General features: G+C 65.5%; 436 protein-coding genes, 20 tRNA genes, 3 rRNA genes, 8 pseudogenes and 1 CRISPR repeat array (2 of these 468 only partly in view). Of the genes and pseudogenes, 220 read left to right on the top strand and 247 right to left on the bottom strand.

All coding sequences use genetic code 11. From position 1 onward, the window contains the following. The 8 genes from ACZ5BT_RS06305 to ACZ5BT_RS06270 all read left to right on the top strand — a co-directional run. Positions 1-150, top strand: partial view of an LptF/LptG family permease gene (locus tag ACZ5BT_RS06305; protein WP_464883770.1) — the final stretch only. It extends 891 nt beyond the left edge of the window; 150 of the gene's 1041 nt are visible here — the last part of the coding sequence; its start codon lies beyond the left edge, outside the window; its stop codon occupies positions 148-150. Further along, positions 147-2606 (top strand): LPS-assembly protein LptD, encoded by a 2460-nt coding sequence (locus ACZ5BT_RS06300; RefSeq protein ID WP_464883769.1) that lies wholly within the window; start codon positions 147-149, stop codon positions 2604-2606. The genes ACZ5BT_RS06305 and ACZ5BT_RS06300 overlap by 4 nt, the downstream gene beginning before the upstream one ends. Beyond that, the gene (locus ACZ5BT_RS06295; RefSeq protein ID WP_464883768.1) at positions 2603-3574 is read left to right on the top strand and encodes a hypothetical protein; all 972 of its coding nucleotides are present in this window, start codon (positions 2603-2605) and stop codon (positions 3572-3574) included. The genes ACZ5BT_RS06300 and ACZ5BT_RS06295 overlap by 4 nt, the downstream gene beginning before the upstream one ends. A gap of 56 nt (positions 3575-3630) precedes the next feature. Beyond that, positions 3631-3963, top strand: coding sequence for a NifB/NifX family molybdenum-iron cluster-binding protein (locus ACZ5BT_RS06290; RefSeq protein WP_464883767.1), 333 nt, complete (start codon positions 3631-3633; stop codon positions 3961-3963). Next, positions 3953-4363 (top strand): methylmalonyl-CoA epimerase, encoded by a 411-nt coding sequence (mce, locus tag ACZ5BT_RS06285; protein WP_464883766.1) that lies wholly within the window; start codon positions 3953-3955, stop codon positions 4361-4363. Before ACZ5BT_RS06290 ends, mce begins: the two co-directional genes overlap by 11 nt. Positions 4364-4587: 224 nt before the next feature. Then, on the top strand, positions 4588-5115 hold the full coding sequence (locus tag ACZ5BT_RS06280; RefSeq protein WP_464883765.1) for a cupredoxin domain-containing protein: 528 nt from the start codon (positions 4588-4590) through the stop codon (positions 5113-5115). A gap of 13 nt (positions 5116-5128) precedes the next feature. After that, positions 5129-6811, top strand: a complete 1683-nt coding sequence (locus tag ACZ5BT_RS06275; protein WP_464883764.1) for a cbb3-type cytochrome c oxidase subunit I — start codon at positions 5129-5131, stop codon at positions 6809-6811. A gap of 12 nt (positions 6812-6823) precedes the next feature. Next, the gene (locus ACZ5BT_RS06270; RefSeq protein WP_464883763.1) at positions 6824-7039 is read left to right on the top strand and encodes a hypothetical protein; all 216 of its coding nucleotides are present in this window, start codon (positions 6824-6826) and stop codon (positions 7037-7039) included. An 82-nt stretch (positions 7040-7121) separates the two neighbouring features. On the opposite strand, the gene ACZ5BT_RS06265 is transcribed toward ACZ5BT_RS06270, so the two are convergent. Then, positions 7122-8285, bottom strand: a complete 1164-nt coding sequence (locus ACZ5BT_RS06265; protein WP_464885735.1) for a metal-dependent hydrolase family protein — start codon at positions 8283-8285, stop codon at positions 7122-7124. 306 nt (positions 8286-8591) lie between these two features. Here ACZ5BT_RS06265 and ACZ5BT_RS06260 point away from each other — a divergent pair, with 306 nt between their 5' ends. The 9 genes and pseudogenes from ACZ5BT_RS06260 (at position 8592) to ACZ5BT_RS06220 (ending at position 17614) form a co-directional block, all read left to right on the top strand. Then, a complete protein-coding gene (locus ACZ5BT_RS06260) occupies positions 8592-9041 on the top strand; it encodes a DUF5602 domain-containing protein (RefSeq protein WP_464885734.1) in 450 nt (149 codons plus the stop codon). Between the two features lie 607 nt (positions 9042-9648). Continuing rightward, positions 9649-10371 (top strand): IclR family transcriptional regulator, encoded by a 723-nt coding sequence (locus ACZ5BT_RS06255; RefSeq protein WP_464885733.1) that lies wholly within the window; start codon positions 9649-9651, stop codon positions 10369-10371. Positions 10372-10404: 33 nt separating this feature from the next. Further along, the gene (locus ACZ5BT_RS06250; protein WP_464885732.1) at positions 10405-11391 is read left to right on the top strand and encodes a thiamine pyrophosphate-dependent dehydrogenase E1 component subunit alpha; all 987 of its coding nucleotides are present in this window, start codon (positions 10405-10407) and stop codon (positions 11389-11391) included. An 11-nt stretch (positions 11392-11402) separates the two neighbouring features. Then, a complete protein-coding gene (locus ACZ5BT_RS06245; RefSeq protein ID WP_464885731.1) occupies positions 11403-12410 on the top strand; it encodes an alpha-ketoacid dehydrogenase subunit beta in 1008 nt (335 codons plus the stop codon). 49 nt (positions 12411-12459) lie between these two features. Further along, positions 12460-12711 carry a lipoyl domain-containing protein gene (locus tag ACZ5BT_RS06240; protein WP_464885730.1) on the top strand — a complete coding sequence of 84 codons (252 nt, stop codon included), beginning with the start codon at positions 12460-12462 and terminating at the stop codon, positions 12709-12711. A gap of 2 nt (positions 12712-12713) precedes the next feature. After that, positions 12714-13361 carry a 2-oxo acid dehydrogenase subunit E2 gene (locus ACZ5BT_RS06235; RefSeq protein WP_464885729.1) on the top strand — a complete coding sequence of 216 codons (648 nt, stop codon included), beginning with the start codon at positions 12714-12716 and terminating at the stop codon, positions 13359-13361. A 515-nt stretch (positions 13362-13876) separates the two neighbouring features. Further along, entirely contained in the window at positions 13877-15829 is a 1953-nt protein-coding gene (gene nosZ, locus ACZ5BT_RS06230) for a Sec-dependent nitrous-oxide reductase (RefSeq protein WP_464885728.1), read from the top strand. Positions 15830-16005: 176 nt separating this feature from the next. Then, positions 16006-16539, top strand: a complete 534-nt coding sequence (locus tag ACZ5BT_RS06225) for a hypothetical protein (RefSeq protein ID WP_464885727.1) — start codon at positions 16006-16008, stop codon at positions 16537-16539. A gap of 115 nt (positions 16540-16654) precedes the next feature. Beyond that, positions 16655-17614, top strand: a pseudogene (locus ACZ5BT_RS06220) (quinone oxidoreductase family protein). Between the two features lie 218 nt (positions 17615-17832). Here the strand turns inward: ACZ5BT_RS06220 and ACZ5BT_RS06215 are convergent. From ACZ5BT_RS06215 to ACZ5BT_RS06205, 3 genes and pseudogenes are all read right to left on the bottom strand, one after another. Beyond that, positions 17833-17908: transfer RNA gene (locus ACZ5BT_RS06215), tRNA-Phe, on the bottom strand. Between the two features lie 3 nt (positions 17909-17911). Next, positions 17912-17989 (bottom strand) — tRNA-Asp (locus ACZ5BT_RS06210). 58 nt (positions 17990-18047) lie between these two features. After that, positions 18048-19118: pseudogene (locus tag ACZ5BT_RS06205) on the bottom strand (integrase core domain-containing protein); the annotation flags it as partial. A gap of 182 nt (positions 19119-19300) precedes the next feature. On the opposite strand from ACZ5BT_RS06205, the gene ACZ5BT_RS06200 reads away from it, so the two are divergent. Next, complete coding sequence (locus ACZ5BT_RS06200; protein ID WP_464885726.1) at positions 19301-20614, top strand: DEAD/DEAH box helicase; 1314 nt, start codon at positions 19301-19303, stop codon at positions 20612-20614. Between the two features lie 36 nt (positions 20615-20650). On the opposite strand, the gene ACZ5BT_RS06195 is transcribed toward ACZ5BT_RS06200, so the two are convergent. The 7 genes from ACZ5BT_RS06195 to ACZ5BT_RS06165 all read right to left on the bottom strand — a co-directional run bounded on the left by ACZ5BT_RS06195 (position 20651) and on the right by ACZ5BT_RS06165 (position 26726). After that, the gene (locus ACZ5BT_RS06195; protein ID WP_464885725.1) at positions 20651-21421 is read right to left on the bottom strand and encodes a hypothetical protein; all 771 of its coding nucleotides are present in this window, start codon (positions 21419-21421) and stop codon (positions 20651-20653) included. Next, positions 21414-22673, bottom strand: coding sequence for a sensor histidine kinase (locus tag ACZ5BT_RS06190; protein WP_464885724.1), 1260 nt, complete (start codon positions 22671-22673; stop codon positions 21414-21416). The genes ACZ5BT_RS06195 and ACZ5BT_RS06190 overlap by 8 nt, the downstream gene beginning before the upstream one ends. Positions 22674-22685: 12 nt before the next feature. After that, the gene (locus ACZ5BT_RS06185) at positions 22686-23345 is read right to left on the bottom strand and encodes a response regulator transcription factor (protein WP_464885723.1); all 660 of its coding nucleotides are present in this window, start codon (positions 23343-23345) and stop codon (positions 22686-22688) included. Further along, positions 23320-23739 (bottom strand): hypothetical protein, encoded by a 420-nt coding sequence (locus ACZ5BT_RS06180; RefSeq protein ID WP_464885722.1) that lies wholly within the window; start codon positions 23737-23739, stop codon positions 23320-23322. Before ACZ5BT_RS06180 ends, ACZ5BT_RS06185 begins: the two co-directional genes overlap by 26 nt. Then, positions 23739-24542, bottom strand: coding sequence for a cytochrome c3 family protein (locus tag ACZ5BT_RS06175; protein WP_464885721.1), 804 nt, complete (start codon positions 24540-24542; stop codon positions 23739-23741). Before ACZ5BT_RS06175 ends, ACZ5BT_RS06180 begins: the two co-directional genes overlap by 1 nt. Then, positions 24539-25075, bottom strand: a complete 537-nt coding sequence (locus ACZ5BT_RS06170; RefSeq protein WP_464885720.1) for a YceI family protein — start codon at positions 25073-25075, stop codon at positions 24539-24541. Before ACZ5BT_RS06170 ends, ACZ5BT_RS06175 begins: the two co-directional genes overlap by 4 nt. A 103-nt stretch (positions 25076-25178) precedes the next feature. Continuing rightward, positions 25179-26726, bottom strand: a complete 1548-nt coding sequence (locus tag ACZ5BT_RS06165; RefSeq protein ID WP_464885719.1) for a DUF5666 domain-containing protein — start codon at positions 26724-26726, stop codon at positions 25179-25181. A 70-nt stretch (positions 26727-26796) separates the two neighbouring features. Here ACZ5BT_RS06165 and ACZ5BT_RS06160 point away from each other — a divergent pair, with 70 nt between their 5' ends. Together ACZ5BT_RS06160 and ACZ5BT_RS06155 are read left to right on the top strand one after the other, a co-directional pair. Beyond that, positions 26797-28605 (top strand): S9 family peptidase, encoded by a 1809-nt coding sequence (locus ACZ5BT_RS06160; RefSeq protein ID WP_464885718.1) that lies wholly within the window; start codon positions 26797-26799, stop codon positions 28603-28605. Between the two features lie 10 nt (positions 28606-28615). Then, positions 28616-29848 carry an aminopeptidase gene (locus ACZ5BT_RS06155; RefSeq protein WP_464885717.1) on the top strand — a complete coding sequence of 411 codons (1233 nt, stop codon included), beginning with the start codon at positions 28616-28618 and terminating at the stop codon, positions 29846-29848. On the opposite strand, the gene ACZ5BT_RS06150 is transcribed toward ACZ5BT_RS06155, so the two are convergent. Then, complete coding sequence (locus tag ACZ5BT_RS06150; RefSeq protein WP_464885716.1) at positions 29845-30165, bottom strand: VanZ family protein; 321 nt, start codon at positions 30163-30165, stop codon at positions 29845-29847. The two genes, ACZ5BT_RS06155 and ACZ5BT_RS06150, sit on opposite strands and share 4 nt — an antisense overlap. Before the next feature lie 56 nt (positions 30166-30221). Between ACZ5BT_RS06150 and ACZ5BT_RS06145 the strand changes: the two genes are divergently transcribed. Continuing rightward, positions 30222-31004 carry a chlorite dismutase family protein gene (locus ACZ5BT_RS06145; protein ID WP_464885715.1) on the top strand — a complete coding sequence of 261 codons (783 nt, stop codon included), beginning with the start codon at positions 30222-30224 and terminating at the stop codon, positions 31002-31004. 24 nt (positions 31005-31028) lie between these two features. Here ACZ5BT_RS06145 and topA read toward each other — a convergent pair whose 3' ends face one another. After that, positions 31029-33509, bottom strand: coding sequence for a type I DNA topoisomerase (gene topA / locus ACZ5BT_RS06140; RefSeq protein ID WP_464885714.1), 2481 nt, complete (start codon positions 33507-33509; stop codon positions 31029-31031). 56 nt (positions 33510-33565) lie between these two features. Here topA and ACZ5BT_RS06135 point away from each other — a divergent pair, with 56 nt between their 5' ends. Further along, a complete protein-coding gene (locus tag ACZ5BT_RS06135) occupies positions 33566-34297 on the top strand; it encodes a 3-hydroxybutyrate dehydrogenase (RefSeq protein ID WP_464885713.1) in 732 nt (243 codons plus the stop codon). A gap of 79 nt (positions 34298-34376) precedes the next feature. On the opposite strand, the gene ACZ5BT_RS06130 is transcribed toward ACZ5BT_RS06135, so the two are convergent. The 6 genes from ACZ5BT_RS06130 to ACZ5BT_RS06105 form a co-directional block, all read right to left on the bottom strand. Beyond that, a tRNA-Lys gene (locus tag ACZ5BT_RS06130) sits at positions 34377-34452 on the bottom strand. Positions 34453-34525: 73 nt separating this feature from the next. Next, complete coding sequence (locus ACZ5BT_RS06125; protein WP_464885712.1) at positions 34526-35836, bottom strand: TRAP transporter large permease; 1311 nt, start codon at positions 35834-35836, stop codon at positions 34526-34528. Next, a complete protein-coding gene (locus tag ACZ5BT_RS06120; protein ID WP_464885711.1) occupies positions 35833-36336 on the bottom strand; it encodes a TRAP transporter small permease subunit in 504 nt (167 codons plus the stop codon). The genes ACZ5BT_RS06125 and ACZ5BT_RS06120 overlap by 4 nt, the downstream gene beginning before the upstream one ends. Further along, entirely contained in the window at positions 36333-37304 is a 972-nt protein-coding gene (locus tag ACZ5BT_RS06115; protein WP_464885710.1) for a TRAP transporter substrate-binding protein, read from the bottom strand. The genes ACZ5BT_RS06120 and ACZ5BT_RS06115 overlap by 4 nt, the downstream gene beginning before the upstream one ends. 57 nt (positions 37305-37361) lie before the next feature. Then, positions 37362-37724 (bottom strand): P-II family nitrogen regulator, encoded by a 363-nt coding sequence (locus ACZ5BT_RS06110; protein ID WP_464885709.1) that lies wholly within the window; start codon positions 37722-37724, stop codon positions 37362-37364. After that, complete coding sequence (locus ACZ5BT_RS06105) at positions 37721-39007, bottom strand: ammonium transporter (RefSeq protein WP_464885777.1); 1287 nt, start codon at positions 39005-39007, stop codon at positions 37721-37723. The genes ACZ5BT_RS06110 and ACZ5BT_RS06105 overlap by 4 nt, the downstream gene beginning before the upstream one ends. Before the next feature lie 228 nt (positions 39008-39235). Here ACZ5BT_RS06105 and ACZ5BT_RS06100 point away from each other — a divergent pair, with 228 nt between their 5' ends. The 4 genes from ACZ5BT_RS06100 to ACZ5BT_RS06085 are packed head-to-tail and all read left to right on the top strand — an operon-like array spanning position 39236 to position 43241. Further along, the gene (locus ACZ5BT_RS06100; protein WP_464885708.1) at positions 39236-40150 is read left to right on the top strand and encodes an HTH domain-containing protein; all 915 of its coding nucleotides are present in this window, start codon (positions 39236-39238) and stop codon (positions 40148-40150) included. Between the two features lie 3 nt (positions 40151-40153). Beyond that, positions 40154-40858: a molybdenum cofactor biosynthesis protein gene (locus tag ACZ5BT_RS06095; RefSeq protein WP_464885707.1), complete on the top strand. Its 705-nt coding sequence runs from the start codon at positions 40154-40156 to the stop codon at positions 40856-40858. Between the two features lie 29 nt (positions 40859-40887). After that, positions 40888-41505, top strand: coding sequence for a hypothetical protein (locus ACZ5BT_RS06090; protein ID WP_464885706.1), 618 nt, complete (start codon positions 40888-40890; stop codon positions 41503-41505). After that, positions 41502-43241 carry a hypothetical protein gene (locus ACZ5BT_RS06085; protein ID WP_464885705.1) on the top strand — a complete coding sequence of 580 codons (1740 nt, stop codon included), beginning with the start codon at positions 41502-41504 and terminating at the stop codon, positions 43239-43241. The genes ACZ5BT_RS06090 and ACZ5BT_RS06085 overlap by 4 nt, the downstream gene beginning before the upstream one ends. Positions 43242-43285: 44 nt before the next feature. Here the strand turns inward: ACZ5BT_RS06085 and ACZ5BT_RS06080 are convergent, their stop codons facing one another. After that, the gene (locus tag ACZ5BT_RS06080; protein ID WP_464885776.1) at positions 43286-44368 is read right to left on the bottom strand and encodes a TRAP transporter substrate-binding protein; all 1083 of its coding nucleotides are present in this window, start codon (positions 44366-44368) and stop codon (positions 43286-43288) included. 100 nt (positions 44369-44468) lie between these two features. Here ACZ5BT_RS06080 and menC point away from each other — a divergent pair, with 100 nt between their 5' ends. From menC to ACZ5BT_RS06040, 8 genes are all read left to right on the top strand, one after another. Further along, the gene (menC, locus tag ACZ5BT_RS06075; protein ID WP_464885704.1) at positions 44469-45575 is read left to right on the top strand and encodes an o-succinylbenzoate synthase; all 1107 of its coding nucleotides are present in this window, start codon (positions 44469-44471) and stop codon (positions 45573-45575) included. A gap of 150 nt (positions 45576-45725) precedes the next feature. Continuing rightward, complete coding sequence (locus ACZ5BT_RS06070; protein ID WP_464885703.1) at positions 45726-47498, top strand: ABC transporter substrate-binding protein; 1773 nt, start codon at positions 45726-45728, stop codon at positions 47496-47498. A gap of 89 nt (positions 47499-47587) precedes the next feature. Further along, positions 47588-48613 (top strand): ABC transporter permease, encoded by a 1026-nt coding sequence (locus tag ACZ5BT_RS06065; RefSeq protein WP_464885702.1) that lies wholly within the window; start codon positions 47588-47590, stop codon positions 48611-48613. 12 nt (positions 48614-48625) lie between these two features. Further along, complete coding sequence (locus tag ACZ5BT_RS06060) at positions 48626-49642, top strand: ABC transporter permease (RefSeq protein ID WP_464885701.1); 1017 nt, start codon at positions 48626-48628, stop codon at positions 49640-49642. Positions 49643-49737: 95 nt separating this feature from the next. Continuing rightward, positions 49738-51465: an ABC transporter substrate-binding protein gene (locus ACZ5BT_RS06055; protein ID WP_464885700.1), complete on the top strand. Its 1728-nt coding sequence runs from the start codon at positions 49738-49740 to the stop codon at positions 51463-51465. A gap of 332 nt (positions 51466-51797) precedes the next feature. After that, positions 51798-53000 carry an MFS transporter gene (locus tag ACZ5BT_RS06050; RefSeq protein ID WP_464885699.1) on the top strand — a complete coding sequence of 401 codons (1203 nt, stop codon included), beginning with the start codon at positions 51798-51800 and terminating at the stop codon, positions 52998-53000. A 276-nt stretch (positions 53001-53276) separates the two neighbouring features. After that, a complete protein-coding gene (locus ACZ5BT_RS06045; protein WP_464885698.1) occupies positions 53277-54224 on the top strand; it encodes a HesA/MoeB/ThiF family protein in 948 nt (315 codons plus the stop codon). A 15-nt stretch (positions 54225-54239) separates the two neighbouring features. After that, entirely contained in the window at positions 54240-55193 is a 954-nt protein-coding gene (locus ACZ5BT_RS06040; RefSeq protein WP_464885697.1) for a lysophospholipid acyltransferase family protein, read from the top strand. A gap of 6 nt (positions 55194-55199) precedes the next feature. On the opposite strand, the gene ACZ5BT_RS06035 is transcribed toward ACZ5BT_RS06040, so the two are convergent. Both ACZ5BT_RS06035 and ACZ5BT_RS06030 read right to left on the bottom strand, forming a co-directional pair. Then, complete coding sequence (locus ACZ5BT_RS06035; protein ID WP_464885696.1) at positions 55200-55847, bottom strand: hypothetical protein; 648 nt, start codon at positions 55845-55847, stop codon at positions 55200-55202. Positions 55848-55931: 84 nt separating this feature from the next. Continuing rightward, on the bottom strand, positions 55932-56882 hold the full coding sequence (locus ACZ5BT_RS06030; RefSeq protein WP_464885695.1) for an IS481 family transposase: 951 nt from the start codon (positions 56880-56882) through the stop codon (positions 55932-55934). Between the two features lie 87 nt (positions 56883-56969). Here ACZ5BT_RS06030 and ACZ5BT_RS06025 point away from each other — a divergent pair. Next, positions 56970-57155, top strand: a pseudogene (locus tag ACZ5BT_RS06025) (transposase); the annotation flags it as partial. A 22-nt stretch (positions 57156-57177) separates the two neighbouring features. On the opposite strand, the pseudogene ACZ5BT_RS06020 reads toward ACZ5BT_RS06025, so the two are convergent. Beyond that, positions 57178-57402: pseudogene (locus tag ACZ5BT_RS06020) on the bottom strand (cysteine peptidase family C39 domain-containing protein); the annotation flags it as partial. A gap of 257 nt (positions 57403-57659) precedes the next feature. Here ACZ5BT_RS06020 and ACZ5BT_RS06015 point away from each other — a divergent pair. Further along, a complete protein-coding gene (locus ACZ5BT_RS06015) occupies positions 57660-58832 on the top strand; it encodes an IS256 family transposase (protein WP_464883689.1) in 1173 nt (390 codons plus the stop codon). Between the two features lie 564 nt (positions 58833-59396). Here the strand turns inward: ACZ5BT_RS06015 and ACZ5BT_RS06010 are convergent. The 11 genes from ACZ5BT_RS06010 to ACZ5BT_RS05960 form a co-directional block, all read right to left on the bottom strand. Continuing rightward, on the bottom strand, positions 59397-59687 hold the full coding sequence (locus tag ACZ5BT_RS06010) for a hypothetical protein (protein ID WP_464885694.1): 291 nt from the start codon (positions 59685-59687) through the stop codon (positions 59397-59399). Between the two features lie 419 nt (positions 59688-60106). Further along, complete coding sequence (locus tag ACZ5BT_RS06005; protein ID WP_464885693.1) at positions 60107-60544, bottom strand: hypothetical protein; 438 nt, start codon at positions 60542-60544, stop codon at positions 60107-60109. A 55-nt stretch (positions 60545-60599) separates the two neighbouring features. After that, positions 60600-61070 (bottom strand): hypothetical protein, encoded by a 471-nt coding sequence (locus ACZ5BT_RS06000; RefSeq protein WP_464885692.1) that lies wholly within the window; start codon positions 61068-61070, stop codon positions 60600-60602. Positions 61071-61205: 135 nt separating this feature from the next. Next, positions 61206-62099 carry an HTH domain-containing protein gene (locus tag ACZ5BT_RS05995; protein WP_464885691.1) on the bottom strand — a complete coding sequence of 298 codons (894 nt, stop codon included), beginning with the start codon at positions 62097-62099 and terminating at the stop codon, positions 61206-61208. Positions 62100-62132: 33 nt separating this feature from the next. Next, a complete protein-coding gene (locus ACZ5BT_RS05990) occupies positions 62133-62444 on the bottom strand; it encodes a HigA family addiction module antitoxin (RefSeq protein WP_464885690.1) in 312 nt (103 codons plus the stop codon). 94 nt (positions 62445-62538) lie between these two features. Continuing rightward, positions 62539-63677, bottom strand: a protein-coding gene (locus ACZ5BT_RS05985; protein WP_464885689.1) for an IS3 family transposase whose coding sequence is annotated in 2 segments (ribosomal slippage) — positions 62539-63443 and positions 63443-63677 — 1140 coding nt in all. Because the reading frame shifts where the segments join, the coding sequence is not laid out codon by codon here. Between the two features lie 66 nt (positions 63678-63743). Continuing rightward, positions 63744-64016 (bottom strand): type II toxin-antitoxin system RelE/ParE family toxin, encoded by a 273-nt coding sequence (locus ACZ5BT_RS05980; RefSeq protein WP_464885688.1) that lies wholly within the window; start codon positions 64014-64016, stop codon positions 63744-63746. Between the two features lie 393 nt (positions 64017-64409). Further along, positions 64410-65537 carry an acetoin utilization protein AcuC gene (locus ACZ5BT_RS05975; protein ID WP_464885775.1) on the bottom strand — a complete coding sequence of 376 codons (1128 nt, stop codon included), beginning with the start codon at positions 65535-65537 and terminating at the stop codon, positions 64410-64412. Next, positions 65525-66154 carry a CBS and ACT domain-containing protein gene (locus tag ACZ5BT_RS05970; protein WP_464885687.1) on the bottom strand — a complete coding sequence of 210 codons (630 nt, stop codon included), beginning with the start codon at positions 66152-66154 and terminating at the stop codon, positions 65525-65527. The genes ACZ5BT_RS05975 and ACZ5BT_RS05970 overlap by 13 nt, the downstream gene beginning before the upstream one ends. Positions 66155-66192: 38 nt before the next feature. After that, on the bottom strand, positions 66193-67182 hold the full coding sequence (locus ACZ5BT_RS05965) for an ABC transporter permease (RefSeq protein ID WP_464885686.1): 990 nt from the start codon (positions 67180-67182) through the stop codon (positions 66193-66195). 2 nt (positions 67183-67184) lie between these two features. Next, positions 67185-68978, bottom strand: a complete 1794-nt coding sequence (locus ACZ5BT_RS05960) for an ABC transporter permease subunit (RefSeq protein ID WP_464885774.1) — start codon at positions 68976-68978, stop codon at positions 67185-67187. A gap of 109 nt (positions 68979-69087) precedes the next feature. Between ACZ5BT_RS05960 and ubiE the strand changes: the two genes are divergently transcribed. From ubiE to ACZ5BT_RS05945, 3 genes and pseudogenes are all read left to right on the top strand, one after another. Beyond that, positions 69088-69801, top strand: coding sequence for a bifunctional demethylmenaquinone methyltransferase/2-methoxy-6-polyprenyl-1,4-benzoquinol methylase UbiE (gene ubiE / locus ACZ5BT_RS05955; protein WP_464885685.1), 714 nt, complete (start codon positions 69088-69090; stop codon positions 69799-69801). Next, positions 69788-70291 (top strand): hypothetical protein, encoded by a 504-nt coding sequence (locus ACZ5BT_RS05950; protein WP_464885684.1) that lies wholly within the window; start codon positions 69788-69790, stop codon positions 70289-70291. The genes ubiE and ACZ5BT_RS05950 overlap by 14 nt, the downstream gene beginning before the upstream one ends. Further along, positions 70288-70989: pseudogene (locus ACZ5BT_RS05945) on the top strand (FAD-dependent oxidoreductase); the annotation flags it as partial. The gene ACZ5BT_RS05950 and the pseudogene ACZ5BT_RS05945, both read left to right, overlap by 4 nt. Here the strand turns inward: ACZ5BT_RS05945 and ACZ5BT_RS05940 are convergent. Together ACZ5BT_RS05940 and ACZ5BT_RS05935 are read right to left on the bottom strand one after the other, a co-directional pair. After that, positions 70897-71922, bottom strand: a complete 1026-nt coding sequence (locus tag ACZ5BT_RS05940; protein WP_464885683.1) for an A/G-specific adenine glycosylase — start codon at positions 71920-71922, stop codon at positions 70897-70899. The pseudogene ACZ5BT_RS05945 and the gene ACZ5BT_RS05940 sit on opposite strands and share 93 nt — an antisense overlap. Beyond that, positions 71919-72335 carry a CoA-binding protein gene (locus ACZ5BT_RS05935; RefSeq protein WP_464885682.1) on the bottom strand — a complete coding sequence of 139 codons (417 nt, stop codon included), beginning with the start codon at positions 72333-72335 and terminating at the stop codon, positions 71919-71921. Before ACZ5BT_RS05935 ends, ACZ5BT_RS05940 begins: the two co-directional genes overlap by 4 nt. Positions 72336-72358: 23 nt before the next feature. Here ACZ5BT_RS05935 and ACZ5BT_RS05930 point away from each other — a divergent pair, with 23 nt between their 5' ends. From ACZ5BT_RS05930 to ACZ5BT_RS05860, 15 genes are all read left to right on the top strand, one after another. Then, on the top strand, positions 72359-72973 hold the full coding sequence (locus ACZ5BT_RS05930; protein ID WP_464885681.1) for a bioflim formation protein: 615 nt from the start codon (positions 72359-72361) through the stop codon (positions 72971-72973). Positions 72974-73014: 41 nt separating this feature from the next. Then, positions 73015-73836, top strand: coding sequence for a carbohydrate ABC transporter permease (locus ACZ5BT_RS05925; protein ID WP_464885773.1), 822 nt, complete (start codon positions 73015-73017; stop codon positions 73834-73836). Continuing rightward, on the top strand, positions 73833-74603 hold the full coding sequence (locus ACZ5BT_RS05920) for a carbohydrate ABC transporter permease (RefSeq protein ID WP_464885680.1): 771 nt from the start codon (positions 73833-73835) through the stop codon (positions 74601-74603). The genes ACZ5BT_RS05925 and ACZ5BT_RS05920 overlap by 4 nt, the downstream gene beginning before the upstream one ends. 4 nt (positions 74604-74607) lie before the next feature. Beyond that, positions 74608-75801, top strand: coding sequence for an ABC transporter substrate-binding protein (locus ACZ5BT_RS05915; RefSeq protein WP_464885679.1), 1194 nt, complete (start codon positions 74608-74610; stop codon positions 75799-75801). After that, the gene (locus tag ACZ5BT_RS05910) at positions 75798-76565 is read left to right on the top strand and encodes a sugar phosphate isomerase/epimerase family protein (RefSeq protein ID WP_464885678.1); all 768 of its coding nucleotides are present in this window, start codon (positions 75798-75800) and stop codon (positions 76563-76565) included. The genes ACZ5BT_RS05915 and ACZ5BT_RS05910 overlap by 4 nt, the downstream gene beginning before the upstream one ends. Before the next feature lie 101 nt (positions 76566-76666). Continuing rightward, positions 76667-77743 (top strand): c-type cytochrome, encoded by a 1077-nt coding sequence (locus tag ACZ5BT_RS05905; protein WP_464885677.1) that lies wholly within the window; start codon positions 76667-76669, stop codon positions 77741-77743. A 16-nt stretch (positions 77744-77759) separates the two neighbouring features. Beyond that, positions 77760-78242: a cytochrome C gene (locus ACZ5BT_RS05900; RefSeq protein WP_464885676.1), complete on the top strand. Its 483-nt coding sequence runs from the start codon at positions 77760-77762 to the stop codon at positions 78240-78242. Further along, the gene (locus tag ACZ5BT_RS05895) at positions 78242-78862 is read left to right on the top strand and encodes a QcrA and Rieske domain-containing protein (protein WP_464883655.1); all 621 of its coding nucleotides are present in this window, start codon (positions 78242-78244) and stop codon (positions 78860-78862) included. The genes ACZ5BT_RS05900 and ACZ5BT_RS05895 overlap by 1 nt, the downstream gene beginning before the upstream one ends. Before the next feature lie 9 nt (positions 78863-78871). Then, entirely contained in the window at positions 78872-80122 is a 1251-nt protein-coding gene (locus ACZ5BT_RS05890; RefSeq protein ID WP_464885675.1) for a cytochrome b, read from the top strand. Between the two features lie 149 nt (positions 80123-80271). Further along, positions 80272-81264, top strand: coding sequence for a LacI family DNA-binding transcriptional regulator (locus tag ACZ5BT_RS05885; RefSeq protein WP_464885674.1), 993 nt, complete (start codon positions 80272-80274; stop codon positions 81262-81264). Beyond that, complete coding sequence (locus ACZ5BT_RS05880) at positions 81261-82592, top strand: ABC transporter substrate-binding protein (RefSeq protein WP_464885673.1); 1332 nt, start codon at positions 81261-81263, stop codon at positions 82590-82592. The genes ACZ5BT_RS05885 and ACZ5BT_RS05880 overlap by 4 nt, the downstream gene beginning before the upstream one ends. Before the next feature lie 47 nt (positions 82593-82639). Next, entirely contained in the window at positions 82640-83896 is a 1257-nt protein-coding gene (locus tag ACZ5BT_RS05875) for a carbohydrate ABC transporter permease (protein ID WP_464885672.1), read from the top strand. Then, positions 83893-85119 (top strand): carbohydrate ABC transporter permease, encoded by a 1227-nt coding sequence (locus ACZ5BT_RS05870; protein ID WP_464885671.1) that lies wholly within the window; start codon positions 83893-83895, stop codon positions 85117-85119. Before ACZ5BT_RS05875 ends, ACZ5BT_RS05870 begins: the two co-directional genes overlap by 4 nt. Before the next feature lie 2 nt (positions 85120-85121). Further along, positions 85122-86348: a glycosyltransferase family 4 protein gene (locus ACZ5BT_RS05865; RefSeq protein WP_464885670.1), complete on the top strand. Its 1227-nt coding sequence runs from the start codon at positions 85122-85124 to the stop codon at positions 86346-86348. Then, positions 86323-87933 carry an alpha-amylase family glycosyl hydrolase gene (locus tag ACZ5BT_RS05860; protein ID WP_464885669.1) on the top strand — a complete coding sequence of 537 codons (1611 nt, stop codon included), beginning with the start codon at positions 86323-86325 and terminating at the stop codon, positions 87931-87933. The genes ACZ5BT_RS05865 and ACZ5BT_RS05860 overlap by 26 nt, the downstream gene beginning before the upstream one ends. 117 nt (positions 87934-88050) lie before the next feature. Here ACZ5BT_RS05860 and ACZ5BT_RS05855 read toward each other — a convergent pair whose 3' ends face one another. The 4 genes from ACZ5BT_RS05855 to ACZ5BT_RS05840 are packed head-to-tail and all read right to left on the bottom strand — an operon-like array spanning position 88051 to position 92010. Continuing rightward, positions 88051-88602 carry a cytochrome c oxidase subunit 3 gene (locus ACZ5BT_RS05855; RefSeq protein WP_464885668.1) on the bottom strand — a complete coding sequence of 184 codons (552 nt, stop codon included), beginning with the start codon at positions 88600-88602 and terminating at the stop codon, positions 88051-88053. Further along, positions 88602-90422: a cytochrome c oxidase subunit I gene (locus ACZ5BT_RS05850; RefSeq protein ID WP_464885772.1), complete on the bottom strand. Its 1821-nt coding sequence runs from the start codon at positions 90420-90422 to the stop codon at positions 88602-88604. The genes ACZ5BT_RS05855 and ACZ5BT_RS05850 overlap by 1 nt, the downstream gene beginning before the upstream one ends. Beyond that, entirely contained in the window at positions 90422-91201 is a 780-nt protein-coding gene (gene coxB, locus ACZ5BT_RS05845) for a cytochrome c oxidase subunit II (RefSeq protein WP_464885667.1), read from the bottom strand. The genes ACZ5BT_RS05850 and coxB overlap by 1 nt, the downstream gene beginning before the upstream one ends. Beyond that, positions 91201-92010 (bottom strand): hypothetical protein, encoded by an 810-nt coding sequence (locus ACZ5BT_RS05840; protein ID WP_464885666.1) that lies wholly within the window; start codon positions 92008-92010, stop codon positions 91201-91203. The genes coxB and ACZ5BT_RS05840 overlap by 1 nt, the downstream gene beginning before the upstream one ends. A 179-nt stretch (positions 92011-92189) precedes the next feature. Here ACZ5BT_RS05840 and ACZ5BT_RS05835 point away from each other — a divergent pair, with 179 nt between their 5' ends. Next, positions 92190-93806 carry a sensor histidine kinase gene (locus ACZ5BT_RS05835; protein WP_464885665.1) on the top strand — a complete coding sequence of 539 codons (1617 nt, stop codon included), beginning with the start codon at positions 92190-92192 and terminating at the stop codon, positions 93804-93806. Beyond that, positions 93803-94417: a response regulator gene (locus ACZ5BT_RS05830; RefSeq protein WP_464885664.1), complete on the top strand. Its 615-nt coding sequence runs from the start codon at positions 93803-93805 to the stop codon at positions 94415-94417. Before ACZ5BT_RS05835 ends, ACZ5BT_RS05830 begins: the two co-directional genes overlap by 4 nt. Positions 94418-94783: 366 nt before the next feature. Here ACZ5BT_RS05830 and ACZ5BT_RS05825 read toward each other — a convergent pair whose 3' ends face one another. Beyond that, positions 94784-95212, bottom strand: coding sequence for a PIN domain-containing protein (locus ACZ5BT_RS05825; protein ID WP_464885663.1), 429 nt, complete (start codon positions 95210-95212; stop codon positions 94784-94786). Continuing rightward, positions 95200-95454: an AbrB/MazE/SpoVT family DNA-binding domain-containing protein gene (locus ACZ5BT_RS05820; protein ID WP_464885662.1), complete on the bottom strand. Its 255-nt coding sequence runs from the start codon at positions 95452-95454 to the stop codon at positions 95200-95202. Before ACZ5BT_RS05820 ends, ACZ5BT_RS05825 begins: the two co-directional genes overlap by 13 nt. A 591-nt stretch (positions 95455-96045) precedes the next feature. Between ACZ5BT_RS05820 and ACZ5BT_RS05815 the strand changes: the two genes are divergently transcribed. Next, entirely contained in the window at positions 96046-96720 is a 675-nt protein-coding gene (locus tag ACZ5BT_RS05815) for a DUF5694 domain-containing protein (protein WP_464885661.1), read from the top strand. Here the strand turns inward: ACZ5BT_RS05815 and ACZ5BT_RS05810 are convergent. The 5 genes from ACZ5BT_RS05810 to ACZ5BT_RS05790 all read right to left on the bottom strand — a co-directional run bounded on the left by ACZ5BT_RS05810 (position 96659) and on the right by ACZ5BT_RS05790 (position 98572). Next, entirely contained in the window at positions 96659-97153 is a 495-nt protein-coding gene (locus ACZ5BT_RS05810) for a ferritin (protein ID WP_464885660.1), read from the bottom strand. The genes ACZ5BT_RS05815 and ACZ5BT_RS05810 overlap by 62 nt on opposite strands. 112 nt (positions 97154-97265) lie before the next feature. Then, complete coding sequence (gene trxB, locus ACZ5BT_RS05805; RefSeq protein ID WP_464885659.1) at positions 97266-98246, bottom strand: thioredoxin-disulfide reductase; 981 nt, start codon at positions 98244-98246, stop codon at positions 97266-97268. Positions 98247-98322: 76 nt separating this feature from the next. Further along, positions 98323-98398 (bottom strand) — tRNA-Glu (locus ACZ5BT_RS05800). Between the two features lie 22 nt (positions 98399-98420). Continuing rightward, positions 98421-98495: transfer RNA gene (locus ACZ5BT_RS05795), tRNA-Glu, on the bottom strand. 3 nt (positions 98496-98498) lie between these two features. Beyond that, positions 98499-98572, bottom strand: a tRNA-Gln gene (locus ACZ5BT_RS05790). A 52-nt stretch (positions 98573-98624) separates the two neighbouring features. On the opposite strand from ACZ5BT_RS05790, the gene ACZ5BT_RS05785 reads away from it, so the two are divergent. Next, a complete protein-coding gene (locus ACZ5BT_RS05785) occupies positions 98625-98909 on the top strand; it encodes a hypothetical protein (protein WP_464885658.1) in 285 nt (94 codons plus the stop codon). Here ACZ5BT_RS05785 and ACZ5BT_RS05780 read toward each other — a convergent pair. From ACZ5BT_RS05780 to ACZ5BT_RS05715, 14 genes and pseudogenes are all read right to left on the bottom strand, one after another. Further along, positions 98860-99984, bottom strand: a complete 1125-nt coding sequence (locus ACZ5BT_RS05780) for an LptF/LptG family permease (protein ID WP_464885657.1) — start codon at positions 99982-99984, stop codon at positions 98860-98862. The two genes, ACZ5BT_RS05785 and ACZ5BT_RS05780, sit on opposite strands and share 50 nt — an antisense overlap. A gap of 49 nt (positions 99985-100033) precedes the next feature. After that, a complete protein-coding gene (locus ACZ5BT_RS05775; RefSeq protein WP_464885656.1) occupies positions 100034-101641 on the bottom strand; it encodes a hypothetical protein in 1608 nt (535 codons plus the stop codon). Between the two features lie 29 nt (positions 101642-101670). Beyond that, positions 101671-102312, bottom strand: coding sequence for a hypothetical protein (locus ACZ5BT_RS05770; RefSeq protein ID WP_464885655.1), 642 nt, complete (start codon positions 102310-102312; stop codon positions 101671-101673). A gap of 74 nt (positions 102313-102386) precedes the next feature. Further along, complete coding sequence (locus tag ACZ5BT_RS05765) at positions 102387-103799, bottom strand: NADH-quinone oxidoreductase subunit N (RefSeq protein ID WP_464885654.1); 1413 nt, start codon at positions 103797-103799, stop codon at positions 102387-102389. Further along, positions 103796-105259 carry a complex I subunit 4 family protein gene (locus ACZ5BT_RS05760; protein WP_464885653.1) on the bottom strand — a complete coding sequence of 488 codons (1464 nt, stop codon included), beginning with the start codon at positions 105257-105259 and terminating at the stop codon, positions 103796-103798. Before ACZ5BT_RS05760 ends, ACZ5BT_RS05765 begins: the two co-directional genes overlap by 4 nt. Further along, the gene (gene nuoL / locus ACZ5BT_RS05755) at positions 105253-107241 is read right to left on the bottom strand and encodes an NADH-quinone oxidoreductase subunit L (RefSeq protein ID WP_464885652.1); all 1989 of its coding nucleotides are present in this window, start codon (positions 107239-107241) and stop codon (positions 105253-105255) included. Before nuoL ends, ACZ5BT_RS05760 begins: the two co-directional genes overlap by 7 nt. A 4-nt stretch (positions 107242-107245) precedes the next feature. Next, on the bottom strand, positions 107246-107554 hold the full coding sequence (gene nuoK / locus ACZ5BT_RS05750; RefSeq protein WP_464885651.1) for an NADH-quinone oxidoreductase subunit NuoK: 309 nt from the start codon (positions 107552-107554) through the stop codon (positions 107246-107248). An 8-nt stretch (positions 107555-107562) separates the two neighbouring features. Beyond that, positions 107563-108021 (bottom strand): annotated as a pseudogene (locus ACZ5BT_RS05745) (NADH-quinone oxidoreductase subunit J); the annotation flags it as partial. Then, positions 108018-108581: a 4Fe-4S dicluster domain-containing protein gene (locus ACZ5BT_RS05740; protein WP_464885650.1), complete on the bottom strand. Its 564-nt coding sequence runs from the start codon at positions 108579-108581 to the stop codon at positions 108018-108020. The pseudogene ACZ5BT_RS05745 and the gene ACZ5BT_RS05740, both read right to left, overlap by 4 nt. Next, positions 108578-109762, bottom strand: coding sequence for an NADH-quinone oxidoreductase subunit NuoH (nuoH, locus tag ACZ5BT_RS05735; RefSeq protein WP_464885649.1), 1185 nt, complete (start codon positions 109760-109762; stop codon positions 108578-108580). The genes ACZ5BT_RS05740 and nuoH overlap by 4 nt, the downstream gene beginning before the upstream one ends. 31 nt (positions 109763-109793) lie before the next feature. After that, the gene (locus ACZ5BT_RS05730; RefSeq protein ID WP_464885648.1) at positions 109794-110918 is read right to left on the bottom strand and encodes an NADH-quinone oxidoreductase subunit D; all 1125 of its coding nucleotides are present in this window, start codon (positions 110916-110918) and stop codon (positions 109794-109796) included. Continuing rightward, positions 110915-111397: an NADH-quinone oxidoreductase subunit C gene (locus ACZ5BT_RS05725; protein ID WP_464885647.1), complete on the bottom strand. Its 483-nt coding sequence runs from the start codon at positions 111395-111397 to the stop codon at positions 110915-110917. The genes ACZ5BT_RS05730 and ACZ5BT_RS05725 overlap by 4 nt, the downstream gene beginning before the upstream one ends. After that, positions 111394-111948 (bottom strand): NADH-quinone oxidoreductase subunit B, encoded by a 555-nt coding sequence (locus tag ACZ5BT_RS05720; RefSeq protein ID WP_464885646.1) that lies wholly within the window; start codon positions 111946-111948, stop codon positions 111394-111396. Before ACZ5BT_RS05720 ends, ACZ5BT_RS05725 begins: the two co-directional genes overlap by 4 nt. Next, positions 111936-112313, bottom strand: coding sequence for an NADH-quinone oxidoreductase subunit A (locus ACZ5BT_RS05715; protein WP_464885645.1), 378 nt, complete (start codon positions 112311-112313; stop codon positions 111936-111938). The genes ACZ5BT_RS05720 and ACZ5BT_RS05715 overlap by 13 nt, the downstream gene beginning before the upstream one ends. A gap of 165 nt (positions 112314-112478) precedes the next feature. Between ACZ5BT_RS05715 and ACZ5BT_RS05710 the strand changes: the two genes are divergently transcribed. From ACZ5BT_RS05710 to ACZ5BT_RS05700, 3 genes are read left to right on the top strand one after another with little or no spacing between them, the layout of a single operon-like run. Further along, a complete protein-coding gene (locus tag ACZ5BT_RS05710; protein ID WP_464885644.1) occupies positions 112479-113600 on the top strand; it encodes an N-acetylmuramoyl-L-alanine amidase family protein in 1122 nt (373 codons plus the stop codon). A 25-nt stretch (positions 113601-113625) separates the two neighbouring features. Further along, positions 113626-114516 (top strand): DMT family transporter, encoded by an 891-nt coding sequence (locus tag ACZ5BT_RS05705; RefSeq protein WP_464885643.1) that lies wholly within the window; start codon positions 113626-113628, stop codon positions 114514-114516. 17 nt (positions 114517-114533) lie between these two features. Further along, positions 114534-116228, top strand: a complete 1695-nt coding sequence (locus ACZ5BT_RS05700; protein ID WP_464885642.1) for an ABC-ATPase domain-containing protein — start codon at positions 114534-114536, stop codon at positions 116226-116228. Here the strand turns inward: ACZ5BT_RS05700 and ACZ5BT_RS05695 are convergent. The 9 genes from ACZ5BT_RS05695 to ACZ5BT_RS05655 all read right to left on the bottom strand — a co-directional run bounded on the left by ACZ5BT_RS05695 (position 116225) and on the right by ACZ5BT_RS05655 (position 121879). After that, positions 116225-116620: a PIN domain-containing protein gene (locus tag ACZ5BT_RS05695; RefSeq protein WP_464885641.1), complete on the bottom strand. Its 396-nt coding sequence runs from the start codon at positions 116618-116620 to the stop codon at positions 116225-116227. The two genes, ACZ5BT_RS05700 and ACZ5BT_RS05695, sit on opposite strands and share 4 nt — an antisense overlap. Further along, positions 116617-116874, bottom strand: coding sequence for an AbrB/MazE/SpoVT family DNA-binding domain-containing protein (locus ACZ5BT_RS05690; RefSeq protein WP_464885640.1), 258 nt, complete (start codon positions 116872-116874; stop codon positions 116617-116619). The genes ACZ5BT_RS05695 and ACZ5BT_RS05690 overlap by 4 nt, the downstream gene beginning before the upstream one ends. A 100-nt stretch (positions 116875-116974) precedes the next feature. Continuing rightward, positions 116975-117712, bottom strand: coding sequence for an ABC transporter permease (locus tag ACZ5BT_RS05685; protein WP_464885639.1), 738 nt, complete (start codon positions 117710-117712; stop codon positions 116975-116977). Continuing rightward, the gene (locus ACZ5BT_RS05680; RefSeq protein ID WP_464885638.1) at positions 117709-118674 is read right to left on the bottom strand and encodes an ABC transporter ATP-binding protein; all 966 of its coding nucleotides are present in this window, start codon (positions 118672-118674) and stop codon (positions 117709-117711) included. Before ACZ5BT_RS05680 ends, ACZ5BT_RS05685 begins: the two co-directional genes overlap by 4 nt. Positions 118675-118684: 10 nt before the next feature. Next, the gene (locus ACZ5BT_RS05675) at positions 118685-119227 is read right to left on the bottom strand and encodes a GNAT family N-acetyltransferase (protein WP_464885637.1); all 543 of its coding nucleotides are present in this window, start codon (positions 119225-119227) and stop codon (positions 118685-118687) included. 90 nt (positions 119228-119317) lie between these two features. Further along, entirely contained in the window at positions 119318-119842 is a 525-nt protein-coding gene (locus ACZ5BT_RS05670) for a 7-cyano-7-deazaguanine synthase (RefSeq protein WP_464885636.1), read from the bottom strand. Beyond that, positions 119842-119964, bottom strand: a complete 123-nt coding sequence (locus tag ACZ5BT_RS05665; protein ID WP_464885635.1) for a hypothetical protein — start codon at positions 119962-119964, stop codon at positions 119842-119844. Before ACZ5BT_RS05665 ends, ACZ5BT_RS05670 begins: the two co-directional genes overlap by 1 nt. 188 nt (positions 119965-120152) lie before the next feature. Beyond that, positions 120153-121211 carry an inorganic phosphate transporter gene (locus tag ACZ5BT_RS05660; RefSeq protein WP_464885634.1) on the bottom strand — a complete coding sequence of 353 codons (1059 nt, stop codon included), beginning with the start codon at positions 121209-121211 and terminating at the stop codon, positions 120153-120155. Between the two features lie 17 nt (positions 121212-121228). Further along, positions 121229-121879, bottom strand: a complete 651-nt coding sequence (locus ACZ5BT_RS05655) for a DUF47 domain-containing protein (RefSeq protein WP_464885633.1) — start codon at positions 121877-121879, stop codon at positions 121229-121231. Positions 121880-121969: 90 nt separating this feature from the next. Between ACZ5BT_RS05655 and glpK the strand changes: the two genes are divergently transcribed. From glpK to ACZ5BT_RS05635, 4 genes are read left to right on the top strand one after another with little or no spacing between them, the layout of a single operon-like run. Next, a complete protein-coding gene (glpK, locus tag ACZ5BT_RS05650; RefSeq protein ID WP_464885632.1) occupies positions 121970-123445 on the top strand; it encodes a glycerol kinase GlpK in 1476 nt (491 codons plus the stop codon). Next, the gene (locus tag ACZ5BT_RS05645; protein WP_464885631.1) at positions 123433-125043 is read left to right on the top strand and encodes a glycerol-3-phosphate dehydrogenase/oxidase; all 1611 of its coding nucleotides are present in this window, start codon (positions 123433-123435) and stop codon (positions 125041-125043) included. Before glpK ends, ACZ5BT_RS05645 begins: the two co-directional genes overlap by 13 nt. A gap of 31 nt (positions 125044-125074) precedes the next feature. Beyond that, positions 125075-125680, top strand: coding sequence for a queuosine precursor transporter (locus ACZ5BT_RS05640; RefSeq protein WP_464885630.1), 606 nt, complete (start codon positions 125075-125077; stop codon positions 125678-125680). A gap of 9 nt (positions 125681-125689) precedes the next feature. Then, positions 125690-127483, top strand: a complete 1794-nt coding sequence (locus ACZ5BT_RS05635) for a S9 family peptidase (RefSeq protein WP_464885629.1) — start codon at positions 125690-125692, stop codon at positions 127481-127483. A 39-nt stretch (positions 127484-127522) separates the two neighbouring features. Here ACZ5BT_RS05635 and ACZ5BT_RS05630 read toward each other — a convergent pair. The 6 genes from ACZ5BT_RS05630 to ACZ5BT_RS05605 all read right to left on the bottom strand — a co-directional run bounded on the left by ACZ5BT_RS05630 (position 127523) and on the right by ACZ5BT_RS05605 (position 133430). Further along, positions 127523-127598: transfer RNA gene (locus ACZ5BT_RS05630), tRNA-Gly, on the bottom strand. Positions 127599-127608: 10 nt separating this feature from the next. After that, positions 127609-127725: ribosomal RNA gene (rrf, locus tag ACZ5BT_RS05625) — 5S ribosomal RNA — on the bottom strand. A gap of 71 nt (positions 127726-127796) precedes the next feature. Then, positions 127797-130714, bottom strand: a 23S ribosomal RNA gene (locus ACZ5BT_RS05620). A gap of 13 nt (positions 130715-130727) precedes the next feature. Beyond that, positions 130728-131879: an integrase core domain-containing protein gene (locus ACZ5BT_RS05615; RefSeq protein ID WP_464885628.1), complete on the bottom strand. Its 1152-nt coding sequence runs from the start codon at positions 131877-131879 to the stop codon at positions 130728-130730. Positions 131880-132108: 229 nt separating this feature from the next. After that, positions 132109-132693 (bottom strand): trimeric intracellular cation channel family protein, encoded by a 585-nt coding sequence (locus ACZ5BT_RS05610; protein ID WP_464885627.1) that lies wholly within the window; start codon positions 132691-132693, stop codon positions 132109-132111. A gap of 140 nt (positions 132694-132833) precedes the next feature. Continuing rightward, entirely contained in the window at positions 132834-133430 is a 597-nt protein-coding gene (locus tag ACZ5BT_RS05605) for a DOMON domain-containing protein (RefSeq protein WP_464885626.1), read from the bottom strand. 191 nt (positions 133431-133621) lie between these two features. On the opposite strand from ACZ5BT_RS05605, the gene ACZ5BT_RS05600 reads away from it, so the two are divergent. The 3 genes from ACZ5BT_RS05600 to ACZ5BT_RS05590 all read left to right on the top strand — a co-directional run bounded on the left by ACZ5BT_RS05600 (position 133622) and on the right by ACZ5BT_RS05590 (position 135049). Further along, a complete protein-coding gene (locus ACZ5BT_RS05600; protein ID WP_464885625.1) occupies positions 133622-134806 on the top strand; it encodes an MFS transporter in 1185 nt (394 codons plus the stop codon). 52 nt (positions 134807-134858) lie between these two features. After that, positions 134859-134948 (top strand) — tRNA-Ser (locus tag ACZ5BT_RS05595). Positions 134949-134956: 8 nt separating this feature from the next. Then, positions 134957-135049: transfer RNA gene (locus ACZ5BT_RS05590), tRNA-Ser, on the top strand. A 123-nt stretch (positions 135050-135172) separates the two neighbouring features. On the opposite strand, the gene ACZ5BT_RS05585 is transcribed toward ACZ5BT_RS05590, so the two are convergent. Next, complete coding sequence (locus ACZ5BT_RS05585) at positions 135173-135562, bottom strand: hypothetical protein (protein WP_464885624.1); 390 nt, start codon at positions 135560-135562, stop codon at positions 135173-135175. 20 nt (positions 135563-135582) lie between these two features. On the opposite strand from ACZ5BT_RS05585, the gene tyrS reads away from it, so the two are divergent. Next, positions 135583-136899 (top strand): tyrosine--tRNA ligase, encoded by a 1317-nt coding sequence (gene tyrS / locus ACZ5BT_RS05580; protein WP_464885623.1) that lies wholly within the window; start codon positions 135583-135585, stop codon positions 136897-136899. 10 nt (positions 136900-136909) lie between these two features. Further along, a complete protein-coding gene (locus tag ACZ5BT_RS05575; RefSeq protein WP_464885622.1) occupies positions 136910-137458 on the top strand; it encodes a hypothetical protein in 549 nt (182 codons plus the stop codon). Here ACZ5BT_RS05575 and ACZ5BT_RS05570 read toward each other — a convergent pair. After that, positions 137412-138002 (bottom strand): QcrA and Rieske domain-containing protein, encoded by a 591-nt coding sequence (locus ACZ5BT_RS05570; RefSeq protein WP_464885621.1) that lies wholly within the window; start codon positions 138000-138002, stop codon positions 137412-137414. The two genes, ACZ5BT_RS05575 and ACZ5BT_RS05570, sit on opposite strands and share 47 nt — an antisense overlap. A 66-nt stretch (positions 138003-138068) precedes the next feature. Between ACZ5BT_RS05570 and ACZ5BT_RS05565 the strand changes: the two genes are divergently transcribed. Next, complete coding sequence (locus ACZ5BT_RS05565; RefSeq protein ID WP_464885620.1) at positions 138069-138485, top strand: DUF2203 family protein; 417 nt, start codon at positions 138069-138071, stop codon at positions 138483-138485. Positions 138486-138509: 24 nt separating this feature from the next. On the opposite strand, the gene ACZ5BT_RS05560 is transcribed toward ACZ5BT_RS05565, so the two are convergent. From ACZ5BT_RS05560 to dnaA, 18 genes are all read right to left on the bottom strand, one after another. After that, positions 138510-139808 (bottom strand): TRAP transporter large permease, encoded by a 1299-nt coding sequence (locus tag ACZ5BT_RS05560; protein WP_464885619.1) that lies wholly within the window; start codon positions 139806-139808, stop codon positions 138510-138512. Further along, entirely contained in the window at positions 139805-140386 is a 582-nt protein-coding gene (locus ACZ5BT_RS05555; RefSeq protein ID WP_464885618.1) for a TRAP transporter small permease, read from the bottom strand. Before ACZ5BT_RS05555 ends, ACZ5BT_RS05560 begins: the two co-directional genes overlap by 4 nt. A gap of 66 nt (positions 140387-140452) precedes the next feature. Beyond that, the gene (locus tag ACZ5BT_RS05550; protein WP_464885617.1) at positions 140453-141433 is read right to left on the bottom strand and encodes a TRAP transporter substrate-binding protein; all 981 of its coding nucleotides are present in this window, start codon (positions 141431-141433) and stop codon (positions 140453-140455) included. 120 nt (positions 141434-141553) lie between these two features. Beyond that, the gene (locus ACZ5BT_RS05545; RefSeq protein WP_464885616.1) at positions 141554-142636 is read right to left on the bottom strand and encodes a DUF917 domain-containing protein; all 1083 of its coding nucleotides are present in this window, start codon (positions 142634-142636) and stop codon (positions 141554-141556) included. A 1-nt stretch (position 142637) separates the two neighbouring features. Next, positions 142638-143726, bottom strand: coding sequence for a DUF917 domain-containing protein (locus ACZ5BT_RS05540; RefSeq protein ID WP_464885615.1), 1089 nt, complete (start codon positions 143724-143726; stop codon positions 142638-142640). After that, on the bottom strand, positions 143719-145260 hold the full coding sequence (locus ACZ5BT_RS05535; protein ID WP_464885614.1) for a hydantoinase/oxoprolinase N-terminal domain-containing protein: 1542 nt from the start codon (positions 145258-145260) through the stop codon (positions 143719-143721). The genes ACZ5BT_RS05540 and ACZ5BT_RS05535 overlap by 8 nt, the downstream gene beginning before the upstream one ends. Further along, entirely contained in the window at positions 145257-146270 is a 1014-nt protein-coding gene (locus ACZ5BT_RS05530; RefSeq protein WP_464885613.1) for an ABC transporter ATP-binding protein, read from the bottom strand. The genes ACZ5BT_RS05535 and ACZ5BT_RS05530 overlap by 4 nt, the downstream gene beginning before the upstream one ends. Continuing rightward, positions 146263-147234: an ABC transporter ATP-binding protein gene (locus ACZ5BT_RS05525; RefSeq protein WP_464885612.1), complete on the bottom strand. Its 972-nt coding sequence runs from the start codon at positions 147232-147234 to the stop codon at positions 146263-146265. The genes ACZ5BT_RS05530 and ACZ5BT_RS05525 overlap by 8 nt, the downstream gene beginning before the upstream one ends. Further along, the gene (locus ACZ5BT_RS05520) at positions 147231-148085 is read right to left on the bottom strand and encodes an ABC transporter permease (protein ID WP_464885611.1); all 855 of its coding nucleotides are present in this window, start codon (positions 148083-148085) and stop codon (positions 147231-147233) included. Before ACZ5BT_RS05520 ends, ACZ5BT_RS05525 begins: the two co-directional genes overlap by 4 nt. A gap of 1 nt (position 148086) precedes the next feature. Next, positions 148087-149103 carry an ABC transporter permease gene (locus ACZ5BT_RS05515; RefSeq protein WP_464885610.1) on the bottom strand — a complete coding sequence of 339 codons (1017 nt, stop codon included), beginning with the start codon at positions 149101-149103 and terminating at the stop codon, positions 148087-148089. 58 nt (positions 149104-149161) lie between these two features. After that, the gene (locus ACZ5BT_RS05510; protein ID WP_464885609.1) at positions 149162-150760 is read right to left on the bottom strand and encodes an ABC transporter substrate-binding protein; all 1599 of its coding nucleotides are present in this window, start codon (positions 150758-150760) and stop codon (positions 149162-149164) included. 94 nt (positions 150761-150854) lie between these two features. Continuing rightward, positions 150855-152033, bottom strand: a complete 1179-nt coding sequence (locus ACZ5BT_RS05505; protein WP_464885608.1) for a PucR family transcriptional regulator — start codon at positions 152031-152033, stop codon at positions 150855-150857. Next, positions 152020-152838, bottom strand: coding sequence for a GNAT family N-acetyltransferase (locus ACZ5BT_RS05500; protein ID WP_464885607.1), 819 nt, complete (start codon positions 152836-152838; stop codon positions 152020-152022). Before ACZ5BT_RS05500 ends, ACZ5BT_RS05505 begins: the two co-directional genes overlap by 14 nt. Then, the gene (locus ACZ5BT_RS05495) at positions 152808-153635 is read right to left on the bottom strand and encodes a MurR/RpiR family transcriptional regulator (RefSeq protein ID WP_464885606.1); all 828 of its coding nucleotides are present in this window, start codon (positions 153633-153635) and stop codon (positions 152808-152810) included. Before ACZ5BT_RS05495 ends, ACZ5BT_RS05500 begins: the two co-directional genes overlap by 31 nt. A gap of 219 nt (positions 153636-153854) precedes the next feature. Further along, the gene (gene pyk / locus ACZ5BT_RS05490; protein WP_464885605.1) at positions 153855-155276 is read right to left on the bottom strand and encodes a pyruvate kinase; all 1422 of its coding nucleotides are present in this window, start codon (positions 155274-155276) and stop codon (positions 153855-153857) included. Further along, a complete protein-coding gene (eno, locus tag ACZ5BT_RS05485) occupies positions 155257-156534 on the bottom strand; it encodes a phosphopyruvate hydratase (RefSeq protein WP_464885604.1) in 1278 nt (425 codons plus the stop codon). The genes pyk and eno overlap by 20 nt, the downstream gene beginning before the upstream one ends. A 21-nt stretch (positions 156535-156555) precedes the next feature. Beyond that, on the bottom strand, positions 156556-157641 hold the full coding sequence (gene dnaN, locus ACZ5BT_RS05480; RefSeq protein ID WP_464885603.1) for a DNA polymerase III subunit beta: 1086 nt from the start codon (positions 157639-157641) through the stop codon (positions 156556-156558). Between the two features lie 272 nt (positions 157642-157913). Further along, a complete protein-coding gene (dnaA, locus tag ACZ5BT_RS05475; protein WP_464885771.1) occupies positions 157914-159239 on the bottom strand; it encodes a chromosomal replication initiator protein DnaA in 1326 nt (441 codons plus the stop codon). A 176-nt stretch (positions 159240-159415) separates the two neighbouring features. On the opposite strand from dnaA, the gene ACZ5BT_RS05470 reads away from it, so the two are divergent. From ACZ5BT_RS05470 to ACZ5BT_RS05450, 5 genes are read left to right on the top strand one after another with little or no spacing between them, the layout of a single operon-like run. Next, positions 159416-159610, top strand: a complete 195-nt coding sequence (locus ACZ5BT_RS05470) for a hypothetical protein (RefSeq protein ID WP_464885602.1) — start codon at positions 159416-159418, stop codon at positions 159608-159610. Positions 159611-159652: 42 nt separating this feature from the next. Continuing rightward, positions 159653-161476 carry a tRNA uridine-5-carboxymethylaminomethyl(34) synthesis enzyme MnmG gene (mnmG, locus tag ACZ5BT_RS05465; RefSeq protein WP_464885601.1) on the top strand — a complete coding sequence of 608 codons (1824 nt, stop codon included), beginning with the start codon at positions 159653-159655 and terminating at the stop codon, positions 161474-161476. Then, a complete protein-coding gene (locus ACZ5BT_RS05460) occupies positions 161473-162024 on the top strand; it encodes a 16S rRNA (guanine(527)-N(7))-methyltransferase RsmG (RefSeq protein WP_464885600.1) in 552 nt (183 codons plus the stop codon). The genes mnmG and ACZ5BT_RS05460 overlap by 4 nt, the downstream gene beginning before the upstream one ends. Then, complete coding sequence (locus ACZ5BT_RS05455) at positions 162021-162767, top strand: ParA family protein (protein ID WP_464885599.1); 747 nt, start codon at positions 162021-162023, stop codon at positions 162765-162767. The genes ACZ5BT_RS05460 and ACZ5BT_RS05455 overlap by 4 nt, the downstream gene beginning before the upstream one ends. Next, positions 162751-163560 carry a ParB/RepB/Spo0J family partition protein gene (locus ACZ5BT_RS05450; RefSeq protein WP_464885598.1) on the top strand — a complete coding sequence of 270 codons (810 nt, stop codon included), beginning with the start codon at positions 162751-162753 and terminating at the stop codon, positions 163558-163560. The genes ACZ5BT_RS05455 and ACZ5BT_RS05450 overlap by 17 nt, the downstream gene beginning before the upstream one ends. 105 nt (positions 163561-163665) lie before the next feature. On the opposite strand, the gene ACZ5BT_RS05445 is transcribed toward ACZ5BT_RS05450, so the two are convergent. From ACZ5BT_RS05445 to ACZ5BT_RS05435, 3 genes are read right to left on the bottom strand one after another with little or no spacing between them, the layout of a single operon-like run. Next, entirely contained in the window at positions 163666-165717 is a 2052-nt protein-coding gene (locus ACZ5BT_RS05445) for a DNA internalization-related competence protein ComEC/Rec2 (protein ID WP_464885597.1), read from the bottom strand. Positions 165718-165768: 51 nt separating this feature from the next. Then, positions 165769-166089, bottom strand: coding sequence for a ComEA family DNA-binding protein (locus tag ACZ5BT_RS05440; protein WP_464885596.1), 321 nt, complete (start codon positions 166087-166089; stop codon positions 165769-165771). Then, positions 166076-166729: a YcxB family protein gene (locus ACZ5BT_RS05435; protein WP_464885595.1), complete on the bottom strand. Its 654-nt coding sequence runs from the start codon at positions 166727-166729 to the stop codon at positions 166076-166078. The genes ACZ5BT_RS05440 and ACZ5BT_RS05435 overlap by 14 nt, the downstream gene beginning before the upstream one ends. Positions 166730-166826: 97 nt before the next feature. On the opposite strand from ACZ5BT_RS05435, the gene ACZ5BT_RS05430 reads away from it, so the two are divergent. Together ACZ5BT_RS05430 and ACZ5BT_RS05425 are read left to right on the top strand one after the other, a co-directional pair. Next, positions 166827-167033: a hypothetical protein gene (locus ACZ5BT_RS05430; protein WP_464885594.1), complete on the top strand. Its 207-nt coding sequence runs from the start codon at positions 166827-166829 to the stop codon at positions 167031-167033. 27 nt (positions 167034-167060) lie between these two features. Then, a complete protein-coding gene (locus tag ACZ5BT_RS05425) occupies positions 167061-168242 on the top strand; it encodes a tetratricopeptide repeat protein (RefSeq protein WP_464885593.1) in 1182 nt (393 codons plus the stop codon). Here the strand turns inward: ACZ5BT_RS05425 and ACZ5BT_RS05420 are convergent. Then, a complete protein-coding gene (locus tag ACZ5BT_RS05420) occupies positions 168219-169223 on the bottom strand; it encodes a threonine aldolase family protein (protein ID WP_464885592.1) in 1005 nt (334 codons plus the stop codon). The two genes, ACZ5BT_RS05425 and ACZ5BT_RS05420, sit on opposite strands and share 24 nt — an antisense overlap. 232 nt (positions 169224-169455) lie before the next feature. On the opposite strand from ACZ5BT_RS05420, the gene ACZ5BT_RS05415 reads away from it, so the two are divergent. The 5 genes from ACZ5BT_RS05415 to ACZ5BT_RS05395 all read left to right on the top strand — a co-directional run bounded on the left by ACZ5BT_RS05415 (position 169456) and on the right by ACZ5BT_RS05395 (position 174008). After that, a complete protein-coding gene (locus ACZ5BT_RS05415) occupies positions 169456-170196 on the top strand; it encodes an aspartate/glutamate racemase family protein (protein WP_464885591.1) in 741 nt (246 codons plus the stop codon). Then, entirely contained in the window at positions 170193-170984 is a 792-nt protein-coding gene (locus ACZ5BT_RS05410) for a putative hydro-lyase (RefSeq protein WP_464885590.1), read from the top strand. The genes ACZ5BT_RS05415 and ACZ5BT_RS05410 overlap by 4 nt, the downstream gene beginning before the upstream one ends. Before the next feature lie 36 nt (positions 170985-171020). After that, positions 171021-172064 (top strand): TRAP transporter substrate-binding protein, encoded by a 1044-nt coding sequence (locus ACZ5BT_RS05405; RefSeq protein ID WP_464885589.1) that lies wholly within the window; start codon positions 171021-171023, stop codon positions 172062-172064. A 66-nt stretch (positions 172065-172130) separates the two neighbouring features. Further along, positions 172131-172715, top strand: a complete 585-nt coding sequence (locus ACZ5BT_RS05400; protein WP_464885588.1) for a TRAP transporter small permease subunit — start codon at positions 172131-172133, stop codon at positions 172713-172715. After that, positions 172716-174008, top strand: a complete 1293-nt coding sequence (locus ACZ5BT_RS05395; protein WP_464885587.1) for a TRAP transporter large permease — start codon at positions 172716-172718, stop codon at positions 174006-174008. A gap of 45 nt (positions 174009-174053) precedes the next feature. On the opposite strand, the gene ACZ5BT_RS05390 is transcribed toward ACZ5BT_RS05395, so the two are convergent. Next, complete coding sequence (locus tag ACZ5BT_RS05390) at positions 174054-174740, bottom strand: DUF2848 family protein (RefSeq protein WP_464885586.1); 687 nt, start codon at positions 174738-174740, stop codon at positions 174054-174056. Between the two features lie 75 nt (positions 174741-174815). Here ACZ5BT_RS05390 and ACZ5BT_RS05385 point away from each other — a divergent pair, with 75 nt between their 5' ends. Genes ACZ5BT_RS05385 through ACZ5BT_RS05375 form a run of 3 tightly spaced genes read left to right on the top strand, consistent with a single transcriptional unit; the run spans position 174816 to position 179685 of the window. Beyond that, on the top strand, positions 174816-175670 hold the full coding sequence (locus tag ACZ5BT_RS05385; RefSeq protein ID WP_464885585.1) for a phosphate/phosphite/phosphonate ABC transporter substrate-binding protein: 855 nt from the start codon (positions 174816-174818) through the stop codon (positions 175668-175670). 11 nt (positions 175671-175681) lie between these two features. Then, a complete protein-coding gene (locus ACZ5BT_RS05380) occupies positions 175682-178585 on the top strand; it encodes an ATP-binding protein (protein ID WP_464885584.1) in 2904 nt (967 codons plus the stop codon). A 29-nt stretch (positions 178586-178614) separates the two neighbouring features. Next, entirely contained in the window at positions 178615-179685 is a 1071-nt protein-coding gene (locus ACZ5BT_RS05375) for an HD domain-containing phosphohydrolase (protein WP_464885583.1), read from the top strand. A gap of 37 nt (positions 179686-179722) precedes the next feature. Here ACZ5BT_RS05375 and ACZ5BT_RS05370 read toward each other — a convergent pair whose 3' ends face one another. The 3 genes from ACZ5BT_RS05370 to ACZ5BT_RS05360 all read right to left on the bottom strand — a co-directional run bounded on the left by ACZ5BT_RS05370 (position 179723) and on the right by ACZ5BT_RS05360 (position 184349). Next, entirely contained in the window at positions 179723-181837 is a 2115-nt protein-coding gene (locus ACZ5BT_RS05370) for a putative bifunctional diguanylate cyclase/phosphodiesterase (protein WP_464885582.1), read from the bottom strand. A 227-nt stretch (positions 181838-182064) separates the two neighbouring features. Beyond that, positions 182065-183372: an L-fuconate dehydratase gene (locus ACZ5BT_RS05365; protein WP_464885581.1), complete on the bottom strand. Its 1308-nt coding sequence runs from the start codon at positions 183370-183372 to the stop codon at positions 182065-182067. A 47-nt stretch (positions 183373-183419) separates the two neighbouring features. Then, a complete protein-coding gene (locus tag ACZ5BT_RS05360) occupies positions 183420-184349 on the bottom strand; it encodes a carbohydrate kinase family protein (RefSeq protein WP_464885580.1) in 930 nt (309 codons plus the stop codon). A 332-nt stretch (positions 184350-184681) separates the two neighbouring features. Between ACZ5BT_RS05360 and ACZ5BT_RS05355 the strand changes: the two genes are divergently transcribed. Both ACZ5BT_RS05355 and ACZ5BT_RS05350 read left to right on the top strand, forming a co-directional pair. Beyond that, complete coding sequence (locus ACZ5BT_RS05355) at positions 184682-184918, top strand: type II toxin-antitoxin system Phd/YefM family antitoxin (protein WP_464885579.1); 237 nt, start codon at positions 184682-184684, stop codon at positions 184916-184918. After that, the gene (locus tag ACZ5BT_RS05350) at positions 184915-185307 is read left to right on the top strand and encodes a type II toxin-antitoxin system VapC family toxin (RefSeq protein ID WP_464885578.1); all 393 of its coding nucleotides are present in this window, start codon (positions 184915-184917) and stop codon (positions 185305-185307) included. The genes ACZ5BT_RS05355 and ACZ5BT_RS05350 overlap by 4 nt, the downstream gene beginning before the upstream one ends. A gap of 73 nt (positions 185308-185380) precedes the next feature. Here ACZ5BT_RS05350 and ACZ5BT_RS05345 read toward each other — a convergent pair. After that, positions 185381-185457 (bottom strand) — tRNA-Arg (locus ACZ5BT_RS05345). A gap of 87 nt (positions 185458-185544) precedes the next feature. Here ACZ5BT_RS05345 and ACZ5BT_RS05340 point away from each other — a divergent pair. Together ACZ5BT_RS05340 and nrdR are read left to right on the top strand one after the other, a co-directional pair. Continuing rightward, a complete protein-coding gene (locus ACZ5BT_RS05340) occupies positions 185545-186255 on the top strand; it encodes an SDR family NAD(P)-dependent oxidoreductase (protein ID WP_464885577.1) in 711 nt (236 codons plus the stop codon). Beyond that, the gene (gene nrdR, locus ACZ5BT_RS05335) at positions 186252-186713 is read left to right on the top strand and encodes a transcriptional regulator NrdR (protein ID WP_464885576.1); all 462 of its coding nucleotides are present in this window, start codon (positions 186252-186254) and stop codon (positions 186711-186713) included. Before ACZ5BT_RS05340 ends, nrdR begins: the two co-directional genes overlap by 4 nt. Here nrdR and ACZ5BT_RS05330 read toward each other — a convergent pair. The 4 genes from ACZ5BT_RS05330 to ACZ5BT_RS05315 are packed head-to-tail and all read right to left on the bottom strand — an operon-like array spanning position 186703 to position 190474. Next, entirely contained in the window at positions 186703-187530 is an 828-nt protein-coding gene (locus tag ACZ5BT_RS05330; RefSeq protein WP_464885575.1) for a carbohydrate ABC transporter permease, read from the bottom strand. The two genes, nrdR and ACZ5BT_RS05330, sit on opposite strands and share 11 nt — an antisense overlap. Continuing rightward, entirely contained in the window at positions 187527-188429 is a 903-nt protein-coding gene (locus ACZ5BT_RS05325) for a carbohydrate ABC transporter permease (protein ID WP_464885574.1), read from the bottom strand. Before ACZ5BT_RS05325 ends, ACZ5BT_RS05330 begins: the two co-directional genes overlap by 4 nt. A gap of 7 nt (positions 188430-188436) precedes the next feature. After that, positions 188437-189765: an ABC transporter substrate-binding protein gene (locus ACZ5BT_RS05320; protein ID WP_464885573.1), complete on the bottom strand. Its 1329-nt coding sequence runs from the start codon at positions 189763-189765 to the stop codon at positions 188437-188439. Further along, entirely contained in the window at positions 189749-190474 is a 726-nt protein-coding gene (locus ACZ5BT_RS05315) for a FadR/GntR family transcriptional regulator (RefSeq protein ID WP_464885572.1), read from the bottom strand. The genes ACZ5BT_RS05320 and ACZ5BT_RS05315 overlap by 17 nt, the downstream gene beginning before the upstream one ends. 146 nt (positions 190475-190620) lie before the next feature. Between ACZ5BT_RS05315 and ACZ5BT_RS05310 the strand changes: the two genes are divergently transcribed. Together ACZ5BT_RS05310 and pdxA are read left to right on the top strand one after the other, a co-directional pair. Next, entirely contained in the window at positions 190621-191634 is a 1014-nt protein-coding gene (locus tag ACZ5BT_RS05310; protein ID WP_464885571.1) for a four-carbon acid sugar kinase family protein, read from the top strand. Further along, on the top strand, positions 191631-192608 hold the full coding sequence (pdxA, locus tag ACZ5BT_RS05305) for a 4-hydroxythreonine-4-phosphate dehydrogenase PdxA (protein ID WP_464885570.1): 978 nt from the start codon (positions 191631-191633) through the stop codon (positions 192606-192608). The genes ACZ5BT_RS05310 and pdxA overlap by 4 nt, the downstream gene beginning before the upstream one ends. On the opposite strand, the gene ACZ5BT_RS05300 is transcribed toward pdxA, so the two are convergent. The 16 genes from ACZ5BT_RS05300 to ACZ5BT_RS05225 form a co-directional block, all read right to left on the bottom strand. Continuing rightward, positions 192605-193855 carry a mandelate racemase/muconate lactonizing enzyme family protein gene (locus ACZ5BT_RS05300; protein ID WP_464885569.1) on the bottom strand — a complete coding sequence of 417 codons (1251 nt, stop codon included), beginning with the start codon at positions 193853-193855 and terminating at the stop codon, positions 192605-192607. The two genes, pdxA and ACZ5BT_RS05300, sit on opposite strands and share 4 nt — an antisense overlap. 20 nt (positions 193856-193875) lie before the next feature. Further along, positions 193876-194724 carry a dihydrodipicolinate synthase family protein gene (locus ACZ5BT_RS05295; RefSeq protein ID WP_464885568.1) on the bottom strand — a complete coding sequence of 283 codons (849 nt, stop codon included), beginning with the start codon at positions 194722-194724 and terminating at the stop codon, positions 193876-193878. Between the two features lie 10 nt (positions 194725-194734). Then, positions 194735-195472: an SDR family NAD(P)-dependent oxidoreductase gene (locus tag ACZ5BT_RS05290; protein WP_464885567.1), complete on the bottom strand. Its 738-nt coding sequence runs from the start codon at positions 195470-195472 to the stop codon at positions 194735-194737. 10 nt (positions 195473-195482) lie between these two features. Then, positions 195483-196421 carry a sugar kinase gene (locus ACZ5BT_RS05285; protein WP_464885566.1) on the bottom strand — a complete coding sequence of 313 codons (939 nt, stop codon included), beginning with the start codon at positions 196419-196421 and terminating at the stop codon, positions 195483-195485. Further along, positions 196414-197181 (bottom strand): IclR family transcriptional regulator, encoded by a 768-nt coding sequence (locus ACZ5BT_RS05280; protein ID WP_464885565.1) that lies wholly within the window; start codon positions 197179-197181, stop codon positions 196414-196416. The genes ACZ5BT_RS05285 and ACZ5BT_RS05280 overlap by 8 nt, the downstream gene beginning before the upstream one ends. A 2-nt stretch (positions 197182-197183) precedes the next feature. Continuing rightward, positions 197184-198029, bottom strand: a complete 846-nt coding sequence (locus ACZ5BT_RS05275; RefSeq protein WP_464885564.1) for a fumarylacetoacetate hydrolase family protein — start codon at positions 198027-198029, stop codon at positions 197184-197186. A 3-nt stretch (positions 198030-198032) separates the two neighbouring features. Continuing rightward, a complete protein-coding gene (locus ACZ5BT_RS05270; RefSeq protein WP_464885563.1) occupies positions 198033-198992 on the bottom strand; it encodes a zinc-dependent alcohol dehydrogenase in 960 nt (319 codons plus the stop codon). Next, on the bottom strand, positions 198973-199914 hold the full coding sequence (locus ACZ5BT_RS05265) for an NAD-dependent epimerase/dehydratase family protein (protein ID WP_464885562.1): 942 nt from the start codon (positions 199912-199914) through the stop codon (positions 198973-198975). The genes ACZ5BT_RS05270 and ACZ5BT_RS05265 overlap by 20 nt, the downstream gene beginning before the upstream one ends. Next, positions 199886-200845, bottom strand: coding sequence for a C-terminal binding protein (locus ACZ5BT_RS05260; protein WP_464885561.1), 960 nt, complete (start codon positions 200843-200845; stop codon positions 199886-199888). The genes ACZ5BT_RS05265 and ACZ5BT_RS05260 overlap by 29 nt, the downstream gene beginning before the upstream one ends. Next, the gene (locus ACZ5BT_RS05255; RefSeq protein WP_464885560.1) at positions 200842-202320 is read right to left on the bottom strand and encodes a tripartite tricarboxylate transporter permease; all 1479 of its coding nucleotides are present in this window, start codon (positions 202318-202320) and stop codon (positions 200842-200844) included. The genes ACZ5BT_RS05260 and ACZ5BT_RS05255 overlap by 4 nt, the downstream gene beginning before the upstream one ends. Next, positions 202317-202754 carry a tripartite tricarboxylate transporter TctB family protein gene (locus tag ACZ5BT_RS05250; protein ID WP_464885559.1) on the bottom strand — a complete coding sequence of 146 codons (438 nt, stop codon included), beginning with the start codon at positions 202752-202754 and terminating at the stop codon, positions 202317-202319. The genes ACZ5BT_RS05255 and ACZ5BT_RS05250 overlap by 4 nt, the downstream gene beginning before the upstream one ends. Before the next feature lie 27 nt (positions 202755-202781). Beyond that, positions 202782-203738 carry a tripartite tricarboxylate transporter substrate binding protein gene (locus tag ACZ5BT_RS05245; protein WP_464885558.1) on the bottom strand — a complete coding sequence of 319 codons (957 nt, stop codon included), beginning with the start codon at positions 203736-203738 and terminating at the stop codon, positions 202782-202784. A 267-nt stretch (positions 203739-204005) separates the two neighbouring features. Next, entirely contained in the window at positions 204006-204722 is a 717-nt protein-coding gene (locus tag ACZ5BT_RS05240; protein ID WP_464885557.1) for an ATP-binding cassette domain-containing protein, read from the bottom strand. Continuing rightward, a complete protein-coding gene (locus ACZ5BT_RS05235) occupies positions 204719-205348 on the bottom strand; it encodes an ABC transporter permease (RefSeq protein ID WP_464885556.1) in 630 nt (209 codons plus the stop codon). The genes ACZ5BT_RS05240 and ACZ5BT_RS05235 overlap by 4 nt, the downstream gene beginning before the upstream one ends. Next, positions 205345-206187, bottom strand: a complete 843-nt coding sequence (locus tag ACZ5BT_RS05230; protein WP_464885555.1) for an ABC transporter substrate-binding protein — start codon at positions 206185-206187, stop codon at positions 205345-205347. The genes ACZ5BT_RS05235 and ACZ5BT_RS05230 overlap by 4 nt, the downstream gene beginning before the upstream one ends. Positions 206188-206292: 105 nt before the next feature. Continuing rightward, positions 206293-206664 carry a S1 RNA-binding domain-containing protein gene (locus tag ACZ5BT_RS05225; protein ID WP_464885554.1) on the bottom strand — a complete coding sequence of 124 codons (372 nt, stop codon included), beginning with the start codon at positions 206662-206664 and terminating at the stop codon, positions 206293-206295. 181 nt (positions 206665-206845) lie between these two features. On the opposite strand from ACZ5BT_RS05225, the gene ACZ5BT_RS05220 reads away from it, so the two are divergent. The 3 genes from ACZ5BT_RS05220 to moaA all read left to right on the top strand — a co-directional run bounded on the left by ACZ5BT_RS05220 (position 206846) and on the right by moaA (position 209556). Then, positions 206846-208012 carry an acyl-CoA dehydrogenase family protein gene (locus tag ACZ5BT_RS05220; RefSeq protein WP_464885553.1) on the top strand — a complete coding sequence of 389 codons (1167 nt, stop codon included), beginning with the start codon at positions 206846-206848 and terminating at the stop codon, positions 208010-208012. Next, positions 208009-208473 carry a PaaI family thioesterase gene (locus ACZ5BT_RS05215; protein ID WP_464885552.1) on the top strand — a complete coding sequence of 155 codons (465 nt, stop codon included), beginning with the start codon at positions 208009-208011 and terminating at the stop codon, positions 208471-208473. Before ACZ5BT_RS05220 ends, ACZ5BT_RS05215 begins: the two co-directional genes overlap by 4 nt. A 108-nt stretch (positions 208474-208581) precedes the next feature. After that, positions 208582-209556 carry a GTP 3',8-cyclase MoaA gene (gene moaA, locus ACZ5BT_RS05210; RefSeq protein WP_464885551.1) on the top strand — a complete coding sequence of 325 codons (975 nt, stop codon included), beginning with the start codon at positions 208582-208584 and terminating at the stop codon, positions 209554-209556. A 5-nt stretch (positions 209557-209561) separates the two neighbouring features. On the opposite strand, the gene ACZ5BT_RS05205 is transcribed toward moaA, so the two are convergent. From ACZ5BT_RS05205 to ACZ5BT_RS05185, 5 genes and pseudogenes are all read right to left on the bottom strand, one after another. Continuing rightward, the gene (locus ACZ5BT_RS05205; protein WP_464885550.1) at positions 209562-212468 is read right to left on the bottom strand and encodes a type I restriction endonuclease subunit R; all 2907 of its coding nucleotides are present in this window, start codon (positions 212466-212468) and stop codon (positions 209562-209564) included. After that, positions 212465-213724: a restriction endonuclease subunit S gene (locus tag ACZ5BT_RS05200; RefSeq protein ID WP_464885770.1), complete on the bottom strand. Its 1260-nt coding sequence runs from the start codon at positions 213722-213724 to the stop codon at positions 212465-212467. Before ACZ5BT_RS05200 ends, ACZ5BT_RS05205 begins: the two co-directional genes overlap by 4 nt. Positions 213725-213921: 197 nt before the next feature. Next, complete coding sequence (locus ACZ5BT_RS05195; RefSeq protein WP_464885549.1) at positions 213922-214734, bottom strand: TIGR02391 family protein; 813 nt, start codon at positions 214732-214734, stop codon at positions 213922-213924. A 6-nt stretch (positions 214735-214740) separates the two neighbouring features. Beyond that, on the bottom strand, positions 214741-215652 hold the full coding sequence (locus ACZ5BT_RS05190; protein WP_464885548.1) for an HsdM family class I SAM-dependent methyltransferase: 912 nt from the start codon (positions 215650-215652) through the stop codon (positions 214741-214743). Positions 215653-215713: 61 nt separating this feature from the next. Next, a pseudogene (locus tag ACZ5BT_RS05185) lies at positions 215714-216691 on the bottom strand (type I restriction-modification system subunit M); the annotation flags it as partial. 135 nt (positions 216692-216826) lie between these two features. On the opposite strand from ACZ5BT_RS05185, the gene ACZ5BT_RS05180 reads away from it, so the two are divergent. The 3 genes from ACZ5BT_RS05180 (at position 216827) to ACZ5BT_RS05170 (ending at position 221169) form a co-directional block, all read left to right on the top strand. Then, positions 216827-220498, top strand: a complete 3672-nt coding sequence (locus tag ACZ5BT_RS05180; protein ID WP_464885547.1) for a PAS domain S-box protein — start codon at positions 216827-216829, stop codon at positions 220496-220498. A gap of 291 nt (positions 220499-220789) precedes the next feature. Beyond that, entirely contained in the window at positions 220790-221077 is a 288-nt protein-coding gene (gene rpsT, locus ACZ5BT_RS05175) for a 30S ribosomal protein S20 (protein ID WP_464885546.1), read from the top strand. Positions 221078-221085: 8 nt separating this feature from the next. Further along, positions 221086-221169: a 30S ribosomal protein THX gene (locus ACZ5BT_RS05170; RefSeq protein WP_008632889.1), complete on the top strand. Its 84-nt coding sequence runs from the start codon at positions 221086-221088 to the stop codon at positions 221167-221169. A gap of 89 nt (positions 221170-221258) precedes the next feature. Here the strand turns inward: ACZ5BT_RS05170 and ACZ5BT_RS05165 are convergent, their stop codons facing one another. From ACZ5BT_RS05165 to ACZ5BT_RS05125, 9 genes are all read right to left on the bottom strand, one after another. Beyond that, the gene (locus tag ACZ5BT_RS05165; protein ID WP_464885545.1) at positions 221259-221822 is read right to left on the bottom strand and encodes a septum site-determining protein MinC; all 564 of its coding nucleotides are present in this window, start codon (positions 221820-221822) and stop codon (positions 221259-221261) included. Next, positions 221770-223557 (bottom strand): penicillin-binding transpeptidase domain-containing protein, encoded by a 1788-nt coding sequence (locus ACZ5BT_RS05160; protein ID WP_464885544.1) that lies wholly within the window; start codon positions 223555-223557, stop codon positions 221770-221772. Before ACZ5BT_RS05160 ends, ACZ5BT_RS05165 begins: the two co-directional genes overlap by 53 nt. Beyond that, positions 223547-224029 carry a rod shape-determining protein MreD gene (mreD, locus tag ACZ5BT_RS05155; RefSeq protein WP_464885543.1) on the bottom strand — a complete coding sequence of 161 codons (483 nt, stop codon included), beginning with the start codon at positions 224027-224029 and terminating at the stop codon, positions 223547-223549. Before mreD ends, ACZ5BT_RS05160 begins: the two co-directional genes overlap by 11 nt. After that, on the bottom strand, positions 224029-224805 hold the full coding sequence (gene mreC / locus ACZ5BT_RS05150) for a rod shape-determining protein MreC (protein ID WP_464885542.1): 777 nt from the start codon (positions 224803-224805) through the stop codon (positions 224029-224031). The genes mreD and mreC overlap by 1 nt, the downstream gene beginning before the upstream one ends. A 2-nt stretch (positions 224806-224807) precedes the next feature. Next, positions 224808-225407: a Maf family protein gene (locus tag ACZ5BT_RS05145; RefSeq protein ID WP_464885541.1), complete on the bottom strand. Its 600-nt coding sequence runs from the start codon at positions 225405-225407 to the stop codon at positions 224808-224810. Further along, positions 225404-226054 carry a deoxyribose-phosphate aldolase gene (gene deoC, locus ACZ5BT_RS05140; RefSeq protein WP_464885540.1) on the bottom strand — a complete coding sequence of 217 codons (651 nt, stop codon included), beginning with the start codon at positions 226052-226054 and terminating at the stop codon, positions 225404-225406. The genes ACZ5BT_RS05145 and deoC overlap by 4 nt, the downstream gene beginning before the upstream one ends. 4 nt (positions 226055-226058) lie before the next feature. Then, entirely contained in the window at positions 226059-226457 is a 399-nt protein-coding gene (gene mgsA / locus ACZ5BT_RS05135; protein WP_464885539.1) for a methylglyoxal synthase, read from the bottom strand. A 36-nt stretch (positions 226458-226493) separates the two neighbouring features. Next, positions 226494-228572, bottom strand: coding sequence for a heavy metal translocating P-type ATPase (locus ACZ5BT_RS05130; RefSeq protein WP_464885538.1), 2079 nt, complete (start codon positions 228570-228572; stop codon positions 226494-226496). Between the two features lie 81 nt (positions 228573-228653). Next, positions 228654-229004, bottom strand: a complete 351-nt coding sequence (locus ACZ5BT_RS05125; protein WP_464885537.1) for an ArsR/SmtB family transcription factor — start codon at positions 229002-229004, stop codon at positions 228654-228656. Positions 229005-229039: 35 nt separating this feature from the next. Here ACZ5BT_RS05125 and ACZ5BT_RS05120 point away from each other — a divergent pair, with 35 nt between their 5' ends. From ACZ5BT_RS05120 to ACZ5BT_RS05110, 3 genes are read left to right on the top strand one after another with little or no spacing between them, the layout of a single operon-like run. Further along, entirely contained in the window at positions 229040-229801 is a 762-nt protein-coding gene (locus ACZ5BT_RS05120) for a M23 family metallopeptidase (protein ID WP_464885536.1), read from the top strand. Positions 229802-229831: 30 nt separating this feature from the next. After that, complete coding sequence (locus ACZ5BT_RS05115) at positions 229832-230941, top strand: AI-2E family transporter (RefSeq protein WP_464885535.1); 1110 nt, start codon at positions 229832-229834, stop codon at positions 230939-230941. A gap of 28 nt (positions 230942-230969) precedes the next feature. Next, the gene (locus tag ACZ5BT_RS05110; RefSeq protein ID WP_464885534.1) at positions 230970-231893 is read left to right on the top strand and encodes a DsbA family protein; all 924 of its coding nucleotides are present in this window, start codon (positions 230970-230972) and stop codon (positions 231891-231893) included. A 59-nt stretch (positions 231894-231952) separates the two neighbouring features. On the opposite strand, the gene ACZ5BT_RS05105 is transcribed toward ACZ5BT_RS05110, so the two are convergent. Genes ACZ5BT_RS05105 through ACZ5BT_RS05095 form a run of 3 tightly spaced genes read right to left on the bottom strand, consistent with a single transcriptional unit; the run spans position 231953 to position 235567 of the window. Then, positions 231953-233347, bottom strand: coding sequence for an aldehyde dehydrogenase family protein (locus tag ACZ5BT_RS05105; RefSeq protein ID WP_464885533.1), 1395 nt, complete (start codon positions 233345-233347; stop codon positions 231953-231955). 10 nt (positions 233348-233357) lie between these two features. Further along, a complete protein-coding gene (locus tag ACZ5BT_RS05100) occupies positions 233358-234140 on the bottom strand; it encodes a glucose 1-dehydrogenase (protein WP_464885532.1) in 783 nt (260 codons plus the stop codon). 44 nt (positions 234141-234184) lie between these two features. Then, complete coding sequence (locus ACZ5BT_RS05095; protein ID WP_464885531.1) at positions 234185-235567, bottom strand: glutamine synthetase family protein; 1383 nt, start codon at positions 235565-235567, stop codon at positions 234185-234187. 71 nt (positions 235568-235638) lie between these two features. Here ACZ5BT_RS05095 and ACZ5BT_RS05090 point away from each other — a divergent pair, with 71 nt between their 5' ends. Continuing rightward, positions 235639-236688 carry a glycoside hydrolase family 130 protein gene (locus ACZ5BT_RS05090; RefSeq protein WP_464885530.1) on the top strand — a complete coding sequence of 350 codons (1050 nt, stop codon included), beginning with the start codon at positions 235639-235641 and terminating at the stop codon, positions 236686-236688. Positions 236689-236750: 62 nt separating this feature from the next. On the opposite strand, the gene rlmN is transcribed toward ACZ5BT_RS05090, so the two are convergent. From rlmN to glmS, 5 genes are all read right to left on the bottom strand, one after another. Next, a complete protein-coding gene (rlmN, locus tag ACZ5BT_RS05085) occupies positions 236751-237830 on the bottom strand; it encodes a dual-specificity RNA methyltransferase RlmN (protein WP_464885529.1) in 1080 nt (359 codons plus the stop codon). Further along, positions 237827-238282 carry a TlpA family protein disulfide reductase gene (locus tag ACZ5BT_RS05080; protein ID WP_464885528.1) on the bottom strand — a complete coding sequence of 152 codons (456 nt, stop codon included), beginning with the start codon at positions 238280-238282 and terminating at the stop codon, positions 237827-237829. The genes rlmN and ACZ5BT_RS05080 overlap by 4 nt, the downstream gene beginning before the upstream one ends. A 37-nt stretch (positions 238283-238319) precedes the next feature. Next, positions 238320-240569, bottom strand: coding sequence for an endonuclease MutS2 (locus ACZ5BT_RS05075; RefSeq protein ID WP_464885527.1), 2250 nt, complete (start codon positions 240567-240569; stop codon positions 238320-238322). A 24-nt stretch (positions 240570-240593) separates the two neighbouring features. Continuing rightward, positions 240594-242099 carry a YifB family Mg chelatase-like AAA ATPase gene (locus ACZ5BT_RS05070; protein WP_464885526.1) on the bottom strand — a complete coding sequence of 502 codons (1506 nt, stop codon included), beginning with the start codon at positions 242097-242099 and terminating at the stop codon, positions 240594-240596. Between the two features lie 190 nt (positions 242100-242289). Further along, complete coding sequence (glmS, locus tag ACZ5BT_RS05065) at positions 242290-244104, bottom strand: glutamine--fructose-6-phosphate transaminase (isomerizing) (protein WP_464885525.1); 1815 nt, start codon at positions 244102-244104, stop codon at positions 242290-242292. A 535-nt stretch (positions 244105-244639) separates the two neighbouring features. Between glmS and ACZ5BT_RS05060 the strand changes: the two genes are divergently transcribed. Continuing rightward, complete coding sequence (locus ACZ5BT_RS05060) at positions 244640-247207, top strand: S-layer homology domain-containing protein (RefSeq protein WP_464885524.1); 2568 nt, start codon at positions 244640-244642, stop codon at positions 247205-247207. A gap of 153 nt (positions 247208-247360) precedes the next feature. Further along, on the top strand, positions 247361-247753 hold the full coding sequence (rplS, locus tag ACZ5BT_RS05055) for a 50S ribosomal protein L19 (protein WP_464885769.1): 393 nt from the start codon (positions 247361-247363) through the stop codon (positions 247751-247753). Positions 247754-247797: 44 nt separating this feature from the next. On the opposite strand, the gene ACZ5BT_RS05050 is transcribed toward rplS, so the two are convergent. The 3 genes from ACZ5BT_RS05050 to ACZ5BT_RS05040 form a co-directional block, all read right to left on the bottom strand. Beyond that, positions 247798-248391 carry a cyclase family protein gene (locus ACZ5BT_RS05050; protein ID WP_464885523.1) on the bottom strand — a complete coding sequence of 198 codons (594 nt, stop codon included), beginning with the start codon at positions 248389-248391 and terminating at the stop codon, positions 247798-247800. Beyond that, a complete protein-coding gene (gene carB, locus ACZ5BT_RS05045; protein WP_464885522.1) occupies positions 248376-251456 on the bottom strand; it encodes a carbamoyl-phosphate synthase large subunit in 3081 nt (1026 codons plus the stop codon). Before carB ends, ACZ5BT_RS05050 begins: the two co-directional genes overlap by 16 nt. A gap of 197 nt (positions 251457-251653) precedes the next feature. Then, a 16S ribosomal RNA gene (locus tag ACZ5BT_RS05040) occupies positions 251654-253165 on the bottom strand. Positions 253166-253335: 170 nt separating this feature from the next. Here ACZ5BT_RS05040 and ACZ5BT_RS05035 point away from each other — a divergent pair. After that, entirely contained in the window at positions 253336-254025 is a 690-nt protein-coding gene (locus ACZ5BT_RS05035) for an SDR family oxidoreductase (protein ID WP_464885521.1), read from the top strand. Between the two features lie 60 nt (positions 254026-254085). Here ACZ5BT_RS05035 and prfB read toward each other — a convergent pair. After that, positions 254086-255175 (bottom strand): peptide chain release factor 2 gene (gene prfB / locus ACZ5BT_RS05030; protein ID WP_464885520.1). Its coding sequence is split into 2 segments (ribosomal slippage): positions 254086-255129 and positions 255131-255175, totalling 1089 coding nucleotides; the frame shifts between segments, so codons are not numbered across the junction. A gap of 88 nt (positions 255176-255263) precedes the next feature. On the opposite strand from prfB, the gene cmk reads away from it, so the two are divergent. Further along, on the top strand, positions 255264-255911 hold the full coding sequence (gene cmk, locus ACZ5BT_RS05025; protein ID WP_464885768.1) for a (d)CMP kinase: 648 nt from the start codon (positions 255264-255266) through the stop codon (positions 255909-255911). On the opposite strand, the gene ACZ5BT_RS05020 is transcribed toward cmk, so the two are convergent. Then, the gene (locus ACZ5BT_RS05020; protein WP_464885519.1) at positions 255897-256523 is read right to left on the bottom strand and encodes an MBL fold metallo-hydrolase; all 627 of its coding nucleotides are present in this window, start codon (positions 256521-256523) and stop codon (positions 255897-255899) included. The two genes, cmk and ACZ5BT_RS05020, sit on opposite strands and share 15 nt — an antisense overlap. An 86-nt stretch (positions 256524-256609) precedes the next feature. On the opposite strand from ACZ5BT_RS05020, the gene ACZ5BT_RS05015 reads away from it, so the two are divergent. Genes ACZ5BT_RS05015 through ACZ5BT_RS05005 form a run of 3 tightly spaced genes read left to right on the top strand, consistent with a single transcriptional unit; the run spans position 256610 to position 258405 of the window. Then, entirely contained in the window at positions 256610-257083 is a 474-nt protein-coding gene (locus ACZ5BT_RS05015) for an Hsp20/alpha crystallin family protein (protein ID WP_464885767.1), read from the top strand. Between the two features lie 59 nt (positions 257084-257142). Beyond that, a complete protein-coding gene (locus ACZ5BT_RS05010; protein WP_464885518.1) occupies positions 257143-257850 on the top strand; it encodes a pseudouridine synthase in 708 nt (235 codons plus the stop codon). Next, positions 257851-258405 carry a methylated-DNA--[protein]-cysteine S-methyltransferase gene (locus ACZ5BT_RS05005; protein WP_464885517.1) on the top strand — a complete coding sequence of 185 codons (555 nt, stop codon included), beginning with the start codon at positions 257851-257853 and terminating at the stop codon, positions 258403-258405. Here the strand turns inward: ACZ5BT_RS05005 and ACZ5BT_RS05000 are convergent. The 7 genes from ACZ5BT_RS05000 to ACZ5BT_RS04970 all read right to left on the bottom strand — a co-directional run bounded on the left by ACZ5BT_RS05000 (position 258289) and on the right by ACZ5BT_RS04970 (position 264599). Next, positions 258289-259539: a sensor histidine kinase gene (locus ACZ5BT_RS05000; protein WP_464885516.1), complete on the bottom strand. Its 1251-nt coding sequence runs from the start codon at positions 259537-259539 to the stop codon at positions 258289-258291. The two genes, ACZ5BT_RS05005 and ACZ5BT_RS05000, sit on opposite strands and share 117 nt — an antisense overlap. Before the next feature lie 5 nt (positions 259540-259544). After that, positions 259545-260213, bottom strand: coding sequence for a response regulator transcription factor (locus ACZ5BT_RS04995; protein ID WP_464885515.1), 669 nt, complete (start codon positions 260211-260213; stop codon positions 259545-259547). Next, positions 260176-260577 (bottom strand): hypothetical protein, encoded by a 402-nt coding sequence (locus ACZ5BT_RS04990; RefSeq protein WP_464885514.1) that lies wholly within the window; start codon positions 260575-260577, stop codon positions 260176-260178. Before ACZ5BT_RS04990 ends, ACZ5BT_RS04995 begins: the two co-directional genes overlap by 38 nt. Positions 260578-260657: 80 nt before the next feature. Continuing rightward, positions 260658-261815 (bottom strand): aminotransferase class I/II-fold pyridoxal phosphate-dependent enzyme, encoded by a 1158-nt coding sequence (locus ACZ5BT_RS04985; RefSeq protein WP_464885513.1) that lies wholly within the window; start codon positions 261813-261815, stop codon positions 260658-260660. After that, positions 261808-262305 (bottom strand): MogA/MoaB family molybdenum cofactor biosynthesis protein, encoded by a 498-nt coding sequence (locus tag ACZ5BT_RS04980; protein WP_464885512.1) that lies wholly within the window; start codon positions 262303-262305, stop codon positions 261808-261810. Before ACZ5BT_RS04980 ends, ACZ5BT_RS04985 begins: the two co-directional genes overlap by 8 nt. A 4-nt stretch (positions 262306-262309) precedes the next feature. Next, positions 262310-262684, bottom strand: coding sequence for a hypothetical protein (locus ACZ5BT_RS04975; RefSeq protein WP_464885511.1), 375 nt, complete (start codon positions 262682-262684; stop codon positions 262310-262312). A gap of 79 nt (positions 262685-262763) precedes the next feature. After that, complete coding sequence (locus ACZ5BT_RS04970) at positions 262764-264599, bottom strand: peptidylprolyl isomerase (RefSeq protein ID WP_464885510.1); 1836 nt, start codon at positions 264597-264599, stop codon at positions 262764-262766. Between the two features lie 44 nt (positions 264600-264643). On the opposite strand from ACZ5BT_RS04970, the gene ACZ5BT_RS04965 reads away from it, so the two are divergent. The 7 genes from ACZ5BT_RS04965 to ACZ5BT_RS04935 all read left to right on the top strand — a co-directional run bounded on the left by ACZ5BT_RS04965 (position 264644) and on the right by ACZ5BT_RS04935 (position 267565). Beyond that, positions 264644-264720 (top strand) — tRNA-Arg (locus ACZ5BT_RS04965). Between the two features lie 126 nt (positions 264721-264846). Continuing rightward, positions 264847-265671, top strand: a complete 825-nt coding sequence (locus ACZ5BT_RS04960; RefSeq protein ID WP_464885509.1) for a universal stress protein — start codon at positions 264847-264849, stop codon at positions 265669-265671. Positions 265672-265674: 3 nt separating this feature from the next. Then, positions 265675-266121, top strand: a complete 447-nt coding sequence (locus ACZ5BT_RS04955) for a hypothetical protein (protein WP_464885508.1) — start codon at positions 265675-265677, stop codon at positions 266119-266121. Between the two features lie 68 nt (positions 266122-266189). Beyond that, positions 266190-266546, top strand: a complete 357-nt coding sequence (locus tag ACZ5BT_RS04950) for a DsrE family protein (RefSeq protein WP_464885507.1) — start codon at positions 266190-266192, stop codon at positions 266544-266546. Positions 266547-266566: 20 nt separating this feature from the next. Further along, entirely contained in the window at positions 266567-266821 is a 255-nt protein-coding gene (locus ACZ5BT_RS04945; protein WP_464885506.1) for a hypothetical protein, read from the top strand. Positions 266822-266977: 156 nt separating this feature from the next. Beyond that, positions 266978-267244, top strand: coding sequence for a BrnT family toxin (locus ACZ5BT_RS04940; protein WP_464885505.1), 267 nt, complete (start codon positions 266978-266980; stop codon positions 267242-267244). 3 nt (positions 267245-267247) lie between these two features. Then, positions 267248-267565, top strand: a complete 318-nt coding sequence (locus ACZ5BT_RS04935) for a CopG family antitoxin (RefSeq protein ID WP_464885504.1) — start codon at positions 267248-267250, stop codon at positions 267563-267565. A gap of 76 nt (positions 267566-267641) precedes the next feature. Here ACZ5BT_RS04935 and ACZ5BT_RS04930 read toward each other — a convergent pair whose 3' ends face one another. The 3 genes from ACZ5BT_RS04930 to ACZ5BT_RS04920 all read right to left on the bottom strand — a co-directional run bounded on the left by ACZ5BT_RS04930 (position 267642) and on the right by ACZ5BT_RS04920 (position 269583). After that, on the bottom strand, positions 267642-268322 hold the full coding sequence (locus ACZ5BT_RS04930; protein ID WP_464885503.1) for a Crp/Fnr family transcriptional regulator: 681 nt from the start codon (positions 268320-268322) through the stop codon (positions 267642-267644). A gap of 70 nt (positions 268323-268392) precedes the next feature. Then, on the bottom strand, positions 268393-269190 hold the full coding sequence (locus ACZ5BT_RS04925) for a YwiC-like family protein (protein WP_464885502.1): 798 nt from the start codon (positions 269188-269190) through the stop codon (positions 268393-268395). Between the two features lie 42 nt (positions 269191-269232). Further along, a complete protein-coding gene (locus ACZ5BT_RS04920) occupies positions 269233-269583 on the bottom strand; it encodes a phage holin family protein (protein ID WP_464885501.1) in 351 nt (116 codons plus the stop codon). Between the two features lie 90 nt (positions 269584-269673). On the opposite strand from ACZ5BT_RS04920, the gene trmB reads away from it, so the two are divergent. Beyond that, positions 269674-270612: a tRNA (guanosine(46)-N7)-methyltransferase TrmB gene (gene trmB, locus ACZ5BT_RS04915; RefSeq protein WP_464885500.1), complete on the top strand. Its 939-nt coding sequence runs from the start codon at positions 269674-269676 to the stop codon at positions 270610-270612. 15 nt (positions 270613-270627) lie between these two features. Here trmB and ACZ5BT_RS04910 read toward each other — a convergent pair whose 3' ends face one another. Genes ACZ5BT_RS04910 through ACZ5BT_RS04880 form a run of 7 tightly spaced genes read right to left on the bottom strand, consistent with a single transcriptional unit; the run spans position 270628 to position 274947 of the window. Further along, a complete protein-coding gene (locus ACZ5BT_RS04910) occupies positions 270628-271026 on the bottom strand; it encodes a hypothetical protein (protein ID WP_464885499.1) in 399 nt (132 codons plus the stop codon). 49 nt (positions 271027-271075) lie between these two features. Continuing rightward, positions 271076-271744, bottom strand: a complete 669-nt coding sequence (locus ACZ5BT_RS04905; RefSeq protein ID WP_464885498.1) for an SDR family NAD(P)-dependent oxidoreductase — start codon at positions 271742-271744, stop codon at positions 271076-271078. Between the two features lie 20 nt (positions 271745-271764). Continuing rightward, positions 271765-272637, bottom strand: coding sequence for an NAD(P)-dependent oxidoreductase (locus ACZ5BT_RS04900; protein WP_464885497.1), 873 nt, complete (start codon positions 272635-272637; stop codon positions 271765-271767). Then, positions 272634-272987 carry a DUF3054 family protein gene (locus tag ACZ5BT_RS04895; protein ID WP_464885496.1) on the bottom strand — a complete coding sequence of 118 codons (354 nt, stop codon included), beginning with the start codon at positions 272985-272987 and terminating at the stop codon, positions 272634-272636. The genes ACZ5BT_RS04900 and ACZ5BT_RS04895 overlap by 4 nt, the downstream gene beginning before the upstream one ends. Further along, positions 272984-273910 carry a lipoyl synthase gene (lipA, locus tag ACZ5BT_RS04890; RefSeq protein WP_464885495.1) on the bottom strand — a complete coding sequence of 309 codons (927 nt, stop codon included), beginning with the start codon at positions 273908-273910 and terminating at the stop codon, positions 272984-272986. Before lipA ends, ACZ5BT_RS04895 begins: the two co-directional genes overlap by 4 nt. Further along, entirely contained in the window at positions 273846-274526 is a 681-nt protein-coding gene (gene lipB, locus ACZ5BT_RS04885; protein WP_464885494.1) for a lipoyl(octanoyl) transferase LipB, read from the bottom strand. Before lipB ends, lipA begins: the two co-directional genes overlap by 65 nt. Before the next feature lie 4 nt (positions 274527-274530). After that, entirely contained in the window at positions 274531-274947 is a 417-nt protein-coding gene (locus ACZ5BT_RS04880) for a hypothetical protein (protein WP_464885493.1), read from the bottom strand. Positions 274948-275053: 106 nt separating this feature from the next. Between ACZ5BT_RS04880 and ACZ5BT_RS04875 the strand changes: the two genes are divergently transcribed. The 3 genes and pseudogenes from ACZ5BT_RS04875 to ACZ5BT_RS04865 all read left to right on the top strand — a co-directional run. Further along, on the top strand, positions 275054-275305 hold the full coding sequence (locus ACZ5BT_RS04875; RefSeq protein WP_464885492.1) for a hypothetical protein: 252 nt from the start codon (positions 275054-275056) through the stop codon (positions 275303-275305). Next, on the top strand, positions 275263-275733 hold the full coding sequence (locus ACZ5BT_RS04870; RefSeq protein ID WP_464885491.1) for a putative toxin-antitoxin system toxin component, PIN family: 471 nt from the start codon (positions 275263-275265) through the stop codon (positions 275731-275733). The genes ACZ5BT_RS04875 and ACZ5BT_RS04870 overlap by 43 nt, the downstream gene beginning before the upstream one ends. A 63-nt stretch (positions 275734-275796) precedes the next feature. Next, positions 275797-275967: pseudogene (locus ACZ5BT_RS04865) on the top strand (hypothetical protein); the annotation flags it as partial. A 56-nt stretch (positions 275968-276023) separates the two neighbouring features. On the opposite strand, the gene ACZ5BT_RS04860 reads toward ACZ5BT_RS04865, so the two are convergent. Then, positions 276024-276100, bottom strand: a tRNA-Arg gene (locus tag ACZ5BT_RS04860). Positions 276101-276187: 87 nt separating this feature from the next. Next, positions 276188-277531, bottom strand: a complete 1344-nt coding sequence (locus ACZ5BT_RS04855) for a tetratricopeptide repeat protein (RefSeq protein ID WP_464885490.1) — start codon at positions 277529-277531, stop codon at positions 276188-276190. Between the two features lie 164 nt (positions 277532-277695). Here ACZ5BT_RS04855 and ftsH (ACZ5BT_RS04850) point away from each other — a divergent pair, with 164 nt between their 5' ends. The 5 genes from ftsH (ACZ5BT_RS04850) (at position 277696) to ACZ5BT_RS04830 (ending at position 283176) form a co-directional block, all read left to right on the top strand. Continuing rightward, positions 277696-279540 carry an ATP-dependent zinc metalloprotease FtsH gene (gene ftsH / locus ACZ5BT_RS04850; RefSeq protein WP_464885489.1) on the top strand — a complete coding sequence of 615 codons (1845 nt, stop codon included), beginning with the start codon at positions 277696-277698 and terminating at the stop codon, positions 279538-279540. Positions 279541-279657: 117 nt separating this feature from the next. After that, on the top strand, positions 279658-281061 hold the full coding sequence (locus ACZ5BT_RS04845) for a molybdopterin-dependent oxidoreductase (protein WP_464885488.1): 1404 nt from the start codon (positions 279658-279660) through the stop codon (positions 281059-281061). A gap of 19 nt (positions 281062-281080) precedes the next feature. Further along, positions 281081-281869: an enoyl-ACP reductase FabI gene (locus tag ACZ5BT_RS04840; RefSeq protein WP_464885487.1), complete on the top strand. Its 789-nt coding sequence runs from the start codon at positions 281081-281083 to the stop codon at positions 281867-281869. Positions 281870-281932: 63 nt separating this feature from the next. Further along, positions 281933-282301: a hypothetical protein gene (locus ACZ5BT_RS04835; RefSeq protein WP_464885486.1), complete on the top strand. Its 369-nt coding sequence runs from the start codon at positions 281933-281935 to the stop codon at positions 282299-282301. 20 nt (positions 282302-282321) lie between these two features. Next, positions 282322-283176: a GGDEF domain-containing protein gene (locus ACZ5BT_RS04830; RefSeq protein ID WP_464885485.1), complete on the top strand. Its 855-nt coding sequence runs from the start codon at positions 282322-282324 to the stop codon at positions 283174-283176. 94 nt (positions 283177-283270) lie between these two features. Here the strand turns inward: ACZ5BT_RS04830 and ACZ5BT_RS04825 are convergent, their stop codons facing one another. The 6 genes from ACZ5BT_RS04825 to ACZ5BT_RS04800 form a co-directional block, all read right to left on the bottom strand. After that, on the bottom strand, positions 283271-285898 hold the full coding sequence (locus ACZ5BT_RS04825) for an alpha-mannosidase (protein WP_464885484.1): 2628 nt from the start codon (positions 285896-285898) through the stop codon (positions 283271-283273). A gap of 34 nt (positions 285899-285932) precedes the next feature. Continuing rightward, positions 285933-286787: a carbohydrate ABC transporter permease gene (locus ACZ5BT_RS04820; RefSeq protein WP_464885483.1), complete on the bottom strand. Its 855-nt coding sequence runs from the start codon at positions 286785-286787 to the stop codon at positions 285933-285935. Then, complete coding sequence (locus ACZ5BT_RS04815; protein ID WP_464885482.1) at positions 286784-287740, bottom strand: carbohydrate ABC transporter permease; 957 nt, start codon at positions 287738-287740, stop codon at positions 286784-286786. Before ACZ5BT_RS04815 ends, ACZ5BT_RS04820 begins: the two co-directional genes overlap by 4 nt. A gap of 46 nt (positions 287741-287786) precedes the next feature. Next, complete coding sequence (locus ACZ5BT_RS04810) at positions 287787-289070, bottom strand: extracellular solute-binding protein (protein WP_464885481.1); 1284 nt, start codon at positions 289068-289070, stop codon at positions 287787-287789. 91 nt (positions 289071-289161) lie between these two features. Next, positions 289162-290211: a LacI family DNA-binding transcriptional regulator gene (locus ACZ5BT_RS04805; RefSeq protein WP_464885480.1), complete on the bottom strand. Its 1050-nt coding sequence runs from the start codon at positions 290209-290211 to the stop codon at positions 289162-289164. Between the two features lie 122 nt (positions 290212-290333). Beyond that, on the bottom strand, positions 290334-290750 hold the full coding sequence (locus tag ACZ5BT_RS04800) for an OsmC family protein (RefSeq protein WP_464885479.1): 417 nt from the start codon (positions 290748-290750) through the stop codon (positions 290334-290336). Positions 290751-290932: 182 nt separating this feature from the next. Here ACZ5BT_RS04800 and ACZ5BT_RS04795 point away from each other — a divergent pair, with 182 nt between their 5' ends. The 6 genes from ACZ5BT_RS04795 to ACZ5BT_RS04770 are packed head-to-tail and all read left to right on the top strand — an operon-like array spanning position 290933 to position 295642. Next, a complete protein-coding gene (locus tag ACZ5BT_RS04795; RefSeq protein ID WP_464885478.1) occupies positions 290933-291688 on the top strand; it encodes a DeoR/GlpR family DNA-binding transcription regulator in 756 nt (251 codons plus the stop codon). 30 nt (positions 291689-291718) lie between these two features. Next, positions 291719-292519 (top strand): BtpA/SgcQ family protein, encoded by an 801-nt coding sequence (locus ACZ5BT_RS04790; RefSeq protein WP_464885477.1) that lies wholly within the window; start codon positions 291719-291721, stop codon positions 292517-292519. Continuing rightward, a complete protein-coding gene (locus tag ACZ5BT_RS04785; RefSeq protein ID WP_464885476.1) occupies positions 292516-293994 on the top strand; it encodes an FGGY-family carbohydrate kinase in 1479 nt (492 codons plus the stop codon). Before ACZ5BT_RS04790 ends, ACZ5BT_RS04785 begins: the two co-directional genes overlap by 4 nt. Beyond that, positions 293987-294781, top strand: coding sequence for an SDR family NAD(P)-dependent oxidoreductase (locus tag ACZ5BT_RS04780; protein WP_464885475.1), 795 nt, complete (start codon positions 293987-293989; stop codon positions 294779-294781). The genes ACZ5BT_RS04785 and ACZ5BT_RS04780 overlap by 8 nt, the downstream gene beginning before the upstream one ends. A 32-nt stretch (positions 294782-294813) precedes the next feature. After that, the gene (locus ACZ5BT_RS04775) at positions 294814-295302 is read left to right on the top strand and encodes a nucleotidyltransferase family protein (protein ID WP_464885474.1); all 489 of its coding nucleotides are present in this window, start codon (positions 294814-294816) and stop codon (positions 295300-295302) included. Beyond that, a complete protein-coding gene (locus tag ACZ5BT_RS04770) occupies positions 295289-295642 on the top strand; it encodes a HepT-like ribonuclease domain-containing protein (protein ID WP_464885473.1) in 354 nt (117 codons plus the stop codon). The genes ACZ5BT_RS04775 and ACZ5BT_RS04770 overlap by 14 nt, the downstream gene beginning before the upstream one ends. A gap of 136 nt (positions 295643-295778) precedes the next feature. Here ACZ5BT_RS04770 and ACZ5BT_RS04765 read toward each other — a convergent pair whose 3' ends face one another. The 6 genes from ACZ5BT_RS04765 to mntA all read right to left on the bottom strand — a co-directional run bounded on the left by ACZ5BT_RS04765 (position 295779) and on the right by mntA (position 299747). After that, entirely contained in the window at positions 295779-296180 is a 402-nt protein-coding gene (locus ACZ5BT_RS04765) for a type II toxin-antitoxin system VapC family toxin (protein ID WP_464885472.1), read from the bottom strand. Continuing rightward, the gene (locus ACZ5BT_RS04760) at positions 296170-296424 is read right to left on the bottom strand and encodes an AbrB/MazE/SpoVT family DNA-binding domain-containing protein (RefSeq protein WP_464885471.1); all 255 of its coding nucleotides are present in this window, start codon (positions 296422-296424) and stop codon (positions 296170-296172) included. The genes ACZ5BT_RS04765 and ACZ5BT_RS04760 overlap by 11 nt, the downstream gene beginning before the upstream one ends. Before the next feature lie 348 nt (positions 296425-296772). Beyond that, positions 296773-297690: a transposase gene (locus ACZ5BT_RS04755; RefSeq protein ID WP_464885470.1), complete on the bottom strand. Its 918-nt coding sequence runs from the start codon at positions 297688-297690 to the stop codon at positions 296773-296775. 23 nt (positions 297691-297713) lie between these two features. Then, the gene (locus ACZ5BT_RS04750) at positions 297714-297992 is read right to left on the bottom strand and encodes a transposase (RefSeq protein ID WP_464885469.1); all 279 of its coding nucleotides are present in this window, start codon (positions 297990-297992) and stop codon (positions 297714-297716) included. A 116-nt stretch (positions 297993-298108) separates the two neighbouring features. Further along, positions 298109-299056: an IS110 family RNA-guided transposase gene (locus ACZ5BT_RS04745; protein WP_464883685.1), complete on the bottom strand. Its 948-nt coding sequence runs from the start codon at positions 299054-299056 to the stop codon at positions 298109-298111. A 250-nt stretch (positions 299057-299306) separates the two neighbouring features. After that, on the bottom strand, positions 299307-299747 hold the full coding sequence (gene mntA, locus ACZ5BT_RS04740) for a type VII toxin-antitoxin system MntA family adenylyltransferase antitoxin (protein ID WP_464885468.1): 441 nt from the start codon (positions 299745-299747) through the stop codon (positions 299307-299309). A gap of 103 nt (positions 299748-299850) precedes the next feature. Here mntA and ACZ5BT_RS04735 point away from each other — a divergent pair, with 103 nt between their 5' ends. Further along, positions 299851-300714, top strand: a complete 864-nt coding sequence (locus ACZ5BT_RS04735; protein ID WP_464885467.1) for a type I phosphomannose isomerase catalytic subunit — start codon at positions 299851-299853, stop codon at positions 300712-300714. 47 nt (positions 300715-300761) lie between these two features. Here ACZ5BT_RS04735 and ACZ5BT_RS04730 read toward each other — a convergent pair whose 3' ends face one another. Further along, on the bottom strand, positions 300762-301184 hold the full coding sequence (locus ACZ5BT_RS04730) for a PIN domain-containing protein (protein WP_464885466.1): 423 nt from the start codon (positions 301182-301184) through the stop codon (positions 300762-300764). A 10-nt stretch (positions 301185-301194) separates the two neighbouring features. Further along, a complete protein-coding gene (locus ACZ5BT_RS04725; protein ID WP_464885465.1) occupies positions 301195-301446 on the bottom strand; it encodes a type II toxin-antitoxin system Phd/YefM family antitoxin in 252 nt (83 codons plus the stop codon). Between the two features lie 400 nt (positions 301447-301846). On the opposite strand from ACZ5BT_RS04725, the gene ACZ5BT_RS04720 reads away from it, so the two are divergent. From ACZ5BT_RS04720 to ACZ5BT_RS04660, 13 genes are all read left to right on the top strand, one after another. Beyond that, positions 301847-303157 carry a nucleotide sugar dehydrogenase gene (locus ACZ5BT_RS04720; protein WP_464885464.1) on the top strand — a complete coding sequence of 437 codons (1311 nt, stop codon included), beginning with the start codon at positions 301847-301849 and terminating at the stop codon, positions 303155-303157. Then, positions 303154-304080 (top strand): Gfo/Idh/MocA family protein, encoded by a 927-nt coding sequence (locus ACZ5BT_RS04715; RefSeq protein WP_464885463.1) that lies wholly within the window; start codon positions 303154-303156, stop codon positions 304078-304080. Before ACZ5BT_RS04720 ends, ACZ5BT_RS04715 begins: the two co-directional genes overlap by 4 nt. Before the next feature lie 2 nt (positions 304081-304082). Further along, a complete protein-coding gene (locus tag ACZ5BT_RS04710) occupies positions 304083-304655 on the top strand; it encodes an acyltransferase (RefSeq protein ID WP_464885462.1) in 573 nt (190 codons plus the stop codon). Next, positions 304652-305746 carry a DegT/DnrJ/EryC1/StrS family aminotransferase gene (locus ACZ5BT_RS04705; protein WP_464885461.1) on the top strand — a complete coding sequence of 365 codons (1095 nt, stop codon included), beginning with the start codon at positions 304652-304654 and terminating at the stop codon, positions 305744-305746. The genes ACZ5BT_RS04710 and ACZ5BT_RS04705 overlap by 4 nt, the downstream gene beginning before the upstream one ends. A 71-nt stretch (positions 305747-305817) precedes the next feature. Then, complete coding sequence (locus ACZ5BT_RS04700) at positions 305818-307212, top strand: oligosaccharide flippase family protein (protein ID WP_464885460.1); 1395 nt, start codon at positions 305818-305820, stop codon at positions 307210-307212. Next, positions 307209-308615 (top strand): oligosaccharide repeat unit polymerase, encoded by a 1407-nt coding sequence (locus tag ACZ5BT_RS04695; RefSeq protein ID WP_464885459.1) that lies wholly within the window; start codon positions 307209-307211, stop codon positions 308613-308615. Before ACZ5BT_RS04700 ends, ACZ5BT_RS04695 begins: the two co-directional genes overlap by 4 nt. After that, positions 308612-309835: a glycosyltransferase gene (locus ACZ5BT_RS04690; RefSeq protein ID WP_464885458.1), complete on the top strand. Its 1224-nt coding sequence runs from the start codon at positions 308612-308614 to the stop codon at positions 309833-309835. The genes ACZ5BT_RS04695 and ACZ5BT_RS04690 overlap by 4 nt, the downstream gene beginning before the upstream one ends. Beyond that, entirely contained in the window at positions 309832-310917 is a 1086-nt protein-coding gene (gene wecB, locus ACZ5BT_RS04685; protein ID WP_464885457.1) for a non-hydrolyzing UDP-N-acetylglucosamine 2-epimerase, read from the top strand. The genes ACZ5BT_RS04690 and wecB overlap by 4 nt, the downstream gene beginning before the upstream one ends. Continuing rightward, positions 310914-312152 (top strand): glycosyltransferase family 4 protein, encoded by a 1239-nt coding sequence (locus ACZ5BT_RS04680; RefSeq protein WP_464885456.1) that lies wholly within the window; start codon positions 310914-310916, stop codon positions 312150-312152. Before wecB ends, ACZ5BT_RS04680 begins: the two co-directional genes overlap by 4 nt. Beyond that, positions 312118-312744 (top strand): sugar transferase, encoded by a 627-nt coding sequence (locus ACZ5BT_RS04675; RefSeq protein WP_464885455.1) that lies wholly within the window; start codon positions 312118-312120, stop codon positions 312742-312744. The genes ACZ5BT_RS04680 and ACZ5BT_RS04675 overlap by 35 nt, the downstream gene beginning before the upstream one ends. Beyond that, positions 312704-313369, top strand: a complete 666-nt coding sequence (locus ACZ5BT_RS04670; RefSeq protein ID WP_464885454.1) for an acetyltransferase — start codon at positions 312704-312706, stop codon at positions 313367-313369. The genes ACZ5BT_RS04675 and ACZ5BT_RS04670 overlap by 41 nt, the downstream gene beginning before the upstream one ends. Positions 313370-313401: 32 nt before the next feature. After that, a complete protein-coding gene (locus tag ACZ5BT_RS04665; protein ID WP_464885453.1) occupies positions 313402-314505 on the top strand; it encodes a DegT/DnrJ/EryC1/StrS family aminotransferase in 1104 nt (367 codons plus the stop codon). Between the two features lie 51 nt (positions 314506-314556). Next, positions 314557-316398, top strand: a complete 1842-nt coding sequence (locus tag ACZ5BT_RS04660) for a polysaccharide biosynthesis protein (protein WP_464885452.1) — start codon at positions 314557-314559, stop codon at positions 316396-316398. A 259-nt stretch (positions 316399-316657) separates the two neighbouring features. Here ACZ5BT_RS04660 and ACZ5BT_RS04655 read toward each other — a convergent pair whose 3' ends face one another. Together ACZ5BT_RS04655 and ACZ5BT_RS04650 are read right to left on the bottom strand one after the other, a co-directional pair. After that, positions 316658-317044, bottom strand: a complete 387-nt coding sequence (locus ACZ5BT_RS04655; RefSeq protein WP_464885451.1) for a type II toxin-antitoxin system death-on-curing family toxin — start codon at positions 317042-317044, stop codon at positions 316658-316660. A 3-nt stretch (positions 317045-317047) separates the two neighbouring features. Then, on the bottom strand, positions 317048-317281 hold the full coding sequence (locus ACZ5BT_RS04650; protein WP_464885450.1) for an AbrB/MazE/SpoVT family DNA-binding domain-containing protein: 234 nt from the start codon (positions 317279-317281) through the stop codon (positions 317048-317050). Positions 317282-317588: 307 nt separating this feature from the next. Between ACZ5BT_RS04650 and ACZ5BT_RS04645 the strand changes: the two genes are divergently transcribed. Both ACZ5BT_RS04645 and ACZ5BT_RS04640 read left to right on the top strand, forming a co-directional pair. After that, positions 317589-320060 carry a Wzz/FepE/Etk N-terminal domain-containing protein gene (locus tag ACZ5BT_RS04645; protein WP_464885449.1) on the top strand — a complete coding sequence of 824 codons (2472 nt, stop codon included), beginning with the start codon at positions 317589-317591 and terminating at the stop codon, positions 320058-320060. A gap of 334 nt (positions 320061-320394) precedes the next feature. After that, positions 320395-321461, top strand: a protein-coding gene (locus ACZ5BT_RS04640) for an IS3 family transposase (protein WP_464885448.1) whose coding sequence is annotated in 2 segments (ribosomal slippage) — positions 320395-320629 and positions 320629-321461 — 1068 coding nt in all. Because the reading frame shifts where the segments join, the coding sequence is not laid out codon by codon here. Between the two features lie 64 nt (positions 321462-321525). Here ACZ5BT_RS04640 and ACZ5BT_RS04635 read toward each other — a convergent pair. Together ACZ5BT_RS04635 and ACZ5BT_RS04630 are read right to left on the bottom strand one after the other, a co-directional pair. Next, complete coding sequence (locus ACZ5BT_RS04635; protein ID WP_464885766.1) at positions 321526-322590, bottom strand: M48 family metalloprotease; 1065 nt, start codon at positions 322588-322590, stop codon at positions 321526-321528. Between the two features lie 14 nt (positions 322591-322604). Continuing rightward, the gene (locus ACZ5BT_RS04630; protein WP_464883689.1) at positions 322605-323777 is read right to left on the bottom strand and encodes an IS256 family transposase; all 1173 of its coding nucleotides are present in this window, start codon (positions 323775-323777) and stop codon (positions 322605-322607) included. A gap of 171 nt (positions 323778-323948) precedes the next feature. Here ACZ5BT_RS04630 and ACZ5BT_RS04625 point away from each other — a divergent pair, with 171 nt between their 5' ends. The 7 genes from ACZ5BT_RS04625 to ACZ5BT_RS04595 all read left to right on the top strand — a co-directional run bounded on the left by ACZ5BT_RS04625 (position 323949) and on the right by ACZ5BT_RS04595 (position 328183). Further along, on the top strand, positions 323949-324320 hold the full coding sequence (locus ACZ5BT_RS04625) for an endonuclease domain-containing protein (RefSeq protein ID WP_464885447.1): 372 nt from the start codon (positions 323949-323951) through the stop codon (positions 324318-324320). A 390-nt stretch (positions 324321-324710) separates the two neighbouring features. Then, positions 324711-325916 carry an ATP-binding protein gene (locus ACZ5BT_RS04620; RefSeq protein ID WP_464885446.1) on the top strand — a complete coding sequence of 402 codons (1206 nt, stop codon included), beginning with the start codon at positions 324711-324713 and terminating at the stop codon, positions 325914-325916. Between the two features lie 342 nt (positions 325917-326258). After that, positions 326259-326501, top strand: coding sequence for an AbrB/MazE/SpoVT family DNA-binding domain-containing protein (locus ACZ5BT_RS04615; RefSeq protein WP_464885445.1), 243 nt, complete (start codon positions 326259-326261; stop codon positions 326499-326501). Positions 326502-326504: 3 nt separating this feature from the next. Continuing rightward, positions 326505-326840: an endoribonuclease MazF gene (gene mazF, locus ACZ5BT_RS04610; protein ID WP_464885444.1), complete on the top strand. Its 336-nt coding sequence runs from the start codon at positions 326505-326507 to the stop codon at positions 326838-326840. A gap of 232 nt (positions 326841-327072) precedes the next feature. Further along, positions 327073-327324 (top strand): AbrB/MazE/SpoVT family DNA-binding domain-containing protein, encoded by a 252-nt coding sequence (locus tag ACZ5BT_RS04605; RefSeq protein ID WP_464885443.1) that lies wholly within the window; start codon positions 327073-327075, stop codon positions 327322-327324. A 9-nt stretch (positions 327325-327333) separates the two neighbouring features. After that, entirely contained in the window at positions 327334-327750 is a 417-nt protein-coding gene (locus tag ACZ5BT_RS04600; protein ID WP_464885442.1) for a PIN domain-containing protein, read from the top strand. 163 nt (positions 327751-327913) lie between these two features. Further along, positions 327914-328183 carry a hypothetical protein gene (locus ACZ5BT_RS04595; RefSeq protein WP_464885441.1) on the top strand — a complete coding sequence of 90 codons (270 nt, stop codon included), beginning with the start codon at positions 327914-327916 and terminating at the stop codon, positions 328181-328183. A 251-nt stretch (positions 328184-328434) separates the two neighbouring features. Here ACZ5BT_RS04595 and ACZ5BT_RS04590 read toward each other — a convergent pair whose 3' ends face one another. Together ACZ5BT_RS04590 and ACZ5BT_RS04585 are read right to left on the bottom strand one after the other, a co-directional pair. Further along, entirely contained in the window at positions 328435-329754 is a 1320-nt protein-coding gene (locus ACZ5BT_RS04590; RefSeq protein ID WP_464885440.1) for a hypothetical protein, read from the bottom strand. A 123-nt stretch (positions 329755-329877) separates the two neighbouring features. After that, a complete protein-coding gene (locus ACZ5BT_RS04585; protein WP_464885439.1) occupies positions 329878-330303 on the bottom strand; it encodes a hypothetical protein in 426 nt (141 codons plus the stop codon). 17 nt (positions 330304-330320) lie between these two features. Here ACZ5BT_RS04585 and ACZ5BT_RS04580 point away from each other — a divergent pair, with 17 nt between their 5' ends. Beyond that, the gene (locus ACZ5BT_RS04580) at positions 330321-330959 is read left to right on the top strand and encodes a histidine phosphatase family protein (RefSeq protein WP_464885438.1); all 639 of its coding nucleotides are present in this window, start codon (positions 330321-330323) and stop codon (positions 330957-330959) included. 57 nt (positions 330960-331016) lie between these two features. On the opposite strand, the gene nadB is transcribed toward ACZ5BT_RS04580, so the two are convergent. From nadB to ACZ5BT_RS04560, 4 genes are all read right to left on the bottom strand, one after another. Further along, complete coding sequence (gene nadB / locus ACZ5BT_RS04575; protein ID WP_464885437.1) at positions 331017-332495, bottom strand: L-aspartate oxidase; 1479 nt, start codon at positions 332493-332495, stop codon at positions 331017-331019. Further along, entirely contained in the window at positions 332495-333418 is a 924-nt protein-coding gene (nadA, locus tag ACZ5BT_RS04570; protein WP_464885436.1) for a quinolinate synthase NadA, read from the bottom strand. Before nadA ends, nadB begins: the two co-directional genes overlap by 1 nt. Before the next feature lie 20 nt (positions 333419-333438). Then, on the bottom strand, positions 333439-334266 hold the full coding sequence (gene nadC, locus ACZ5BT_RS04565; protein ID WP_464885435.1) for a carboxylating nicotinate-nucleotide diphosphorylase: 828 nt from the start codon (positions 334264-334266) through the stop codon (positions 333439-333441). 98 nt (positions 334267-334364) lie between these two features. Then, on the bottom strand, positions 334365-335009 hold the full coding sequence (locus ACZ5BT_RS04560) for a hypothetical protein (RefSeq protein WP_464885434.1): 645 nt from the start codon (positions 335007-335009) through the stop codon (positions 334365-334367). Between the two features lie 62 nt (positions 335010-335071). On the opposite strand from ACZ5BT_RS04560, the gene ACZ5BT_RS04555 reads away from it, so the two are divergent. Next, complete coding sequence (locus ACZ5BT_RS04555; RefSeq protein ID WP_464885433.1) at positions 335072-336250, top strand: MFS transporter; 1179 nt, start codon at positions 335072-335074, stop codon at positions 336248-336250. A 16-nt stretch (positions 336251-336266) separates the two neighbouring features. Here ACZ5BT_RS04555 and ACZ5BT_RS04550 read toward each other — a convergent pair whose 3' ends face one another. Further along, positions 336267-338231, bottom strand: coding sequence for a tetratricopeptide repeat protein (locus ACZ5BT_RS04550; RefSeq protein ID WP_464885432.1), 1965 nt, complete (start codon positions 338229-338231; stop codon positions 336267-336269). Positions 338232-338316: 85 nt separating this feature from the next. Here ACZ5BT_RS04550 and ACZ5BT_RS04545 point away from each other — a divergent pair, with 85 nt between their 5' ends. The 7 genes from ACZ5BT_RS04545 (at position 338317) to ACZ5BT_RS04515 (ending at position 343706) form a co-directional block, all read left to right on the top strand. Further along, a complete protein-coding gene (locus ACZ5BT_RS04545) occupies positions 338317-339252 on the top strand; it encodes a biotin--[acetyl-CoA-carboxylase] ligase (protein ID WP_464885431.1) in 936 nt (311 codons plus the stop codon). Positions 339253-339279: 27 nt separating this feature from the next. Next, on the top strand, positions 339280-339849 hold the full coding sequence (locus ACZ5BT_RS04540; protein ID WP_464885430.1) for a biotin transporter BioY: 570 nt from the start codon (positions 339280-339282) through the stop codon (positions 339847-339849). Between the two features lie 3 nt (positions 339850-339852). Further along, positions 339853-340446 (top strand): cysteine hydrolase family protein, encoded by a 594-nt coding sequence (locus ACZ5BT_RS04535; protein WP_464885429.1) that lies wholly within the window; start codon positions 339853-339855, stop codon positions 340444-340446. After that, positions 340443-341051 carry a DNA-3-methyladenine glycosylase family protein gene (locus tag ACZ5BT_RS04530; RefSeq protein WP_464885428.1) on the top strand — a complete coding sequence of 203 codons (609 nt, stop codon included), beginning with the start codon at positions 340443-340445 and terminating at the stop codon, positions 341049-341051. Before ACZ5BT_RS04535 ends, ACZ5BT_RS04530 begins: the two co-directional genes overlap by 4 nt. A gap of 9 nt (positions 341052-341060) precedes the next feature. Then, complete coding sequence (locus ACZ5BT_RS04525; protein WP_464885427.1) at positions 341061-341663, top strand: phosphoribosylanthranilate isomerase; 603 nt, start codon at positions 341061-341063, stop codon at positions 341661-341663. A 176-nt stretch (positions 341664-341839) separates the two neighbouring features. Beyond that, positions 341840-342259, top strand: coding sequence for an archease (locus ACZ5BT_RS04520; RefSeq protein WP_464885426.1), 420 nt, complete (start codon positions 341840-341842; stop codon positions 342257-342259). A gap of 13 nt (positions 342260-342272) precedes the next feature. After that, positions 342273-343706, top strand: a complete 1434-nt coding sequence (locus tag ACZ5BT_RS04515; protein ID WP_464885425.1) for an RtcB family protein — start codon at positions 342273-342275, stop codon at positions 343704-343706. Here the strand turns inward: ACZ5BT_RS04515 and ACZ5BT_RS04510 are convergent. From ACZ5BT_RS04510 to lysA, 3 genes are read right to left on the bottom strand one after another with little or no spacing between them, the layout of a single operon-like run. Beyond that, entirely contained in the window at positions 343696-345483 is a 1788-nt protein-coding gene (locus ACZ5BT_RS04510; protein WP_464885424.1) for a S8 family serine peptidase, read from the bottom strand. The genes ACZ5BT_RS04515 and ACZ5BT_RS04510 overlap by 11 nt on opposite strands. A 14-nt stretch (positions 345484-345497) precedes the next feature. Continuing rightward, positions 345498-347720 (bottom strand): vWA domain-containing protein, encoded by a 2223-nt coding sequence (locus tag ACZ5BT_RS04505; RefSeq protein ID WP_464885423.1) that lies wholly within the window; start codon positions 347718-347720, stop codon positions 345498-345500. A 4-nt stretch (positions 347721-347724) separates the two neighbouring features. Further along, positions 347725-348900 carry a diaminopimelate decarboxylase gene (gene lysA, locus ACZ5BT_RS04500; protein WP_464885422.1) on the bottom strand — a complete coding sequence of 392 codons (1176 nt, stop codon included), beginning with the start codon at positions 348898-348900 and terminating at the stop codon, positions 347725-347727. 90 nt (positions 348901-348990) lie between these two features. On the opposite strand from lysA, the gene ACZ5BT_RS04495 reads away from it, so the two are divergent. Genes ACZ5BT_RS04495 through ACZ5BT_RS04445 form a run of 11 tightly spaced genes read left to right on the top strand, consistent with a single transcriptional unit; the run spans position 348991 to position 360111 of the window. Then, positions 348991-350133 carry an acyl-CoA dehydrogenase family protein gene (locus ACZ5BT_RS04495; protein ID WP_464885421.1) on the top strand — a complete coding sequence of 381 codons (1143 nt, stop codon included), beginning with the start codon at positions 348991-348993 and terminating at the stop codon, positions 350131-350133. After that, positions 350130-351284 (top strand): thiolase family protein, encoded by a 1155-nt coding sequence (locus ACZ5BT_RS04490; protein WP_464885420.1) that lies wholly within the window; start codon positions 350130-350132, stop codon positions 351282-351284. Before ACZ5BT_RS04495 ends, ACZ5BT_RS04490 begins: the two co-directional genes overlap by 4 nt. Before the next feature lie 9 nt (positions 351285-351293). Then, positions 351294-352058 (top strand): SDR family NAD(P)-dependent oxidoreductase, encoded by a 765-nt coding sequence (locus ACZ5BT_RS04485; RefSeq protein ID WP_464885419.1) that lies wholly within the window; start codon positions 351294-351296, stop codon positions 352056-352058. Continuing rightward, entirely contained in the window at positions 352055-352924 is an 870-nt protein-coding gene (locus tag ACZ5BT_RS04480; protein WP_464885418.1) for a CoA transferase, read from the top strand. The genes ACZ5BT_RS04485 and ACZ5BT_RS04480 overlap by 4 nt, the downstream gene beginning before the upstream one ends. A 36-nt stretch (positions 352925-352960) precedes the next feature. Further along, positions 352961-353347 carry a MerR family DNA-binding protein gene (locus ACZ5BT_RS04475; RefSeq protein WP_464885417.1) on the top strand — a complete coding sequence of 129 codons (387 nt, stop codon included), beginning with the start codon at positions 352961-352963 and terminating at the stop codon, positions 353345-353347. Between the two features lie 26 nt (positions 353348-353373). Beyond that, the gene (locus ACZ5BT_RS04470; RefSeq protein ID WP_464885416.1) at positions 353374-354981 is read left to right on the top strand and encodes an acyl-CoA dehydrogenase family protein; all 1608 of its coding nucleotides are present in this window, start codon (positions 353374-353376) and stop codon (positions 354979-354981) included. Continuing rightward, positions 354974-356551, top strand: a complete 1578-nt coding sequence (locus ACZ5BT_RS04465) for an AMP-binding protein (RefSeq protein WP_464885415.1) — start codon at positions 354974-354976, stop codon at positions 356549-356551. Before ACZ5BT_RS04470 ends, ACZ5BT_RS04465 begins: the two co-directional genes overlap by 8 nt. Before the next feature lie 25 nt (positions 356552-356576). Further along, on the top strand, positions 356577-357281 hold the full coding sequence (locus ACZ5BT_RS04460) for a gamma-glutamyl-gamma-aminobutyrate hydrolase family protein (RefSeq protein ID WP_464885414.1): 705 nt from the start codon (positions 356577-356579) through the stop codon (positions 357279-357281). 47 nt (positions 357282-357328) lie between these two features. Then, positions 357329-358060, top strand: coding sequence for a GntR family transcriptional regulator (locus ACZ5BT_RS04455; protein WP_464885413.1), 732 nt, complete (start codon positions 357329-357331; stop codon positions 358058-358060). Between the two features lie 22 nt (positions 358061-358082). Next, complete coding sequence (nagA, locus tag ACZ5BT_RS04450; protein ID WP_464885412.1) at positions 358083-359180, top strand: N-acetylglucosamine-6-phosphate deacetylase; 1098 nt, start codon at positions 358083-358085, stop codon at positions 359178-359180. Then, positions 359140-360111, top strand: a complete 972-nt coding sequence (locus ACZ5BT_RS04445) for an SIS domain-containing protein (protein WP_464885411.1) — start codon at positions 359140-359142, stop codon at positions 360109-360111. The genes nagA and ACZ5BT_RS04445 overlap by 41 nt, the downstream gene beginning before the upstream one ends. A 69-nt stretch (positions 360112-360180) precedes the next feature. Here the strand turns inward: ACZ5BT_RS04445 and ACZ5BT_RS04440 are convergent, their stop codons facing one another. Beyond that, entirely contained in the window at positions 360181-362142 is a 1962-nt protein-coding gene (locus tag ACZ5BT_RS04440) for a thioredoxin domain-containing protein (RefSeq protein WP_464885410.1), read from the bottom strand. 132 nt (positions 362143-362274) lie between these two features. On the opposite strand from ACZ5BT_RS04440, the gene ACZ5BT_RS04435 reads away from it, so the two are divergent. Beyond that, positions 362275-362430 (top strand): hypothetical protein, encoded by a 156-nt coding sequence (locus tag ACZ5BT_RS04435; protein WP_464885409.1) that lies wholly within the window; start codon positions 362275-362277, stop codon positions 362428-362430. Positions 362431-362496: 66 nt separating this feature from the next. Here the strand turns inward: ACZ5BT_RS04435 and ACZ5BT_RS04430 are convergent, their stop codons facing one another. Beyond that, on the bottom strand, positions 362497-362655 hold the full coding sequence (locus ACZ5BT_RS04430; RefSeq protein WP_464885408.1) for a hypothetical protein: 159 nt from the start codon (positions 362653-362655) through the stop codon (positions 362497-362499). Positions 362656-362762: 107 nt separating this feature from the next. Between ACZ5BT_RS04430 and ACZ5BT_RS04425 the strand changes: the two genes are divergently transcribed. The 4 genes from ACZ5BT_RS04425 (at position 362763) to ACZ5BT_RS04410 (ending at position 366300) form a co-directional block, all read left to right on the top strand. Beyond that, complete coding sequence (locus ACZ5BT_RS04425) at positions 362763-362969, top strand: CopZ family metallochaperone (RefSeq protein ID WP_464885407.1); 207 nt, start codon at positions 362763-362765, stop codon at positions 362967-362969. Next, positions 362962-363258, top strand: a complete 297-nt coding sequence (locus tag ACZ5BT_RS04420) for a metal-sensitive transcriptional regulator (RefSeq protein WP_464885406.1) — start codon at positions 362962-362964, stop codon at positions 363256-363258. The genes ACZ5BT_RS04425 and ACZ5BT_RS04420 overlap by 8 nt, the downstream gene beginning before the upstream one ends. Before the next feature lie 247 nt (positions 363259-363505). Next, a complete protein-coding gene (locus ACZ5BT_RS04415; RefSeq protein WP_464885405.1) occupies positions 363506-366010 on the top strand; it encodes a heavy metal translocating P-type ATPase in 2505 nt (834 codons plus the stop codon). A gap of 14 nt (positions 366011-366024) precedes the next feature. Beyond that, positions 366025-366300, top strand: coding sequence for a glutaredoxin family protein (locus ACZ5BT_RS04410; RefSeq protein WP_464885404.1), 276 nt, complete (start codon positions 366025-366027; stop codon positions 366298-366300). 121 nt (positions 366301-366421) lie between these two features. On the opposite strand, the gene ACZ5BT_RS04405 is transcribed toward ACZ5BT_RS04410, so the two are convergent. Beyond that, entirely contained in the window at positions 366422-366634 is a 213-nt protein-coding gene (locus ACZ5BT_RS04405; RefSeq protein WP_464885403.1) for a YHS domain-containing protein, read from the bottom strand. Between the two features lie 144 nt (positions 366635-366778). Here ACZ5BT_RS04405 and ispG point away from each other — a divergent pair, with 144 nt between their 5' ends. Continuing rightward, on the top strand, positions 366779-367984 hold the full coding sequence (gene ispG / locus ACZ5BT_RS04400; protein ID WP_464885402.1) for a flavodoxin-dependent (E)-4-hydroxy-3-methylbut-2-enyl-diphosphate synthase: 1206 nt from the start codon (positions 366779-366781) through the stop codon (positions 367982-367984). Positions 367985-368077: 93 nt separating this feature from the next. On the opposite strand, the gene ACZ5BT_RS04395 is transcribed toward ispG, so the two are convergent. Then, positions 368078-368869, bottom strand: a complete 792-nt coding sequence (locus ACZ5BT_RS04395) for a hypothetical protein (RefSeq protein WP_464885401.1) — start codon at positions 368867-368869, stop codon at positions 368078-368080. Between the two features lies 1 nt (position 368870). After that, positions 368871-369752, bottom strand: coding sequence for an ABC transporter ATP-binding protein (locus ACZ5BT_RS04390; RefSeq protein ID WP_464885400.1), 882 nt, complete (start codon positions 369750-369752; stop codon positions 368871-368873). A 50-nt stretch (positions 369753-369802) separates the two neighbouring features. Here ACZ5BT_RS04390 and ACZ5BT_RS04385 point away from each other — a divergent pair, with 50 nt between their 5' ends. From ACZ5BT_RS04385 to ACZ5BT_RS04365, 5 genes are all read left to right on the top strand, one after another. Next, entirely contained in the window at positions 369803-370120 is a 318-nt protein-coding gene (locus ACZ5BT_RS04385; protein ID WP_464885399.1) for a metalloregulator ArsR/SmtB family transcription factor, read from the top strand. Then, positions 370080-370730 carry an SdpI family protein gene (locus ACZ5BT_RS04380; RefSeq protein ID WP_464885398.1) on the top strand — a complete coding sequence of 217 codons (651 nt, stop codon included), beginning with the start codon at positions 370080-370082 and terminating at the stop codon, positions 370728-370730. The genes ACZ5BT_RS04385 and ACZ5BT_RS04380 overlap by 41 nt, the downstream gene beginning before the upstream one ends. After that, complete coding sequence (locus ACZ5BT_RS04375; protein ID WP_464885397.1) at positions 370727-371398, top strand: SdpI family protein; 672 nt, start codon at positions 370727-370729, stop codon at positions 371396-371398. The genes ACZ5BT_RS04380 and ACZ5BT_RS04375 overlap by 4 nt, the downstream gene beginning before the upstream one ends. Then, entirely contained in the window at positions 371395-372561 is a 1167-nt protein-coding gene (locus ACZ5BT_RS04370) for a serine hydrolase (RefSeq protein ID WP_464885396.1), read from the top strand. Before ACZ5BT_RS04375 ends, ACZ5BT_RS04370 begins: the two co-directional genes overlap by 4 nt. Before the next feature lie 111 nt (positions 372562-372672). Continuing rightward, positions 372673-373482 carry an HpcH/HpaI aldolase/citrate lyase family protein gene (locus ACZ5BT_RS04365; protein ID WP_464885395.1) on the top strand — a complete coding sequence of 270 codons (810 nt, stop codon included), beginning with the start codon at positions 372673-372675 and terminating at the stop codon, positions 373480-373482. 65 nt (positions 373483-373547) lie between these two features. On the opposite strand, the gene ACZ5BT_RS04360 is transcribed toward ACZ5BT_RS04365, so the two are convergent. The 3 genes from ACZ5BT_RS04360 to ACZ5BT_RS04350 all read right to left on the bottom strand — a co-directional run bounded on the left by ACZ5BT_RS04360 (position 373548) and on the right by ACZ5BT_RS04350 (position 375524). Beyond that, a tRNA-Glu gene (locus tag ACZ5BT_RS04360) sits at positions 373548-373622 on the bottom strand. A gap of 78 nt (positions 373623-373700) precedes the next feature. Continuing rightward, on the bottom strand, positions 373701-374348 hold the full coding sequence (locus ACZ5BT_RS04355) for an NYN domain-containing protein (RefSeq protein WP_464885394.1): 648 nt from the start codon (positions 374346-374348) through the stop codon (positions 373701-373703). Positions 374349-374447: 99 nt separating this feature from the next. Next, a complete protein-coding gene (locus tag ACZ5BT_RS04350) occupies positions 374448-375524 on the bottom strand; it encodes an integrase core domain-containing protein (protein ID WP_464885393.1) in 1077 nt (358 codons plus the stop codon). 175 nt (positions 375525-375699) lie between these two features. On the opposite strand from ACZ5BT_RS04350, the gene ACZ5BT_RS04345 reads away from it, so the two are divergent. From ACZ5BT_RS04345 to ACZ5BT_RS04335, 3 genes are read left to right on the top strand one after another with little or no spacing between them, the layout of a single operon-like run. Continuing rightward, positions 375700-376338, top strand: coding sequence for an HAD family hydrolase (locus ACZ5BT_RS04345; RefSeq protein ID WP_464885392.1), 639 nt, complete (start codon positions 375700-375702; stop codon positions 376336-376338). 9 nt (positions 376339-376347) lie between these two features. Continuing rightward, positions 376348-378270 (top strand): cation:proton antiporter domain-containing protein, encoded by a 1923-nt coding sequence (locus ACZ5BT_RS04340; RefSeq protein ID WP_464885391.1) that lies wholly within the window; start codon positions 376348-376350, stop codon positions 378268-378270. Positions 378271-378290: 20 nt separating this feature from the next. Continuing rightward, the gene (locus tag ACZ5BT_RS04335) at positions 378291-378656 is read left to right on the top strand and encodes a carboxymuconolactone decarboxylase family protein (protein ID WP_464885390.1); all 366 of its coding nucleotides are present in this window, start codon (positions 378291-378293) and stop codon (positions 378654-378656) included. Between the two features lie 280 nt (positions 378657-378936). Here ACZ5BT_RS04335 and ACZ5BT_RS04330 read toward each other — a convergent pair whose 3' ends face one another. The 6 genes from ACZ5BT_RS04330 to dnaK form a co-directional block, all read right to left on the bottom strand. After that, on the bottom strand, positions 378937-379191 hold the full coding sequence (locus ACZ5BT_RS04330) for a PIN-like domain-containing protein (protein WP_464885389.1): 255 nt from the start codon (positions 379189-379191) through the stop codon (positions 378937-378939). Beyond that, positions 379188-379889, bottom strand: coding sequence for a DUF433 domain-containing protein (locus tag ACZ5BT_RS04325; protein ID WP_464885388.1), 702 nt, complete (start codon positions 379887-379889; stop codon positions 379188-379190). The genes ACZ5BT_RS04330 and ACZ5BT_RS04325 overlap by 4 nt, the downstream gene beginning before the upstream one ends. A 111-nt stretch (positions 379890-380000) precedes the next feature. After that, entirely contained in the window at positions 380001-380243 is a 243-nt protein-coding gene (locus ACZ5BT_RS04320) for a chaperone modulator CbpM (protein WP_464885387.1), read from the bottom strand. Continuing rightward, positions 380243-381115 (bottom strand): DnaJ C-terminal domain-containing protein, encoded by an 873-nt coding sequence (locus ACZ5BT_RS04315; protein WP_464885386.1) that lies wholly within the window; start codon positions 381113-381115, stop codon positions 380243-380245. The genes ACZ5BT_RS04320 and ACZ5BT_RS04315 overlap by 1 nt, the downstream gene beginning before the upstream one ends. A gap of 30 nt (positions 381116-381145) precedes the next feature. Further along, entirely contained in the window at positions 381146-381670 is a 525-nt protein-coding gene (locus tag ACZ5BT_RS04310; protein WP_464885385.1) for a nucleotide exchange factor GrpE, read from the bottom strand. A gap of 32 nt (positions 381671-381702) precedes the next feature. After that, entirely contained in the window at positions 381703-383562 is a 1860-nt protein-coding gene (gene dnaK, locus ACZ5BT_RS04305; protein WP_464885384.1) for a molecular chaperone DnaK, read from the bottom strand. Between the two features lie 139 nt (positions 383563-383701). On the opposite strand from dnaK, the gene ftsH (ACZ5BT_RS04300) reads away from it, so the two are divergent. Further along, the gene (gene ftsH, locus ACZ5BT_RS04300; protein WP_464885383.1) at positions 383702-385585 is read left to right on the top strand and encodes an ATP-dependent zinc metalloprotease FtsH; all 1884 of its coding nucleotides are present in this window, start codon (positions 383702-383704) and stop codon (positions 385583-385585) included. Positions 385586-385624: 39 nt separating this feature from the next. Beyond that, a complete protein-coding gene (locus ACZ5BT_RS04295; RefSeq protein ID WP_464885382.1) occupies positions 385625-386386 on the top strand; it encodes a DUF3800 domain-containing protein in 762 nt (253 codons plus the stop codon). Between the two features lie 111 nt (positions 386387-386497). Here the strand turns inward: ACZ5BT_RS04295 and ACZ5BT_RS04290 are convergent, their stop codons facing one another. From ACZ5BT_RS04290 to ACZ5BT_RS04275, 4 genes are all read right to left on the bottom strand, one after another. Then, a complete protein-coding gene (locus ACZ5BT_RS04290) occupies positions 386498-386788 on the bottom strand; it encodes an HU family DNA-binding protein (RefSeq protein ID WP_464885381.1) in 291 nt (96 codons plus the stop codon). Between the two features lie 122 nt (positions 386789-386910). Next, positions 386911-387540 carry a lysophospholipid acyltransferase family protein gene (locus ACZ5BT_RS04285; RefSeq protein ID WP_464885380.1) on the bottom strand — a complete coding sequence of 210 codons (630 nt, stop codon included), beginning with the start codon at positions 387538-387540 and terminating at the stop codon, positions 386911-386913. 4 nt (positions 387541-387544) lie between these two features. Beyond that, on the bottom strand, positions 387545-388231 hold the full coding sequence (locus tag ACZ5BT_RS04280) for an endonuclease V (protein WP_464885765.1): 687 nt from the start codon (positions 388229-388231) through the stop codon (positions 387545-387547). A gap of 183 nt (positions 388232-388414) precedes the next feature. Beyond that, positions 388415-389302 (bottom strand): SIS domain-containing protein, encoded by an 888-nt coding sequence (locus tag ACZ5BT_RS04275; RefSeq protein WP_464885379.1) that lies wholly within the window; start codon positions 389300-389302, stop codon positions 388415-388417. A gap of 50 nt (positions 389303-389352) precedes the next feature. On the opposite strand from ACZ5BT_RS04275, the gene ACZ5BT_RS04270 reads away from it, so the two are divergent. After that, positions 389353-389958, top strand: a complete 606-nt coding sequence (locus tag ACZ5BT_RS04270; protein WP_464885378.1) for a hypothetical protein — start codon at positions 389353-389355, stop codon at positions 389956-389958. Here ACZ5BT_RS04270 and ACZ5BT_RS04265 read toward each other — a convergent pair. The 3 genes from ACZ5BT_RS04265 to ACZ5BT_RS04255 form a co-directional block, all read right to left on the bottom strand. Beyond that, on the bottom strand, positions 389903-390754 hold the full coding sequence (locus ACZ5BT_RS04265; protein WP_464885377.1) for a GNAT family N-acetyltransferase: 852 nt from the start codon (positions 390752-390754) through the stop codon (positions 389903-389905). The genes ACZ5BT_RS04270 and ACZ5BT_RS04265 overlap by 56 nt on opposite strands. A gap of 113 nt (positions 390755-390867) precedes the next feature. Continuing rightward, positions 390868-391488: a nitroreductase family protein gene (locus ACZ5BT_RS04260; protein ID WP_464885376.1), complete on the bottom strand. Its 621-nt coding sequence runs from the start codon at positions 391486-391488 to the stop codon at positions 390868-390870. A 63-nt stretch (positions 391489-391551) separates the two neighbouring features. Further along, entirely contained in the window at positions 391552-392181 is a 630-nt protein-coding gene (locus ACZ5BT_RS04255) for a histidine phosphatase family protein (protein WP_464885375.1), read from the bottom strand. A 20-nt stretch (positions 392182-392201) separates the two neighbouring features. Here ACZ5BT_RS04255 and ACZ5BT_RS04250 point away from each other — a divergent pair, with 20 nt between their 5' ends. Continuing rightward, on the top strand, positions 392202-393065 hold the full coding sequence (locus ACZ5BT_RS04250) for a diacylglycerol/lipid kinase family protein (RefSeq protein ID WP_464885374.1): 864 nt from the start codon (positions 392202-392204) through the stop codon (positions 393063-393065). Positions 393066-393167: 102 nt separating this feature from the next. Here the strand turns inward: ACZ5BT_RS04250 and ACZ5BT_RS04245 are convergent, their stop codons facing one another. From ACZ5BT_RS04245 to trxA, 5 genes are read right to left on the bottom strand one after another with little or no spacing between them, the layout of a single operon-like run. Beyond that, entirely contained in the window at positions 393168-393803 is a 636-nt protein-coding gene (locus ACZ5BT_RS04245) for a DUF5639 domain-containing protein (RefSeq protein ID WP_464885764.1), read from the bottom strand. Between the two features lie 18 nt (positions 393804-393821). Further along, positions 393822-395324 carry a carboxylesterase/lipase family protein gene (locus ACZ5BT_RS04240; RefSeq protein ID WP_464885373.1) on the bottom strand — a complete coding sequence of 501 codons (1503 nt, stop codon included), beginning with the start codon at positions 395322-395324 and terminating at the stop codon, positions 393822-393824. Beyond that, entirely contained in the window at positions 395321-396430 is a 1110-nt protein-coding gene (locus tag ACZ5BT_RS04235) for a mechanosensitive ion channel family protein (protein ID WP_464885372.1), read from the bottom strand. Before ACZ5BT_RS04235 ends, ACZ5BT_RS04240 begins: the two co-directional genes overlap by 4 nt. 9 nt (positions 396431-396439) lie before the next feature. Next, complete coding sequence (plsX, locus tag ACZ5BT_RS04230) at positions 396440-397414, bottom strand: phosphate acyltransferase PlsX (RefSeq protein ID WP_464885371.1); 975 nt, start codon at positions 397412-397414, stop codon at positions 396440-396442. After that, complete coding sequence (gene trxA, locus ACZ5BT_RS04225) at positions 397411-397740, bottom strand: thioredoxin (protein ID WP_464885370.1); 330 nt, start codon at positions 397738-397740, stop codon at positions 397411-397413. The genes plsX and trxA overlap by 4 nt, the downstream gene beginning before the upstream one ends. A gap of 38 nt (positions 397741-397778) precedes the next feature. Here trxA and ACZ5BT_RS04220 point away from each other — a divergent pair, with 38 nt between their 5' ends. From ACZ5BT_RS04220 to ACZ5BT_RS04210, 3 genes are all read left to right on the top strand, one after another. After that, a complete protein-coding gene (locus tag ACZ5BT_RS04220) occupies positions 397779-398114 on the top strand; it encodes a DUF309 domain-containing protein (protein ID WP_464885369.1) in 336 nt (111 codons plus the stop codon). Beyond that, entirely contained in the window at positions 398083-398496 is a 414-nt protein-coding gene (locus ACZ5BT_RS04215) for a type II toxin-antitoxin system HicA family toxin (protein WP_464885368.1), read from the top strand. Before ACZ5BT_RS04220 ends, ACZ5BT_RS04215 begins: the two co-directional genes overlap by 32 nt. Before the next feature lie 64 nt (positions 398497-398560). Continuing rightward, positions 398561-399034 carry a helix-turn-helix domain-containing protein gene (locus ACZ5BT_RS04210; protein ID WP_464885367.1) on the top strand — a complete coding sequence of 158 codons (474 nt, stop codon included), beginning with the start codon at positions 398561-398563 and terminating at the stop codon, positions 399032-399034. Positions 399035-399114: 80 nt separating this feature from the next. Here the strand turns inward: ACZ5BT_RS04210 and ACZ5BT_RS04205 are convergent, their stop codons facing one another. The 6 genes from ACZ5BT_RS04205 to ACZ5BT_RS04180 form a co-directional block, all read right to left on the bottom strand. Then, positions 399115-400149: a DUF4236 domain-containing protein gene (locus tag ACZ5BT_RS04205; RefSeq protein WP_464885366.1), complete on the bottom strand. Its 1035-nt coding sequence runs from the start codon at positions 400147-400149 to the stop codon at positions 399115-399117. A 54-nt stretch (positions 400150-400203) separates the two neighbouring features. Then, positions 400204-402003 (bottom strand): GmrSD restriction endonuclease domain-containing protein, encoded by a 1800-nt coding sequence (locus ACZ5BT_RS04200; RefSeq protein ID WP_464885365.1) that lies wholly within the window; start codon positions 402001-402003, stop codon positions 400204-400206. Between the two features lie 168 nt (positions 402004-402171). Further along, positions 402172-402247 (bottom strand) — tRNA-Asn (locus ACZ5BT_RS04195). A gap of 133 nt (positions 402248-402380) precedes the next feature. Next, entirely contained in the window at positions 402381-403991 is a 1611-nt protein-coding gene (gene phnE / locus ACZ5BT_RS04190) for a phosphonate ABC transporter, permease protein PhnE (protein WP_464885364.1), read from the bottom strand. Next, complete coding sequence (phnC, locus tag ACZ5BT_RS04185; RefSeq protein ID WP_464885363.1) at positions 403988-404737, bottom strand: phosphonate ABC transporter ATP-binding protein; 750 nt, start codon at positions 404735-404737, stop codon at positions 403988-403990. Before phnC ends, phnE begins: the two co-directional genes overlap by 4 nt. A 106-nt stretch (positions 404738-404843) precedes the next feature. Beyond that, positions 404844-405725: a phosphate/phosphite/phosphonate ABC transporter substrate-binding protein gene (locus tag ACZ5BT_RS04180; protein WP_464885362.1), complete on the bottom strand. Its 882-nt coding sequence runs from the start codon at positions 405723-405725 to the stop codon at positions 404844-404846. Positions 405726-405973: 248 nt separating this feature from the next. On the opposite strand from ACZ5BT_RS04180, the gene ACZ5BT_RS04175 reads away from it, so the two are divergent. The 5 genes from ACZ5BT_RS04175 (at position 405974) to ACZ5BT_RS04155 (ending at position 409390) form a co-directional block, all read left to right on the top strand. After that, the gene (locus ACZ5BT_RS04175) at positions 405974-406285 is read left to right on the top strand and encodes a hypothetical protein (RefSeq protein ID WP_464885361.1); all 312 of its coding nucleotides are present in this window, start codon (positions 405974-405976) and stop codon (positions 406283-406285) included. Positions 406286-406338: 53 nt separating this feature from the next. Further along, positions 406339-406485, top strand: coding sequence for a hypothetical protein (locus ACZ5BT_RS04170; protein WP_464885360.1), 147 nt, complete (start codon positions 406339-406341; stop codon positions 406483-406485). 256 nt (positions 406486-406741) lie between these two features. Continuing rightward, positions 406742-407716, top strand: coding sequence for a polyprenyl synthetase family protein (locus tag ACZ5BT_RS04165; protein ID WP_464885359.1), 975 nt, complete (start codon positions 406742-406744; stop codon positions 407714-407716). A gap of 10 nt (positions 407717-407726) precedes the next feature. Further along, positions 407727-408257, top strand: coding sequence for an inorganic diphosphatase (locus tag ACZ5BT_RS04160; protein ID WP_464885358.1), 531 nt, complete (start codon positions 407727-407729; stop codon positions 408255-408257). Between the two features lie 44 nt (positions 408258-408301). After that, a complete protein-coding gene (locus ACZ5BT_RS04155; RefSeq protein WP_464885357.1) occupies positions 408302-409390 on the top strand; it encodes a hypothetical protein in 1089 nt (362 codons plus the stop codon). On the opposite strand, the gene ACZ5BT_RS04150 is transcribed toward ACZ5BT_RS04155, so the two are convergent. Genes ACZ5BT_RS04150 through ACZ5BT_RS04140 form a run of 3 tightly spaced genes read right to left on the bottom strand, consistent with a single transcriptional unit; the run spans position 409366 to position 412118 of the window. Continuing rightward, on the bottom strand, positions 409366-409944 hold the full coding sequence (locus ACZ5BT_RS04150; RefSeq protein WP_464885356.1) for a UbiX family flavin prenyltransferase: 579 nt from the start codon (positions 409942-409944) through the stop codon (positions 409366-409368). The genes ACZ5BT_RS04155 and ACZ5BT_RS04150 overlap by 25 nt on opposite strands. Continuing rightward, the gene (locus ACZ5BT_RS04145) at positions 409941-411314 is read right to left on the bottom strand and encodes an alanine/glycine:cation symporter family protein (RefSeq protein ID WP_464885355.1); all 1374 of its coding nucleotides are present in this window, start codon (positions 411312-411314) and stop codon (positions 409941-409943) included. The genes ACZ5BT_RS04150 and ACZ5BT_RS04145 overlap by 4 nt, the downstream gene beginning before the upstream one ends. Before the next feature lie 18 nt (positions 411315-411332). Continuing rightward, positions 411333-412118 carry a DUF4388 domain-containing protein gene (locus ACZ5BT_RS04140; protein WP_464885354.1) on the bottom strand — a complete coding sequence of 262 codons (786 nt, stop codon included), beginning with the start codon at positions 412116-412118 and terminating at the stop codon, positions 411333-411335. Positions 412119-412251: 133 nt separating this feature from the next. Here ACZ5BT_RS04140 and ACZ5BT_RS04135 point away from each other — a divergent pair, with 133 nt between their 5' ends. Next, positions 412252-412812 (top strand): TRAP transporter small permease subunit, encoded by a 561-nt coding sequence (locus ACZ5BT_RS04135; RefSeq protein WP_464885353.1) that lies wholly within the window; start codon positions 412252-412254, stop codon positions 412810-412812. Then, positions 412809-414185 carry a TRAP transporter large permease gene (locus tag ACZ5BT_RS04130; protein ID WP_464885352.1) on the top strand — a complete coding sequence of 459 codons (1377 nt, stop codon included), beginning with the start codon at positions 412809-412811 and terminating at the stop codon, positions 414183-414185. The genes ACZ5BT_RS04135 and ACZ5BT_RS04130 overlap by 4 nt, the downstream gene beginning before the upstream one ends. 67 nt (positions 414186-414252) lie before the next feature. Here the strand turns inward: ACZ5BT_RS04130 and ACZ5BT_RS04125 are convergent, their stop codons facing one another. From ACZ5BT_RS04125 to argB, 11 genes are all read right to left on the bottom strand, one after another. Continuing rightward, positions 414253-415332: a TRAP transporter substrate-binding protein gene (locus tag ACZ5BT_RS04125; RefSeq protein WP_464885351.1), complete on the bottom strand. Its 1080-nt coding sequence runs from the start codon at positions 415330-415332 to the stop codon at positions 414253-414255. Between the two features lie 133 nt (positions 415333-415465). Continuing rightward, entirely contained in the window at positions 415466-416131 is a 666-nt protein-coding gene (locus ACZ5BT_RS04120; RefSeq protein ID WP_464885350.1) for an outer membrane lipoprotein carrier protein LolA, read from the bottom strand. Continuing rightward, positions 416128-416955: a hypothetical protein gene (locus ACZ5BT_RS04115; RefSeq protein WP_464885349.1), complete on the bottom strand. Its 828-nt coding sequence runs from the start codon at positions 416953-416955 to the stop codon at positions 416128-416130. Before ACZ5BT_RS04115 ends, ACZ5BT_RS04120 begins: the two co-directional genes overlap by 4 nt. Before the next feature lie 11 nt (positions 416956-416966). Further along, the gene (locus ACZ5BT_RS04110) at positions 416967-418088 is read right to left on the bottom strand and encodes an ABC transporter permease (RefSeq protein WP_464885348.1); all 1122 of its coding nucleotides are present in this window, start codon (positions 418086-418088) and stop codon (positions 416967-416969) included. Further along, complete coding sequence (locus ACZ5BT_RS04105; RefSeq protein ID WP_464885347.1) at positions 418078-418947, bottom strand: ABC transporter ATP-binding protein; 870 nt, start codon at positions 418945-418947, stop codon at positions 418078-418080. The genes ACZ5BT_RS04110 and ACZ5BT_RS04105 overlap by 11 nt, the downstream gene beginning before the upstream one ends. Further along, entirely contained in the window at positions 418940-419488 is a 549-nt protein-coding gene (locus ACZ5BT_RS04100; protein WP_464885346.1) for a TetR/AcrR family transcriptional regulator, read from the bottom strand. The genes ACZ5BT_RS04105 and ACZ5BT_RS04100 overlap by 8 nt, the downstream gene beginning before the upstream one ends. A 107-nt stretch (positions 419489-419595) precedes the next feature. Then, positions 419596-420802: a CRISPR direct-repeat array (repeat unit 36 nt; unit sequence GTTTCAATCCTCTACGAGGCAAACGGGCTTTGCGAC). 343 nt (positions 420803-421145) lie between these two features. Beyond that, positions 421146-421220 (bottom strand) — tRNA-Thr (locus ACZ5BT_RS04095). Between the two features lie 77 nt (positions 421221-421297). Then, positions 421298-421373, bottom strand: a tRNA-Ile gene (locus ACZ5BT_RS04090). Between the two features lie 46 nt (positions 421374-421419). Then, positions 421420-423243, bottom strand: a complete 1824-nt coding sequence (locus tag ACZ5BT_RS04085) for a cation:proton antiporter (protein ID WP_464885345.1) — start codon at positions 423241-423243, stop codon at positions 421420-421422. A gap of 32 nt (positions 423244-423275) precedes the next feature. Then, positions 423276-423848 carry a LapA family protein gene (locus ACZ5BT_RS04080; protein WP_464885344.1) on the bottom strand — a complete coding sequence of 191 codons (573 nt, stop codon included), beginning with the start codon at positions 423846-423848 and terminating at the stop codon, positions 423276-423278. Between the two features lie 6 nt (positions 423849-423854). Continuing rightward, on the bottom strand, positions 423855-424631 hold the full coding sequence (argB, locus tag ACZ5BT_RS04075; RefSeq protein WP_464885343.1) for an acetylglutamate kinase: 777 nt from the start codon (positions 424629-424631) through the stop codon (positions 423855-423857). 148 nt (positions 424632-424779) lie between these two features. On the opposite strand from argB, the gene ACZ5BT_RS04070 reads away from it, so the two are divergent. From ACZ5BT_RS04070 to ACZ5BT_RS04055, 4 genes are all read left to right on the top strand, one after another. Continuing rightward, positions 424780-425946, top strand: a complete 1167-nt coding sequence (locus ACZ5BT_RS04070; RefSeq protein WP_464885342.1) for a PQQ-dependent sugar dehydrogenase — start codon at positions 424780-424782, stop codon at positions 425944-425946. Positions 425947-426044: 98 nt separating this feature from the next. Beyond that, positions 426045-426497: a CBS domain-containing protein gene (locus ACZ5BT_RS04065; protein WP_464885341.1), complete on the top strand. Its 453-nt coding sequence runs from the start codon at positions 426045-426047 to the stop codon at positions 426495-426497. Next, a complete protein-coding gene (locus ACZ5BT_RS04060; RefSeq protein ID WP_464885340.1) occupies positions 426497-427678 on the top strand; it encodes a cation:proton antiporter in 1182 nt (393 codons plus the stop codon). Before ACZ5BT_RS04065 ends, ACZ5BT_RS04060 begins: the two co-directional genes overlap by 1 nt. 76 nt (positions 427679-427754) lie before the next feature. Next, on the top strand, positions 427755-428831 hold the full coding sequence (locus tag ACZ5BT_RS04055; protein ID WP_464885339.1) for an E3 binding domain-containing protein: 1077 nt from the start codon (positions 427755-427757) through the stop codon (positions 428829-428831). Here the strand turns inward: ACZ5BT_RS04055 and uvrB are convergent. Beyond that, positions 428828-430840 carry an excinuclease ABC subunit UvrB gene (gene uvrB / locus ACZ5BT_RS04050; RefSeq protein ID WP_464885338.1) on the bottom strand — a complete coding sequence of 671 codons (2013 nt, stop codon included), beginning with the start codon at positions 430838-430840 and terminating at the stop codon, positions 428828-428830. The genes ACZ5BT_RS04055 and uvrB overlap by 4 nt on opposite strands. Positions 430841-430907: 67 nt before the next feature. Further along, on the bottom strand, positions 430908-432761 hold the full coding sequence (locus ACZ5BT_RS04045) for a DUF3857 domain-containing protein (protein WP_464885337.1): 1854 nt from the start codon (positions 432759-432761) through the stop codon (positions 430908-430910). 119 nt (positions 432762-432880) lie between these two features. Between ACZ5BT_RS04045 and typA the strand changes: the two genes are divergently transcribed. The 14 genes from typA to rpoB all read left to right on the top strand — a co-directional run. Further along, the gene (typA, locus tag ACZ5BT_RS04040) at positions 432881-434674 is read left to right on the top strand and encodes a translational GTPase TypA (RefSeq protein ID WP_464885336.1); all 1794 of its coding nucleotides are present in this window, start codon (positions 432881-432883) and stop codon (positions 434672-434674) included. Between the two features lie 92 nt (positions 434675-434766). Further along, positions 434767-434842 (top strand) — tRNA-Thr (locus tag ACZ5BT_RS04035). An 8-nt stretch (positions 434843-434850) separates the two neighbouring features. Then, positions 434851-434935 (top strand) — tRNA-Tyr (locus ACZ5BT_RS04030). Positions 434936-434938: 3 nt separating this feature from the next. After that, positions 434939-435014, top strand: a tRNA-Gly gene (locus ACZ5BT_RS04025). Positions 435015-435017: 3 nt separating this feature from the next. Continuing rightward, positions 435018-435093, top strand: a tRNA-Thr gene (locus ACZ5BT_RS04020). Positions 435094-435157: 64 nt separating this feature from the next. Then, positions 435158-436375 carry an elongation factor Tu gene (tuf, locus tag ACZ5BT_RS04015; RefSeq protein ID WP_464884311.1) on the top strand — a complete coding sequence of 406 codons (1218 nt, stop codon included), beginning with the start codon at positions 435158-435160 and terminating at the stop codon, positions 436373-436375. Between the two features lie 61 nt (positions 436376-436436). Beyond that, positions 436437-436601: a 50S ribosomal protein L33 gene (rpmG, locus tag ACZ5BT_RS04010; protein ID WP_464885335.1), complete on the top strand. Its 165-nt coding sequence runs from the start codon at positions 436437-436439 to the stop codon at positions 436599-436601. Between the two features lies 1 nt (position 436602). Then, positions 436603-436797 carry a preprotein translocase subunit SecE gene (secE, locus tag ACZ5BT_RS04005; protein ID WP_464885334.1) on the top strand — a complete coding sequence of 65 codons (195 nt, stop codon included), beginning with the start codon at positions 436603-436605 and terminating at the stop codon, positions 436795-436797. Beyond that, positions 436794-437366, top strand: a complete 573-nt coding sequence (gene nusG, locus ACZ5BT_RS04000) for a transcription termination/antitermination protein NusG (protein ID WP_464885333.1) — start codon at positions 436794-436796, stop codon at positions 437364-437366. The genes secE and nusG overlap by 4 nt, the downstream gene beginning before the upstream one ends. Positions 437367-437448: 82 nt before the next feature. Then, positions 437449-437886, top strand: a complete 438-nt coding sequence (gene rplK, locus ACZ5BT_RS03995) for a 50S ribosomal protein L11 (protein WP_464885332.1) — start codon at positions 437449-437451, stop codon at positions 437884-437886. Further along, positions 437879-438565, top strand: coding sequence for a 50S ribosomal protein L1 (rplA, locus tag ACZ5BT_RS03990; protein WP_464885331.1), 687 nt, complete (start codon positions 437879-437881; stop codon positions 438563-438565). The genes rplK and rplA overlap by 8 nt, the downstream gene beginning before the upstream one ends. A gap of 218 nt (positions 438566-438783) precedes the next feature. Further along, positions 438784-439314: a 50S ribosomal protein L10 gene (gene rplJ / locus ACZ5BT_RS03985; RefSeq protein WP_464885330.1), complete on the top strand. Its 531-nt coding sequence runs from the start codon at positions 438784-438786 to the stop codon at positions 439312-439314. A gap of 13 nt (positions 439315-439327) precedes the next feature. Beyond that, positions 439328-439705, top strand: coding sequence for a 50S ribosomal protein L7/L12 (gene rplL / locus ACZ5BT_RS03980; RefSeq protein ID WP_464885329.1), 378 nt, complete (start codon positions 439328-439330; stop codon positions 439703-439705). A gap of 98 nt (positions 439706-439803) precedes the next feature. Further along, positions 439804-439930, top strand: partial view of a DNA-directed RNA polymerase subunit beta gene (gene rpoB / locus ACZ5BT_RS03975; protein ID WP_464885328.1) — the 5' end (the start) only. Its footprint extends 3236 nt past the window's final position; 127 of the gene's 3363 nt are visible here — the first part of the coding sequence; its start codon is at positions 439804-439806; the stop codon falls past the right edge of the window.

Here is a 439930-nt window from a genome sequence, read left to right as displayed (position 1 = left end):
GTCACCGTCACCTTCTTCTACTACGCCACCTGGTCGGTCTTTCGCATCATGGGCGAGCAGGGCGTGCTCGCACCCTGGATCGCCGCCTGGGGGCCCGATCTGATCTACCTGGCCCTGGCGCTCGCCCTTTTGGGGGTGGGCCGGCGGTGAAGCGGGCGCTCGCGCTCATCGCCCTTTTTTCCCTGGCCCTGGCCGGGACCATCGAGGTGAAGCAGGCGGAGAGCCTCTCGCTCTTTTTGGGCGGGTCGCTGGTGGTCCTCGAGGGCCGTCCGGTCATCCTGGTCCGCGACGGGCAGACCCTCTCCGCCCGCCGCGTCATCTACGACCGCAAGGCCCGCCGGCTCACCCTGAGCGGCCAGGTCCGCTACACTGACGATCAGGGCCGCACCATCGAGGCCGAAGAACTGGTGCTCTTCGTGGGCGACGAGAGTCTCGTGGCCACCAACGTCAAGGTCCGCTCGGGCGATTTTGATTTCGAAAGCCCCTTCGCCTACCGCAGCCAGGGACAGATCACCATGCGGGCGGCGTACTTTTCCCCTTGCCTGGCCAAGGGTCAAAACCCGCCCGACTACGCCTTCTTCGCCCAGCAGGTGACGCTTTTCCCCGGCGATCGCATCGTGGCACGGGGGGTGTGGGTCTCGCTCTTTGGCCAAAAAGAGCTCTACCTTCCGGTGCTGGTGATCTTCACCGGCAAACGCGCCCCCCGCGTTTACCTGGGCCAAAGCGCCGTCGACGGCATCGTCGCCGGCGCCGACCTGCCCTACGTCACGAAAAACGGCCTCGGCTTCACCCTGCTCCGCTACTTCGAAAAGCGCGGGGTGGGGGTGGGGCTCGATCACTGGGGCGCCGGCAGCGCCTACGAGCACTACCGCTTCCTCTACCTGCCCCCCGAGCCCGGAAAAGACCGGGGGACGCTCTCGCTCTCGCTCGAGTACCGGAAGGAGGAAGAGGGGTGGTCGGGTCGATTTTCCCTCGCCCGTGACGACGTGGTGGTCCCCGGTCGCTTTACCCTCTCGGCCGAGGTGAAAAAGACCGACCCCGACGATCCCTTCGTTCGCTTTTCAATCGAGCGGATCCTCGACACCGATCCCGCGGCCCCGCCGCCCTGGGGGCTTTTCAAGGGGCCCGAGGTCGAAGTCGCCTACCGCAAGGCCAGGCGCCTGGGCGACCTCACGATCAGCGGCCGGGCGATCGTCGGGGGCTACGAGGGCGAGAGCAACCCCTTAAACCGCTCGGCGCGCCGCGAAGGCCCCCGTATCGGCGCCGGGCGCGTTTACCTCGAGCACCACGAGCGCTACGCCCCCCGCCTGGGGAGCGGCCTCGCCTTCCGGCTGCAAAACGACTTCGTCGGCTACTACTACTCGACCGCCGAGCGCCAGATCAACTGGCGCACCACCGCCCGCCTGAGCCGGCGGCTGGGCAGCTTCGAGCTCGGGGCCAACCTCGAGCGCTGGGTCCGCGAGGGGGAAACCCCCTTCATCTTCGACCGCATCCCCACGCGCCGTACCATCGAGCTCAGCCCCTATTTGCGCTACCGCCAAAACCCGCTGACGCTCTCGATCTCGGGGGGATGGTCGTTCGACCAAAACGCCCCCCTTCCCCTCAAAGGGGATCTGTCGCTGCGCACGGCGGATCTTGCCGCCAGGATCCTGGCCGAGCGGCGGCTCGAACGAACCGAAGGTCGCCTCAACGCCCAGATCACCTACGCGCCTCGGCCGGCCTCGTTCGGGGTGCGATTTGGCTACCGGCTGGGCGAAGACCGCTTCGACCCCCTCGACCTCAACTTCAGCTACGCCCTCCCCGGCGGCAGCGTCTTCCTCGCCCACCGCTACGACCCCAACTTGGGACGGGGCGTCGCCAGCCGGGCCGCGTTCCTCTACCGGCAGGAAAACTTCTCGCTAAGCCTGGGCGAGCGCTACGACCACCGGTCCGAAGTGCTCTCGGGAAGCGCCCGGCTCGGCCTCGGCCCCTGGCAGCTCAGCCTCACCCACAGCTACGCCGTGCCCGACGGTAAGCCCGACGCCGAGGACGCGGTGGAGGGGCGGCTGATCGGTCAGGTAGCCCTCAGCCGTGGGGGCAGCCGGCTGGCCCTGGTGGGCAGGCTCTCGGGGCAGGGTCTGGAAAAGGGTGAACTGGTGGGAAGCCTGAGCCAGCAGAGCCTCGAGGCCCAGTTCCACCTCGAGGCCCGGCTCCACCTTCCCGACCTCGGCGACGCCGGGCTCTACCTGAGCCGCCTCTCGGCGCGTGGGGGCATCGATCTGACCCCTGACCTGGCGATCCAGGGTGGGCTCGGCTACCAAAAGAGCACCGCCGGGGAGACGCTCTCCTTTGAAGACTTCGGCCTCAGCGCCCGGCTCTGGGCCCGGGGAAGCACCCAGATCTTCCTCGCCGCCTTCCTCAACCAGCGCTTCGACCTGGGGTCGAAGACCGCCGAACCGATCAAGCCCCGGATCGTCTTCACCTACGACCGCGCCTGCTGGGGAGCGCGCTTGACACTGGACGCGATCAAGGACGAGGTTCGGCTGGCGCTCTTTTATCAGGGGTTTGGCAGCGGCGTGACCTTCGGACCGTCGGGGATCGGGCTTTCGGGGGTGAATTTGCCTTGAGACGTTTCGCCTGGCTTTTCCTCCTCTTCCTCGCCGCCTGCACCGGCACCAGCGAGACGGAACCGCCGGTGGTGGTGGCGGTGGCCACGAACCAGGCCATCATCTTCCTCGACGCCCACGCCCTCAATCAGGGTCGGTGGGCGGAAATCGGTCGCTGGGACGTCGCGGGGACCGAGGACCTGCTGGCGAGCGGGGACCGGCTCTTCGTGCTCAGCGCGGGGACGCTTTTCCGCTACCGGCTGGACGGCTTTTCCCTGAGCGCCGTGCCAGCGCCGGCGGCGGCCCTCGAGGCCAGCTGGAGCCTGGGCGACTGCCAGGGTACGGCGCTCAAAGCCGGCCGGCAGGACCTGATCGTGCTCTGCCAGGGCGGCGCTGTCCTCCGCCTGGCGCAAAACGCGCCCCCGGGAACCGAGCCGGTCCCGGCGCCGGTGGCGAGCTTTCCCCCCGAGACCACCTACGCCCTCTATCCAGCGAGCAGCGGCGACGAGCTGGCCGCGGCCTACCCGAGCGCGGGGGGGGTGGTCCTCGAGATCCCCGACCTGGGGACGAACCAGCAGATCCCGACCAACCTTCAGGTTCAGTCCCTGGCCCTCGCCTGGGACGGCCAGAACCTCGGACTCATGGCCTCCGGACTCGGCGGCACCCAGGTCTTCCGCTGGCGGCAGGGCCAAACCACGCCAGAGCGCCTGGCCGAGGACAGCCAGGTCGAGGCCCGGGGCCTTTTGGGGGCGGCAGGCCTCTGGCTGGCCTACGGCCAGGGCTACCTCCTCACCGATTCGAACCGCGCCGCCTCCGGCCAACCTTTCACCCGCTTTGAGGCCGCTTGGCTGCACCCCGATCTCTACCTCTACCTGGCAGGCGACAGTACCTTCAGCGTGCTCGACGTGGCCGCCCTGCCGCCCACCCCCTTGGGGAACCTCCCGGGCGCGGCGGGGATCGTGGCCATCACCGGCTGGGTGCTGCCCTGATCCCCTACCCCGGGAGGGTACCCTCCTCGGCAACGCGGTGGTATAAGGAAGTCGAGATGAAGGTCGCCATCGCAGTCATGCCCGACGGAAGCCGGATCTACCCCGGCCCCTTTGGTCACAGCCCGGCCTACGCCATCTACGAAAAAACCGGCGAGGCCTGGCGGCGCCTCGAGCTCAGAACCAACCCCCACGCCGACTTCGTTGGCCAGGGAAAACGCGAGCGGATGCTGGCCCTGCTCGCCGACACCGAGCTCTGGGTCGGGGCGCGTTTTGGGAACCGCCACGGCCCGCCGGTCCCGCACCGGGCCATCCAGGCCCGCACGGTGGACGAGGCCCTGGCCCGCCTCGTAGCCGAGAGTGCCCCCAAGGAGGACCGCGGTGGTGCTTGACCACGTGGGCATCGCGGTCGCGGACCTCGAGGAAGGCCTCTTGCGCTGGCAGCGGTTGGGGTACGTCCTCGAGGCGCGGGGAGACGTCGCGTCCCAAGGCGTCGCTGTGGCCATGCTCAAAGCCCCACCCGGCACCCAGGGGTCGGCCCGCCTCGAACTCCTCGCCCCCCTCGCCCCGGACACCCCGGTGGGCCGGTTCTTACAAAAGCGCGGCGAGGGCCTCCACCACCTGGCCTTTCGGGTGAAGGACATCGAAGCGGAACTGAAAAGACTCGAAGCCGAGGGGGCCAGCCTCATCGATCCCCGGCCCCGACCCGGCTTTGGCGGTCACCTGGTTGCCTTCGTGCACCCGAAGAGCTTCGGTGGCGTTTTGGTCGAACTCGTTGCCGAACACATTTAGAGCCTCGAGTCACCCGCTTCCCAGCAACGTGCAGTAAGCCCCGGCACCGGCGCAGAGCACCCCACCGATTCTGCGCCGGTGTCTTTCTCTCTCATCTCGGGACGTATGTCCTCAGACTTACTCGTACGGATTATAGGGACATTTGGCTCTTAATCGCCGGGGGTGGTGGTCATTAGGCTGAAATCGCCGCTCTCGCGAGAGACCTGTGAAGGAGGGAGGGAAAGATGCAACATCCGACAACCAGGCCGGGGGTCATTCTGGCGCTTTCGCTGGTGATCATCCTCCTCATTCCCGTGTGGGGGGCGCTCGGCTTTTTCGCGCCAGTGGAGGAAAAACCCGCCCAGGCCCAGCTCGAGGACGAACCACCCCACTCGGTCAAGGCCTTCATTGCCGAGGCCCAGGCCTTCCTGGTCAAAAACACCCGGGAGGATGGCTGCGTGGAGCCCCGGGAAAAGGACGCCCAGGGGCGGATCGTGGTCTATTTCCGGGCGCTCCAGTACGGCTACCTGCCCCCCAAGCTCTGCCTCAAAGCCGGCCAGACCTATGTCTTCAAGATGATGGCCACCGACGTGACGCACGGGGCCTCGATCCAGCTCGGGACCGGCAGCCGCATGGTGCGACTACCCGCCGGGGTCGAGGTCGAACAGGAGTACACGTTTACCGAGCCTGGCGAGTACCTGGTCTATTGCTCGTACTACTGCGGCGTCGGACACCCCTTTATGAAGGGGAAGATCATCGTCCAGGGTTCTTAAAGGAGGATGAAGCATGAACGTAGCCTCTGCCACGGCCAGATTGCGAGAAGGGCTGCGCCAGCTCCCCGCCGGCGAGAAACGCCTGCTCGGCGCCTACTTCGCCCTGGCCATCCTCGCCCTCACCGCGGGCGCCATCGGTGCTGCCCTCCTCGGGTTGCAGCTCGGGGGGTTCATCAAGCTCCCCCCGCTCTCCGTCTTCAAGGCCCTCACCGTCCACGCGTCCTCGGCGTTCTTCTACTGGCTCTACTTCGTTCAAGCGGGCGCCATGCTGGCCCTGATCCTGATCTACACGCCCGGCGCCCGGCTCACCGCCCCCTGGGACATCCTGGCCTGGATCGGGCTGGTGCTGATGGCCTCGGGCTGGCTGATCAGCGTGATCGCCGCCGCCAGCGGAGCCGCAGTACTCTACAGCGCGCCCGAACCCCTAACCTCCCAGTTCAAGGGCGGCTCGGTCTTCTTGAGCGGCTATATCTTCGCAAACCTGGGTCAGATCCTGGCGGGGACGGTCGCCGTCGCCACCGCCATCAAACCCAAGCTCCAGGGCCTGGTCAAGGAGTGGAGCGCGGTCACCTACGCCGCCGCACTCTGGAACGGCCTTTTGGTGGTGGCCTCGCTCATCGCCCTCATGGCCTACGTCCCGGCGCTCCAGACCCTGCTCGGCATGCCGCCGTTCATCAGGAACTTCAACTACGAGCTGAGCTGGAGCATCATGTTCCATAACACCCACTACCTGCCCCTGCTCTCCACCGTGCTCATGTGGTACGTCCTGACCGAGGCCGCCACCGGGGTCAAGAGCATCTACGGCGAGCGTTTTTCCAAACTCGTCTTCTCGCTCTATCTGGTGCTGGTGCCGGTGACCTCGCCCTACCACATGTTCCTCGAGCCCGAGGTTCCCGCCTCCACCAAGCTCATCGGGTCGATTCTCTCGGCCTTTATCGGCGTCCCCACGCTGGCGGTCGGTCTCATCATCGCCTCCTCGCTCCAGGCTTCGGCCAGCGGCCAGGGCGCCAAGGGCCTTTTCGGCTGGCTGCGGGTACTCCCCTGGAAAAACCCGACCTTCGCCGCGGTGGCCATGGCCCCGGTGAACGCCCTCGCCGGGGGGGCGGTCTCCTACGTTTTGATCCAGGAACGGCTGGCGGCACTCGTCAGCGATACCTTCACCGTTCCCGGCTACTTCCACTTCTTCACCGTAGGCATGGTCAGCCTGACCTTTTTGGGGGCGTTGGTCTACATGATCCCGGCCCTTACCGGCCGGCGACTCTGGCGCCCCCGCCTCGCCACCTGGCTGCCCTACCTCCTCACCCTGGCCGTGTACGTCTTCGGCGTGGCCGGGGTCTGGGCCGGCTACACGGGCGTACCCCGGCGCACGGTGGACGTGAGTTTCGGGGGCGAAGCCCCGGCCATCTGGACGACGCTCATGGCGGTGGTCGGTACCGCCGGTCTGGTGATGGTTGCGATCCTTCTGGCCTACGTGGTCATCCTCGGCGTCAGCGCGCTGTTTAAGGTCACCTCGGGCGAACTCGTTGACGAATTCCAGGTGGCCACGCTGCGACCCGAGGACGCCCGGGGCCAGGCGGCGTGGTTTGCGCCGCTGGCGGCGGGCACGCTGCTCGTCGGGATGTATGCCGTCACCCTGATCGCCTTCCTGCTGGTTGAGAACCTGCCCGTCTTCGCCCCCGTCGGGGGCGGTCACTAGAAGGAGGCTGCCATGAGCTGGGATGCCAAGGCGTTGCTCTGGCTCACCCTGATCTGGGCGGTCATCGCCGTGCTCTTCGTCCCCGTCTTGGGCATGGTCGAGGGTGCCCGGGGCTGGGGCGTGGGCGCGGCAATCTTCCTGCTGCTCTACCTCTGGCTCAAAAAGGCCGAACGGGAAGGCCACGCCCCGGCCAAGGCCGAGCGGCACGACCGGCCACCCAAGGCCTAAGTGCGCCCACGCGTTTTTGAACCGCACCGATGCAAGATTGGCCGACTTTGTGATCGCCGTGGCTTTCGCCACGGCGGAGCGTTTAGGCCCGGACCACCTCACCCCCCTGGACGACCTGCCGCACCCTGGCGTAGGCGGCGGCGCTCTCCAGGGGGTTGGCCTCCAGCACCACCAGATCCGCCAGCGATCCCGGGGCCAGCGTACCGAGCTCGCCCGACATCCCGAGCGCTTCAGCGGCATGCTGCGTCGCCGCCCGAAGCACGTCGGGCAGCGAGAGCCCGACCTCGGCCAGGAGCCAAAGCTCGCGGGCGAGGTTGGGGTGCGGGTTGAAGGGGGTTCCGGCATCGGTCCCGGCCGCGATCTTCACCCCGCTTCGGTAAGCGAGGCGGGTGTTCTCCCGGTGGCGCTCGGCGATGGCGCGAGTTTTTTCCACCATGAACTCGGGCACCCGGCCCTCGCCCTCGAGGATCCCCGCCGGCGCCGCCAAGGTCGGCACCAAAAGCGCCCCCGTTTCACGGAAAAGCCGGAGGACTTCATCGTCCCAGGCGTCAAAGGCCCCGTGCTCGATGGTGGTGATGCCGGCGCGGAGGGCATTCTTGATGCCCAGGAGCCCTTGCGCGTGCGCGGCCGAGGGCACGCCTCGCTTTTTCGCCTCCAGCGCCCCAGCCCGGAGTTCCTCCTCGTCGAACATCTCGGCGCCCGCCTTCACGCCCGGGGTCATCACCCCGCCGGTGGCCATGAGCTTTAGGGCCCTGGCCCCGGCCTTGAACTCGCGTCGGGCCGCCTTTTGCACCTCGAGGGCTCCATCGGCCTCGACGCCACCCCGGTGCCCGTGCCCGCCGGTGGGGGTGATGGCCTGACCCGCGGCCACCACCCGCGGTCCGACGATGTAGCCCCGCTCAACGGCCTGGGCCAGCCCCACGGCCATGCCCTGCCGCGAGCCGAGGTCACGCACCGCGGTGATGCCGGCCTCGAGGTAGGCCCTGAGCCGGGCCACGGCCCGGGCCACGGTGGTGGCCAGGGGTTCGGCATCCAGTTCGGCCGCCGGGTCCGGCCCGCCGGAAAAAGACAGGTGCACGTGGGCGTCGATCAGGCCGGGCACGACGAAGCCCTCGAGCCTGGTGACCTCGGCCTTTAGCGGCGGGCGCCTTTCAAACCCCTGGATTCGTCCGCCCTCGACGACCAGGTGCCCCTCTTTGACCTCAGCGGTCTCGGGAGAAACGAAAACACCTTGAAAAGCTTTCATGAATGCATGATAAGGTGCGACGATCGCTCGCCTTCCCCAAGACCAGCACCTGGCACCTCCCTTAGCGTATTCCCACCCCCGCCACCCCTGTGACAATCGAAATCCCAAGCTGCAAACGGACACGGTGCAGGCTGGTTCCGCCGTGCCCAAAGCCCAGCCGAAGCGACCCGGCACCCAAAATGTGTCCCCGACGACATCGCAAATGAAACCTCTTGCTCCTTTTTACCTAAACGCCCATGCTACCCTTAGCCTCTGCACCAAAAAAAGCTTTTCCGACAGGCTTAGGGGCACTCAAGGAGGCAAGATATGGGAAAACTCATTCCAGTTTTCGTAATTTTGGCGGCGCTGGCGTTCGCAGCGCAACACGGCAGCCCGCCCGAGCCTACCCCAGCGCAAATGAAAGCCATGGCCGAAAAGGCCGGAAAGCTCGGGTTGCCCAAAGGCACCATCCAGCTCACTCCCTGTATACCTGGCATGGGAGAGCACTGGGCAAACCCGCAAAACCTGCCTTTCGGGCCCATCTACGGGGTGGCGGGGGACGACGTGGTCTTCGTGGAGATCATGATCTCTCAGGAGGACTTCAAAACCGGCAAGTCCTGGATGGACGTTCTCAAGCCGGTAAGAGGGTACGCCGTGGATCATGTGGATATGGAATTTGAGCCCGAAGGGCACGAGGGTTACGAGATCCCTCACTACGACCTCCACGCCTACTTCGTCTCTCACGTAGGTCACAGCGGGCTCTGCCCGCCCGGTTAGGCAAACCGCTCAGCTGCGTTGCGCCGGGCATCGGGTGATCTGATTCCAAGCCACGGTCGGAAAAGCCACCCTCTCATCACCATGCCCGGCGAACGTCTTTGAACCTCCCTTTCCAAAGAGCTCTGGGCCCACGCCCACCCCCCAGCCCAAACGCCTGGTCGCCGGCGAAGTGGCATTCCCAACCGTCGATGGGCAAGAACACCTCCATCGCGGCGAAGGGGTGGCCTTTGGCTGTGTTCCCTAGAGACCACGACCTTCTCGGTCAAAGCTTTGGATCAGTATCCGAGGCCTACGGTAGAGCAGTCCGCGCTCGCGCTATGAGACGAAGGGGGCACTTCCATCTCGCGCTCGTCGACGCCAGTGAGTGCGCCGGCGAGCGTGTTTCCAATAACATGGACGCTGACCTTTCTCCCCGGCTGAAGGTTGAGCAGCTCAACGGCATTCGTGAGGCGGGTTGCCCCTAGCAGGGAATTGCAAATCTTGCAACCTCAACGCTCGAAGTTGCGCAACCCCAGGACCTGACGTAGGCTCAAGCCGAAAGTGGAGAGTTATGGGCACTAGCCTCAAGCAAGGACGAGGTCTTCGAGGACTTGGTACCGCCAGAGCTGTGCTCCGGGTGCTTACCTACCTCCAGGAACATCCAGAAGGCGTGACGCCTTCAGAGGTCGCCGCCTGGTTGGGAAAAAGCGCCTACACCGCATACTATCTTCTCAACAGCCTTTGCCAGGAAGGATTTGCCAGCCGGGGGCCCGACCGGCGTTATCGCCCTCAGGGAAACCTCGGACATAGCAGCCCCGGAGAGGGTTCGCTCGATGTCCTCCGAGGTGCCCTGGTTGAAGTGAATCGTCTTACCCGTTGCCGGACTTACCTGGTGGTGATGGAAAACGGCGAACCCCTGCTTGAGGAGGTGCTTGGCCACCGTGGCCAACCCGGGGTGCAGCTGGAGCGGAACCTTCGGCAGGTGGCCCATGCTACGGCCGTTGGCAAGGCGATCCTGGCCCATTTGCCGCAAAAGGATCGCAGGGCTTTTATCGAAGAAACCCCCCTCGAGGCCTGGACACCCTACACACTCACGCACCCTGATCAGCTAGAAAGGGAACTCCTTCGCGTCCACATGGAAGGCGTGGCTTACGATCGGCAGGAGTATCAGGAGGGGGTTTACTGCCTGGCGGTGCCAGTCAAACTGCGTCTTTCGGCAAAGGCGGCGCCCTTGCTGGCTTCTCTGGGCATCGTGGTCACCCCATACCGATTCTTCGCAGAAGGAGAAAACCTCAAAGCCCAGCTCCTCTCAGTGGTGGACAGGCTGTCCCAACCCCTGGGAACAGTTTGAAGCGCTGTCCAAACAGAAAAAGGAGGTAGGAGGATGCAGCCGACGAGAGAGCAGCTCATTTGGATGTACCGCACGATGATACTCATCCGGCGGTACGAGGAACGGATGGCCGAGGCGTACCTCGAGGGCAAGTCGCCCCGGTTTGACATTTCGGCGGGCCCCGTACCCGGGGAGATGCACCTCGCCGCAGGCCAGGAGCCGGTCGCGGTCGGGGTGGGCGCCCACCTTCGTCCCGACGACACGGTGACAGCACCCCACAGACCCCACCACATCGCCATCGCCAAGGGTGTGGACCTCAAGAAAATGACCGCCGAGATCTTCGGCAAGAAAACCGGCTTGGGACAGGGCAAGGGCGGCCACATGCACCTCTTTGACCCAAACGTCAAATTCAGCTGCAGCGGGATCATCGGAGCAGGATTCCCCCCTGCGGTGGGTGCGGGCCTTGCCGCCAAGATGCAACGTACGGACCACGTCGCGGTGGCCTTCGCTGGCGAGGGGGCGGCCAATCAGGGCGCTTTCCACGAAGCCCTGAACCTCGCGGCCCTCTGGCGGCTCCCGGTCATCTTCGTGATCGAGGACAACGCCTACGCCATCTCCGTGCCCAAAGCGAAGTCGACCTCGGTGCCCACCAACGCCGATCGCGCGGCTGCCTACGGCATCCCCGGCGTCTATGTTCCTGAAAACGATCCCCTGGCCATCTACGAAGTGGCGGGTATGGCCATGCAGCGGGCTCGGCAAGGCGAAGGCCCGACACTCATCGAGGTCAAGACGTATCGCTACTTTGGACACTTCCAGGGAGATCCGGAGGCCTATCGCCCCAAGGGCGAGGTCGAGGCGCTGAAGAAGCGGGATCCCATCGAACAGATGCGAAAGCGGCTCATGGCCAGCGGGCAGCTCACCGAGGCCGAGGACCAGGAAATCCGCAACCAGGTGGAAGAAACCTTGGATGAAGCGTACGAGTTCGCGCGCACCAGCCCTTACCCGGAACCGGAAGAGGCGCTGTTGCACGTTTTCGCGTAAGGGAGGAAACCATGGCGGAACGCAAGTTGACCATGCAGCGGGCCATCGTGGAGGCCCTGGACCAGGAGATGGAAAAAGATCCCCGGATCTTCTACATGGGTGAGGATGTCGGGGTCTACGGCGGCATCTTCGGCGCGACGCAGGGCCTGCTCCAGAAATACGGGGAAGAGCGTATCAAGGATACCCCCATCTCCGAAACGGCGTTCATCGGGGCGGCCATTGGGGCAGCGGCTGAAGGGATGCGCCCCATCGTGGAGCTGATGTTCGTCGATTTCTTCGGGGTGTGTTTCGACCAGATCTTCAACCACATGGCGAAGAACACCTACATGTCCGGGGGAAGCGTGCGCCTCCCCATCGTCCTCATGACTGCCTTCGGCGCCGGTTACAACGACGCTGCCCAACACTCACAGTCCCTGTACGCCATCTTCGGCCACGTCCCCGGGCTCAAGGTGGTGGTGCCTTCCACCGCTTACGACGCCAAGGGGCTGCTCATCGAAGCCATCCGGGACGACAACCCCGTGATCTACCTCTTCCACAAGGGGCTGATGGGGCTCGGGTGGATGCCTTCCCCGCCCACCGCGGCCACCCCCGTGCCCGAAGAACCCTACACCATCGCCTTCGGCCAGGCCGACGTGAAACGAGAAGGTTCGGACGCAACCCTCGTCACGCTTGGGTGGATGGTTCACCGTTCCCTCGAGGCCGCTGCCCAGCTGGAAAAGGAGGGCATATCGGTCGAGGTGATCGATCTTCGCACCTTGGTGCCCTTGGACCGTGAGACCATCCTTCACTCGGTACAGAAGACGGGACGGCTCGTCGTGGTCGACGAAGACTACCGGAGCTACGGGCTCACCGGCGAGGTCATCGCCACCGTCGTCGAAGCGGATCCAAGCCTGCTCAAGGCGCCTGTGCAGCGTGTCGCCGTCCCGGATGTGCCCATACCCTACAGCCGTCCTTTGGAGAATTTCGTCATTCCAAATCCCGAGCGAATCGCGCGAGCAGTCCGGGAAGTCTTGGCCTAAAAAAGCCCGTCGATGAGCCAGCTTCCCTTTTCCGAAAAGAGGAGACCCCATGCCGATCATTCCGGTGACGATCCCCGATGTGTGGGGGGAAGACAAAGACCAAGAAGGCACACTCGTCAACTGGTTTTACCAGGAAGGGAGCAGGGTCGAGGCCGGAGAAGTCTTGGCCGAGGGGATGGTCGAGAAGGTGACCTTTGAAATCACCGCCCCGGCCAGCGGGATCTTGGTCCGCATCCTGGCCCCCGAGAACACGCCCATCAGGCCAGGGACCGTTGTGGCCGAGCTGGAAACCGAGGGCTGAGCATGGCCTTGACCGTGATGAAAACCCTAACCCTTACCGGGGTAAGGAAGATTATCGCCACCCGCATGCGGGAAAGCCTCGCTCAAACGGCACCGGTGACGCTCCATCGGAGTGTGGGCATCGAGGCAGTGGTCCGATTGCGGCAGGATCTTCAGGATCCCCCCTCTTTTACGGCGTACATCGCCAAAGCCTTGGCCTTGGCCCTCAAGGCCAACCCCCTCTTCAACAGCCACTTGGTGGAAAACGAGATCCGCATGTTTTCGGAGGTGAACCTGGGGGTGGCGGTGGCGCTTCCGGATGGCCTCATCGTCCCCGTGGTGCGAAACGTTCCGGTGCTTTCCGTGGGCGAGCTGCACCAGGCCATTGGCGACCTTGCCCAAAGGGCCCGGAACAAAGAGCTGACCGTGGCCGACCTCGAGGACGCCACCTGTAGCCTGACAAACCTGGGAATGTACGGGGTGGATGGTTTTACCCCCATCCTCAACCCGCCCCAAACCTGCATCCTGGGCGTGGGGCGGGTAAGAAAGGTGGAAGGGCGGAGTGAAGCCGTCCTTTGCCTCACCTTTGACCACCAGGTGGTGGACGGGGCCCAAGCCGCCCAGTTCCTCGGCGAGATCGAGGACCTGCTCCAGACGCCGGAGAGGCTGTGAGCAACACCCTGGGGGTGGTGGTCAACCCTGATTGGCCCGGCCACCTGCGATAGGCTTGCAAAGCTGAGCGCCGGGCCAGTCCTCCCTCCCGACACCCGGCTTTGCCCAACGGATCCCAAGTTCTAAGTACCCTGCCATGGAAAAAGCCACGGCAGGGGCCCCGACGCGAACGCAAGCGGTCGCCCACCTGCAGAGACCGGGGAAGATGCTCCCCGACCCCTGAGCACATCCCTAAGCGTCGTCCCCGCTAAAGATCTCAATTCGGCGCGGAGAGGCACCTGGCCGCGGATTCGTACGCCGCCCCCGACTCAAGGACCGCCCTGTCCTTTTTCTCGCGGGTGCATGCACGAAAAAACCAGGCCAGCGGGTCCTTGACGACCCGGCCGTAGGACACATGCCCCTACCCACCCCCGGGGGGCTGGGCTATGGTGACAATCGTGGGCATAAGTCCCACAAGGAATGGGCATAAGTCCCGAAAGTCAGAGGAGGTGTGATGAATGGGGAGAAAGTCTCTGTTGGCCATACTGGGATTATTGCTTCTCACTCTCGGTATCGCCCTGGGGCAGTCCATGCCACGCGAGGCCGCACAGGTCGCCAAGGAACGGAGCCTGAGTTCAGACGACATCGTAGCGGCGCTCAAAACCTACGTGCCCCCCGGCCAGCACGACAAATACATCATGTTCAGCTCCGGAGGACACTCGGGCCAGGTGTTCGTCATTGGCCTGCCCTCCATGCGCCTGCTCAAGGTCATCGGCGTATTCACGCCAGAACCGTGGCAGGGATGGGGTTATTCCAAGGATAGCTACCGCGTACTCAAAGAAGGCGGTGTCGACGGGAAGCTGCTCACATGGGGAGACACGCACCACCCGGCACTGAGCGAAACGAACGGCGACTACGACGGTCAGTTTCTTTTTATCAACGACAAAGCCCACGCCCGCATCGCCGTCATTGACCTGCGCGACTTCGAGACCAAACAAATCGTCCAGAGCCCGATCGCGCTCAGCGACCATGGTGGGGCCTTCGTAACCCCCAACACCGAGTGGGTGATCGACGGCGGGCAATACGCTGCCCCGCTCGGCTGGAAATACAGCCCCCTCAATGAGTACGCGGAAAAATACCGCGGGATGGTCACTTTCTGGAAATTTGACCGAAAGAAGGGCCGCATCGATCCTGAAAAGTCATTCGCGATCGAACTCCCGCCGTACTGGCAGGACCTTTGCGACGCGGGGAAACTCGTCAGCGACGGCTGGGTCTTCTGCAACTCCTTTAACACCGAGAAAAACACCGGGGGCATCGAGGAAGGCAAGCCCCCCATTGAAGTGGGCGCATCGCGCGCCGATATGGATTACCTGCACGTCATCAACCTAAAAAAAGCCGCCCGGCTGGTTGCAGATGGCAAGGCGAAGGAAGTGAAGGGCTTTAAAGTCCTTCCCCTCAAAACCGCCATTTCGGAAGGCATTCTCTATTTCGTCCCCGAACCCAAGAGCCCGCACGGGGTTATCGTTACCCCCGGTGGGGAGTACGTGGTCGTCTCCGGCAAGCTCGACCCCCACGTAACCGTCTTTAGCTTCGAAAAGATTCGCAAGGCCATTCAGAATAAGCGTTTCGAAGGAACCGATCAGTACGGCGTCCCGATCGTCCGCTTTGAGGATGCCCTCGAGGCCCAGATCAAGGTGGGTCTTGGTCCGCTGCACACCCAGTTCGACGACAAGGGGTACGCCTACACCAGCCTCTTCCTGGACAGCGCAGTCGTGCGCTGGACCCTCGGCGGGCCGTACCAGAAAAAGCACAAGCAACAGCCCTGGACGGTCGTTGACAAACTTCCCGTCCAGTACAACGTCGGTCATATCACCGTGCCGGGCGGGGATACGGTCAATCCGGTTGGCAAGTACCTCGTTTCGCTCGACAAATGGTCGCTGAACCGGTTCGCTCCCGTTGGACCCCTTCGCCCACAGAACCTACAGCTCATTGACATTTCTCAGTCCGGTTCGGACAAAAACATGCGCCTGCTCTACGACATGCCCATCGGACTGGGAGAACCGCACTATGCACAGATCATAAGCACCGACAAGCTCAAACCGTGGGACGTGTACCCAGAAATCGGCTGGAACCCGATCGACCAAGCCAAAGACCCGAACGCTACCTTGCCGGGCAAAGAGCGGGTGGTGCGTCGGGGGAACACCGTTGAAATTTGGATGACCGCCCTGAGAAGCCATTTCAACCCCGAGCGTATTGAGATTAAAAAAGGCGATCACGTCATCTGGCACATCACGAACATCGAGCGAGCAAAAGACGCCGTACACGGGTTTGCCCTTCCCGGATACAACATCAACCTGAGCCTCGAACCCGGCGAAACGGCCACCATCGAGTTCCACGCCGATAAGGAAGGTGTCTTTAGCTTCTACTGCACGGAGTTCTGCTCCGCACTGCACCTTGAAATGGCAGGGTATTTGCTGGTCTCACCTTAAAACCATCATCAAACGCCCCCGGGGCCGGCCCCGGGGGCACAACATGGAGGTAAACTGTGGCTGACCGTCCATCCCAGCGCCCCAGTGGTCCCGTTTTCCAGGGAAATCACCCCGGTTTACGAACAAACGGCAAGGCCTTTCGGCTGTCAGTCATTCTATTTACCATCTCCGCGATCTTGCTCATCGCGTCGATACCGCTCCCCTACTGGCACCTGCGCCTTCTGGCGCCACAATACCCCGACGGCCTGAACGTATGGGCCTACATCAACCGCCTCACGGGCGACGTGCAGGAAATCGACATCCTTAACCACTATATCGGAATGCGTTCGCTGCAGGAGGCAGCGCGGTTTGAACGCACGTTGAGCATCCCCGGCGTTATCGTTTTAGCGTTCCTTGTCATCATCACACCGTTCATCCGGGCTCGTTGGGCAAGGTTTCTTGCCTTACCGGCCTTGCTCTTCCCCGTAATTTTCGTCGGTGATCTCTACTTCTGGCTCACCTATTACGGAACCAATCTGGATCCCTACGCACCGCTGAGCGGTGCGATCAAACCCTTTGTTCCGCGCATGCTGGGCGAAAACCGCGTCGGCCAGTTCAGTACCATCGCCTCCTTCGATACCGGATTTTACCTCGCCACAGCCGCGTCGGTTTTGATCCTGGCCGGACTCTATTTCCTTCGAAAGGCAGCGCAGCCCACCTCATCCACTTGAGGGAATCGGTCCCCGTGGGTCACGAACTCACCCCGAGAGAATCCGGCTACCCCATGCCGGAATGCGGCCTGTCCCCACCCAGCGCCGCAGTTGGCTTTGGGCCTAAACTCTGAACATGAAAGCCATTCGGGTGCACGAGACGGGCGGGCCGGAGGTGATGCGGCTCGAAGTGCTTCCCATCCCCGAACCCGGTCCGGGAGAGGTTTTGGTGCGCATCGAGGCCATCGGGGTCAACTACATCGACACCTACAAACGCCGCGGCCTCTAGCCCGTTCCCCTGCCCTTTATCCTGGGCGAAGAAGCGGCGGGAGTGGTCAGGGCCGTCGGCGCAGGGGTGATCGGGGTCGACGTCGGAGATAGGGTGGCCTACGCCAACGTCCAGGGCGCCTACGCTGAGTACCAGGTCGTGCCAGCGTCAAAGCTGGTTCCGGTACCCGAGGGACTCTCCTTGAAACTGGCCGCCGCCGCGCTCTTGCAGGGGATGACCGCGCACTACCTCACCCAGGCCACCTACCCCCTGGGCCCGGGGAACGTCGCCGTGATCCACGCCGGCGCGGGCGGGGTCGGGCAGCTCCTCATCCAGATGGCCAAGATGCGCGGGGCCACGGTGATCGCCACCGCCAGCAGCGAAGAAAAAAGGGCCATCGCCCGCGCCGCCGGCGCCGACTACGCCCTGGCCTACGAAGGCTTCGCGGAAAAAGTGCAGGCGCTCACCGGCGGCGCCGACGTGGTCTACGACGGGGTGGGTCAGGCCACCTTCGACGAGGACCAAAAAGCCCTCAGGACCCGGGGCACCCTGGTGCTCTTCGGCCAGGCCTCGGGGCCGGTTCCCCCCATCGATCCGCAAGTCCTGAACCGGGCGGGCGGACTCTTCCTCACCCGTCCCAGCCTGCGCCACTACACGCAAAACCGGCGCGAGCTGCTCTTCCGGGCCGGCGAGGTCTTCCGCTGGATCGCGAAGGGCGTGCTCAAGGTGCAGATCGGGGCCGAGTTTCCTTTGGAGGAGGCGCAAAACGCCCACCGGGCCCTCGAGGGCCGAAAGACCACGGGCAAGGTTCTTCTCCTGGCCGGCTAAGCCGACGCCCGGTGGGGCCCAAAACGCGAGCGGCGGTCGTGCGCCCCTCAACACGACGATCGCTGAAGCCGCGACCACCGCGCACCCAACACCCCAACCCCTGCCGGCCAGAAGACCGGAACCGCCAGGAAAACCCATGAGGCTTGGCCCAAGCCAAGCGCTACTACGTTCGCGCTGACCACAAAAAAGCGCTGCCGCCCCATGGGGCGGCAGTCTGGTGGTGCCGAGGGGCGGAATCGAACCGCCGACACCGCGATTTTCAGTCGCGTGCTCTACCGACTGAGCTACCTCGGCAACTGGCGGCCCCGACGGGACTTGAACCCGCGACCTCCCACGTGACAGGCGGGTGTGCTAACCAATCTACACCACGGGGCCTCGCTGTACCCGCACCAAAGCGGGCAAAAACCATGCTACCGATGGGGATGGGGACTGTCAAGTTGATGTAATCGGTCAACACATCTGAGACACTCGGGGGGACCGACTCCTTTTGGATCATAGCCAGGAACTCTAGGGGCGCAAGGCCGTTGAGCGCACGATGGGGCCTCCTGCGGTTGTAGTAGTCCAGGTAGGCGTCGAGCTCCCTTTGGAGCTCGGGGATCCGGGAAGGCAACGGCCGGGTGTAGAACTCCTCCCTGAAGGTCCGCTGCATCCGCTCCACGTGGCCGTTGAGCTTGGGACTTCTCGGGGGCAGCACGAAGAGCTCGATACCCAAACGTTGGCAAGTTTCCTCAAACTCGGCCATGAACTCGCTGCCACCGTCCACCTGAATGGCCCTGACGGGAAAGGGGGCCTGGGTGATGAGGTGGGCCAGAAAGCCAGCTGCTAGGTTGGCCGTGGCCCGGGTGTGCACCTCGGCCAGGGAAAAGCGGGTGTAAAGGTCTACCGCCGAAAAATGCTTGACGACCTCCCCGGGTCCTAGGGTCACGGTAAGGGTGTCCACCTGAACCAGGTCGCCGGGTGAGGAGGCGACGTAGCTTTTGGGTTTCCTCCTGGCGTAGGGGCGCCTGGGCCTTCGCTTCACCTTCCCCCGTCTCGCCCGGGCCAGGAAGGCGGCCACGCTTTCAACACGACGGTGCGCTCCCAGGTGGGCCAGGATGCGGCCCACGGTGCGTTCGCTAACCCCAAAGCCTTGCTTCCCCAAGGCCAGCCAGATCGGCCAGCGGCCCCAGGTGGGGTTTTGCTTCCTCAAAGTTTCAATCGCAATGAGAAGTTCGGGCGTCCAGTGGAGCTTTCGTCGCAACCGCCTTGGGCGTTTGGATCTGGGCCCAAGGCCTTTGAGGCCTTCTTCCCTGAGTCGCTTTTTCCAGCGGTAGTAGGTGGCCCGGCTGATTCCCACCAGGGACTGGATCTCGGACCAGCCCACCTTGTGTTTCCGGAACGCCTCGACTTGTTTGAGCTTTCGCAGACGGTCTTGGACCGTGGGGTCGCCAGCTCCAGCCTCCTGGAGCACCTGGGCTTTCCTCGCCCCCCTCCATACCTCCCGGCCAACCGTTGTAAGCTGCACCCGTGGGGACCTCCTCTCTCCTGGAGTGGTCCCCACATTCTTATCGATTCGGTCTCACATGTGTCTGTCCGGGTTCAGTTGACTTTGCCGGCCGGATCGGATAGCCTTGGTGGGCTTTTGGGGAACCGCGCGGTCTTCCTTTTCGGGGAAGCAGCAGGATACCCCGGAAAGGAAGCACCAGAATGTTTGAACGTTTTTCACTTTCGACGGAGACCCTTGCCCGTTTGCGGGCCCGGGGAATCACCCAACCCACCCCAATTCAGGAAAAGACCCTCGAGGCCGGACTGGCCGGGCGCGACGTGCTGGGACAGGCCCGCACCGGCACCGGCAAAACCCTGGCGTTTGCCCTACCCATCGCCGAGCGACTGGAGGCGAGCCGCAAAGCCGGCCGACAACCACGAGCGCTGATCCTCACCCCCACCCGCGAGCTGGCGCTGCAAGTGGCGGGCGAGATCAGCTGGATCGCCCCCCAGCACAAGGTGGTCGCGGTCTATGGCGGCACCGGCTACGGCTCGCAGGCCGCCGACCTTCGCGCTGGGTGCGACGTCGTCGTCGCCACGCCAGGGCGGGCCAAAGACTACCTCGAACGGGGAACGCTGAGGCTGTCCGAGGTCGAAATCGTGGTCCTCGATGAGGCCGACGAGATGCTCTCGATGGGCTTCGAGGAAGACGTCGAGGCCATCCTGGGCCAGACTCCGAGCGCCCGCCAGACCCTCCTCTTTTCCGCGACCCTTCCCCGCTGGGCCGAACGCCTGGTGAAACGCCACCTCGTAAACCCGGTCTGGGCCAACGTCGCCAAGGACGAACGGGTGACCTACAAGGAAGAGGTCTACACCGCCCACGTCGGCCGCGAGGAGGCCCTCGCCCGCGTGCTCTTCGCTAAGTCCCCCGAGCGCTCGATCGTTTTCGTCCGCACCAAAGCCGAAGCCGACCGCCTCGCCGCCCGGCTGGTCGAGAGCGGCCTTGCCGCCAGCGCCGTCCACGGCGACCTCAGCCAGCGCGAACGCGAGCGAACCCTCGGTGCCTTCCGGCAGGGGGTGCTGCGGATCCTGGTGGCCACCGACGTCGCCGCACGCGGCCTTGATATCCCCGAGGTCGACCTGGTGGTGCACCACCAGCTTCCCGACAAGGCCGAGTCCTACCAGCACCGGTCCGGGCGCACCGCCCGGGCCGGCCGCGAGGGGACGGTGGCCATCCTGGTCGGGCCCCAGGAAGCCTGGCAGGTGAAACGCCTGGAGCGCACGCTGGGTCGGCGCTTCGAGCGCTGCACGCTCCCCACACCGGAGGCGGTTCGCACGGCACGGATGCGCGCCCTGGTCGAGCGGGCCCGGGCGCAAAGCGAAGCCGACAAGGCTGAGTACATGGCTTTCGCCGAAAGCTGGATCAAGGCCGGCGACGCCGAGACCCTGGCTGGCCTCCTCGCCATGCTCCTCAAAACGCCGAAGGCAAAGGCAAAAACCCGGCCGGCCAACCGCCGCCGGGTCGTCCGTCGCTGAACGAACCCTTCGACATGCCGGGCCGCGGGTAAAGGCTCAGCACCCCTTCAGCCAGCGCATCTGGAACCAGATGAGCTGGCTGAAACGTATCTCGCCGGTGAACAGCCACCAGCCGGGTTTTTCCGGACGCGTGGTGGGCATGAGCTCGAAGGGCACCCCCTGCCAGCGGCCGGACTTGTAGCAGGCGAGGAGGGTTAGGGTGGGATCGCCATCCGGCACCGGCATCATCCGGAAAATGCGCTGGCCGCGATCCCCCTCGAACCACACCCGCACCCGGCCCGACATCCCTTCTTCGATCCGCGAACCGGGACCCTCGTAGTAGGCCCAGACCTTGGGGCGCTGGACCTCGAGGTCCCGCACCTCGATGCGGTTCCCGTGGACGCGGCCCTTGACCTCGAGAAGCATGCCCGGGGCCAGGTATTTCAACATGGGATCGTCACCCAGCAGGGTGCGGTTTTCGACCACCACCTGGCTGGTGGCGAGGCGGACCTGGCCGTAGAAGGCGTAGTTCTCGTCGTAACGGTCGTCCTCCTTTTCGCCTCCGCCCATGCCCCCGTGGTCGTCGTCGCCTTTTTTCATCTCGCCGCCGCCACTTTTCTCACCCGGCTTTTGCTCATCGGTACCGCCCATGCCCCCGTGGTCGTCGCCGCCATGATCGTCCTCGCTGTCGTCGTGACCATCCCCCATATCGCCCATATCACTGGCGACCGCCGGCGGGCGGTGATCCGACGCGGCGAGGGCCCCGAGGGGAAGCACCCTTACCCCGACCGCGAGGAACAGGAGAACGAGGAACCAACGCCTAAGCATCGCCGACCTCCGCGATCGGCAGGCGCAGCTCGGCACGGAGCCCGGGGTCGGCGAGCCGGATAACCAGCTCGCCGCCCATCACCTTGGCCGCCTGGTGGGCCAGGGCGAGCCCCAGCCCCATCCCCTCGGTGGCGGTATTGAAACGGACGAAGGGATCGGTGAGCCGGGCGAGCTGGTCCTCGCTGACCCCCGGCCCGTGGTCGCGGACCGAGAGCACGCCCCGATCGCCCTCGACGGCGAGCGAAAGCTCAACTCTGGCGTCGGTGTGCTTGAGCGCGTTGTCCACCAGGTTACCGATCACCCGGGCAATGAGTTCCTCATCGCCCAGCACCCAAACCTCATCCTCAGGCAGATCAAGCTGGACCCGGGAACGGGTCACTTCGGGCAAACCGGCATGGAGCTGTCGCAACAAGGCCCCGGCCGGGACGGCTTCGAGCCGCGCCTTGGGCTCGCGACTCAAGGCCAGGAGGCCCTCGAGGATCTGGTGCATGCGCTTCAGCGCCCGCTTGCTGGCGGGGATCGCGGTCTCCTGGGGCAAGAGTCCGGCCTCGAGGGCCTCGATCTGGGCCTGAGCGGTGGCCAGCGGGGTCCGCAGCTCGTGGGAAGCGTAGCGGGTAAACGCCCGCTCGCGCTCAAAGGCGTCGCGAACCGAACCCACCATGCGGTTAAAGCTCTGGGCCAGGTCGGCGATCTCGCCCCCGCCGGGCGGCGAGGGCACCGGGTCCGGGAACTGCATGCGCGAAAGGGCGTCGGCGGCGCGGGCCAGCCGGGTGATGGGCCGGGCGATGTGACCGGCGAAGATCCAGCCGAAAAACGCCGCCAGCACCATCACCAGGGGCAGACTAAAAAGACTCGCCCGAAGCTGCCCCGAAAGCGCCTTGCGGTACTCGCCGATGTACATCGCGAGCTCGAGGACATACCCCTCGGCAAGCGGTGTGGTGGTATACGCCCAGTCGCGGCTCGTCCCCTCGGGAAGGGTGCCGCCCTCGAGGTAGACCCGTCCCCCCTTGCGCACGCGAAAACCGAGCGCGAGCCCCGAGGAAATCCAGCCCCAGTTCTCGCTGTCGAGCCGGGGGAAGCCGTCCTTGATCTCGATGGCCCCGGCGATGGCCGGCGTCCAGATCGCGAGATCCCGGGCCACGTCCTCCTGGATCAACCTGGAAAAGCTGTAATACCCGATGGCCACATGCATCGCCGCCGCCAGCGTGGCCAGCAACGCGGTTCCCAGGGCGATCCGGACGCGAAGGCTCATCACGATCCTCTCTCAAGCCAGCCCCAAGCGGTAGCCGCCGGGAACGGTGGCGATCACTTCGGGCCCGAGCTTTTGCCGCAGGCGGTGCACGTAGACGCGAACGATCCTGAGGCCGGAGTCGGTCCCCGGGAAGAGGCGGTCGAGCAGCTCCTCGGCGTCATAGACCCGGTCCGGGTAAAGGGTGAAGAGCTCGAGCAGGGCGAACTCCCGAGCCGAGAGGCTAACCTCGCGACCGTCCCAGAAAACCCGCCGCGCGGCGTAGTCCACCTTGAGGGGGCCGCGCTCGAAAACGCTCGAGTGCACCCGGCTCTGTCGCCGCAGGAGCGCCCGCACCCGGGCGGCGAACTCCTGAAGGCTGAAGGGCTTGGTGAGGTAGTCGTCACCCCCGAGGTCGAGCCCCGCCACCCGGTCCTCCACCGCATCGCGGGCGGTGACGAAGAGAATGGGGCCAGAATACCCGGCCTCGCGGAGTTCCTTGGCAAAGCGAAAGCCCGCATCCTCCCCCTCGGGGAGCATCACGTCGAGCACCGCGAGGTCGGGCTCGGCCTCGATCACCGCTTCGCGGGCCTCGGCCAGCGAGCCCACCTCGTCGACCTCGTGCCCCTGGTGCCGCAAGAGCGCCGCCAGCGGCTCCCGAATGTCCCGCTCATCCTCCAGCAAGAGTATGCGCATCCCGTTGATTTTCCTCCTTCGCGAACAGTCCCATCAAGGCCAGGGCGGCCACCCCGGAAAGGCTCAAGGGCGCAAGTGGCGGCGGCGAGGCCTCGGCTTCCTGCTCGTAGACCTCACCCCCTTCGTCGCCTTCCCAGTGCTCGGCCATGCCAACGAGCCCCACACCGGCCACGAGCAAAAGCCCCAGGGCCACCACCAGCTTGGGCGAGGTGCGCGAAAGCCCCCACAGCGAGAAGAAGAGTCCGGCGAGCGACGCCGCCGGGGCCAAAAAGCGTTCGCCCCCGGTGTGGTTGGTGAGCAAGAGTTCGGCCAGCAAGAGCGTAAACCCCAGCGCCGCCCAGACCAAAAGCAGCTGCGGCAAGGCGCGACGAAGTCGTTTCCCGATCGCTTCCATCAATCTCCCCTCCACGCTTTCTGATCGATTCCGTGACAGTAGGCGCAGAAGTTGTTAGGCAAGGTCTGATTAAAGGCTTGGTCGTTTTCAGGGTTCTTCCACAGCGAAAGCTGGGCGTGGAAGAAGTCCTGGACCTGGTTGAGTTCCTTGGCGCTGATCGCGGTCGCCCCCCGGTGGCAGTCGGCGCAGCTCGCCGCACCCCCCTCGGCGATGTCGCCGTGCCAGGGGGTGAAATCCTGCCCGTGGTCCTTGGGCACGTGGCAGCGACTGCAGCTCTCGTCTCCCTTCTTACCAAAGGCGCTAAAGAGCGTGGCGTTCACCGGCGGCTTGGCCCCCGGGATCTTGGCGGCGACGTCCTGGATTTGCTTTTGGCCGTCGTGGCACGACGCGCAAAAGCGTCCGATCGATTTGGGCCCGTGGGGCTCGAGGCTGGGACTCGGCGCCAGGCTCGGCCAGGTGGTGACGTCGGAGAGCTGCTGGTGGCAGCTCTCGCAGGCCGCGCCCTTGGCCCCGAGGGCGGCGAAGTGCCGCTCGTGGCTGAACACCACCCGCGAGGTACTCTCGGGTTTGAAGGTCTTTTCGATATCCATCGGCGGGCGCCAGGTGCGGGTGGGCCAGCGGCCGCCCTCGAGGAACTGGCCCGGCACCACCTGGCCCTTCAACGACGCGGGGAGCGGCTGGCCGTTTGAGAGCTCGAGCTGCCCGCTGTCGGGATTCACTTTGACCCAGAGCCAGCGGCCGCCCTCGGCCGCCACCAGGCCGAGGAAGGCCACGAACAGAGCCCAAAGGATGAACCGCTTCACTTGGCCACCCCCTCGCCGTGGACCCGGACCTTCACCAGGTCGCGAACCTTAAACCCGAGCAGACTGGGCCGGCGCATGTCCCAGTCGGTGATCTTGGTCTCGAAGTTCCCGTCGAAGACGATCCGCCCGCCCGAGATCTGGACCGTGCCCGGGATCTGGGCCGGGCGGGTGACGCCGTGGATCGTGAGCTCACCGAGGAGCGTCACCTGCCCCGAGCGAACATCCCCCCGGATGCCGGTGATCTTGAAGCAGGCCTTGGGGTAGCGGTCGACCTCGAACATGGTGCGGGTATGCTTGTCGCGCAGGGGCTCGCCGGAATCCCACGCCGAGAGGTCAACGCACACCTCGCCCGAAACCGTCTGCGCTTTGTCGTCCCACACCACGTGCCCACTCACCTGAGTGTTCTCGCCCTTAAAAGTCCCCATGGGCCCGCGGGCCTGGTAGACGATCGTGCCCGAGACCTGGTAGGTCACCGGGGCCGCGAGCGCGAGCCCGAAGGCCAAGAAGACCGCCATCAACCGCAAAAGCCGCATCCTTCTCCCTCCCTCATCAATCGAATCCTGGCCCAGCGAGGTTAACGCCCGGCTAACGGGCCGGGCCCCGGGACACGCGTGCCCGGGGCCCGCATCGCCTGCCTTATTTGAGCTCGATCTTCTTGGCCAGCACGGTGTTATTGCCCTGATCCGTCCCCTTGACCTCGACCCGGTCATCGTTTTGGATCTGGTTCCAGAAATCATTGGCGCTAACGCGTTGGTTATTGGCCTCGTAGACGGTGTCCTGATCCACCGTCACCGCATACCCGGAAACCTCGAAGGTATGGTTCGTGGCGTCGAGGTTCTTGACCGGGCCCTCGAGGTCAACCATCATCCCCATGCCGCCCTTCATGCCGCCCATGTTCTTGACCTCGATCTTGGTGGCGTAGGGGTTACCGCTCGCGTCGGGATTCTGGCTGTCGTACTTGACCTCAACCCAGTCCCCGGCTTTGATGTCGGCAAAAGCGAGCGGGCCATCGGGATCGTCCTGCTTGACGATGGTGTCTTGATCGGCCCAGAAGGTCATCCCGCCGACGGTAATGAGCATGTGGGTGGTGTCAGCGGCGTCAACGCTGTCGACCATCCCCTTGACCTCGCCGTCGGAAGTCCCCTTGCCGCCGTGCGCGTACTTCACCTCGACCCGGGTGGCGTGGATCAGCGTGGGGTCGCTGGCATCCACCTGGCCCTTGACCTCGACGTAAGCGCCGTCGGCGAGCTGGCCGTGGCTGTCCAGGGTGGCCTGGCTGTAATCCACGGTGTAGCCGGCCAGGGTAAAGGTTTTCTGGGTTTCATCGAGGCTTGCGATCGGGCCGAAGAGCTCGGCCTGCTCGCCCTTGCCCTGGTCAACGTTCGCGTGCTCGCCCATGCCGGACTTGAACTCGACCTTGCTGGCGGTGATCGTGTTCTGAGCGCTGTCGAAGGTCCCCTTCACCTCGACGAAGGCGTCTGGCGTCGGGGTCCCACTCACATTGGCGCTCGAGTAGTCCACGCTCGGCCCCACCGTGGTGCAGGTCTTGTCGGCGCCCAGATCGAACGTCTTGGCCTGATCGTCGAGGTTACAGGCGAAGCCCTTGGCCTCCACCGTCGAGGGCGCGCCGCCCGAGCTCACCACCTTGCGCTCGATATAGGTGGCGAGTACGGTGCCGTCGGCCTGGCGGGTGCCCGAGACCTTCACGTAGTCGCCCGTGCCCGTGGCCAGATCGGCGAGCGCCAGGGTGGTGTAGGTGCCGTCGGGGTTTTCCTCATAAATACGGGTCAGGGCGTCGACGGCAATGGTCTGGCCGAGCACGGTGAGGGTGGCGTTGGCGACGTCGACGCTCTCGATCTGGCCCCTGACCTCGATCTGGATGTCGGCGGCGCTCACCTTGACCTTACCGCCGACGTCGGTGCCCTGGGCGTAGATGAACATCCCGGGGTGAATCGCCACCTGACCCACGGCCTGGGTGGCGGTCACCGGATCGCCGTTTTCGGTGATCGTCGCGCTACTCAGGTCGATTGGCTGGCCGGCGAGGGTCAGGTTACCGTCTGTGCCACCCACCACCCCGGCCAGGGTGGTCTGGGTTCCGGTGCCGGCGAGCGGTTGCTGGCTGCACGCCGCGAGCACCAAAAGGCTTCCCAGGAGAATGAAGCCGCCGAAACGCTTTGCTTTCATAAAACTCACCTCCGGGTCTAATCTCGGAGAGCGAAGTTAACAAGGGGTTAACGCCGGATATGCTGGGACCATGGAGGCCAAGACGCTCTTCAAGCTCAAGTTCCTGTCCGACCTCGAGGCCGGCCCGGAGGGCCAGCCGATCTTCGTCGTCACCGAGATCGAGGATGGCGAAGCGCCGGCCTACCGCTCGCGCCTTGCCATCTGGGACGGGGCCCTTCGCTGGCTCACCCAGGGCGAGGCCCGCGCCCCCCGCTACCACGGCGACCGGGTCTACTTCCTGCGCAAGGTCGACGACCGTCCCCAGCTCTTTGCTCTCCCGCTCGGGGGCGGCGAGCCCGAGCAGCTCACCCGCTTCTCCGGCGGCGTGCTGGGTTATGCCCTGGGGCCGGGTGGCGAACTCGTCGCCTGGACCCGGGCAGAAGACCCCAAGGCGGGCACCCCGCGGACCTATTCGAGCTGGCCCTTCAAGTTCGACGCCCGAGGGCTGTTGTCCGAAGCGCCGGTCGAGCTCTACGTGAACGGTGAAAAGCGTCTCGAGCGCTTCCCCGGCCCCACTTCGGTGGCGCTGGGCGCGGATGGCGCCCTCTACTTCGTCGCCGCAGAGAACCCACGCGAAGGCGCTTTCTGGCGGGAAACCCTCTACCGACACCACAGCGGCCAAACCGAAAAGGTCTGGGGCGGGGTGGGGCCGATCCAGAACCTGGTCGCGGGCCCCGAGGGGCTCGCCTTTCTCGCCCACGCCTTCGAGCACGGGGGCGGGACCGAGCCCCGGCTCTATTTCCTCCCCTACGGGGAGAGCGAGCCCCGGGCCCTCTTTTCCGGCGCGCTCGGCAACTCGATCAACTCGGACGTCCGCTACGGCAGCTACGCCCAGGGACCGCGTTTTGGCGCCGACGGTCGCATCTACCTGCTCCGCACCGAGGAAGGCCGGGCCCGGCTCTATGCCATCAGCCTGGAAGGCCAGGCCGAGCGGATCGGCCCCGAAAAGTCGGCGGTGACATTCGCCCTGGATGGCAGGGCGGCCCTGGTCGAGGACTTTGTCCACCCGCCCCGCCTGTGGATCGACGGCCAGGAGGTCTTCGACCCCAACGCCGGCGTCTTGCCCGAACTCCCGCCCCCCACCCCCACCGCCTGGCAAAGCCCCGAGGGGCACCGGGTTCCCGGCTGGATCTGGCTGCCCGAGGGCGAGGGGCCACATCCGCTCGTGCTCTACATCCACGGCGGGCCGCACACCGCCTTCGGAGAGGCGATGATGCTCGAGCTCGCGCTCTTTCGCGCCGCAGGCTACGCGGTGGCCTTCGCCAACCCCCGGGGCTCGACCGGTTACGGCCAGGCGTTCGCCCTGCTCGAGGGCCGCTGGGGTGAAGCCGACGAAGCCGACCTCATGGGCTTTTTGGACCACGTCCTCGAGCATTTCCCCATCGATCGGAACCGCGTGGGGGTGGCCGGCGGCAGCTACGGCGGCTTCATGACCAACTGGCTGACCGCCCGCCACCCGGACCGCTTCAAGGCCGCGGTGACCGACCGCTCGATCGCCAACTGGACGAGCTTTTTTGGCGCCAGCGACATCGGGATCCGGTTCACCTTGCTGGAAATCGGAGCGAGCCCCTGGGAACGCCCGGAACGCCTTTGGGAAAAGAGCCCTTTGCGGCTTGCGCACCGGGTCAAGGCCCCGACGCTCGTGGTGCACTCGGAAGCCGATCACCGCTGCCCCATCGATCAGGGGGAAACCTGGTACACCGCGCTCTTTTACCACGGGGTCAAGGCCAAGTTCTTCCGGGTGCCGGAAGAAGGCCACGAGCTCTCCCGTTCCGGACGCCCTGACCGCCGGTTGGCCCGGCTGGAGGCCTACCTCGAGTGGTGGCGGGAAAACCTATAAGCTTTGAGCCATGGACGACTTCGAAACCAAACTCGCCGAACTCGCCGTACGCGTTGGCCTCAACCTCGAGGAGGGACAGGAGATCTTCCTGACCGCCCACGTCGATCATCTGCCCCTGGTGCGGGCCATCGCCAGGGCGGCCTATGGCGCCGGGGCGGCGGGCGTCTTCCCGCTCATCTCCGACGATGAAGTCAGCCTGGCCCGTCTCCGCTACGGAAACGAAACCGCGCTCAACCACGCTCCCCGCTGGTTCTTCGAGGCCGTGGCCCGGGCCTTCGACGAGGGGGCGGCCCGGCTCGCCATCACCGGCACCGACCCCGGTCTTTTCGGCGAAATTCCCCCGGAGAAGGTCGGCAAACATATGCAGGCCACGCGGGAGGCCTACCGGCCGATGCTAATTCGCATCTCGGAGTTCCGGATCAACTGGACGATCGTCGGCTATCCCTCCCGGGGATGGGCGAAGGCGGTGTTCCCCGACCTCCCGGAAGATGAGGCACTCAAGGCGCTCAAAACCGCGATCGCCAAGGCCACCCGGCTCGACGAGGCCGACCCGGTGGCCGCCTGGCGACAGCGGGCCGACGAGCTCACGGCGCGTGCCCGCTACCTGAGCGAGCAAAACTTCGACGCCCTGCACTTCCGCGGCCCGGGCACCGACCTGGTGGTAGGCCTGGCCGAAGGCCACCTCTGGCAGGGCGGCTGGGGTCAGGCCAAAAACGGCGTCACGTGCCTCCCCAACATCCCCACCGAGGAGGTCTTCACCATGCCCCACCGCGATCGGGTCGACGGCGTGGTCAGCGCCACCATGCCCTTTTCCTTAAACGGTGTCTTGGTGAGGGGGCTCACCGTGCGCTTTCGGGACGGGGTCGCCGTTCGTGTCCAGGCCGAAGAGGGCCAAAAGGCCGTCGAAGCCTTGCTCTCGGCCGACGAAGGGGCAAAGCGGCTGGGTGAGGTGGCGCTGGTGCCCGTCGACTCGGGGGTCAAGAAGGCAGGGGTGCTCTTCCTCAACACCCTCTTCGACGAAAACGCCGCCAGCCACATCGCCTTCGGCCAGGCCTATGCGGAAAACCTCAAGGACGCCGAAGCCCTCACCCCCGAGGCCCGTGCGCAAAGGGGGATGAACCAAAGCCAGGTGCACCAGGACTGGATGATCGGCTCGGAGGCGATGGACGTCGACGGCATACGCAAGGGCGGCACCCGCGTTCCCCTGATGCGCGGAGGTCAGTGGGTCTTCGAGGTCGCTTAAGGCCGGCGCGCGCTCAACCAACTGCCAAGGCCCGCCCCGGCCGCGTCGGCGAGCCAGTCCCAAAGGCTCACCTCGCGGCCGGGGACGAACCCCTGGTGGAACTCGTCGCTCGCCCCGTAAAGGGCGGCGAGCGCCCAGGCCCATCCCGGGCGCTCGGTGGCCCGGCCCAGCAAAAACCCGAGCAGGGCGTACTCCACCAGGTGCGCGAGCTTGTCCCACGGCGACGGCAGGCCCACGGCACTCCCCGGCTGGGCCGAGACGAGGTAGATCACGCCCATGTAGAGAAGGGAAAGCACGGCGTAGGTCGTCCGCGACATGGGGGCAGCATACCCGGCTCGCACAAACTCAGTCATTCCGATAAACTAACGCGTGTATGAGGAAAAAGCCCGAAGTACGCCAGTATAAGGAAGCCCCCACCCGACGGATGTTCGACATCGACCCCGCCGGGCTGGTCATCGAAAAGGCCCCCGACCGGGCCAAGCGTCAGTTCCTCAACTACGCCTTTTTCAAACTCGACCCCGCATTCCGCAGGCTGGATAAGGCCGAACGGGAAGAAGCGAAGGTGGAGTTCGCCGCCGTGGTCGAGGCCTGGGCCGGGCGCGACGACTTCATCGTGCGTACCTATTCGCTGGTGGGCCTCAGGGCCGACGTCGATTTCATGATCTGGCGCATCGCCTTCGACCCGGTGCTTTTCCAGGAGATGCAAGCGGCGCTCAACGCCACCGCGCTCATGGGCTACCTCACCCAGCCCTACAGCTTCCTCTCGATGCAAAAGCGCTCGATCTACGTCGACCGCTACAACCCCGAGGGCGAGGGCGTCGAGGTGCGACCCGGTGAGGGCAAATACCTCTTCGTCTACCCCTTCGTGAAAAAGCGCGAGTGGTACAAGCTCACCCCCCACACCCGTCAGGGCATGATGGACGAGCACATCTACCTCTCGGCGCCCTTCACCGGCGTGCGCCTCAACACCAGCTACTCCTACGGCATCGACGACCAGGAATTCGTGGTCGCCTTCGACGCCGATCACCCCCAGGAGTTCGTGGACCTGGTGCACCGGCTGCGCTTTTCCGAGGCCAGCCTCTACACCCTGCGCGACACCCCGATGTTCACCTGCCGGAAAAAGCCGATTCGCGAGGTGATGGACGACCTGGCGTAAGCGCGATTGGCCGCGGTGGCGGCGCTACGCCTCCACCGCGGCCTTCTTCGCCCGACCGTAGGCCATGCGCAGCTTGAATAGGGCACGCTTGTAAAGCTTTTCCGCTGCCTCGAGATCCACGCCGAGCGCTTTGGCGGCCGAGGCGATCGGCTCGCCCTTTTCCTCGACCAGCACCGCGATCTTGGCTTCTTCACCGGAAAGGCCCTCGAGGAAGGGTTTTAAGTCGGCCCAGCTCGCTTTCTTTCCGCTCGCTTTCGCTTTTTTCTTAGCCTTCTTCCGTCGGGATACGCGCTTTGCGCTCCGTTCGCCCTTTTTCTCCAAAAAGCGGGGGTAAGCGTAGTCCTCGCAGGCCGGGTTCGAGCACTTCAAGACCTCGCGCCGGCCCTTTTTCACCATGAGCCAACCGCACTTTGGACACTTTTCCCCCGTCGGCGGGTCGAAGACCACGAAGTCGCACTCGCTCTGATCGCAACGCCAATACGCCCGGCCCTTGCGGCTTTTCTTGGCCACGATCTCGCCTTTTTGGCACTTGGGACAGGTGAGCCCGGTGGACGCGGCCTCGTCGCGGGTGTAGTCACACTCGGGATAGCGCGAGCAGGCGATGAAAGGCCCGAAACGCCCCCATTTGCGGACCAGCTCGGCACCGCATTTGGGGCAGGGCTCGCCGATCGGCTCGGCCTCGCGGCGCTCCTCGAGGGGCTCGGTGTAGGTGCACTCGGGGTAGCCGGTGCAGCCCAGGAACTGGCCGAAGCGACCCACCTTCACCTCGAGCGGCCGGCCGCACACCGGGCAGGTCTTGCGCGGCACCCGGCCGAACTCCTCCATGAAGGGCTCGTAGAACGCCCGGACCGCCTCGGGCCAGGGCCGCGCCCCCTCCTCGACCTCGTCGAGGGCCGCCTCCATCCTGGCGGTGAAGTCGTAGGCCAAAACCCGGGGGAAGTGGGTCTTTAAAAACCCCACCACCTCGCGGCCGAGCGGGGTGGGCACCAGCGCCCGGCCCTCGCGCTCGACGTAGCCGCGCTTTTCCAGGGTCTCGATGGTGGGGGCGTAGGTGCTGGGCCGGCCGATCCCCTTCTCCTCGAGGACCTTGACCAGCGAGGCATCGGTGTATCTGGGTGGAGGCTGGGTGAAGTGGACCTCGGCCTTGAGCTGAGCAAGCTTCGCCACCTCGCCGACCGTGAGCTCGGGGAGCTCGCGGTCGGTCTCCTCCCGATCCAGGACCCGGAGGTACCCGTCGAAGAGGAGCTGGCTGCCGCTGGCGCGGAAGACGAGCCCCCCGGCCTCGAGGGTGGCCGAGGTCAGCCGGTAGTGCGCCGGGGGCATCTGGCTGGCAAGAAAGCGCCGCCAGATCAGCTCGTAGAGCTTGGCTTCCTCGTCCGAAAGGTAGGGACGGACCTTCTCCGGCGTCCGCAGCACGCTGGTGGGGCGGATGGCCTCGTGGGCGTCCTGGGCGCCCTTTTTCGCCCGGTAGACGGGGGGTTTTGCCGGGAGGTAAGCCTGGCCAAAGGCCTCGGCGATATAACGCCGGGCCTCGGTGACGGCCTCGGGGGCGACCCGGGTCGAGTCGGTGCGCATGTAAGTGATGAGCCCCACCCGCTCGCCCTCGAGGTCCACCCCCTCATACAACCGCTGGGCCACCCGCATGGTGCGCCCCGCGCTCCAGCCAAAGCGAGACGAAGCCGCCTGCTGCAGCGTACTGGTGGTAAAGGGCGGCGGGGCCTTCTTTTTCCGTTCCTTGGACTCGACCGTGGCCACGCGGTAGGGGCCGGCCTCATGGGCCCGCCGCTCGATCTCGCGGGCTTGGGCCTCGGAGGTGATGAGGAAGGATTCCACCCCGCCCTTCTTTTCCCGAACTCGCCGGCCGTCAACCTGGTAGAGCTCGGCCTGGAAGACCTTTTCGCCGCTTTCGAAGCGGCCCTCGAGAGTCCAGTACTCCTGGGGACGGAAGGCCTCGATCTCCTCTTCGCGCTCGACGACGAGCCGGAGGGCCACCGACTGCACCCGCCCCGCCGAGAGCGCCCGGCGACGGAACTTTTCGGAGAGGAGCGGCGAGAGGTTGTAGCCCACGAGCCGGTCGAGCACCCGCCGCGCCTGCTGGGCGTCCACACGCTTTTTGTCGATAGGACGGGGGTTTTTCAGCGCCTCCTTGATCGCCCGGGGGGTGATCTCGTGGAATTCCGCCCGCACCGGCCGCGAGGGATCAAGCTTCAAAAGGGTCGCCACGTGGTAGCCAATTGCCTCACCCTCGCGGTCGGGGTCGGTGGCGACCAGGATTTTGTTCGCCTTCTTGGCCGCGGCCTCGAGTTCTCGGACCACCCGCTTCTTGCCCCGTTTCACCTCATAGGTCGGGGCAAAATCGTGCTCGACGTCAACCCCGAGCTGGCGCTCGGGAAGGTCGATGACGTGACCGAGACTGGCTTTAACATCGAAGTTCCTGCCAAGGATCTTAGAGAGCGTCCTTGCCTTGGCCGGAGACTCGACAACGATGAGGGTCTTTTCCGGCACGGCATTAAGTATAGAGGGCGTTGCCGCCTGCTGGGAACACCCCGTTATCCTGAAGCATGGCAAAGACAGCGCTGGTCACGGGTGCGGCATCCGGCATCGGCAAGGCCATCGCCGAGGCGTTCGCCGAAGCCGGATACCGGGTCATTCGCGTGGACAAGGCGCCGCTCGATAGTCCGGACAGCTTCCAGGTCGACCTGAGCGACCGGTCGGCAGTGCGCGTGCTCGCGGAAACGGTGCTCGATCGCTACGGCGGCGTCGACGTCCTGGTCAACAACGCCGGGTTTCAGCACGTGGCCCCCCTGGAGGAATTCCCGCCCGAGGTCTGGGAGACGATGCTTTCGGTCATGGTCACCGCGCCCTTCCTGCTCATCCGCGCCTTCCTGCCGGGCATGAAGGTGAATGGCTGGGGGCGCATTATCAACCTGGGGTCGATCCACAGCGTGGTGGCAAGCCCGTTCAAGGCCGGCTACGTGAGCGCCAAGCACGCGCTCCTCGGCCTCACCAAGGTCGCGGCCCTCGAGGGCGGCCCTTTTGGCGTCACCGCCAACGCCATCTGCCCCGCCTACGTGCGCACGCCGCTGGTCGAGGGGCAGATCGCCGACCAGGCCCGCTCGCTCGGCATCTCCGAAGGCGAGGTGATCGAGAAGGTCATGCTCGAGCCGGCGGCGATCAAGCGGCTGATCGAGCCCGAGGAAGTGGCTGCCCTGGCCCTTTTTCTGGCCACGGATGCCGCGGGCGCGATCACCGGCGCCTGCCTGCCGCAGGACCTGGGCTGGACCGCGCGCTAGGTGCCCCGCCGTGGCAAAAGCCCAGGGCGGAGGCCCCATTCGCAAGAACCCCCGCCGGCTTCCGGCGGGGGTTAGGTCTTGGTGGGCCGCGAGGGAATCGAACCCCCGACCAACCGATTAAAAGTCGGTTGCTCTACCAACTGAGCTAGCGGCCCCCTCAAGGCCCCACGCGATTATATGCGGGGCCCCTGGCGCTGTCAACGCGACTTTTTCCCGTCTGTCTCGGGCCTAACGGCCCATCATGCGGCCCGGGAGATAGAGGGCGATCTCGGGCCAGAGGGTGATCAAGGCGGCGAGCGCCATGAGGATGAGGAAGAACGGGAGCGCCGCCCGGGCCACGAAGCTGATCGGCCGCCCGCTGATGCCCTGGATCACGAAGAGGTTGAAGCCCACCGGCGGGGTGATCTGGGCCGCTTCGACCATGAGCACCAAGAAGATGCCGAACCAAAGGGGGCTAAACCCGGCGGCCTTGATCAGTGGCAAGACGATGGGCAGGGTCACCACGATCATCGAGATGCCGTCGAGGAAAAACCCGAGCACGATGTAAAAGAGCGCCAGCACCACCACCAGCGCGTAGGGCGAAAGGTGCATCGCGGCGATCATCTCGGCCACCGCCCGGGGAATCCCCACGTAGCCCATGGCGGTCGTCAGGACGCTGGCCCCGGCCACGATCAGGCCGATCATGCTGGTGGTGCGCACCGCCCCCAGCGTGGCCTCGACAAAGCTCGCCCAGGTGAGGGTGCGGTAGGCGAGCGCGAGGACGAGCGCCCCCACCACCCCGATGGCCGCCGACTCGGTGGGGGTGGCCATGCCGGTGTAGATGCTCCCGAGCACCGCCAGGATCAAAAGCGTCACCGGCAACAGGTCCAAAAGGCCGGCCAGACGCTCGGCGAGGGTGTGGCGCTCCTGACTCCGGGGGGCGAGCTCCGGCCGCACATACCCCACCACCGCCAGATACCCCATGAAGCCAAGGGCGAGCAGCAACCCGGGAATGATGCCAGCGATAAAGAGCCGGCCGATGGACACATCGGCGAGCACCCCGTAGATAATCATCACCAGCGAGGGCGGGATCAAAAACCCCAGCGTCCCCGCCCCGGCGAGCGAACCCACCACCAGCCGCTCGTCGTAGCCACGTTTTCTGAGCTCGGGGATGTTGATCTTGCCGATGGTGGCGGCGGTGGCGGCGGAAGAGCCGGAGATGGCGGCAAAGAGCGTGCTCGCGGCGACGTTGACGTGCAAGAGCCCTCCGGGCAGCCGCCCGAGCCAGGGGGCGAGGCCGTCGAACATCTTCTCGGATAGCCGGGTGCGGAGCAAAAGCTCGCCCATATAAATGAAAAGCGGGAGCGCCACCAGCGCCCACGAATCCGCGGCGTTCCAGGCGATGCTCGAGAGCACCTTGATCGCCGGCGGCGAGGCGAAGGCGGAGATGGCAAAGAGCGCGGTGAGAAAGAGCGAGATCGCCACCCAGACCGAAAGGCCAAGGAGCAAGAAGAGCACACCGATGATCACCGCACTCGCGGTCAGAACGCCGACGCTCACCGCCTCCTCCACAGCGCCTGGGGATGGATCCAAGACTTCACCGTCCTGGCCAGGAACTGCACCCACAGGGTGACCGCCCCGACGAGCACCGCCCCGTGGGGGTAGACCATGGGGGTCCGCGCCGGGGTAAAGCTGCGGCTTTGATAGCGGAGCGAATCGCTAAAGAGGTAATAAAAGGCGAGCACCAACAGGCTAGAGAAGAAGAGGCCCACGAGGAGGGCGAAGCGGTCGAGCCAGAGCCGCCCCCGGGGCGAGAGTCGCTCGTAGATCACCCCCACGCGAATGTGCTCGGCGTGGGCCAGCGTGTAGCCGGCCGCGCCGTAGATCATGGCCGCGAGCAGATAGCCGGAGTACTCCTGGGCCACCATCGTAGAACGCCCGACCAGCACCCGGCTGGCGATCTCGACGAAGATCAGGGCGGTGGTCACCACCAACAGCGCCCCGGCGACCCATCCCGCCAGGGTCGCCAGGGCCTCGAGCAAACGCACGAGTCGGCTCATTGACCAAAGTAGTCCTTGAAGATGGCTTTCCCGTCCTCACCCGCGACGCCGAGCCAGCGATCCCAGAGCGTTTTGGCCGCGGCCTGCATCGCGTCCTCGATCTCCGCCGGAATATCGCTGATCACCTTCATGCCCCGGTTTTTGAGCTCGAGCTCCGAGGCCAGGTCGGCGCGCTTGGAGTTCTTCCACTGCATGGCCTCGATCGCCTTAGCGGCCTCGAGGATCGCCGCTTGCTCGTCCTGGGGCAAGGCGTCGAACATCCGGGCGTTGACGATGACCATGTTGAGCGGGAAGGCGTAATTGATGCGATGGAAGTAATTCGTCACTTCCCAGAGCTTGGCGTCAACGCCGGTGGCGGTGGAGGTGAGCACCGCGTTCACCAAACCGGTGGAGAGGGCGGTGTAGAGCTCGGAGAAGGGAATGGCGATGCCCTCGGCGCCCAGCTGGCTCACGAAGGCGGCGGAGTTGGCGTCGTAGGTACGGACCTTGAGCCCTTTGAAATCGGCAACGCTTTTGAGCGGTTTCTTGGTGTAGATCCCCGAGGGCGGCCAGGGAACCGCGTAAAGCAAGCGAGCGTTATTGCGGGCGAGCGCTTTTTCGTAGTAGGGCTTTGCGATCTGGTAGAGCCGCCAGGCCTCGTCGTAATTCTTGGCCAAAAGCGGCAGGGAGGTCAGCCCGAAGACCGGCTCGTCGCCCTGGACGTTGCCCATGAGTACCTCAGCAATGGGCAACGTCCCGTCGCGGACCACCCGCAAGATCTCGGCGCCCTTAAACCCGAGGGAGCCGCCGGCATGAACAACGATTTTGAGCTTGCCACCGGTCTTTTGCTCGACGAGGTCGGCGAACTTGACCACGCCCTTGGTGTGGAAGTTGGCCGGCGGCCAGGCCACGTGCATGTCCCACCGCTGGGCACTGGCCAGGCCCAGACCCACGACGAGAACACTCGCCAGGAGCAGAATCCTCTTCATGCGATCTTCCCCCTTTCCGATGGGAATTATCCCACCCGAGCCACCCGAGGTCAATATTTATACACTACCGGGGCGGACCGGGGTGACCGCGGCCTCGTTCTCCTCCCCAGTCCGGATGCGAATCACCCGCTCCAGCGGTAACACGAAGATCTTGCCATCCCCCACTTCGCCAGTGCGCGCCGAGGCGAGGATGGCCTCGATGGTGGGCTCGACGAAGGGATCGCTCACCGCGATCTCGAGCTTGACCTTGTCGTAAAGCCCCATCTTCACGGTGGTCCCGCGGTAGGTCTCGACCCGCTCGGTCCCCCCGCCGTGACCCCGAACCCGGGTGATGGTGAGCCCGCGGACCTCGGCCTTGAAGAGGGCCTCGAGGACCTCGTTGAGTTTCTCCGGCCGAACCACGGCGATGATCAGCTTCACGCCGCACCTCCTTCACTGTCCAGGACCAAAATCGCGCCCTCCATGCTGGGGTAGGCCTCCTCGCCGTGCAACGCGGCGTCGAGGCCGATCGCTTCCTCGCGGTCGGCAGTGCGCAGGGGCATCAGCAACCCGATCAGCCTGAGGAGCACAAAAGTGCCCAGCGCGCTCAAAAGCACCGCCACCGCCACCGCCTTGAACTGAATGGCGACCTGGACCCAGTTGCCCTCGAGCCCCCCGGCCACGCCGCCCCAGGCCTGGGAAGCGAACACGCCGGTCAAAATCGCCCCCAGGGTTCCGGCGAGGCCGTGCGACCCGACCACGTCGAGCGAGTCGTCGAGCCCGAGCCGGGGCCTGGCCAGGATGAAGAAGTAACTCGGGAACGCGGCCAGGGCGCCGATCCAGAGGGCGCCGGTGGGACCCACGAAGCCCGCGGCCGGGGTGATGGCCACGAGCCCCACCACCACCGCGGTCGCCGCCCCCACGGCGGTGGCCTTGCCCGCCCGGCCGAGATCGAGGAGCGTCCACACCACCATGGTCGCCGCCGGGGCGAGGAAGGTGTTCACGAAAGCGAGCCCGGCGCTGGCGTTGGCCCCATATGCGCTGCCAGCGTTGAAGCCGAACCAGCCAAACCACAAAAGGCCGGCCCCGAGCAGCACAAAGGGCACGTTATGGGGCAAGAAGGCCACCCGGCCGAATGCCTTTCGTGGCCCCAGCACCAAAGCCGCCACCAACCCGGCTACGGCGGCGTTGATGTGGACCACCGTGCCCCCGGCAAAATCAAGCGCCCCCTTCAAAAACCCACCGCCCCACACCCAGTGGGCGAGCGGAGCGTACACGAAGAGCACCCAAAGCACGCTGAACAAAAGCCAGGCCGAAAAACGCATCCGCCCCGCGAGCGAGCCCGAGATCAGGGCCACGGTGATGATGGCGAAGGTTCCCTGAAAGGCTACGTCCAGGATCGATGGCAATCCGTCCGAAACGAGCATCTGGCCTTCTCGCAAAAACCCGGCGAGCCCGGCATAGCCGAGTCCGCCCAGGAAGGCCCCGCCGTTGTCGTAGGCCAGGCTGTAACCCAGCAGCGCCCACGCCACCCCCACGAAGCCGAGGGCGACGAAGCTCATCATCATGGTGTTGAGGACGTTCTTCTGACCCACCAAACCGCCGTAGAAAAAGGCCAGCGCCGGCGTCATCAAGAGCACCAGCGCCGTACTCACCAGCATCCAGGCCGTACTCCCGGCGTCGATATCTCCCCCGGCCAGGGCCAGGCCGAGCACCAGAGGCATTGTGGACCAAACCAGCTTCTTCAACCCCCACCTCCTCGGGATCAGCCTAGCGTATGAATATGCACACTGTCAACCATTTTATGGACGCTCGTACCTTATTTCGTTCACGTTATGCAGGTTTATGGCCTTTCTAGGGCGTTTCGTCCGGCGATATTATTCCAACCGTCACCTAAATCATTAACACCACGCACATTCGGTGGGCGGGGTCGGTGGCGATAAAATACAGATGTGACCGAGCGGCAAAAGCGGCTACTCAAGCTGCTCGTCGAACGATTCATCAGCGAGAAACGACCGATTCCCTCGGCGGCTCTGGCCCGGGAACTCGGGGTCAGCCCCGCCACTGTGCGCTACGATCTGGCCGCCCTCGAGGCCGAGGGGCTGATCACCAAGCCCCACGCCTCGGCGGGGCGGGTCCCCACCCGGAAGGGCTTTCGCACCTACGCGCTCGGTCTCCTCCCCCCTCACCCCCTGCCCGAGGCCACCGCCCGGCTGATCGCCGATGCCCTCGAGCGCGCCGGCCACGGCTGGCCACGCCTGGCCGCGCAGATGGCGGCGAGGCTCGCGGGCTATCCTGCGCTTTTGCGGCTGGCGCCGCTCAGGCAGCCGGTCCTCCTCAGAGTTCACCTCTCACCGCTCGGCGAGCGGCGGGTGCTGGTGGTGGCGGTCCTGGAAGGGGGCAGGGTGCGGGAAGGCACCCTCGAGCTCCCCTTCGACCCCAGCGAGGCGGTCCTTGCCCAGGCCGAGGAGATCTTAAGGGGGCCGAGGGCGCCCGAGACCCTTTCCGAGCTCCGCGGTTCGTCGCCGCAGCTCGACGCCCTGCTGCAGGGCCTGGCCGGGGTCTTGGGCACCACCCGCAGCGAGCGCTTTTTTGAGGGCGTCGGCGAGGTCTTCTCCGAACCCGAGGCCGAGGACCCCGCCTTTCTCCGGCGGGTGATCGAATTTTGGGATAACCTTCCCCCGGGGCCCATGACCCCGCCGGGCGGCGTGAACCTCCGGGTCGACGAAGGCACCGCCCTGGTTCAGTCGGGGTTTTCCCGGCCCGGTTGGCGGGGCGAGGTGGTCCTCATCGGCCCCGAGCGCATGCGCTTCAAGGAGGCCCTGAGCGTGGCCTACACCCTGGGAAGGGTGCTTGAGAGGAGTTAAAGGATGCGAGTTATCGTGCGGCTCTTCGCGATGTACCGGGAACAGGCCGGCACCGGCTCGCTCGAAATCGAGCTCGCCGAAGGTGCCACGGTCGCCGACGCGGTGGGGGTGCTCAAGGAACGCTTTCCCGAGCTCGGCCTCGAGGCGGGTATGGCGGCGGTGAACGAGGGCTTCGCCGGTCTCGAAACCCCTCTCCACGACGGGGACGAGCTGGCCTTTTTGCCGCCGGTGTCAGGCGGCAGCGAGGGGCAGCTCTTCCTGACCGAAGACCCCCTCGAGCCGCTTCTCCCCCAGATCGTCGGCTGGGCGGTCGAGCCCCAATTCGGCGCCCTCGTCACCTTCCTCGGAACCACCCGAAGCCCCAATAAGGGCAAGACGGTCGACCACCTGGTGTACGAGGCCTACACCGGGATGGCGGAAAAGGTGCTCGCTCAGATCGCGGAGGAGATGCGAGCCCGCTGGGACCTGGGCCGCATCGCCATCGTGCACCGCCTGGGGCGCGTCGATCCCGGCGAGGCCTCGATCCTGATCGTGGTCGCAAGCCCCCACCGGCCCGAGGCCTTCGCCGCCGCCCGCTACGCTATCGACCGGGTCAAGCTGATCCTCCCGGTCTGGAAAAAGGAAGTCCTCACCGATGGCAGCCACTGGGTCGAGGGCGGGGCCGATCCAGAGCTGCGGCTCGGCAAGTGGCCCGGCACCACCCGGTAATGGCTCTATAATCCGGTCATAAGGGAGCGATGCAGGAAGCCGAGCAGCTGATCATCGAAGCGCTGAGCACCTACGGTATTCCCCCCGCAGCGGCGAAGAACCTGATCCGTCGGGCCATGGCCCGCGTGGCGCCCGGTGAGGCGGCCGAACGCTGGTTGCAGCTCGTCCGCGGCCCGCTGGTCGAGGAGATCCGTCAGGTGATCCCGGTTTTTCAGGTGAACGGTCCCTACGCCGAGGCGGTGGCCAAGATCGAGCAGCTGGCCCGGGCCCGGCGCCCGAAGACGCCGCCCGCCGGCGGGCGCGAAAACCCCGAGCTCGACCCCAACGACCCGCGCTCGCGCCAGGCCCTCCTCATGAGCCTGGCACGGGAAGAGGGCGTGGTCGGGGTGATGCTCCTCGGGCCCACGGTCAGCGAGGCCCGCTTTCCCGGGGGGCCTGCGAACCTGCCCAGGCTGCTCTTCGCCGCCCACCGCCTCGCGCTTTCTCGCCGGGGCTACCGGTTCGCCTATTTGGTTACGCGCGAGGCGCAGATTTTCTTGCGGCCCCTCGAGGCCTTTCTGGTGGCGGTCATCACCCGGCCTGAAGTCAACCTGGGCAAGATCCGTAAGCGCCTGACCGAGCTCTCGCTCAAAGGAGGTCCCCAATGAAGAAGTGGTGGTGGACGTGGGTGGTCCTGGCATTCTTTGCCCTGGCAGCGACGCCGCCGGCGGCTGGGCTTTATGACCAGGTCTTCCCCAAATTGCAAACGGCCAAATCGGTCCTGGCCGAAGACCCGGCCCAGGCGCTCCTTTTGGTTGAGGAAGCCCAGCGCGCCTTCGAGAAAGGCAGGGGCGAATTGCCGGCGGTTATCGCCCAGGGCATCGAACGCGCCATCCAGGACGCCCGGCTCGCCGTGGTGCGAAAGAGCAAGGCCGACCTCGAGGGCCGCCTCTGGGTGGTGCGCGGCGCCTTCGCCAAAGCCCTCTACGACGCCTTTTTCGAGGCCGTGGCCCGAGGCGATCAAGCGGCGGCGGCCACCCTCCTCGATCGCCTGGCCAAAGCCAGCGCCCGCCCGGCCTCGCTCGTCGAGCAGGCCAAGACCCGCGCCGCCGCCAGGGACATCGCCGGGCTCCGGGCGCTTTTCGAGCAGGCCTACGCCGAGGCGATCGGCAAGACCCTAGGGCTCGCCCAGGACGCCACCGACCGGGTGCGTGCCTACGCCTTGGTGTCGAAAGCCTACGGCCTTTTCCTGATCGTTCAGGACGCCCCCCGGATGCGGGCCATCCGCCCCGCCGACTTCATCGAAGCGCTCCGTCGCCTGGCCCAGGGCGACCAGGAAGGCTTCAAACAGCAGATCGAGCAAATCCGCCAGGCCCTGGTGCCGGTGGTGGCCACCCTCCCACCGGCGCCGGTGGCGGGCGAACGCGCCGGCGAGCCAAAACCCAAGGCCGAGCCCGTCGCCCCATCCGCACCCGCCAAAGGCCCGGCCACAGCCCCGCCACCCAAGCCGGAGCCAAAGCCCCTCCCGCGGCCTCAGCTCCCCGAGGCCGTCAAGACCTTCCGCGCCCCGGCCTGGATGCCGGGCGCGCTCCGGGCCAGGGTGACCTCGAGGGCCGAGGCGCTGGGCTATTCTTACGTCTCGGACTTTTTGAACACCGTGAGCACGGTCCAAAGCGACGTGGGCGCGGCCTCGGCGCTTTTGAGCTCGGTCAAGTTCGAGGAGGTCCGGGAGCGGCTCGACCGGGCCTGGTGGCGCTATGAAACCCAGCTCTCGCCGATCTTCGAGCTCCTCGATGCGGGCATGGACCGCCGCATCTCGGTGGCCATGGAGCGGATCCGACGCGCCCCGGGGATTCGGAGCTCTGACCTCACCGCCCTCTACACCCTGCTCGGCGCCCAGACCGAGCACTTCCTGAACGGTCCGCCCTCGAGCGGGAGGCGGTTCTGGCTCAACCTCCAGGCCATCCTCCTCGGTTTCACCGGACTGCCGCGGGCGGTCATGTTCATCCTGGCCGGGGCGCTGGCCCTTTTCCCGCTCCAGCTCATCCGGATCACCTTCGGTGGCCGGAACGTCTACTGGCGGCTTTTGGGCCTGGCCTTTTTCTTCCTGCTCTGGCCGGCGATGCTCGAGGGCCTGACCTACTTCAGCGACATCCTGGCCAACTACGGGGGCCTGCCTTCGCTCGCGGTGCTCATCAACCTCTCGGTGCTCCAAAGCCTTCCGGCGCAGGTGGGCTGGGGGCTTTCGGTCCTCCTGGTGGTGGTGCTCGCCAGCTGGGGCCTTCGGGGCATCGCGCTGCAATTCGGTCTCATCAGCGACCGCCAGCACACAAGCGCGCCCCAGGAAACCCTCTCGCCCGAAGCCACATCGGAAGCCGAGATCGAGTGGGACGATGAGTTTTAAAAACCCCCCCGGCGAATGCCGGGGGAGGGTTCGGCGATCCCGGGTCAGAGGGCCGGGAAGGTAAAGTCGGCGTAGGCGAGCTCGTTGGTTCCGAACCAGCGGAAGAGCTGGGTCCGGGCGTGGATCCAGTGCTCGTAGATCTTGCGGTAGGTGGCGTCTTTGGCCGCCAGCTCCTCGTAGAGGCTGAACGCCTCGCGGTAGGCCACCCGCATGGCCTCCTTGGGGAAGGGCCTGAGCCTCACCCCGTAGCTCAAAAGCCGCTCCAGGGCGGCCGGGTTCTTGGCGTCGTAAGCCGCGAGCATGCGCTCGTTGGCCTCGTGGGCGGCGGCCTCGAGGGCCACCTGGAAGTCCTTGGGCAGGCGGCGCCAGGCCGCGAGGTTGACGAAAGCGTGGGTGGTGGTGCCGGGCTCCCACCAGCCGGGGTAGTAGTAGTAGGGGGCGACCTTGTAAAAGCCGAGCTTTTCGTCGTCGTAGGGGCCGACGAACTCGGTGGCGTCGATCTGGCCCCTTTGCAGGGCCGAGAACACCTCGCCACCGCTTATGACCACGGTCTTCACCCCAAGCCGGCCCATCACCTCCCCGCCAAGGCCGGGAATGCGCATGCGAAGGCCGCGCATGTCGGCCAGGGAGTCCACCGGGCGCCGGAACCACCCTCCCATCTGGGCGGCGGTATTGCCCGCCGGGAAGGCGATGACGTTGTAGGCGGCGTAGAGCTCGGTGTTCAGGAGATCCTGCCCGCCACCGTCGTAGAACCAGGCGTTTTGCTGCCGCGCCGTCAGCCCGAAGGGGAGCGCCGAGCCAAAGGCGAAGGCCGGGTGAAGGTTCAGGTAGTAGTAGCTCGCGGTGTGGCCGATCTCGACCCGACCCTTTTGCACCGCCTGGAAGACCTCGAGCGCCGGCACCACCTCGCCGCCGGGAAACACCTCGATCTCGAAACGCCCGTCGGTCAATGTCTTCACCCGGTCGGCGATGGCCTTTGCCGTCCCGAAGATGGTGTCGAGGCTCTGGGGCCAGCTGGTCGCCATCCGCCAGCGAACCCGCTTTCTCGTCTGGGCGTAGACGGGGCCAAACACGCTGGAAGCCGCGACCCCCGCGGCGGCCTTCTTCAAAAACGCCCGTCGTGGCATCTTCTTTTCGGCCATACTGGGCTCATCATAGACCATTCGCGAAGCCACGAGCGGCGCACGTGGCTGGCATGGCCCGGCACAGTGGCCTTAGCATGGGGCCATGCGAATCGAATCGGCTGAACTGCTGACCCTCGAGCTGCCACTCAAGTTTCGTTTTGAGACCTCTTTCGGAACCCAAAAGTCCCGGCGCGTGCTGCTCCTCATCCTGCAGGGCGAAGGTCTGGAAGGTTACGCCGAAGGGGTCATGACCGAACTCCCCCTCTACCGCGAAGAGACCGTGGCCGGGGCCAGGTCGCTCCTCACCGAAACCCTCCTGCCCAGCGTCCTGGGTAAGGACTTCCCAAACCCAGAGGCCTTGCGCCAGACCCTGGCGCCCTTCCGGGGGAACCATCAGACGAAAGCCATGGTCGAGATGGCCTTTTGGGACCTCTGGGCCAAGTCGCTCGGCGTGCCGCTGGCCGACCTCCTCGGCGGCGTGAGGCGTGAGGTCGCGGTGGGGGTCTCGCTCGGTATCCAACCCTCGATCGAGCGAACCCTCGAGCTGGTAGAGCAACACCTCGCCGAAGGGTATAAGCGCATCAAGCTCAAGATCAAACCCGGCTGGGACGTCGCGGTGGTCGCCAGAGTCCGCGAGGCGTTTCCCGAAGCCAAGCTCACCGTCGACGCCAACTCCGCCTATCGCATCTACGACGACCGGGTTTTCCGGGCACTCGACGCCTTCAACCTCGACTACATCGAACAGCCCCTGGCCTACGACGACCTGGCCGATCACGCCCGGCTCCAGGCCCGCATTCAAACCCCCATCTGCCTCGACGAGTCCATCCTCTCTAAAGAAGGCGCCCGTGTCGCGCTCAGCATGGACGCCGGCCGGGTCATCAACGTCAAGGTGGCCCGGGTCGGCGGGCACGCCGAGGCAAAAAAGATCCACGACCTGGCCGAGGCCTTTGGCGTTCCGGTCTGGATGGGCGGGATGCTGGAGACCGGCGTGGGCCGCGCCCACGCCATCCACGCCGCCACCCTCCCCAACTACACCCTCCCCGGCGACACCTCCTCCGCGAGCCGGTACTGGGATGAAGACATCGTCAACGAGGCCCTCGAGGCCAAAGACGGCATGATGCCGCTTCCCGAGGGGCCGGGGATCGGCGTCACCCTAAACCGGGAACGGATCGAGCGAGCGCGAATCGACCGCTGGCGTGCCGGATCGTAAACCCAACCCCTACCAGACGGCCTCGCCGCCGGCCGGGACGCTGACCCGGCCGGTGCATATTTCCCTTAAACCGAGTGCAAAACTGACCGCGCGTTTTGCTATACTGGATAACGGCCGCATGAAAGGCTTGTTTTTGGAAGGGAGGAAGATATGAAGGAATACTTCAAATGGTTGGCTGCGGGTGCACTCGCCCTTGGGCTCGGCTTCGCCGCCACGCCCAAGGACACCTTCGTCCACATGACCTTCGGCGAGGTCGACACCCTCGATCCGGCGCAGGCCTACGACACCGCGTCGGGCTACATCCTGGAGAACATTTACGAAACGCTTTACACCTACAAAGGGGACTCCCTCACCCAGTTCGAACCTCTCCTCGCCACCGGCTACGAGGTCTCGAACGACGGCAAGACCTACACCTTCTATCTCCGTAAAGGCGTCCAGTTCCACTCCGGCAACACCATGACCTGTAAAGACGTCGAGTATTCGATCCAGCGCCTTTTGGTCACGAACCCCGGCGACTCCGCCGGCTGGTTCTTCGCCGAAAGCCTGGTCGGCTATGACGTCAACGCCAAGGCCGCTGCCGAAGAGGTCCTCGGGAAAAACCCGCCCCAGGATAAGCTCCAGGCCTTCCTCGACGAATACTGGCAGAAGATCGACAACAGCGTGCAGTGCGATGGGCTCTACACCGTGAAGTTCAACCTGGTCAAGCCCGACCCCTCGTTCTTCGTGAAGCTCATGTACACCGCCGCCTCGGTCATCGACTCCAAGTGGGCCATCGAGAACGGCGAGTGGAGCGGAACCAAGGCCGACTGGGAAGAATGGATCGGGAAGGACCTGCGCCAGGGCTACCTCCACAACCACGCCTCGGGCACCGGCCCCTACAAGCTCGTGAAGTGGGACGGCAAGAACGTGGTGGCCGAGGCTTTCGACGGCTACTGGGGCAAGAAGCCGGCCATTAAGAAAGTGCTCGTGCAGGTGGTCAACGAGCAGTCGACCCGGATCGAGGCCCTAAAGCGCGGTGACGCCGACCGGATCACGATCAATGACCGGGCGACGCTGGAATCTCAGGTGCGCGGCCTGCCGGGGGTGAAGGTCTGGGAAGATCCCAAGTGGGCCCCGGCCGTCGCCGGTGCGATCTTCTTCAATTTCGACCCATCGGCTAAGGACAACCCCTACCTCGGCTCGGGCAAGCTCGACGGCAAGGGCGTGCCGCCGAACTTCTTCGACGACATTCACGTGCGCAAGGCCTTCGCCTACTCCATCGACCAGGATGCGATCATCGAGGATCTCTACCTGGGTAAGGGCGTCAAGCTGACCATGGCCCTGCCGCCTTCCTTCCTCGGTTACGACCCGAACCTCCCCATCTATAACTACGACCCCGACAAGGCGGAGGCCCACTTCAAGAAGGCCTTCGGCGGCAAGCTCTGGAAGACCGGCTTTGAGATCACCATCCTCTACAACGAAGGCAACACCGTCCGCCAGACCATCGCCGAGATGCTCAAGGCCAACATCGAAGAGCTGAACCCCAAATTCAAGGTCAACGTCAAGGGCGTGCAGTGGCCCGACTTCATCCGCGCCGTCTCTAAGCGCCAGCTGCCCATCTTCGTGCTCGGCTGGGGTGCCGACTACGCCGACCCGGATAACTTCATCTACACCTTCTACCACTCGCGCGGCTACTACGGGAACAAGATCAGCTTCAACGACGAGCAGATCAACAAGTGGATCGAGGAAGCCCGCAGCATCACCGACAGCAAGAAGCGTGCCGAGCTCTACGCCAAGATCGGCAAGCGCGGCTACGAGCTCGTGCCCTTCGTCCCCTACCCGCTGCCCTCACCCTTCATCGTGACCCGCTCGAACATCAAGGGCGTCTACTACAACCCCATGCGCTCGGGCGCCTTCCTCTGGAAGGACATCGTCAAGGAATAAGGGCGGCTTGATCACCGAGGGGGGCCTCCGGGCCCCTCTTTTTGCGGTAGACTCGTTAGCGGCCCCCACCTCGGGGGGAGGAGGAGAGCGTGTTCAATTTCACTGTCCGCAGGCTCTTGCAACTCCCGGTCGTGCTGTTCGTGGTTTCACTGGTCATCGTAGGCTTGATGCAGTTTCTCCCACCCACCGCGCGGGCCGCGGCCTTCGTACGCTCCGAGCAGCAGCTCAAAAACATCGACCAGATCATCAAGCAGTACCAGCTCGACGCACCCTTTTACATCCAGTACAAAAACTGGCTCACCAACGCCCTGAAGGGCAACCTCGGGTTTTCCCGGGTCTCCAAGGAGCCGGTCTGGGAAACCTTCAAAAAGAAGCTCCCGGTGTCCGCCGAGCTGGCGCTCTATGCCTTTTTCCCCACCCTGCTTCTCAGCATCTGGCTCGGAACGCTGGCCGCGATCTATCGAGATCGCTTTCTCGACCAGCTGGTCCGCGTCCTCGCCGTTATCTTCTGGTCCATCCCAACCTTCGTCCTCGGGATCGCGCTGCTCGCGGTGGTCTACGGCTACTTCAAGCTCTTCGGCATCGGGCGATTGCCAGCCAACCTGATCATCGACCTGGCGAGCGGCGACTTTAAGACCTATACCGGCCTTCTCACCATCGACGGCATCCTCAACGGCCGGTTCGACGTCGCCTTCGCCGCGCTCAAGCACCTGGTGCTGCCGGTGGCCACCCTGGTGTTGGTTCAGGGCGCCCAGCTGGTGCGGGTGATGCGTTCTTCCATGCTCGACGAGCTGGGGAAGGATTATGTGCGCACCGCCCGCGCGAAAGGGCTCCCCGACAAGGTGGTCTACTACAAACACGCCCGGCGCAACGCGCTGATTCCTGTGATCACCCTCGCGGGGCTGATGTTCGCCTTTCTCCTCAACGGGGTGGTGATCACGGAAACGATCTTCAACATCCCCGGCCTCGGTCAGTGGGCGGCGGCCGCCGCCGTCCAGCTGGACCAGCCGGCGATTCTAGGCTTTGCCCTTCTCACCGCCTTCATCGTCACCACCGCCAACATCGCGGTGGACCTGCTCTACGCCCTCATCGACCCGAGGATTCGCTACGACTGACGAGGATTGACCATGGCCGAGCTGACGACGCTAGAGAAACCCAGACGCGAACCCTGGTGGCGCTCCCGTGCCTTCCGCCGCTTTCGCCGCAACCCCCTGGCGATCGCCGGAGCCATCATCGTGATTTTCTACGTCCTCATTGCCATTTTTGCCCCGGCGATCACCGCCGATCGAATGGGAAGGAACTGCCTCCGGGACCTCGAACTCGGTCGTTCGGAGGCGCGTCGGGTACTCCGGGATCCGCTCCAGCTGAAATTCTGGCAGGCCACGCTCGCCCCGCCGGAATCCTGCTACAAAATCCCGCGTAAGGGGTATTCCCCGGTCCCGAAAGCCCCCTCGAAGCGCTACCCGCTGGGCCTGGCCGGCGGTGGCTACGACATCCTCTACGGGCTGGTCTGGGGAACCCGAACCGCGTTTTACGTAGGCATCCTGGTGGTGGGCATCGCGCTCTTCATCGGGATCATCATCGGCGGCGCCGCGGGGTATCTGGGCGGCCGGATCGATAACGTCCTGATGCGCATCACCGATGTCGTCTACGCCTTCCCGGGGCTGGTGCTGGTGATGGTGGTGGTCACCATCTTCACGCGAACGCTGACCACGATCATGCTCTCGTTCGCGGTGGTGAGCTGGCCGACTTACGCCCGGATGATCCGGGGCAACATCCTGCAGACCAAAGCCCAGGACTTCGTCGACGCGGCCCGGGCGCTCGGCGCGGGGTCGCTTCGCATCTTCCTCAAGCACGTCCTCCCCAACTCCATCGGCCCCCTGATCATCCTGGCCAGCCTCGACATCGGCTCGGTGGTGCTCTCGGTCGCAGCCCTTTCCTTCCTCGGCCTCGGACCGGAGGTGGGCTTTGCCGACTGGGGGCAGATGATCAACTTCGCCCGCGGCTGGATTATCGGCCCTCCCGGCGACCCGCTCAAATACTGGTACACCTGGGTCTGGCCGGGACTCGCCATCGCCCTTTTCGTCCTGGGCTGGAACCTGCTGGGCGACGCGGTGCGCGACGCCCTCGACCCACGCAGTTAAGAACCCTTCCTGATACCGCTTTTGACCACGGCCCCAAAGGGGCCGTGGTATATTTTTCCTGACCCAGCTTGGGGAAAACAGGAGGGAGAAAAAGCATGAGACGAATCGGAATCGCTCTCTTTTTAAGCATCTTTGCCAGCCTGGCCTTGGCAGCCGTGCCCAAGGACACCTACGTCTACATGACCTTCGGGGATATCGACACCCTCGACCCGGCCCAGGCCTACGACACCGCCTCGATCAACATCATCGAGAACGTCTACGAAACGCTCTACACCTACAAGAAAGACTCGCTCACCGAGTACGAACCGCTCCTGGCCACCAGCTACCGCATCACCAACGGGGGCAAGACCTACATCTTCGAACTCAGAAAAGGGGTGAAGTTCCATACCGGCAACCCCATGACCTGCAAAGACGCCGAATACTCCTTCGAGCGGATTCTGGTTACGAACCCCGGTGATGGACCGGGCTGGTTCTTCGCCGAAAGCCTGATCGGCTACGACGCCAACGCCAAGAGCGCCCTGGGCGAAAACGCGAGCCCGGAAGCCTACAAAGAATACTGGCAGCGAATCGACAAGGCGGTGGAATGCGACGGTCTCTACACCCTCCGGTTCAACCTGGTCAAGCCCGACCCCTCGTTCTTCGCCAAGCTTCTCTACGCCGGGGCCGCCATCGTCGACTCCAAGTGGGCCATCGAGAACGGTGAGTGGAGCGGCACCGAGGCCGACTGGCTCGAATGGGCCGGCCGCGACCTGCGCCAGGGCTACCTGCACAAGCACGTCTCCGGGACCGGGCCTTATAAACTCGTGAAGTGGGACGGGAAAACCCTGGTCGCCGAGGCCTTCGACGGCTACTGGGGCAAAAAACCGGCCATCAAGAAGGTCCTGATCCAGATCGTCGATGAGCAGTCGACCCGAATCGAGGCTTTAAAGCGCGGCGACGCCGACCGAATCACGGTCAACGACTGGGCCACCGTCGAGTCGCAGATCCGGGGCCTGCCCGGAGTGAAGGTCTGGACCGATCCCAACTGGGCACCCGCCGCCGCCGGTGTCGTCTTCTTTAACTTCTCGGTCCAGGGCGACAACAATCCGTATATCGGGAAAGACACCCCGAGGGACCTCTTTGCCAACATCCACGTGCGCAAGGCCTTCGCCTACTCGATCGACCAGCAGGCCATCATCGACGAGATCTTCCTCGGCCACGGGGTGAAGCTGACCATGGCCTTGCCACCCGCCTTCCTCGGGTATGACCCCACAATTCCCACTTACGACTACGATCCGGACAAGGCCGAGGCCCACTTCAAGAAAGCATTTGGTGGCGAACTGTGGCAGAAGGGCTTTGAGGTCACCATCACCTACAACGAGGGCAACACGCTCCGCCAGACCATCGCCGAGATGATCAAGGCCAACGTCGAGGCCCTCAACCCCAAATTCAGGGTCAACGTCCAGGGTCTGCAATGGCCCGACTACCTGCGCAGCGCCCGGGCCAAGAAGCTCCCCATCTGGCCGCTCGGCTGGGTCGCCGACTACGCCGACCCCGATAACTTCATTCACCCCTTCTACCACTCCAAGGGCGCCCTCGCCAAACGGCAAAACCTCCACATTCCCGAGCTCGACCAGCTGGTCGAAGAGGCCCGCCAGACCGTCGACGCCAAGGCCCGGGCCGAGATCTACCGCAAGATTGGTCGCCTCGCCCATGACCTGGTCGTCAACGTCCCCCTGCCCTCGCAATCGCCCTTCATCGTCACCCGCTCGAACCTCAAGGGCGTCTACTACAACCCCATGCGCTCGGGGCAGTTCCTGTGGAAGGACATTCAAAAGGAATAAAGGCCGCTGCTCGAAGCCACCCCTGCGAAGCCTTGAGCTGGCAAGCGCCCGCATCCCCATGCGGGCGCTTTGAACTTCTGAGTGAACGCCCAGGGGATTTTCATGGCCAACCTGGCCACGGTGGTGATGCTCAGAGCGAGTGCTCATCCGCGAAGCGGATAGCTTTCGGACTGGGCGTTCAAGCACTATATGGACATGGGCCCGCTCTGGGCCGCGGAAAGCGAACCCACACAAATCGCGACTTGACTGCCTGGCTTTAAAACCCGGGGGCAAAATTTTATTCGTTTCCAGGACTAGGGGTTTTACCTGGGAAGCGGTCAAGATCACTCCCGATGCGGAACCGGACGACTGGGGATCAACGTTTTCCCGCCTACGGTTTGCTGCTGGGCGTTTCGACCCTGGCCTGGTCGTTTGCGCTGGTGGCGCTGCCGTTTCAGGCGCTGGATCATCCCCACGGCCGGGCGTTGCTGGCCCGGGCCGTGCTCCTCGGTCTGGTTCCGCGACTGCTGGCCCCGCTCCTCACGCCCTGGCTGAAACACAGCCTTCGGGGCATCAATGCCGCCGGGGCGGCAGCTACGGCGCTGGTTCTCTTCCAGGCTGCCCGTCACGCGGAACCCGCGTTGATCCAGCTTGCCTATGTCCTGCTCGGAGTCAACGTGGTTCTTGACAGCACATCCCCCTCGCTTCTTGTAAAGGCCTGGTTTCCCCAGATGGTGCGGATGCGCGCGAACGCCATCGTGGGAGTCGTTACGCTGGGGGTTCCCGTCGTGGCCTGGCCCCTGGCCGGTCTCATCTCCGGCCCCCTTGGCTCCAATGTGGTTTTGGGGATTGCGGCGCTGGGTTTTCTTTCCAAGGGCCTTCTGGCTTTCGTCGCGATCCCGGCGGGGGCGGTTCTGTCCAAAGAAGGAGAGGAGGACGCCGGCGGCTGGCCCCGCGTTTTGAGCTACGCCCCGCTGCTTCTCATCGTTGTGGTCGCCCTAGGCTGGCTCGGGTACCTGCAGGTCGCGGTGCCGTCCATGGTCAACCGGTTCCCCGGCGCCGAAACCGTCTATGGGTGGTATGGGGGCCTCTTCTCCCTTGGCATGGCCGGTGGCGCCGGGGCCCTTTTTGCAGCCGGGAACCGGCTGGAACCGGCGCGGGCGCTGGGCTTTGCGGGGTTGTTGCTTCCCGCGGCGGTGCTCATGTACGCCGTCCCCGGCACCGGGTGGCTCCTTGCGGCGGGCGGGGTGTTCGGGCTCGGGCTGGGGGCGGTTCAAACCGCGGGCGCGACCTACCTGCAGGAAGTCATCCCCCAGGCGTCGCTGGCCCGCGTATTGACCTGGATGAGCTCGGCCACGTCCGCGGCCTCGATGCTTGGCGCGTACCTTGCGGGGCTGTTGCTGGAGGCGCACGTCCTGTTTGCGATCGGAGTGGCAGTTTTGCTGACGGCAGCCGACCTGCTCTTCTGGAGATTCGGGCAGGAGAAGGCCCCGCATGCGGTCCCGCGTTGTTTGAAGCTCCGGCTCTGGCTTTGGAGAGCAAAAGAAAGGAGGTGAGTGCCGTGCGGAAGGTTCGCGACACCCAGATCTACCTCGGCGACAAGAACGGCTCCTGCTAACCGGAATCGGGGGGCCCGGGAGTTCCCGGGACCCCCGGATTCCCCTTTTGGAGCAAATCCTCTTTGGGAAAAGGGGGAGAGTATGAGCGGTAGAAAAAGAGAAGGCTATTTGCGGTTGAAACCGGGCCTCGGGATAGGCCGCGACAGACGGGGGCTGCTGTACGCAACCCACTTCGTCACGGGCAAAACCCGCGTGTACGAGGGCCCCGCGTGGGTGGAGCACTTGCTGGCTGCCAGCACCCGGGGGATCCCGGAGGAGAAAGCGCTTGAGTTTCTGGGGGAGGACGCGGAAGTGTCCCCCGAGGAGCTTGAGGGGATCCTCGACTACCTCCTTCACGAGGGCATCGTTCTCCGCCTGACGCTGGAGGAGGTGGCCCGGATCAACCTAGGCCGTTACGGGCGGCAGATCGAGTGCTTCTACGAGTTCGCGGGCGATCGCGCGCCCTTTGCCTTCCAGGACCGGCTGGCTGCTTCCTCGGTGGTACTCTTGGGACTCGGCGGAATCGGGTCCTGGATGGCCCTGCTCCTGGCCATGGCGGGCGTTGGCGCCCTGACCCTCGTGGATGGCGGCACCGTTAAGGAGAGCAACCTTTCCCGCCAGCCGCTTTACCGGGAAGGCCAGCTCGGCTTGCGTAAGGTGGAGGCGGCGCGCGCGTCGCTTCTCGCCCTCAATTCGGGGATGAGGGTTTCCGCGTATCACACTCTAGTTTCGGGTCCGGAGGATCTGCGCGAAATCGTCCCGGGTCACGACCTGGTCATCAACGCGATGGACGATCCCGACATTAACACCACCTCTTCCTGGGTCGCGGAGGTCGCCGAGGGGGAAGGGATTCCCTATCTCCTGGCCGGCGGTTACTCCGGGCACATCGGCCGGATCGGCCCCACCGTCCTGCCTGGCAAGACACCGGACTGGAACGCGTTTCAGCAGTATTACGCCGAGCGCAGGCGGGAGAACCCCGACGTGCGTTTTGCCGTCGGCAGGGAGAACCATAAGGCTGCCTTCGCCCCGCTTTCGGCTCTGGTGTCGGCCCTTCAGGTCTGGGACGCGATCCGCGTGCTCACCCGGCTGGGCGATCCTTTGCTGGCCGGACGGCTGGGTGAGGTGGACTTTGCGACCGGGGAGGTGCGGTGGGAACCGGTCCCGGCGCCGGCAGACGCGTGATCGGAGGTGACGGGCATGGGTACGGATGCCTTCCTGGATCTGGACGTGATCGCCCGCAACCCCGAGCCCTACAGACTGCTCGGGCAGCTTGGATCGGAGGACCTGTACCGCACGCTCGGAACTTTAGCGCAAGCGGAGGCCAGGACCACGGTGGCGGAACGCATTCACCAGGCCGCGCGGTTCGTCCGGCCAATCCTCGATCTCGCCCCCGCCTTAAAGGAAAGCTTTGACCTTGACGACCTTGCCTGGAGGTGGGGGGAGTTTAAGTTCGACCGCCAGGCGGAGCTTTTGCATCTTGCACTCCTCCTTCCTCGGGTGGAACCTGAGGAGCTCATCGTCGTCGAAGGGACCGAGCATTTGAAGGCTGCCCTCGACCGGGGAGCGCCCTTCCTGACGCCAATCCATGCCGGGCCCTTCCAGCTGATTCCCTTCGTGCTCGCCCGGATGGGCTACCCCGTGGCCACCTTCATGGAGGTCGAATCCGTTTCGCTCTGGCGTGAAATCGGCTTCGCGCTGATGGATGCGGCGAACCACGGTCTTTACGCCAGGATCGTTCCTGTCCCGCTACCTTCCCCGCGGGCGCCGAGGAACGCCATCCGGTTAAACCGGGAGGGCCTCTCTGTCCTTACCTTCCCGGAGTTCACGATGGGTGGGCTTCCAAAGCGCACCGTCCGCTTCCTCGGGGCGGAGGTGCGGGCGGTGGACGGCGTTGCCCGCATGGCCTGGCTGAACAAACGGGATATGCTTCCCCTTATTTTCCGGTCGCGCGGGGACAGGCGTTACGTGTTGCGTTTTTATCCCCCAATCCGGCTTGCCGGCAAGGAAGATATTTTCAGTGCGACGGCGGCCTTCTACCGCTGGCTCGAGCAACGCGTCCTGGAGGAACCCCACACCTGGCTTTCGTGGGCGTTCTTCGAAAGCCACATGCTCGCTTCCCGGGCTGTGGAGCCTGCCTTCCCTCTCGGGTAGCGCCCCTCAGGGCCCGCTTCGCACCAGAAAGGCGTAGACGAAGACGCGCTGCTTGCGCCGGCACCCGTCGGCCCTGCTGGCGTACTTTTTCCAGAGTTGGGTTAGATCGCGCACGAGGTTGTCGACTTCCTCCCGGCAGATCACCACCTCGCCGGCGAAGCCATGGGTGAGCAAAAGGTCCTGGAACAGACGATCGCGTTCCACGGGACCGTTCTCGTCCGCCGAGGTCTGGAGGATTTCACCGCTGACGGGGTCGAGGTGAATGAGCACGTGGTTCAGACCCTGACTTTCAAAGCTGGTGGCGAGCAGGTCGACAAGCCGCTCGTGGTAGGGTTTGAGCCGGTTTTCCACCCACTCGCGCATGAGGGCGAACCGGGTGGCGTCGAAGGGCACCAGGTAAGCGGGTGCAGTAGCAGCGTACCGCGTCGTCCCCCGGGGTCGCTCAGAGGGTACGGTCTTTACCAGACCGGCGTCGAGGAACTTCTTGAGCCAGTACTTCATGGCCTGGGGGCTGGTCCCGGCGACGCGGGCAGCTTCCGTGAGCGTGACGGGGCCGCGCATAAAGGGGGCGAAGTAGCGCAGGGCGCGGGCGTCGGTGAGTACCTGTGCTGCGGCGGAGTCCGGTTCCAGTCGTAACCACTTTTGCTCAGACACGACCGTACCTATCTTAACTGAGATCTTGCACCTTTCCACCTCATGCATATTCCAAGCCCAATTCCATCGCCTCGGGCCCCACCCCTAGCTGTGCAGTCTCACTACGTTGTTCACACTAACCCCCAAGCGTGAGGCCGGTGCCTGGTTGCCCAGGCTGCTATGGGGCCGGTGCCAGTTGTAGTAATGAAGCCACTGGGGCAAGTACGCGTCCCGGGCCTCGGAGCTGGGATAAGCGTGGGCATACGCCCACTCGTTCAGCAAAGTGCGGATGAACCGCTCCACCTTCCCGTTCACCCTTGGCGTATAGGGGGGCGTGGTCTTGTGCCGGATGCCCAGCTGCCTGAGCGCCCTTTGGAAACGCTTGGACTGGAAGACTTTGGCATTATCGGTCATCACCGCCTGAACACGAACGCCTATTCTGCGGTAGTAGCGCAACGCGGAAAGCAAAAAGGCCACCGCACTCTCCTTCCGCTCGTTCGCCTTCACCTCCACGTAGGCCAGGCGGCTATGGCCGTCCACCGCAGCGTAGACCGCCTCGTAGCCTGCTCCGGAAGAAGCCCTGCGCCGGTCCCCGGTGACCCGGTGTCCCGGTCTTTCGAACCGGGCGAGCTTCTTGGTGTCCAGGTGCAGAAGCACACCAGGGGCCTCGACCTCATAGCGCCGGGGCAGGGGCTTGGGTTCCAGAAGCGATAGGCGGTGAAGGCCCGCGGCCTTGAGGATCCGGGCCACCGTGCTCCTGGAAACCCCAACTTTCTGGGCGATGGCGTGGTCGGGCCAGCGTTGTTGGCGAAGCTTTTTCACCTGCTCCCTAAGCCTCTCCGGCGTGCGCCTGGGGCTTCGTTTGGGCCTTGAACTGCGATCTCTAAGGCCCGCTTCACCCTCCTCGCGGTAACGCCGGAGCCACTTGTAGGCGGTCCTTGGGCTGACCCCCTGGGCCCTGGCCGCTTCCCTCACCGGCAGGCCTTCGTGGATAATGCGGGACACAAGGATGCGCCTTCCCTGGTAGGTGAGTCGCGCGTTCTTGTGGCTGTTCACTAAAGCCCCTCCTCTCGTGCCATAAGCCACTCTTTCACGGGTAGCAGTGTGAGGGGCTTCAGTGAACAACGTGTTGGGAGGTTACAGCTAGCGGAGTGGGGCGGAAAGAAGAACGGGTACTACGAGCGTGGCTTGGTCACCAGGCACGGTCCGGTGCGCCTGCGGGTGCCCAGGGAGCGGGATGGCCGCTTCCACACCGCTCTGTTCGCTCCCTACCAACGCCGGATGGAAGACCTTGAGGCCTTTGCCCTGGCCATGTACGCCGCCGGCATCGGCGAAAGTAGTCGGCAAGCTGCGCCAGGTTCACCCGGTAGGCCTTGACCGCATAGCCGCGCTGCTCCAAAGCACGCTTCAGAGAAAGGGGGGTGAGGCCCTTCAGAGGATCCTTGCCCGATTTCTCGGTTTCCTTGATGGCGACCTTGAGGACCTCTTCCTCTGTCGTCGGGTCCCCGTAGTAGTAGGTGAGCAACGTCGCCGTCGCCGCCGCGCCGCAGGTGTACCAGTCCGCCTGGCCTACCACGTGGGTGTAGCGGAGGGGGCGGAAAGTGCGTGCCTCTGCCGAGGAAGTTCCGAAGCCCAAGAGTACAAGAAAGAGCACAGCCCCAATTGGCCCATTGCGGTAAAGCCAACTCCACCACAAGCCCACGTAACTAGGCAAACTGTGAAGCACCGACAGATAAAATAATTTGGACCCGAAAAGGTGAGGGTGTAATCTTTCTTGTGTCGAATTCTGTGTAAGAAGAGGGGGTACCGCCAGTAGGCGAAAGGAGGTACCCCGTGGACCAGGATACGCTCAAGGCGCTGCTGAAGGAAGCAATGGCCGAGGTGGTGGAGGAAAAGCTGCAGGCGCTCTTGGAGCTGGACCGCTGGGCTTTTTTGCAAGAACACGGTGGCCGCGCCAATGGCCATTACCCGCGCAAGTTGGAGACCGCCTTCGGTGCTGTCGAGCTTAAGGTGCCCCGTGATCGCAAAGGCCAATACACCCCGAGCTTTCTTCCCCGCTACGCCCGGCGTACTCCAGACCTGACGGACCTCGTGCTGGCCCTCTACGCCAGCGGGGTCTCGGACCGCAAGGTGGCCCAGATCGTGGGGCTCCTGTTCGGCTACCGCTACAGCCACGAGACGGTCAGCAACCTGACCGAGCTGGTGCAAGAGGAGGTGGAAGCCTTCCGCCACAGGCCCCTGCCCCGGCGGCTCTTTGCGGTCTACCTGGACGCCCTGTTCCTCAAGCTGCAGTACCCCGGCAAGGGCATCGAGAAGCAGGCGCTCTACGCCGCTTTGGGTCTGGCCGAAGACGGCAGGCGCATCCTTCTGGGCTTTTGGCTCTTTCCTAATGAAGGGGCCGTCGTCTGGGAGGAGCTTTTAAAGGAGCTCAGGTCCCGGGGCCTTGTCGAAGTACTCCTCTTCATCACCGACGGTCTTGCGGGGATCGGAGAGGCGATCCATCGGGTCTACCCCCGGGCCGAGTGGCAGTACTCGATCCTGCACAAACTCAGGGCCACCCAGGCCCAGGTCAAACGCCGGGACGCCTCCGCCATACTCGCCGATCTCAAACGGGTTTACCGGGCACCCAATCGAGCCAAGGCCCTGGAAGGGCTCAAACGCTTTACCCAAAGGTGGCAGGATCGTTACCCCCGGGTCACTGCTTCCTGGTGGAACGACTCAGGGGCCTTGCTTCGGTTTTACGACTACCCCGAGCCTTTGTGGCGTTACCTGAGGAGCACCAACCTGATCGAGCAGTTCTTCCGGGAACTACGAAGGAGTACCAAGGTGCGGGACCACAAGTTTCCCAAGCCCGAATCGGTTTACAAGCTCGTCTACCTAGAGGCTGAACGGAGGGAGGGGAGATGGGACCGGAAGCTGCCGGGTTTTGCTGACGTTCAAGAGGAAATCAATGACCTTTTCAACGCGCGGTACCCCGCGACACAGACTTCGACACAAAAAACTTGACGCTCTCATCAGAAGCCATAGCGGAGGTAAGCTAAGCGAAGCTATTGCAAAGATTAATAGCCTAAAGATATTCATGGCTTACTTGAAACCCTGGGGTACGCAGTCCGTACCCCAGGGACTGTTTATCACCTTCCAACCGGCTTCCAGCGTGGAGTTCCGTATGTAGCCTCGCCCTGAAACTCTGGATTTCCGTCGCTATTAACGTCAACGGACACGGAGCACGACCGCAGGGACGAAAGAAGGATTAAACCCACAACGGCCGCTGCCAGTGGGAGCCATTGACCTTCAACTCTATTTAATTCCGAATCGGTGAGCTCCATTTCGTTCTGAGGCAACACCGTCTGCTCCAGCACTCTACCCTCCGCCCATACCGGGCTCACACCAAGCAAGAGGAGCCCGAGGACCAGAAGAACCGCAAGCCCTTTCTTCATACCCATCACCCCCCGAAGGCAAGAAGAGAGATGGAAGGCCTTCCTGTAATCATTCCTAACCACGGGGGGGCAGAGGTCAAGCGAAATTTCACACCCACCCACCCGGAGCTCCTGGGGGCTTTGGAGGTGGCCCTCAGGCAGAAAGCCGGTAGGCCAGAAGCGCCCCCGGGTTTTTCGCCCAGCCCTCCCTTAGATCGGCCTCTACCCGCTCAACCTGCGCGATCAGGGCCTCGGGCTTAAGCTCCAGGTGCACTACCTTCCAGAGCAGCCTGGCGTAGAAGCCCCGGCTGTGGGTGTCCAAGAGGCGGTTCGCCAGGTAGTCGGCGAGCCGGGTGACGAGCGGCGCCGCCTCGTGGGGCAAGAGCCCAGCCAGGCCGTGGATGTCGTAAAGCTGCACGTCCGGCGGCGATTCATCCGGGGCCACCGGCCGCCCCAGGGCCCAGGAGCGGAGTACGGCGTAGCTCGGGCGCTCGTGGTGCTGCTTCCAGGCCCAGGCCGTCCGGTTCCGGGCGCGATCGCCGTCGAGGTCGCGCCATGGCCCGAGAATTCAACGCACCAATCTCCGATTTCTAGCCTTGGGATTCTTCATCCCATAATCCGGCACGCCGCAACCATTCCATCACCGCTACAACCAAAAAGAACGTGATCAGCGCGTCAATGACCGCATTTGAGAGAGACCTCTGCGCAGAAAGTCCTCCCACGAAAAGCGCCAGAGGGATTGCCAAACCCTAAGAAATTTTATGTATGTAAAACCGCTTACCTCTCATGGGCTATCACGCAGATTTTTCACGACCCGCCCCTGCATTGCTATGATCTGCGTCATAGCACCCTAGCACCATCCACCTATTCGTCGATGACTTCAACCTCTGCTCCACACAAGGCCTTCAGCTCATCCAAAGGGACGCGGCCACGCCTTTGCTGGCTCAACTCGAGCAAAAGTGCGCGTATGTCCTCATTAGCCAGGAACCAGAAGCTTTCGGGTTCGCTTTCAAGCCCATCTAAGCTCATAACCGGCCGCAGAACCGGGCCTATCTCCCGAGCAGCTTTCACCAACCCCCGGGCATGCAAATACCTGAGGATACTCAAGATCTCCCACTTGTCAGGCCCGGTTGGCCATGCCTTCCTCTCCGGTAAGTACTCGGCGATTTCCGATGAGAGCTCGATCAGTCTTCGAATAATATTGGAGATGGTTACTACGTTTTCCCAATCATCGCTCGCTGCATAAAGGACACTCCACTCTCTTTCTGACAAACACGGCACATTTACCTTTCTTAGCTGCATATTCAATGCCTTACCTCTTCACACTCTCAGTCAAGGCCGTGGCATCATCATACGTTTAGTAAAATCGCCCTACTTTGATACCACTGTATTCGCCGAAATGGTCAGAGAAGTACCGCCTGGGATGAGGACCGTCAACCACGTCGCCCCGATCATTCGTTACCGTATGGCGCCAGAAGTGTTCACCAGTGTGCACGTTTACAAATTTCTCCTGAATCGACACCCCACCGCTCCTACTCGGCTCCACAAACGCGCCAGCACTACGCCAGTTTCCAGGATTTGCCTTGAAATCTGCCCACATCTGGCCAACTGAGCGACCACCAACCAGCAGCGTCGGCGACTCACTATAAGGTGCAACCTCTTCGGCGGTGAAAAACTGTAGGCCAACGGCGCTTTCCAACTCGACATCCCGAATAAGTTCCCCAGATGGGAAAACAAGGGCACTGCTTGACGGGGATGCAGCATGGGCTTGGAGTACTCCAAACGAGGATAATCCCAGGATCAGAAGAGCAGCCAGAACGTTTCTCATACCCATCACCTCCTGAGAGGGCCGAAAGCAACACAAGACCCTCTAATAAGCACCCTTAGGCCACGGGGGGGGCAGAGGTCAAGCGAAATTTCACACCCACCCACCCGGAGCTCCTGGGGGCTTTGGAGGTGGCCCTCAGGCAGAAAGCCGGTAGGCCAGAAGCGCCCCCGGGTTTTTCGCCCAGCCCTCCCTTAGATCGGCCTCTACCCGCTCAACCTGCGCGATCAGGGCCTCGGGCTTAAGCTCCAGGTGCACTACCTTCCAGAGCAGCCTGGCGTAGAAGCCCCGGCTGTGGGTGTCCAAGAGGCGGTTCGCCAGGTAGTCGGCGAGCCGGGTGACGAGCGGCGCCGCCTCGTGGGGCAAGAGCCCAGCCAGGCCGTGGATGTCGTAAAGCTGCACGTCCGGCGGCGATTCATCCGGGGCCACCGGCCGCCCCAGGGCCCAGGAGCGGAGTACGGCGTAGCTCGGGCGCTCGTGGTGCTGCTTCCAGGCCCAGGCCGTCCGGTTCCGGGCGCGATCGCCGTCGAGGTCGCGCCATGGGTGCGTGAGCTCGTCGTGGTGCAGACGGGCTCGCCCGGGCCTTAAGCGCACGGCGAAGAGCTTGGCGGCCACCCGGTTGGCCTTGGTCCCGTCCTGGCCCGCCGTGCTCGCCGTGTACCAGTCGCGCGCCGCGACCAGCCCGGAGGCCTCGATCCGTTTCAGGGCCCGCCAGACCGTCGAGCGGTTCACGCCGAGGTGCTCGGCCAAAAGCTCCACCGGGATGGCGAAGGCCACTTGAGCGAGCTTCTTTGCTTGGGCCCCGTAGCGCTCCCGGGCCACGTCCACGGCCAAGCGGTGGAGCAGGAAAAAGAGCCGCGCGGTCGCGCTCTCGGGATGGGCCTCCAGGTAGGCGCGAAGCTCGTCGGCCGCCTCGCCCTTGCGCCAGCGACGGCACGCGTCCTTAACCCGCCTCTCGAGCTCAACAACGGCCTCATACAGCGAGGCCCTAGCCAGCCAGAAAAGAGGAGGGGTTCCGACCCAGAAGAGCACGGTCTACCGGGTGCTCAAGCCAGCCTTCCCGCTCTACGCCGCCGGAGGGCGGTAGGGTTTGACCCGCTTGTAGTCCTCGTTTTGCATGGCCCTATGCAAGTCGTGGGCAAGCTGCAGGTTAAGCCAGAATTCCGGCGTGGTGCCAAAGAGGCGGGCCAGTCGGAGCGCAGTGTCCGGGGTCACGCCCCGGCGTCCATGAATCAGGTCGTTGACCCGAGGGTAGGAGACCCCGAGCCGCTCGGCAAGTTCCTTCTGGGTCATGCCATAGGGCTTGAGGAACTCCTCGTAGAGAACCTCCCCCGGGTGGGTGGGGGGTCGGTTTTTCGGCAGGCGCATCCGCTTCATGCTCAAAAGTCCCTCCGGTTCGCAAAGCCCATTCGTGCGTCCTTCCCTGAACAGCCCTCTAGTGGTAGTCGGTGATCCGCACTGTAGTGCGCCCCTATTTTTGGACCACTTTCCACCCGATTTCGGTCAGTCCCCCGCCCCCCTTTAAGAATTTCTCCGCGAACGCCTCCGGCGTCAGATACCCCAGGGCCGAATGCGGCCGCCTGCGGTTGTAAACATCCAGAACAAACGACTCAATGGAGGCCCGGGCCTCGGCGAGCGATCCGTACTCCCTGAGGTCCACCCATTCCTCCTTTACGGTGCGGATCAGCCTTTCCACGTGTCCGTTCTCCCACGCCCGGCCGACCCCCGCGTAGCTCAGGGCCACCCCGAGTTCGAGCAGCCGCGCCACGTACCGCCGGGACGTGTACTGCACCCCCTGGTCTGAATGGTGAATCTCCGGCCTGCCTCCTTCCAGGGCCATGTCCAAAGCAGAAAGGGTCAGGTGTTCGGTGATCCTGGGCCCGAGGGCGAACCCCACCACCCTCCGGGTCAAAAGGTCCATGACCAGCGCCAGGTAAGCAAAGCCCTCGCCCGTGCGCACGTAGCTCAGGTCGGCCACCCACACCTGGTTTGGGCGGGTGAGGCGAAACCCCTTCAGCCGGTTGGGAATCCCGGCTTCCCCCAGGCTCAGGGTGGTCCTTGGCTTTGCAACCTGCCTGGGAACCAGCAGACCCTCCTGGCGCATCAGAGAGCGCACCTTCTTGTCGCCCACCGAAAACCCCTCTCCCCGGAGCAGGACCCCGAGCCGGCGGTACCCGTACCGGGGCCAGGCCCGGGCCAAGGCTTTAAGGCGCTCCCGTAAGGGCTCATCCTCCCTGGCCTTGGGGCGGTAATACAGGCTGCTCCGGGGAACGTCCAGGACCCGGGCCAAAAGGCGCAGGGGGTAGCTACCCCTGAGGGCGTTCACCAGACCCCGCCTTTCCTTTGCCGGTAGATGCTGGAGGCTTTTTTTAAGACCTCCAGCTCCAGGGCCATCTGCCCGACCAGCCGCTCAAGCTCGTGGATACGGGCCTCTTGTTCTTTACAGGTCGAGCCGAAGACCAGGTGGGCATCGTCCAGGAACTTCCTCTGCCATCGGTAGTAGACGGACTCCGAGACCCCGTATGTCCGGCAGGCGTCCGTCACCGTCCGCTGGCCGGTGAGCACCTCAAGGACGATCCTGGCTTTCTCCTTTGCCGTCCATTTGCCCATGTTCGCTCCCCCGCAGATTACCCGAAGACCCTCTCTTGCCGGGTGGTCCAAATTTGGGGGAGCACTTCACACCTCCTTCGGTCCTTCCCGTTCGTCCCACCGGAAAACGATCCGGTACTGATCGTTGATCCGGATGCTGTGGTACCCTTTCAGGTCACCGCCGAGCGCTTTCAAGCGGTTTCCGGGCGGAACCCTGAGATCGTCGATCCGGGAAGCGGCCTGGAGCATATCGAGCTTGCGTTGAGCGATCTTCCACAGTTCGCGTGGAAGCGTTTGGCGTGCGGCTTTGGTGTTCGATCCGTTGAAAATGTCCTCGGTTCCTCGATCCGCAAATTGCACTGCCGTTCACCGAACCTTGAAGCTATATCCGTGTATTACATATCACGTTATATATTATAGCGTGGACACGGGGGCGCAATTCAAGCGGTCCGGGGGCTTCCCAGTCGGGTTTTAAAGTAACCGTAGGACTGGTGTCTCCGAGCCTCGTGAAGTTCGCTCCGGGTGTAGACGGCCTCGAAGTCCTCCCCGGGGAAGAAGGACCAGGTCAATTCGGTCCGGTGAGTCGCCGAACTGAGCGACCCCTGGTGTGGCGAGGTCCTTGGGTGCCGGCCGGGGGTCCCCTAGAGCGCCAGCACCATCAGCCGCCTCAGCCCTGCAGAAAAAAGGGGGTTGGCCTCTTCACCTCCGCCCCAAGACCCTCGCGGTAAATCTCTTATTTCCACCCCGCGGCCCTTACCAATACGCCGACGCGCTTTGCAGGAGCCGCTCGGCGACGCTTTGGTTACGCCGCTCGATCTCGGAGCGTCGGGGGATGTCGAACGCCGGGGGGTCATCGAGGAAGGTAGCGCTCAGCCGCTGGCCGAGCCGGGCTTCCCAGTTACGGTGCCAGTCCTCCGGGAGCGCCTTTGGGATCGGTTTTCCCTGGATCATGTGATAGAGCAAGGTCCACACCCTCGGCGTGGCATCGAGGGAGTACCCGCCACCGAGGGTCACCAGCAGCCTTCCGCCGGCGAAGGCCTCGGCGTACTCGAGGACCCTCGAAAACGCCTGCAGGTAACCCTGGGTGGTGAGCAGCAGATCGGCGAGCGGGTCCATGTAGTGGGCGTCGGCCCCGGCCTGGAGCACGATCACGTCGGGCCGGAACCATGCGAGCGCCCTCGGGGCCACGGTCTCAAAGGCCAAAAGCCAGCTCTGGTCCTCGGTGAAGGGCTCGAGGGGAAGGTTGAGCTTGGTGCCCACCGCCGCCCCCCGGCCGAGCTCGTGGACGTGCCCGGTGCCCGGGAAGAGGTAGCGCCCCGATTCGTGAAGGCTCAGCGTGAGCACCCGGGGCTCGTCGTAAAAGATCCACTGCACCCCGTCGCCGTGGTGAACGTCGATGTCGAGGTAGGCCACGCGCAGGCCCTGATCCAAGAAGTAGCGGATGGCCACCGCCAGATCGTTGTAGACGCAAAACCCCGAAGCGCGGTCGTACTGGGCATGGTGAAGACCGCCCCCAAGCTGGAGCACCCTCTTCGCACTTCCCGAGGCAATACGCCTCGCCGCCTCCAGGGTCCCCCCCACCAGCCGGCGGGCCGCCCGGTCCATCTCGGGGAACACCGGGGTATCGCCGGTCCCGAGGCCGTACTGCATGAGATCCCCGGGGTCCTCGCCCCGGCTCGCTGCCTCGACCCGGCGCACGAAACGCTCGGCGTGAACCCAAAGGATCTCTTCCCGGCGCGCCAGCGGCGGCTCAACGAAATCGACCGGCTCCCCCAGCGCCTCCAAAAGCTCGACCACCATCTCCAGGCGAACCGGGCTGAACGGGTGCTCGGAGCCGAAGTCGTAGGCCAGGTAGTCGGGGTGAAAGATCACCGGGACCATGGTTTCGCTGGCGGCCAAACGACCTCGAACCCCCGTTCCCGCAGCGCCTCGGCCAGGGGTCGGGCCTCGAGGGTCGAGATGCGCAGCACGTTGGTAACCCGGCCGTCACCGGTGGGATAGGTGAGCACCGAGTGGATGTTGATTTGTCGCTCGGCGAAAAACGCCGTCAGCCGGGCGAGCTCGCCGGGGCGATCCGGCAACGCCACCTCGATGCGCCCCGCGGGCTGGGTGGCACCGGTGAGGGTGATGAGGGCGTCGAGTAGGTCGATGCCGGTGATGATCCCCACCAGGACCTTGCCCTCCACCACCGGGAGACACCCCACCTTTTCCTCGCGCATGACCCGGGCCGCGTCCTCCACCGGGTCGAGAGGGTCCGCGGTCAGCACCGGCGACTTCATGGCCGCGCGCACGGGAGCGCTTTGCGGAAGCGGATTTTTGGAAAGCGAGCTGGTGGCCAAGCGGATGTCGCGGTCGGTCACGATGCCCACTAACCGGTCGCCCTCGAGGACCGGCAGATGCCGGATGCCTTTTTCCCAGAGCACCTGGTTGGCTTCGGCCAGGGTGCGCTCGGGCCCAATGGTAATCACCGGGCTTTTCATCACGTCACGAACGAGCATTGGCTCTATTGTATGCCCCGACCAGCGCCCGGGGTGTCCTACTTCTCATAGGGCTTCCCGATCGCCGCCGGTGGCCGCGCCCGGCCGATGAAGCCGGCCAGGACCAGCATGGTGAGCACGTAGGGGAAGGCCTGGAGGATTGGCGAGGGGAGCACGCCAGCGCCTTCGACCTGAATCCGGAAGGCCTCGGCGAAGCCAAAGAGCAAGGTCGCCCCCAGGATGCCAAAGGGGTGCCACTTACCAAAGATCAGCGCCGCCAGGGCGATGAAGCCCCGCCCGGCGGCCATCAAGCGGATGAACTGGTTGATCTGGTCGATGGAGAGGTAGGCCCCGGCCAGACCGCCGAGGACGCCGGAGAGCAACACCCCGTGGTAGCGCATCAGGAAGACGTTGATGCCCAGAGAGTCGGCCGCCTCCGGGTGCTCGCCCACCGAGCGCAGCCGGAGGCCCCAGGGGGTTTTGAACAGAGCGAAATAGGTGACCGGCACCAGGATGAAGGCCAGGTAGACGAGCGGGCTCTGGTCAAGGACCCGGCCCACGGGCGTGGAGAAGAAGTCCCGGGCCCCGGGCACCGACGACAGGTACTGACCGATCGACTGGACGCGGTGCACCACCTCCTTGCTGGCGGTGGCGTTTTGGTAAAGGAAGATCAGCACGATGGAGGGGAGGCCGAAGGAAAGCATGTTGATCGCGGTCCCCGAAACGATCTGATCGGCCCGGTAGCGGATCGAGACCACGGCGTGGATCCAGGCGGTGAGGGTACCGGCCACGATGGCGGCGAGCACACCGGCCCAGGGAATCCACCAGATACGGATGTTGGGATCCTGGGCCAGGTAGGGGGCCTCGAGCTGCTGCACCGTGACCGCCGCGGCCAGGGCGCCGAAGTTGATGATGCCTTCAAGCGCGATGTTCACGATCCCCGCGCGCTCGTTGAACATCCCCCCGAGCGCGGTAAAGAGCAGCGGCGTGGTCTGCCGCAAGGCCCCGGCGATGAGGGCCACCCAAAAGGCGCTGGAGATCCAGTCCATGCCTATGCCTCCTCCCCTTCCCTCAACGCCTCAGCGGCGAGGAGCGGATCGGTGAAGTAGCGCGGGAGGAACCCGCCCGCGGCGATGAAGAGAACGATCAACGATTCAAGCACCAAAACCAGCTCCCGGCTGATTCCGAGCTGCAAATTGAGCTGCAACCCTCCGGTGAGGAGCACGCCGAAGAGGAAAGCGGCAAGGGTCACGCCGATCGGGGTGTTCTGCCCCATGAGGGCCACCGCGATGCCGTCGAAGCCGACGTTATAGGGGATCGACTGCTTGAGCCGGTATTCGTCGATACCCCCGCCGAGCACGTAGTGGGTGGCGGCCAGCCCGGCAAAGGCGCCGGCGATGGCCATGGTGAGCACCAGCTTGCTCGAAATCTTCACCCCCGCGTACTCCGCGGCCTTGGGCGCAAGCCCCACGGCCCGGAGCTCGTAGCCGTACTTGGTCCGCCACATGTAGAAGTTGTAGAAGGCCACGGCAAAAAGCGCGATCACGAAGGCGCCGTTGAGCCGCACCGAGGCCAGATCGGGCGACATGGTGGCGGGAATCCCGGGCAGAAAACCACCGAGGACGTAACCGCCCACGGCGGCCCCGAGCGCGTAGACCACCCGGCGCCCCAGCTCGAGCCGGCGCCCGAAGATGTAGTAGACGACGAGCATCAGCACCAGGGCCAGGGGCAGGGCCAGCGAGAGCTCTCCCGGCCCCGCGCCATCAAAGCCCAGCATTTTGTGGAGCATGGGGATCCGGGCCTCGGGGCGGATCTCGTAGCTCCTGGGCTCGTAGCCCGGGAACTTGAAGGGCAGGTAGACCTTTTGCCCGAAGAACGACCACTCGTTCTTGCTCAAAAGGAGCAGCATCGCCGAAAGGGCGATGTAGTTCATCATGATGGTGTTGATCACCTCGTGGGCGCCAAAACGCGCCTTGAGCCAGCCGGGGATCGCGCCCCAGATCGCCCCCCCGAGGGCGGCGGCGGCGATGGCCAGGGGCAGCACCAGGAAACGGGGACCGGGCAGGTAGACGCCGACCAGCATGGCGAAGATCGCCCCCATAATCAGCTGGCCCGGCGCCCCGATGTTGAAAAGCCCGGCCTTAAAGCCAAAGGCCACGCTGAGACCGGTGAAGATCAGGGGCGTGGCGATGAGCGCTGCCTGGAAGAGCCCCGAGAGCGAGAGCACGGGGCCAAAGAGGAGCTGGAAGGTGTAGGTGACCAGGTCCAGCTTGGCCACCAGGTAGCCATAGGTGGAAAGGGGTTCGCGCACCCCGGGGATGGGACGGAGCAGCCACACGATCGCCCCACCCACCACCATGGCCAGCACCATACTCACCGCCGGCACCACCACCCCCCGGTAGCGGACCAGGATCCGCTGCCCTCTCGGCTGGTTGAGCCGCGCGGTCACCAAAAGGAAAAGGGCGTAAAAGAGCTGGACGTAGAGACCGAACGACAGCGAGTAACGCCGGAGGGGCAGCCGCCTCGGACTAACCCCGCGCGCGAGCGCCTCGGCGTTGATCTCGGCGACAGCCTGGTAAAAGGGGTAGGCCTCGAGGCCAAAGAGCAAAAGCCCGAGACCGCCGAGCACATAGAGCCACCGGGCCCGCTTTTGGCCGCGGGTCAGGGTGTAGACGAGAACCGAGACCAGGGCCAAAACCGCCCACAGCGCGAACATGGTCCCAAGCCACCCCAACTCGGGCCATGGGCCCCGGGCGTTGCTCGGGTTGACCACGCCAAAGGGCGCGAGCAACACACCACGCCCGCCAAAAGCACGCTTGGCCACGAACCACGGCGAAATGGCCATGAGGGCCGCCGATGCCAGGGCGATGAGCGGAAAAAAGACGCGGTTCACGGGGGGTTATTGTAAGGCATGGCCCGGGACTTTCACCACGGGGCTTTATGATGAATAGGTTATGGATCCCGAAAGCCGCGATCCAGAAGCCGTACGGCGCATGTTCTCCGAAATCGCGCCGCGCTATGACCTGCTCAACCGACTCCTCTCCTTCGGAATCGATCGCCGCTGGCGGATGGCCGCGGTTCGCGAGGCCCTCGAGGACAACCCCCGCCGGCTGCTCGACGTCGCGACCGGGACCGGCGACGTCGCGCTCCTGGTCAAGGCGGTCTCGCCGGGGACCGAGGTCATCGGCATGGATTTCTCGCCCGAGATGATCGCCATCGCCCGACAAAAAGCCCGGCAAACGGGTTTTGCCGGACTCTACTTCGTCCCCGGCGACGCCATGGAGATGCAGTTTCCCGACGAATTCTTCCAGGCCCTCACCGTGGCCTTCGGATTTCGCAACTTTCACGACTACGAGCGGGGTCTCGCCGAGTTCTACCGCGTGCTCACCCCCGGGGGCCGGGCGGTGATCCTGGAGTTTCCGCCGCCTCCCGACGGCTGGTTCGGCCGTATCTACAAGGTCTATTTCGACCGCATCCTTCCCTTTTTGGGGGGGGTCATCTCGAAAAAACCCGAGGCCTACCGCTACCTCCCCGAAACCGTCGAGCGCTTCCCAAAACCCGAGGATTTCCGCAAAATGATGGAGGCGGCCGGCTTCCGGACGCGCTACCGCCTCCTCAGCGGGGGCATCGCGGCGATCTTCGTGGGTGTGAAGGATGCTCGAGGTTAACCCCCATCCGGCGCTCTTTTTCAGGAACGATTCGACCAACGCCACCGCCCTCAAGGCGCGGTTCGCCCTGGCGATGGCCCTGGCCCGCTCGCGCATCGTGGGGCGGGTGTACGAGAACGAAGCCGCGCGGGTGGTGCACGGCCAAGGCGGTCTGCTCATCGAAAGCAAGTCCCCCGTGAAGAGCTTTTTCGCCCACTTCGGGTCAGCGAGCGGCGCCTGGCTCCCGCCCAGCGAGGCGACGGCGCTGGCGCTTTGGGCCTTTGAGCAGCTCGAAGCCGGGGACGAGGGCTGGGGCATCGCCTCCTACGGCCGGGGACGCTTCCGCGTCGCGCTTCGCAGCCGGCACCAGGGCCGGGTGCACCGCGAACCCCCGCGCTTTCTGCGTGCCGAGTGGCCGAAACAGGGCCTGGCCATGATCGAGGTCCAGGGCGAGTACCTGCTCTTCCAGTACCCGAGGACACGACCCGTCCTCGGTCCGGTCCACGAATGATGATGGATACGCCAAACCGCTACGACGTCCTGGTGGTCGGGGCCGGCTTCGCCGGCTCGGAGGTCGCCCACCGCCTGGCGCAGAACGGGCTTCGGGTGGGGCTATTGACCCAGAGCCTGGACTCGCTCTTCTTGCCGGTGACCGAGATCAGCGACCCGCCGGCCGAGGGCACCCTGTTTGCCGAAGTGTACGAAGAAGGCCTGCCGCCGTTTTTGCTCCACGCCCGGGCCAAGTGGCGGCTGGAGTCGCTGGCGCCACGGCTCCACCTCTTCCAGGCCACAGCGACCCGCCTTCTCATCGAAGACGGGCGGGTGCTGGGGGTCGAGAGCTGGGAAGGTCCCGAATACCGGGCCCGGGTCACCGTGCTCGCGCTTGGGAGCTTCCTTGGGGCCAGGCTGAGGGTCGGCGAGATCGAGGAAGCGGCGGGGCGGCTCGGCGAGGCCGCCTACCCCGACTTCCACGCCCACCTCCGCGAGCTCGGGTTCCGCTTTGAGCCCAGCAGCCTGAGCGCGCCGCCGTTTAAGGGCGCCCCGGGCTACACGGTCCGCTTTGACCGCTTCGCCCCCGAGGAATGGGACCGAGAAAGTTGCAGGCTCACCCGCTTTTCAGGGCTTTTTGGCGTCGGGGTCTGCGTCCTGGGCCAGGGGGGCTACAGGGAGGTCAGCCTCGAGGGCACCCGCCTCGCCGAACGCCTCCTCGAATTTTTTCAGAATCTTCCGATCGAGGACGCTGAGCGGCTTTGAGGCCGCATCCTGGCCGGCGGCATCCACCCGCGCCCAGTAAACCCGAACCCGCATGTCCAGGTGGGTGAGGCCGTGGCGAACCTCACCGGCGAACGCGGCGCCGCTTAACCCGTACTCGCGGAGGAGCGCCCCGAGGTCCTCGCCCATGGGAACCCCGTAGAGCCCCGAGAAGCGCTTGCCCTCGCGTCGGACGAGCACCACCCCCTCGCGTCCCACGAGCACCAAGGCGAAAAGGTCGAGGGGTTTTTTCCTCGTGCGCCGGGGCAGGGGGAACCGCCCGGGGTCGAGTTTTCCCCGGCACCCCTTGACCAGCGGGCAACCGGCGCAGGCCGGCTTTTTCGGGGTGCATCGCGTGGCCCCGAGCTCGATGAGGGCCTGGTTCCACTCCCCCGGCGCTTCGGCATCCACCAGGGCCCCGGCGAGCCGCCAGAGCTCGGCCTCCCCCGGCGCGGTCAGGCCGTAGTAGCGGGCGAGCACCCGGCGCGCGTTCCCATCGACCGCGGGCACCGCTTCCCCGAAGGCGATCGAGGCCACGGCGCCCGCGGTGTAGGGTCCAAGGCCAGGGAGCCGGCGGAGCTCAGCGTAGGTTTCCGGGAGCACCCCGCCCGTCGCTCGTGCCAGGGCGTGCAGCTGGTGGGCCCGGCGGTAGTAGCCCGCCCCCTGCCAGAGCTCGAGCAGGGCCTCGAGCGGGGCCTCGCCCAACGCGGCCAGGGTGGGGAAGCGGGCCAAAATCCTGCGGTAAAAGGGAATCGCCCGCTGGACCTGGGTCTGCTGGAGGAGGACCTCCGCCAGCAAAATGGCGTAGGGGTCGCGCGTACGCCGCCAGGGAAGGTCCCGGCGGTTTTGCCGGTACCAGGCCAGGAGGGCCCGGCGCTCCCGATCGGTCATGCCCCGAAAAGGCGCCTGTGCTCGGCCAGCATGCAGCGATCCTGGACCACCGTGATGCCCCGGGCCATAAGCTCGGCCGCGACCTCGTCGTTGCGAATACCCAGTTGGAACCACACCACCTTGGGCGGGGGCCGCATGGCCAGGATGTCCTCGAGGTGCCCCGGGATCGCCTGGCTCGGCCGGAAGACGTCGACGATGTCCACGGGTTCGTCGATCGAGGCGAGGTCAGGTCGTACCGGCTCGCCAAAAAGCAGCTCGCCCGTGAACTTCGGGTTGACCGGGATGATCCGGTACCCCACCCCGGCAAGGTAGTCGGGCACGTAGGCCGCCGCCCGGGCAAGATCGCGGTGCGCGCCGAGCACGGCGACCACCCGGGCCGATTGCAGGATCGCTTTGAGCTCGGCGTCGCTCACGGAATCAAGTATAAATAGATATCATGTCAGTCCAACGTTCCCGTCGCTTTCGGATCGATGCGGGCCGTTTCCGGGGTCGCATCGCGTCTTTTGGGTTTTGGCGCCGCTTCAAGTTCATTCACCTCAGCTTCATGGGCATGCTGGCCTCGCTGGCCCTCGCCGCGCCGCCGGCCTACCCCGAAACGGCCATCGGCGCAACCTATCTGCCACCCGCGGGCGGGGGGCTTTGGCTCTCGACAACGCTTCCTGCGAGCCCGCTCGGGCTCGAAACCGGAGCCAGCCTCGAGCTCTTCAGCGAAGGCGGTGGCCTGGGTGGCCGGGCCGAGCTTGGCGCGCTCGTCTTCCCCGGCCTCACCCTCGGCGAGCACTTCGCCTCCGCCGGCGGCTTCATCCGTCTTCCCTTTGCCGCCTTCCAGCCCTCGGGCTTTGCCACCGGGCTGGTGGTGGGTCCCCGGGCCTCGCTGGAGCTTGCCAGCGGGCTCCCCCTGGTGCTGAGCGCCGAGGTCGGCGCGGGGTATTACCGGGGGCTCCACCTGGCCTGGGGCCTCGGGGCCCGGCTCTACGTCGAGCCGGTGGCCCTCGAGGTGACGAGCGACGAGCGGCTGCCCCTCGCGGTGCGCCTCCTCTTCCTGTGGTGAACAGAGCACACCGGCGCCCCCTTCCCGAGCTTGGCCGGACCCTGGGCAAAGCCCAAGGGGCGATCCCGGCGCTTTTGGTGCTGGGCGTGTTCTTCTTCTTCCCCTTCCTCGAGGTGATCCGCTTTTCCACCTGGCGCTGGTCGGGCCTTTCCCAGCCCACGCCGGTTGGCCTCGCCAACTACCGCGAGCTCTTCGCCGATCCGGTCTTCTTCCAAAGCGTCAAGGCCACGCTCATCTTCGCCGCCCTCACCCTGCCCGCGTTCCTCATCCTCTCGCTTTTGGTCGCCCTGGCGCTGGAGGGCCAGCGCTATGAGCGGGTGGTCAAGGGCATCCTCTTCCTCCCCGGGCTGGTCACGGTCGGGGCGGCCAGCACCTCCTGGTACACCCTTTTTGCCCCCGAATACGGGGCCCTGGCGAGCTTTTTGCCCATCCCCGCCTGGGATCAGGCGCCCTTTTGGGCCATGATCATGGTCGTTGCCTTCACCCTCTGGCGCTATCTGGGCTACGGCGTCCTGGTGGTCAGCGCCCACCTCAAATCGATCCCGCGGGCGGTGCTCGAGGCGGCGATGGTCGACGGCGCCTCGGGCCTCGAGGTCACCCGCTACGTGGTCCTGCCCCTCCTCCGACCGGCGGTGCTCTTCCTCACCGTGGTGGGGACGGTGCTCGCGCTGCAATCCTACGTGGCGGTGTTCCTGCTCACCCGGGGTGGACCCTACGGGGCGACGCGGGTGCTCGGCTACCTCATCTACGAGCTCGGCTTTGAAAACTTCCGTCTCGGTTACGCCGCCGCCGTCACCGTCGTCATGCTGGCGCTCACGGTGGCGGTGGCCTGGGCCCAGGGGCGTCTCTTGGAGGAACGATGAGACACGCCTTCGTCTGGGGCATCGTGGCGCTGGTGCTCCTGCCCTTCTTGTGGATGGCCTACGCCGCCTTTTTGCCCCCCGAGATCGTGTACTCCGGTGACCTCCGAAGCGGCATCGGCTTCACCTGGGAAAACATTCAAAAGCTCGCCCCCGAGGGGTTTTGGGGCCACCTCGGGTTTTCGCTCATCGCGAGCGGGGCCGCCGCCCTCTTGCAGCTGGCCACCGGCCTCCCCGCCGCCTACGCCCTTTGGAATGGCGCCCCGTTTTGGGGCCTTTTCCTCTTTACCCTGGCCATCCCCGCCGAGCTGCTCCTGGTCCCGCTCTACGGGGTGCTCCTGGGGCTGCGGTTGCTCGACTCGCCCTGGGCGCTGGTACTGCCCTTCGCCGCGAGCCCCTTCACCATCATGCTGATCTACCAGGGCCTGCGGGGGCTGCCCTTCACCCTGGTGGAGGCGGCCCGGATCGACGGCGCGGGCGAGGGGCGAATTCTCTTTGGCGTCGTGGCCCCGCTGCTGACGCCGAACCTCATCGCGGCCGGCGTTTTGGCCTTCGCCGCCCACTGGAACCTGGTGCTCTTCCCCCGGGTGGTGGTCGGAGAGCGGTTCTGGACGGTGCAGGTATGGATCGCCGACCTCGCCCGCCGCTACCCGGCCGACTGGGGGTTACTCTCGGCGGCGGCGCTGCTCTCCACGCTGCCGCTCGTTCTCATCTATCTGGTCTTCGAACGTAAAATCGTGGAGACGTTCGAAGGAAGCATAAAGGGGTGATGTGATGCGTGTACTCAGTTTTGTCATCGTCCTGCTCGGGCTGGCCTTCGCCCAGGTGGAAATCAGCTTCTGGCACGCAATGGACGGCCCCGCCGGCCGCCAGATCGAGGCCTTCGCCAAGGCCTTCAACCAAACCCAGAGCGACTACAAGGTAATACCCCGCTACGTGGGCGACTACCGCGAGGCGGAAACCCGCCTCATCGCCGCGCTGCGCACGGGAACCCAGCCGGTGCTCTACCAGGCCGAGATCGCCTTCTTCCCCCGGCTCGTGGCCGAGCACCTGGCGCTGCCGCTGCCGAGCGACCTCGGTCTTACCAAGGCCGAGATCGCGGATTTCTACCCGGCGGTCTGGGAATACGGCATTGTGGGCGGAACGCGCTACGGTCTGCCCTTGAACACCTCCACCCCGGTGCTTTACTTCAACGCCAGCGCCTTCAAAGCCAAAAAGCTCAGTCCCCCCACGACCTGGGAGGCCTTCGAAAAAGCCGCGGCCAAACTCTCGGACCGGCGGCGCAAGGGCTACATCGCGGTGCTTGAGTCGTGGACCTTTGAGGCCATGGTGACGAGCCGCGGGGGGAGCCTGGTCACCCCCGACGGGCGCCCCAACTTCGACAGCAAGGCGGCCATCGAGGCCCTTTCCATGCTGCACAGGATGGCGAGGCGCGGCGACCTCATCGCCCGCCGGCTGGCGGAGAGCCAGTTCGCGCTGCTCGACTTCGTCCGCACCAAGGGCATGATGGTCTTCGCCTCCATCGCCAACTGGCCGGCGGCCGAGAACTACTCCTTCGCCTTCGGCCTGGGGGTGGCCCCGGTGCCCCGCAGCCCCGGCGGCAAGGTGCCCATGGGCGGGGCCCAGCTGGTGGTGCTCAAAGGGGCGAGCGAGGCCCAGATCGAGGGAGCGCTCCGTTTTTGGCGTTTCATGATGCGCCCCGAGAACCTGGCCAAGTGGGTCGAGGCCAGCTACTACGTGCCCCTGCGCAAGAGCGCGCTGCCCTACCTGAAGGATTTCTACGCCGAAAACCCCTACCGAAAGGCCGCCTTCGAGCAGCTGGCCTACGCGGTGCCCCGGCCCCGGATCCCCGAGTTCGTGACCTGGCGCGTTTACCTCGAGGAAGCCCTGGAACGAAGCGTCAAGGGGGGCCTCGATCCCAGGAAAGCCCTCGAGGCCGCTCAGAAAAAGGCCCTGGAGGCACGATGAAATTCGGTTTCAGCCCCCTGGATGCCCGGATCCTCGACCTGGACGCCGCGCTCTCGCTCGCCGCCGAGCTGGGGATGAACCTCGAGCTCCCCTACGACTTCTTCGAAGCGGTCCCGGGCCTGCCCTCGCCCACCGCCATCCGCGAGATGGGCCGCACCTACGGCGTGGGCTTTACCGTGCACCTCCCCTTCGTCGACCTCAACCTGGCCTCGCTCTTTCCCAAAGCCTGGAACGCAGCCCTGGAGCGTACCCGCGATGGGCTCGCCTTCGCCGAGGCCCTGGGGGCCGAGGTCGCGGTGCTCCATAGCGGTCAGGTCCCTCTCCGTCATCCCATGATCACCTCCGCCGCCTGGCAAAAGCTGGAAGCGGCCCTCGAGGCCCTCAAACCCCTTCCCCTGCCGGTGGCGGTGGAGAACCTGGCCCTTGACGGCCGGGATCTCCTCGAGGGCCCGGAAGATCTCGCCCACCTCCTCGAACGACACCCCGACTACGGTTTTTGCCTCGACTTCAGCCACGCCTTCGTCGAGGGCGGCCTAAGCACGGTCGAAGCCTACCTCGAGCGCCTCGGAGACCGTCTCATCCACCTGCACATCAACGACACGCCCGGCGACCGCGACCGCCACCTCCCGGTCGGGGAAGGCCAGATCCCCTACCGGGCCCTGAGGCCGGCCAAGCTCCCGCCAACCGCCACCTTCGAGGTCCAGGGGGACGCCAGCGCGCTCAAGGCGTCCCTGGAAGCGATACGCCAAAGTTGGGACATTTGACCCGCCCGCCTTGACCTAGCTTGCGGGGGGTGCAGATGTCCACCCCATGGGCTTGCTATGCTTGTTTTTGGTGATGGCCAGTCGCCTTTGAAGGAGGGGCTATGAATCCACAGGTTGAACGGATTGAGGTCTACGTAGACGACGCGACCGAACCAGTTCAGGTGCTCACCAAGCCGCCGTTTCGAGTGCGCATCGACACCCGCACGCTTCCCGACGGCGAGCACACGCTCCGAATCGTGACCGTCTTCAAAAGCGGCGCCAAGGAGGAGCGGCGGCAGACCTTCTTCGTCGACAACCTCCCCGACGTCGCCCTCGAGGGCCTCGACGAGGACCAGCGGGTCAGCGGTGAGGTGACGTTCGACGTCAAGGTGGGCGAGTACCAGGCGCCGATCGAGCCCGGCCGGACCTCCCCCTGGCTCTACGTCGTGGCCACGGTGGTGGTGCTGTTTTTGGTCTGGCTCTTCTTCGCCGTGAGCCCTACCTCCGAGGAGATCGCCTCCCAGATGGCCCCGAGCGGCGGGGCCGCCGAGGAGAGCGTGGCCCAGGGCTCGGGAGCGCCGGTCGACCAGGCGCTCTTCGACAAAGGGAAGGATATCTACGCCCAAAGCTGCGCCGCCTGCCACCAGGCCAGCGGCGAGGGAGTCCCCGGCGCCTTCCCCGCCCTCAAAGGGAACAAGTTGCTCGGGGACCTCAAGGGCACGCTCACGATCATTACCGAGGGCAAGGGCGGCATGCCCGCGTTCAAGGACTTCTCGGATGAAGACCTCGCCGCACTCCTCACCTACATCCGCAACGACTTCGGCAACAGCTTCGGCGGCGTGAGCGTCGACGACGTGAAGGAAGCGCTCGGAAAAGGTGGCGGTGCCGCCGAAGCCGGAGGCGGCGCCGACCTCGCGGCGCTGATCAAAACCGGCGAGGAGGTCTACGCCCAAAACTGCGCCGCCTGCCACCAGGCCGGCGGCGAGGGTATCCCCGGCGCCTTCCCCGCCCTCAAGGGCAATCAGAACCTGAAGGACAAGAAACTGGTGATCGACCGGATCTTGAACGGCGCCGGTGCGATGCCGCCTTTCGGCAGCAGCCTGGATGACGCCCAGGTGGCGGCGGTCGCGACCTACCTGCGGGCCAAGCTCAACGATTTCGGCCCGGTGAGCGAATCCGACGTCAAAGCGGAACGCTAGGGGGTGAACGAGCGGCATGTACAGGAACGACACGGTTCTGCCCTTCTTCGCTATTCTTTTCTCAATCGCCCTCTTCTACGCCTTTCAGCTGGACGCGATTCACCTCGAGCGACTCGCGGGCGAAGCGAAGGAAGAGCTCACCCCGGGCCAGATCGGCTTGCTCGCCTTTAGCGCGGTCTTCCTGGTCTACGGGCTGATCGGTTACTTCTCCGCCTGGCTCGAGGGCGTCGAGCTCCGTCCCGGCCGCCATGTCCCCGAGCCCGGGGCCGCGGTGGCGGTGGTGAGCGTCCTGCTGGCGGTGGTGCTGGCGGGACTTTCTGGGTTTTTCGTCCGGCTCATCCTCCACCAGTTGACCGTGGGCCCGGTGAGCAGCGCGGCGCAGGGCGTGGTCTTTGGCAGCATCATGCTCGTAGCCGCGGTGTTGCTCGCGATCTACAAGAAGTACTACCTCGGCGATGAAGTCCTGATCGAAGACGAACATTCGGAGGTGCCCTGGTAATGTCGAAGAAGAACGTAACTTCCAGGCGGGCGGTCATTCAGGCGAGCCTCGGGGCCGGGTTGGGGCTGGCCGGCCTTTCCTCGCTCTTCATCGCCGGCGGCCTCCGCCCCAAGAAAGAGATCACGCCCGAATCCGAGCCGATCAAGGAAGGCGACACCTTCGTGATCGCCCAGGGCCCCGACAAAGGCAAGCCCGTCACCCTGGACACGCTCCCCCTGGGCGGGCCCTTCGTTCTCGCCTGGCCCATGGACCCCAAAACCAAGGTGGTCAAAAGCGGCGAGCGCAACAACCTCTCGATGATCATCCGCTTCAACCCCGACGAGTACGACGCCGAGACCAAAAAGAACTCGGACCAGGGGGTCATCGTCTACTCCGCCATCTGCACGCACCTGGGCTGCACCGTCAGCGACTGGCTCGCCGATCAGAAGATCTTCCTCTGCCCCTGCCATAAGGGCCTTTACGACCCGCGCCAAGGGGCCAAGGTGGTCGGTGGGCCGCCACCCCGGCCGCTCCCCATGCTCGTGACCAAGGTCTCGGGGGGCAAGGTCGTCGCCGGCAGCGGCTTCCTCTCCCCGGTGGGGCCGCTCGGCACGCTCGCCAGGAACAAGGCCCAGGTCTAGGAGGTCACCATGAGCGTCTACAAATGGCTTGACGAGCGCTTGGACCTCGGCAGACTCAACAAGAAGTTCATGCGCAAGGCGTTCCCGGTGCACCACTCCTTCTTCCTCGGCGAGATCACCCTCTTCGCCTTCATCGCCCTGGTGCTCACCGGTCTCTTCCTCACCTTCAACTACGAGCCCTCGGCCCGGATCATCAAATATCAGGGTGAAGATCTCCCAGCCGCCTACGCCTCGGTGCTCTACATCGACTCGCTGCCCTTTGGCAAGGTGATCCGCAGCGTGCACCACTGGTCGGCGCACATCATGATCGCGGCCGCCTTCCTCCACCTGCTGCGCATCCTGGTCACCGGGGCCTACAAGAAACCCCGGGAGATCAACTGGTACATTGGCCTGGGGCTTTTGGGCCTGGCGGTGGTCACCGCCTTCACCGGGTACTCGCTGCCCTACGACGCCTACGCCGTGACCGCCACCCAGATCGGCTACGGCATCGGGGCCTCGATCCCCTACGTCGGCCAGTGGATCTCGCAGGTGATGTTCGGAGGTGAGTTCCCGACCCTCCGTTCGCTGCCCCGGCTCTACTCGATCCACGTGGTGTGGCTGCCGCTGACCCTGCTGGCGCTCATCGGGCTCCACATGCTGATCATGATCAAGCAAAAGCACACCCAGCCGCGGTATGCCGAGAAGATCGCCCCCGGCAAGATTCTCGGCGTGCCGATGATGCCGATGCAGGCCGCGGTGATGGGCCTCCTTTTCCTCCTCTATCTGGGTGTGCTCTTCATCCTCGGCGGGGTGTTCATCGCTCACCCGATCGAGGCCTACGGGCCGCCCGGGGCCTCCACGCCAGCGGTGAAGCCCGACTGGTACTTCCTGTGGATCTACGGCATCCTGCAAATCATCCCCAACTCCTGGGTGATTCCGCTGCCCTGGGGGCAGGAACTCAACCCCGAGTTCATCGGCGGGGTGCTGATCCCCGGTATTTTGGGGATCGCAGCGGTGCTTTTGCCGCTCGTCGATGCCCGGAAGACCAAGATGCGCTACCTCGAGCTGCCGAGCCACCACCCCTTGCGCACCAGCGTGACCGTGGGCATCCTCTTCTTCTTCTTCGTGGGCACGCTCGCCGGGTGGAAGCAGGAACTGGGGCTCTCGAACGCCGTGCTCTGGACCATGCTCATCCTGATCCCCCTGGCCAGCGCGACCGTGACCTACATGCTCATGCGCTCGATCTACGGCAAGGGCGACCAGACCGAGACCGCGGGCTAAGGAGAAAAAGCCCTCGAGGCCGCCCGGAGATTCCGGGCGGCCGCCTTCGTTCCTTGACGAAAAGCCCGGCGGCAGTTATGGTGAACGCATAGAGCGGTTTGGATAATTGATTTTATCGCTGCTAGTGTAAGCGCTTACACGAGGTAGGCATGGGCCGGATCACGATCTACGAGGTGGCAAAAAAGGCTGGAGTCTCGGTGGCCACGGTCTCCCGCGCCCTGAACGGGGGCCGGGTGGCCCCCGAAACCAAGGCCAAGGTCCTCGAGGCCATCCGGGCCCTCGGCTACCGCCCCGACCGCATGGCCCAGACCCTGGCCAGCGGCAAGAGCCGCACCGTCGGGGTGGTCATCCCCGACAGCACCGGCCCCCTCTACGGCCTGATGCTCCGCGGCCTCTCCGACGCCCTCCTCGAACACGGCTACGGCTACATCGGCACCGAAAGCCGGCGCGACCCCAGCCGTGAAGCGGCGCTGCTCGACGAGATGCTGGCCCGCAAGGTGGAGGCCCTGGTGCTCGTGGGCTCCGGGATCCCCGCCCCGGCCCTCAGCCAGCGCTTCCCCAAGCTGCCGCCAGCGGTGCTCATCGAACGCGAAGGGCAGGCAACCGCGCTCCCCACGTTCCAGATCGACAACGAAGCCGCCGCCTACCGGGCCACCCGACTGCTCCTCGAGGCCGGTCACACCCGGATCGCCCACATCCAGGGCCTTCGCCGCGCCGGGCGCGAACGCGAGCGGGGCTACCGGCGGGCACTCGCCGACGCCGGCGTGCCCCTGGGCCCCATGGCGCGGGGGGATTTCAGCGAAGAAGGCGGCTACCGCGCGATGCGCGCCCTCATCGAACACGAAACCTTCACCGCAGTCTTCGTAGCCAACGACCGCATGGCCCTCGGCGTGTATAAGGCGGCCTTTGAAGCCGGCCTGGCCATTCCCGACGACGTGAGCGTGGTGGGGTTTGACGACCTCGCCTTTGCCGCGTACCTGAACCCACCGCTCACCACCCTGCGCCAGCCCGCCTACCAACTGGGCCTCGAGGCCGGTCGGGCGGTGCTGGCCCTACTCGCCGGCAGGACGCCGGAAAGCAAGGTGCTCCCGTGCGAGCTCGTCGCTCGCGCGTCGGTGAAGCACAAAGGAGGTGTGGCATGAAGAAGTGGCTTTCGGTTTTCGGAATACTCGCGTTCTTCGGGCTGGGGTTTGCGCAGACCCTGACCCTTTGGACCACCGAGGAACAACCCAAACGCATGGAGGTTCAACGGCAAATCGCCGAGCGCTTTAAGGCCATGACCGGCATCACGGTGAAGATCGTGCCGGTTACGGAGAACCAGCTCGCCGAGCGGATCACCGCCGCCTTCGCCGCCGGCCAGCTCCCGGATCTGGTCTTCCACCCGGTGGACTACACCGTGGGCTGGGCGGCCGAAGGCATCCTGGACACCGAGGCGGCGACCGAGGTGGTGAGCGAACTCGGCGCCTCCACCTTCGCCCAAGGCGCCCTGGCGCTCGCCAGCTACCGGGGGAATTACACCGCGGTTCCCACCGACGGCTGGACCCAGCTCCTGCTCTATCGCCGCGACCTTATCAAGGCGAAGAGCCTGTCTGAGCCCAAGACCTTCGCCTCCATCCTGGCGGCGATCGAGGCCCTCCACAACCCGCCCGCCATGTACGGCTTCGTGGCCGCCACCGACCCCAGTCAGGTCTACTTCCAGCAGGTCTTCGAGCACATCGCGCTCGCCAACGGCGTGCGCCTGGTCGACGAAGCGGGGAACATCACCCTCAATACTCCGCAAATGGTAGAGACGCTGAGGTTTTATAAGAAGCTCGCCCAGGCCAGTCCCCCCGGCAACCTCTACTGGAAGCAGTCGCGCGAGCTCTACATGGCCGGCAAGGCGGCCCAGATCATCTGGTCGCCCTTCATCCTCGACGAGCTCGCCGGACTCCGCGACTCGGTGCCGGTGACCGCCTTCAACGATCCCACCACCGACGCCCTGGCCAGGGAAACCGGGTTCGTCGCCCGCCTGGTCGGTCCCAATAACCCCAAAGGCGCCTCCTACGCCCAGATCAGCTACATCGGCATCACCGCCGACGCCGACGTGGCGGCGGCCAAGAAGTTCGTGAAGTTCCTCCTCACCGACGCCTACCTCGACTGGCTCTCGATGGCCCCCGAGGGCAAGTTCCCGGTCCGCCGGGGCACGATGAGCGAACCGAACCGCTTCATCGACGGCTGGTCCAAGCTCAAGATCGGCGTGGACCGCAAGCGGCCGCTGGGTGAGATCTACCCGCCCGAGGTGGTGAAGAAGATCCTGGCCGGCCTCGAGGTCGCCGACCGCTGGGGCTTTAGCCGTGGATACGGCGAGCTGGTGGCCAAGGTCTACGGCGAGAAGGTGATCCCCAAGATCGTGCGCCGTTACCTCGACGGAGAACTCACCGCCGAAGCCGCGGCCGCGGAGATGCAACGCGCGGTGGAGGCCCTGAAGTAGTCCCGGATCGCCGGCCGGGCCTCCCCGGCCGGCGGATTCTTTGAGCTATGCGACGAAGCCTCAAAGCCCGCGAAGCCCGGCTCGCCTTCTACCTGCTCCTGCCGACGGTCACGATCGTTCTCCTCATCGTGATCTTCCCCGTCATCGCCAACTTCTGGATCGCCTTCAAGGACATCCGGCTCGGCGACCTGCGCGCTCCGAAGGCGGTGGTCCGCGAGCGAATTTTAAACGCGCCCACCGCCCCGGGCGAACAGCTCGTCGTCACCTACCGGGTGGAAAATCGCAGCAAAAACCCGATCGTCAGCACCACCATCCGCGATTCGATCCCGGCCGGACTCACCGCCCTCACCCTGCCGCCCGGATGCACCCTCGCCGCGGAGCGCCTCACTTGCCGCCTGGCGGGCCCAAAGCCCCGGCAGCGGGTGACCCTGACCGTGACCTTCTTGGCTCAAAAAGCCTACTTCGACGCCGGGCGCCCGAGCCCGCGCGCGAGTCGCCCTGCGGTCGAGACCCGGGCGCAAAATCCCCTCCTGGTCAAGCCCTGGACGGCGGGCAACCTCATCCGCGTCTTCCAGGACCCCGACTTCTGGCCCATGCTCTGGGTCACCCTGGCCTACACCGTCTTCGGCACCACCCTGTCCATTCTCCTCGGCCTTTTCGCCGCCCAACTCTTGGTGGTGCGCTTTTGGGGGCGAAACCTCTTCCGGGGCCTTTTCCTCTTTCCCTACGTGGCTCCGGTGATCGCGGTGGCCTTCGTCTGGGTCTTCCTCCTCGACCCCTTTTCCGGCACGGTGAATGCCCTTTTGCAAAAGTACGGGGCGACGAGCCAGCCGATCCCCTTTCTCTCGCAGCGCACCTGGGAGATCTCGGCCTTCGGGGCCAGCGTCCGTATTCCCCTGGCGCTCACCGCGGTGATCCTCTTCGAGGGCTGGCGCTATTTTCCCTTCGCTTTCCTCTTCATCCTGGCCCGGATGCAGGCGATGCCGGCGGTCCTCTTCGAGGCAGCCCGGGTCGACGGCGCCGGCCCCTGGCAGACCTTCCGTCACGTGACCCTGCCCCAGCTCCTGGGCATCCTCGGCACCCTCTTCCTCCTCCGTTTCATCTGGACCTTCAACAAGTTTGACGACATCTTCCTGCTCACCGGGGGTGCGGCGGGCACCGAGACCATCACCATCAAGGTCTACGACTACGCCTTCGCCCGGGCCGACCTCGGCCTCGGCGCCGCGCTGGCAGTGGTGCTCTTTTTCATCCTGGCCCTCTTTCTCAGCCTCTATTTCCGCTTCGCACCCAAGGGGGAGGTATGAGGGCCGGCTTCTGGGTTTTGCTCGGGGCCCTGGTCGGCGGGCTGGCCGCCACTTTGGCCTTTTTCGGTGCCTCGCTCGCGCTCGGGCTTTTCGCCGGGCTTACCACCGAGTTCCGCCTCGAGGCCGCCTTCGCGTTCGGCGCCCTGTTCGGGGCCGCGATCGCCAAAGTCCCCCCCATCGCGCGCCAGCATCCGGCAACGCTCATCCTCACCGCCCTGATCGGCGCCATCCTGGCCTGGCTGGCGGGCGAACGCCTCGGCCAGCCCGGGGGCATCTGGCTGATCCTCACCGGCGGGGCCAGCGGGGCGCTCTCCGCCTACGCCCTGCGCGACCTTCCCGGTGAACCCGGGGGCCGGGAGACCTATGAAACATTGGGACTTAAAGGGCTCCGGGCCCTCGGCTTTATGTTCTTCGTCTTCGTGGTGGTCTTTCCCTTCTGGGCCATGCTGGTGGCCTCGCTGAAACCCCGGGTCGAGTTCCTCGCTGACCCCGCCAACCTCTCGCTGCCCACCCATCTCTTCGCCAGCGGCCTCGGCGCCGGGCTGGCGAAGCTCCTCGAGGGCTACCGGGCGGTTCTCGTCGACTACAACTTCCTGCGCTACATCGCCAACACCGCCTACGTCTCGATCACGACCATGGTCCTGACCCTCATCCTCTCGGTGCTCGGGGCCTACGCCGTGGCCCGGCTCGAATTTCGCGGTCGCGCCCTCATGGAGCGGGCGGTGCTCCTCACCTACATGTTTCCGGCGATCGTCCTCGCCATCCCCCTCTACGTTGTCTTCACCCAGCTGGGGATGCGCAACACGCTTTCCGGCTTGATCATCGTCTACCTGGCCCAGACCCTGCCGGTGGCCCTCTACATGCTCCGGAGCTATTTCGAAACCATCCCCCAAAGCCTGGAGGAGGCGGGACTGATCGATGGATGCAGCCGCCTCGAGGTCATCTGGCGGATCACGCTGCCGCTTTCCCTTCCCGCACTGGCCTCGGTAGGACTCTACGTCTTCATGATCGCCTGGAACGAGTTCCTCTTCGCCTTCATGTTCCTCGACACCCCCGAGATCTTCACCCTCTCCCGGGGCATGGTGGCGCTCAACAACCAGGAGGTCCCTTACCAGTACCTCATGGCCGGGGCGGTGATCGTCACCGTGCCGGTGATGCTGCTCTTTTTCTGGTTCGAACGCTACCTGATCGGCGGGCTCACCGCCGGCGGGGTGAAGGGGTAGAGATGCGAATTCTGATGGCGGCGACACGCCTTGCTGGCAACGACGGGGTGAGCCTCGAGGCCGAGAAGGTGCGGCAGGTGCTCGAGGCGATGGGGCACGAGGTGATTCACCTGGCGGGGGAACTCTCGAACGACCGCGCGGGGTTTGAGGTTCCGGCGATGCACTTCCAGGACTCCGTGGCCCGCGAGTTCGCCGAGCGGGCCTTCGGCGAAGGGGGAGAGGACAGGGCGCTGGTGGCCGAGATCCTCGAGGCCGGCCGGGCGCTGGCCCGGGCCATGCGAAACGCCCTCGGCGACGATCGCCCCGATCTCATGCTGGTGCAAAACGCCTGGGCCATTCCCATGCACCTCCCCCTCGCCCCGGCACTGGTCGAGCTGGCGCGTTTGCTCGGCGTCCCGGCGATCAGCCACAACCACGACTACCCCTGGGAGCGAGAACGCTTTGCCCGCAACAAGGTACAGCCCCTGATCGAGGGCTTCTTTCCCCCACCGGGGCCAATCCAGCTCTCGATCAACACCCTGGCCCAGGCGGCGCTCCTCGCGCGGCGGGGCCTCAGCTCGCTGCTCTTGCCCAACGTCATGGACTTCGACCAGACCCCGCCCGCCGTCCGCAGCGACTTCAAAGCGGCGCTGGGCCTCTCCGGGCGCACCCTCCTCCTCCAGCCCACGCGGGTGGTGCCAAGGAAGCGCATCGAGCTGAGCATCGATCTGGCGGCGCGCCTCAAGGCCCTGGGGCATGACCCGGTGGTGCTGGTCACCCACCCCGCCGGCGACGAGGGCTACGCCTACAAAAACTGGCTCCAAGACGAGGCTCGGAAAAAGAACGTCGACCTTCGCTTCGCCGACGCCTGGGTCGGGGGCGAGCACGAGGAGCGACCTTTCCGCCTCTGGGACGCCTACCACCACGCCGACCTCGTCACCTACCCCAGCGCTTATGAGGGGTTTGGCAACGCCCTTTTGGAGGCGGTCTGGGCGAAAAAGCCGGTGCTGGTGGGACGCTATCCCGTCTACCTCGCCGACATCCAACCGCTCGGTTTTCGCTTTGTCGAGGTGTCGGAGCGCATCACCCCCCAAGTCGCCGAGCAGGTGGACGCGCTCCTCGCCGACCCCGGGTTGACCCGCGACTGGGTCGAGCACAACCACGCCCTGGCCAAACAACACTTCGGCTACCCGCGCCTCCGGCGCGTCCTGGAGGAGGCCATCGATGCCGCCCGCAGAAAAACGGCTTGAAAGACACCTTCGCTTCGTCTACCGGGATGCGGCGGCACCACTGGTCGCGGCGCTCCTTCCCGAACTGGAGGTCTTTCAAAAGGCCCACCCCCACCTCCAGGGCACCATCGAGGCTCTCGACCTCGAACCCGGCGAGGCCATGCTGATCGCCTACGGCGATCACGTCCGCGAACCCGGGAAGCCGGCGCTCCAAAGCCTGGCCGCGTTCATGGACCGCTGGCTCGACTGGATCCCCGACCTCCACCTGCTCCCCATCCACCCCTATTCCTCCGACGACGGCTTTTCGGTGATCGATTACCGGAAGGTCCGGGAAGATCTCGGTGGCTGGGGCGAAGTGCGCGCGCTCGCGGCCAGCCGGCGGCTGATGCTCGACGCGGTGATCAACCACGCCTCGCGCCAGGGGGTGTGGTTTGCCAAATTCCTGCGCGGCGAGCCGCCGTTTTCCCGTTTCTTCCTCGAGGACCCCGGCTTTGACACCTCGCGGGTGGTGCGCCCCCGGACCTCGCCGCTCTTTACCGAGATCGCCGGGCGCCGGATGTGGACCACCTTCGGCCCCGACCAGGTCGACCTCGACTACCGCAATCCCGAAGTCTTCCGCGAGATCCTCCGCCTGCTGCTCTTTTACGTCGATCAGGGGGCGACCTTTTTGCGCCTGGACGCGGTGGGGTTTTTGTGGAAGGCCCCGGGCCGCCCCTCGATCCACGAACCCGAGACCCACGCCCTGATCAAGGCCTTCCGCGCCGCGCTCGACATCGCCGCGCCCCAGGTCAAGCTGGTGAGCGAAACCAACGTGCCCCACCGGGAGAACGTCGCCTACTTTGGGGACGGCTACGACGAGGCCCAGCTGGTCTACAACTTCGCCCTACCGCCGCTCGTGCTCGACGCCTACGCCCGGGGCGACGCGCGCCGGCTGGCGCTTTGGGCCGCCGAGCTCAAAACCCCCTCGCCCCGAACCGCCTTCCTCAACTTCCTCGCTTCCCACGACGGCATCGGACTCCGCCCCGCCGAGGGCCTCATCCCGGAAGCGGACGTGGTCCGGCTGGTCGAGCGCACCCGGGCCCACGGCGGCGAGGTGAGCTACCGGCAGGCGGAAAAGGCCGAGGTTCCCTACGAGCTGAACCTCACCTGGTGGGACGCCCTCAACCCGCCCGGTGAGGACGAATCGACGGCCCTGAAGCGCCACCTCGGCTCACACCTCATCATGCTCGCGCTCCCCGGCCTGCCAGCGATCTACTTCCAGTCTTTGCTCGGGGCCGGCTCGTGGCACGAGGGCCACCGAACAAGCGGCATCAAGCGCCGGTTGAACCGGGAGAAGTTCGACCGTGGTCTCCTCGAGGCCAGACTGTCAAACCCCGGACACCGCTTCTCTCGCGTCCATCGCGGCTTTTCGCATCTCCTGACCCAGTTCCGACCCGCCACGAACGCCCCGCACACGGTCCTCGAACTCGACCCCCGCGTCTTCGCCGTGTGGCGCGATGGCTTTTTGGCCCTGGTCAACGTGTCGCCGGAGGCGGTGCCGCTGCCCGGGGTTTTGGGGGAAGGCAAGGAGCTCGGGCCCTACGACTTTGTCGTCCTCAAACCCTAAGGGTCACTCGCTCTCGTCCTCGGCCCTCGCTGCCCGCAAGAACCAAAGCGCAAACCCCAGGAAAACCAGCGCCGAAAAGCCCATCCAAAACGGCCACCACCCGATCATCAAAGCCTCCTAGATCACAAAGAACACCAGCAAAAAGGCGATCCACACCCAGGCCACAAACCCCCAGAACAAGACGCCGGCCTCGAGGACCCAGGCGTTACCCGCAGCGAGGCCATTGCGGCGGGTCTTCGACCACAGCGCGGTGAGCGCCAGCGCCCCGGCCAGCGCGTGCAGCAGGTGCATGGCCTCGGCCAGGTAATAGTGCGAGGCGAAAAGCCCGCTCGGGGCCAGGCCCACGGTTCGCAGGTCGACGATCAAAAGGAGTACCGCCACCCAGGCCAACAGCGCCCCCCATCCCTGAGCGGCCGCCGACCGGCCGAGCTCGCCCCGGCGCAGGGCAGAAAGCCCCCCGCGGGCCAAAAACCACCCCGCCCAGAGCACCGCCGCGATGGCCAGGGACAAGACCCCGAGCTCGAGGGGCGTGTCGGTCCCGGTGTAGAGAAATCGGGATGCGAACACGGTCACGAAGGCCACAGCCTCGGCGAAGATGATCAGCGCGAAGCTGCCCCGGTACATCCGGACCTCCCGCTCGCTGAGCGTGGCCGAAACATCCTGGTGCATCAGGCCTCCTCCTCTCCGTAGCGATAAAAGCTGCCTCGAACCACCGGCGTCGTCTCGAAGTTGTGATGGGGCGGCGGCGAACTGGTCTGCCACTCCAGGGTCTTACCGCCCCAGGGGTTAGCTGGCGCCTGCTCGCCCCAGATCCAGCTGTAGACGAGGTTTAAAAGATGAAGGAAAAATCCGATGCCCAGCAAAAACGCCCAGACGCTGATCCAGGTGTTGATGCCCTCGAGGTAGGGCAGGTACTCGGCGATCCGCCGGTTCATGCCCTCGATCCCGGCGATGTGCATGGGGAAAAAGGTCAGGTTGAAGGCGATGAAGACCCACCAGGCGGCGAGTTTGGCCAGCGACTCGTCGTACATCCTGCCCGCGAACTTGGGGAACCAGTAGTAAAGCCCGGCGAGCCAGGTGAAGACCATGCCGCCGATGATGGTGTAGTGGAAGTGGGCCACCACGAAGTAGGTGTCCTGGAGCATGAGGTCGGAGGGGACATCGGCGAGGAAGATGCCGGTGGTGCCCCCCATGAGGAAGTTGACCATGCTCATCAGCACCAGCAGCATGGGAGCGGCGAGGCGAATCCGCGCCCGCCAGAGCGTCGCCAGCGCTACCATGAAGACGAATCCGGTGGGGATCGAGATGAGCTCGGTGGTGCTCATGAAGGGAATGAGGCGGTCGCCGAGCCCGGTGGTGAACATGTGGTGGGTCCAGACCACCGAACTCAGGAAAGCCACCCCCAAAAATCCGCCCACCGCCCACCCGTAGCCGGCCAGGCTGCGCCGGCCGAACACCGGCAGGACCTCAAGCCAGATCGCCCAGGCGGTGAGGATGATGATGTAGACCTCGGGATGGCCGAAGAGCCAAAAGAGGTCCTGCCACACGAGCGGGATCCCCCCGACCTCGGGACGGAAAAAGCCGGTGGGGACGACGCGGTCGAAGACGCCCATCAGCATCGCGGTGCCGATCACCGGCACCCAGAGCAGATTCAAGAACGAAGTCGCCACCATGCCCCACACGAAAAGCGGCAGCCGGGAAAGGGTGAGTCCCGGGGCCCGTTTATACAGCACGGTGCCGATCACGTTGACCGCGGTGAGGAGCGACGAGATCCCGAGGGTGTAGGCGCCGAGGAAGTAGAGCACGCCCCCGGATGGCCCCTGGATCGAAAGCGGGGCATACCCCGTCCACCCGGCCTCACTGCCACCCAGAACCGGGCTCAGGGCCAGCGCCAGCACCCCGGGGATGACGAACCACCAGGAAAGGCCGTTGACGTAGGGGAAGGGCATGTCATCGCCGCCGACCATAAGGGGTACGAAGTAATTGCCGAACCCGCCCACGATGGCCACCACCGCCACCGCGAAGATCATCAGGCTCCCGTGAACCGCCACCAGCGAGTTATAGGTTTGGGGGCTGGAAAAGAAGTCCAGCGCCGGGCTCATCAGCTCGGCCCGCATGAGCATGGCCATGCCCCCGGCCAGGGCAAAGGCGAAGGCGCTGGCCCAGAGATACTGGATCCCGATCACCTTGTGGTCGGTGTTGAAGCGGAAATACCGGGCGATGCCCGTCCCCTCGTCGTAATCCGAGGCCAGGCCGAACCAGGGCTTGACCCAGGCTTCAAGCGCCCCGCCCCCCAGAATCCAGCCGACGAGGCCGAAAAGATACCCCACGGTCAACCCAAGATCACCGTACGGGCGCTGGCCAAAGACCAAGGCCACCAGGCCCGAACCGAGCAGAAAGCCGATACCGCCCCAGAAGAACGCCCGCAGCAAATAGGCGGTGGTTTCAAAAAACGAAGCCCTTGCGGGCCGAACCGGCTCGACCGCCATCACTCACCCTCCCTCGCCAAGGCCCGGGCCGGCAGCCCTCCTTGCGCTTTCACCCAGGCCAGAAACTCAGCCTCGGAGACCACCCGCACCGGTGCCCGCATCCAGGCGTGGCCCACACCGCAAAGTTCGGCGCACTGGACGCGGATCCGGGGATCTTCCTCGCTGCTGCCTTCCTCCGTCGGCGTGATGTAGAGCACGTTGGTGGTCCCGGGCACCGCGTCCACCTTGATGCGAAAGGCCGGCACCCAGAAACTGTGCAGCACGTCCCGCGAGCGCACCACGATCTTCGCCGTCTTGCCCCTCGGCAAAACCAGCTCCTCCTGGTCGGCCAAGCCGAGCTGGGGATAGCTGAACTTCCAACCCCACTGCAGCGCGGTGACCTCGACCACCAGGGGATCTTTCACCGCCGCCGACTTGGCGATCTCCTTCAGCCCGTAGACCCCGGGATAGATCACGAAGGTGACGTTGAGCAAGGCGCTGATCGTCACCCAAAGGCCAACGTAAAGGGGGTGGACCCGCCCGCCGACGCCCCTGCTTTCCTCGCCACTCGCCCGGAACCGCCACACCATGTAGACGATCGAGACCACGATCAAAACGAAGCCGGTCACCGCGAAATAGAGCAGGAAGAACACCGCCTTGTCGGAGACTTCGCCCTCGAGGGCATAGACCGGCGGGTAGCTGCGGATCATCCAGGGCACCAGGACCAAACTGGAAAAGGCCCCGAAGACGACCCACAAAAGGGCCAGGTTCCGCCAGTCGCGCGCCTGCTGCCGATCCATCAGTGCCCTCCTTCCCGGCCCACCACCTGCACCAGAGCCCGCATTCCGGCGATGTAGTGCGACCCCTCACCGGCAAAGCAACCGATCTCCCAAAGCCCGCCCTTTTCCGGGACGGTAAAGCGAATCGTCAGCGATCCCCCGGGGGCGATGAGGAACATGTTGTCGCCGCGCATCTCGTCCATCGACTTGGCGAGCTCTTCCCGCTCGGTCGCACTCACCCAGCGGCCGACGTACATCTGCATGGCCATGGCCATCCCACCCATGTCCATCGCGGCTGGGGGCTCGGTGTGGTCCCCCCCGCCCTCGGGCATCGCTTTCTCGCCGGGCATCGCCATGTCCGCGCCCGACATGCCGCCCATGGCCATGGGCTCGAGGTCGCCACCGAGGACCTCGAGATTCGGGGCCATGATCATCTTCACCCCCTTGGCGTCGAGCACCTCGATCCGGGTCGAACCGAAAAACGGCACGTTAAAGCCGTGCCCCGGCAGTACACCGAGCGGCCCGGAGCGCATGGCCGCCGCCTGACCGATCATGATCTCGTGCTCGTGCCCGGTTGGAGGAAGCGCGGCGTTGACGAGCTTGACGGTGATCGTCTCTCCGGCGCGCCACACCAGCCGCTTGGGGGCGAATCGGTAGTCCTCGAGGACGATCACCTGCACGCCCGGGGCCGCGAACGTCCGAAGCGGCGAGCGTACGCTGGCGATCCATGAGATCCCCACCACCAGTGCGAAAAAGAGCACGAAGCCGCCCCAAAGCGCGGGCGGGGCGCCCGGCGATCTCCTGACAGCGACGAACGAATCCTGACTCATGCGAGCATCCTCCCCATATCGATCGCGATCCTTTGCCCCCGTTTATATGAACGAGGCCGGCGAGCAACAATCGGCGGGAAGGGGGACATATGTCCCTCACTCGGTGGACAGATTCACTTCTCTATGCCGGCTAAGGGGTAGCGGGGCCGGGCCGGGCCGGCGTAGACTGGAGCCGAAGCATGGCCAGGGTGCACAAGCGAATCGCGACCCTGCGGACCCCGCTCGCCCTCGGGATGTCGCTGGTGGTGGCCGCCCATCACCTCGGCATCCAGCGCCTGCCGACCTCGCTCCACCTCGATTCAGAGCTCATCCTTTATGGGGTCGTGGGGCCGGCCGTGGCCTGGGTTTTGCTGGGCTGGCTCGCCAGCAGCGTCGAAACCGCCGAACGAGAGAGCGAGGCCCACGTTCGCCGCAACCACCAGATCGAGGCGCTCCACAGCGCGACCAGGCTTTTGGCCGGGGCCAGGCGCGTCGAAGACGTGGCCCGTTCGCTCGTGAACCTGGCGATCCAGCTGAGCGAGGCCCGCGGAGGGGCGCTGATCTGGTACGCCAGCGAATCCGGCGCACGCTGGGCGATCGCCGAGGGCAGCCTCGAGGGCTCGGCGGCGGTCGAAACCCAAATCGGTCAGGGACCGTGCCCCGACTGCGGCCAGCCCCGCTGCACGCTGGCACCTGGCTGGCGGTGCGTCCCCGTCACCTTGGGGCCCGAGGTCCTGGGGCTATTCTGGCTCGACCGCCCCAGCTGGGACCCCACCACCGAGCAGAGCCTGCGTGCGCTGGGCAGCGAGATCGCGCTGGCCTGGTGGGGGTACCAGGCCGAGGGACGCGCCCTCGCGGCCCTGCGAGACCTGGGCGCCGATTTCAGCGCCTCCGACGACTTCGGCCTCGCGGCCCGGCGATTCCTGGAGCGGGTGCTGCCGGCGCTGGGGGCCGGGGCGGCGACGCTCTACGCCCGGGATGAACGCGGGGTGAGGCCGCGGTTGGTGCTGGGGCACGAGGTTCCGCCCCCACCAGCCTTCCCCGGGGCCGCGGGCGGGCGGATCGTCTACCTCCCCGCCGGGCGGGATGGCGTGCTCGCCATCGCCTTTCCCGCGCCCTTTGCCCACAGGGGTCGAGATCAACAGCTCCTCGAGGTGGTCGCCACCCAGGTGGCGCTGCTTTTCCAGCTGGGCGATGCCGCTTCCCGCCTGGTGTGGCGCGAGCGCCACCGTATCGCCCGGGAACTGCACGACGGGCTGGCGCAAGACCTGGCGGCGCTCCACCTGACCTTCCGCCGTCTGGAGCGCCTCTACCCCGAGCTCGCCGACCTCGGCGAGATGGTCCTCACCATCTACGAGAAAACCCGGCAGGGCATCGAGGACCTCCAGATCGCGCCTCAGGCCGAGGAACACCCAGCCGAGTTTCTCAGCCGAGTCGTGACCACCCTGGCCCGGCGGGAAGGGCTCGTGGCCCGGTTTGATTCCCCTCCCGGCCTCGAGCTTCCCGCACAGGTCGTGGTGCAGCTGGCGCGGGTGCTCCAGGAAGCCCTGACCAATGCCACCCGTCACGGCAAGGCGCGACGGGTCGAGGTCGGCCTCAATCACAGCGGCAACGCCCTCCGGCTGGTGATCCGCGACGACGGCGTCGGCTTTGACCCCCGCCGCCTCGATCCCAAAGGCCACCACGGGCTCGCCATCATGCGCGAGCGCATCGAGGAGCTGGGGGGTGAGTTCTGGATCGAGAGCGCGCCGGGGCGGGGAACGACGCTCACAGCCAGGCTGCCCCTGAACCCCGTGGGGAGCGGGTCGGGACGATGATCCGGGTCATGGTGGTGGACGATCACGCACTCTTCCGGCGTGGGCTGGTGCGCGTCCTCGAGGACGAGGGGTTTGTTCTGGCGGCCGAGGCGGCGAGCGGCGAAGAGGCCCTCGAGCGCATCGAGGACCACCCCGTTGATGTGGTCCTGCTCGATCTGCACATGCCGGGGATGGGCGGGGTGGAAGCGACGCGCCGGCTCGCCGGCCAGGCCCGGGTTTTGGTGCTCACCGTCTCCGACGCCGACGACGACCTCTTCGCCGCCATCCGGGCCGGGGCCGCCGGCTACCTGACGAAGAGCGTCGAGCCGCAGCTCCTGGCCCAGGCCATCCGGCAGGTGGCGGCCGGGAAAGCGGTGCTCGACCCCGAGGTCACCGCGAAGGCCCTCGAGGCCATCCGGCAACACCCCCGCCCGAACCTGCCCCAGCTCAGCCGGCGCGAGCGTGAGGTGCTCTCCCTGATCGCCAAGGGGTACGCCAACCGGGCCATCGCCGAGGCGCTCGGGATCTCCGAACACACGGTGAAGACCTACATCCAGCGGCTCTACGAAAAGCTCGGCGTTGCGACCCGGGCCGAGGCGGCGGCGCTGGCCGCCGAGTACCGGATACGCTAAGTACCCCGCCGTGGCAAAAGCCACGGCGGGGGCCCCGGGCAAACGCAAACGACCGCCAATCTCGCACCGGCATGTTGAAAAACCGGTGGATGCTCACTTAGGTCCTGGACCGCATCCACAGCCACGATGGTCATTTGTTGCCTGGCTTCCACGAACAGCCGCCGATACTGAAACCGGGTGGACGGCCTCGAGGGGGTTTGTTTTCCTCGTGATCGACGACCCCCTTGGAGCCACCCTCTGGATCGCCCTCGGTCTCCTGATCGCCATGCGACGTCACGGGCTCCACTCCACTCAAAACAGGCGTTCATGAACGCGGCATCCCCCACCCCGCAGCTTGGTCGGTGATCTTTTCGAGCCCGGCGAGACTCACCGAAGTTCGTCCCCGGCTTCTTGTGGCGTCAAAAGATCAATTCCGGTCTTCGCAATCTTTCGATCGAAGCTGAGGACCCGTTTCCCCTCACACCGGGCCAGCTCGGCCAAAAAGACGTCGGGAAAATCCAGGCCGCTTTCGGGGTAAGCCTTGAGGGCGGCCAGGAGGGCCTTTTCCTCCCGAGGTGCAAAGGGCCGGGCCTCGAGGAGCAGAAGGATCTCCCCCGCCGCCTCCTTGGGGGAAAGCCCGTAGATCCGTCCCTCCAGCACGTAGATGGCCTCCGCCACGTGCATGGGATGGACTTCCACCTGCTCCCCGAGCTTTTCCGCTTCCAGAGCGAACGCGCGGGCTGCGCGGTACATGGGCTCAGGGTGCTTGGTGATCAGCCTGAGCAGGAAGTTGGCGTCGGCGATCACCGACCCCACTTCTTGCGGGCCTCCTCCCGCTCCGCTTCAACAAGCGCATCAAAACTCGGAAACTCCACCTTAGGGGCGTGGCCCGGAAGGGAGTCCAGGACCTCGCGCAACTTCCGCCGCAGGGGCACGAGCCGGATGGTGTCGCCCTCCACTTCCACCAGGAACTCATCTCCCGGCCTCAGCGCGAGGGCCTCCCGGACCGCCTTGGGCAAAACCAGCTGACCTTTGGTGGAGAGCCGGGTCAAGGGCATGGCTTAATCTTACCACAAGTAAGACGAAGCAGACCATGCTCAGAGGCGAGAGGTCCGCTCCTCGAAAACCCCGGCAAACCGCGCCGCGCACACACCACGCAGAAGACCTGGGTTGTTGACTGAATGGCTCATTCAACCACATTTCGTGCCCGTTCAGGTAAGCCACCGACAGCAACTCCCGATCAGGGCCGGGAGGGCGTGATCCATGACCGAACGAGAAGCTTCCCTTTTGGCAAGAATGAACCGAGATGCGCAAAGACTCACTGTGCGCCCCGTTCGAGGCACCGATCCCCCCTGCTGAGAGAACCAAGATCCTCGTATTGGGAACCATACATTTGGCGGAGTCCAGCGACTTGATTCAAACGGAAATACCGGAATTCGCCCGCGCCGCCCTGGCCCACTTGATCGACGTCCTGACCGAATTCGGGCCCGATTTTGTCGGCGTCGAGTGCGACCCTCCCGAAGAGATCGCCTGGATGGTCTGCATGCGAGGCCAAATGCACGTCGAGGCCACGGTACCCTTTGCAAAACTCGCGCATCTCATGCAGGCAAAGCTGGACATAGCGTGGGCTGAGGCGCAAGAGCAAGCGCATGGGCTTTTGGAATCACCGGAGCTGGATCCCTTATCAACGAACCAACATCGTTGCCCATTTGCTGGCCGCCTACGACTGGTACTCGGCCCTCTTGCACTGGTCGTACCTGCCTCAGGAATCGAGAAAGGCCTGCCAGAATCTACCAGAGACGGTTTGCAAGGCCCTGGAAAAGGGTCTCCGCTCAAAAAACGAATCCATCACCATCGGTCTGGCGCTGGCCCGGCGGCTGGGACACCGTCGGATTTATCCCATTGACAGCGGGATTCACGGGGACCTACCAACCCCAAGCCTGATGCCCGTATTCCAGGCTGAATTTGAGAAGAGTCCAGTAGTGCAATCTTTCCTCGACGAATTGCGGGCAAAAATCCGGGCCCAGGGGGAGCAGTTTGCCCGCAATGCGCAGCACGGTGACCTCCTGCCCTTTTTCCTGTCGTTGAATCGCCGTGAAGCTCTGGAAAACCTTCTGGAGCAATGGCGCCTGTTTTTCAAAACGAAGTTCGCCTCCGGGCTGGACCAGTACGCCCAAGATCAAGCTGATGCGGGAAATGCCCGGCCCGGGAAGTTCCGGGAAACCCCTTTGTATCAGCGCAGTGAAACGGGAGACGCTCGCTCTAAGCGCCGGCTTCCTCGCCGCCCCGCGCGGGCAAGAAGCTTTGCGCCTGGAAGAGGTTGAGGCCGGACTCCACGAGGTCCACCAGCTTTTGCATGCTGGATTCTTCCTCGATCTGCTCGTTCAAGAACCACTCGATGAGTGGCACCGCGCGGAAGTCCTGCGCTTTGAGGGCGATCTCCATCATCCGCTCGAACTGGGCGGTGACCGACCGCTCGGCCTCGAGGGCACTCCTGACCGCCTCGAGGGCGCTCTCGAAATCGGGGGCCGCCGCCCGGGCTTCGGGGATGCGCGGGGCCACGTCGTTGTCGAGCAAAAAGCGGACGATCTTCATCGCGTGAGCACGCTCTTCCTCGGCCTGGGCGAAGAAAAATGCGGCCCAACCGTCGAGCGAGCGGCTTTCGAAATACACCGCGATGGCCAGGTAATGGTTGTGGGCGCTGAATTCGTGCCCGATCTGGGCCTCGAGGGCCTGGGTAAGTTCCTGACTGAGCATGGCTTTATTGTACCCAAAGCGAGCAGGGGCCAGGCCGAACCTGACCCCCGACCTCCGCCACGGTGGTGTTTTTCGCCGGGGCCCCACCGTGGCGACAGCCACGGTGGGGTACCTATGCCGGGGCCCCGGCCTCCTCGCGCTCGGCCAGGTACTTCTCCGCGGTCATCGCCGCCCGCGTCCCCGCGCCCACGCTGGTGGCGAGCTGCTTGTAGATCGGGTCGGCCACATCGCCAGCGGCGAAGATGCCGGGCACCGAGGTCAAAACCTCGTCCTTCACCGCGATGTACCCGTCGGGCCTGAGCTCGACGACCCCTTTGAGGAAGCCGGTGTTGGGCACCGACCCCACGAAGATGAACACCCCGTCGGTGGGATAGACGTATTCCTCACCGGTCTTGAGGTTCTTGACCCGGACTCCGGTCACCTGGTCCTCGCCCAGGACCTCGGTCACCACGTGGCTCCACAGGAACTCGATCTTGGGGTTGGCGAAGGCGCGGGCCTGGGCGACCTTGTTGGCCCGGAGCTCGTCACGGCGGTGGATGATGGTCACCTTCTTGGCGAACTTGGTGAGATAGATGCCCTCCTCGACCGCGGCGTCGCCCCCGCCGACCACCACCACCTCCTTATCACGGTAGAAGAAGCCGTCGCAGGTGGCGCAGGTGGATACCCCGCGGCCGTAGAACTTATCTTCGCCCGGAACCCCGAGCTTTTTGGGGTTCGCCCCAGTGGCCACGATCACCGCCTTGGCCCGGTAGTCGCGCTCAAAGCCCTTGACCACGAAACCATCGGCGGTGACCTCGAGGCCGGTGACCTCGTCCATCACGATCTCGGCGCCGAACTTCCGCGCCTGTTCCGCCATGCGGTTGGCGAGCTCGGGGCCCTGGATGCCCTCGGGGAAGCCCGGGTAGTTTTCGACCTCTTCCGTCTGCGCGATCTGCCCCCCGGGCAGACCCTTCTCGATGATGACCGTCTTCAAATCCGCACGGCCGGTGTAGATGCCCGCGGTCAACCCCGCCGGCCCTCCGCCGATGATCACCACATCGAACGTATCGTCGTTCTTGCTCGATCCGCCCAGTTCTCCAATTTTGAATTCCATCGTCGTCCCCCCAAATACCTTCCCCGAGTATACCGCTCGGGTTTCAAGAAGACGAGGTCCGAGTCGCGCCCATCCCTGGTGACCCCAGGGGGATTCGAACCCCCGTCTCCGCCGTGAGAGGGCGGTATCCTAGGCCACTAGACGATGGGGCCAGAATGCGACTCGGACCTCCTTTGGTGACCCCTAGGGGACTTGAACCCCTGCCGCCGGCTTGAAAGGCCGGTGACCTAACCACTAGTCGAAGGGGCCAGGTGGCTGGGGCGCGTGGACTCGAACCACGACCGGCGGATCCAGAGTCCGCTGTCCTGCCATTAGACGACGCCCCATTGCGTGCCCGGACAAGCCAGGCAAAGCCTATGCTAGCCAATCGAGCCCGATTTGACAAGCCCCATCGCCCTGGGCATCCTGAAAGGCATGACCCCCTTCGCCGTGGGTATGGTCCGGGTGTTTTTCTGGCTCTTTCCGCCCCTCTTTGCCTACCTCGCCGCCAGGGCGCGTCCGGGAAGGGTCCGGAGCGGTCTCCTGATCGCCGCCCTCGTGACCGCCGCCGCCATCAAACCGCTGCCGCTGGGGTTTTTCCTCGCCGGAGCGGGGTATCTGCTGGCGCTCTTCCCTAGCGGCCGAAGGACCGCATCCACCAAAGGCCAAGCCCCAAGGCGATGAGGTTCGGCCCCCAGGCCGCGAGCTCTGGAGGAATGCTCCCACCCAGCGCGAAGATCTTGCCCGCGGTCATGAGCAAGTAGTAGAGGATGGTCACGATCAGCGAGTACCCAAAGGCCAGACTCGTCCCCGTGGCCTTGCGTACCGCCAAAGGCAACGAGAGCACGACCACGATGAGGTTGGCAAAGGGCAGGGCCAGGTCGCTGTGGAACATCACCCGGGCCTCGACCTGGTCCCGAGGCGAGCCCCGGGTTTCCTGAATCCGCCGCCACCAGTAGCTGATGCTCTGGGTATCGCCCCAGAGCTCGCCAGCGTTTCTGGCGATGAGCTCCTCCCTGGTTTTGGGAAGCTTCAGCACCAGCTTGCCCCCGGGGTCCTGGGGCTTGAGGACACTTCGGACCAGATCCTTAAGCACCGCCTCGCTGTCGCCTGAGGCCACCTCGAGCGCGGCGAGGTCCAGGTTATAGACGCGGTAGCCCCAGAGCGTGAGCCGGTTCCCGGCCAGCTTGCCCCGCTCGGCCAGCACCACCGAGAGCTTGGTGTCGTCCCAGCGCTCCAGCCGGACCGAGCGCATCTCGCCCCGGGTGGAGTCGTACCCCTTGAAGAAAAGGCGGTAAGGCCCCATGGGAACGTCCTGGCCGACCAGGCGTGAGAGCCCCCGGCCCCGCGTCGCCAGCTCGTCCCACCAGATGAGGGTGACCTTGGCGTTGGCCTTGGGCACCACGTACTCGGCCAGGTAGAGCCCGACCCCGGTCATGAGCACCGCGGCGACGAAGATCCAGCGGGCCACGCGCAAAAGCGGCACCCCGCCGGCCTGCATCACGAGGAGCTCGTTCTCCCGGGCCAGGCGCCCGAAGGCAAGGAGTACCGCCAGCATCAGGGCCACCGGCATGGTCTGGTTCAGCACCAAGGGCACCTGGTACCAAAGCCACTTCACGATGCCCCAAAAGGGGAACCCCACGATCCACTTGGCCTGGCCCAGGAGGTTCGAGATAAGCAAGAGCACGACGTACATCACCAGACCGAAGACGAAGGGGGGGAACGCCTCCCTGAGGACGTAGCGGTCGATCCGGCTCACCAGCGCACCCCCTCGTACCGCGATCCCGCCGCTTGGCTCGACGTCATCTTCACTTCAGCCTCATCCCCATTACGACCCGCGTGCCCTGACCCTCTCCCGGCCAGGGGCGAAGCACGCTGGACACGCCGAGCGTGTACACGAAACATCCGTCGCTGTAAGCCAGGTCAAGCCCCGCCCGGCTCACCCCACGCGAGGTCAAATCGTACCCCAGATACGGTGAGAGCGCAAAGCCGCCGGCCGCTGGGTCGGGGGCGCGGTAGCCGAGCGTGGCCTCGAGGCGATCGGCCGTGACGCCCGAAAACCCGGTGCTCAGCCGGAGCCACAGCGGGGTGTCGAGGCGCAGGTCGAGCCGCGCCGTTCCCGTCTCCAGGTTTCTCGACCACTTGAGGCTCGCCGGACCATACGCCAGCAACGCCGACTCCGAGGGGGTCCGCTTTTCGAGGAAGTAGCGGGCCGTGCCCCAGGTCTGGCTACGGGCGTAGGCCACGCGGAAGGCTCCCGCCCGAAGCTCCACTCGCCCGCCCGCCGCCACGTAGGTGGCCGCGTCGGGGTAAAAGGTGGTTTCCACCCAGGGGCCAAACGCGTAACGTACCCCCCACCGGGTTCCGGAAAAACTCGTTCGAGCCGAGACCCCAAGCGCCAGTCCGGGATCCCCGGTGTCCACCAGCGCCAGCGAAGGGCCGAGCCGGAGCCCCCCCACATCGAAGGTGGGGGCATACCGCAGGTAAGCCCCGCCCCCGTCGCGCAGAAGGCGCTTTTCGACCGTTAGGTCGGCTGCCCGCAACGAAAGACCGAAATCCCGATCGGCAAAGCGCATCCCAAAACGGTTCTGCCCGTCAACCAGGCTCAGGGTGTAACGCGGGTTCGGTCCGCCGATCCCCTGGCCCAGGGCGGTGATCCGGGTCTTCCAGGCACCAAACGGCTCGCCCGGGACCAGGAGCGGGAAATCGACCACCCCCACCGTCCAGCCATCGTCCGCGTAGGTGAGCCGGAGGGGAAAGCGCAGGTCGATGGGGGCGGCGGTATCGAGCACGAGCGGGTCTGGCCGGGCGAGCGTCAGCCCGTAGAACGTCACCTGGCTTTCTTCGACCAAGAGCCGCCCGCTCTTGGCGTCGAACACCGCCCGGTCGCCGAGGAGCACCAGGGACTCGCCGCAGCGGCAGGGCGTGGCCCATATCCCCTCGGCGACGAAGCGGCCGGCCTCGAGGCGCCCCCCATCGGCGCGAAAACGGTAGCGCGGTGTGCGGGCGCGGATCCGGGTCAGGATCACCGCATCGCCGCGTCGCTCGGCGGTCTCGGCGCGGACCTCGAGCCGCCCCTGGGAAAAGGTGGCGTCGGCGAACTCGACCACCTGGTCCCTGGCCACCAGCCGGGCGGCGGAAAAGCGCCAGCCCCGAACCTCCCCTTTCGCCTCGGAAGCATCAAGTCGCTTTGAGGCCCGGTCGAAGACGATCTCCCGGGCCTCAAAGCGAACGCCCTCCCCCACCAGGCAGGCGCTCCGGAAGCGGAGCCGGCCCGATTTCAGCGTCAGCGCGGTTCCCCCCACCAAACCCTGGGGGGTGGTGAGGGTGTAGGGGCGCTCCTGGCACGAACCGCCCCCAGCCGCCCAGGCCAGCGCGGCGAGGATGGGAAGAAAGAAGAAGAACCTTGGGCGCATGCTCCCTTAAGCTTAACGAAACCCGCGATCTAGTTGGGTTCAGCCTCGGCGAGGTAGGCCTCGAGGCGCGATCGCACCTTGGCCGGGACCTCGGTGGTCGCCTCGGGCTCTTTCCCCTGCACGAAGGTGATGAGCAGTCGCGCCGACTCGCCCTTACCCCTGAGCACGAGGCCGAGGGCCGGGTCCTCGTAGCGGAAATCGCCCACCAGGAGGACGAGCCCCTCGCGGGTATCGGCCACCAGGCGCTGGGCCTCAAACGCCGGGGAGTCGCTCCGGACCCCACCCTCGAGCACGGCCACGTCATCGGCCATGAAGAGAACGCCCCGGTCCGCTTTGAGGCCCTCGAGGAAATCCGACGAGAAGGTCACCCCACCCGAGAGGCGCACCTCTTTTTGCTCGACCAGGTACTCGAGTTTGCCCACCCGAAACCGAAGGTCGTTCCGGGAAAGACGGGCCTGTTCGGCCTCGACGAACTCGCCCTCCTTGTAGCGGATGAGGGCGGCCTCGAGGGCCACCCCCGAGTCGCTGTCGATGAGCCGGCCGCCCTGGGGCAGCGTGGTGACGCCGGTGGTCAGATCGACCTCCTGATCACCCTTCGGCTCGACGGTAAAAGCGGCAAAGCTCGCCGCCATCGCGATCCCACCGAGAAGAAGCACGAGCCAACCTCGCATGCCCTTAGCCTAACGGGGTCAGGGTGAGAAAGAAGAGACGCCGCCGCTTTGCGGCGGCGTCAGGGAATTCCTGCCTAGGCGCCCAGGAAAACCGAAAACGCGCGTTCGATGACCGAGAACGCTGCCCCCGGCCACACGCCAAAGAGCAGCGAAAGCCCGGCGAAGACGAACACCAGGGCCACGGCGCTGGGCGAAACGTTGAGGGCTGTGGCGTCCTTAGGCGCATCGAGGAACACCGCGGCCAGCACCTTGAAGTAGTAGAAGTACCCGAGCACCGTGGTCAGCACCGCGACCACCAGCACCCCGTACCAACCAGCCTTGGCCGCGGCGGCGAAGACGTAGAGCTTGGCCAGAAATCCGGCCAGGAGCGGAACGCCGGCCAGCGAGAGGAAGAGCAGCGCGACCAGGGCACCGAGCAGCGGGGCCCGACGGCCGAGGCCCTTCCAGCCCTCAAGCGTCGAGGGGACGCCGGCAGCCTCGGCGGCCTCGAGGGCGAAAAAGGCTCCGGCCCCGGCCAGCAGGTAGGCGAGCAGGTAAAACCCGGCCGAGGCGTAGCCAAACGCCCCACCCACAGCCAGCCCCAGGGCCAGATACCCCATGTGCCCCACGGTCGAGTAGGCGAGCAGTCGCTTGATGTTGTCCTGGGGCAAAGCCCACAGGTTCCCGAGCACGAAGGAGAGGAAGGCGAGCCCCAGGATCCAGCCCCCCGCTTCGGAGTTCATGGGGAAAAACCCGCGCCCGAGAAGGGTCATGAGCCCGAGTGCCACCGCGATCTTGGGCACCGAGGCCAAAAAGGCGCCGCCGAGCGGCCGCGCGCCCTGGTAGGCGTCGGGCACCCAGGCGTGAAACGGAACCAGCGCCAGCTTGAAGCCAAGCCCCACCAGCGCCAGGGCAAACCCAACACGGGCCAGCGCCGGAACACCCCCGGCCAGGCTCTGACGAATCGCGTCGAGGTAGATGCTCCCCGTCGCCGCGTAGACCAGCGCGAACCCGTAGAGCAAAAAGGCCGAGCCCAGGGCGCCGAGGACCATGTACTTGGTGGCCCCTTCCGCGCTCTCGCGGCGGTCGCGGTCGTAGGCGGCGATCACGTAGGTGGCGTAGCTCGAAAGCTCTAGGCCAAGGAAGAAGAGCAGCAGGTTATTGGCCCCGACGAGCAGCACCCCGCCGAGAACACCCCAGAGCAAGAAGGCATAAAACTCGCCCGGTCCGCCCCTCAGCGACTGGGGCCGGGTGAGCCCCGACCAGGCCACCGCGAGCCCCGCCACCGAGAGCAATACCAGCGCCAGCCCGGTCAGGGGGCCGGCCTCGAGGGAGGCCAGGATCAGCACCCGTTCGCTGTAGGCGAGCGCACCCATGATGGCGGTCACGCCAAAGATCGCCACCGTCACCCCGGCCAGTACGTCGGCCCGCCTGTCCAAAAGCGGCGCCGCCATGGCCACCAGCATCCCGCCCACAGCCAGCAACACCACGGCAAGAAAGGTGATCATAGCAACCCCCTCACAAAGGCAAGCAGGGGCTGGAGCCCGGCGTCGATCCACGGCGTGAGGAGCGATGGCACCAGCCCCAACAGCACCGCCAGCACCACCAGCGGCGCCACCGCCGCGAGCTCAAGCGCCCCCAGGTCGGGGTAGTCGCGCTCTTTCTCCCCAAGCAGAACCCTCTGGATGGCCCAGAGCATGGCGCCGGCCAGGATCACGATGCCGAACACCGCGAACCAGACCCAGGGCCGGGTGGCCTCGCCCAAAAAGCCGCCCCAGAGCGACTGGAACTCGCCCAGGAACCCGGCCAGACCGGGCAAACCCAGACCGCCCAGCATGCCCAGCCACATCACCCCGCCGAGCATCGGCATCGAGGCGTAGATCCCCCGCATCTTGGCCATCTCCCGAGTGTGGGTGCGCTCCGAGAGCAGCCCGATCATCAAGAACATCAACCCGGTGATGATGCCGTGGGCCACCATCTGGTACACCGCGCCGTGCAGCCCGATGGTGGTCATCGAGGCGATGCCGAGCAGGACGTAGCCCATGTGGTTGACCGAGGAGTTGGCGATCATGCGCTTCATGTCGCTCTGGGCCAGGGTCACGTAGCCGCCGTAGATAATCGAGATCACGGCCAGGACCGCAAGCCAGGGGGCGAACCGCTCCAGCTGGGTGGGGAAAAGGCCCAGGTTGAAACGGATCAGACCGTAGCCACCCATCTTCAAAAGCACCCCGGCCAGGAGAATCGACCCCGCCGTGGGCGCCTGGGTGTGCGCGTGCGGCAGCCAGGTATGGACGGGAACGCTCGGCAGCTTGATGAGGAAGGCGATGGCAAAACCCCAAAAGAGCAACCCCGCGGCCGGCAAGGCGGCGATGGCGCCGGCGGCCTTTTGCAGGTCGAAGAAGTCAAAGCTCAACCGGCCCAAGGTCTCCTGGGCCAAAAAGGCGGTGCCCAGGATCGCGGCCAGCATCAACACCGATCCGACCAGGGAGTAAAGGAGGAACTTGATCGCCGCGTAGCGCCGGTTCTCGTAACCCCAAACCGCGATCACGAAGTACATCGGCACCAGCGTGATCTCGAAGAAGAAGAAAAAGAGGATGAGATCGAGCGCGGCGAACACCCCGGTAATGGCTCCCTGCAAAACGAGCAACAGGGCAAAGAAGCTCTTTTCCTCCTTTTTCCAGCTGGCCAGAACGCTCACGAAGGTGAGCAGGGCGGTGAGCACCACGAAGGGCAGGCTGATGCCGTCCAGCCCCACGTGATACCCGGCGCCGAGGAACGGCATCCACGAAGCGCGCTCCTCAAAGGCAAAGCCCGGGCCCCGGTAGAGGAAATAGATCGCCAGCGAGAAGAGCGTCAAAAGACCCGAAACGCCGGCCGCGAACCGTTTGGCGAACGCCGCCCGGTCGTCGGCGATGAGTCCAATGATTGCGGCGGCCAGAAACGGCAGGGCGATCAGCAAACTTACCACCGCGCACCTCCAAGGAACACCAGGGCCAAGGCGCCGAGGGCGATATAGAGCGCGTAAACGGCCAGCCTGCCGCTTTGCAAGTACCTCAACGCCTGGCCGGTGATCATGGTCACGTAGCCAACGGCGTCCACGACCACGTCGACGACGTAGGTATCCAGGAGCCACAGCGCCTTGGTGGGCCACTGGGCCACCTCGGCCACCACCCGGTAGTAGAACTCATCGATGTAGAGCCGGCGCTGCAGGGCCTGGGTGAGCCACAGGGGCGCCCGCTGTTTGAGCGGGTCCTTGGCATATAGCCCCCAGGCCACCGCGATGCCGGCGAGCGCGACCAGGGTGCCGATCACGTAGCCGCCGAACAGTTTTGAGGCGGGGATGATCTCAGGGGCCTCGCCGGGATAGAGGAAGAGCAAGAGCGACTGGCCAAAGAGCGGGCTTCCCCAAAAGCCCACGATCAAACTGAGCGCGGCGAGCGCAACCAGGGCGATGACCATCTCCGCGCCCGACTCGTGGGGTTTGTGGTCGGGCTCCGGCACGGGATCGGGGGGACAGTCTTCGGCCTTGAGGTTGAGCTCGGGGCAATCCTTGTTCCACGCCGCCGCCTTCCAGGGCGAGGGCAGCGAGGGATGGTGGAAGGCAATCACGAACATCCGGGTGGTGTAAAAGGCGGTGAAGAAGGCGGCCACCATGCCGATGAACCACAGGACGGGCGCGTGCTCCTTGGCCACGTCCAAGATCAAATCCTTCGACCAGAACCCGGCAAAGGGCGGCACGCCAATAAGGGCCAGGGCGCCGACGGCGAAGGTGACCCAGGTCCAGGGCATGTACCGGCCGAGCCGGTTCATTTCGAAGATGTCCTGGGTCTTCGAGCCGTGGATCATGGAGCCCGAACCCAAAAAGAGCAGGGCCTTGAAGAAGGCGTGGGTCAGGAGGTGGAACATCGCCGCCGCCCAGCCGAAGACGCCGAGGCCCAGGAACATGTAACCGAGCTGGCTCACCGTGCTCCAGGCCATGATCTTCTTCACGTCGGCGAAAGCAGGCGCCAACACTGCGGCGAACAGCGCCGTAATGCCACCGATCCAGGCCACGTACCCCAGCGCCTGCCCCTGCTCGAGGACCGGGTAGAAGCGGCCGGTGAGATAGACGCCGGCGGCCACCATGGTGGCGGCGTGGATCATGGCGCTGACCGGGGTCGGGCCCTCCATCGCGTCCAAAAGCCACACGTGGAGCGGGAACTGGGCGCTCTTGCCGATCGCCGCCACGAACACCAAAAGCCCGATGCCGGCGGCTACGGGAACCGCCAGCAAGGCCGCCTTCTCAGCAACGGTGGCGAGATCAAACGTACCGAGCTCCTTATACAGCCAAAACAGGCCGAGCATGAAGCCCAGATCGGCGAGCTTGGTGGTGAGGAAGGCCTTCTTCATCGCCGCCTGGGCGGTCTTTTTCTTGTAATAGAAGCCGATGAGCAAATAGCTCATGAGCCCCATGACCTCCCAGGCCAAAAGGGCGATGAAGAAGTTCCCGGCCATCACGAAGGTGAGCATCGCCGCCGTGAAGAGCTGGAGGTAAGCGAAGAAGGTGGGGTAGCGGTCCTCACCGTTCATGTAGCCGATCGAGAAGAGGTGGATAAAGAGCGAGGCCACGGCGACCATGGCCACCACCAGGGCCGCGAGCTGGTCGATGTAAAAGGTCAGCGAAATGCCGGCTTCGCCCTGGATGGAAAGCCAGGGCCACTCAAGCCGGAAGGGAAATCCGGAAAGCGCGCCCCGGGCGAGCTCCACCTCGGTGCCCACCAGCCGCCACTGGGGCGCGGCCCGAAGCGCCTCGGCCAGGAGCCCGAGGGCCAGGAAGGCGACCAGGGCCATGGTGAGGGTGGCGAACCAGCCCGAAAGCCGCCCCCGGAAGAGCGGGCCGAGCAGGATGAGCATCAAAAAGCCCAGAAACGGCAGCAGTGGAATCCAGTAGGACAAGTTCGCGTAGATCACCGACTCACCCCCTCATCTCCTCAATGGCGTCGGTCGAAACGCTCCCCGCGTGCCGGTAAAGGGTGAGCAGGATGGCAAACCCGATCGAGAGCTCGGCGGCGGCGACCACGATGATGAAGAGCGCGAAGAGCTGGCCGGAGAAAAACAGCGGATCGCGGTAGGCCGCGGTGGCGGCAAAGGCGATGGCGGCAGCGTTCAGCAGGATCTCCACCGACATCAGCACCGCGATGACGTTGCGCTTGGTCAGAACGCCGAACAGCCCGATCGCGAAGAGCACCGCGGAAAGAGTGAGGTAATGCCCGAGCGTAATCATTCCTCAACCCTCCTCGCCAGGACGATCGCGCCCACCATCGCCAGCAGCAAGAGCACCGAAGCCACCTCGAAGGGGAGCAGGGTCACGCTCAAAAGCCGCAGACCGATCCCCTCCGGTGACACCGGGAAGACCTGGGTTTCGGCGCCACCGAGGTAGGCCCAAAGCCCGCCCGCGAAGGCGATGACCACCGCCAGGGCGACCAAAACGAAGATGCCCGAAGCGGGACGGACGCTCCGGGATCGGGTCATCATGATGATGAAGAGGGTCAGGATCGGAATGGCAGCGGCGTTGACCGCGAACTGCACCACCGCCAGCATGGGGCTTCCCAGCATGAAGTAGAGCCCCGCGATCAGGAAGAAGGTAAAGGCCAGGGCCACCGCGGCGCGAACGATGTTCGACGAAAACACCACCACCAACGCGCCCGCCAGGATGAGGCCGGCCAGAATCGCGAAGGCGACCAGACTCACGCCCCCTCCTCTCCGGCCAAAAGCTCGGCCAGGCCGCCCGGTTGCATCTCGGGCGGCGCTTTCTCGATGCTGCCGTCGGGCTTGCGGATTTCAACTCCGAACTTGGGGCTGTACCAGACCTGGGCCCTGCGGCCGATCTCGTCGAGGAAGGCCTTGTCGGCCTTGAGCATGTTCACGTCGTACACCGCGTGTTCGAAATCGCCCACGGTCACGATGGCGCTCACCGGGCACACCTCGACGCAGTTGGCGCAGTGCATGCAGTTGACGAAATCCAGGTCAAAGCGCTCGAGGACAAACCCCTTACCCGCCGGGTTGCGCTTGCGCTCGATGGTGATCACCTGACTGGGGCAGGCCCGCTCGCAGGCCAGACAGGACACGCACCGGTCGCTCCCGTCCTCGTTTTGAATGAGCGCCAGGAACTGAACGCTCACCGGCGGAATCTCGGGCTTTTGATAGGGGTAGAACTCGGTCACCGCCGACTCCCCGACCCTGCGGTTGACCGCCGCCATCCCCTGACCAATGGCCCGAACCGCTTCCCATACCTCGGCTAAGAGGCTCATACCACCTCCACGAACATCCGCAGAAAGGCCGCCAGGATGAGCCCGAAGAGGGCCAGCGGCAACAGTCCTTTCCAAGCCAGGTCCATCAGCTGATCATCCCGGAAACGGGGCAGGGTGGCGCGAATCCACATGAAGATCCACACCCAGACCGCGGTCTTCACCAGGAAGTAAAAGCTCTGCAGCGCCTGGGCGGCGAAAGAGGCGGGGTCCAACCCGAAGAGCGGGCCGTGCCAGCCGCCAAAAAAGAGCACCACCACCAGCGCGGGCAGGAGGAAGAGCTCGACGAACTCGGCCAGGAAGAAGAAGGCGAAGCTCATGCCCGAGTACTCGGTGTTGAAACCGCCGATGAGCTCGCTCTCGGCCTCGGGCAAATCGAAGGGCGTGGACTTGAGCTCGGCGATACTCGCCACCAGGTAGACCAAAAAGGGGATGAACATCGGCACCACGTGCCACAGGCCGTACTGGTGCTCGACGATGTCGCTGAGGCGGAGGCTGCCCGAATAAACGCCCACCGCGAGCAGGGCGAGCGCCAGCGGCACCTCGTAGGACACGAGCTGCGCGCCGGCGCGGAAGGCGCCGAGCATGCCCCACTTACCGCCCTGGGCGAGCCCGCCCAGCACCACGCCGTAAGCGCCCAGGGTGCTGGCCGCGACGATGTAGAGGAGACCGATATTCAAATCGGCCATCACCCAGCCCCCGGCCACCGGCACCGCCACCAGCATCAAGAAGGCGCTCACGAAGGTGATCGCCGGCGCCAGGCGGAAGATCAGGGGATCGACGTTGGCGGGGGCGAAGTCTTCCTTGCCCAAAAGCTTCAGGGCGTCAAAAACGGTTTGCAAAACCCCCGCCGGCCCGTAGTGCATCGGGCCCACGCGCTCCTGGACCTTCCCCAAATACTTCCGCAAGACCACGATCAGAATGAGGGCCACCACGGCGGCGATGCCGAAGGCCAAAAGGGCCTCGATCACCGCGTAGAAGAAAAATCCGAGCGCGCCATCGAGCCATCCCTGGGCCCGAAAGAGCGCCGGCACCAGGCCATAAGCCACGACCACCAGCACCCACAGCGAACCAAAGAAGAGCGTGTAGGCGACACGCTCAACGCCCGGCCGTGGCCGAGTGGGGTCGTAGCCGACCAGCTTGGGTTTGACGTGCCGGTCGAGCGGCAAGGGCATCCGGCTCATACTTGACCTCCAAGCGCGTCACAGCGCCACCTCATCGATCCACCTCCCCAAACACCGGGTCGAGCGAAGAGAGAATCGCGATGGCGTCGGCGAACCGGGATCCGACCAGCAGGTCGGGGATGAGCTGCAAGTTGGCGAACGAGGGCGAACGGTGCTTGATGCGGTAGGGCCGGTCGGTCCCGTCGCCCACGACGTGCACGCCCAGGTGGCCCCGGCTGATCTCAACCGCGCGGTAGCGCGAGCGTTGGACCTTCATGCGGGCCGGCACCTTCCCTTTGTAGGGACCGACCTTGGGCGTTTTTTCGAGGGCCTGGCGGATGATCTTAATCGACTCCTCCATTTCCTTGAAGCGAACCCAAAAACGCGCGTAGACGTCGCCCTCTTCCCGCACCGGGACCTCGAACTCGATCTCGGGGTAAGCGTCATACGGCTCGGCCTTGCGCACGTCGTAGGCCACGCCGCTGGCCCGGAGCACCGGCCCCGAGGCCCCGCGGGCGATCGCCCGCGCCTTGGGCAAAACACCGACCCCCACGGCCCGGGCCTGGAACACCGGCGAGTCGAGAACCAGGGCGTAGTAGTCGGGCAGGCGCTTTTCGAAGAAGTCGAGGAAGTCGGCCACGTCCTTGAAGAAATCGGGGTGCACGTCCCGGCGTACGCCGCCGAAGGTGAAGTAGTTGGGCAGCATCCGGGCCCCGGCGGTCTTCTCGACGATCTCCAGGATCCGCTCACGATCGCGGAAGGTGTAGAGGAAGGGGGTGATGGCCCCGAGATCGAGCATGCTGGTGCCGAGCCAGACCAGGTGGCTGGCAAGGCGGTAGAGCTCGAAGAAGATCACCCGGAGGTACTTGGCCCGCTCTGGCACCTCGACCCCGAGGAGGTCCTCGACCGCGAGGATGAAGGGCAGCTCGTTTTGCAGCCCCGAAACGTAGTCCATACGGTCGGTGTAGGTGATGATCTGCGGGTAGGTCCGGGCTTCCTCGATCTTCTCGTGGTTGCGGTGGAGAAAGCCGATGTGGGGCACGGCCCGGGTCACGCGCTCGCCCTCGAGGCCAATGACCACCTTCAGCACCCCGTGGGTCGCCGGGTGCTGCGGCCCCATGTTGATGAGCATCTCATCGGCCCGGTCGGTGGGCAGGATCTGGGTTGGCCCTCTCACGCCTCACCCCCTTCGTCGTCCTCGGGCGCGTCCTCCCAATCGGCCACTTCGGGCCAGGGCTTCGGACGCCATCCGGGGAGCTCGTAACCCCCGGTGTCATAGCGCTTTTGCAGCGGGTGAATGGTCCAGTGATCCTCGGTCAAGATCCGGCGCAGGTCGGGGTGCCCGCGAAAGCGGACCCCCACCAGGTCGTAGGCCTCCCGCTCGAACCACTCAAAGCCCGGCCACAAATCGGTGATCGAGGGAAGCTCGGGCGCGTCATAGGGCACGTCGGTGTAGACCGTGACCTTGGCGCCGTCCTCGAGCCGGGTGAGGTGGACGACCACCCGCAGCCCGTACTCGACGTCCATCCCGGTGAGGTTCCGGGGATAGTCAAACCCCTCGCCCTTGAGCTGTTCCAAGAGTGGCCGGTAGTCCTCGGGGTGGACGGCATAGACCACCTCGTCGAACGCCTGGTGCGTTTTGAACCTCAGGCTCATAGGACCGGCACCCTCCCGTCTTTGCCCGGCTCGGCGAAAACGTCGTAATCGGTGACCGCGACCCGGGGCTGCTGGTAGCGGAGCCTCCGGTCGGCGATCTTATCCCGGAGGAGCAAAAGCCCCTGCAAGAGCGCTTCCGGGCGCGGCGGGCAGCCGGGAACGTACACGTCCACGGGGACGATCTTGTCGACCCCCTCGACCACCGAGTAGCCCTGCCGGAAGGGCCCGCCTTGGTTGGCGCAGGCCCCCATGCTCACCACCCACTTGGGCTCGGCCAACTGCTCATAGAGGCGCTTGACCCGGCTCGCGATCTTCTTGTTGACCGTGCCCGAGATGATCATCAAATCGGCCTGGCGCGGGCTGTTGCGAAAGAACATGCCCAAACGATCGGCGTCGACCTTGGGCGTCCAGGCCGCCATCATCTCGATGGCGCAGCAGGCGATGCCAAAGGTGAGCGGCCAGAGACTCCGGCTCCGCGCCAGGTTGATCACGTCATCGAGCGTCCCCACGATGATGTTTTGGGGACGAGCTTCGCTGCCTAATAGACCCACTTCAGCACCCCCCTCATCCAGGCGTAGGCGAGCCCGCCGACCAGCATCAAGACGAAGAACGTCACCTCGATCAGGCCCAGCCAGCCCAGCTTGTCAAACGCCGGGGCCCAGGGAAAGAGCAACGCCGCTTCAACGTCGAAGATCAGGAAGAGCAGCGCATAGAGGTAATAGTGCACGCTCACCCTGACCTCGGTCGAACCGATCGTCACTTCGCCGGACTCGTAGGTCTCGAGCTTGGCGCCGGTCTTCGGCCGCACGCCCACCAAGAGCCTCGACAAAAACAGCGTGGCGTAGACGATGAACATTCCCAGGACCGCGAAAGCCGCCACCATCAAAGCTGCACGCAGCTCGGCTCCGAAATCCACCTACCCGACCCCCTTTCGTTTCTCGCACTCACTTCCCAGGGGCGAATGCGCGTGCCAAAGGGAAACCGCGCCCCTGGCCCCACATCACCCCCGTATCTTAGCCGAACATGAGGATACGCTCTCTCACAGTCCCACATTTCCCAGACGTACAATAAACCCATAAGCATGCGCCGCGTCCTCGCCACCAGCGTTCTCCTCGCCGCCACCATCGCCCTCGCCTCGCCTCGCGTAGGGTTGCACGAGGGGTTCACGCGCCTGGTCTTCGACCTTCCGCTCGGAACCACCTACCAAATCTCCGATCAGGGCCGTATTTTTGAGATCCGAATCGACCGTGTTCGCCTCGAGGCGAACACGGTCGAGGTCGAAAGCCCCGAGGTCGCCGCCTACCGGGTCATCCCCACCATCGCCGGCACCGTGGTGCAGGTCTACGTCGCCGAGGGCGTCAAGGAAAAGGACTTCGTCCTCGAGGGCCTCGACAAAAAGAGCTTCCGGCTGGTGGTCGACTTCATCGGAAAAGCCCCGGCCAAAGCTCGCGCCGAGCCCAAAGGGCCGGACCCCCCAAAACCGGTGGTGGTCCTTGACCCGGGGCACGGCGGCCCCGATCCGGGGGCGGTCGGCTACGTGGTGGAAAAAGCGGTCACCCTGGACATCGCCCTCCGGGTGAAAAAGCTCCTCGAGGCCAGCGGGATCAAGGTCGTGCTGACCCGGGACCGCGACACCGATCTGGCTCCGGCAGGCCTCAAGGACCTCTGGCAACGAAAGATCACCGACCTGAGAAAACGCGCGGCCATGGCCGACACCAAGAAGACGCTCTTCGTCTCCATCCACGTCAACTCTGCGCCGAAGCCCGCCATGGGCATCGAGACCTACTTCCTCGGCCGCGCCATCGACGCCGAGGCGCAGGCGCTGGCGGTGTGGGAAAACGGTGGCGGCGAGGTCGGCCGCCAGCTCACCCGGGAGACCGAAACCGCGGCCGACAAAGCGCTCAAAGACCTCCTGGCCCAGGCCAACCTGGGCTTTTCGCAAAAGCTCGCGGAAAAGCTACAAAAAAGCCTCACCTCTGAGACCGGATCTCCGGACCGGGGCGTGCAGTCAGCCCCCCTCTTCGTGCTCCGCACCGCCCGCATCCCGGCGGTGCTCGTCGAGGTGGGGTTTGCCAACCACCCCACGGAAGGGCGGCGCCTGGCCGCATCCAGCTACCGTCAAAAAGTCGCCGAGGGCATCGCCCGGGGCATCCTGGCCTTTCTCTCTTCCGGCGCCTACGCCTACACCAAACCCGCGCCTTAAGCCGCTTTCCCGGTAGAATCTCGCCATGCCGAAAGGCCGCGTCTACGCCATTCTCGCGATCGGCGTGCTGGCGGTGAGCGCCGCCGCCATCTTCATCCGTCTGGCCTACGGTGCCCTGGGCGAGGCGGGTCTCGGGGCCTCGATGCTGATCGCCGCCGGGCGGCTGCTCCTGGCCTCGGCGATGCTGCTGCCCTTCGCCGCCCAGAGCCTCAAAAAGCCACAGCGTCGGGCCGTCTACCTCCTGGCTGCTGGAGCTGGGGTCTTTTTGGCCCTCCATTTTGGCTTTTGGATCGCGAGCCTCGCCTACACCTCGATCGCCGCCAGCGTGACCATCGTCACCACCAACCCCATCTGGGTCGCCGGGATCGAGTGGCTCTTCTTTGGTCGCCGGCCGCACCGGAAAACCCTATTCGGGATCGCGCTGGCCGTCGCCGGGGGCGTTCTGATCGGCCTGAGCGACGCCGGAAGCGGCGGCCTCGGGAACCGGCCGCTCCTCGGCGACCTCCTCGCCCTCTTTGGCGCCTGGGCGGTGAGCCTCTACCTCATCCTGGGACGCGAGGCCCAAAAGGCGCTCGGAACCACCGGCTACGTGGCGGTGGCCTATCCCTCGGCGGCCCTCGTCCTCCTGCCCCTTCCCTGGCTCTTCGGCACCGGCTACCTGGGCCATGCCCAGCAGTTTTACCTTTGGATCTTCCTCATGGCGCTGGTCCCCCAGCTCATCGGCCACACCAGCCTCAACTACGCGGTGCGCTTCCTCGGACCCACCCTGGTCACGCTCTTCGTGCTCTTTGAACCGGTGGTCTCGAGCCTGCTCGGCTTCGTCATCTTCAACGAGGTACCGGCCCCGGGCGTCTTCGCCGGGGCCGCGGTGATGCTCGCCGGCGTCGGGCTGGCTCTCGGTGGCCACCGGTCCTGACCTGCGATAATGGCCCCGTGCGCGACCTGGAAGAGCTCCGACGCACCCTTTTTGGCCTCGAGGGCCGTGGCTACAAAGCCTACAAACGCCTTCTCGGCCCCTGGCAGCTGGGGCCGGTCACCCTATTTTTCGACCACGTGCAAGGCGACCCCTTCGCCACCCCCTCCAAGGTTCGTCTCAGGATTCCCCGCGCCGTCCACTCGATTCCAGAAGCGCTGTGGTCGAGCGAGCCCCGAAAGACAGGCCTTTTGGACTATCTGCTCCGAGTCTTTCACCGCGCGGCGCGCGAAATCCCCCCGAGTGGGGGCACCGGCCACTCAGGCAGGGTGTTCGTTGACGCGCCGGGCGCCGAGATCCTCCTCCGCTCCGGGGCTGAGATCACCGGGGCGTACCTCGAGCTACGATTCCGGGTGGGCCTCCCGGCCCGGGGGCGGAGCATCATGGGCCGGGCCGCGGCCAAGCTCCTTACCGAGGCCATCCCAAAAGCCGCGGCCGCCGTTCACTGGTCCCACCTCGACCAAGACCTCGCCTGGCGCTTTGCCAAGCTCGCAGAGGACCACGCCCACCTGCAACAGCTGCTGGCGCAAAAGGGGCTGGTGGCCTTCGTGCGGGACGGCAGCATCCTCCCCCGGCGAAGCGGCATCGCCCAGGAGCCCCTCGAGGGAGCCGTTCCCTTCGCCGCCCCGCCCAAGCTCCGGGTCAGCCTGCCGACCCTTCACCACGGCGAGGTGGTGGGGATGGGCATCCCCGAAGGGGTCACCATCATCACCGGCGGCGGATTCCACGGCAAGACCACGTTGCTCGAGGCCCTCGAGCAGGGCGTCTACCCCCACGCCCCGGGCGATGGACGGGAGTGGGTGGTGACCCGGGCCGAGGCCCTCAAGGTGCGCAGCGAAGACGGCCGCTCGATCAGCGGCGTTGACCTCGGCCCCTTTATCCGCGACCTCCCGGGGGGAAAGCGAACCGACTTCTTCCAGACCCAGGACGCCTCGGGTTCGACCTCGCTGGCGGCGGTGATCCTCGAGGGCATCGAGGCCGGCGCCCGGGTGCTCCTGATCGACGAGGACACCTCAGCCACCAACCTCCTCACCCGCGATGCCCGCATGCAGCGCCTGGTCGAGCGGGAAACGATCACCCCCCTGCTCGATCGGGTCCGCGAGCTCTTTGAGCGCCTCGGCGTTTCCACGGTGATGGTGGTCGGCGGCAACGGCGACTACCTCGACGTGGCCGACCGGGTCATCCTGATGGAGGCCTACCGGCCCCACGACGTCACCGAGCGCGCCCGAAAGATCGCCAGCGAACTCCCCTCGCGCCGGTCGCCGTCGGCCCCGGAGCACCCCATCCGCGTCACCCCTCGCTGCCCGCTGCCCGAGTCCTTCGACCCCCAGCGGGGCGGGCGGGAAAAGATTAAGACGCGGGGGCTTCGGGAAATTCTCTTCGGCCACCAGACCATCGACCTCACCGGCCTTGAGCAGCTCGTTGACGACAGCCAGGCCCGGGCCATCGGAGCGATGCTCAAAAAGATGCAGCGCCTGGCCGACGGTCGAACGCCACTCAGGGAACTCGCCGAAAGGCTCGTGGAAGAAGCCAGGGCCCGGGGGCTCTACGCACTCGAAGCTTCCCCCGAACTCGCCCTTCCCCGGGCCCTCGAGGTCGCTGGCGCGGTCAACCGCCTGCGGAGCCTCAAAGTTAAACCTTGTAAGGCAAGCTAGGGAAACCGGATCTCAACACCGTCTTTGGGAAAGCGCCGGTCCAAAGTATACACCGGCGCGCCCCCCTCTTTGGCCACAGCCCAGATCAAGGCGTCGGCGAAAGAAATCCTCTTCGACGGCCGGCAGAGCAGGAGTGCCGAGATGACGGTTTCCTTCTTAAGGCCCGCCACCGCCACGTTCTCCTTCTGCAAGAAGGCCACCAGAGCATCCACCACCTGGGCCCGCTCCACCCCATAGATGGTGGTGAGCACGTAAGCCGTCTCCACCAGCACCACGTCGGTGAGGGCAACCGGCCCCCCATCCAAAACCCGCGCCGCGCGCTCGGCGAGCTCCGGGGGATCACCGGTCAGGTAACGCACGACCACGCTGGTGTCAACCAAGGACCTTATCACCGGGTCTCATCCGCCGACGCAGCCCGCCAAGCGCGCTCACGAGCTGCGGGCCAGTCTTCCACGGAAAGGCGGGTTTGAATCTTGTCCGCGAGCAGCCCTTTGAGCGAGCGGCGGTGGGGTGGTGGCAGAAAGTAGATCTCCACGTGGTCACCGACCAGGCGCTGCACCGCAATCCAGCCCGGTTTCACGCCGAGCTTTTCGCGGATCTCCTTGGCAATCACCACTTGCCCTTTGGGGCTTACCGTGTAGGGCATAGTCAAACTCCCTCTTGCCCAGTTTAACCTGCATGCGTTCAGGGGTAAACCGGGAGACGCTTTACAAGTCGGAAAGCCCGACCAGGGCCTTCAAAAAGGACTATTCCTCGACCATTCGCCACGGAAGCTTTCTGGGAACGAGCACCAAGGTGAGCAGGGTGTAGGCCACCAGGATCAGCGCGGACTTGATCAGCCCCACCTGGTCCCCGTTCAACGCCGCGTGCAAAGCCGAAGCCGCGTGGGTGGTGGGCCAGAGATTCGAAAGGAGGCGCAGCCAGTCTGGCAGCAAGGCGGCGGGGTAGTAAACCGGAGAGAAAAACACGACGACGACCTGCAAAATCTGCGTCGCGAGCAACGCCACCACGGCCGAGGGGCTAAAAAAGCCGATGACCGCACCGAAGCCCGCCATGGCCAAACCCGCGAGCAGCAAGACAGGGGCCGCAACCAGGGGCAGACGGACGTCCAGGAAGAACCAGGCCAGGATCCAGATCGCGGCCGCCGACGGCAGCGCCAGCAGGGTGCCGCGAGCTGCCAACGCCAGGATGTAGGTCAGCTTGGAAACGGGAAGGGAGGCGAAGTACTCGAAGACACCGGCCTCCTTCATGTGGGCGACGTTCTGTCCCAGCGTCAGCATGCCAGACAGGGCCATCCCGAAGACCAGGCTGCCAACCACCAAATAACTCAGATCCACGGACCCGCGCCGGCCCACGAGGATGGCCAGGAAGATGAGATAAGCAAAGGCCACGAACGAGGTGTGGACCAGCTGCCAGTACCAGGTGTCCCGGAGAATGTAGAGCTCGCCGCGGAGCAACCACAAAAAGTCCCGCACCCCCTTCACCGTTTTCCCCCCAGCTGTGAGCTCGCCTGCTCCGTCAAATGGATATAGACGTCGTCCATGGTCGGGCTGACCACCTTAACCTCATCCACGAGCCCTTCGCGCGCCAGCGAGGCGGCGGCCTCGAGCAACCGGCCCAACTCATCGGCACGCGGCCGGAAGACCCAAAGCAGGGGCGTTTTTCTTTCCTTTTCTTGTATGCGATTCAGAAACGCTTCCGCTTTCGGGGCCGCGCCCTCTTTCACCCTCACTTCGACCACCATCCGGCGGGAAACGAGCCGCTTGAGCTCTACCGGCGTGCCCAGCGCGACCGCACGGCCGCGATCGATAAACATCACCTGATCGAGGTAACCCTCGGCCTCAGCCAGGATATGGCTGGTGACGACCACGGTCAGACCACGCTCCCGGCGCATTTCCTCGAGGAACGCCCAAACCCGCCTCCGGTTCCTGGGGTCAAGGTTGCTCGTCGGTTCGTCGAGCAACACCCCCCGGGGTTCGCCCATGAACGCGGTGAGGAGCGTCAATACCCGCTGCTGTCCCCCGCTCAGGCGGCTAAAGCGTTTCGAGGCCTGATCGAGGAGGTCAAAGCGCTCCAGGAGTTCCTTGGCCAGGTTCTCGGCGACCCGGAGGGGCAGCCCCCGCAGCACCCTGGCGTGCAGCAAGACTTCGGCGGCCCGGTAATACCTGAACACGGGAACCCGCTGGCCAACCGTGCTGACCGTTTTCGAAACCAGATCCGGAAACTCGACGATATTCCGCCCACCGAGCAGAATCGAGCCCGAGCTGGGCCGCAACAGCCCGGCGAGCTGACGGACGAATGTCGTCTTCCCGGCACCGTTGGGCCCGAAGATGCCGAGGATCTCCCCTTCGTATATATCTACGGTAATCCCGTCGTTGGCCAGAACATTCCCGCGCCGGTACCGCTTGGTGAGGCCGCGAACCTCGTACAACACCCGCCGTCCCATAACAACCCTTCTACGATTCGTGCTGGGGGTACCACTCTTGAGCCAAAAGCCCCCACACGTCGAGGTCTACCCACTTCCCCTTTTTCCAAATTACCGATCGTCTCACGCCCTCGTGGGTAAAACCGGCCTTCTTGAAAAGGCGATTGGCGATCGTGTTGTCCGCAAGAACAAGCGCTTCAATGCGGTGCAAATTCAACCCCTCGAACGCGTAGGCGACGAGCAGGCGAAGCGCCTCGAGACCCCGTCCTTGCGAGCGGTATTTTCGCTCACCAATGAAGATTGAAACGAAGGCATAGCGATTTTTCCAATCGATGGGCCTGAGCGCAACCTCGCCTATGGGTTCATGAGTTTCATTATTCAAAATGATGAAAAACCGCGCGTCGTTCGCACTGTGCGAGCGCGAAAGCCAGCTTTCCATCTCCTCCAGGCTTTGGGGCCGCGGATCCCCGAAAAACGCCGTGCCGATGACATCTTCCTGCAGCATCCAGGCGATGATGCGCGGCACATGCTCACGCTCAACAGGCAACAGACGAACCTGATCACCAACGAACACTGTCACGCTCCACAGAAACAGAAGGCTCAGGGTCCAGTGGTCGACCCCGAGCCTCCTGAACGAAAAGCCTCACGCCAAAGCCCTTCCAGCTCAAGCCGCATCGGCGCCAACTGCCTGTCCGCTCAAGACAGCCTCCAAAGCCACCTTGCGCGTCTGGCAAGGCGTGCATTCGCCACACGGCTCCTGAGAGCCGCGGACACAACTCCACGTCAAGTCCACGGGTACCCCGAGTCGGAGCGCATCCCGGACGACCTCAACCTTCGACATCCCGGCCAGCGGAGTCAACAAACTTACCCCGAGTGGCTCCAGATAAGCGCGAAGCCGTTCGAGATAACCCCCAAGCTCGGGGAAGGCCTGCAGATCATCGCGCACAACACCCAGGTAGACGCGCTCAAATCCAAGACGCCCCGCCAAAACAGCCAGGTTGGTGATCGTTTCGCATGGATCGGTCCATCCCGCCCTCTGTCTCCCGGGTACCGGATAGGCCTGCTCCCAGGGCGCAAATTTCCTGCCCAGGAATTCGATTTCGGGCAGCTTTGTGACGTAGAACGGTACCCCCAGCCCCGAGGCCACGACCTCGGCCGACCGCCTCTCCCGCGGCGTCGCAGGCAGCATCAAGTCGCAGGCAGCATCAAGTCGAGGTAGGTCGCCACCAAATCGTCCCGTCTTTCCCGGGCTAACCGGTAGAGCAGAACCGCGGAATCGAGGCCACCGCTCAGCATCACCAACCTTCCCACTTTTTCACCTCCGATTTTCAATTAACGCCAGAAGAGGCAAAAAAAGGAGGAATCTCACATTTGAACCAAGGTTTGATCGGCCCTCAGTCCTCGAGGTCGCTGGCGCGGTCAACCGCCTGCGGAGCCTGCGGGTCAAACCCGATCAAGGCCCTTAGCGCCCACTCGGCTGCCTCCAGATTGCCAGGGGCCTAAGGGACCACCGGCAGGTTAAAGACGTTTTGCAAAACGTAAAGCCCGACCAATGCCACCGCGGCGGCGGTGAGCGGGGCGAGGATCCACCCGGCGGCGATGCGCCGGAGCAACCCCCAGCGCACCCGTTCCCCGGGGATGAGCAGCCCGAGCCCCACCACGGCGCCGACCACCGCCTGGGAGCTCGAGACCGGGACCAGCGGCGGGGGCGGGAGCCCCAGCGACGAAACGAAACCGGCGAAGCGTTGCGAAGCGAAAGCCAAGAGCACCAGCGATTGCGAGACCACCACCACCCAGGCCGCGAGCGGGGTGAGCTTAACGATGTCGCGGCCCACGGTCATCATCACCCGATAGGAATAGGTGTAGATGCCGACGGCAATCGCCAAGCCACCGAGCAACAGCAGCATCCGTACCGGCGACAAAACCACCACCCCTCCCACCTCGAGGGGCAAAAAAAGCCGGTCGGCCATGGGGAGGAACACCCCCACCACGTTGGCGATGTTGTTGGCCCCGAGGGAGTAGGCGCCGAACGCCCCCGCGGCGATCAGCGCGTAGCGCGCGAGCAGATCCAGGGTCAAAAGGTGCATCCGGACCCCGCGCACGAAGGCGCGCAAGGGGAGGTAGAGCAACACCGCGATCGCGGCCGACATAAAGGGGGTCACCACCCAGGCCGCGGCGAACTTACCGAAGTGGGCGGGGTCGATGGGGCGCCCCACGAAGAGGTTCCAGCCGAGAATCGCCCCCACGATCGCCTGGCTGGTTGAAACCGGGACCCCGCGCCGGTTCATCAGGTAAACCCCCAGCGCCGCGGCCAGGGCCACCATGAAGGCCCCGGGCAGGCTCGCCACCTCACCGAGCCGCCCCAGGCTGGCGGTGGTCCCGGCGCCCGAAAAGACCGCCCCCAAAATGACGAAGGCGCTGGCGATGAAGGCCGCGGTCGAAAAGCGGACCATGCGCGTGCCGACCGCGGTGCCGAAGGTGTTGGCCCCGTCGTTGGCCCCGAGCGACCAGCCGAGGAAGAGCCCGCTCAGCAGAAAGATCCAGGAAAAGGGTTCCATAGCTCAGCCCGCAAGGATCACACCATGCGTTTGATGGTCAGAATCGAAAGTTCGTCGCAGATGTCTTCGGAGGTATCGGCAACGTCGTCGATGCGCTCGATGAATTGCGAGAGGTGGAGTTTCCGGGCCAAGTCCATGTCGCTCGAAAACAGCTTGCGCCCGATCCGGGTGGCCACCTTGTCCGCTTCGGATTCGAAAAACTGGACCTTTTTCACGTGGTCGCGCACCGCGTGCAGGTCGCGGAAGAACGCCCGCGCCGCTTTGACCATCTCCTCGGCGGTGGCCACCGCCCGCTGGGCAAGCTCCAAGATGCCCTCGCCAAGCTCGCCCAGGTCCGGTTGCTGGACGTAGAAGGCGTAGACCGACTCCTCGTAGCGGTTGGTCACCTGATCGACCTGCTCGATGAGGCTGAGCACGTCCTCCCGGAGCTCGGGAATGAGGGTGTGCACGGTCATCTTGGCCTCGATCTCGCGCCTGAGGCGGTCGCCGTCCTCCTCGACCCGGGTGATCTGCTCGATGTAGCCCTCGAACTCCGGACCCACGCCCTGGCGTACGAAGGACTCGATGGCCCGGGTGAAAACGAGCCCCGCCTCGAGGACGTGGTCGAAGTAGAGGTCGATCTCCGCTTCCAGCTCGCGGACACTGGCAAAGAGCGTTGGGAGCTTCATTGTTTCTCAATACTACCGAACTTCTAAAGGGCCTTCCCAACCCCCGCGGCCCAGGCAAACGACACCCCGGCCTCGGGGCATAATCAGGTTATGGGATACCTGCTCGCGCTCGATCAAGGCACGACCTCCAGCCGGGCGGTGATCTTTGACCTCGAGGGCCGCCCGCTGGCCAGTGCCCAGCACCCCTTAAAGCCCAGCTTCCCCCGGCCGGGCTGGGTCGAACAGGATCCGGCCGAGATCTGGGAGACCACGCTCCGCGCGGCGAAGGACGCGCTGGAAAAGGCCGGGATCGACCCCGGGAAGGTTGCCGCCATTGGCATCACCAACCAGCGGGAAACCACCATTTTTTGGGAAAAAGCCACCGGCAAACCCCTGGGGCCCGCCATCGTGTGGCAGGACCGACGCACCGCCCCCCTCACCGAGCGTCTGCGCCAGGCGGGCAACGAGGCCTGGGTCCGGGACAAAACCGGGCTGGTCCTCGACCCCTACTTCTCGGCGTCCAAGATCGCCTGGCGGCTCGACGAAGACCCCGAGCTCAAAAGGCGGGCCCAAAACGGCGAGGTGGCCTTCGGCACCGTCGACGCCTGGCTGCTCGAAAACCTTACCGGGCAACACCTGACCGACGCCACCAACGCCTCGCGCACCCTCCTCCTCGACCTGAAGTCTCTGGCCTGGGACGAACAGCTCCTCGAGCTCTTCGGCGTTCCCCGAAGCCTGCTTCCCGAGGTCCGGCCTTCGATCGGAGCGTTCGGGACCACCAAGCCCGAGCTTTTCGGCAGGGCCATTCCCATCACCGCCGTGCTCGGCGACCAGCAGGCCGCGCTCTTTGGCCAGGCCGCCTTCACCCCTGGCATGGCCAAAAACACCTACGGCACCGGGGCCTTTGTGGTCATGCGCATCGCCGAGTTCACCCTGGCCGAAGGGGTCCTCACCACCCTCGCCTGGTGGCGCGAGGGGGAGGTGGCCTATGCCCTCGAGGGCTCGATCTTCGTGGCCGGGGCGCTGATCCAGTGGCTGGTCGAGGGCCTCGGGATCATCGAACACCCGCGGGCAGTGGAGGCGCTGGCCCGCCAGGTCGAGGACACCGGGGGCGTCGTCCTCGTGCCGGCCCTCACCGGCCTGGGCGCGCCCCACTGGGACCCCTACGCCCGGGGGCTGATCATCGGTCTCACCCGCGGCACCACCCGCGCCCACATCGCCCGGGCCGCCCTCGAGGCCATCGCCTACCAGACCCTCGATGCCACCCAGGCCATGGCCGCGGTGGAGCCGATCCGTGAACTCCGGGTCGACGGCGGTGCCTCCCGAAACGACCTGCTCATGCAGATCCAGGCCGACGTGCTCGGGGTCGAGGTGGCCCGGCCGGAGTACACCGAAACCACCGCCTTCGGCGCTGCGATGGCAGCGGCGGTGGGTGCGGGGCTTTTGGACCTGGAGGCGGTCAGCCACCGCTGGAAGGAAGCGCGCCGCTTCCGGCCTTCCACCGATCCCGATCGCCGTCAGCGCGGGCGGGCGATCTGGAAGGAAGCGGTCGAGAAAGCGAAGGGGTGGGCAAAATGGCAGACCTAGACCGGAAATCCCTGCTCAAAAGAGCCGAAGACCGTTTCGACCTCCTGGTCATCGGCGGGGGCGCCACCGGCGCCGGGGTGGCGCTCGACGCCGCCAGCCGCGGGCTCAAGACCCTGCTGGTCGAAAAGTACGATTTCTCGGCCCAGACCTCTTCCCGATCGACCAAGCTCATCCACGGTGGGGTGCGCTACCTCGAGGCCGCGATCAAGCGGCTCGACCGGGTGCAGTGGAACCTGGTCAAGGATGCCCTCAAAGAACGCAGCGTCCTCTTGCGCATCGCCCCCCACCTGGCGAGAAAGATCGAGCTCTTAACGCCCCTCTACCGGGCGATCGAGGTCCCCTACTTCCTGACCGGCCTCAAGCTCTACGAAGCGCTCGCCGGAAAGGAGCGGCTCGGGAAGGCCTACTTCCTCCCCAAACAGGAAGCGCTCAGGCGCTTTCCCCAGCTCAAGGCCGAAGGCCTCAAAGGGGGCGTGGTGTACGCCGACGGGCAGTTCGACGACGCCCGCATGAACGTGGCCCTGGTGCTCACGGCGCTGCAAAAGGGCGCCGTCGCGATCAACCACGCCGAGGTCACGGGGTTCATCAAGGAAGGGGGGAAGGTGGTCGGGGCCGAGATCCGCGACCGCCTCAGCGGCGATCTCTTTGCCACCCGCGCCCGCATGATCGTCAACGCCACCGGCCCCTTTACCGACCGCATTCGCCGACTCGACGACCCGGAAGCGCCCCCCATGCTCGCCACCAGCTCCGGGGTGCACCTGGTGCTGCCCGGCAAGTACGCACCCCCCGAAACGGGCCTGCTCATCCCCCGAACCGAGGACGGCCGCGTCCTCTTCGTCCTCCCCTGGCACGGCCACACCCTGGTGGGGACCACCGACGAACCGGCCGCGCCCACCGAGCACCCAAGGCCCACCGAGGCCGAGGTGACCTACATCCTGCGCCATCTGAAAAAACACTTCGCCATCGACGTCACCGAGGACGAGGTGCGCTCGGCCTGGTCGGGCCTCAGGCCCCTGGTCAAAGACCCCCGGGCCCAGGACACGGCCAAGCTGGCAAGGGACCACGTCATCGTCGAGTCCTCCTCCGGCCTGGTCACCATCGCAGGGGGCAAGTGGACCACCTACCGCAAAATGGCGCTCGATGTGGTCGACCACCTGAACCGCACCCGGAACCTGGGGCTTCCCCCCAGCCAGACCCAGGCCCTGCCCCTCAAAGGGGGCAAGATCGAGTCGCTGGACCTGGCCCAGCTCGAGCGCGCCGCCCCCAGCCCCGAGGTGGCCGAGCACCTCTACCACACCTACGGCGACCAAGCTTTGCAAGTCCTGGCCCTGGCCCGTGAGGAGGGCCTCCTCGCGCCGCTCGTCGAGGGGTTCCCCCACCTCGAGGCCGAAGTGGTGTGGTCCGCCAGACACGAGCTCGCCGAACACCCCCTTGACATCTTGGAGCGGCGCACCCGGATCGCCTTCCTCAACCAAAAGGCAGCCCTCAAAGCCCTCCCCCGGGTCACCGAGCTCATGGCACAGGAAAAGGGCTGGAGCGAAGCGGAGAAAGCCCGCATGCTGCGCGAAAGCGAAGCGTGGCTCACAATCGCCCCTTGAACCCCGCACGCCATACGCTATCCTCGTGATCGTGAAACGCCTCCAAGTGCTGGTCGTCCTCACCAGCCTCTACATCGCGGCCGAAGTCGTCTCGAACGCCACCGCCGGCAGGCTCGTTCAAATCGGCCCCCTGGTCCTTCCCGGGGCCATCTTCCTCTACTCCTTGACCTTCACCCTTCGCGACGCCATCCACACCGCCGGGGGCTACGCCGCCGCGCGGGGGGTGGTCTGGGGCGGGTTTTTAGCCAACGCGCTGCTGGCCCTCTACGGCCTCTTCGTTCTCGCCCTCCCCGCACCCGCCTGGTTCAGCGGTGAGGCTTACGCCCAGGTCTTCGGCCAAAGCGCGCGGGTCGTGGTCGCAAGCCTCAGCGCCTATCTCCTGGCCCAGCTCGCCAACACCTGGATCTTCGAACGCGTCCGGGGCAGCATCCTGGCCAAGGTCACGAGCTCGAACGCCCTGGCCGTGCTCCTGGACACCGCCATCTTCATCACCCTGGCCTTTGCCGGCACCGGCGCCCCGCTCCTCAACATGATGCTCGGCCAGATCCTCTTTAAATTCGCCCTGAGCCTCGCCCTTTTGCCGCTGGTCTACGCCGTTCGTCCCCTCCTGACACCGGATCCCACCGATTCGGTGTAAGACTGAGGCATGTCGATCACCGCAAAGGATCTGGCCCTGCCGAGGCTCACGCATCACAACGAAGTCCGCTGCCGAGAAGGCATCTTCTGGACCGAAAAGCTTGCCGGCAAAACCCACCTCGTCACCCTGCGCGAAGCCCCCCTCACACTCTTTCCCCACCACCCCCTCGGCGGCGAGGTGGGTTACGGTGGCGGCGCTTTTGGCCTCAGCCACGAGGCAATCTACTTTGTCTCCCAGCAGCGGATCTTTCGCAGCGACCGTCAGACGCTCGCTGCCCCCCGCCCCATCACCCCGGCATTTGGAGCCTCAGCCGACCCAACGCCGCACCCCCGAGAACCCTGGGTGGCCTACGTCCATGCCAGCGACGACGGCGAAGATGTGCTGGCCCTCGTTCCCGCCGATGGAAGCGAGTGGCCCAAAGTCCTGGCCCGGGGCGCCAGTTTTTACATGCAGCCCACCTGGAACCCCTCGGGGACCGACCTGGCCTGGATCGAATGGGACCTGCCCAACATGCCCTGGGATGGGTCTCGCCTGGTCCTGGCCGAGGTCCTCGAGGGACAAACCCGAAACGCCAGAGTCGTCGCCGGGGACGACAGCACGGCGGTATTTCAACCCAGCTTCAGCCCTGACGGGCGATTCCTACTCTGGCTCGAAAACCCCAGCGGCGAGGAAGGGGACCGTCTGGTCCGACTCGACCTCCAAAGCGGCCGGCGGGCGGTGCTCCATGAAGCCCTGAGCCTCATCGACCCCGCCTGGGCTCAGGGCCTGCGGGTCATGGCCTTTGGCCCGGGCGGCTTCCTCTACCTGCGAGAGAACGACCGCGGGCAGGCCCGGCTCTGGAAGATCAACGTGGAGCGCGGCCAGAAGACAGAGCTTCCTTCGGGTGGCTACAGCTGGTTCTCGAGCCTCGATGGCGACGAGAAGCGGCTCGTCGCCATCGCCAGCGCCCCCGACCGGCCGGAAAGTGTCATTACCTACGACGGGCAAGCCTTCAAGGTCATCGCCTATGGCACCCCCCACCTCCCGGGACCCTTTTCCCCAGGGGAAGCGGTCCGCTTCCAGAGCGCTGGCGGGGCCTGGGTTGAAGCCATCTACTACCCGCCGACCTCAGGCCAGCCACGCCCTCCTGCCGTGGTCAGCGTCCACGGGGGACCGACCAGCCAGCGCACCCACGCCTTCAATCTCCAGGCCCAGTTCTTCGCCAGCCAGGGGTTCGCCTACCTCGAGCTCAACTACCGGGGTTCAACCGGCTACGGGCGGAGCTACCGCGAGGCCCTCTACGGTCACTGGGGTGAGGTCGACGTTGAGGACGCCATCGCCGCGGCGCGCTTTCTCGCCGAATCTGGTCGCGCCGATCCCGCGCGCCTCGGGATCATGGGCGGCAGCGCCGGTGGTTACACGGTGCTCATGACCCTGGCCTCCCACCCGGGCGTTTACCGGGCTGGCGTCAGCTTCTTCGGCGTCACCGATCTCTTCATGCTGGCCCAAGACACCCACAAGTTCGAGTCGCGATACACCGACAAGCTGGTCGGCCCTCTTCCCCAAGCAGCCTCAGCCTATCGCGAACGCTCGCCTCTCCATCACGCGCATCGAATTCGCGACCCTCTCTACGTCTTCCAGGGTGGCAACGACAAGGTCGTCGTTCCCGAGCACGCCGAGGCGCTGGTGCGAATCCTCCGCGAAAACGGCACCCCGCACCGATACAAGCACTACCCCGAGGAAGGTCACGGCTGGCGCGATCCGTCGACGATCGAGGACTTCTATACCGAAGCCCTGGCCTTTTTCCGGTCCCACCTGAGGTAGGGAAAGGGAAAGCCCCCCGGAAATCCCGGGGGGCGGCTTTGGAGCGGGAGACGGGACTCGAACCCGCGACCCTCTGCATGGCAAGCAGATGCTCTACCAACTGAGCTACTCCCGCAATCAAAAACCCCCCGCACCGACCTACTCTCCCAGACGGTCGCCCGTCCAGTACCATCGGCGCTGGCGCGTTTCACTTCCGTGTTCGGTATGGGTACGGGTGGTTCCACGCCGCTCTGGGCACGGGGGGTGTCTCCCTTTCTCCCTTTCAAATGCCTCCGGAGACCATAAGCGGGCAGAGCTTACCCTTGAGTGCTTAGCGGTCAAGGCCTCGGACCATTAGGACCGGTCGGCTCAACGCCTCGCGACGCTTACACCCCCGGCCTATCTACCCGGTCGTCTCCCGGGGTCCTTACCGGCTTCACGCCGTGGGAGGCCTCATCTCGGGGCAGGCTTCCCGCTTAGATGCTTTCAGCGGTTATCCCTCCCGCACTTGGCTACCCAGCTCATGCCCCTGGATGGACAGCTGGAATACCAGCAGTGCGTCCACTCCGGTCCTCTCGTACTAGGAGCAGACCCCCTCAAGCCTCCTGCGCCCGTGGCGGATAGAGACCGAACTGTCTCACGACGTTCTGAACCCAGCTCGCGTGCCGCTTTAATGGGCGAACAGCCCAACCCTTGGGACCTTCTTCAGCCCCAGGATGCGACGAGCCGACATCGAGGTGCCAAACCTCCCCGCCGCTGTGGACGCTCGGGGGAGATCAGCCTGTTATCCCCGGGGTAACTTTTATCCGTTGATCGATGGCCCTTCCACACAGAACCACCGGTTCACTAGGCCCGACTTTCGTCCCAGCTCGGCTTGTCAGCCTCGCTGTTAGGCTCCCTTCTACCCTTGCGCTCTCCAGCGGATTTCCGTCCCGCCTGAGGGAACCTTTGGGCGCCTCCGTTACACTTTGGGAGGCGACCGCCCCAGTCAAACTGCCCACCAAGCGCTGTCCCCCAAAAATGGGGTTAGGCCTCCAGACATCTCAGGGTGGTATTTCACCGACGCCTCCACCAGCCCTGGCGAGCTGGCTTCACAGGCTCCCACCTATCCTACACAGAGATGCCCAAAGACCAACACCAGGCTGCAGTAAAGCTCCACGGGGTCTTTTCGTCCTGCCACGGGTAGGCCGCATCTATACGGCCAGTTCAATTTCACCGGGCCCCTCGCCGAGACAGCGCTCCGGTCGTTACGCTTTTCGTGCAGGTCGGAACTTACCCGACAAGGAATTTCGCTACCTTAGGACCGTTATAGTTACGGCCGCCGTTCACCGGGGCTTCGGTTCAGGGCTCTCACCCCTCCCCTTGACCTTCCGGCACCGGGCAAGCGTCGCTCCCTATACGTCCACTTACGTGTTCGCAGAGAGCTGTGTTTTTGGTAAACAGTCGCCAGAGCCTATTCACTGCGGCTGCCTCGGGCTCATCACCCTAGCGCAGCACCCCTTCTCCCGAAGTTACGGGGCTAACTTGCAGAGTTCCTTGGCGAGGGTTCTCCCGCGCGCCTTGGTGCCCTTACACCCGCCCACCTGTGTCGGTTTCCGGTACGGGCACTCCACCTTCATCGCTTAGAGGCTTTTCTCGGCCCCCTGGCCTCAGCGGGTTGTCACCCCTAAGGGCTTCCCGACCTGCCGCGAGCTCTCGGCGTGCGGATTTGCCTGCACACCGCCCCCAAACAGGCCGCCGGGCTCAGCCATGGCTCCGGTCCGCCTAGCCTAGGACGTCCCCCCATCGCTCCAGTGGAGTGGGGCCGGAATATTAACCGGCTTCCCTTCGGCTTCGCCTCTCGGCTACACCTTAGGCCCCGCCTAACCCTACGCCGACGAACGTTGCGTAGGAACCCTTGGGCTTTCGGCGGTGGGGATTCTCACCCCACTTCTCGTTACTCATGCCGGCATTCTCACTTCCCTTGCCTCCAGCAGACCTCGCAGCCCGCCTTCACAGACCTCGGGAACGCTCCCCTACCACTCAAAGGTTAAACCTCTGAGTCCGCAGCTTCGGCCCTAGGCTTAAGCCCCGCTCATTTTCGGCGCAGGGTCACTCGACCAGTGAGCTATTACGCACTCTTTAAATGATGGCTGCTTCTAAGCCAACATCCTGGCTGTCTCAGCAACCCTACATCCTTCCCCACTTAGCCTAGCCTCCGGGACCTTAGCTGGCGGTCTCGGTTGTTCCCGTCTCGGACACGGACGTTATCGCTCGCGCCCTCACTCCCAGGGTCCAACTCGTACCCTTCTGAGTTTGCCAGGGTTTGGTAGGCTGGTGGGCCCCCTAGCCCTAGCAGTGCTTTACAGACACGAGTTAACCCCTGAGGCTGACCCTAAAGTCATTTCGGGGAGAACCAGCTATCTCCAGGCTCGGTTAGCTTTTCACTCCTAACCCCAGCTCATCCGAAGGGTTTTCATCCCCCACCGGTTCGGCCCTCCACTGGGTCTCACCCCAGCTTCAGCCTGGCCAGGGCTAGCTCGCCTGGTTTCGGGTCTGCAACACCTGACTCGCGCCCTTTCAGACTCGGTTTCCCTCCGGCTTCGCCTCTCGGCTTAACCTCGCCAGGTGTCGCAAGTCGCCGGCTCATGCTTCAAGAGGCACACCACAACATAGGCTAACCGCCTACGCCGTGATTGCTCGTAAGCGCACGGTTTCAGGCTCTATTTCACTCCCCTCCCGGGGTTCTTTTCACCTTTCCCTCACGGTACTGGTCCACTATCGGTCACCCGGAGTACTTAGCCTTAGGCGGTGGTCCGCCTAGATTCCCCCATGGCTCCACGAACCACAGGGTACTCGGGTACGCGACCCAGAGAGCGCCCCCACCTTTCGCCTACAGGGCTCTCACCTTCTCCGGCCCCCCTTTCCAGTAGGGTTCGGCTAGATGAAAACACTCCCCGGGACAAAGCCCCAGTCGCGCCCCACAACCCCGGCGCGCAAGCACGCCGGTTTAGGCTCTTCCCCTTTCGCTCGCCGCTACTCAGGGAGTCGACTTTCTCTTTCCTCTCCTCTGGGTACTGAGATGTTTCAGTTCCCCAGGTTCCCCCCGCCACATCCGTGACGGTGACCGGTGTTCCCACCGGCCGGGTTCCCCCATTCGGACATCCAGGGATCAACGCTCGCTACCAGCTCCCCCTGGCTTTTCGCAGGTAGCCACGTCCTTCATCGGCTCGGGTGCCAAGGCATCCACCGTGCGCCCTTAATACCTTGACCCTCATTCACTGCTTCACTCGCTCTGCCCGCTTGTCATGGTCCCCCACGCCCCGTAGGACGCAAAGATAAAATTACCACCGGGAAAGAAAACTGTCAAGAGGGTGTAATCGGTCAACACATCTGAGACTCTTTTGGGGACCGACTCCGCTTGCATTCTAGCCAGGAACTCAAGAGGCGCAAGGCCGTTGAGCGCACGATGGGGCCTCCTGCGGTTGTAGTAGTCCAGATAGGCGTCGAGCTCCCTTTGGAGCTCGGGGATCCGGGAAGGCAACGGCCGGGTGTAAAACTCCTCCCTGAAGGTCCGCTGCATCCGCTCCACGTGGCCATTGAGCTTGGGACTTCTCGGGGGCAGCACGAAGAGCTCGATACCCAAACGTTGGCAAGTTTCCTCAAACTCGGCCATGAACTCGCTGCCACCGTCCACCTGAATGGCCCTGACGGGAAAGGGGGCCTGGGTGATGAGGTGGGCCAGAAAGCCAGCTGCTAGGTTGGCCGTGGCCCGGGTGTGCACCTCGGCCAGGGAAAAGCGGGTGTAAAGGTCTACCGCCGAAAAATGCTTGACGACCTCCCCGGGTCCTAGGGTCACGGTAAGGGTGTCCACCTGAACCAGGTCGCCGGGTGAGGAGGCGACGTAGCTTTTGGGTTTCCTCCTGGCGTAGGGGCGCCTGGGCCTTCGCTTCACCTTCCCCCGTCTCGCCCGGGCCAGGAAGGCGGCCACGCTTTCAACACGACGGTGCGCTCCCAGGTGGGCCAGGATGCGGCCCACGGTGCGTTCGCTAACCCCAAAGCCTTGCTTCCCCAAGGCCAGCCAGATCGGCCAGCGGCCCCAGGTGGGGTTTTGCTTCCTCAAAGTTTCAATCGCAATGAGAAGTTCGGGCGTCCAGTGGAGCTTTCGTCGCAACCGCCTTGGGCGTTTGGATCTGGGCCCAAGGCCTTTGAGGCCTTCTTCCCTGAGTCGCTTTTTCCAGCGGTAGTAGGTGGCTCGGCTGATTCCCACCAGGGACTGGATCTCGGACCAGCCCACCTTGTGTTTCCGGAACGCCTCGACTTGTTTGAGCTTTCGCAGACGGTCTTGGACCGTGGGGTCGCCCGCTCCAGCCTCCTGGAGCACCTGGGCTTTCCTCGCCCCCCTCCATACCTCCCGGCCAACCGTTGTAAGCTGCATACGTGGGGACCTCCTCTCTCCTGGAGTGGTCCCCACATTCTTATCGATTCGGTCTCACATGTGTCTGTCCGGGTTCAGAGGGTGTCATCGGTCAGCGCGTCCAACCACCCCCCCTTTCTGTGACCCTGCGCGTCTCGGCGATGGGGTGGACCATGTCAGCGTCGAAAACCGGCAGGTGTGGTTGGCGGAATCCAGCCGAGGCTGCCGAAGCAACACCCCACCGCCTTCCTTACTGAGCCCGAGGCAACCGGAGCCCCAGCACCCGGCTCAGCAGCCGGACCAAAACGACAGTCACCGCGGCCAATGGCACCGCCGCCTCGCTGCCCGCAAGGTAGAGGACCGCTGATCCGGCAGCCGCGGCGCTGGCGTAGAAGTCTCCGGCCCGGTAAAAGACCCCCGGAACCCGACCGGTAAGGAGATCACGGAGCACCCCGCCTCCGATCCCGCTCACGGTTCCGGCGAACACCGTCCCCCAAAAGCCGAGCCCTGACGAGAGCCCCTCAGCCGCCCCCAGGGCGGCAAAAACTCCAAGGCCGAGGGTATCAATGTAGTAGAGGTACCGCTCGAAGGCCCCCAGGGTTCGGGGGAGGAAGAACACCACTGCGCCGGTGAGCGCCACGACCCACAGCATCCCCTCGTCAAGGAGGGCGCGAGGTGGGAGACGACCCACGACCAGATCGCGTACCGACCCCCCGCCCACGGCGGTAATGCTGGCAACGAGCAGAACCCCGACGAAATCGAAACGCCGGCGGACGCCCTCGAGGGCACCCCCGGCAGCGAAAGCCAACGTACCCACCCAAACCCAAAACGCCATGCCGATACTCTGACACACCTCCCCCGCCCTCGCCCGGAGACATTCCCGAACCACCCCGCGCCGGCCCTTATGCACCTCAGCCAGGGATTCAAAAAAGGCGGACAGGCAGGGCCTGTCCGCCGAATCCAGCTCGCGAAGCGTCACTGGCCGAGTTCGATCTCCAGATCCTCCCGCGTCTTCGATCCGTGGTAGGTCTGGAAATCGTCCGCGGTGGGGTGATAGGCGATCATAATGCCGATCTCCTTGCCGAGCACGCCGTCGAGGGCCACGTCATAGCGGTCGCCGGTGTTGAGCTTGCGCACGAGTTCGACGGTCGTGCCGTTCGCATCCTCAGTACCCGCGACCTTCACAATGTCGTTGGTCCCACCGAGCTCGGTATCGAGTTTGGGCTGGCCCGGCGCCGGCACATAGAGATCCTCGGCGTAGGCTTTTCCATCCTTCACGTAGGCCATGAGCAGATCGGATTCCAGCATCGCCGGGTGGGCGTGACCCTCATCCCCCTCGCCGGGCCCCTCGATGCTCTCGAGGCCGAAGCCGACCCAGCCCTTGCCGGGGGCCTTCAGACCCAGGTAGAGGTAGCCATCGGACACCGTCCAGTAGATCTCCATCCCGATGTCGCTCTTCAGGGAATGCTGATATTCACCGGCTTTGATCACGCCGTCGACTTCAGGTCCACCGTGGGCCAGGGCCAAACCCAAGAACGCTCCCAGCAAGAAAACCAAAGACCTTCTCCCCATAAACTTCACACCTCCTTCGCTCTGGACGACACCTCGTCCACAGCCGTCACCCTATCCCCACCCCCCATGGGGTGGGTAGGGGCATGTGTCCCGAGTTCTCCCGGACCCCCACATCCTACGCCCTCAGCGCCGGCCGCACCACACCGGAGAGGGGCTTCCGAAAAAATAGTTTAAGTATTAAAGTATGTTCCATGTCTGCGATGGGCCTCCTGTTTGTCACGCTGTTCAACAGCATTCTCGGCCTTTCCATCCTCTTTCCCATCCTCGGACCCCTGGCTCGGGAGCTCGGTCTCAGCGAATTCCAGACCGGGCTTTTCTCAACCGCTTATGCCCTGATGCAGTTCCTCATGAGCCCCTATTGGGGAAGGAAGAGCGAGCAGCTGGGGCGGAAACCGGTCCTCCTCATCGGGATCACCGGATTCTCGATCTCCTTTTTCCTCTTCGCCTTCTTCGCCCAGCTCAGGCTCGAAGGCCTCCTGAGCACCGGGGCCGTCTTCGTGCTGTTGCTCCTGGCCCGCCTGATCGGGGGAACGCTCTCCTCGGCCACGCTCCCCACCGCCCAGGCCTACGTGGCCGACATCACCGGCCGCGCCGACCGCACCGCGGGCATGGCCATCATCGGGGCCGCCTTTGGCCTCGGCGTGATCGTCGGCCCGGGCATCGGCGGCGCCCTGGCACGGATCAACCTGCTGGCGCCGGTCTACTTCTCGGCCGGGCTCGCCCTACTCAACGCCCTTTTCGTGTGGCGAAGCCTTCCCGAGCCCAAACGCCACCTCCAGGTCCAGACCCCGCCACCGCTTCGTGCCACCGACGCCCGCATCTTCCCTCTCCTGCTGATCGGATTCGCGATCAACCTCGCCTCGGTCGGCATGGAGACCACCGTGGCCTTTTATTTCCAGGACAAGCTGGCACTGAGCGGCGAGGCCACCGCCCGCGCGGTCGCCATCGCCCTGGTGGCCTACGGCCTGGTGGCGGTGTTCGTCCAGGGTTTTCTCATCCGCCGCTTTAAGTGGCCGCCCCGCCTTTTGCTCTATGCCGGGATTCCGATCGCCCTGACCGGCTTCGTCGTCTTCCTCTTCGCCCAAACCTTCCTCGCGCTCGCCGTGGCCCTGGTGCTCCAGGGGCTGGGGCAAGGCCTGGCCTCGCCTGGGGTCACCGCGGCTCTCTCGCTGGTGGTGGGCGAGAACGAACAGGGCGCGGTGGCCGGCCTCAACAGCGCGGCCCAGGCCCTCGGACGCATGGTGGGGCCGCTCCTCGGAACCGGGCTCTACCAGGCTGTGCGACCGGAGGCGCCCTACGCCTTCAGCGCACTCTTGCTGCTCGGGGCCTGGCTTTTCAGCTTGACCCCGAGGACCGCCGAGCGACTCCGGGGTTGACAGCGCCTGCCAGCGCCGGCATCATGAAAAATGCGGTCTTGGACCGCGTTAGGGAGGGTTGGCCGAGCGGTTGAAGGCGGCGGTCTTGAAAACCGCTGTGGGTGAATGCCCACCGGGGGTTCGAATCCCTCACCCTCCGCCAAAGCGCACGGAGAGGTGGCCGAGTGGTCGAAGGCGGCACCCTGCTAAGGTGTTGTGCGGGTAGCCCCCGCACCGCGGGTTCGAATCCCGCCCTCTCCGCCAAAAAGCCCGCGAAAGCGGGCTTTTGATTTTGCCCCCGGCAGGTTTTTGGCATACCGACGCATGATTGGTGGCCGCTCGCGTTTTCCCAAGCTTCCCTCCGCAGCCAAAGCCGCGGCGGGGAACTTAGAGCGGCGAGGGTGCGAAACGCACCGAGAGCCAGTCCAGTCGCACCCAGCCTTTCGCCCGGCGCAAGGCGAAGTGGACGAAGTAGACTCCGGGCTCGAGTTTCTCTTTAAGCATCGCCTCAAAGCGGCCTTCGTACACCCGCACCTTGGTCAGGGGCCGCCCCTCCTGGCCGATCCAGACCCGCAGCTGACCTTCGCTCAAATCACCGCTCACCTGGATACGGATGCCGTCATCGAGGCCCAGAACCTTGATCTCGTAGGCGCGCTCGCCGGTATAGTTCCAGACACCCACCGGGGTGAAGGGTGGCACCCCGACCCACACGCCGTAGGTATTGGCGTACCAGTAACCCGCGAGGGCGATCAACGCGAGGAACAAAAGTTTTCCCACGGCTTCAGTATATTGGGGCCATGACGACCGAAGCGGCCTTGGCGATGCTCGAGCGCGGCGCGCTCGAAATCGTGCCCAGAGAAGACCTCGAGGACAAACTGCGCTCCGGCAAGCGCCTGGTGGTCAAGCTCGGCGCCGACCCCACCCGACCCGACCTCCACCTTGGGCACGCGGTCGTACTGAGGAAGATGCGCCAGTTTCAGGAGCTCGGGCACCGGGTGGTCCTGATCATCGGGGATTTCACCGGTATGATCGGCGACCCGTCGGGAAAGAACAAAACCCGACCCCCGATGACCCTCGAGGAGACCCGGGCCAACGCCCAAACCTATGTTGAGCAGGTGGGGAAAATCCTCATCACCGAGGATCCCGAGCGCTTTACCCTCCGCTACAACTCCGAGTGGCTCGAGCCGCTCGCGTTCAAAGAGCTCGTCTACATGGCCAGCCAAATCACCGTGGCCCAGATGCTGGAGCGAGAAGACTTCAAAAAGCGCTACCAGGCCAAGGTGCCCATCAGCCTCCACGAGTTCCTCTACCCCCTGGCCCAGGCCTATGACTCGGTCGCGATCGAGGCCGACGTCGAGATGGGTGGGTCGGACCAGAAGTTCAACCTCCTCGTAGGCCGCGAGATCCAGCGGGCCTACGGCCAAAACCCCCAGGTCGCCTTTCTCATGCCCCTGCTCGTGGGGACCGACGGACGGGAGAAGATGTCGAAAAGCCTCGACAACTACATCGGCGTGAGCGAGCCCACCCCCACGATGTTCAAAAAGCTCATGCGCGTCTCGGACGAGGCCCTCAAGGAATACTTCCGCCTGCTCACCGATCTCGAAGTGGAGGAGATCGATGCCCTCCTCGAGGCCGGGAACCCGGTGGGCGCGCACCGGGTCCTCGCCCGCCTGGTCAGCGGCGCCTACGCCTTCGCCCGCATCCCGGCCCGGATCGACCGCGAACTCTACGAGCGGCTCGGATATCGCCTGGAGGCCGCCGGGGCCGACAAAACCCCCGGGCCGAGCGAATACCCCGAGATCAGCGAACGGCTGGCCGAGGCCGAGGCCCGCTACGACCAGGTGGCCAAAGGCGGCATCCCCGACGACGTCCCCACCGTCACCATCGCCCCCGCCGAGCTCAAGGACGGACGCATCTGGGTCCCCCGCCTCTTTACCCTGGCCGGGCTCACGAAATCGAACGGCGAGGCCCGTCGCTTGATCAAAGACCGTGGCCTACGGATCAACGGCGAGATCGTGAGCGACCCCGAGGCCGAGGTCAGCCTGGAGGCGCCCCTGATCCTTCAGCGGGGCAGGGACAAGTTCGTTCGGGTGCGGCTCGAGGCGGCGGGTTAAACTCTGGCCAATGAAGCTCCAGCTTCGCTTTGGGGCCTGGGTCCTGGGAAGCACGATCGTGCTCGCGGCCACCCTCAACGCGCGCGAGGCGCTCAGCCTCTGGCCCTGGGCACGCCTCATCGCGCAGGCAGCGGTGGTAACGATCGGCGCGGTGTTCACCCACTGCGCCACCGGCTACGCGAACACGCTGGGGCGGAGGCGGGCGCTCGCGATCCTCATCCTCGCCAACCCGCTGAGCTGGGGCATGATCTGGCTGCTCGTCATCGGCCTCCTTTCGCTTTCGGAAAAACCGGATGCCATGAACCTCAACCTGGCGATCGGCACCTTCGCCTTGCTGTGGGTCGCGGTCTATGTCCTTTGGCTCGCGGGTATGGCCTGGGTCTTCAAGCAGCAAAACCTTTGGCTGGCGCTCCTCTACGGCGGGGCCTGGGCCCTCGCCGTCCCGCCATTCGTCCCCATACCGCCCCTCTGGCTGCTCCTCCTCGGCCTGGGGCTCATGGTCTGGGCCGGGCTCAGCCGGCCGCGGTGCGGGCAGGAACCCGGCTCTCAAAGGGCCTGAGCGGCACCTCGTGGCCGGTGGCGTAGATCACCCCCGCCTCGTGCTCCAGCCGAAGCCTTGGCAGCGGGTAGCGCGCGGGGCCGAACACCGCCTTGCCCGCCTGCAGCGGGTCGAAAGCCGAGAAGTGGCAGGGGCAGCCCAAGAAGGGGTGGTCGCTGCGGTAGTTGTAGGTGATGGCGCCGGCCTCGGGGTCGGGAACGAAGTAGACCAGACAGCCCTGGTGGGTGCAGATCCGGGACAGGGCCAAAAAATGGGCCCCATCGACCGTGAGCCCGCCGAGCTCGGGCTCGGGGACCCGGATGAGGATGCTCCTGAGCTGCCCGATACCGCTGACCGGGTAGAGGAACTCCTGGATATCCCAGACCTTGGCCAGAGACGCCACCGAAGCGACCTTCACCCGGGGCCCTGCCTTCCAGACCGGCTCGCCGGGGTTGGTCTTGGTGAACTGGATTCGCCAGGCCCGGAGGCCGAACCAGGCAAAAAACCCTCCCGTGGCCGCGGTCGGCACCACCCAGACCAGGTCACGCCGCGAGAGCTTCTTCATATCCCCACCCTACTCCCGGGGCCGGTCAGAACCATGAGATATTCTTGAGCATGGTATACTCAAGGTATGGGAAGCGCCCTCCGCGTCTACACCTACGACGAAGCCAAAAAGCTCGTCGATCTCCTTCAATTCACCGTTGCCCAGATGCAGGAGGCGGTTCGCGGTCTGGCCGAGGTGGAGGCCAAGCTCAAAAGCACCCCTGCCGGCAGCCCCGAGCACCGGGGCCTCGAAACCGAAGCCAGGTTCTTGCAGCAGGCCCTCGAGGCCGACCGGCTCGCCCTGGCCCAGTGGGGCGTCATCTTGCGGGACCTCGAGGAGGGCGTGGTTGACATCCCCTTCCGCCGGAACGGGGAGCTCGTCTACCTCACCTGGAAACTCGGCGAAGCGGCGCCCGCGTACTGGCACGCGGTCACCGAGGACTACCACGCCCGGCGGCCCCTCACGCCCGCCCTCGAGCGCGACTCGAGCTCGATTCGCTCTTAAGGCGGGCCGCACCTTGCGGCCCGCTTACACCCCGCCCTTCATCATCGAAGGCAGCCAGAGGCTGAGCTCGGGGAAGAGCACCAGGATCACCAGAACAAAGAGGAGCACCGCATAAAAGGGGACCACGCCCCGGACCACCTCGCCGAGGGGGGCCTTGGTGATGCCCGAGATCACGAACAGGTTGAGTCCCACCGGCGGGGTGATCATCGCCAATTCCATAGAAATCGTCATGACCACCGCGAAGTGAATGAGGTTAATATCAACCGCCTGCAGGATGGGCATGAGAACGGGAAGGGTGATCAGGATAATCGAGACCGCTTCCAAAAACATCCCCAAAATGATGAAGAGAATCGAGGTCACGGCGAAGACCTCGTAGCGGCCAAACCCGTGGTCGACGATCCATTCGGCAAGGAGCGCGGGCACCTGTTTATTGGTCATATAGAGCGAAAAGAGCATCGCTGCCGAGACGATGAGATAGATCATCGCCGTGATACCCACCGCCTCACGCAACATCGCCACCCACTCCTTCAGTCGCGCCTCGCGGTAGACGAAGAGCGAGATCGCAATGGCGTAAAAGAGCGCGATCACCGAAGACTCGGTGGGGGTGGCGACGCCGGTGTAAATCGTGCCCATGATCAGCACCGGCAGAAAAAATCCGGGAAGCCCCCACCATAGCGTGCGCCAGCGCTCTTTCCAGCCGGCGCGAGGCAGGCGTCCATAGCCCGCTCGGCGGGCGTACCACACCGAAAAGACCACCAGGCTCCCGCCGAGCAAAAGCCCTGGGATAATCCCGGCGATAAACAGCTTGCCGATCGACTGGCTGGTGGTAATGCCGTAGATGATCATGGTCACGCTGGGCGGGATCAGGATGCCGAGGGTGCCCGAGGTGGCCACGAGGCCCATGGCGTAGCGCCTGGAGTAGCCGTTTCGGATCATGGCCGGGATCGTCACCGAGCCGATCGCAGCGGCGGTCGCGGGCGACGAACCGGAGATGGCAGCGAAGATCATCGAGGAGACCACGACCACCACCGAAAGCCCCCCCGGCACGTGGCCCACCCAGGCCCGCACCGCCTCGACCAGGTACTTGGCGATGCCGCCCCTGGCCATCACAACGCCGGTGAAGACGAAGCCGGGAATGGCCAAGAGCGAGAACGAGTTGATGCCCTCGAACATCCTCGAGGGCACCTGGAGCAAATTGAAATTGCCGTCGAGCGCGAACGCGATCAGACTGGAAAACGCCAGCGCCACACCGATGGGAACGCGCAGCAATAAAAACAGCGCAAAAAATCCGAACAAGACGACCATCGCCAGGGAAACGCTCATACGCCCGGCACCTCCTCGGGCTCGCGGATCTCACCCCGCCAGAGGTCGTAGAAGTTCACGGCAAAGCGCAGACCAAATAAAAAGAAACCGAGTGGCAGGATAAACATCAGGATCCATTCGGGGATATCGGTATAGATCGAGCGGAGGTCGAGCATCTTTTGAAACATGATGAAGGCCCAGCCGGTGACCGCCAAAAACGCGGAGAAGGCCGCCCCCAAAAGGTGGGCCAAAAGGTCCAAAAAGCGCTTGCCGCCAGGCGGAAGCGCCGCGTGCAGCATATCCACGGTGATATGCCGGCGCTCGCGCAAGGCAAGCGAAAAACCAAACATCGCCCCCCAGGCGACGAACACCCGGGCAAACTCGTCCGCCCATCCCGGAGGGTTGTTGAGCACGTAACGCATAAACACGCTGATGAGAACGACGGCCAAACCGGTGCTCAAAAACACTCCGGAGAACACGTCTTCCACCAGCGCGAGCCCGCGTTTCAGTCGCTCTCCCCGCGCAATCGGCCAGGCCAGGGCGAACACCACCACGAGGAGCAAGAGAGCACGAAGCATGAGTTCGTTCAGGGTGACCATGGCACTCCCTACCAACGATGGGGCCGGGTGAGCAAAGCCCCCGGCCCCGAAACGATCGCCGAAGGCTTACCTTAGGGCCTTGATCGCGTTGATGAGATCCCAGCCGATCTTGGGCGCGTACTCGTCATAGACCGGTTGCATCGCCGCCTCCATGGCCGCCCGGTCCTCGTCGCTGAGCTCGACGACCTCCATACGCTGGCGGAGCTTTTCCAGCGCCCCCTGGTTCAGCCCGACCGCCTCCTTAAAAGCCACCTGGTTGGCGTAGGCGATGCCGTCCATGAAGATCTTCTTCTGTTCCGGGGTCAGGCTGTTGAGGAAGATCTTGTTGGTAATGACCACGTAGTCAAGGCGCCCGTGGCGGGTCAGCGAGAGGTACTTTTGCACCTCGTAGTAGCGCTGGGTGAAGATGTTGGAAAGGGTGTTCTCCTGGCCGTCCACCACCCCCTGGGCCAGGGCCTGATACACCTCGGAGAACGCGAGGGGCACCGCCGTGGCGCCAAGGGCCTTCATCTGGGCCTCGAGGACCCCCGAGGTCTGGGTCCGGAATTTCAGGCCCTTGAAATCTGCGGGGCGCCGGAGCGGTTTGTTGGCGGTGAAGTGTTTAAAGCCGTTGGGCCAAAAGCCAAGGCCCACCAGCCCGGCTTTATCCAGGCTCTGGAGGAGCTTCTTGGCGGCGTCCGACTCGGTAAAGCGCTTGAAGTGGTCGTTGTCCTTGAAGAGGTAAGGCAGGTCGACGAACTGGAAGGCGGGGTTATAGCCCTTGAGCTTGGTGGCCGACGGAACCAGAAGTTGAATGTTGTTGAAGATGAGCGCGTTGATCCCCTCCTGGTTGTCTTTATAGAGCTGGCTCGAGGGATAGAGCTCAACCTTCATCTCGCCCCCCGAAGCCTTTTCCACGTAGGCCTTAAACGCCTGGGCGGCCTTGCCTTTTGGGGTGTCGAGGGTGGTGACGAACGAGAACTTGATCACCACCGGCTTCGCCGCGAGCGCCAGCGACGCCCCGAGCGCGAGCGCCAGGCCTAGAATGATCCGCAGGGTACTTTTCATATTTACACCTCCACAAGGTTTGCGGGAGCATTTTAACTTCCTCCGCGCCCCGCCACAAGGCAAACCGCTTTTATAAATAAAAAGCCCCCGGCCAAACCGGGGGTATTCGCCGGACGTTCTTCAGCGGCCAAAGCGCGTTTCGACGGGAACGTACTCGATGTCGTAGCCGAAATACCGGGGCCCCACCAGCGCCAATCCCTCGGGACTCCGCCACAGCTCGGTGCAGGGAATCCCCACCGTGACCACCCGCAGGCCATAGCGCATGGCCTCGGTGGTCACCGGCTCCCCGGTCTCGGCATCGAGGAGGGTGATCAGGTCGGGGACCGAGACCACCACCTCACCGTCGCGGATGGCCACCAGGTGCTCGTTTTGAAACTCGATCTTGAGGGTGTGTCCACGGTCCTCGTCGATCCCAGCCAGCGTGGCCTCGCCTTTGGCGAACCCGCTCTCGGTGCGCCGGGCCACATCGATGATCTTGCCGACGAAGACCCGGAAACCGCCGGTCACCGAGAGCACCGCTTCGATGGGGTCCGCCTTATTCTGGTGCGCTTCGCGGATGCTCTTGCCGATCCGCTCGATCAGCGTGATCGTACCCCGCACCACCGCCTTTTTGACCTGTGAGCCGCGCATGGGGTAAAGCGCGATCATCGAAGCCCCGCCCATGTCAATGGTGATCGAGCGGGCAAAGCGCTCGGTCCAGCGGTTATCGATGGTGCTCAAAAGGGCGCTGTTGCCCTTGTCGTCAGCGAGCGTCATGGGCGTGGCCGAGATGCCGAAGAGCGTCGGCGTGACCATCTGGATTTCGGGGAAGGCCCGGCCCATGGTGTCGCCGTCCACGAGGGGAAGCCCGAGCCGGGCGGCGACGGAAAAGGGGACGGTGGAGTTGAGCCCGCCGGCCTCAATCGACATTACCGCCCTGACCGGGGTCCCCAAATAGGCCTCCAGCGCCTTGAAGGCCTTGACCACTTCATCGCCCCGGGGGAGCTTTTCCACCATCACCGTGGGCGCCCCCATCATCGCCGCCGGCACCACCAGGTCGTCGTCGCCCAGCTCGTCGACATCGATCAGCCGCACCGGCCCGTGTTCCCGAATCGCCTGCTGGGCCATGAGTTTGCCGATGTAGGGGTCGCCGCCACCGCCGGTGCCCAGCACTGCGGCCCCCATCGCGATGTCTTCCAAGGCTTTTTCATCAATCCAACGCATCTCACACCTCCCTCGCAAGCGGCCGGTAGGCCACGTCGTAACCGAACGCCGCCGGCCCCACCACCGCCAGGGCCTCTTTGGTCTTGAGCCGGGGGTGGGCGGGCAGACCCACCACCGCCACGCGGAACCCGTAGCGCACGGCCTCGGTGGTGATGGGCTCCGCAGTTTCGAGATCCAAAAGCGCGATCAGATCCGGCACGGTGGCCACCACCTCCCCGTCGCGGCGCGCGATCAGATTCTCGTTTTGCACCTCAATCACCATGGTCGACCCTTTATCGGCGTCGAGCCCCGACAACCGGATGTGACCGCGGGCGAAGCCCCCTTCGATCCGCCGCGCCACGTCAATGACCTTGCCCACGAAAAGCCGCACCCCGCCGGCGACCTCGAGCACCCGGGCGACGGGATCGTCGCGCGAGGCCCGGGCCCTTTGCACCTCCCGCCCCAGTTCGAGGGCCTGGGTCAGGGTGTGGGGGATGGCGCCGAATTTGAGAAAATCCCCGCCCATCGGCGGTAGCGCGAACCCGGCCGCGGCCCCCATGTCGATGGCCACGCTCCGGGCGAAGCGCTCCAACCAGTACATGTCTTTGACCTCGGCGAGGATCACCGCGTTGCCCTTTTCGTCGGCGAGCGCCGCCGGGGAAGGCCGAGCCCCGTAGATGAAAAAGCTCGTCATCTGCACCTCGGGGAAGGCCCGGCCCATCCCGTCGGCATCGAGCACCGGAAGCCCGGCGTAAGCCGCGGCGATGAGGGGCTCGATGGAGTTCGAGCCGCCGACCTCGGCCGCGACCAAGGCGGTGGCGCGGGTGCCGGTGAAGGCCTCGAGGGCCCGCAGCGCCCGGTAGCACTCGTCCCCTTTCTCGATCTTCTCGATCCCCACCACCGGGGCCCCGATGCCCCCGACGCTCACCACCACGTCGTCGTCCCGGAGCGCTTCAAAGGGCAGCACGCGAATTTCGTACCCCTTTCCCAGGAGCTCGCGAGCCCGCAGCATGCCGAGGTAGGGGTTCCCCCCGCCACCGGTGCCGAGGATCGCGGCCCCGAGGGCGAGGGCCTCGAGGTCAGAAGCTTCGAGTCGCCAGGTCCTAGGCAAGGCGAAGGTCCCCCACTGCTTTCACGCGCACCCGGGTGGCGTTGCCGGGCAAGTAGGCGAGGGGCACGTCCTCAACCTCGACCACCTCGGTGGTGGCCGGATCCGCCCCCGCCTCCACCGCCTTGCGCTTGGCCTCGCTCTGGGCCTCGGCCAGGGCCTTTTCGCGCGGGATCTCGTCCAGGGCATACACCCGGTCCACCTCACCGCTGATCTGGGCGATCGCCGCCCCCACGGCGTTGGCGACCGGGTAGTGGTCGGGCTTGATGGTGGGCAGGTCCGCCACCTTGTCCCGAACCAGAATGCTCCCTCCCCCCACCACGATCACCGGGATGGGCTCGGGGCTGAGGAGCATGCGGTCCACGGCGTCGGCGATCATCTGCTGCATCCGCTCGACCGCGGCCTTGACCAGGGCGGAATCGAGCCCCCTGACCCGCGCCGCTTCGCCGATCTCGGCCATGCCCGCGGCCACGGCGATGTCGGTGGCGGTGAGGGTCTGCCCACCGAAGACCAGCGCCTCCTCCGTGAGGCGAAAACCCACGCTTCGGGGCCCGATCTCAAGGGGGTCGGTCTTCACCAGCGAACCGCCGCCGAGTCCCAGGCTCAGCACATCGGGCATGCGGAAGTTGGTGCGCACCCCGCCCACTTCGACCGCGATGCTGGCCTCGCGGGGGAAGCCGTGGTGCAGCGCGCCCACGTCGGTGGTGGTGCCCCCGATGTCGACCACGATGGCCTCCTTGATGCCCGAGAGGAACGCCGCGCCACGCATCGAGTTGGTGGGGCCGGAGGCGATGGTCAGAACCGGAAAACGCTCGGCGAACTCGGCGTTCATGAGCGTGCCGTCGTTCTGGGTGATGTAAAAGGGGGCCTTGAGTCCGGCGTCGGCCAGGGCCCGCGAGAACGCGCCCACGATTTTGCTCCCGAGATCCTGGAGCGAGGCGTTCAAGATGGCGGCGTTCTCGCGCTCGAGCAACCCCACCCGGCCGATCTCGCTGGAGAGGGTGATCTGGGCCTCGGGAATGACCTCGCGCACGATCCTCGCCGCCTGGACCTCGATCTCGGGGTTGATGGGCGAGAACACCGCCGAGATGGCGATGTTCCTCACCCCCTTGGCCCGGATGTCCTCGGCGATCTTCCGCAGCTCCTCCGGGTCCAGGGGCGAGATCGGCCGGCCGTCGAACTCCCAGCCCCCGTGGGCGAGGTAGACGTGCTCGCCGAGGACGCTCCGCAGGTCCTCGGGCCAGTCGACCATCGGGGGCAGCGACTGGGTGGCGGGCAGCCCCAGCCGGATCGCCGCCGTCGGAGCCAGATCGCGCCTTTGCACGATGGCGTTGGTGAAGTGGGTGGTGCCGATCATCACCGCCCCCACCTCACCCGGGGGCAGCCCGGCGGCCTCGAGGACCTTCATCAGCGCCTCGAGCACGCCGCTGGTGACGTCCGCGGTGGTCGGGGTCTTCACCCAGCGCACCACCTCGGCCCCATCCATGATCACAGCGTCGGTGTTGGTTCCTCCTACGTCGATACCCACTCGAATCATTGCTTCCTCCTCTTCGTTTCGGCTTGGAGCGCGCCGTAACCACCTTCTTCGTGAACCCTCTGACAGGCCACCCAGTGCCCGGGTTCGATCTCCGCCAGTTGCTGATCGAGCTCCCGGCAGGCGGCGCGGGCGTAGGGGCAGCGGGTATGGAAACGGCACCCGCTCGGGGGATTGAGCGGCGAGGGGATCTCGCCCTCCAAAACCAAAGGCCGCCAGGGCATCAGCGGGTGTTCGCCGGGAATCGAAGACATGAGCGACACGGTGTAAGGGTGCTGGGGGTTTTCGAAGATCTTCTCCTTGGGACCGCTCTCCACCACCCGCCCCAGATACATCACCGCCACCCGGTCGGCGAGGTGGCTCACCACTGCCAGGTCGTGGGAGATGAAGACGCTCGAGAGGTGGTATTCCTCCCGCAAGCGGCGGATCAGATTCAAAAGCTGGGCCTGGACGCTGACGTCGAGGGCGCTGGTGGGCTCGTCAAAAACCACGAACTTCGGCTCGGTGGCCAGCGCCCGGGCGATCCCCACCCGCTGCTGTTGCCCCCCCGAGAGCTGGTGGGGGTAGCGCTCGGCGTGCTGGCGTTTGAGCCCCACCTGCTCGAGGAGCGAAATCGCCCGCTCGCGGGCCGCCTTGCCCCTGGCCAGCCCGTGCAGGATCATCGGTTCCATCACCACCTCGAGGGCCGTCATGCGGGGGTTGAGGGCGTCGGAGGGGTCCTGGAACACCATCTGCAGGGCCTTGCGTCGTCGCCGGAGCTCGGCTTCGGGCAGACTGGCGAGATCGTGAGCGTCGAACCACACCCGCCCCCCGCTCGGGCGCTCGAGCATCAGCAGCAGCCGCCCCAGCGTGGATTTACCGCTGCCCGATTCGCCCACCAGCGCCAGCGTCTCCCCGGGAAAGACCTCGAGGTCCACGCCGTCGACCGCCTGGAGGTGCCGCCGGCCGAACCACCCGGCGCGAAGGGGGTAGTGCTTGGCCAAGGCCTCGGCACGGAGCAACGGCTCAGGCATGGTCTCCCTCCTCGTAGAGAAAGCAGGCCGCAACCTGCCCACCGTCCACCGGCCGCGGCGCCGGCCGCTCGCGAAGGCAGCGATCGAAGGCGTGGGGGCAGCGGGGGTGGAAGCGGCACCCACCCGGCGGGTTGATCAGGTCGGGCACGCTGCCGGGAAGGGCCGGGATCTCCCCCGTATCCCCGAGCTTTGGCCTCGAGGCCAAAAGACCCTGGGTGTAGGGGTGTTTGGGGGTTTGAAAGACCGATGTCGTCGGCCCGAATTCCACGATCTCCCCGGCGTACATCACCGCGATGGCGTCGCAGACTTCGGAGGCCAGACCCAGGTCGTGGGTGATGAGGATCTGGGCGGTCCCGGTCTCGTCGCGCAGCCTTTTGAGGAGCCGGACGATCTGGGCCTGAACGGTGACGTCGAGGCCGGTGGTGGGCTCGTCGGCGATCAAAAGCTTGGGCCGGGCCGCGACCGCCGCCGCGATCATCACCCGCTGGGCCATTCCCCCCGAGAGCTGGTGGGGGTAGCTCGAAAGCCGCCGCTCGGGATCCGGGATCTGCACCTCGTGCAAAAGCCGCAACGCCTCTTCCCTCACCCGGCTTCTGGACACCCCCGCCCGGTAGCGGATCACGTGGGAAAGGAACCGCCCCACGCTGATCAGGGGGTTCAGCGCCATCCGCGGGTTCTGGAAGATCATGGCGATGTCCCGCCCCCGAAGGCGGGCCATCTCGGCCTCGGAGAGCAAAAGCAGGTCGCGGCCGGCAAAGCGGATCTGCCCGCCCACGATCTTCCCCGGCCGCCGCACCAGGCGCAGTATGGAAAACCCGGTCACCGACTTTCCGCTTCCCGTCTCCCCCACCAGGCCCACGATCTGACCCTCGGCCAGTGAAAAGTTGAGGCCATCGAGCACCTTGGCCACGCCCCGGCGGGTGAAGAAGTAGGTCCTCAGCCCTTTGACCTCGAGCAGGCTCATCGGTGTGCCCTCCTGGGGTCGAGCACGTCGGAAAGGCCGTCGCCAAGAAGGTTAAAGCCCAGCACGGTCAGGGCGATGAACACCCCAGGGAAGGTGTAGGACCACCAGTGCCCCTGCCAGAAGTCCTGAAGGCCCATGTTGATCATGACCCCCCACTCGGCGTTGGGGATGGCCACCCCGAGGCCCAGAAAGCTGAGGCCGGCGGCCTCGAGGATCGCCCAGCCAAAGTGCAGCGTGGCATTGACGAAGACCGGCGTCAGCGCGTTCGGGACCAGGTGCCGAAGGAGCACCCGCCAGGGCGGGTTACCCGAGGCCCGGGCCGCCAGGGCGTACGTTCGCTGCTTCTCCGAGAGCATCGAAGCCCGCATGAGCCGGGCGTAGCCGGGAATGTTGACCGCCGAGGTGGCGACGATCACCGTGAAGACGCCGGGTCCCAGGGCAAAGGCAATACCCATGGCCAGAATCAGCGAGGGAAAGGCCTGCAAGATATCCATGGTCCGCATGAAGAGTTCATCGAACCACCCGCCCCAAAACCCGGCCAGCGCCCCCAAAAAGCCCCCCACCAGGAGCGAGATCGCCACCGCGGTCGCGGCGATAAAGAGGTCGAGCCTGGCCGCCCAGATGACCCGGCTGAAGATGTCCTGGCCGAACTGGTCGGTCCCCAGCCAAAAACGCAGCGACGGCGGCTCCGAAACATGGTCGAAGTGCTTTTCAAGCGGCGGATACGGGGCGATCCAGGGGGCCAGCAACGCGAGCAGCACCATGCCGCAAACGATCCCAAGCCCCAGCATCGTGGTGGGGTTTTGCCGAAGGCGGTAGGCGGCTTCGCTCTGCCAAAGGCGTTTGATCACGTCACACCTCCACCCGGGGATCGATGGTGGCCACGGCCAAATCGAGCAGGAGGTAGATCACGACGTAAACCGTGGTCACGAGCAAGATGGCGCCTTGAATGGCCGGGAAGTCGCTGGCCAAAATGGCGTTCAGCGTGTACTGGCCGAGCCCGGGCCAGCTGAAGACGAACTCCACCAGGACCACCCCACCGAGGGCATAGCCGAAGACGCCGGCAAAAATGGTCAAAATCGGCACCAGGGCATTCCGGAAGGCGTAGTCCCAAAGCAAAACCCTTCGGGGAAGGCCGAGCGCCCGGGCGGCGCGCACGTACTCCGATTCCAGCGCCTCGACCATGGCCGAGCGGGTCATACGGGCCAGCGGGGCCATGGCGGTCACCGCCAGGGTGACCGAGGGCAGGATCAGCGCCGCGAGGGCCGCGCGAAAGGTCTCCCACTGGCCGGCCAGGAGCGCATCCAGCGTGTAGAGCCCGGTCACGTGGGGCGGGGGGCTCATGGTGGGCGGCAGACGGCCGATCGGCGGCGGGACCCAGCCCAGCTTGAGGAAGAAGACGTAGAGCAGCACCAGACCGAGCCAGAACACCGGGACCGAAACCCCCACCACCGCGATCACCCGCCCGGCATGATCGATGGGGGAATCCTTATTCAACGCGCTGATCACCCCCAGCGGAAGTGCCATTAAAACCGCGAGCCCCATGCCGTAGGCCACGAGTTCGAAGGTCGCAGGGAAGCGCTGGATGAGATCCTTGGTGACCGGCTGGGCGGTGGTGTAGGACGTTCCCATGTCGCCCTTGGTGAGGAGGTCGGAGAGGTAGAGCGCAAATTGCTGGTAGAAGGGCAGGTCCAGCCGGGCCTCGTGTTTCATCGCCTCGCGCTTTTCCTGGGAAATGTAGGGTCCGGCCACCCGATCGATGGGGTTGCCGGGGAGGATTCGGGTGAGGAAGAAGGCGATGAAGAGCGTGCCCAGGAGCACCGGAACCAAGAGAGCGGTCCTTCGGAGTACGTAGCGAATCACGCGCATGGCCTCTCCCAGGGGAAATCAAGCCCGGCCCGAATCTTCGGGCCGGGCGGAGGGGGACCTAGGGGTTTTTGTCCATGTAGAAGAAGCGTGTCAGCGTGTCGTTGAAGTAGATGTAGCCGGTCACCTTCTTGTTGAGCACCACGTTGAAGTTGGGGCTTGCCAGGTAAACCTGGGGAACGTCGTCGGCGATGATCCGCTGAGCCTTCCGGCTGGCCTCGGCCCGGGCCGCCTGGTCGCGGCTCAGCATGTAGGTGTCGATGATGGCGTCGACTTCAGCGTTCTTGTAGCGGACGTAGTTGGTGGGGCTTTTTGAGTGGAAGTTCCAGAACATGTGGTAGTAGGGGTCGTTGACCCAGGAAATCCAGTCGTCGATGAAGAACTGGAGCTTGCCCCCCTGCTGCAGCTCGTTGAAGGTGGCGAAGGGGAGCTTCTCGATGGCCACCTTCATGCCGATCTTGGAAAGCGCGTCCTGCACGATCACCGCTTCCCGTTCCTGTTCCTCGTTGCCGATCCGGATCGAAAGCTTGATGGGCGGGAGCCCTTTGCCGCCGGGGTAGCCCGCTTGGGCGAGGAGGGCTTTCGCCTTTTCGGGGTCGTAGCGGTAAGGCCAAGCGCTCGGGTCCGAGGTGGGCATGCCGTCCTCGATCGGGCCCACCGGCACCCGGGCATAACCACGGTAGACCTGCTTGATGATCAGCTCGTAGGGAATGGCGTAGGCGACGGCCTTGCGAACCAGCTTGTTGTCAAAGGGGGCGATGGTGTTGTTCATCATCAGCCGGTCCTGGTTGGTGGTTGGCAGGCTCAGGATTTTGAGGAAGGGAATTCGTTTGAGGCCGTCGAGCTCGCGCACCGGAACCTGGTTGGCCATGTCCACCGCTCCGGTCCGCAAAAGCAGCATCCGCTGGGCCGGATCCGGGACGATCTTCATCACCACCCGCTGGATCTTGGGCGGTCCCAGGTAGTAATCGGGGTTCGCCTTGAGGACGATGCGGTCGCCGGGAACGTAGGACTCGAGGAGGTACGGCCCGGTGCCCGAGCCCAGGTTCTTCTTGAACCAGTCGAGGGCCCAGGGATCCTTATCGGTGGCGTGGGCCTTAATGTCGGCGGGGTCAACCGGCGCCGCGTTGTAAATGGTCAGGTTTTTGAGGGTGAGGGTGTTGCCCTGCTTCATGGTCAGGGCCACGGTGTAATCGTCGATCTTCTTGAACTGGTCGGCGCTGGTCACCGCGCCCCCCATCCCCACCAGGAAGGTGGTGATGCTCTTTGTTTCGAAGATCCGGCGCATGCCCAGGATGACCGCGTCGGCGTTGAAGGGGGTCCCGCTGTGGTAGCGCACGCCCCGGCGCAGGTGGAAGATCACGGTGTTGGGGTCGTTCTCGTCGAAGGCCCACACCAGGGCCAGCTGCCCCACCAGCTTTTCCATATCCACCGTCTGGTAGGTCGTCCCGTCGGGTGCGGTTCGGGTGACGATCTTCGGACGGATCAGGGTTTCGAATACGTTGGCCGAGACCGTCTGGGTCGGCGTGCTGCCCACCGAAAACGCGGGGTCAAAGGTGTCGATGCCGCCCTCGACCGCGACCACCAGCGTCTTTTGAGCCGCCGCCGGCCCAAGCGCCAATGCGCCGAGTACCAAAAGCCACAAAAGCCTTCGCATCATCTCGCCTCCCCCCTAAAAGGGTGGGCCTCATCTTAGGCGGCTCGGGGGATGGCGCCCATGTCCGGCGGGGACAACCGGCGGCGACAGGGTTGGCCTAAGGAGACAATCTCGGCTTTTTGAGCAGGATCTTGGCGGCGATATGGTAAAGCAGCTTGTGCTCGCTGTCAACTTCGCGCAGACCGAGCAGGGCCTCAAGCCGGCGCATCCGGTATTTAAAGGTGTTGGGATGAATCCCCAGCGCCCTGGCCGCCTTGCTCGCCGATCGGTCGTGCTCGAAGTAGGCGACGAGGGTCTCGAGCAGCGCCCGGCGGTACCGGGGTTCGATGGGCCGAAGCGGGGCGAGCAGCGGTTCGAGCAGCCCCAGCAGGTCCTGGTGCCGCGCGAGGGCGTGTAGAAAGATCAAGGGACGGACCTCGGCAAAGCTCACCAGGGCGCGCCTCAAACCGTAGATCCTGTGGACCTCGATCGCGGCCTGGGCCTCGCCGTAGCCCTTGGCCAGCCCTTCGGGCGGCGGATGCTCACACCCCAGTCCGGCCACGAAGGCGGCTTCTTTCACCTGGCGCCGCAGCGCCTCCAGCAACGAGCGGGAAAGCGCCTCGGGGGCCCGACTCCCCCGCCGGTCAAAAAGGACCACGAACCCGGTTCCGTGAGGGACCACCACGTGGTGGGGTGCATCGGCGAGCAGCACCTCGCGCACCACGAGCAAGACCCGGCCCCGGAGCGCGTTCAAGTAGCCCTCGCCCCGCTGCAGGTGGGTGAGGTAGAAGACTTCGGGGTCCTCGAGGTCCGCCACCAGAACCCGGTTCTTCTTCCCCAGATCGAGCCCGAGCGCATCCCCCCGGGCCAGGAGAGCGTCCGGCGAACGGTAGTCCCCTTGGAGCGCATCCTCGACCACCTCGCGCCTGAGCTGATCGGCATCGACGTGGACCGGGCGCTCGGCCTCGTAGATCGCGCTCAGGATCTGGGCCCCGAGATCCAGGGGCAACCGGGGGCCCGGGTGGCTCAGGAACACCAGATCGGAGCGGAGTGCCCGTCCCGCTTTCGGGCGCTCACCCCGGGGAAGGACGAAGGCCAGGTGGCGGAGGAGCGAGGTGTTGCGGTGGGCTTCAAGCCAATCCAGGAGCACCCCGGCCTCCTCGACCAGATAAACCGTTCCCGGCAGCGGGCGGGCGCCGGGAACGAAGGCCTGCACCCGCGAGACCTCGCACAACCGGGGGTTTCCGGCGACGGGCGTCAGCGTTTCCAGCCGGGTCAGGATCTCAGCCAGCCGCATCGTCCTCCCGAACCAGCAAATAGGCCGGCCCCGCCCGGCGGGCGAAATCGGCGACCACGAACCCCCGCGCCAGATAGTGGCTCAAAACCTCCCGGATGTGCTGCCGCCAGCGGATGGCGAGCGCCGGGTCCCGCGAGAGAATCGCGCCGAAATCCTGTGGGATGCGAACCAAGAGCCGGGGCGCTTCAACATCGAGCCTGGCCTCGAGGGGCACCGCTCCTTCCACCCGGTTGGCAAAAGGAAGCCCCGCGGTTTCGGGTTCGGGGCGATGGCCCTCGAGGCGCGCCACGACCTCCGGGGATTCCAGCACCCACTCCACCAGCAACCGGTCGGAGGGCACGCCGCGGTTCACCCCGCCCATGGGGCCGTAGAAATCGGGGAGATAGGTGCGCGAGCGTGCGCCGAGCTTTCCCAGGTTGAAGTTGGCGTTTCGGGCCCGGAGGGGGTCGAAGGTCCAAACCACGCGCTCGATCCCGCGCGCGAGACACCACGCTCGCTGAAACCGCTTGAGGGCAAACCCCAAACCCCGATCCCGGTACTCGGGGAGGACACCCATCATGTGCGAATGCTGCACGCCCGGATCGGCGGTGGGAAAACCGAGCACGAACCCGACCATCCGCTCTCCCAAAAACGCGCCCGCGACCAGCCCGCCCTCGTGCACCAGGGCCACCAGCAGGTCCTTGGGAACCACCTCAACCTCCGGCATGCCCCAGATCGCCCGCTCGAGGGCCACCACTTCCAAGAACGCCTCCGGCGAGCGCAGCTCGCGGACGGTCACAGGGAGAAGGTCTCGAGCGCTTCCCACAGCCGCTCCGCCTCCTCGATCCGCTCGCCCCCCATCTGACGCGCCAGCACGATGGCCAGCCCCTGAGCCAGGCTCACCATCGCCGTCACCGAGGCGAAGTTGCCCGGACCCCGTGCCCTTACCCGAAACGTCCGGTCAGCGAACTCGAGCAGCGGCGAAGGCCCGGTGTCGGTCACCGCGAGGAGACGCGCCCCCTGCCGCCTGAGCCCCTCGGCGAGCACCACCGTCGCCCGGGCGTAACGGCCGATCGAAAAGACCACCGCCCAGTCGTCCTCGCCAACGTCCAATAGCCGCTCGGGATGGGTCAAAACCCCCTCGTCCAGTAAGCGCACCTCGCCGCGCAAAAACCCCATCAGGGCAGCGAGCAAAACCGCCGGGGCCCTGGAGACCCGATACCCCAGCACCCAAACCCGGCGGGCCCGGGCGAGATCGCGGGCCGCCGCCTCGATCTCGGTCTGGGAGACCGAGGCCAGCGCCAAGAGCGCCTCCTTCTCGAGCTCCAAAAACCTCGGCCAGACCTCGCCCTCATCCGGCACCCGCGGCGCCATGGCCTCGCGGAGATTGCCGCGCAAAACCCTTTGCAAGGCGGGATAGCCCTTATACCCGAGCCGCTGGGCGAAGCGGGTCACCGTTGAGGGATGAACCCCCAGCACCGCCGCCACCTCGGTGATGCTCTGGAAGGGAATCTCGCTGGCGTTCTCGAGCACATAATGCGCCAGCCGCCGTTCCACCGGCCCCATCTTGGGGTAGCGGCGCTCGATTCTCTCGCGCAGATCAACCACTTCATGCAACCGCATTTGCACGAATATACAACGGGGCAAATTATATTGCCAAGCCACCAAACCGAGCGCCTTTGCGCCCTCCGACATGGGGTGGGCGGCTGGCGGCCGTTCGCGTTTTTCAGGACCCCCACCGCGGCGCGAACCAGGCCCCAACCACGGGTATCGTGGCCGGAGCCGGGGAAGGACGCGGCCGGAGCTGCTTGTCGGGATCTTGCAAATCTCGCGGTCGGGGGCTCAGCGGACGCGCTCGACGCGCAGCATGTTGGTGGTCCCGCGAACGCCGAAGGGGACGCCAGCGGTGATCACCACCTGCTCACCCGGACCCACGAGCCCCGCCGCCCGGACCTCGTCCAGTGCGATCCGCACCATGTCGTCGGTGTCCTTGGGATTGGGCGCCAGCCGGGGGAAGACCCCCGAGGCCAGAATCAGCCGGTGGTGGGTTTCCTCGCTCGGGGTCAGCGCCACTACGGGGACCTGGGGACGGACCCGAACGATCCGCCAGGCCGAGCTGCCGCTGGAGGTAAAGACCACGATCGCCCGGGCGGGCAGGGTCTCGGCGACGTCGACCGCGGCCAGCGCGATCGCGTCCTGGGTGGTGTGCAGCGGGGTGGGACGGAGCTGCACCAGGCGGTCGGCGTACTCGGGGGACGCCTCGACCCTGAGCGCCACCCGCACCATCGAACGCACCGCCTCCACCGGATAGGCGCCGGCAGCGGTCTCGGCCGAGAGCATCACCGCGTCGGTGCCATCGAAGATGGCGTTGGCCACGTCCGAGACCTCGGCCCGGGTCGGGCTCGGGCTTTGGATCATCGACTCGAGCATCTGGGTGGCGGTGATCACCGGCTTGCCCGCGTGCACCGCCCGGGCGATGAGGCGCTTTTGTACCAGGGGGACTTCCTCAAGCGGCATCTCGACGCCCAGATCGCCCCGGGCGACCATGACACCGTCGGCCTCCTCCAGAATCTCGTCGAAGCGGTCCACCGCCTGCGGCTTCTCGATCTTGGCGATGAGCCCGGCGCGGGAGCCATAGCGGTTGAGGTAGTGGCGGGCGAGCAGGAGATCGTCCCGGCTGCGGACGAAGCTCATCGCCACCCAGTCCACCCCCAACTGGGCGCCAAACGCCAGGTCCTCGATGTCCTTTTCCGAGAGCGCCGGGACCGAGAGCTCAGCGCCGGGAACGTTGATCCCCTTGCTATCGCTCAAGGGTCCGCCCACCTCGACCACGGTATGGATCTCGGTGGGGGTCACCGCCTCGACCCGCAGCACCAGCTTGCCGTCATCGAGCAGCAAGCGGTCGCCCTCGCGAACGTCGCCGGGCAGACCCTTGTAGGTCACGGAGACCCGAGAGGCATCCCCCAAAACCTCGTCGGTGGTGAGGGTAAAGGTCTGGCCAACCTCCAGCTGGACCGGGCCCGCCTCGAAGCGCCCCACCCGAATCTTGGGGCCCTGCAAGTCTTGCAGGATGGCCACCGGCCGCCCCACCGCACCGGCCGCCTCCCGCACCAGGGTGACCGTGTGCTCGTGATCCTCACGGGCTCCGTGGCTGAAGTTGAGCCGGAAAACGTCGACCCCGGCCTCGACCAGGGCCCGGATCACCTCGGGGTTCCTCGAGGCGGGGCCGATGGTGGCCACGATCTTAGTGCGTCTGGAAAGCATCCCGTCCCCAAAAACGCGCGCCTTCGCCGAGGGCGGCCTCGATGCGAAGGAGCTGGTTGTACTTCGCGGTGCGCTCGCCCCGCGACGCCGAACCGGTCTTGATCTGCCCCGCGTTCAGGGCCACCGCCAGATCGGCGATGAAGGCATCTTCGCTCTCCCCCGAGCGGTGGGAGATCACGGTGTTGTAACCCGCCCGCCGGGCCTTCTCGATGGTGAGGAGGGTCTCGGTGAGGGTCCCGATCTGGTTGAGCTTGATCAGGATGGCGTTGGCGACCCCTGAAGCGATGCCGCGCCCCAGCCGCTCGACGTTGGTCACGAAGAGATCGTCCCCGACCAGCTGGACCCGGCCGCCGAGGCGCTCGGTCAAAAGCCGCCAGCCCTCCCAGTCGTCCTCGGCCAGGCCATCTTCGATCGAAACGATGGGGTAGGCTTCGACCCAGCCCGCCCAAAAGGCCACCATTTCCTCCGAGGTGAGTTTTTTCTGCCCGCCCTCGAGCCGGTAGTGACCGTCCTGGTAGAACTCGCTGGCCGCCGGGTCGAGCGCCAGGGCCACCTCTTCCCCCGGTCGGTAGCCGGCCTTCTCGATGGCCTCGAGCAGCACCTCGATGGCTTCCTCGTTCGCCCGAAGCTCCGGGGCAAACCCACCCTCGTCGCCGACGTTGGTGGAGAGGCCGCGCGATTTGAGCACCGCCTTGAGTTCGTGGAAGACCTCGACCCCGGCCCGCAGGGCCTCGGAGAAGCGGGAAAAGCCCAGGGGAACCAGCATGAACTCCTGGACGTCGAGGCCGTTATCTGCGTGTTTGCCCCCGTTGATGACGTTCATCAGCGGCACCGGCAAAACATCTCCGGCCACGCCGCCCAAGTAGCGCCAAAGCGGCAGCCCCAAGGCCTCGGCTGCGGCCCGCGCCGTGGCCAGGGATACACCGAGAATGGCGTTGGCCCCGAGCGCCGATTTGTTGGGGGTCCCGTCGAGCTCGATCATCGCCTGGTCGACCGAGGCCTGGTCGAGGGCGTCGAGCCCCACCACCTCCGGAGCGATGCGGTCGCGAACGTTGGCCACCGCCCGGAGCACGCCTTTGCCCCGGAAACGGGGGCCACCATCGCGAAGCTCCACCGCCTCGTGGGTCCCGGTCGAAGCCCCGCTGGGAACGATGGCGCGACCTACGGCGCCGTTTTCGAGCTCTACCTCGGCCTCGAGGGTGGGGTTCCCCCTCGAGTCCAGCACCTCCCGCGCGCGAACATCAACGATCGTGGTCACCACCGCACCTCCTCGCGAAGTCTACACCCTGAGCGGCACCACCACCGCCAGGTACCCCGGGTCCTCGACGCCGGTGAGCACGCTGGGGCTGTTGGGCCCCGAGAGGCGGAAGCTGGCCTGACCTTTCAACCCCTTGAGCGCATCGACGAGGTACTGGGCGTTGAAGGCCGCCATCAGCGGGCCTTCGCCCTCGGTCTCCACCGGCAGCTCCTCGCGGCCCCGCCCGAACTCGCCCTCGGCGGCGACCTCGACGGCCCCCGGCCGGAGGTGGAGGTCGATGCGCTGGTTGCCCTTATCTGCCAGCACCCGCACCCGCTCGATCGTTTGCCGGAACGCTTCGGCGTCAAAGCGGATCTCAAACACGAAGTTTTCGGGCACCACCCGCTCGTAGTCGGGGAATTCGCCCTCCATGAGCCCGATGCCCATGCGGAATCCCCGGGCCTCGATGCCGAGCCGCGCGCTCCCGAGCCTGACCGAAACCTCGCCGCTCGCGTCCTTCAGAACCCGAACCAGCTCGTCGGCGCTGCGGGCGGGGAGAACCCGCTTGGCCTCCGGGGCCCCGCTCAGCCGGGCATCGTAGAGCGCCAGGCGGAAGCCATCGGTGGCGACGGCACGCATCCGGTCGGGCCTGAGCTCGAGCTGGATCCCCCGGAAGACCGCCCGGTACTCCTCGTTGGCCGCGGCGTAGCGCACCCTCGAGAGCGCCTTGGCGAGCTCCTGGGCGGGCAGGGAAACCGCGTCGCCGTCACCGAGGTCGAGCGGAGGGAAGGATTCGGGGTTCGACACCGCCATCCGGGTCAGGAACGAGCCGCTCTCCACCTCGAGGCCCTCGCTGCTGAGCGCCAGCGCGGCGAACTCGCCGGGCAACGAGCGGACGATCTGACCGAAGACGTGCGCAGGGACGAGTCCGGCACCCTCGCCCTCGACCTCGGCCGGAACCCGGAGCTCGAGGTCCAGCTCGCCGTTGCTGGCCCGGAGGACCAGCTCTCCCTCGCTCCCCTCGAAGTAGAGGTAGCCGAGGGAGGGCAGGTTGGGGCGGTTGGGCGCGATCCGTTCCAGGACGCTGGCCGCTTCTGCAAGGGAACGTTTTGGAACACCGATTCGCATGGAGCCTCCTTTAAAGATTACTACGATGATCTTTGCCTAAAGATATAAAGAGAGTCGTCGTAGTAGTAGGGGCTGTGGAAACTGTGGAAAAGTGGGAAAAAAGCCGTCAGGGACGCTGTTCGCGCTGTGGAGAAATCTGTGGAAAAGTTGAGGGTGGTTGTGGAAAAGCTGGGGAAAACACCGCCGGTTTTCCACAGCCCCGAGCGGCGCCGAGTTTTCCACAGCCCTATCCACAGGGTTATCCACAGGTTTTCCACAGGGTTATCCACAGCTCAGTACACCCGCCCTAGGATGCCCTCAACCGTCTGCTGAAGCTCGGGGTTGGAGGCGATCTCCTTCTTGACTTTCTGGACCGCGTACAGGACCGTCGTGTGGTCGCGCCCCCCGAAGTACTGTCCGATCTCGGGGAACGAAGCCCCGGTTTTTTCCCGGATGAGGTACATCGCCAGCTGGCGGGGAACGACGATCTCCTTGGAGCGCCCCTTGCCCTTGATCTCTTCCGGCTTGACGCCGAACCACTCCGCAACCGCGCCCAGGATGTCGTCCATGGAGACCTCGCGCTGTTCCTGGGTGAAGACGTTCGACAGGGCGCGGGCGGCCACCGCCCGGCTGATCTCGACCCCGTTGAGCGAGGCGTAGGCGATGAGCCGGACCAGGGCGCCCTCGAGCTCGCGGATGTTCGATGTGATCCTCCGGGCGATGAACTCGAGGACGTCTTCCGGGATCTCAACCCCCCGGTACTCGGCGTTCATCTTCAGGATGGCGATTCGCGTTTCCAGGTCGGGCGGCTGGATGTCGGTGATCAGCCCCCACTCGAAGCGGCTCCGGAGTCGGGATTCGAGGGTTTGGATTTCTCGGGGGGTGCGGTCGGAAGACAGGATGATCTGCTTGTGGTTTTCATAGAGGGCGTTGAAGGTGTGGAAAAACTCCTCCTGGGTCCGCTCTTTCCCGGCGATGAACTGGATGTCGTCGACCAGGAGCAGGTCCACCGAGCGGTAGCGCTCGCGGAACTCACTCATCCGGTCTTCCTTGATGGCATTGATGAGATCGTTGGTGAAGGTTTCGGTGGAGACGTAGGCGATCTTGGCCTTGGGGTTCTTCCGGGCCACATAGTGGCCGACGGCGTGCATCAGGTGGGTCTTCCCAAGCCCCACACCGCCGTAGATGAAAAGCGGATTGTAGGCCTTGGCCGGAGATTCGGCGACCGCGAGCGCGGCGGCGTGGGCCATCTGGTTGTTGGGGCCGACGACGAAGTTTTCGAAGGTGTACTTGGGGTTGAGCTTGCTACGGCTGGCGCTGCCGTTCTCGCTGCTGACCGGCACGTGGGCGAAGATGTTCTCCTGCACCGCCTGACCGGGAACGACCCTCAGCGCGAAGCGGGGGCTTGCGGCGCCGAGGCGCATGAGGGCCTCCTTGATGAGGCCGGCGTAGTGCTTTTGCACCCACTCGCTGGCGAAGGTGGTGGGTACGCCGAGCGTGAGCTCGCCACCCTCGATCCCCAGGGGTTGGATGCGTTCAAACCAAGTATGGTACTCGACCTCGGTGATGCGTTCTCGGATGTAGTTGAGCGCTTCTTGCCAGATTTCTGCTTCGGTGATCACCGTGCACCCCCAGGAACCTTCATTTTAAGCCCAGAGAAAGGCTGTGGCGATGCGGTTGCCTCCGGCTCGACACGGGCTGGGTCTTCGCTTTGGCAGTCTACCCCAGGCCGGGGTGTGAGGTGGACCGGGCGCCTCTTCCGGTGAGGTAATAAAATATCACGTCTGGGGAAGCTATGGAAGAGAGGATCGCGCGGCTTGAGCGAATGGTAGCGAGTCTTGGTTACCGGCTGGCCTACGACGACGAGAAGGGTCAGGCGCTGGCTTTTTTCGATGACATCCTCTTCGGCTGGGGCGAGGGGCGGACCCGGGAAGAGGCGCTGGAGGACCTCCTCCGTCGCTTGGGTGCCGACCCCGACGGCGAAGGTTAGGGGGCATCTGGGGCGGCGGCCCCCCGTGTTACCTTGTAAGCGATGGGCGTTTCACGTGAAACGTTCGACGTCGTGGTGATCGGCGGGGGGCACGCCGGGGTGGAAGCGGCGTACGCGGCCGCCCGCCTCGGCGCTCGGGTCGCGGTGCTGACCCTCGACCCGCAGCGCATCGGCGCCATGCCCTGCAACCCGGCGGTGGGCGGACCCGGCAAGAGCCAGCTCGTGCACGAGGTTCACGCCCTGGGAGGGGTGATGGGGCGAGCCGCCGACGCGGCTGCGATTCACACCCGGGTGCTGAACCGCTCGAAGGGGCCGGCGGTTCAGAGCCTGAGGGTACAGGTCGATCGGGACCTGTACGCCCTCGAGGTCCAAGACCTCCTCTTCTCGCACCCGAACGTCACGGCGGTCCGGGGCGAGGCGGCGCGGCTGCGTCTCGAGGGCCGCCGAATAACCGGAGTCCTGACCAGCGACGGCCGGGCGCTCGGCGCAGGCGCCGTGGTGGTGGCCGCGGGGACGTTTTTGCGGGGGAAGGTCTGGTACGGGCGCCGCTCGCGCCCCGCCGGCCGCCAGGGCGAACCCCCGGCGACCCACCTTTCGGGCCACCTGGCGGCGCTCGGTCACCGCCTGCAGCGGTTCAAAACCGGGACCCCGCCGCGCCTGCGCCGCGACACCATTGATTTTTCTGACCTGACCGAGGTGCCGCCGGACGAACCGCCGGGAAGCTTTTCCGGGCGGGCGGGGCCTCACGCCAGCGCCCACCCGACCTGGATGACCAGGACCACGACACAAACCCACCGGCTCATTACCGCCAACCTCGCGCTCTCCCCCCTTTACGCCGGGGATGTCTCGGCGGTGGGCCCCCGTTACTGCCCTTCGATTGAGGACAAGGTGGTCCGGTTCGCCGACAAAGACAGCCACATCCTCTTCGTCGAGCCCGACGGGCTCCACACCAGCGAGGTGTATTTGCAAGGCTTTTCCACCAGCCTCCCCCCGGCCCTGCAAGAGGCGATGGTGCGTTCGCTTCCGGGCTTGGAACGCGCCGTCATCCAGCGGTATGCCTACGCGGTGGAGTACGACGCGGTGGACCCCACCGAGGTCACCTGGGGGCTGATGTCGCGCCATGTCGAGGGGCTCTTCTTCGCCGGGCAGATTCTCGGCACCTCGGGATACGAGGAGGCGGCGGCGCTTGGCCTCCTCGCCGGGGTGAACGCCGCCCGCTGGGCGGCGGGCCTCGATGAGGTGCACCTGCCCCGCAGCTCGAGCTATCTGGGGGTCATGGTGGATGACCTGGTGAGCAAGGGCGTCGACGAGCCCTACCGAATGATGACCTCGCGCGTCGAGCTCAGGCTCCTCATTCGAGGCGACAACGCCGACGAGCGCCTGGTGCCCAAGGGCGTGGCCTGGGGGCTCTTGCCGAAGGCCCGCCTCGAGGCCGTCGAGCGGAAGTATGCCCGGGTTGAGCGCGAGCTTTCCCGGCTGGCGAACGCCCGGATCGCCGGAACCAGCGCCCTGCACTACCTGCGGCGGCCAGAGGTGACCTACACCGAGGTCCTCGAGCTGATCGGTCCGCCCGAGGAACCCCTCGACCCGGAGGTCCGCCGGCAGGTCGAAATCCGCGCCAAGTACGCCGGATACATCGAGCGCCAGGAACGCTTGCGCCAGCGCTTCGCCGAGCTGGCGGCGCACCCGCTGCCACGGTCGCTCGACTACTCAGGGGTGCCTTCGCTGAGCAAGGAGGCCCAAGAGCGACTGAGCCGCCAGCGCCCGCGGAACCTGGCCGAAGCGGCCCGGATTCCCGGCGTTCGTGACTCCGATGTCACAGCGCTGCTCGTTCACCTGGCCAAGCGCTCGAGGGGGGCGCGGTGAGGGCGCGCCTCGAGGCCTACCTCGACCTGCTCCGCGAATACGGGAGGGTCGCCGACCTCTCCTCGGCCCGCGTCCTCGAGCACCCCGACCGTCAGTTGCGGGACGCCTTGGCCTACGGCGAGGTGCTGCCCACCGGGGCCGAAGTGCTCGATCTGGGCTCGGGGGCCGGCTGGCCGGCGATTCCGCTGGCCATTGCCCGCCCCGACCTGACGCTGGTCCTGGTCGAACGGCGCCAGAAGCGGGCCGCCTTTCTGTCGCTGGCGGTGGCCAAGCTGAACCTCAACAACGTTCGCGTCCACGCCGACGACGTCCGGACATTGCGGCTCAAGGTGAATCACGTGACCGCCCAGGCGGTCGCGCCGTTCGCCGACGTGTACCGGTCGGTCCGTCACCTGGTGAGGCTTCCTCTGGTTCTGGTTTCGCGCAAGGGGGAGGATTGGACGCAGGAAGTCGAGGCGCTGGCCGCCCTGGTGCCGGCGGAGGTGTTTCACGTGAAACGCCTCGAGGGGGGCGGGTCGCTGGTCGCGGTAAGGGTGGGGGAAGGATGAAGATCGCCATCGCCAACCAGAAAGGGGGCGTGGGGAAGACGACCACCGCCATCAACCTGGCGGCGAGCCTGGCCGACAAGGGGCGGCGGGTGTTGCTCGTGGACCTCGACGCCCAGGGCAACGCCACCTCGGGGCTGGGGGTTGGGCCGCCGGAGCAGGACGTGGGGACGTACTTGCTGGGTGAGGTCGAGCTCGAGCCGGTAAAAATTCGCCTTGAATCGCTCGAATTCGACCTGCTGCCGGCGGGAGAGGACCTCCTCTCGGTGATGGCCGAGCCGGCGGAAGCCGCTGCCCTCGCCAGGCGCCTGGCGAGGGCGGCAGCGGGCTACGATTACGCCATCCTGGACACCCCGCCCAGCATCAGCCCCCTCTCGCTGGCGGCGATGGCCGCCGCCGATACGATTTTGGTCCCCCTGCAGGCCGAGTACTACGCCCTCGAGGGTCTGGCGGCGCTGCTCGCCACCCTCGAGCGGGTCCGGCTCCGACTCAACCCCCGCCTGCGACTTCTTGGTATCCTGCTCACGATGTACGACCGTCGAACCCTGCTTTCGCGGCAGGTGGAGGAAGAGGTGCGACGGCACTTCGGTGCGCGGGTCTTTAAGACCGTGATTCCGCGAAGCGTGCGGCTGGCCGAATCCCCGAGCCACGGGTTGCCGATCGTTCGCTACGCGCCCCACACGCCGCCGGCCTGGGCGTACCACGCGCTGGCGCGGGAGGTGATCGAACGTGTCGAAACGGCGTAGCGGGCTGGGACGTGGCCTTGACGCGCTCCTGCCCAGCGAGGGCGTGCGCATGAGTCAGCTCCCCCTGGCCTTGATCGAGCCCGGGCCCTTTCAGCCACGGCGTCGTTTCAACGAGGCGTCGCTGCAGGAACTCGCCGAGTCGGTGCGGGCGAAGGGGGTCTTGCAGCCCCTTCTGGTGCGCCCGAAGGGCGACGGCTACGAGCTGGTGGCCGGCGAGCGCCGGTTCCGGGCCGCGCAGCTGGCGGGACTGACCGAGGTCCCGGCGATCATCCGGGAGATGAGCGACCAGGAGGCGCTCGAGCTGGCTTTGGTGGAAAACCTCCAGCGGGAGGACCTCAACCCGGTGGAAGAAGCGCTCGGGTACCAGCGCCTCATCGACCTCGGGCTTTCCCAGGAGGAGGTGGCGGCCCGGGTCGGCAAGGCGCGGAGTACGGTGGCCAACGCCCTCCGGCTGTTGCAACTCCCCCGGGCGGCGCTTGAGGCCCTCGAGCAGGGAACGATCACCCCGGGGCACGCCCGGGCCTTGCTCATGCTCCCCGAATCGAAGCGGCTGTGGGGTCTGCGCGAGATTCTTTCTCGCCAGCTCAGCGTGCGGGAGGCCGAGCGGCTCAAGGCGCGCCTCGGCCAGCCACCCCAAAAACGCCAGGCCTACCCGGAAGTGGCGGCGGCCCTCGAGGCCCGGCTCGGGGTTCGGGTCCGGATCACCGGCCACCGCCGGGGACGGATCGAACTCCACTACGCCTCGGCTGAGGAACTCCAGGCGCTCTTGGACCTGCTCGGGTACGAGGGCTAAGCCTCTCCGCCGTGGCCAAAGCCAGGGCGGGATCCCGGAAAAAACGCAAAACCATCGCCAATCCGGCATCGGTTTGGTGCAGGGCGTACGGCGCTCGCTGAGGGTTTAGGGGGCCATGCGAACCTCGATGGCGCCGGAGGCGTCGGTTCGGTACACCGCCGCCGGGGTTTTTTGAAGGCGTTCCAGGGTGCTGGGGCTGGGGTGGCCGAAGCGGTTGGGCCCCACTCCGATCAGGACCACCCGCGGGCGCGTGCGTTCGAGGAGCAGGGGTCCGGTGCCGTTCTCGGCGCCGTGGTGGCTTGCGACCAGGACGTCGAGGGGCAGTTGGGGCAGCCCGTCTTCGTAGCGGGCGGGGAGGTCGCCGAGAACCATCACCCGGCGAGTGCGCCAGGAAAACAAAAGGACCAGGCTGCGGGCGTTGTCGCTTCGGGGAGTGACGGCCCTCGGGTTCCAAACGCTGATCCGGGCCGGCCCCAGCTCGAGGACATCGCCATAGGCCAGGCGGAGGACCGGGATGCCCCGCTCCCGGGCCAGGCGGATGGCGGGATCATCTTCGGGGTAAAAAACGCTCACCGCGAGCGCCCCCACCGCTTTGGATGAGAGGATCTCCGGCGCGGCGCCGGCGTGGTCCTGGTCGGGGTGGGTGAGCACCAGGAGGTCGAGGTCGTCGATGCCGAGGGCGTCCAGGGCGCGGATGACCCGGCTCGCGGCCCAGGGAGCGCCGGTGTCGACGAGGGCCTCAACCCCGCCGGGGAAGCGGAGGAGCGTCGCGTGGCCCTCGCCGACATCGAGCTGCCAGAGGTCGAGCTCGGGCAGGCGGGCTGGCAACAGTGAGAAAAGGGCGCTGAAGAGGATGAGGGCCAGCGCCATCGAGGGCCGCAAGCGGCCCCGCATCCAGGCGTAGAGCGCGGCCAGGGCGGTGTAGTAGAGCAGGTAGCCCGCCGGGGATACCTCGCCCCAGGTGAGGGCCGGCCCCTGGGCGAAGCGCCGGGCCACGGCGATGAGGGCCTGGCCGGTGACCTCGAGGGCCGGGGCGATCCCGGCCAGTCCCGCGGCCTTGGCCATGCCCAGGGGTACGAAGATGGTCACCAGGGGAATGGCGAGCAGATTGGCGAGTGGCGAAAGGAGTGGCAGGGCGTGAAAGCGGTCGAGGATCAGCGGTACCGAGAGCGAGATGGCGGCCAGGGTGGTGGCGGGTGCGACCCAAAGGGGACGGAGGGGCAGGGGGCGGTTAAGGATGAGGGGCAGGAAGAGCCCGAGGCCGGCCAGCGCCAGGTAGGAGAGCTGGAAAGAAAGGCTGGCCATGGCGTAGGGGTTGAGCGCGAGCTGCACGGTGAGCGCCAGCGCCAGCGCCTGCCCCAGGGGAAGCCGGCCCCGGCCCAGGAAGAGGAGCGCGAAGATGGTCACCGCCATCAGCGTGGCCCGGGTCAGGCTCGGCGAGGCCAGGGCCAGCTGCCAGTAACCGAGGAGCAGGACGGCGACGACGGGGTAGCGGTAGCGGCCCAGGGGGAAGAGCAAGAGGGTCAAAAACCCGGCCAGGATGCCCACGTGAAGCCCGGAGAGCGCGAGCAGGTGGGCCAGGCCCGCGGCCTGGAACGTCGCCTGAAGATCGCCGAGCCGCTGCCGGTCTCCGAGGACGATCGCCGCCGCCAGGGCCCCGACCTCGGGGGAGAGCTCACGGGTGAGCACGCCTTCCAGCCGCTTCCTGAGCGACGGGGCGGGGGGTTCCAGCTGGGTGATCTCGCGGGCTTTGATCACCGCGAAGATCCCGAGCCCGCGCAGCCAGGTTCGCTCGTCGAAGCCGCCGGGATTTTTCGGCGGCGAGGGGGGCTTTAGGGTGCCCGCGACCCTGACCCAACCGTCGGGGGGTCGGGGGTAGCGCTTGACCCACACCACGCCCCGCTCGGTGCGGAGGAAGCCGTTTTGCAGCTGGCCGGTGAGGACCACGGGCTGGCCGTAGTCGGCCGGCCAGGGGTTTCTGTGGACGAGGAGGCCGATCGCCACCACCAGCCCGCCGGCGAGCAGGGCCCAGCGCCCGGGTTTGGTCAGGAAAGCGGCCAGGCCAAGGCCGGCGAGGCTCCAGGGGACGAGGGTCGAGGACGCGACCAAAAGGGCCCCGAGGGCCAGCGCGTAGACCGGGGGGACGGATACCACCACCGGTCATTCTCTTCCCGGCGCTCGGTTTTTGCGGTGATCTGTGACGAACGCCTAGGGCGTGACCAGGGGGGCGATTCGGGCAAAGAGCCTGGGGCCGATGCCGGGAACCCGCAGGAGATCGTCGATACGGAGGTAGGGCCGGTGCGCGATGATGCGCTCGGCGAGCGCGGGGCCGACGCCGGGGAGGGCCTCGAGTTCGGCGCGGCTGGCCCGGTTGAGCGAAACCCGTGGCCGGGCCTCGGGGGCATAGGTCTGGACCACGAGGCGGGCGGGGACAAAACGCAGGGTCACGTGGGGCCAAAGCCCCCAAATCCCGGCCAGGAGGGTGAGGAAGGCGAGGGCGAAGGCGAGGCGTCGTTCAGAGGTCGGCAACCTTCCACTCCACCAGGGCGAGCCCCAGCGCCCCGATGAGGACACCGATCAGGAGCATGGGGTCGGCGTCGGGGAAGAGGACGAAGCTGGCCAGGCCAAAGAGGGCGGTCAGAAGGCCGGTGAACTTCAGCGGCAGCGAGAGCCGGCCGCGGCGTGCTGGGGATTCCTGGGACTCCGGTGCCACCGGCGGCGGGGCGGGTTCGACCTCAGGTGGCGGGACGGGGTCGGTCACCGGCGGCTCTGGCTCGGGGACCAGCGGCGGCGGCTCGACGGGCTCGGCCTGGGCCGGGGCTTGTGGTTCGGGAGGCGGGGGCGGTTCCACAGCCGGCTCGGGTTGGGCTTTGCGGGCGCGGGCCACGTGGGCCTTGATGTTTTCGAAGAAGGCTTTGAGCTCGGCCAGGTCGAAATCGGCCACCTTGGCCTCGATGAAGGTGGCGTCGGGACCGGCGATCGTCAGCCGGCCGGACTTTCCGGCCGAAACCTTGCGAACCTCGCGGAGAGGGGCGCGTTGCGTGCCGCCCTGGTCGATGTAGATCAGCTCGCTCTCGGTGACGGCGAAGAGCGCCCCCCGGCCCTCGAGCTGGCTCAGGATCACTTCGGAGGTGGCCTTCCGAAGTTCGGCTTCAAGATCGGAACCCATAGTGTGTCCATTCTACGGCGTTTGGGCGATGGAAAAGGCTCGCGATTCACGGCGGCGACCGTCGATGGGACGTTTGCCCTCCTGGTAAGGTGTGGCCATGGAGGAGATCCGATTCCGGGTGGTGACCGGCACCGATCCCGATCTCTTCGAAGAGCGGCTCAACCGGCTCCTGGAGGCCCTTCCTGAGGGTGCGTTGTTGCTCGATGTAAAGTTCTCCACCACCGCGGAGCGGGGCAGCGTGGTGTTCTCGGCCCTGGTTTATTACAAGATCGTCGCCAGCTGGGACGAGGCGTCGGGCCCGTGAGGGTGTGCACGGGGAAAGGAGGCTTGGGTGGCTGAGAAAAAGATCTCGCTTTTGGGAAGCGTTCCCGACGACCTTCCTCCTTCGCCGGGCGCGGAGCTCATCATCTACCTGGCGGCCCGACCGGGCTGGCGCCCGGTGGAAGAGGTGCGGGCGGTGATCCCGCCGCTCGCCGAGGCGCTCCAGGCCGTCAAGGGCTCGCCCTATGACGAACTTCTCGAGGCCCAGGGCACCGACCTGCGGCTTTCGTTGACCAGCGACGTGGTGGATTTTTGGCAGGAGGCCTACCGTGACCTCGAGAAGGTGCGCGCGCTGTATGGCGTTTTAGCCGAGGGGTTTGAGAGCCCTCTGCCGACGTTTGCCGAGTGGTTGCAAAAGGAGCGGCAGGAGACCCTGGCCGGGCTCTGGGCCACCGCGCTCGGGTATGCCGCCCACCTGCTGGATCAGCGGCGGCCGGACGAAGCCGAGCCCCTGCTCCGGTCCATGGAGGCGGGGTTTCCCCTCGAGGCCCGCACCGCGCTCGACCTCGCCGACCTGTACTGGCGGATGAACCGGCCCGCCGACACCGCCCGGGTGATCGAGGCGGTGCTGGATGAGGTTCCGGAGCGGACGCGCCCGCGGGCGATGCTCAACCTGGGGGCGGCCCAGTTGCGCGCTGGCGAGGTGGAAGAGGGCCGCCGCTGGCTCTCGGCGCTTTTGGAGACCGAGTACGACGAGCGTTACTGGGCGCTTTTGCACCTGGGCGGCGTCGAGGTGCTGCTGGGCGCGGCCGAGACGGCGCTTTCGCGGGCGCGCGAGGTTCGCGAGGTGGCCGAGCGGGCAAAGGCGGTGGACCTCCTCTTGATGGCGCTCTTGCTCGAGGGCGAGGCGCTTTTGCGCATGGGAAAGCCCAAGGAAGCGGCGACCGGGCCCCTGGCGGTGGCGATGGGGTTGCAGGAGATGGTGGGGCGGCCCTTTTCCGCCATCAGCCAGGCGTTGCTGGCGGAGGCGCAGGCCGACTGGGGCAAGGGAAAAGCCAAGGCCAAAGAGCTGGCGGAAAAAGCTTTCCGCAAGGCCCGGGAGATGCGAGACGCCTACGCGGCGAGCCGTGCCCTCTTCGCCCTCTATAAAGCGGGCGGCGACCCCGGGGCCCTGGCCATGGCCCGGCGCGAGGCCGAGGCCGCAGGGCACCGCCCCTGGCGCGACTATCTAGAGCGCCTGCAAGCGTCTTAGCGCCTCGGCGACATCCTCGGGCGCCAGATCGCGGTGGGTGACGAAGCGCACCCGAGTGGCCCCGAGCGGCAGCGCCAGAATGCCCAGCGAGGCAAGCCGCTGGCAAAAGGCGGGGGCGTCCTCGACCTCGAGGTAGACCATGTTGGTCTCCGGCGGCGGATCGACGCGGTGGCCGAGGGCAGCAAGCCCATCGGCGAGCGAGCGGGCCTTTTGGTGGTCCTCGGCGATGACCGCCTCCCAGTCGCGAAGGGCCACCAGCGCCGCCGCCGCCAGCACCCCGGCCTGGCGCATGCCGCCCCCGAGGATCTTGCGGTAGCGCCGGGCCTCGGCTTCAAGCGCCCGGGGCACGAGGAGCGCGCTCCCCACCGGGGCGCCGAGCCCTTTTGAGAACGACACCATCGCGGTGTCGAAGCCTCGGGCCAGCTCGCCCGGCGGGGCACCGGTCGCCACGCTCGCGTTCCAGAGCCTGGCCCCGTCGAGGTGGGTGGAAAGCCCGGCGGTCTTGGCCGTCTCGAGCAGGGCGTTTTTGAGTTCGAGCGGCAGCACCGTCCCCCCGGCGAGGTTGTGGGTGTTTTCCAAAAACAGGGCGGCGGTGGGGGCCTGGTGGGGGCTATTGTGCACCGCCTGGATCACCGCCTCTGGCGCCGGGCGGCCGCCCGGCGCCGGGAGGGTGCGGATGAGGGCCCCGGCCAAAAGGGCGGGCCCGCCGAGCTCGAACTCGAAGACGTGGGCCCCCTCGGGGGCGAGGATTTCAGCCCCCCGCCGGGCGTGGAGAAGGACCGCGATCTGGTTGGCCATGGTGCCTGAGGGGGTGAAGACCGCGGCTTCGAACCCGAGCCGCTCGGCGACGGTCGCCTCGAGGCGGCGGACGGTGGGGTCCTCGCCGTAGACGTCGTCCCCCACCTCGGCCTCGGCCATGGCCCGGCGCATGGCCGGGGTGGGACGGGTGAGGGTGTCGCTGCGGAAGTCGATGGGCTCCATGGTCCTAGCCTAAGCCCCCGGCGGGTCGCATGGCGCGACCGCGAGTGCGATCTCACACCGCTCGCTTGAAAAGACGCAGGTCTTCGCTTAGCATGCCGGCAAAGCCAAGGCTTGGCCGTTGTCCGGGATCGACAACCCCCAAAGGCCGCAATTGTCGTTTGGGGACATGGCCCTCGGGAGCGGGCGGGGGTAGGTTGGCCCTACGCCAGAGCGCGGGAGGGAGGCAAGCGAAGTGAAACTCCTGGTTGTGACCCCGATTACCACCCCGGGGCTGCACGTTGCCGACGAGTTTTCGGCCATGGTCGATCCCGACACCGAGATCGTCCACACCACCCTCGAGGTGGGCCCGGCCTCGATCGAGTCCGAGTTCGACGAGATGCTGGCGGTGCCGCAAACGGTGGCCAAGATCATCGAGGGCGAGAAAAACGGCGCCGACGCGGCCTTCATCGACTGCATGGGCGATCCCGGCCTCAAGGCGGCGCGCGAGGCGGTGCGCATCCCGGTCGTGGGCCCCTGCGAGGCGAGCATGCACCTGGCGGCGATGCTGGGGCAGCGTTTTTCCGTGGTCACGGTCTTAGATTCGGTGGTGCCGATGTTTTGGAACCATGCCAGGGTGTACGGCGTCGCCGAGAAGCTGGCCTCGGTGCGGTCGGTGGACATTCCCGTCCTCGAGCTGCACCAAGACCCCGGGGCCATGGTCGAAGCCCTGGTTCGTGAGTCCCGGGCCGCCGTGCGGGACGACGGCGCCGATGTGATCATCTTCGGCTGCACCGGGATGTGCGGCGTGGCCAAGGAGGTCCAGTCGGGGGTGGGCGAGGTGCCGGTGGTCGACCCGGTGGAGGCCGGGCTCCGGCTGGCCGAACTCCTGGTGAAGACGGGGCTCTCCCACAGCAAAAAGACCTACCCCTTCCCCCGAGCGAAGTCGATCCGGGGCTACGACTTCGTGCCCCGGATCGGGGAGGTGGAGGCGTGAGCTTGCCCAAGGACACGCCCCTCAAGGCTCTCCGGGCGGCGATCCGGGCGGGTCGCTTTACCGGGCACACCGCCGGGTACGCCAGGGGGCACGTGCAGGGCAACGTGGTGATCCTCCCCAAGCGCTGGGCCTTCGACTTTCTCGCCTACTGCCAGCGCAACCCGAGGCCCTGTCCGCTGCTCGCGATGTCGGACCCCGGCGACCCCACGCTCCCCGAACTGGGCCAGGACCTCGACATCCGCACCGACGTGCCCCGCTACCGCGTCTTCCGGGAGGGGGAGCTTTTGGAGGAGCCCACCGACATCCGCGATCTCTGGCGGGACGACCTGGTGACCTTCGTGCTCGGTTGTTCGTTTTCCTTTGAGGAAGCGCTCGTCGACGCCGGGGTACCGGTGCGCCATCTGGAGCAGGGGAGCAACGCGGCCATGTTCCGCACCAACATCATGACCCGGCCCGCCGGCCCTTTTCGCGGCGAGCTGGTGGTCACCATGCGCCCCATGCCCCCGGCGGCGGCGATCCGGGCGGTGCAGATCACCAGCCGCTACCCCTTTGCCCACGGGGCGCCGGTGCACCTGGGTGATCCCGGGGCGATCGGCATCCAGGACCTCGCCCGCCCCGACTGGGGCGACGCGGTCGAGCTGCGCCCCGGGGAGATCCCGGTGTTTTGGGCCTGCGGGGTCACCACCCAGGTGGCCATCGCCAACGCCCGGCCCGAGCTCACCATCACCCACAGGCCCGGCTCGATGCTGATCACCGACCTCAAGAACGCGGCGATGACCTTGCTTTAGGCAACAAGCGGCCAGCGGTCGCGGAAGGAGGAAGCGATGAAGAAGCAGGGATGGATCTGGGCATTGGCGGCATTCTTCGCGGTGGCCCTGGGGCAGGGTTTCCCCAAGCTCCACCTCAACGTGGTGGGCACCTGGGGCCACCTCACCATGTTCAAGGCCTACGAAAAGCCGTTTTGGGAAAAGACCATTCCCGAAAAGACCGGCGGGCAGATCACCACCGAGGTGCGCCCCTTCAACGAGATGGGTCTGAAAGGCGCGGAGATCTTCCGCCTTCTGGGCAAGGGGCTGTTTGACGTCGGCTCGACGGTGCTCGACTACGTGGCCTCGGACGCGACCGAGGTCGAGGGGCTCGACCTCGCCGGACTGGCGATGGACATCCAGACGGCGCGCAAGGAGGCCGAGGCCTACAAACCCTTCCTCGACGAGGTGGTGCAGAAGAAGTTCGGCATCAAGGCCCTGGCGGTCTATCCTTACCCGGCGCAGGTGCTCTTTTGCAACGCGCCCATCACCAGCCTCGCCGATTTGAAAGGCAAGAAGGTGCGCACCAGCGGGCGGTCTCTGGCCGAGTTCGTCGAGGCCCTCGGGGCCACCGGGGTCACCATGCCCTTCAGCGAGGTGCCTCAAGCCTTGCAGCGGAAGGTCGTCGACTGTGCCATCACCGGCACCTCTTCCGGCTACAACGCCAAGTGGTACGAGGTGGTGACCCACGTCTACCCCCTGCCGCTCGGCTGGGACCCGGTCATGGCGGCGATGAACCTCAAGCGCTGGAACAGCCTGGATGAAAAGACCCAGGCCTTCTTGCTCAAGGAGGCGGCTGGCCTCGAGGACGCCATCTGGAAGGCCAGCGAGCGCGAGACGCAGGAGGGCCTGAACTGCCTCACCGGCCAGGGCGATTGCAGCCTGGGCCAGCCGGCGAACCTCACTTTGGTGCCGGTGTCTGAATCCGACCGGGCGCTGGTGCAAAGGATCCTGGTGGAGACGGTGGTGCCGAAGTGGGCGGCGCGCTGCGGCCCTGACTGTGCCGAGCGCTGGAACGAAACCATCGGGCGCGTGGTTGGCATCGAGGCCCCGGTGAAGTGAGGTGGCATCCGGCCGGGGGTCATTCTGGCCCCCGGCGGCAGCGTTTCTTTAAGAAGGAGCGTGCCGGTGCGCGTTTTTGATCGTTTGCTCGACGTTTCGAGGCGAATTTCGCTCTGGGCGGCGTGGTTTGGCGGGGGGTTGCTCATCGTCGCGGTCTTGGTGGTGAGCCTCGAGGTGATCCTGCGCAAAGGGTTTGGCCGCTCGCTCGGGGGCGCGGATGAGATCTCGAGCTACGCGCTGGCGGTGGGCGCGAGCTGGGCCTTCGCTTACGCCCTCTTCGAGCGGAGCCACATCCGGGTCGACGTGGTCTATGCCCGGCTGGGGCCGCGGGTCCGGGCAGTGCTCGACCTGGTCTCGCTTTTGGTCCTGGCGGGGGTCGTCTTCTTGCTCGCCCGCTACGCCTACGACGTTTACGCCACCTCGTACGCCCGGGGGGCCACCGCCAACACCCCGCTCGGGACGCCGCTTTGGTGGCCGCAGGGGCTTTGGTTTTTGGGCCTCGGGTGGTTCTTTCTGGTCAACGTCATGATCTTTTTGCGCAGCCTGATCGCTTTCGCCGCCGGGGACTTTGAGACCCTGGAGCGCCTCGCCGGGTCGCAGGTCCTCGAGGACGAGCTGGAGAGCGTGGCGATTGAGCATGGGGAGGCCTAGATGCTGGTGACCGTCGCGCTTTTACTCCTGCTCGCGCTCCTTTTCCTGAGCGTGCCGGTGGCCGCGGTGCTGTTGTTGCTCGGGCTTTTGCTGAGCAAGTTCTTTTCGCCGCTTCCCCTGGAGATGGCCATGGGGGAGATCGCCTGGTCCACCAACACCGACTTCGTTTTGGTGGCGATTCCCCTCTACGTCCTGCTCGGCGAGCTGCTGCTCCGTTCCGGGATCGCCGCCAAGACCTACCAGGCCCTGAACCTCTGGCTCTCCTGGCTCCCCGGCGGGTTGATGCACGCCAACATCGTGACCTCGGCGCTCTTTGCCGCCACTTCGGGTTCGAGCGTGGCCACCGCGGCCACGGTGGGGACGGTGGCCCTGCCCGAGGCCCGGCGCTACCGCTACGACGAGCGGCTTTTCGCCGGCACCATCGCCGCCGGCGGCACCCTCGGCATCCTGATTCCGCCCTCGATCAACATGATCATCTACGGCTTCCTCACCGACACCTCGATCCCCCGGCTCTACCTGGCGGGCTTCATCCCCGGGGCGTTGCTCGCTTTGCTCTTCATGCTCACCGTGGTGGTGGCGACGCTGCTTCGCCCCGAGCGGGGCGGGGTCCGCCAGGTGCGGCGGATCACGGCCAGGGACCGCTGGCAGAGCCTCGGCCACCTGCTGCCGCCCCTGTTTTTGTTCCTGGTGGTGATCGGGTCGATCTACGCCGGGATCGCCACCCCCACCGAGTCGGCGGCGCTGGGGGTGCTCGCCGCTTTGGGGCTTGCAGCGGCGAATCGCAGGCTTTCGCTCCGCATGCTCGCCACCGCCATCGCCGGCACCATGCGCACCACGGCGATGATCATGCTGATCATCACCAGCGCCTACTTCCTCAACTTCGTGTTGGCCTCGATCGGGCTGACCGATCGCCTCACCGCCTTCGTGCGCGCGCTGGGCTGGACGCCGTTTGAGACCCTGCTCGCGGTCATCGCCCTGTACGTGGTGCTCGGGCTTTTCATGGAGACGCTTTCGATCATGATCACCACCATCCCGGTCATCACCCCGGTGATGTTCGCCCTCGGCTACGACCCGGTGTGGTTCGGGGTTTTGCTGATGATTCTCATCGAGATGGCCCTCATCACCCCGCCCATCGGGCTCAACCTCTACGTGGTGCAGGGGGTTCGCCGGCGGGGCACGCTGCAGGAGGTGATCGTGGGCACGCTGCCCTTCGTGGTGACCATGGCCCTCATGGTGGTGGTGCTGATCGCTTTTCCCCAGCTGGCGCTGTTTTTGCCCCGGCTCTTTTCCTAAGGCCCCGCCCTGGCGAGCGTTCCGGCGGGGGTTCCCAGACCGCGATCAGCGAGCCGGACCCGCCTCGTAGCGCTCGGGGAGGGGGCGCGGGGTGTAGCGGTGGACGATCGAGCGGCCCGATTCCGGGTCGGCAAGACGCAGGGTGACCGGGGCGGGGAAAGCCGGCCAGGGGGCCTGGGCGGGGATGGTGCCGCAGAAAAAGACCCCGCTCTGGCCCTCGGGAATCGCCCGGCGGGCAAGTCGAAGGAGGGCGGGGTAGGGGACGAGCTCGGCCAGTCGCCCCTTTTGCACCGTGCCTTTTGGCGTTCGGGCCTCGAGGACCAGCCCGTCCCAGCGATCGAGCACGGCCTCGACCGGCCAGGCTTCGCTGGCCAGGGGTTTGGGGCAGACGTTCTTGCTCAGGGTGACGTGGTGGGCCTCGAGGGCCCGGTCGGTGTGGTCGCTGCCCACGGTGAGGAAGACGCCGCGCCCCGAAAAGAGGAGCACCGGCTCGACCTCGGGCGTGGTGTGGGGCCCGATGACCGGCACCTGCGCGGCCTGGGTCAGGAGCGGCGGCAGCAGAGGAAAGAGGACGGGGACGGCGGGGGGCGGGGGGATGCCCTGGGCCTCGAGCTCGGCGATGTGAGCCTTGACGGCGGCCTGGTCTCTCCCGGTGAACCCCGCGGCCAGGGCCAGCTCCGGGACGATTGGCAAGCGATCTCCGCCGGGCAGGGAGAAGATGAGCGCCGACATGCCCCATCATATCGTCGGGCAACTGTGTGTTGCCGGCGACATTCGCATCCTGACGGGGGGCTAGGATGGGGGCAAGTGGGGGTGCGGGTGCGCGGGGTTTTTCTGGCGGCGCTCCTTGCCTGGGGTCTGGTTCTGGCAAGGGCGCCGGAGCCGATATTCATCGGCACCACCACCGACGAGCCTTCGGCCTTGCTGAAAGACTACCTTCCCCTCGCCCGGGCCCTCGAGGCCGCGCTCGGGATTGGGGTGCGGGTGATCTTCCCGCAAGACCTGACCGAGGCCCGGGCCCTGATCGAGCAGGGCCGGCTCGATGTCTACATCGACAGCGTCTACCCGGTGCTCGCCCTGGGGCTGGAGCCGATCCTGGTGCGCTGGAAGGGGGGCGCGGCCAGCTACCGCAGCCTGCTGGTGGCCAGCGCCCGAAGCCCCATCGCCGATCTTCCGGCGCTTTCGGGCCGGCGGGTGGGCTTTGAGGAACCCTGGTCCACCTCGGGCTATCTGGTGCCGAGGCTGGCCCTGGAGGCCGCGGGGTTGCACCTGGTGGCGCTGGACTCGCCCCGGGCGCCGGTTCCGCCGGGGACGGTGGGCTACGTCTTCACCTACGACGACGAGAACACGCTCTTTTGGCTCCAGCGGGGGTGGATCGACGCCGGGGCCATCTCCGATCAGGCCTTCCGGGCGCTGACCAAAGGCAGGGCAGCTGGGCTCTTGGTCATCTACCAAAGCGAGCCGATCCCCCGCCACCTGGTTTCGGTGCGACCCGACCTCGATCCAACCCTCGTCCGCCGCCTGAAGGCGGCGCTCCTCGAAATGGACGGCGATCCCGAGGGCCGGCGCGTCCTGCTTCGCTTTGGCCAGACGGCGCGCTTTCGTCCCCTCGATCAAAAGACCGAGCGGTTTCTCGATGAACTGAAACGGAGACTTCCTTGAAGCATCGGACCATGAGCCTCTACCGGAGAATCATCCTCCTCGCCGCCGCGGTCGCCGCGGTGAGCGCGCTTTTGGTTGGGGTGTACGGGGCGCTCTACCTCCGGGGCATGATCCTGGAAGAACGCACCGGTCGGGCCCTCGCCGAGGCCAGGCTGCTCGCCGAGGTCCTCGCCGACCCGGTCTATAACCGCGACCTCCGGCGCATTCGCGAGGTCGTGGGCGGTGTGGGCGATGGCGACCTCCTCGGTATCGAGGTGGCTGACGCCGAGGGAAGGATCATCTTCCGCACCGGCGACCCCGGGGTGTTCCTCGAGGGTGAGCGGATCGGTGGGCTTCCCCCGACGGGCAGCGTGCGGATCGAGCACGCCGGGCGCGTGCTCTCGCTGGTGGTCCCGATCGAGGTGCCGGGGGCGCCGCCCCTCGGCTACCTGCGCCTGGCCGAGGACATGAGCGTATTCAAGGCCTACATCCTGCGGGCCACACTGCGCTTTGCCGGGGCGGGGGTGCTGCTCGCCCTTTTGGCCGGGCTCGTGGGGGGCATGGTGGCGCGGCGGGTGGTGCGCCCGATCGAGGCCCTGGCCCGCGGCGTGCGGCGGCTGGGGCAGGGTGAAGCCGCCTCGCTGCCCACCGAGCGCAAGGACGAGATCGGGGCGCTGGCCCGGGCCTTCTCGGAGGTGTTTGCCAGGACCCGCTACCTGCAGGCGGCGATCGAGCAGGCCCCCACGCCGGTGATCCTCACCGACCGGGACCGCAAGATCTTCTACGTCAACCCCGCCTTCAGCGAGCTCTCGGGGTATGCGCCAAAGGAGGCCCTGGGGAAAACCCCCGAGTTCTTCCGGGCCTACGGCGAGGGGCGCGAGGTGTACCGGGCCATGAACGAGTCGCTGAAGCGGGGCGAGGTCTGGCGCGGGGTGATCGAGAACCGGGGCAAAGGGGGGCGACACTACGTCACCCTGACCACGGTGGCCCCGGTGCGCCAGGGCAACGAGGTCACCCACTACGTGGCCGTCGACGTCGACATCACCCGCCAGCGGCAGCAGCAGGCCGAGCTGCGCGAGGCCCAGGCCTTCCTCGAGGAGCTCGTGGCCAGCGCCCCGGTGGTCATGTTCCGCCGCGAGGGAAAGGGGTGCGAGGCCAGGGTGACCTTCGTGAGCCCGAACCTCCCCCAGCTGCTCGGCTACCCGGTCGAGGCGTGGGTGGGCCAAACCTGGGGCGAGCTGAGCGCCGAGCTGGTCCACCCCGAAGACCGGTCGCGGGTCAAGGCCCGGGTCGACGCCGAGGCGGGCGAGGCCCAGGCCACGATCGAGTACCGGCTGAAGGATGCCGAGGGCCGCTGGCGCTGGGTGCGGGTGAGCACCCGGCGCCTGGCCGAGGGCGTGGTGGTCGGCTTCCTCCTCGACCTCACCCGGGAACGCGAGGCGCGCCAGGCCCTCGAGGCCGCGCTCGCCCAGTCGCGGACCTTCGGGCTCTACGTGGCCAAGGATGGGTCCACCTTCGAGACCTTCGGGCCCCTCGAGGCGGTCACCTGCTATCACGAAGCCGAGCTCGGCCGTTCGCCCGGGCGCTTTTTGAAGGGCGTCATCGAGTACGTCCACCCCGAAGACCGTGAGGCCTTGATGCACGACGCCGATCGGGTCACCTCCGGCGAGGCGGAGGAGGTCGAGACCCTCTACCGCTTCCGCCACCCCAAGAAGGGCTGGCGCTGGCACCGCGCCGTAGCCCGGGGGCGGGGTGAGGCGGTGAGCGTTTTCATCCAGGACGTGACCGAGCTCATCGAGGAGAGGGCCAAGGCCGAGGCCGAAAAGCGGGCCAACGCCGAAAAAACCCTCTTCCTCTCCCGCATGAGCCACGAGCTGCGGACGCCCCTCAACGCGGTGCTTGGGTTTGCCCAGCTTTTGGAGATGGACGAGCTCACGCCCACCCAGCGCGAAGAGGTGGGGCACATCCAAAAGGCCGGGCGCCACCTGCTGGCGCTCATCAACGAGGTGCTCGACGTGGCCCGGGTCGACGCCGAGCGGGTGGCGCTCTCGCTGGAGCCGGTCCTGGCCGAGGACGTGGTGCGCGAGGTGCTCGATCTCTCCGGCCCCATCGCCGCCCAGGCCGGGGTCCGGCTTTCCCCGCCCTCCGGCGAGGGGCTTTCGCGCTACGCCTACGCCGACCGGCAACGGCTGGTGCAGGTGCTGCTCAACCTGGTGACCAACGCCATCCGCTATAACCGCTCGGGGGGCGCGGTTTGGGTCCGGGTGCACGTCGGGGAGGAGACGCTTCGCTTTGAGGTCGAGGACACCGGCATCGGCATCCCCGAGGCCATGCGGGATCGGGTCTTCGAGCCCTTCGACCGGCTGGGCCGCGAGCGCGGTGGCGGCGAGGGGACCGGTCTCGGGCTTTCGATCGCCAAGCGCTTCGTCGAGCTCATGGGCGGCGAGATCGGCTTCGAAAGCCGCGAGGGCGTCGGGACCACCTTCCACTTCGTGCTCCCCCAGGCCCCGTCGCCCCGGGAGGAGCCGGGCGAGCGCGCCCAGGACGACCCGGAGGGGGGCCACGAGCTCACCCTGCTCTACATCGAGGACAACCCGGCCAACCTCCGACTCATCGAGTCGCTCTGCGCCCGGATCGGCGCCGCCCGGATCATCGCCGCCCTCCAGGGCGGGCTCGGGCTGCGGCTGGCGCGTGAGCACCGGCCCGATGTGATCATCCTGGACATGGAGCTCCCCGACATGAGCGGCGAGGCGGTGCTCGCGCGGCTCAAGGGCGACCTCAAGACCCGCGACATCCCGGTGATCGTGCTCTCGGCCAGCGCCAGCCCGAACCGGATCGACCGGGTGCTCTCGGCGGGTGCTTACGCCTATCTCACCAAGCCGCTCGAGGTCAAACGCTTCCTCGAGCTGCTCTCGGAGCTCGGCCGCGGGCGGTGAACGCGGGCCGCTGGCGGCGGGGGGTAGGCTTGGAGTCAAGGGGGTGCACGATCGAGTCCAGGGAGTTTTTACACCAGGCGACCATCTGGGCCGTCGACGATGAGCCCGCGAACCTGCTCCTTTTGCGCCGGATCTTCGAGCGGGAGAAGGTGGTGCGGGTGGAGACCTTCGCCGAGGCCGAACCGATGCTGGATCGGCTTCGGGGGGAAGTTCCGGATCTCTTGCTCCTCGACCTCCACATGCCGCGACTGGGGGGGCTTGAGGTGTTAAAGCGGATTCCGGCGCTGGTGCCGGAGGGGGAGTTCCTTCCGGTGTTGGTGCTGACCGCGGACGCAACCCGAGAGGCCAAGGAGGCGGCGCTCGGCCTGGGGGCCCATGATTTCCTCACCAAGCCCTTCGACCCCTTCGAGGTGGTGCTGCGGGCGCGCAATTTGCTCCGCACCCGGGCGCTGCACCTGGCGCTCAGGGAGGAGAACGCGCGGCTTGAGTCACGGGTGCGCGAGCGCACGCGGGCGTTGGAAGAGGCCATCGCCGAGGTCGAGCGCAGCCACGAGGCGGCGCTCCGCACCATGGGGCTGGTCCTCGAGTACCGCGACTACGAGAGCAAGGGGCACACCGACCGCGTGACCGCGCTCGCGCTCAGCCTGGGGCAGGCGGCCGGCCTCGACGAGGACGCCCTCACCTGCCTGCGCTGGGGCGGGTACCTCCACGACATCGGCAAGGTGGCGATTCCCGACCCCATCCTCCTCAAACCGGGGCGACTCACCCCGGAGGAGTTCGAGATCATGAAGACCCACGTCACCATCGGGGAGGCGATGCTGCGCCAGCTGGGCTTTCTGCCCGAGGCCACGCTGAAGATCGTCCGCCACCATCACGAACGCTGGAGTGGCGGTGGCTATCCCGACGACCTTCGGGGCGAGGCCATTCCCCAGCTGGCCCGGATCTTCGCCATCGCCGACGTCTACGACGCCCTCACCAGCGAGCGACCCTATAAAAAGGCCTGGACCCGGGCCCAGGCCTTGGCCGAGATCGAGGCCCAGTCGGGGCGCCAGTTCGACCCCGAGCTCACCCGGCTTTTCCTGCAGATCATGGGGGCTTAAAGGCCTTGCCGTGGCAAAGGCCACGGCAAGGCCCCTTTTAATAGGTCGGGCGCTCTCCCGAAAGCCAGCGCGCCGCCTTGTGGGGTGGCAGCGGTTTTGCGAAGTAGTGGCCCTGGAAGAGCCGGTAGCCGATGGTCTTGAGCGACTCGATCTGCTCCCGGCGCTCCACCCCCTCGGCGACCAGCCCCATCTTCAGGCGGTGGGCCAGCCGGTGCACGGTGTCGGCGATGGCCGCGTCGCGCTCGCTTTCGGGCAGGTCGCGGACGAACTCGCGGGGGAGTTTGATGAAGTCGAGGGGCAGGTCCTTGACCAGGATCAGCGAGGAATAGCCGGTGCCGAAGTCGTCGAGGGCGAGCTGGACCCCGGTGGTCTTGAGCTTTTCAAAGAGGACGGTGCGGTCGGTGCTGAAGATCGCCCGCTCGGTGAGTTCGAGGACCAGCCCCCCGGGGGGGATCTTCGCGGTGGCAAGGGCGCCCTCGAGGAAACTCAGGAGTTCCGGCTCCTCAAAGGAACGCGGCGAGAGGTTGACGCTCACCCGGGCGGAAAGGCCGGCCTTTCGCCACTCCACGATCTGTTCGATGGCCTTTTCCAGGACCAGCCGGTCGAGGGGCCAGGCGAGCCCGATCTCCTCGGCCAGGGGGATGAAGACCGAAGGCGGCACCTTCCAGCGGGCCAGAGTCTCGAGGAAAACCAGCCGCTCGGGCGGGGCCACCACCGGTTGATAGTCGAGCTCGATCGCCTTTTCATCGATCGCCCTCCGCAGCTCGGCCTCGAGCTCGAGCCGGCGCTTGAGCGCCAGGTCGCTCTCGGCGTCGAAGAAGGCGATCCGGCGTCGGCTCTCCTTGGCCTGGTACATGGCGATGTCGCCCTTGCGTAAAAGTTCCTCGAGGGTGGCGCCGTCTTCGGGGAAGAGCGCCACTCCCATGCTGGCGTCAAGGGAGAAGGTCCGCTCGCCGACGTTGTAGGGGCGGGCCAGAGCCTGGTAGAGCCGGGCGGTGATGCGCCCCAGCACCCCCGGGTCCTCCAGGAGCAACAGCAGCGCGAACTCGTCGCCGCCGACCCGGGCCACGAGGTCGCGGGTCCGGGTGGCGGAGAGCAGCCGGAGCGCGGCCTGCCTCAGGACCTCGTCGCCGGCGTGGTGGCCCATGGTGTCGTTGACCTCCTTGAAGCGGTCGAGGTCCACGAACACCAGCGCCGCCTTCTCCTCGCGCTCGCGGGCGTGGGCGAGCATCGCCCGGCCCCGGTTTTCAAAGCCCCGCCGGTTGAGGATGCCGGTGAGGGGGTCAGTGAGGTGGAGGAGCATGAGCTCGTCCTCCAGCCAGAGCCGCTCCAGTGCCTGCCCCAGCGTGCGCGCGGCCTCCTCGAGCGGCACCGCCGCCTCGCCCCGGAAGGCCAGGGGGTCTTCGGCGGCGACCACCAGGGTGCCAAAGGCCTGGTGGCGCACCCGGATGGGGGCGGCCGCCAGCGCCCGGGCGCCGAGCGTCCTGGCCAGCGCGACGATGGGGTCGCCGTTGTTCGCACTCCGCCCGCTCTCAACCAGCCGCCCGGAGCGGAGGGCCCGGGCGGCGAGGGTTTTTTCCCGCAGCTCCTGGATGAGCTCGGCCTGGATGCGGTTGCGGCCGTTGGTGAACTCGAGCCTCCATACACCGTCTCGGCGCTGGAAGGTGAGATGCCCCTGCTTCACCGCCCAGGCCGAAGGTTCGGGCCCCAGCTCGTCGCTGGTCCAGATCATGGCCAGGGCGTAGCCCCCCTTGTCCACCGCTGCCCTGACCGTGCCCTCGAGGAGCTCGCGCTCCTGGTTGGACACGGTGGCGAGCTCGCCGATCGAGGCCAGAAAGGCGAGGGCGCGCGATTGCGAGGCCATGGCCTCGATCCGCCCCCGAATCCAGCCGGTGGCGGCCGGGACCGCGGCGGTGAGCGCGGTCCAGAGCCAGAGGAAGGCTTCCTGCTGGGTTTCCGGAAGCGGCTCGGGAACTTTGAGGGGCGAGGCGATGGCCCAGGCCAGGGCCGAGGCGACGAGGCCCAGCACCAGCCCAAGATGGGGGCGGATGCAATAGCCCATCATCCCCAGCCCCAGCGCCCCGACGAGGAAGGCGCCGTTGCCCAGGCTGGCCTCGAGCCAGCCAAAACGGGCGATGAAGATTGCGGTCAAGATGGCCCCAGCGAGAAACAGCCATCTTGGACCCCGGTCCACCACCAAACCACCTCCTCAAAGTGGCGTGGCGCAGCGTGCCTTGCCCCATATTAATGCACTTTTTTCTTCTGCTCCGCTGAATTGATAAAAATATGAGTCTCATTGTATGGAGCCGCGGCTACGGGTCGGCCCGGCGACTGGGGCACCGGCAAGGGGCCGGCCGGGCCCTGGGCCTGGCGGGGGCTTCAGCCTTCGCGGGCTGCTCTCCAGTACTCCCCGTCGGGGTAGGCGTAGGTCCGGAGCGACGATGCCTTCATGGTGATGCTGTAGCCGGGGGCGGTGGGCACGGTGTACCTGCCATCCTTGATCCGTGCCGGGTCGAGGAAGTGCTCGTGCAGGTGGTCGACGTACTCGATGAAGCGCCCTTCCATCGATCCGGAAACGGCGATGTAGTCGAAGATCGAGAGGTGCTGGACGTATTCGGAAAGGCCCACGCCGCCGGCGTGCGGGCACACCGGGACGCCGAACTTCGCCGCCAGCAGCAGGACGGCCAGCACCTCGTTGACCCCGCCCAGCCGGCAGGCGTCGAGCTGGCAAAACCCCATGGCCCCGGCCTGGAGGTACTGCTTGAACATGACGCGGTTGGCGACGTGCTCGCCGGTGGCCACCCCGGTGCCGCTCCCCCTGAGGGCGAGGGCGATGGCCCGGTGCCCCAGGATGTCGTCGGGGCTGGTGGGCTCCTCGATCCACAAGGGGCGGTAGGGGAGCAGGGCCCGGCTCCAGCGGATGGCCTCGGGGACCTCCCAGACCTGGTTGGCGTCCACCATCAGCACCCCCTCGGGCCCGATGATCTCTCGCGCCAGCGCCAGCCGCCGGAGGTCGTCCGCCAGGTCGCGGCCCACCTTGAGCTTGAAGGCGCGGAAGCCGGCCTCGAGGGCTTTTCGCAGGCGGGTCCGGATCTTCTCGTCGGGGTAGCCGAGCCAGCCGGCGCTGGTGGTGTAGGCGGGGTACCCCTCGCGCCGGAGGCGGGCCTCCCGCTCTTTTTTGGTCGGCTCCAGGCGCCGGAGCATCTCGACGGCCTCGGCCGGGGTGAGGGCGTCGGTGAGGTAGCGGAAGTCGATGCAGCCGATCACTTCCTCGGGGCTCATGTCGGCGAGGAGCTTCCACAGCGGCTTTTGCTCGCGCTTGGCCCACAGGTCCCACACCGCGTTCACGACGGCGGCGGTGGCCAGGTGGATGACCCCCTTTTCCGGGCCGAGCCAGCGGAGCTGGCTGTCGCCGGTGAGGCCGCGCCAGAAGGCGGCCATGTCGGCGGTGAAGGTCGAAAGGTCGTGGCCCACCACCCGGGACGCGAGCAGCCTGGCGGCGTCGGCCACCAGCTCGTTGCCGCGCCCGATGGTGAAGGTGAGGCCGTGGCCCTCGAGGTCCCCGTCGGTTTTGAGGATGACGTAGGCGGCGGAGTAGTCGGGGTCGGGGTTCATGGCGTCCGATCCGTCGAGCTCGAGCGAGGTGGGGAAGCGGACGTCGAGGACTTCCGATTCGACGATGCGCATGCGTGGCTCCTTGGTGAAAGACCTGGCTGCCGTTTTGCCTCAGTGGCCTAGGGTTTTCCCGCTTCCACCTCCTTTTGCCAGGGCGGGTTGGCACCGGCGCGGGTGCACGAGATCGCCGCCACACGGTTGGCGAATTCGAGCGTGGCCCGAAGCCTCTGGCCCAGGGCCAGAAGGCCGGCCCGGCTGAGGGCGCTGTGGCGCCAGAGCCAGGCCAGAACGCCCGAGGTGAAGGCATCGCCGGCGCCCACGGTGTCGACCACCGAAACCGCGGGCGTGTCGGCGGACCACCGGCCTCGCTCGGTGATCGCGAGCGAGCCCCGCTGGCCCAGGGTGACGATCACAGCGGCGGGGCCGAGGCTGAGCCACGACGCGGCGGCCTCGAGCGGGGCGCGGTTCGGGGAGAGCCAGGCGAGGTCCTCGAGGCTCACCTTGACCAGGTCGGCCATGGCCAAAAGGGCGTGCAGCCGCTGGAGGTAGCGATCGCGGTCAGGGATTAGCGCCGGCCGGACGTTGGGGTCGATCGAGATCAGCCGGCGTCCCGCTTCCCGGCGGACGAGGGCCTCGAGGGTCGAGGCCACGGGTTCCACCGCCAGCGCGAACGAGCCGAGGTGCAAAGCCGCGCCCTCTGGCAGGGTGTCCGGGAGATCATCCAGCTCGAGCTGGCGGTCGGCCGCGCCTTCGCCGTAGAAGGCGTAATCGACGCCGTCTTCCCGGATATGGGCGAAAGCCAGCGTCGTCGGCTCGTCGCCTCTCGCGACGTACCCGGCGTCGACGCCGTTTTCCCTGAGGTGTTTTAAGAGGCCTTCCCCGAAGCGGTCTCGGGAGATCCGGCCCAAAAACGCCACCGGCACCCCCAGCCGTCCGAGGCCGATGGCCACGTTGTACGGCGACCCACCGGGGTGGGGCAAGTACCCGGAGCGCCCCTGGCAGTTTGCCGGGGTGAAATCCATCAGCGCCTCGCCGGCGACGACGATCATTTCGACGCTCCCTTGAAGGCCACCCCGGCGTTTCGGCATTGGGCGCGGTCACAAAGGGGCGTGAAAATCCGGGCCGTTTTCCGTACCAAGAGCGCGCTCAAAGTCAAGAGGCGCGGCTTTGTGATCATTTCTTGCCATGATACCACCGGGGCGCCTCGCGAATGAAAGGGCCCGGTGTGGCGCCAGGAAGGCGCTTTGCCCGGAGGGGCCGCAAGCTGCTTCGAATCGGTGCCAGAAAGATAATGCTTGCGAAAATCGTTTTCGCGGGTAACGGGTAGTGACCCTTGCCCGCCGCTTTGACTTAGCTAAGAGTTTAGCTATACACTTAGGGCATGAGCAAGAAGGTCAACGTCCACGCCGCCAAAACCCAGCTCTCCCGCCTGCTCCAGGAAGCCCTGCTGGGTGAAGAGGTGATCATCGCCCGGGGCGGCGTGCCCGTGGCCCGCCTGGTGCCGGTGGAACCGACGCCGGCGAAGCGCCAGCCGGGCAGCGCCAAAGGCGAGGTGTGGGTGGCGGAGGATTTCGATGCGCCTCTGCCTGAAGAATTGGCCCGGGAGTTCGGACTGTGAGCCGGCGGCTCCTCCTCGACACCCACGCCTTCCTGTGGTGGATCAGCGATGATCCCAGGCTTTCCCGACCTGCCCGCGAAGCCATCGCCGACGGCAGGAACGCGGTTTTTCTGAGCGCCGCGAGCGCCTGGGAAATGGCGATCAAATCAGGGTTGGGGCGCCTTCGCCTTCCCGAAGGCCTCGAAGCGTTCCTGGCGGAACAACTCCGGGCGAACGGGTTCAAGCCCCTTCCGGTAACGCTGTCCCACGCCCTGGCCGTGCGCCAGCTGCCCGACCACCACAAGGACCCTTTCGATCGAATGCTCGTGGCCCAGGCGATACGGGAAGACCTCACCCTGGTGAGCGGTGACGCCGAAATCGCCCGCTACCCGGTGCCCCGCCTCTGGTGACCTCGGCAGCCACCCCACATGGGCGACCCCAGGCCAGAAAACATCACCCGCCCCTTTGGGGGCGGGTCAAAACTGGCGGGCCCGAGAGGACTCGAACCCCTGACCTGCTGATCCGTAGTCAGCCGCTCTATCCAACTGAGCTACGGGCCCGCGAACGCCGGCCCTGCCGGCACCTCATTAATTTAGCCAAAGCGGGCACTTTTGTAAAGAAGGGTCGCGTGTCAGAATGCAGGGGAGATGGATTCCGACCTCCTGGGTCTTTCGAAGAAAGTGGTCATGGTCACCGGAGCGGGCCGCGGCTACGGGCGGAGCATCGCCCGGGCCTATGGCCAGGCCGGGGCCACGGTGATCGCGGTGGATCCCGACGTCGAGCTGGCCACCGGCGTGGCCAGCGAAGTGGAGGCGCTCGGGGCGAGCGCCATCCCGATTCGGGGCGACCTCTCGGTGTCTCTGGACGCGGTGACGACCTTTGAAAAGGTCGAAGAGCTCTTCGGCATGCTCGATGGAATCGTGCACGTGACCTCGGCTGAGAGCCAGACGCCCTTTACCGAGCTTTTGGAGGCCGAGTGGTACGAGCTGTTGAATGCCGATGTAAAATCGAGCCTTCTCGTGCTCCAGCACGGCCTCAAGTACCTCGCCGGTGGCGGGTTCGTGGTCCTGGTGCTGCCGCCGGGAGGCAGGGTTGAGCCCCATGTCTCGGCGGTCCGCGGCGCGGTGGTGGGGCTGATCCGGGGCGCGAGCGCGGTGTTCCCGGATGAGGTGCGGGTCAACGGTGTGGTCCCCAGCCGCGATCCGGTGGGCGAGGAGTACGACCGCCCCCTGGTGCGGGCGGTGCTGGGGCTCGGCTCGATGGTGTCCGATGGTGTGCACGGGGAGGTCCTCGAGGTCCGCCTCCCCGAACCCCCCACGCCGCCCGAGCTCTACGATCTCCTGGCTGAGTTGCCGTGAAGTGCCCCTACTGCGGCACCACCGACACCCGGGTCGTGGATACGCGGCCGGTCGACGAGGGCCTTGCCATCCGCCGCCGGCGCGAGTGCGCCGCCTGCGGGCGTCGGTTCACAACCTACGAGCGACCGCAACTCGAGCCCCTGATGGTGATCAAGCGTTCCGGCCATCGGGAGGCCTTTAACCCCGACAAACTGTTGCGAGGCCTGCGCCTGGCCTGCGAGAAGCGTCCGGTCGACCCCGCGGTGTTGAAGAAGTTCGCTTACGCCTTTGAGGACCAGGTCGAAGGGCCGGAGATCACCTCGGAGGAGATCGGCCGCCGGGCCATGGCCTTTTTAAAGGCCCTCGACCCGGTGGCCTACATCCGTTTCGCCAGCGTCTACCGGGAGTTCGATTCGGTCGAGCGCTTTATCGAGGAGATCCGTTCCCTGGAAGAAGACGACGAGCGCTTTACTCCTTGAGCGCCCCGGCGAGGCCGGAGACGTAGTATTCGACGAAGAAGAAGTAGATGGCGACCACGGGCAGGGTGCCGAGCAGCGCCCCGGCCATAAGCGGCCCCCACTGGTAGAGGTCGCCGCGGATGAGCTCGGTGGTGAGCCCCACCGGCACGGTTTTGTTCTCGGGGGAGGACATGAACACCAGGGCGTAGAGGTATTCGTTCCAGGAAAGGGTAAAGGCGAAGATGGTGGCCGAGATGATCCCCGGGACGCTGAGGGGCAGGATGATCTGCGTCATGACCTGGAGTCGGCTCGCGCCGTCGATGCGGGCGGCCTCCTCGAGTTCGACCGGGATGTTCTTGAGGTAGCCGATGAGCAACCAGGTGCAAAAGGGGATGAGGAAGGTGGTGTAGACCAGCACCAGCGACCACAGGCGGTCGAACATGCGGAGTTTGAGCAGGATATCGGCCAGGGGAATGAAGAGGATGGCCGGGGGCACCAGGTAGGCGAGGTAGATCCCGAGGCTGAGCCCTTCGGAGCCGCGAAAGCGCAGCCGGGCGATGGCGAAGGCGGCGAGGTAGCTGGCCACCACGCTGACCAGGGTGGCCCCGGCGGCGACCGCCATGGTGTTCCAGAACCAGCGGGGGTATGAGGTCTCGCGCAGCAGGTAGATGATGTGCGAGAACGTCGGGTGGCGGACCCAGAAGGGGTTGGCGGTGGTGCTCACCAGTTCGTTGTTGGGTTTGATCGAGGTGAGCACCATCCAGTAGAAGGGGAAGAGCAGGAAGGCCAGGAAAAGGATCACCGGAATGTAGAGCGTGAACCAGCGCGATCGCCTCATAGCTGTCTCCGCAGGGCCCGCAAGGCGGCCCAGGAAAGAAGCAGCAACAGTGGCAGCGTGAAGGCGGCGATGGCTGCGCCTTCACCAAGGGCGCCTCCGGGAATGGCCCGCTGGTAAGCGAGGGTCACGAAGAGGTGGGTGGCGTTCGCGGGGCCGCCCCGGGTGATCACCCACACCAGCTGGAAGTCGGTAAAGGTCCAGATGGTCGAGAAGGTGGTGAGGATGGTGGTCAACGGCAAAAGGAGCGGCCAGGTCACGTGCCAGAACGTCTGCCAGGGGTTCGCCCCGTCCACCCTTGCCGCCTCCAGGAGTTCCTTGGGAATGGCCTGAAGGCCGGCCAAAAAGCCGATGGCGAAAAAGGGGATGCCCCGCCAGATATTGGCCACGATCAGCGAGGCGCGCGCGAGCCACTCGTCGCCCAGGAAGTTGATGCCCTGATCGATGAGGCCGAGCCGCTCGAGGCTCCAGTTAATGAAGCTGAACTGGGGGTCGAGGATCCACCACCAGGCGATGGCCGAGAGCACGGTGGGAACGATCCAGGGGAGCAGCATGAGCGAACGGGCCAGTCGATAGCCGGGAAAGCGCTGGTTGAGCAAAAGCGCGAGCGTAAGCCCGAGCGTGAGTTTGAAAACAACGGTGACGCCGGTGTAGAGCACCGTGTTGAAGGCGGTGATTCGAAACACGGGGTCGGAAAAGAGGAGACGGTAGTTCTCCAGGCCGATCCAGCGGCCTGGCCAGCCGATCTTGGCGTTGGTAAACCCGAGCCACACCCCGAGAAAGAGCGGGTAGGCGAGGAAGATGGCGAGCAGGACGAGCGCCGGGCTGGTGAGAATCGGCCCCAGCCAGCGGCTGCGGTCCAGCCGCTCGGAAAACCCTCGAAAGAGCGACCCGGCCCGCATGATCCCGTTAGCTGTAGATCCGGCGCAGCCGGTCTTCGGCCCGTTTTGCCGCTGCCTTGGGGCTCATGCCCCGGACGCAGGCGTCGGCGAACATGTCGAGGACGACGAACTCCGAAAGTGCCGCCGCGGCCTTGGGGCCCGGAGGGCCGGCGTAGCCGTTGTAGAGCATGCGGGCGATGCCGTCGCGGTAGGGGGTCACCTTGGGGTCCCGTGTCCATACCGGGAGGTCGCGGTAGGCCTTGAGGGCGGGGGTGACGTACCCGTTCATGGCTTCGACCCAGGGCGCGGCCTGGTCCTTTTCCAGCATGAAGCGCAGGTATTCCTTGGCCGCGTTGGGGTAGCGGGTGTACTTGAAGATGAAGGCCTCGGTGAAGAGGTGGAACTCGGTGGGCCGGCCGACCGGGCCGACGGGGAAGTTGGCGTGGTTAAGGTCTTTCGCGATCTCGGGGAAGTCGCGCTTGGCGGCGTAGTAGATGCTGATGCCGTTGCCGGTGAGCGAGATGGCGCCGGAGAGGAAAGCCCGGTTGTTGTTGGAGTCGAGCCAAGAGGCCACGCCCGAGACCATCGTCTGGTAGAGCGCCTTGGCGTACTCAAGCGCGTTCCAGGTCTCTTCTCGGTTGATGGCGATGGTCTTCCCGTCGGCCTCGACCTGCTTGCCACCAAAAGACCAGAGTAGCCAGTGCACCCAAACGTTGCCGTCGCCGACCGCGTGGCCGAGGGCGAACCCTGTAGGATGGCCGTTTTTCTTGAGGGCCTGAGAGAGCTTCAAAAGGCCGTCGAGGTCGGTGGGGAAGGTGTCGAAGCCGGCTTCCTGGGCCCAGCTCTGGCGGTAGACCAGCGCCGCCACCGGCGCACCCACCGGAATGGCGATCCAGTGACCGACCACGTCGCTGTAGCCGTAGATGCGGGCCACGTCGTACCAGCCGCCGTATTTGTTGCCCAGGTATTCGGCCAGGTCGGAGACGTCGAGGAGCCTTTGGGGGTAGAGGTGGGGGTCGTCGTACCACCCCATTACGATGTCGGGGCCGGCGCCCAGGTTCGCGGCCAGCGCCGCTTTGGGGCGCACGTCTTCCCAAGTGATGTACTCGATGTCGACGGGTACGCCGGTGAGTTTGGTGAAGCGCCGGGTGTTTGCGTTCCAGTATTCTTCGTCCGACTTCACGAACCCAGACCAGCGGAGCAGCCTGAGCCTGGCCCCTTTCTCAATGGGAAAGCGCGGCTCGTACTGACCCGAACCGGCTTCTGCCCTGGCGCCGAAGAGGCGGCTCGCCGCCGAGGCGCCGGCCAAGGACGCGCCGAGCTTGATGAACGTCCGCCGATTAACCTTCTTTTTCATGCCCACTCGCCTCCCTTTGGTCCAGACCCATGGTCAGCCGGAGGCCGTACTCGAGGTGCAGACGCACGGCCCTGGCCGCCTCTTTTGGGTCTTGGTCCCGAATCGCGGCGAAGATGGCGCGGTGCTCCTGGCTGGACGAGGCCGGTCTTCCCGGACGGGAAAGCGCGAGGCGCCGGGCCCGCAGGCTGAGCGCGCCGAGCTCTTCCCCGAGCTGGGTGAGCACCGCGTTGTGGGCGGCCCGCAGTAGGTGGAGGTGGAAGAGGGTGTCCTCCTCGACGCCGGGCTCGCCGCGTGCCAGTGCCGCCTCCATCGCCAGCACCGCCTTTTCCATGGCCGCCAGATCCGCCTCGGTGCGGCGGAGCGCCGCGACCTCGGCGGCCATGACTTCAATGGCCATTCGAGCTTCCCAAACGTCGCGGAGGGAGGGGGCGTCGTCCATCCGGCTCAGCCTGCTGGCGATGAGCGCAACCGGGAGGTCCTTGACGAACACGCCCCGGCCCTGCCGGATTTCGAGCACCCCGAGCGCGGCCAGGCTCACCAGGGCTTCGCGCAAGGTCGAGCGGCCAACGCCGAGACGCTCTGAAAGGACGCGCTCGGGGGGAAGGCGGGTGCCGGGGGTGTAGCGGTGGGAGAGGATGAGCTCGCCGATCTTGCGAGCGACCGCTTCATAGAGCTGCTCGCTGACGACAGGGGTTTCGAGTTTGGCCATTGCCTTTGACTCCCTGAGGTGATACCTTAACTTAACAATTGGTCTGATAAGCTGTCAATAGGATCATAGGGGGAATCGGTGCGGATTTCGTTCGAGGGAAGCCTGAACCGGGGCCGGGCGCCGAGGGTCCGGGCGAGCGGGGCGCTATGGTCGTCGTCTTCGCCGATGATCTGACCGGAGCCGCGGCCACCGCGGCGCTCTTTCGCCAGCGTGGGCGCGTGGTTCGCTTGCTCCAGGCGCCGCAGGCCTTCGGTGCCCCCGACGCCCTGGTGATCAACGCCCGCACCCGGGACCTTAAGGCCGCGTTCGCCAAGGCCGAGCTCCGGCGGTGGGCGGAGTGGGCGATGGCGGCGGCGCCGCCCGAGAGCCACTGGTCGAAGCGGGTGGACACCACGCTCGCCGGGCACATCCGGGCCGAGCTCGAGGTCCTGCTCGAGGTCCTCAAGCCCCAGGGCGGGGTGATGGCCCCCGCCCACCCCGAGGCCGGTCGCACCACGCGCGGGGGAACGCAGGCCATGGACGGCGAGGTGCTGGGCTCGCTTTTTGAGATCCTCGAGGGCCTGCCCGGGGTCGGGTCGGTGCAGGTGGGGGGTGCGTTCGACTTCGAGGCCGGGCGCTGGTGGATTCCCGATGTCGAAACCCCGGGCGACATGGCCCGGGTGGCCGAGGCCGTGCGGCCCTACCGGTCGCGGCTCCTGGTCGTCGATAGCGGCCCGCTCACCGTCGCCCTCGCCAAAGGCGAGGCGGAGCCGGTGCTGGTGGTTCAGGGCAGCAACCAGGCCAGGGTGCGGACGCAGGTGGCCCGATTGCGTTGGGCATACCGGGACGGCGTAGAGGTGCTCTACCGGCCGGTGAACGGGCCGGGGGATCCGGCCCTCGACCAACTGATCGAAGACGCGCTGGCCCGGCTCTCCCAGCGCCGCTACGGCGGGGTGGTCGTGGGTGGGGGCCTGACCGCCGAGGCGCTCTACGAGGCCCTCGAGGCCCGGGCGCTGGAGCCGCTGGGCTCGCCGGCGCCGCTCGCCGCCCTTTCCCGGCTCCGCGGCGGTCGGTGGGACGGGATGCTCTTTGCCACCAAAGGGGGGGCGGTGGGGGAGCCCGACGCCCTGGTGCGGCTGGTCGACCTCATTCGCCTTTTCAGACAGGGAGGAGGGTTGTGAGGAAACCAAGACTCGCGGTCACGCTCGGAGACCCGGCGGGGATCGGGCCGGAGATCGTGCTCAAAGCCTTTTTGACGCCGAAGGTCCATGGCTGGGCGGACCTCTTGGTCGTGGGGAGCCTTAAGGTGCTCAAGGCCCAGGCCGAACACTTTGGCCTTGCGGTGCGATGGGTGGGTCCGGAGGCGTCCTCGGCCCCGGGGGTGGTCCCCGTCCACGACCTCGAGGCCCCCAAAAAGGGGGACTGGGCGTTCGGCGAGGTAAGCGCCGCTTGCGGCAGGGCGAGCCTGCACTACCTGGAAGCGGCGGTGGCGCTCGCCAAAACCGGGGCGGTGCAGGGCATCGTCACCGCGCCCATCCACAAGGAAGCCTGGAAAGCGGCCGGCGTGCCCTACCCTGGCCACACCGAGGCCCTGGCCGCGCTCTTTGAGGCCAGGGTCGAGACCATGTTCGTGGTCGATCGCTTGCGGATCTTCTTCCTTTCGCGCCACGTCTCGCTGCGGCGGGCGATCGAGCTGGTGACCGAAGCGCGGACGCTCGAGCTTTTGCGCCACGCCAAGCGGGCACTCGAGGACTTCGGCGTCGAATCTCCGCGCATCGCCGTGGCCGCCCTCAACCCCCACGGCGGCGAGGGCGGATTGTTCGGCGATGAGGAGATGAGGGCCCTTGTTCCCGCGATCGAGCGGGCGCGGGCCGAGGGGATCGTTGCCCTGGGGCCCGTCCCCGCCGACTCGGTGTTTTACCAGGCGCTCTCGGGGCGCTACGACGCCGTGATCTCGCTCTATCACGACCAGGGACACATCGCGGCCAAGACCTACGACTTTTACCGCACGGTGAGCGTGACCACCGGGTTGCCGGTGGTCCGCACCTCGGTCGATCACGGCACGGCGTTCGACATCGCCGGGCAAGGCATCGCAAACCCCACCAGCCTGATCGAGGCCATCCGGGTGGCAGCGGCCTTTGCCAGGGGGGCTTAGGCGGCGTCGAAGAAGGGCTCTTCGCGTTTCCGGTAGTCGTAGGCCACGGCTTCGTCGAGGCTCACGCCGAGGCCGGGTTTGGGCTCGAGGACCACCTCGCCGTTTTGGATCACCGGGCCATCCCGCCCCGTCACCACGGCCTCGAAGAAGGGGACCTCGAGCCCGTGGTGCTCGAGGACGAGGAAGTTGGGGATGGTCGCGGCTAGGTGCGCCGCGGCCAGCGTGCCCAGGGGGCTTGCGATGTTATGCGGGGCGACGAGGGCCGAGGCGGTCTCGGCGAGCTCGGCGATGGTGCGCCCCCCGAGCAGCCCCACTTTCTGGACGTCGGGGGCGACGATGCCGAGCCCCATCATGAGCAGGCGGGCGAACTGCTGCGGGTGGTAGTGATTTTCGCCGGTGGCGATCGGGACCGGGCTCTTTTGCAAAAGCAGCCCCAGGGCTTCGTCCGCCTGCGGGGGCACGGGGTCCTCGAGCCAGGCCGGGCGGTAGGGGGCCAGGGCCCGCGCCAGCGCCAGGGCGCTTTCGACGGTGTAGTTCCAGTGGCAGTCGAAGGCGAGCATCACCTCGTCCCCCACCGCCTCCCGGACCGAGGCTACGATCGTTGCCAGCCGTTCGATCTCGGCCGGCTCCAGGGTCCCGTTGTAGGGGTCGCTCGGGTAGGGAGTGGGGATGTCGAGGTCGAACTTCAAGGCGGTGTAGCCCTGGGCGATGACCGCCTTGGCCCGCTCGGCGTAGGCTTTGGGGTCGACGCGCTCGGCGTCTTCGGCCAGCCCGCCGTGGTGTTTGGGGTCGACCTCGAGGGAAACCTCGCTCTCCCCGCTTTCGCTCTGCCACCAGGGCACGCGCGGGGTTTGGATGGCGCTCAGCGAGTGCAGCCCGGATTCGCCGTGGCAGTCGGCGTAGAGCCGGATGTTCGTGCGGTAGGCGCCGCCCCAAAGCGCGTAAAGGGGCACCTTGAGGGTCTTGCCAAGGAGGTCCCAAAGCGCGGTTTCGATCCCGGCGAGGGCGTGCCCGAGCGCGCCGCCCTGGGGGCTGGCTTGAAAGCCCGCGGTCTTTAAAATCCGAAGAATTCGGCGAATGTCGAAGGGGTCGTTCCCGATGACCAGGGGCTTGAGCTCGCGGATCAGCGCGGTGAGCCCCGGCGCGAAAAAGCACTCGCCGTAACCGACACCTTCGTCGGCGATGATCTTGATGAAGGTCCAGTCGTAGTTGGCCTCGACCACCGCCGTTTGCAGGTCCTTGATCATGGCCTTCTCCCTCCTGGTGGTCACCGCACCCCGGCCAGGGCCAGGATGGGTCCCGGGTCAAAGTCGGCCGGGGCGGGCACCAGCGGCGGGCGCACGGTCCCCAGGGGAACGCCGTGGCGCGCCTGGGCCAGTTTCTTGAGGAGCGCCGGTGCGGCGTAGGCCTTGGTCTGGGCCCGGACCCGCTGGAGCAGTTCCGAGAGGGCGGGGCCGCGGATTTCGTCCCCCAGAGTGGCGAGGCGGTAGATCTCCAGGATCCTTTCGGGGATGAAGTTGGCGAGGGCCGAGATCATCCCCTGGGCCCCGATTCGGAGCCGACGCCATAAATCGTCCTCGGTCCCGACGAGCACCCCCTTGCCCCCGGCGAGGACCGCTTCGGCGTACCCCGGCTCGCCCCCGGAGTCCTTCACCCCCCAAACTTCAAGCTCCAGGACCAGCGCAGCGGGAACGGGAACGGCGTACTTGGGGATGTGGTAGACAATCACCGGGTGGCGGCTGGCCTCGACCACGGGCTCGAAAAAACGACGCAGGCCTTCGGGGTCCGCCGGCTTGAAGTAGTAGGGGGGCAGCACCATCACCGCGGCGGCGGGAAGGTCGTTGGCGAAGCCGATGAGCTCGAGGGTCTCCGGCAGATTTCCCTGGGCCACGGTGGGGATGATCTGGATGGGGAGGCCTTTTTGGAAGAGGGCATCGAGGACCCGGACCTTCTCCCGAAGGGCCACCGAGGGCCCCTCACCGTTGGTCCCGAATGGAACCACCCCCGACACCCCCTGTTCGGCGAGCCAGGCGACGTGATCGAGGTAGGCGGCGGCGTCGATCTTCCCGTCGGCCTGGAACGGGGTCACGTTCGCGACATACACCCCTTGCAACATGCGGCACCTCCTAGTAGATCAAAAATCCGCCGTCGACCACCAGGGCCTGTCCGGTGATGTAGCTGGCTTCCTCGGAGCAGAGCAGGGCCCCTGCCTCGGCCATCTCCTCGGGCTCGGCCCAGCGCCCCACCGGGATCCGGGCGACGATTTCCCGCGAGAGCTCGGGGTCGCTCTGGACCGGAACCGTGAGCTCGGTTTTGGTGAAGCCCGGAGCCAGGGCGTTGACCCGGATGCCGCCGGCGGCCCACTCCTTGGCCAGGCCCCGGACCAGGCCCAAAAGCGCCGCCTTGGCCGCGTTGTAGGCGGTGAGCGGCAGTTTGAAGCCCCCGTGGAACGACTGGATCGAGGCCACGAACAGCATGCGCCCCCAGCCCCGTTCCAGCATCGCCGGGGCTGCCGCCTTGGCCAGCAAGAAGGCGGCTTCGACGTTGACCCGCTGGATCAGGCGCCACTCTTCGAGGCTCATCTCCAGGGCGGGCTTGCGGGTGTTGACCCCGGCCGAGTGGACCAGGATGTCGAGCCGCCCGTAGCGTTCGAGGGTTTTTTCCACCGCGGCTTCCGGGGCCTCCCTGGCCAGGTCCAGGGGGATCGCCAGGGCCTCGAGGCCCTCAGAGCGCATCTCCTCGACCGCGACCTCGGGCTTGCGCGAGAGGATGGCGAGCCGAACACCCCGTGCTGCCAGGCGTTCGGCGATCGCCCGTCCGATGCCCCGGCTGCCTCCGGTCACCAGTGCCACCCTGCCTTCCATACCCATACGCTCACCTCCCGAGCGATTGCTTGCCCTCGAGGAAGGCCCACAGCTCTTCCCGAGAGGGCAAACCCTCGTAGTCGCCGAGGCTCATGACGCTGTAGGCGCCGAGCGCGTTGGCCACCTGCAGTTGCTGTCTTGGGGAGAGCCCCCAAAGTGCCCCGGCGAGATACCCGGCGACAAAGGCGTCCCCAGCCCCGATGGGGTCGGCTTCCTCGACCGGAAAGGCCGCGTGCTCGAAGACATCGCCGTTGATCCAGGCCAGCGAACCTCTCGCGCCCCGTTTGAGCAGCACCTCCTTGGGGCCCCTTTCCGCGAGCTGCTCAAGGAGCGCGAGGTCCGAGCGACCCCAAAGGGCCTCGGCCTCCTCGTCGCTCAAAAACAAGAGGTCGATCTTCGGCAAAAGGCCTTCGATGAAGGCCCGCGCCTCGGCGGTGTCCCAGAGCTTTGTCCGGTAGTTGACGTCGAAGCTCACTCGAACGCCCCGGGTGCGCGCCGCCTCCAGGCTCCAGGCCACGAACTCGCGGCAGGACGGCGACAGCGCGGGCGTGACGCCGGAGGTGTGGAAAAAGGCCGCGCCCTCGAGGTAACCGGCGTCGAACGCACCCGGGCCCATCCTCGAGGCGGCCGAGTTTTGCCGGTAGTAGTACACCCGCACCCGCCCCAGCACCCGTTCCCGGAGGTAGAGCCCGGTGGGCGCCCGGATCCGCCGGACCTGGCTGACGTCGACGCCTTCGGCCCGGATTCGCGAGAGCACCACCTCGCCCGGTTCGTCGTCGCCGAGCCAGCTGATCCACCCGGTCTGGATGCCGAGCCGGGCCAGGGCGATGGCCACGTTGGACTCGGCGCCGCCAACTTTCAGCGCGAGCAGCGAGGCGTGCCTCAGCCGACCGGGTTCGGTGGGTACGGCGAGGACCATCGTTTCCCCGGCGGTGACGACTTCAGGCACCTTCCCACCCCAATTCCTCGGAGACGCGGCGGGCGGCTTCCCTGACCAGGGGGATCAGGGCTTCGATCCGGTCTTCGTCCAGGTAGATGGTGGCGCTGGAGATGCTGATGGCGGCCACCCTTTCCCCGCTGGCGTCGTGGACCGGGGCGGCGATGCAGCGGATGCCGGGCTCGTTTTCCTCGAGGTCCAGCGCGTAGCCCTGCCGGGCGACCCGGCGGATCTCCTCGAGGAAGCTCGCGAGGTCGGCGGTGGTGTTGGGCGTGCGCTTTAAGCCGGGGACGAAGTGGCGCGCCCACTCGTCCTCGGGGAGCCCGGCCACGAGCACCTTGCCCAGCGCGGTCGATTGCACCGGGAGCCGGGCGCCGATGTAGGAGGCCATCTGGAGTTCCCGGTTCCCCGGCACCTTGTCGATGTAGACCACCTGGGTTCCGTCCAAAACCGCGAGGTGAACGGTCTCATCGGTCTGCTCGGCCAGCCACTGCAGGTGTTTGCGGGCCAGCGACGGCAGGTGCAGCTGGCCGTGGGCTTTAAAGCCCAGGGCGATGAGCTTGGGGCCCAGGGCATAGCCTTCCCGCGGCGCGTGTCGCAGGTATCCGGTCTGCACCAGGGTCGAGAGCAGGCGGTGGGCGGTGCTGCGGCTGAGCCCGGTTTTTCGGGCCAGGCTTTCCAGGTCGCGGGTGCCCGAGGCCACGGCCTCCAGCAGCGAAAGCCCCCGCAAGAGCGTCTGGGCGCCTCCGGTCGCTTCCTTGGACTTCATCATGCTCAGTGTGCCACCCCTTTCCGCCCTCCGGCGAAGTCGGCCACGACATTGACGAGCCGGAGCGCGCCCACCCGGATCGCCACCCGGTCCCCCGGCAACAGGGTGAACTCGTCCGGGGGAACGATGCCGGTGCCGGTCATGAGGAAGACCCCTTTGGAGAACGCAAGCGAGTGCCCTAAATAGGCGACGAGCTCTTCAAACCTCCGGCGCATGTTCTGGGTGCTGGTGGATCCAGAGAACACCACCTGACCCTGGCGCTCGATGTCGAGCTCGATGGCGAGGTCGCGGAGCCTTTCCGCCTCGACCAGGCGAATGCCCGGCCCCAGGGCGCAGGCGCCGTCGTAAATCTTGGCCTGGGGAAGGTAGAGGGGGTTTTCGCCCTCGATGTCGCGGGAGGAAACGTCGTTCCCCGCGGTGTACCCCACCACTTCCAGCCGCCGGTTGATGACCAGGACCAGCTCAGGCTCGGGGACGTTCCAGCGGCTGTCCTGGCGGATGCGAATGGGCGACGTGTGGCCCACAACGCGCCAGCCGACGGCTTTGAGGAAGAGCTCGGGACGCTCGGCCTCGTAGACGCGCGCGTACACGTCGCCCACCTCGGACTCGGCCCGGCGCGCTTCGCGGCTTTGGACGTAGGTCACCCCGCTGGCCCAGACCTCGTGGCCGGGCTCGAGGGGGGGCAAGAGGTCGCCGCGCGCCGGTTCATCCGTCGCGGCGGACTGGATGGCCTTGAGCATCGAGGCCCGGGGCAGGCTGAGCAGTGCGCCGAGCGTGAGCCCCTCGGGCAGCCACCGCCCGTCGACCGCCCACCGCGGTCCTCCAGGCGTCAGATGTCTCGTGAGTTCCATCGCTCACACCTCCAGCAGGATCTTGAGATGGGTGGCCTGGCCTTCGGCCAGGGCCGCAAACGCCTCGGCCCCGGCGGCGAGGGGCAGCCGGGTGAAAAAGCCTTCTGGAATCTCGCCGGCAAGGCTGGTCGCCCGGCGGAAGTCGGCGTCGGTGTAGGTGTAGCTCCCCTGAATTCGCCGTTCTTGCAGGATGAGGGGGTAGAAATTCAGCGCGCTTTCGTCGTCGTGCAGGCCGAGGACGATCGCGGTGCCGCCCGGGGCGGTGTGCATCAGGGCGTCCCGGCGGATTTTGCTGAGACCCACGGTGTCCACCGTGACCTCGGCCTCGCCCTCGGGGGCCGGGATTCCGGTGAGGCCGAGATCTTCCAGCAGCCGCCGTCGGGCTTCGTTGATCTCGACCACCCGCACCCGGGCCCCGGCCCGGCTCGCGATCCAGGCGGCGAGGTATCCGATGGCACCGCCGCCGAACACCATCACCCGGCGCCCGAAGAGGGGCCCGGCGAGCTCGAGGGCGTGCAGGGCCACGGCCAAAGGTTCCGCCAGCGCGCCGCGCCAGGCCGGGACGCCTGGGGGCAGGGGGTAGAGCTGGGTTGCTGGCACCGCGACCCGTTCGGCCATGGCCCCCGGGCGGTCGAGGCCGATCAGGGTGCGCTCGGGGCAGAGATGCGGCTGGCCTGCCCGGCAACGGGGGCAGGTGTGGCAGGCGATCATGGGATTGACCGCCACCGCCTTTCCGACCCAGGCCCCGGGACCCCTCTCCACGATCCCGCCGAACTCGTGCCCCAGCAGTAAGGGCGGCACCCGCCGGTTGCGCATGCCCGGTGCGCCGACATAGCCCTCGAGGTCCGAGCCGCAGATGCCGCAGGCCGCGACGCGGACGATGACCTCGCCCGGACCCGGCGTCGGCTCGGGGATTTCCTCGAGGCGCATTGTTCGCCGTTCCCTAAACATGAGCGCCCGCACGCCACACCTCCAAGGTCTCCTTAAACCCCGTTTCCAGGTCTTTGTAGGTGAATGGCCCGTAGTCCCGCTGGAAGGCCGCGTCGCTGATGTCGGCGGCGATGGGGAGGGGGCTTTCGCCGTGGGTGATCAGCCCGTGCGTTTCGGTGACGCGTTCGATGAGGGCCACGATTTCCGGCACCGCCACCACGGCGCCCCGAAGGTTGTAGATCCGGGCCCCTTGGGGGGGATTGAGCGCGGCGGCGATGAAGGCCCGGGCCACGTCCGAGGCGTGCTGGAGCGCGACCTTCCCCCCGAAGCGGATGTGGAAGGGCTCGCCCCGGGCCGCGCTCAGAAGGGCCAGGGTGATGTCGGCGGTCATGCCCACGTCGCGCCCGGGGCCGTAGACCACGTAAGGCCGGAACCCCGCGCTCCTCACCCCGTAGTCCTGGGCGTAAATTCGGGCCATCTCCTCGCCTGTGCGCTTGAACACGCCGTAGAGGTTTTGGGGGGTGAGGCCCTCGAGCTCCCCCAGGGTGCGGCCCTGATCGGGCCCAAAGACCGCGGCGCTCGAGGCGTAGACCAGGGGAAAGCCCTCTGAGCGGGCCAGCTCGAGGAAGTTCAGCGTCCCGATCACGTTGACCCGGGCGCAGGCCTGGGGCCTGGCCTTGCACGCGGGCACCTGGAGGGCGGCGAGGTGGATCACGGCGTCCGGCCGCACCCGCCCCACCAGCTCGCCGAGGGCCCCGGCGTCGCTGACGTCGACCCGGTGAACGGGGAATTTACCCGCGAGGCCCAAGAGCTCGAGGCGGTGGTCGTCCCCTGAGAGGTCGAGGCCGACCACCTGGTGCCCGCCCGAAAGCAGATGCCAGGCCACCCAACTTCCAATACATCCTGCGATTCCGCTGATGAGTACCTTAGCCACGGTTTCCCTCCACAACGACATACCTGGGGCGCCCTTTTTGGGCCCAGGCCACGATGTTCATGGCCGCCTTTCGCCTGAGGTCCGCTTCCGCTTCCTCGGAAAAGAACGCGGCGTGGGGGCTGAGGAGAACCCGGGGGTGGCGGAGGATGGGGTGGCCCTTTGGCGGCGGTTCCTGGGGGAGGACGTCGAGCGCCGCCCCGGCCAGGGGGCCTTCCTCGAGGGCCCAAAGCAGCGCCTCCAGATCCACCAGGGCACCGCGCGCCGTGTTGACGAGATAGCTCCCCGTGGGCATGGCCGCCAGCCGGGTACGGTTCGCGAGGTGGCGGGTTTCCCGCGTGAGCGGCAGGTGCAGCGAGACCACCTGGCTTTTGCGAAAGAGCTCGTCCAGATCCGCCCGCTCGACGCCCTTTGGCCAGTCGGCCTGGGGGAGGTAGGGGTCGTGCCCGAGGACCCGGCCAAACCAGGCCCGGGCCCGCCCGGCCACCGTGTGTCCGATGCGCCCCAGGCCCACCACGCCGAAGGTCATCGTGCTCGGGCGCTTTAAGGGACCGCCGGCAAGGTAGTGCCAGCGCCCTTCCCGAACCGCGCGGTCGTAAAAGGGCAGGTGCCGTACCAGGGCGAGCGCCATGGCGAAGGCGTGCGCCGCCACCTCCTCGCTGCCGTAATCCGGCACGTTCGCCACCCAGACCCCGAACGCGCGGGCGGCCTCGAGGTCCACGGTGTCCACGCCGACGCCATAGCGGCTCACGATTTTGAGCTCCGGGAGCGCCGCGAAGACCTCGCGCGTGATCGGAGCGTACTGAACGAGTAGGGCGGCGGCGCCCTGGCCCTTGGCGATGACTTCCGCCGGCGTCCGGCACTGGGCGGAGGTTACCTCGAAGCCGGCGGCCTCGAGGAGCTGGCGTTCGATCGCCAGGTCGGGATACTCGGCGTCGGTGATCAAGACCTTCACGTCCGATCCTTCCCGCCCAAGGTGACGGTGAGAAAACGTTGCATCCGGAGGCCCCACCAAAGCACGACCAGGGTGAGAATCATCAAGAAAAGGGCCAGCGGCCGGTCGAAAAAGGCCATGAGGTCCCAGCGGGATTTGATGGCACTGACCATGAAGTTTTGCTCGATTATTGGACCGAGGACCAGGCCTAAAACGAGTTGGGCCAGTGGAAAACCGTTTTTCTTTAGGAAAAACCCCAAAAAGCCCATCGCCACCATCACCCAGACGTCGAAGAGGTTGTTGTTGATCGCATAGGCGCCAACCACGGAGAGCGCCGCGATAGGCCCCATGAGCAGCCGCGAAGGAATTCGGCTGACGACGGTCGCGAGCCCGGCCATAAAAAACCCGACCAGCGGAAGCAAGATGACGCTGGCCACGGCGAATGCCAGGTATATTTGCCATACGAGCTGGATTTGTTGTTGGAAGAGAAGCGGTCCTGGCGTGATGCCCTTGATCAAAAATATGCCGAGGACGATGGCAGTGATGGTATCCCCGGGGATACCCAGGGAAAGCGCCGGTATCCACGCGCCGGCGATTCCGGAATTGTTGCTCGCGCTTCCGGTCAAGACCACGCGGTCTGGATTTGTATTTCGGGACCGGAGCTTCTCGAGACTGCTTGAGACCCAGGCGGCGATGTCGGCCCCGGCACCGGGCAGGAATCCTATGAATGTGCCCAAGAGCGCCGAACGCAAAACCTGCCAGCGCTCCTTCCAAATGAAGCGCAGCGGGGCGTTGAAGTATTGCCGGCGGAGCGTTTGTTTTTGTACGACGGGCTTGGCTTTGAGATTGCTTCCGCGGTGGATGAAGTCCAGTACTTCTGCAAAGCCAAACAGTCCGATCATCGCCACGATGTAGTTGACGCCCCCTAAAAGATTGGGGTTTCCAAAGTAAAAGCGCGGGAACCCCAAGGTGGGATCGATGCCAACGGTGGCGAGGAGTACGCCAAAGAGCAACGAAAGGAGGCTTTTCAAAGGGGGCGCGCCGGATGCCAAGACACCGGCGGTGAGCCCGAGCACCGCGATCCAAAAAAACTCGAACGATGAAAAACGCGTGGCCAAGGCTGCGAGCCCGCTCGCTCCGACGACCAACACAGCTGTCCCAACGGCACCGCCGAAGGCTGAGCTCCAGGCGGAAATGCCCAGGGCGTACGCCGGCCCCTTTTTCTGGGCGAGCTCTACGATTTCGTCGACATAGGCTGCGCTGGCCGGTGTGCCCGGCATGCGAGCGACGACCGAAGCTACGTCCCCGGCGAAGATGGCAACCGCCGCGATGGCGATCATGGCGGGGAGCGCAACCGCAGGGTCGAGAAAGAAGGCGACGGGTACGAAGAGTGCTACGGCTAAGGTGGCAGTCAGTCCAGGGATTGACCCGAAGAAAGCGCCGTAGACGGCACCGAGCAAAAACGCCACCAGCGATTCGAAGCCAAACCCGTTCAAAGGGGGACCCCCAACAGGCGGAAGAAAAGCAAATACAGGGCTAAACCGCCGACGATCGCAATAATCCCAGAGGTAAGAAAAGGGGCGCCCGACAGAAGCCCGAAAATCAACATGGTGAGGACTGCGACCGGAATCGGACCGAATGCCCCCCAGGTCAGGGGCACCAGGGCCGCGAACGCGACGGCAGCCAGGACGCGCAGCCAGCGCCTGAATTCCTCAGCGGAGAGCGAGCCCGGTTTCAAGGCCGCACTTTGGCCGGATTTCCAGCTTGAAAACACGAGCCCGCCCCCGCCGAGGAGAAGTCCGAGTGCTACGATTCTCGGAAACAAAGCGGGACCGGGATAGCCACCATCGAGGTTTGGGAAAAACCCCGAGTACCACCACACCCATGCACCGAGTACGACGAAGAGCGCTCCCAACAGGTACGTACCCACGCCCGGTCCCCCTCCCAGAGTCGCCCGCTACTTGGCGAGACCGACCGCCTTAAGCAGCTCGCCCATATTTTGGTCTTCCTGCTGTAGGAAGCGCTCGAACTCGGCTTTTGGCAGGTAGCGTATCCCGAACCCGCCGGGCTTGAGCAGCGAGATGAAGTCGGGATCCTTGACCGCCTTGGCGATCGCGTCCTCGAGGCGGCTGACCGCTTCCTCGGGCATTCCCTTTGGACCGACGATTCCCCGCCAGGCGCCCATGGTCCAATCGACGCCCGACTCCTTGAGGGTGGGGACGTCTGGGAATTCCGGGTTGCGTTCGTTGGCCATCACGGCCAGCGTCCGCACCTGACCCGCTTTGAGCAGGTTGCTCGCTTCGGAAAGGCTGGAGAAGACAACATCCACGCCACCGGCCAGGAGTTCTTGCAGCGCCGGGGCGGCACCCTGGCTGGGCACCCAAGGAACGGCCGATTCGGGCAATCCGAGAGTTTTCAAGAAACCCGCGCGGGCGAGGTCCCAGATCCCGCCTCTGGCGGTGCCTGAAGCCTTATATTTTCCGGGGTTCTTCCGTACGTCTTCAATGAATTCCTGTACCGTTTGCCAGGGGGCATCCTTGCGCACGGTAATGGCCGCGGCATCGTAGTTCACAAGGGCGATGGGCGTGTACTGTTCGTACGTGAGGGGGGTGACCCCCATCCAGTGCATCATGGTGATTTCGACGGTGGCCATTCCGATGGTGTAGCCGTCGGGGCGCCCTTGGGCAATGGCCAGGTGGCCTACGACGCCCCCACCGCCGACGCGGTTGACGACCTGTACCGGCTGGCCGAGCTCTTTTTTGAGTACGGAGGCCAAGGCGCGAGCAACGAGGTCGGTGCCACCCCCGGCGGCCCAGGGAACGATGAGGGTGATTGACCTCGACGGATACTGCTGGCCCCATGCTAGGAAAGAAATCCCCAAGAGCAAGATGAGTACTTGCCAGAACCTTTTCATGCCACACCTCCTCTGAGTGACCGGGTGACGAGTGCGCGGGATCGGTAGTCCTATATATTGAGATAAACTCCCAATGTTTGGTCTACCCAAGACTATTCCCGGCTGAAAACCTAAGACTGTATTGCTGGACACGTTGTCATTCGGCTCGGGGGCTTGATGTTCTCGGGTGCCCAAAGTCACCCCCATCGAGAGAGGGGGTTCGGCGATTACCCAAGAGAGCGGTGTGATTTGCGCGCCGGCCGGTGGGCGACCATCCAGGGAATGGCGCTACCACACCATCTCGCCGCTCAGGAAGGCCCGGGTGCGGGGGTCTTTGGGGCGGTCGAAGAAAGAGGGGGCCGGGCCTTCTTCGACCACCCTGCCCTCGAGGAGAAAGAGCGCCCGGTCGGCGAGGCGCCGGGCCTGAAAGAGATTGTGGGTCACCAGGACGATGGCGAGCCCCTCATCACGGGCTTCCTGGATCAGCAGCTCGATCCGGTTCACGTTGGCCGGGTCGAGGTTGGCCGTGGGTTCGTCGAGGAGCAAGGCTTCGGGGCTCGTGGCCAGCGCGCGGGCGAAGGCCAGCCGGACCCGCTCGCCCCCGGAGAGGGTTTTTGCCGGCTGGTCGGCGAGGGCATCGAGGCCCACCCGATCCAGCCAACGCCTGGCCACCGCGCGGGCGGCCGCTCGACGCACACCTTTGAGCGAGAGCCCGAGGATCGCGTTTTCGAGCACGGAACGCTCGAGGACATACGGGGTCTGGTCGAGGTAGACGGCGAAGGCCTGACGTTCGATCTGCCCCTCGTCCGGTTTGATCAGGCCGGCGAGCAGGCCGAGCAGCGTGCTCTTTCCCGCCCCCGAGGGGCCAATGACGGCGAGCACCTCCCCCCGGCGGACCTCGAGGCTGACCTTTTTGAGGGCGAAGCCGGGGTAGGTTTTCCCGAGGTCAATGGCCCTCAGCGCGACCTCGGGATGGGCTTTTCGATCGGGCGCCTGCTCGGTCAACGCTTCTCTCCGAACGCTACCAGGACGCCGCTGACCACCAGGGTGACCCCGAGAAGGATGATCCCCAGGGTGGCGGCGAGCTCCAGATCCCCCTTGCGGGTTTCGAGGACGACCGCGGTGGTGAGCACGCGCGTCGCGTGGCGGATGTCGCCGCCGACGATGGTCACCGCGCCCACCTCGCTGATCACGGCTCCGAAACCCGCGGCCAGCGCGGCCACGATCACCTTGCGGCTTTCTGTAAGCAGCACCAGCAGCGCCTGGGCCTCGCTGCCGCCAAGACTCCGCACCAGCTTGCGGACCTCCTCAAATCTGGAGGCCACCCCGGCCATGGTGAACCCCGCGATCAGGGGGAAGGCCAGCACCGATTCGGCGATGATGACCGCCGGCAGTGTATAGAGCAACCCCAGCGCGCCGAGGGGGCCGGACCGGGAAAAGAGGAAGTAAAAGAAAAGCCCCACCACCACCGGCGGCAGCCCCATGCCGGCGTAGAGGAAGGTCGCGGCCAGGTGCGATCGCCCCCGGGTGCCGAGCCAGAGACCCAGGGGCAAACCGAACGCCGCCGCGAGCAACGTGGCGGCGCCGCTGACCCAGAGGCTGCGCAGGGTGATCTCCAGGGTCTCGTTCACTTCACGGGGATGATACAGCGTCCGGCGAGGGGCTCAAACAGGCTACGGCCGAAACGGTCCTTCATGTAGGCCCCGATCCTGGCCTGAACGTCTTTACGCAGCAGGTAGGAGCGAAGCGCCTTGGCCCCTTCGGCGTTGACCCAGGGGAATTTTTCCGGGTTCACCGCCATGAAGCTGTACTGGTTGAGCAAGAGCGGGTCGTCACGGTCGAAAAGCGCCTTCAAGCTCGTCTTCGAGCCCACGAAGAGGAAGGTGCCGAGGTCGGTGAGCGTGTAGGCACCCTTCTCGCTGGCCAGGGTAAGGGTGGCCCCCATGCCCGAGCCCGACTCGAGGTACCAGGGCTTTTGATCGGGAACCAGGCCCGCCTTTTTCCAAAGCGCGCGTTCCTTGTGGTAGGTGCCGGAGTTGTCGCCCCGGGAAACGAAGAGCGCCCCTTTGTTGAAGATCCGGCGAAAGGCGTCGACGGCGTCGGCGGCGTTTTGGACGTCGGCAGGGTCAGACTCGGGTCCCACGACCAGGAAGTTGTTCTTGGCGATGCAGGTATGGTCGACGCCCTTGCCCTCGGCGAGGAAGCGGGCCTCGAGGTCCGGGGCGTGCACCAGCACCGCGTCGGCGTCGCCGCGCCCGGCGATGGCCAGGGCCTGGCCGGTGCCCACGGCGATAACCTCGACTTTAAGGCCGCTTTCCTTTTCGAACCGGGGAAGGATGAAGTCGAGCAGGCCCGAGTCGTTGACGCTGGTGGTGGTGGCGAGCCGGAGGAGATGGGATTTGGCCCCTGCCGGAACCTGCAAGCCGATGAGAAAGAGCGCGACGAGCACTGCCACGAGCGGTTTGCGCATCGTTCACCTCCGTGTTGCACAAATATGCTACACGACCCCGGCGGCCCGGGCAAAGCAGGGAAAACCCGCCCCGAAAGGGGCGGGCGGCGTTTTGGTGTCGTCAGCTCAGCGCTTTTTGCGGCCCTTGCCCTTTTTCTTGGCCTCCATGGGCGCGCTGGCGCCGCGCATGAAGCTTTTGAGCTTGTTTTCGAAATCGGGGGCTTGGCGGGGGAGCCGGCGCGGTTTGGGCGGGGCGACGGGTTTCGGGGTCAGCTCCTTGATCGAGAGATCGAGCCTGCCCTTGGCGTCGCGGCCGAGGACCATGACCTCGACTTCCTGCCCTTCCTGGAGGAAGTCCTCGACGTGCTTGACGAACTCATGGGCAATCTGGGAGATGTGCACCAGTCCCGACTCGCCGTTTTCCAGCTGTACGAAGGCGCCGAAGTCCATGATGCGGGTGACCCGGCCTTTGACGATTTCGCCTGCTTCCACAGCCATGCCTAAATGTCCTCCGTTTGGGCGCGGTGCCCGGTGGTGTGTGCCTTGCGGTTTTCGTTCACGGCCCGACCACTATAGCACACCTTCCGGGTTCGAGGGGCGATCGCCGGCCGCTGCATCTCGTTTTTTGCGCCGACAGGAGAAAAGGCGTTATATTCGTAGGCACAGGAGGTCGCATGCGATGAGCGAATCGTTGTGGTTTGAAGCCACCGCCGAGGAGCGCGAGCTTTTGCAGGCGGTTCGGAGCTACCTCAAGGAGCGGGTCATACCGACGGCGGACGCGCGCGACCGGGAGGGAGGGTTTCCCTTCGAGATCGTCCGGGAGCTGGCAGAGCTCGGGGTGTTCGGCCTCATGGTGCCCGAGGCCTACGGCGGGCTCGGTCTCCCGGCGCGCACCGCGATGCAGATCATCGAGGCAATCGGCTACGCCGACGGGGCGCTCGGCCTGACCGTCGCCAGCCATAACTCCTTGGCCACGGGTCACGTGCTGCTGGCGGGCAGCGAGGCGCAAAAGGCGCACTTTTTGCCCAAGATGGCTTCGGGCGAGTGGCTCGGGGCCTGGGGACTGACCGAACCCGGCTCCGGATCCGACGCCGCGGCGCTCGCGAGCCGGGCCGAGGCCACCGCCGACGGCTGGGTGTTGAACGGCAGCAAGCAGTTCATTACCCAGGGGTCGGTGGCCGGGGCCTACGTGGTCATGGCGCGCACCGACCCGGCGCCGCCAGGCAAAAAGCACCTCGGAATCTCGGCCTTCGTGTTTGAGGCCGGGGCCAAGGGGCTTCGCATCGGCCGCAAGGAGGAAAAGCTCGGTCTTCGCGCCTCCGACACCGCCCAGCTCATCTTCGAGGACCTTCACCTCCCCAAAGACGCCCTGCTCGGCGAACGGGGCAAGGGATTTTACGACGTGCTGCAGGTGCTCGACGGCGGCCGGGTTGGGATCGCGGCGCTGAGCGTGGGCATTGGTCGGGCGGCCCTGGACCTCGCCGCCCGCTACAGCGTGGAACGAAAGGCCTTCGGGCGCGCGATCGCCGAGTTCGAAGGGATATCTTTCAAGCTCGCCCAGATGGCCACCGAGCTCGAGGCCGCCCGGCTCCTCTACCTGAAGGCGGCGGCGCTCAAGGACGCCGGCCGGCCCTACACCATGGCCGCGGCCCAGGCCAAGCTCTTCGCCAGCGAGGCGGCGGTGCGGGCGGCCGACCAGGCGATTCAGATCCTCGGCGGCTACGGCTACGTGATGGACTATCCTGCCCAGCGCTACTGGCGGGATGCGCGGCTCATGGAGATCGGCGAGGGGACGAGCGAGATTTTGCGACTGGTCATCGCCAAAAAACTCCTGGAGGCCTTATGAAGATCGCCATTCAGGACACCTACCCCGACGACGTGGCCCACTGCTTTGGCTGCGGCCGGCTCAACCCCGAGGGCCACCAGATCAAGACCTTTTTAGAGGGTGAGCGCACCGTGACCCGCTTTACGCCAAAGCCTTACCACACCGCGGTGCCGGGCTTCACCTACGGGGGGCTGATCGCCAGCCTGATCGACTGCCACGCCACCGGCTCGGCCGCGATCTTCAAGCTCCTTTCCGAGGGGAAAACGGTCGGATCGGTGCCCGCGCCCCGCTTCGTGACCGCCCACCTCGAGGTCGACTACTTAAAACCCACGCCGCTGGTCCCCTTGGTGCTCTTTGGGCGGGCGCTGGAGGTGAAGGAAAGGAAGGTGGTGGTGGCCACCGAGCTCTACGCCGAGGAGGTGCTGACCGCCAAGGGGCACGCGGTTTTGGTGCTGATGCCCGAGACCATGCGGGCCGGCTAGGGCGGAAACCGGGATCGGGGAAAACGGCCCGGCGCGAGAGGAAATGTGAGGCATTCGCCCTCGCGCGCCGGTCGCGTGTGGTTATACTATGCAATACGCGAGGCGACGATGAGACTGACCGATCGCTACGGCCGTTTGATTAAAGACCTCCGCATTTCGGTCACGCCCCGGTGCAACTATCACTGCACCTACTGTCACCCCCTGGGTATGGAGATGGCTGACCCCCCGGGTACGGTCAGCGTCGAGGACGTCAAAAACTTCATCCAGGCCGGCGTGCTCCTCGGTGCCGAGAGTATCCGTTTCACCGGGGGCGAGCCGCTGGTCCGCAAGGAGCTGCCCCAGATGGTGGCCGTGGCGCGCGAGCTGGGGATTGACGATGTGGCGGTGACCACCAACGCCACCGCGCTCAGAAAGCGCCTGCCCGAGCTGATGGACGCCGGGCTTCGCCGCGTCAACATCTCCCTCGATGCCCGTGACCCCGAGGTCTTCCGACAGATTACCCGTGGCGGTCGGGTTGAGGAGGTCTGGGACGGTATCGAGGCGGTTTTGGAAGCCGATTTGCACCCGGTGAAGCTCAACGCGGTGGTGATCCGGGGCATGAATGACGGCGAGGTGGTCCCCCTGGCCGAGCTGACCCTCGACCGGCCCCTGCACATGCGCTTCATCGAGTACATGCACCTCAACAACGCCCCGTTCGAGGAGTACAAGCGCCAATTCATCCCCGGGCGCGAGATCCGGGCGATGATCGAGGCGCGCTATGGGGCGCTCGAGGCCGTGCCCACCGATCCCAGCTCGCCGGCCCGGGTGTTCCGCATTCCCGGGGCCGAGGGCACGGTGGGCTTCATCAACCCGGTTTCTGAGCCATTTTGCGCCAACTGCTCTCGCCTCCGCCTCACCTCGGACAAAAAGATCCGGCCCTGCCTCCTGACCGAACTCGAGCTCGATATCGCCTGGGCTTTTTCTGCCGACAACCCCGTCGAGGCCCTGGTCGACGCCATCTTGATGGCCACCGACCGGAAACCGGCCTTCGGCAATACCCTGCCCACCCGCCGCGAGCGGGTGATGCTCGGCATCGGGGGCTAGGGCCTTCAGGAGATAAGTTCAAGCAGCTTTTCTACGAGGAATCCCCGGAACTCATCACGGGCCATCACTTCCTTGTAAAGCTGGGTTTGGTCCTGCATATGCTTGAGAACGATTTCTTTGATCGCCCGTTCCACCTCGATCTTGAGATTTTGATGGTCTCCCTGCTGGCGCGCGTTATTCACCCGTTCGTCCTTCTTTAACTCTTCGGGTATCTCTTCGAAGACGAAGCGCACGACCTTGTCCTCGTCGTTCCAGTCGATGTTGCCAAAGCGTTCGTTAAACTCCCGGATGATCTCGCTCAAGGGTTCGAGCTCGGGTTCCGGTACCCTGGCGCGGGCCGAATTGGGCACCGGCTCGACCTCGCCCTCTTCCTTGGGCAGGGCGATGGCTCGGGTCTCCTTGACCTCGAGGCGGTAGGTCTCCATGTCAATGGTGTCGAGAATACCTTGCGACAGGTCTTCTTCGACCGGCGCCGGCAGTTTGGGAACCAAGAGGTTTAAAAAGACCGCCATCTTCTCCCACTCGGCTACGGTGTAGTCGAGCAGGGCGGCGAGGAAGTTGTAGGCGCGCAAGAACGCCTTAGCCCGGCTTTTGAACTCGACCTGCTCGTCTTCTTCGAGGTCTTCCCAGTAACGCTTGGCAATTTCCTCCAAGATGGGCTCGATCGTCTCGCGCGGCGCGTCCTTCAGAAAGCGCCCTACCACCTCGTCGACCTCCTCCGTGCTGAAAAGCTGCGCTTCTTTGATCTCGCGCAAGAGGTCGTGCAACCGGTTGGGGTCGGTTTCGCCGACCAAGATCGTGCCTTGGTAGTAGGGCTCGAACGCCTTCTTGATCGTGTCCTCGTCGTTGACGAAGTCCAAGACGAAGGTGTCGTGCTTTTTGGGGTGTGCCCGGTTGAGCCGGGAGAGCGTTTGCACCGCTTTGACCCCAGAGAGCGGCTTGTCCACGTACATCGTGTGCAAGAGGGGCTCGTCGAAGCCGGTCTGGTACTTGTCAGCGACGATCAGGAAACGGTAGGGATCCTCGCGGAACTTCTTCGGTGTCTGGCTCTCGGGGAATCCGTTCAAGATCGCTTCGCTCACCGTCTGACCTTTGTACTCTCGTTCCCCCGAAAAGGCGACGATCGCTTTAAAAGGGCTCTTTATTTCCTTTAAGTAGCTTTGGAAGGCGAAAAAATACTCGATCGCCTGGTTCACGCTGCTGGTTACCACCATGGCCCGGGCTTGCCCTTCTATTTTCCACTTCACGTGGCGGTGAAAGTGATCGATCATGATCTCGGCTTTCTGGCGGATCGCGTGCTCGTGGTGCTCAACATAGCGGCGAAGCTTTTTGTGCGCCTTCTTGGCATCAAAAAGCGGGTCGTCCTCGATGGTCTTGATGAGCCGGTAGTAACTCTTCACCGGGGTGTAGTGGGCGAGCACGTCGAGGATGAAGCCCTCCTCGATGGCCTGGCGCATGCTGTAAAGGTGGAACGGCCGGTAGTGCACCTCGCCGCCTTCCGCCACGCGCTCCCCGAACATCTCGAGCGTTTTGTTCTTGGGGGTGGCGGTGAACGCGAAGAAGCTCGCGTTCTTCGGCAGCCGGCGGGCTTCGGCGAGGAGGTTCAAGAGGTCTTCCTCGTCAGCATCCTCGGGAATCTCGATGCCTTTCAAAACCTGGGCCATAGCGCCCATCAGCCGCCCACCCTGGCTGGAGTGGGCTTCGTCGATCACGATGGCGAAGCGGCGCTCTCCCAGCTCCCCTTGGATGGCGTCGAGGATGAAGGGAAACTTTTGCATCGTGGTGATTACGATCTTCTTTCCTTGAAAGAGAAGCTCGGCCAGGTCGCGGGCACGTTCGGCGTGGCCCACCACCTGGCGTACCTGGGCGAACTGCTTGATGGTCTGGTGGATTTGCCGGTCGAGGACGCGCCGATCGGTCACCACGACCACGGAATCGAAGACGGGCTTGCCTTCTTTTTTTAGCGAAACCAGTTGATGCGCCAGCCAGGCGATGGAGTTGCTCTTGCCGCTGCCGGTGGAGTGCTGGATCAGGTAGCGCCGCCCCGCGCCGCTTTTTTTTGCGTCGGCAAGGAGCTTTCGCACCGCGTCGAGCTGGTGGTAGCGTGGGAAGATCTGCTTTTCGATTTTCTTGCCGTCCTTCTCTTCCTTCACCACCTGGGCGTAGTTTTCAAGGATGTCGGCGAGGCTCTCACGGGCGAGTACCTCGCGCCAGAGGTAGTCGGTGGCAAACCCTTCGGGGTTCGGGGGGTTGCCTGCGCCGCCATTGTAGCCCTTGTTGAAGGGAAGGAACCACGTTTTCTTGCCCGCAAGGCGGGTGGTCATGTAAACGAGCTGGTCGTCCACGGCGAAGTGCACCAACATCCGTTTGAAGCGGAAGAGCGGCTCGCGAAAATCCCGGTCTTCCTCGTACTGGCGAATCGCGTGCTTGTAGTTTTGGCCGGTGGGGCGGTTTTTAAGCTCCATCGAAACCAGCGGTAGCCCGTTTAAAAAGAGCACGACGTCCAAAGCGTTTTCGTTTTTGAGCGAGTAGCGGAGCTGCCGGGTGACGCTAAAGACGTTTTGCGCGTGCAGCGCCTCCGCTTGCACGTTGCCCGGCGTGGGGCGGCCGTAGTAGAGGTCGAGGTGAACCGGCCCGTGGTCGATCCCCTTTCGTAGCACGTCGAGGACGCCGCGCCGGTCGAGCTCGCCTTTTAACCGGCTCAGGAACTTCCTCCGGTTGAAGTCGTCGGTTAAATTGAGTCGCTCAAGCTTTGCCGGTTGGGTGGCCTCCAGGAAGGAAAGGAGCTTCGCCACGTCCACGCCGTACTCGCGGTCGAAGTCCTCGGGACGCCCCTTTTGGTAGCCCCGGGCCAGAAGGTCGCGCTCGACCGCTTCTTCCAAGGCTTTTTCACGCATGTCGGTGGGGCTCATGCGGGTTCCTCCGCGGGTTCGGCCTCGGGTTCCTCCTCCTCCGCCACCCTGCCGTTTTCCTTCAAGGACGCCTCGAGGGCTCCTATTTTGGCATCAAGCTCCGGCTCCTCCTCGGGGAGCGTTTTCGCCACCTCGCGCACGTCGTATTTGCCGGTAACCACGTCGGCGATCAGCTTGGTACGGAGTTCTTCCCAGAGCTCGATGCTTTTTTTCGTCTTCTCAATCGCGGCGCCGATCTTCCTGGTTTCGCGGTCGAGGTATTCGGCGATGGCGCGTTGTTCGGGGAGGGGTGGGAGGGGAACGGGGAAGTTAGCGATAAAGTCCGCGGGTACTCGTTGTTGACCTGCGGCACCGGTCATGTGGTCGGCACCGAGGCGGCGGAACTCCGAATGGACTGTAAGCAGGTATAGATATTTGGGAAGGATAAGCTTGGAGGGACGGAGAACGTGGAATTCGGTTGATCCGAAACCGAGAGTTGTCGGAAGAGTTTCCAGCAAAGCCCCCTTTCCATTTTCGAAGGAGGGGGTTATTTTTGCGACTATAACGTCGCCTTTTCGAAAGTATGTGAAGCCGTTCCATAGGTCTTTAACAGGACGTATTTCGCTAGCGTCAAAGGTGCCGTCGTTTCCTACCCGCTCCATAGGCAAAAACGTGGCAAGCCCCGTGCGTAATGCGCGCGGCACTTCGGTTTTGCTAGGATTGAGCCGCGTGACGCGTTTGAGTTGCTTGACTTCCCACTCTTCCGGAACCTTCCCCAGCCACTCCTCCCCCGAATCCTTGTAGGCCGGATAGGGCTTGCCGGTGCGCACGTCGAACTTACCGGTAACTGCGTCGTCGATGAGCGTTTGCCGGTACTCCTCTAAAAGCTGAATGCGCCTCTTCCGTGCCGCGATAATGAGCCTTATCCGCCGGTCAGCCCAGTCGAGGAACTTTGCGATGGCGCGTTGTTCGGAAAGGGATGGGAGTGGAAAAGAGATGTCCAAGAAACTTTCGTCTGTGATCTGAAGCCGCGATATCCAAACACCTTTGGAGCGAGTTTGCAACTCCCATTGGAAGGGTGATGATCGAACTAAATAGTGGAAAAATATTTGCGACCACTTGTTATTATGCTTCAACCGGAAAACGCTATAAGCTGTGCTAACGATTCCATGAAAAGGAGAAAACCCCAAGCCGCCTGCCCATGCCCAAAGGCTATTTATCACTAAATCTCCCGGCCAGCAAAGTTTATATCCTGCATAAGATTCTGCTTTGAACATCGTAACGCTTGCTTGCTGCCGCTTAACTACGCCATGTGCAGATGATACAGTGAGTAGCTCTTCATTCCCGGAATCGCTGCGCACATCAATAGTTCGGAATAAAGCTTTACCTCGGAGCAGCTTCCAACTGGTCGGTAGTTTACATAGCCAAGGTAATAACGTGTTCTTATAAGCAGGGTAAGGTTTTATGTCGTTGATCACAGCTTCCTCCCGCTTTTTGTTGCGCTCACACATTTGTCCAGCTTGTAATGCAAGAGCGAGATCAACGTCAAATAGTCCGCCACCTCTTCAGCATCCTCTGCCCAGAGAACTTTGGGCTCATGTGCGCGTGGATTGCGTATCGCGGAAAAGCAGCCCTTTAGCAACCAGATAAAACCGCGATGCTGCGCTCGCTCGGTTTCTGTTGCTAGTGCATTAAACGCGAGCTTGGGAGTTCTGCCCTCAAAAACTTTTTCTACAAGCTTTACCCCGTCGCCTTTGACGCCGGATAGTTCCCGGATGCGCTGCGCTAAGCCTTTACAAGCCTCGAAGACGGCGTGGAAATAATTCTCATGAAGAATTTCTGCTTTGCAATACTTTAAAACTTCTGGATGTAGCTGACGTTCGGCAATCTTTATAGCTAGCGCCTGGGCTCGTTTGTGCGCCTCATCGAGTGTCTTCGCCTGCTTTACTTTTCTAAATTTCCGGTCGTTTCCATATTCCCAACCCTCTAACGCTAGAAGTGTATTAATTTCGCGGCGGTGAAATTCGAACTCTACGGGGTTGTCAACGTAGCGGGCTGGGTCAAGGATGGTTCGAATGAGTTCTAGCACCGGATCTCCACAGTCGCATTCGCGTTGTGACTTGCTTAAATACCAATGAAGCCTCTTCCACTTAGTGGATTGGCCCGACTGGTCTTCTATTCCTATCGCCTCAAATATGCGATCGATCTCACTACCCGTGACCCATTCGCCGAGCTTCCTTGCGATTTGTATTAACTGCCCAGGGCTAAAGGGGACAACTTTTGCCATGGCAATCTACCCCCCTAAGAGTTCCCGAAGTAGCTCAGACGCTTCTTGTTCTATAACTTGAAGTTCGCTTCGAATTTCTTTTAACGGTCTCAGCGCTTTCGGCTTATAGAAGTACCGGTTGAAGTTGATTTCGTACCCGATCTTCACTTTCTCCGGGTCGTACCAGGCGTCCGGGGCGTAGGGGAGCACCTCGCGCTTTAAGAAAGCTTCGATGCCGCCCTCTTCCAGAAGGGGCACCTGTTCGGTGTCGCGGAGCTCGGGGTCAGGCTCGTATTCCACGACCCGCTTTTCGCCGTTCAGCTCCACTTCGAAGCGCCCACGTAAGGGATCGGGGGCGGTGCCCTTCTTGTGAATCTTCTTGATCACCGGCGGGGCGTCCTCGGCGCGCTCGTGCGTTTCTTTTAGCTTCTTGATCTCCGAGGCCTTGTAGGCGCGGTGGGGGTCAATGCCTTTTAGGCGCAAGGGGCGCTCGACCGTGACTTTGTAGTAGCCGAAGGCCTCGTTGGGGAAGATCTTCGAGTGCTCGTTTTCTTCGAAGGCGAGAAAGGTTTGGAGAATGCGCTCGATGTCTTCCTCGGAAAGTTCACGGTTTTTCTTGCCCAGGTTCTTGCGAAGGGGCTTATACCAGCCAGTTGCGTCGATGAGCTGCACCTTGCCCCGGCGGTGCTCGGGCTTGCGGTTGGTAACAATCCAGATATAGGTGGCGATGCCGGTGTTGTAGAAGAGGTTCAAGGGCAGGGCGACGATGGCCTCGAGCCAGTCGTTTTCGATGATGTAGCGGCGGATGTTGCTCTCGCCCGAACCCGCGTCGCCGGTGAAAAGCGAGCTGCCGTTGTGAATTTCGGCGATACGGCTGCCAAGCGGGGGTGTCGCGCTTCGTTTTGGCCACTTTGTTGGCCAGGAAAAGCAGTTGGCCATCGCTTACACGGGGGATGAGCCGGAGTTCTTCGTCTTTATGCATTACCACAAAGCGGGAGTCGTTTAAGCCCTCTTTTCCACCCATGTGGGCGAGGTCAACCTTCCAGCTCTTGCCGTAGGGCGGGTTTGAGAGCATGAAGTCGAAGCGCATCTTCGGGAAGGCGTCTTCGGAGAGTGTGGAGCCGAGTTTAATGTTGTCGGCTTGGTCGCCCTCCTCGCCCTTGAGGAGCATGTCGGCCTTGGCGATGGCGTAGGTCTCGGGGTTCACTTCTTGGCCGTAGAGGTGGACGCTCACCTTCTTGCCGCGCTCCTGGGCAATGCGCCGGAGCTCTTCCTCGGCGAGGGTGAGCATGCCCCCGGTGCCGGCGGCACCATCGTAGATGAGGTAGGTGCCGTTCTCGATGCGGTCGGCGATGGGCTCGAAGGTGAGGCGCGCCATCAGGCGCACCACGTCGCGTGGGGTGAAGTGCTCGCCAGCTTCTTCGTTGTTCTCCTCGTTGAAGCGGCGCACCAGCTCCTCGAAGATCGTGCCCATGGCGTGGTTGTCGAGGCCGGGCAGGTCATTTTGCGGATGGGGGCTTAGGTTGATGCGCGGGTCCACGAACTTTTCGATGAGGACGTAGAGGATGCCCCTTTGCGCCATGTGGTCGATGTGCTGGTGCAGCTTGAAGTTGCGGATGATGTCTTGGACGTTGCTTGAAAAGCCCTCCAGGTAGGCGCGGAAGTTTTGCTCGATTTGCTTAGGGTCGTTGAGCAGGCTACGTAGCGTAAAGGGGGAGGCGTTAAAGAAGGGATAGCCCGAGATATGCTTGAGGGCAGGCTCCAGTAGCTCTGGTTGGGTAAGCCCTGCAGCCTCGAGCCTCGCCTTCTCGGCCAAGACCGCTTCTTTGGTGGGCTCCAGCACTGCGTCGAAGCGCCGGATCACGGTCATGGGCAGGATGATGTCCGGGTACTTGCCGCGTTTGAAGTGGTCGCGCAAAACGTCGTCGGCGATGGACCAGATGAAGTTCACGATCCGGTTGTGCTGGCTGTGGGTCATAAAATTATGCTAGCGCAGAAAAGCCAGGGGTTGAGGTCACGTGCCTGGTTGAAGGCGGACCAGCCGTCAAGATCCTAGACGCATGGCTTTCATTACGCGCAGTTTCTGGATAGTCGATTAGTATGAAAAATAGCCATGCTGAACGTGCTCTGGGTCGGTGAACACAGTGGCGTTCGCTTGCTCGGGGGTGCGGCCGTATCGCGCGTCCACACCTTGGCGGACCTTCGACATGCGCTGGAGGAGGGGCGCGCGGCGATGGTCCTGGTGGCCGGCGGGGTGGAGGGCATGGATCCGGAATCCGTGCTTCGATTCGTTCGTGAGCATGCCCCCGACGTTCCCGTGCTTGCCCTCGAGGCCCCGGAGGCGTCGAGCCTTGAGAGGCTGCCGGTGGCCTTTTTTCGCGTTTCAACCGAGGGCCGAATTCTGTATTCGAACACGTCCCTGGCCCGTTTGCTCGGTTGCAGCCAGGATGCGCTCGAAGCGGTGTCGGTTTGGGACTTTCTCGCCGATCCGAAGGAAAAGGCGCGGTGGTTGCGAGCGCTCGAGGAGGCCGAGGGGCAGGCCGTGCGCCGCTTTGGCCTCAGGAAAAAGGATGGGCGGGAGATTTTCGTCGAGGCCCGTGCCCGGGCGCTGCGCGACCGGGAGGGGCGGGTTTTCGCCTACGAGGGCGTACTGCTTGAACTTTCCGAGCTCTTGCGCCAGGAAGAGTGGTTCCGGGCGTTGGTCGAAAATGCCTCCGACCTGATCTACGTCGTTGGTCCCGATGGCACCATGCGCTACGCCAGCCCGAACGTGGGCCAGGTGCTCGGATACGACCCGGAAGGGTATAAGCAGGAGCGGGTCAATATCGAGGCCTACATCCACCCCGAGGACCTTCCCTACGCCCGCCAGGCCCTCGAGGACCTGGTGCGCCACCCCAGGAAAACCCGGATCTACCGCATCCGGATCCTCGATCGCCAGGGCCGGGTCCGGCGGGTTCGCGTCTGGGGCCGGAACCTGCTCGATCATCCCGCCGTCGCCGGCATCGTGCTCAACGTCCGCGACGTAACCGAGGAGGCGGAGCTCGGCGAGGCGCTGGAGCGGGAGCGCGTCAGGCTCAAAGGGGTGGTGGAAGCGCTGCCCGGGGTGGTCTACCAGGCCGAGGTCGCGGAGGGCCACGACGTGGTCAGCGCCCCCATGAGCTTCGTGTCGCCCCAGGTCGAGGCGATCCTTGGCCACGCCCCGGAGCGTTTTCTCTCCGATCCGGGCTTCTTCTTTGCCCAGGTTCACCCCGACGACGTCGAGGCGGTGAAGGCGGCGATCCGCCGGGCGAGGGCCAGGGAAGGGGAAGTTCAGTCGGTCCTGTACCGCTACCGGCACGGCGCATCGGGGAACTGGCTCTGGTTGAGGGACTACATCGTCTTCAAGTCCGAGGGCGCACAGGGGCTCCTCACCGGGGTCACCGTCGATGTGACGGCGACGGTGAGGACCGAGCGCACGGTGAGGGTGCTTGAGCGGGCCCTCGAGGCCGCTGCCAACGCCATCGCCATCACCGACCGGAACGGGGTGATCGAGTGGGTCAACCCGGCCCTGAGCGAGCTTACCGGTTATAGCCGGGAAGAGCTTCTCGGCCGCGACTTCCGCTTGCTCAAGTCCGGCGTCCAGGATGCCCGCTTCTACCGGGAGATGTGGGACACCATTCTCTCGGGTCGGGTGTGGCGGGGCACCCTGGTCAACCGACGGAAGGACGGCCGCCTCTACACCGAGGAGATGACCATTACCCCGACGCTCGAGGGCGGCGAGGTCCGTCACTTCGTGGTGATCAAGCAGGACGTAACCGAACGGATCCAGAGGGAACGGGCCCTGCGCGAGTCCGAGATCCGCTTCCGCACCCTGGCCGAGACCGCCCCCGCCCTCATCCTCATGTGGCAGGTGGGGGAAGATGGCACCGCCCGCCTGGTCTACGCCAACGACATGGCCACCAGGATCACCGGCTACAGCCGCGAGGAGCTGGCGGCGCGCTCGATCTGGGCGTTCGTGCACCCCGAAGACCGCGAGATGGTGAGGCGGCGCGGCCTGGCCCGGATGCAGGGAAAAGCCGTTTCCGAGCGCTACACCTTCCGCATCCTCACCAAGGCGGGGGAGGTGCGCTGGTTGGACTACTCCGGCGCCGGGCTTGAGCTCGGGGGAAAGCCGGCGGCGCTCGGCGTTGGGCTCGACGTGACCGAGACCCGCGAACGGCAGCTCGATCTCGAGGCCATCGTCCAGCTCTCCGGCGTCATGCGACGTTACGAGGGCTCGGCGGAGATGATGGCCGCGGCGCTGGACAAGGTGATGGATTTGCTGGGGGCCCGGGCCGGCGCGTTGCTCGTTTACCGGCCCGGCACCTACCGCCTCGAGGCGATGGCCGCCCGCGGCTGGATCGACGATCTTCCCCCGGTCAGCGAGACCGACACCGGGGTGAGCAGCTGGGTCCTCAGGCATAAGGCGCCCCGGTTCATGCCAGAGATCCGCGAGGACCCGCTGGTGCGCCCCGAGGTTCGGTCTCTGGTGCCCGAGGGCTGGTCGGGCCTTTCGTTGCCCCTGGTTGCCGGGCGCGAGGCGATGGGCGTGTTGCACCTGGCCTGGCCAAGGGAGAAGACCCCGACCCCGAGGGTTCAATCGCGCGCCCAGCTGCTCTCCGAGGTCATCGCCAACGCTCTGAGGCGGGCCACGCTGCGCGAGCAACTCGAGCGACGCATCGCCCAGCTCCAGGCGCTCAGGGCCATAGACCTCGCGATCAGCGCCAGCCTCGACCTCGATCTCGCCCTCCAGGTCTTCCTGGATCGGCTGTTCGACCTCCCCATCGACGCGGCGGCGATTTTTCTGTACCGGGCGGAGGAGCGCAGCCTCGAGGTCGTCGCGGCGAAGGGCTTCCCGGAGCCGGTGAGCGAGCTCAGGCGGCTTCAGGTGCCGCTCGGGGTGGGGCACGTCGGCCGGGCGGCCCTGGAAAAACGGGCCATCCAGGTTGACGACCTGGCCAGCGACCCCGGCTTCGCCGGCGAAAGAACCCTTCGCTGGGGGTTTACCGCTGAACGGGCGCTGCCGCTTTGGGCCAAGGGCGAGCTCCTCGGGGCGCTGGCCATGTTTACCCGGGGCCGTGCCCTTAAATTCACGGCCGAAGAGGAGGAGTTTTTGGACGTCCTGGCCACCCAGGGGACCATCGCCATCGAGAACGGCCGGCTGTTTCAGGATCTCAGGCGGGCCAAGCTCGAGCTCGAGGTGGCCTACGACCTCACCCTCGAAGGCTGGGGCAAGGCGGTCGAGCTCCGGGACCAGGAGACGGCGGGTCATACCAAGCGGGTCACCGAGCTCACGCTCAAGCTGGCCCGGCGGCTGGGGGTGCCGGAGGAGGATCTGGTCCACATCCGGCGCGGTGCCATGCTCCACGACATTGGCAAACTCGGTATACCCGACAGGATCCTCCTCAAGCCCGGCCCCCTCAGCGAAGAGGAGTGGGCGATTATGAAAAAGCACCCCGTGTACGCCTACGAGTGGCTCTCGGGGATTCCGTTCCTGAGGAGAGCGCTCGACATTCCCTACGCGCACCACGAGCGCTGGGATGGCTCGGGCTACCCCCGGGGTCTGAAGGGGGAGGCAATTCCAAGGGCAGCGCGTATTTTCGCGGTGGCCGACGTCTACGACGCGCTCACCTCGGACCGACCCTACCGGAAGGCCTGGCCAAGGCATAAGGCCATTGAGTACATCAGAATGCAGGCGGGCAAGCAGTTCGATCCTCGAGTGGTGGAAGCGTTCCTCCAAGTCATAGAGGCGGAGAACGGCGGTTAAGTGAGGGCCCCAGGGTATCTGCGCCACGGGACCTTGATTCGGCCGTGGATCCGCGTGGCGTGACGGCATTCAGGCGTTTTTTGGTGGTTGTCTGGCCTTTTCCCCATCGTGCCGCGAAGGGCGTGGTCGGAGGGCGATCGCGCGAACCGGTCTGGGCTCCGTGAGGCGGTGTCAGGAAGGTCGACCCCGGAAGGTCTCAGACGCAGGGGCCGATGACAAAAGTTGCCAAAAGACCGCCTCGGCGGTTAGGATAAGGGCTGGTTTGCCCTAAGGGGCACTTAGAGGAGGAACATGGCGAAGAGCGCACGCACCCCATCGGCGATGAAACGCCACCGCCAGTCGCTGAAACGGCGGGCCAGGAACCGTTCGAAGAAGTCGGCGATCAAGACGTTCACCAAGAAGGCCATTCTCTCCGCCGAAGCTGGTGAGAAGGCGCAAGCGCTAGAGTATCTGCGCGTGGCCGAGAGCCTCATCGATAAAGCGGCCAAGGGCTCGACGCTGCACTGGCGCACCGCGGCCCGCAAGAAGTCGCGGCTCATGAAGCGCATTCACAAGCTCCTCGGCGGGCTCAGCGCGTAGGAGGCGTCATGGGTAAGGGAGATCGCCGTACCCGTCGCGGGAAAATTTGGCGCGGCACCTACGGAAAATACCGCCCCCGCAAGAAGAAGTAGGCCCAGGGGGCTGTTGCGCTCGGTCGCGCCTTCGGTAAAACGGCGCGGCTCGCGGGCTGCTTTGAAAGCCCACCTCTTTTTCTTTGGGATCAGCGCGATTTTTTGGGAAAACCGCCGGGCTTCCAGGGCTCGATGACGATCCGGCCATCCCGAATCAGGGCGCGTTCGGGGCCGCCGCCGCCGAAGCCCTCTTCCGGCGCCCGGGCGACGAGATCGGCGATGCGGAGTTGCTTGGCCTCGAGGGCCAGCGCCCAGACCATGGCCTCGGTGTTGCCGCCGGCCCCAGCGTGGGCCAGCCCCCGGAGCTTGCCGACCACGATGACGTCGCCGCCGGCGATGACCTCGGCCCCCGGGTTGACGTCGCCGAGGACCACCAGCGTCCCCGTGACCTCCACCCGTCGTCCGGCGCGGAGCGTCTGAACGACCACCTCGGTGGTCGGCACCCAGCGCTCGCCGCGCGGGGGGCGGAAGCTGACCGGTCGGGGGGAGGCGGCCTGGATGAGGGCGGCCACGGTGTCGCCCGACACCCGGCCGTTGATCTCAATCTCGATCGGTAGTTCGGGAAGGGCGTTGAAGGTTTCGGCGACCTCTTCCCGGGTTTCATCGCCGTCCAGCCGAACGGCCAGACCTTTGGGTGTCGCTCGAACGCGCATCGGCCTCCGTTATACCACCCACACCCCAGTAGGCGGCCATGATCTTCTTGACCACCGGCAGGGCCACCCGGCTGCCCTCGCCGCCGTTTTCGATAAAGGCGACCACCACCAAAGGCTCGTAGCGGGGATCTTCGGGGTAGGGCCCAAACCCCACGTACCAGGCGTGCTCATAGCCGGCCCGCTTGCCCGGGGTTTCCGCGGTCCCCGTTTTGCCCGCGGTGGGCACGGGGAAGTCCTTCAGGCGAAAGGATGCCGTTCCCTCGGTGACGGTTTCCCGGAGGCCCTGGCGAATCAGGCGCCAAAAGTCCCCGGGGATCGGTGTGGCCGGTTGGTCCCGTCCCTCCACCAGGTGCAGGCGCGGGAGCTTCCCGGTCATGATCGCGGCGTAGGCCCGCGCCATCTGGACCGGGCTTACGAGCAGCGGCCCCTGGCCGATGGCGACGGAGAGGGTCTCGCCCGGATACCAGGGTTCGCCGTAGGTCTTTTGTTTCCATTCCCGGGTGGGCACGAGCCCGGTCCGTTCGCTGAGTTCGAGCCCGGTGGGTTGACCGAGGCCGAGCCGCTCTGCCCGCGCCGCGATGGCGTCCAGGGCTTTGAGGGGGCCGGCCTCGATCACCGCCTGGTAGAACCAGGTGTTGCACGAATAGGCGAGGGCTTTGTCCACCGTCATGGGGCCCATGTCGCGCGACGACCAGTTGCGGCGAATCTGGCCGCCAAAAACGATGGAGGGAAGGCAGCGGTAAACGGTGTCGGGGCGGACCAGACCCGACTCCAAAAGAGCGCTCGCGGTCACCGATTTAAAGGTGGAACCGGGAGGGTAGGTCTGGACCGCGCGGTCGAGGAGTGGCTTTTCAGGGTTTTGGATCAGGCTACGGATGACGTCGCTGGGGACCGGCAGGCGGACGAAGACGTTGGGGTCATAATCCGGGGCGCTGGCCATAGCCAGCACCTCGCCGTTTTCGGGGTTGATGGCGATGACCGCTCCCCGGACCGTGGTTTCGGGTGGCAGCCCCAGCTTTTCCCGGCCGGCGTTGAGGTCGCGGAGGGCGCTTTGCAGCGCCCGTTCGGCCACGCGTTGCAAGCGGAGATCGATGGTGAGCGTGATGTCCTGGCCCGGCGCGGGGGCCTTGAGGATAATCTCCCGGAGGGTGGCGCCGCGGGCGTCCCTTTCCACCAGCTTGGCCCCGCGTTTGCCCCGCAGCAACGGCTCGAGGGCGGCCTCGAGGCCCGCCCGCCCCACCAGGTCGCCGACTTCGTAGCCGCGCTTGAGGTCGGAGGGCCCCGCCTCCTGGACATACCCCAGCACCGGTCCCGAGATGGGGTTTGGGTATTCGCGTTCGACCCGGGCCCGGAGTTCGAGATTGGCCTGGCCGGCGGTGAGCTCGGCCAGCGTGGGCACGAGTTTGGAGGGGATGTTGGCGGCCACCACCACCGGTTTGCCCTTGACTTCGGGGAAGCCCGCCAGACCGAGGAGGTCCTGGATGCGCCCGGCGAACTGAACCGGGCCGCCGCTGTAGACCAGGTCGTAGGCGACCCGGTTGGTGGCGATCAGCACCCCGTTCCGGTCGTAGATGCGGCCCCGGGGCGCGGGGATGGACTCGGTCTTGAGGTAGTTGCCCCGGCTCTGGGTGACGTAGCGCTGGTAGTCGAGGACCTGCAGCTGCAAAAGCCTGAGGGTGAAGATGGCGAAGGCGAGGTAGACGAGGGCCAGGAGGGTCTTGAGCCTACCCGGCATGATCCTCCCCGGGCAAGAAGCGATCGGCAAAGGCCAGGTACAGCGGCGCCAGGGCCAGGGTGAGCACCGCCTCGCTCAAAAACACGCCGCTGAAGTTTAAGGGCCCGACCAGGAAGAGCCCGAGCCAGTACACCACCAGGAGGTGGCCGGCCCACTTGGCCAGGTATGCGCCCACCACCACCGCGCCCCGGCCGAGCCACTCGTCCCAGTGCAGCATCGAGGCGAGTACCAGCTGGGCGTAGGCGGCGAAGGTGAGCCCCACGGCGTGGAGGCCGAGGTACCCGGCCGAGGTGAGGTCGGAAAAAAGCCCGATGAAAAAGGCCAGCACCAGGCTCCAGGCCGGGGCGAGCCGGGGCACAGCGGCGGCGACGAAGAGGAACCAAAGATCCGGCGGCGCCCAGGATTCGGGCAGCAAGCCGGCGAGGATCGAGGCCAACAGCGCGGTCAGGATAAAGAGCAGCCCCCAGCGCATCAAAGCCTCCTCAGGACGATGACCTCTTCGAGCATTGAAAAACGAACCACCGGCCGGGCCTCAACGTCGTAGGTCAGCGCCCCGGGTCCCGGGGGAATTACCCGGGTGACCCGGGCCACCGGAATGCCTTCGGGGAAGAGGCCGCCGATGGCGCCGGTGATCAGGAGGTCGCCGGGCTTGACCTCGACCTCGGCGGGGAAACGGACCCGGAGCGAGGCCGGGGGGCGTCCCCGGGCGATCCCCCGGCCGGGGCCGTCGGCGGGGCGCACGCCGATGGCGGACTCGGGGTCGACCACCGTCCGCACCACCGCGCGTTTGGGGGTGGTTTCGATGATCACGCCCACCAGGCCACCGGGGCTGGTCACCGGCATGCCCACCCGCAGCCCGTCGGCCTCGCCGAGGCCCAGGGTGAGCCTACGGAAGAGCCCCGAGGGATCTTCGGCGATGATGGGCGCGATGGCCACCACCCCCGGGGCCTGGGACTCGCGGACTTTGAGGGTCCGCCTGAGACGCTGGTTTTCCAGCGAGAGGCGCAGGTTTTCCTGCTTGAGCTCGGCCACTTGCCGTTCGAGGGCCAGCGCCTCTTGCCGCCAGCGGCGCCGGTCGGCGAGTGCGTAGGCGGCGGCTTTGAGGTTTTTCCCGATACGGTCACCGACGTAAAAGAGCGGGGCGCTGCGGGCGCTGAGCTCGGCGGCCACGGTGGGGGCGGTGCGCGCGGTGAGCACCGCCAGCACCATGCCCAGGAGGGTGAGCCCCAGCCACACCGCCCGAACCATGTTTAGCGCCTCCCGTCCTCAGGAGACCGGGGCGGGGCCATAACGGGAAACCCCGCCTGCAGCAGCAGGCGCCACACCCCGGCCACGGGGAGTCCGACCACGGCGTAGAAGTCGCCGTGAACCGCCTCGACCAGCACCATGCCCCGCGCCTGGATGCCGTAGCCTCCGGCCTTGTCGAGACCCTCGCCGCTCGCCACGTACCAGTCGATCTCGGCGTCGCTCAGCGCCCGGAAGGTGACCGAGGGCGTGGCTAGGTGGCGGTGGACCCCTCCGTCGGGGTCGATCAGCACCGCCGCGGTGTAGACGGTGTGGGTGTTCCCGGAAAGGGCGCGGAGGAAGTCGCGGTTTTCCTCGGCGCTTTTGGGCTTGCCCAGGATGGCGTTTCCGAGGACCACCACCGTGTCCGCCCCCAGGACGTAGTCGCCGGCCCGCCAGGCCGATCGGGCCTTGGCCTCGGCGAGCTCGAGCACCAGGGTTTTTGGCGATCCGCTCGGCGCAGGCTCTTCAAAGTCGGGTTCGACGGTTTCAAAGGGGATCCCCAGGCGGGCCAGGAGCTCGCGCCGCCGTGGACTTTTTGAGGCCAGGAGAAGCTTTGGTTTCATCCCTCGGTGACCAGCTTGACGCCGGAAGACGTGCCGATGCGGTCGGCGCCTGCTTCGATCATGCGCCAGGCGTCTTCCCGGGTGCGGATCCCACCCGAGGCCTTGACCTTGGCCCTTCCCCCGGCGACCGCCTTGAGCAGGTGGACGTCCTCGAGGCTGGCTCCTCGAGGACCGAATCCGGTCGAGGTCTTCAAGAAGTCGGCTCCGGCTGCGATCGCGGTTTCGGCGGCCTTTTTGATCTCGGCCTCGTCGAGGAACCCGGTCTCCAAAATCACCTTGAGCACGGTGCCGGGAACGGCGTTGCGCACCGCCTGGATGTCGGTCAAAACGGTTTCCCAGTCGCCGGCCTTGGCCGGTCCCAGGGCCATGACCATATCGATTTCGTCGGCACCCTGGGCCACCGCCAGCGCGGCTTCGGCAGCCTTGATCTCCGGGGCGCTGGCGCCGAGGGGGAACCCCACCACCGCCGCCAGGCGCAGGGGCGCCTCGCCGATCGCCCGCTTGGCTAGGGGGACCTGGGCCGGGTTGACGCACACGGCGTAGAAGTGGTGCTCGAGGGCCTCATTCACCAGGCGCTCGATGTCTTCCCGGGTGGCAGTGGGTTTGAGGAGGGTGTGGTCGATGTAGCCTGCCAGTTCGTAGTCCATGGGACTACTTTACTTCGCCCCCCACGGCAGGTGCGCCCTCGGCCAGCCAGGCCACGATGGCCTCGGCGGCGGCAAGGTTGGTCGCGAGCGGGACCTCGTGGACGTCGCAGATCCGCATCAGGGCCGAGACGTCGGGTTCGTGAGGCTGGGCGGTGAGGGGATCCCGGAGGAAGATGACCGCGAGCACCCGATCCTCGGCGATCCGGGCGCCGATCTGCTGGTCGCCGCCCAGGGGGCCGGAGAGCAGGGTCTCGACCCGAAGACCTGCTTTTTCGCGCAAAAGCTTCCCGGTGTGGCCGGTGGCGATCAGGGGGTAGCGGGCGAGGAGCGCCTTGTGGTCCTTGGCGAAGGCCACCATGTCGGCCTTCTTCTTGTCGTGGGCGATGAGGGCCAGGGCTTTCATGGCCTCATTGTCGCACCGAAAGCCCCGGCCCTTCGCCTATCGGTGTTTCCAGCCCAAAAGCGTGAGCGCGTTGGCGGTGACCAGCAGCGTGGCCCCGGTGTCGGCGAGGACCGCCATCCAAAGCCCGGTGATCCCGGCGATGGTGGTGATCAGGAAGACGGCCTTGAGCCCCAGGGCGATGACCACGTTGGCGTAGAGGTTCTTCATCGTGGCCCGCGAGAGCTCGAGGAAGTGGGCAAAACGCACCATCTCCCCTTCCACCAGGGCGACGTTCGCGGTCTCGAGCGCCACCTGGGTGCCCTTACCCATGGCCACGCCGAGGTCGGCGGTGGCGAGGGCGGGGGCGTCGTTCACGCCGTCGCCGACCATACCCACCGGACGCTCGGCTTTGTGGTTGAGAAAGTCCAGTTTTTCCGCTGGAGACAGCTCGGCCCGGTAGGGGAGGCCGAGGGCGTCGGCGACCCGTCGAACCGCGGCCTGGTTGTCGCCGGAGAGGATGATGGGAGAAATCCCCAGGCGCCGGATGCGCTCGATCGCGACGGCGGCATCTTCCCGGAGCGCGTCCTCGAAGTAGAGCCAGGCAGCGATCTCGCCGTCGATCTTGACCACCGCGGTCGAGTAGCCCTGGCGCTTGGGCTGAAGGCCTGCGGCCTTGGGACTGCCCACCCAGACGTGGTGTTCCCCAACCTGGCCCTCGAGGTAAGCGCCCGGGACGGCGTTGGTCTCCGCGGCCTCCGGCACGCTGAGCCCCAGTTCCTCGACGCGCTGCAACACGGCGTCGGCCAGGGGGTGGGCGCTGTGGCGTTCCAGTGCCGCCACCAGCGGCAGGATCTCGGCTTCGGAGCGGCCCTCAACCCGGACCAGCCGGGGCTTGCCCTCGGTCAGGGTGCCGGTTTTGTCGAAGGCCAGGGTGCGGAGGCGGCTTGCGGTCTCGATGGCTGCCCCCTCTTTCACCAGCACCCCCATCTTTCCGGCCCGGGCGATGCCGGAGGCGATCGCCGCCGGGGCGGAGAGGACCAGCGCGCAGGGGCAGCCGATGAGCAACAGGGCGAGGCCTTTGTAGATCCACGGCAGGAGGGGGGCGCCGGCGACGAGCGGCGGGCCGAAGGCGACGATCGCCGCCACCGCCACCACGCCCGGGGTGTAGTAGCGGGCAAAGCGGTCGATGGCGCGTACCGTCGGGCTCTTGCTGGCGCTGGCTTCCTCGACCAGCTTGGAGATCCGGGCCACCGCGCTCTCAGAAGCGGGGGCGGTGACCCGGACCGTGACCTGGCCCTCGACGAGGACGGTGCCGGCGAAGACCGGGTCGCCCGGGGCCTTGGCCAGCGGGTCGGACTCGCCGGTGAGCATGGCCTCATCCACCGCGCCCCGCCCCTCGATCACCTCACCGTCGAGGGGAATCCGCTCTCCGGCGGGAATCTGCACCAGGTCGCCGGGGGCGACGGCGTCGACCGGCACCACCTCAACCGCGCCGTCACGGAGCCTGCGGGCGGTGGGGGGCACGAGGTCGGCCAGGGCCTTGAGCGCGCGCCGGGAGCGGCGGGCGCTTTCGCCCTCGAGGACCTCGCCCAGCAAAAAGAGGACCACCACCACCATTGCCTCGGCCTCGGCGCCGATGAAGATCGCGCCGACGGTGGCGATGGTCACCAGAGCGTTGATGTCGAGAAAACCGCCGCTTCTGGCCACGGCGAAGGCTTTCCGGGCGAGCGGCCAGACGGCGATCAGCGACCCGACGCGATAGAGCCAGGTCGCGGCGGAAACGCCCAGGAGATCCATGCCCCCGGCCACCGCCAGGAAGGCGAGCCCGAGGATGAAGTTCTTTCCCTTTTGGCTTTGGTACCAGGCGCCTTCGCTCTCGGCGCCGTGATCGTGGTGATGGTGGTGGTCGTGGTCGCGTTTTTCCCGGAGCTTATAGCCGAGCGGTTCGACCGCCCGGTGGAGGGCCTCGGGCGGGGTCTCGGCCGAAAGCCGGACCGAGAGCGTGCCGCTGGTGAAGGAGACCTTGACATCGAGGGCGCCGGGGAGCCGCTTCACCGCGTTTTCGACCTTTCTCGCGCAGTCGGCGCAGTCGAGTCCTTCGACTTCAAACTCGAGGGTCTGGGAAGGGGTCGCCATCTCGGCTTGATTATATGAACAATTGAGAGGATGTTCAAGTATTGGGCCGGGGTCCCCACGATGGCTGGATCGCCGGCTCGCCTACTCCCGCGCGTGTTCCAGGGCCATGTTGAGGATGGCCTCGACGTGTTCGTCGGCCAGTCGGTAGTAGACCTGGCGGCCTTCGCGCCGCCAGGCGACCAACTTGGCGTTACGCAGCACGCGGAGCTGGTGGCTCACCGCCGACTCGCTCATCTGAAGCAGCGTAGCCAGGTCGCACACGCAGAGCTCCCCGGCGCGCATGGCCAAAAGCAGCCGCATCCGCGTCGGGTCCGCCAGCGCCTTGAGCAGCGTCGACGCGGCCTGGGTTTCGCCGTCGGGCGGGATCTGCGCCTTGGCCTGTTCGATGCGCTCGGGGTGGGTGGCGAAGATGCCGCAAACGGGCTCGCTCATCCCTTCATTCTTACACGGCGTGTCAGAATGAGCCTATGGGGCTGAAACCCGGGTGGTATCTCCTCTTCTTGATCGCCCTTTATGCCCTGGTGGTGACCGTCGCCTGGCAAAGGAGCGAGCGGGCGCTGGCCTCGCGTTCCGTTGGGCAGGCGGTGGTCTCGACCGCGCCGGAGCCGCCGTCACAGCCCGCCAGGGCTGAGGAAACGCTCCGCTACCAGCTCCCCCTGCCGGGGGCCTGCTTGCCGCAAAACCCGGCCTACCTTCCCGGCGCGCCACGACCCTACCGCAGCGGCGTGTCCTACGGCTTTGTCTTCACCGATGAGGACCCGTGCCTGCCCGTGGTCTACGGGCTTGGGGTCGTGGCCGCGGCCGATGGGGAGGTGATCAAGGCCGACCTCGATTACCGGGATCTGGATGAAGCGGCCTTTTCGGCGCTCATCGACGCGGTGAAAGAGGGGGCGGACGCCGAACAGATGGATCTTTTGCGAGGTCGCGAGGTGTGGATCCGCCACCCCGACGGTCGGGTGTCGGTGTATGCCCACCTCTCGCGCATCGCGCCCCAGATCCGCACGGGGGCGGCGGTCCGCCGGGGCGAGTGGATCGGCAACGTGGGCAACAGCGGCACGAGTTACGCCGCCAGGGGGAGCCGGGCGGCGCCCCGGCTGCTCTTTGAGCTTTGGGAGGGCGAGGTCGGCGAGGGGCACTACTTCGGTCAGGGGATGGATCCCAAGCAGCTCCGCCAGGCGGCGCGGGCGTTTTTCGCCTACCTGGCGCCCGCGCCCCCCAAAACCCCTTGAGCTACGCCCTTCACTTAAGATGCAGCTAAGATGCGAGATGCTTTTATCGCGGTGTGGCGGAACCCTTACGTTCGGGTCGCGACCTTTTTGCTCGGCCTTTACGTCCTGTATGCGTTTTTGATCCGGGCCGGTCAGGTTCTGGTGGTGTTCGCCGCCGCCTATGCGCTCGCCTACCTGGCCAACCCCCTGATCGTCGCCCTCGAGCGGCGGCGGCTTCCTCGAGGCCTTGGCGTCCTCGTGGTCTACATTTTGGGTTTTCTGTTTCTCGGCCTGGCCTCGGTGTTGGTCTACCAGGTCTTCCTCCAGCTCTCGAGCTTCGTCCAGGACATCCCTTCCCTGGCGGAGCGGGTTTTGGGCTGGGCCAAGGGGGCGCCGGGGTGGCTTGAGCGCTGGCTGAAGCCTTATGGCCTCGAGGCCCCCCTGAGCGAGGCGGTGACCAAGGCCTCCCAGGGGCTCGGCGCCCTTTTGCAAAACATCACCGGCACCTTGCTTGGCTGGATCGAGGCCTTGGTCGCGGGGGGCAAGGGCTTGGTCCAGGGCTTGGCGGCGATCGTCGGCGGCATCTTCCAGCTGGTTTTGGTCTTCTTGGTCGCTGCCTACTTGATGCTCGATTTTCCCAAGGTGGGCCGGACGCTGATCGAAGCCTTCCCCAGGCCTTACCAGCCCTTCGTGAAGGACCTGGCGCGGAACGTGGACCGGGCGGTCGGCGGCTTCGTGCGCGGTCAGCTGGTGGTCGCCGCGCTCGTGGGCACGGTGGTCGGCGTGGGCCTTTGGGTTTTGGGGGTTCCCCTGGCCGCCTCGCTCGGTTTCATCGCCGGGGTGTTCAACCTGGTCCCCTACCTGGGGGTGGTGATCTCGATCGTGCCCGCGGTCTTGCTCGCCGCGGCCAAGGGCTGGCCGTTTGTGCTGGGCACGGTGGCGGTGTTCGTTCTCGCCAACCAGCTCGAGGCCCAGGTTTTCTCGCCCCTCATCCTGGGTCGCGCCACCCAGCTTCACCCGGTCACGGTGATCCTTTCCATCCTCACCGGCGGGGTGCTCTTCGGGCTTTGGGGGGCGCTCCTCGCGGTGCCGGCGGTGGCCTTTTTGAAGCTGGTGATGTCGGAGTATTACACCAAGAGCGACTTCTATAACAAGGGGTAGCGGCCCCGAAGGCCCTATAGTGAAAAGCGTGCGAACCATCGTCGTTCTCTTCGCCTTTATGGGCCTGGCCCTGGCTGAGATCGGCAACGGGCCCGGCCCCTTCTTCTCCGCGCTGGGTCTCGCCCCTGCCGCCGAGCCCGTTGCCTTCGCCAAAGGCCGCCTGGAGGTGGAGACCCTCGCGGGGTATCTCTACCGGGTGCGCTACACCGGCCCCCGGGACGATATCGAGGCCCAGGGCAGGGTCATCGCCGCGGCGGTGGGCATCCCGGAAATCGCGGGTGCCTATGCCCAGTGGTTCCAGGCCAACGCCGAGGCCGTCGCCGCCGAGGGTCGCCCGGTGGGGGTGAAGCTCGGCGAAGCCTTCGTGCTGACGCTTGAGGTCCGACAAGATCTGGTCAGGATCGAAGTCGCTCCCCTCGAGGTCCCGGAAAAGGCCTTTGGGACGCCGCGGCACGTTCTGGGTAAGCAGGGTCCCCTCATCCGCGAGTACGCCGATTTCTACTGCCCCTACTGCCAGCGACTGGCGCTCGAGGTGTTGCCGAAGGTCATCCGGCAACTCGTGAATACGGGCCAGGCGCGTTTTGAGTACCGCCACTTTCCCCTGGTCGGAATTCACCCGGACGCGGCTGAAGCCGCCCGCGCCAGCGAGTGCGCCGCCGAGCAGGGAAAGTTCTGGCCCTTCCACGACCGGCTCTTTGCCGATCTGGCCGCCAAAAAGGGCGCCAATTATTTCCGGATCGCCAAAGACCTCGGTCTCGATAGAGGGCGCTTCGCTGACTGTATGGCGTCGGAAAAATACCTCGACGTGGTGACGATGATGCGCACCGAGGCGGAACGGCTCGGCCTCCGGGGCACCCCCACCGTCTTCGTCGGGCCCTTCCAGCTGCCAAACCCCTTTGACGCGAAGGCCTACCCCCGCTGGCTCGCCATGGCCGCCGCCAGGATGCGGTGAGCGCCCTGGGGTCTTCCGCGGGCCCTCCGTGGCTCGCCTCGGGCTTCCGTATGGCCCGATCAGCCCAGCTGGCGGAGGTGGAACGACTTCGGCCGGGTGAGCTGGTGGTAGCCGAGCTCGGAGAGGGTCACGCCCCGGCCGGTGTCCTTGACCCCGGTCCAGGCCAGCCCGGGATCGAGGTAGTCGGCCCGGTTGGCGAACACGGTTCCGGTTTCGACCCTTTCCCCGAGGCGGGCCGCGCGCTCGAGGTCGCGCGTCCAGAGCGAAGCGGTCAGGCCATAGCGGCTGTCGTTCATCAGGCGCAGGGCTTCCTCATCGTTCGCGACCTTCATGATGCCGACCACCGGCCCGAAGCTCTCTTCAACCATCACCCGCATGCCGTGGTCGACGTTCACGAGCACCTGGGGCGCCAGGTAGGGGGTGCCGGGCCGGTCGGCGGGGAAGCGTTTGGGGTCGATCAGGGCTTCGGCGCCCTTGGTGATCGCGTCTTCGATCTGCTCCCGCACCCACTCGGCGGCCCTGGTGCGGACCAGGGGGCCGAGCGTGGTTTCCGGATCGAGGGGGTTCCCCAGCCGGTAGCTTTGGACGACCTCGACGAAGCGGTCCACGAACTCGTCGTAGACCGCCTGGTGGACATAGATGCGTTCGATGGCGGCGCACGACTGGCCGGCGTTGAAAAAGGCGCCGTCGGCCGTTTCCCGGGCCGTGAACTCGAGGTCGGCGTCCTCCATCACGTAGGCGGGGTCCTTGCCCCCGAGCTCAAGGCCCGTGCCCACGAAGCGACTCGATGCGGCCCTGACCACGGCGTGGCCACCGGGGACCGAGCCGGTGAAGGCCACGGAGTCGATCCGCGGGTCCTGGATCATTTTGGCGACCGTCTCGTGGTCGGCATGGAGATACTGGAACACCCCCGGAGGGAGCCCCGCGGCCTGGAAGGCCTCGAGGTAGCGCTCGGCGACCAGCGGGGTTTGCGATGACATCTTGAGGATGACCGCGTTCCCGGCCACCAGCGCCGGCACGACGGTGTTGACCGAGGTGAGCCAGGGGTAGTTCCAGGGGGCGATCACCAGCACCGTGCCCAGGGGCTCCCGCCGTATGTAGCGCACAAAGCCGGCTTTGGGTTTGGGCCTGAGGTCGGCGAGAGCCTGCCCGGCGATCTCGAGCATGTACTCGGCCCGTTCCTTAAAGCTTCGGTTGAGCTCGGCGGGGCTGTGTTGAACCGGCCGGCCCATCTGCCAGCTGAGCTCCTCGCCGAGCTCGTCGGCGCGATCCACGATCCAGGCCACCGCCCGGTCCACGATCGCCACTCGCTCTTCGAGCGGCAGCTGGCGCCAGGCTTTCTGGGCGCTGCGGGCCCGTTCGAGGGCGCGTTCGACGTCCTCGTCTTGGGCGAGCTCGCGCTCGAGGTAGACCGAGCCGTCCACCGGCGAAATCGTCTTTTGCACCTTTTTCATCGCCCACTCCTTACTCGGGCGTGACGTAGGCGGCGGTGATGCCGCCGTCCACCCGGAGCTCGGCGCCGGTCATATAGGAAGACTCGTCCGAGGCCAGAAAGAGCGCCGCCCGAGCCATCTCCCTGGCCTCGCCGAAGCGGCCCATGGGGATATGGACCAGCCGCCTTTGTCGCTTTTCTTCGGTGTCCAGGAACTTCATCAAGAGCTCGGTGCGCAAGGGGCCCGGCGAGAGGGCGTTCACGCGGATGTTCTCGCGGGCGTGGATCACCGCCAGTTCCCGGGTCATGGAGAGCACCGCGCCTTTGCTCGCGGTGTAGGCGATCTGGGGCGTGGCCGCTCCCAGGGTGGCGACGAAGGAAGCGGTGTTGATCACCGACCCGCCGCCGGCACGCCGGAGGGCGGGGATCCCGTACTTGCACCCCAGGAACACGCCGCGGACGTTGATGGCCAGCGTTTTCTCGAAAACGTCCAGTGGCGTTCCCACCGCGTCGCCGTCGCCCGGAAGCATCACCCCGGCGTTGTTGAAGAGCACGTCGAGCTTGCCGAACGCGGCTTCGGTCTCGGCCACCATCCGCTCGGCATCCTCGGGGCTTGCGACGTCGGCCCGTACGAAGATGGCCTCGCCGCCCTGAGCCCGGATGGTCTCGACCACCTCGTGCCCGGCCGCCTCGTTGAGGTCCACCACCGCGACCCGGGCGCCTTCCGACGAAAACAGGAGGGCCGATTCCTTGCCGATGCCACTTGCGGCCCCGGTGATCAGGGCCACCTTGTCCTTGAGCCTTTGACCCGCCATGCCTTAGCCTACTGCGGCGAAGTGCCCCGCCCGTGGCTTTGGACTTAGATCCGTTCGAAGTAGCGCATCCGCTCCCAGTCGGTGACGGCTTCGCGGAAGGCTTCCCACTCGGTCTGGAAGAAGTGGACGTAGTGGGCGTGCACGTCCTCGCCGAGGATTTCCTTTGCCACCTCGCTCTCGGCGAAGATTCGGGTGGCCGCCTCGAGGCTTTGGGGAACGCGGGGGAGCTCGCGGGCGGCGTAGACGTCGCCTTCGAAGATGGGCGGGGGTTCGATTTGTTCCTCCAGGCCCTTAAGGCCGCTCGCCAGCATGGCGGCGTAGGCCAGATAGGGGTTGGTGTCGGCGCCGGGGATGCGGTTTTCGATCCGGAGACTGTTCCCCCGGCCCACCACCCTAAAGCCCGCGGTGCGGTTGTCGTAGCTCCAGGCCAGCCGCGTCGGGGCCCAGGATGCGTCTTCGTAGCGCTTATAGCTGTTGACCGTTGGGGCGTAAAAGACCATGAAGTCGGGGGCGTAGCGAATCAGGCCGCCGAGGAAGTGGCGAAAGATAGGTGAGACCCGCGCCCGGCCCACGGGCTCGTCGCCGACGAAGGCGTTCGTCCCCTCGCGCCACAGGCTCATGTGGATGTGGCAGCTCGACCCCGCCCGCCCGTTCATGAACTTGGCCATGAAGGTCACCGCCAGGTCCTGCTGGTCGGCGATCTCCTTGAGCGCCTCCTTAAAAAGCACGTGCCGGTCGGCCGATTCCAGCGCCTCGGCGTAGCGCAGATTGATCTCGTGCTGGCCCAGGCCCCACTCCCCCTTGGAGTTTTCCACCGGAATCCCCGAGCGCTTGAGGTCGCGCCTGGCGGCGGCGGTGAAGGGCTCGCTGCGGGCCCCCTGGAGGATGTGGTAGTCCTCGAGGTACCAGCCGCTCGGGGCCAGATTCCGGTAACCGCGCTGGGCGGCCTTGGCGTAGGGGGTTTCAAAGAGGTAGTACTCGAGCTCGGAGGCGGCCATCGCCGAAAACCCCTTCGCTTTCGCCGCCGAAAGCTGCGCTTTGAGGATGTTCCGTGGCGCCAGGGCGACGGGCTCGTGGCTTTGGTCCTCGACCACGTCGGCAATGACGATGGCCGAGTTTTCCGCCCAGTGCCAGGCGGCGAGGCGGAGGGTGCTGAGGTCGGGTACCAGGTGCACGTCCCCGTAGCCGCGTTCCCAGTTGGCGAAGGTGTAGCCGGGTACGGGGTTCATCTCCATGTCCACGGTGAAGAGGTAGTCGCAGGCGTGGGTGCCCGCCCGTGCTGCCTCCTCGAGGAAGAACTCGGCGTCGAAGCGCTTTCCCATGAGCCGCCCGTAGAGGTCGGGAAAGGCGACGATGACCGTTTCGATCTCGCCGTCGGCAATCAAGTCGGCGAGGGTCTCCAGGCTCAGCTTGCCTTGTCTTTCCATGATGTTAAGGAGTATATCCCCGGCGCCGCCCGCTTCATCCGCTCCTCATCGCCGGGGGTCCAAAATGGGCCATGGCATCGAGCGGCGGCAGTGAACCCCTGCTGGCCAAGGCCCAGCGTTTTTTGCGCCAGGCAAGAGGCGTGCGACGTCCCCAGACCGACGACATCTTTACTCGTCGGGCCTACCTCGGTCCCGATGAAGTCCGGGTCGAGAATTATCTCCGGCCGCGGCCCATCGCCTTTTTCAACCCGGGCGCCGTGCTAGTGGGCGACGTGGTGCACGTCTTCCCCCGCCTCATCTTCGAGTACTACAGCTACGCCTCGGCCGTGGGCCATTTCGAGATTCCGGTGCAGGCGCTGCTCTCGGGCCGCTTTTCCCGCCCCGTTCCCGTGGATATCGTTCTCTACCCCACCGAGCGCTTCGATGCCGTCCGCGGCTGCGAGGACGCCCGGGCCCACAGGATGGGGGATGGCTATGCCCTCCTTTACACCGCGGTGGGCAAGCTCGGCGAGGCCTGGGAGACGGACAGCAAGGACGTCTTTACCGCCGCCCTGGCGCTGGCGGAGCTCGGGAAAGATTTGCGCCTTCGCCGAAAGGGCTTGATCCGGATCGAGGGGCGGAACGAGGCATCGCACATTCCGGTCAAGAACGCGACCTTCCTGGATGGCGACGCCTTTTTGCTCCGACCGAGCCTGCCCGGAATCCCCGACACCTGCTGGCGGGGGCGGTTCGACCGGGCGACGCTCGAGGCCCGAGATCTGGAGCCGGTGCTCGCCCCCGAGACCTTCGAGTACAAGGTGGGCTGGTCGACGAATGCCGTGGCCCTGGGGGACGGCACCTTCCTCGTGGGGTATCACGGCATTTTTAAGGAGGATCTTTCCTACCGGCACGGGCTGGCCCGGGTTGACGGCCAAGGGGCGTTGCTCGGGGTCTCGGATTACCTGCTCGCGCCCCAGGGACTGAACGAGTGCTACGGTGACCGGCCGCTGACGCTCTATGGCAACGGCCTTTTCATTTACGGTGACGAACTGGTTTGGGTTGGCGGCGTCGCCGATTACGCCATCGGCGTCTTTAGCGCGCCGCTCGAGGCGGTGATGGCGCGGATCCGGCCCCTGGTCTAAGGGCCCCGCCGTGGCTTTTGCCACGGCGGGGCCCAAAAAATGCAAACGACCGACGTTTGGGCTCAAAGAGGTGAGCGTTTGGGGTGGAAGGCGAGGCCCGCGCGCGATTCTTTGAGCGCCAGCTGGCCGCAGGCCGCCCCCACGTCCACCCCGCGGCTCCAGCGCACGGTGACCGGGATGCCCTCGGCCTCGAGGACCGCGGCAAAGCGGCGAATCCCTTCCCGGGGCGTGCCCGAGACCGGCGCGCCGTCCCAGGGGTTCAAAGGGATCAGGTTGACGTGGGCCACGATGCCGCGCCGCCGCACCAGCTCGGCGACCTTTTTCGCCTGCCAGGTATGGTCGTTTTGGCCCTTGAGCATGACATATTCCAGGGTCACCCGGCGGCGGGTTGCCTGGAAGTAGTCGGCCACGGCGTCGAGGATCTCTTCCACCGGGTAGGCCTTGGCGGTGGGGATGATCTTTTTTCGGGTTTCGTCGTCCGGGGCGTGGAGCGAGAGCGCGAGCTTCACCCCAAGGCCCAGTTCGGCCAGGCGGCGGATCCCTTTGGGGATGCCCACCGTCGACAGCGTGATTCGCCGAGGGCTCATGGCGAGCGCGTTCTTGTTGATCATCCGGCGCACGGCTTTGGCCACCGCCTCGAGGTTCAAAAGCGGCTCGCCCATGCCCATGAGCACCACGTTGCGGATCTCGCGGGGGCCGATTCCCTGGTGGTAGGCGATGGCCAGGAGCTGGTCGAGGATCTCCCAGGGGCTGAGGTTGCGGCCGAGGCCCAGGGCGCCGGTGGCGCAAAAGGTGCAGCCCACGGGACAGCCGACCTGGCTCGAGAGGCACACCGTTTTGCGGTCGCGGTAGGGGAGGTAGACGGCCTCGGTCTGCTGCCCGTCGAGGAGGGTAAAGAGGTACTTGACCGATCCGTCGGACGAGGGAAAGGCCTGAACCAGCGAGAATTCGCCGAGACGCCAGGTTCGGGCGAGCTCATCCCGGAAGCGCCGGGGGAGGTCGGTCATCTCTTCGAATTCCCGCGCGCCCTTTTTGTAGAGCCAGCTTGAGATCTGGGCCTTGCGAAAGCCGTGGCCCGGGAGCCCGTCGACCGGCTCGGCCTCGAGGATCGAGGGGCGGGGGTCGGTCCCGGCCGGTTTCACGGCGAACCTCCTGGCGGGCCGAGGCGCTCTTCGAAGAGGTAGGCGAGCCGGGTGCGGGCGCCGTCCTGTGAGCCGAAGATGCTGCGAAGGAGCTCGCCCCCGGGGGCGAACACCAGCCAGTGCGGCGTGCCCTCGACGCCCCAGGACTCGGCGATCGCCCCATCGAGGTCGAGCGCGACCGGGAAATCGAGCCGAGCGAAGTCGCGGGCGAAGTGCACGAGTTGGGGCACGACCTGATCCCGCGGGTAGTGCTTGTGGCCGTAGGCGGTGTGGATGGCAAGGGCGTGGAAGCGGTCGCCGTAGTCGCGCCGCAGGCGTTTGAGGAAGGGAATGCCGCGGGCGATGCAGCCCGGGCACTCGAGGTTGAAAAACATCACCACCCCCAGCCGGTCCCACGTTTTGGGGTCGGCGAGGGGGTCTTTCCACACGAATTCGTCGGGCCAGCGTCCCATTGCTATCCTCCCACTCTAAATTGCGGAGCCTTTGCCATCAACGCTTGAGGTGGACCACGGTCACGCCGTGACCGCCCTCATAGGGCATGGCGTCGTGGAAGCGTTCCACCCGTTTGTCCCTTTTGAGCGCCTGCCGGATGGCGGTCCGCAGGGCGCCGGTCCCCTTGCCGTGGAGGATGCGGACCGGGGATTCTTTGAGCGCCCGGGCTTCGGTCAGGAATTCGTCCAGCGCCAAGAGCGCCTCCTCCACGCTGAGGCCGCGCACGTTGAGTTCGGGTTCGAAGCCCGATTTCACCACCACCGCTTCCTTGGGTTTTGGTGCTCCTACGTCCCGTGGCCTGAGGTGCGCGGCGGGCACGGTGACCTTGAGGGCGCCAAGCTGCACCACCGCGACGTCGCCGGAGATCCGGATCAGCTTGCCCTTGGCGCGGTATTCCGGAACCTCGACCAGGGTGCCCGGCTTGAGTTCGGGGAAGGGGGTGGGCATTGGCTGGGGGCGCACCTGCTGGCGCAGCTCGAGGATGCGTTTGAGGGCATCTTTTTTCGCCTGGGGGGATTTGGCCTGGGTCTTGAGCCGCTTGATCTCACGCTCGGCGGCCAGGAGCAGGCTGTCTGCCTGTTGGCGCGCTTCTTCGAGGCGCCTTTGCCGTTCCGTCTCGATCGCCGCCAGCTCGCTGGCCAGCTTGGCTTCGAGCGCTTCGGCCCGCCGGCGCGCCGATTCAGCCTCGGCCCGGGCGGCCTCGAGAGCCTCCCTTTCCGCCTCCAGCCGCTCGAGCAGGGCCTCGAGGGTCCTTTGGCCTTCGCCCATGAGCGCTTCGGCCCGCCGGAGCACCGCTTCTGGGAACCCGAGCCGGCGGGCGATGGCAAAGGCGTAACTCCGGCCCGGCGTGCCCACGCTCAAGCGGTAGGTGGGTCGCAGGGTTTCGGCGTCGAAGGCCATGCTGGCGTTTTCGATGCCCTGGTGTTCGCCGGCGAAGACCTTGAGCGGGGTGAGGTGGGTGGTAACGATGCCCCGGGCGCCCCGCCGAAGGAGGACCTCAAGCAGCGCCTCCGCCAGCGCCGTGCCCTCGTCGGGGTCGGTCCCGGTGCCCAGCTCGTCGATGAGGAAGAGCGCCTCTTCGTCGGCCTCAAGGACGATGCGCTTGAGGCGCTCGAGGTGACTGGCGAAGGTGGAGAGGCTGGCGAGCACGTCTTGCTCGTCGCCGATATCCACCAAGACTTCCCGCACGAAGGGGAGCGTCGCCTTTTTCGCCGGGACGAAGAGGCCGGACTGGGCCATGAGCTGCGCGAGCCCCAGGGTTTTGAGCAGGAGGGTTTTGCCCCCCATGTTGGGGCCGGAGACCAGCAGAATACGCCGGTTATCGTCGAGCTCGATGTCGTTGGGGACTGGATCGCGGATTAGGGGATGGAAGGCGTCCTCGAGGCGGTAGCGCCCTTTGGGCCCGAAGCTCGGTCGGGCCAGGTTCCAGTCCTCGGCCAGGCGGTGGCCGGCCTCGGCCAGGTCGAGCTCGCCCAGGGCCTCGAGCGTGTCCTCGACGCCCGGATCCTGGGCCAGGCGCGAGGAGAGTTCGGCCAGGATCCGCCGGACCTCGGCTTCTTCTTCCAGGCGGAGCTTTGCCAGCTCGTTGTTCAGGGGCACCACGGTCAGGGGCTCGATGAAGAGGGTGGCCCCGGAGCCCGACTGGTCGAGGACGATCCCCGGCACCTCGTGTTGTCGCTCGGCGCGCACCGGGAGCACGTAGCGGTCGCGGCGCACGGTGATGTAGCGATCCTGAAGAGCCTCGGCGTAGCGGTCGAGGAGGGCGTGCATGCGCTCCTGGATGCGGCGCCTTAAGGGTTCGAGCCGGGCCCGGATCTTCTTGAGGCGGGGGCTGGCGTCGTCCTTGACCTCGCCGTGTTCGTCGAGGGCCCGGGCCACCGCCTCGGTGAAGGGCCGGTGGTCGCCGATCTTGAGCGCGACCTCCTTGAGCCCCTCGAGGTCGGTCTCGAGGAGGGCGGCCTTTACCTCCATGGCCAGGGCGAGCGTCCGGGCCGCCTCGAGCAGAGCCTCGCTCTCGAGCCGCTCGCCCTGTCGCAGCGTCGTGAGCCACGGGGAGAGGTCGCTCGCCCCGCCGAGCCGGATGGGAAAAAACCGGGCCTCGGCGATTCGCTCGTGCAGTCGTTCGGCAGCGGCACGGTCCCCGGGGGCCAGGGCCAGCGCCCGCGCCCGGCCCATCGGGGTCTGGGTGCGTTCGGCCAGGGCGGCCAGGACGCGGGGGAAATCGAGGGCGTCCGCGGCGTCTCGCATGCAACTCCTCACTCTAGCAGGTTTCTAAGGGGCGTAGAAGGCGGCGGTCTGGCGGTAGGTGAGGGCCTCGGCGATGTGGGCTTCCTCGATCGAATCGTTCGCCGAAAGGTCGGCGATGGTTCGGGCGACGCGGAGGATGCGATCGTAGGCGCGGCCGGTGAGGAGGAGCTTTTTGGCGGCGGCGGAAAGCAGGGCCCGGGCTGTGGGCGTGAGGTCGAGCACCGATTTGAGCTCGCCCGGGCTGAGCAAGCCGTTGGGTTTGCCCTGGCGCGCCATCATCCGGGCGCGGGCCTCGGCAACCCGGGCCCGGATGGGCTCGCTCGCCTCGCCATCGGGGGCGCGGGTGAGCTCTTCGGCGGTGAGGCGCGGCACCTCGACCACCAGGTCGAAGCGGTCGAGCAGGGGCCCGGAGATCTTGCCCCGGTACCGGCGGATCTGGTGGGGGCTGCAGGTACAGCTCCGCTCGGGGTCGCCGTAAAAGCCGCAGGGGCAGGGATTCATCGCCGCCACCAGCAAAAACCGCGCCGGGAAGGTGAAGGCAGCCCGGGCGCGGGAGATCGTGACCACACCGTCCTCGAGGGGCTGGCGGAGCACCTCGAGCGCCTTGCGCGAGAACTCGGGCAGCTCGTCCAGGAAGAGGACGCCGCGGTGGGCGAGGCTGACCTCGCCGGGCTTGGGCACCGCGCCACCGCCGATGAGCCCGGCGTCGGAGACGGTGTGGTGTGGGCTGCGGAAAGGGGGCCTTTGGGGGAGTCCCCGGGGCGAGAATCCAGCCGCCGATCGGATGCGGAGCACCTCCATCGCCGCCTCGGGGTCGAGGGGCGGGAGGATGCCGGGGAGGCGGCGGGCGATCATGGTCTTGCCCGAGCCGGGGCTGCCGCTCATGAGGAGGTGGTGGAACCCGGCGGCGGCGATCTCGGCGGCGCGCCGGGCCTTGGCCTGGCCTTTGAGGTCGGCGAAGTCGGGGTGTTCGGTGGCGTCGTCGTCCCCATTTTCCGGCCGGGCCGGGGCGAGCGTCGCCTCACCCCGCAAAAAGGCCACGGTGGCCTCGAGGTCCTTCGGGGCGTAGACCTCGACCCCGCTGGCCAGGGCGGCTTCCTCGGCCGCCCCGGGCGGCAGCAGCATCTTTTTCGGAGGTGTCTCCCGGGCCTTTAAGGCCATGTTGACCGCCCCGGTGACCGGTCGCAGCGTGCCGCCGAGGCCGAGCTCACCGGCGATCCAGTAGGCCTGGAGCGATTCCGGAGAAATGACGCCCTGGGCGGCCAGGAGCCCGAGCGCGATGGGAAGGTCGAACCTGGGGCCTTCCTTTTTGAGGTCGGCCGGGGCCAGGTTGATCACCACCCGGCCCTGGGGAAAGGGGAGGCCGGCGTTTTTGATCGCGGCCCGGACCCGGTCGCGCGATTCGTTCACGGCGGTGTCGGGAAGGCCGACCACGGTGTACGAGGGGAAGCCGGGGGCCACGTCCACCTCGACCGTGACCGGGACCGCCTCGAGCCCCCAAAGCGCCATCGTGCGTACCCTCGCCAGCATGTCTTCAGCCTAAGAGGGGCTTGGCGTTTTTAGAGTCGTTTTTGCACCACCGGGCGCTGGCGAAAGACCGCGGCGGCGATCAGCCGAGCGCAGGAGGCAAGCCCCCGAACGCCTCGCCGAAAGCGGGGCAGGGGCGGGGATCCCCGCCCCTGCCCTGAAGCCCCGGCTGGGTTTTTGAACGACCGCAGCGCTACTCCACGGTGACGCTTTTGGCCAGGTTCCTCGGCTGGTCGACGTCGCGCCCGAGCAGCACCGCGATCTCGTAGGCCAGGATCTGCAGGGGAATGACGGCGAGGATGGGCGAGAGCAAGGGGTGCACCTCGGGAATGTAGAGAACTTCTTCGGCGTCCTCCCTGACCGCTTCGTCGCCATCGGTGGCCACCGCGATGACGCGGCCGCCGCGGGCCCGGACCTCCTGGATGTTGGAGCGGGTCTTTTCGTACCAGGGGCCTTCGGGGGTGATCACGACCACCGGCAGGTGCTCGTCGATGAGGGCGATGGGGCCGTGTTTCATCTCGCCGGCGGGGTAGGCCTCGGCGTGGATGTAGCTGATCTCCTTGAGCTTGAGCGCGCCCTCAAAGGCGGTGGGGGCGTGCAGGTTGCGCCCGAGGAAGAGGAAGTCGGAGGCCTGGTGGTATTTGGCGGCGACGCGCTTGATGGCCTCCTGGCGGGAGAGCGTGGCTTCGGCGAGGCGCGGGAGCTTGCGCATTTCGCCGATGAGTTGGCGGGCTTCCTCGGCGCCGAGCGTGCCCCGGGCCCGACCCAGCCAGATGGCCACCATGGTCATCGCCGTCAGCATGGCCACGTAGGCCTTGGTCGAGGCGACGCCGATCTCGGGTCCGGCGTGGATGTAGAGCGTGTCGTCGGCCTCGCGGGTGATCGTCGAGCCCTTGACGTTGATCACCCCGAGCACGCTGGCGCCCCGGCGCTTGGCTTCGCGGAGGGCCTCGAGGGTGTCGATCGTCTCGCCCGACTGGCTCACAGCGATGAAGAGGGTTCGCGCATCGGCCAGCGGGTCGCGGTAGCGGTACTCGCTGGCGATGTCGGCCTCCACGGGAATACGGGCCAGCTTCTCGATGAGGTATTTCCCGACCCAGCCGGCGTAGTAGGCGGTACCGGCGGCCACGACGTGGATTTTGTCGAAGGCGGTGGGGTCGAGCGCCAGGTCGAGCGTGACCTCGCCGTCCGCTTCGTCGAGCCGTCCGCCGAGGGTGTTTTCCAGCACCCAGGGCTGCTCGTGGATCTCTTTGAGCATGTAGTGGGGGTAGCCGCCCTTTTCAGCGTCCTCGAGGCTCCACTCGATCTCGGTGGTTCGCAAAGGGCGTGGGTGGCCCAGAAGATCGCTCACCCGCACCGCATCCGGCGTGATGACCGCCATCTCGCCGTCTTCCAGAAACACCACCTTCCGGGTAAAGGGCAAGAGCGCGGGCACATCCGAGGCCACGAAGTTTTCGCCCTCGCCGAGGCCGATGACGAGCGGGCTCACGGTTCGGGCGGCGATGATCTCCTCGCGGTCCTCGTGGAGCACCACGATGGCGTAGGCGCCGAGGGCCTCCGAGAGCGCCTGGCGGACCGCGGCCTCGAGGTCCCCTTGGAAGTGCTCCTCGATGAGGTGAACCAGAACCTCGGTGTCGGTATCGCTCACAAAACGATGGCCCCGCGCCAGGAGCCTGGCCTTGAGCTCGGCGTAGTTCTCGATGATGCCGTTATGGATGATCGCCAGTTTGCCGTCCTCGGTGAGGTGGGGGTGGGCGTTTTCGTCGGTGGGCGGTCCGTGCGTGGCCCAGCGGGTGTGGCCGATCCCCGACGAGCCGGAGACCGGCTTTTCCCTAAGCGCGGCCTCGAGGCGCTTTAACTTCCCGGCCCGCTTCAGGCTTTTGAGGCCCGCTTCGGTTTTCACCGCTACCCCGGCCGAGTCATACCCCCGGTACTCGAGCCGGCGCAGCCCCTCGATGAGCACATCGGTGGCGTTACGGTAGCCAACGTAACCAACAATTCCGCACATGAATCTCCCTTTCCCGGCCCAAGGGGCCGAAAGTTCAGTCCCTGGTCTCGGTTTAGATCTCTGGAAATGCCGATGGCCTCTGGCTGTTTTCCGCTGGCCCTGCCCTCAGGTTGTCCCGGCCTCGCGACCTGGCTTTCCCTTCGGGCTTCCCTTTCGGGGCGGGAGGGTGGGGCGTCACCCTGGCGGCATCCGCGGATCCTTCGATCTTTCCCGGCGCTCGCCGGTTATCCCCTTTCGGGGTCCGCCACCTCGTGAAGAGCGAGGGCCGTTAGCTTTGGCCCTGGCTCCCCCTGCGCTTCCCGCTGGCGTGTCTTTTTCCTCACCACCTTCCCCGGCGAAGCACGCCGACGCCCATTAATATAGCGGTTTTTGCTTGACACCCGGGGTTAAACGCACGTACCATCGTTCTTGGGCACGCATGAGATTCCACTGAAGAGCGGATGGCAGTGCGTGCCTTGGGGTGGCGCGCGGGAGAGGAAACGCGGAAACTCGCCCCGCGGCCCCCTCCGACACCTGAAGGGGGTGTAAGGAAGATATGAAAAGGCTAGGGTTACTGTTTGCGGGGCTCTTGGCCGTACTGGGCTTGAGCTTCGCCTCCGCCAACTTCTCGGATGTCCCCTCGGGGCACTGGGCAGAGGAGGCGGTGAACAAGCTCGCGGCCGAGGGCGTCATCCTCGGGTTCCCGGATGGCACCTTCCGGGGCAACGAGTACGTCACCCGCTACCAGCTGGCGCTCGTGGTCTACCGCGTCCTTGAGCGCGTGCAGGCCGAGATCGCCGCGGGTAAGGGTGGCGTCGATCAGGAGACCGTGACTGCGCTGCGCAACGCGGTGCAGGAGCTGGCCTCCGAGCTGGCCTCGCTGGGGGTGCGCGTCTCGGCCCTCGAGGACAACGTCGCCACCAAGGACGACGTGGCCAAGCTGAAGGCCCAGATCGACCAGGTCAAGGCCGCGCTGGCCAAGCGCCCCAAGGCGCAGATGGGCTTCGATAAGGCCGCGCTCCGCGACCTCGAGGCCAAGGTTGAGGCTGCCGCCGTGGCCGCCGACACCGCCCGGGCCCAGGCGGAAGCGGTCGCCAGCCAGGTGGATGCCCTCAAGGGCGATCTGGCGGCGCTCGCCACCAAGGTTGGCGCCAACGCCGACAGCATCAAGGCCCTCAACGAGCTGGCCGTCCTCCTGAACCAGGACGTGCTCGACCTGCAGGACCGCGTGGCCGGTCTTGAGAAGCAAGTTGTGGCGCTCAAGAGCGCTCAGCCCAAGGGCTTCGCCAAGGCCAGCGACCTGGCGGCGCTCACCGAGTTCGTCCAGGCCCTCTCGGGTGACCTGGCCAACCTGAACGGCAAGGTCTCGGACCTCGAGGGCAAGCTCGGCGACCTCGACCAGCGCGTCGGCACTCTGGAGAATAACGGCTTTACCGTTTCCGGTTCGCTCACCCTCGACTACACCGCCATCAACGCCAGCGGCTTCGCCGGTTACGACACCGACCGTCTCTTCAAGAGCGCCTTCAGCGCCGGTGACGCCAACAACAGTGGCACCGACCTCGACGATGCCGAGGGTCTCACCAGCACCGGCGGCCAGACCACGGCCAACCTGATGGTGAGCTTCCAGACCAAGAAGCTCTCCGCCACCTCTCAGGGTGATGGCGTCAACACCCACGATCAGCTCGTCCAGTTCAGCTTCTCCGGCAGCTGGACCAACCCCAGCTCGGGCAGCACCGCCACTCCCTCGCTGAGCGTTGACACCGTTTCCACCACCTTCACCGTGGCTGAGGGCCAAAAGCTCACCGCCACCTTCGGTCAGAGCGTTAACGGCAAGTTCAGCGAGTACTACTTCGACAACGAGGCCAACAGCTTTGGCCACGGCCTGGTGCTCGCGCTCCAGCCCGGCTTCCTCGGCGCCGAGATCACCGCCGTCTACGGCAACAACAACCCCGGCGGCTACGACTACTTCTACGGCGTGCGCGCGGCGATCAAGCCCTCCGACGCCTTTAGCCTGAGCGGTGCCTACCTCAAGCAGGACACCCTGCCTGAGGCGGTCTACGGCGTGAGCGCCGACGCCAGCCTCGGCCCCATCAGCGTGATGGGCGAGTACTTCAAGGACGGCTCCACCGGCGCTGCGGCCAGCTACTACGTCAAGGCCGACGCCAAGCTCGGCGTGCTGAGCATCGGCGGTAGCTACCGCAACATCGCCGCCACCGTGACCGGCGCCAACGTGATGTCGGCCGACGGTGTGGGTGGCACGAACAACAGCGCGCCCTTCGCCGCCGACCAGACCGGCTTCGGCGTGAACGGCAGCGCCACCCTCGGCGTCTTCACCCTCGACGGCTACTACGACAGCTACACCCTGGTGGGCACGCCCTACGTCGCCTACGGCGCGACCGTGACCCTGAACGCCGGGCCGTTCACCATTGAGGGCTACTACAAGGCCGCTTTCAGCTCCAACACGCCGGCTGCGTCCGTCCCCAATTCTGATCCCAACGCCAGCAATTACGTGAGCGCCTATGGTGGCAGCCTGGAGCACTCTGGCGACGCAGACAACGCCTTCATCAAGGGCCTCAACTTCACCGTCAGCTACATGACCAACTACGTCTCGGTCCAGACCAACCTCAACGCCTACGGCGACTTCTCGGGCAAGCTGGGCATCCTCAACCTGACCGTCCTCGGCGGCTACTACGCCGACCTCACCGCCAGCACCAACACCGTCAAGTACGGGGCCAAGGTGGAGACCGATCCGCTGGCCATCGTCCTCAAGCCCAGCCTGAGCGGTGGTTACGTGGCCCGGACCTCGACCGGTGGTCAGGCCGAGACCAAGTGGTTCGCCGGCGTGAAGTTCGACGAGTTCCTCTTCGGTCCGAACTCCACCTTCAGCGCCAACTACGCGAGCTACAGCGCGACCGGTCTTGACCTGGCCGTGGGTCAGGCGGACAACGCCTTCGACGCCAGCCAGAGCTCGATCTACACCACGACGGCTGGTGCCGGTGGCACGCTCACCGGTTACGAGCTCTCCTGGACTTACTGGGATCTCACCGCCACCTTCGCGAGCTTCGTCGACAACGGCGGTAACTTCGCCCAGGCCTTCAAGCTGGCCTACGGCGTCGACTTCTAAGCGCACCCTCGTGCGCGAAAAGGCCCGGCGATCGCCGGGCCTTTTTCATTTACCCCCGGGCCTGTTATACTTTTGGAGTTGGGCCGGTGGGCCCTGCAGATCACATTCCAATGAGCCAAAAGGCTCCGCTTGGAAAGGAGAAATGCAATGAGGATCAACAAAGGCGCGCTGCTCAAGGTCGTTGAGAAACCCTACCTCAAAAGCGAAATCCCCGAGTTCCGCCCCGGTGACACGGTCCGGGTCGCCTACCGGGTGGTCGAGGGGAACCGCGAGCGAATCCAGGCGTTTGAAGGTACGGTCATCAAGATGAAGCACCACGGGCTCAACTCCACCTTCACCGTGCGCAAGATCTCGCACGGCGTTGGGGTGGAGCGTATCTTCCCCCTGCACTCGCCGCTCATCGACAAGATTGAAGTCACCTTCCGCGGCAAGGTGCGCCGGGCCAAGCTCTACTACCTCCGCGAGCGCCGGGGCAAGGCCGCCCGCATCAAGCCCGACCGCAAGCGGATGAACGCCGACGCCGCCCGGGGCTCGCAGAAGAAGTAAGGGCTTTTTGGCGTATGGCCCCCGGCAAGAGCCGGGGGCGTTCGCTATACCGTCCAGGCCAGGACCCGCGCCGGCGCCGCTTCCGCGGCGGCAAGCTTGAGGGGGAAGACACCAAAGCGATAGCGCCCCGGTGCGATCTTTGCCAGCGCCAGCCCTTCGAGGATCCACACCCCAGCCCGCGCCAGGATCCGGTGGACCTCGAGGTCGCGGGAATCCAGGGGGTCCACGCTGGGGGCATCGGTGCCGACGAGCTTTGCCCCTCGACCCACCAGCGCCCGGGCCAGTTTCGGTGGCAGGGGCCGGTAGGCCTCGGGAAACGCCTGCCAGGTGTCGGGCTCGCCGGTTTTGACGAAAACCAGCGGCGGTAAGGTTTCGGGAAGCGGGGCCCCGAGGTCGAGGAGAACGCCTTCGGCGAGCATCAACGAAGGGGGAAAGTCGGCGATCGTGGCCCCGCCGGGCTGCACGTGGCCCGGGCCCTCGAGGTGGGTCCCCGTGTGCAGCGAAAGCCGGGCTTCGTGCACCAGGACGCCGTTTTTGGAGAAGGTGGCGGTGGGTTTCAGTTCAAAAGGGGCGTCGCCCGGCCAGACCGGGTGGCCGGGGTGGAGGATTCGGGTGAGGTCCTTTACCCTCGGTGCCATGATTGCAGCGACCGAATGACGGGCGTCTTTTTGCGCGCCGCGAGGATGGCCCGGAGCGACCACCGCGCGCCGGCCCGGGTGGTGATGAAGGGCTTTCCGGACTCCACGGCACGCCTGAGCTCGGGATCAGGGGCAAACGCGAGCAGAAGGTCGTAGTCGGCCCCCTCGGTTTCAACGAAGCCGGCCTCGAGGTACGCCCGCCGGGTGTCGCCATCGACGTCGATGAAGCGGACCCGGCCTTCAAGGGGAAGCCTTTGCCCGGCGCCGAGCTCGGCCTTGTAGTAGGCGAGGTAGGGGTCTTCGTCGAGCCCCATGCTCTCCCCGGTCGAGCGCATCTCCGGGCCGAGCCAGGGGATAACCCCCGGGAACTTGATCCAGGGGATGACCACCTCCTTGGCGGCGTACATCGGCGGCGTGGGGTCTTCGGTGAAGCCGAGCTCGATGAGCGTTTTCCCCACCGCGATCAGGGCCGCGTATTTGGCCAGGGGGTGGCCGATCGCCTTGGAGACGAAGGGAACGGTGCGGGAGGCGCGGGGGTTGGCCTCGAGGACGTAGACGGTCCCGTCCTTGATCGCGTACTGCACGTTCAAAAGGCCGCGAACGCCGATGGCCTTGGCCAGCCTGCGGGTGTGGTCGCGTACGGTCTCCAAAGTCGATGCGTCCAGATTCACCGGGGGCATGATCACCGCCGAGTCGCCGGAGTGCACCCCGGCTTCCTCGATGTGCTCCATGATCCCGGCCACCACCACCCGCTCGCCGTCGGCGATGGCGTCCACATCAAGCTCCAGCGCCCCCTCCAGGTACTGGTCGAGGAGGATGCTCGGCTGCTCGGCGAGCTCGGCGTAGATGGCCTCGAGGTAGGCTTTGAGTCCGGCTTCATCCCGGACCACGGCCATCGCCCGGCCGCCGAGCACGTAACTGGGCCGGACCATGAGGGGGTAGCCGAGGTCCCGGGCCAGGCGGAGCGCCGCCTCGGGGCTCTCCGCCACCGCCCCTCGGGGTTGAGGGATGCCGAGCTCTTTCACCAGCCGGTTGAAGGCCTCGCGCTCTTCCGCGGCGTGGATCGCGTCGGGATCGGTGCCCAGGAGCTTGGCCCCGGCGGCTTTGAGGGGGCGGGCGAGCTTCAAAGGCGTTTGCCCGCCGAGGGTGAGAATGGTACCAAGGGGTTTTTCCCGCTCGATCAGGTTGAGGGTATCTTCGAAGGTCAGGGGTTCGAAGTAGAGGCGGTCAGCGGTGTCGTAATCGGTGGAGACGGTCTCGGGGTTCGAGTTCACCATGATGGTCTCATAGCCGGCCTCGGAGAGCGCCCACACCGCGTGGACGGTGGCGTAGTCGAACTCGACCCCCTGTCCGATCCGGATCGGGCCCGAGCCGAGGATGGCGACCTTGGTTTTTTCCGTGGGCCGAACCTCGTCTTCCTCCTCGTAGGTGGAGTAGTGATAGGGGGTGTAGGCCTCGAACTCGGCGGCGCAGGTGTCCACCGTCTTGTAGACCGGCTCGACCCCCTTTTGCTTGCGGATGGCCCGAACCGTGCCTTCGTCCTGGCCGGTGAGGGCGGCGAGATCGGCGTCGGAAAAGCCGAGCTGTTTGGTGCGGTAAATCGCTTCCCGAGGCCAGTCTCCGATCGGACCCCGGCGTCTGGCCTGGCGTTCGCTGGCGACGATCTCGGCGAGCTGGTGGAGGAACCAGGGGTCGATGCCGGTGGCTTCATAAAGGGTGTCCGGCGCCTCACCCCGGCGGAGAAGCTCGAGGAGGACGAACGGTCGGCGGGGGTTTGGATAGAGCTGCGCCTTTAAAGCTTCGGTTGAAAGCTCCTGGACGCCGGCGCGGACGTCGGCCTCGAGGCCCCGCAGGGCTTTGAGGAAGGCTTCTTTAAAGCTCCTTCCGATGGCCATGACCTCGCCCACCGAGCGCATCTGGGTGCCGAGCCGGTCGGAAAGCCCGCCCTCGGTGTTGGGCAGGGTGGCGAACTTCTCCATGGCGAAGCGCGGGATTTTGACCACCACGTAGTCGATGGTGGGTTCGAAGGAGGCGGGGGTTTTGCGGGTGATGTCGTTGGGGAGCTCGTCGAGCCGGTACCCCACCGCGAGCAAGGCGGCGATCTTGGCGATCGGGTAGCCGGTGGCTTTGGAGGCGAGGGCCGAAGAACGCGAGACCCGGGGGTTCATCTCGATCACCACCATGCGCCCGGTTTTGGGGTGGACGGCGAACTGGATGTTGGAACCGCCGGTGTCGACGCCGATCTCGCGGATGATCGCTTTGGCGGCGTCGCGCATGCGCTGGTATTCGACGTCAGAGAGGGTCTGCGCCGGCGCGACGGTGATGGAGTCGCCGGTGTGCACGCCCATTGGGTCGAAGTTCTCGATCGAGGTGATGACCACCACGGTGTCGGCGTGGTCGCGCATCACCTCGAGCTCGAACTCCTTCCACCCGAGGACGCTTTCCTCGACCAGCGCGGTGTGGGTGGGGGAGAGGGCGAGGCCTCGAGCGAGGATCGCCCTGAGCTCGGCCTCGTCCCTGGCGATGCCGCCGCCGGTGCCGCCGAGGGTAAAGGACGGGCGGACCACGACCGGGTAGCCAACCTCCCGGGCGAAGGCGAGGCCCTCCTCGACGCGGCTGACCATCTGGCCCCGGGGGACCTCGAGGCCGATCTTTCTCATCGCCGCCTGGAAGGCCTCGCGATCCTCGCCTTTCTCGATGGCCTCGACGTTGGCGCCGATGAGCTCGACCCCGTAGCGTTCGAGCACGCCGGCCTTGTAGAGCGCCACCGAAAGATTGAGGCCGGTTTGCCCTCCGAGGGTGGGCAAAATGGCGTCGGGTCTTTCCCTGGCGATGATCGATTCCAGATACTCGAGCGTCAGCGGCTCGAGGTAAGTTGACTCGGCGAGGTCGGGGTCGGTCATGATCGTCGCCGGGTTCGAGTTCACCAGGATGGCCCGGTAACCAACCTTCCTGAGGGCCTTGACCGCTTGGGTTCCCGAATAATCGAACTCGGCCGCCTGACCGATGGTGATGGGTCCGGAGCCGACAATGAGTATTTTTTCAAGGTCTTTCCGTGGTGGCATATCCCCCTCACCAGCCCCTGGCGCGGGCTGCTTCCAAAATGCTACCGGATATTCAGGGGGCGGGAAAGGGGAGGTGAACCGTGGAAGTTTTTTCAGTCTTTCGTGTTGAAGATTAAAAAGAAAGGAGGGCCCGGGACGAGCCCGGGCCCTCCTGTAACGGACCATCGAAAGCACGGGTCAGGCTTCAAGCTCCTTAGAAAGGAGGTGATCCAGCCGCACCTTCCGGTACAGCTACCTTGTTACGACTTCGCCCCAGTCGTGAGCTCCACCCTAGGCGCCTGCCTTTGGGGCTCCCGGCGACTTCAGGTGGGGCCCACTCCCATGGCGTGACGGGCGGTGTGTACAAGGCCCGGGAACGTATTCACCGCGGCGTAGCTGATCCGCGATTACTAGCGATTCCGGCTTCATGGGGTCGAGTTGCAGACCCCAATCCGAACTGGGGGCAGGTTTAAGCGATTAGCTTCCCGTTGCCGGGTTGCGACGCGTTGTCCTGCCCATTGTAGCGCGTGTGTAGCCCAGGCCGTGAGGGCCATGCTGACCAGACGTCATCCCCGCCTTCCTCCCGCTTTCGCGGGCAGTCCCCTTAGAGTGCTCGGCTGATCCGTTAGCAACTAAGGGCGAGGGTTGCGCTCGTTGCGGGACTTAACCCAACATCTCACGACACGAGCTGACGACGGCCATGCAGCACCTGTGTCCGGGTTCCCCGAGGGGCACCCTCCTGTTTCCAGGAGGTTCCCGGCATGTCAAGGCCTGGTAAGGTTCTTCGCGTTGCTTCGAATTAAACCACACGCTCCACCGCTTGTGCGGGCCCCCGTCAATTCCTTTGAGTTTCAGCCTTGCGGCCGTACTTCCCAGGCGGGGTGCTTAACGCGTTAGCTACGGCGCCGAGCCGGGGCCCGACACCCAGCACCCAACGTTTAGGGCGTGGACTACCCGGGTATCTAATCCGGTTTGCTCCCCACGCTTTCGCGCCTCAGCGTCACGGGCCGACCAGGGAGCTGCCTTCGCCATTGGCGTTCTTCCCGGTATCTACGCATTTCACCGCTACTCCGGGAATTCCGCTCCCCTCTTCGGCCGTCGAGTGAGGCAGTATCCGATGCTGATCCACGGTTGAGCCGTGGGCTTTAACACCGGACTTGCCTTACCGCCTACGCGCCCTTTACGCCCAGTGAATCCGGGTAACGCTTGCACCCTCCGTATTACCGCGGCTGCTGGCACGGAGTTAGCCGGTGCTATTAGCGGGGTACCGTCGGAGGTCGTCCCCCGTTCAGCGGTTTACACCCCGAGGGGCTTCTTCCCGCAAGCAGCGTCGCTCCGTCAGGCTTTCGCCCATTGCGGAAGATTCCTAACTGCTGCCTCCCGTAGGAGTGGGGCCCGTGTCTCAGTGCCCCTGTGGCCGGCCATCCTCTCAGACCGGCTACCCGTCGTCGGCTTGGTAGGCCGTTACCCTACCAACGACCTGATGGGGCGCGGGCCCATCCGGAAGCGCCCGAGGGCTTTAGACACATCCCAGGGGATGGGTCCACATGGGGGATTAGCCCGAGTTTCCCCGGGTTGTCCCCCACTTCCGGGCAGGTCACCCACGTGTTACTCACCCGTTCGCCGCTAGGGATGGAGGCAACCGAAGTTACGACCATCCCTCGCACGACTTGCATGTCTTAGGCACGCTGCCAGCGTTCACCCTGAGCCAGGATCAAACTCTCCAGATCAGAGGAACTTCCCAGTGGGAAGTAAGTTTCATGGTCTTCTACCTGACCCGTGCTTTCAAGGTCCGCCGCCCCCATGGGGCAAAGGCAAATTTACCAAATGGGGCAGGCTTTGTCAAGCAGCCCTGGCTGCGCTCTTTGCTCCTTGTCTCCCAGCTCCGTACACTGGGCCTATGTCCAAGCGGGTTGCGCTGATTACCGGCGCCAACCGCGGCATTGGGTTTGCCGCGGCCGGGGCGCTCTTGCAGTTGGGGTTTGAGGTGATCGTCGCCGGGCGCGACCCGGCGTCGGTCGAGGCTTCGGCTGGAAGGCTCGGGGCCGTTCCGCTGACGGTCGATGTCACCGAAGATGCGGAGGTCGAGCGGGCCCGGGCTTTCGTGGAGGAAAACTTTGGCCGCCTCGACGTCTTGATCAACAACGCCGGGGTCCTGCTCGATCGGGAGGCGCGAGGGCTCGAGGTCCCGCTCGAGACGGTGGAGGCGACGTTCCGGGTCAACGTGTACGGCGCGCTGCGGATGAGCCAGGCCTTCGCCCCCATGATGGTGCGCCAGCGCTATGGCCGCATCGTGAACGTTTCCTCGGTCATGGGGTCTCTGGCCGGTGCAGGACCAGGCTACCTCGCCTACCGCAGTTCGAAGGCGGCGCTCAACATGGTGACCCGGGTGCTGGCCGCCGAGCTCGCGGGCACCGGCGTTCTGGTCAACGCCGTGCATCCCGGCTGGGTGCGCACCCGGATGGGCGGCGAATCGGCGCCGCTTGCGCCCGAGGAGGGCGCCCGGGCCCTGGTGTGGGCGGCCACGCTTCCCGACGATGGCCCCACCGGTGGCTTTTTCGAGGGTGAGGGGAAGGCGATTCCCTGGTAGCGGCCCCGATGCCAATGGCGAAGGCGCCAATCTCGCATCGGAGAGCTCACGGGCGCGTGCTCAGTCGCCGCTCGGGGCTTCGGGCTTCGAACGCCCCGCCTTCCACTCCAGCCCGGCCCAGATGAATTCGTCCAGGTCGCCCTCCAGGACGCTTTCCGGGTCGTGCCGCATCAGACCGGTGCGGTGGTCCTTGATGTATTGCTTGTCCAGCACGTAGCTCCGGATCTGGCTGCCCCACTCGATGGGCCGCGCTTCGCCCTTGAGTTTTTTGAGCTCTTCCTGGCGTTTTTTCTCTTCGAGCTCGTAGAGGCGCGCCCGGAGCACCCGCATGGCCAGTTCCTTGTTCTTGTGCTGGCTCCTCGTGGCCTGGCTGGTGACGGTGATGCCGGTGGGGAGGTGGACAATCCGGACCGCGCTGTCGGTGGTGTTCACGTGCTGGCCTCCGGCGCCCTGGCTGCGGAAGACGTCGATGCGGAGGTCTTCGGGTTTGATCTCGACCTCGACCTCGTCGTCGATCTCGGGCGTGACCTCGACCCCGGCGAAGCTGGTGTGGCGGCGCCCGGAGGCATCGAAAGGGCTCGGGCGCACCAGGCGGTGCACGCCGGCCTCGGCCGAAAGGAGCCCGTAGGCGTTTTCCCCCTTGACGATCATCTGGGCGTAGTCGATGCCCGCTTCTGGCCCCGGGACCACGTCGACCACCTCGAGGTCAAACCCCTTCTTCTCCGCCCACTTGGTGTACATGCGGAAGAGCATCTGCGCCCAGTCCATCGCTTCCGTACCCCCGGCCCCCGGCTGGATGGTGAGGATGGCGTTCTTTTCGGCATGGGGGAAGTTGAGCAGGGTCTCGCGATAGAGGGCATCGAGCCTCTTTTCCGCCTCGGCGAATTCCCCCGCCAGCTCTTCCTCGGCCTCGGGGCCGAGTTCTTGCAAGAGTTCGGCCAGGCTCTTGAGGTCGGCCTCGAGGCCCCGGAAGTTCTCCACCACCTTTTTCAGTCGCGCCGCTTCCTGGGAAAGCCGCCTCGCCCGCTCGGCGTCCGACCAGAGCGAGGGGTCCTCGAGTTTGTGCTCGACTTCCTTTAAACGGGCTTCCTTTTGAGGGATGTCAAAGATACCCCCTGAGGGCGTCGAGGCGTTGGATGAGTTCGTTCACGCTCACAATGTACCATTGTACGTCACCCCGGCCCTGCTTTCAGGGCTCGGCCTCGGGTAATTTATGGGGCGTGGAGTCTTCACCGTGGATCGTGACCATTGACGGGCCGGGAGCTTCCGGAAAGTCCTCGACCGCGCGAGGCGTGGCCAGAGCGCTCGGCGTTCCCTACGTTTCCAGCGGCATGCTCTACCGAGCGGTGGCGCTTTTGGTCTTGCGCGAGGGAGTAGACCCCGAGGATGAGGCGGCCACGCTCGAGGTCCTCTCGCGACACCGCGTCGAGCTCATCCCCGGTCTTTCGGGGGACCGGATCCTCATCGACGGCGACGACGTGACCGAGGCGCTGCACACCGCCGAGGTGGACCGGGTGGTGAGCCCCGTGGCCAAGCACCCGCGCGTTCGGGCCTGGGTGAATCAGCGCCTCCGCGAGATGCCACCGCCGTTCGTGGTCGACGGTCGGGACATGGGACGGGTGGTCTTTCCCGAAGCGCCCTTTAAGTTTTTTTTGCGGGCGAGCCTCGAGGTCAGGGCCCTGCGGCGGGCCAGGGAACGGGGCGAGGATCCGAAAAAGATCGAGGCCGAGCTCCGCGCCCGCGATCACAGGGACCAGGCACAGACCGAGCCGGCGCCGGACGCGGTGCTGATCGATACCAGCCACATGAGCCTGGAAGAGGTCGTGGCCCGGGTGGTCGAGGCGGTGAAGCGGCGGGCGGCCGAGCTGGGGTTAGGGCAGACCTGACCGCAAAAAGGGGTTGGTTCTGGCTTCGTTCTCCAGCGTCGTTTCCGGGCCGTGGCCCGGGTGGACGGTGGTTTTCGGAGGCAGGGTGAGGAGGCGCTGCAACGAGTTCCAAAGCGCTTCCCGGTCGGAGTTTGGGAAATCGTAGCGCCCCACGGCCCCTTTGAAGAGCACGTCGCCGGAAAAGAGGCGTTGGTGCTCGGGGGAGAAGAAGGCCACGTGCCCCGGACTGTGGCCAGGGACGTGGAGGACCCGGAACTTGGGGCCGAATTCGAGCACGTCGCCGTCCTCGAAAAAGCCTTCCGGTGGCGGGGGCTTCGGCACCGTGAGCCCCCACCCGGCCGCGATTTCGGGGGCGTGCTCGTAGAGGGGGAGGTCGAGGGCGTGGAGGTAAATCGGGATCCCATGGGCCTTGGCTAGGTGGGCCACGGCGCCGACGTGGTCGAAGTGGGCGTGGGTGAGGAGGATCGCCTGGGGGTTGAGACCCGCCGCCTCGAGGGCGGCCTCGATACGCTCGGGTTCGTCGCCGGGGTCGATGAGGACCCCGCGCTCTTTTTCCCAGACCACGTAGGTGTTCTCCGCCAGCGGGCCGACGGTGAGCCTCTGGAGTTCCATGACTCCAGTTTATCGGGTTGAGGATACTTGACATGAGTAGAGTCAGATCCTATGATTGGATATGGAGAGATTGAAGGGAGGTGAGGTTGATGCTGGCGAGGCGCGAGATTCGTCCTGGCGCGGAGATTACCCCGTTTAGGACCTGGGGGCCGATGTCGCTGATGGAGGAGATGGACCGGCTCTTTAGCGAAGCCTTTGGCGACCTGACCCGTCCGGCGCGGATCTCGACCGCGGTGGCACCGGCCGACCTCTACGAGACCGACGAGGCGTTGGTGCTCGAGATGTGGGTTCCCGGACTCGGTGCCGACGAGATCGACATCAGCCTCGAGGGCAACAAGCTCACCATCCGCGGTGAGGTGAAGCCGGTCGCCGACGACAAGGTCCGCCGCTACTACCTCCAGGAGATGCCCCACGGCTCGTTCGTCCGCTCGTTCACCCTGCCGGTCGAGATCGACGCCGAGAAGGTGAAGGCGGAGTTCAAAAACGGCATCCTGCGGCTCGTGCTCCCCAAGGTCGAAGCGGCCCGCGCCAAGCGGATCCCGGTGGAAGTGGTGCAGTGAACGGCGCTGATTGAGGCCAGCGCCGGGGCCTTTTGGCCCCGGCTTTGTACACTGGGGGCGTGGATATCCGGCTCGATCGGCTCTTGGCTTCCCAGGGGTATGGGAGCCGGAAGCAGGTCAAACGGCTGGTGAAGGCGGGGCGGGTCCGAATCGGGGACCGGCCTGCCCGTGACCCGGGTGAGAAGATCGACCCGCGACGGGTGGCCATTTACGTCGACGACGCCTTGGTGGCGTACCGCCAGCACCTTCACCTGGCGCTCTATAAGCCCCCCGGCGTCCTGAGCGCGACGGCCGATGCCAGCGACCCGGTGGTGCTCGACCTCGTGCCGGAGGCGCTCTATCGTCGGGGGCTCGGCCTTGCCGGGCGTTTGGATAAGGACGCCGAGGGGTTGGTTTTGCTGACCACCGATGGCCAGCTCGCGCACCGGCTGACGCACCCGCGCTGGAAGGTGGAAAAGGAGTACCTGGTGTGGACCGAGGTTCCCACCGGTGAGGCCGACGTGGCCGCCTTCGCGGCGGGGGTCGCCGGCTTTTCGCCGGCAAAGCTCGAGGTCCTCGAGGGCGGCCGGGCGCGGGTCATCGTGCGCGAGGGGAAATACCACCAGGTCAAGCGCATGTTCGCGGCGGTCGGCAAACCGGTCCGGCGCCTGGTGCGGGTGCGGATCGGGCCGGTCCAGCTGGATGGGCTTAAGGTGGGGGAGAGTCGCATGCTCGACGACGCCGAGGTCGCGCGCCTCTACCGCGCGGTGTCGCTGGAGGTGGGCTAAATGGGCGTCCCGGGATCGCGGCCGGTCGAGGTCGGTCAGGTCCAGACCCCCCTGGGCCCCTTCTACGTCGTCTGGGCCGGCGCGGTGGTCCAAAGCGGCTTCGGCCCTGCGCCCGAAGGCCAGGAAGGGCCCGGGGTGCGGCGGGTGCTGCGGGCGGTGGAGGATTTCTTTGCCGGCGGGACTTTCCCCCGGGTTGAGGTCCGTTACTCTGGCACGGCGTTCGAAAACGCGGTCTGGGAAGCGCTCTTCCAAACCGCGCCCGGCGATCGTCTGAGCTACGCCGAGCTCGCAGCGCGGATCGGCCGGCCGGGGGCGGTTCGGGCGGTGGGGCGCGCCGTAGGCAAAAACCCCGTTCCTCTTTTCGTCCCCTGCCACCGCGTGGTGCCCAAAGATGGTCGCCTCGGGCACTACGGTCTTGGCGATTGGCGGAAGGCGGCCTTAATCCTCCTCGAGGCCGGGAAGGCGGACCTCGAAGGCCGTATCCCCGGGCTGCGAGCGTACCCCGATCTCGCCGCCGTGCGCCTCGACGATCTGCTTGGCGATGGCCAGGCCTAGGCCGCGGCGACCGGTCTTCCCCTTGACGTAGCGGTCGAAGATCTTCTCCAGGAGTTCTTCCGGAATCCCCGGGCCGCTGTCGCGGACCCAAAGGCGCGCTTCGCCCGTCCCGGCGCGAACGCCGACTTCGACCCCGCTGGCCCCTGCGGCGCGGACGGCGTTGGCCAGGAGGTTGCGCACCAGCTGCAAGAGCCGGTCGGGATCGCCGAGTGTCTCCACCGCCTCCTGGGGGAGGTCGACGCGGACCCCGGGGTGTTCGGCGGCGGCCTCCCGCACCAGGTCACGGAGGTCGACGATGTGGGGGTCGAGGTCACGCTCGGGCTCGCCCCGGGCGAGCGCCAGGAGGTCGGCGGTGAGCCGGGCCAGGTGGCGGGTGGTGCGTTTGGCGCTTTCCAGGTCGCCGCGTTCCAGCTGGGCGGTGAGGACCGCGAGCGGGGTATTGAGTTCGTGGGCGACTTCGTTGAGGAAGTCGCGTTCCTTGGCCTTGGCCGCTTTGAGCTCGCCGAGGAGGTGGTTGAAGTGGTGCACGATGAGCGCCAGCTCGTCGTCGGGGCCGTCGTAGGTGATGGGGGCGAGATCGTCGGCCTTGCGGTCGGCCACCTCGCGGGCGGCCGCCACCAGGGGACCGGTAATGCGCCGGGAGAGGCCGTAGATCGCCGCCAGCCCCAGCACCAGCCCGGCCAGGAAGAAGAGCGACAAGGCCTTGGCGGTTTGGTAGGCCAGGGCTTTGATGAACCCCGTTCCCTGGATGACGGCGATGACCCCGACCCCGGCGTCGGCGTAAGCAGCCGTGAACTCGGTGGCTTCGTAGATCCTGGGGGTTGGGCCGGCACCGGTGAGGACCTCGGCCGGCAGGACAAACGGCGGGTCTTCGGGGATCACGGCCTTGCCGCTGTAGTCGTAGAGCACGATGCTGGCTCCGCCGGTGGCCGCCACCTGGCCGAGCTCGCCCTGCCGGTAAAAGGCCGCCACCCGGGCCACGTCGCTGATGAGGAGGACCTCGAGGCGGGACTTGAGCCCCTTTTCGACGGTCAGGTACCCCGCGGCTGCCCCGGCGAGCCAGAAGATGGACCACAAGAGGCCGAAGTTCAAGAGCAGCCGGGTCGCGAATCGTTTCGGGCGCCGGCTGGCCATCGCGTTCACCGGGGCTTGGAGAGGGCGTAGCCGACGCCGCGCACGGTTCTGAGATAGCCGGTGGCGCCGGCGTCGATGAGCTTGGCCCTGAGTTTCGCCACGTGGACGTCGATGGTGTTGGATTTCGGAGTGTGCGTGCCCCACAGGGCTTCGGCGATTTCCCGGCGCGAGAACACCCGGCCCGGTCGGGTGGCGAGGAGGGCGGCGATCTCGAACTCGCGGGGCGAGAGGTCGAGGGGCTGACCCTGAAAGCACGCGAGTTTTTTGACCCGGTCGAGCTCGAGCTCACCGACCCTGACCTTTCGCCCGCTTTCCGCCCGGCGCAAGATGGCCTCGAGGCGGGCCAGGAGCTCGGCGAAGTAGAAGGGTTTGGTGAGGTAGTCGTCGGCGCCTTCTCGGAGGACGGCGACCTTGCGTCCGACCTCGTGGGCCGCGGTCAGGATGAGCACCGCCGCCTCCGACGTGGCCCGCACCCGGCGCAGGATTTCTTCCCCCTCGAGGTCGGGCAGGCCGAGGTCGAGGACGATGGCGTCGGGTTCGTCCTCCCGGATCATGGTGAGCCCGGCGACGCCGGTCTGGGCCCAGCGCACCCGGTAACCGGCGTTTTGGAGTTCTTGGCTGAGGAGCGGACCGAGTTCAGGGTCGTCTTCGATCACCAGGACGCGGTGCGACACGGCGTTCCTCCAGTCTTCTGAGCCTCGGTGGGGGTTCGGTTTCGATTTTGAGCCGGTAGACCTCTTTGAGGAGTTTCCTGAGCGAAACCCGCCGCTCCCTCAAAAAGAGCACCACGTCTCCGCGCTCGGTACGTCCTTCGAAGACGTAGATGCGCCGCCCGACCCGGATCAAGACCCGAACCGGGCGGCCCGGTGGCAGGAGGCGGGGTTTGTGGAGCGGCCACAGGGTTCGCTCTTCGACCCGCCACAGCATGTACACGGCGCGGAGGTTGGGCGAGACGACGCGGATCTCGGCGCCGGTCGGCAGCGTCGGCAGCCCGGGGAGGGGAATGAGGAGCAGGGCGAGGCCGATCCAAAAGCCCATCACCCATAGTATGGCGCCTTGTGCCGGCGGGGAAGTTGAGGTTTGGGTGAACCCGCTTTAAGGGTGCCCGGGCCGGGGCTTCAATCCAGCATGGCCACGATTTTTTCCGCCGCCGCCTTCAGCACTTCGGGCGGTTGGACCAGCGCGATGCGCAGATATCCCCGCCCCCCGGGCCCGAACCCCTGTCCCGGGGCCACGGCCACCCCGGTGGTCTCGATCAACCTCAGGGCGAAGGTCACGTCGTCGGTGCCGCTGGGTAGGGGCATCCACACGTAGAGGCTGGCCTTGGGCGAGGGCACCGGCACCCCGGCACTTTGCAGCGTCTTTACCAGCGCGTCCCGGCGCTGGCGGAACTTGGCCACGTCCTCGCGGATTCGGGAAAGCGGGAGCGAGAGGGCCTTGATGCCCATCCTGAGGATGCCGGCGTACTGGTTGAAGTCGATCGGGGCCTTGATCCGCTCAAGCGCGGCGATGGCCTCGGCGTTGCCCAGGGCGAATCCCAGCCGGACGCCGCCGAGGTGATAGGACTTGGAGAACGAGAAGAGCTCGACCGTGCGGGCTTTGGCCCCTTCGATCGAGAGGAGGGGCAGGGCCTCGCCCTCGAAGATGAAGTCGACGTAGGGGTTGTCGTGGACGAGCAAAAGGTCGTGGGCTTCGGCGAAGGCCAGCGCCCGTTCGAAGTAGCCGCGGTCGGCGGTGGCGGCGGTGGGGTTGTTGGGGAAGTTGAGCAGCAAGACCCGCGCCCGGCGCAGCACCTCGGAGGGGATGGCCTCGAGCAAGGGCCGGAAGGCCTGGTCCAGCGGCACCGGGAACGGTTCCAGGCCGGCGACCCGCGCCGCACCCCAGTAGCTCGGGTAGCTGACCTCGGGCAGGAGCAGCACCTCGCCCGGGTCGGCCACCGCCATGAGCAGGTGGGCGAGGCCCTCCTGGGTTCCGATGAGCGTCAGGGCCTCGGTGTCGGGGTCGAAGCTCGTCCCGAAGCGATCGGCGAACCAGCGGGTGGCGGCCTCGAGGAAGGGCCGGGTGCACCCTTTGAGGCAGTAGCCGTAGGTCTTGGGGTCGAGGGCGGCCTCGGCCAGGGCGGCCATCACCTCTCTGGGCGGCGGGAGGTCGGACGAGCCGATCGAAAGGTCGATGACCTCACCGCCCTGGCGGCGCCGTTGGGACTTGGCCCGGTCCATGACCAAAAAAACCGAGTCCGGCACCGAGGCCGCCCGTTTGGAGGTGAAGCTAGGCATGGCGGTGCCCCCCCTTCTCGCTGCGACCGCTGATGATCTCCACCGCGTGGGGAAGGACCGGCAAAATCGCCGCCAGCGAGTCGGCGGCGGCCTTGGGGCTCCCAGGGAGGTTCACGATCAGGGTGCGGCCCCGAACCCCGGCCACGCCGCGCGAGAGCGCGGCCAGGGGGGTTTGTTTGAGGCCGGCGAGCCGCATCAGCTCGGCGATGCCCGGCGCTTCCTTTTCCAGGACCTCGCGCGTCGCCTCCGGGGTGTGATCGCGGGGGGAGAGGCCGGTGCCGCCGTTGGTGAGGATGAGGTCCAGCCCCTCGCGGTCGGCCCACAGCCTGAGCACGCGCCGGATCTGCGGCGGTTCGTCGGGGATGACCATGTAGGCCTCGACCCGGTAGATCTCGGGGTCGAGGCGTTCGCGCAGCGCGAGGTGGGTTTGATCCTCGCGCTCGCCGGATGCGCTGCGGTCGGACACGGTGAGGATGCCTACCCGGATCATGGCTCTATTCTCCCAGTTTTTCCTTCAGGTAACGCTCGAGGTGAATCAGCCGCTCGGCGATGGCCTCGATCGCCAGGCGGAGCCGCCGGATTTCCGGGTCGTTGCCGCCCTCGTCGCCCCTGGAATCTGGGTCTTCGACCCGGGTTTGCCGCTTGGCCAGCCAGGCGAGTCCGTTCCAGAGGAATTCCAGCCGGACGCCGGCCTCCGACACCTCGGCGGTCAGGCGGCGTGTTGAGGGTTCGAAAGAGAGGTGGACGCCGGGGAAAGGGATGATCGGGCCGGAGGTGAAGTCTTCCGGGGTGAGGCCGGGGTACTGGTCGTCGCCGTTGATGTACCCCTCCACCCGCTTGAGCAAAGCCTCGGTGTCGCTCGGGTGCATGCTCCTTCATATTATGAGCCCGCCGTGGCGTTTCGCCACGGCGGGAACCCCTGGAGCACGCGTGTGGCCGGGAGTCGGCCTACTTCTTCGCCGGTGGCGCTTCCTGGGCCGGAGTTTCGCCGTTTTGCGGCTGGGTTTCGCTCGGCGCCGGTGAGGACTCGGTGGTCTTGGGCGTGAGCTCGGCCAGGACCTCGAGGAGCGTGTTTTCGATCTTGGCCTTCTTGCGCAGCTCGTCGATCCAGGCCTGGGCCGCCTTGGCCCGTTTTTCCGCCAGCGCCAGCGCCTCGGCCTCGGATCGGACCTCGGCGTAGGGGCGAAGTTTCTCGGGGGTGAAGGCGTGGATGACGACCACCTCGAAGTCTTCCTTGTCGAGCTTGATCACGTCGGTGACCTGGAGGCTCCCCGCCTTGGCCTTGGGGGCCTTGCCGAAGACCACGCTCGAGACGGCGGGGGCCAGCTTGTCCGAGGTCACCTCGCCGAAATCGTTGTATTCACCCTTGAGCGATTTGGCAAGCGTGGCCGGGTCCTTGCCCTCGAGGAGGCCCTGGCGGAAGGCTTTGGCCGAGGCCTCGTCCTTGAATTTGGCGATGGAAACCGTGGCCTTGGCCGGGATGGTGAAGCGGATCTTGTTGTCGTCGTAGTACTTCCTGACCTCTTCCTCGCTGACCGTGATGTCCTTGGTCTTCCAAAGCTGGACGTCGTTGGCGATCTCGCCCTTGGGGCCCACGAACGGCTGGCCGAGCTTTTGGGCTTCCTGGTAGAGGAGTTCGGTCGAGATCATCTTTTCCAGCGTCGCCGGGAAGAAGAACTGGACCGCGAGTTGCCCCAGGCCCTGCTGGATGAGCTGGGGGACCTGAGGGTTAGAGAAGACCTGCTGCGCCAGCTGGGCTAGGGTGATCTCGGTTCCGTTGACCCGGGCGACGATGGGGTTTTTGTACTCGTAGGGGGTGTTTTCCGCGAACTTGACCTGGGCCGCCTTGCGCACCTTCTCCATGTAGGTTTCGATGGCCCCCTGCTGCTTGAGCTTTAAGGCGTCCTGCTTGACCTTCTCGGCGACCTCTTCGTATTTGACGTTGCCGCCGGGGAGGAACTTCTCCACCTTCACGATGTAGTAGCGCCCGCCCGCCTCGATGATGGGGGTGAGGCCGCCGGATTTGAGGCCGAAGACCTCGCTCGCCACCTGCTCGGGGAAGACCAGGCGCGTCACCGGGCCTGGCTCGGTGGAGTTGGGGGCGGCGCCCAGGGCGCCACCCTGATCGGCCCCGATCTTGGAGTACTGCTTGGCGAGCGCGGCGAAGTCCGCCCCGGCCTTGAGCTCGCCCAGGATCTTCTCGGCCAGGGCCCGGTCGTCGACCACGATCTGCCGTGCCAGCACCTTATCTTCGGGGGCGTAGTTGGATTTGTGGAGCTCGAAGTAGAGCCGGGCCTCCTCGTCGCTCAGGCTGACCTTCTTGCTGATCTGGTCGATCCGCTTTTGGATCTGGAGCTGGCGCCGGATCTCGGCCCGCAGCAACGAATCGGTGTAGCCGATCTGCTCCAGGAAGCGGGAGTAGGCCTTGCGATCGGTCAGGCCGAACTGCTCCTTGATGCGTTCGATCTCTTTGCGCACCTCGGCGTTGCTGACCCGGAGCCGGCTGGCGTCCTGCGACAGCGCTTCAAAGAGAATGACCCGTTCCAGGAAGTAGGTGTCGATCAGCGGCTTTAAGGCCCCCTCGGGATTGAGGGCAAAGAGCGGATCGGTTTGCTGCAGCCTGGCGAGATCGATCTCGTAGATGGGCTGACCGTTGACCCAGACCACCGGCCGCCCCTTGCTTTGCTGCTGGCCCTGGGGGGTGAAGAGCAAAATGGTCCCCAGCGCAAAGCTGATGGCCAGGATTCCGAAGATGATGGTGATGGCACGTCGGCTTACTTTCACTTGACGACCTCCTTATCGCCTTGATAGATTAGCGGATGCTGAGTGCGCCCGTAGCTCAGCTGGATAGAGCGTCGGCCTCCGGAGCCGAAGGTCAGAGGTTCGAGTCCTCTCGGGCGCGCCACTTCTTTTTTTATAGACGGTTTCATTAAGCTCCGGATGAACCCTTTCCTCACCGCGCGAGAAGTTTAGCACATTCGCAGCGAATCGCGTTCATTCTATCGCGGCGGGGGCGGGGTAGAATGGGGCGATGATTAAGCGAATTCTCCTCGCGACCGACGGTTCGCTCCCTTCAAAGAGCGCCGAGGCCTTCGCCCTCGACCTCGCGGGCCGGTTAGAGGCCGATCTGGCCGGTCTTTTCGTCAAAGACATGCGGCTCGTTCGTTATCCCGAGATCCTCGATTTTGGCGCCGTGAGCGTGCCCATGCCCACCTACCACGAGGCCATAGATCGGGCCCTCGAGGCCCGGGCCCAGGACGTGCTCCGGCGGGTGGCCGAAAGCGCGGCGAAGGAGGGCGTGAGCTTCGAAGCGCTCCTCCGAACCGGCGTCCCCTACGAGGTGATCGTGGCCGAAGCGAAGAAGGCTGACCTGGTGGTGCTCGGGCGCGCTGGCGAGCAGGAGGGCCACCTGGCGACCGGGCTCGGGAGCACGGTGGAGCGGGTGGCCCGAACCAGCGCCGTGCCGGTCTTCGTCGCCCCGCTGGGCTTTGAGCCCATGCGCCGGGTGCTCGTGGGCTACGACGGCTCCGACCTCGCCGCCCGTACGCTGCATTTCGTGGCCGACTTTATCGCCGCCCTGTCGCTCTCGCCGGTGGTGGTGAGCGTCGCCCCGGATCTCAAGCAGGCGTCGTTGCTCGCGGCCGAAGGGGCCGAGTACCTGCGCTCGCACGGGATTTCGGCCGATGCCAAGGCGCTCTCGGGGGATCCGGGGGAGGAACTCATCAGCTTCCAGGAGCCGAGCGATCTTCTGGCCATCGGTGCCTTTGGCCGGGGTCGGGTGGTGGAGTGGCTGCTCGGTTCGACCACCGAGTACGTGCTGCGCCACGCCGTGGGGCCGGTCCTCCTGGTGAGGTAGGCGGTGTATTTCTACGAGTTCCTCTTCGTCCGGAGCTCGCTCTTTTACCTTCTCTTCACCGGCGTTTTGGGGGTGGCCTTTTACCTCTGGCCCGCCAGCCGGGGTTACCTCCTTCCGGTCCACACCCACGCCGGGTTGGTGGGGTTTTTCCTCAACATGGTCTTCGGGGTGGCCTACTGGATGATGCCACGCCCGGGCCAGCTGCGCCAGGACGCGCTCGAGCGCCTGACCTACTGGAGTTTGAACCTGGGGCTTGGGCTCAGGATCGTTTTCGAACCCCTGTGGCTGCTCGATCCCGGGCGGAACCTTCGCGGGGTGCTGGTGCTCTCGGCCCTCTTGCAACTCCTGGCCATCGCCATCTTCGCCTACGCCATGCACCAGCGCGTGGTCACCGCCGACATGCTCCGGCGCTTGCGGCAGGCCCGCGAGTCCCGGAAGGATCGCCCGTAGGCCGCGTGTTGCCCCGGCAACGGAAAACGGCCGCGTCGCCTGGTCGAATGGTGGCCGGAGGTGAAGGTATGGCGAAGGTTTTGGTCTTGGTGCTCGCGGGCACCGAGAATCACGAGGGGCTCGGCCGGTTGGTGAACGCCCTGGAGGTGGCCAAAGAGCTCAAAGGGTCGGGGGACGAGGTCTCGATCATCTTCGACGGCGCGGGTACCGAGGGTCTTGCGAGTCTTTCCGATCCCAATCATCGGGCCCACGGCTTACTCAAGGCGGTCGAGGATCGAATCGCCGGCGCCTGCCAACACTGCGCCCGGGCCTTCGGGGTGGACGGCGCGCTCCGTCCTCTAGGCGTGCGCCTTCTCGGTGAGTTTGATGGGCACCCCAGCGTGCGGAAGTTTTTGGTCGAGGGGTATCAGGTGCTGAGTTTTTAGCCCGGAAGGGGGAGGGGTTTGTGGCTGAGGGGGTTGCCCCCTCAGCGCCCCACCCCGACGTCTACCGCTTGGTGACCGAGCGCTTTGGAGTCTCCCCCGAGGCGGTGGGGTTCGTCTCGTCGAACGCCTGGGACGCGCACGGGGCCGCGGGGTTTGGCTTTCGGGCCTTTTGGGTCAACCGCAAGGGAGCGCCGGCGGAAGCGCTGGGCGGGGATGTCGTCGAGGTCGGGAGTCTTTCGGCCCTGAGCCAGGAAATCCTTCCCGAGCTGGCCTAGGCCGGATCACCAACCCCCGCAGCACCCGCTGAAACGCCCTTTTGCCTGGCCGGCTGTGGCTTTGCAAGCGCAAAAGCATCCCGGGATCCCTCGTTAAAAAACGCTGCTGGATTCGACGAAGTAACTACTGTGGTATATACTGACTGAGGGGCCGGTTTGGAGTTCGAGTGGGACGAGGTCAACCTGGAGCACATCGCCCGCCACGGGGTCTCAGCTACAGAGGTGGAAGAGGCAGCAACTGACCCCCGCCGCCTGGGGGCGCCTGCCTATAATCTGAAGGGCGAGACCCGCTGGGCGCTGCTTGGGGCAACGGTAGCGGGGCGAATCCTATTCGTGGTTTTCACGAAACGGCAGAGACGGATTCGGGTGGTGACTGCGAGGGATGCGACCCCTAGGGAGAAGCGCCGGTACAGGAAGGGGTGAGTTATGGCGAGGAAAAAGCTTAAGGAGACCCAGGGCCCGGAGGAGATTCCAGCCTTCAAAAGCGAGGCTGAGGAGGCAGAATTCTGGGCAACCCACGGCCTTGGGAAAGCCTTCCTGGAACGCATGGGGCCGATTTCTGAGGAGGAACTTCCCCCGGTGAGGCCGCGCACCCGACCGGTGTCCATCCGCTTTGACGAAGACCTGCTCTGCCGACTCAAGGTTCTGGCCCGGAAGAAGGGCAAGGGTTACCAGACCCTGCTCAAAGAGTTCGTGCTGGAGAGGCTCTACGAGGAGGAGAAGCGGGAAGGGCTTTTGCCCTGAGCCCGAGCAGGAAACCTTCTCTTGATCCAGGAACAGACTCCGATCGAAGAAGTTCGGTGAACGACGTGTTGGACACCTAGGCTGGATTTTGCAGGTAGGCCCGGAGGGCGTCGCGTTTGAGCCGGTAGCGGCCCCGCGTGCCTTCGACGAGGCCTTTGGTCCGGAGTTCACCCAGGGCTTTGGTGACGGTCACGCGATTGGTTCCGGCCAGGGCCGCGAGGTCTTCCTGGCGAAGGTTGAGGTCGATCTCGCGCCAGCCCTGGCCCCGCTCGATTCCAAAACGGGCCTCGAGCCAGAGCAGGGCGCTGGCGATCCGGATGGTCGCCGGAGCGGCGGCGAGCTCCAGTTGCCGCTCGAGGTGGTCGAGGCGTTCCACCAGGACGTTGCAGAGGACCTCGACCACCTCCGGCACCTCCCGCATGACCCGTCGCATCTGATCGCGCCCGATGGGGCAGACGACGGTGGTTCCGAGGCATACCGCCTCGAGGCGGTGCCGGGCGTCGGGATCGAGGAAGCGGGTTCCCAGGAGATCACCGCGTCCGGCGATCCAAAGGATCCGCTCCCGGCCCCAGGCGTCCAGGCGCGAGAGCTTGACCTGGCCCTCGAGGACCACGAAGAGCCGGTCCACGGGATCCCCGGCGGAAAAGAGAACATGGCCCGCTTCCAGCGCCTTTGGCGGGCAGATGCCCTCGAGGCGCTCGCGGGCCTTGGGGGAGAGGCGCTCGATGAACCCGGGTCGGGCGAGGTAGCAGGCCATCCCCTGCCAGTTTAACTCTAAAATATGGTGTGCTCCAAATAGAGGAGTAGGGGGTCGCGGCGTGGGGGTTTCAGAGGCCGAGACGGTAGCCGATGGCGATCAGCAAGACCGTGGTCCAGCCCCAGAACATCTGCCCCCAGCCGATGGCGCGTGCTGGGATCGGGGGGCGCTTCAGCATCCTCATGGCGTAGGCCGAAAGCGCCCAGATGGCCCCGGCGCCGAGCCAGGGGAGTGCGCCCTGCCAGGCGCCAAGGAGCGCGAGAAGGCTCGCCAGCAGCCCGGTGGCCAGGACCGAGGGAAGGCTGGCCGTTTGGCCCCGGGCCCGGCGCACCTGGGCTCGGGCATAGCGGACCGCCACCAGCGAGCGGAGCGCGAGCAAGAACCAGCTCCCCCAGGCCCAGACCGGATCGCCCCCACCGGCGAGGACGATCGCGCTCGCCAGGGCGCCGGAGGCGAGCGCCCCGGCGAGCTCGGCGGCCAGGGTGCGGCTTTGCCCCCTGGCGTCCTGGGCCATCTGGTAGGCCACCAGCGGCAGGCTGAGAAAGAGCGGAATCAGAAAGGCATGCTCGCCCCAGAGGTAGGCCGCGAGCAGGCCGGCAAAGGCCAGGCCGGCATAGAGCGCCCCGACCTTGGCGGCGAGCGTCGTCCGCGGGTAGACGTGCCCGCGGCGGATGTCGTTCAGGGCCAGCTTGACCGGGTGCCGGGCGAGGAAGGCGAAGAGGCCGAGCAATCCTAGGGCGGCGCCCGGCCAGCTGGGGGCGAGGATCAGCCCGAGCAGGATGGGTTCCAGGGTAAAGCCCCAGCCGCCGTGTTCGACGGGCAGGGCCACGCTTTTCAGGGGAACGGAGGGTGCCTTGGTGCTCGCCATGCCAGAATTAAACCACAGCTTTGAGGTCGGAATTCAACGCGCTCAGCCGTCGCCCATGAGGAGGTTGAGGCCCCAGCCGACCAGCGAGAGCAAGAGGGCTCCGATGATGGCGGCGGTGAACCCCTGGACCTCGAGGGCCGTGCTCATGGCCACGAGCTCGAGGACCACCGCGTTGATCACCAGCGTGAACAGACCAAGGGTGAGGAGGTTGATGGGGAGGGTGAAGAGGAGGAGGAAGGGTTTGACCAGGGCGTTGACGAGGCCGAGGATCAGCCCCGCGACCAGATAGTCGGCGAAGTCGCTCCCGGGGGCAAAGGAAAGGCCGCCGTAGAGTTCGCTGACCACCCACAACGCGACCGTGTTCAAAAACCAGCGGAGGAAAAAACCGCGCATGGTTCCACTCTAAGGCCGATGGCCCGCTCTCGGGGTTCAAGGTATAAAAGGGTGGGGCCGGAGGGCCCCGTTTGGGTGGTGGCAAAGCGAATGCGCCTCTGTTTTTCCGAGATCGAGCTTCCCCTGGACCCCGCGGCCACGTTTGGCCGGGAGGGGCCGTTGGTGATGGAGATTGGGGCCGGGGACGGGCGCTTTCTGGTCGGGCTGGCCAAAACGGCGCCGCACTGGAACATTCTCGGGGTAGAGCGCTCGGCGGCGAGTGTGCAGCGGGCCTTGCGCAGGCTCAACCGGGAAGGGGTGACGCAGGTTCGCCTTTTTAAAGGCAGCGGCGATTTCGCGCTGAAAAACCTGGTGCCGCCGCGGTCCCTCGACGCCGTCTACGTCAACTTTCCCGACCCCTGGCCCAAAAAGCGCCATGCTCAGCGCCGGCTCCTCCAGGTGCCGTTTTTCCGCCTGCTCTCGACGCGGCTCGCCGAGGGCGGCCGGTTGTTGCTCACCACCGACCACCGGGAATACTTCGAGCAGGCCATCGAGGAAGCGAAAAAAAGCCGGTTGTTCGAGGTCGAAGTTACGCCCCCGCCGCCGCTGACCCTGACCACCAAGTACGCGACCAAGTGGCGTCAGGCGGGACGGACGTTCTACCATGCCGTTTTCAGCAAGGTTGCCGAGGATGCCACGACCTATCCGGTCATAGAGAGGTGGAAGGAGATGCCGCACGCGATCTTCGAGGGGCCGGTGCCGAGTGCGCTGCCCAACGAGAAGCGGGTCTTTGCTATTCCAGGTGGGCACGTGATCTTTCTCGAGTTTGCCCCCCGCCAGCCGGAAGGGTTTTACGCTTTCGTTCGGGTCGAGGAGGAGGCGCTGGTGCAGGAGATCGTGCTCGAGGTGCGGCCGAGCGGTAAAGGGGTCTACGCCGGACTCAAGCGGTTCGGCGATCCGCTGGTCACCCCGGGCGTGCGCCGGGCCACCGGCCACCTGGCCGACATGCTCAAGGCCCGGGGCCTGGTTGAAAGACAGGCCTCGTATTGAGACCAGCGGGCTGGCCTAAGGCTCCACCGGGCTGGTGAGCTTGGCCAGGGCCAGAAACTCCTCCAGCGTTCGCTCCGAGCCCACCCCGCGGGGGGTCCGGGTGTCGAGCCCGGCGCCCCAGGAGACCAGGGCCACCCCGTGGGGGCGCATCACTTGGTAGTAGATCTCTTTCAGCTCCTCCAGGCTTTCGAAGAAATGGTGCAGGTGCCCCAGTGCGAGGATATCGGCCTCGCCCCGGCGCATGCGTTCGATCAGGTCTTTTTTGACCGGCCGGTTGACGACGTCGGTTTCGATCAGCAAGTCCACGTGCTTTTTGCGGTGACCCTGCAGGTGGTCGAGGGTCATGTGGAGTTCTTCATTGGGGCCACCGCGTCCGAGATCTTTGTGGATGGTGTACGCCAGAACCTTGAGCATCTTTTGGCCTCCAACCCCATCTTACGAACCATTCGCGGGGACACTGGCCTTAGGGGGCAGGGTAGACCGGGAGCTCAAGGTGTTTGCCGCCCGAAAGCGAGAGCGCGCCGATCGTCGCCGCGGCCAGCGCCTCGGGTTTGATCCACTTTGAAGGGTCTGCCCCCGGCATCGCAGCCCGGTTGGCGGGGGTGTCGATCGCGCCCATGGGCACGAGCGCCAGCACGCGCACGGCAGGCTCTTCGGCGCCGATGCTGCGAAGGAGCGCCAGCACGCCGGCTTTGGCCGCGGCGTAGGCGCCGAGACCGGCCTGACCGCCCAGCCATCCTGCCGCCGCCGAGACGCCGACGAGAAAGCCCCTTCGCTCGGCCAGCGCGGGGAGGGCGGCCCGGGCCAGGTGGAAAAGGCCGCTCAGGTTGGCGGCGATCATCCGCTCGTAGAGTTCGGGCGAACTCTCGCGCACCGGGGCGCTGGCGAACGCCCCGGCCAGGTTCACCACCCCGTCGAGGGGATCGATTTGGGCAATGAGCGCCTCGGCGGCGCCGGGTTGGGCCAGGTCGGCGGCGATGCCCTGAAGGCCAAACTCTTGCGCTCGCTCGGCGAGCCGGTCCGCTTCGCGCCCGGTGAGGATGACCTCGGCCCCGGCCTCGAGGAACGCCCGGATGAACGCCGGGGCCACGTTGCCGGTCGCGCCGGCGATGAGCACCCTTTTGCCTTGCATGGAAGCCTCCCTTTTTTGGCTCAGCGGATCTCGGTGCCCGCCCACTGCTCGATAAGCTTCACCACCTCGACGTGGTCGGCGTCGTCGCCCAGAGCCCGGCGGGCGATCTCGTAGACCTCGCGCGCCAGGTGAAAGGCGAGGGCGGGAACGCCGGCGGCCTCGGCCACCCTGGCCCCGATGCGCACGTCCTTGGCCAGAAGGCCGAGCTTGAAGGTCAGGGGGAAGCTGCGGTCGAGCACCCGGTTTGGGATCAGGTCGGCGCTGGCGAAGCTGCGGCCAGAGCTTGCGTTGATGACCTCGAGGGCCACCTCCCCGCGCACCCCCTCCTTGACCAGCGTGGCCAGACCCTCGGCGGCGGCCAGGAGGTTGAGCGCCAGCAGGGTGTTGTTGACCGCCTTCACCGCGTGGCCGGCCCCGACGGGGCCAACGTGAACGATGCGCTCGCCGATGGCTTCGAGCGCGGGCAGGACTCGTTCGAACGCCTCGGGATCGCCCCCGACCATGATGGTGAGCGTCCCCGCCTCGGCGCCCTGGGTGCCGCCGGAGACCGGGGCGTCGAGGAAGGCGACCCCGTGCCCGGCCAGCGCCCCGGCGATGGCCCGGCTCTGGCTCGGGTCGCCCGAGGTGCAGTCCACCCACACCGTCCCCCGGGCCAGGTGCCCGGCGAGGCGCTCGGCGATGGACGCGACCTCGCTCGAGGTCGGCAGGCAGGTGAAGAGGATCTCGGCTTCCGGGACGTCCTCGAGGGCCACCGCCCGGGTGCCAAAGCGCTCGGCGTGGGCGCGGGCCTTTGCCTCGGTGCGGTTCCAGACCAAAACTTCAAAGCCAGCCTCTTTGAGATTCTTGGCCATGGGCCACCCCATGGCGCCAAGCCCCAGGAACGCGACCTTCATTTTGCCTCCCTCCTTAGGTTACCGGTGGCCAGCCGGAAAAGGAGCAGATAGGGCAGGGAGAAGACCAGGCTGGTGAGCAAAAAGAGCGCCCGCGCGGGGTCCAGGGGTTCGGCGAGCGCGATCCAGCGCACCATGACCCCGCTCGGCACCGCGATGGCCCAGTGCACGAGAAGGGCTCGCAGACCCCGGCTCCGGTACAGTCGGGTGAAGGGCGCGAGCAGGTACCAGGTGAAGAGGAAGGGGAGCGCGGCCCGGATCAGGGCCCCGATCGGCAGGGCCTTTTCGTGGGCCCAAACACCGGTGGCGGCGAAGGCGAGCAAAGCCAGGGCGTCGGTGAGGGCGGGGCTCATTGCGCTTTGGCCTCGTGGAAGATCCGCTCGGCTCGGTACGAGCTCCGGACCAGGGGGCCGGAGAAGACCTCGAGGAACCCGGCTTCCAGCCCCCAGCGACGGTAGCGCTCGAAGGCCTCGGGCGTCACGTAGCGTTCGACCGGGAGGTGGTTTCTCGTCGGCCGGAGGTACTGGCCAAGGGTCAGGATGTCGACCCCGGCCGAGCGGAGGTCGGCCATGGCCTCCCTGATCTCCGCCTCGGTCTCCCCGAGCCCGAGCATCAGGCTCGACTTGGTGAGCACCGGCAGGTTCTTTTCCCGGATGTAGGTCTTGGCGAAGGCCAGGACCTCGAGGCTTTGGTCGTAGCTGGCGCGGGGATCGCGCACCCTGGGGGTGAGGCGGCGGACGGTCTCCAGGTTGTGGGCGAAGACGTCGAGGCCCGATTCGATCACGGTTCGGATGGCTTCGCGGTCGCCCTGGAAGTCGGGGGTCAGCGCCTCGACCCGGGTCTCGGGACGCCGGGCCTTGATCTCGCGCACGGTGCGGGCGAAGTGGGCGGCGCCGCCGTCGGCGAGGTCATCGCGGTCCACGCTGGTGAGGACGACGTAGGCGAGTTTGAGCGTCGAGATCGCCTCGGCGACCTTTTGCGGCTCGGTGGGGTCGAGGACGCCACCGGGGTTGCCGGTATGGACGGCGCAGAACTTGCAGGCCCGGGTGCACACCTCACCCATGAGCATCACGGTCATGGTGCCGTGCCCCCAGCACTCGCCGAGGTTGGGGCAGAGCGCCTCCTGGCATACGGTGTGGAGCCCGAGCTCACTCACGAGCGAGCGCAGCCGGTTGACCGTGGGGCCGGTTGGGAGCCCGACCTTGAGCCACTCAGGCTTGTTCCTGTCCGGTGGGGGCGCTGCTTTGCGCTTGATGCCCCGCGGTACGTACTTCACCGAAAACCTCCTTCATCGCCTCGACCACCCGGGCTTTTACCGCATCCATGGGCAGGGGATGGCCGAGGAGCTTTTCCAGGCTGGTCACACCCTTATCGCGAATCCCGCAAGGGACGATCACCCGGAAGTCCTCGAGGTTGGTGTTCACGTTGAGGGCGAACCCGTGGAGGGCGACCCCTTCCTTGACCGCCACCCCGAAGGCCGCGAGCTTGTCGTCGCCGACCCACACGCCGGCGTAGCCGGGGGTGGCGTAGGCCGGGATGCCGTAGTGGCTCGCTACTTCGATCACCACCCGCTCGAGCTTGCGCAAGAAGTCGCGGACCCGGCGTTCGACCGGGAAGATCGGGTAGCCGACCAGCTGACCGGGCCCGTGGTAGGTGACGTCGCCGCCCCGCTCGACCCAGAACACCTCGAACCCCTGCTTTTTGTACCAGGCTTCGGGAAAGAGCAAATTCTCGCCGCTGGCCTTCCGGCCCAGGGTGATGGTTTTTGGATGCTCGACGAGGAGCAACGTGGGCGGCCTCTTCCCCGCCGAGACCTCGGCGTGCACCTTTTTTTGGTAGTCCCAGGCCTCCTTGTAGCCCAAAAAGCCCAGGTCTTCGACCAGGAACGCCACGGGTTCAGTTTAACAGCCGGTCTTTCGGCAAAACGGCGGCGCGGTAACGATTGAGCAGGGCGGCGAGTTCCTGGGGTGAGAGGCGGTAGGTCTCGGGCAGGGCCTGTTCAGTGGATCGCCCCCGCACCCGGAAGGCCACGGTGCGCCCCAGCGTGATCCCGAGCACCCGAACGCTCTGCACCGTGAAGTCGCCGACCTCGTCCCAGCGGTAGCGGTGCTTTTTGAAGACGGTGCGAAAACTAAGCCCCTCGACGTCGAGATCGAGAGCGAAGGGTGCCGGATAGAGGATCTGGGCGCTGAAGTAGATGAAAAGCGGGACGGCCAGGAGGTATTTCCCGGCCATGCCCAACAGCGCGGCGGCGAGCACCCCGAGGTAGGGCCTCGCGGCCCCGGGGGGAAGGTGGATGGGCGCGGGCTCCACGATCCCATTATCCCACTGGCTGAGGGGGCCGAGGCATGCGCCAGGTTGATCGCGTGCTTTCGATCCGGGAACGGATCGAAAGGAGGGAGCCCGTATAATGGGAGCGATGAAGCAGATCGCGTTGCCTGAGAGGGTCTTCGCGCTCTTGGAGCGGTACCGCCTGAAGCGTCGCATTTCCCGGGCCGCAGCCGTTGAGGAGCTCCTGGAAAAGGAGTTTGCGGCCGATGAACTGCTTAGCGCACTTGATGAGCAGGCGGAAAGAAACCGCGACCTGAGCGAGGAAGAGGCCATGGCCTTGGCCAACGAAGCCGTGGCTTGGGCGCGCAAACAGCTTCGCCGCTCCCGCAAGGGGCGCTAGCCTTGCGGGTTGTTCTCGACACTAACGTCTTAGTCAGCGGTTTGCAGAACCCGGAAGTCCCGCCAGGGCAACTTCTTCGTGCGTGGGCGCACGGGCGTTTCAAGCTCGTGACCTCGGAGGCGCAACTGACCGAGCTTCGCCGAACCCTCCGCTACCCCAAGCTTCGAAAGCGGATTCCGAAGCACGTGGCGGGCGCCTTGATCAATGCCATCAAGGCCAGGGCCACTTTCGTAGAACCTACCTTTCCACCGTTTAAGCTCCCCGATGAGGACGACCTGGCCATCCTAGGAACAGCCTTAGCGGCTCAAGCAGATTGGCTCGTCACCGGTGACAGGACCCACTTGCTCGCTGTACGAAAGTACGGCGGCACAGTGATTCTGAACCCCACGGAAGCGGTGCGGCGCATGAGGAGGTTTCATGGCCGGTAGGCGGACCTTCCGAATCGCACTGCAGGACCGTTTTCGGCCAGTGGGCGGACACGGTTTGATGGTGGCGCGGTTGCCTACACCGAGGCGGTCAAGCCGGGAATTTTCGTTGACTTCGACCGTCTCGGCACTCCCCTCGGCGTTGAAGCGCTGGAAGCGAGCCGCCACTTCAAAAAAGGCGGTGTGCAGATCCCCGACGAGATATTGAAGCTCGTCTACGCAGGGAAAAGCGCCTAGGCGTCAAAAGCGTTCCGCCCCCTACTTCAGGAGGCGGAAGCTTTGCGCTTTTGTTCTGGTGCGCCCGGCAGGATTCGAACCTGCGACCTAGCGCTTAGGAGGCGCTCGCTCTATCCGACTGAGCTACGGGCGCGCACCCGGCTTTGTAGTCTAGCATGAAGCCGGCGCCTCGATCTGCACCTCTGGGGCCCTCATCGCGGCAACCGTAGTGGTGGGGTATTCAGTTGAGGGTGCGGCCTTGGGAAAGCAGTTCCCGGGCCCGTTTGGCGTAGGCGCTGAGCGTGGCTGACCATTCGTCGGAGGGCGGGGTGTGAGCCAGGGCCGCTTCGGCCCGGCGCAGGGCCTCGGCGGGGTCGGGGAAGCCGAGCTGGGCCAGAGTGTCGGCGGCCATCTGCTGGGCGGTGAGCCAGTCGCGGCTGCCCTCGGGGGCGACCTCGGCGGCCCGGCGGTAGTGCTCGAGGGCCTCCTCGTAACGCAGGCGTTCGAAGGCCACGTGGCCCAGGATCAGCTCCGCCCCGGCCAGGTGCCCCAGGGTGCGGGCGTCCTCGGCCCAAGCCTGGGCGGCCTCGAGGTCCCCGAGGCGGTAATAGAGCTCGGCCAGGTCGGCGGCGGCGGCGCCCCGGTGGGGGTAGTCGCTGTCGGCGAAGACCTCCTTGAGGCGGGTTTCGGCCTTGGCGAAGTCGCCGGCCTCGAGTTCGGCCAGCGCCAGCTCGTGCAGGCTGTAGGTCCGCTCTTCCTCGGGGGCCCGGGCGTGGGCGGCGGCGAAGGCCGCGGCCGCCTCCCGGTAGCGCCCGAGCTGCATCAGCGTCTGCCCCTTGGCCAGCGGCAGGCCGTAACTGGGCTCGCCGGCCTCGGCCTCGATCTTCTCGGCCTCGACGAACGCCGAGAGGGCGCGGTTCGGGTTTTCCAGGGCCAGCTCGGCCCGGCCCAGGAGGTAGTGCCAGGTGGCGAGGGCGTCGGCGCTGCTGGCCTCGCCTTTGACGCTGAGGAGCAGGGCCCGGCTTTCCTCGGCTTCCCCGGCCTCGACCGCCACCGCGGCGGCGTCAAGGATGAGGAAAAAACGCTCGTTTTTGGGGGCGAGCCTGGCCGCCTCCCTGTAAGCAGCGAGCGCCCTGAGGTGCTCTTCCATCTCCTCCAGCACCCGCCCCCGGGTGGCCAGCGCCCGCCAGGCGAGGTAAGGCGGGAGTTCGTGGGCGGCGCCGAGGCAGCGGAGGGCTTCCCCCGCCTGGCCCTGCATCGCCAGCACCTGGGCCAGGTGGTAGCAGGCCCGGGGGTCGCTGGTGGTGAAGATCTGCGGCGTTTGGCCCGAGATCGCCTCCATCTCGATGGCGAGGGCCTGGAAGAGCGGGGTCTCGGCGATGGGGGGCCAGGTTTCCTCGGCCAAGAGGAGCGCCTCTTCCAGCCCCCCGAGCCCGTCCGGGCCGTAGAAGCTGTAGAGCTCGGCCAGAAGGAGCAGGTGCGACGCCCGCGCCTCGGGCGAGGGTTCGGCCTCGATGAGCCGCGTCAGGCGGTCGAAAGCCGCCTCGTAATTTCCGTCGTTGATGAGCGCGATGACCCGTTCCATCGTTCCCCGTCCGGGCGCCCCCTGGCGCCGGGCCCCTGTTCACCCTACAACGAGCTCGATCGTCGCCCCCGGGCTCCTGGTCCGCGACCCGGCGGGCCTTTTGTCATCAAAGTTTAAGACTCTGGGCACGCCTCAGGTTAGGATGTGTCTTCGGAGGGAAGGCTTTGGCGAACAGAATCAACCCATGGAGCATCGTCCTTCTCATTCTGCTTGGCTACTGGCTCTTTACCCAGGTGGGCACGCAGGCGGCCCCCAAGGTTTCCTACACCGAGTTCAAACAGCTCGTTGCTGAGGGCAAGGTGGCGCGGGTGGTCCTCGACGACGCCCGGGTGGTGGGCACGCTCAAGGCCCCCGAGCGGCTGCCGACCCCCACCGGGAGCGCCACCACCAAGCGCTTTACCGTGGACCTTCCGCCGCCCCAGGTCGCCGATCGCGAGTTGCTCCCCTTCCTTGAGAAAAACGGCGTCAACGTGATCACCAAGAGCCCTTCGATCTGGCCCCAGCTCCTGATCTACCTGGGCCCGACGCTCTTGCTCATCGTCTTCTTCTGGTTCTTCTTCATGCGCAGCCAGGGGGGCATGGGGCAGGTCACCCAGTTCGGCCAGTCGCGGGCGCGGATGTACGGCAAGGAGCGCAAAGTCCCCACCACCTTCGCCGACGTCGCCGGACACAAGGAAGCCAAAGAAGAGCTGCGCGAGGTGGTGGAGTTTTTGAAGCGGCCCGACAAGTATTTAAAGCTCGGAGCCGAGATCCCCAAAGGGGTGCTACTCGTGGGTCCGCCGGGCACCGGCAAGACGCTGCTGGCCCGGGCGGTGGCCGGCGAGGCTGGGGTGCCGTTTTTCTCGGTTTCGGCGAGCGAGTTCATGGAGATGTTCGTCGGGGTCGGGGCCTCGAGGGTCCGCACCCTTTTCGAGGAGGCCCGCCGCAACGCGCCCTCGATCGTCTTCATCGACGAGCTCGACTCGATCGGCCGCAAGCGCGGCGCCGGGATCGGCGGCGGGCATGATGAGCGCGAGCAAACCCTGAACCAGATCCTTTCCGAGATGGACGGGTTCGAAAAGGACACCCACGTCATCGTGCTGGCGGCGACCAACCGGCCCGACATCTTGGACCCCGCGCTTCTCCGGCCCGGTCGCTTTGACCGCCAGGTGGTGGTGGGGCTTCCCAGCCTGGAAGAGCGCAAGGAGATCCTCGCGGTGCACACCCGGAATAAACCCCTGGACCAGGATGTGAACCTCGAGGAGCTGGCCCGCCTCACTCCCGGATTCTCGGGCGCCGACCTCAAGAACCTGGCCAACGAGGCTGCCCTGATCGCGGCCCGGGAGGGTTCGGCCCGGATCGCCCGCGATCACTTCTTCACCGCCCTCGACAAGATCACCCTGGGCCTTGAGCGGGGGGCTTTGAAGCTCTCGGAGCAGGAAAAGCGTGCCGTGGCCTACCACGAGGCCGGCCACGCGGTGGCGAGCGAGGTGCTGCCCCACGCCGACCGGGTGACCAAGGTCTCGATCGTGCCCCGCGGCATGGCCCTCGGCGTGACCGTGCCCCGCCCCGAGGAGCGGGTGCTCATCTCCCGGGAGCATCTTATGGACGAGCTCAGCGTGCTGATGGGCGGGCGCGCCGCGGAGGAGCTCTTCACCGGCACCGTGACCACTGGGGCCGAGAACGACTTCAAACGCGCCACCCAGCTGGCCAAGCGCATGGTTCTGGATTGGGGCATGGGCGAGCACTTCAAGAACATCGCCTGGGGCTCGGACGCCGGCCCGGTCTTCCTGGGCGAGGAGATCGCCCGGCGTAAGGACTTCTCGGAAGCCACCGCCAACCTCATCGACAGCGACGTGCAAAAGATCCTCGACGAGGCCTACACCCGCACCAAGGCGGTGCTGCGCGAGCACGCCCAGGCCATGCACCGGATCGCCGCAGAACTCCTGGAAAAGGAGACCATCTCTGGCGAGCGGGTGCGGGAAATCCTCTCCGAGACCCAGTCTGGTGACGAACCGGAGCAGGCCTGAATCCGGGGCCGGTCCGCGGCGGGGGGCGCTGCCCCCCGCCGCAATCGTTCCCTGGGACAGTAATGGCCCCGCCGCTTGCCGGTAGGCTTAAAGGCAAGCGTTTTCGGGAGGTTGTTCGTGGAACGTTCGACGGTCAAAACCGCCCTTGCTTTGGGCCTTACGGCCGCCCTCTTGCGCTTCGTGCTCGGCCTGCCCACGCCGGTGGACCTCATTTACGAGGGCCTTTCGCGGCTCTTTGGCGTCCCCTGGCTCTTCAACCTGATCCACGCTCTGCCCTTCGGCCTGGACCAGGGGGCCAAGTACGGGCTTTTATTCCTCGCCTACCTGCTCTTTGCCCTACTCGCCTGGCCGGCGGCTCGGTTTGGAGCTCGGATCGCGCTTTTCCTGCCCCTTTTCCTCTCGGCGTTGCTGCTCCCCCTTCTCGGCTACGGCTTTTTCGGCTTTTCCAGCGCCAACTACGCCTACCCGCCGCTGGTGCTGGCAGCGACTTCGCTTTTGCTCGGGGCCGTGCTCGCCTGGCGGGGGTTTCGCTACGACCCACGCCGGCGCGACGGTCTTTTGCGCCTGGCGCTCCTGGCCGTGGCCGCCGGGATCGGGCGCGGCTTCGCCCAAAGCGGCCGAGCCTGGGACTGGCTGCGCCGCATGAGCGGCATGCAAAAGGAGATCACCCCGACCAGGCGCCACTACGTGGTCTCCAAGAACTTCGCCGACCCCCGGGTTCGCGCCGACCGTTACCAGCTCGTGATCAAGGGGTTGGTGGAAAAAGAGACGGTGTTCACCCTCGAGGACCTCATGAACATGCCCTCGGTCGAGCAGCCCACCACCCTGATCTGCATCTCCAACAAGGTGGGGGGCGAGCTCATTGGCAACAGCCGCTGGCGGGGGGTGCGCTTGCGGGATCTCCTCGAGGCTGCCGGGGTCCGGCCCGAGGCCAGCGAGCTCATCCTCCGCGCCGCCGACAACTACTCGGACTCGATTCCGCTGACGTACGCGCTTTTTGCCGAGACCATCGTGGCCTATGCCCAAAACGGCGAGCCGCTCGAGCGGCGCCACGGCTATCCGGTCCGGCTCTTGGTGCCGGGGATCTACGGGATGAAAAACGTCAAGTGGCTGACCCAGATCGAGCTCGTCGACTACGACTACAAGGGCTTTTGGGAAAAGCGCGGCTGGAGCGACGAGGCGGTGGTCAAGACCATGAGCCGGATCGACACCCCCATCGCCACCCGGTTTGAAGACGGCAGCTACGGCATCGGCGGCATCGCCTTCGCCGGACGCCGGGGGATTTCCAGGGTTGAGGTCTCGCTTGACGACGGCAAGACCTGGAAGGCGGCCGAGATCAAACCCCCCGCTTCCCCGGTCGCCTGGGTGCTCTGGGGCTTTCGATTTCGCGCCAGCCCCGGGCGCTACCCCGCGGTGGTGCGGGCCACCGACGGCCTGGGCCGGCTGCAAGACCCGACCCCGCGCCCGCCCCTGCCCGACGGGGCGACGGGCTATCACCGGCTCGAGGTCATCGTCGAGTAGGGGCTGTTAAGCTGATGGCATGTTGCCGATTGACCTCTCGGGCAAGAAGGCTGTGGTCTTCGGGGTGACCAACGAGCGCAGCCTGGGCTTTGCCATCGGAAAAAAACTGAAGGAAGCCGGGGCCGAGCTCGCCCTGACCTACCAGGGGGAGCGGGTGCGGCCCCTGGTCGAGCGGGTGAGCCGCGGCGTCGCCGACCTTCTCTTTGAGCTCGACGTAACCGACGAGGAACGGCTCAAGGCCATCATCCGCGAGCTGGGTGAGCGCTGGGGCGGGGTGGACTACGTGGTGCACTCGATCGCCTTCGCCCCCCGGCGGGCGATGGAAGGGCGCTACATCGAGACCACCAAGGAGGACTGGCTCAAGGCCCTCGAGGTCAGCGCCTACTCGCTGGTGGCCATCGCCCGCGAGATCGAGCTCTACCTCAACCAAGGCGCCGCCATGGTGGCGCTCTCCTACTACGCGGCCGAGAAGTACGTGCCCCGCTACAACGTGATGGCCATCGCCAAAAGCGCCCTCGAGGCCTCGGTGCGCTACCTGGCGGCCGAGCTCGGGCCCAAGGGGGTGCGGGTCAACGCCATCAGCGCCGGCCCGGTGCGCACCGTCGCCGCCCGCAGCATTCCCGGGTTCACCTACCTCTGGGACCACGTGGAGCGCATCGCACCGCTTCGCCGCAACGTCAGCCAGGAGGAGGTGGGCCAGGCCGGGCTCTTCTTGCTCTCGCCGCTTTCGGCGGGGATCACCGGCGAGGTGCTCTACGTCGACGGCGGCTTCAACGTGGTGGGCATTCAGATTCCGGTGACCCCCTGAGGCCCGGCGGGAGGGGACCTTTTGCCCCCCGCCGGGTGGGGGCGGGTATACAATGCAAATTTGATGAGCTCGGACAGTGTTTCCAAGCAGGGCGAGCGCAGCATCCGCGTGCGCCTCTCGGCGCAACCCTTTGACATTCCACCGATGCGCGACGTGCTCCTGATCGGGCGCCGGGCGCCGATCGGGCCGGAGGCGGCGCGGCGGATGGCCGAGGCCCTCGCCCCCGGCCAGTTCGATTTGATCCGCCTCGACGAGCGAGCCCACCCGGTCGAGGCGGTCCTGGTTCGAAAGAGCCACCTCCGTCTGATTGCTGCCGAACGCCTGGTGGACCTCTTGCTCGAGGAGTTCGCCCACCATATGGAGGAAGAAGACGTCCTCCGCATCGACCTCGACCTCCAGCTTCACGTGGAGCGGATGGTGCGGCTCGGCTGATAGACTGAGGCCGATCGGCGATGGCACGGACCGTACGCAGCATCATGACGCCGGATCCGGTCGTGATCGATGGTGAGCGCAGCGTGCGGGATGCGGCCCGTCTGATGGATGAGCGTCGGGTTGGCGGCCTGCCGGTGGTGGCTGGGGGGCGCTTGGTCGGTATTCTTACCTCGCGCGACGTACGGCAGTGTCACCCCAACCGCCTGGTCCTGGACGCCATGCGGCCGGATCCGGTGACGATCGCGCCAGGAGAGAGTGTCTTTACCGCCTATGAACAAATGGACCAAGCAGGCGTCGAGCGGCTGGTGGTGGTTGACGACGGCCGCGTGGTCGGCGTTTTGACCAAGTCGACCGTGATGCGCGAGCTGGGGTCGAGCTATGACCCGCTCACCGGGTTGCCGAGGGCCGACTTGCTCCGACACCACCTCGAGGACCTCCTTGCCCGTGGCGTCGATCCCACGCTGGTGTTTTTGGACCTCGACGACTTCGGCCAGTTCAATAAGCGTTTTGGTCACGCGAAGGCCGACATGGTTCTCCGCCACGCCGCCGGGCGGATCAAGGGTTTCGCGGAAGAGCACCAAGGCGAGGCCTTTCGCTATGGGGGCGACGAGTTCGTGGTCCTCTTTCACCGCTCCCGCGCCGAGGTCCTCCCTTTGATCGGGCGCCTGCTCGATGCCGTGAGCCGGGTAAGGGTCGATGGCCTCCCTCCAGTCTCCGTATCCGCCGGGGTAGCGGGAGGGCGTCGCGCGAACCGGGTGCCCGAAGGCGTGAGCGCCACAGCCGACGACCTCATCAACCTGGCGAGCCGGGCCTCGACCGCGGCCAAGGGCACCTCGAAGAAGTGGATCTCGCACGGCTCGGAGGAACAGATCTAGGGCTTCGCGGTCGGTTGCGCTTCGGCCCCCCTGACGCCGTAGGCTTAGGACTTAGGACCTTCGTTCACGGGGCGGAAGGCGGCATGCATCTTCTCTACGGCGCCGTTGACCCGCTCGTTGAGTCGCCGGCGAAGGTGAGCTTGAGGGTCACGATCTCCCAGGGTGCTACTGGAAAGCGGACCACTTTTTCCTGGGTGCCGAGCACCTCGAGGGCTTGCTCTTCGAGATTGGCGCGAAAAACCCTTTCTGGGGCGATCAGGGGAAACTCGACGCGGCCCTCGAGGGCCTCGGGCGTGGGGTTATAGAGGCGCAGCACCAGAGCATCGCCGGCTTCGGCCTGCTTGAGCGCGCTCAAGACCAGGCTCGGCGGATCCACGCGCAAGAACGACCCCGCAGGGGGCAGAGACTCGGCGCTCTCGCCCCGATCCGGGATCCTTTGGGCCCAGGCGGGCGCGTGGTAGGCCAGGGCTTCGCGCCAGGCTTCCCGCATCGCCTGACCGGGACCGTGCGGGATCAGGGCGAAATGGAAGGTCAGGCGGCGCAGGCACTGGGCCTCGGGCGTGGGGTAGGGTGGGCCGGCGTGCTCGGGCCTGACCTCGAGGTCGTCGCGGGAGAGCCAGCCCACGCTGCGTAGCAGGGTGAGAAAGAGGGTACCGCTCGGGCTCAACTCGTACTCGTGAAGGCCGCGCGTGGCGACGGTCAGCGCTTTCCCCTCGTTGCCTTCAACCGAGACGAAACGCAAGAGCGGCTGGTCCGGGCTCGGGGCCTCCCGCCAGCCGGGGGGTGGCGTTTTGACGAAGGCGCGCGCGGGACGGGCGACCGGTGCGAAGGCGGTCTCGGCCCAGGCCTGGCGGGCGCCGGGGAGCGGGAAAGCGGCGCGTAGCCGGTGATCCTTGGCCTGGTTCAGCAGGTGCAGGCGTACGTCGAGCCGGGGCACGCCGCGCTCGAGGGTGAGCTCGGTGATGATTTCGTGGTCGATGCGTCGCGGGCTGCGAGACGCGCGGTCCTGCGTCAGGCCCTCGGGGAGGGTCCAGTTGAGGATCAGCCTGAGCGTAGCCCAGTCGCCGGTGGCCTCGGCCACCTCGACCCGAAACGTCGCTTCTTCGCTCGAGCGGCGGGGAGGGTCGTCTTCGACGGGCATGAAGGTGTACTCGTCGCCGCGGTCGGCCTGGTCCTCGAGGGCCAAAAGGCCCGCGTAGACGGTCCCCGTGCGCTTGTCTGTGAGCTTGATCGTTCCGCCCCGCTCGGTTTCGACCTTGAGCCATTCGTTTTCCAGAGACCCGCCTTGCCCGCCCTTTTCGACCTGGGCGAGCACCACCTCGTGACGTTCGGGCCGAGCGGAGGCCGGGCGGTAGGTTCGGTACCCAAAGGGTGGAACTTCGGCGTAAAAGGCAATGCGGGCGTGAGGGAGGTGGCGAACCCCGTCAAGGACACCCACCGAGCGCAGTTCTTGCCCCTCCTCGACCACCGCCGCCCGCTGGCCCCGCTCGTCTTCCAGTGCCTGGGGCAGGCGCTTTTCCTCGAGCGGCCAAAGGGCCTCGACCCGGCCGCGCCAGGGCCAGGGGTTGGGGTTGAACACCACCACCGCGCCAGCGGCCGGGATGTGTCGGGCCAGGGCGTGGAGACGGTCTTCGATCACCTGTTCGGCGATTTGCTGCGCCCGGGCGAAACGGGTTTCGACCTCGCGGTGGACCTCGTCAAGGGAGCAGCCGCAGATCGAGTCGTGGGCGTGGTTTTGCAGCACCAGCCGCCAGGCGGTGTTCAAAAAGCCTGTGGGGTAAGCCTCGCCGAGCGCCCAGGCGAGGCTTGCCAGCGGCTCGGCGTAGCGCTCGAGGAGGGCCTGGGCTCGGTCGTTGGCCTGTTTGAGGTAGACCCGGGTGGAAAGGACGTTGCTGAGGAGGAAGGCGTGCTTACTCTGGCGCAACTCACCCTCGACCTGCTCAAGGTGCGGTCGCTGGGCCTGGACCCGGGTTCGGTAGTCGGCGAGGGTCCCCAGCCGCAATCGGATCCCGAGTGCGCGGGACAGGGCCTCGAGGCGTTCAAGGAGGTCCCGTTGCGGGGCCCGGTGGTCGTTCCCGTGCATCCAGAGCACGATCGGCGCCGTGCTGAGCGAGGCCAGGCGCTGGGTCATTCGAGCGAGGCGGGCCTCGTCGTCGAGGCGAGGCGCGTTGCCGTACTCTTCGGCGAAGCGGTGGACCCAGAGCCGTGAACCGTCGGGTCCCTGCCACCAGAATTCGGTCTTTTCCGGGTTTTCGCCTACGCCGCGCATTAAAAAGGCGCTTTCGATCCCAAAGCCCCGGAAAATCTGCGGCAGTTGGGTGAGATGGCCAAAGAGGTCCGGGACATAGCCCTCCCGCATCGCCCCGCCAAAGGCCTCGGCCTGGCGGAGACCCCACAGCAGGTTGCGTACCAGGGCTTCTCCGGAAACGAGGAACTCGTCGGGTTGGGTGTACCACGGGCCCACCAGGAGCCGGCCGGCCTTCACGTAGCCGGAGAGCGCCTCCCTTCGCTCGGGTCGGATTTCCAGGTAGTCCTCGAGGACCGCGGTCTGGCCGTCGAGCAGGAAGACGAACTCGGGGTGTTCGGCGAGCATCTCCAAGACTTGGTCGACGAGCCGGACCAGGAGCGAGCGGAAGCGCTCAAAAGGCAGGTACCACTCGCGATCCCAGTGGGTGTGGGCGACGACGATCGCCTCCCGTGGCGTTTGCGGCTTGCTGTTCATCGGGTGTTGACCTCCTTCGAAGGTGGTTCGGGCGCTAAGACTTCGTCGCCCCGCCAAGGAGTCCGGCCAAGAGGTAGCGCTGGGCGAAGATGACGAAGAGCAAAACCGGGATCATCCCCACCACCATGGCGGCGGTGAGCTGCCCCCAGTCGATACGGTGTAACTTGACGAACTCCATGATGACCAGCTGAACGGTTTTGAGGTCCTCGCGCAGGAGGAGGGTGAGCGCCAGCACGAACTCGTTCCAGGAGAAGATGAAGGCGAAGATCGCCGCGGTGGCGAGGCCGGGGAGTGCCAGCGGCAGCGTGACCCAGCGCAGTACGCCGAGCCTGGTGCAGCCGTCGATGAGCCCGGCTTCTTCGACCTCGACTGGAATGCCCTGAAAGTAGTTCTGAAGCAGAAAGGTGAGCAGCGGGAGGACGAGGCCCTGATACGCGAGCGCCAGCCCGAAGAGGCTGTTGAGCAGCCCCAGTTTGTTGAAGATCAGAAAGAGAGGGATGATGCCGATAAGGGGTGGAATTAGATAAAGGCCGAGTACTGCGCCCAGAAGGACGTTGCGGCCGCGGAAGCGGTAGCGCGAGAAGGCGTAGGCGGCGAGGCTGGCTGCGATGAGGGCGATGAGCGTCGTCAGGCCCGAGACGAGGATGCTGTTCACGATTCCCCGTCCCATGTTGGTCTGCTGAAAGACGTCGATGTAATGGGCGAACGAGATCGCCTTCGGGAGCAGGGTCGGGGGAAATGAGATCACCTCTTTTGCCGGTTTGAGCGAGGTGGAAAAGACCCAGTAAACGGGGATGACGGTGAAGAGGGTGTAGAGGACGAGGAAGCCGTAGACCAGGGCGTTTAAAAGCCAGCCCCGCCAGGGATAGCCTGTGCTTTTCTTCTTCATACCGCCGACGTCCTTCCTACGGTGCGGATATAGACCAGGGCCATGGCCACGTTGATGATGAGCATCGCGATCGCGACCGCTGCCCCGTAGCCAAAGAGTCCGTAGCGGAAGGCGTTGTTGTACATGTACATGGCCGTGGTGAGCGTCGCGTTCGCCGGGCCGCCCTGGGTCATGACCAGGATGGTGTCGAAGAGATTGAAGGTCCACATCGTCGCCAGGATGAGGTTGATTGTTGCTGCTGGGCGCAGAAGCGGCAGGGTGATGTGGCGAAAGGCTTGCCATGACGTGGCCCCGTCCACGTGGGCGGCTTCGTAGAGCTGGTCCGGAATGTTCTTTAAGGCGGACTCAAGGAAGAGCATGGTAAAAGGGGTGCCGCGCCAGACGTTGGCGATGACCAGTGCCCAGATGGCCATGGAGACGTCATTCAGCCATCGGATGGGGGGAAATCCCAGGCTCCTCAGAGCAAAGTTGATCAGCCCGAAATTGAAGTCGTACATCCAGATCCAGCTGTAGCCCACGATGATGGCCGAGAGGATCCAGGGGATGATGAAGAGCGGCCGCAGCCAGCGGGCAGCCCCGGGCTTGTGGTGGAAAATCAGCGCGATGACGAGCCCGAGGAGGAACTGGCCCAGGATAGAGCCGGCCACGAAGTAGAGCGAGACCTGGAGCGAGTGGTAAAACAACGGGTCATTGAGTAGCTCGAGATAGTTCCGGAGGCCGACGAAGGGGGCGCCGCGCAAGATGTTGGTGGTCCGCAGGTCGTGGACGCTGACCCAGACGTTCCACAGCAGGGGCAGGACGGCGACGGCGAAAAGGAGCACCGCCAGCGGGCTGACGAACCAGTAGGGAAGCCAGGCCTCGCGCCAGAAGCGGGCGAAAAAGGATGGGTTGGGGGCAGGACGAGCCGCCCCGCCCCCTTTCGGTTCCGTTGCCTCGGAGTGCTTTTTTGCCACGGCGTTTCCTCTCCACGTTCGCCGCCACGAGACGTGGTGGCCGGGCTTAGCGTCCCAGCACCTGCTCGACCTGCTGGGCGGCCCGATCGAGCGCCACCTTCGGGTCAACCCCTTTGAAGACCGCCGCGCTCATGGCCTGGAAGATCGCATCGGAGACCTGGGCCCATTGTGGAATGGCCGGCCGGACCCGGGCCACCGAGGCCATCTTGCTGTAGAAGTCGAAGAACTCGATCTTCTCGCTCAGCACCCTCTGGTCAACCCCGGCCCGAACGGGCACCCGCGCCAGCTCGCCGTAGTAGTCGGTCATGACATCGGAGCGCAGGTAGGCCCGCATGACCTTGGTCGCCACACGGTAGCGCTCGGGGGCTTTATTCTGGAGCACCGCAGGGACGCTCATGATCCAACCCCCGGCCAGGGTGACCGGCACCCGCCCCGGCTTGGAGACGGGGAGCGGGAGCACGGCAATCTTCTGTTGGCGCTGGGCGGCGGTGGTGTTGGGGAAGCGGCTCACGCTCGCCGCCCAGTTGCCGTGGGGATAGACCGCCCACTTCTTCTGGGCAAAATCGTTGCCCCAGAAGGTCTGGGTTTGGGGGTCGACCCCGGCCTTGACCCGGTCCACCAGGAACTGGAGGGCCCGAACGCCTGCCTCGCTCTGGAAGGCGGGAGCGAACTTCCCGTCTTTTTGGACGAGAATCTCGCCGCCTTCCTGCCAGAGGTAGGGGAAGAACTCAAAATCGGGCGCCCAACCGCCGGCCATGTCGAGCCAGCACCCGCCGATCCCTTCGTTCGCCAGTGCGGCCTTGAGCCGCTTGCAGGCCGAAGTGAACGTATCCCAGTAGAGGAGTTCGCCGGGGCTGACGCCGGCCTTTTGCAGAAGGTCCGGCCAGAAGAAGGTGACCCGAACGTCGGTGTCGTACCAGAGGCCGAAGTACTTCCCGCTCCCCGGCGGCCACTGGGATCCGTCGCGGAACGCCGGGAACCAGTCTTTGGCGATCCCCGAGACGGTGTCGGTCAAATCTGCCAGGTAACCGCCGCTCACCAGCTCCCCGAGCCATATCGAGTCGACCATGACGATGTCGGGGGCGACGCTGGGATCACCGGTCAGCAGGGTGGTCTCGAGCTTCGAGCGCAGCTCGCTGTAGGGGAACTCGCGGATTTGGAGCTTGACCCCGGTGAGCTGCTCGACTCTGTCCTTCACCGCTTCAAGGCCGTAGCCTTCGGACTGCCAGACCACGACCGTCTTTTGCTGCGCGCTGACGAAGCCCGCCGTGGTGACCAGCGTGAGGGCTAGGATGTGCGCGACTGGGCGCAGGAATTTACTCTGCCACATGCTTTCCTCCAAACCTTGGTTTTCGTAAGGCCTTTGCGTCGAGGTGCCGGCTTTTTTCGTTGCTCCCACCTCCTCCGTTTTCCGGGCCCGGTCAATGAAGCGAACAACCGCACGAGGGTCGCGGCACCAGGGTGCAGGGGACGGTTGCGCTCCTGGTCGTCCCCTCGATTGGCGCCGGTCTCGTGCCCTTATTCCTGCCGTGGAGTTCCTGGAAAAGGAGCTGGACGCTCTTGTAGCCGAGCTGCGCCTCGTGGAGATCGATGGCGGCGATCGGGGGGGCGTAGTAGCGCGTTAAGGCGGTGTTGTTCACCGCGAGTACAGCGACGTCCTCGGGAACGGCAAGGCCGACCTCCCGCAGGGCCCTGAGCGCCCCCACGGCCTGGATGTCGCTGGTGGCGAAGAGGGCGGTGAACTCGAGGCCCGCCTCGAGGGCGCTGAGCACGGTGGTGTAGGCGTGCTCTTCGGTGAGGCTCGACGACCAAACCAGGGCTTCATCGTAGGCGAGCCCGGCGGCCACGAGTTCACGTCGGTAGCCCTCGAGGCGATCGAGGCTAAAGGTGAAACGGCTCGGGCCGTTGAGGAAGACGATGCGTTCGTGCCCGGATTCGATGAGGTGGCGAACCCCGAGGCGGCCGACTTCGACATTGTCGTTGTCGACGTAAGGGAAGTTCTTGTCGAGCGGGCGCCCGATGAAGACCACGGGGAGGTCCACCTCGCGAAGCTCGGAGAGGTAAGGTGGCTGGACGGTGGGGTTGGTGATGATGAGCCCGTCGCTGCGTCCGCTCCGGATCAGGCCACGGATTTGCTCGGCGGCCTCGTCTTCTGACTCCACGACGTGCAGCGAGATGTGATAGCCCTGCTCGAGGGCGGCGCGGTGCATGCCCTTGAGCAGGCCCCCGAAAAACCCGGCGGACGAGAAGAGGTGCTCCAGGGTCACCGGAATAAAGAGCGCCAGGGTGCGGGTACGACCATCGGCCAGGCTTTTCGCGACCGCGTTGGGGTGGTAGTTGAGTTCCTCAGCGGCTTTGAGCACTTTCTGCCGGGTCTCGTCGCTGACCAGCGGCTTGCCGTTGAGCGCCAGCGAGGCGGTCGAAACCGATACCCCTGCCCGCTTGGCGACATCGCGAATGGTTACGCCCACATTCCCACCTCAAATCTCCGGCTGCTGCGCTAGACTGAATCGAACCGGTTCGATAACGAATGTAAAGGTCTCCCTGTCACGCTGTCAAGCGCAACCTCTTCAAGCCCGATGCTGCTTTTGCCCTAGGCTTTCGTGCTCGCCCCTAAAACCCGGGCGCTTAAGCGCAGGCCGCCTTTGAGCGTATTCGCCACGATGCAGGCCCGCTCGGCCATGGCGACGAACTTCGCCAGCAGGTCCGGGTCGTCGGTCCTGGCGGCCACCACCAGCTCGATGGCGGTGTAGCGGGGCGGGGTGCCCTCGAGGGTCCCCACCACCTCGAGCCGGACCTCGTGGATCGGCGCGTTTCGGGAGCGGATGAGTTCGAAGAGGTTGCTCAGGAAACAGCCCCCGAGCGCCGCCAGCAAGAGCTCCCCGCCCATGGGGCCCTGGTCGGCCCCGCCTTTTTCCAAAGGTCGGTCCACCAGCAGCCGGTGGCCCCGGATCTCGGCCTCCGAGGTGCTGGGCCCGACCTGCCGCATCGATACCCGGATTTCCGCCATGGTAAAAGCCTATGCTTTTTCCGGACGCAAGAACGTAGCGCGGCCTACGCGAATTCGGCTTCAGGAAAGGCCGGGGTCTGGAATCTCGTCGCTGCCCCAGGCTGGCCAAAATCTGAACGATTGGGCATTGACCCTTGCAAAAACGAGCAACTGCGTTCATAATCGAGCACGAGGCGTTCAAGATGTCCTTGGTGCGTGAACGGCAACGCCGTATTCTTCGGTTACTGGAGGCGGAAGGGGGGCTGCGAACCCAGGAGCTCGCCAAGCGCCTCGGTGTTTCCGAGGCCACCGTGCGGCGGGACCTGGCAGCGATGGCCGAGCAGGGCTTGGTCGAGCGCACCCACGGTGGGGCCCTGCCGCTGCGGATGGGGACGGCTGCCGAGCCACCCTTTGACCTCAAGGCACGGCGGAAAGTGCCGGAGAAGGAACGGATTGCGGCCCGGGCCGCGGCGTTGGTGCCGGAACGGGCCACCGTGATTCTGGACTCCGGCACCACCGCGCTGGCGTTGGCCCGTCGCCTGGCCGACCGCCGGATTACGGTGATCGCGCTGGACCTCAAGGTGGCGGAAGCCCTGGCCCGGGGGGAACCCGAGGTCTGGCTGGTGGGCGGGCGGACCCGGAACGGCCTTTTTAGCCTCGTAGGTCCCTGGGCCGAGGCGATGCTCGCGGAGATCCACGCCGACATCTTCTTCCTGGGGGCCGACGCGGTCGACGAGGAGGCGGTGACGAATGCCACCGTGGAAGAAGCCGCGGTCAAACGGCGGGCCGTGGCGGCGGCGCATGCCACCTATCTGATCGCCGATCACTCAAAGTTCGGGCGCCGGGCGCTCGCCAAAGTGGTGGATCTACAAGCCCTGGCCGGGGTGATCACCGACCAAAAAAGCGCGGATTTCGCCCCTGCGCTTAAGGAAAAGGTTCCCTTTGTCGCTCTGGTTTAGGAAAGGGGGAGTATGGAGACTTTCCAAAGGTTGAGATCCCTGTTCAACACCAACAAGCCGGTGATCGCCATGGTGCACCTCAAAGCCCTCCCCGGGACCCCGCTGTATGACCAGGACGCGGGAATGGAGGCGATTGTCGAGGCAGCCAGGGCTGACCTCCGGGCGCTCAAAGCGGCCGGTGTGGACGCGGTGATGTTCGGTAACGAGAACGACCGCCCCTACGAGCTCGAGGTTGATCCCGCGAGCGCCGCCGCGATGGCGTATGTGATCGGTCGGCTCAAGGACGAACTGACCCTCCCCTTCGGGGTCGACGTGCTCTGGGATCCCAAGATGACGCTGGCGGTCGCGGCCGCCACCGGAGCGGTCTTCGCCCGGGAGATCTTCACCGGGCTCTACGGCTCCGACATGGGGCTTTGGCAGGGGCGGGCGGCCGAGGCGCTTCGTTACCGCCGGCGGCTGGGTCGCAACGACCTCTTTCTCCTCTACAACGTCTCCGCAGAGTTTGCTTCCCCGCTCGATTCGCGCAGCCTTGCCGAGCGGGCAAAGAGCGCGGTTTTTTCCAGCCTGGCCGATGCCGTTTTGGTCTCGGGGCCGATGACCGGCGAGCCAGCGCCCTTAAGCCACCTCGAGGCCACCAAAAAGGCCGTCCCCGAGGTCCCGGTCCTCGCCAACACCGGGGTCAATCACGAAAACGTCGCCGACGTGCTCAGGGTGGCCGACGGCTGCATCGTCGGCACCGCCCTCAAGGTTGAGGGGAAGACCTTTAACCCGGTGGATCCGGAGCGGGCGCGCGCGTTTATGGCGCGGGTGAAGGAGGTTCGGGCCGCGTGAGCGTCGTGGGGATTGACGTCGGAACCACCGCGGTGAAGGCGCTCCTCCTCGATGAGGCGGCCCGCGTCCTCGCCGAGGCCAGCCATTCCCACGATCTGCATAGCCCCCACCCCGGCTGGGCCGAGGAAGATCCCGCCGAATGGTGGCTTGGGGTACGGGCGGTGCTCAACGAGCTCTTCCGGGATCGCGACCCCAAAGCGATCGCCGCGGTGGCGGTCTCGGGTATGGTGCCGGCACTCGTTCTGCTGGGGGAGGGGGGCGAGGTGCTCCGCCCCTCGATCCAGCAAAATGACGCCCGACACACCGAGGAAATCGCGTGGTTTCGCGAGCGCTTCCCCGAAAGCGAGCTCTTCGCCCACACCGGGGCGACCTGGAACGCCCAGGTCATTGCGCCGAAGCTGCTTTGGATCAAGCGGCACGAGCCCGAGGTATTCAGGCGGATCTACCGCCTTTCGGGCTCTTACGAGTACGTCACCTGGCGGCTCGGCGGTCGCGGCCCCGAGTACGTCGAGGCCAATTGGGCCCTGGAGAGCGCGCTTTGGAGCGAGAAAGAGCGCCGCTGGCTGGACGAGGTCCTGGCCCTCGTCGGCCTTGACGCCGGGGTGCTCCGCCCCATCCGGCGACCCACCGAGGTGGTCGGCGAGGTGCAAAGCGCCGAGGTCCCCCTCAGGCCGGGCACCCCCCTCGCGGCCGGAAGCGCCGATCACATCGCCGCCGCCCTCGCGGCCGGGCTTTTGGAGGAGGGGGAGGCGGTTTTGAAGTTCGGGGGGGCCGGGGATTTCCTCTACGTCGCCCCCACCTTCGACCCCCTCAAAGCGCTCTTTATTGACTACCACAACGTTCCCGGCCGGTATGTGGTGAATGGCTGCATGGCGACCTCGGGCTCTTTGGTGAAGTGGTTCCGGGAAAACTTCGCCCAAAAGCGGACCTACGCCGAGCTCGACGCCCTGGCCGAGCAGGTGCCGGCGGGCAGCGATGGCCTGGTGGTGCTGCCCTATTTCCTGGGCGAAAAGACCCCCATCCACGACCCCCAGGCCCGGGGCACGGTCCTCGGGCTCACGCTGGCCCACGGCCCCGCCCACCTCTACCGGGCGATCCTCGAGGGCATCGCCTACGCCTTCCGGCATCACGTCGAGGTGCTCCGCGCTCACGGCCGGCCAATCCGCCGGTTCTACGTTATGGACGGCGGGGCCAAAAGCCCGCTCTGGCGAAAGATCACCGCCAGCGTGCTCGGGGAGCCGGTCCACCATCTGGCCTCCGGGGTCGCGGGCAGTGCTTACGGTACCGCGTTCCTGGCCGGGGTGGTGGCGGAGCACTGGGATTTTTCGCACATCAAGGCGGTGGCGACCTCGGCCGGGGTGACCGATCCGGACCCGTCGTGGACCCGGGTCTACGACGAGCTCTACGGCGTTTACCGCGAGACCTACCTTCGGCTCAAGGACCTTTTCCCTCGCCTGGAGGTGAACCGTGCTTGAGGGCAGGATTGCACTCGTAACCGGGGCGGGCGGCGGCATCGGCGCCGCCATCGCCCGGAGGCTGGCCAAGGAAGGCGCCAAGGTCTGGGTCACCGACCGCGACCTCGAGGCGGCGACCCGGGTGGCGGCCGGGATCGAGGCGGCGGGCGGGCGGGCCCGGGCCCGGGCGGTCGACGTGACCCGGAGGGATGACCTTGAGGCCGTATGCGACGCCGCCTTTTCCGAAGACGGGCGGGTCGACATCGTGGTCGCGAACGCCGGCGTCAGCAGCATGCGCCCGTTCCTCGAACTCACCGTCGACGACTGGGATTTCAACTTTGCGGTCAACGCCAAGGGGGTGTTCTATACCCTTCAGACCTTCGCCCGTCGAATGAAGGACCAGCCCTTCCGGGAAGGCGCTGAGATTCGCGGCAAGCTGATCGCCACCGCCAGCATGGCCGCGAGGCAAGCGGCACCCCTCCTTGCCCACTACTCGGCCTCGAAGTTCGCGGTGCTCGGTCTGGTGCAGGCGGCGGCGAAGGAGCTCGCGCCTTACAGGCTCACCGTCAACGCGGTGAACCCCGGCTTTGTCCGGACCTCGATGCAGCGGCGGGAGGTCGAATGGGAGGCCAAGTTGAGGGGGCTCAGTCCCGAGGCGGTGGTGAGCGACTACATCCGCCAGACACCGCTCGGCCGCCTGCAAACCCCCGAGGACGTCGCTGGCGTGGTGGCGTTTCTGGCCGGCCCGGATGCCGATTTCATCACCGGCGAGGCCATCGAGGTGAACGGCGGGGCCTGGATCTTTTGAGCCCGCTCGCAGGCGAAAGGAGAGTAAGGGTTTTGAAACGGCAGCGTGTCTTCGCCACCTGGGTTACGACCGGCCTTTTGGTTCTGATCACTCTGTATTTCCTTCTCCCGCTGCTTTGGACCCTCCGCACCGCGCTGCTCCCGGAAGGGCGGGCCTACGCCCTGCCCCCCTGCCCCGCGTGCCTGCCGGGCACCACGACGTCGCACTACAATGGAGACGTGAAGCCTTTCCCTCTGAGCTACGACGCGCGGGCCCTGGAAGGGATTTGCCGCCGCTATGGGGTCCGCCGGCTCGCCGTTTTTGGCTCTTTCCTCAAGGGAGAGGCAAAAGAGGGAAGCGACCTGGACCTCCTCGTGGAGTTTTTCCCCGGCCAGGTCCCCGGCCTGGACTTTCTTCGCCTTCAAAAGGAACTCTCCGAGTTTTTTGGCCGGCCGGTGGATCTGCATACCCCGAGGAGCCTGAGCCGGTACTTCCGGAAGGAGGTCCTGGAGGAAGCCCGGGTGCTCCATGAGGCGGCGTGAGCTCGGCGACCGGGTCCGGCTCCTCCGCATGCGCGACGCGATCCGCCGCGCGCTGAATCTGGCCGAGGGCAAGGATGTGGCGGCCCTCGAGCCCGAACACGAGACCGCCCTGGCCCTGGTTCGCCTTCTGGAGATCGTCGGCGAGGCGGCCAGATCGGTTTCTCCCGCAATCAAAGCCCGTTTTCCTGAGATTCCCTGGCGCGAGGTGGCCGACGCGAGGAACCGGCTGATCCACGAGTACTTCGACGTGGACATGGAGATCGTGGCGGCGGTCATCCAAAAGGACTTGCCAGTCCTCTTAGGACAGATCGAGCGGGTACTGGAAAAGCTGGAAACATAGATATTTGCCCGCGGGGTGTTTGCTGCCAAATGCCCTTCGTTTTCGTTCCCGAAGGGAGGGCAAAGTAGACCATGGCGCTGGTCTCTTTTTATGCCTCCCCCTTGGGGGAGGTCAGGAGGGGGTTATTTGCCAGTGCTCAGCGGATCAAACGAACCTTCACGCCCAACTTCAACGTACTCCAGGCCGAATCGGCGGTCAGGGCCGGAAGGCCGAGGCGTCTGGCCAGGGCCAGGCACGCCCGATCGCCCAGCGAAAACCCCTTGCTCCGGGTCGGCGGGTAGAAATCGGCGGTCTGAAGGGCGTCTTCCTCCACGAAGGGAAAGACGTGGAGTCCCAGGGCTTTGAGGCGAAGGGTGATCTCCTGCGCGTCCTTGCCCCTGGCTTTGAGCTTGGCCTGGACCTCTGCCAGGTTGACCGTGCTGATGGCGGCCCCACCCCGAAGCGCTTCGCGCACCGTTTCGTAGCCCCGTTCTTGCTGGAGATAGGCGAAGAGGGCCGAGGCGTCGAGCACCGCTTGCAGCTTCACCTTAGCCCTCACGTTCGGCCTCCCGACGCCGCTCTTCGATGAGCTCGTCGGCGAGGCTCTCTTTCACGTCCCGCATGAGCGCCCAGAGCTCCTCTTCCACTGCCTGACGGGGCCTGAGGATCAGCCTGTCTCCCTCCAGCCAAGCCACTAAGGTATCTCCGGGCTTCAGGCCCAGCGCCTGGCGCAGGGCTTTGGGAATCACGATCCGCCCCTGGGGGCTGACCTGGATGGGTGTTGGTTCGGCACGGGGTGCCACGATCTCAGTATATGGCATAGGCGAAGGATATGGCATCATATCTCCGCCATCCACTTGCAGCGCTCTATGCCGGCCTTGGGCGGCACGGCCCCGATGACTGCTTTGCAGCAGAAAACCCCCACCCCAACCCTCCCCAAGGGGAGGGCGAAGAAGATCCTGGCTTCGACCTCTGTTTGCCTCCCCCTTGGGGAGGTCAGGAGGGGGGTTAAATACCCCGCCCCGAGGTTTTGGCTACAGCGGGGGGCCTGATGAAAACGAGCGAAAAACCCGTGAGTCACCTGTCATTTCGCAGCCTAAAACCCCACCCCGACCCTCCCCCAAGGCATAGGCGCCAACCCGTGTAGTGCTTCACGAAAACGATACCACTTTGACCCGCTTTTGCTCCACAACTTCCAGCGGCGTCCGGTAGCCCAAAGCCTGGTGCAAACGCCGGGTGTTGTAGAAGTGCCGGTACTCGTCCAACGCCTGCTGCAGTTCCAAGGGGTCTCGGATCTCCTCCCGCATAAGCTTCTCTTCCTTTAAGCTCCGATGCAATCGCTCGATCTTGCCAATGCCCTGGGGCCTCCCCACCGGGGCAAAGACCTGCCCGATTCGATGCGCGTAAAGGTACCCGCGGAAAGCCTCGGATTGGAACGCCGAGCCCCGATCGGTCCGGAGCAAAAGCCCCTTGGTGGGAAGCCCGAGCCTCCTGGCTTCCTCCCGGGCCCGCTCGATTGCTTCCCTCGCCAATCCCGCGGTCTCGCCTTCCCCCACTTTGCCCGCCACGCTGGCCAAAAGGTAGCGGCTTTCCTCCTCGATCACGTTGAGAATGCGGTAGCCCCCAAGCGCGGGAAAACCTTTGTGCTCGACCAATCGCCACAGGGTGCCGTCGGCGCTGAGCACAAGACCCACCCGCTCGGGCTTGGGCGGCTCGGGGCCTTGGCTCTTGGCCTTTGGCCTTCGCTTCATGGGGAGCAAGAGCCCCTCCGCCTTGAGCACCCGGTAGACGGTGCTTTGACTCGTCTGGATGCCCCGGCGCAAAAGCTCCGCCCAAACCTTGCGGTAGCCGTAGGCGGGGAAGGCCAGGGCGATCTCGCGAGCGTGCTCCCGGATGGCATCCCGCTCGGGGCAACGGCGGAAACATCGGGAACCCCTCGCCCTACGCGCTCCTCGCAGCGCCCCGCCCTGGACTTCCCGCCACCTCCGCTTTCGTCGGTAGTAGGTGCCCTTGCTCATCCCCAAAAGGCGCAGGAAGGCGTTCACCCCAAGACCGAGCTCCCGGCGCACCGCTTCCAGCTCCAAAAAGCTCGCTAGCCGAGGCGGCGGAGTTTTTTTAAAACCTCCACCCGCAGGGCCATCTCGGCCAGGGCTTCCTTCAGCTGCTTGTTCTCGTTCTCCAGGGCTTTGACTTGAGCATCCGGTCCTTTGCCTTTGAGGGCAGCCTCCCCGCCCTTGAGGAACCGGTCGCGCCAGGCAAGCAGGGTCTTGTAGCTGACCCCGTGCCTTCTTGAAGCCTCACTCATCGAGAGCTCCCCGCGCAGGATGCTCAGCACGATGGCAACCTTCTCCAAAACGTGTTTGCTTCGCAAAGCAGCGGTGCTCCAGCTCCTTGTAGCCATTTTGCTCATACACTACCCCCTCTTACCTCGCAGGTGGTACCGCTTGAGCTGATACTGTCTACCCCGTCAAGCCTCGGAAGTTGGCATCAAGCCACCATGGCTTGCTGAGCTTGGTAGTGTGCCTTAAGCCGGCCCATCATGCGCCTCAGAAGCTTGTGGGCCACCGCAACCAGCGCTTGCTTTTTCTTCTTCCCTCGAGACACCAGCTTTCGATAGAAAGCTCCGAGCTCAGGATCATGTCGCACCGCTACCAAAGCCGCCATGTAAAGTTTCTTTCTGAGCACCCCCGGTCCTTTTCGAGAAAGCCGACTCCGGTACACGCTGCTTCCCGATTGCTCCTCCTCTGGTGCCAACCCGGCATAGGCCGCGGCCGCCTTCGCCCTTCCCCAGAGCTCTGGAGGGGTCAAGGCTAAAACCGCTGCTGCCACCTGCATCCCCACCCCAGGCATCGAGGTCAGCACCTCGGCTTCGGGGAGCTGCTTGAGGAGTGTGGCAATTTCAAGATCAACTTCACCGAGACGTCTCTTGAGCTGGGCCAGGTCTTCCCTGAGCCAGGCAAGCACTCGTTCGTCTCCCGCCCACACGGCTGCTTCCAGGGCTCCTTTAATCTCGGTGACTCGTTTGTTGAGTTGCTCCCGGTAGACGACCATTCGCTTAAGCCGAGCAAGCTTGAGAGGCAAGGGTCGGTGAGGCACGAGGGCATCCCGGTACACCAGTGCGAAGTGGGCCAGGAGCAGAGCGTCGGAGGCGTCGGTCTTGTTCCGCTTCCCACCCGCCCGCCGGAAGGACGCCACCTGGTAGGGATTCGCCAGGGCCACCTTGAAGCCTTGGGTGACCAAGAGACGAAGCAAGGGCAGGTGGTAGAGCCCGCTGGGTTCCACAACGACCCAGGCCGGAGCGTGCTGACGGAGGGCTTGGACCAGGTTGCCGCGGCCCGCCTCGTTATTGGCAAAACGAAACCTTCGCTCAAACGTGGGACCCACCAATGCCAGGTCGAGCCAGCCCTTACTCACGTCGATACCGGCGTAGGTCATGGTCGCCTTCACCCCCGCTTCAGTAACCTGAGGGAGGTGGCCACCCGGCCCCGCGGACCTGCCATGTCGATGCGGTCTTTCGTGACCGGGATACTGTTCGGCCAAGGCTTCGGAGCGGGTGGCCGCCGATCAGCCAAGCGGGCTCCAAACGCCCTGAAGCACTAACGGTTGCACCTCCCTCGGTTGGGAAGATACATGAAGCACTACACCGAATCGGTGGCGCTTCAAGTAGACAATGGGACTTCTGCGATCACGTGTGGGGGTGGTTGGGCCTCACAGGAACCGTGCGAAGACCGCGGCGAAGGCGCGGAGGTCGTTCAGGTTCGGCCAGGAACTCTTCGAGGGAGTAACGCCGGATTCGTTCCAGGATGGTCAGGTATTCTCGCAGGACCCGGGAGTAATACCCGCCACGATCAAAGCCCTCCCGGGCGAAGAGCATTCGCTTGGGGCGCAAAGCCTCGTAGCGCGTGACCGGATCCGCTTGATTCAAGAAGAGAAGGTCGACCCGGTCGAAACCCGCGCGGATCAAAGCCTCTAAGAGCCGGAGCTTGAGGCCGGGCGTGGGTTCCCGAACCACCAGGGCCAGGTCCAGGTCGCTTTCGAGCCCTGCCCGGCCTTCTGCCCGGGAGCCAAAGAGGAAGACAGCCTCGACTTCCGGGAAGAACCGGAACACAGACGCAAGGTCCTGCATGGAGTACCCACGATACCAGAGACATCGAGTGCCATGCCCAGAACATCAGAATAGGTCGAACGATTGCCACGTTATGATCCAGGGCGTTTAAGCTGAGGTGGCCATGTCCGCGCCGCTGCTCAAGCTCAAGCCCCGGCTCGCGCCCCGCGTGTGGGGCGGGACCCGGCTCGCCCGGCGCTTTGGCTACGCCGGGCTGGAGCCGGTGGGTGAGGCCTGGATGGTCTACGACGAAAACGAGATCCAGGATGGGCCCTTTGCCGGCCAGTCGCTGAAAGCCGCGCTTTGCGAGCTCGGCCCCGCCTTTTTGGGGGGAAAGGCGGTCAAAAAGTACGGCCTCGAGCTGCCGCTGCTCGTGAAGCTTCTGGATACCGCCGAGTGGCTCAGTGTCCAGGTGCACCCCGACGACGCCTATGCCCACTCGGTCGAGGCCCACACCGGTTTCCACGGCAAGAACGAGGCCTGGGTCATCCTGGACGCCGAGCCCGGGGCCAGAATCGTCTACGGCGTGAAGCGTCCGGTCTCCCGCGCCGAACTTAAGGCAGCGGCCGAGGACGGAAGCGTTCTGGAACTCTTGAACTTCGTCCCCGTCGCGCCCGGCGACGTGATCTTCGTGCCCGCGGGGACCATCCACGCCCTGGGGCCGGGCATCTTCCTCTACGAGGTCCAGCAGCGCTCCGACCTCACCTACCGCCTCTTCGACTACGGCCGGGGTCGCGAGCTCCATCTGGAAAAGTCGCTCGACGTGGCCCGCCTCGAGCCCACGCCGGTGCGAAAGACGCGGCTCGGGCCCGGGGCGTTCCTCACTACCCCGTTCTTTACCCTCTCGCTCCTGGAAGGCGAGGCCCGGGCCCCAAAGGAGAGCTTTTTGACCCTGGTCCACCCCGAGCGCGCGGAGCCGGGGATGGTCCTCGCCGCGGGCGGGGAGGCCCCGCTTCCCGAGGGTCCCTGGCTCGCCGCGAGCCTCTAAGCGCCCCAGCCTGGCGAAGGTCACCCCGGGGACTTAGAAGCGTGCCCTCAGGCTTCCCAGGGGTTGAAGACCTCAACGCCGGTGGGTTCGAAATGCCTGACGTTCCGGGTGACCAGCACGAGCCCGTGTGTGAGCGCGGTGGCTGCGAGTAAGGCGTCGACGGCGGGGATGGGCTGGCCTTGACTTTCCGCTTTTGCGAGCAGCAAGCCCCAGCGCTCGGCCACTTCCAGGTTGACCTCGAGCACCCTGCCTTCGAACCAACCTTTCAGATCGTTTTCCACCCAGTGCAGCAGTTGCCTCTTGCGTTTTTCGTTCTCGAGTTTTGCAATCCCCTTGGCCAGCTCTCCAAAGGTGATCACGGAGACGAACAGAGCGCTGGGGTTGGCTTCACGCACCCATGCGACGACCGAAGCATTCGGCTTTGGCCTTATGAGCTCGGAGATGACCGGGGTGTCGAGCAAAAAGCGCATGCCGGCACCTTTAGAGTTCGATGTCCCGCGCGGGGGTGGTGTCGCGCTTCAAATCGAGCTCCAAGCCCGCCAGGGGAGAGCGCGCGAGGAAGCTTGCCAGGTCTTCCCGGGGCGCGGTGAGCCGCTCGTAGTCTTCCTTCGAAAGAACCACGGCGACCCTTTTCCCCCTTCGGGTGACGATTTGTGGACCCTCGCGCACGGCTTTCTCGACGACTTCGCTCAACTTGTTTTTCGCCTCCTGCAAAGGCCAGATTTTGGTCATCTCGTTCACCCCCGCCTCTAACAGGCTAGACCGTCTAGCTTATTCATGCAAGACCCTGCTCTCTTGCAGGCCTTGAAGGGGGTTTTGCGGAAGTTGACCTAAGTCAAGACGTGGCTAAGGTTCAGTTGCGTCTCGGTCACTGGTGGGTGGAGGTTCAGGGGGTCAAATTTGGCGCTTTATCTGGGGGCCGTGTTCTAATCTAGATCCTATGAGCGTCGCCCACCAGAATCATTCAGGGCCTACATACGGAATAGGGTTCTGGTGGAGCTTTTCTCAAGTGGAAAGGGACTGCCTGCCAAAGGCCTAGGCCTGGGTGGTGCCTATGGCATTAACGGTGATTTTTGCTTGCCGGGAAATAAATTATGGAGAGGTAGGTTGTTAGTTGTGCTTGGAGGGGGCCGTGCATAAAGAGGAGTTGCTCGCTCGACTTGCAAGCAAAACGGCGAAGATCGGAGTTGTTGGCCTTGGATACGTGGGGTTGCCGTTCGCGCTGGAGGCTGCCCAGGCAGGTTTTCGCGTCCTGGGGATTGAGCGGAATCCGGAGCGTGTAGACAAAGTTAACCGCGGGGAAAACTACGTCGACGATATCCGTGACGAGGACCTGCGGAGGGCGGTGGCCCAAGGTCGACTCCATGCTCAAGAAGACTTCTCAGGGGTAGAGAAACTCGACGTGATCGTCATCGCTGTTCCTACTCCGCTCGATAAAAACCTGGTGCCCGACCTCAGGTATGTGCGCCATGTGACCGGGGAACTCGCCAAGCGCTTGCGGCCGGGTCAGCTCATTAGTCTTGAGTCCACGACCTATCCGGGCACAACAGAGGAAGTGATGCAGCATATCCTGGAGTCTTCCGGACTCAAGGCTGAGCAAGATTTCTTCCTCGCCCACTCGCCAGAGCGCGTTGATCCCGGCAATAAGCGCTGGAACACCAAGAACACCACGAAAGTGGTAGGCGGTGTAGGCCCAAACTCGTTGGCGGTGGCTCAGGCCTTTTACGAACAGATCATCGAGACCGTTGTGCCGGTTTCGTCGGCGCGGGCTGCTGAAATGGTGAAGGTTTTCGAAAACACTTTCCGCGCCGTGAACATTGCCTTGGTGAACGAGCTTGCGCTGCTATGCGACCGTATGGGGCTCAACGTTTGGGAGGTGCTGGATGCGGCCTTCACCAAGCCGTTCGGCATCATGCCCTTCTACCCCGGTCCCGGGGTCGGGGGGCACTGCATCCCTCTGGACCCGCATTACCTCGAGTGGAAGGCCCGGGAGTACAACTTCCGTACCCGCTTCATTGGCCTGGCTGGTGAAATCAACCGCTCGATGCCGCACTTCGTGCGCGAGAAGGCCTGGCGCATCTTGAACGAGATGGGCAAGGCCCCTTCGCGTGCCAAGGTCTTAGTCCTGGGTATTGCCTACAAGGGAGACATCAGCGACTGGCGCGAGTCGCCAGCGATTGAAGTGATTGAGTTATTACAGAAAGATGGGGTAGACGTGAGCTACCACGACCCCTATATTCCGGTCTTTCAACATGAAGGACTGGACCTTGTGAGCGTGGCGTTGACCGATCGGGTGCTTGAGGAAGCCGATCTGGTGATTATCACCACCGCGCATTCCAACGTGGACTACGAGCGTGTGGTTCGGGTGGCCCGTAAGGTGCTCGACACCAAGAACGTCACCAAGAAAATCCCAGGTAGGGAAGGGAAGGTGGTGCTGCTTTGAAGCGTTTTGCCCTTACAGGAGCCGCGGGCTACGTGGCGCCCCGGCATATGAAAGCCATTAAAGAGACCGGCAACGAGCTTGTCGCAGCATTGGATCCTTTCGAATCGGTGGGGATTATCGACTCGTATTTTCCAGGCGCCGAGTTCTTTACTGAACCCGAGCGCTTTGAAGCCTATCTTGAAGAGGAACAGGCTAAGGGAAAGGGCATCGAATACCTGAGCATTACTTCGCCCAATTACCTGCACTACCCGCAGATTCGTATGGCCTTACGGCTCGGGGCCCATGCGCTCTCGGAAAAACCCTTGGTTCTCACCACAGAAGAGCTTGACCGGTTGGCTGAGCTTGAAGCAGCAACGGGCAGGCGTGTCTACACCGTGCTCCAGCTCCGGGTGCACCCGGCCTTAGTGGCACTCCGGGAGCGTCTCCTATCCGAAGGCGGTACCAAGGATGTGGTGCTCACCTACATCACTGGGCGAGGCAAGTGGTATTTGAAAAGCTGGAAGGGGGATGTCAAAAAGAGCGGAGGGCTTGCGACCAACATCGGGGTACACTTCTTCGATCTCCTTTACTGGTTTTTTGGACGAGCGGAGCATATCGAGGTCCACGAACGGAGTGACACCGTTGTGGCTGGGTTTCTTGAGCTCGAGCGCGCCCGCGTGCGATGGTTTTTGTCCATTGATGCCTCGTTCGTTCCCGAGAAGCTCCGCGCGAAAGGCCAGCGCACTTACCGCTCGATCACCGTAGATGGCGAGGAGGTGGAGTTCTCGGGCGGGTTCACCGACCTCCACACCGAGGTCTATAGGAGAACTCTGGCGGGCGAAGGGTTTGGTTTGGAGGATACTCGGGAGGCTATCCGGGTCACCGAGGAGATCCGCAAACTCCCGCTCGTTACTGGTGGAGATCGACATCCCTTTTTGAGGTGACTATGAGCTACTTCGTGCATGAGAGCGCCTACGTAGACGAGGGTGCCAAGATCGGCGAAGGGACCAAGATCTGGCATTTCTCCCATGTGATGACGGGAGCCCAGATCGGTAAGGGCTGCGTCTTAGGGCAGAACGTTTTCGTGGGCAAGGATGTGCGTATTGGTAACAACGTCAAGATTCAGAACAACGTTTCGGTTTACGAAGGAGTGGAGCTTGAAGACGACGTCTTCTGCGGTCCCAGCATGGTCTTTACCAACGTTAAAAACCCCCGCTCGGCCTATCCCAGGCGAGGTCAGTACACCAAGACTCTCGTCAAGCGGGGGGCTACGATTGGTGCCAATGCCACGATTGTTACCGGGGTTACGCTGGGGGAGTGGAGCTTTGTGGCTGCTGGAGCGGTGGTAACGAAGGATGTTCCATCTTACGCCATTGTCGCGGGCGTGCCTGCGCGAATCATCGGTTGGGCCTGCGAATGCGGCGAGTGCCTTTCGTTTGAAGGAGAGCAGGCGGTGTGCCGGGTTTGTGGCAAGGAATACAGAAAGACGGGTGACCGAAGCATCGAAAGGGTGAAATGAGCGAGGTCAAAATTCCCATTTACGACCCCCGTCCCGAGATCGAAGAACTTTGGGATGAGATCCAAGCGGCGGTGCATCGGGTCTTAAGATCGGGACGTTACATCCTGGGGCCTGAGGTGGAGGCCTTTGAGCGCGAGGTGGCTGAATACCTCGGCGTCAAACACGCCATCGGTGTGAATTCTGGTACCGACGCACTGGTGATCGGCCTTAGGGCCCTTGGGGTCGGCCCTGGTGACGAGGTGATCACCACCCCCTTCACCTTCTTCGCCACCGCAGAAGCCATCAGCTTGGTTGGGGCGATACCGGTTTTCGTGGACATTGATCCCCAAACTTTCAACATCAACCCTGAGCTCATTCCCGAGGCCATCACGTCACGCACGAAAGCGATCCTTCCGGTGCACCTCTACGGACAAGCGGCCGACATGGATCCGATTTTGGAAATCGCCCGTGAGCACAGGCTCAAGGTCTTGGAAGACACTGCCCAGGCTTTTGGAGGCGAATATAAGGGTAAAAAGCTTGGCACCCTTGGTGATGCTGGGGCCTTTTCCTTCTTCCCAACCAAGAACCTTGGCGGAGTAGGGGACGGCGGGCTTATCGCCACCAATGACGGCCAAGTAGCTGAACTAGCGCGGATGCTGCGGGCCCACGGAGCTAGGAAGAAGTACCACAACGAAATGCTGGGCTACAACTCGAGGCTTGATGCATTGCATGCGGCAATTCTGCGGGTGAAGCTCCCCTACATTGACGGGTGGAACGAGGCCCGCCGGAGGGTGGCCCAGACCTATAACGAGCTCCTGAAAGATGTGCCTGGGGTGGTGACCCCCTATGAGGCGCCCTACGCGAAGCACGTCTACCATCAGTACACGGTGCGCATTCTGGGAGAGAGGCGTGACGAGGTGAAGCGGAGGCTTGCTGCAGCGGGGATCGGAACCATGGTGTATTATCCGGTTCCAGTACATAGGCTTCCCGTCTACGCCCCCTTTGGGTATGTCTTTCACCAGACAGAGTCTGCTTCGTCTGAGGTCCTTTCCCTTCCCATTTGGCACCAGATGGACCTAGGCGTGCAGGAGCGCGTGGTCGAAGGTTTGTAAAGAGCCTTGAGATGAGTGGCTTGTTGACTAGACTCAAACATCTCGCGCCCAGAGGCGCCTACTCTCGTCACGTGGCGCTGCTAGCGGGAGGCACGGCCTTTGGGCAGGGTATCGTTGTGCTCTTTTCCCCTCTCTTGACGCGTATTTATACTCCATTTGACTTTGGCATACTTGCAACCTTTTCCTCGTTCATATCTGTACTTCTAGTTGTGTTAAGTCTTAGATACGAACAAGCAATTCCCCTGCCCAAACAACGGTATGAGGCCTTAGCTTTGCTTGGCCTCTCTTTGGGGTTAGTTGTCACTATTACTGCGATAATCACACTTTTGCTCTGGGCCTTGGACGGCCTGCTAAGGCAAGCCTTGGGTCCAGTAGCTTTGTACCTTTGGCTCCTTCCTTTGGGGCTTATAGGAGCAGGTTTATATCAAGCCCTCAACTACTGGGCTCTACGCGAGCAAGCTTTTAGCCCGATTGCTCGAACTCGCCTGAGTCAGGGCTTAGGAATGGTGGTGACTCAGTTAGTATTAGGAATGGCTGGGGCGGGATCCGCTGGGCTACTGATTGGGGATATAGTCGGGCGGGCGAGCGGTAGCTGGGGCTTGCTTACCCTGCTTAGGGGAGTCCCGGCTCGAGAATTGTTTGATGTTGGAAATATTTTCCGCGTTGCTACGAGGTATGTGAGGTTTCCGCTTTTCAGTACAGGGGCGGCCTTCCTTAACGTGCTTAGTCGGCAACTCCCATTCATTTTCCTCCCAAGCCTTTTCGGAAATGAAGTGACAGGATTTTTTGCTTTAGCTTACCGATCTTTGGGGCTCCCATCCATGTTAATAGGCCAGGCGGTGGGACAAGTGTTTTTTTCGAAGGCGGCGCAGCTAAAAAGCAATCCCGACAAGCTAGCAGAATTTACTGTGAGAACAGCCCTGGGGCTTTTGGCCTTCGGGATTGCCGTGTTCGGGATAATAATTGTAGGGGGAGCCTCTGTATTCGAAATCGTTTTTGGAGGGGCCTGGAAGCAAGCCGGGTTTTACGCGCAGATTTTGGCACCCTGGTACATGCTGTGGCTAGTATCGAGTCCACTGAGTAATTTATTGGCTATCCGTGAATGGCAGGGTGCCAGCTTAGCTTTCGCGTCGATTGAACTGCTTAGCCGCGGTATGGCCCTATGGTTGGGATGGCGATTACAGTCGGATTCCTTGATGGTTGGGTTTATGTCGCTTGTGGGAACTGGTATTTCTTTGGCGGCTACGGTTTGGTTTTTGCAGGCGGGGTACGTGTCACTTAGTCACGCTTTTGTGAGCGCCATGCCCATAGTTCTTGGGGGGCTAATCTACATCTTTTCGTTGTGGATGGCTATGAAACTGCTGGGTTTGTGGGGATTTGGTGCGGCTGTGGCAGTAGCTGGTTGGGGATTCTATAGATGGGTAAAGAGATTAAAGCTGTTCGCTATTGAGGGGGAGGAGTCATGAGCGGACCGGGTGATCCACTCCTACTCCTTTCCATATTAGTGTTTATTGGTGCTGCGATTTTGGTGCTGCTATATGAAGCTCTTCTAATGAAAGCGGATTTTTTTGAGCCTATAGTGCTTTTTGTCACCTTTTATTCTCTTTATGTTTTGCCTTTACCGGTGCGCGCTTACATCACCGACAGTGTAGAAGGAAATGTAACGCCCTATCTCAATGAGCTTTACCCCTACCTTCCCCAGGCGGTTTTGCTCTCGGCTCTAGGGTTGGTAATTCTGGTAATCGTATATCGTTCTGTGCTGGTTCATGCCCTTTGCGCTACAATACCCCTACCGCCCAAGGGGAATCCAAGAGGATCGCGCTGGGCCTTTTGGTTTCTCTTGAGCTTGTCTTTGCTTTTAATTGTTCTACTCTCGATTTCTGTCGGAGGCTTTGGAGCCCTTCTCCTTCGGGGCTATGGCGCGAGCGCAGAACTTGTTGGCCGCGGCTACTTGGCGATAGGTTTTCCTTGGGGATTCGTCGCCAGCTTGTTTCTTCTATACAGACACGCGCTACGCCGCAGAACGCGCGATATCGTCTGGTTTGCAGTGGTTTTGGCACTCATGGTCTTCGTCCAGATGGCCATGGGAAAGCGCAGCAGCGTACTCGTGATGCTCTTGGCGACGCTCATATTCGTTCACTATTCGATAAGGCGTTTTCGTGTGCGCGAGATCTTATTCTTAGGACTTTTGGCCTTTATGGGCCTAAACCTCTATGGGTTTTTACGTTCCTCTGATTATAAAAGTTTGGGCCATCTTATATCGAAGACAAGCGGGCAGCTGGTTTATCTTGCAGAATCGGGAAAACTGGGCCAGAGTGCATTCTACACTCTTACCGTGGGGGAGTTCGTGGTACCTTTCGAAACGTTCCCGCAGATGATTCGAAGTGTAGGTACTGAAGTCGAGCCGCTATTGGGCATAAGCTTTCTGAGGGCACCGCTGTACTATATTCCTAAAGCAGTGTTCCCGGAGCGCCCGCTGCCTTTGGCTAATTGGTATATGAAAACCTTTTACGGTGATGAGTTTGGTCTCAACGAGGGACGGGCATTTTTCTTTTTGTCCGAAGGATATCTGAACTTCGGTATTGCTGGGGTATTTTTAGTTATGTCGCTATGGGGGGTTTTTCTAGGCGTTTTACGAGAATACAAGGCTCGTGCGCAAGGTGAACCGGGCGCCTTATTGCTCTACGCAGTCACGCTAGCCTTTATCTTTCAAGCAATCCGCGGGGAGTTTTCCTCCCTAGTGGTGGGCTTGCCTGCGGGATACCTAGTACCAGCCTTGATTGGAGTTTTGCTTTCTACAGGTTTCCGGCCTTGGCACCTGGCTAGGGCAAGGAAGCTTCGTTCGTTCAAGGGGAAAGGATTATCGTGAAACTACTATATGTTACCTCGAGTCTACCTTATGGACCTGGGGAATCCTTTATCCTTCCGGAGATCAATGAACTCAGACGGCAGTCTCACGCTGTCGCCGTTGTGCCCACATACCCAAGAGGGGAGATCATTCACCAAGGTGCCGAAAAACTGGTCGAACCTTACAGGATTCAACCCCTGATTTCCAGGGCTATTCTACATGGCGCCATAAGGACATTAATTCGCTTTCCTCAAAGAACTCTTCGGGCTCTAACCCTCCTGGGAACGTCTAATCCTGTCCACCTATTAAAGAATCTGAGCGTTTTTAGCAAAGGGTTGTGGTTAGCTGAGCTGGCACTGGACTGGCGGGCTGATCATATTCATGCGCACTGGGCGGCCACCTCTGCCAGCCTGGCTATGGTAGCTAGCGAAGTTTCTGGCATCCCCTGGAGTTTTACCGCGCATCGATGGGACATCGTGGAAAACAACCTTTTGGCCCGAAAGTGTCGGCATGCTGCTTTTGTGCGCTTCATTTCTCAAAGTGGCTTAGAGCTGGCCCAAAGGCGAGGGGTAGTGTGTGGAGACAAAGCAAGAGTGCTGCACATGGGTATCAGGCTACCCGGACGTGTAGCCACCGACAAAGCTGCAAGTGCCATGGGCAGAGATAGGGAGTTCTTGACAGTGCTGTGTGCAGCCAACCTCATCCCTGTCAAGGGGCATACCTATCTTATTCAGGCCATTGCGCATCTAATCAAAGAGGGCAAGGCAGTTCGCCTCCTGTTAGCTGGTGATGGGGAGTTGCGGCCGGCTTTGGAAACGCAGGTGGCCCACTTGGGGATAGCAGATTGGGTTGTTTTTCTGGGGCATGTTCCGCACGAGAAGCTCTTAGAGCTGTATAAGCAGAACAAAGTAGATGTGTTTGTGTTGCCAAGCGTGGACCTGGGTGGCGGCCTGCATGAGGGTATACCAGTATCACTTATGGAGGCAATGGCTTTCGGTATCCCAGTAATTGCCACTGAAACCGGTGGCATTCCTGAGTTGCTGAAGGACGGAGCTGGGTTGCTGGTTCCCCCCAAGGATCCTAAGGCCCTAGCAGAGGCTATCGCACGCTTGGCGACTGATCCGGCCCTGCGCCAGGCTTTGGGGGACGCAGGTAGGAGGTGTGTGGAGCAGGAGTTTTCGATCGACGCAGTGGTGCGCCGTCTGGCTGGGTGGTTTGCCGAGAGTGGAGAGAAGCGATGAAGGTGCTAACGGTAGTAGGGGCTCGCCCTCAGTTCATCAAGGCCGCTGCGGTCTCGCGGGTGTTGCGAGCTACACCGGGGGTGAGAGAGGTTATAGTCCACACCGGCCAGCACTACGACGGCAATATGAGCCGCGTGTTCTTTGAAGAGCTGGAGATTCCTGAGCCCGACTACCACCTGGGCGTTGGCTCTGGCACCCACGGGGCGCAGACCGGGCGGATGCTGGAGGCTATCGAGCAGGTGTTGTTGGAAGAGAGGCCCGACTGGGTGCTTGTCTATGGGGACACCAACTCCACGCTTGCCGGAGTCCTGGCTGCGGTCAAACTTCACATACCCACAGCTCATGTGGAGGCCGGGTTGCGTTCGTTCAACCGCAGGATGCCGGAGGAGATCAACCGAGTACTGACCGACCATGCTTCCGATCTCCTCTTTGCGCCTACTGAGGTGGCGGTGCAGAACTTACGGCAGGAGGGAATCCCTGACGAACGTATCCACCTGGTGGGGGACGTGATGTACGATGCTGCCCTTTACTACGGGGCAAAAGCCAAGCGCGTAAGTCGCATTCTTGATCAGCTGGGTTTAGAACCAAAAGGGTACGTCTTGGCCACTGTGCACCGCGCTGAAAATACCGATGACCCTGTTCGGTTTCGTGCTATCATGAGCGGCCTAGTGGAGGTCGCAAGGGAAATACCGGTAGTTCTTCCCTTGCACCCCCGTACTCGGGGAGCGCTCGAGCGGGAAGGAATGTTTCGTGACGTGCGGGCTTTCCTACATCTCGTCCCTCCTGTTGGTTATCTGGACATGGTGATGCTAGAGCAAAATGCCCGCTTAATTGCCACTGATTCGGGAGGCGTACAAAAGGAAGCTTTTTTCTATCGGGTTCCCTGCGTGACGATGCGCGACGAAACGGAGTGGGTGGAGTTGGTGGAGTCTGGGTGGAATTATTTGGCTCCGCCTAAAAGCGCGGCTGCAGTCAGTAGAGCCGTGTTTGCCCGTATGGGTGCGGTCGGCGAGGAAGTGGACCTGTACGGCGGCGGTGAGGCTGCGCAGCGTATCGTGGCCGTTTTGCAGGGGGATACATGAACATCTGGATTGTGAACCACTATGCCATTCCGCCCCAGCAAGTAGGGGGTACCCGCCACTATGCTTTAGCTAAGGAATTAATCCGGCGTGGCCATCGGGTAACCATTGTTGCTTCAAGCTTCGACCACGCTACCCGTAGGGAAGAGCACTTAGCTCCAGGAGAACTCTTTAAGCTAGAGGTTGTTGAAGATGTCCCCTTCCTTTGGCTGCGCACCCCCCCCTATGCGGGAAATTCGGTGGCCCGGGTCTGGAACATGGCCGTTTTTGCCTACCGCGTTTGGCGCATCGCTGGCGAAGCTCTTGTGGGAAGGCCAGACGTGGTGATTGGCTCGAGCCCGCACCTTTTTGCGGCTCTGGCCGCCGAACGTCTGGCCGCGCGTTTCCGCGCACCTTTCGTGCTTGAGGTGCGTGACCTTTGGCCTCAGACTCTCATCGATTTAGGTAGCTTTTCCGCTCGCCACCCCTTTATCCTTCTCCTGGAGAAAATCGAGCGCTACCTGTACCGTAAGGCGACTCGCATTATCACCCTTCTACCTGGGGCAGGGGAGCACATTAAGGATAAAGGAGGGGACCCATCCCGGGTCGTATGGATTCCCAACGGGATTGACCTCGAGCTGGTACCTCCCCCACAGCCACCAGATGAGGATGAAGTCTTTACACTCATGTATGCAGGTGCTCATGGGCTTGCGAACGGGCTCCATACGGTGTTAGAGGTGGCCCATCATCTGGAGCAAGAGGGGTGGGGAGAGAAGGTCCGCTTCAGGTTGGTTGGAGACGGCCCGGAGAAACCCTCTCTTATGGAGCGTGCTAGTGGGCTTAGACTGACCAGTGTTGTTTTTGAAGACCCCGTACCCAAGCGCGAAGTCTACCGCCTGCTCCAACAGGCTGATGCTTTCTTGATGATTTTGATGGAGTCTTCCCTTTTCCGTTGGGGAGTGAGCCCAAACAAGCTTTTCGATTTCATGGCTTCCGCCCGCCCGATTGTTTTCTCCGTTAGCACAAGGTTTAACCCGGTGGAAGAAGCCAAGGCGGGTTTTACTGTTCCAGCAGGTGACCCGATTGCTTTGGCCAAGGCGATCAAACGCCTTGCCGCGATGCCCCGAGAGGAGCGTTGGGCCATGGGCCTCAGAGGACGGCGATACGTGGAAGAGCACCATGCATTCAATCGACTCGTCGATAAGCTAGAGGAGGTGCTCCAGGATGTGGCGCAGGCTCGGGCGCTCATCCGTGCTTAAGCGAGTCTTGGACCTGGTGGGGGCTTCGATAGGGCTCCTTCTGCTTTCGCCTCTTATGGCCTTCATCGCCCTCCTCATTCGCTTCACGATGGGCCCTCCAATTCTCTTCCGCCAAGTGCGCCCAGGTCTCCATGGAAAGCCCTTCGTAATGTACAAGTTCCGCACCATGCTCGATCTGCGGGACGAGCAAGGGAACCTCCTGCCTGATGAGAAGCGGCTCACGCCCTTGGGACGCTTTCTTCGGAGCACGAGCCTTGATGAACTGCCTGAACTATTCAACGTGTTAAAGGGGGATATGAGCCTCGTGGGGCCTCGGCCGCTTTTGATGGAGTATCTGGACCGGTACACTCCGGAACAGTTCCGGCGGCATGAGGTGAAGCCGGGCATCACCGGCTGGGCCCAGGTAAACGGGCGGAATGCCCTCACGTGGGAAGAGAAGTTTAAGTTGGACGTATGGTATGTGGATCATTGGAGCCTTTGGCTTGACCTAAAGATCCTGGGGCTTACCCTAATAAAGGTGCTGCGGCGGGAAGGGATAAGTCACGGGCGCCATGCCACCATGCCGGAGTTCCGGGGTCGGGATGAGTCCTAAAAACGTCTATGTAATCGGAGCTGGGGGGCACGCAAAAGTGGTGATTAGCACCCTCCAGGCGGCGGGTTTTACTGTGTCCGGTGCTTTTGACGACGATTCCCAAAAATGGGGTCACCGGGTATTAGGGGTTCCGGTTTTGGGGCCTGTTGAAGCGGCCAAGGAATTCGCTGAGAAGGGAAGCTTCGTAATAGGGATAGGGGATAATGCCCGCCGGAAAGCCCTTGCCGAAACGCTAAGGGGTCTAGAGTGGGAGGTTGTAATTCACCCAAGGTCCTACGTGCATCCAAGTGCCCAACTCGGGCCGGGTACGGTGGTCTTTGCGGGTGCGGTGATCCAGCCTGGGACGGTGCTTGGAGGGCACTGTATCGTTAATACGGGTGCGACAGTGGACCATGATTGCAGGATTGAAAGTTACGTTCACTTGGCTCCGGGCGTGCATCTCGCTGGTGGGGTCGAGGTTGGAGAGGGGACCATGGTGGGGATTGGCGGCTCGGTTGGGCCCAATATTCGCATAGGCCGTTGGACTGTTGTAGGGGCTGGCGCGGTTGTCGTGCGGGACCTGCCGTCCCATGTTACAGCAGTAGGGGTTCCTGCCAAGGTGATTAGGGAAAGGAAAGCGAAATGAGCGGTACGCGGATCGTACGGGAGCCCATCCCCATGTCTTCTCCGGACCTAGACGAAGCCGATGTTCAGGCAGTGTTGGAGGTTCTTCGCTCCAGCCGCTTGGCTCTTGGTCCTCAAACGGTGGAGTTCGAGCAGCTTATGGCAGAGTACGTAGGGGTGAAGCATGCGGTTGCCGTGAGCTCGGGGACTGCGGCGCTCCACCTCATCGTGCGCGCCCTGGGCCTGGGGCCTGGGGATGAGGTGCTGGTGCCCTCCTTCACTTTTGCAGCAAGCGTTAACGCCCTTCTCTACGAACGCGTCACACCTGTTTTCGTTGATATTGAACCCGAGACCTATAACTTGGATCCTGAAGACCTCGAACGCAAAATCACACCTCAAACAAAGGCCATTATGGCCGTGGACATCTTCGGTCACCCGGCAGAGTGGGACGAGATTCTCCGCATTGCGGACGAGTACGGCCTTCGAGTGATTGATGACTCCTGCGAGGCCCTGGGGGCGGAGTACAAGGGGCGCAAGATCGGGCAGTTTGGGGATGCGGCCGCCTTTGCCTTTTACCCCAACAAGCAGATGACGACAGGGGAGGGCGGGATCATCGTCACCAACAGCGACCAAATTGCCCGCTTGGCCCGTTCCATGCGAAACCAGGGCCGGGGAGAGATGGGGGCGTGGCTCGAGCACGAGCGCCTGGGCTACAACTACCGCATGGACGAGATGTCTGCCGCTCTGGGGGTTTCGCAGCTTCGCCGGATTGAGACCTTCTTGACAAAGCGCGAGCGAGCTGCACAGATGTACACCGAAAGGCTACAGCGGTTTTCATGGGTTCGTCCGCCAGTAGTGAAGCCCCACGTGCGCATGAGTTGGTTCGTTTACGTGGTGACGCTTGCCGAAGGGTTAGAGCGCGACCCGGTGATGCGGGAAATGGAAGCTTTGGGGGTGCCCTCCCGGGGCTACTTTGCGCCGGTTCACCTGCAGCCCTACATTCGCAAAATCCTGGGAACAGGGCCGGGGATGCTCCCCTTGACCGAGTCGATCGCCCGGCGAACCATTGCCCTGCCCTTCCATAACAACCTGACCGAGGACCAGGTAGAGCGAGTGGTTGAGGCTTTGCATCAGGCTGTGCAGCGCGTTTCGGCGTAGGTTATTTCTCACGGCCCTTTGCGCCTTAAGGGTGTAGGGTTGGATCTAGGCATGGGCCGGATACTAGTGAAGTATGCGCTTGACTTGTTCTTGTGGGGGCTCGCTGCGCCCCTGGCCTTTTGGCTACGACTCGAAAGCCCTTGGCCCCAATACCGTGAAGCCCTGATTGCATACACCCTCCTCGGCCTGCCGGTGAAAGCGCTGCTCGTCTTTGCCTTTGGGCTTTACCGACAGTCTTGGCAGAGAATTGGGGTAAGAGATCTCTACTCGCTTGTTCAAGCTGTTGGGCTGGGCCTGGTTGTTCTTTCCGCGGTCAGTTTCTTCATTTACCCCCACCAGCCTCTTCCCCGCAGCGTGCCCCTGATCGAAGGTGGGCTTTCGCTTCTCCTGCTTGGAGGGGTGAGGCTTTTCCGCCGGTTGCTTCATGAACAGAGCCGGGCTGTAGAAGCGAAGAAAAATCAGCAGGCTCGGCGCGTACTGATCGTCGGGGCGGGCGAGGCGGGGACGATAATTGCCCGGGAAATGCTCAGGCACCCCGAGGCGGGCTTGGTGCCGGTGGGTTTCCTCGACGACGATCCGAGCAAGAGGCGCCAGCGGTTCGGGGGGCTTCCGGTGATGGGGGGTATTGAGGACTTGCCCAGCGCAGTGCGGAAGGCCCAGGCGGACGAAGTGCTCATCGCCATTCCTTCGGCGCCGGGCCGTGTGGTGCGCCGGGTGGTGGAGCTTGCTCGTAAGGAGGGCGTGAGCCACAGGATCATCCCCGGTATATACGAGATTCTCTCAGGTAAAGTTTCGATCTCGCAGATCCGGGAGGTGGATGTTGAGGACCTCCTCCGCCGAGAGCCCGTCCGGCTCAACCTGGAGGAGATCGCGGGGTATTTGGAAAACCGCGTGGTTTTGGTCACGGGAGCCGGGGGCTCGATTGGCTCGGAGATTGTGCGCCAGGTGGCGCGCTTCCGCCCCAGGCGTGTGATTTTGCTTGGCCGGGGAGAGAACAGTCTTTACCAGATCGAGCGCGAGATCGAGCGCAACTGGCCGGAGCTTGCCTGGCGGACGGTCGTGGCTGATGTCCGTGACCGGGAGAAACTGCAATACGTTTTCTCGGTGTACCGCCCCGAGGTCGTCTTCCACGCTGCCGCGCACAAGCATGTTCCAATGATGGAACTGAACCCTGACGAAGCGATCTTGAATAACGTGGGAGGTACAAAGAATTTGGTTGAGCTTGCGTTAGAACATGGGGTTGAACGGTTCGTTAACATTTCAACGGATAAAGCCGTGAACCCCACTTCGGTCATGGGCGCTTCGAAGCGGGTGGCTGAGTACCTGGTGCAATGGGCGGCTCGAAGGGCACGCGAGGGACAGGTTTTCGTGTCGGTGCGCTTTGGTAACGTCTTGGGGAGCCGGGGAAGTGTGATTCCCTTATTCAAAGAGCAAATTCGTTTGGGTGGCCCCGTGACCGTGACGCATCCTGAGATGATGCGCTACTTCATGACGATTCCGGAGGCAGCTCAGCTCGTTTTGCAAGCCGGGGGCCTTGGGCAAAACGGCGCCGTATATGTGCTTGACATGGGAGAGCCGGTGAAGATCGTCGATCTGGCGCGGGACCTCATCCGTTTGTCAGGGCTTGAGCCCGGTGTTGACATCGAGATCGTGTTTAACGGGGTTCGCCCGGGAGAAAAGCTCTTTGAGGAGTTGCTTACTGCGGAAGAGGGAACCGAGGCCTCGAAGCACGAGAAAATCTTCGTGGCCCGGAACAGCGGAGTACCCGATGAAGTCCTCGAGCCGCTTCTCGAGAAACTCTTCGAAGCCGCGGCCACGCGTGACCCTGAAAAGCTTCGCGACACCTTGAAAGCGCTCATCCCAACGTATCAGCCCCGGGTGCAGGACGCTTGACTAAGGTACCGTGGGCAAGGGGCGTCCTTTTTCCTCCTGGGCCGATCAGTCATCACCGAAAACTACTGCTGGGGTGGTGTTGGCGGGGGCCATCTACGGCACCCGATGCGCATCTTGCTGCAGAGACCCCCACCCATCCCTCTCCCGACTGGAGGGCGGAAAAGGGCGTCTTTTGGTGCGGCTTGGTAGCTTGTTGGTTTGTCGCATTAAGAACCCCTTGGGGGGTACCGTGCTGGCGGGGCGAATTCTGACCGGGATTTCAGCTCTGAGCGTGCCTGCGGAAGAAATCGGCGATGGCCTCCTTCGCTGTCCTGCCTTCGGCCACTGCGGTGACCATCTCCACCAGCTCGTCCTCGCTGGCGTTGATCTCGATGTCGTTGAGTTCGAGGAAAACCAGCGCAGAGGCCGCCCCGGTCCGCTTGTTCCCGTCCACGAACGGGTGGTTCCTGGTGATGTGGAAGAGGTAGGCCGCGGCCATCTCGAACAGGTCGCCCGCCAGGAACCGCTCCCCGAAGCCCGCCGCGGGCATGGTGATTGCCGATTGCAGGAGGCCGAGGTCCCGTATACCAGGCTCACCGCCGTAGCGTTCGATCTGGTCGCGGTGGATGCGCAGCACCTCGCCGAGACTCAGGAAAATGGGGGGCATGGATTATTCCGCGAGGCGCTTGAGGGCGCGGCCGTATTTCCGGTTCACCTTTTCCAGAGCCTTCTCGAACTTCTCCTGGTGTTCGGCGTCACGGACCGGAGAGACGATCAGGACCTGCCCGTCGGTGGAGATTTCGAGCGGCGTGTCCGCGTCGATCTTGAGCAGCTCTAGAATCGGCCGGTCGATGACGAGGGCCAGGCTGTTCCCGTGTTTTGTGAGGCGCTTGATCATGGCCATGCCTCCAGTATCGAGGTTCCTCGTAAATACAATGTATCACCAAAGGCCGCCGTGATCAATTGAAAAAATCCTGCCCAAGCGGGTTCCGGCATCCTTGGCCGTTTCGCTGCAGAAACCCCCTCCCCGACCCTCCCCCAGGGGAGGGCGAAGAGGCGCCAGCGCACGGGGCGTGATCCGGCGGTGGTCAGGCGTTGGCTCCCGCACTGGAAACGCCCGGCGGAAAGAGCAATACCGGGTCCATGTTTGCCGGGTTCACGGCGGCGGGTGTGGCGCGGCGGTGGTTTGTCGCGTATTCTGGTGACTAATCATGCAGGAATACTCGGAAGCTGAGCTTACGCTCAGGGACCTCGTGGATATTCTCAAGCGCCAGTGGCGGCTGCTGGTAGGCGTTCCGGTGGCCTTTGGCGTCTTGGCGGTGGTGTATGGTTTCTTGATCGCCAAGCCGACGTATGCTTCCACGACCACGATCTCCGTGAGCCCGCTGCAGGTCCAGGCCCAGCTTGAGCGGCGGATCCAGGTGCAGCAAAGCCCCATCCTGACCTTTGACGGACTGCGGGCCATTGCCTTTTCCCAGGACGTGCTGCAGGAGGTGTGGGACGGCCTGAAGTCGGCGGGCCAGCTGCCTTTTGCCTGGGAGGACCAGGGGAATCTGCGGGGCCTTGAGCGGATGTCCAAGGCCTTCAAGGTAAAGGACCAAAGCGGACGCCAGACCGCGGTGCCCCAGGGGCAGATTCCGCCGCTGGTGGCCGCCATGACGGTCACCGCCGAGAGCCCGGAGATCGCGGCCAGGGCGGCGAACCTCTGGGCAAAGGCCACGATCCGGCGGGTCAACGAGATCCCGCAGCGGCGCCTCAAGGCCAGCCTGGCGGCGCTCGATGCCCAGATCGGCCCGGCGGAGAAGGCCTACCGCGAGGCCCAGGCTCGCTGGGAGGCCTTCAACCGTACCACCACCCTGGCCCAGGACCGGGCCGAGCTGAACGCGAAAACCCAGGAGCGGGTGGCGCTGGATAAAGAGCTCTCGACCCTGGAACGCGACCTGGCGGCGGTCGAGGGGCGCATCGAAACCCTCACCGCCGAGGTGAAAAAGCAGGCGGAGATCATTCCCGTCGACACCAGCCCGGCCCAGATCGCGATCATGAACTTGCGGCTCGATCCCGCCAAGGCCCGTTTGAAGGAAGAGACGGAAAAGGCGAGGGCGGCCTTCCTCCAAGCGGCCAAGGCCCTCGAGGCCTTCAAAAGGCGGGAGCGGATCCCCGAGTGGCAGGCCGAGCTCGCCGCGTACACCAAGGGCTACGCTTCCGCCCAGGCCCGCATCCTGACGATCGATAAAGAGCTCGCAACCGAGCGGCGGCGCCTCGAATATGCCCAGGCGCGTCTGGCCGAATACCGCGGGCAGACGCCAGGGTTGAGCCTGGATAAGCTCGTGGCTGGGATGAAGGTCTCCGAGGCGAAAAAGCTCCTCGCGGACCGGCTGGCCCGGGCCGACGATCGCTACAAGCAGTCGGAGGCGAACTACCGGGCCTTCCAAAAGCGCAACGCCCTGGCCCTGCTCCAGTCCAAGCTGCGCGACTTCAACGCCGAGGCCAGCAAGGTCGCCCTCCGCCTGGAGACGCTGGCCAGCGAACGCTCGATCAAGGCGGCCCGGCTCCGGGCCCTCGAGGACCTGCTGGCAAAAGAGCCGCAGCTGCTCACGCTGGAGCGGGAAGTGGCGGCCGATCCCGTGGCCCTCGCCGCCGCGCTCAAGGCGGGGGGGCTCGAGGCGCTGGTGGGCCTCAAACTCAAGAACCAGGTGCTCAACCCCACCCATCTCGATGTTCTGGGCAAGGTGCTCGGGTTGCGGGCCGATCTCGTGGCCCTGGATAAGGAAGCCGCGGCGCTGCGGGAAGAGGCTGGCCGGCTGCAGGCCGAGATCGACCGCCTGAAAGATGAGATCACCAGCCTGGAACTGGAAAAGGCCCGGGTGCTCGCCGAGCTCGAGGTGGCGCGCGACCAGTACAACGCCGTCTACCGCTACTACCAGAACATCCTGACGCTTTCGAGCCAGGCGGTGGACAGCAAGACGCTGCGGGAGGTCAACCCCGACGTGCTGGCCTTCCGGGACAAGGTCGTGGCGGCGCAGAGCAAGATCGCCGGGCTTGTGGCCGAGAAGGCGGCGCTTGAGCGAAATATCGCGGTCTACCAGCAGCGAATCGCGGACCTGCAGGGGAAAATCGCCGCCCAGGAGCAGGAAAAGGCGTCGGTGAGCCTCGAGTACGACTCCAAGAAAAAGCTCTACCAGACGCTGAGCTTCCGTTACGACCAGCTGGCCCAGCTCGACGCGCCCACCCTGGTGTTTGACAATCCGAACCCCGAGTACCAGCGGCTGCGTTCGGTTCTGATCGATGCCGAGGCCGAGCGGGCCCGGCTATTGGCCCGGAAAGCGGCGCTCATGAAGCGCATCGCCCAGGTGGATGCCCGCATCGCCGAGCTCAAGGCCCGGGTGGCGAAGGCGCAGGTGGAATCGGACCAGGTGGACCAGGCCCTGGACCTGGCCAAGAACACCTACCTGGCCCTGGCTCAAAAGCAGACCGATTTGCAGATCGAGCTCGCTAGCTCGCAAAACGCCCTGGCCCAGGTGGTGGCTCCGGCCTACCCGATCTTCGAGAAGGTGGCGCCCAAGCGGGGGATGATGCTAGTTCTGGCCGTGATTCTGGGATTTTTCCTCGCTATCTTCTGGGCGTTTATCCGCGCGGCCCTCGAGCCCGAAGCCCCGCCCAAGGCCGCGGGTGGGGGGAGCTAGGCGGGGCGGCCTGTTTTGAAAGCTCGGCGGGCAAATGGCCGCAGCTTTCTCTTTGCAAGGGCTTTTGAAGCCGCTGGCCGTTTTGCGGTCGTAAGCCCCCACCCCAGCCCTCCCCAAGGGGAGGGAGAAAGATATTGGGGATTTGATTGTTCCGGATGCTCGGCATGTTCAAAGGAGGTTCGGCAACTCTTTGTCTGCCTCCCCCTTGGGGGAGGTTAGGAGGGGGGGGTTGTTTCCCTGAACCGGACCGTTGGCCATTTCGCGGTGAAGTGCTCCCCCAAATTTGGACCACCCGGCAAGAGAGGGTCTTCGGGTAATCTGCGGGGGAGCGAACATGGGCAAATGGACGGCAAAGGAGAAAGCCAGGATCGTCCTTGAGGTGCTCACCGGCCAGCGGACGGTGACGGACGCCTGCCGGACATACGGGGTCTCGGAGTCCGTCTACTACCGATGGCAGAGGAAGTTCCTGGACGATGCCCACCTGGTCTTCGGCTCGACCTGTAAAGAACAAGAGGCCCGTATCCACGAGCTTGAGCGGCTGGTCGGGCAGATGGCCCTGGAGCTGGAGGTCTTAAAAAAAGCCTCCAGCATCTACCGGCAAAGGAAAGGCGGGGCCTGGTGAACGCCCTCAGGGGTCGCTACCCCCTGCGCCTTTTGGCCCGGGTCCTGGACGTTCCCCGGAGCAGCCTGTATTACCGCCCCAAGGCCAGGGAGGATGAGCCCTTACGGGAGCGCCTTAAAGCCTTGGCCCGGGCCTGGCCCCGGTACGGGTACCGCCGGCTCGGGGTCCTGCTCCGGGGAGAGGGGTTTTCGGTGGGCGACAAGAAGGTGCGCTCTCTGATGCGCCAGGAGGGTCTGCTGGTTCCCAGGCAGGTTGCAAAGCCAAGGACTACCCTGAGCCTGGGGGAAGCCGGGATTCCCAACCGGCTGAAGGGGTTTCGCCTCACCCGAGTGAACCAGGTGTGGGTGGCCGACCTGAGCTACGTGCGCACGGGCGAGGGCTTTGCTTACCTGGCGCTGGTCATGGACCTTTTGACCCGGAGGGTGGTGGGGTTCGCCCTCGGGCCCAGGATCACCGAACACCTGACCCTTTCTGCTTTGGACATGGCCCTGGAAGGAGGCAGGCCGGAGATTCACCATTCAGACCAGGGGGTGCAGTACACGTCCCGGCGGTACGTGGCGCGGCTGATCCGCACCGTAAAGGAGGAATGGGTGGACCTCAGGGAGTACGGATCGCTCGCCGAGGCCCGGGCCTCCATTGAGGCGTTCGTTCTGGATGTTTACAACCGCAGGCGGCCGCATTCGGCCCTGGGGTATCTGACGCCGGAGGCGTTCGCGGAGAAATTCTTAAAGGGGGGCGGGGGACTGACCGAAATCGGGCGGAAAGTGGTCCAAAAATAGGGGGGCAGTACAGCAGGCGACTCCCCGTCTCTCGATACTGAAAAACTGGTAACACTTCTTCCTCTTAGAGATGCGTAATGTTGACCGAAAATGTGTTGGATAATGTTTTTGCGGTTTTTGCATCGAGCAAAGGGATCACGTTTGGAGCCAGTTCTCTGAGTTGGTTGGCATTCAACTTCGCAAATGCTTTGAGCTCTAGGTTGCTGGGTACGTGGTTGAGGACAAGCAAAAACCGATTTTGGTCTTGGTAAATGGCCACGTTGGTGGTCCGATCATAGATATCCTCGGCCACACCCCTCAAGTCCCCGGTTGCGATCCGCCCGGCTCTTACCACGAATATCCTGTGATTTGTGATAACAACGCCAATGCCAGTGTTAGCTACAATTTCGAACTCAATAAATTCGTTGCTATCGAGAAGTCCATTGACTCGTTTGCCCAATGCTCCGGGTAATTCGCTGCGTTGGTTCGTGCCACCTCGTGTTTGGGCAATCCTTGAGGAGTTAGCCAAATAAGGTGGAGCGAGCCTTTTCCCGCATCTGCTGCAGTAGAGATCGCCGTTTCTAGCCGGAGCGTCACATGACGGGCATTTGGAGTTCAATATTAAAGATACGTCGCTATACATGGAGGTATTGCATACTGAGGTATATTCGTCGCTTGCATCCCATTCCTGGAGCGCCTTTGCCCTCACAACTGTGAAGGGGTGGGACGCCAGTACGGCGCCCGAGAAGAGCAATGCAGCTTTGCCACTAAGCGTTTTGTCAATGTCGGTGAATTCCTCAGCTTGGGACAGGAAAGCTTCGAGTCCGCCGGGTTCGGGTGTGGCGTAACCGCCGGAGAGCTTGTATAAAACCGAAATCCCGACCGAAAGGTCGCCGACCACTAAGTGGGCCACCCGATCTGCGGTCAGCTCAGACTTCCTCTGCCACCTTAGCATGGCAAGAAGAAGCGCTTCGCTAACGATGCCGCCCAGTAAGTCACCGAGGACGGGAACTCGTGCGGCTACGTTTAACAGGTAACGCGACGCCGTGTGATAGAGCATATGCCCTGACATGATATGTCCCAGCTCATGGGCAAAGATCCATAACAGCTCGATGTCTGAAACGCTTTCGATCAAACCGCTATTTACCACAACCCAGGAGAGCGTCAAGTTTTTTGTGTCGAAGTCTGTGTCGCGGGGTACCGCGCGTTGAAAAGGTCATTGATTTCCTCTTGAACGTCAGCAAAACCCGGCAGCTTCCGGTCCCATCTCCCCTCCCTCCGTTCAGCCTCTAGGTAGACGAGCTTGTAAACCGATTCGGGCTTGGGAAACTTGTGGTCCCGCACCTTGGTACTCCTTCGTAGTTCCCGGAAGAACTGCTCGATCAGGTTGGTGCTCCTCAGGTAACGCCACAAAGGCTCGGGGTAGTCGTAAAACCGAAGCAAGGCCCCTGAGTCGTTCCACCAGGAAGCAGTGACCCGGGGGTAACGATCCTGCCACCTTTGGGTAAAGCGTTTGAGCCCTTCCAGGGCCTTGGCTCGATTGGGTGCCCGGTAAACCCGTTTGAGATCGGCGAGTATGGCGGAGGCGTCCCGGCGTTTGACCTGGGCCTGGGTGGCCCTGAGTTTGTGCAGGATCGAGTACTGCCACTCGGCCCGGGGGTAGACCCGATGGATCGCCTCTCCGATCCCCGCAAGACCGTCGGTGATGAAGAGGAGTACTTCGACAAGGCCCCGGGACCTGAGCTCCTTTAAAAGCTCCTCCCAGACGACGGCCCCTTCATTAGGAAAGAGCCAAAAGCCCAGAAGGATGCGCCTGCCGTCTTCGGCCAGACCCAAAGCGGCGTAGAGCGCCTGCTTCTCGATGCCCTTGCCGGGGTACTGCAGCTTGAGGAACAGGGCGTCCAGGTAGACCGCAAAGAGCCGCCGGGGCAGGGGCCTGTGGCGGAAGGCTTCCACCTCCTCTTGCACCAGCTCGGTCAGGTTGCTGACCGTCTCGTGGCTGTAGCGGTAGCCGAACAGGAGCCCCACGATCTGGGCCACCTTGCGGTCCGAGACCCCGCTGGCGTAGAGGGCCAGCACGAGGTCCGTCAGGTCTGGAGTACGCCGGGCGTAGCGGGGAAGAAAGCTCGGGGTGTATTGGCCTTTGCGATCACGGGGCACCTTAAGCTCGACAGCACCGAAGGCGGTCTCCAACTTGCGCGGGTAATGGCCATTGGCGCGGCCACCGTGTTCTTGCAAAAAAGCCCAGCGGTCCAGCTCCAAGAGCGCCTGCAGCTTTTCCTCCACCACCTCGGCCATTGCTTCCTTCAGCAGCGCCTTGAGCGTATCCTGGTCCACGGGGTACCTCCTTTCGCCTACTGGCGGTACCCCCTCTTCTTACACAGAATTCGACACAAGAAAGATTACACCCTCGTGGTCTTCGGGGTGTTCGAAAAGACCCAGGGACAAATTGCGAAAATACCTGTTCGGCAATGAGGTTGTTTCCAGCTTTGGGTTTTCCATAAGCAAATGGTATCTTCTCTTGCCGCTTTCATCCCCCCTGGAGTTCACAGCAGTCGGGTTGCGGTTTTTGTGGATTCGCCCTCCGCGGTCCGGGGCGGGGCTAAAGGCCCGGTCTGGAACGCTAATTCCTACGGCTCGAGGGCATCATCGCAGCGTGGCCACTTGGCTTGGACCAGGCTTCGCCAACCAGGCGAGGAAAGCCACTTCGCTTCCGCTTTGTCGCCCCGTCGAGACCAAGAACGGGACCGTCGTCTTGTCCGGCACGGCTACCGGGTCCTGCGTTTTACCAACCGGGAGGTCATGGAAGATTGCGCAGTCGTCTGCGAACGCATCCTGGAGGCTGTGATCGAGCGGCTGGGTTTTCGCGAAGACGCATAGCGTTCCAACCCCACCTTTATCGCCTCTGTTGCCCGATGTTGTGAACCTCCACCCCCACCCTCCCCCAGGGGAGGGCAAAGGGGTTGTAGAGGCTGATCACAAGTTGCCTCCCCCTTGGGGGAGGTGAGGAGGGGGGTTAAATACCCCGCCGCGGCTGTCGCCACGGCGGGGGCCCCGAGGCAAACGCGTGAAAGAGACTTTAAAACCCCTCCCCAGCCCTCCTCCGGGAGGCGAAGGATTTTGAGGGCCTTTTTCTTGAGCGCGGGCTCGCAGGTCTTGCTGGTGGACGGGGTGATTCTTGCCGCCCCTTCAGGAGCCAGGAAGGTCCCGGATGCGAAAATCGACCACGGTGTGGTTGAATTTCCGCCACATAGTGGTTAAAATTCCGGAGTGTACCCCCGGCTGCTTCATTCGCGCCTGTTGGATGCTTTAGACGACAGCCCCGTGGTCTTCCTCTCCGGGCCCCGTCAGGCGGGCAAGACCACGCTCGCTTTACAAGTCGCCGAGGCCCGGGGCATGGCCTACCGCACTCTCGACGACCCCACCGAGCTGGCCGCGGCCAGCGCCGATCCGGCGGCCTACGTGGACGCCTTGCCGTTCCCCGCGGTTCTCGATGAGGCGCAAAGGGCGCCCGGGCTCTTTCTCCCCCTGAAAGCTCGGGTCGATCGGGAGCGGCGAAGTGGCAGCCTGCTCCTTACCGGCTCTGCCAACGTGTTCTTCTTGCCGCAGGTCGCGGACTCCCTGGCGGGGCGCATGCAGATTCTCACGCTTTTTCCCCTGACTCAGGCCGAGCTTCAAGGCGGGCGCGGCCGTTTTCTCGAGGCGCTCTGGCGGGGGGAGTTCTCCGAGACCCCGCCACCGGTGGAAATCGAGACACACGTGCTCCGGGGCGGCTTTCCGCCGGCCCTGGACGCGCGGCGGCCCGAGGCATGGTTTGCCTCCTACGTGGAGGCTCTCTTGACCCGGGACGTGCGGGATCTGGCGCGGGTGGAAAGGCTTTTTGAGCTCCCCAACCTCCTGGCCCTCCTCGCGGCGAGGAGCGGCGAGCTTTTGAACCATAGCGCGCTTTCGCGGGAATCCGGCCTGCCCGCGACCACCCTTCGACGCTACCTCGCGCTTTTTAAAGCGCTCTATTTGGTCTGGGAACTCCCCGCGTGGAGCGCCAACCTGGGCAAGCGTCTTCTCAAGTCGCCCAAGCTCTACCTGAGCGATACCGGGCTTATGGGCTACCTCTTAGGCGTGGGCGAAGGGCGGCTCGTTGGCCCCTTATGGGGGCAGCTGATGGAAGCCTTTGTCGTGAACGAGATCGCGCGTCTCCTCGCGGCGGGCGCGGGGCCGCGCCTCAAGGCTTACCATCTCCGGGACGATCGGGGCCTCGAGGTGGACCTTGTCCTCGAGGCCCCCTCGGGCGAGGTGGTGGCGCTCGAGATCAAAGCGTCGAAAACCCTTTCCCCGGCGGATTTTCGGGGACTGGGGAGAATTCGAGAAGTCCTGGGCGACCGCTTCCGCCTGGGTGGGGTCCTTTATCCCGGGGAGAACGTGGTTCCCTTCGGTGACGACCTTTGGGCCCTGCCCATTTCCCTGCTTTGGCTCTAGGCATGTGTGCGAGTGGAAGAATCGACCGTCCGGTGATTGAATTTCCACTACGTTGTGCCTGGCGCTTCGAGGTTGGAGGCTCAGGGGGGTCTCCCGCTGCGGACGGATCCAACATGCGTTTCGCGCCCATACCCCCTCCCTGACCCTCCCCCAGGGGAGGGCAAAAAGGGGGCTCGGTCCTGATCTTTCCTGCCTCCCCCCGGGGAGGGAGATAAGTTTTCGCCGTTCGCACGGGCTTTGAGTGCATTCATTGGGCAGGCCGGCTTCGTTTTTCACCTCCTCCTGGTTTTGGGTGGCATGCCGATCGATGGCTGTATACTCAACGTAGATACGGGGGCTGTTATGGCGATCACGGTAAGGATTCGGAAATGGGGGAACAGCTTGGGGATCCGCATCCCCAAGCCCCTGGCAGAGAAGCTGGGGTTTTTCGACGGGGCCGAGGCAGAGCTGGATATTTGGGAAGATGCGTTGGTGCTTCGTCCCACCCGGCGTTTCCGCCTCGAGGACCTGCTGGCCGGGATCGAAGAGGAAAACCTGCACGCGGAGACGGACTGGGGAACCCCCCTGGGACGCGAGGCGTGGTGAGCCGTGGCGTACGTTCCGGATCGCGGCGACCTGGTTTGGCTGGCGTTTGACCCCCCGGCCGGTCACGAGCAATCGGGGCGCAGGCCGGCGCTCGTGATCTCTCCGAAGCTCTACAACGCGAGGACGAACCTGGCGATCGTTTGCCCCGTGACCTCGAAGCGGAAGGGCTATCCCTTCGAGGTCCCCCTGCCACCCGACATACCTGTCCATGGCGTCGTGCTCGCGGACCAGGTGCGAAGCCTCGATTGGCGAGCAAGGCGCGCCGAGTTTATCGCCCAGACCCCAACGCAGGTGATGGAAGAGGTCGTGGGCAAGCTGCTTGCCCTGGTTGCCGGCTGAGGGAGGGGCATTTGCTGGCCAAGGATCCGCTGGTCATTTCGCAGCAGAAACCCCCGCCCTGGCCCTGGGGCAGGCAAGGGCGGATCGGCCGGTAACGCAGTCTTGCCCCCGGTCGGCTCGCGGCACGAGATCTCCGCCCCTGTGCCCTGGGGATGGCCTGGCTGGTACCGGGGCTTTGGGCTCGTTGCTCTGAAAGGGCCACGAAAGTATGAATGTCGGATATACTGAAGGTATGCCGGTCATTGCTCAGATCTCCAAAAGAGGACAGATCACCCTTCCCGCCGAGGTCCGTAAGGCGCTTGGCCTCAAGTCTGGGGACACCCTCGTGGTTCGTCTCGAAGAAGGGCGCATTGTCCTCGAGCCGGCCGTGGTTCTTCCCGTGGAGATATACAGCGACGAGCGCCTGGCTGAGTTTGAAGAGAGCGCCCGGGTTTCCGATGAAGAACTCGCGGCTTTCAAGCGAGCGTGGGGCCTTGAACCCTAACCTGCGAACATGCGTCCGCGGGTTTTTCTCGATGCCAACGTTCTGTTCTCCGCGGCCCTGGGCGGTGCGGTTTTCGAGGCCATATGGGCTGCTGCTGAGCGGGGCGGTTATGAACTCGTCACCAGTGGGTACTGTCTCACCGAGGCTCGCGAGAACCTTGTTCGCAAGCGCCCGGAAGCGATGTCCGGGTTCAGCAAAAAGCTGGCGCTGGTAAAGATCGTACCGGGGGCCGAGCCTGAGCCCTGGATGGTGCAGGCGTTGCCGGAGAAAGATGGCCCTGTTCTTGCCGCGGCCATAGCCTCCGGGGCAGGGGTGCTGCTCACCGGCGATGTGCGCCACTTTGGCAGGCTCATGGCGCGCGAGGATTTCGAACCGAAGGTCCTCACTCCCTCGATGTTCATCCGCACCTACCGCCCTAAACCCTGAACGAGATCGTTTCCTGCGCCCTTAATCTCTGGCAACTTTTCCCGTTCTCTCTCCCGGGGGAGAGTAGAACACCGGAGCCTGCTTTGGGGAAGGCGAAGGATTTTGAGGGCCGGTTTTCTTGGGCCGAACTGGGCGGGGGTGGGCAATATGCGAATACGCGCATATGCGCACCACACTCGATCTGCCGGACGAGCTCGACCGTGAGCTGAAGGTGCGCGTGGCCATGGAGGGCATTCCCCTCAAGGCCCTGGTCAGCCGGCTTTTGCGGGAGGCGCTCGCCGGGCGCCCGCAAGGGAAGCGGCCCCGTGGGCGGCGCGACCGGCCTCCCGTCGCGCTTCCCCCCACCGGAAGAGCGATCCCGGTTCTTACGAAGGAGGAGCTCCGCAGGCTCGAGGAGGACGAGGCGTTATCGCACCATGCCCGATCTTCTTGATACGAGCGTCTGGTCGTGCTCTCGCTCCCCGACCACCCGCACCACGAACGGGCCCTCGCCTACTGGCAAGAAGAGGCCAATCCGGAGCTTGCCTTTTGTCGCGTAACCATGCTGGGCCTGCTCCGGCTCCTCACCCATCCAAAGGTGACCGGCGGTGCCCTCCCGCCCTGGCCCTGGGGCAGGCAAGGGCAGACCGAATGGCACTCGATCGCCTCTCGGCGATCGAGTGCCGGGGCGATGGGTGCGGGCGGTCAGGGGCCGAGGCCGTAGAACTTGACCACCCCGTTTGCGATCAGGTCGTACGTTGGGTCCACCGTGTTCGTGCCGCTCGCCCGGGGGGCGTTGAGGAGTTTTTCCAGGTCGATGATGGCGAGACAGCTCTTGCTGTCGTCGATGAGGAGCCCCATCGGGCGCCCGTTGACCAGGTCGGCAAAGAGGGCGAGTCCGTGGGGGTCGCCGACGTTGCTCCAGAATGAATTGCAGCCGGTTGCGTTGGGGGCTGGCATCGTGGCCCCGACGTAGTCGCCGAGGCTCGGCGCGCCGGAAGGGGTGCTGGACGGCAGCCTGGCGGCGCCGATGCCGGTGCCGAACTCCTCTTCCAGGAAGACTAGGTGTTTGGTGGGTTCGGCGGCCATACCGGGAAGCCGGGTCGCGACCCCGGAGATATCGACGTAGGCGGCGGGGGCGCTGAAGGTCCCGCTCGCGCTGTCGAAGGTGGCCTTGGCCAGGTTGATGAGGAGTAGGAACTTCTGGCTCTCGTCCGAAATCGCGATGACCCCGGTGTTGAAGTCCACCGTCGCGGCGTCGGCGGTGAGCGAGAGGGAGGTGCTGAGGTTGGGGTCTCTGGGAATGGTGTTGTCGGTCATGCTCAGGTTCCAGCGGTAGATCTTGCCGGTGTCGATGTTGATGACCCAGAGGTACTGGTTCGAGGTGCCGTATTCGGGTGAGATGATCAGGTTGCGGGTGGGGTCGAAGGCGAAGTTTTCGGTCCAGAGGTCGCGGCCCGTGGCGTTCAGGTAACTGGCGAGGATGGTGCCGGTGTAGTCCACCACCCGGTAGCCGTCGCCACTGGAGACGATGAAGCGATTGTCGCCGGGGTCGGTGAGCACGCCGCAGTTGAGGCAGGAACCGCCGCTGAAGTTGGCGTAGGTGGTGTTTTGCAGGTCGTATTCGGCGGCGGTGACGGTGATGTTCGATCCGCTGATCGTGACCGAGAGGACGGCGATCTTTGAGGTGTTGTACCCCACGCACACCACTTTGAGCGCGGTGGCGTCGGCGGCGCACGAGTCGACGCTGAAGGTGAGCGCGATCGCCTGGACGGAAACGGCCTGCGCCAGGACCGAACCGACGCTCGCCACCTGGCTGCCCTTCTTCAAGGACACCGCGAGGACACTGGTGTCCACCGGCATGAAGGCGATGACGTCATCCTTGGTGGCCAGGGTGGCCAGCCCTCCAGACGTGGCCGAGGTCGCGGGCGGGGTGGTGGGGGCGGGGGCTTGGGTGCACGCGGCCAGGAATGCGGTCGTGAATAGGCCCAGGAAAATGACCAAATACCGGGTCCTGCTTCTCATTGAATTCACCTCCTTCTAACTGCTTTCTCATAGTATAGCAGGGGTAAAAGGCAAAAATCAGGGTGACCGAAGGGTCACCCTGAGTGTGAATCCGGGGAAAAATGTAACCCGGGTTGGATTTCTTCAGGAGCTTTTCGGTTTCTGGGCCTGGAGCCAGCCGACGACGATGGTGAAGCGCTTGTCGTCGAAACGCACGAAGAAGAGGAGCGTTTTCTCCTTGCCGCGCCAGGTCTGGACCAGGGCGTTTTCGCCCTGCATGGTCTCGCGCTCGAGGGTAAACCGCTCGGCCAGGCTGCGGGCGATGAAGTAGAGGTAGGTGGCCGACTGGTCGGGGTCGGCGAGGTCCATGCGGTAGCACTGCGGGCTTTCGAGGGTCGCGCCCTTGGGGAGGGCCACCTTGGCCACCAGCTGGTCGCAGGTCTTGCCCAGCAGGCGGTAGGTGGGGGCCGGCCACATCACCTCGGGGACCAGGTGGAGTCCGGCCACCGGTACCTGCTGGGCGCCGGCAATGGCGAAGGCCACGAGCAAGAGTGCCATGATTCTTTTCATGCCTATATGCTACCAGCGTGGAGCTTTGGCTGGTGCGGCACGGAGAGACCGAGCTCAACGCCTCGGGCACGTGGCAGGGGCAGCTCGACGTGCCCCTTTCCAAAACCGGAGAGAGGCAGGCGGCGCGGCTGGCCGCGCGCCTGGCGGCGCTGGGGGAACGCTTTTCCGGGGTCTACAGCTCCGACCTGGCCCGGGCCATGGCCACCGCGATGCCCCTGGCCAGGGCGCTTCGGCTCCCGGTACGCCCCGACCCCCGGCTGCGCGAGATCTGCCTTGGGGAGCTGGCCGGCAAGCCTCGAGGGGTCCTCCTCCAGGGCTACGCCGAGGTCCTCGAGGCCACCCGCGAGGACCCCTGGGGGGCCCGATTCCCGGGGGGTGAGAGCCTGGCCGACGTGCGCGAGCGCCTGGAGGCGTTCCTTTCCGGGCTACCACCGGGGCGCCATCTGGTGGTGACCCACGCCGGCCCCATTCGGGTGGCGGTCTGGCTCGCGCTCGGACTCTTTGCCGCCGAGCCCTGGCGGCTCAGGATCAAGAACACCTCGATCACCCGGGTGGCCTTTCCCCAGGGCTTCCCCGGCCCCGGTGAAGTGTACGCGGTGGGCGACGCGGCCCACCTCGAGGCCTGGGCGGAGATCGCCCTTGAGACCGGGCGCTGAGGCGATTGCGGCCCGGCCCCGGCGATGCGCGGGGCGCCCGCAAGGGCCCATGGCCGGTCAGCGGGGACGGTGAATGAGGTTTGGCCCCTGGATCTCGGTGTGGTAGGGGGTGGGGCTGGGCGTTGGGTAGTCCTCCCGGAAGTGCGCCCCGCGGCTTTCCTCCCGCCGGAGGGCGGCGTTCAGGAGGAGGCGGGCCAGGAGGGCCAGATTTCCGGCCTCCAGCCAGGGGCGCGGCGCGGTCTCGACCTCGCGGAGGGGCAGGGTTTCGACCCACTCGAGGGCCGCTGCCAGACTCTCCCCCCGCCGGACGAGACCGGCGGCCCGTTCCATTCGGGCCCGGAGCGGTTCGAGGTAGGCGGGGTCGAGGCTTCCCGCCGGGAGCGGGTGAGGGTGTTGGGGCGTCGCCAGGGCGTTGAGGGCGGCCCGGGCCGCGCGGTCGCCGAGCACCAGGCCCTCAAGCAGGCTGTTCGAGGCCAGGCGGTTCGCGCCGTGGAGCCCGGAGGAAGCGACTTCCCCCACGGCGTAGAGCCCGGGGGTCCCGGTGAAGCCGTTGGCGTCAACCTTGACGCCGCCCATGGCGTAGTGCGCCGCCGGGGCCACGGGGAGGGGTTCGCTGCTGGGGTCGAAGCCGAGCTCGCGGGCGGCGGCCACCACGGTGGGGAAGCGGGCCTCGAGGTCGGGGATGGGCCGGAGGTCGAGGAAGGCGCCCCCGGTCCGCAGTCGCTCGCGGTGCACCGCCCGCGCCACCACGTCCCTCGGGGCGAGCTCGGCCAGGGGGTCGTAGCCGGGCATGAAGCGCTCGCCGCGGGCGTTGGTGAGGATGGCGCCCTCGCCGCGGCAGGCCTCGCTCAAAAGCGCCCCGTTCGGTAGCGCGGTGGGGTGGAACTGCACGAACTCCAGGTCCCGGAGGGTGGCGCCGGCGCGCCAGGCGAGGACCATGCCGTCGCCGGTGGCCCCCGGCGGGTTGGTGGTCACGGGGTAGAGCTGCCCGAGCCCGCCGCTGGCGAGCACGACCGCCCCCGCCTCGACCCAAAGCGGGCCCTCGGGGCCCAGAAAAAGCGCCCCGACCACCCGGTCGCCGTCGAGCAGGAGACTCGTGGCCATGGCCCCCTCGAGGCGGGGCAGGTCGAGGTGCGAAAGGAGGGTTTGGAGCAAGATCAGGCCGCTGCGGTCACCCCCGGCGTGGCGCACCCGGGCCCGGCTGTGGCCGCCCTCGCGGGTGGGGCGTTCGTCGAAGGGCACGCCCAGCGCCAGCAGTCGCTCGAGGTGGGCTGGGGCCTCGCGAAGGATGGCGCTGGCCACCTCGGGGTCCACCAGGCCCCGCCCGGCGCGCAGGGTGTCCTCGAGGTGAGCCTCGATGTCGGCGTCATCCAAGGGAATGGCGATGCCGCCCTGGGCGCGGGGGGTCGAGCCCGCGGGCGGCGGATCCTTGCTCACCAGCAGCACCCGGGCGCCCTCGGCCTTGGCGGAAAGCGCGGCGTAGGCCCCGGCCACGCCGGCGCCGATGATGAGGAGGTCGGTGGTTCGACGTTCCATCAGCCGACGGCGACCATGGCTTCAAGCGACTTCTTCGCCTGCCTCGCCGTTTCCTCGGGGACGCGGATGACGTGCTTCATCTCCAACAGCGAGGCGCGAATCTTTTCCAGGGTGATCATCTTCATGTACTCGCAGATCGCGTCGGCCTTCACCGGAACGAAGTTTTTCCCCGGCACTTCCTTTTCTAGCCGCCCCAGGATGCCCACCTCGGTGGCGATGACGAAGTCCTTGACCTCGGTCTCCTTGGCAAAGCGCACCATGCCCTCGGTCGAGAGCACCTTGGCGTCGGGTTTGAGGTAGAGGCAGCTGCTGCCGCAGCCGCACTCGGGGTGGATCAAGAACTCGGCCCCCGGGCGCTCCTCGAGCATGCGCTCGATGTGCTCGGCCCGGATGCCGGCGTGGACGTGGCACTCGCCGGGGAAGAGGTCCATCTGGCGGCCGGTGACCCGGGCCACGTGGGCGCCGAGGAACATGTCGGGCACGAAGAGGATGGGCCTGTCCTTTGGCAGGCGCGAGACCAGCTCAATGGCGTTGGCGCTGGTCACGCAGTAGTCGGCGAGGGCCTTGACCTCGGCTTTGGTGTTGACGTAGGCCACCACCAGACCGTCGGGGTGCGCCTCTCGCCACGTGAGGATATCCTCGGGGCGGATCGAGTCGGCGAGCGAGCAGCCGGCCTCTGGGTCGGGCAGGAGAACGGTCTTGTCGGGGTTCAAGATGGCGGCGGTCTCGGCCATGAAATAGACCCCGGCGAAGACGATGATCCGGGCCCGGGTTCGCTGGGCCTCGCGGGCAAGCCCCAGGGAGTCGCCCACGAAGTCGGCCACCTCCTGCACCTCGGGCAGCTGATAGGAGTGGGCCAGGATCACGGCGTTCTTTTCCTCTTTGAGCCGCTGGATTTCTTCCATCAAGCTTGCTTGGTCCATGGTCGCGTTCGTTCCTCCCCCTAAACCTGCGTGACCTCGAGCGAGAGATCGAGCGCCGGGGCCGAGTGGGTGAGCGCCCCCACCGAGATGTAGTCCACGCCGGCCTCGGCCACGCGGCGGACCCGCTTAAGCGTCATGTTGCCGCTGGCCTCAAGCGGCACCCGGCCACCGGCGAGCCGCACCGCCTCGCGGATCGTGGCCTCGTCCATGTTGTCGAGCAGGACGAGATCGGCGCCGGCCCGGAGCGCGGCCTCGAGCTCGGCCAGGCTCGTGACCTCGACCTCGACCTTGAGGTGGTGGGGCGCGCCGGCCTTGGCCCGCCGCACCGCCTCGGCGACCCCGCCCACCGCCGCGATGTGGTTGTCTTTGATCAGGATGCCGTCGAAGAGCCCGAAGCGGTGGTTGTGACCCCCGCCCACGCGCACGGCGTACTTCTCGAGCGCCCGGAGGCCGGGGGTGGTCTTGCGGGTGTCGAGGATCTTTGCTCCGGTGCCCTCCACCGCGCGCACGTAGGCCCGGGTCAGGGTGGCGATACCGGAAAGGCGCTGCAGGAGGTTGAGGGCCAGCCGTTCGCCGCCCAGGATCGCGGCCAGGGGGCCCTCGAGTTCGGCCACCGTCTGGCCCGGGACCAGTTCGTCGCCGTCGTCGGCACGGGGGTCGAAGCGAACGCTGGGGTCGACGAGCCGGAAGACCTCCGCCGCCACCCCGATCCCGGCCAGAACCCCGGGGGCCTTGGCCACGATTTGGCCCCGGCCCCCCAGGTCGGGCGGGACGAGCAGGGCGGTGGTGACGTCGCCGCGGCCGAGGTCCTCGGCGAGCCATTCTCGGATGCGCTCAAGGTCCACCACGGATTCACGCTACTGCGAAGTGGGCGGGGATTCCAGTGTCTGGCACATCAAAGCGCCGGGGAAGCGGCCTTCCCCGGCGGCGAGCGGTGGCTTTGGGTTTAGTCGTCGTTTTCGCCGTGTTCGCGCTTGCCGTGGTCGTCACCGCCCCGACGCTCGGACATCGAGCCCCGGTGGTCGTCGTCCTGCCGGCGGCTTTCACGCACGCTCTCGTCGTGACCCCGGCGGTCGTCGCCGCGACGCATCGAGCCGGAGCGGTCCATGTCGTCCTTTTTGTGCTCACTGTCCTCGCGCATCGAGGCCTCGTCCTGACCGCGGTGCTCGGAGCCTTCCAGGCGACCCGAGTCCTCGCCAAAGCCCGAGCGCATGCCGGGGGACTGGAGCATGGCCTTGGCGAACTTTTCGGCTTCGACGGTGCCGTTTTGGGTTTGGATCAGGGGGTGGTTGTCGTTGCCGAGGACGACCGGCAGTTCGAGGACGACGTTGCCACTTGCGTCATAGACGATGACCTTGGCGGCGAGGGCCAGGAGGTCGCTCCTGGGCTCGAGGCCGAGGGTGCTGGTCCAGACGGCGTTGCCATCCGCGTCGACGAAGGTGACGGTGGCGCCCTGATCGAGGGCCTGCTGGACGCTGGGCGGGAGCTTTGGGCCTTGGCTTTGGGTCATGTGGCTGCTGGCGAGGACGGTGCCTGCTGCGGAGAGGGCCAGGGCCAAACCGATTGCGGTGAGGAGTTTCGTTCCCTTCATAGCGACGTCATCTTCCCCGGGGAAGGTAAAGGGGAGGTTAACGTCGGGCGTAGGATGGAGCCATGCGCCGCCGCGCCCGGTTCGCCGAGGCCTTCGACCCCAGGATGCTGGCCCTGCTCTCGGGCGTTTTCCTGACCACCGTGACCCAAAGCGCCCTGGTGCCCGCGCTGCCCCCGTTGGGCGCGCTTTTTTCCGCCGGCCCCGGGGCGGTGCAGGCGGTGCTCTCGGTGGGGCTTTTTTCCGCTGCCCTCGCCTTCATCCCCCTGGCCCTGCTGGCGGGGCGCTGGGGGGCGTCGCGGGTGTTCCGCTTTTCGCTCGCCCTTCACGCCCTGGTGTCGGTGCTCCTCTTCCTGGCCCCGAGCCTTTGGGCCATCGTGGCGTTGCGCGGGGTGCAGGGCGTGGCGATCGCCGGCATCGTGGGGCTGGTGCCGGGGCTCGCGGTGGCCACCTGGCCGAGGCGCCCGGGATACGCGCTGGGGCTGATCGCGAGCACCGTGGCCCTGGGGCAGCTTTTGGGGCCGGCGGCGGGGGGGCTTTTGAGCGAGGCCTTCGGACCCCAAAGCGTCTTTTTGCTCTCGCCCCCGCTGGCCATGGTCGGGCTTTGGCAGAGCCCGCACCTGCCCGACTTCCCGCCCCGGGCGCTGCCGCTGGCCGGACTTTTCCAGCGGCGGTTCCTCCTCGGGCTTTTGCGGACCGTCTTCTACTTCGCCTATATCTTCGGGGCGGTGCTGGCCAGCGCCTTTTTCCTCTCAAGCCTCGGCCTCGGCGCGGCCCGGGTGGGGCTTTGGCTTCTCATTCCACCCGGGATGCTGATGATCTTCGGTGCCCGGGCCGGTCGCTATGCCGACCGGGTGGGGTTTTCCCGGGCCATGGCCCTCGGGGCCTCGGTGCTGGTCTTCGGGGTGGCGCTCGCCTGGGTGAGCCTCGGTGTTTCGCCCCTGGCTTCGGCGGCGCTGGTGCTCGCTTCCCTGGGCCTGGGGCGGGCGCTTTTCCAGTCGGCGAACAACGCCGATGTGCTCGCCCGCGCCCCTGCTGGCGCCGAGGCGCTGGCCTCGGCGCTGCTCTCGGTGGCCCGGGTGAGCGGACAGAGCCTCGGTACCGCCGAGGTGGGGACGCTGCTCGAGGCCGGCGCGCGCCTGGGCGAGTTCGGCGCCTATGCCCTCACCGTCACCGTCCTGGTGCTGCCGGTCCTCGCGCTCGTCGTGTGGTGGGGCCTTGGCCGGCGCCGGGCGCGACGATGAAGCGTGCGGGGGCGGGTTACTCGCCGGTTTCCAAAAGCCAGCGCACGAACCCCTCCACCGCGTTGGGCTCGGCGAGCTCGGGGGTCTTGAGCACCGCCTCGAGGTAGGCGCGGACGGTCTTTGGATCCGGATTTTGCAAGAACGCCGGCAGGGCCTCGCCCCGGTGGGCGCCCCGGGCGATCGGTCGCCGGTAGGCTTCGATGCCGGCCACGATGGGGGCCGCTTCCTTGATCAGGGCGATGAGGCGCTCTATGAGGCGGTCTTCGGCCTTCGGCGCGAGCAGGGCGCTTTCTTCCAGGAGCGGCCGGCCGCCGAGGTCGGTGAGGACGATGCCGCGGGCGTAGAGCTTTCGCGCCAGGTTGCTTTCGCCGACGGTGAGGGTCTGGATGGCCCGAGCCCCGCCCAGCTCGAGCACGATCTCGGCTTTCCCCGCCGACTCGGCTTCAAGCGGGCCCACGCGACCGCGCCAGGCGGCGGTGTTCGGGGGGTAGGGCGGGGTGGTTTCGGCCCGGCTTACGACGGCGCCGTTTTGCCGGAGGATGGCCACTAGCTGCCGGTGGGGGAGCGCCGGGTCGCCCTCGAGGACCACCTCGAGGTAGAAGGGCTCGCCGGCGCCGATCCTTTGCACCTCGCCGCCTTCGGGCCGCAGCGCGAGCCCGACCGGCGTCACCTTGAGCGAGGCGCCGGCGAGCCTTTGGCGGGCGCGGCGGGCCATGGGCACCAGGACGTGGTCGGGGCGGGCTTCGATGAAGGCCTCGTAGGCCTTCCGGGCCGCGTCCGCCTCGCCGGCCCGGGTGAGGAGGAAGCCCTGCCAGAAGGCGAGTTCGGGCTTGCCCGCGTCTTTGAGATCCTTGAGCGCGCTCTCGATCTCCCAGGTCTGATCGAGGCTGACCGCCTTTTGGTAGTGGCGCTGGGCGGTGAGGTGGCGGCCCTGGATGGCGGCGATCAGGCCGAGGTTATAGTGCGCGGTCGGGTTGGGCTCAAGTTGCAGCGCCCGCACCGAGGCCAGCTCGGCCCCGGCCAGGTCGCCGAGGAGATAATTGGCCCAGCCGAGGTTGGTCCAATAGAGGCTCTCGTCGGGCTCGAGGCGGATGGCCTGGAGCAGGGCCCGCCGGGCCTTTTGCGGCTCGTTCCTTTCAAAGGCGGCGAAACTCTGCATCTCAAAGGCCCAGGTAAAGCGCGGCGCCTTTTTTGGCAGGGCGTCGGCCAGATCGAGCCAGCGGGGGTCGTCCTTGGCGTGCAAGAGGAGCAGGGCGGCGCTTTGGTGGAGGAGCAGGGGGCTTTTGAGGAGCGCCTCGAGCGCGGGGTTTTGGCCGCTGGGGTTTTTCCTGAGGCCGAAGAAGGCCTTCCACACCAGGCCCATTCGCGTATCGGGCATGGCCTTGGGATCGGCGAGCCCCTGCCAAAAGCGCGCCACCGCCGGGGGCAGGTCGGGGAGGTCGGCGGGGCCGCGCCCGGCGCTGGCGTATCGCCGCAGCCGGCTCGCCAGGCGGGATTCCCCCTTCGCCTCGGCCATTTGGGCGGCGGCTTCGAGATTGCCCTCGAGGGCGGCGCGCAGAATCGGCTCGAGCTCGGGCTTTTCGCGGAGCCTCTTCGGGCGCTTTTTGAGGCGGTCCGCGGCCCAGCGGGCGACGAGATCCAGGGAAGCGAGCCTTACCGTCTCGACCCGGCCGTCGTGGGCGAGCGAGGCCCGGATAAAGCCGTCGGGGAGGACCTCACCGGTGAGCACCCAGGAAAGCCCCGTGGCCTCGGCGACCATCCGCGCCCCGGCGGGGCGTGCCAGCGAGGGCATGAGGAGCCGCCAGCCGTCGGTCCAGGGGGGTTCGGGGAGGGCCAGGCCAGCCAGGATGGGGTCCGGCGCGTCCAGGCTTTCGGCCAGGGCGTAGGCGCTGGCTGCGCCCCCCCGACCGTCGAAGGGGAGGACCCATCCCGCGGCAAAGGCCAGGTTCAACACCATCAAGATCGCGATCACAGCGCGCATGACCCCACTATAGGGGCGCGCGGTGAGGAGGGGGTAAGGAGGCCGCGCTTGCAGGTGTCAACCGCGGCGTGTCAGATTGGTTGACGTGGATCTCCTCCCGGCGCTCACCGAAACCTGGCAGAGCGGGGAAGCGCTCGCCCGGCGGCTGGGGAAGACCCGGCAGGCGGTGGCCAAGGCCGCGTCCCGGCTCGCCGCCGAGGGATTCCCGATCGAGCGTGGCAAGCAGGGTTACCGCCTGGCGCCCGGCACCCCCGCGCCGCAAAACCTGGGGCCGCGGCTCAAGGGCCGCTTCGGCCGCCCCTACCGCTACCTGGGGACGGTGACCAGCACCCAGGACGAGCTGCGGAATCTGGCCGAGGCCGGGGCCCCCGAGGGGGCGGTGGTGCTGGCCGAGGTTCAGACCGCCGGCCGCGGACGGCGGGGGCGGCGCTGGGAGAGCCCGGGGTCGGGGCTTTACTTCTCGCTCTTGCTCCGGCCCAGATCGCCGCTTTCGGCGCTGGCCCTTTTGCCCCTCGCCGCCGGGGTGGCGCTGGCGCGGGCCGCCGGCGTGGGCGGGCTCAAGTGGCCCAACGATCTGGTGGTGCCGCTTTCGAGCGAGGGGGAGAGCGCCTGGGCCAAGCTCGGGGGCATACTGCTCGAGGCCGATATCCTCGGTGAGGAGATCCGCTACGCCCTGCTCGGCGTGGGGCTCAATGTCGCCGAGGCGGGGCTCCCCCAGGGCGCGGCCGGGCTGGCCCGCTTTTTTCCCGGTCTGCGTCGCGACGTGCTTCTCGCCCGGCTGCTCTTCGAGCTCGAGCGCGCCTATGCCCTGCTCGACGATCCCGAGGCCTTGCTCTCGGCCTACGAGGTCCACAGCCTCACCCTCTCGCGCCGGGTCGAGGTGCGGTGGGTGGGCGGCGTGGTCGAGGGGGTGGCCGAGGCCGTCCTCCCCGACGGCGCGCTCAAGGTGCGCTCGGGGCGGCGGGGACGGGTGGTGACCGCCGGAGACGTTTCGCTCGTGGGTGGTTTGCCCCGGGTCTGAGGGGGCTTTGAAGGAGGGATGGTGGAGATGCGAACACAAACGGTTCCCATCGTATTGCGCTGGGTTTCGGCGGAAGGCGTTGGCAAAAAGCTCTGGCTCGCCTTCTTGGGCAGCCTGCTGGTGGCGCTGCTGGCCCGGGTGAGCGTGCCGCTGCCATTTACGCCGGTGCCGGTGACCGGCCAGACCTTCGGGGTGCTCTTTTTGGGGGCGCTTTTGGGGTCGCGCCTTGGGGCCCTGGCGCTCGTCGCCTATCTGCTCGAGGGGGCGCTGGGTCTTCCGGTCTTCGCCAAGGGCGCGGGGCTCGGCTACCTCTTCGGCCCCACCGGCGGTTACCTGCTCGCCTTCCCGCTCGCGGCCTACCTGGTGGGCTGGGCGCTGGAGGCGGGCCTGGGGCGGGGCTTTTTCCGGGCGCTTTTCGCCTTTTTGGCCGGCAGCCTTTTGATCTACGCCCTGGGCGTGCCCTGGCTCTCGGTCTATTTGGGCATGGATCTGGCCCGGGCGCTGGCCCTCGGGGCCCTGCCCTTTTTGGCCGGTGACCTGGTGAAGGCGGTTTTGGCGGCGCTCGCCTGGCGGGCCCTCGACGGTGGGGGGAGGTGAGGCATGGGCGTTGAAGTCCCCGAGATCCCGCGCGAAGAGGTGGTGGCCCTCGAGGCCAAAAAGACCGCGGTGATCGTGGTGGACATGCAGAACGACTTCGCCCACCCCGAGGGGGCGCTTTTTGTGCCCGACGCGCCGAAGACGATTCCCGCCATTGCCCGGTTGCTGGACAAGGCGCGCTCGGCCGGGGCCCGCGTCGCCTACACCCAGGACTGGCACGCCGAGGATGACCCCGAGTTTTCCATCTGGCCGAGGCACGCGGTGGCCGGGAGCTGGGGGGCGGAGATCGTTTCGGAACTCGCGCCCAGGCCGGGCGAACTGGTGGTGAAAAAGCTCCGCTACGACGGTTTTTACGGCACCCCGCTCGACCACCAGCTCCGGCTTTGGGGAATCCAGAACGTGGTGGTGGTGGGCACCGTGGCCAACATCTGCGTCCTGCACACCGCGGGCTCGGCGGCGCTGCGCTGGTACAAGGTGGTGCTCCCGGAAGACGGCACCAGCGCCCTGACGCCCTTTGACCTTAAGGCCGCGCTGCGCCAGGTCAGCTTCCTCTATCAGGGCCGGGTGACCACCGTCGACGGCGTCGTCTTCCGGTGAAGGCCGACCACCTGGCCGAGGTGCGCGCGCGGCCCGAGGTGCTCGCCCGGCTCGGGCAGGACCCCATCATGGCCCGCCTCATCGAGCGCCATGGCCCCTACCGCTGGGGCGTGCACGGCGTTTTTCCGGCGCTTTTGCGCGCGGTGGTGGGGCAGCAGGTGTCGAACGCCGCCGCCCGGGCCATCTTCGGTCGCCTCGTGGACGCGGTCGGCCTTGCCCCCGAGCGGCTCCTGGCCGCGGGCGAGGCGGGCCTGCGGGCCCTCGGCGTTTCACGGGCGAAAGCGCGAACCATCTTGGATCTGGCCCGCCTTGCGGCCCGGGGCGCCTTCGCCGATTTCGCGACGCTTTCCGACGCCGAGGTCCGCCGCCGGTTGCTGGGGCAAAAGGGCGTCGGGCCCTGGACGGTGGACATGGTCTTGATCTTCGGGCTGGGGCGGCTCGACGTGTGGCCGGTGCGCGACCTCGGCCTTCGGCAAAAGGCCACGGTCCTTTACGGCCTGAAGGATGAAGCCGAACTCCAGGCCCTGGGGGCCCGCTTTGCCCCCTATCGCTCGGTGGCGGCCCATTACCTCTGGGCGGAGAACGACTTGGGCCAGGGCGGGTAAGCTTATGGCGTGGTTCGGATCAAGGTCTGCGGCATCACCCGGCTCGCGGACGCGCGCTTTGCCGAATCGGTGGGGGTGCACGCGCTGGGGTTCGTCTTCGCCCCCTCCAAACGCCGCGTTACCCCCGAGCAGGCGGCCGCGATCGCCCGGGCGCTGGGGCCGCTGGTGCTGCGGGTGGGGGTGTTCGTGGACGCGCCGGCGGAGGAGGTCCTCGAGGTCGCCGAGTTTGTGGGCCTCACGGCAGTGCAGCTCCACGGGGACGAGCCCCCCGAGGTGGCGCGCGAGATCGGACGCCGTCTGCCGGTGGTGAAGGCTTTCCGCTTGAGCGGCCCGCCCGATCCCGCCCTCTTTGACTACCCCGCCGACGCCTGGCTGCTCGATGGCCCCCGGCCGGGCTCGGGCCAGCGCTTTGCCTGGGACTGGCTGGCGAGCGTTCCCTCGGAAAAGCGGGTGATCGTCGCCGGGGGGCTGGATCCGGAGAACGTATGCGAGCTCCTGAGAAAGTACACGCCCTACGCCCTCGACGTTTCGAGCGGGGTCGAGGCCGCCCCGGGCGTGAAGGATCACCGCCGTATAGCGGCTTTTGTTCGGGCGGTCCAGGCCTGTGGATAACCTGTGGATAACTCTGTGGAAAAGTGGGGTATGTACGATGAGCACGCAAATCTTCGCCTATTCACCCCTGTGGATAAATGTGGGGAAATCACCGAAACCATACCCCCGCCGCCCCGCCCCGGTCGGGTCCGCAGGGACCGGCTGCCGGCTCCCATACCCTGAAGCAGGGGGTGGCCGTGATCGAGTTCTTTGACCACACCGCGGACCTCGGGTTTCGCATCCGGGCCCGCTCCCTGCCCGGGCTCTTCTACCTCGCGGCTCGCGGGCTTTCTCAGGCCCTCTTGGCCGAGCCCCCGCGTAAAGGGGCGCGCTGGCTGGAGGTTCGTCTTCTGGCCCCCGACCTCGAGACCCTGCTCGTGCGCTGGCTCGGAGAGCTGCTCTACCTCATCCAGACCAGGGGCCAGGTCCCGGCTGGCATCAGGCTCAGGCTCTGCCGGGTGGAAGAGGGCTGGGTCGTTTCGGCGCGGCTCGCGGTGGCGCCGCTCGACCTTGAGCGGATGGGATTTTTGGGCGAGGTCAAGGGGGTGACCTTCCACGGGTTGGCCATCGAGCGGCGCGGGGCGGGGTACGAGGCGGCGGTGATCCTCGACGTGTAGACTTGAGGGCACGATGGGGCTCACTTTTGAGAAGGTTGCGCCCTTCACCTATCGCATCCCCCGTCAGGGGAAGATGCGGGTCGAGGCGGTGTTTTTCGCCTCGGAATCGATTCTGCACCAGCTCGAGGCCGAGGATTACGCCTCCCTCAAACAGCTCCAAAACGTCGCCACCCTGCCCGGGATCGTCGCGCCGGCGCTGGCCATGCCCGACATCCACTGGGGCTACGGGTTTCCCATCGGCGGGGTGGCCGCCATGGACGCCGAGGCGGGGGTGGTGAGCCCGGGCGGCGTGGGCTTCGATATCAACTGTGGAGTAAGATTATTGAGCTCAGCCTTATCAAGGTCCGAGCTCGAACCCGTCAAGGAAAAGCTCGCCGATATCCTCTACGCCCGCATTCCCGCCGGCGTGGGATCGGAACGACGGGACGTGCGCCTTGGGCGCAAGGACCTGAAGCGGGTGCTGCTCGAGGGCGCGCCCTACGTCATCGGTCTGGGGTTCGGCGAGGCCGATGAGGCGCGCTTCATCGAGTCGGGGGGTCGGCTGCCCGGCGCCGACCCCGAGCGGGTCTCGCCACGGGCCCTCGAACGCGGCGCGCCGCAGCTCGGGACCCTGGGTTCGGGCAATCATTTCCTCGAGGTCCAGTACGTCGATCGGATCTACGATCGGGCGGCGGCCGAGGCGTTCGGCCTCTTTCCCGGCCAGGTGACGGTGCTCATCCACAGCGGCTCGCGCGGGCTCGGCCACCAGGTCTGCCAGGACTACGTCGAGCGCTTCCTCGCCCGCCTCCCGGCCTACGGCATCGAGCTCCCCGACCGCCAGCTGGCGGCGGCGCCGATCCAGAGCCCCGAGGGCCAGGCTTACCTCCGGGCCATGGCGGCGGCGGCCAACTTCGCCTTCGCCAACCGGCAGCTCATCGCCCACTTCGTCCGCGAGGCCTTCGAGGCGGCGGGGTTTGCCCCGCGCGACCACGGGTTGCGCCTGGTCTACGACCTGGCCCACAACAACGCCAAGTTCGAGACCTACGGGGATCGCCGGGTGCTGGTGCACCGCAAGGGGGCGACGCGGGCCTTTGGCCCGGGGCATCCCGAGGTGCCCCGCGAGTACCGCGCCGTCGGCCAGCCGGTCTTCGTCCCCGGCGACATGGGGCGCTATTCCTACGTGCTCGCGGGGACGGCGGGGGCGATGGAGATGAGTTTCGGCTCCAGCTGCCACGGCGCCGGCCGCCAGCTCTCACGGGCCAGGGCCAAAAAGCTCGCCCGGGGCCAGGATGTCGTCGGCGACCTCGCTTCCCGGGGGGTGCTGGTCCGGGCCAGGACCCGGGCGACGGTCCTCGAGGAGATCCCCGAGGCCTACAAGGACGTGGCCGAGGTCGTGCGCGTGGTGGAGGGCGCGGGGCTGGGCCGGATCGTGGCCCGGCTGCGTCCCCTCATCGTGGTCAAGGGTTAGGCAGCACGATCGGGGGCAGCCGGGTGGTCGTTCCGGTGATGGTGACCTGCGAGCGGATGGGGTTTTCCTGGGGGTCGCAAAGGCGGTTTTGGTTGGCGTCCCGGCAAGCCTCGAGCGTATAGCGACCCGCGGCCAGGTGGGTGCCAAAGGGTTCGCCGGGCCGCACCGCGAGGGCGCGCGGGGTCGGTCCCAAAAGGACCACCCGCAGCGACTTGCCGGGCGGGGCGAGGCCCAGCGCCCCCACCAGGTTGAGGAAGCCGTCGCCATAGGCGGGGTCGCGCCCGGTGGGGCCGAGGTCGGTGAGGCTCGCTTTGAGCACCTGCCAGGCCTCGTCGGGGGTCGCGGCCTTGCCGCTCGCCAACAGCAGCGAAAGCGCCGCCGTGACCTGGGGCGCGGCCTGCGAGGTCCCCATGTACCAGCCGTAGGCCGGGCGGCCACTCCGGTAGTCCCAGGTGCTGGAGAGGATGCCGTCGGGGTGGCCGTCGAGGTCGCTGTCCTGGGCGATGTCGCCCCCGGGGGCCGAAACGTCGACCGCGGCGTTTTGCTCGCTGTACCAGGTGGGCAGCGGTGGCCTGGCAAAGCCCTGGTCGGTGGCCCCCACCGAGATCGCGCCCGGGCAGCTCGCCGGGTAAAAGGCCCGGTTCGGCTGGCCCGGCGCGCCTTTGTTGCCGGCGGCGGCCACCACCAGCGCCCCCTGGGCCCGGGCGTCCTTGACCGCGTCGCAGAGCGTTTGCGCGTAGGTGTCGGTGCCCAGCGAGAGGTTGATGATCTGGGCCGGGTTCGGGTTTTTCAGCGTTTTCCCGTTACGCACCACGAAAAGGCCGGCGGCGTAGCGGATGGCGTCGGCGACGTCGGCGATACTCCCGTAGCCTTTTGTGTCGATGACCCTTAAGGGGAGCACCCGCAGCGGCGCCGGCCAGGCCGCGCCGACCACCCCCTGGCCGTCGGCGCGGGCGGCGATGATGCCGGTGACGTGGGTGCCGTGGCTGCCGTTCGTGGGGTTATACGGGTCGGCGGGGTCGGTGGGGTCGGGGTCGTCGTCGACGAAGTCGTAGGCGCCGTCGGCCCCGCCGAGGAGCACGCCGGCGAGGTCAGGGTGGTCGTAGCGGACCCCGGTGTCGATCACGGCCACGGTGACGGGGTTCGGGTAGCTGGCCAGATCCGCCCAGCGGGCGCCGGTGGCCCTGAGGTGCCACTCGAGGGCGAAGAGCGCGTCGCTCGGGGCGGCATCCCCCGCCCAGCCGAGCGGCCAGACGTAGCCGTTGGCCTCTTCCCAGGCCACCCGGTCGGGGCTCGGTCCGGGGGCGCCGGCGGGCAGCCGGAGCAGGGTGCCGTCTTTGAGCTTCACCAGCCGTTCCCGGATGGGCGGCGGGTTTTTGGGCGCGGGGAGGGGCACGGCTTCGAAGCGCTGGGCCGGGGGCGGTTGGGTGAGGACCTCCCCCACCACCCGCGCCAGCGGCCAGCGGACGCGGATGGGGTAGAGGGCGCCGTCGGCGAGGAGCGTGAGCGTTCCGTCGATTCGTGCCAGGTCCGGCACCGCGCCCCCGCCCTGGAGGGTCACCAGCGCCGGTCCGCTGCCGCTTTCCTGGTCGGGCCGGAGCCAGCTGGGGCCGGAAAGATACCAGCTGCCCCTGGCGCGGATCTCAAGGGCGGCAAACCCCTCGCCGTTCAGCTCGAGGTCGACCGGAACCGGTCGCCAGGCGCACCCGCCGGCGAGGAGGGCGAGCAGCAAAAGGGCCAGGCCCCTGGCTTTGGTGAAGGCGCGTGAGGCGCGCATCGGGCGGGCCCATCCTACTCCCTGGCTTTTGGGCTTCGATGAGCGCCGGCTGAGGCCGGCCGCCGGTCGCCGGCCCGCCAGATGAGAAAGCGTTCAAGAAGGAGCGTTAGGATCGCGAGCGCGGCGAGGATGGGCGAGAGGTCGAACGGTCGTTTCGGCGGCGGTCCGAGGCGGGGGGCCTCGAGCAGCCGGCCGCCGCTCGCCTTGGCCAGGGCCGCGAGGTTCGCCCGGCCGTCGGTGGCCGGCCACTCGGGGTCGCGGGCCAGGGGCACGCGGAAGCGAACCCGGGCGCCCTCGAGGACCACCGCGTCGCCGCCGGTGTTTTCCGGGAGGCGGAGTTCGTAGCGAAACGGGGCCACCGGGGCCAGGGGGTAGGTCTTGCCCGCGATCCGTGCCCGGGGCGGGGCGTCGAAGCGGCCCTCGACCACCAGGGTCTCCCCCACCAGCCGGTAGCGGGGCCGGGCTGGGGTATCGGCAAGCCAGCGCACCAGGTTGGCCAGCAGCCGGGGGGTGTCGGGCCAGTCCTGGAGGCTCTGGCCGAGATCGGTGGTGAGCGCCGCCACCCGCCCGTAGCTTCGCTCGCCGAGGGCCAAAACCGCCAGGTCCCCGCTTTGGATCACGGTCTTGGCCCAGGGCTTTCGGGTGGCGGGGAGGAGCACCCGCGCCGGCGGGGGCGGCGTCAGAGCCCGGGTGACGGGGTGGGGGAGGAGGGTGAGCGGGTAGCGGCCGAAGAGGCTCTCGGTGGCGAACGCCTTTTTCGCCTCGGCCTCGATGAGGCCGGCGAGGACGCTCGGGTCCTTGGCCTCGAGGTAGCGACCCCCACCCCGACCGGCCAGCCTTTTCAAGAAGGCGCGGTCGGCGTCGGCACCGAGGGCCAGGGTGTGGACCACGATGCCTTCGCCGCTCGCCTGTCGGGCCAGCGTTAGCGCCTGGGCCTGGCCTTCGGTGGCGCCGTCGCTGATCACCAGCACCCACTTCTTGGTGGCCTTCACCGGTTTGAGCGACTCGATGGCCGTGGCCAGGGCCGGGGGCAGATTGGTGCCGCCGCCGGCGGCCAGGGCTTTGAGGCGGACCTCGGCTTCGCGCTTGGCGCGGTAGGTCATGGGGCGGGGGGTGAGAAGCCAGCGGGGGCTCGACGCGAAGGCGATGACCCCAAGCCGGTCGGCCTCGCGGGCGGCGTTGACCGCGCGCAGGGCGCCCTCCACCGCGCGGTCGAGCTTGTTGCCCTGCATCGAGCCCGAGGTGTCGATCACCAGCACGAAGGCCGCGCCTTCCCCGGGCTTCGGTTCTACCGGCAGATCTTCAAAGACGCGGTGCCAGTCGCCGAAGAAAAGCCCCTTGGGGGTGGCGGTGAAGAGGAGACCGCCGCCGTCTTCCAAAAAGCGCTTCAGCCGTTCGGGCGCCCTGGCGCCGAGCCCTTCACTGCTGGCCCCGATGACCACCACCCGCGGGAGCTTTTCCGGAAGGGCGGCCTCGGTCAGGACCGAAAACCCCTGGGCCTGGAGGTATTTGGCGGCGGCGGGGTCGCCGATGACCAGGACCTCGGCTTTGCCGACCGGGGTGATGGTGGTGCTCTTTTGGTCGCTGCCCAGCGGCGTTTTGAGGCGCACCGTGATCCGGGTGGGGCCCTCGAGGACGAAGCGGTGCCCGAAGCCGGTGCGTCCTTTGGGCATGCTTCGGCGGTCGGTGGTGGTCTGGCCGTTGACCGTGAACGTCAGTTCGGCCTCGGTGGGCCGGCTGACCTCGACCAGGGCCCGCACCTCGATCAACTCGCCTTCGGTGGGGAACGGGGGTGTGATCAGGCCCGTGATCGCGACCCGGGGGGCGGGTTCAACGGGATAAGCGTCGATCGGCACCGAGCTCGGAGCGGTCGGGAAAAGGCCGTCGGAGATGAGCAGGATGCGATCGGGGTTGGCCTCGAGGGCGGCTTGGAGGGCCCGGGGGAAGTTGGTGGCCTCGCCGAGCGGCGCCCTGGAAAAGGGGTTTTGCACCCAGCTCGCCTGTTCGGCGAAGGCCAGGTAACGCACCGGCCCCTGAATATCGAGCTCGCTGAGGGCGGCCCGGGTCCCTTCCGCTGCCGATGGGCTTTGGTCCAGCATCACCACCGTGAGCCCTGGCGCCAGGGGCAGCCGGACGCCGGCCGCGGCCAGGATCAAAAGCGCCACCGTCAGCCGGCGGAGGTTCCCCCTGATCAGGGGCACCGCGGCGAGCAGAACGAGCACCCAGGGGTGGAGCACGCCCTCAGTCTACGCAGCCGCCGGCGATTTCTTCGCGCCTCCAGAGTTCGGGCGCCTCTTCGGCGCGTAAGAGCGGGCGAAAGCACCGGCCGTCGAAGAGGTAGGCGGCGGGCCTTGGGGTGTCGAGATAGTTACTGCTCATGGCGCTTCCGTAGGCGCCAGCCTCGCCGATGGCGATCAGGTCCCCCTCGCTGGGGATGGCAAGGCGAACCTCGCGCGCGATCACATCCCCCGACTCGCAAGCCGGGCCGGCGAGGTCGAAGGTGGCTTTTTCCCGGCCCTCATAGAGCGGCACGATGGGCGGAGTGGCCCCGTAGAGCGCCGGTCGCAAAAACTGCGCCATCCCGGCGTCGAGGAGCAGGTAGCGCCGGCGGGTTCGCTTTTCGCCCCAGACCCGGGCCACGAGCACCCCGGCCCGGGCCACCAAAAAACGCCCCGGTTCGAGCCAGACCTCGGACGCGACCTGGAAGAACGGTTCGACGAGGGGGGCGAGCCGTTCCACCTCGAGGTCCAGCCCGAACCCCCCGCCGAGGTCGACGACGGCAAAGGGGCCGAGCTCGCTGGCGAGGGCGTAGAGCCGCCGGTACCCCTCGGCGAAATCGCGGGGGTCGTTGAGGGACGAGCCGAGGTGCAGGTGGAGTCCGAGCACCCGAAGCCCGGCCGCTTTCGCCTCGGCCAGGGCCCGGGGGAGGTCCTCGGGCAAAAATCCGAACTGGCTGTCTCCCCGGCCGGTGGCCAGGCTGGGGTGGGTACGGACGGGGAGGTCGGGGTTGACGCGGATGAGGACCTCGGCCCCGGGGAGGTGCCGGGCCACCCGAAGAAGGTCGGCGAAGCTGTCGATGCCGAGCCGCGGCGCACCGAGCGGGGCCAAGGTTTCGAGCGCCCTGTCGGTCTTCACCGGCCCGTTCAAGAGGACTTCCTCGCGAGAAAAGCCGGCCCGCCAGGCGCGGAGCACCTCCCCCACCGACACCGCCTCGGCGCCGAAGCCGTGCCCCTTGAGAAGGCGCAGAATGCCGAGGCTGGGGTTGGCCTTTATGGCGTAGAGGAAGCGAACCCGACCAAAGGCGCGCAGAAGGCGCTTCGCCGCCTCGGCGATGGCTCCGGCGTCGTAGGCGTAAAAGGGCGTTTCCCGGGTGGGGGCAAAGCGTTTGAGGGCCTCGAGGAAGGCGGGCCTGAGCACGGGTTCACCATACCCCAGGTCGCTTTGGGACTTGGCGCCGGGGCGGGGTTGCGATAAGCTTGGACCGAGTCAAGATTTTCGGAGGGGACAGTGGAGTTTCTCCTGAATGACCAGCAGGCCGCGGTCATGGCTTTGGCCGAGCGTTTTGCCCGTGAAGAGATCGCCCCCCAGGCCGCGGCCTATGACCGCCGGGCCGAGTACCCCTACCCCATCGTCGAGGCGGCGCGGGGGCTCGGCTTCACCCACCTGATCGTGCCCGAGGCTTACGGCGGGCCCGGGCTCGATACCCTGGATCTGGCCCTGGTGGCCGAGGCCCTCGGCTGGGGATGCGCGGGCATCGCGGTGGCCATTTTGCTCAACAACCTGGTCGCCGACGCCATCCTCATCGGCGGGAGCGAGGCCCAAAAGCGCCGCTATCTACCGAGACTCGCACGCGAGGTCGCGAGCTACGCCCTGACCGAACCCGGCGCCGGGTCGGACGCCGCCGCCATCCAAACCCGCGCCTTCAGGCAGGGGCGCACTTACGTTTTGCGGGGCCAAAAGACCTGGATCAGCCACGCCACCGAGGCCTCCTTCTTCGTGGTCTTCGCCAAGACCGACCCCGGGCGCGGGCATCGGGGCATCAGTGCCTTCCTGGTCGAGCGCGAGGCCAAAGGGGTCGAGGTCGGGCCGCCGCTGGCCAAACTCGGCCAGAAGGCCTCGCCCGCGGCCGAGGTCACCTTCGACGACGTCGAGCTTCCCCTTTCGGCCCGGCTGGGCGAAGAGGGCGAGGGATTTTCCATCGCCATGCGGGTCTTCGACCGCTCGCGGCCGATGGTCGCGGCCCTCGCCACCGGGCTCGCCCGGCGGGCGCTGGATGAAGCCCGGCGGTATGCCGGTGCCCGCGAGAGTTTTGGCAAGAAGCTCTTTGAGCACCAGGCGGTGGGGTTCAAACTCGCCGAGATGGGCATGCGCCTGGCCGCGGCGCGGCTTTTGACCCGGGAGGCGGCCTGGAAGGCGGCGCGCGGGGTGCGGAATACCCTCGAGGCCGCCTACGCCAAGGCCTTTGCCGCCGAGGTGGCGGTGTGGGCCTCGGGGGAGGCGGTGCAGATCTTCGGCGGCTACGGCTACAGCGAGGACTACCCGGTGGCCAAGCTCTATCGCGACGCCAAGGTGTTCCCGATCTACGAGGGCACATCCGAGATCCAGCGCCTGGTGATGGTGCGGGAGCTTATGAAGGAGGTGGAGCGGTGAAGGAAGCGGTGATCCTGGAGGCAGTGCGCACGCCGATCGGCAAGCGCGGCGGCGCGCTCAGGGAAGTGCGGCCCGATGCCCTCTACGCCCACGTCCTCGACGCCCTGGTACGAAAGAGCGGTATCGCGCCGGCGCTGGTCGAGGACGTCATCACCGGCTGCGTAACCCAGGCCGGGGAGCAGGGGGCCAACGTGGGGCGGCTTGCGGTCTTGCTCTCCGAGCTCCCCCAGACGGTGCCGGCGGTGAGCCTCGACCGCATGTGCGGCTCCAGCCAGCAGGCGATCCACTTCGCCGCCCAGGCGGTGGCAGCCGGGGACGCGCGTTACCTGATCGCGGGCGGGGTCGAGTCGATGACCCGGGTGCCGATGTTCAGCGACATCGGCGGCGGCTTCGAAAAACTGAACCCCGACCTCCACAAAAAATACGAGATCGTGCACCAGGGCGAATCAGCGGAGCGCATCGCCGAGCGCTACCAGATTTCACGTCAGGAGCTCGACGCCTACAGCTTTGAAAGCCACAAAAGGGCCGCGCGCGCCACCGAAGCCGGGTACTTCCGGTCTCAGATCGCGCCCATCGAGGGCACCGATGCCGAAGGCCGCCCCTTCCTGCTCGAGGTGGACGAAGGGATCCGTTTCCAGCCCGATCTCGCCAGGATGCAGGCCCTGCCGCCGGCGTTTCGCGAGGACGGGGTGGTGACGGCGGCGAGTAGCAGCCAGATCTCGGACGGAGCGGCGGCCCTGCTCATCGCCGAACGCGAGGCGGCGATCGCCGACGGGTTCGTGCCCCGGGCCCGCTTTTTGGCCCGGGTGGTGGTGGCCGGCGATCCCACGCTGCAGCTTTTGGAGGTGATCCCGGCCACGAAAAAGGCGCTCGAGCGCGCGAACCTTAGCCTTGGGGATATCGATGTGATCGAGATCAACGAGGCGTTTGCCAGCGTGGTGCTCGCCTGGGCGCGCGAATTCAATCCGGACATGGAAAGGGTGAACCCCCTCGGCGGCGCCATCGCCCACGGCCACCCCCTGGGGGCCACCGGGGCGGTTTTGATGACCAAGCTGCTTTACGAGCTGGAGCGCCGCGACGGGCAGTTCGGGCTCCAGGTGATGTGCATCGGCCACGGCATGGCCACAGCCACGGTGATCGAGCGGATTTGAGGAGGGCGTATGAAGATCGAGGGCAAGAGCGTCATCGTAACCGGCGGCGCCTCGGGGCTCGGTGCGGCGACGGTGCGGCGCCTTCTGGCCAAGGGGGCCTGGGTCGTCATCGCCGACGTGAACGAAGCGGCGGGGCGGAATCTGGAAGATGCGAGTGGGGGGCGGGCGGTCTTCGTCCGGACCGACGTCACCGACGAAGCGGCGATGCAAGCGGCGGTGGCGGCGGCCACGAAGCTGGGGCCGCTCTCGCTCCTGGTGGCGGCGGCGGGCATCGGCGTGGCCAGGAAAATCCTCGGCCAGGCGGGACCGCACCCCCTGGCGCTCTTCCGGCAGGTCCTCGAGGTCAACCTCCTCGGCACCTTCAACGCCCTGCGGCTGGCGGCGGCGGCCATGGCGTCCAACGAGCCCGACCAGGACGGCGAGCGAGGGGTCATCGTGGTCACCGCCTCGGTGGCCGCCTTCGAGGGGCAGATCGGTCAGGCCGCCTACAGCGCCTCCAAGGGCGGGGTCAGCGCCCTCGTCCTGCCCGCGGCCCGGGAGCTCGCCCGCCACGGGATCCGGGTGGTGGGCATCGCCCCAGGCATCTTCGACACCCCCATGCTCGGGGCGCTCCCCGAGGCGGCGAAGGCGTCCCTGGCCGAGCAGGTTCCCTTCCCCAGGCGGCTTGGCCGCCCCGAGGAATACGCGGCCCTGGTCGAGCACATCGTGGAAAATCCCATGCTCAACGGCACCACCCTCCGGCTCGACGGGGCGCTCAGGATGGGTCCCACGTGAAACCGTTGGTGCTCGACCTCACCCGGCTCCTCCCGGGGCCGATGGCCTCGAGGGTGCTCGGGATGCTCGGCTTTCGCGTGCTCCGCCTCCTGCCCCCGAGCGGCGATCTGATGGCCGAGTTCCAGCCCCAAACCTACGCCTGGTTGAACGAGGGCAAGGAGACCGTCACCCTGGATCTGAAGACCCTCGAGGGCAAAGACCGCCTTTTTGCGCTCGCCAGGGAGGCGGCGGTGCTCTTCGAGACCAACCGCCCCGGGGTCATGGAGCGGCTTGGGGTGGGGCCGGAGGCGCTCCGCGCGGTCAATCCCAACCTGGTCTACGTGCGCATCGCCGGGTTCCGGGAGCCCGAGCTCCGGCGGGCGCCCGGCCACGACCTCACCTACCTGGCCCACGCCGGCCTTTTGGACCATTTCGGCGAGGCCTGGCGCTCGCTGCAGCTCGCCGACGTGGGCGGGGCGATGTGGGCGGCGCTGGCGGCGCTCGAGGGCCTTCGCCGGGGCGGGGGCTTTTTCGAGGTCTACCTTTCGGAGGCGGCGGAAATCTTCGCTTATCCAAAGCTCCCCTTCCTCGACGGCCGGGTGCTCTGCTACGCCACCTACCCCGCCGCCGATGGAGCGGTGGCGCTCGCCGCGCTCGAGCCGCACCTCTGGCGCCGCTTTTGCCAGGCGGCGGGCAAGCCTCACCTGGCGGGGGCCGCCTTTTCCCCGGCCGAGGCGACCAACCCGAGCTTCCTCGAGTTGCGGGCCTTCTTCGCGAAAAAGCCCCGGGCCGAGTGGGAGGCCTGGGCCCAAGCCCACGACCTTCCGATCGCCGCGGTGCGCGACTACGAGGCGCGGGGGGTCCGCTTACCCTGGCGTGAGTATTGACGTTTACGTAAAGGGGAGAGTATTCTGGGGCAAATCATGCCCGAACGGCAAAAGCGGACCTATACCATCGGTGACTTGGTCGAGGCGTTCGACGTGACCCCGAGGACGATCCGTTATTACGAGGAGGTCGGGCTCCTCTCGCCCAAGCGCCGCGGCCAGCGACGAATCTACAGCGAGGGCGACCGGGTGCGCCTCAGGCTCATCCTCCGCGGACGCCGGCTCGGGTTCAGCCTGGAAGAGATCCGGGAGATCCTGGCGCTTTACGACCCCGAGGAAGGGGGGAAGGCCCAGCTGGAGCGTGTTTTGAGGATGGGCGAGGCGAAGCTCAAGGAGATCGAGGCCCAGATCGCCGAGCTCGAGGCCATGCGACTGGAGCTTTTGGAGCGCGCCGAGGAAATCCGCCGGCTTTTGCGGGAAGCCTAGGCCGGCTTTTTTTGGAGGAGGCGGCAATGGAACATATCTCTTACGCCTACGGCAAGAACCACTTCCAGCTCGACGAGGACCTGCAGGCGGTGCTCTCGCACCACTGGAAGGGTTTCGCCGAGCACCGGCCCGAGCTCGATCGCTGGGGACTGCGGATGGGCACCGAGGTCTACGAAGCGGCCTACCACGTGGACCACGAGGGCCACCCGGTGCTGGTCATGCACGACCTCGACGGCAACCGGGTGGACCGGGCCCGGCTCTCCCCGATCCAGCGTCCCCTGCTCGAGGCCCTTCGGCCCATCGTCCGCCCGCCCTATGAAGGGGGGAGCTGGCACCACCACTACGCGCTCGGGTATCTGCTCGCCGACCCCGGCTTTTACTGCATCCTGACCATCACCCACCAGGTGGCCTACGCCATCCACAAGTACGCGCCCGAGCACGCCGAATGGAGGGACCGCCTGCTCTACGGCGGGGCCTTTGGCGCCACCTGGATGACCGAGATCCAGGGGGGCAGCGACCTGGGGGCGAATCGCACCGTGGCCCGCCGGGCCGGAGATGCGTGGATTCTTTCCGGGGGCGATAAATACTTCGCTTCCGGTGCCGGCCTCGCCGACGTGGCCATCGCCACCGCCCGGCCCGAGGGGGCGCCCGAGGGACCGAAAGGGCTCGCGCTCTTTTTGGTGCCCCGGATCAACAGCCGGGGTGAGCTGAACTATAAGGTCCGCCGTTACAAGGACAAAAGCGGCACCCGCGCCGTGCCCTCGGGGGAGGTCGAGTTCGAAAACACCGAGGCCTACCTCATCGGCGAGGCGGAAAAGGGGATCTACTACACCCTGGAAAACCTCACCGTCTCCCGGCTGGCGAACGCGGTGGCAGCCATGGGCATCGCCGCCAAGGCCCGCCTTGAAGCCCGGTTTCGCGTCGAGGCCAGGCGCGCGTTTGGCAAAAAGCTCGCCGAGCTGCCCCTCATTCGCTACGACCTCACCGACATCGCGGTGCGCCAGGCCGGGGGGCTGGCGCTGGCGTTCGCCGCCGTCGAGGCCTTTGACCGCGCCTGGAACGAGCGGCCGCCCTACAGCGCGAACTACCACTACGCCCGCTTCCTCTCGCACCTGGCCAAAAACCGCACCGCCGACCACGCGGCCGCGATCACCCGGCTGGCCATGGAACTCTTTGGGGGGCTCGGGTTTTTGGAGGAGTATGCCGTGGCCCGCTGGCATCGCGAGGCCCTGATCACGCCCATCTGGGAGGGGCCGAGCAACGTGCAGGCGCTCGATATGCTCGAGGCCATGCAGAAAAAGCAGGCCCACGAGCCGTTTCTGGCCGAGTTTGCCCGCTGGCTCGCCGGGGTGCCGGACGAGGAAGCAACGCTGGCGAAAGCGTCTGTGGAAGAGACCTTAAAGCGCCTTGCGAGCCTGGATTTCGAGGCGGCCCAGTGGACGGCCAAGGCCGCGGCCACGCGGCTGGCCGACGCGGCGACGGTGGCGCTCCTCTTCGACCTTTCGCGTACCGCGGGCGAGCGTTACCGCTTGCTGGCGCGGCTCTACGCCCGCCGCTTCCTCGCCGGCGAGCCCTACCCCGAATGGGCCCTCAAGACGCCGGAGGTGTTCGCCCAGGGGGTGGGCCATGCGTAGGCTGGTGGCCCACGAGATCCTCGGCCGGGCGGCGCGGCAGGCCCCGGATCAGCTGGTGGTGAGCGGGGCGCGTCGCTTTGGCTACGCCGAGGTCCACGACCGCGCCCTGAGGCTCGCCGACGCCCTTGCCGCCCGGGGGGTGGGCCGGGGCACGGTGGTGGGGGTGCTCGACCTCAACAGCCACCGCTTTTTTGAGCTCCACTTCGCCCTGTCGCTCCTCGGCGCGGTGATTCACCCCTTAAACTTCCGCCTCCCGCCCGCCGACCTCGCCTACACCATCGAGCACGCCGGCGACGAGTGGCTCATGGTCTGGACCGGCTTCGCCGAGGCGGCGGCACCGCTTAAGGGGCGGGTCAAGAACTGGGTGTGGCTCGACGAGGGTACGGTGCCCGATGGGGAGCTGAGCTACAGCGAGCTGCTCGAGGCGGGAAAGCCCCAGGAACCCGATTCGGCACGTCAGGTTCACGAAACCGACATCTACACCATCTTCTACACCACCGGCACCACCGGGCGTCCCAAGGGCATGCGTTACCGGCACCAGGACATCATCATGGCCTCGCTCTCCATCCTGCACCACCTGGCGCTCAACCGGGGCGGGGCCGAGGCCCATGCCCACGACGTCTTCATGCCCCTGATCCCCTTCTTCCACATTCACGCCTGGGGCACGGCCTTCTTCGTGCCTTACCTGGGGGCAAAACTCGTCCTTTTTGAGCGGGCCACGCCGGAAGCGCAGCTCGGTTTGATCGAGCGCGAGGGGGTCACCTGGCTGAACATGGTCCCCACCCAGCTGCACATGCTGCTCGAGGCCGCCGGCGAGCGGCGTCTTCCCCTCAAGGTGCTGACCGGCGGCAGCCCCCTGCCCAGGGGCCTTTCGGCCCGGGCCTGGGCCAGGGGGGTGCGCCACAGCCTGATCTACGGCGGCTCCGACCAGCTGGCCACCGCCATCGCCGCGCTGCCAGAGGGCGTGGACCCGGAGAGCGACGCGGCCCGCGCCGAGCTCGCCACCTGGGTTTTCCCGGTGCCGCTTGCCGAGGTCGAGGTGCTGGGCAAAGACGGTCAACCCGTCCCGCGGGACGGCCGCACCATTGGCGAGGTGCGGGTGCAAAGCCCCTGGTTGCCGCCCGAAGGCTATTTCAACGACCCCGACCGCACCCAGGCGAGCTACCGAGGCGGGTGGTTTGCCAGCGGGGACCTGGCGGTGGTCCGCGAAGACGGTGCCCTCTACGTCGTGGATCGGGAGAAGGACGCGGTGAAGTCCGGCGGCGAGTGGATCCCCTCGGCCCTGCTCGAGGCCGCGCTCTCCGAACACCCCGCCGTGGCCCAGGTCGCGGTGTTGGCCATGCCCGATGCCCGCTGGGGCGAGCGGCCCTTGGCGGTGGTCGAGGTGCGTCCGGGGCGGTCCCTCGACGAAGCCGCCTTGCGGGCATTCTTGCAGGAGAAGGTCGCCGAGGGGCGCATCGCACGCTGGTGGATCCCCGACCGCTTCGAGTTCGTCGGGAAAATCCCCCTCACCAGCGCCGGCAAGCTGCACAAGACGGCGCTCAAAAAGGCGCTCGGTCTGACGGAGTAAGCGCTTTCGAGGTAACGTAGTCCTCGTGCGAGTCATCGGACTTTCCGCCCAGCCCCGGATCGATCCACGCCGGCAGATGCCGGCCCGGATCTGGGGCGTGCTCGAGCCCTACCTCGAGGCCGTGAAGGCCGCGGGGGCGGTGCCGGTGGTGCTTCCCCCCATGGATGAGCCCAAGCTCGAGGCGGTGCTCTCCCGTCTGGATGCGGTGATCCTCACCGGCGGCAGCGACATCGACCCCGCCTATTTCGGCGAGGAGCCCGTGCCCGAGCTCGGCGAGGTGGTGCCGCCGCGGGATGCCCAGGAGGTCTTCATTGCCCGCTGGGCCGCCGAGCACGGCCTGCCCCTCCTCGGCATCTGCCGCGGGGCGCAGGTGGCCGCGGTCGCGCTCGGCGGCACGCTCTATCAGGACCTGGCCCGGGCCGGGTTTCGCGACCTCCAGCACCGGCAAGATTCACCCCCGCCGGCGCTGGCTCACTCGGTGCGGGCGATGAGGGCAGGCGTTTTGACCGCGCTTTTTGGCGATCGGTTCAGGGTCAACTCCTACCATCACCAGGCGATCAAGGCCCTGCCGGAGGGCTTCGTGGCACTCGCCGAGGCCCCGGATGGGGTTTTGGAGGCCGCGCAGCTTGGGGATCACCCCTTTTACCTCCTCATCCAGTGGCACCCCGAACTCCTGCCCGAGCACTGGGGCCTTTTCGCCGCCCTGGTTGAAGCGGCCGGGTCTGCTTAGGTCGCCCGTCCCTGGTGACAAGTGGTTTGGCATTGGTAAGGTAGTGGGTGTCGCTCGAAGGCCTAACGCTCGATCCCAATTGCACGACTCCCCTCTACCTCCAACTCAAGGGGCGGATTGAAGAACTCATCCGCCAGGGCAAGCTCCGCGAGGGCCAGGCCCTGCCCTCGGAGCGGGAGCTCGCCAAGCGGCTTGGGGTTTCCCGTCTGACGGTTCGGCGGGCTCTGGACGAGCTGGTTTCCGGCGGCATGCTCGTGCGCCGGCACGGTTCGGGAACCTTCGTGGCCAGCCGGGTGCAGCGGCCGCTCTCGGTGCTCACCGGATTCTCCGAGGATATGCGACAGCGGGGGATGACGCCGGCCTCGAGGTGGTTGCGCCGCGAGCGGGGCACGGCCACCCCCGAGGAGGCGATCGCGCTCTCGCTGGAGCCGGGGGAGGCGGTGGTGCGGCTGCTGCGGGTCCGCACAGCGGATCGGCTGCCGATGGCGATCGAGCACGCCGTGATTCCGGTCCGCTTTTTCCCCGATCCCGAGGGGATCGAGGAGTCGCTTTACGCGGCGCTCAAGGCCCGGGGGTACAGTCCGGAGTGGGCGCTTGAGCGGCTGCGGGCGGTGTCCGCGGGGAAGCGGGAGGCCTCGCTGCTTGGCATCCCCACCGGCAGCGCCCTCCTCTACATCGAGCGCGTGAGCTACCTCCCCGGAGGGACGCCGCTGGAGTTTACCCGGGCCCACTACCGGGGCGATCGCTACGACTTCATCGCCGAGCTCCGGGCGACCTGAGCCGGGGCGTTGGGGCGGCGCCGTGAAGTGTCTCAGCGGCCAGGTGCTCACCCCCCGGGGCTTTTTGCCGGGCCGGCTCTGTTTTTCGCGGCGGGTGGCCGGATTTGTGCCCGGTCCCGCGCCGGAGCGCTATATCCTTCCCGGCTTCATCGACCTCCACGTCCACGGGGGCGGCGGCGCCGACGCCATGCAGGGCGAGGCTGCGGTCCGGCGCCTGGCCCGATTTCACGCCGCCCACGGCACCACGGCGCTGCTCCCAACCACCGTGTGCGCGCCGGAGGCCGAGCTGCGATCGGCGCTTTTGGGCATCGAGGCGGTGCGGGTCCGGCCGGGACCGGGTGAGGCCCGGGTTTTGGGGGCACACCTCGAGGGCCCCTACCTGAACCCCAAGAAGCTCGGGGCCCAGCCGCCGCACGCTCGCCATCCCGACCCCGATGAGATGGCCTCGCTGCTGGCGCTGGCCCGCATCCGGGTGGTGACCCTGGCGCCGGAACTCCCCGGGGCCCTGGCGATCATCCGCCAGCTGGCGAGGGAGGGGATCCGGGTGCAGATCGGCCACACCGACGCCACCTATGAGGCGGCCGTGGCGGCCCTCGAGGCCGGCGCCGCCGGGTTTACCCACCTCTACAACGCCATGTCGGGCCTTTCCCACCGCGCGCCCGGGGCGGCGATGGCGGCGCTCCTTCGGGGCGGCTTCGCCGAGATCATCGCCGACGGCCTCCACGTGGCCCCCGAAGCCATCCGGCTCGCGCGCGAGCGCATCCCCGGGCTCTACGCGGTCACCGACGCGGTGGCCGCCGCCGGGATGCCCGACGGGTGGTACGCGCTTGGGCGGCAGCGGGGGCAAAAGCGGGGTGACGCGGTCCGGCTCCCAGACGGCACGCTGGCGGGGAGCACCCTGACCATGGACCGAGCCCTTGGCAACCTGGTGGCCTTCGGGGTGGCGCTTACGGATGCCGTCGCCATGCTCTCCCGGGTGCCCGCTTTGTACCTTGGACTCGCCGACCGGGGCACGCTCGCCCCCGGCCGGCGCGCCGACGTGGTGGTCATGGACGTGTCGCTCACGGTGGAGGAGGTCTATGTCGAAGGAAGAAGGGTCTTCCCGCACGAAGACGCTTGAGGCGCCCGAGGTGGCAGCGAGGGTCGAGCGCATCTTGAAGGAAAATCGCGAAGAGGCCCGTTCGCTCGGGCGGTTTCTGGCCAGGCGCCGGCCTGGGTTCGCCTTTTCGGTCTCGCCGGGGGTCGCGGGTCCCGGTCTGACCTACGCCCGCCACCTCCTGGGGGTGGCGCTCGGGCTGCCGCTCGCTCCTTTGGAGCCGGCCTGGACCCAGGTCTACCGGATGCAACCGGCTCTGGCCGGGTCGCTGGGCCTTTTCTTCGACCCGCGGCCCGGGTCGGTGGCGCTCGTGGGCACCGCCCGGGACCAGGGGGCGCTCACCGTGGGGCTGGCCGCGGACGAGGCCTCGCCGCTTTCCCGGGCGGTCGACGCGCTCTTCGTGCTTTTCCTCGAGGAGGACGACGGCCTTTTGGCCCGCTTTCTCGCCGAATCGGCGGTGATCTTTCAGTTCCTGGCCTATTGGCGCCAGGCGCCGGAGATGCAGCGGGCGATCGAGGCCCTGCCCGAGGCGCTTGATCGGGCCGGGAACCTCGAGTGGCCCGCGTTCCTCGAACTCTTTTCGGAAGCGGATCGGGTCGTCGTGGTCTCGCTCGGCCCGGGGGTGGCCGCCGCCGAAGCCGTGGCCCGCGGCATGGCGCGGGGCCTTGGGCGCTTTGCCGAGGCGCGCGCCATTGCCGAGGAACCCCCCTCGTTTGGGCGGGGCCCGGTCTTGGTTCTCGCGCCGGAGGACGAGGGGTATCCGCAGGTGCGCGATTGGGCCGAGGCGGCGGCTCGAAAGGGGGCAACCCTCGTCTTCGCCTCGGCCGAGTCCGGCCCCGGTCAGAGCGTCTCGCTGCCCAAAGCGCCGCATCCCTGGGCCGCGCCGCTGCTGCTGGCCCGGGCCTCGTTCCGGCAGCTTTCACGCCTGGCGGCGGGGGGCGGTGGCGATCGCTGAGGATAGCCGGCGACCGGCGCCTTCCCCCGCCAGCGCTGACGCTCTCCGGCCGGGATCAAGGGCGAGCGCCTACGGTTCCTCCGGCATCGAGGGGTAGAGCGCCCGGAACTCGGCGAGCAGACCCGGCCAGTCTTCGGCGGGCAGTCGGCAGGCGCCGGACCGGCAGAGGTAGGCCTTCCCGGGGGCTCGGTCCCTGAGCACCGGGAGCGCCGCTTCCGGGCCGAAAACCGTGGCCGTGAGCGGGAAGAATCCGTGGCGGATGGCGGGCTCGAGCGACTGGGTGGGCAGGACCAGCACAAGCTCGGTGCCCTCGAGGCCGAAGAGGTGGGCCCCCGCCTGGGCGCCAAACCCGAGAGGGCTTTGCGCGATCGCGGCCTCGAGCCCCTTCAGCGCCCGCCGCGCCGCCCCCTCCCACGCCGGCCGGTCAAAAACCGGCGCCAGCCGCAACAGGAGTTCGGCGGCGAGCGCGCTGCCCGAGGGGTAGGCGCCGTCGATCGGATCGGATGGCCGGCCGAGGGGCGTCGCGTGCAGGGCGTCGTAAAAACGCCCGTCGCGGTCATCGTAAAACCGCATGGCCGCCCCGGCGAGCGCCCCCGCCGCCTCGAGCCAGGCGAGCTTCCCGGTGGCGTGGTGGAGGGCGAGGAGCCCGAGGCCCACCGCCGCCTGGTCGGCGAGGTAGGCTTCCTCGCGGAGCCGCCCCGCCCGCCAGGCGTGGCGGATGAGTCCATCGCGCCTCAAGGTTTCGAGCAAAAAGCGCGCCGTCTTCTCGGCGGCCTCGAGGTAGTCGGGCCGGGAGAGGAGCCGGCCGGCCTCGGCCAGGGCGAAAAGGGCCAGCCCGTTCCAGTCGGCGAGGACCTTGGTGTCGACCGCCGGACGCGGCCTTTGGTCCCGGCGCCGGAGAAGCTTCCGTCGCCACCCGGGCCGGGGCTCGCCGCGACGCCAAAGGACGTTTTTCCCGTCTTCCCAGTTGCCTTCCTTTCGCACGCCAAAGACGGCGGCGGCGGGTTCGGCCGCCTCTCCGAGTGCCGCCGTCCACTCATCCCAGCTCCAGACGTAAAACGCGCCTTCCGCTCCCGGCTCGCCGGCGTCCAGGGCGGAGTAAAACCCGCCTTGCTCGCCCCGCATCTCGCGCAGCAGGAAATCCAGGGTTTCCTCGGCGACGGTGCGGAAGCGGGCGTTTTGCGTGAGCCGCCAGGCGGCGAGGTAGATCCAGGCCAGCTGGGCGTTGTCGTAGAGCATTTTTTCGAAGTGGGGCACCTGCCAGAAGGCGTCGACGCTGTAGCGGTGGAACCCGCCCCCGAGCTGGTCGTAGATGCCCCCAGCGGCCATCGCCTCGAGCGTCTTTTCCAGCATGCTCCGGGCCTCGCCCTCGCCCAGCCAGGCCCGGCGGACCAGGTAGGCGAGGATGGGCGCCTGGGGAAACTTGGGGGCCAGGCCAAAACCGCCGTTTTGGGGGTCGAAGGCGTGACGGAGGCCTTCCAGGACCCGGGTGTGCACTATGGCCTCGAGCCTGCCTTCGGTGGCTACCGAAAAGCTCGGGGCAAGGCCGGTCGCGATCCGCTCGGCCTCGGCGCGGAGTTTTCCCTCGTTCTCGTCCCAGGCCCGGGCCACGGCGAGGAGCACCTCCCCGAATCCCGGCAGACCCCCGCGGCGTTCTTTGGGAAAGTAGGTGCCACCGAAAAAGGGCCGGCCCTCCGGGGTCAGGAAGAGGCTCAGGGGCCAGCCGCCGGCGCCGCCGCTCATTCGCTGGTAGGCGCGCATGTAGAGCTGGTCGATGTCCGGGCGTTCCTCGCGGTCCACCTTGACCGGGACGAAGTGGCGGTTCAGGATCGACGCGATCCCCGGGTCGGCAAAACTCTCCTTCGCCATCACGTGGCACCAGTAGCAGGTGGCGTAGCCGACCGAGAGAAACATCGGCTTGTTTTCGCGCGCCGCTTTTTCGAAGGCCTCGTCCCCCCAGGGGTACCAGTCCACCGGGTTTTCGGCGTGCTGGAGAAGGTAGGGCGAGGTTTCCTTGGCGAGTCGGTTCATCGGACCTCCAGACGCTTTCCCCGAGGGTAGCCGGGTACGGCCCGGCGGGAAGGGAGCGAGGGCACAAAGCCCGGCCTGAGCTGGGGGAGAAGCAGTAACCCTGGCCTGGCTTTGGCCAGGGCGGCGGCCCGAATGCAAAAGGCCAACGAGGACCAGGCCTGCATCGGTACGGTGCTTGGAAAGCTCGTGGCGCTTACTTTGGTGGTCGCGCCCGGCCCGGGAGACGCCGGTTCCCCCTACAGCACTCGCGGCTGGAGGCTCTGGCGTGAAGCGGTTTTGCTTTCGTGAGCACGGCGATGGCTGCGAGGCCGGACTCTACGCTTAGAACACCAGGACCCGGTCGGCCCACCGGATTCAGTCGGTGTGTTCGGAGAGCGTGCTCCGGCGGGCACCTTCGACCAGCTCGTCACCTTCCCCCTCGCGCCGGGCGAGCGAGATGGCCAGGCGCAGGGCGTTGTAGGTGCGCTCGGTCCCGTAGGGTGGATCGCTCAGAATGAAGAGGGTCTTGGCCATGACCTTACTCTATTCACGTTCCCGGAGAGTTGCGCCTTTTGGGAAGGGGTGCTAAGCTGGAAGTACCCACCCCCCGAGGGGGGGGTAAGCCGAAGGAGGTGAGTGAATTGATTAAGCTCAAAGTGGACGGCATGACCTGCGACCACTGCGTGATGGCGGTGACCAAGGCCCTGAAAGGTGTTCCTGGCGTCGAGCGCGTGGTGGAAGTGTCTCTCGAGCGCGGAGAGGCACTCGTTGAGGGCAACCCCAACCTGGATGCCCTGATCGAGGCCATCCGCGAGGAAGGCTACGAGGCCAAGCCGGCAGATGCCTGAGGTTGCTGACCGTAACCATCTGCACCTGGATCCAAAGACCCGCGAGGAAGCGCGGCGGCGCTTGCTCTCCACCAAGGGCCACATCGAGGGCATCCTGCGCATGCTCTACGAGGACCAAAGCTACTGCGTCGATGTTCTGAAGCAGATCAAGGCGGTCCAGGGGGCTCTGAATAAGGTGGGCGAGCTGGTGCTCAAAAGCCACCTCCGGGACCACGTGGCCACGGCCAAGGACCGGGGCGACGTGGACCGGGTGGTCGAGGAGCTCATGGAGGTCCTCAAATACCGCTAGCCCGTCGGGTTATGGAGACGGCCTGAATTTCCGGTCGCGTGCCAGGGGCACGGGCACGTCAGGCTGTGCCTGACCTCAATCACCCCTTTCCTTCCTTTCGCGCCGCACCCGTTTGGGTGCGGCGGCCATTTGGTGCAGTATGGGTCTTGGGGGTATACCGGGAAGGGGATTGCACGGGTGGTAGAGGTGTGCTAAGCTTCAGATAACCCACCCCCCCAGGGGGGGGTAGGAAGGAGGCGAGAAGAGAATGACGCAGCAAATCACCGTAGGCGTTCAGGGAATGACCTGCGCCAGCTGTGTGACCAGGGTGGAAAAAGCCCTGAAAAAACAGAACGGGGTGGTGGAAGCCACCGTCAACCTGGCCACGGAAAAGGCCACCGTGACCTACGACCCGGAAAAGGCCAGCCTCGACGATATCCTGGGGGCCATTAAGGAGGCCGGCTACGAGCCGGTGCTCCAGAGCACCGAGATCCCCATCGCAGGCATGACCTGCGCGTCCTGCGTGACCCGGGTGGAAAAGGCCCTCAAAAAGCTCCCGGGCGTGGTGGAGGCCACGGTCAACCTGGCCACCGAGCGGGCGACCGTGCGTTACCTCCCCGAGGTGGTCAGCCTGGCGCGCATGAAGGCGGCCATTAAGGAAGCCGGATATGAGCCCCTCGAGGTCGCCGAATCGGGCGGGGGCGACCCCGAAGCCGAAGCTAGGGCTAAAGAGCTTCAGACGTTGCGCAAGGACATCACCCTGGCGGCGGTGCTGACCGTACCTTTGGTCATCATCGCCATGACCCCTTACGCGCCCGATTCGTTCTTCCTCAAACAGTGGATGCAGGCGCTCCTGCCCGAGACCATCTGGCGCTGGATCGAGTTCGCGTTGGTGACCCCGGTGATGTTCAAGGCCGGCTGGCGCTTTTTCCGCGTGGGCTGGGCCGAGCTCAAGCACCGGGCTCCGGGCATGAACTCGCTGGTCATGATCGGTACCAGCGCCGCCTATCTCTATTCGCTGCTCGCCATCCTGGTCCCCGAGATCTTCCCCGAAGGAACCGCTAGCACTTACTTTGAGGCGGCGGGCGTCATCGTGACGTTGATCCTACTGGGTAAGTACCTAGAACTCGTGGCCAAGGGACGGACCTCGGAGGCCATCAAGAAGCTGATGCAACTCCAGGCCAAAACCGCGCGGGTCCTGCGCGACGGGAAAGAAGTCGAGCTCCCCATCGAAGCGGTGGTGCCCGGCGATCTGGTGGTGGTGCGCCCCGGCGAGCGGATCCCGGTGGACGGCGAGGTCACCGAGGGTGAGTCCTACGTCGACGAGTCGATGATCACCGGTGAGCCGGTTCCGGTGGCCAAGCAGCCCGGCGACGAGGTGGTTGGGGGCACGGTCAACAAAACCGGGTCCTTCGTCTTTAAGGCCACCCGCGTCGGCGCCGACACCGTGCTGAGCCAGATTATCCGCATGGTCGAGGAGGCCCAGAGCCAAAAGCCGCCCATCCAGCAGCTCGCCGACAAGATCGCGGGCGTGTTCGTCCCCGTCGTGCTCGTCATCGCCGCGATCACCTTCGCCGTTTGGTACATCTACGGCCCGAGCCCGCAACTGACCTTCGCCTTCGTGACCGCGGTGAGCGTGCTGCTCATCGCCTGCCCCTGCGCCATGGGTCTGGCCACGCCCACGTCCATCATGGTCGGCACCGGCAAGGGCGCCGAGATGGGCATCCTCTTCCGGAAGGGCACCGCGCTTGAGATGCTCGGCAAGATCAAGACCGTGGTCCTCGACAAGACCGGTACCCTGACCAAGGGGCGGCCCGAGCTCACCGATTTGCGCCCGCAAAGCGGGTTTAGCGAGGAGGAAGCGCTCAGGTTGGTCGCCGCCGCCGAGCAAAAGAGCGAGCACCCCATCGCCGAGGCCATCCGTCACGCCGCCGAGGCGCGGGGGATCACGCTCCCTGAGGTCAGCTCGTTCGAGGCGATTCCCGGGTTCGGCCTCAAGGCCGAGATCGAGGGGCGCACCGTCTACGTCGGCGCTGACCGCTACATGAAGCAGCTCGGCATCGACATCGCCGGCACCGAGGCGTTGGTGGGCGAGCTCTCCGACCAGGCCAAGACCCCGATCTACGCCGCGGTGGACGGCAAGCTGCTCGCGGTGATCGCGGTCGCCGACCCCTTGAAGGAAGGCAGCGCCGAGGCGATCGCCGCGCTCAAGTCGATGGGCATCGAGGTCGCCATGCTGACCGGCGACAACCGCCGGACCGCCGAGGCGATCGCCCGCCAGGTGGGCATCGAGCGGGTCCTGGCCGAGGTGCTGCCCGATCAGAAGGCGGAGGAGGTCAAGCGCCTACAGGCCGAGGGCAAGAAGGTGGCCTTCGTCGGCGACGGGATCAACGACGCGCCGGCGCTGGCCCAGGCCGACGTGGGGATCGCCATCGGCACCGGGACCGACATCGCCATCGAGGCCGGCGACGTCATCCTGATGGCGGGCGACCTCCGCGGGATCGTGAACGCGGTGGCGCTCTCCAAGGCGACCTTCCGGAACATCGTCATGAACTTCTTCTGGGCCTACGCCTACAACACGGCGCTGATCCCGGTGGCCGCCGGCGTGCTCTACCCCTTCTTCGGCATCCTGCTCAACCCGGTCTTCGCCGCGGCGGCGATGAGCTTCTCCAGCATCTTCGTACTCACCAACTCGCTGCGCCTGCGCCGTTTCCGCCCGCTGATCGCCCATGAGCACGAGAAGGCCGACGAGCTGCGGCCGGCGGTGGCGTGAGGAGGTCGGGAGCGATGCTGAAAGTGCTTTTGAACCGAAAAGCGACCAGCAAGGTGGTGCTCTACACCACCCCCACCTGCAGCGACTGCCGCGCCCTCAAAGCCTGGCTCGAGGCCAAGGGCATCGCCTACGAGGAGCGCGACCTCACCGACCCCAAGGTGATGGAGGAGGCCAAACAAAAATACGGCGTTCGCGTCGCTCCCATCACCGTCATCGGCAAGGAATTCTTCTACGGCACCTTCCCCGAGCAGCGGCCGAAGATCGCAAGGCTCTTAAAGCTCGAGGGTTAGGCGAGACCGCCCCACCGTGGCGTTTGCCACGGTGGGGGCTTTTCGTGCCAAGTTCGCGCCCCCTGGCCAGGCCAGGGGGCGCTTTTTGGGGTACTGGTATGGCGAAGGTGCGCTTTGGCGGTTAGTGGTGGCCGTGATGATGGCCGCCGTGGCCGTGGTGATGGCCGCCGTGGCCACCGTGGCCGCCGCCGATATAATCTTCGGGCGCCTTGTCGAAGCTCTTCTTGCAGCCAGCGCAGCAGAAGTAGTAGGTCTTGCCCTCGTACTCGGAAACGAAGCTGGTCTCCTTGGGGTTGACCTCCATACCACAAACGGGATCCTTGACCATTTCCATGCTCGTGCCTCCTTCCGGGGTGATGCGAACCCCCAGGTGGTCATTATAACCCACCCCGGGGGGGGTGGGAAGAGGGGTGGCGGGTATCCTGGAAACGTGGGCTCGATCCGCGAAGCCGGGTGGCCGCTGCCATAGACTGGGGGGGTGCGAAGGGCAACCCCTACGGTGTGGATCGGACAGGTACCCGTCGGTGGCGGGCATCCGGTGGTGGTGCAGGCGATGACCAATACGGACACCGCCGATGCCCAATCGACCGCGGCCCAGGTCGCCGAGCTGGCGGCGGCGGGTGCCGAGATCGTCCGCATCACGGTGAACAACGAGGCGGCGGCGAGGGCGGTTCCCGAGATCAAGGAACGGCTCGAAGACCAGGGGCTTTCGGTTCCCCTGGTCGGCGACTTTCACTTCTCGGGGCACGTTTTGCTGCGAAGGTTCCCGAAGGCGGCCCAGGCGCTGGATAAGTTCCGCATCAACCCCGGCACCCTGGGCAAAAAGCGAAAGGATCAGGCGTTTTCCGAAATGATCGCCGTGGCCAGGGACCTGGAAAAGCCGGTGCGCATCGGGGGCAACTGGGGCTCGCTGGATATGGAGGTCCTGGCCGAGCTCATGGACGAAAACGCGCGCCGGGCGGAGCCGGCCCCGGCCGAGGCGGTGGTGCTCTCGGCGCTGGTTGAGAGCGTGGTGCGCTCGGCGGAGGCGGCGCTAGCGCTCGGCCTCCGGGAAGACCACATCGTGCTCTCGGCCAAGGTGTCGCGGGTGGCCGAGCTGCTTTGGGTCTACCGCGAGCTCGCCCGGCGCACCCCCTTCGCCCTGCACCTCGGCCTCACCGAGGCCGGCATGGGCACCAAGGGAATCGTGGCCAGCACCGCCGCTCTGGCGCCGCTTTTGCTCGAGGGCATCGGCGACACCATCCGCGTCTCGCTCACCCCGCGTCCCGGCGAGCCCCGCAGCCGCGAGGTCGAGGTGGCCTGGGAGCTGCTCCAGGCGCTGGGGTTGCGCCGTCGCTCGCCCGAGGTCTCGGCCTGCCCGGGTTGCGGTCGCACCACCAGCACCCGCTTCCAGGAGCTGGCCGAGCGGGTCGAGGCCTACTTGAAGGCCAGGCTCCCCGAGTGGAAGGCGCGCTACCCCGGCGTCGAGACGCTCAAGGTGGCGGTCTTGGGCTGCGTGGTCAACGGCCCCGGAGAGTCCAAGCACGCCGACATCGGCATCAGCCTCCCCGGCACCGGCGAGGACCCAAAAGTTCCGGTTTACGTCGACGGCAAGCACTTCACGACGCTTTCCGGGGAAGACCTCGAGGCCCAGTTCCTGGCCATCCTCGAGGCCTACGTCGAAAGGCGCTTCGGCGCCAAGTGAGCGTCCACGGGTTTTTCAACATGACGGTGCGAGATTGGCGGTCGTTTGCGTTTGCCCGGGGTCCCCGCCGTGGCTTTTGCCACGGCGGGGTACTTAAGAAAGAATCGTCTCGGCCCTGAAAAAGCGGCCAAACGCCCAGGCGCCGAGGGCAAACCCCAAAAGCCCTGCCGCCAGGGCGACCCAGGCCACGGTCCAGGGGTTCAGGTCGGGGCGGAAGGTGATGGTGAGGAAGAGCGCCAGCACCGGCAAAAGGGCGAGGGTGCGAAGGAGGCTGCCGGAGTTGCCGAGCTGCACCCGGGTCAGGGCGGGGAAGAAGAGCGCGAGGAAGAGCGCCACGGTCACCGAAAAGAGCGCCACCGCCAGCGGCACCACCGCCACCAGCGCCACGAAGGCGCCCTGGAGCCGGATGCTGGCTCCCAAAAGGGCGAGCAGGACATACGCGCCGCCAAAGGCGGAAAGCGTAAGCAGCGCCCAGCCCACGGCGGTATGGAAGAGGCGCGAGAGCAAGAGGGCGAGCCCCACCTCGCTTTTGCGGTAGGGGCCGGCGAGCAAGAGCTCGATCCGGGCCCGCCCGCTCTCGCTGGCAAAGGCGGCTTCGACGCCGCCGCTCGCGGTGAGGGCCACGAAGAGGGTGATGAGGTAGGGACCCTGCAGGTATACCAGGGCCGCCGCCAGCGCCAGGTTGCCCTCGAGACCGGGGAAGTAGAGCCGGGCCGCGGCCTCGAGGGCCCGTCGGGTGGGGCCGGTGAAGAGCCCCGGCAGGTAGACCGCGACCAGGGTGAAGGCCCAGAAGATGGCCGCGTAGCCGAGGGGAACCAGGTAGAGCTTGGGGCTGAGCACCTTTCGCTCGTGACCGAAGAGGATCTTTGCCAACCGCCAACCCATCTCAGGCCTCCGCTCCGTCCTCGAGGTCGAAAAACCAGCGCTCGAGCGGGTTTTCCGCCTCTTCCACCCGGAAGACCTCGACCCCTTTTTCGACCAGGGCCCGAACCAGCCGGGCCGCCGCCCCGTCGTTTTCCACCTCGACCCAGTAACGCCCCCCGCGTTCCTCGAAGGGGACCTCGAGGGCCCGGAGCGCTTCGCTGGCCCCGGCGCCGAGGCGGAGCACCAGGCGACGCCTGCCCCCGGTCGTGAGGGCCTCGAGCCGGCCCCGGGCCACGAGCCGCCCCTGGCGCAAAAAGAGCACTTCCTCGGCGAGCTCCCGGGCTTCGTAGAGGTTGTGGGTGGAGTAGAGGACGAGGCGTTCTTCGGCGAGCGATTTTAAAAGCGACCGCAGCTCGCGGGCGGCGGTGGGGTCGAGCCCGGTGGTCGGTTCGTCGAGGAGGAGCACCCGCGGGTCGCCGAGCAAAGCCCGTGCGAGGGCCACCCGCTGCAGCTGGCCCCGGGAGAGCGAGCCCAGGCGCTTTGCCAGCAAGGGGACGAGGTGCAACCGCCCGGCGATCTCGTCCACGCGCCCGGGCCCGACGCCCAGCGCCCGGGCCCAGAATTCGAGCTCGTCGCGCACCCTGGCCTCCGGGGTCATCCCGGCGCGGTGGGGCAGGTAGGCGAGCGCTTTCTTGACCTGCGGCTCGCGATGGGGGTCTTTTCCCAGCAGCCGCACCCCGCCCCGCCGGGCCGGCAGCACCCCGGCGGCGACGCGAAAGAGCGTGGTTTTGCCCGCCCCGTTGGGGCCGAGCAGCACGTAAAATCCCGCTTGAAGGTCGAGGTCGACCCCATGCAGCACCTCGCGTGCGCCGTAGCCAGCGTGGATCCCACTGAGCTTGAGCATCGAGGGCATTCTATTTCGCAAAATGGCGAAATAGCAAGTAAAATTGGGGTGTGAGCTTTTCTCGCCTCTTCAAGGCCCTGGCCGACCCGACCCGGCGGGAAATCTTGAAACTGCTCCGCGAAGGGGAAAAGAGCGCCGGGGAGATCGCGGAGGCGTTTCCCCTCGCGCGCAGCACCCTCAGCCAGCACCTGGGCGTGCTGCGCAGCGCCGGGCTGGTCGAGGTCGAGGCCCGGGGCAACGAGCGCATCTACCGCCTCGCGACCTCGGTCCTCGAGGAGGCCCTGGCCTTTTTGATCGAGCTCCAAGCGGGGAAGGAGGGGAGTGCGGATGGGACGACACCGTGTGGCGATCCTGGGGCTCCTGCTTAACTGGTGGCTGACGCTCTGGGCGTATTTTCAGCTCCCGGAGCGGGTGCCGGTGCACTGGAACTTCGCCGGCGAGGTGGACCGCTGGGGGAGTAAGGCCGAGTTTTTGGCGATGCCCGCCATCGCCAGCGCCCTTTTTCTCTTCATGGTCTTCTGGCCAAGGATCGACCCCCAAAAGCGCGGCGAGTGGAAGAGCTGGCCGCTGATGGTGGCGGCCACGACCTGGGGGCTCTTTTTCGTCCAGGCCGGGATCCTCTATGCCCTCTTCGCCACCCTGAGCCGCAGCGCCTTCTCGCCGCTCAAGGGGGTGGTCATGGCGTTGGGGCTGCTCTTTTTGATCCTCGGCAATTATCTGCCCAAGGTCCCGCAAAACTGGGTCTTCGGCGTGCGCACCCCCTGGACCCTCGCCAGCAAGGCCTCCTGGCAGAAGACGCACCGGCTTGCGGGCTGGCTCTTCGTCGGCGTCGGCGGGGTGACGCTCTTGCTGGCCTTCGTCGCTCCCCCGAGCACGGCCCTTGCCGCCGCCATCGGCCTTGAGATCCTCGCCACCCTCTGGGTGGTCTACGTTTCCTACCGGGTGTGGCGTCAGGAAGAGCGCGGAGGGGCACCGTGACCTGGAAATACCGCTTTTGGGGCGTCGCGCTTCCCCTGATGCTCATTTGGGGTGCGACCCTTGCCGCCCTTTTCGTCTTCCCCGAGCGCATTCCCGCCCACTGGGGGCCTTCGGGCCTCGACCGGGTGGGCCCGAAGACCGAACTCCTGACGCTGCCGGTCCTGGCGAGCGCGTTCCCGCTTTTGATCCTCTTCTTCGCCCGCCGTCAGGGCGAGGCGGGCCGCCTGGCCGCGGCGATCGTCGCCTGGACCTTCGCCATCATTCAGTTGCTGGTGATCGCAATAACGCGGCAGAGCCTGGCCCGGGGCGAGGTGGTGCATCTGCCAGGCCCGGCCACGCTCCAGGTGGGCGAACTGGCCTTCCGGGCGGTGATGGGACTCGTGGGGCTTTCCATCCTCGCTATCGGTGTCACTCTCGCCGTGGCCCCGCCCCAACCGAACCGCTGCTTCGGATTTCGGACCGAGGAGACCCTGAGTGACCCTGTGGTCTGGGAAAAGGCAAACCGTTATGCCGGCCGCGTTATGGCGATGGCCGGCGCGGCCGGCGCTGTGGCTGCGCTCTTTTTGCCGGGGTTCCTGACGGCGCTGGTTCTCGTCGCCGGCTTGCTGATCGCCGCCGCCTGCTCGGTTCACTACGCCAGGAAAATCGCACGAAAGGAGGAGGGATGAAGCGCAAGGCAATCTTCCTGCTGGCCCTTGCCCTTTTGGGCATCGCCTGGGCCCGGGCGCCCGAGGCAGCGCGCCTCGAGGCCCTTTTCACCGAACGCCCTCGGGCGGAGTGGTTTACCGATGAGTTTTTGAAAGCCGTGCCGACAGCACAGATCGAGGCCATCGTCGGCCAATTCAAACGCACGCTGGGACGGTTTCTGGCGGTTCGGCCGGAAGGGGAAGGTTGGGTCGTGGTCTTTGAGCGCGGCGAGGTGCCGGCCACGATCACCCTGAACGCCGCGGGGAAGATCGCCGGCCTCTTCTTCAAACCTCCCAGACAGCGCCTGGCCTCGCTTCGTGAGGCGAAGAGCTCGCTCGAATCGCTCCCCGGCGAGGTCCATTTCCTGGTGCTCGAAGGTGACCGGCCCCTCGTGTCGCTGAACCCCGGGGCCCGGCTCGCCGTGGGCTCGGCCTTCAAGCTCTCGGTCCTGGCCGCCCTGCTCGATGCGATCGAGCGGGGCGAACGTCGTTGGGACGAGGTGGTGCGCCTCAACCCCGCCTGGAAGAGCCTGCCCACCGGTCAGCTGCAAAACTGGCCCGGAGGTACGCCGCTCACCCTGGCCGACCTCGCCGGGCGGATGATGGCCGAGAGCGATAACACCGCCACCGACCACCTCATTCACACCCTCGGCCGGGCGGCGGTGGAGCGCTTTGCCTACGAGAACCGGCCGCTGCTCTCCACCCGGGCATTTTTCGTCCTGCGGAGCGATCCGGCCCTTCTCGAGCGCTACACCTCGGCGGACCTTGAGGAAAGGCGGAAGCTCGTGGCCGAGGCCGAGGCCCGGCCGCTCCCCAGCGTCACCGCGTTCTACCGGGGGCCTTGGAACCTCGAGGTCGAGTGGCACTACAGCGCCTTTGAACTGTGTCAACTCGCCTACCGGGCGCTCTCGACGCCGATCTCGGGGATCAACGCGGGCCTTGCCCGGCCTGAAGCCTGGAAGCAGGTGGCGTTTAAAGGCGGCAGCGAGGTCGGGGTGTTGAATCTGACCACCGCCCTCGTCGCCAAAGACGGCCGGCGCTTTTGCGCGGTGGCCACCTGGAACGCGCGGGGGCTCCGCCAGGATCGGCTCATGGCGACCTACGGTGGGGTCCTCGAGCTGCTCGCGCAGCGCGAGGGTGACTGAGTGCAGCCCCGGGCGTTCCCGGTCCCTCCCCATTCGTGGCCCTGCGGCCGGTCTGCCGCTGGAGGACAGAAGGTCTGGGCAGCAAGCCGCCCATCCTGATTGAATAGGCCTATGCGCAGCTGGCTCTTTGTCCCCGGCAACGACGAGCGAAAGCTGAGAAAGGCCCTCGGCTCGGAGGCCGACGTGGTCATCGTGGACTGGGAGGACGCCGTTCCCGAGGGGGAAAAGCGCGCCGCCCGGGAGGTCAGCGCCCGGGTGCTGGCAAAAGCCGAGCCGCGGCCGAGGGTGGTCCTCCGGGTCAACCACCCCCAGAGCGACTTTTTCCCCGAGGACCAAAAGGCCCTGCCACTGCCCCACGTCACCGCCATCGTGCTCCCCAAGGTTGAGGCCCCGGAGGTGCTCGCCCCGGCGCGGCGGATGGGGCTGCCCCTCATCGCCATGATCGAGAGCGCTCGCGGGCTTTTCCTGGCCCTCGAGATCGCCGGCGACGGGGTGGAGCGGTTCATCTTCGGCGCCCTGGACTACCAAAAGGACATCGGTGCCCGCTATTGTCGGGACGCCCTGCTCTACGCCAAAAGCCATTTGGTCGCGGCGAGCCGGGCGGTGGGGCTTTTGGCGCCGATTGCCGGTGTGTATCCCTTTTTGGACGACGAAGCTGGCCTCGAGGCCGAGGCCCGTCACGAGCGCGACCTGGGCTTTGCCGGAAAGACGCTGCTCCACCCCCGGCAGATCGTCCCGGTCAAGCGCGCTTTCGCCCCCACCGCAGCCGAGATCGAGGAAGCCCGGGCCGTCCTCGAGGCCTTCGCGGCCGCACGCCGCCAGGGGCGAGCGGTGGCCAAACTCCCGGACGGTCGCTTCATCGACCCGCCGGTCGTGGCCTGGGCCGAAGAGGTCCTTCGCCAGGCGGGCGGGGGTCGCTGAAGGCGCGGCGTCCGCGTCATGTTCCGAAAAGAAGGGGGCCGGGCCCGCCGGCCCGGCCGTTTTTTTGGTGACCCCAGGGGGAATTGAACCCCCGTCTCCGCCTTGAGAGGGCGGTGTCCTGACCGCTAGACGATGGGGCCAGGCACCAGACAGCCAGTGTACCTCAGGTGGCCGGCCGGCGCAAATTGGTGCAGTCGCTTGACCGGCCCCGGCAAAAGCTACCAGGCCTGAGGCTTTGTAAATTTGCCGCGCTCGTCCTCGAGCTCATCCGGGAACTGGGCCTTCATAAGGGCAGTTTCACGGATTGCTTTGAAGAAGGAAGCGACTTCTGCAAGCCGCTTGCTCTGCCGGCTCTTCTTCCCGTACTTCTTTTGGAGTCTGGGGTCATACCCAACAACCCCGACGACTTTCTTTAGTCGTGAACGGACCATCTCGATCGGGAAGGCGAGGTCGCTGTCATTGGAGACCACCGCCGCGACGTCGAAGCGGTTCTCCAAAGCGTCAAAGATGAGGTGGGTCGCGAGGTTGACGTCGGAACCCTTCTCCTCGAACTTGATGACACGGACCGCTTCCCTCTTTGCTTGGGCTTTGGGCATGGTAACGACGTGAGATAAGAAAAAGCCCTTATGGATTTCCACCTTAGGGAGCGTGCGCAGTGCGCGGAGATATGTTTTTTGTCGAATGCGCTGCCCGGGATTGAGGGGGTTGTCCGAGACATCGGCAGTGAAGTAGCGGATCTTCACGATCTCGTCATGGGGGAAGAGCAGCTCGAAAAGCCGCTCCAGATTGACCCACCGGTACGGAGTTCCCTTCACGGCACCGTAATAGAAATTGAAGCCGTCCACGTAAATGAATAGCCGTGGCACGCCGGCCAGTATAAAACGACGCAAGGGCCGCTTTCGCGGCCCTGCACCTACTGCAGCGCAGTAGGGGGATGTAGATTCACTATAGAGGATGCCCTCCGCCTATGTCAATTTTTTGTAATCGGCCAACACATCTGAGACACTCCGGGGGACCGCCTCCTTTTGGATCATAGCCAGGAACTCTAGGGGCGCAAGGCCGTTGAGCGCACGATGGGGCCTCCTGCGGTTGTAGTAGTCCAGATAGGCGTCGAGCTCCCTTTGGAGCTCGGGGATCCGGGAAGGCAACGGCCGGGTGTAAAACTCCTCCCTGAAGGTCCGCTGCATCCGCTCCACGTGGCCATTGAGCTTGGGACTTCTCGGGGGCAGCACGAAGAGCTCGATACCCAAACGTTGGCAAGTTTCCTCAAACTCGGCCATGAACTCGCTGCCCCCGTCCACCTGAATGGCCCTGACGGGAAAGGGGGCCTGGGTGATGAGGTGGGCCAGAAAGCCAGCTGCTAGGTTGGCGGTGGCCCGGGTGTGCACCTCGGCCAGGGAAAAGCGGGTGTAAAGGTCTACCGCCGAAAAATGCTTGACGACCTCCCCGGGTCCTAGGGTCACGGTAAGGGTGTCCACCTGAACCAGGTCGCCGGGTGAGGAGGCGACGTAGCTTTTGGGTTTCCTCCTGGCGTAGGGGCGCCTGGGCCTTCGCTTCACCTTCCCCCGTCTCGCCCGGGCCAGGAAGGCGGCCACGCTTTCAACACGACGGTGCGCTCCCAGGTGGGCCAGGATGCGGCCCACGGTGCGTTCGCTAACCCCAAAGCCTTGCTTCCCCAAGGCCAGCCAGATCGGCCAGCGGCCCCAGGTGGGGTTTTGCTTCCTCAAAGTTTCAATCGCAATGAGAAGTTCGGGCGTCCAGTGGAGCTTTCGTCGCAACCGCCTTGGGCGTTTGGATCTGGGCCCAAGGCCTTTGAGGCCTTCTTCCCTGAGTCGCTTTTTCCAGCGGTAGTAGGTGGCTCGGCTGATTCCCACCAGGGACTGGATCTCGGACCAGCCCACCTTGTGTTTCCGGAACGCCTCGACTTGTTTGAGCTTTCGCAGACGGTCTTGGACCGTGGGGTCGCCCGCTCCAGCCTCCTGGAGCACCTGGGCTTTCCTCGCCCCCCTCCATACCTCCCGGCCAACCGTTGTAAGCTGCATACGTGGGGACCTCCTCTCTCCTGGAGTGGTCCCCACATTCTTATCGATTCGGTCTCACATGTGTCTGTCCGGGTTCATTTTTGCCGTTCGTGTGCCTTCCGCTCCAGACCCCCCTTACCCGGCTGGTACGCCGCTCACCATGGCGCGTGGGACATGCGGTTTATAGTGACCTCTAATGATCGAGGCGGTTTTCTTCGACGTTGGCGGCACGCTCATCCACACCGACCCCCGAACCTGGCTCCCGGCGGTGCTGGATGAGCTCGGCGAAAAGGCGGATTGGAGCAAGCTGCGCGAGGCGCTGGTACCGGCCTACGAGTACTACAACGCCCACCACATGCAGGCCAGGACCCGGGAAGAGGCCATTTCGCTCTGGCGGAACTTCGACCGGATGCTCCTGGCCGGTTTGGGGGTGAGGGAGCCGGATCGGGTGGCCGACTGGCTGGTGGCGCACTGGCACAGCCAGGCGCTCTGGCCCAAGACCCCGGGGACGCCCGAGGTGCTCGAGACCCTGAAGCGCCGGGGGCTGCGGCTGGCCGCGGTTTCCAACTGGGACGTGCTCCTGCCGGAGATCCTCGAGGTCATGGACCTCGCCAAGTACTTCGACGCCATCGTGCCTTCGGCGGCGGTGGGGGTGGCCAAGCCCGAGCCCGCCATCTACCGGATCGCGCTGGAGTCGGTCGGCGTTTTGCCCGAGCGGGTGCTCTTCGTGGGCGACAACGAGGAAAACGATCACGATGCACCCCGGGCCCTGGGCATGCAGGCGGTCTTGACCGATCCCTACCGGGGCCTGGAGCCGGTTTTGGAAGTCCTTTGAGGGGCACGGGTGGAGGCGGCCCTTGAACTCCTCCTGATCTTTGCCAGCTTCGCCGTTTTGGCCCTGGCATCAAAGCAAATTGGCGATTATTTCGCCAAATACGACCTGCCGCTCATCACCGGCTTCCTGGTGGCGGGCATCCTCATCGGGCCCTACGCCCTCGGCCTGCTCTCACAATCGGATTTAGAAAAGCTGCGCTTTGTTGACGAGATGGCCCTGGCGGTGATCGCCCTGGCCGCGGGCTCTGAACTCTACCTGCGCGAGCTGCGCTCGCGGATCGGGGCCATCGTGTGGGTCACCCTGGGGCAGATCGTGATCACCCTGGCCATCGGCGCCTGGGCCATGTGGCGGCTTTCGGGGATGGTTCAGGGGTTTGAGGGCCTGGGTCCGGGCACGCGGCTGGCCATCGCCCTGCTCATGGGGGTGATCCTCCTCGCGCGTTCCCCGTCGTCAACGATCGCGGTGATCAGCGAGCTCAGGGCCAAAGGTCCGCTGACCCAGCTCGCGCTGGGGGTGACGGTGGTGAAGGACGTCATGGTCATCGCGCTCTTTGCCATCGTCTTCGAGCTTGCGCGGGCCTGGGTCACGGACGCGCCCCTGGGGCTCGGCTTTCTGCTGGTCTTGCTCGTTGACCTCGCGCTTTCAGCGGCCTTGGGCTACGGGCTCTTGTACTTTTTCATCCGGGCGTTGACGCAACACTGGCCCCCCTGGCTTAAGGGGAGCGCGGTGCTCTTTGGCGGCTACGGGGTGTTCGTGATCGCCTCGGCGATCGAGCGGGCGAGCAGCACCTACCTCGGGGTGGCGCTGGTCCCGGAGCCGCTGCTCGCGGGGCTTCTGGCCGCCTTCCTTTTGGTCAACAAAACGCCGCTCCGCGACGAGTTCGTTCGCCTGCTCGAGGCCCTTTCCCCCGCGGTCTACATCGCCTTTTTCACCCTTGCCGGCGCCTCGCTGGCGCTGGACGTGCTCCTCGCCGCCTGGCCGGTGGCCCTGGCGCTCTTTGCCGTGCGGCTGGTGGGCGTCTTTCTGGGCTCATTCGCCGGCGGGCTGGTGGCGGGGGACCCGCTGCGACTGAACGCGATCTCCTGGATGGCCTTTATTACCCAGGCCGGCGTTGCCCTGGGGCTTGCCAAGAAGGTGGCCGATGCCTTCCCCGCCTTTGGCGAGGCCTTCGCCACCGTGGTGGTGGCCCTGGTGGTCCTCAACCAGGTGGTCGGGCCGCCGCTCTTTAAAAAGGCGCTCAGGCTGGCCGGGGAGACCCACACCCGGGGGGCAGGCGGCACCCTGGACGATGCCCACGACGCGATCGTCTTCGGCGACGATGACCAGGCGCTGGCCCTGGCGCGGCGGCTTGCCGCCCGGGGGTGGTCGGTGAAGCTGGCTTCCCCGGATCCGGCGCGGGTTGAGGTGTTGCGCGAGCAGGGGCTCACGGCGACCGCCTTTCGCCCGGGGGCGTTTTCCGCGCTCGACCCCGAGGGGGCGGACGCGGTGGTGGCGATGCTCACAGATGAGGAGAACCTCGAGATCTGCCGCCACTTTTACGAGGAATACGGGCTTCGCAACCTGGTGGTGCGCTACCAGGGCCGGGTGCCGGTCGAGCGTTTCCAGGCGCTCGGTTGCATGGTGGTGGACCCCACGACCGCCACCGTGCACCTCCTGGCCCAGTTCGTCGAGAGCCCGGGGGGTGCGGCGATCTTTTTGGGCCTCGAGGAGGGCCAGCGGGTGGTGGACGTCGAGATGCGCGATCCCGCTTTCGACGGTGTTCCGCTGCGGGAACTCAGGCTTCCCGCCGACGTTTTGGTGCTCGCCATCCACCGGGGGCACGAGGCCATCGTGACCCACGGTTACACCCAGCTGAGGCTCGGCGATCGGGTGACGCTGATGGGCAGTCCGGAGAGCCTGGAAGAGGTCATGGTCAAGCTGGGTGCGCCCTGAACCTTGGTTAGGATGGGGGCATGGACGCCCTCGAGGGCATCTGGGGTGACGACGAGGGGCGGATTCGGGAGCGGCTCGAAAGCCTCGATCCCGATCTGGCCGCGTACATCGAAGGATTCGCCTACCGTGAGGTCCTCTCCCGCGACGGACTCGACCTCAAGACCCGCGAACTGCTCGCGATCACCAGCCTGGTCGCGCTCGGCAGCCCGCCGGAGATCGCGACCCATTTCAGGGGCGCGCTCAAAAACGGGGCGACCGAGGCCGAGATCAAGGAAACCTTGCTCCAGGCAGCCCTCTTTTTCGGTTTTCCCCGGGCCATCGCCGCCTTTGAGCGCTGGAGGAAGTTTAGAAAAAAGCAGGATGGGGCCCTCGAGGACACCGAATAAGGTTCAAAAAGGACGTTTTTGGTCGCGGGGTCGCGGCAGCTCGACGAGGGGCCTCGAGCGTTTGGGTGTGTGAGTGGCAATCTGGCAGCCGCTTACGATGACCCTTGGTCCTGCCGTGGCCTTTTCCGGGTCGGCGTTCTTAAAGCCGTTTGCGCTCGATGTTAGGACGGCCTTTGGAATCAATGCGGTAAACGGCAAAGAGCGGGGGCTGGGTCTTCTGTAAGAATTTCTCCACCCGGTGGTGGTGGCGTGCAAAGTGCTCGGCCAGCGCGAGGAGCGACTACTGCTTGGAGATTTTGAGGTGGATGACCCGGGCGGCATGGCGCCGGATGGCCTCCTTCTCTGCTGGTCGGTATCGCAGATGTAGGTCAAGCGTGAGCAGGACCCATTCCCTGTGGGCGACGAAGGCGAGGATTTCCTCGTCGGTGGCGTTCTGCGGAAAATGGTTGTCGTGGAGTTCGACTTTGAGTCCGAGCTCGCGCAATCGGCGCCCAAAGCGTTTTCCTAGGTTGCGGTCGGTAAAGAAAACACTCAAGCCGCCCTCGCCAGGGTATTCTCAAAGACCAGGGCATCCATGACTTCATCGAGGGGTAGTCCGTAATCTTCCGCCAGTTCGCGGGGGTCTTCCCCCGCATCGACGCGTGCGGCGATCACCCGGGTTTCCACCCCACCTACCGAGGGTCTCCCGAAGTGGATGCGGGGGTCTACGTAAATGCTCTTGCGCTCCTCGCGCGTGGGTATGGAAAGGAAAAGTCGTGCTGGGAGGCTTTCCTCCCACTCGATCCGCGTGAGCGCGTTCCTGAGCACCTCCTTGAGGGCCACTTGGCCCGAGCGGTTGAGGCTGATGAGCTGGCCGTAGCGTTCGATGAAGAGGTCCCCGCCTGTGGTCTTGAGCTGGGGATGGATTAAGAGACGCTCAATGCCGAGTTCGCGCTCAGCGTAGTCCAGCGCGCGGCGAATGTCCTCAAGGCGCACCGCGTGCTGGGTGCGGAGGGTTCTGAGCACATAGAGTTCAACGAGGTTGTTCAGGCTCAACCGGTAGATCCCCTCCTGGTTCGCGAGGCGGATGACTGGCGGCGAGAGTTTGGTCCCCTCAGTGGTGGGAAAGCTGCGCCCGGCGATCCAGGCCCGTACGGTGCTCGCCGGAATGCGCAGATAGCGGGCGGCTTCTCCCGTGGTGTAGAGCGGAGTATCACCCAAGGGGTGTGGACGCGTTTGTGTTTCCGCCTTCATGACACCTCCCCCCAGTGCCCTCCTTCATATCCTAAAAGGCTTGGGGCGTTCACTCGGCTTATCACAGCGAACCGCGGTGTGGGCGGGGCCTGCGTTTGAGAGAACAACCGCTCAACGTTCGAAGCGCTCCAGTACCTCGACCACCAGGGCGGCGCCGATGAGGTTCGCGCCGAGCTCTTTTCGGATGCGCTCGGCCCGGAAGACCCGCTCCACCTCGGTGCGGGTGAAAAAGAGCTCGCCGTCGATCTCGACGGGCTCCACGAAGCCGATGGCGACGTACGCGCGCACCACCGAAGACGAAAGTCCGGCCCGGAGGAAGTAGGAAATGGGGTAGCGTTCGGGTCGGGCGAGCATCAGGCCACCACCCCCTTCCGCCGCAAAAGCGCCGCCAGTTCACGGTAGAGCCGTTCTTCCTCGGGGTCGGGGTGCTCGGGGATGACGATGCGCACCTCGACGTACTGGTCACCACGGCCACCCCCCGGTTTCGGCCAGCCCTTGCCCCGGAGCCGGAGCTTCTTACCGTTTTGGGTGCGTGGCGGCACGGTGACCTCGACCATTCCGTCGAGGGTGGGCACGCGGATCTTGCCGCCCACCACGGCGATGGGCGCCGGGACGTTGGCCGTGGTGTGAACGTCGTGGCCCTCGAGGCGGAAGCTTTGCGAAGGCGTCAGGCGAACGGTGAGGTAGAGGTCGCCCGGCGGTTGGCCCGGGCCGCCCTGGCCCGCCAGGCGAAGCCGCTGCCCCTCGCGAATGCCGGGGGGGATGGTGACCTCGATCCGGCGGCCGTCGAGGGCGATCACCTGCTTCCCGCCCCGGTAGGCGAGTTCGAGGGGAATCTCGATCTCCACCTCGTAGTCGCGGCCCCGGCGGGGCCCCCGGCGGACGCCGCCGCTGCCGAAGAGATCTTCGAAGCCGCCGAAGCCGAAGAGGCTCTTGAAGAAGTCGGAGAAATCCCCCACGCCGGCCTCGCCCTCCCACTGCCAGCCGCCGGGGGGCGGCGGGGGCGGGGCCTTGGCCGTGCCGTACTGGTCGTAGATCTTCCGCTTTTGTGGATCGGAGAGCACCGTGTAGGCTTCGTTGATCTCCTTGAACTTTTCCTCGGCCCCCGGGTCCTTGTTGATGTCCGGGTGGTACTTGCGGGCCAGTTTCTTGTAGGCCCGCTTGATCTCTTCCTGGGACGCGGTCCTTGGCACACCGAGGATGGCGTAGTAGTCTTTGTACTCCATGGCGCTTCTCCGATCGGGACTGGCTTTGATCTAGGCCTTCTTTTTGGTCACGCTCACCCGCGCCGGGCGCACGAGCTTTTCCCCGACGCGGAAGCCCTTTTGGTAGACCTCGGCCACCCGGCCTTCCTCCTCGTCTTCAACCACGCCGATGGCCTCGTGGTAGCGGGGGTCGAAGGCCTCGCCCGCGCCCGGCACCTCCTCGACGCCGAGGCCGGTAAGGGTGCGCAGGAAGGCATCCTTGATCTTCCGGACGCCCTCGACCACGGCGTCGGGGTGGGTCTCGGCGTGGGCCAGGGCCCGCTCGAGGTCGTCGAGGATCGGCAGCACCGCCCGCAAGACCTCCATGCGGCCCTCGGCCTTGGCCGCCTCCTGGGCTTCGGCCGAACGCTTGCGGAAATTGTCGAAGTCGGCGAGGAGCCGGATGTACTTTTCCTTAAGCGATTCGAGCTCAGCCCGGGCGGCTTCCAGCTCGGCGGAGACCCGCTCCGCCTCCTCGAGCACCTCGGCTTCCTTCGCCTCAAGCCGGGCTTCGTCGTTGGACGTTTTCTCACTCATCGTTTCACCCCCAAAGGGGGCCCGCCGAGGGGTTACTCGGCGGGCTTGTAGTCGGTGTCGACGACGTCACCCTGGCCCTGGTCGCCGCCCGCCGTGGTGCTGCTCGAAGCGCTCGACTCGTAGGCCTGGATCGCGGCCAGGATCTCGTCGAGCGCTTTTTTGAGCTCCTCGTCGGCGGCGTCCTTTTCCACCAGCGCCTTGGCGTTTTGGATCGCGGCCTCGAGGCGGCTTTTCGCGCTGGCCTCGCCCTCCTTTTCACTCAGGAGGCGTTCGGCCTGGATGCGGGCGGAGTCGAGGTTGTTCTTGAGCTCGACGTGAGCCTTGCGCTTTTTGTCCTCTTCCTCGTGTTTTTTGGCCTCCTCGATCATCCGCTGGATCTCTTCTTCGGAGAGCGTGGTGGTGTTTTCGATCTTGATCGAGGCCTCCTTGCCGGTGGAGAGCTCTTTGGCGGTTACGTGGAGAATGCCGTTACTGTCGATGTCGAAGCAGACCTCGATCTGCGGCACGCCGGCGGGCATCGGGGGGATGCCCTCGAGGCGGAAGTGGCCGAGCGATTTGTTGTCCTTGGCGAGGGGCCGCTCGCCCTGGAGGACGTGCACCTCGACCGCGGTCTGGTTGTGTTCGGCGGTGGTGAAGGTCTCGCACTTGCGGGTGGGGATGGTGGTGTTGCGCGGGATCAGCACCGTCATGACCCCACCTTTGGTCTCGACGCCCAGGCTGAGCGGGGTGACGTCGAGGAGGACCACCTCGCCGACCTCGCCGGTGAGGACCCCGGCCTGGATGGCGGCCCCGAGCGCGACCGCCTCATCGGGGTTGACCGACTTGTTGGGGGTCTTCCCCAGCATTTCCTGGACGATCTGCTGGACCGCGGGCACGCGGGTCGCGCCGCCGACCAGGATCACCTCGTCGATCTGGTCTTTGGTGAGGCCGGCGTCCTTGAGCGCCTGCTCCACCGGGCCCCGGACCCGGGCCAGGATGGGCTGGATCAGGCCTTCGAACTGGGCCCGCGTGAGCTTTTTCTCCAGGTGCAGCGGCGTCTTGCTCGCGGGGTCCAGGGCGATGAAGGGCAGGCTGATCGTGGTCTCGGTGGTCGACGAAAGCTCGATCTTGGCCTTCTCGGCCGCCTCGATCAGGCGCTGCAGGGCTTGGCGGTCGGCCTTGAGGTCGACCCCGTGCTCCTTCTTGAACTCGTCGGCCAGCCAGTCGACGATGGCGTGGTCCATGTCGGAGCCGCCGAGGTGGGTGTCACCCGAGGTCGACTTCACCTCGAACACGCCGTCGCCGATCTCGAGGACGGTTACGTCGAAGGTCCCCCCGCCCAGGTCGAAGACCAGCACCGTCTCGTTGCCCTTCTTATCCAGCCCGTAGGCCAGCGCGGCGGCGGTGGGCTCGTTGATGATGCGCATCACCTCGAGCCCGGCGATCCGCCCCGCGTTGGCGGTGGCTTCGCGCTGGCTGTTGTTGAAGTAGGCGGGGACCGTGATCACCGCTTTCTCGATCTTCTGCCCCAGCTTGGCCGAGGCGTCGCTGACCAGCTTGCGCAGCACGAAGGCGCTGATCTCCTCGGGGGTGTACAGTTTGTCGCCGACCCGGATACGCACCCCGCCGTCGGGGCCCTTTTCCACCCGGTAGGGCACCCGGTTCGCCTCTTCCTGAACCTCTTCCCAGCGCCGCCCGATGAAGCGCTTGACCTCGAAGATCGTCCCTTCCGGGTTCAGGACCGCCTGACGCTTGGCCATGCGGCCGACCAAAACCTCGCCTTCCTTAAAGGCCACCACCGACGGCGTGGTCCGCTCGCCCTCGGCGTTTTCCAAAACCACGGGCTTGCCACCCTCCACGGTGGCGACCACGCTGTTGGTCGTTCCCAAATCGATACCTACGGCTTTGCTCATCGTCAACCCCCTTCTCTCTGCTCATAGCATAGCTGCAGCCAATCGTGATGTCAATAGACCTGAGTCTAGTCTTGTCATATTGCAAATCGGTTCTACGGCACCCTGCGTCCGAGACCCCTGGTCTATACTGAAGACACACATGCGCGGGCGTCCCTTCAACCTCTGGCTCTTGTTGTTGGTGGCGATATTGATCGCCTGGGCGGTGAGCCTCGGCAGTCCTCAGGAGGTCACCGGGACCCTGCCGTACTCGACCTTTCTCAACGAAATTGACGCCGGGCGCGTGCGCGAGGTCGTGATCCAGGGGGATCGCTTGAGCGGCCGGCTCGCCGACGGCTCGCGTTTCGTCACCTATGCCCCGGCGCCTCCCGAGACCCAGGCCGTCCGCTCGTGGGCCGAACAGGGGATCGAGGTGCGGGTAAAGCCGCCGGGTTCGGGGATGGCCTGGCCGGGGCTGCTGGTGCCGTTGCTGGCGATCGGGGCTTTGGTCTTTGGTTTCTGGTACTTTTCGCGCAACGCCCGGGGCGGCGGCGGGACCGATGGCGCCTTCGGCTTTACCAAGAGCCGGGCCCGGGTGCTCACCGAGGCCCCCAAGACCACCTTCGGCGACGTGGCGGGGGCCGAGGAGGCGAAAGAGGAACTTAAGGAGATCGTCGAGTATCTCAAGCATCCCCAGCGTTTCCGCGAGATGGGGGCGCGCACGCCGAAAGGCGTCTTGCTGGTGGGGCCCCCGGGGTCGGGGAAGACTCACATCGCGCGGGCGGTCGCCGGCGAAGCCCGGGTGCCCTTCATCACCGCCAGCGGCTCGGATTTCGTTGAGATGTTCGTGGGCGTGGGCGCGGCCCGGGTGCGCGACCTCTTCGAAACCGCCCGGCGCAACGCGCCCTGCATCGTCTTCATCGACGAGATCGACGCCGTCGGACGCCGGCGCGGGGTTTCGATGGGGGGCGGCAACGACGAGCGCGAGCAAACCCTCAACCAGCTCCTGGTCGAGATGGACGGCTTTAACCAGGAGACCAACATCATCGTGATGGCGGCGACCAACCGCCCGGACGTTCTGGACCCGGCGCTTTTGCGGCCGGGGCGCTTCGACCGGCAGATCGAGATCGGGGCGCCGGACGTTCGCGGTCGGGAGGCGATTTTGCGCATCCACGCGCGGGGCAAGCCGCTGGCCGACGATGTGGACCTGGCCGAGGTGGCAAAGCGCACCCCCGGCTTCGTGGGGGCCGATCTGGAAAACCTCCTCAATGAAGCGGCGTTGCTCGCGGCCCGCGACGGGCGCAAGCGGATCACCATGGCCGACCTCGAGGAGGCCGCCGATCGGGTGATGATGGGGCCGGCCAAGCGCAGCATGGTCTTCAGCGAGCGCGACCGTCGCATCACCGCCTACCACGAGGCCGGACACGCGCTGGCCGCGCATTTCCTCGAGCACGCCGACCCGGTGCACAAGGTCACCATCGTGCCGCGGGGGCGGGCGCTCGGGTTCATGATGCCAAAGCGTGAGGAGATGCTGCACTGGACCAAAAAGCGCCTGCTCGACCAGATCGCGGTCTCGCTCGCCGGGCGGGCGGCGGAAGAGCTGGTCTTCGATGACGTGACCACCGGGGCGGAAAACGACTTCCGCCAGGCCACCGAGCTGGCCCGACGCATGATCACCGAGTGGGGCATGCACCCCGAGTTCGGCACCGTGGCCTACGCGGTGCGCGAGGATACCTATCTCGGCGGCTACGAGACCCGGCGCTACTCGGAGGAGACCGCGCGGCGGATCGACGAGGCGGTGCGGGACCTCATCACCCGGGAATACCGCCGGGTCAAGGCGTTGCTCGAGGACCGTCGGGCCGTCCTCGAGCGGGTCGCCGAGGCCCTGCTCGAGCGCGAGACCCTGACCGCCGAGATGATCGAACGCCTGGTCCAGGGCCTGCCCCCGGAAAGCCAGGAAAAGCCCCCGGGCGGGGAAGGCTCGGCCCTCGAGGGCCGGCGGGTGATCCCGAAGATCAAGCCCGGCGGGGCGTTAGGCGGGGCTTAGGGGGCGGCCCCTCGGTGTACAGCTAAATAAACTGCGTGCGTGGGATGGTACGTTTACATGGATGAAAGTGGTGACCATGGTCTCAATAATTTCGACATCAACTATCCCATCTTTGTGTTGGCTGCGGTGGTTCTGGATACAGGAGGTCGGCGGAAGCTGGAAAGCGGCTTTTCGTTTTTAAAGAGGACCTATTTTGGTACCGAGGCGATTATTTTCCATGAGCGAGAGATTCGAAGACGGGAGAAGCCCTTCGATAACCTTGAAGATGTTGTTTACAGCCGTTTTATCGTCGACCTTACCAAGCTCATCGATGGCCTCGACTTCAAAGTGATCGCTGCCGTCATTGACAAGCGGCGCTTGGTGCAAGCCTACGATACCCCGCGAAACCCATATGAAATCGCCCTTGGCTTCATCATGGAGCGTGTAGCGATGGAAGTCGGTTTATATCACGGTCTGGAATTGCCGATGTTTATCGAAGGCCGAGGCAAAAAGGAAGATAGAGAGCTCCTACGCGTTTTCCGTGCCCTGCGGAGCGGAAGGGATCCTTTAAGCCTGGAGTTGCGGTACGGTGCGAGAGTCACGCTGGCCAAGATGCGTCTTCATTTCCACTCCAAGTTGGAAAATATCGCGGGTTTACAGTTAGCGGATCTTGTCGCGCGGCCTATAGGCCTCAGATATTTGCACCCCGATCAAACGAACCGGGCGTTTGAGGTCATTGACTCAAAGTTGAGAAGGGGGCCTCAAGGTCAGGTCATTGGCTACGGTTTAAAGATCTTCCCAAAAACTCAGCAACTGACATAGCTTGGTTTCCCAAAGCAAGCTGCCGCGTTTTTACGCGGCAGCTTGCCGACCGGTTACTCCAGTCCCTACATATTCAGCTTAGCTTCTTTTGGGCATGAGAAATGTGAGCCCTTACTGCTTGACCTTTTCCTTGAGCGCCTTGCCGGGCTTGAAGGCCGGGTACTTGCTGGCGGGGATCTTGATCTTCTCGGTGGTCCCGGGCTTCACGCCCACGCGCGCTTTGCGCTTACGGACTTCGAAGGTGCCAAAGCCCGTGAGCTGCACCTTGTAGTCGCGGTCCAGCATCTCGGCGATTTCGTTGAGGAAGGCGTCCACGCAGGCCTTGACGTCCTTTTTCTTGAGACCCGTGACGTCGGCGACGTGGCTGACCAGGTCGGCTTTGGTTACCGTCTTTTTCGCCATAACTCCATCACCTCCTTAAAAATGCCCTTCTCATGGGACTATAGCACAGCTTTTGCCCTCTCGCAAGCTCTGTGACGGGATTCTTTACCCTTCGTAGCCTTCTGGGGATCGGAATAGAAATCCTATCCAAGGTATTCCTCAGGTAAAAGCGAGGCCACCGCCGCCTGCAGGCGCTCGGTCGCCGCCTGCAGGCTTTTCTTGTCGAGCTTCTGGTCGCTGAAATCCAGCGGCGGCCCGTAGCGGACGGTGATCGGCCGGAAGGGCTTCGGTCCCTTGCCCACCGGCCAGGCCTTGTCGGTGCCGATGACCGCGGCCGGCACCACCTTGGCGCCGGTGCGGATCGCAATGGCCGCGGCGCCGGTTTTAAACGGCTGCAGCTTGCCATCCCGGGACCGGGTGCCTTCAGGGAAGATGCCAAAGGCCAGCCCCTGCTTCAGGGCACGGATCGCGGCCTTCACCGCCGAGAGGTCGCCGGCGCCGCGCTCGAGGGGAATGGCAAACAGCCGGGGCAGGATGAAGGAGAGTACGGGCAGTCGGAAGAGTTCGGCTTTGGCCACGTAGGCCACCGGGCGGGGGACGCCGTAGGCGATCACGATGGGATCCAGGACCGAGAGGTGGTTGGAGGCGATCAGCACCGGCCCATCCTTGGGGATATGCTGCTGGCCCTCGGCGCGGAGTCGAAAGATGGGTTTGATGGTCAGGCCCACGATTGCGTGGGCGACGCGGTAGGTCAGCGTGGGTCGGGGCGTCACGTTTTTACTCTAGCGGAAGAAGCCCGGTGATGTTTTCCTTCCGGGCCCGGCCCGCCAGCCGGTGGGCCCAGCGCAGGGGTTCGGGGAGCTTGGTTTTGGTGGGCAGCGACCGGAGCCAAAAGAGCGCTTCCGCCATGCCCACGCGGTGGCCAGGGGAGACGTAGACCGGCTTGACCCCGCTCCGCGAGCGGTAGACCCAGCCGATCTGCACCCCGGGGCAGTCCGGGCAGGGGACGCCCAGGGCACGCGAGGGACCGCAGAGCGGCACCGCCGATCCGGCCTCATCGGCGAGCGTCCCCGTCTCCCTGCCGTAGAGGCGGCGCTTGGCCACGCCGACCGCGGGCAGGTTGAGGTGGACCCCGAGGTGGGCGGCGATGCCGAGGCCCCGGGGGTGGGCGATGCCCTGGCCGTCGACCAGGAGGCCCTCGGGGGCTTCGGGCAGGGCCGAGAGCGCCCTGAGGTAGGCATCGGCCTCCCGGAAGGAGAGGAACCCGGGAACGTAGGGGAAGAGGTCTTCTTCAGCCACGTGGGCGCTGGCGGCGGCGAGGACGCGGTTCGAGTCGCTGTCCCAGAGCACCGCCACCGCAAAGAGCCCCTCGCCCTTTTTCGCCGAGGCGTCCAGGGCGGCGATGCGCCGCACCTTGGTCGCGTCGCCCCGCAGGATGACCCGCTCGCGGAGCGCTTCTTGCATTTGCCGGGCGGCCTCGAGGGAATCGGGCTTGGGAAATGGCACCACGCTTCCACCTTAAGCCCTTGGCCCCAAGCGAGCCTCAGCGCCCGGCGCCGAGTGCGCCCCAGGCGTCGGCGGCGCAGATTCGCCGGCTGCTTTTGTCGGCCGGATCGGCGAGTTTTTTGCCCAGGGCCCCTTTGGGGATCACTGCGCCGCTTCCCGTAGCCGGGTCATCACCTCGTGGTCGCCGGGGTCGGTCCCGTAGAGGAGCGCCAGGTAGTAGCTCACCCAGGCCATCCGGTACCAGTAGGCGACGGCCTCCGGGATCGCGCCCTGGGCCTTTGGCGGGGTGAGCCGCTCGATGCCCGCGACCCGGGTCTCCAACACCTCAAGCGCCAGATCGGTGGCCTCGTCCTCGCCGATGACTACCGCCAGCAAGGGGTCGCCCTGTTCGTGCCTGGCCTCGAGGGCGCTGATGAAAAACTCCAGCGCGCTCGGTGGCGGGGCGATGGAGAGGCTCTTGCCGATCCGGGCAAAGAGCTGCTGCAGCGCCGGGGCCAGCATGGGGTAGCGCTCGGAGACCACCCAGATCGGCGTCCGTTCGAGCAGGGTCCAGGCCAGGAGCTTGGCCGGGTTTTCCGTGGTGGCGACGTTGGGCTCGGCGCGCTCGCACTCGGCCTCGAGGGCGGCGTCGATCTCCGCTCCGAGCGCGGATTCGCCGCTGGCCTCGAGGACGAACCTGAGGTAGCGGTACGGCGAGAGGGGGTGGAAGTCGATCTTGACCTCGGCCGCCTCTCCCGGCCCCGCGATCACCACCCGGCCGCTCGCTTCCCGGGCGGCGGCGATCAGCCCCTGGAGCCGGCCGAGTCCGAACCCCCCGGCCAGGACGAAGGTCGTGCCCTGGGCCAGGGTGGCCGGGATCCGCTGGGAGAGGAGCTCGGCCGGCCACCACCCTTCGCCAAACCCCACCACGCCGAACGGCGCGGCGTAGGTTTCCTGGGGCCTGGGGAAGCTCGCGGGCAGCTGGCTCAAGGCCTGGCCCAGCTTGGAGGGGTCGTTGCGGTAGGTTTCAAGCCGGTCAAGGTCGGGCATCGCCTTCCATCTTACGCCAGGCCCGGATTCTCCCGGTAAGCTGGGCGTGCATGCGCTGGCTGTGGCTCCTTTTGCCCTTTTTGCTCGCCTCGTGCCTGGAGAGTGAGGCCCGGTTGGTCTGGCACCAGGACGGCCGCGTCGATCTCACCCTGAAGCTCAGCGGCCAGGGGGTGACCGGGGTCGCGGACGAGCTTTCCCGGAGGCTGGCCAGGCTCGGATTTAAGGTGGACCTGGGTCCGGCTTCGATCGAGGCCCAAAGGATTTATAAGGCCGCCGGGTGGGACCGGTGGACGGGGTGGCTCCCGGGCCGGGTGGCCTTTCGCGACGCCTCCGGGCTCACCTTCTACCGGGTGAGCTACGTGTTCTTCGAGGACTACGGCCTTACGGGCCGGCTCATCCCCGCCCGGGTGGCGGGCATTCCCCAGGTCTTTTCCGGTTTTCCCTTTCGCTTCGTGGTCGAGGCGCCGTTTTTGCCCATCGAGAGCAATGCCACCAAGCGGCTCGGACGGGCCCAGGTGTGGGAGGGGACGCTCGGGGAGCGTTTCGACCTGCGGCTCCGCTACCGGGTGTGGTACCCGGAACGGGCGGCGGTGGTTTTGGTCATTTTGGGGCTTGGGTTTCTTTGGCGTAGGTCACGACGGCCTCGAGGGGGCTAAACCCCAGCCGCTCATAGAGCCGGCGGGCTTCCTTTTCGTGGTCGTGGGCCCGGACCCGGAGCCAGCGCGCTCCGCTCTCGAGGGCCGCTTTGGATGCGACCGCGAGCAGCGCTTGCCCGATCCCCTGGCCCCGGGCCTTGGGGATCACCCCCAGGTAGGCGACCTCGGCGGCGTCCTCGAGGGTCTCGACCTCGACCATCCCCACCGGTTCGCCGTTTTGGTAGGCGAACCACAGCCGGCAGTCCGGCTCGGCGAAGTGTTCGAGGAGCTCGAGGTCGCTCCAGGCCAAGCGCAGGCTCCAGCCCTCGTCGCTCTCCTTGTAAACGGTGCGGTATTCTTCCGGGTCCAGGGCGAAGACCTCCTCGATGGTCACCCCCTCGGGTACGGGGAAGGGGAGTTCCCGTGGCTCGGTGATGTAGAAGTAGGTGGTGTGAACCGGGCCGAACCCCGCGGCCTCGAGGGCCGCGCGCAAGGTGGCGTTTTCCTCGGTGGGGAAGGCATAGAGGGTGGGCACGCCGCGCTCGGTAGCCGCCGCTTCGGCGGCCTTGAGCAGGCCGGCGGGATCGCCCCGGCTGACCGGTCCTTCGATCGCCGCGCCCCGCCAGAACGGCACCAAGGCGGCAAACCCCGAAAGCCGGTCCCCCTGGTATTCGACCCAGCCCTCCTCGACCTCGAAGGCCAGATCCTCGATCGTCCGGCCCTCCGGCGCCAGGGCGCGCCGGGCCGGGTCGGCGTCCATCCAGCGGAGGAGCTCGACCAGCGCCGGCAGGTCAGTGGGGGAAATCGGCCGGATCATTACCCGCATTGTACCGCGGGCTTCCTCCGGCCGCTTTCAGGGCTTGATGGACCCCGCCGCGGCGAAAGCCACGGCAGGGCCTCGAAAAAAAGCAAACGAGCGCCCGTCGTTTCTTAGTGCCAGCGGATCACGTGCTCGATCGGCAGGCGGTGGTGGGGAAAGCCTTCCTCGTCGCGAAGGCCGATGGGCAACAGGGCGGGAATCGCCACGTGCCGGGGTAGGTCGAGGATGGCCTTCACCTGTCCGGGGTCAAAGCCCAGCATGGGCACGCTGTCGTAGCCGTAGGCGCGTACGATCAGCATCAAAAAGCCGAGGTAGATGTAGGTCTGCCCCGCGCCCCAGGCCTCGAGGGCCTCGCTGGGCTTTGCCTCGAAGGCCTTGAGGATGCCCGCTTTTTGCGCCTCGCGCCGCTCCCCCTGGACGCCGGGGTGGATTACCGCATCGAGGTTTTTGAGGGTGTCCTGCATGTCGCTGTAGATCACCAGAACCACCGGCGCCTCGGCCACGTGGGCCTGGCCGAACGAGGCCTCCTTGAGCGCTTCCTTCGTCGCCTGGTCGCGAACGACGACGATGCGCCAGGGCTGGAGGTTCCAGGCGGAAGGAGCCTTTTGCGCCAGCGAGAGCATCTCGCGGAGCGTGTCTTCGGGGATCGGGTCCTTTTTGTACTTGCGAATCGATCGGCGGGTCAAAACCGCGCTGCGGACGTCGAGGAGCGAAGCGGTTTCGGTGCTCATGGGCCTACCCTACCCACTGGCCCCGGGTCTGGGTGTTGGAAAATGAACAATTCGGGGCAAAGGTTACAGATTGAGCGCCTTGAGCAGGCCCGCATCATCATAGAACTCGAGGACCGTGAGCCTCGCCTCGTCCTGCTCCAGGCGGAGCCCCTCGTCCATGGGCAAAAAGGGGAGGGCGAGACCGAGGGCGGCGCGGTTCACGGTGCAGTTGCCGATGACCAGGAAGGCCTGCCCCCGGTGCTGGGCGAGCAACTGGCGAAGCAGCGGCTGGCTGCGGAGCCAGACCTGGGCCACGCTCTCGCCCCCCGGCGGGGCGAAGCCGGCCTCGCAGGCGGTCCACGCATCGATGGCCTCGGGCCAGCGCGCCCGCACCTCTTCAAAACGAAGACCCTCCCACGCCCCCCAGTGGCGCTCGCGGAGCTCGGGGTAGAGCGCGTGGGGGATGCCGAGCGCTTCGGCGACGATGCCGGCGGCCTCGGCCTCGGCCCGGCTGTCGGCGGCGTAGACGGCCGCCGGCTGGAAGGCGCGGGCCTTTTCCGCCAGTGCGCGCATGGCGTCTCGGCCTGCCTCTTCGAGGTCGAGCCCGGGGTGGCTGTAGAGTACCCCGGCCGGGTTTTCCACCGGCCCGGCGCGGGTAAGGAGCAGGGTGGTCTTGGCCTTCGGCCCTTTGAGGAAATGCCCCAGCATGCCCATACCGGTAAAATACCCGCTGTATGCCACTCGTTGTCGTCAACCCGGCGGCCGGTCGGGGGCGCGTCGGTCGGCTCTTTCCTCGAATCGAAGCCTGGCTCAGGACGCATGCGCCCGGGGCAAGGCTGGTGCTCACCCGGGAGCCCGGGCACGCCGAGGCGCTGGTTCGGGAAGCGCCCGAAGAACGGATCGTGGCCGTCGGGGGCGACGGCACCGTCCACGAGGCGCTCAAAGGGCTGCGCCAGGAACAGATCTTCGGGGTGGTGCCGGTGGGAAGCGGAAACGATTTCGCCCGCATGCTCGGGCTTCCAAAGCTGGGCCTCGAGGCCGCCCTCGAGCAGGCCCTCAACGCACCGCCCAGGCGCGTCGACCTCGGATTGGTCAACGGCGAACCCTTCGGGGCCAGCCTGGGGCTCGGCTTCGACGCCGGCGTGGCCCGGCGGGCGCTTTCCGCCCCCCGTTTCCTGCGCGGCATGCCCCGCTACCTCTACGCGCTCTTTTTGGAACTCCAGGGCCTTGAGCTGCCCGTGCTCCGGCTCGAGGCCGGCGGGGAAGTTCTCTTCGAGGGCCCCGCGCTGCTCGCCGCGGTGATGAACGGGCCCACCTACGGGGGCGGGTTTCCCATCGCCCCCATGGCCGACCCCGCCGACGGGCAGCTCGAAGCCATCGTCGCCGGCCGCTTTTCCCGGCTCGGGGTGGTGGGGATTTTGCCAAGGCTGATGCGGGGCACCCACATCAACCACCCCCGGGTCACGCACTTCCAGGCCCCGGCCTTCACCGTTCGCTTCGACCGACCGACCCCGGCCCACGCCGACGGCGAGGTGCTCACCCCCCGCGAGGTCTACGAGGTTCGGCTTTTGCCGGGTGGTCTTCAGGTCGCGGTGTGACCGCCCCGTCGCGGCGTTCGCCACGGTGGGCCGGGAAAACGAAAGCGGCGGCCAATCGCCCAGAAAAGCTCGAGGGCCCTCGCTTTGCCGTCGCCGTTTGGCCTAGAAGTCGCGAAAGGTGCGAACGAAGGGTTCGGGGGGGGTTGGCGGCTTTCCGCCGCTGGCCCAGGTGAACCGCAGATCACGCAGCGGTCCCTCGCCGACGCCCATGCCATCCGGAAACAGCGGCCGGTAGTCGAGGGGTGGCTCGATCGGGGCCCAGTCGGCAAAGGCGGCGAAGGTTTTGGGATGTCCGACGAGATAGACGTAGGTGGTGTCGTTTTCCTGCCAGGCAAAGCGCACCACGCCGGGGAGTTCTTTGGGAAGCGGCGTGCGCTTTTGAAAGAACCCTTGCGCCCGGGCCGGCCGCAGGCGAAGGGTGACCTCGAGGGCGGTCCCGAGGAGGCCGAAACTGCCTACGAAGGGCCGCACCAGGTCATACCCCTGGACGTTCTTGATGACCCGGCCCCCGGCTCGGATCAGGCGGCCGCGGGGGGTGCGGTAGGTGAGCCCCAAGATCTCGGAGGGGAAGAAGAAATTCTGGCCAAATCCGCCGCGGGCCACGAGTTCGCCGAGACCGCCCGGCAGCTCGACCGGGGGAAATGGGGGCACGAGCCCCTGGGGCAGGGCGTCCCAGATTTCGAGCAGCGGCGTGTCCCCGGTGGCCACCAGGTACTGGTCGTCGCTCGCCAGCTCCAATACCGGCACGGCTCCAGTCTATCGGAAGCGCTCGCAGCGTGAGCGGTAGGGGTCTTCGGTCCAGCCCACCCGGTCGCCGAAGCGAAGAACCCAGCCCGCTTCGTACCGGGGCCAGGGCGCATAGCCGGCCCGCAGCGGCTCGCCCTTGGCGAATCGGGTCCAGAGGTCGGCCATCACCTCGCCCAGCGCCTGTGCCCGCTCGAGGTCGCGGGCGCTGGCGAAGGCGATGGTGAAGGGCCAGACCCGGTAGGTTCCGAAGACGAAGGGCAGCTCGAGCCCGTGGAAGGCCCCGGCGAAGCCGAGGGTTTCCGATCGGTAGGTGAAGAGGTAGGCGTAGGTCGGGCCCCGGTGCAGCCGGGCGGCGCGGTAGGTGGGGCAGAGCAGGACCCGCTCGGTTTCGAAGGCGTAGAAGGCCTCGAGGGGATCGGTGAACCGTCGCTGGTAGCTCCGGCGTACCGCGGCGGGGTCTTCTTTGGTCCGGGTCTTCACCAGGGCTTCAAACGCCGGCCAGCTGCGGGGGCCGAGCCCGTAGAGGCCGAAATTGAGCTTGTATTCGTCGGCGTTGGCCCCGGCGATGAGGGGGATATCCCTCGCCCGCCCCTGGCGGAGGGCGGCTTCGGGGTCCTGGTCCAGCACGTAGCCGTCGATGTGGGGCTTATAGGGCTCTTTTTGGAAATCGGCCAGGGCGTCGACGCCGTCGAGGAGCGAAAGCAGCGCTTCCACCGGTAAGCGCCGCCAGCAGGCGGTGTCCTCGAGGCCGCAGCCGAGCCGTTTTCCAATCGCTTCGGCCACGCGGTAGCCATCCTCGAGGCTTCGCGCCTGGTCGCATCCGCCCGACTCGAGGATCGCCCTTTGGAAAAGGCGCCGGGCCAGGGGGCTGGTGAGCAGGGCGCAGACCGACATCGCCCCCGCCGACTCACCAAAGACGGTGACGCGCTCGGGGTTCCCGCGAAAGACGCCGATGTTCTTGTGGACCCAGCGCAGGGCCGCGATCTGGTCCAAAAGGCCGTAGTTGCCGGTGGAGCGGTCGGGGTCTTCGGCGGCCAGGCCCGGCAGGGCCAGGAAACCGAAGGGCCCGAGCCGGTAGTTGATGGTGACCACCACCACGCCGCGCCGGGCCAGGGCGCGTCCGTCGTAGATGGGCACCGCCCCGCCGCCGCCGGTGAAGCTGCCGCCGTGGATGAAGACCATCACCGGGAATCCCCCGGGCGGCGGGGGCGAAAGCGGCATCCAGACGTTGAGGTTGAGGCAGTCTTCGTTTTGCGGTGGCAGGTAGGCGCCGAGCCGGATCTCGGCCGAACCCCGCTGGGGGCAGGCGGGGCCGGGGGTTCGGGCCTCGAGGCGCGCGGGCCACGTGGCGAGGCGGGGCCTTTCCCAGCGGCCGGCGTGGGCGTAGGGGATGCCGAGGAAGCGGGCCACACCCCCGACCTCGTCGCCGACGGCGAGCCCGGCGGGCGTCGGCCAGTACACCTGGGCCAGGGCGAGCGAGAAAAAGAGCAGCGCCGGAAGGAGCCTTCTCATGATCGCTCGATCCTGACCGCGTCGCCGAACCAGAGCGTGCGCTGGGGGAAGGGGATTTCGATGCCCTCGGCGTCGAGGCGGTTTTTAATGCGCCGACGGAACTCCCGGCCCACGCCCCACTGTTCCTTGGCCTTGGTGTTGAAGAGCACCCGAATCACCACCGCGCTGTCGGCGAGCTCGTTGACCCCCAGCACCAAGGGCGGGTCCACGGTGAACTTATTACGCCACTCGGGGTCGTGGTAGAACTTTTCCGCCTCATCTTCGATGATTTTGAGCGCCCGGTCGACGTCTTCCTTGTAGGCCACGCCCACGTCGATGAGGGCCCGGGCCCAGTCGCGGCTCATCACCGTGACCTGGTTGATCTGGCCGTTGGGGATGAAGTGGACGCGGCCCTCGAGGTCCCGCAGCACGGTGAGCCTGAGGTTCATGCGCTCGACGCCGCCGGCCAGGTCGCCGACCTTGATGATGTCGCCGACGCCGTATTGGTCTTCCAGCAGGATGAAAAAGCCGTTGATCACGTCGCGCACCAGGTTTTGCGCGGCGAAGGAGATGGCGAGGCCGGCGATCCCGGCTCCGGCCACCAGGGCGCCGACGTTGATGCCCATGTTCGAGAGCGCGAGCAAGGTGCCGAGGGTGATGACCAACGCCTTGAGCGTGGACTCCACCACCCCCATCAGGGTCTTGGTGCGGACCTGCTCGCGGATAAATTCCGGCCCCTCGCCGAGCTTGACCCGGGCCGACATGAGCCCCACCAGACGGTAGGCCACGTAGGTGCCCACGGCGATGAAGAGCACCGCCAGCCCGCTTGAGCCCATCCAGCGGATGAGGAGGCTGCCCCAGGTGTGGAAGGGCTCGATGGCGATGCTGAAGAGGTAGGTGAGGAACGAGACCAGACCAACAAAGACCACCAGCCACCACGCGCGCCCCAGCCAGCGCCAGAAGACGTCGTCCCGGGGGTCCTTGGTCAGCTCGGCGATCCAGGCAAAGCCCCGGCTGCCGCTTTTGGCCAGGTGATAGGCGAGGAAGGCGGCGACCAGGGCAATGAGCCCCTTGGCCAGGAGGCCGCCGGTCCCAGCCCCCGCCAGGCCCAAAAGCTCGTTCGCCATGCCACCAGTCTAAGCGTTGGCGGCGAGGGCTTCCATGAAATCCGAACGCGCCATGGCCGCGGCCCGGAGCAGTGCGTTCTTCACCGCCTTTTTGTCCGAGGCGCCGTGGCCGATGAAGACCGGCCCTTTGACCCCGAGCAAGGGCATGGCCCCGTATTCTGCCGGGTCGAGCCGGGCCACCAGGCGTTTGAGCGCGTCTTTGAGCAGCAACGCCCCCAGCTTGGCCTTGGTGCTTTGCTCGAGGGCCTCTTTGAGCCAGCGAAAGATGGCCTTGGCCTCGCCCTCGGCGAGTTTGAGGACCACGTTGCCGACGAAACCGTCGCAAACGACCACGTCGGCCTTGCCGTTCATGATGTCGCGCCCTTCGACGTTGCCCACGAAGTTGAGGTCGCTCTTTTCGAGGAGGGCGCGGGCCTCGATGACCAAACGGTTGCCCTTGGTGGGCTCCTCGCCGATCGAGAGCAGGCCCACCCGCGGTCGCTCGATGGCGTAGACGTGCTCGGCGTAGGCCGAGCCCATGGTAGCGAACTGCAAAAGCTGGCGCGGTTTGACGTCGGCGTTGGCACCGGCGTCGATGACGTGCACCTTGCCCGAGGGGGTGTGAGCCGGCAGTTCGGCGAGCAGCGCCGGGCGCTCGATGCCGCGGACCCGCCCCAAAACGAAGAGCGCCGAGGCCATGGTGGCCCCGGTGTGCCCCATGCTCACCACCGCGCTGGCCTCGCCCTCCTTGACCAGGCGAGTGGCCACCACGATCGAGGCTTGGCGTTTTTTACGCACCTCGGTGGCGTGCTCCGCCATCGAGATGAACTCGGGGGCGTGGACGATGGGCAGGGTGCCGCCCTGGTGCTCGAGTTCCTCTTTGAGCCGGGCCTCGTCGCCCACCAGCACCACCGGCACGCCCTCGCTCGCGGCGAGCAGCGCGCCGGCGACCGTTTCCCGGGGCGCAAAGTCCCCCCCCATCGCGTCGAGGGCGAGCGGTTTCATGCCGAGGCGGGCAGGTGGCGTTCGAGCTTTTCCAGGTAGTTCCGCTTGGGCTGGGCGCCGACCCAGACCTCCACCGGTTCGCCGTTTTTGAACAGGATCACGGTGGGGATGCTCATCACCCGGTAGCGCATGGCCGCGCGGGGATTCTCGTCCACGTCGAGCTTGGCCACCTTGACCTTGCCGGCGTAGGTCTTGGCGATCTCCTCGACGATGGGAGCGATCATCTTGCAGGGCTGGCACCATTCGGCCCAGAAATCCACCAGCGTGAGGCCATCCTTGATCGCAGCTTCGAACGTGTCGTCGGTCAGTGTCTGAATCTCCGCCATACCTGACCTACTTTATACGATTCGGGTAGCCTGGAAGCGTGGAGTGGCCGGAGGTGGAAAAGGCCCGGGAACTCTGGGAGCGGGGCCTTTACTGGGAGGTGCACGAGGCCCTCGAGCCGCTCTGGATGCGCCTATCGGGCCCTGAGCGCGAGCTCGTCCACGGCGTGATCCAGCTCGCCGCTGCGCTGCACAAGGCCAAGACCAACCGCCGCGGCGCCTGGCGGCTTTTCGAGAAGGCCCTCGGGCATTTGCGAAAGGTCCCGGACCTCGACGCCGAGGCGTTGGCCGCCGGGGTCAGGCAGGCGCTTATGGACCCATCCTTCAAGCCGGACTTCCCGCTCGATGGTGAAGCGTGGGCGTGGCGGTCTGGGTGACCGTCAGGTCCAAAGTTCGGGGGTTTTCAGTCCGAGCGGGTCTTTAACATTTTTGTTAAACTGTTTTCGGGGCGTGATTGGGGTTGTATTCCTTCGGGGTGCAAACAGCAAGGGTGGGAGACCTGGTGCTTGCGCGAGATCTCGAGGAGGTCACTCATTACCCAGGCTTAAGCGTATCAATGGTCGTGAACTCCGGCGGCTTCTGCGCATGTACGGGTTTGAGCGTATTAAGCAAAGGGGCAAGGGTTCCCACGAGATATGGAGAAATGGCGATGGTAAAGAGGTGGTTGTGGCCGTACGCGCCGGTGAAGTGGTGCCAGTTGGGACGCTGAAGAAGATTCTCCGCAATGCGGGTATTCCGGAGAAGGCGCTGAGAAGGTGAGGCGCGGGCAGTCCCCCAGCGGGCCGAAAGGCGAAAGATTCGTAAGGCCAAGGGAGGCGGAAAAATGGCGGCAGTCAAAGAGTGGGATCTTCTCTTCCCCTGCTATATCGAGCACGATCCGGACTCAGATACCTACGGGGGTTATTGTGAGGGTGCGCCGGTCTACGTCGGCGGGAAGGCGCATCGGGAAGAGGCCCTGCGAGCGCTTCAAGAGGCTCTCGCGTTCTATCTTGCCCACCTCGAAGTGGAAGGCCGGCCCTTACCAGAGCCCCCGGCCGAGGCTCCACCCCCCGAGGCAGGTCTCTCCATGGAGCTTGTTTGGCTGCGCCCTGCTCCGGTCAACCCGGTGAGCCTGGAGATTGAGCAGATGATGCGGGCCCGGGGTCTGAAGCGGAGTGAGTTGGCGCGGCGCCTGGGCGTGACCCCCGCCGCGGTGACCAGACTCCTCGACCCCCTTTACTTCGGCCATAGCCTTGCCACCCTCCGGCGGGTGGCTGAAGCCCTGGACAGCGACCTCGATGTTCGTTTTGTGAGCTGATCCCTGTGGTCTACGGGCCGGTCTTTGCCTGGGGCGACCTGTTAAGGGCCCCCGCCGTGGCTTTTTCCACGGCGGGGTATTTAGAGCCCCAGCCGGGCCGCCACGTCCTCAAAGTCCGGATCTTCAGCGTAGAGTTTTTCGAGTTCAGTCCGCGCCCGCCGGTGCTGGCCGAGGTCTTCGTAGACCAGGGCCCGTTCGTAGCGGAGGGCCCGTAAGAGCGCTTCGTCGCGGCCTTTTTTCCTACGAAGCGCCCCGGTAAGGGTCTCGCGCGCGGCCTTAAGGAGCCCGAGGCCCCGCAGGGCCTTGGCTTTGTAGAGGAGTAGCGCGGTGTGGAGTTGCGATTCGTTCTCGACGCCTTCGGCCAGGCGCACGATCTTCTGATAGGTGGCCCTGTCATTGGGCCGGGCTTCGAAGAGGAGCTCAGCGAGGGAGAGCTTGACCACGACGTCGTCGGGTTCGAGCTGCTCGAGCCGCTCCAGGGAGCGGATCGCGTCCTCCCAGCGCTTTTGACGCTGGTAGACCTCGACCAGACCGAGCAGCACGCCCCGCAGGTCTGGGCTCACGTGCGCAGACACTTCCTCGGTGATGGGGAGACTGATGAGCGCGTCAACACCGTATTTGGCGAAGTAACGGCCGAGCTGGTCGGGCTTTTTCGCTGCGCTCTCCAGGAAGCTGCGAGCTTCTTCCAGCCGTTCTTTCTTGAGCGAGAGGAAGCCGGCAAGGTATGCGCCATCAGCCAGATGGATGGCTTGCCTGAGGTGTGCGAGTGCCAGCGCTTCGTTGCCAAGGGCCAGCTCCCGCAAACCATCCACCAGCGCTTTCTCATCACTTGGCGTGACGAGCCGTTTGAAAAAGCCGAGGGTCAGCCGGTCCTTTGGGTGAACTGAGGGAACGGTGCTTCCGCCACCCCGCTTGCTTTTCGAGGATTGCTTGGCCCCGAGCGTGGTGGTGTAGAAAAGGCCGGTCCCGGGAAGGCCCGCCGTGGCCCGGGTACCCCTTGGACCAAAGGTGAGCTTGGCACCTCGAGGCCCGAACGAGAGCGAAGCGCCCGACTTGCTCAAGTTCAGGGTCACGCCCGGGGCGATTCTGATCCGTCTCCAAAAGCGGAAACCCATACCCATCCTCCAGACCTTGGTGTAGACCAGAAAGGTGATATCATCCCGATGGAATCAATTGTCCCGGTTGATCTCCTTGCCCATTGCTTGCGCGATCAGGTTGAGGAGTGCCTCTCGACGTGCGGCGAAGAAGGCGTTGAAGTCATTGTTGCGTAGAGCGGTCGCATCGATGTGGTGCGAAGCCAGAATCGACGCCATTTCTTCATCATCGATGCCGACCTGATCATGTCTTTGGAGCTGAGCCAGGTATTTGGACGGAGCCCTGCCGCCGATCATGCGATTGGCTCTGGCTGAAATCATGGTTTTGTTCACGATGCAATCACAGAGCTGCGGATCAATACCCTGTTGCTTGCACCAGGCTCGGGGAAAAATGTGGTGGATGTCGATCGATGTTTCTTCAATATCAGATTCAATAACAAGATCGCGAATCGATGTTTTCCAGAAGAAGTCGCGTGCGCCCTCTCGAACCAACAGCACGCTCAGGCCTTTATACGCAGCGCTCAGGCGCGATCGCATGGTCTTAAGCCTCGAGGACGAGAAAACCGCATCACGTACGGTTCGCGGTACCTTTTCGTCGTCCTCGAGCCAGGCCAGCAAATCCTCGTAATCGTTGGCGATTCGGGTGTCGGTCGTGCCTCCGTAGAGTTCACCAAAAACGCCACACCAAAACCATCGGCTGAGCTTGTCAAAGATCCTGGGTTCCAGCCAGCGTTCACCGATGTCGGCCATGACCGCAGCCAGTGGGACGAGCTGGGTTCGGTAAGGGACGTCCCGTTCATGGAAGAATCCCTGGCGGCTCAAGAAGCGGTGTACTTCTTTGAAGCCGTTTTCGATGCGACCAGCGCGGAGGCGGTACTCAGAGAGCGGCAGCTTCAAGATTGTGGCCCGTTTCGCGCTGACCGGTGTCACGGCCTTGCCGGTTTTGCCACGAGCGATGTCCTTTCGGCGCTCATCTCGGCTCCAGAGGAGGGAGACGGCTTGCAGGAAGTCGGTGGGTTCGACGTCCGACAGTAGGCGGTGCTCAGCCAGGCGGTCCTGACGACCCTGCACTCCCTGTTCTGGGTCTCCGTACCAGTCCTGACGAAGGTTGAAGCCTTCGGCAGCAAAGGAGGCCGTAACCAGTTCGAAGACACTCAGGGCAACACCGCCGGTGTTGACCTTTTCGAAGACCATGCACACCGCTTCTTTACTCGCGTTCTTCAATAGCTTGATTATGGGAAGCTCGTATGTGCGAAAGGCGTTGAGCACCTTTCTGCGGAACTCCATGTAGGTGCGGTACGCTTCGGGTTTCACTTCGTGCAACGTTTCTTCCCAATCGTCGGCGTCGAACACGCGATTGCACGGGAACATGAGCTGCTCGCATTCCTTCTCGATGGTGGACAGGTCCAGCACAACATCCCGCCCGAAATTGGCGCGTAGTTTTTTATCCTCGTCGACAGTGATGATTGCCTCTTCCGGATCGTCGGCTTCTAATGCCTTTTGAATGTCGAAGTAGTAATAGACGCGGATCTTTTTTCCTTTGGAGGTGCGCGTATCGACCGGGGTGTCGAGCATTAAAACCCTGGTTAGGGTGGTGATTCGCTGCTGGCCGTCGAGGATCAGTTCCTCGGGAACTCTTTCTTGTGAGAGTCTCACACCCTCGACCGGGCGAGTTTGAAATTTGTTTTCCCCGCCATTTTCCAGCAGCATCACCGCGCCGATCGGAAACGATTGGGCGATGCTGGCGAGCAGGGAACGAATATGGTCATCATCCCATATCCACCCGCGCTGAAAGTCGGGAAGCTGGATACGGCCATCAGCTGTAGCTTCCAAAACGACCCTGAGCTGTCTTTTTGAACTGTCAAATGTTTGCACCGCTTCCCTCCTGACTGGCTTCCAGTTTTTCTTTCGAAATGCATTTCGAGTGGGCAATGGTGATGCCAGCTCTCGGTTTGGGGATAATCATAACTTTGGCAAGTTATGGGGGGCGTGATCCTTGACTGGGGCCAACCGAGAAAACCCCCGGCCTTCGCCGGGGGTGCCTGGCTCCGCGGGCAGGACTCGAACCTGCGACCAGTCGGTTAACAGCCGACCGCTCTACCAGCTGAGCTACCGCGGATCGCGGCCAAGCCAGGCTAATCTTAGCAAAGGGCCTATTTGGCATCAAGCCCTGCCGCGCCTTGCGGCAGGGCCAAAGTGCGGGCCGGTTGCTTTTTGGGGGCCCCGCCGTGGCGAAGGCCACGGCGGGGTGTTTATACGAGCCGGCTGCGGAGCCAGGAAGAGCCAAAGTCGATGAGGTTCACCACCAGCACGATGGCGATGATGCCGATGATCATCTGGTCGTACTGGCCGCTGGCCATGGCGTTTTGGATGAAAAAGCCGATGCCGCCGGCACCCACGAAGCCGAGGACGATCGAGACCCTGAAGTTGATCTCGAAGCGGTAGAGGGTGTAGGCCACGAAAAGGGGCAGCACCTGGGGGAGGATCGCCCAGCGCACCACGTTGGTTCCGGAAGCGCCGACGGCCTCGAGGGCCTCGATCGGTCCCCGCTCGACGTTCTCGATGGCCTCCGAGTAGAGCTTGCCCAGATCGGCGATCGAGTGGATGGCCATGGCCAGGACGCCGGCAAACGGCCCAAGCCCCACCGCGGCCACGAAGACCAGGGCCAAAATCAGCGTGTCCACCCCGCGGTCGATGTTGTAAAAGGCGCGCATGAGGGTGAAGACGAGCCGGGTCAGGGCGCTGCCTCGGGTGAGGTTTCGGGCGGCGAAGAAGCTGGTGGGAACGGCGAAGATCGCCGCCAGGAAGGTGCCCACCAGCGCGATCTCCACCGTGAGCGCCATCTGGCTCGCCACTTCCTGCAAGGGGAAGATGTTGTGCGCGGGGTCGGCGAGGTTGGGTGGCCAGGCGCGGTCGAGGAAGTTCACGAAGAAGGGCCAGCCCTCGACGAGCCGTCCCAGGTTGAACTCGGTGGCGTAGAACGATGGGACCAGGACCGAGAAGACCAGGGCGGCGATGGCGCCGCTTTTCAGGTCACCTTCCTCCGCGAGCTCGGGGTTTCGGATGAGGAAGAGCCCCGAGGCCAGCATGAGCCCGGCCAGGAAGAGTACCGCCATGGTGCCGTACCTGGCCGAGGCCGGTTTCACCAGACGCAGCCCCTGGGCCGAGAGCGCTTTGGGCACCCCGCTTTGGAGGTCGGCGAGGGTGCGGACGGGGGGCAGTTCCTTGAGGCCGATTTCCCGGCGGGTGGCGTTCAGGGCCTCGAGCTCGGCGTTGTAGCGCTCGATCAGGGCCTGGACCTCGCGCTCGGGGACGGGGGCGAGGAGCTTGTAGTAGCCCACCATGCGCGGGAAGTAGGTCTGGCCGCTCGGGCTTTGGAGAAAGGCAAAGGTGGCGACGGCGGCGATCAGGGGCACCGCCAGGGCCAGCGCCTTTTGCTGCCCCCGCAAAACGAGGAAGAGCCCGAGACCGAGCCCCACCGCTACCGCGGCCTCGACCACGCCGGGAATGGGCTCCAGCCGGGCCAGGAAAACCGGCCTTGCCGACCAGAGGTAAACCAAGGCGATCGCCAGAGCGCCTCCCAGGGCTCCGAAGAAGCCGTGCAGCTTCCTCGGCCAGGGGACGAGGGCCAGCAGTCCCACCACGAGCAGCAAAATGATCGGCGGCCAGGCCGGAATCAGCCCTGCCGGAGTGGGGTAGACCGCCTCGCGCGAGAGGTAGCCGATGGCGCTGGTAAAGGGGAAGGTGAAAAACGCGATAAAAAGCCCGAGCCCACCGGCGTAGAGGAACCGACGGGCCGAGCCCCGGGCCACGGAGACCAGTGCCGCGGTCGCGAATCCGAGAAGGGGGTAGAGCCAGCTCATAGCGCCTCCAGACTTCCGGCGTAGATCTTTTCCGCGACCTCGTCGGTCAGCGCGTTCACGGGGCCGTCGAAGACCAGCCGCCCCTGGTTGAAGGCCAGCACCCGCTGGGCGTATCGGCGGGCCAGTTCCAGAACGTGGATGTTCACCAGGACGGTCACGCCCTGGGCTTCGTTGTAGTCCTTGAGCAGGCCGAGGATGACGTCGGAGAGCCGCGGGTCGAGACTGGCCATGGGTTCGTCCGCCAGCACCAGCTGGGGTTCTTGGGCCATGGCCCGGGCGATGGCCACCCGCTGTTGCTGCCCGCCGGAGAGCGCGTCCACGCGTACGTGCTTTTTATCCGCAAGGCCCACCCGTTCGAGGTAGGTCTCGGCGAGCTTGCGGTCGTGGTCCGAGTAGAGCCCGAGCAGACCCTTCCAGGTGGGGAGATACCCCAGGCGCCCGTGCAAGACGTTCTCGATGGCGGTGAGCCGGGTCACCAGGTTGAACTGCTGGAAGATGAAGCCCACGGTGCGGCGAAATCGGGAGAGGGCCCGCCCCTTGAGCGCCGAGACCTCGACCCCGCCAACCCGCACCGAGCCGGAGGAAGGGCGCACGAGTCCGTTCAGGGTGCGCAAGAAGGTGGACTTTCCCGCGCCGGAAAGGCCGATTACGGCCACGAACTCCCCATCGTCGATGCGTACGCTGACGTTTTTCAGGGCCCGCGTGCCGTTGGGAAAGGTGACTGTGAGTTCTTCGACCTCGATCATCGCTATGTCGTTTGCGGGTGGTGCTTCCGGGATGTTTGAGCGTGAAATCCCCCATGCTGGGCAGCGCATGGGGGATCAGGCGTCGTTGGCAATGTGACCTGGCTCCCTACTCCTTATCCAGCCCGAGGAGCTTCCTGGCCTCGCGGACCACGTCGTAGTCCTTGTCGGTGGCCGGGACCATGTAGTCGATCCGGTAGAGGTTTTTAAGCAGGTCGCAACCCTCGTCGACCTTGCAGCTCATGATCGCGGCCTTGATCTTCTCGGTCAGCTTGGGGTATTTCTCGTAGAACTGCTTCGAGACCGAGAAGGTGTCGCCGGGGATGGGCTTGGTGTAGAAGATGGCGTGGATCTGGGCCGCTTCCTCGGGCGAGAGGAACTGGGTCCAGGCGCCGGATTTGTTCTGGTCGTCGTTGGCGAAGACGGCGGCAGCGTCGACCGAGCGGTTCAGGACCGCGAGCACCGCGGCGTCGTGCTTCCCGGCGAAGACCTGCTTGCCGAAGAAGGTGTCGGGGTTGATGCCCCGTGCGAGCAGCGCGGCGCGGGGGAAGACGTAGCCGGCGGCCGAGTTGGGGTCGACCCAGGCGATGGTTTTGCCCTCGAGGTCCTCGATCCGGTTATAACCCGAGTCCTTACGCACGATGATCGCGCTCCAGTAGAAGGCGTTGCCAAAGCGCACGCTCTTAAGGAGCACCTTGGCCCCGGCCTCGCGGGAGGCGATCACGTAGCCGTCGGGCGGGAAGAAGGCGAAGTCGAGCTTGCCCGAGCGCATGGCCTCGACCAGGCCGCGGTACTCGGTGGGCAAAAAGACCTCGACCTCGACCGCGCCGCCCAGCTGGTCCTCGATGAAGTTGGCGATGGCCTGAGCGGCCTGCGAGAGCTGATCGGAGTTTTGCGTTGGGTTGAAGCCGATACGAACTTTCAGGGCGCTTTGCGCCATGACACCGCTGAGGCCCAAAAGGGCCAGGAACAACACCAGTGCGCGTTTCATAACATCCTCACTCTAAGCCCCGGGGGCAAAACTTCGCAATACTCGATGGCCATTTGCCCCGCTGGTGCAGCCGGTTGTGCCAAAAAATAGGTGGGGACGGGAAAATTTTTACTGCGCGGTTTGCCGCTTGGGAGGTGGAGTTGGGATCCGGGGCGAAGGTTCTGAAGGGGGGCTGGCCCGCTGGGCCCGCGGCCGGCGGGTTCATTGGTGCACTTTCTGCTGGAAATCGGTCCGATAGCCTGCGAGGTATGCCGAACGTCCACATGTTTGCCGGTTACCTTACCCTGACCGTTGGGTTTCTCACGGGAATCTACCTTCTGACCCAGCCTTCGCCGCCCCGATGGGCGAAGATGGCGACGGGACTCTTCGACCTGACCGCACTCCTTGGCCTTTTCGCTTACTTTAGCCTCGGCGCCGGAGACCGGCCTTCGCTCGTTCACCCTTTGCTCGCCGTTTTGGCGGCCGCCGGGGTGCATTGGGCCGTGGCCCGGCGGGGCCGCATTCCCGGGCTTGGCTTTATTCTCGCCGTGTTGCTGATTTTTCTCTCGCGACCGGCCTAGATGAGGGCCGTTGCCGCTGCACGGGCGGCCATCCCCTTACGGGGCTGATCCGTTTGCGACTTGACGCCATTAAAGAAGTTATCGTTGATCCATTTGGGTGTTGCAATCCCCTTGCGGGGCTGATCCGTTTGCGACTGGACTGGTACCGCATCCGCCAGGACCTCGAGCCGGCCCTGGTTGCAATCCCCTTGCGAGGCTGATCCGTTTGCGACAGCGGCCTTTGGGAGCGACGTCCAGGACGGGGTTTTTGGGGCCTGTTTGGAAGTGAGGCTCTCATAATTTAAAATTTGGACCTGAACTCGGTTCAAAAAGCGAAGAATTTTCGATGGGAATAGGGGTGGAAGCAGGCCCTTCAAGATCGGGCCAAGGGCAGAGCGTCGCTTTTCAAGGTCCACCGGTCATGCCCGACTTCGGGCGATAGTATACCAAAGCGCAGCGTTGGCTCTGCCCTGTAGAATGCGGCTGGTGGTCGAGGCCCTTCGCGCCTACTTGCTCGGGTGTTTGCCGGACCCAGCCGCGACGGTCCGCGATGAGGAAGCCCTCTATGCCCGCATGCTCCGCGAGTACCCCGAGCGGGGGGGCAAGCTGCTCAGGGGGCAGCTCTTGCTTACCACGGCCGGTTTTTTCGGGGCGACGCTTGAGCAGGCGCTTCCGGCGGCCGCGGCCCTGGAGCTCTTCCAAAACTGGGTGCTCATCCACGACGACATCGAGGATGCCTCCGAAGACCGTCGGGGCAAACCGACGCTCCACCGCATTTACGGGATGCCGCTGGCGCTCAACGCCGGGGATGCCCTGCACGCCTTGATGTGGCGCGTGCTCGTCGAGGCCGGGTATGGCCGGGCGGTGCTCGAGGAGTTCGCCACCCTGGTCGAGCGCACCGCGTATGGCCAGCACCTCGACCTGCTCTGGATTCAGGACGGGCGCTTCGACCTCTCGCCCGAGGACTACTTGACAATGGTTCGTTCCAAGACCGCTTATTACACGGCGGTGGCGCCGCTCAGGCTCGGGGCGCTGGTGGCGGGAAAGTCGCCGCATCCGGCCTTCGCCAGCGCCGGGGAAAAGCTCGGCGTGGCCTTCCAGATCATCGACGACGTGCTGAACCTCGAGGGTGACCCCGCCCGCTACGGCAAGGAGATCGCCGGCGACCTCTGGGAAGGCAAACGCACGCTGATCGTCCTCGATTTTCTGGAAAATGCCCCGGAAGTGGACCGGGAGCGGGCCGAGCGGCTCCTGCTCGCCCCGAGGACGCAAAAAGACCCCGGGGAGGTGGCCTGGCTCCACCGCCAGCTGATCGAGTTCGGCTCGGTGGCCCGGGCCCGTGAGCTGGCCGAACGGATGGCCAAAGAGGCGCTTATGGAGCTGGCCTCGGTGTTTGGCCGAGAAAGCCCCGTGCTCGAGCTTCTTGCCCGGCTGGTCAAGCGTGCGTCGTAAAATGGGCCCCATGGCGAAGATGCATGACCTGCCCATCGGCGACAAGGCCCCTGAGGTCGTAAACATGATCATCGAGGTGCCGGCCCGGAGCGCGAACAAGTACGAGTTCGACGAAGAGACCGGCATGATCAAGCTCGACCGCGTCCTGCCCACCGCCCAGGCCTACCCCGGCGACTACGGGTTCATTCCCCAGACCCTGGCCGAGGACGGCGACCCCCTCGACGGGGTGATTCTCTCCACCTACCCCCTCTTCCCCGGGGTGCTGGTTGAGGTGCGGGTGGTGGCGCTCATCGAGATGGAAGACGAGAAAGGCCCCGATTCCAAGATCATCGGCGTGGTGGCCGAAGACCCTCGCTGGGACGGGGTGAAGGACCTCGAGGACGTCCCCCAAGGCATCCTGGACGAGATCAAGAACTTCTTCGAGACCTATAAAGCCTTGGAAGCGAAAAAGGGCAAGTGGGTCAAGGTGACCGGGCTCAAGGACCGGGCCGCGGCCCTGGCCGAGCTCAAGGCCTGCATGGACCGCTACCAGCAAAAGTAAGCTCTGTGGCTTGGGTCCGCAGGCCCCCGGGATACGATGGGGGCATGCGGACCCACCTGGTTTGGGCGGCCAGGCTGGCCTGGCGAAAGCGCCTTTGGCTCGGCGCCGGTCTTGGGCTTTTGGCCCTGGTGGGAGTGGTCCTGGGCCTGCCCAGGTGGGTCGTGCTGGTGGGGTTTTTGGCCTGGCTTTACCCAACCCGCCGCGAACTTCCCCGCGCGCTTTCGGAGATCGACCGCTACGGCCTCGCTTACCGCGCGGCCCTCGAGGCCGACCCCGACGACCCCAAACGACCGCGCCTCCTCGAGGCGGCCCGGGCCCAGCTGGCGAAGATGCGCCCGCCTTCCCGGCCCTGGCCGGCGCTTTTGGCCTACCTGCTGGTGCTGGCCTTGGCCCTCGTGGTGCCGAGCCGCCCCTGGACGGAGCCGGCTCCGGTGGAGGCCGGCCAGCAGGCGCCCCGGGTTGAGGAAGCGAGCGCTCCGAAACCCCAAACCGAGGCCGGGGCGCCGGTCGAGCCGGCCTCGAGCCCGCCGCCAGAGAAGGAAACGGCGCCCGCCCCGTCCGGCGAAACCCCGGCCGAGACCGCGGCTTCTCCGGAGGGCCAGGACGCGACGCCAACTCCTTCCCAGCCCCAGGTGCCACCGCAAACGGGTGAGGGTGAGCCCAAGGGCCAGCCGAGCGCCGCCCCCAGCGCGGAGCCGGCGGCAGGGGAGGTCGAGGCGGGCTCGCCGGGTGCGAACGCGAGCCCCGGGTCGCCGGCCGAGCCGGGCGCGCCGTCGGAGGCGGCGGCTCCGGCCCCGGGCGAGGCCCGGGGCCAGGCCGGCGAGGGGATGGCTCCGGGGGAGGTCACCGGCCGCCCGGAAGCGGGGACGCCCTCGCCCGAGGCGCCCGGCCCCGAGGCGCTGCCCGGCGCTCTGGACGCTCCGGACGGGGAGCGATTGACCGCGACCCCCCCCTCCGCCGAGTCCGAAACCCCGACCGGAGCCCTCGAGGCCGGTGACTTGCCCGCGCCGTGGCCGGAAGGACGGCCGCCGGAAGTGGTCCGGGCCCGGGTCGAGACCTACCTCTCCGAGGAGCCGCTGGCCCCGGAAGTTCGGGAACTGGTCCTGCGCTACTTCGAGCTCGAGGGCCCCTGAAGCCCCGGCCAGCGACGCGCCCACTCCAGGGAAATCCCCAGCCGGTCCAGGATGCGCTGGGTGATGAAGCGGATCAGGTCGCCGATCTCCTGCGGTCGGTGGTAAAACCCGGGGCTCGCCGGGAGGATGGTGGCCCCGGCTTCGGCGGCGAGCGTCATTGCCCGCAAGGCCGGCAGGGGCAGGGGGGTTTCGCGCGGCACCAGGATCAGGGGCCTTTGCTCCTTGAGGTGGACGAAGGCGGCCCGGGTGAGGAGGTTGTCGGTGAGGCCGTGGGCGATCTTGGCGAGCGTGCCCTGGCTCGCCGGCACCACCACCATGCCGTGGGTCACGAACGAGCCCGAGGCGATGGCCGCCCCCAGGTCGCGGGGGTCGTAGACCACCTGGGCTTTGTCGTAGAGAGCCTCGGGGGTAAGGCCGGTTTCGGCGCGGAGGACCTCGAGGCCCCCCGCCGTCGCCACCAGGTGGATCTCGGCGCCGGCGGCGTTCAGGGCCTCGAGCAGATCGAGGGTGTAGGGGATACCCGAGGCCCCCGAGACCCCGACGACGACCCTCAAGCGCCCCTCCCCGAGCCTTGCGATTCCGGCGGCACCCAGGGCTCGCCCGAGAAAAAGCCCCGCGTGAGCCGGGCCACAACGCCGCCGAGCACGATGAGCCCGATGAGGTTGGGGATCGCCATCAGGCCGTTTAAGGTGTCGGAGATCTGGGTAAAGGCCTCGAAGCCTCCCAGCCCGCCCACGAAGGCCAGGACCACGTAGGTGATGCGGTAGGGCCAGCGAATCCCCTCGCCCAGGAGGAAGCTCGCCGCCTCTTCGCCGTAAAAACCCCAGGAGACGATGGTGGTGAAGACGAAGAGGGAGAGGATGGTGCTGGCGATGGCGGTATCGCCGGGAACCTCGTCCCAGGCCACCACGAAGACTTGCGAGGCGCTGGCGGCCTCCATCCAGGCGCCGGTGGAGAGGATGATGAGCGCCATCAGGGTGTTGATCACCATGGTGTCGAGGAAGACCTCGACCACGCCCCAAAACCCTTGCCGGACCGGGTGGTCGACCTGGGCCTGGGCGTGGGCGATCGCCGCCGAGCCCAGACCAGCCTCGTTGGAAAAGATTCCGCGACCGACGCCGGCTTTGAGCGCCTGGCTGAGGGCGTATCCGCCGGCGCCGCCGGCCGCGGCCTGGAGGTTGAAGGCGCTGGTAAAGATCGAGGCGAACGCCTGGCCGATGTTCCCCAGGTGGAAAAAGAGTTCGGTCGCCGAGGCGACGAGGAAGGCGATCACCATAAACGGCACCCAGACCTGGGCAAAGCGCGCGATCCTGGCCACGCCCCCGGCCAGGATGAAGGCCACCACCACGGCGACGAAGAGCCCGGTGAGCGCGGGCGGCACCCCGAAGCCGTCCTGGAAGCTCGCGGCCATGGCCGAGCTCTGGGTGAGGTTGCCGATGCCGAAAGCGGCGATGGCGGCGAAGAGAGCGAAGAGGCCGCCGAGCCAGGGCAGGCCCAGCCCCTTGGCCAGGTAGAACATCGGTCCGCCCGAGACCGAGCCGTCGGCGTAGCGCTGGCGGAAGTGGACCGCCAGCGTGGCTTCGGCGAATTTGGTGGCCATGCCCACCAGACCGGCGATCCACATCCAGAAGATGGCGCCCGGGCCCCCGGCCATGATGGCCGCGGTGACCCCGATCAGGTTGCCCTGGCCCATGGTGGCGCCGAGCGCGATCATGGTGGCCTGGAAGGGCGTGATCTCGCCGCCAAAGCCGAGTGCGCGTTCGCGAATGGCGCCGACGGTTTCCCGGAGGATGATGCCGAACTTCCTGAACTGAATCAATCCGCTGCGGAAGGTGAGGTAGAGGCCCACGGCGAGGAAGACGATCATCATCTCCGGGCCCCACACGTAACGATTGATGAGCTGATTGAGTTCGAGTACGTTCATGCTGGTGATCAAACCTCCCTAGAACTCGGGTTCGACCTTGAGCTTCGTTCCCCGGCCCACCCGGAGGCGCCGGAGCGCCTGATCGTGAAGCATGATGCGCTCGGGGATGTTGGGGCGGGGCTCGGCCTTGAAGCTCGCCGTCTGCCCCTTCGGCGAGCGCACCTTTACCTTAAAACCACCACCCAGGGCCTTGGCCCAGCGCTCATAGAGGGCGGTATCGAGATAGGCGATGTCCCGGTTCGGTCCGTAGTAGGGGAGAACGAGCAACACGGTCTCGCTGGCCCCGCCGGCGGGAAGCGCTCGCAAGAGCCCCCGCTGGAGGAGCGTGTTCAGGGTGCGGGCCTGTTCCAGCACCGGCTCCCGGGCCAGCACCTCGACGATGCGGCGGCCGTCGGCCTCGGTGTAGATGCCGAGTTCGTCGAGTGAGAGCTCGACCTCGCTCGCCGGGTTGCCAAGGCGAAGTTCGAGCCCCCAGTCTTCGGGGATGGCCTTGAGGTCCTGCCACACTGCCTGCGCCTCCATGAGCCGGGCCAAAACACGGGTCATCGGCATGGGGGTCGCTGCTTCGGGCGGCGAAACCCCGGATTCGAAGGCGAACTGGCCGTCCCTCAGGCCCGCCAGCAGATCGAAGGCCGACGTTCCCGAAAGTTCCAAAACCTCGGCCTGGGCGACCCGTCCGGGCGCGATGCCGAGGGTGGCGGTGAGGAAGGGGGCCTCGAGGTGCAGCACGCCGCCCCCGGGCGAGGCCGAAAGCGTCTGCAACAGGTTGGGCAGAGCGAAATCTGCGAGCGTTCCCTTGAGCATCTTCGATCAGTATGCCACGTTCCAGGCCTTTGCTGGCGGGAAAGCGCACCAGGTCTAGATAAATATGCGTTTATTGACGCACATACGGTGACGTGGGTAGGATTTGGGGCGGGAAGCAACGCCGGGAGGAGATATGCAATTTCTGCTGCGCATCTCGAAAGGTATCGATGCCTTCAACGAGTGGTTCGGCAAGGTGGTCTCGTGGCTCACGCTCTTCATGGTTCTCATTGGGGTTTATAACGCGATCACGCGAAAACTTTCTCAGACCATCGGCGTGGACCTCTCTTCAAACGCGTACATCGAGTTGCAGTGGTACATGTTCAGCCTGGTGTTTCTCTGGGGCGGGGCTTATACCTTGCTCCACGACGAGCACGTGCGCGTCGACGTGCTGTATGCCCGGCTTTCCGAGCGGGGCAAGGCCTGGCTCGACTTTTTCGGCCTTTTGCTCTTTTTGCTGCCTTTCTCGGCCATCGTGATCTACGTGGCCTGGCCTATTGTCGTCGACTCGTGGAAGATCCACGAGATGTCGCCCGACCCGGGCGGGCTCCCGAGATACCCGATTAAGGCCTCGCTGATCGTGGGGTTCGTGCTCGTTTTGCTCCAGGGCGTGAGCGAGCTGATCAAGAAGGCGGCCTTCCTCAAAGGCCTCATCGAACCCGAATCGAAAGCTGACGAAGGAGAGGCGGCGCTATGAACCTTGAAGACCTCCTCGGCCCCTTGATGTTCCTCGGTGCGTTGATCTTTATTTTTACCGGCTTTCCCGTCGCCTTCTCACTGGGCGGCACCGCCCTGGTTTTCGGCGCCCTGGGCATCCACTACGGTTTTTTCGACCTCAAGCTCATGCAGGCCATGCCCGAACGCATCTTCGGGATCATGGAGAACTACACCCTGCTCGCGGTGCCCTTTTTTATTTTCATGGGCACCATGCTCGAGCGAACCGGGCTGGCCGAGAACCTTTTGAAGACCATGGGCATGCTCTTCGGCCCCTTGCGGGGCGGTCTTGCCATCAGCGTGGTGGTGGTGGGGACCCTGCTGGCCGCCGCGACCGGCGTGGTCGGGGCCACGGTGGTGGCTATGGGGCTGATCAGCCTGCCCATCATGCTCCGCTACCGCTATTCAAAGGAGCTCGCCACCGGTGTCATCGCCGCCTCGGGAACGCTGGGCCAGGTCATTCCGCCCTCGATTGTGCTCATCGTTCTCGCGGACCAGCTGGGCGTTTCGGTAGGCGACCTCTTCATTGGCTCCTTGATCCCGGGCCTCACCCTCTCGGCGATGTACGTGCTCTACGTCGTCCTCATGGCGATCTTCAAACCCGAATCGGCGCCAGCGCTGCCGCCTGAAGAACGAACGCTCCACGGCTGGGCGCTCTTTAAAGAAGTGATGCTGGTCATGGTGCCGCCGCTGGTTTTGATCCTGGTGGTGTTGGGCAGCATCTTCGCTGGCTGGGCCACCCCCACCGAGGCCGGGGCGTTCGGCGGCGTGGGTGCCATGATCCTGGCCATGTTCTACCGAAAATTCACCTATACCGCCCTGGTCGAGAGTATGAAGGTGACCGCCCGGCTCACCGCCATGGTGCTCTGGATCCTGATCGGCTCCCGGGCGTTCAGCTTGGTCTTCCGCGGTCTCTACGGCGATATCTGGGTCGAGGATCTGCTCACCAACCTCCCCGGCGGCGAGATCGGTTTCCTGATCGTTGTGAACCTGATTATTTTTGTCCTCGGCTTTTTCATTGATTTCTTCGAAATCGCCTTCATTATCATCCCGCTGGTGGCGCCGGTGGCGGCGCGGGTGCTTCCGGCGATGTTCCCGGACGCGGTGGAGCCGGTGCGCATGGCGCTGGTGTGGTTCGGGGTCATGATCGGCATGAACCTGCAGACCTCCTTCCTCACGCCACCCTTTGGCTTCTCGCTCTTCTACTTGCGGGGCGTGGCGCCACCGGAAGTGACCACCGGTCACATCTACCGGGGAGCCATTCCCTTCATCGTGATTCAGCTGATCGGTTTGACTTTGCTCGTTGTCTTCCCCGAGATCGTCACCTGGCTCTTGAACCTGACCGGGGGCGTGTGAGCCAAGCCGGGACAGGGGAAGAAAAAGGGGGCCGGGCAGGTGCCCGGCCCTTCGCGTTGCCAATCCCTCAGAGGCCGGAGAACAGGTACTGGCTCAGGGCCAGCTCGGTGGTCGCGAACCAGCGGTTGATGTCGCCGCGGAAGGCCTTCCAGTCGTCGTAGACCTTCTTGTAGAACTTGTCCTGAGCGGCGAGCTCGTCGTAGAGGGTGAAGGCTTCCTTCTCGGCGGCCTTCATGATGTCGAGTGAGAACTTGCGCAGCTTGACCCCGCGTTTCAAGAGCCGCTTGAGCGCCGCCGGGTTTTTGAAGTCGTAGTCGGCCTGCATCTTCTGGTTGGCCTCGGCCGCGGCGGAGATCAGGACCTCCTGGTACACCTTGGGGAGCTTTTTCCAGGCGTCGAGGTTGACCATGAAATACAAGGTAGGGGCAGGCTCCCACCAGCCGGGGTAGTAGTAGTACTTGGCGACCTTGTAGAAGCCGAGCTTTTCGTCGTCGTAGGGGCCGACCCACTCGGTGGCGTCGATGGCGCCGCGCTCGAGTGCCGGGAAGATGTCGCCGCCGGCGAGCACCTGGACGGTGACCCCGAGGCGGGCCATCACCTTGCCGCCAAGGCCGGGGATGCGCATCTTGAGCCCTTTGAGGTCGGAGACCGAGTCCACGGGCTTGCGGAACCAGCCGCCCATCTGGGCCCCGGTGTTCCCGGCCGGGAAGCCGATGGTGTTGAAATCCGCCAGGAGTTCATTCATGAGTTTGATGCCGTTACCGTCGTAAAACCAGGCATTTTGTTCGCGGAAGGTCAGGCCAAAGGGGAGTGCGGCGCCGAAAGCGAGCGCCTGGTTTTTGCCAATGTAGTAGTAGGTGGCGGTGTGCCCGGCTTCGACCGTGCCCTGCTGCACCGCGTCAAGCACCTTGAGGCCGGGAACGATCTCGCCCGCGGCGTAAACGCGGATGTCGAATTTTCCGTCGGTCATGGCCTTGACCCGCTCAGCTACGGTGATCGCCCCACCGAAGATGGTGTCGAGCGAAGTGGGCCAGCTGGTGGCCATGCGCCAGCGGATGCGCTTGGTGGTCTGGGCATAAACGGGGCCAAACACGCTCGAGGCCGCCACACCGGCAGCAGCTTTCTTAATAAACTCGCGTCTCTTCACGCTTGAAACCCTCCTCTCTTGCCTTGCATCATGAGTATAGACACTCGCCATCGGGTTTTGCAAGAGGATTCATGTGAAAAATCGCATAAAATTACCCCCGGCGACTCGGCGCCGGGGGGTGCTGGTATCCCGTCTATTTTCGGATGATCTCGGCATCCGGTGGAAACTCGACCAGGTCGTTTTCCTTGAAAAGCGCCCGCTTCCACTCGCTGAAGGTGATGTCGGCCAGGAGTTCGCCGTTTTGGTCGAGAAAGCGCATGCGGTAGGGGCGGGGCGGGTCTTTGAGGATCCAAAGTTCGGCGCTGGCAAAGCCGAGCGCGTCTTCGTCCTGGGACTTGGCCGTGAGGTGCCAGGCTGGGCCCTTTGGCGTTTGGACCTCGCCAGCAAGCGTCCAGGTCAGGTCCTTGGCTTCGGCCAGGGCCTTCGGATTGCCCCCTTTGGCGAAATCGAAGCCGAGCCCCTCGACCTTCGCCCGCTCGAGGGGATAGACCACCACCTGGTTGGTGACGAAGAGGTAGTTGTAGACCTCGTTTTTGGTGCGAACCACGTAGTTGTCGGCCAGGGCATCGGGTTTGATGAAGTCGGCCCGGACCACCTCTGCCTTGGGGATGGCCTTGAGGACAATCTCGATGGCCTCGAGGTCCCCGCTCGGCACCCGAACCTTGCCCACGAGCCGCGCCTGCCAGGGGGCGGCGTCGAGGGTTTCGATCATACTTTGCAGCACGTCCCTGGCGTTTTGGGCCAGGGCAAGGCTGAACGCCGCGGCAATCACCAGAATTCCAACCCTTTTCACCATCACCAAAGACCTCCTTGAGCGTCGAGCTGCCAGCGGTAGCCTCCCCAGAAGGTGTAGCCCCCGGCGTCCCCCCTCATGCTAGCCCAGGCGTTCCCCCAGGCGACCTCGCCGCGTACGTACCAGGGGGTGCCGGCCTCGAGGCTGGCCCGGAGGTTGCGGGTGAAATAGCTGAGCGTGATCTGGTTGAGACCCCCGATGCGCAGCGCGGCCTCGGCGACGCCGGCACCGAGCCGTTCTTTGAGCCCCCCGAGGAGGAAGAGGTGGGGTTGTTCGGTGCTCAGGCCGAGGCCGAGGGTGCGCTGGGACCGCCGGTCGCGCATGGTGAGGCTCGCTTCCCCAAAAGCGGGGCCACGTTCGGCGTAGGCGAGCTGGAGGGAAGCGATCTCCCGCCGGCTAAGGCGGCGCTTGAACTCGGCCTTGGCCATGAGGCCCTGATCGGGCTCGCTTTGGGGCCAAAACAGCGTCCGGGGGGCAGTGCTGTAGCCAAGCGTGGCGTTCACCGCGGCTTGCCCTAAGGTGCCCTCGAGGCCCGCCCGTCCCCAGAAATCCAGCGATGGCCAGCGGACGAAGGCCTGGCCGGCAAGGCTCGCCCGCCCGGCCGGACCGAGCTCGAGGGCGTAACCGGCTCCGAAACCGAGGCTTGCGGATGGGGAGGGCCAGAGCCCGACCTGGCTCCACCCTTCGAGCGTCCAGGCACCGAGGGTGAGGTGGCCTTCGAGGGTCCCCGCCACCCCGGGACCGGGACCCTGGGCCACGAGGCCGACGCCGAGGGTTTGGGCCAGCCCCAGGCCGAGGCTGACGACGAGGGTTGCGAGAAGCTTTTTCATCCTGCCTCCTCCTAGACCAGACGCTTGGACATGCGGTTGGCCGCGAGCGTGAGCGTGCCGAGCCCGAAGATCACCAGGATCAACAGCGACGGCCAGAGGTCCAAAAGCCCGGCCCCTTTGAGCATGATGCCCCGGGCGGCCTCGAGGAAGTAGCGGAGCGGGACCAGATAGGTGAGGGCTTGCAGGATCTTCGGCATTCCTTCGATGGGGAAAAAGAGGCCGGAGAAGAAGATGGCGGGGAGGTAGTAGACCATGGCGCCGAAGACCGCCTGGATCTGGGTGCGGGTGGTGGTGGAGACCACGATCCCCACCCCGAGTGAGCCCAGCACGAAGAAGAAGACGAAGGCAGAGAGCAGCCACCAGCTCCCCTGCATGGGCACGCCGAAGACCACCCGGCCCAGCCAGAGCACCAGGGCGGCGTCAATCGAGCCCAGGATCAGGTAGGGCAGCGTCTTCCCCGCCACCACTTCGATCGGGCGCACCGGGGTGGCGATCAAGGCCTCGAGCATCCCCGACTCCTTTTCGCGAACGATGGCGATCGCGGTCAGCAGCACCGCGATCTGGGTCAGGATCAGGCCCACGATGCCCGGAACCATGAAGATCGCGGTGTCGAGGTCCGGGTTGTAGAGGACCTCGACCTTGGGTACGACCGGCGGTTTTTGGATTTCGCCGGTCAGCGCGCGAGCGGCGAGGATGCGGGCGTTGAAGCCTTCGATGGCGCGCTGGAGCCTGGTCTGGACCTGGAAGGCGGTGACCGGGCTCGAACCGTCGACGTAGACCTCGAGGCTCAGGGTTTCGCCTTTTCGCAGGGCGGTGAGTGCCCCCTCGGGAATCACGACACCCACCCGGGCCCGGTCCTGGTCCAGGGCCGCCCGCAGCGCTTTTCGGCTTTCGACGGGAAGGATGTCGAAGGCGTCGTCGCTGGTGAAGGCCTTTGTGAGCTCGCGCGAGATGCGATCGTGCGACAGATCGAGCAAGGCCATGGGGATGTGGCTAAGGGTGAAGTTCACCGCATAGCCGAAGATGATCAGCATGGCCAGCGGCAGCAAGATCACGATTCTGAGGAGTAGGGGGTCCCGGCGCAATTCGATCAGCTCTTTTCGGGCCAGGGCCAGGGTGCGGTCAAGACGCATGGGCAACCTCCTTCGTCAGCGAGATGAAGGCGTCCTCGAGGGTGGGCTCGATTTCGCTGAGCCCGGCCGGCACCGGCGCTTCGCGCCGCAGGATGATCTTTTTCCGGTCACCGGCCTGCCAGACATCCACCAACCCCTCAAGGTCCGAAAATCCGTCGAAATCGGGGGGTCCGGCGAGGAAACGGTGACGGGCCTTGGCCTTGGCCTTGATCTCGGCCGGGGTGCCGACCTCGACCAGCCTGCCCGAATACAAAAGTCCAACCCGGTGGCAGCGCTCGGCCTCGTCCATGTAGTGGGTGGTGACGAGCGCGGTCACCCCCTCGCCGGCCCCGGCGTAGATCTGATCCCAGATCGCTCGCCGGGCGAGGGGGTCGAGCCCCGTGGTTGGCTCATCGAGAAAGACCACTTGCGGCCGGTGCACCATGGCCTGGGCCAGCGAAAGCCGCTGGCGCCAGCCCCCTGAGAGGGCGCGGGCCAGGCGGTCCTGGATCGGCTCGAGGCCGAAGCGCTTCAGGCTCGATTCCACCGCTGCCGGCACCTCTGATTTGGGCAGATAAAGGGCGGCGCGGAAGGCGAGGTTCTCCCGTACCGTCAGGTAGGGGTAGACGCTCGCGTCCTGCGTTGCGTAGCCGATTCGCCCCTTGACCTTCTCGCTTTCCCGGGCCACGCTCAGACCCGCCACCCGGGCATCCCCCTGACTTGGGGCCAGGACGCCGGTGAGCATACGGATCAGTGTGGTCTTGCCGGCGCCGTTCGGGCCCAAAAGGCCAAAGACCTCGCCGGCGTGGACTTCGAAGGTCACGTCATTGACCGCGACCAGTTTGCCGAAAGTTCGGGAGAGCTCCACGACCTCAATCATCGAGTTTCCTCCCCTCGAGGTAGTGCAAAACGTAAGCCTCCGCGTCGAAGGGCGTTTCGATGCGGACGAGCTCAGAAAGCAGACTGCCGGCGAAAAGGGGGCCCAAAAAAGCGAGGGCTGCGCTGGCGGGGGGCTCTCGTTTGAGCCTGCCGGCCTGCTGGTGGTGGGCGAAAAGGGCAAAGACCCCCCGCATACGCTCCCCCATGACCTCGCGGAAGCGACGCCCGAGTTCGGGGTGGCGCCCGAGTTCTGGAAAGAGCTTCAAGACCACCCCCCGGCGCGATTGGATGAGCCGGTGGTAGGTGCGGGCGAGGGTGACCAGGTCGTGCTCGAGGTCGTCGCTCGGTGCTTGGCTCAGGTCACCCAGGGCCTCGGTGGCCCAGCGCACCGCCTCGGCCACGAGGTCGGCTTTGGTCCTGAAGTGGCGGAAGAGCGTAATCTCGGCCACGCCGGCGCGCTCGGCGATGGCGCGGGTGGTTGCGCCGCGATAGCCCTGCTCGGCTACGAGCTCGAGGGCCGCCTGCAATAACCGCGTTCGCACGTCTGTATGTAAGTGCTTACCCACAGCAATACCATCATACGCTCTCCCGGGCGCCTGGCAAGGCCTTTCGACGGCCCCCCTCACGGCACAGAACACCTGAGCCGGGGGTTCCAATCCTCTACGAGGCAAACGGGCTTTGCGACTTCGCAGCGCGAAAGCGTGCGCGGCGTATACAGGCCTGTTTCAATCCTCTACGAGGCAAACGGACTTTGCGACGGCGAGTTCCGGGGTCTGCATCAGTGCGGGTTGCCGGTGTTTCAATCCTCTACGAGGCAAACGGACTTTGCGACGGGATCCGTTCCAGCGTCGGCCTCCGTCCTGTTGTCGAGTTTCAATCCTCTACGAGGCAAACGGGCTTTGCGACGCGACACCCACGACCCGCTAATGTCCCAGTCATCCCCCTGTTTCAATCCTCTACGAGGCAAACGGGCTTTGCGACGGGCAGCGGAGAGGCTCGCCCCGACGAGCTGGAACCCGTTTCAATCCTCTACGAGGCAAACGGGCTTTGCGACTATCCGACGACGGGCTCGTGATCAATTACTACGGCGATGTTTCAATCCTCTACGAGGCAAACGGGCTTTGCGACCCGGATGGGGGTTCGAAAAAGAACGTTCCCGAGGCGTCGTTTCAATCCTCTACGAGGCAAACGGGCTTTGCGACTAAAAATCCGGCCCCAGGAATCAAAATCCGCACCGTGTTTCAATCCTCTACGAGGCAAACGGGCTTTGCGACGCTAGTTTCCGAACGAAAGGATTTAGGATCCTGTTTGTTTCAATCCTCTACGAGGCAAACGGGCTTTGCGACAAGCCTAAACGACTCGCCCTAACGGCACTCGCCCGGGTTTCAATCCTCTACGAGGCAAACGGGCTTTGCGACCTAATCCGCTCGCCGTCAACCTCCACGACGCCCTTGTTTCAATCCTCTACGAGGCAAACGGGCTTTGCGACCGTCCTCGGTCCCGGGGAGAAAGGTTCCGGGTGCGAGTTTCAATCCTCTACGAGGCAAACGGGCTTTGCGACGTACTCGATCCAGCCACGGCCCCAACGGCGGGGCGTGTTTCAATCCTCTACGAGGCAAACGGGCTTTGCGACCTGGCCCCGCGTATCCGCCCGTCGGCCACGGCCGCCGCGTTTCAATCCTCTACGAGGCAAACGGGCTTTGCGACGCTCCGCATGTTCATTGTCATCGAGGTCCCATGCAAGGGTTTCAATCCTCTACGAGGCAAACGGGCTTTGCGACAATGCGAACTGAGTCGGCGGCGATGGAATCCGTGACGGTGTTTCAATCCTCTACGAGGCAAACGGGCTTTGCGACTCACCCGGGCAGGCGCGCCCTTGCCCAGGGCGTTTACAGGGCCATTTTCGCACGCGGGGACTTTATGCACAAGATGAAGGGTGATCGGGGGAGGGCGAAGCCGGGTTTTTGCCGTGTGCATGCGGTGCGCACGCGCTTTTCTGGTGTTGCGGCGGTATGCATTTGGGATGGCCCTTCGTTATCGCTTTTGTTGGAAAGCGAGGCTTGCTGGCTGAATAAGTGGCGTCCGCGCTCGCGATTGTATGTGGATCCTGCAGTCTTCACCTCGCTCTTGGGGCTGGCCCCGGGTGTGCTTTGAAAACCCCTACCGCCCCCGCGAAGAGGGGCAGTAGGGGTTTTCGCCTGGAGCCGGCGGTCGGATTTGAACCGACGACCTACCGCTTACGAGGCGGTTGCTCTACCGCTGAGCTACACCGGCCCGCCAGGGCCTTACTAAGTATAGAGAGCCCGGCTTTGACTGTCCACAAAAATCCCCGCCTGCTGGCGGGGGTCCGCTGGTGGGCCCTGCAGGACTCGAACCTGCAACCAACCGGTTATGAGCCGGCTGCTCTCACCATTGAGCTAAGGGCCCACGCCCCGATCCAATCTACAACAAAGCCGAGATCGCGTAGAGCCGGCTAAGACACGGCCACGTCGTTGAGGATTTCAAGTGCCTCTTCTTCGGATAGAACGCTGGCGAAGTAGACGGTTTCGCCTGGGTTCCAGCTTTGCGATGCATGGACGATCGAGGCTTCACCATCGCGAACCCGTACCAGGGGGAGAACTTCCTCGGGAAAGCCAAGGGAGGCCACGGGTTTGGCGGGAAAGCCCTTGGGGACGTGCCAGGTGAGGACGACGGCTTTGTGGTGAGACAGGGTGTGGTCCCAGGTTTCAACGTCGAGCGGACCCAAAAACGCGGGTTGCCCGCCCGCGCGGTACACCAGTTCCGGCCCGACGGTCCCCTCGTCGAGCACGGTGAGTGCGCGGCCGATGCCGAAGACTTCCCTTCCGATGTGGGTGACGAGCAGGTTGACCTCGGGGTTGGTGGTGATCGCCAGGATGGTCCGGGCCTCATCGGCCCCGGCGGCTTCGAGCACATCCTCTTCAAGGGCGTTGCCCTCGAGGGCCGCGAGCTTTTCCAGGTGGGCCTCGCGGATGCGGTGGGGGTTGTGGTCGACCAGAGTCACCGATTGTTCGTGGGCGACGAGGATTCGGGCCACGGTTCGCCCGAGCCCGCCCGCGCCGACGATGACGGTGTGTTTGGCCTCGCCCCGGTGCAAACCGAGCCAGCGCACCAGCGCGGGCGCGAGCAGGCTGGTGAGGGTGACGGTGATGAAGATGGTGATGAAGACCATGGCCAACAGCGTTTCTCCGACGTCGCCGAGCGCCAGGGCGAAAAGCGAGGCCACGGATGCAGAGACGATGCCCCGGGGTCCCATGGCGGCGATGAAGACCTTTTCCCGCGTTGAGTGCTCAGAGGCCCGGAGCGAGGCGAAGACCGCGATCGGGCGGACGAGGAGGATGAGGAGTGCCGTCACCAGGATGCCGCGGGGACCGGCCTCGAGGACAGTGCTGAGAGGCAGGTCGGCGGCGAGGAGGACGAAGAGCACGCTGATGGCGAGCAGGGTGAGCTGTTCTTTGAACCGGCGCAACCGGTGTTCCTCGGGGATGGCTTCGCGCTGGACCACGAGCCCCATCACCACTGCCGCCATGATCCCGGCCTCGCTAAACAGTCCGTCGGCGACGCCGTAGACGACCAGCACCCCCGCCAGGGCGACCAGGTTTTTGAGTTCGAGCGGGACCCAGCGCGGCTGCTTGAGCAGCCAGGAGAGCCCGATGCCGCCGACGCCCCCGACCGCGATGCCGGCGAGGAGCCGGCCGGCGTAGGCCAGCGGGGCCTCGAGGACCTCGATCCCCCCGTGGCCCGAGAGGCCGGCGATGGCTTCGAAGATGGCCACCGCCAAAATCGCCCCGATGGGGTCGATGAGGATGGCCTCGCCCTCGAGGATGGTCTTGAGCGGCCGACCGATCGGCAGTCGTTTGAGGAGAGGCTGGACCACGGTGGGGCCGGTGACCGTGACCAGGGCCCCGAAGAGCAGGGCGACCGGCAGTTCGAGCCCCCCGACCAGCACGCCCGCGGCGCTGGCTCCGATCCAGGTGAGACCAGCGCCTACGGTGATGAGGCGCCGTACTTCGTAGAGCGAGTTTTTGAGTTCGGCGAGCCTGAGGCTCAAGGCGCCCTCAAAGAGGACGATGGCCACCGCGAGCTTGACCAAAAGGGGCAGCCCGTAGCGCAGGGCGTCGGGATGCATGAGCCCGAGGATGTCGGGGCCGAAGATCACGCCGAAACCGAGGAGCAGGACGAGCGACGGCAGCCGGAAACGGTGGGCCACCAGCTGGGCGAAAACCCCGAGCCCGACGGCCCATAAAACGGTAAAAAACGCGAGGCTCTCTTCGTTCATCGATTCCGGGATCCACTTCTTAAGCGCGTGGGTTAGCCTTGGTCAACGGGGGGAAAACCCTCGCCTCCATCCTCGGCCGGGGTCTCTTTGGCCAGGGCTGAGAGGCGATCGATGCGCTGCAAAATTTCCTTGTGCTGCACCTTGAGGGAGTCGATCTGGGTCGAAAGACTTCCGCTTTCGTCCTGGAGGGCGGCCTTGAGCTCTTGGGTCCGCTTTTGGAGCTGGTCCTGAATCGCCTGGAGCTCTTCGCGGAGTTCGGCGAGTTCGGCCTCGAGGTAGGCCTTGAGGTTGACGAAGCGGGATTCCTCTTCCTTTTCGAGCAGCTTGCGGGCCTGGTGGAGATCCCGGGCGTAGCGACGAACTTCGGTGAGCGCGGCGGCCTCGATGCCGAGGGTGAAGAGGACATAGAGCACGGTGAGAACCGCGACCACCCCGAGCATGACCGTGCCCAGCGGGGTCTCGGTTTGGGTAAAGAGCAAATTGAGCTTTGTGGGCTGGGTGAACGCCGGCCAGTTGATGCCGGCAAAAAGCGCAAGCAGCGTTAAGACGGTGAGCACGGTTATCGTGCGGAAGTTCATACCGACCTCCTGCGCCAGAGGCGCCATGGGGCATTATACCCGTGGCGAAGGGGTGGCCTCGAATCGGGTTCCCGCCTGGCCATGCCAGGCCCCGCGAATCGCTCCCGCCTCGCCCTTGGTGATCGTCGCCCAGGGGGTTCCCGCATCCAGGGCCGCGATCGCGGCTTGAACCTTGGGGATCATGCCGCCGGCGATCACACCCTTTTCGATCAGGGCGAGGGCTTCGGCTTTGTCCAGGTGGCGAAGGTGGCTTTCCGGGTCGCCAGGTCTCGCCAGTACGCCCGGGACGTCGGTCAGGAAGACGATGGGGGACCCCAACGCGCCGGCGACTGCCGCCGCCGCCAGATCAGCGTTGATGTTGAGCACGCCGTCGCGGTCAATGCCCAAGGGGCTGATCACTGGCGTGTGGCCGGCCTCGAGGAGCGAGCGAAGGAGGCGCGTGTTCACCGCGCGCACCCGCCCGACGCGCCCCAGCCCTTGCTGGGGCTCGGCGAGGAGCAACCCGGCGTCCCGCCCCGACAGGCCGAGGCTGGGCCGGCCTTTTTCGCTGAGGGCGTGGGCCAGGATTTTGCCAATTCGGGTCAGCACCATCTCGACCGCGTCGATCTGGTCCGGTGGAGTGAGCCGCTGGCCGTCGACGAACACCGTTTCTTTCCCCAGTTCGCGAAGAAAGGCGCCGATCTGCGGCCCCCCACCGTGGACGACGACCAGATGCCCTTCCCAGGCCGCGAGCTCGGGGATGATGGCTTCCTGGCTTCCCAGCGAGCCCCCGACTTTAACCACCAGGATGGATTCATTGACCTCCGGCATGGACCCTGCCTCCAGCTGCCCCCAGTTTATGGGATCGGGGTGCCTGAGGCCGGGGGCGATGGTGGCGCGCGGCACACAGGACGCTTCTGGATGCGCGTATAATTTCAACCCTAAAAGAAAAAATACAGAAGGAGAGGGAGGGATACGCATGTGGCGCAGGCAGGGATTGAGAACTCTACTGCGGGTGGGGGCGGCTTTCGCCTTGGCCGCTCTCCCGGTTTTGGGGCAGGCGCCCTCGCCGCGAAAAGCTCCACCTCCGGTTCCGTTTAACCACGCGAACCTGGCCAAGATCAAGCTGCCGCCCGGTTTTAAGATCACGCTCTTTGCTCAGGTGCCGAATGCCAGGTCGCTGGCCGTGGGCAGGCCGATGGGCGTGGTGTTCGTGGGCACGCGCTACGACAAGGTCTACGCCGCCGTCGATCGCAACAAGGACGGGGTGGCCGACGAGGTCTATGCCATTGCCGAGGGGCTCAACGTTCCCAACGGCGTGGCGTTTAAGGACGGCGTTCTGTACGTGGCCGAACAGCACCGGGTGATCCGCTTCTTCGCCCCCGAATTCGACATCGTGCGCCAGTTCCCCCCGGAAGTCATCTTCGACCGGCTGCCCAATAAATACCCCCACGGATGGCGTTACATCGCCGTGGGTCCCGATGGCAAGGTGTACGTGGCCGTGGGCGCGCCCTGTAACATCTGCATGCCCGAGGGCCTCGAGGGCACCGTGATCCGGATGGATCCCGACGGCAACAACATGGAGGTGTTCCTGAGTGGCCAGCGCAACATCGTGGGGATGGACTGGCACCCCAAGACGGGCGTCTTCTACGCGACCAACAACGGCGCCGACGGCCTTGGGGACGATGTGCCCCCCGATACGCTGATCCGCGCCGACCGGCCCGGGCTTTATTTCGGCTTCCCCTATGTTCCCACGGCGGGGGGTTCGACGCCGACGCCCGGTTTCGAAGGGAAAAAGCCCCCCCGGCCGATCACCCCCGCGGTGATGGACTTCCAGGCCCACAGTGCGCCTTTGGGGATCCATTTTTACCGCGGCGAGATGTTCCCCGAGCCCTACCGGAACGGGGCCTTCGTCGCGCGCCACGGCTCCTGGAACCGAACGGTGCCGGTTGGCTACGACATCGTCTTCGTACGCTTCGACGAGGCGGGCGACCCCGTTTCCCAGGAAGTCTTCGCTTCGGGCTGGCTGGTGCGCGGCAGCGCCTGGGGGCGCCCGGTGGACATCAAGGAGCTCCCGGACGGCTCGCTGCTGGTTTCGGATGATTTCGCCGGGGTTATCTACCGCATCACCTACGAAGGCGAGTAGCGAAGGGTCCGTTCGCTTCCGGCGGCCTTCCGCCGCCGGAAGATCTTTTGCCCTGGAGGCGGGTGGTAATTGCCTGCGGGAAGTGTCAGCATATTGGCATGCGCGTTTCCGAATTGATGACGAAAGATCCTTTGGCGGTGAATAAAGATGAATCCATAGCCAAGGCCGCCGAAGTGATGCTCAAAAACCGATTCGGAGGGCTGCCCGTGGTCGACGGCCAGGGGATGATCGCCGGGGTGATCGAGGTCGACGACCTCCTGCCTCACCCGGCGATGGTGCCCCATTCCGACGTCGAGGCCCTGAAACTCTTCGATGACTGGATCGACGCCGGGGACTACGCCGAGATCTTCCGCCGCTATACCGAGACGCCGGTCTCGGCGGTCATGCGCGAGCCGGCGCTGGTCCTGAGCCCTGAGGACGGCCTTTGGAAGGCGCTCAAGGCCTTGGTGGAAAACGACTTCCGGCGGCTCCCTGTGGTCGATGAGAACCGCCGGGTGGTCGGTATCCTGACCCGGAGCGATTTCATGCGTCTGTTCCTGGAGGGTCGCTGATGGAGCAAGCGGGACCGAGCGTGGCCGAGCTTCTTTTTCAGATCTTCGTCCTGGTCGTCGCGGTCCAGTTCGTGGGATGGCTCTTCCGGCGCTTCGGCCAGCCGGCGGTGATCGGAGAGCTGGTGGCGGGGGTGATCATCGGCCCCTCGGTGCTGGGTCTGGTGCACGAAGGGCCGACGTTTGAGTTCATCGCCGAACTGGGTGCGATCTTCCTCTTGTTCATGGTCGGCCTCGAAACACGGCTCAAAGACGTTTTGGCCGTGGGGAAGGAAGCTTTTTTGGTCGCGGTGACCGGGGTGATCCTTCCTTTTATCGGCGGCTACTATTTCAGCGTTTTTTCCGGCCACGAGCAGGTGGCCTCGCTCTTTTTCGGGGCCGCCCTGGTCGCCACCAGCGTGGGGATCACCGCCAGAGTGCTCCAGGAGCTCGGCGTACTCTCGCGGCCTTATAGCCGGATCATTCTCGGGGCGGCGGTGATTGACGACGTGCTCGGCCTCATCATCCTGGCCATCGTCTCCGGCATTGCCCAGACCGGGGCGGTGGAGGCGGGGCCGACGATCCGCCTGGTGGTGATCTCGGTGATCTTTGTGGGCGCGGCCATGGCCGCGGTGCCGCTCGTGCGTCGGTTGCCGCTCGATCGGCTGCCCTTCCAGTCGGCCTACGGGACGGCGGTGATCTTCGCCTTGGGCATGGCCGCCCTGGCGGGTGCCATCGGCCTGGCCCCCATCGTCGGGGCTTTCCTGGGCGGGATGGTCCTGGCCGAGGTGGCCGAGGATCTCGGGATCGAGGCGCCGATCCACGCCCTCGAGGGCTTTTTGGCCCCGATCTTCTTCGCCTTCATGGGGATCATGCTCGACCTCAAGGCGCTCGGTGGCGGGGATGTGTTGGTGGCGGGAGCAATTGTGAGTGTGATCGCCATTCTCGGGAAGCTGGTCACCATGATTCCGGCCCTCACCCAGGGGCTGAGGAGCGCCGCGGTGGTTGGGGTGGGTATGATTCCCCGGGGCGAGGTGGGCTTGATCGTCGCCGCCATCGGCCTTTCCGCCGGGGCGATCGGCGAGGACCAGTTCGCGGTGGTGATCTTCATGGTCGTGGTGACCACGCTGCTCTCGCCGCTCTTGCTCAGGCCGCTCATCGTTTGGGCGGAGGGTGGCCGTCTGCCTTCGCAGGAAGGCCAGTAGCATACTCGCGCCTTACCGTCCGTCACCGGCGGCTTTTTCCGCTCGTGGCGGGCGGTCTTAGGCTATGATGGATCCAATGAGCGAGCCGAAAATTACACCGCTGGCCCGGCGCTTGGCTGAGGAGAACGGGATCGATTGGCGCCAGATCGTGGGCAGTGGGCCCGATGGAACGGTGACCGAGCGGGACATCCTCAACTACCTGGCCAAGGTCATGTCCGGGGAGGTGACCCTCGAGGGCCCGCCGCCCGGCGAGCCGCCGCCGCCGGAGGGCGAGGCTGACCTCGAGGCCGCCCGCTCGGCCCTTGAGCGCGAGGGCGTCGCCCTCGACGACCTCATCCCCGGGGATCTCGCGGAGAAGGATCCCGGCGAGGCCTTTGAGCTCGATCTGGCGATCGACGAGTGGGACCTGGAGACCGAAAGCGAGCCTCGCGAGGCGGCGACGGCGGAGGAAGTGCCGGCCGAGTCCGTCGCCGATGCGCTTGAGCTCGAGGCGGGCGAGGCCCTCAAGACCGGCGAGCCGGACGAAGAAGCGCCGCCGGTCATGGACTCGTTGCCGCCGCCCGAGGATGAGACCGCGCCTCTGGTCCTGGGTGAAGAAGGCGGCGAGGCGGTTCCTGCGGAAGCCGGCGCCGTTCCCGGTACGCCCGAGCCCGAAGCGGCGCCGCTTGGGGTGGCCGGCGCGGGGGCGCCCTCGCCGGTGCCGCTTCGGTTTTGGGCCCAGTCGGTTCCCCTTTCGCGGCTGATCGAAGCCCGGGAAGTCCTCCAGGCGGAGCTCGGTCGACCGGTGCCCCTGGGGGCGTTGCTCTTCCGGGCGGCGACCGCGGCCCTGCAAGAGCTCGCGTTGCCGCTGGATGCGGTGAAAGGCGTCTTCGACGGGACGGGTTTTCGTGGGCTTTCGGTGCTGCCCGCACCGGGGCTCGTCGATTTCCTCGAGGCCTGGGAGGATGCGGAGAGCGAGGCCGAAGGGCTTTTGGTGTACCAGGCCGATTCCCCCCTGCCCCTTCCCGCCGCGCCGGCTTTGGCCCTCGCCCTGCCTGAAACCTCTGAGCAGCAGGGGCTTTTGCTCCTGACCGGTGAGGTTTCGGAAGACCCGGGGCGTTTTCTGGCCCGGGTCGCCCACCGCCTCGAGCACCCCGTCCTGCTCGTGCTCTAGCGGCGGGAATGCTTCGGGCCGCGTTTGGCCCGGGGGCCGGTGGCCTGGGGCAGGTGGATGCCCTTGAGCCTGGCCTCGATGGCTCGGATCTGGTCCCGGATCTCGGCCGCGCGTTCGAAGTCGAGGGCCTCGCTCGCCTCCCACATCGCGAGCTCGAGCTCGGCGATCTCGGCCTTGAGCGCTTCCGGGTCGGCGCTCGGGATCTCGATCTCCGCTTCGGCGTAATCCTCCGGTTTGACCAGGGGGCGGACCGATTTTTCCACCGTCTTCGGCGTGATGCCGTGCTTTTGGTTGTAGGCTTCCTGAATGGCCCGGCGGCGGTTGGTCTCATCGACTGCCTTGCGCATCGCTTCGCTCACGGTGTCGGCGTAGAGGAAAACCTCGCCCCGCACGTTCCGGGCCGCGCGGCCGATGGTCTGGATCAGGGAACGCTCGCTACGGAGGAACCCGGTCTTGTCGGCCTCGAGGATGGCCACCAGACTGACTTCGGGCAGGTCGAGCCCTTCCCGGAGCAAATTGATCCCCACCAGCACGTCGAAGTGGCCGAGCCGGAGGTCCCGGAGGATGGCCTGGCGTTCAAAGGCGTCGAGCTCGTGGTGCAGGTAACGGGCCCGCAGACCGTGTTCGATCAGGAAGTCGGTGAGGTCTTCGGCCATCTTCTTTGTCAGCACGGTGACCAGGACCCGCTCGCCTCGCTTTGCCCGCTCTTTGACCGCGGCCATGAGGTCTTCGATCTGGCCCTTGCTGGGTTTGATCGTGACCTTGGGATCGAGCAGGCCGGTCGGGCGAATGATCTGCTCGACCACGCGCCCGCTGACCGAAAGTTCGAAGGGGCCGGGGGTGGCCGAGACGAAGATCATCTGCCCGGTTTTTTCCAGGAACTCCTCGAAGGTGAGCGGTCGGTTGTCGAGCGCGCTCGGGAGCCGAAAGCCATAGGCCACCAGGGTCTCTTTACGCGAGCGATCGCCGGCGAACATCCCCTGGATCTGGGGCACGGCCACGTGGGATTCGTCGATGAAGGTGATGAAGTCGTCGGGGAAGTAGTCGAGCAGGGTGTAAGGGGGCTCGCCGGGGGCCCTTCCCGAAAGGTGACGGGCGTAGTTCTCGATGCCCTTGCAGGTCCCGGTGAGCCGTAGCATTTCGAGGTCATAAAGGGTCCGCTCCTTGAGACGCTGGGCCTCGAGATGCTTGCCCTCGGCCTCGAGTTCGGCGAGCCGTTCTTTGAGCTCGGCCTCGATGGCGGCGATCGCCGGTGCGAGCCGTTCCTCGGGCGTGGCGTAGTGGCTCGCGGGGTAGAGCACGAACCCGGGCAGGGTTTTTTGGGTTTCACCGCTCACGGGGTGGACGACGCTGATGCGGTCCACCTCGTCGCCCCACAGCTCGACCCGAACCGGCTCGGTGTCGTAGGCGGGCCAGACCTCGATGACCTCACCTTTGACCCGGAAGCGGCCCGGTTCCAGGGCCACGTCGTTGCGCTCGTAAAAAAGCTCGATCATGCGCGAGATCAGAGCTTCCCGCGGCCACCGGTCGCCCACGTTGACGATGAGGTTCAAACGGCGGTAATCCTCCGGGTTGCCGAGTCCGTAGATCGCACTCACCGAGGCCACCACGATGACGTCGCGACGGGTGAGGAGGCTGCGGGTGGTCGAGTGGCGGAGCCGCTCGATTTCCGGGTTGATCGAGGCGTCCTTTTCGATGTAGAGGTCGCGGCCGGGGACATAGGCTTCGGGCTGGTAGTAGTCGTAGTAGCTGATGAAGTATTCGACCGCGTTGTCCGGGAAGAGTTCCCGGAACTCGGCCGCGAGCTGCGCCGCGAGCACTTTGTTGGGCGCCAGCACCAGCGCCGGGCGGCCCGCGCCCTCGATGACCTTGGCCATGGTGACGGTCTTGCCGGTGCCGGTGGCGCCGAGCAGGGTCAGGAAGCGCTCGCCGTCGGAAAGCCCGGCAAGGAGCTCGTCGATGGCTTTGGGCTGGTCGCCTCTGGGTTCGGGCCCCCGGTAGCGGAACATCGTCTTCATTGTAGGCGGCAGGGGAAGACGCCCCTGCCGCCGCGGTTACAAAGTTCGCCGGAGCTTTTTACCGGGTCTTTTCGAAGACAATCGGTTGCGAGACGTTTCCGACTGCGGTCTGGATGAGCGCTTTGAGCGCCGGGTAGTCCTCGGGCGCGTAAACATCCCGATCGAAGACGATCCGGATGGTGGCGACCAGGACGTTGCCCTCGTCGCGGTAGCTGGCGCTGAAGCTGCCGGCTTGGTTTTTGAAGGTAAGGTCTTTGGGCAGGAGGGTGGGTTTGTAGCCTTCGGGGTAGGCGAGGCGCTTTTGGTATTCGGCGCTGAAGGCCCCGACCGAGACCGGGAAGCGCCGGCGCTCCGGCGCCGCGTAGGTTCGCAGCTGGTCGAGGGGCAAAAGGGAAAGGCCCACCGGGAAGCGGCTGAGGGTCAGGGTGTCGCCGGGTGAGGTTGCCCCCGGGCTTTGCCACTCGGCGTGGACCTTGAAGGGGGTGTCGAGGTCGTGGAGCGGCGTGGTGGAGAGGTCACCGCTGCCACCTTCGCCAAAGCGGCTCAGGAGCGACTGGACCACCTGCGGGTAGGCGACCTTGGGGACGCTTGAGAAGATGATCCGCCACTGGGCGTCGGCATAGCCGTGGGTTTCGATGTCGGCGCTGCCCTTCAAGGTACCGTCGGCGGTGAGGGTGAGGGTCTGGGCTTCGGTGTAGCGATCGCGTTTGGGATCACCGCTTGGGGTTTGGGTGAAGCGGGGGTTTTCGCCGGCGATGACCACCGGCTTGGAGAGGTCGCCGAGGGGCAGGACGCCGAAGGGGGCGTACTGGGTGGTGGGGTCGAGGTAGACCCCGTAGTCCGGGAGGTAGAGGATGAGGTGGTTGAACTGCTCGGGGGTTGGGGCCGGGAGGCGGCCGAAGTTCTCGCTGAAATTGATGAGCACGGGTTCGGAGCGGATCCCCTTGGCCTTGAGCAGGGCCTCGAGCAGGGTCACGTAGCCCTTGCAGTCGGCGTAGCGCTGGGAAAGCACCTGGGCGGCGGATTGGGGCACGTAGCCGCCGATGCCGAGCTCGAGGGCCACGTAGCGGATGTTCTTGACCTCCCAGTCGTAAAGCTTTTTCGCCGCCTCGAGGCCCTGGCTCTGGCCGGTGATCTCGTCGGCGAGCTTCTTGATTTCATCGGTGACCCGGGCCTTATCCTTGGCCCGCGCCCAGTAGGCGGCGCCGATCGCTTCCCAGCGCTCGAAGCTGGTCACGGTGAGGGCGGGGCTCACCTCTGCGGGGTCGACCATGCCGGGCTCGAGGGCCTCCGGGGTTTCCCGCGAGAAGGTGGCCACGATGCGCTTGCGGTCGCCCTGGGTGGACTCGCGCACCTGGTAGTCGCCGCGGGCCTTCCAGTTAAGGCGCATCGAGCTCGGGTAGTCCACCACGATCTCGGCGCGTTTGACCACCGCGTCCACCGGCTCGATGTCGGTGGTGTAGAACTCGCCGGGGAAGTAGGGCTTTTTCTGAACCAGTTTCCATTTCACGTGGACCAGGTCGCCGACCTCCAGCTGGGGGAAGACCACCTTCACCACCTTATTGTCGGAGAAGGTGGGGGCGTCCTGGGTCTCGGGCGGCGACTGGACGAAGATCTTGTCTTTGAGCACCGGCACCTTGGTGCCGTCCTTTTTGAGGGTGTAGGCCTCGAGGACCTCGAGCGATTGCAGCGACTCGGAATACGACATCGACGCCTGGCCCACGGCGTCGATTCCGGCCCGGGTGAGGGGGCGGTCTTCCTCTTCGATGATCGCGGTGTAGGTGCCGTCGGCGTTCACCACGTATTCCGCTCGGTAGCGCTCGGTCTCGTAATCCACCGAGGGCGTTTGCGCCATCGCCAACGTGCCGAGGAGCAAAAGGAGCAGGGTGGCTCGTTTCCACGTTCGCTTCATCGGTCCCTCCTTCCAAAAATGGAATTTATTCCTGAAGACGGGTCGGGTTTGGGTCAAATCGCACAAGCGCCGGCGGCACGCTGGCTTTTGTCCCGGGGATGGGGTAGAGTGGAGCGTTTATGGACTTGCGAAACGTTGCCATCATCGCCCACGTGGATCACGGCAAGACCACGCTGGTCGATGCCATGTTGAAAGCCGCCCAAGCGCTTTCGCGGGGGCAGGAAGCCGAGCGCATGCTCGACACCGAGGATCTCGAACGCGAACGGGGCATCACCATCTTGGCCAAGAACACGGCGGTCATCTGGCAGGGGGTCAAGATCAACATCGTGGACACCCCCGGCCACGCCGATTTCGGCGGCGAGGTCGAGCGGGCGCTCTCGATGGTGGACGGTGTGCTCCTGCTCGTCGACGCCGTGGAGGGTCCGATGCCGCAGACCCGATTCGTCTTGAGGAAGGCGCTCGAGGCCGATCTCCGTCCCGTGGTGGTCATGAATAAGGTCGATCGCGAGGGGGCGAGGCCCGACGAGGTGCTCAGCGAGACCTTCGATCTGATGGTCGAGCTCGGGGCCAGCGAGGCGCAGCTCGACTTCCCTTACCTCTACGCCATTGGCCGCGAGGGCAAGGTCTGGCGCGAGGGCGAAACGCCGCGCGACATGGCACCGCTTTTTGAAGCCCTGGTCGAGCACATCCCGCCCCCAAAGGCCAGCGAGGGGCCCTTCCTGCTGCGCGTGGCCAACCTCGATCGCTCCGACTACCTGGGCCGGATCGCCATCGGCAAGGTGGTGCGGGGACGGGCCCAAAAAGGGCAAACCGTTGCCATCGTGGGCGGCGACGGCGTCCGCGAGCAGAAAATCCTCGCCCTTTACACCCACCACGGCCTGGGCCGGATCGAGACCGAGGCGGTGGTGCCGGGCGACATCGTGGCCCTGGCGGGCATGGAAGAGGTGGCCATCGGGGATACGATCGCCGACCGCGATGCGCCGGAAGCGCTCCCCCGCCTCGAGGTCGACGCGCCGACCGTGGCCGTGACTCTCTTCCCCAACACCGGCCCTTTCGCCGGCCGCGAAGGGCGCTACGTAACCTCGCGGCAGCTTTGGGCCCGGCTGGAGCGGGAGCTCGAGACCAACGTGGCCCTGCAGGTTCGGCCGCTGGCCGCCGATGCTTTCGAGCTTTTGGGGCGGGGTGAGATGCACCTGGCGGTGCTGCTTGAGAACATGCGCCGCGACGGTTACGAATTCGTGGTGGGGCCACCGCAGATCCTGGATAAAACGGTGGACGGGGTGCGGCTTGAGCCCTACGAACAGCTCATCCTCCAGGTGCCGAAGGACAGGGTGGGCGCGGTGGTCGAGGCCCTGGGCACGCGAAAAGGGACGCTTTTGGACCTGCGCCCCGAGGGCGAGTGGGTTCGGATCGAATACTCGGTCCCGGCCCGGCGTCTCTTTGGTTTCCGCGGTGAGTTCCTGACCCTGACCGGTGGGGAGGGCGTGATGCACCAGAGTTTCCTCGAGTACGGCCCCTACCTGGGCCCTGCCCAGCGCCGCCGCAGCGGCAGCGCCGTCGCCGTTGAGGGCGGGCGCGCCTTTGCCTACGCCATCGGCAAGCTTCAGGAACGGGTTCGCTTTTTTATCGTGCCCGGGGACGAGGTCTATCCGGGCATGGTGGTGGGCGAGCACGTGCGGCCGGGCGATCTCGGGATCAACGTATGCAAGAACAAGAAACTGACCAACATGCGGGCGGCGGGGTCCGACGAGAACGTCCACCTCGTTCCCCCCAGGCGATTTGCCCTTGAAGAGGCCCTCGCCTACCTGGCCTCTGATGAGCTTTTGGAAGTCACCCCCCGGGCGCTGAGGTTCCGGAAGGAGCGGCTCGATGCCTGGGGGCGCCGGGGGAGCGAGCGGGAAAAAGTTCGATAAAGAAGGGCTCAACCTCGCTTGACATTCATTTTTTTTGTGTGCTAGGCTTGGAAGCCGGACGGGGGTCCAACTCCCCCGCCAGCGCGCAGGGTGCCACCCTAGCTCAACAGGAAGAGCACCCGACTTGTAATCGGGCGGTTGGGGGTTCGATTCCCCTGGGTGGCTCCAGAGAACGTGGGCAGGTGTCCCGAGCGGCAAAGGGGGCGGTCTGTAAAACCGTTGGCGATGCCTTCGTGGGTTCGAGTCCCACCCTGCCCACCACGTGCGGGAGTAGCTCAGTTGGTAGAGCATCGGCTTCCCAAGCCGAGGGTCGCGGGTTCGAGTCCCGTCTCCCGCTCCACGGGCTCGCGTAGCTCAGCAGGTAGAGCACTCCCTTGGTAAGGGAGAGGTCGCCGGTTCAAGTCCGGCCGCGAGCTCCAAAGTGACTTCGGGAAGGCCACGCCCGCAGCGCGCGGGCGGGCTTACCCTGCAAGGAGGAAAGAGATGGCCAAGGAGGAATTTCAGCGCACGAAGCCGCACGTGAACGTAGGGACGATTGGGCACGTTGACCACGGGAAGACGACGCTTACGGCTGCGATCACGTTTGCGGCGGCGGCGGAGAACCCGAACGTTGAGATTGCGGACTACGACCAGATTGACAAGGCGCCGGAGGAGAAGGCTCGCGGGATTACGATCAACACGGCGCACGTGGAGTACGAGACGGCAAAAAGGCACTACAGCCACGTGGACTGTCCGGGGCACGCGGACTATGTGAAGAACATGATCACGGGTGCGGCGCAGATGGACGGGGCGATTCTTGTGGTTTCGGCGGCTGACGGTCCGATGCCGCAGACCCGTGAGCACATTCTTTTGGCGCGTCAGGTTGGGGTTCCGTACATTGTGGTGTTCATGAACAAGATTGACATGGTGGACGACGAGGAGCTTTTGGAGCTCGTCGAGATGGAAGTGCGGGACCTTTTGAACCAGTACGAGTTTCCTGGGGACGATGTGCCGGTGATTCGGGGTTCGGCGCTGAAGGCGTTGGAGGCGTTGCACGAGAACCCGAACACCAAGCGTGGCGAGAACGAGTGGGTTGACAAGATTTGGGAGCTTTTGGACGCTTTGGACGAGTACATTCCCGAGCCTGAGCGGGACATTGACAAGCCATTTTTGATGCCGGTGGAGGACGTGTTTACGATCACTGGTCGCGGGACGGTTGCCACGGGTCGTGTGGAGCGCGGGAAGCTGACGGTTGGCGAGGAGGTTGAGATCGTTGGTTTGCGGCCCACGCAGAAGACGGTGGTGACCGGGCTTGAGATGCACCGGAAGGTTTTGAAGGAAGCGATTGCGGGTGACAACATTGGGGCGCTGCTTCGGGGCATTGCCCGGGACGAGGTTGAGCGGGGCCAGGTTTTGGCGAAGCCTGGGAGCATTACGCCGCACACCAAGTTTGAGGCGCAGGTGTACATCTTGAAGAAGGAGGAGGGGGGTCGCCACACGGGGTTTTTCACGGGGTACCGTCCGCAGTTTTACTTTCGGACGACGGATGTGACGGGTGTGGTGACCTTGCCCGAGGGTGTTGAGATGGTGATGCCTGGTGACAACGTGAGCTTCACGGTGGAGCTGATCAAGCCGATTGCGCTTGAGGAGGGGTTGCGCTTTGCCATTCGCGAGGGCGGCCGCACCGTTGGGGCTGGCGTCGTCACCAAGATCTTGGAGTAAGCGTGGGTGGGGCTGGGCTCGCCCCAGCCCCCTTCTTTGTTTTCGGTAAAAAGGGGAGGCGATGGCCAGCGACGTCCGGATCAAGATCCAGCTTGAGTGCACCGAGTGCAAGCGTCGGAACTACACCACGGAGAAGAATCGGCGCAACACGCCCACCAAGCTCGAGCTGAAGAAGTACTGCCCCTGGTGCCGGAAGCACACCGTGCACCGCGAAGTGAAGGTTTGAGATGCTGGCGCGGATCGTGGCGTACTTCCGGGAAGCGCGCGCCGAGCTCGCCAGGGCCACCTGGCCGAGCAGAGATGAAACCGTTCAGGCCACCGAAGCCGTCCTGCTCTTCACGCTCTTTATGATGATCATCCTCTGGCTCTACGACCTCGTCTTTGGATGGCTGATCGGCCTGATCATCGGCTGGTTGCGATGAGCATCGAGTGGTACGCGGTTCATACCTACGTCGGATACGAGGATAAGGTCAAGGCCAACATCGAAAAGCGGGCCAAGGCCTTGGGGATGGAAGATCGCATCTTCCAGGTGCTCATTCCGACTGAAGAGATCGTCGAGCACCGGGAGGGCGGCAAGAAAGAGATCGTTCGGCGCAAGCTCTTCCCCGGATACGTGTTCGTCCAGATGGATCTCGGCGAGAACCCGGAGGAGCCGGGTGAGGCGTGGGAGGTGGTGCGCAACACGCCTGGCGTGACCGGCGTGGTGGGAACCACCGACGAGCGCGGGAAGTACCGGCCGGTTCCCCTGACCCTCGAGGAGGTCCGGCGAATCCTCGAGGTCAGCGGTGTGGCTGGCGAGAAGAAAGGGCCCAAGCCCGAGGTCACCTTCAAGGAAGGCGACGTGGTTCGGGTGGTGAGCGGCCCCTTCGCCGACTTCACCGGTGTGGTCAGCGAGATCCACCCCGAGCGCAACAAAGTCAAGGTTTTGGTCTCGATCTTCGGTCGCGAGACCCCGGTCGAGCTCGATTTTTCTCAGGTTGTGAGGTCTTAAGGGCGCGCACCTGCCCCCGGTGGTGGGAGCGACGGCCCGCAGCGTTTGAACCCCGAAGTTCGGGGGAGCTGGGAGGAGAAAAATGGCGAAGAAGGTCGTAGGTTTTGTGAAGCTGCAGCTCCCGGCGGGCAAGGCCACCCCGGCCCCGCCGGTCGGTCCGGCGCTGGGTCAGCACGGCGCCAACATCATGGAGTTCGTCAAGGCGTTCAACGCGGCGACGGCGAACATGGGCGACGCCATCGTCCCGGTGGAGATCACCATTTACGCCGACCGCTCGTTCACCTTCGTCACCAAGACGCCCCCCGCCTCGTACCTCATCCGCAAGGCGGCGGGGATTGAGAAGGGCTCGGGCGAGGCCGGGCGCCAGAAGGTGGGCAAGATCACCTGGGAGGACTGCCTCAAGATTGCGGAAATGAAGATGAAAGACTTGAACGCCTCCTCTCTGGAGGCCGCCGCCAGGATGATCGCCGGTTCGGCCCGCTCCATGGGCGTGGAAGTGGAGGGGATCCCCGATGCCTAAGCGTGGCAAGCGCTACAAGAGCCTCCTGGAGAAGGTCGATACCAAAAAGGTCTATGACCTGGAGGAGGCCGCCCAGCTGGTCAAGCTCCTGGCGAGCGCGAAGTTCGACGAGACGGTCGAGGTCCATGTGAAGCTGGGCATCGACCCGCGCAAGTCGGATCAGACCGTTCGCTCCACGGTGTCGCTTCCCCACGGCACCGGGCGTCAGGTGCGGGTGGTGGCCATCGCCCGGGGCGAGAAGCTCAAGGAAGCCGAGGAGGCGGGGGCGGACTACGTTGGCTCGGAGGAGCTGGTCAAGAAGATCAAGGAAGGCTGGCTCGATTTCGACGCGGTGGTGGCGACGCCGGACGTGATGGGCCTCGTGGGTAAGGAGCTCGGTCGCGTGCTCGGCCCCCGCGGCCTTTTGCCGAACCCCAAGGCGGGCACGGTGGGCATGAACATCGGCGAGATCATCAAGGAGATCAAGGCCGGCCGTATCGAGTTCCGAAACGATAAGACCGGCGTGGTCCACGCGCCCATTGGCAAGGCGAGCTTCGAGCCCGAGAAGATCGCCGAGAACCTGAAGGCCTTCATCAAGGCGGTCGAGGCCGCCAAGCCCGAAGGGGCCAAGGGCACCTACATTCGGAGCGTCCACCTCACCACCACCATGGGGCCCTCGCTCCGGGTCCGCTATCCTTGAAATCCGCGGGGGGTAAGGTGATTTGCATCACAGTCCTTACCCCCCATGCCCCGATACACTCCGTATTTGGCACCCCGGTGCGGACGTGTTCCGCGCCAAGCCGCTGAAGACAGCGGGGGGCGTGAGCCTTAAAGATCCCGCCGAGGCGCTTTGAGGGGGGAAGCGTTTCGAAGGTGACCAGCCTTGGGGGTGCCCCCACCCCAGAGAGGAAGGAAGGCGTGCCCAATCCAAGGAACGTACGTCTTCTTGGCGAGATCAAAGGGGCCCTCGAGGCCAGCCAGGGTTCGTTCTTCCTCGTGAACTATCAGGGGCTTTCGGCCGGCGAGGATCACGAGCTCCGGCGCCGGCTCAGGGAGAGCGGCGCACGGCTTTTCGTGGCCAAGAACACCCTGATCCGCATTGCCATGGCCGAGCTCGGTCAGGCCAGCATCGAGCCCTATCTCAAAGGGCCGTCGGCGCTGGTCTTCTTCGAGGATCCCGTGGCCGCGGCCAAGATCCTGATCAAGTTCGCCGAGGAAGTGGGCAAAGAGGTGCCCCAGGTCAAGGCCGGGCTGTTGAACGGTCGCTTGCTGAGCGCCGAGGAGGTCGAAGCCCTCAGCAAGCTGCCCGGCATGCAGGAACTCCGCGCCGAACTCGTCGGCGTGTTGAGCGCGCCCTTGACGGAGCTCGCGGGCGTACTTGGCGGCGCGCAGCGTGAGCTCGTGGGGCTTTTCGAGGCGCAGGTGAAGAAGCTCGAGGAAGCCGCCTAAAGGAGGTTTGAGGATGGCTCTGGATGTTGACGCGATCATGGAACAGCTGAACCAGGCGACGGTTTTGGAGCTCAAAGCGCTGATCGACCGCATCAAGGAGGAGTGGGGCGTCGAGGCCGCGGCCCCGGTCGCGGTGGCCGCTGTGCCCGGCGCTGGCGCCGCCGAGGCCGCCGCCGAGGAGAAGACCGAGTTCGACGTGGTGCTGAAGTCGCCCGGTGGCCAGAAGCTCCAGGTCATCAAGGAGGTGCGCGCCCTCACCGGCCTGGGCCTGAAGGAGGCCAAGGAGCTCGTCGAAAAGGGCGGCGTGGTGAAAGAGGGCGTGAGCAAGGACGAGGCCGAGGAAATCAAGAAGAAGCTCGAGTCCCTGGGGGCCGAGGTCGAGCTGAAGTAGCGCTTCGGCAGGCGATGCCACTGCCGTCCCACCGGGTGTGCGTTTGAAGGGGGTCACCGGGCCCAAGGCCCGGCCCCCGCCCTTCCCTAGAGGTGACCATGGAAAAAGAGAAACGGTTTGGAAGGATTCGCGAGGTTATCCCCCTTCCACCGCTGGTCCAGATTCAAGTCGATTCTTTTCAAAAGGCCTTGCAAAAAGACGTGCCGCCTTCGGAGCGCGAGGACG

Source organism: Vulcanithermus mediatlanticus, assembly GCF_055385885.1.
This window is presented reverse-complemented; position numbering and strand designations above follow the sequence as displayed.

What these genes read in the sequence shown, in the direction of transcription:
- ACZ5BT_RS06290 (WP_464883767.1), top strand. Translation starts at nt 3,631, where the DNA reads ATGAAGGTCGCCATCGCAGTCATGCCCGACGGAAGCCGGATCTACCCC.
- ACZ5BT_RS06280 (WP_464883765.1), top strand. Translation starts at nt 4,588, where the DNA reads ATGCAACATCCGACAACCAGGCCGGGGGTCATTCTGGCGCTTTCGCTG.
- ACZ5BT_RS06275 (WP_464883764.1), top strand. Translation starts at nt 5,129, where the DNA reads ATGAACGTAGCCTCTGCCACGGCCAGATTGCGAGAAGGGCTGCGCCAG.
- ACZ5BT_RS06270 (WP_464883763.1), top strand. Translation starts at nt 6,824, where the DNA reads ATGAGCTGGGATGCCAAGGCGTTGCTCTGGCTCACCCTGATCTGGGCG.
- ACZ5BT_RS06265 (WP_464885735.1), bottom strand. Translation starts at nt 8,285, where the DNA reads ATGAAAGCTTTTCAAGGTGTTTTCGTTTCTCCCGAGACCGCTGAGGTC.
- ACZ5BT_RS06260 (WP_464885734.1), top strand. Translation starts at nt 8,592, where the DNA reads ATGGGAAAACTCATTCCAGTTTTCGTAATTTTGGCGGCGCTGGCGTTC.
- ACZ5BT_RS06250 (WP_464885732.1), top strand. Translation starts at nt 10,405, where the DNA reads ATGCAGCCGACGAGAGAGCAGCTCATTTGGATGTACCGCACGATGATA.
- ACZ5BT_RS06245 (WP_464885731.1), top strand. Translation starts at nt 11,403, where the DNA reads ATGGCGGAACGCAAGTTGACCATGCAGCGGGCCATCGTGGAGGCCCTG.
- ACZ5BT_RS06240 (WP_464885730.1), top strand. Translation starts at nt 12,460, where the DNA reads ATGCCGATCATTCCGGTGACGATCCCCGATGTGTGGGGGGAAGACAAA.
- ACZ5BT_RS06235 (WP_464885729.1), top strand. Translation starts at nt 12,714, where the DNA reads ATGGCCTTGACCGTGATGAAAACCCTAACCCTTACCGGGGTAAGGAAG.
- ACZ5BT_RS06200 (WP_464885726.1), top strand. Translation starts at nt 19,301, where the DNA reads ATGTTTGAACGTTTTTCACTTTCGACGGAGACCCTTGCCCGTTTGCGG.
- ACZ5BT_RS06195 (WP_464885725.1), bottom strand. Translation starts at nt 21,421, where the DNA reads ATGCTTAGGCGTTGGTTCCTCGTTCTCCTGTTCCTCGCGGTCGGGGTA.
- ACZ5BT_RS06190 (WP_464885724.1), bottom strand. Translation starts at nt 22,673, where the DNA reads ATGAGCCTTCGCGTCCGGATCGCCCTGGGAACCGCGTTGCTGGCCACG.
- ACZ5BT_RS06185 (WP_464885723.1), bottom strand. Translation starts at nt 23,345, where the DNA reads ATGCGCATACTCTTGCTGGAGGATGAGCGGGACATTCGGGAGCCGCTG.
- ACZ5BT_RS06180 (WP_464885722.1), bottom strand. Translation starts at nt 23,739, where the DNA reads ATGGAAGCGATCGGGAAACGACTTCGTCGCGCCTTGCCGCAGCTGCTT.
- ACZ5BT_RS06170 (WP_464885720.1), bottom strand. Translation starts at nt 25,075, where the DNA reads ATGCGGCTTTTGCGGTTGATGGCGGTCTTCTTGGCCTTCGGGCTCGCG.
- ACZ5BT_RS06165 (WP_464885719.1), bottom strand. Translation starts at nt 26,726, where the DNA reads ATGAAAGCAAAGCGTTTCGGCGGCTTCATTCTCCTGGGAAGCCTTTTG.
- ACZ5BT_RS06160 (WP_464885718.1), top strand. Translation starts at nt 26,797, where the DNA reads ATGGAGGCCAAGACGCTCTTCAAGCTCAAGTTCCTGTCCGACCTCGAG.
- ACZ5BT_RS06155 (WP_464885717.1), top strand. Translation starts at nt 28,616, where the DNA reads ATGGACGACTTCGAAACCAAACTCGCCGAACTCGCCGTACGCGTTGGC.
- ACZ5BT_RS06150 (WP_464885716.1), bottom strand. Translation starts at nt 30,165, where the DNA reads ATGTCGCGGACGACCTACGCCGTGCTTTCCCTTCTCTACATGGGCGTG.
- ACZ5BT_RS06145 (WP_464885715.1), top strand. Translation starts at nt 30,222, where the DNA reads ATGAGGAAAAAGCCCGAAGTACGCCAGTATAAGGAAGCCCCCACCCGA.
- ACZ5BT_RS06135 (WP_464885713.1), top strand. Translation starts at nt 33,566, where the DNA reads ATGGCAAAGACAGCGCTGGTCACGGGTGCGGCATCCGGCATCGGCAAG.
- ACZ5BT_RS06120 (WP_464885711.1), bottom strand. Translation starts at nt 36,336, where the DNA reads ATGAGCCGACTCGTGCGTTTGCTCGAGGCCCTGGCGACCCTGGCGGGA.
- ACZ5BT_RS06115 (WP_464885710.1), bottom strand. Translation starts at nt 37,304, where the DNA reads ATGAAGAGGATTCTGCTCCTGGCGAGTGTTCTCGTCGTGGGTCTGGGC.
- ACZ5BT_RS06105 (WP_464885777.1), bottom strand. Translation starts at nt 39,007, where the DNA reads ATGCCTCTGGTGCTCGGCCTGGCCCTGGCCGGGGGAGATATCGACGCC.
- ACZ5BT_RS06095 (WP_464885707.1), top strand. Translation starts at nt 40,154, where the DNA reads ATGCGAGTTATCGTGCGGCTCTTCGCGATGTACCGGGAACAGGCCGGC.
- ACZ5BT_RS06090 (WP_464885706.1), top strand. Translation starts at nt 40,888, where the DNA reads ATGCAGGAAGCCGAGCAGCTGATCATCGAAGCGCTGAGCACCTACGGT.
- ACZ5BT_RS06085 (WP_464885705.1), top strand. Translation starts at nt 41,502, where the DNA reads ATGAAGAAGTGGTGGTGGACGTGGGTGGTCCTGGCATTCTTTGCCCTG.
- ACZ5BT_RS06080 (WP_464885776.1), bottom strand. Translation starts at nt 44,368, where the DNA reads ATGCCACGACGGGCGTTTTTGAAGAAGGCCGCCGCGGGGGTCGCGGCT.
- menC (WP_464885704.1), top strand. Translation starts at nt 44,469, where the DNA reads ATGCGAATCGAATCGGCTGAACTGCTGACCCTCGAGCTGCCACTCAAG.
- ACZ5BT_RS06070 (WP_464885703.1), top strand. Translation starts at nt 45,726, where the DNA reads ATGAAGGAATACTTCAAATGGTTGGCTGCGGGTGCACTCGCCCTTGGG.
- ACZ5BT_RS06060 (WP_464885701.1), top strand. Translation starts at nt 48,626, where the DNA reads ATGGCCGAGCTGACGACGCTAGAGAAACCCAGACGCGAACCCTGGTGG.
- ACZ5BT_RS06055 (WP_464885700.1), top strand. Translation starts at nt 49,738, where the DNA reads ATGAGACGAATCGGAATCGCTCTCTTTTTAAGCATCTTTGCCAGCCTG.
- ACZ5BT_RS06050 (WP_464885699.1), top strand. Translation starts at nt 51,798, where the DNA reads ATGCGGAACCGGACGACTGGGGATCAACGTTTTCCCGCCTACGGTTTG.
- ACZ5BT_RS06040 (WP_464885697.1), top strand. Translation starts at nt 54,240, where the DNA reads ATGGGTACGGATGCCTTCCTGGATCTGGACGTGATCGCCCGCAACCCC.
- ACZ5BT_RS06005 (WP_464885693.1), bottom strand. Translation starts at nt 60,544, where the DNA reads ATGCAGCTAAGAAAGGTAAATGTGCCGTGTTTGTCAGAAAGAGAGTGG.
- ACZ5BT_RS06000 (WP_464885692.1), bottom strand. Translation starts at nt 61,070, where the DNA reads ATGAGAAACGTTCTGGCTGCTCTTCTGATCCTGGGATTATCCTCGTTT.
- ACZ5BT_RS05990 (WP_464885690.1), bottom strand. Translation starts at nt 62,444, where the DNA reads ATGAAGCGGATGCGCCTGCCGAAAAACCGACCCCCCACCCACCCGGGG.
- ACZ5BT_RS05975 (WP_464885775.1), bottom strand. Translation starts at nt 65,537, where the DNA reads ATGGTCCCGGTGATCTTTCACCCCGACTACCTGGCCTACGACTTCGGC.
- ACZ5BT_RS05970 (WP_464885687.1), bottom strand. Translation starts at nt 66,154, where the DNA reads ATGCTCGTTCGTGACGTGATGAAAAGCCCGGTGATTACCATTGGGCCC.
- ACZ5BT_RS05965 (WP_464885686.1), bottom strand. Translation starts at nt 67,182, where the DNA reads ATGGACTGGATCTCCAGCGCCTTTTGGGTGGCCCTCATCGCCGGGGCC.
- ACZ5BT_RS05960 (WP_464885774.1), bottom strand. Translation starts at nt 68,978, where the DNA reads ATGGCCATTTCGCCGTGGTTCGTGGCCAAGCGTGCTTTTGGCGGGCGT.
- ubiE (WP_464885685.1), top strand. Translation starts at nt 69,088, where the DNA reads ATGGATCCCGAAAGCCGCGATCCAGAAGCCGTACGGCGCATGTTCTCC.
- ACZ5BT_RS05950 (WP_464885684.1), top strand. Translation starts at nt 69,788, where the DNA reads ATGCTCGAGGTTAACCCCCATCCGGCGCTCTTTTTCAGGAACGATTCG.
- ACZ5BT_RS05940 (WP_464885683.1), bottom strand. Translation starts at nt 71,922, where the DNA reads ATGACCGATCGGGAGCGCCGGGCCCTCCTGGCCTGGTACCGGCAAAAC.
- ACZ5BT_RS05930 (WP_464885681.1), top strand. Translation starts at nt 72,359, where the DNA reads ATGTCAGTCCAACGTTCCCGTCGCTTTCGGATCGATGCGGGCCGTTTC.
- ACZ5BT_RS05920 (WP_464885680.1), top strand. Translation starts at nt 73,833, where the DNA reads ATGAGACACGCCTTCGTCTGGGGCATCGTGGCGCTGGTGCTCCTGCCC.
- ACZ5BT_RS05915 (WP_464885679.1), top strand. Translation starts at nt 74,608, where the DNA reads ATGCGTGTACTCAGTTTTGTCATCGTCCTGCTCGGGCTGGCCTTCGCC.
- ACZ5BT_RS05910 (WP_464885678.1), top strand. Translation starts at nt 75,798, where the DNA reads ATGAAATTCGGTTTCAGCCCCCTGGATGCCCGGATCCTCGACCTGGAC.
- ACZ5BT_RS05905 (WP_464885677.1), top strand. Translation starts at nt 76,667, where the DNA reads ATGAATCCACAGGTTGAACGGATTGAGGTCTACGTAGACGACGCGACC.
- ACZ5BT_RS05900 (WP_464885676.1), top strand. Translation starts at nt 77,760, where the DNA reads ATGTACAGGAACGACACGGTTCTGCCCTTCTTCGCTATTCTTTTCTCA.
- ACZ5BT_RS05895 (WP_464883655.1), top strand. Translation starts at nt 78,242, where the DNA reads ATGTCGAAGAAGAACGTAACTTCCAGGCGGGCGGTCATTCAGGCGAGC.
- ACZ5BT_RS05890 (WP_464885675.1), top strand. Translation starts at nt 78,872, where the DNA reads ATGAGCGTCTACAAATGGCTTGACGAGCGCTTGGACCTCGGCAGACTC.
- ACZ5BT_RS05885 (WP_464885674.1), top strand. Translation starts at nt 80,272, where the DNA reads ATGGGCCGGATCACGATCTACGAGGTGGCAAAAAAGGCTGGAGTCTCG.
- ACZ5BT_RS05880 (WP_464885673.1), top strand. Translation starts at nt 81,261, where the DNA reads ATGAAGAAGTGGCTTTCGGTTTTCGGAATACTCGCGTTCTTCGGGCTG.
- ACZ5BT_RS05875 (WP_464885672.1), top strand. Translation starts at nt 82,640, where the DNA reads ATGCGACGAAGCCTCAAAGCCCGCGAAGCCCGGCTCGCCTTCTACCTG.
- ACZ5BT_RS05870 (WP_464885671.1), top strand. Translation starts at nt 83,893, where the DNA reads ATGAGGGCCGGCTTCTGGGTTTTGCTCGGGGCCCTGGTCGGCGGGCTG.
- ACZ5BT_RS05865 (WP_464885670.1), top strand. Translation starts at nt 85,122, where the DNA reads ATGCGAATTCTGATGGCGGCGACACGCCTTGCTGGCAACGACGGGGTG.
- ACZ5BT_RS05860 (WP_464885669.1), top strand. Translation starts at nt 86,323, where the DNA reads ATGCCGCCCGCAGAAAAACGGCTTGAAAGACACCTTCGCTTCGTCTAC.
- ACZ5BT_RS05855 (WP_464885668.1), bottom strand. Translation starts at nt 88,602, where the DNA reads ATGCACCAGGATGTTTCGGCCACGCTCAGCGAGCGGGAGGTCCGGATG.
- ACZ5BT_RS05850 (WP_464885772.1), bottom strand. Translation starts at nt 90,422, where the DNA reads ATGGCGGTCGAGCCGGTTCGGCCCGCAAGGGCTTCGTTTTTTGAAACC.
- coxB (WP_464885667.1), bottom strand. Translation starts at nt 91,201, where the DNA reads ATGGATCGGCAGCAGGCGCGCGACTGGCGGAACCTGGCCCTTTTGTGG.
- ACZ5BT_RS05840 (WP_464885666.1), bottom strand. Translation starts at nt 92,010, where the DNA reads ATGAGTCAGGATTCGTTCGTCGCTGTCAGGAGATCGCCGGGCGCCCCG.
- ACZ5BT_RS05835 (WP_464885665.1), top strand. Translation starts at nt 92,190, where the DNA reads ATGGCCAGGGTGCACAAGCGAATCGCGACCCTGCGGACCCCGCTCGCC.
- ACZ5BT_RS05830 (WP_464885664.1), top strand. Translation starts at nt 93,803, where the DNA reads ATGATCCGGGTCATGGTGGTGGACGATCACGCACTCTTCCGGCGTGGG.
- ACZ5BT_RS05820 (WP_464885662.1), bottom strand. Translation starts at nt 95,454, where the DNA reads ATGCCCTTGACCCGGCTCTCCACCAAAGGTCAGCTGGTTTTGCCCAAG.
- ACZ5BT_RS05815 (WP_464885661.1), top strand. Translation starts at nt 96,046, where the DNA reads ATGGGCTTTTGGAATCACCGGAGCTGGATCCCTTATCAACGAACCAAC.
- ACZ5BT_RS05810 (WP_464885660.1), bottom strand. Translation starts at nt 97,153, where the DNA reads ATGCTCAGTCAGGAACTTACCCAGGCCCTCGAGGCCCAGATCGGGCAC.
- trxB (WP_464885659.1), bottom strand. Translation starts at nt 98,246, where the DNA reads ATGGAATTCAAAATTGGAGAACTGGGCGGATCGAGCAAGAACGACGAT.
- ACZ5BT_RS05775 (WP_464885656.1), bottom strand. Translation starts at nt 101,641, where the DNA reads ATGCGCCCAAGGTTCTTCTTCTTTCTTCCCATCCTCGCCGCGCTGGCC.
- ACZ5BT_RS05770 (WP_464885655.1), bottom strand. Translation starts at nt 102,312, where the DNA reads ATGCGAGGTTGGCTCGTGCTTCTTCTCGGTGGGATCGCGATGGCGGCG.
- ACZ5BT_RS05765 (WP_464885654.1), bottom strand. Translation starts at nt 103,799, where the DNA reads ATGATCACCTTTCTTGCCGTGGTGTTGCTGGCTGTGGGCGGGATGCTG.
- nuoK (WP_464885651.1), bottom strand. Translation starts at nt 107,554, where the DNA reads ATGATTACGCTCGGGCATTACCTCACTCTTTCCGCGGTGCTCTTCGCG.
- ACZ5BT_RS05740 (WP_464885650.1), bottom strand. Translation starts at nt 108,581, where the DNA reads ATGAGCCTCTTAGCCGAGGTATGGGAAGCGGTTCGGGCCATTGGTCAG.
- nuoH (WP_464885649.1), bottom strand. Translation starts at nt 109,762, where the DNA reads ATGAGCCGGATGCCCTTGCCGCTCGACCGGCACGTCAAACCCAAGCTG.
- ACZ5BT_RS05725 (WP_464885647.1), bottom strand. Translation starts at nt 111,397, where the DNA reads ATGAGCCTGAGGTTCAAAACGCACCAGGCGTTCGACGAGGTGGTCTAT.
- ACZ5BT_RS05710 (WP_464885644.1), top strand. Translation starts at nt 112,479, where the DNA reads ATGCGCCGCGTCCTCGCCACCAGCGTTCTCCTCGCCGCCACCATCGCC.
- ACZ5BT_RS05705 (WP_464885643.1), top strand. Translation starts at nt 113,626, where the DNA reads ATGCCGAAAGGCCGCGTCTACGCCATTCTCGCGATCGGCGTGCTGGCG.
- ACZ5BT_RS05690 (WP_464885640.1), bottom strand. Translation starts at nt 116,874, where the DNA reads ATGCCCTACACGGTAAGCCCCAAAGGGCAAGTGGTGATTGCCAAGGAG.
- ACZ5BT_RS05680 (WP_464885638.1), bottom strand. Translation starts at nt 118,674, where the DNA reads ATGGGACGGCGGGTGTTGTACGAGGTTCGCGGCCTCACCAAGCGGTAC.
- ACZ5BT_RS05670 (WP_464885636.1), bottom strand. Translation starts at nt 119,842, where the DNA reads ATGCTGCCTGCGACGCCGCGGGAGAGGCGGTCGGCCGAGGTCGTGGCC.
- ACZ5BT_RS05660 (WP_464885634.1), bottom strand. Translation starts at nt 121,211, where the DNA reads ATGGAACCCTTTTCCTGGATCTTTCTGCTGAGCGGGCTCTTCCTCGGC.
- ACZ5BT_RS05655 (WP_464885633.1), bottom strand. Translation starts at nt 121,879, where the DNA reads ATGAAGCTCCCAACGCTCTTTGCCAGTGTCCGCGAGCTGGAAGCGGAG.
- glpK (WP_464885632.1), top strand. Translation starts at nt 121,970, where the DNA reads ATGGGATACCTGCTCGCGCTCGATCAAGGCACGACCTCCAGCCGGGCG.
- ACZ5BT_RS05645 (WP_464885631.1), top strand. Translation starts at nt 123,433, where the DNA reads ATGGCAGACCTAGACCGGAAATCCCTGCTCAAAAGAGCCGAAGACCGT.
- ACZ5BT_RS05635 (WP_464885629.1), top strand. Translation starts at nt 125,690, where the DNA reads ATGTCGATCACCGCAAAGGATCTGGCCCTGCCGAGGCTCACGCATCAC.
- ACZ5BT_RS05615 (WP_464885628.1), bottom strand. Translation starts at nt 131,879, where the DNA reads ATGCAGCTTACAACGGTTGGCCGGGAGGTATGGAGGGGGGCGAGGAAA.
- ACZ5BT_RS05610 (WP_464885627.1), bottom strand. Translation starts at nt 132,693, where the DNA reads ATGGCGTTTTGGGTTTGGGTGGGTACGTTGGCTTTCGCTGCCGGGGGT.
- ACZ5BT_RS05605 (WP_464885626.1), bottom strand. Translation starts at nt 133,430, where the DNA reads ATGGGGAGAAGGTCTTTGGTTTTCTTGCTGGGAGCGTTCTTGGGTTTG.
- ACZ5BT_RS05600 (WP_464885625.1), top strand. Translation starts at nt 133,622, where the DNA reads ATGTCTGCGATGGGCCTCCTGTTTGTCACGCTGTTCAACAGCATTCTC.
- tyrS (WP_464885623.1), top strand. Translation starts at nt 135,583, where the DNA reads ATGACGACCGAAGCGGCCTTGGCGATGCTCGAGCGCGGCGCGCTCGAA.
- ACZ5BT_RS05575 (WP_464885622.1), top strand. Translation starts at nt 136,910, where the DNA reads ATGAAGCTCCAGCTTCGCTTTGGGGCCTGGGTCCTGGGAAGCACGATC.
- ACZ5BT_RS05570 (WP_464885621.1), bottom strand. Translation starts at nt 138,002, where the DNA reads ATGAAGAAGCTCTCGCGGCGTGACCTGGTCTGGGTGGTGCCGACCGCG.
- ACZ5BT_RS05565 (WP_464885620.1), top strand. Translation starts at nt 138,069, where the DNA reads ATGGGAAGCGCCCTCCGCGTCTACACCTACGACGAAGCCAAAAAGCTC.
- ACZ5BT_RS05560 (WP_464885619.1), bottom strand. Translation starts at nt 139,808, where the DNA reads ATGAGCGTTTCCCTGGCGATGGTCGTCTTGTTCGGATTTTTTGCGCTG.
- ACZ5BT_RS05555 (WP_464885618.1), bottom strand. Translation starts at nt 140,386, where the DNA reads ATGGTCACCCTGAACGAACTCATGCTTCGTGCTCTCTTGCTCCTCGTG.
- ACZ5BT_RS05550 (WP_464885617.1), bottom strand. Translation starts at nt 141,433, where the DNA reads ATGAAAAGTACCCTGCGGATCATTCTAGGCCTGGCGCTCGCGCTCGGG.
- ACZ5BT_RS05545 (WP_464885616.1), bottom strand. Translation starts at nt 142,636, where the DNA reads ATGCGTTGGATTGATGAAAAAGCCTTGGAAGACATCGCGATGGGGGCC.
- ACZ5BT_RS05535 (WP_464885614.1), bottom strand. Translation starts at nt 145,260, where the DNA reads ATGATTCGAGTGGGTATCGACGTAGGAGGAACCAACACCGACGCTGTG.
- ACZ5BT_RS05530 (WP_464885613.1), bottom strand. Translation starts at nt 146,270, where the DNA reads ATGCCTGAGCCGTTGCTCCGTGCCGAGGCCTTGGCCAAGCACTACCCC.
- ACZ5BT_RS05525 (WP_464885612.1), bottom strand. Translation starts at nt 147,234, where the DNA reads ATGAGCCTGCTCGAGGTCAAAGGGCTGAGGACCTACTTCTTCACCCGC.
- ACZ5BT_RS05515 (WP_464885610.1), bottom strand. Translation starts at nt 149,103, where the DNA reads ATGCGCGTGATTCGCTACGTACTCCGAAGGACCGCTCTCTTGGTTCCG.
- ACZ5BT_RS05510 (WP_464885609.1), bottom strand. Translation starts at nt 150,760, where the DNA reads ATGATGCGAAGGCTTTTGTGGCTTTTGGTACTCGGCGCATTGGCGCTT.
- ACZ5BT_RS05505 (WP_464885608.1), bottom strand. Translation starts at nt 152,033, where the DNA reads ATGCGGCTGGCTGAGATCCTGACCCGGCTGGAAACGCTGACGCCCGTC.
- ACZ5BT_RS05495 (WP_464885606.1), bottom strand. Translation starts at nt 153,635, where the DNA reads ATGCGGTTGCATGAAGTGGTTGATCTGCGCGAGAGAATCGAGCGCCGC.
- pyk (WP_464885605.1), bottom strand. Translation starts at nt 155,276, where the DNA reads ATGCTTTCCAGACGCACTAAGATCGTGGCCACCATCGGCCCCGCCTCG.
- dnaN (WP_464885603.1), bottom strand. Translation starts at nt 157,641, where the DNA reads ATGCGAATCGGTGTTCCAAAACGTTCCCTTGCAGAAGCGGCCAGCGTC.
- ACZ5BT_RS05470 (WP_464885602.1), top strand. Translation starts at nt 159,416, where the DNA reads ATGGAAGAGAGGATCGCGCGGCTTGAGCGAATGGTAGCGAGTCTTGGT.
- mnmG (WP_464885601.1), top strand. Translation starts at nt 159,653, where the DNA reads ATGGGCGTTTCACGTGAAACGTTCGACGTCGTGGTGATCGGCGGGGGG.
- ACZ5BT_RS05455 (WP_464885599.1), top strand. Translation starts at nt 162,021, where the DNA reads ATGAAGATCGCCATCGCCAACCAGAAAGGGGGCGTGGGGAAGACGACC.
- ACZ5BT_RS05435 (WP_464885595.1), bottom strand. Translation starts at nt 166,729, where the DNA reads ATGGGTTCCGATCTTGAAGCCGAACTTCGGAAGGCCACCTCCGAAGTG.
- ACZ5BT_RS05430 (WP_464885594.1), top strand. Translation starts at nt 166,827, where the DNA reads ATGGAGGAGATCCGATTCCGGGTGGTGACCGGCACCGATCCCGATCTC.
- ACZ5BT_RS05420 (WP_464885592.1), bottom strand. Translation starts at nt 169,223, where the DNA reads ATGGAGCCCATCGACTTCCGCAGCGACACCCTCACCCGTCCCACCCCG.
- ACZ5BT_RS05405 (WP_464885589.1), top strand. Translation starts at nt 171,021, where the DNA reads ATGAAGAAGCAGGGATGGATCTGGGCATTGGCGGCATTCTTCGCGGTG.
- ACZ5BT_RS05395 (WP_464885587.1), top strand. Translation starts at nt 172,716, where the DNA reads ATGCTGGTGACCGTCGCGCTTTTACTCCTGCTCGCGCTCCTTTTCCTG.
- ACZ5BT_RS05390 (WP_464885586.1), bottom strand. Translation starts at nt 174,740, where the DNA reads ATGTCGGCGCTCATCTTCTCCCTGCCCGGCGGAGATCGCTTGCCAATC.
- ACZ5BT_RS05380 (WP_464885584.1), top strand. Translation starts at nt 175,682, where the DNA reads ATGAGCCTCTACCGGAGAATCATCCTCCTCGCCGCCGCGGTCGCCGCG.
- ACZ5BT_RS05365 (WP_464885581.1), bottom strand. Translation starts at nt 183,372, where the DNA reads ATGCGCATCGTCGAATCGGAAGTCCTCGACGTCCGCTTCCCCACCTCG.
- ACZ5BT_RS05360 (WP_464885580.1), bottom strand. Translation starts at nt 184,349, where the DNA reads ATGATCGTCGTCGCCGGCGAGGCGCTGATGGATTTCACCCCGGCAAAC.
- ACZ5BT_RS05355 (WP_464885579.1), top strand. Translation starts at nt 184,682, where the DNA reads ATGAGCAAGAAGGTCAACGTCCACGCCGCCAAAACCCAGCTCTCCCGC.
- ACZ5BT_RS05340 (WP_464885577.1), top strand. Translation starts at nt 185,545, where the DNA reads ATGGATTCCGACCTCCTGGGTCTTTCGAAGAAAGTGGTCATGGTCACC.
- ACZ5BT_RS05330 (WP_464885575.1), bottom strand. Translation starts at nt 187,530, where the DNA reads ATGAGGCGATCGCGCTGGTTCACGCTCTACATTCCGGTGATCCTTTTC.
- ACZ5BT_RS05325 (WP_464885574.1), bottom strand. Translation starts at nt 188,429, where the DNA reads ATGCGGGCCGGGTCGCTCTTTCGAGGGTTTTCCGAGCGGCTGGACCGC.
- ACZ5BT_RS05320 (WP_464885573.1), bottom strand. Translation starts at nt 189,765, where the DNA reads ATGAAAAAGAAGGTTAATCGGCGGACGTTCATCAAGCTCGGCGCGTCC.
- ACZ5BT_RS05315 (WP_464885572.1), bottom strand. Translation starts at nt 190,474, where the DNA reads ATGGCCAAACTCGAAACCCCTGTCGTCAGCGAGCAGCTCTATGAAGCG.
- ACZ5BT_RS05310 (WP_464885571.1), top strand. Translation starts at nt 190,621, where the DNA reads ATGGTCGTCGTCTTCGCCGATGATCTGACCGGAGCCGCGGCCACCGCG.
- ACZ5BT_RS05300 (WP_464885569.1), bottom strand. Translation starts at nt 193,855, where the DNA reads ATGATCAAGGACCTGCAAACGGCGGTGGTCGAGGCCAACTACGACTGG.
- ACZ5BT_RS05295 (WP_464885568.1), bottom strand. Translation starts at nt 194,724, where the DNA reads ATGTTGCAAGGGGTGTATGTCGCGAACGTGACCCCGTTCCAGGCCGAC.
- ACZ5BT_RS05290 (WP_464885567.1), bottom strand. Translation starts at nt 195,472, where the DNA reads ATGGAAGGCAGGGTGGCACTGGTGACCGGAGGCAGCCGGGGCATCGGA.
- ACZ5BT_RS05280 (WP_464885565.1), bottom strand. Translation starts at nt 197,181, where the DNA reads ATGATGAAGTCCAAGGAAGCGACCGGAGGCGCCCAGACGCTCTTGCGG.
- ACZ5BT_RS05275 (WP_464885564.1), bottom strand. Translation starts at nt 198,029, where the DNA reads ATGGAACTCACGAGACATCTGACGCCTGGAGGACCGCGGTGGGCGGTC.
- ACZ5BT_RS05265 (WP_464885562.1), bottom strand. Translation starts at nt 199,914, where the DNA reads ATGTCGTTGTGGAGGGAAACCGTGGCTAAGGTACTCATCAGCGGAATC.
- ACZ5BT_RS05245 (WP_464885558.1), bottom strand. Translation starts at nt 203,738, where the DNA reads ATGAAAAGGTTCTGGCAAGTACTCATCTTGCTCTTGGGGATTTCTTTC.
- ACZ5BT_RS05230 (WP_464885555.1), bottom strand. Translation starts at nt 206,187, where the DNA reads ATGCGCAAACCGCTCGTGGCAGTGCTCGTCGCGCTCTTTCTCATCGGC.
- ACZ5BT_RS05225 (WP_464885554.1), bottom strand. Translation starts at nt 206,664, where the DNA reads ATGGCTGTGGAAGCAGGCGAAATCGTCAAAGGCCGGGTCACCCGCATC.
- ACZ5BT_RS05220 (WP_464885553.1), top strand. Translation starts at nt 206,846, where the DNA reads ATGAGCGAATCGTTGTGGTTTGAAGCCACCGCCGAGGAGCGCGAGCTT.
- ACZ5BT_RS05215 (WP_464885552.1), top strand. Translation starts at nt 208,009, where the DNA reads ATGAAGATCGCCATTCAGGACACCTACCCCGACGACGTGGCCCACTGC.
- moaA (WP_464885551.1), top strand. Translation starts at nt 208,582, where the DNA reads ATGAGACTGACCGATCGCTACGGCCGTTTGATTAAAGACCTCCGCATT.
- ACZ5BT_RS05205 (WP_464885550.1), bottom strand. Translation starts at nt 212,468, where the DNA reads ATGAGCCCCACCGACATGCGTGAAAAAGCCTTGGAAGAAGCGGTCGAG.
- ACZ5BT_RS05200 (WP_464885770.1), bottom strand. Translation starts at nt 213,724, where the DNA reads ATGTTCAAAGCAGAATCTTATGCAGGATATAAACTTTGCTGGCCGGGA.
- ACZ5BT_RS05195 (WP_464885549.1), bottom strand. Translation starts at nt 214,734, where the DNA reads ATGGCAAAAGTTGTCCCCTTTAGCCCTGGGCAGTTAATACAAATCGCA.
- ACZ5BT_RS05190 (WP_464885548.1), bottom strand. Translation starts at nt 215,652, where the DNA reads ATGGCCAACTGCTTTTCCTGGCCAACAAAGTGGCCAAAACGAAGCGCG.
- ACZ5BT_RS05180 (WP_464885547.1), top strand. Translation starts at nt 216,827, where the DNA reads ATGCTGAACGTGCTCTGGGTCGGTGAACACAGTGGCGTTCGCTTGCTC.
- rpsT (WP_464885546.1), top strand. Translation starts at nt 220,790, where the DNA reads ATGGCGAAGAGCGCACGCACCCCATCGGCGATGAAACGCCACCGCCAG.
- ACZ5BT_RS05170 (WP_008632889.1), top strand. Translation starts at nt 221,086, where the DNA reads ATGGGTAAGGGAGATCGCCGTACCCGTCGCGGGAAAATTTGGCGCGGC.
- ACZ5BT_RS05165 (WP_464885545.1), bottom strand. Translation starts at nt 221,822, where the DNA reads ATGCGCGTTCGAGCGACACCCAAAGGTCTGGCCGTTCGGCTGGACGGC.
- ACZ5BT_RS05160 (WP_464885544.1), bottom strand. Translation starts at nt 223,557, where the DNA reads ATGCCGGGTAGGCTCAAGACCCTCCTGGCCCTCGTCTACCTCGCCTTC.
- mreD (WP_464885543.1), bottom strand. Translation starts at nt 224,029, where the DNA reads ATGCGCTGGGGGCTGCTCTTTATCCTGACCGCGCTGTTGGCCTCGATC.
- mreC (WP_464885542.1), bottom strand. Translation starts at nt 224,805, where the DNA reads ATGGTTCGGGCGGTGTGGCTGGGGCTCACCCTCCTGGGCATGGTGCTG.
- ACZ5BT_RS05145 (WP_464885541.1), bottom strand. Translation starts at nt 225,407, where the DNA reads ATGAAACCAAAGCTTCTCCTGGCCTCAAAAAGTCCACGGCGGCGCGAG.
- deoC (WP_464885540.1), bottom strand. Translation starts at nt 226,054, where the DNA reads ATGGACTACGAACTGGCAGGCTACATCGACCACACCCTCCTCAAACCC.
- mgsA (WP_464885539.1), bottom strand. Translation starts at nt 226,457, where the DNA reads ATGAAAGCCCTGGCCCTCATCGCCCACGACAAGAAGAAGGCCGACATG.
- ACZ5BT_RS05130 (WP_464885538.1), bottom strand. Translation starts at nt 228,572, where the DNA reads ATGGCGACCCCTTCCCAGACCCTCGAGTTTGAAGTCGAAGGACTCGAC.
- ACZ5BT_RS05125 (WP_464885537.1), bottom strand. Translation starts at nt 229,004, where the DNA reads ATGAGCGAGCCCGTTTGCGGCATCTTCGCCACCCACCCCGAGCGCATC.
- ACZ5BT_RS05120 (WP_464885536.1), top strand. Translation starts at nt 229,040, where the DNA reads ATGGGGCTGAAACCCGGGTGGTATCTCCTCTTCTTGATCGCCCTTTAT.
- ACZ5BT_RS05115 (WP_464885535.1), top strand. Translation starts at nt 229,832, where the DNA reads ATGCGAGATGCTTTTATCGCGGTGTGGCGGAACCCTTACGTTCGGGTC.
- ACZ5BT_RS05105 (WP_464885533.1), bottom strand. Translation starts at nt 233,347, where the DNA reads ATGAAAAAGGTGCAAAAGACGATTTCGCCGGTGGACGGCTCGGTCTAC.
- ACZ5BT_RS05100 (WP_464885532.1), bottom strand. Translation starts at nt 234,140, where the DNA reads ATGGCGGGTCAAAGGCTCAAGGACAAGGTGGCCCTGATCACCGGGGCC.
- ACZ5BT_RS05095 (WP_464885531.1), bottom strand. Translation starts at nt 235,567, where the DNA reads ATGGAAAGACAAGGCAAGCTGAGCCTGGAGACCCTCGCCGACTTGATT.
- ACZ5BT_RS05090 (WP_464885530.1), top strand. Translation starts at nt 235,639, where the DNA reads ATGGCATCGAGCGGCGGCAGTGAACCCCTGCTGGCCAAGGCCCAGCGT.
- ACZ5BT_RS05080 (WP_464885528.1), bottom strand. Translation starts at nt 238,282, where the DNA reads ATGGGACGCTGGCCCGACGAATTCGTGTGGAAAGACCCCCTCGCCGAC.
- ACZ5BT_RS05075 (WP_464885527.1), bottom strand. Translation starts at nt 240,569, where the DNA reads ATGCGAGACGCCGCGGACGCCCTCGATTTCCCCCGCGTCCTGGCCGCC.
- ACZ5BT_RS05070 (WP_464885526.1), bottom strand. Translation starts at nt 242,099, where the DNA reads ATGCTGGCGAGGGTACGCACGATGGCGCTTTGGGGGCTCGAGGCGGTC.
- glmS (WP_464885525.1), bottom strand. Translation starts at nt 244,104, where the DNA reads ATGTGCGGAATTGTTGGTTACGTTGGCTACCGTAACGCCACCGATGTG.
- ACZ5BT_RS05060 (WP_464885524.1), top strand. Translation starts at nt 244,640, where the DNA reads ATGAAAAGGCTAGGGTTACTGTTTGCGGGGCTCTTGGCCGTACTGGGC.
- ACZ5BT_RS05050 (WP_464885523.1), bottom strand. Translation starts at nt 248,391, where the DNA reads ATGGCACCGAGGGTAAAGGACCTCACCCGAATCCTCCACCCCGGCCAC.
- carB (WP_464885522.1), bottom strand. Translation starts at nt 251,456, where the DNA reads ATGCCACCACGGAAAGACCTTGAAAAAATACTCATTGTCGGCTCCGGA.
- ACZ5BT_RS05035 (WP_464885521.1), top strand. Translation starts at nt 253,336, where the DNA reads ATGTCCAAGCGGGTTGCGCTGATTACCGGCGCCAACCGCGGCATTGGG.
- ACZ5BT_RS05020 (WP_464885519.1), bottom strand. Translation starts at nt 256,523, where the DNA reads ATGGAACTCCAGAGGCTCACCGTCGGCCCGCTGGCGGAGAACACCTAC.
- ACZ5BT_RS05005 (WP_464885517.1), top strand. Translation starts at nt 257,851, where the DNA reads ATGGGCGTCCCGGGATCGCGGCCGGTCGAGGTCGGTCAGGTCCAGACC.
- ACZ5BT_RS05000 (WP_464885516.1), bottom strand. Translation starts at nt 259,539, where the DNA reads ATGGCCAGCCGGCGCCCGAAACGATTCGCGACCCGGCTGCTCTTGAAC.
- ACZ5BT_RS04990 (WP_464885514.1), bottom strand. Translation starts at nt 260,577, where the DNA reads ATGGGCTTTTGGATCGGCCTCGCCCTGCTCCTCATTCCCCTCCCCGGG.
- ACZ5BT_RS04985 (WP_464885513.1), bottom strand. Translation starts at nt 261,815, where the DNA reads ATGCCTAGCTTCACCTCCAAACGGGCGGCCTCGGTGCCGGACTCGGTT.
- ACZ5BT_RS04980 (WP_464885512.1), bottom strand. Translation starts at nt 262,305, where the DNA reads ATGATCCGGGTAGGCATCCTCACCGTGTCCGACCGCAGCGCATCCGGC.
- ACZ5BT_RS04975 (WP_464885511.1), bottom strand. Translation starts at nt 262,684, where the DNA reads ATGCACCCGAGCGACACCGAGGCTTTGCTCAAGCGGGTGGAGGGGTAC.
- ACZ5BT_RS04960 (WP_464885509.1), top strand. Translation starts at nt 264,847, where the DNA reads ATGATTAAGCGAATTCTCCTCGCGACCGACGGTTCGCTCCCTTCAAAG.
- ACZ5BT_RS04950 (WP_464885507.1), top strand. Translation starts at nt 266,190, where the DNA reads ATGGCGAAGGTTTTGGTCTTGGTGCTCGCGGGCACCGAGAATCACGAG.
- ACZ5BT_RS04935 (WP_464885504.1), top strand. Translation starts at nt 267,248, where the DNA reads ATGGCGAGGAAAAAGCTTAAGGAGACCCAGGGCCCGGAGGAGATTCCA.
- ACZ5BT_RS04930 (WP_464885503.1), bottom strand. Translation starts at nt 268,322, where the DNA reads ATGGCCTGCTACCTCGCCCGACCCGGGTTCATCGAGCGCCTCTCCCCC.
- ACZ5BT_RS04925 (WP_464885502.1), bottom strand. Translation starts at nt 269,190, where the DNA reads ATGGCGAGCACCAAGGCACCCTCCGTTCCCCTGAAAAGCGTGGCCCTG.
- ACZ5BT_RS04920 (WP_464885501.1), bottom strand. Translation starts at nt 269,583, where the DNA reads ATGCGCGGTTTTTTCCTCCGCTGGTTTTTGAACACGGTCGCGTTGTGG.
- trmB (WP_464885500.1), top strand. Translation starts at nt 269,674, where the DNA reads ATGCGCCTCTGTTTTTCCGAGATCGAGCTTCCCCTGGACCCCGCGGCC.
- ACZ5BT_RS04910 (WP_464885499.1), bottom strand. Translation starts at nt 271,026, where the DNA reads ATGCTCAAGGTTCTGGCGTACACCATCCACAAAGATCTCGGACGCGGT.
- ACZ5BT_RS04905 (WP_464885498.1), bottom strand. Translation starts at nt 271,744, where the DNA reads ATGCAAGGCAAAAGGGTGCTCATCGCCGGCGCGACCGGCAACGTGGCC.
- ACZ5BT_RS04900 (WP_464885497.1), bottom strand. Translation starts at nt 272,637, where the DNA reads ATGAAGGTCGCGTTCCTGGGGCTTGGCGCCATGGGGTGGCCCATGGCC.
- ACZ5BT_RS04895 (WP_464885496.1), bottom strand. Translation starts at nt 272,987, where the DNA reads ATGAGCCCCGCCCTCACCGACGCCCTGGCTTTGCTCGCCTTCGCCGCC.
- ACZ5BT_RS04875 (WP_464885492.1), top strand. Translation starts at nt 275,054, where the DNA reads ATGAAGCAGATCGCGTTGCCTGAGAGGGTCTTCGCGCTCTTGGAGCGG.
- ACZ5BT_RS04855 (WP_464885490.1), bottom strand. Translation starts at nt 277,531, where the DNA reads ATGGAACGGGTCATCGCGCTCATCAACGACGGAAATTACGAGGCGGCT.
- ACZ5BT_RS04840 (WP_464885487.1), top strand. Translation starts at nt 281,081, where the DNA reads ATGTTGCCGATTGACCTCTCGGGCAAGAAGGCTGTGGTCTTCGGGGTG.
- ACZ5BT_RS04835 (WP_464885486.1), top strand. Translation starts at nt 281,933, where the DNA reads ATGAGCTCGGACAGTGTTTCCAAGCAGGGCGAGCGCAGCATCCGCGTG.
- ACZ5BT_RS04830 (WP_464885485.1), top strand. Translation starts at nt 282,322, where the DNA reads ATGGCACGGACCGTACGCAGCATCATGACGCCGGATCCGGTCGTGATC.
- ACZ5BT_RS04825 (WP_464885484.1), bottom strand. Translation starts at nt 285,898, where the DNA reads ATGAACAGCAAGCCGCAAACGCCACGGGAGGCGATCGTCGTCGCCCAC.
- ACZ5BT_RS04820 (WP_464885483.1), bottom strand. Translation starts at nt 286,787, where the DNA reads ATGAAGAAGAAAAGCACAGGCTATCCCTGGCGGGGCTGGCTTTTAAAC.
- ACZ5BT_RS04810 (WP_464885481.1), bottom strand. Translation starts at nt 289,070, where the DNA reads ATGTGGCAGAGTAAATTCCTGCGCCCAGTCGCGCACATCCTAGCCCTC.
- ACZ5BT_RS04800 (WP_464885479.1), bottom strand. Translation starts at nt 290,750, where the DNA reads ATGGCGGAAATCCGGGTATCGATGCGGCAGGTCGGGCCCAGCACCTCG.
- ACZ5BT_RS04795 (WP_464885478.1), top strand. Translation starts at nt 290,933, where the DNA reads ATGTCCTTGGTGCGTGAACGGCAACGCCGTATTCTTCGGTTACTGGAG.
- ACZ5BT_RS04770 (WP_464885473.1), top strand. Translation starts at nt 295,289, where the DNA reads ATGAGGCGGCGTGAGCTCGGCGACCGGGTCCGGCTCCTCCGCATGCGC.
- ACZ5BT_RS04745 (WP_464883685.1), bottom strand. Translation starts at nt 299,056, where the DNA reads ATGACCTACGCCGGTATCGACGTGAGTAAGGGCTGGCTCGACCTGGCA.
- mntA (WP_464885468.1), bottom strand. Translation starts at nt 299,747, where the DNA reads ATGCAGGACCTTGCGTCTGTGTTCCGGTTCTTCCCGGAAGTCGAGGCT.
- ACZ5BT_RS04735 (WP_464885467.1), top strand. Translation starts at nt 299,851, where the DNA reads ATGTCCGCGCCGCTGCTCAAGCTCAAGCCCCGGCTCGCGCCCCGCGTG.
- ACZ5BT_RS04730 (WP_464885466.1), bottom strand. Translation starts at nt 301,184, where the DNA reads ATGCGCTTTTTGCTCGACACCCCGGTCATCTCCGAGCTCATAAGGCCA.
- ACZ5BT_RS04725 (WP_464885465.1), bottom strand. Translation starts at nt 301,446, where the DNA reads ATGACCAAAATCTGGCCTTTGCAGGAGGCGAAAAACAAGTTGAGCGAA.
- ACZ5BT_RS04710 (WP_464885462.1), top strand. Translation starts at nt 304,083, where the DNA reads ATGAGCTACTTCGTGCATGAGAGCGCCTACGTAGACGAGGGTGCCAAG.
- ACZ5BT_RS04705 (WP_464885461.1), top strand. Translation starts at nt 304,652, where the DNA reads ATGAGCGAGGTCAAAATTCCCATTTACGACCCCCGTCCCGAGATCGAA.
- ACZ5BT_RS04695 (WP_464885459.1), top strand. Translation starts at nt 307,209, where the DNA reads ATGAGCGGACCGGGTGATCCACTCCTACTCCTTTCCATATTAGTGTTT.
- wecB (WP_464885457.1), top strand. Translation starts at nt 309,832, where the DNA reads ATGAAGGTGCTAACGGTAGTAGGGGCTCGCCCTCAGTTCATCAAGGCC.
- ACZ5BT_RS04680 (WP_464885456.1), top strand. Translation starts at nt 310,914, where the DNA reads ATGAACATCTGGATTGTGAACCACTATGCCATTCCGCCCCAGCAAGTA.
- ACZ5BT_RS04675 (WP_464885455.1), top strand. Translation starts at nt 312,118, where the DNA reads ATGTGGCGCAGGCTCGGGCGCTCATCCGTGCTTAAGCGAGTCTTGGAC.
- ACZ5BT_RS04670 (WP_464885454.1), top strand. Translation starts at nt 312,704, where the DNA reads ATGCCACCATGCCGGAGTTCCGGGGTCGGGATGAGTCCTAAAAACGTC.
- ACZ5BT_RS04665 (WP_464885453.1), top strand. Translation starts at nt 313,402, where the DNA reads ATGTCTTCTCCGGACCTAGACGAAGCCGATGTTCAGGCAGTGTTGGAG.
- ACZ5BT_RS04660 (WP_464885452.1), top strand. Translation starts at nt 314,557, where the DNA reads ATGGGCCGGATACTAGTGAAGTATGCGCTTGACTTGTTCTTGTGGGGG.
- ACZ5BT_RS04655 (WP_464885451.1), bottom strand. Translation starts at nt 317,044, where the DNA reads ATGCCCCCCATTTTCCTGAGTCTCGGCGAGGTGCTGCGCATCCACCGC.
- ACZ5BT_RS04650 (WP_464885450.1), bottom strand. Translation starts at nt 317,281, where the DNA reads ATGGCCATGATCAAGCGCCTCACAAAACACGGGAACAGCCTGGCCCTC.
- ACZ5BT_RS04645 (WP_464885449.1), top strand. Translation starts at nt 317,589, where the DNA reads ATGCAGGAATACTCGGAAGCTGAGCTTACGCTCAGGGACCTCGTGGAT.
- ACZ5BT_RS04625 (WP_464885447.1), top strand. Translation starts at nt 323,949, where the DNA reads ATGGTATCTTCTCTTGCCGCTTTCATCCCCCCTGGAGTTCACAGCAGT.
- ACZ5BT_RS04615 (WP_464885445.1), top strand. Translation starts at nt 326,259, where the DNA reads ATGGCGATCACGGTAAGGATTCGGAAATGGGGGAACAGCTTGGGGATC.
- ACZ5BT_RS04605 (WP_464885443.1), top strand. Translation starts at nt 327,073, where the DNA reads ATGCCGGTCATTGCTCAGATCTCCAAAAGAGGACAGATCACCCTTCCC.
- ACZ5BT_RS04600 (WP_464885442.1), top strand. Translation starts at nt 327,334, where the DNA reads ATGCGTCCGCGGGTTTTTCTCGATGCCAACGTTCTGTTCTCCGCGGCC.
- ACZ5BT_RS04595 (WP_464885441.1), top strand. Translation starts at nt 327,914, where the DNA reads ATGCGCACCACACTCGATCTGCCGGACGAGCTCGACCGTGAGCTGAAG.
- ACZ5BT_RS04590 (WP_464885440.1), bottom strand. Translation starts at nt 329,754, where the DNA reads ATGAGAAGCAGGACCCGGTATTTGGTCATTTTCCTGGGCCTATTCACG.
- ACZ5BT_RS04585 (WP_464885439.1), bottom strand. Translation starts at nt 330,303, where the DNA reads ATGAAAAGAATCATGGCACTCTTGCTCGTGGCCTTCGCCATTGCCGGC.
- nadB (WP_464885437.1), bottom strand. Translation starts at nt 332,495, where the DNA reads ATGGAACGTCGAACCACCGACCTCCTCATCATCGGCGCCGGCGTGGCC.
- nadA (WP_464885436.1), bottom strand. Translation starts at nt 333,418, where the DNA reads ATGGACCAAGCAAGCTTGATGGAAGAAATCCAGCGGCTCAAAGAGGAA.
- ACZ5BT_RS04560 (WP_464885434.1), bottom strand. Translation starts at nt 335,009, where the DNA reads ATGAAGGGAACGAAACTCCTCACCGCAATCGGTTTGGCCCTGGCCCTC.
- ACZ5BT_RS04555 (WP_464885433.1), top strand. Translation starts at nt 335,072, where the DNA reads ATGCGCCGCCGCGCCCGGTTCGCCGAGGCCTTCGACCCCAGGATGCTG.
- ACZ5BT_RS04550 (WP_464885432.1), bottom strand. Translation starts at nt 338,231, where the DNA reads ATGCGCGCTGTGATCGCGATCTTGATGGTGTTGAACCTGGCCTTTGCC.
- ACZ5BT_RS04540 (WP_464885430.1), top strand. Translation starts at nt 339,280, where the DNA reads ATGCGAACACAAACGGTTCCCATCGTATTGCGCTGGGTTTCGGCGGAA.
- ACZ5BT_RS04535 (WP_464885429.1), top strand. Translation starts at nt 339,853, where the DNA reads ATGGGCGTTGAAGTCCCCGAGATCCCGCGCGAAGAGGTGGTGGCCCTC.
- ACZ5BT_RS04515 (WP_464885425.1), top strand. Translation starts at nt 342,273, where the DNA reads ATGGGGCTCACTTTTGAGAAGGTTGCGCCCTTCACCTATCGCATCCCC.
- ACZ5BT_RS04510 (WP_464885424.1), bottom strand. Translation starts at nt 345,483, where the DNA reads ATGCGCGCCTCACGCGCCTTCACCAAAGCCAGGGGCCTGGCCCTTTTG.
- ACZ5BT_RS04485 (WP_464885419.1), top strand. Translation starts at nt 351,294, where the DNA reads ATGAAGATCGAGGGCAAGAGCGTCATCGTAACCGGCGGCGCCTCGGGG.
- ACZ5BT_RS04475 (WP_464885417.1), top strand. Translation starts at nt 352,961, where the DNA reads ATGCCCGAACGGCAAAAGCGGACCTATACCATCGGTGACTTGGTCGAG.
- ACZ5BT_RS04470 (WP_464885416.1), top strand. Translation starts at nt 353,374, where the DNA reads ATGGAACATATCTCTTACGCCTACGGCAAGAACCACTTCCAGCTCGAC.
- ACZ5BT_RS04465 (WP_464885415.1), top strand. Translation starts at nt 354,974, where the DNA reads ATGCGTAGGCTGGTGGCCCACGAGATCCTCGGCCGGGCGGCGCGGCAG.
- ACZ5BT_RS04445 (WP_464885411.1), top strand. Translation starts at nt 359,140, where the DNA reads ATGTCGAAGGAAGAAGGGTCTTCCCGCACGAAGACGCTTGAGGCGCCC.
- ACZ5BT_RS04440 (WP_464885410.1), bottom strand. Translation starts at nt 362,142, where the DNA reads ATGAACCGACTCGCCAAGGAAACCTCGCCCTACCTTCTCCAGCACGCC.
- ACZ5BT_RS04435 (WP_464885409.1), top strand. Translation starts at nt 362,275, where the DNA reads ATGCAAAAGGCCAACGAGGACCAGGCCTGCATCGGTACGGTGCTTGGA.
- ACZ5BT_RS04430 (WP_464885408.1), bottom strand. Translation starts at nt 362,655, where the DNA reads ATGGCCAAGACCCTCTTCATTCTGAGCGATCCACCCTACGGGACCGAG.
- ACZ5BT_RS04420 (WP_464885406.1), top strand. Translation starts at nt 362,962, where the DNA reads ATGCCTGAGGTTGCTGACCGTAACCATCTGCACCTGGATCCAAAGACC.
- ACZ5BT_RS04415 (WP_464885405.1), top strand. Translation starts at nt 363,506, where the DNA reads ATGACGCAGCAAATCACCGTAGGCGTTCAGGGAATGACCTGCGCCAGC.
- ACZ5BT_RS04410 (WP_464885404.1), top strand. Translation starts at nt 366,025, where the DNA reads ATGCTGAAAGTGCTTTTGAACCGAAAAGCGACCAGCAAGGTGGTGCTC.
- ACZ5BT_RS04405 (WP_464885403.1), bottom strand. Translation starts at nt 366,634, where the DNA reads ATGGAAATGGTCAAGGATCCCGTTTGTGGTATGGAGGTCAACCCCAAG.
- ACZ5BT_RS04395 (WP_464885401.1), bottom strand. Translation starts at nt 368,869, where the DNA reads ATGGGTTGGCGGTTGGCAAAGATCCTCTTCGGTCACGAGCGAAAGGTG.
- ACZ5BT_RS04390 (WP_464885400.1), bottom strand. Translation starts at nt 369,752, where the DNA reads ATGCTCAAGCTCAGTGGGATCCACGCTGGCTACGGCGCACGCGAGGTG.
- ACZ5BT_RS04380 (WP_464885398.1), top strand. Translation starts at nt 370,080, where the DNA reads ATGGGACGACACCGTGTGGCGATCCTGGGGCTCCTGCTTAACTGGTGG.
- ACZ5BT_RS04370 (WP_464885396.1), top strand. Translation starts at nt 371,395, where the DNA reads ATGAAGCGCAAGGCAATCTTCCTGCTGGCCCTTGCCCTTTTGGGCATC.
- ACZ5BT_RS04365 (WP_464885395.1), top strand. Translation starts at nt 372,673, where the DNA reads ATGCGCAGCTGGCTCTTTGTCCCCGGCAACGACGAGCGAAAGCTGAGA.
- ACZ5BT_RS04350 (WP_464885393.1), bottom strand. Translation starts at nt 375,524, where the DNA reads ATGCAGCTTACAACGGTTGGCCGGGAGGTATGGAGGGGGGCGAGGAAA.
- ACZ5BT_RS04345 (WP_464885392.1), top strand. Translation starts at nt 375,700, where the DNA reads ATGATCGAGGCGGTTTTCTTCGACGTTGGCGGCACGCTCATCCACACC.
- ACZ5BT_RS04335 (WP_464885390.1), top strand. Translation starts at nt 378,291, where the DNA reads ATGGACGCCCTCGAGGGCATCTGGGGTGACGACGAGGGGCGGATTCGG.
- ACZ5BT_RS04325 (WP_464885388.1), bottom strand. Translation starts at nt 379,889, where the DNA reads ATGAAGGCGGAAACACAAACGCGTCCACACCCCTTGGGTGATACTCCG.
- ACZ5BT_RS04320 (WP_464885387.1), bottom strand. Translation starts at nt 380,243, where the DNA reads ATGCTCGCCCGACCCGAACGCTACCCCATTTCCTACTTCCTCCGGGCC.
- ACZ5BT_RS04315 (WP_464885386.1), bottom strand. Translation starts at nt 381,115, where the DNA reads ATGGAGTACAAAGACTACTACGCCATCCTCGGTGTGCCAAGGACCGCG.
- ACZ5BT_RS04310 (WP_464885385.1), bottom strand. Translation starts at nt 381,670, where the DNA reads ATGAGTGAGAAAACGTCCAACGACGAAGCCCGGCTTGAGGCGAAGGAA.
- dnaK (WP_464885384.1), bottom strand. Translation starts at nt 383,562, where the DNA reads ATGAGCAAAGCCGTAGGTATCGATTTGGGAACGACCAACAGCGTGGTC.
- ftsH (WP_464885383.1), top strand. Translation starts at nt 383,702, where the DNA reads ATGCGCGGGCGTCCCTTCAACCTCTGGCTCTTGTTGTTGGTGGCGATA.
- ACZ5BT_RS04290 (WP_464885381.1), bottom strand. Translation starts at nt 386,788, where the DNA reads ATGGCGAAAAAGACGGTAACCAAAGCCGACCTGGTCAGCCACGTCGCC.
- ACZ5BT_RS04280 (WP_464885765.1), bottom strand. Translation starts at nt 388,231, where the DNA reads ATGCAAGAAGCGCTCCGCGAGCGGGTCATCCTGCGGGGCGACGCGACC.
- ACZ5BT_RS04275 (WP_464885379.1), bottom strand. Translation starts at nt 389,302, where the DNA reads ATGCCCGACCTTGACCGGCTTGAAACCTACCGCAACGACCCCTCCAAG.
- ACZ5BT_RS04270 (WP_464885378.1), top strand. Translation starts at nt 389,353, where the DNA reads ATGCGCTGGCTGTGGCTCCTTTTGCCCTTTTTGCTCGCCTCGTGCCTG.
- ACZ5BT_RS04265 (WP_464885377.1), bottom strand. Translation starts at nt 390,754, where the DNA reads ATGATCCGGCCGATTTCCCCCACTGACCTGCCGGCGCTGGTCGAGCTC.
- ACZ5BT_RS04260 (WP_464885376.1), bottom strand. Translation starts at nt 391,488, where the DNA reads ATGAGCACCGAAACCGCTTCGCTCCTCGACGTCCGCAGCGCGGTTTTG.
- ACZ5BT_RS04255 (WP_464885375.1), bottom strand. Translation starts at nt 392,181, where the DNA reads ATGGGCATGCTGGGGCATTTCCTCAAAGGGCCGAAGGCCAAGACCACC.
- ACZ5BT_RS04250 (WP_464885374.1), top strand. Translation starts at nt 392,202, where the DNA reads ATGCCACTCGTTGTCGTCAACCCGGCGGCCGGTCGGGGGCGCGTCGGT.
- ACZ5BT_RS04240 (WP_464885373.1), bottom strand. Translation starts at nt 395,324, where the DNA reads ATGAGAAGGCTCCTTCCGGCGCTGCTCTTTTTCTCGCTCGCCCTGGCC.
- ACZ5BT_RS04235 (WP_464885372.1), bottom strand. Translation starts at nt 396,430, where the DNA reads ATGGCGAACGAGCTTTTGGGCCTGGCGGGGGCTGGGACCGGCGGCCTC.
- plsX (WP_464885371.1), bottom strand. Translation starts at nt 397,414, where the DNA reads ATGAAACCGCTCGCCCTCGACGCGATGGGGGGGGACTTTGCGCCCCGG.
- trxA (WP_464885370.1), bottom strand. Translation starts at nt 397,740, where the DNA reads ATGGCGGAGATTCAGACACTGACCGACGACACGTTCGAAGCTGCGATC.
- ACZ5BT_RS04215 (WP_464885368.1), top strand. Translation starts at nt 398,083, where the DNA reads ATGGTGAAGCGTGGGCGTGGCGGTCTGGGTGACCGTCAGGTCCAAAGT.
- ACZ5BT_RS04210 (WP_464885367.1), top strand. Translation starts at nt 398,561, where the DNA reads ATGGCGGCAGTCAAAGAGTGGGATCTTCTCTTCCCCTGCTATATCGAG.
- ACZ5BT_RS04205 (WP_464885366.1), bottom strand. Translation starts at nt 400,149, where the DNA reads ATGGGTTTCCGCTTTTGGAGACGGATCAGAATCGCCCCGGGCGTGACC.
- phnE (WP_464885364.1), bottom strand. Translation starts at nt 403,991, where the DNA reads ATGAGCTGGCTCTACCCCCTTCTCGGATTCGCGACCGCGGCACTGGTC.
- phnC (WP_464885363.1), bottom strand. Translation starts at nt 404,737, where the DNA reads ATGATCGAGGTCGAAGAACTCACAGTCACCTTTCCCAACGGCACGCGG.
- ACZ5BT_RS04180 (WP_464885362.1), bottom strand. Translation starts at nt 405,725, where the DNA reads ATGAAACGCGCACTGGTGTTGTTCCTGGCCCTTTTGGGCCTCAGCGGT.
- ACZ5BT_RS04175 (WP_464885361.1), top strand. Translation starts at nt 405,974, where the DNA reads ATGCCGAACGTCCACATGTTTGCCGGTTACCTTACCCTGACCGTTGGG.
- ACZ5BT_RS04165 (WP_464885359.1), top strand. Translation starts at nt 406,742, where the DNA reads ATGCGGCTGGTGGTCGAGGCCCTTCGCGCCTACTTGCTCGGGTGTTTG.
- ACZ5BT_RS04160 (WP_464885358.1), top strand. Translation starts at nt 407,727, where the DNA reads ATGGCGAAGATGCATGACCTGCCCATCGGCGACAAGGCCCCTGAGGTC.
- ACZ5BT_RS04155 (WP_464885357.1), top strand. Translation starts at nt 408,302, where the DNA reads ATGCGGACCCACCTGGTTTGGGCGGCCAGGCTGGCCTGGCGAAAGCGC.
- ACZ5BT_RS04145 (WP_464885355.1), bottom strand. Translation starts at nt 411,314, where the DNA reads ATGAACGTACTCGAACTCAATCAGCTCATCAATCGTTACGTGTGGGGC.
- ACZ5BT_RS04140 (WP_464885354.1), bottom strand. Translation starts at nt 412,118, where the DNA reads ATGCTCAAGGGAACGCTCGCAGATTTCGCTCTGCCCAACCTGTTGCAG.
- ACZ5BT_RS04135 (WP_464885353.1), top strand. Translation starts at nt 412,252, where the DNA reads ATGCAATTTCTGCTGCGCATCTCGAAAGGTATCGATGCCTTCAACGAG.
- ACZ5BT_RS04130 (WP_464885352.1), top strand. Translation starts at nt 412,809, where the DNA reads ATGAACCTTGAAGACCTCCTCGGCCCCTTGATGTTCCTCGGTGCGTTG.
- ACZ5BT_RS04115 (WP_464885349.1), bottom strand. Translation starts at nt 416,955, where the DNA reads ATGAAAAAGCTTCTCGCAACCCTCGTCGTCAGCCTCGGCCTGGGGCTG.
- ACZ5BT_RS04110 (WP_464885348.1), bottom strand. Translation starts at nt 418,088, where the DNA reads ATGCGTCTTGACCGCACCCTGGCCCTGGCCCGAAAAGAGCTGATCGAA.
- ACZ5BT_RS04105 (WP_464885347.1), bottom strand. Translation starts at nt 418,947, where the DNA reads ATGATTGAGGTCGTGGAGCTCTCCCGAACTTTCGGCAAACTGGTCGCG.
- ACZ5BT_RS04085 (WP_464885345.1), bottom strand. Translation starts at nt 423,243, where the DNA reads ATGAACGAAGAGAGCCTCGCGTTTTTTACCGTTTTATGGGCCGTCGGG.
- ACZ5BT_RS04080 (WP_464885344.1), bottom strand. Translation starts at nt 423,848, where the DNA reads ATGGCGCCTCTGGCGCAGGAGGTCGGTATGAACTTCCGCACGATAACC.
- argB (WP_464885343.1), bottom strand. Translation starts at nt 424,631, where the DNA reads ATGCCGGAGGTCAATGAATCCATCCTGGTGGTTAAAGTCGGGGGCTCG.
- ACZ5BT_RS04070 (WP_464885342.1), top strand. Translation starts at nt 424,780, where the DNA reads ATGTGGCGCAGGCAGGGATTGAGAACTCTACTGCGGGTGGGGGCGGCT.
- ACZ5BT_RS04065 (WP_464885341.1), top strand. Translation starts at nt 426,045, where the DNA reads ATGCGCGTTTCCGAATTGATGACGAAAGATCCTTTGGCGGTGAATAAA.
- ACZ5BT_RS04060 (WP_464885340.1), top strand. Translation starts at nt 426,497, where the DNA reads ATGGAGCAAGCGGGACCGAGCGTGGCCGAGCTTCTTTTTCAGATCTTC.
- ACZ5BT_RS04055 (WP_464885339.1), top strand. Translation starts at nt 427,755, where the DNA reads ATGAGCGAGCCGAAAATTACACCGCTGGCCCGGCGCTTGGCTGAGGAG.
- uvrB (WP_464885338.1), bottom strand. Translation starts at nt 430,840, where the DNA reads ATGTTCCGCTACCGGGGGCCCGAACCCAGAGGCGACCAGCCCAAAGCC.
- ACZ5BT_RS04045 (WP_464885337.1), bottom strand. Translation starts at nt 432,761, where the DNA reads ATGAAGCGAACGTGGAAACGAGCCACCCTGCTCCTTTTGCTCCTCGGC.
- typA (WP_464885336.1), top strand. Translation starts at nt 432,881, where the DNA reads ATGGACTTGCGAAACGTTGCCATCATCGCCCACGTGGATCACGGCAAG.
- tuf (WP_464884311.1), top strand. Translation starts at nt 435,158, where the DNA reads ATGGCCAAGGAGGAATTTCAGCGCACGAAGCCGCACGTGAACGTAGGG.
- rpmG (WP_464885335.1), top strand. Translation starts at nt 436,437, where the DNA reads ATGGCCAGCGACGTCCGGATCAAGATCCAGCTTGAGTGCACCGAGTGC.
- secE (WP_464885334.1), top strand. Translation starts at nt 436,603, where the DNA reads ATGCTGGCGCGGATCGTGGCGTACTTCCGGGAAGCGCGCGCCGAGCTC.
- nusG (WP_464885333.1), top strand. Translation starts at nt 436,794, where the DNA reads ATGAGCATCGAGTGGTACGCGGTTCATACCTACGTCGGATACGAGGAT.
- rplK (WP_464885332.1), top strand. Translation starts at nt 437,449, where the DNA reads ATGGCGAAGAAGGTCGTAGGTTTTGTGAAGCTGCAGCTCCCGGCGGGC.
- rplA (WP_464885331.1), top strand. Translation starts at nt 437,879, where the DNA reads ATGCCTAAGCGTGGCAAGCGCTACAAGAGCCTCCTGGAGAAGGTCGAT.
- rplL (WP_464885329.1), top strand. Translation starts at nt 439,328, where the DNA reads ATGGCTCTGGATGTTGACGCGATCATGGAACAGCTGAACCAGGCGACG.